Source organism: Bacillus sp. FSL L8-0099 (genome assembly GCF_038006385.1).
Lineage (GTDB): Bacteria > Bacillota > Bacilli > Bacillales > Bacillaceae_G > Bacillus_A > Bacillus_A toyonensis.
This window is the reverse complement of sequence record NZ_JBBOVC010000001.1, coordinates 2,179,900-2,641,272: the sequence shown is the minus strand read 5'-3', so window position 1 is coordinate 2,641,272 and position 461,373 is coordinate 2,179,900. Positions and strand designations below refer to the sequence as shown.

387 protein-coding genes, 24 pseudogenes, 3 riboswitches and 3 other annotated features (2 of these 417 cut by a window edge) are annotated in these 461,373 nt (G+C 33.3%); of the genes and pseudogenes, 99 read left to right on the top strand and 312 right to left on the bottom strand.

Annotated features, from left to right (window positions below; genetic code table 11):
• The 16 genes from MHH42_RS13285 to MHH42_RS13210 all read right to left on the bottom strand — a co-directional run.
• Window positions 1-174: the beginning of an MFS transporter gene (locus MHH42_RS13285; RefSeq protein ID WP_000533145.1), read on the bottom strand. It extends 1,122 nt beyond the left edge of the window; only the first 174 of its 1,296 coding nucleotides appear in the window; it begins with the start codon at window positions 172-174; the stop codon falls past the left edge of the window.
• Window positions 175-287: 113 nt separating this feature from the next.
• A complete protein-coding gene (locus MHH42_RS13280; protein ID WP_016108530.1) occupies window positions 288-1,511 on the bottom strand; it encodes a MerR family transcriptional regulator in 1,224 nt (407 codons plus the stop codon).
• Window positions 1,512-1,941: 430 nt separating this feature from the next.
• Window positions 1,942-2,367, bottom strand: a complete 426-nt coding sequence (locus tag MHH42_RS13275) for a DUF4879 domain-containing protein (RefSeq protein WP_016108529.1) — start codon at window positions 2,365-2,367, stop codon at window positions 1,942-1,944.
• A gap of 651 nt (window positions 2,368-3,018) precedes the next feature.
• A complete protein-coding gene (locus tag MHH42_RS13270) occupies window positions 3,019-3,444 on the bottom strand; it encodes an ester cyclase (protein WP_000801762.1) in 426 nt (141 codons plus the stop codon).
• Between the two features lie 567 nt (window positions 3,445-4,011).
• A complete protein-coding gene (locus MHH42_RS13265; RefSeq protein WP_000584988.1) occupies window positions 4,012-4,392 on the bottom strand; it encodes a hypothetical protein in 381 nt (126 codons plus the stop codon).
• A 38-nt stretch (window positions 4,393-4,430) separates the two neighbouring features.
• Window positions 4,431-4,904 carry a helix-turn-helix transcriptional regulator gene (locus MHH42_RS13260; protein WP_001030625.1) on the bottom strand — a complete coding sequence of 158 codons (474 nt, stop codon included), beginning with the start codon at window positions 4,902-4,904 and terminating at the stop codon, window positions 4,431-4,433.
• 242 nt (window positions 4,905-5,146) lie between these two features.
• On the bottom strand, window positions 5,147-5,953 hold the full coding sequence (locus MHH42_RS13255; RefSeq protein WP_016108528.1) for a DegV family protein: 807 nt from the start codon (window positions 5,951-5,953) through the stop codon (window positions 5,147-5,149).
• Window positions 5,954-6,152: 199 nt separating this feature from the next.
• Window positions 6,153-6,659, bottom strand: coding sequence for a DUF3189 family protein (locus MHH42_RS13250; protein WP_016108527.1), 507 nt, complete (start codon window positions 6,657-6,659; stop codon window positions 6,153-6,155).
• 79 nt (window positions 6,660-6,738) lie between these two features.
• Complete coding sequence (locus tag MHH42_RS13245; protein ID WP_016108526.1) at window positions 6,739-7,194, bottom strand: DUF1453 family protein; 456 nt, start codon at window positions 7,192-7,194, stop codon at window positions 6,739-6,741.
• A gap of 207 nt (window positions 7,195-7,401) precedes the next feature.
• Complete coding sequence (locus MHH42_RS13240; RefSeq protein WP_070173238.1) at window positions 7,402-8,022, bottom strand: VanZ family protein; 621 nt, start codon at window positions 8,020-8,022, stop codon at window positions 7,402-7,404.
• A 151-nt stretch (window positions 8,023-8,173) separates the two neighbouring features.
• A complete protein-coding gene (locus MHH42_RS13235; RefSeq protein WP_070173237.1) occupies window positions 8,174-9,199 on the bottom strand; it encodes a serine hydrolase domain-containing protein in 1,026 nt (341 codons plus the stop codon).
• Window positions 9,200-9,310: 111 nt separating this feature from the next.
• Window positions 9,311-10,549 (bottom strand): MFS transporter, encoded by a 1,239-nt coding sequence (locus tag MHH42_RS13230; RefSeq protein ID WP_000722090.1) that lies wholly within the window; start codon window positions 10,547-10,549, stop codon window positions 9,311-9,313.
• Window positions 10,550-10,613: 64 nt separating this feature from the next.
• Window positions 10,614-10,871, bottom strand: a binding site (T-box leader).
• A gap of 176 nt (window positions 10,872-11,047) precedes the next feature.
• Complete coding sequence (locus MHH42_RS13225; protein ID WP_070173235.1) at window positions 11,048-13,186, bottom strand: penicillin-binding protein; 2,139 nt, start codon at window positions 13,184-13,186, stop codon at window positions 11,048-11,050.
• A gap of 736 nt (window positions 13,187-13,922) precedes the next feature.
• Window positions 13,923-14,522, bottom strand: coding sequence for an undecaprenyl-diphosphatase (locus tag MHH42_RS13220; RefSeq protein WP_001110145.1), 600 nt, complete (start codon window positions 14,520-14,522; stop codon window positions 13,923-13,925).
• 263 nt (window positions 14,523-14,785) lie between these two features.
• Window positions 14,786-15,775: a zinc-binding dehydrogenase gene (locus MHH42_RS13215; protein ID WP_016108523.1), complete on the bottom strand. Its 990-nt coding sequence runs from the start codon at window positions 15,773-15,775 to the stop codon at window positions 14,786-14,788.
• 189 nt (window positions 15,776-15,964) lie between these two features.
• Window positions 15,965-16,471 (bottom strand): GrpB family protein, encoded by a 507-nt coding sequence (locus MHH42_RS13210; RefSeq protein WP_340893453.1) that lies wholly within the window; start codon window positions 16,469-16,471, stop codon window positions 15,965-15,967.
• 127 nt (window positions 16,472-16,598) lie between these two features.
• Here MHH42_RS13210 and MHH42_RS13205 point away from each other — a divergent pair, with 127 nt between their 5' ends.
• Entirely contained in the window at window positions 16,599-17,480 is an 882-nt protein-coding gene (locus MHH42_RS13205; protein ID WP_016108522.1) for a protein kinase domain-containing protein, read from the top strand.
• Window positions 17,481-17,521: 41 nt separating this feature from the next.
• Entirely contained in the window at window positions 17,522-18,823 is a 1,302-nt protein-coding gene (locus MHH42_RS13200; RefSeq protein ID WP_016108521.1) for a sensor histidine kinase, read from the top strand.
• Between the two features lie 99 nt (window positions 18,824-18,922).
• On the opposite strand, the gene MHH42_RS13195 is transcribed toward MHH42_RS13200, so the two are convergent.
• From MHH42_RS13195 to MHH42_RS13180, 4 genes are all read right to left on the bottom strand, one after another.
• A complete protein-coding gene (locus MHH42_RS13195; RefSeq protein WP_000120182.1) occupies window positions 18,923-19,030 on the bottom strand; it encodes a YjcZ family sporulation protein in 108 nt (35 codons plus the stop codon).
• 135 nt (window positions 19,031-19,165) lie between these two features.
• On the bottom strand, window positions 19,166-19,966 hold the full coding sequence (locus MHH42_RS13190; protein ID WP_000552028.1) for an energy-coupling factor transporter transmembrane component T family protein: 801 nt from the start codon (window positions 19,964-19,966) through the stop codon (window positions 19,166-19,168).
• The gene (locus MHH42_RS13185; protein ID WP_016108520.1) at window positions 19,959-21,659 is read right to left on the bottom strand and encodes an ABC transporter ATP-binding protein; all 1,701 of its coding nucleotides are present in this window, start codon (window positions 21,657-21,659) and stop codon (window positions 19,959-19,961) included. Before MHH42_RS13185 ends, MHH42_RS13190 begins: the two co-directional genes overlap by 8 nt.
• A gap of 10 nt (window positions 21,660-21,669) precedes the next feature.
• Window positions 21,670-22,218 (bottom strand): ECF-type riboflavin transporter substrate-binding protein, encoded by a 549-nt coding sequence (locus MHH42_RS13180; protein ID WP_016108519.1) that lies wholly within the window; start codon window positions 22,216-22,218, stop codon window positions 21,670-21,672.
• A gap of 139 nt (window positions 22,219-22,357) precedes the next feature.
• A riboswitch (SAM riboswitch) is annotated at window positions 22,358-22,473 on the bottom strand.
• A 151-nt stretch (window positions 22,474-22,624) separates the two neighbouring features.
• Between MHH42_RS13180 and MHH42_RS13175 the strand changes: the two genes are divergently transcribed.
• Window positions 22,625-23,308: an aspartate/glutamate racemase family protein gene (locus tag MHH42_RS13175; RefSeq protein WP_000978599.1), complete on the top strand. Its 684-nt coding sequence runs from the start codon at window positions 22,625-22,627 to the stop codon at window positions 23,306-23,308.
• A gap of 49 nt (window positions 23,309-23,357) precedes the next feature.
• Here MHH42_RS13175 and MHH42_RS13170 read toward each other — a convergent pair whose 3' ends face one another.
• The 8 genes and pseudogenes from MHH42_RS13170 to MHH42_RS13135 all read right to left on the bottom strand — a co-directional run bounded on the left by MHH42_RS13170 (window position 23,358) and on the right by MHH42_RS13135 (window position 34,513).
• Window positions 23,358-24,536, bottom strand: coding sequence for a macrolide family glycosyltransferase (locus MHH42_RS13170; protein WP_000932110.1), 1,179 nt, complete (start codon window positions 24,534-24,536; stop codon window positions 23,358-23,360).
• 253 nt (window positions 24,537-24,789) lie between these two features.
• Entirely contained in the window at window positions 24,790-25,320 is a 531-nt protein-coding gene (gene lepB, locus MHH42_RS13165; RefSeq protein ID WP_000811461.1) for a signal peptidase I, read from the bottom strand.
• A 76-nt stretch (window positions 25,321-25,396) separates the two neighbouring features.
• Window positions 25,397-27,523 (bottom strand): peptidoglycan D,D-transpeptidase FtsI family protein, encoded by a 2,127-nt coding sequence (locus tag MHH42_RS13160; RefSeq protein WP_340893448.1) that lies wholly within the window; start codon window positions 27,521-27,523, stop codon window positions 25,397-25,399.
• A 219-nt stretch (window positions 27,524-27,742) separates the two neighbouring features.
• Window positions 27,743-29,530: an ATP-binding protein gene (locus tag MHH42_RS13155; RefSeq protein ID WP_000994068.1), complete on the bottom strand. Its 1,788-nt coding sequence runs from the start codon at window positions 29,528-29,530 to the stop codon at window positions 27,743-27,745.
• A gap of 455 nt (window positions 29,531-29,985) precedes the next feature.
• On the bottom strand, window positions 29,986-30,837 hold the full coding sequence (locus tag MHH42_RS13150) for a Cof-type HAD-IIB family hydrolase (RefSeq protein ID WP_000766360.1): 852 nt from the start codon (window positions 30,835-30,837) through the stop codon (window positions 29,986-29,988).
• Window positions 30,838-31,014: 177 nt separating this feature from the next.
• Window positions 31,015-31,593: a cysteine dioxygenase family protein gene (locus MHH42_RS13145; RefSeq protein ID WP_000954448.1), complete on the bottom strand. Its 579-nt coding sequence runs from the start codon at window positions 31,591-31,593 to the stop codon at window positions 31,015-31,017.
• Window positions 31,594-31,793: 200 nt separating this feature from the next.
• Window positions 31,794-33,163: pseudogene (locus MHH42_RS13140) on the bottom strand (IS1182 family transposase); the annotation flags it as partial.
• 135 nt (window positions 33,164-33,298) lie between these two features.
• On the bottom strand, window positions 33,299-34,513 hold the full coding sequence (locus MHH42_RS13135; protein ID WP_016108517.1) for a cytochrome P450: 1,215 nt from the start codon (window positions 34,511-34,513) through the stop codon (window positions 33,299-33,301).
• Between the two features lie 141 nt (window positions 34,514-34,654).
• Here MHH42_RS13135 and MHH42_RS13130 point away from each other — a divergent pair, with 141 nt between their 5' ends.
• Complete coding sequence (locus MHH42_RS13130; RefSeq protein ID WP_000289115.1) at window positions 34,655-35,152, top strand: PadR family transcriptional regulator; 498 nt, start codon at window positions 34,655-34,657, stop codon at window positions 35,150-35,152.
• 102 nt (window positions 35,153-35,254) lie between these two features.
• On the opposite strand, the gene MHH42_RS13125 is transcribed toward MHH42_RS13130, so the two are convergent.
• The 6 genes from MHH42_RS13125 to MHH42_RS13100 all read right to left on the bottom strand — a co-directional run bounded on the left by MHH42_RS13125 (window position 35,255) and on the right by MHH42_RS13100 (window position 40,601).
• On the bottom strand, window positions 35,255-35,410 hold the full coding sequence (locus MHH42_RS13125; protein WP_000046090.1) for a DUF1540 domain-containing protein: 156 nt from the start codon (window positions 35,408-35,410) through the stop codon (window positions 35,255-35,257).
• A gap of 73 nt (window positions 35,411-35,483) precedes the next feature.
• On the bottom strand, window positions 35,484-36,113 hold the full coding sequence (locus tag MHH42_RS13120; RefSeq protein ID WP_001069238.1) for a Vat family streptogramin A O-acetyltransferase: 630 nt from the start codon (window positions 36,111-36,113) through the stop codon (window positions 35,484-35,486).
• On the bottom strand, window positions 36,103-37,386 hold the full coding sequence (locus tag MHH42_RS13115) for an MFS transporter (RefSeq protein ID WP_000108180.1): 1,284 nt from the start codon (window positions 37,384-37,386) through the stop codon (window positions 36,103-36,105). The genes MHH42_RS13120 and MHH42_RS13115 overlap by 11 nt, the downstream gene beginning before the upstream one ends.
• 268 nt (window positions 37,387-37,654) lie before the next feature.
• Complete coding sequence (locus tag MHH42_RS13110) at window positions 37,655-38,890, bottom strand: cytochrome P450 family protein (RefSeq protein ID WP_000062110.1); 1,236 nt, start codon at window positions 38,888-38,890, stop codon at window positions 37,655-37,657.
• 159 nt (window positions 38,891-39,049) lie between these two features.
• A complete protein-coding gene (locus tag MHH42_RS13105) occupies window positions 39,050-39,454 on the bottom strand; it encodes a hypothetical protein (protein WP_000282699.1) in 405 nt (134 codons plus the stop codon).
• Between the two features lie 142 nt (window positions 39,455-39,596).
• Entirely contained in the window at window positions 39,597-40,601 is a 1,005-nt protein-coding gene (locus tag MHH42_RS13100; RefSeq protein ID WP_070173231.1) for a DUF1835 domain-containing protein, read from the bottom strand.
• A gap of 298 nt (window positions 40,602-40,899) precedes the next feature.
• Here MHH42_RS13100 and MHH42_RS13095 point away from each other — a divergent pair, with 298 nt between their 5' ends.
• On the top strand, window positions 40,900-41,112 hold the full coding sequence (locus MHH42_RS13095; RefSeq protein WP_000416829.1) for a hypothetical protein: 213 nt from the start codon (window positions 40,900-40,902) through the stop codon (window positions 41,110-41,112).
• A gap of 368 nt (window positions 41,113-41,480) precedes the next feature.
• Here MHH42_RS13095 and MHH42_RS13090 read toward each other — a convergent pair whose 3' ends face one another.
• Window positions 41,481-41,684: a hypothetical protein gene (locus MHH42_RS13090; protein ID WP_000878378.1), complete on the bottom strand. Its 204-nt coding sequence runs from the start codon at window positions 41,682-41,684 to the stop codon at window positions 41,481-41,483.
• 614 nt (window positions 41,685-42,298) lie between these two features.
• Between MHH42_RS13090 and MHH42_RS13085 the strand changes: the two genes are divergently transcribed.
• Window positions 42,299-42,490 carry a hypothetical protein gene (locus MHH42_RS13085; protein WP_000371056.1) on the top strand — a complete coding sequence of 64 codons (192 nt, stop codon included), beginning with the start codon at window positions 42,299-42,301 and terminating at the stop codon, window positions 42,488-42,490.
• A gap of 191 nt (window positions 42,491-42,681) precedes the next feature.
• On the opposite strand, the gene MHH42_RS13080 is transcribed toward MHH42_RS13085, so the two are convergent.
• The 6 genes and pseudogenes from MHH42_RS13080 to MHH42_RS13055 all read right to left on the bottom strand — a co-directional run bounded on the left by MHH42_RS13080 (window position 42,682) and on the right by MHH42_RS13055 (window position 47,561).
• Window positions 42,682-43,098: a DUF3995 domain-containing protein gene (locus MHH42_RS13080; RefSeq protein WP_016108514.1), complete on the bottom strand. Its 417-nt coding sequence runs from the start codon at window positions 43,096-43,098 to the stop codon at window positions 42,682-42,684.
• Window positions 43,099-43,241: 143 nt separating this feature from the next.
• A complete protein-coding gene (locus MHH42_RS13075) occupies window positions 43,242-44,015 on the bottom strand; it encodes a DUF3959 family protein (RefSeq protein WP_000732194.1) in 774 nt (257 codons plus the stop codon).
• Between the two features lie 207 nt (window positions 44,016-44,222).
• Window positions 44,223-46,613 (bottom strand): RNaseH domain-containing protein, encoded by a 2,391-nt coding sequence (locus tag MHH42_RS13070; RefSeq protein ID WP_016108513.1) that lies wholly within the window; start codon window positions 46,611-46,613, stop codon window positions 44,223-44,225.
• 348 nt (window positions 46,614-46,961) lie between these two features.
• Window positions 46,962-47,081 (bottom strand): annotated as a pseudogene (locus tag MHH42_RS13065) (HNH endonuclease); the annotation flags it as partial.
• 13 nt (window positions 47,082-47,094) lie between these two features.
• Window positions 47,095-47,331: a hypothetical protein gene (locus MHH42_RS13060; protein WP_000368156.1), complete on the bottom strand. Its 237-nt coding sequence runs from the start codon at window positions 47,329-47,331 to the stop codon at window positions 47,095-47,097.
• A gap of 62 nt (window positions 47,332-47,393) precedes the next feature.
• Window positions 47,394-47,561, bottom strand: a complete 168-nt coding sequence (locus tag MHH42_RS13055; RefSeq protein ID WP_001293571.1) for a hypothetical protein — start codon at window positions 47,559-47,561, stop codon at window positions 47,394-47,396.
• Between the two features lie 642 nt (window positions 47,562-48,203).
• On the opposite strand from MHH42_RS13055, the gene MHH42_RS13050 reads away from it, so the two are divergent.
• The gene (locus tag MHH42_RS13050) at window positions 48,204-48,509 is read left to right on the top strand and encodes a WGxxGxxG family protein (protein ID WP_016108512.1); all 306 of its coding nucleotides are present in this window, start codon (window positions 48,204-48,206) and stop codon (window positions 48,507-48,509) included.
• 315 nt (window positions 48,510-48,824) lie between these two features.
• Here the strand turns inward: MHH42_RS13050 and MHH42_RS13045 are convergent, their stop codons facing one another.
• Window positions 48,825-49,205, bottom strand: coding sequence for a hypothetical protein (locus tag MHH42_RS13045; RefSeq protein ID WP_016108511.1), 381 nt, complete (start codon window positions 49,203-49,205; stop codon window positions 48,825-48,827).
• Between the two features lie 205 nt (window positions 49,206-49,410).
• Between MHH42_RS13045 and MHH42_RS13040 the strand changes: the two genes are divergently transcribed.
• Window positions 49,411-50,550 carry an Ig-like domain-containing protein gene (locus tag MHH42_RS13040; RefSeq protein WP_016108510.1) on the top strand — a complete coding sequence of 380 codons (1,140 nt, stop codon included), beginning with the start codon at window positions 49,411-49,413 and terminating at the stop codon, window positions 50,548-50,550.
• Window positions 50,551-51,161: 611 nt separating this feature from the next.
• On the opposite strand, the gene MHH42_RS13035 is transcribed toward MHH42_RS13040, so the two are convergent.
• The 7 genes from MHH42_RS13035 to MHH42_RS13005 form a co-directional block, all read right to left on the bottom strand.
• Entirely contained in the window at window positions 51,162-51,494 is a 333-nt protein-coding gene (locus MHH42_RS13035) for a DUF898 family protein (protein WP_016108509.1), read from the bottom strand.
• 801 nt (window positions 51,495-52,295) lie between these two features.
• The gene (locus tag MHH42_RS13030; RefSeq protein ID WP_016108508.1) at window positions 52,296-52,619 is read right to left on the bottom strand and encodes a heterocycloanthracin/sonorensin family bacteriocin; all 324 of its coding nucleotides are present in this window, start codon (window positions 52,617-52,619) and stop codon (window positions 52,296-52,298) included.
• 651 nt (window positions 52,620-53,270) lie between these two features.
• Window positions 53,271-53,960, bottom strand: coding sequence for a thiaminase II (gene tenA / locus MHH42_RS13025; protein WP_000144532.1), 690 nt, complete (start codon window positions 53,958-53,960; stop codon window positions 53,271-53,273).
• 127 nt (window positions 53,961-54,087) lie between these two features.
• A riboswitch (TPP riboswitch) is annotated at window positions 54,088-54,193 on the bottom strand.
• A gap of 73 nt (window positions 54,194-54,266) precedes the next feature.
• A complete protein-coding gene (gene ddlB, locus MHH42_RS13020) occupies window positions 54,267-55,181 on the bottom strand; it encodes a D-alanine--D-alanine ligase (protein WP_002038752.1) in 915 nt (304 codons plus the stop codon).
• A 4-nt stretch (window positions 55,182-55,185) separates the two neighbouring features.
• The gene (gene pdxR, locus MHH42_RS13015; RefSeq protein WP_016108507.1) at window positions 55,186-56,634 is read right to left on the bottom strand and encodes a MocR-like pyridoxine biosynthesis transcription factor PdxR; all 1,449 of its coding nucleotides are present in this window, start codon (window positions 56,632-56,634) and stop codon (window positions 55,186-55,188) included.
• A gap of 227 nt (window positions 56,635-56,861) precedes the next feature.
• Entirely contained in the window at window positions 56,862-57,887 is a 1,026-nt protein-coding gene (locus MHH42_RS13010; protein ID WP_070173229.1) for a homoserine dehydrogenase, read from the bottom strand.
• An 87-nt stretch (window positions 57,888-57,974) separates the two neighbouring features.
• The gene (locus MHH42_RS13005; protein ID WP_000517088.1) at window positions 57,975-59,216 is read right to left on the bottom strand and encodes an esterase/lipase family protein; all 1,242 of its coding nucleotides are present in this window, start codon (window positions 59,214-59,216) and stop codon (window positions 57,975-57,977) included.
• Between the two features lie 215 nt (window positions 59,217-59,431).
• Here MHH42_RS13005 and MHH42_RS13000 point away from each other — a divergent pair.
• Window positions 59,432-59,704, top strand: a pseudogene (locus tag MHH42_RS13000) (DUF3914 domain-containing protein); the annotation flags it as partial.
• 67 nt (window positions 59,705-59,771) lie between these two features.
• Here MHH42_RS13000 and MHH42_RS12995 read toward each other — a convergent pair.
• The 5 genes from MHH42_RS12995 to abc-f form a co-directional block, all read right to left on the bottom strand.
• Entirely contained in the window at window positions 59,772-60,440 is a 669-nt protein-coding gene (locus tag MHH42_RS12995; RefSeq protein ID WP_070173241.1) for a lipoprotein BA_5634 family protein, read from the bottom strand.
• Window positions 60,441-60,660: 220 nt separating this feature from the next.
• Window positions 60,661-62,592: an ABC transporter permease gene (locus tag MHH42_RS12990; protein ID WP_070173227.1), complete on the bottom strand. Its 1,932-nt coding sequence runs from the start codon at window positions 62,590-62,592 to the stop codon at window positions 60,661-60,663.
• Window positions 62,567-63,337: an ABC transporter ATP-binding protein gene (locus MHH42_RS12985; protein ID WP_000404264.1), complete on the bottom strand. Its 771-nt coding sequence runs from the start codon at window positions 63,335-63,337 to the stop codon at window positions 62,567-62,569. Before MHH42_RS12985 ends, MHH42_RS12990 begins: the two co-directional genes overlap by 26 nt.
• 370 nt (window positions 63,338-63,707) lie before the next feature.
• Window positions 63,708-64,301, bottom strand: coding sequence for a GNAT family N-acetyltransferase (locus MHH42_RS12980; protein WP_070173226.1), 594 nt, complete (start codon window positions 64,299-64,301; stop codon window positions 63,708-63,710).
• Window positions 64,302-64,319: 18 nt separating this feature from the next.
• On the bottom strand, window positions 64,320-65,948 hold the full coding sequence (gene abc-f, locus MHH42_RS12975; protein ID WP_070173240.1) for a ribosomal protection-like ABC-F family protein: 1,629 nt from the start codon (window positions 65,946-65,948) through the stop codon (window positions 64,320-64,322).
• A gap of 518 nt (window positions 65,949-66,466) precedes the next feature.
• Between abc-f and MHH42_RS12970 the strand changes: the two are divergent.
• Window positions 66,467-67,456: pseudogene (locus MHH42_RS12970) on the top strand (aldo/keto reductase family protein).
• A gap of 74 nt (window positions 67,457-67,530) precedes the next feature.
• Here MHH42_RS12970 and MHH42_RS12965 read toward each other — a convergent pair.
• A pseudogene (locus MHH42_RS12965) lies at window positions 67,531-68,431 on the bottom strand (LysR substrate-binding domain-containing protein).
• A 422-nt stretch (window positions 68,432-68,853) separates the two neighbouring features.
• On the opposite strand from MHH42_RS12965, the gene MHH42_RS12960 reads away from it, so the two are divergent.
• Complete coding sequence (locus MHH42_RS12960; protein WP_000416088.1) at window positions 68,854-69,480, top strand: DUF6518 family protein; 627 nt, start codon at window positions 68,854-68,856, stop codon at window positions 69,478-69,480.
• 182 nt (window positions 69,481-69,662) lie between these two features.
• Here the strand turns inward: MHH42_RS12960 and MHH42_RS12955 are convergent, their stop codons facing one another.
• The 3 genes from MHH42_RS12955 to MHH42_RS12945 form a co-directional block, all read right to left on the bottom strand.
• Window positions 69,663-70,646 carry a sensor histidine kinase gene (locus tag MHH42_RS12955; protein WP_070173224.1) on the bottom strand — a complete coding sequence of 328 codons (984 nt, stop codon included), beginning with the start codon at window positions 70,644-70,646 and terminating at the stop codon, window positions 69,663-69,665.
• A complete protein-coding gene (locus MHH42_RS12950; RefSeq protein ID WP_000239006.1) occupies window positions 70,643-71,350 on the bottom strand; it encodes a response regulator transcription factor in 708 nt (235 codons plus the stop codon). The genes MHH42_RS12955 and MHH42_RS12950 overlap by 4 nt, the downstream gene beginning before the upstream one ends.
• A gap of 124 nt (window positions 71,351-71,474) precedes the next feature.
• Window positions 71,475-72,389, bottom strand: a complete 915-nt coding sequence (locus tag MHH42_RS12945) for an acetamidase/formamidase family protein (RefSeq protein ID WP_000285647.1) — start codon at window positions 72,387-72,389, stop codon at window positions 71,475-71,477.
• 150 nt (window positions 72,390-72,539) lie between these two features.
• Between MHH42_RS12945 and MHH42_RS12940 the strand changes: the two genes are divergently transcribed.
• Window positions 72,540-72,968, top strand: coding sequence for a cell wall hydrolase (locus MHH42_RS12940; protein ID WP_001128414.1), 429 nt, complete (start codon window positions 72,540-72,542; stop codon window positions 72,966-72,968).
• A 59-nt stretch (window positions 72,969-73,027) separates the two neighbouring features.
• Here the strand turns inward: MHH42_RS12940 and lysS are convergent, their stop codons facing one another.
• Together lysS and MHH42_RS12930 are read right to left on the bottom strand one after the other, a co-directional pair.
• On the bottom strand, window positions 73,028-74,581 hold the full coding sequence (lysS, locus tag MHH42_RS12935) for a lysine--tRNA ligase (protein WP_097837763.1): 1,554 nt from the start codon (window positions 74,579-74,581) through the stop codon (window positions 73,028-73,030).
• Window positions 74,582-74,663: 82 nt separating this feature from the next.
• Window positions 74,664-74,920, bottom strand: a binding site (T-box leader).
• A 78-nt stretch (window positions 74,921-74,998) separates the two neighbouring features.
• Window positions 74,999-75,169, bottom strand: coding sequence for a DUF2197 domain-containing protein (locus MHH42_RS12930; protein WP_044810524.1), 171 nt, complete (start codon window positions 75,167-75,169; stop codon window positions 74,999-75,001).
• Between the two features lie 139 nt (window positions 75,170-75,308).
• Between MHH42_RS12930 and MHH42_RS12925 the strand changes: the two genes are divergently transcribed.
• Window positions 75,309-76,211 carry an SMP-30/gluconolactonase/LRE family protein gene (locus MHH42_RS12925; RefSeq protein ID WP_000492438.1) on the top strand — a complete coding sequence of 301 codons (903 nt, stop codon included), beginning with the start codon at window positions 75,309-75,311 and terminating at the stop codon, window positions 76,209-76,211.
• Window positions 76,208-76,909 carry a class I SAM-dependent methyltransferase gene (locus tag MHH42_RS12920; protein ID WP_016108493.1) on the top strand — a complete coding sequence of 234 codons (702 nt, stop codon included), beginning with the start codon at window positions 76,208-76,210 and terminating at the stop codon, window positions 76,907-76,909. The genes MHH42_RS12925 and MHH42_RS12920 overlap by 4 nt, the downstream gene beginning before the upstream one ends.
• Window positions 76,910-77,048: 139 nt before the next feature.
• On the opposite strand, the gene MHH42_RS12915 is transcribed toward MHH42_RS12920, so the two are convergent.
• The 4 genes from MHH42_RS12915 to MHH42_RS12900 form a co-directional block, all read right to left on the bottom strand.
• Entirely contained in the window at window positions 77,049-77,681 is a 633-nt protein-coding gene (locus MHH42_RS12915; protein ID WP_070173220.1) for a type 1 glutamine amidotransferase family protein, read from the bottom strand.
• Between the two features lie 299 nt (window positions 77,682-77,980).
• The gene (locus tag MHH42_RS12910) at window positions 77,981-78,610 is read right to left on the bottom strand and encodes a class I SAM-dependent methyltransferase (RefSeq protein WP_000397623.1); all 630 of its coding nucleotides are present in this window, start codon (window positions 78,608-78,610) and stop codon (window positions 77,981-77,983) included.
• 263 nt (window positions 78,611-78,873) lie between these two features.
• On the bottom strand, window positions 78,874-79,371 hold the full coding sequence (locus MHH42_RS12905) for a DUF421 domain-containing protein (RefSeq protein WP_001021705.1): 498 nt from the start codon (window positions 79,369-79,371) through the stop codon (window positions 78,874-78,876).
• Between the two features lie 55 nt (window positions 79,372-79,426).
• A complete protein-coding gene (locus MHH42_RS12900) occupies window positions 79,427-80,284 on the bottom strand; it encodes an NAD-dependent epimerase/dehydratase family protein (protein WP_000689425.1) in 858 nt (285 codons plus the stop codon).
• Window positions 80,285-80,511: 227 nt separating this feature from the next.
• Between MHH42_RS12900 and MHH42_RS12895 the strand changes: the two genes are divergently transcribed.
• Window positions 80,512-80,754 carry a hypothetical protein gene (locus MHH42_RS12895; protein ID WP_000582705.1) on the top strand — a complete coding sequence of 81 codons (243 nt, stop codon included), beginning with the start codon at window positions 80,512-80,514 and terminating at the stop codon, window positions 80,752-80,754.
• A 27-nt stretch (window positions 80,755-80,781) separates the two neighbouring features.
• On the opposite strand, the gene MHH42_RS12890 is transcribed toward MHH42_RS12895, so the two are convergent.
• From MHH42_RS12890 to MHH42_RS12880, 3 genes are all read right to left on the bottom strand, one after another.
• Entirely contained in the window at window positions 80,782-80,985 is a 204-nt protein-coding gene (locus tag MHH42_RS12890; RefSeq protein WP_000290882.1) for a hypothetical protein, read from the bottom strand.
• Between the two features lie 182 nt (window positions 80,986-81,167).
• The gene (locus tag MHH42_RS12885) at window positions 81,168-81,515 is read right to left on the bottom strand and encodes a hypothetical protein (RefSeq protein ID WP_001214245.1); all 348 of its coding nucleotides are present in this window, start codon (window positions 81,513-81,515) and stop codon (window positions 81,168-81,170) included.
• A gap of 20 nt (window positions 81,516-81,535) precedes the next feature.
• Window positions 81,536-82,906 carry an aminotransferase-like domain-containing protein gene (locus MHH42_RS12880; protein WP_070189627.1) on the bottom strand — a complete coding sequence of 457 codons (1,371 nt, stop codon included), beginning with the start codon at window positions 82,904-82,906 and terminating at the stop codon, window positions 81,536-81,538.
• Window positions 82,907-83,033: 127 nt separating this feature from the next.
• Between MHH42_RS12880 and MHH42_RS12875 the strand changes: the two genes are divergently transcribed.
• Both MHH42_RS12875 and MHH42_RS12870 read left to right on the top strand, forming a co-directional pair.
• Window positions 83,034-83,972 (top strand): DMT family transporter, encoded by a 939-nt coding sequence (locus MHH42_RS12875; RefSeq protein ID WP_097837761.1) that lies wholly within the window; start codon window positions 83,034-83,036, stop codon window positions 83,970-83,972.
• Window positions 83,973-83,989: 17 nt separating this feature from the next.
• Complete coding sequence (locus MHH42_RS12870) at window positions 83,990-85,681, top strand: M3 family oligoendopeptidase (RefSeq protein ID WP_070173217.1); 1,692 nt, start codon at window positions 83,990-83,992, stop codon at window positions 85,679-85,681.
• A 14-nt stretch (window positions 85,682-85,695) separates the two neighbouring features.
• On the opposite strand, the gene MHH42_RS12865 is transcribed toward MHH42_RS12870, so the two are convergent.
• Window positions 85,696-86,790 (bottom strand): helix-turn-helix domain-containing protein, encoded by a 1,095-nt coding sequence (locus tag MHH42_RS12865; RefSeq protein ID WP_070173216.1) that lies wholly within the window; start codon window positions 86,788-86,790, stop codon window positions 85,696-85,698.
• A 323-nt stretch (window positions 86,791-87,113) separates the two neighbouring features.
• On the opposite strand from MHH42_RS12865, the gene MHH42_RS12860 reads away from it, so the two are divergent.
• Window positions 87,114-88,061, top strand: coding sequence for a phosphotransferase enzyme family protein (locus MHH42_RS12860; RefSeq protein ID WP_070173215.1), 948 nt, complete (start codon window positions 87,114-87,116; stop codon window positions 88,059-88,061).
• A gap of 80 nt (window positions 88,062-88,141) precedes the next feature.
• On the opposite strand, the gene MHH42_RS12855 is transcribed toward MHH42_RS12860, so the two are convergent.
• The gene (locus MHH42_RS12855; protein ID WP_016108483.1) at window positions 88,142-88,891 is read right to left on the bottom strand and encodes an aminoglycoside phosphotransferase family protein; all 750 of its coding nucleotides are present in this window, start codon (window positions 88,889-88,891) and stop codon (window positions 88,142-88,144) included.
• Between the two features lie 167 nt (window positions 88,892-89,058).
• The gene (locus MHH42_RS12850) at window positions 89,059-89,928 is read right to left on the bottom strand and encodes a LysR family transcriptional regulator (protein WP_000403088.1); all 870 of its coding nucleotides are present in this window, start codon (window positions 89,926-89,928) and stop codon (window positions 89,059-89,061) included.
• Window positions 89,929-90,038: 110 nt separating this feature from the next.
• Here MHH42_RS12850 and MHH42_RS12845 point away from each other — a divergent pair, with 110 nt between their 5' ends.
• Entirely contained in the window at window positions 90,039-90,446 is a 408-nt protein-coding gene (locus tag MHH42_RS12845) for a tautomerase family protein (RefSeq protein ID WP_001117403.1), read from the top strand.
• 44 nt (window positions 90,447-90,490) lie between these two features.
• Here MHH42_RS12845 and MHH42_RS12840 read toward each other — a convergent pair whose 3' ends face one another.
• On the bottom strand, window positions 90,491-91,285 hold the full coding sequence (locus MHH42_RS12840) for a VOC family protein (protein ID WP_070173213.1): 795 nt from the start codon (window positions 91,283-91,285) through the stop codon (window positions 90,491-90,493).
• A 245-nt stretch (window positions 91,286-91,530) separates the two neighbouring features.
• Here MHH42_RS12840 and MHH42_RS12835 point away from each other — a divergent pair, with 245 nt between their 5' ends.
• The gene (locus MHH42_RS12835; protein WP_000194102.1) at window positions 91,531-91,974 is read left to right on the top strand and encodes a carboxymuconolactone decarboxylase family protein; all 444 of its coding nucleotides are present in this window, start codon (window positions 91,531-91,533) and stop codon (window positions 91,972-91,974) included.
• 103 nt (window positions 91,975-92,077) lie between these two features.
• Here MHH42_RS12835 and MHH42_RS12830 read toward each other — a convergent pair whose 3' ends face one another.
• From MHH42_RS12830 to MHH42_RS12820, 3 genes are all read right to left on the bottom strand, one after another.
• Window positions 92,078-92,908 (bottom strand): alpha/beta fold hydrolase, encoded by an 831-nt coding sequence (locus MHH42_RS12830; RefSeq protein ID WP_000833435.1) that lies wholly within the window; start codon window positions 92,906-92,908, stop codon window positions 92,078-92,080.
• Window positions 92,909-93,046: 138 nt separating this feature from the next.
• Window positions 93,047-93,796 (bottom strand): class I SAM-dependent methyltransferase, encoded by a 750-nt coding sequence (locus tag MHH42_RS12825; protein WP_001003864.1) that lies wholly within the window; start codon window positions 93,794-93,796, stop codon window positions 93,047-93,049.
• 273 nt (window positions 93,797-94,069) lie between these two features.
• Window positions 94,070-94,408 carry a winged helix-turn-helix transcriptional regulator gene (locus MHH42_RS12820; protein WP_000365532.1) on the bottom strand — a complete coding sequence of 113 codons (339 nt, stop codon included), beginning with the start codon at window positions 94,406-94,408 and terminating at the stop codon, window positions 94,070-94,072.
• Between the two features lie 195 nt (window positions 94,409-94,603).
• Between MHH42_RS12820 and MHH42_RS12815 the strand changes: the two genes are divergently transcribed.
• On the top strand, window positions 94,604-95,320 hold the full coding sequence (locus MHH42_RS12815; protein ID WP_070173212.1) for an SDR family oxidoreductase: 717 nt from the start codon (window positions 94,604-94,606) through the stop codon (window positions 95,318-95,320).
• Window positions 95,321-95,516: 196 nt separating this feature from the next.
• Here MHH42_RS12815 and MHH42_RS12810 read toward each other — a convergent pair whose 3' ends face one another.
• The 7 genes from MHH42_RS12810 to MHH42_RS12780 form a co-directional block, all read right to left on the bottom strand.
• Window positions 95,517-96,329: a MerR family transcriptional regulator gene (locus MHH42_RS12810; protein ID WP_070173211.1), complete on the bottom strand. Its 813-nt coding sequence runs from the start codon at window positions 96,327-96,329 to the stop codon at window positions 95,517-95,519.
• Window positions 96,330-96,435: 106 nt separating this feature from the next.
• Window positions 96,436-97,893 (bottom strand): serine hydrolase domain-containing protein, encoded by a 1,458-nt coding sequence (locus MHH42_RS12805; RefSeq protein WP_070173210.1) that lies wholly within the window; start codon window positions 97,891-97,893, stop codon window positions 96,436-96,438.
• Entirely contained in the window at window positions 97,893-98,405 is a 513-nt protein-coding gene (locus tag MHH42_RS12800) for a hypothetical protein (RefSeq protein WP_001243388.1), read from the bottom strand. Before MHH42_RS12800 ends, MHH42_RS12805 begins: the two co-directional genes overlap by 1 nt.
• The gene (locus MHH42_RS12795) at window positions 98,402-98,743 is read right to left on the bottom strand and encodes a PadR family transcriptional regulator (protein ID WP_000376293.1); all 342 of its coding nucleotides are present in this window, start codon (window positions 98,741-98,743) and stop codon (window positions 98,402-98,404) included. Before MHH42_RS12795 ends, MHH42_RS12800 begins: the two co-directional genes overlap by 4 nt.
• A gap of 409 nt (window positions 98,744-99,152) precedes the next feature.
• Window positions 99,153-102,323, bottom strand: a complete 3,171-nt coding sequence (locus MHH42_RS12790) for an ATP-binding cassette domain-containing protein (protein ID WP_340893444.1) — start codon at window positions 102,321-102,323, stop codon at window positions 99,153-99,155.
• A gap of 79 nt (window positions 102,324-102,402) precedes the next feature.
• Entirely contained in the window at window positions 102,403-102,882 is a 480-nt protein-coding gene (locus MHH42_RS12785; protein ID WP_000879008.1) for an SRPBCC family protein, read from the bottom strand.
• Window positions 102,883-103,067: 185 nt separating this feature from the next.
• On the bottom strand, window positions 103,068-103,631 hold the full coding sequence (locus MHH42_RS12780; protein ID WP_098643492.1) for a class I SAM-dependent methyltransferase: 564 nt from the start codon (window positions 103,629-103,631) through the stop codon (window positions 103,068-103,070).
• A 252-nt stretch (window positions 103,632-103,883) separates the two neighbouring features.
• On the opposite strand from MHH42_RS12780, the pseudogene MHH42_RS32435 reads away from it, so the two are divergent.
• A pseudogene (locus MHH42_RS32435) lies at window positions 103,884-103,967 on the top strand (IS3 family transposase); the annotation flags it as partial.
• A gap of 59 nt (window positions 103,968-104,026) precedes the next feature.
• Here the strand turns inward: MHH42_RS32435 and MHH42_RS12775 are convergent.
• The 3 genes from MHH42_RS12775 to MHH42_RS12765 all read right to left on the bottom strand — a co-directional run bounded on the left by MHH42_RS12775 (window position 104,027) and on the right by MHH42_RS12765 (window position 108,975).
• A complete protein-coding gene (locus MHH42_RS12775; protein WP_340893443.1) occupies window positions 104,027-106,261 on the bottom strand; it encodes a SpaA isopeptide-forming pilin-related protein in 2,235 nt (744 codons plus the stop codon).
• A gap of 147 nt (window positions 106,262-106,408) precedes the next feature.
• Complete coding sequence (locus MHH42_RS12770) at window positions 106,409-107,221, bottom strand: class C sortase (protein ID WP_081339568.1); 813 nt, start codon at window positions 107,219-107,221, stop codon at window positions 106,409-106,411.
• A gap of 92 nt (window positions 107,222-107,313) precedes the next feature.
• Entirely contained in the window at window positions 107,314-108,975 is a 1,662-nt protein-coding gene (locus tag MHH42_RS12765) for a SpaA isopeptide-forming pilin-related protein (protein ID WP_070173206.1), read from the bottom strand.
• 581 nt (window positions 108,976-109,556) lie between these two features.
• On the opposite strand from MHH42_RS12765, the gene MHH42_RS12760 reads away from it, so the two are divergent.
• The gene (locus tag MHH42_RS12760; RefSeq protein WP_070173205.1) at window positions 109,557-110,783 is read left to right on the top strand and encodes an AraC family transcriptional regulator; all 1,227 of its coding nucleotides are present in this window, start codon (window positions 109,557-109,559) and stop codon (window positions 110,781-110,783) included.
• Window positions 110,784-111,215: 432 nt separating this feature from the next.
• Here the strand turns inward: MHH42_RS12760 and MHH42_RS12755 are convergent, their stop codons facing one another.
• Together MHH42_RS12755 and MHH42_RS12750 are read right to left on the bottom strand one after the other, a co-directional pair.
• Window positions 111,216-113,870, bottom strand: a complete 2,655-nt coding sequence (locus MHH42_RS12755) for a M4 family metallopeptidase (protein ID WP_000791131.1) — start codon at window positions 113,868-113,870, stop codon at window positions 111,216-111,218.
• A gap of 510 nt (window positions 113,871-114,380) precedes the next feature.
• Window positions 114,381-114,755: a hypothetical protein gene (locus MHH42_RS12750; protein ID WP_001106151.1), complete on the bottom strand. Its 375-nt coding sequence runs from the start codon at window positions 114,753-114,755 to the stop codon at window positions 114,381-114,383.
• A gap of 194 nt (window positions 114,756-114,949) precedes the next feature.
• Between MHH42_RS12750 and MHH42_RS12745 the strand changes: the two genes are divergently transcribed.
• A complete protein-coding gene (locus tag MHH42_RS12745) occupies window positions 114,950-115,114 on the top strand; it encodes a hypothetical protein (RefSeq protein WP_001115306.1) in 165 nt (54 codons plus the stop codon).
• Between the two features lie 551 nt (window positions 115,115-115,665).
• On the opposite strand, the gene MHH42_RS12740 is transcribed toward MHH42_RS12745, so the two are convergent.
• The 4 genes and pseudogenes from MHH42_RS12740 to yqeK all read right to left on the bottom strand — a co-directional run bounded on the left by MHH42_RS12740 (window position 115,666) and on the right by yqeK (window position 118,626).
• The gene (locus MHH42_RS12740; RefSeq protein ID WP_000617087.1) at window positions 115,666-116,514 is read right to left on the bottom strand and encodes a GNAT family N-acetyltransferase; all 849 of its coding nucleotides are present in this window, start codon (window positions 116,512-116,514) and stop codon (window positions 115,666-115,668) included.
• Between the two features lie 81 nt (window positions 116,515-116,595).
• Entirely contained in the window at window positions 116,596-117,333 is a 738-nt protein-coding gene (gene mtnN, locus MHH42_RS12735; protein ID WP_000215738.1) for a 5'-methylthioadenosine/S-adenosylhomocysteine nucleosidase, read from the bottom strand.
• A complete protein-coding gene (locus MHH42_RS12730) occupies window positions 117,330-118,004 on the bottom strand; it encodes a DUF3885 domain-containing protein (RefSeq protein ID WP_043321894.1) in 675 nt (224 codons plus the stop codon). Before MHH42_RS12730 ends, mtnN begins: the two co-directional genes overlap by 4 nt.
• A gap of 13 nt (window positions 118,005-118,017) precedes the next feature.
• Window positions 118,018-118,626, bottom strand: a pseudogene (gene yqeK, locus MHH42_RS12725) (bis(5'-nucleosyl)-tetraphosphatase (symmetrical) YqeK).
• Window positions 118,627-118,824: 198 nt separating this feature from the next.
• On the opposite strand from yqeK, the gene MHH42_RS12720 reads away from it, so the two are divergent.
• The 3 genes from MHH42_RS12720 (at window position 118,825) to MHH42_RS12710 (ending at window position 121,865) form a co-directional block, all read left to right on the top strand.
• Window positions 118,825-119,520: a response regulator transcription factor gene (locus MHH42_RS12720; RefSeq protein WP_001043192.1), complete on the top strand. Its 696-nt coding sequence runs from the start codon at window positions 118,825-118,827 to the stop codon at window positions 119,518-119,520.
• Window positions 119,510-120,667 carry a sensor histidine kinase gene (locus tag MHH42_RS12715; protein WP_001243279.1) on the top strand — a complete coding sequence of 386 codons (1,158 nt, stop codon included), beginning with the start codon at window positions 119,510-119,512 and terminating at the stop codon, window positions 120,665-120,667. The genes MHH42_RS12720 and MHH42_RS12715 overlap by 11 nt, the downstream gene beginning before the upstream one ends.
• Window positions 120,668-120,848: 181 nt before the next feature.
• The gene (locus MHH42_RS12710) at window positions 120,849-121,865 is read left to right on the top strand and encodes a D-alanyl-D-alanine carboxypeptidase family protein (RefSeq protein WP_001160070.1); all 1,017 of its coding nucleotides are present in this window, start codon (window positions 120,849-120,851) and stop codon (window positions 121,863-121,865) included.
• 58 nt (window positions 121,866-121,923) lie between these two features.
• On the opposite strand, the pseudogene MHH42_RS12705 reads toward MHH42_RS12710, so the two are convergent.
• The 5 genes and pseudogenes from MHH42_RS12705 to MHH42_RS12685 all read right to left on the bottom strand — a co-directional run bounded on the left by MHH42_RS12705 (window position 121,924) and on the right by MHH42_RS12685 (window position 124,730).
• Window positions 121,924-122,382: pseudogene (locus tag MHH42_RS12705) on the bottom strand (DinB family protein).
• A gap of 2 nt (window positions 122,383-122,384) precedes the next feature.
• Window positions 122,385-123,127: pseudogene (locus MHH42_RS12700) on the bottom strand (alpha/beta fold hydrolase).
• Window positions 123,120-123,680 (bottom strand): hypothetical protein, encoded by a 561-nt coding sequence (locus MHH42_RS12695; protein ID WP_001080626.1) that lies wholly within the window; start codon window positions 123,678-123,680, stop codon window positions 123,120-123,122. Before MHH42_RS12695 ends, MHH42_RS12700 begins: the two are co-directional and overlap by 8 nt.
• Window positions 123,681-123,730: 50 nt before the next feature.
• The gene (locus MHH42_RS12690; RefSeq protein WP_139138329.1) at window positions 123,731-124,270 is read right to left on the bottom strand and encodes a GNAT family N-acetyltransferase; all 540 of its coding nucleotides are present in this window, start codon (window positions 124,268-124,270) and stop codon (window positions 123,731-123,733) included.
• Between the two features lie 103 nt (window positions 124,271-124,373).
• A complete protein-coding gene (locus MHH42_RS12685; protein ID WP_000535571.1) occupies window positions 124,374-124,730 on the bottom strand; it encodes a hypothetical protein in 357 nt (118 codons plus the stop codon).
• A gap of 595 nt (window positions 124,731-125,325) precedes the next feature.
• Here MHH42_RS12685 and MHH42_RS12680 point away from each other — a divergent pair.
• Window positions 125,326-125,565 carry a hypothetical protein gene (locus MHH42_RS12680; protein WP_073990633.1) on the top strand — a complete coding sequence of 80 codons (240 nt, stop codon included), beginning with the start codon at window positions 125,326-125,328 and terminating at the stop codon, window positions 125,563-125,565.
• A 567-nt stretch (window positions 125,566-126,132) separates the two neighbouring features.
• On the opposite strand, the gene MHH42_RS12675 is transcribed toward MHH42_RS12680, so the two are convergent.
• The 3 genes from MHH42_RS12675 to MHH42_RS12665 all read right to left on the bottom strand — a co-directional run bounded on the left by MHH42_RS12675 (window position 126,133) and on the right by MHH42_RS12665 (window position 128,825).
• Window positions 126,133-127,502 (bottom strand): IS3-like element ISBth167 family transposase gene (locus MHH42_RS12675; protein WP_087949097.1). Its coding sequence is split into 2 segments (ribosomal slippage): window positions 126,133-127,037 and window positions 127,037-127,502, totalling 1,371 coding nucleotides; the frame shifts between segments, so codons are not numbered across the junction.
• Window positions 127,503-127,591: 89 nt separating this feature from the next.
• On the bottom strand, window positions 127,592-128,053 hold the full coding sequence (locus MHH42_RS12670) for a hypothetical protein (protein WP_000569861.1): 462 nt from the start codon (window positions 128,051-128,053) through the stop codon (window positions 127,592-127,594).
• A gap of 391 nt (window positions 128,054-128,444) precedes the next feature.
• The gene (locus tag MHH42_RS12665; protein WP_000450239.1) at window positions 128,445-128,825 is read right to left on the bottom strand and encodes a hypothetical protein; all 381 of its coding nucleotides are present in this window, start codon (window positions 128,823-128,825) and stop codon (window positions 128,445-128,447) included.
• A gap of 635 nt (window positions 128,826-129,460) precedes the next feature.
• Here MHH42_RS12665 and MHH42_RS12660 point away from each other — a divergent pair.
• A complete protein-coding gene (locus MHH42_RS12660) occupies window positions 129,461-129,829 on the top strand; it encodes an FtsB family cell division protein (RefSeq protein WP_000526889.1) in 369 nt (122 codons plus the stop codon).
• Between the two features lie 197 nt (window positions 129,830-130,026).
• Window positions 130,027-130,083, top strand: a pseudogene (locus MHH42_RS12655) (exosporium leader peptide-containing protein); the annotation flags it as partial.
• 17 nt (window positions 130,084-130,100) lie between these two features.
• Here MHH42_RS12655 and MHH42_RS12650 read toward each other — a convergent pair.
• Together MHH42_RS12650 and MHH42_RS12645 are read right to left on the bottom strand one after the other, a co-directional pair.
• A complete protein-coding gene (locus MHH42_RS12650) occupies window positions 130,101-130,313 on the bottom strand; it encodes a hypothetical protein (protein ID WP_255253930.1) in 213 nt (70 codons plus the stop codon).
• A 15-nt stretch (window positions 130,314-130,328) separates the two neighbouring features.
• On the bottom strand, window positions 130,329-130,574 hold the full coding sequence (locus MHH42_RS12645; protein ID WP_000237381.1) for a hypothetical protein: 246 nt from the start codon (window positions 130,572-130,574) through the stop codon (window positions 130,329-130,331).
• 317 nt (window positions 130,575-130,891) lie between these two features.
• On the opposite strand from MHH42_RS12645, the gene MHH42_RS12640 reads away from it, so the two are divergent.
• Window positions 130,892-131,059, top strand: coding sequence for a hypothetical protein (locus MHH42_RS12640; RefSeq protein ID WP_000358199.1), 168 nt, complete (start codon window positions 130,892-130,894; stop codon window positions 131,057-131,059).
• Window positions 131,060-131,524: 465 nt separating this feature from the next.
• Here the strand turns inward: MHH42_RS12640 and MHH42_RS12635 are convergent, their stop codons facing one another.
• The 13 genes from MHH42_RS12635 to MHH42_RS12575 form a co-directional block, all read right to left on the bottom strand.
• Window positions 131,525-133,465 carry an AMP-binding protein gene (locus MHH42_RS12635; RefSeq protein WP_070173199.1) on the bottom strand — a complete coding sequence of 647 codons (1,941 nt, stop codon included), beginning with the start codon at window positions 133,463-133,465 and terminating at the stop codon, window positions 131,525-131,527.
• 49 nt (window positions 133,466-133,514) lie between these two features.
• Window positions 133,515-135,056: an acyl-CoA carboxylase subunit beta gene (locus tag MHH42_RS12630; RefSeq protein WP_000893092.1), complete on the bottom strand. Its 1,542-nt coding sequence runs from the start codon at window positions 135,054-135,056 to the stop codon at window positions 133,515-133,517.
• Window positions 135,057-135,058: 2 nt separating this feature from the next.
• The gene (locus MHH42_RS12625) at window positions 135,059-135,847 is read right to left on the bottom strand and encodes an enoyl-CoA hydratase (RefSeq protein WP_000939825.1); all 789 of its coding nucleotides are present in this window, start codon (window positions 135,845-135,847) and stop codon (window positions 135,059-135,061) included.
• A 4-nt stretch (window positions 135,848-135,851) separates the two neighbouring features.
• A complete protein-coding gene (mvaB, locus tag MHH42_RS12620; RefSeq protein ID WP_000775420.1) occupies window positions 135,852-136,763 on the bottom strand; it encodes a hydroxymethylglutaryl-CoA lyase in 912 nt (303 codons plus the stop codon).
• A gap of 21 nt (window positions 136,764-136,784) precedes the next feature.
• The gene (locus tag MHH42_RS12615) at window positions 136,785-137,000 is read right to left on the bottom strand and encodes an acetyl-CoA carboxylase biotin carboxyl carrier protein subunit (protein ID WP_001987345.1); all 216 of its coding nucleotides are present in this window, start codon (window positions 136,998-137,000) and stop codon (window positions 136,785-136,787) included.
• 25 nt (window positions 137,001-137,025) lie between these two features.
• On the bottom strand, window positions 137,026-138,363 hold the full coding sequence (locus MHH42_RS12610; RefSeq protein ID WP_097838232.1) for an acetyl-CoA carboxylase biotin carboxylase subunit: 1,338 nt from the start codon (window positions 138,361-138,363) through the stop codon (window positions 137,026-137,028).
• Window positions 138,364-138,378: 15 nt separating this feature from the next.
• Window positions 138,379-139,524 carry an acyl-CoA dehydrogenase gene (locus tag MHH42_RS12605; RefSeq protein ID WP_000397277.1) on the bottom strand — a complete coding sequence of 382 codons (1,146 nt, stop codon included), beginning with the start codon at window positions 139,522-139,524 and terminating at the stop codon, window positions 138,379-138,381.
• A gap of 216 nt (window positions 139,525-139,740) precedes the next feature.
• Window positions 139,741-140,709, bottom strand: a complete 969-nt coding sequence (locus tag MHH42_RS12600) for a YbgA family protein (protein WP_070173198.1) — start codon at window positions 140,707-140,709, stop codon at window positions 139,741-139,743.
• Between the two features lie 4 nt (window positions 140,710-140,713).
• Window positions 140,714-141,367: a TetR/AcrR family transcriptional regulator gene (locus tag MHH42_RS12595; protein WP_000711180.1), complete on the bottom strand. Its 654-nt coding sequence runs from the start codon at window positions 141,365-141,367 to the stop codon at window positions 140,714-140,716.
• A gap of 24 nt (window positions 141,368-141,391) precedes the next feature.
• Window positions 141,392-142,411 carry an ABC transporter permease gene (locus tag MHH42_RS12590; RefSeq protein ID WP_016108449.1) on the bottom strand — a complete coding sequence of 340 codons (1,020 nt, stop codon included), beginning with the start codon at window positions 142,409-142,411 and terminating at the stop codon, window positions 141,392-141,394.
• Complete coding sequence (locus tag MHH42_RS12585; RefSeq protein ID WP_001171599.1) at window positions 142,408-143,133, bottom strand: ABC transporter ATP-binding protein; 726 nt, start codon at window positions 143,131-143,133, stop codon at window positions 142,408-142,410. The genes MHH42_RS12590 and MHH42_RS12585 overlap by 4 nt, the downstream gene beginning before the upstream one ends.
• A 186-nt stretch (window positions 143,134-143,319) precedes the next feature.
• On the bottom strand, window positions 143,320-143,571 hold the full coding sequence (locus MHH42_RS12580; RefSeq protein WP_000548627.1) for a hypothetical protein: 252 nt from the start codon (window positions 143,569-143,571) through the stop codon (window positions 143,320-143,322).
• A 215-nt stretch (window positions 143,572-143,786) separates the two neighbouring features.
• The gene (locus tag MHH42_RS12575) at window positions 143,787-144,629 is read right to left on the bottom strand and encodes a metallophosphoesterase (protein WP_001036669.1); all 843 of its coding nucleotides are present in this window, start codon (window positions 144,627-144,629) and stop codon (window positions 143,787-143,789) included.
• A 658-nt stretch (window positions 144,630-145,287) separates the two neighbouring features.
• On the opposite strand from MHH42_RS12575, the gene MHH42_RS12570 reads away from it, so the two are divergent.
• Complete coding sequence (locus MHH42_RS12570; protein ID WP_016108442.1) at window positions 145,288-145,857, top strand: hypothetical protein; 570 nt, start codon at window positions 145,288-145,290, stop codon at window positions 145,855-145,857.
• 412 nt (window positions 145,858-146,269) lie between these two features.
• On the top strand, window positions 146,270-147,685 hold the full coding sequence (locus MHH42_RS12565; protein WP_070173196.1) for a phosphatidylinositol-specific phospholipase C: 1,416 nt from the start codon (window positions 146,270-146,272) through the stop codon (window positions 147,683-147,685).
• A gap of 189 nt (window positions 147,686-147,874) precedes the next feature.
• On the opposite strand, the gene MHH42_RS12560 is transcribed toward MHH42_RS12565, so the two are convergent.
• On the bottom strand, window positions 147,875-149,251 hold the full coding sequence (locus MHH42_RS12560; RefSeq protein ID WP_340893441.1) for a lytic polysaccharide monooxygenase: 1,377 nt from the start codon (window positions 149,249-149,251) through the stop codon (window positions 147,875-147,877).
• A 1,296-nt stretch (window positions 149,252-150,547) separates the two neighbouring features.
• Between MHH42_RS12560 and MHH42_RS12555 the strand changes: the two genes are divergently transcribed.
• The 4 genes from MHH42_RS12555 to MHH42_RS12540 all read left to right on the top strand — a co-directional run bounded on the left by MHH42_RS12555 (window position 150,548) and on the right by MHH42_RS12540 (window position 156,160).
• Window positions 150,548-151,591, top strand: coding sequence for a Fic family protein (locus MHH42_RS12555; RefSeq protein WP_001204202.1), 1,044 nt, complete (start codon window positions 150,548-150,550; stop codon window positions 151,589-151,591).
• Between the two features lie 846 nt (window positions 151,592-152,437).
• Window positions 152,438-153,946 (top strand): spore germination protein, encoded by a 1,509-nt coding sequence (locus MHH42_RS12550; RefSeq protein WP_000055710.1) that lies wholly within the window; start codon window positions 152,438-152,440, stop codon window positions 153,944-153,946.
• Window positions 153,933-155,036, top strand: coding sequence for a GerAB/ArcD/ProY family transporter (locus tag MHH42_RS12545; RefSeq protein WP_000527375.1), 1,104 nt, complete (start codon window positions 153,933-153,935; stop codon window positions 155,034-155,036). Before MHH42_RS12550 ends, MHH42_RS12545 begins: the two co-directional genes overlap by 14 nt.
• The gene (locus tag MHH42_RS12540; protein WP_000619989.1) at window positions 155,033-156,160 is read left to right on the top strand and encodes a Ger(x)C family spore germination protein; all 1,128 of its coding nucleotides are present in this window, start codon (window positions 155,033-155,035) and stop codon (window positions 156,158-156,160) included. Before MHH42_RS12545 ends, MHH42_RS12540 begins: the two co-directional genes overlap by 4 nt.
• Before the next feature lie 537 nt (window positions 156,161-156,697).
• On the opposite strand, the pseudogene MHH42_RS12535 reads toward MHH42_RS12540, so the two are convergent.
• The 5 genes and pseudogenes from MHH42_RS12535 to hblC (MHH42_RS12515) form a co-directional block, all read right to left on the bottom strand.
• Window positions 156,698-156,799: pseudogene (locus MHH42_RS12535) on the bottom strand (DUF2179 domain-containing protein); the annotation flags it as partial.
• 392 nt (window positions 156,800-157,191) lie between these two features.
• On the bottom strand, window positions 157,192-159,801 hold the full coding sequence (locus MHH42_RS12530; RefSeq protein WP_070173194.1) for a putative mucin/carbohydrate-binding domain-containing protein: 2,610 nt from the start codon (window positions 159,799-159,801) through the stop codon (window positions 157,192-157,194).
• A gap of 556 nt (window positions 159,802-160,357) precedes the next feature.
• Window positions 160,358-161,491 (bottom strand): hemolysin BL binding component B, encoded by a 1,134-nt coding sequence (hblA, locus tag MHH42_RS12525; RefSeq protein WP_001063465.1) that lies wholly within the window; start codon window positions 161,489-161,491, stop codon window positions 160,358-160,360.
• Between the two features lie 27 nt (window positions 161,492-161,518).
• Window positions 161,519-162,748: a hemolysin BL lytic component L1 gene (gene hblD / locus MHH42_RS12520; RefSeq protein ID WP_080119703.1), complete on the bottom strand. Its 1,230-nt coding sequence runs from the start codon at window positions 162,746-162,748 to the stop codon at window positions 161,519-161,521.
• A 61-nt stretch (window positions 162,749-162,809) separates the two neighbouring features.
• The gene (gene hblC / locus MHH42_RS12515) at window positions 162,810-164,129 is read right to left on the bottom strand and encodes a hemolysin BL lytic component L2 (protein ID WP_000791006.1); all 1,320 of its coding nucleotides are present in this window, start codon (window positions 164,127-164,129) and stop codon (window positions 162,810-162,812) included.
• A 605-nt stretch (window positions 164,130-164,734) separates the two neighbouring features.
• On the opposite strand from hblC (MHH42_RS12515), the pseudogene MHH42_RS12510 reads away from it, so the two are divergent.
• Window positions 164,735-164,824 (top strand): annotated as a pseudogene (locus MHH42_RS12510) (undecaprenyl-diphosphatase); the annotation flags it as partial.
• Window positions 164,825-164,831: 7 nt separating this feature from the next.
• Here MHH42_RS12510 and bla read toward each other — a convergent pair.
• Complete coding sequence (gene bla, locus MHH42_RS12505; RefSeq protein ID WP_142307347.1) at window positions 164,832-165,758, bottom strand: class A beta-lactamase Bla1; 927 nt, start codon at window positions 165,756-165,758, stop codon at window positions 164,832-164,834.
• Window positions 165,759-165,978: 220 nt separating this feature from the next.
• Window positions 165,979-168,114 (bottom strand): peptidoglycan D,D-transpeptidase FtsI family protein, encoded by a 2,136-nt coding sequence (locus MHH42_RS12500; RefSeq protein WP_070173193.1) that lies wholly within the window; start codon window positions 168,112-168,114, stop codon window positions 165,979-165,981.
• Window positions 168,115-168,505: 391 nt separating this feature from the next.
• Between MHH42_RS12500 and MHH42_RS12495 the strand changes: the two genes are divergently transcribed.
• Window positions 168,506-170,266: a peptidoglycan D,D-transpeptidase FtsI family protein gene (locus tag MHH42_RS12495; protein ID WP_340893440.1), complete on the top strand. Its 1,761-nt coding sequence runs from the start codon at window positions 168,506-168,508 to the stop codon at window positions 170,264-170,266.
• 11 nt (window positions 170,267-170,277) lie between these two features.
• Here the strand turns inward: MHH42_RS12495 and MHH42_RS12490 are convergent, their stop codons facing one another.
• From MHH42_RS12490 to ansA, 6 genes and pseudogenes are all read right to left on the bottom strand, one after another.
• On the bottom strand, window positions 170,278-171,105 hold the full coding sequence (locus MHH42_RS12490) for an SH3 domain-containing protein (RefSeq protein WP_070173191.1): 828 nt from the start codon (window positions 171,103-171,105) through the stop codon (window positions 170,278-170,280).
• Window positions 171,095-171,628 carry an RNA polymerase sigma factor gene (locus MHH42_RS12485; protein ID WP_070173190.1) on the bottom strand — a complete coding sequence of 178 codons (534 nt, stop codon included), beginning with the start codon at window positions 171,626-171,628 and terminating at the stop codon, window positions 171,095-171,097. The genes MHH42_RS12490 and MHH42_RS12485 overlap by 11 nt, the downstream gene beginning before the upstream one ends.
• Before the next feature lie 442 nt (window positions 171,629-172,070).
• Complete coding sequence (locus tag MHH42_RS12480) at window positions 172,071-174,038, bottom strand: penicillin-binding transpeptidase domain-containing protein (protein WP_016108431.1); 1,968 nt, start codon at window positions 174,036-174,038, stop codon at window positions 172,071-172,073.
• 200 nt (window positions 174,039-174,238) lie between these two features.
• A pseudogene (locus tag MHH42_RS12475) lies at window positions 174,239-174,781 on the bottom strand (ATP-binding protein); the annotation flags it as partial.
• Between the two features lie 15 nt (window positions 174,782-174,796).
• Window positions 174,797-176,227, bottom strand: coding sequence for an aspartate ammonia-lyase (gene aspA / locus MHH42_RS12470; RefSeq protein WP_016108429.1), 1,431 nt, complete (start codon window positions 176,225-176,227; stop codon window positions 174,797-174,799).
• A gap of 53 nt (window positions 176,228-176,280) precedes the next feature.
• Window positions 176,281-177,285, bottom strand: coding sequence for an asparaginase (gene ansA / locus MHH42_RS12465; RefSeq protein ID WP_016108428.1), 1,005 nt, complete (start codon window positions 177,283-177,285; stop codon window positions 176,281-176,283).
• A gap of 184 nt (window positions 177,286-177,469) precedes the next feature.
• Here ansA and ansR point away from each other — a divergent pair, with 184 nt between their 5' ends.
• From ansR to MHH42_RS32430, 4 genes and pseudogenes are all read left to right on the top strand, one after another.
• Window positions 177,470-177,847 carry an HTH-type transcriptional regulator AnsR gene (gene ansR / locus MHH42_RS12460; RefSeq protein ID WP_000893561.1) on the top strand — a complete coding sequence of 126 codons (378 nt, stop codon included), beginning with the start codon at window positions 177,470-177,472 and terminating at the stop codon, window positions 177,845-177,847.
• Between the two features lie 187 nt (window positions 177,848-178,034).
• A pseudogene (locus tag MHH42_RS12455) lies at window positions 178,035-178,283 on the top strand (nitroreductase family protein); the annotation flags it as partial.
• Window positions 178,284-178,322: 39 nt separating this feature from the next.
• Window positions 178,323-178,694: a DUF1304 domain-containing protein gene (locus MHH42_RS12450; protein WP_000402496.1), complete on the top strand. Its 372-nt coding sequence runs from the start codon at window positions 178,323-178,325 to the stop codon at window positions 178,692-178,694.
• Between the two features lie 103 nt (window positions 178,695-178,797).
• Window positions 178,798-178,911 (top strand): annotated as a pseudogene (locus tag MHH42_RS32430) (IS3 family transposase); the annotation flags it as partial.
• A 98-nt stretch (window positions 178,912-179,009) separates the two neighbouring features.
• Here the strand turns inward: MHH42_RS32430 and MHH42_RS12445 are convergent.
• From MHH42_RS12445 to MHH42_RS12400, 10 genes and pseudogenes are all read right to left on the bottom strand, one after another.
• Window positions 179,010-179,651 carry an excinuclease ABC subunit C gene (locus tag MHH42_RS12445; RefSeq protein WP_097838202.1) on the bottom strand — a complete coding sequence of 214 codons (642 nt, stop codon included), beginning with the start codon at window positions 179,649-179,651 and terminating at the stop codon, window positions 179,010-179,012.
• A gap of 167 nt (window positions 179,652-179,818) precedes the next feature.
• The gene (locus tag MHH42_RS12440; RefSeq protein ID WP_097838201.1) at window positions 179,819-181,234 is read right to left on the bottom strand and encodes an amino acid permease; all 1,416 of its coding nucleotides are present in this window, start codon (window positions 181,232-181,234) and stop codon (window positions 179,819-179,821) included.
• Window positions 181,235-181,367: 133 nt separating this feature from the next.
• Complete coding sequence (proC, locus tag MHH42_RS12435; protein WP_070173187.1) at window positions 181,368-182,186, bottom strand: pyrroline-5-carboxylate reductase; 819 nt, start codon at window positions 182,184-182,186, stop codon at window positions 181,368-181,370.
• A 324-nt stretch (window positions 182,187-182,510) separates the two neighbouring features.
• Window positions 182,511-183,704: a Ger(x)C family spore germination protein gene (locus MHH42_RS12430; RefSeq protein WP_016108425.1), complete on the bottom strand. Its 1,194-nt coding sequence runs from the start codon at window positions 183,702-183,704 to the stop codon at window positions 182,511-182,513.
• Entirely contained in the window at window positions 183,701-184,792 is a 1,092-nt protein-coding gene (locus MHH42_RS12425; RefSeq protein ID WP_000628607.1) for a spore germination protein, read from the bottom strand. Before MHH42_RS12425 ends, MHH42_RS12430 begins: the two co-directional genes overlap by 4 nt.
• A gap of 26 nt (window positions 184,793-184,818) precedes the next feature.
• Window positions 184,819-186,392, bottom strand: a pseudogene (locus tag MHH42_RS12420) (spore germination protein).
• A gap of 686 nt (window positions 186,393-187,078) precedes the next feature.
• A complete protein-coding gene (locus MHH42_RS12415) occupies window positions 187,079-188,023 on the bottom strand; it encodes a response regulator (RefSeq protein ID WP_016108423.1) in 945 nt (314 codons plus the stop codon).
• A 4-nt stretch (window positions 188,024-188,027) separates the two neighbouring features.
• On the bottom strand, window positions 188,028-189,344 hold the full coding sequence (locus tag MHH42_RS12410; protein ID WP_016108422.1) for a sensor histidine kinase: 1,317 nt from the start codon (window positions 189,342-189,344) through the stop codon (window positions 188,028-188,030).
• 233 nt (window positions 189,345-189,577) lie between these two features.
• Entirely contained in the window at window positions 189,578-190,558 is a 981-nt protein-coding gene (gene glsA, locus MHH42_RS12405) for a glutaminase GlsA (protein ID WP_097838203.1), read from the bottom strand.
• 124 nt (window positions 190,559-190,682) lie between these two features.
• Window positions 190,683-192,107 (bottom strand): alanine/glycine:cation symporter family protein, encoded by a 1,425-nt coding sequence (locus MHH42_RS12400; protein WP_000439283.1) that lies wholly within the window; start codon window positions 192,105-192,107, stop codon window positions 190,683-190,685.
• Between the two features lie 942 nt (window positions 192,108-193,049).
• Here MHH42_RS12400 and MHH42_RS12395 point away from each other — a divergent pair.
• Window positions 193,050-194,192, top strand: coding sequence for an anion transporter (locus MHH42_RS12395; RefSeq protein ID WP_016108420.1), 1,143 nt, complete (start codon window positions 193,050-193,052; stop codon window positions 194,190-194,192).
• A gap of 177 nt (window positions 194,193-194,369) precedes the next feature.
• Here the strand turns inward: MHH42_RS12395 and MHH42_RS12385 are convergent, their stop codons facing one another.
• From MHH42_RS12385 to MHH42_RS12350, 8 genes are all read right to left on the bottom strand, one after another.
• Complete coding sequence (locus tag MHH42_RS12385; protein ID WP_340893432.1) at window positions 194,370-195,092, bottom strand: thioesterase II family protein; 723 nt, start codon at window positions 195,090-195,092, stop codon at window positions 194,370-194,372.
• On the bottom strand, window positions 195,079-195,783 hold the full coding sequence (locus MHH42_RS12380; protein WP_033668511.1) for a 4'-phosphopantetheinyl transferase family protein: 705 nt from the start codon (window positions 195,781-195,783) through the stop codon (window positions 195,079-195,081). Before MHH42_RS12380 ends, MHH42_RS12385 begins: the two co-directional genes overlap by 14 nt.
• A gap of 363 nt (window positions 195,784-196,146) precedes the next feature.
• Entirely contained in the window at window positions 196,147-211,029 is a 14,883-nt protein-coding gene (locus tag MHH42_RS12375; RefSeq protein WP_340893431.1) for a non-ribosomal peptide synthetase, read from the bottom strand.
• On the bottom strand, window positions 211,026-217,496 hold the full coding sequence (locus MHH42_RS12370) for a non-ribosomal peptide synthetase (protein ID WP_097838198.1): 6,471 nt from the start codon (window positions 217,494-217,496) through the stop codon (window positions 211,026-211,028). Before MHH42_RS12370 ends, MHH42_RS12375 begins: the two co-directional genes overlap by 4 nt.
• A gap of 2 nt (window positions 217,497-217,498) precedes the next feature.
• On the bottom strand, window positions 217,499-222,055 hold the full coding sequence (locus tag MHH42_RS12365; RefSeq protein WP_097838197.1) for a non-ribosomal peptide synthetase: 4,557 nt from the start codon (window positions 222,053-222,055) through the stop codon (window positions 217,499-217,501).
• 14 nt (window positions 222,056-222,069) lie between these two features.
• Window positions 222,070-223,323 carry an MFS transporter gene (locus tag MHH42_RS12360; RefSeq protein WP_000858625.1) on the bottom strand — a complete coding sequence of 418 codons (1,254 nt, stop codon included), beginning with the start codon at window positions 223,321-223,323 and terminating at the stop codon, window positions 222,070-222,072.
• 1,067 nt (window positions 223,324-224,390) lie between these two features.
• Window positions 224,391-225,008, bottom strand: coding sequence for an SGNH/GDSL hydrolase family protein (locus MHH42_RS12355; RefSeq protein ID WP_131202475.1), 618 nt, complete (start codon window positions 225,006-225,008; stop codon window positions 224,391-224,393).
• 181 nt (window positions 225,009-225,189) lie between these two features.
• Window positions 225,190-226,299, bottom strand: a complete 1,110-nt coding sequence (locus MHH42_RS12350) for an acyltransferase family protein (protein WP_016108412.1) — start codon at window positions 226,297-226,299, stop codon at window positions 225,190-225,192.
• Between the two features lie 449 nt (window positions 226,300-226,748).
• On the opposite strand from MHH42_RS12350, the gene MHH42_RS12345 reads away from it, so the two are divergent.
• Window positions 226,749-227,911, top strand: a protein-coding gene (locus MHH42_RS12345; RefSeq protein WP_098637997.1) for an IS3 family transposase whose coding sequence is annotated in 2 segments (ribosomal slippage) — window positions 226,749-227,016 and window positions 227,016-227,911 — 1,164 coding nt in all. Because the reading frame shifts where the segments join, the coding sequence is not laid out codon by codon here.
• A 235-nt stretch (window positions 227,912-228,146) separates the two neighbouring features.
• Here the strand turns inward: MHH42_RS12345 and MHH42_RS12340 are convergent.
• From MHH42_RS12340 to MHH42_RS12315, 6 genes are all read right to left on the bottom strand, one after another.
• Window positions 228,147-229,460 (bottom strand): D-alanyl-D-alanine carboxypeptidase family protein, encoded by a 1,314-nt coding sequence (locus tag MHH42_RS12340; protein ID WP_033658416.1) that lies wholly within the window; start codon window positions 229,458-229,460, stop codon window positions 228,147-228,149.
• Between the two features lie 479 nt (window positions 229,461-229,939).
• Complete coding sequence (locus MHH42_RS12335) at window positions 229,940-230,599, bottom strand: CatB-related O-acetyltransferase (protein ID WP_016108408.1); 660 nt, start codon at window positions 230,597-230,599, stop codon at window positions 229,940-229,942.
• Window positions 230,600-230,851: 252 nt separating this feature from the next.
• Complete coding sequence (locus MHH42_RS12330) at window positions 230,852-231,610, bottom strand: TSUP family transporter (RefSeq protein WP_000347979.1); 759 nt, start codon at window positions 231,608-231,610, stop codon at window positions 230,852-230,854.
• A gap of 67 nt (window positions 231,611-231,677) precedes the next feature.
• Complete coding sequence (locus MHH42_RS12325) at window positions 231,678-232,928, bottom strand: hypothetical protein (RefSeq protein WP_001032371.1); 1,251 nt, start codon at window positions 232,926-232,928, stop codon at window positions 231,678-231,680.
• Window positions 232,929-233,406: 478 nt separating this feature from the next.
• Window positions 233,407-233,685 carry an AbrB/MazE/SpoVT family DNA-binding domain-containing protein gene (locus MHH42_RS12320; protein ID WP_000842219.1) on the bottom strand — a complete coding sequence of 93 codons (279 nt, stop codon included), beginning with the start codon at window positions 233,683-233,685 and terminating at the stop codon, window positions 233,407-233,409.
• 140 nt (window positions 233,686-233,825) lie between these two features.
• Window positions 233,826-234,704 carry a helix-turn-helix domain-containing protein gene (locus MHH42_RS12315; protein ID WP_000397971.1) on the bottom strand — a complete coding sequence of 293 codons (879 nt, stop codon included), beginning with the start codon at window positions 234,702-234,704 and terminating at the stop codon, window positions 233,826-233,828.
• A 247-nt stretch (window positions 234,705-234,951) separates the two neighbouring features.
• Here MHH42_RS12315 and MHH42_RS12310 point away from each other — a divergent pair, with 247 nt between their 5' ends.
• A complete protein-coding gene (locus tag MHH42_RS12310; RefSeq protein WP_000827556.1) occupies window positions 234,952-235,203 on the top strand; it encodes a response regulator transcription factor in 252 nt (83 codons plus the stop codon).
• A gap of 425 nt (window positions 235,204-235,628) precedes the next feature.
• Here MHH42_RS12310 and MHH42_RS12305 read toward each other — a convergent pair.
• The 4 genes and pseudogenes from MHH42_RS12305 to pepD all read right to left on the bottom strand — a co-directional run bounded on the left by MHH42_RS12305 (window position 235,629) and on the right by pepD (window position 240,545).
• Window positions 235,629-236,810 (bottom strand): annotated as a pseudogene (locus MHH42_RS12305) (agmatine deiminase family protein).
• 515 nt (window positions 236,811-237,325) lie between these two features.
• Entirely contained in the window at window positions 237,326-237,928 is a 603-nt protein-coding gene (locus MHH42_RS12300; protein ID WP_000517300.1) for a hypothetical protein, read from the bottom strand.
• A gap of 27 nt (window positions 237,929-237,955) precedes the next feature.
• On the bottom strand, window positions 237,956-238,765 hold the full coding sequence (locus MHH42_RS12295) for a papain-like cysteine protease family protein (RefSeq protein ID WP_097838101.1): 810 nt from the start codon (window positions 238,763-238,765) through the stop codon (window positions 237,956-237,958).
• A gap of 310 nt (window positions 238,766-239,075) precedes the next feature.
• Window positions 239,076-240,545, bottom strand: coding sequence for a beta-Ala-His dipeptidase (gene pepD, locus MHH42_RS12290; protein WP_000287565.1), 1,470 nt, complete (start codon window positions 240,543-240,545; stop codon window positions 239,076-239,078).
• A gap of 243 nt (window positions 240,546-240,788) precedes the next feature.
• Between pepD and MHH42_RS12285 the strand changes: the two are divergent.
• Window positions 240,789-241,177 (top strand): annotated as a pseudogene (locus MHH42_RS12285) (YxeA family protein).
• 48 nt (window positions 241,178-241,225) lie between these two features.
• Here MHH42_RS12285 and spoIISB read toward each other — a convergent pair.
• The 5 genes from spoIISB to MHH42_RS12260 form a co-directional block, all read right to left on the bottom strand.
• Window positions 241,226-241,402 (bottom strand): stage II sporulation protein SB, encoded by a 177-nt coding sequence (spoIISB, locus tag MHH42_RS12280; protein ID WP_000808012.1) that lies wholly within the window; start codon window positions 241,400-241,402, stop codon window positions 241,226-241,228.
• Between the two features lie 75 nt (window positions 241,403-241,477).
• Window positions 241,478-241,603, bottom strand: coding sequence for a hypothetical protein (locus tag MHH42_RS12275; protein WP_000588713.1), 126 nt, complete (start codon window positions 241,601-241,603; stop codon window positions 241,478-241,480).
• A gap of 112 nt (window positions 241,604-241,715) precedes the next feature.
• Window positions 241,716-242,456, bottom strand: coding sequence for a type II toxin-antitoxin system SpoIISA family toxin (locus MHH42_RS12270; RefSeq protein WP_000155917.1), 741 nt, complete (start codon window positions 242,454-242,456; stop codon window positions 241,716-241,718).
• A gap of 186 nt (window positions 242,457-242,642) precedes the next feature.
• Complete coding sequence (gene gpmA, locus MHH42_RS12265) at window positions 242,643-243,380, bottom strand: 2,3-diphosphoglycerate-dependent phosphoglycerate mutase (protein ID WP_000594132.1); 738 nt, start codon at window positions 243,378-243,380, stop codon at window positions 242,643-242,645.
• Window positions 243,381-243,547: 167 nt separating this feature from the next.
• Window positions 243,548-244,030, bottom strand: coding sequence for a MarR family winged helix-turn-helix transcriptional regulator (locus MHH42_RS12260; RefSeq protein ID WP_000191892.1), 483 nt, complete (start codon window positions 244,028-244,030; stop codon window positions 243,548-243,550).
• A 126-nt stretch (window positions 244,031-244,156) separates the two neighbouring features.
• Here MHH42_RS12260 and MHH42_RS12255 point away from each other — a divergent pair, with 126 nt between their 5' ends.
• Window positions 244,157-245,833, top strand: a complete 1,677-nt coding sequence (locus MHH42_RS12255) for an alpha-keto acid decarboxylase family protein (protein WP_340893425.1) — start codon at window positions 244,157-244,159, stop codon at window positions 245,831-245,833.
• Between the two features lie 178 nt (window positions 245,834-246,011).
• Here the strand turns inward: MHH42_RS12255 and MHH42_RS12250 are convergent, their stop codons facing one another.
• The 5 genes from MHH42_RS12250 to MHH42_RS12230 all read right to left on the bottom strand — a co-directional run bounded on the left by MHH42_RS12250 (window position 246,012) and on the right by MHH42_RS12230 (window position 250,370).
• A complete protein-coding gene (locus MHH42_RS12250) occupies window positions 246,012-246,794 on the bottom strand; it encodes a class I SAM-dependent methyltransferase (protein WP_000381789.1) in 783 nt (260 codons plus the stop codon).
• Between the two features lie 341 nt (window positions 246,795-247,135).
• The gene (locus tag MHH42_RS12245) at window positions 247,136-247,543 is read right to left on the bottom strand and encodes a VOC family protein (RefSeq protein ID WP_340893424.1); all 408 of its coding nucleotides are present in this window, start codon (window positions 247,541-247,543) and stop codon (window positions 247,136-247,138) included.
• 118 nt (window positions 247,544-247,661) lie between these two features.
• Window positions 247,662-248,372, bottom strand: a complete 711-nt coding sequence (locus tag MHH42_RS12240) for a class I SAM-dependent methyltransferase (protein WP_000787488.1) — start codon at window positions 248,370-248,372, stop codon at window positions 247,662-247,664.
• Between the two features lie 302 nt (window positions 248,373-248,674).
• Complete coding sequence (locus MHH42_RS12235; RefSeq protein ID WP_002038674.1) at window positions 248,675-250,027, bottom strand: DEAD/DEAH box helicase; 1,353 nt, start codon at window positions 250,025-250,027, stop codon at window positions 248,675-248,677.
• Between the two features lie 73 nt (window positions 250,028-250,100).
• The gene (locus MHH42_RS12230; RefSeq protein ID WP_016108402.1) at window positions 250,101-250,370 is read right to left on the bottom strand and encodes a hypothetical protein; all 270 of its coding nucleotides are present in this window, start codon (window positions 250,368-250,370) and stop codon (window positions 250,101-250,103) included.
• Between the two features lie 29 nt (window positions 250,371-250,399).
• On the opposite strand from MHH42_RS12230, the gene MHH42_RS12225 reads away from it, so the two are divergent.
• Window positions 250,400-251,191, top strand: a complete 792-nt coding sequence (locus MHH42_RS12225; RefSeq protein ID WP_080119699.1) for a hypothetical protein — start codon at window positions 250,400-250,402, stop codon at window positions 251,189-251,191.
• 46 nt (window positions 251,192-251,237) lie between these two features.
• On the opposite strand, the gene MHH42_RS12220 is transcribed toward MHH42_RS12225, so the two are convergent.
• Window positions 251,238-251,924, bottom strand: coding sequence for an MBL fold metallo-hydrolase (locus MHH42_RS12220; protein ID WP_000691128.1), 687 nt, complete (start codon window positions 251,922-251,924; stop codon window positions 251,238-251,240).
• A gap of 126 nt (window positions 251,925-252,050) precedes the next feature.
• Window positions 252,051-252,312 (bottom strand): annotated as a pseudogene (locus MHH42_RS12215) (hypothetical protein); the annotation flags it as partial.
• Between the two features lie 204 nt (window positions 252,313-252,516).
• On the opposite strand from MHH42_RS12215, the gene MHH42_RS12210 reads away from it, so the two are divergent.
• On the top strand, window positions 252,517-252,846 hold the full coding sequence (locus MHH42_RS12210) for a YkvA family protein (protein WP_000415068.1): 330 nt from the start codon (window positions 252,517-252,519) through the stop codon (window positions 252,844-252,846).
• Between the two features lie 248 nt (window positions 252,847-253,094).
• Here MHH42_RS12210 and MHH42_RS12205 read toward each other — a convergent pair whose 3' ends face one another.
• Window positions 253,095-253,307 carry a hypothetical protein gene (locus MHH42_RS12205; RefSeq protein WP_000416118.1) on the bottom strand — a complete coding sequence of 71 codons (213 nt, stop codon included), beginning with the start codon at window positions 253,305-253,307 and terminating at the stop codon, window positions 253,095-253,097.
• Between the two features lie 334 nt (window positions 253,308-253,641).
• Between MHH42_RS12205 and MHH42_RS12200 the strand changes: the two genes are divergently transcribed.
• Window positions 253,642-253,779: a DUF3956 domain-containing protein gene (locus tag MHH42_RS12200; RefSeq protein ID WP_000443202.1), complete on the top strand. Its 138-nt coding sequence runs from the start codon at window positions 253,642-253,644 to the stop codon at window positions 253,777-253,779.
• A gap of 104 nt (window positions 253,780-253,883) precedes the next feature.
• On the opposite strand, the gene MHH42_RS12195 is transcribed toward MHH42_RS12200, so the two are convergent.
• From MHH42_RS12195 to MHH42_RS12165, 7 genes are all read right to left on the bottom strand, one after another.
• Window positions 253,884-255,479: an aminotransferase class V-fold PLP-dependent enzyme gene (locus tag MHH42_RS12195; protein ID WP_070173182.1), complete on the bottom strand. Its 1,596-nt coding sequence runs from the start codon at window positions 255,477-255,479 to the stop codon at window positions 253,884-253,886.
• Window positions 255,480-255,724: 245 nt separating this feature from the next.
• The gene (gene plsY, locus MHH42_RS12190) at window positions 255,725-256,273 is read right to left on the bottom strand and encodes a glycerol-3-phosphate 1-O-acyltransferase PlsY (RefSeq protein WP_000610843.1); all 549 of its coding nucleotides are present in this window, start codon (window positions 256,271-256,273) and stop codon (window positions 255,725-255,727) included.
• Between the two features lie 138 nt (window positions 256,274-256,411).
• Complete coding sequence (locus MHH42_RS12185) at window positions 256,412-257,311, bottom strand: BadF/BadG/BcrA/BcrD ATPase family protein (protein WP_016108399.1); 900 nt, start codon at window positions 257,309-257,311, stop codon at window positions 256,412-256,414.
• A gap of 15 nt (window positions 257,312-257,326) precedes the next feature.
• Window positions 257,327-258,481 (bottom strand): anhydro-N-acetylmuramic acid kinase AnmK, encoded by a 1,155-nt coding sequence (anmK, locus tag MHH42_RS12180; RefSeq protein WP_016108398.1) that lies wholly within the window; start codon window positions 258,479-258,481, stop codon window positions 257,327-257,329.
• Between the two features lie 21 nt (window positions 258,482-258,502).
• Window positions 258,503-258,769 (bottom strand): hypothetical protein, encoded by a 267-nt coding sequence (locus MHH42_RS12175; protein ID WP_001021950.1) that lies wholly within the window; start codon window positions 258,767-258,769, stop codon window positions 258,503-258,505.
• Between the two features lie 78 nt (window positions 258,770-258,847).
• Window positions 258,848-260,131 (bottom strand): PTS sugar transporter subunit IIC, encoded by a 1,284-nt coding sequence (locus tag MHH42_RS12170; RefSeq protein WP_016108397.1) that lies wholly within the window; start codon window positions 260,129-260,131, stop codon window positions 258,848-258,850.
• Window positions 260,132-260,142: 11 nt separating this feature from the next.
• Window positions 260,143-260,448, bottom strand: a complete 306-nt coding sequence (locus MHH42_RS12165; protein ID WP_000865901.1) for a PTS sugar transporter subunit IIB — start codon at window positions 260,446-260,448, stop codon at window positions 260,143-260,145.
• 226 nt (window positions 260,449-260,674) lie between these two features.
• Here MHH42_RS12165 and MHH42_RS12160 point away from each other — a divergent pair, with 226 nt between their 5' ends.
• Window positions 260,675-262,234 (top strand): glycoside hydrolase family 10 protein, encoded by a 1,560-nt coding sequence (locus MHH42_RS12160; RefSeq protein ID WP_000605563.1) that lies wholly within the window; start codon window positions 260,675-260,677, stop codon window positions 262,232-262,234.
• A 55-nt stretch (window positions 262,235-262,289) separates the two neighbouring features.
• Here the strand turns inward: MHH42_RS12160 and MHH42_RS12155 are convergent, their stop codons facing one another.
• The 3 genes from MHH42_RS12155 to MHH42_RS12145 form a co-directional block, all read right to left on the bottom strand.
• Window positions 262,290-263,123: a DUF3974 domain-containing protein gene (locus MHH42_RS12155; RefSeq protein ID WP_000008388.1), complete on the bottom strand. Its 834-nt coding sequence runs from the start codon at window positions 263,121-263,123 to the stop codon at window positions 262,290-262,292.
• Between the two features lie 24 nt (window positions 263,124-263,147).
• Window positions 263,148-264,260 (bottom strand): toxic anion resistance protein, encoded by a 1,113-nt coding sequence (locus MHH42_RS12150; protein WP_000137414.1) that lies wholly within the window; start codon window positions 264,258-264,260, stop codon window positions 263,148-263,150.
• 314 nt (window positions 264,261-264,574) lie between these two features.
• Window positions 264,575-265,168, bottom strand: coding sequence for an O-methyltransferase (locus tag MHH42_RS12145; RefSeq protein WP_002093755.1), 594 nt, complete (start codon window positions 265,166-265,168; stop codon window positions 264,575-264,577).
• Between the two features lie 304 nt (window positions 265,169-265,472).
• On the opposite strand from MHH42_RS12145, the gene MHH42_RS12140 reads away from it, so the two are divergent.
• Window positions 265,473-265,631: a hypothetical protein gene (locus MHH42_RS12140; protein ID WP_001100984.1), complete on the top strand. Its 159-nt coding sequence runs from the start codon at window positions 265,473-265,475 to the stop codon at window positions 265,629-265,631.
• 32 nt (window positions 265,632-265,663) lie between these two features.
• Here the strand turns inward: MHH42_RS12140 and MHH42_RS12135 are convergent, their stop codons facing one another.
• The 3 genes from MHH42_RS12135 to MHH42_RS12125 form a co-directional block, all read right to left on the bottom strand.
• Window positions 265,664-266,533, bottom strand: coding sequence for a sigma-70 family RNA polymerase sigma factor (locus MHH42_RS12135; RefSeq protein WP_000447155.1), 870 nt, complete (start codon window positions 266,531-266,533; stop codon window positions 265,664-265,666).
• Window positions 266,511-267,821: a phytoene desaturase family protein gene (locus MHH42_RS12130; RefSeq protein ID WP_340893421.1), complete on the bottom strand. Its 1,311-nt coding sequence runs from the start codon at window positions 267,819-267,821 to the stop codon at window positions 266,511-266,513. Before MHH42_RS12130 ends, MHH42_RS12135 begins: the two co-directional genes overlap by 23 nt.
• Before the next feature lie 93 nt (window positions 267,822-267,914).
• Window positions 267,915-268,220, bottom strand: a complete 306-nt coding sequence (locus MHH42_RS12125; protein ID WP_000010317.1) for a luciferase domain-containing protein — start codon at window positions 268,218-268,220, stop codon at window positions 267,915-267,917.
• A gap of 155 nt (window positions 268,221-268,375) precedes the next feature.
• Between MHH42_RS12125 and MHH42_RS12120 the strand changes: the two are divergent.
• From MHH42_RS12120 to MHH42_RS12110, 3 genes and pseudogenes are all read left to right on the top strand, one after another.
• A pseudogene (locus MHH42_RS12120) lies at window positions 268,376-268,912 on the top strand (HD domain-containing protein); the annotation flags it as partial.
• 294 nt (window positions 268,913-269,206) lie between these two features.
• Window positions 269,207-269,839 carry a cupin domain-containing protein gene (locus tag MHH42_RS12115; RefSeq protein WP_016108394.1) on the top strand — a complete coding sequence of 211 codons (633 nt, stop codon included), beginning with the start codon at window positions 269,207-269,209 and terminating at the stop codon, window positions 269,837-269,839.
• Between the two features lie 121 nt (window positions 269,840-269,960).
• The gene (locus tag MHH42_RS12110; protein ID WP_002096615.1) at window positions 269,961-270,128 is read left to right on the top strand and encodes a hypothetical protein; all 168 of its coding nucleotides are present in this window, start codon (window positions 269,961-269,963) and stop codon (window positions 270,126-270,128) included.
• Between the two features lie 81 nt (window positions 270,129-270,209).
• Here the strand turns inward: MHH42_RS12110 and MHH42_RS12105 are convergent, their stop codons facing one another.
• Window positions 270,210-271,445 carry an exosporium glycoprotein BclB-related protein gene (locus tag MHH42_RS12105; protein WP_340893419.1) on the bottom strand — a complete coding sequence of 412 codons (1,236 nt, stop codon included), beginning with the start codon at window positions 271,443-271,445 and terminating at the stop codon, window positions 270,210-270,212.
• Window positions 271,446-271,924: 479 nt separating this feature from the next.
• On the opposite strand from MHH42_RS12105, the gene MHH42_RS12100 reads away from it, so the two are divergent.
• The gene (locus MHH42_RS12100; protein WP_001121652.1) at window positions 271,925-272,215 is read left to right on the top strand and encodes a DUF4183 domain-containing protein; all 291 of its coding nucleotides are present in this window, start codon (window positions 271,925-271,927) and stop codon (window positions 272,213-272,215) included.
• 63 nt (window positions 272,216-272,278) lie between these two features.
• Here MHH42_RS12100 and MHH42_RS12095 read toward each other — a convergent pair whose 3' ends face one another.
• Window positions 272,279-273,226: a DUF4183 domain-containing protein gene (locus MHH42_RS12095; protein ID WP_340893418.1), complete on the bottom strand. Its 948-nt coding sequence runs from the start codon at window positions 273,224-273,226 to the stop codon at window positions 272,279-272,281.
• Window positions 273,227-273,438: 212 nt separating this feature from the next.
• On the opposite strand from MHH42_RS12095, the gene MHH42_RS12090 reads away from it, so the two are divergent.
• Window positions 273,439-273,972 carry a BclA C-terminal domain-containing protein gene (locus MHH42_RS12090; protein ID WP_016108390.1) on the top strand — a complete coding sequence of 178 codons (534 nt, stop codon included), beginning with the start codon at window positions 273,439-273,441 and terminating at the stop codon, window positions 273,970-273,972.
• A gap of 380 nt (window positions 273,973-274,352) precedes the next feature.
• Here MHH42_RS12090 and MHH42_RS12085 read toward each other — a convergent pair whose 3' ends face one another.
• Entirely contained in the window at window positions 274,353-274,910 is a 558-nt protein-coding gene (locus MHH42_RS12085) for a helix-turn-helix domain-containing protein (RefSeq protein WP_016108389.1), read from the bottom strand.
• 117 nt (window positions 274,911-275,027) lie between these two features.
• On the opposite strand from MHH42_RS12085, the gene MHH42_RS12080 reads away from it, so the two are divergent.
• Together MHH42_RS12080 and MHH42_RS12075 are read left to right on the top strand one after the other, a co-directional pair.
• Window positions 275,028-275,612, top strand: coding sequence for a LysE family translocator (locus tag MHH42_RS12080; protein WP_001121301.1), 585 nt, complete (start codon window positions 275,028-275,030; stop codon window positions 275,610-275,612).
• Between the two features lie 459 nt (window positions 275,613-276,071).
• Window positions 276,072-276,332, top strand: a complete 261-nt coding sequence (locus MHH42_RS12075; RefSeq protein ID WP_340893417.1) for a hypothetical protein — start codon at window positions 276,072-276,074, stop codon at window positions 276,330-276,332.
• Window positions 276,333-276,579: 247 nt separating this feature from the next.
• Here the strand turns inward: MHH42_RS12075 and MHH42_RS12070 are convergent, their stop codons facing one another.
• From MHH42_RS12070 to gabT, 6 genes are all read right to left on the bottom strand, one after another.
• Window positions 276,580-278,376, bottom strand: a complete 1,797-nt coding sequence (locus MHH42_RS12070; RefSeq protein WP_016108388.1) for an ABC transporter ATP-binding protein — start codon at window positions 278,374-278,376, stop codon at window positions 276,580-276,582.
• Window positions 278,369-280,123 (bottom strand): ABC transporter ATP-binding protein, encoded by a 1,755-nt coding sequence (locus MHH42_RS12065; RefSeq protein WP_016108387.1) that lies wholly within the window; start codon window positions 280,121-280,123, stop codon window positions 278,369-278,371. The genes MHH42_RS12070 and MHH42_RS12065 overlap by 8 nt, the downstream gene beginning before the upstream one ends.
• A 222-nt stretch (window positions 280,124-280,345) precedes the next feature.
• Window positions 280,346-280,942 carry a DUF1349 domain-containing protein gene (locus MHH42_RS12060; RefSeq protein WP_016108386.1) on the bottom strand — a complete coding sequence of 199 codons (597 nt, stop codon included), beginning with the start codon at window positions 280,940-280,942 and terminating at the stop codon, window positions 280,346-280,348.
• A 33-nt stretch (window positions 280,943-280,975) separates the two neighbouring features.
• Window positions 280,976-281,860, bottom strand: a complete 885-nt coding sequence (locus MHH42_RS12055) for a GNAT family N-acetyltransferase (protein WP_000528657.1) — start codon at window positions 281,858-281,860, stop codon at window positions 280,976-280,978.
• A gap of 257 nt (window positions 281,861-282,117) precedes the next feature.
• On the bottom strand, window positions 282,118-282,810 hold the full coding sequence (locus tag MHH42_RS12050) for an MOSC domain-containing protein (protein ID WP_002038647.1): 693 nt from the start codon (window positions 282,808-282,810) through the stop codon (window positions 282,118-282,120).
• Between the two features lie 11 nt (window positions 282,811-282,821).
• Window positions 282,822-284,147 (bottom strand): 4-aminobutyrate--2-oxoglutarate transaminase, encoded by a 1,326-nt coding sequence (gene gabT, locus MHH42_RS12045; RefSeq protein WP_070173177.1) that lies wholly within the window; start codon window positions 284,145-284,147, stop codon window positions 282,822-282,824.
• Between the two features lie 130 nt (window positions 284,148-284,277).
• On the opposite strand from gabT, the gene MHH42_RS12040 reads away from it, so the two are divergent.
• Window positions 284,278-285,180, top strand: coding sequence for a LysR family transcriptional regulator (locus MHH42_RS12040; RefSeq protein ID WP_340894733.1), 903 nt, complete (start codon window positions 284,278-284,280; stop codon window positions 285,178-285,180).
• 109 nt (window positions 285,181-285,289) lie between these two features.
• On the opposite strand, the gene MHH42_RS12035 is transcribed toward MHH42_RS12040, so the two are convergent.
• Window positions 285,290-286,333: an aspartate-semialdehyde dehydrogenase gene (locus tag MHH42_RS12035; RefSeq protein WP_340893415.1), complete on the bottom strand. Its 1,044-nt coding sequence runs from the start codon at window positions 286,331-286,333 to the stop codon at window positions 285,290-285,292.
• Window positions 286,334-286,438: 105 nt separating this feature from the next.
• On the opposite strand from MHH42_RS12035, the gene MHH42_RS12030 reads away from it, so the two are divergent.
• Together MHH42_RS12030 and MHH42_RS12025 are read left to right on the top strand one after the other, a co-directional pair.
• On the top strand, window positions 286,439-287,329 hold the full coding sequence (locus tag MHH42_RS12030; protein ID WP_176519293.1) for a LysR family transcriptional regulator: 891 nt from the start codon (window positions 286,439-286,441) through the stop codon (window positions 287,327-287,329).
• Between the two features lie 89 nt (window positions 287,330-287,418).
• Window positions 287,419-288,773, top strand: a protein-coding gene (locus MHH42_RS12025; RefSeq protein WP_098827295.1) for an IS3 family transposase whose coding sequence is annotated in 2 segments (ribosomal slippage) — window positions 287,419-287,872 and window positions 287,872-288,773 — 1,356 coding nt in all. Because the reading frame shifts where the segments join, the coding sequence is not laid out codon by codon here.
• Between the two features lie 76 nt (window positions 288,774-288,849).
• Here MHH42_RS12025 and MHH42_RS12020 read toward each other — a convergent pair.
• The 3 genes and pseudogenes from MHH42_RS12020 to MHH42_RS12010 all read right to left on the bottom strand — a co-directional run bounded on the left by MHH42_RS12020 (window position 288,850) and on the right by MHH42_RS12010 (window position 291,266).
• Window positions 288,850-289,455 carry a PRK06770 family protein gene (locus tag MHH42_RS12020; RefSeq protein WP_000853589.1) on the bottom strand — a complete coding sequence of 202 codons (606 nt, stop codon included), beginning with the start codon at window positions 289,453-289,455 and terminating at the stop codon, window positions 288,850-288,852.
• Between the two features lie 255 nt (window positions 289,456-289,710).
• Window positions 289,711-290,352, bottom strand: a pseudogene (locus MHH42_RS12015) (chloramphenicol acetyltransferase).
• A gap of 17 nt (window positions 290,353-290,369) precedes the next feature.
• On the bottom strand, window positions 290,370-291,266 hold the full coding sequence (locus tag MHH42_RS12010; RefSeq protein ID WP_001180195.1) for a CPBP family intramembrane glutamic endopeptidase: 897 nt from the start codon (window positions 291,264-291,266) through the stop codon (window positions 290,370-290,372).
• A 381-nt stretch (window positions 291,267-291,647) separates the two neighbouring features.
• Between MHH42_RS12010 and cspD the strand changes: the two genes are divergently transcribed.
• Both cspD and MHH42_RS12000 read left to right on the top strand, forming a co-directional pair.
• On the top strand, window positions 291,648-291,851 hold the full coding sequence (gene cspD, locus MHH42_RS12005; protein ID WP_000176365.1) for a cold-shock protein CspD: 204 nt from the start codon (window positions 291,648-291,650) through the stop codon (window positions 291,849-291,851).
• Window positions 291,852-291,937: 86 nt separating this feature from the next.
• Window positions 291,938-292,123, top strand: a complete 186-nt coding sequence (locus tag MHH42_RS12000; protein WP_000286203.1) for a cold-shock protein — start codon at window positions 291,938-291,940, stop codon at window positions 292,121-292,123.
• Between the two features lie 38 nt (window positions 292,124-292,161).
• Here MHH42_RS12000 and MHH42_RS11995 read toward each other — a convergent pair whose 3' ends face one another.
• Complete coding sequence (locus MHH42_RS11995; RefSeq protein ID WP_000231763.1) at window positions 292,162-292,713, bottom strand: GNAT family N-acetyltransferase; 552 nt, start codon at window positions 292,711-292,713, stop codon at window positions 292,162-292,164.
• A gap of 338 nt (window positions 292,714-293,051) precedes the next feature.
• Between MHH42_RS11995 and MHH42_RS11990 the strand changes: the two genes are divergently transcribed.
• Entirely contained in the window at window positions 293,052-293,600 is a 549-nt protein-coding gene (locus MHH42_RS11990) for a hypothetical protein (protein WP_000275259.1), read from the top strand.
• A 60-nt stretch (window positions 293,601-293,660) separates the two neighbouring features.
• On the opposite strand, the gene MHH42_RS11985 is transcribed toward MHH42_RS11990, so the two are convergent.
• The 4 genes from MHH42_RS11985 to MHH42_RS11970 form a co-directional block, all read right to left on the bottom strand.
• On the bottom strand, window positions 293,661-295,061 hold the full coding sequence (locus tag MHH42_RS11985; protein WP_016108379.1) for a protoporphyrinogen oxidase: 1,401 nt from the start codon (window positions 295,059-295,061) through the stop codon (window positions 293,661-293,663).
• Between the two features lie 209 nt (window positions 295,062-295,270).
• Window positions 295,271-295,420 (bottom strand): aspartyl-phosphate phosphatase Spo0E family protein, encoded by a 150-nt coding sequence (locus MHH42_RS11980; RefSeq protein WP_000424361.1) that lies wholly within the window; start codon window positions 295,418-295,420, stop codon window positions 295,271-295,273.
• A gap of 169 nt (window positions 295,421-295,589) precedes the next feature.
• Complete coding sequence (locus MHH42_RS11975; protein ID WP_016108378.1) at window positions 295,590-296,537, bottom strand: hypothetical protein; 948 nt, start codon at window positions 296,535-296,537, stop codon at window positions 295,590-295,592.
• A gap of 33 nt (window positions 296,538-296,570) precedes the next feature.
• Window positions 296,571-297,131 (bottom strand): helix-turn-helix domain-containing protein, encoded by a 561-nt coding sequence (locus MHH42_RS11970; protein ID WP_000582249.1) that lies wholly within the window; start codon window positions 297,129-297,131, stop codon window positions 296,571-296,573.
• A gap of 171 nt (window positions 297,132-297,302) precedes the next feature.
• Between MHH42_RS11970 and MHH42_RS11965 the strand changes: the two genes are divergently transcribed.
• Window positions 297,303-298,190, top strand: coding sequence for a DMT family transporter (locus MHH42_RS11965; protein ID WP_016108377.1), 888 nt, complete (start codon window positions 297,303-297,305; stop codon window positions 298,188-298,190).
• Window positions 298,191-298,232: 42 nt separating this feature from the next.
• Here MHH42_RS11965 and MHH42_RS11960 read toward each other — a convergent pair whose 3' ends face one another.
• From MHH42_RS11960 to catA, 3 genes are all read right to left on the bottom strand, one after another.
• A complete protein-coding gene (locus MHH42_RS11960; protein ID WP_016108376.1) occupies window positions 298,233-298,742 on the bottom strand; it encodes a GNAT family N-acetyltransferase in 510 nt (169 codons plus the stop codon).
• Between the two features lie 151 nt (window positions 298,743-298,893).
• The gene (locus tag MHH42_RS11955; RefSeq protein WP_139138322.1) at window positions 298,894-299,838 is read right to left on the bottom strand and encodes a GNAT family N-acetyltransferase; all 945 of its coding nucleotides are present in this window, start codon (window positions 299,836-299,838) and stop codon (window positions 298,894-298,896) included.
• A gap of 221 nt (window positions 299,839-300,059) precedes the next feature.
• Window positions 300,060-300,707, bottom strand: a complete 648-nt coding sequence (gene catA / locus MHH42_RS11950) for a type A chloramphenicol O-acetyltransferase (RefSeq protein WP_000668560.1) — start codon at window positions 300,705-300,707, stop codon at window positions 300,060-300,062.
• Window positions 300,708-301,010: 303 nt separating this feature from the next.
• Between catA and MHH42_RS11945 the strand changes: the two genes are divergently transcribed.
• On the top strand, window positions 301,011-301,193 hold the full coding sequence (locus MHH42_RS11945) for a DUF4021 domain-containing protein (protein ID WP_016108374.1): 183 nt from the start codon (window positions 301,011-301,013) through the stop codon (window positions 301,191-301,193).
• Window positions 301,194-301,240: 47 nt separating this feature from the next.
• On the opposite strand, the gene MHH42_RS11940 is transcribed toward MHH42_RS11945, so the two are convergent.
• Entirely contained in the window at window positions 301,241-303,472 is a 2,232-nt protein-coding gene (locus tag MHH42_RS11940) for an MMPL family transporter (protein WP_070173173.1), read from the bottom strand.
• Window positions 303,473-303,593: 121 nt separating this feature from the next.
• Between MHH42_RS11940 and MHH42_RS11935 the strand changes: the two genes are divergently transcribed.
• Window positions 303,594-304,217: a TetR/AcrR family transcriptional regulator gene (locus MHH42_RS11935; RefSeq protein ID WP_000436003.1), complete on the top strand. Its 624-nt coding sequence runs from the start codon at window positions 303,594-303,596 to the stop codon at window positions 304,215-304,217.
• A gap of 123 nt (window positions 304,218-304,340) precedes the next feature.
• Here MHH42_RS11935 and MHH42_RS11930 read toward each other — a convergent pair whose 3' ends face one another.
• Entirely contained in the window at window positions 304,341-304,994 is a 654-nt protein-coding gene (locus tag MHH42_RS11930; RefSeq protein WP_016108372.1) for an MBL fold metallo-hydrolase, read from the bottom strand.
• Between the two features lie 66 nt (window positions 304,995-305,060).
• Window positions 305,061-305,468: a GNAT family N-acetyltransferase gene (locus MHH42_RS11925; RefSeq protein ID WP_001065229.1), complete on the bottom strand. Its 408-nt coding sequence runs from the start codon at window positions 305,466-305,468 to the stop codon at window positions 305,061-305,063.
• Window positions 305,469-306,002: 534 nt separating this feature from the next.
• On the opposite strand from MHH42_RS11925, the gene MHH42_RS11920 reads away from it, so the two are divergent.
• Window positions 306,003-306,443 carry a MarR family winged helix-turn-helix transcriptional regulator gene (locus tag MHH42_RS11920; RefSeq protein ID WP_016108371.1) on the top strand — a complete coding sequence of 147 codons (441 nt, stop codon included), beginning with the start codon at window positions 306,003-306,005 and terminating at the stop codon, window positions 306,441-306,443.
• A 33-nt stretch (window positions 306,444-306,476) separates the two neighbouring features.
• On the top strand, window positions 306,477-307,298 hold the full coding sequence (locus tag MHH42_RS11915) for a class I SAM-dependent methyltransferase (protein ID WP_016108370.1): 822 nt from the start codon (window positions 306,477-306,479) through the stop codon (window positions 307,296-307,298).
• 429 nt (window positions 307,299-307,727) lie between these two features.
• On the opposite strand, the gene MHH42_RS11910 is transcribed toward MHH42_RS11915, so the two are convergent.
• The 16 genes and pseudogenes from MHH42_RS11910 to MHH42_RS11835 form a co-directional block, all read right to left on the bottom strand.
• A complete protein-coding gene (locus MHH42_RS11910) occupies window positions 307,728-308,225 on the bottom strand; it encodes a DM13 domain-containing protein (RefSeq protein ID WP_000824733.1) in 498 nt (165 codons plus the stop codon).
• A gap of 98 nt (window positions 308,226-308,323) precedes the next feature.
• Complete coding sequence (locus tag MHH42_RS11905; protein ID WP_016108369.1) at window positions 308,324-309,382, bottom strand: sensor histidine kinase; 1,059 nt, start codon at window positions 309,380-309,382, stop codon at window positions 308,324-308,326.
• A complete protein-coding gene (locus tag MHH42_RS11900; RefSeq protein WP_000746049.1) occupies window positions 309,379-310,092 on the bottom strand; it encodes a response regulator transcription factor in 714 nt (237 codons plus the stop codon). Before MHH42_RS11900 ends, MHH42_RS11905 begins: the two co-directional genes overlap by 4 nt.
• Before the next feature lie 292 nt (window positions 310,093-310,384).
• Window positions 310,385-312,600: pseudogene (locus tag MHH42_RS11895) on the bottom strand (binary toxin-like calcium binding domain-containing protein).
• Between the two features lie 266 nt (window positions 312,601-312,866).
• On the bottom strand, window positions 312,867-315,272 hold the full coding sequence (locus MHH42_RS11890; protein WP_340893412.1) for a PAS domain S-box protein: 2,406 nt from the start codon (window positions 315,270-315,272) through the stop codon (window positions 312,867-312,869).
• A gap of 269 nt (window positions 315,273-315,541) precedes the next feature.
• The gene (locus MHH42_RS11885; protein WP_016108365.1) at window positions 315,542-315,949 is read right to left on the bottom strand and encodes a hypothetical protein; all 408 of its coding nucleotides are present in this window, start codon (window positions 315,947-315,949) and stop codon (window positions 315,542-315,544) included.
• A 477-nt stretch (window positions 315,950-316,426) separates the two neighbouring features.
• Window positions 316,427-318,241: an acyltransferase family protein gene (locus MHH42_RS11880; RefSeq protein ID WP_016108364.1), complete on the bottom strand. Its 1,815-nt coding sequence runs from the start codon at window positions 318,239-318,241 to the stop codon at window positions 316,427-316,429.
• Window positions 318,242-319,072: 831 nt separating this feature from the next.
• Window positions 319,073-320,470, bottom strand: coding sequence for a hemolysin BL regulatory component HblB (hblB, locus tag MHH42_RS11875; RefSeq protein WP_016108363.1), 1,398 nt, complete (start codon window positions 320,468-320,470; stop codon window positions 319,073-319,075).
• 325 nt (window positions 320,471-320,795) lie between these two features.
• Complete coding sequence (hblA, locus tag MHH42_RS11870) at window positions 320,796-321,923, bottom strand: hemolysin BL binding component B (protein WP_016108362.1); 1,128 nt, start codon at window positions 321,921-321,923, stop codon at window positions 320,796-320,798.
• Between the two features lie 36 nt (window positions 321,924-321,959).
• The gene (hblD, locus tag MHH42_RS11865; RefSeq protein ID WP_000714431.1) at window positions 321,960-323,180 is read right to left on the bottom strand and encodes a hemolytic enterotoxin HBL lytic component L1; all 1,221 of its coding nucleotides are present in this window, start codon (window positions 323,178-323,180) and stop codon (window positions 321,960-321,962) included.
• A gap of 61 nt (window positions 323,181-323,241) precedes the next feature.
• Window positions 323,242-324,561 carry a hemolytic enterotoxin HBL lytic component L2 gene (gene hblC, locus MHH42_RS11860; RefSeq protein WP_016108361.1) on the bottom strand — a complete coding sequence of 440 codons (1,320 nt, stop codon included), beginning with the start codon at window positions 324,559-324,561 and terminating at the stop codon, window positions 323,242-323,244.
• Between the two features lie 1,508 nt (window positions 324,562-326,069).
• The gene (locus tag MHH42_RS11855; protein WP_001097922.1) at window positions 326,070-327,299 is read right to left on the bottom strand and encodes a helix-turn-helix domain-containing protein; all 1,230 of its coding nucleotides are present in this window, start codon (window positions 327,297-327,299) and stop codon (window positions 326,070-326,072) included.
• A 1,294-nt stretch (window positions 327,300-328,593) separates the two neighbouring features.
• The gene (locus MHH42_RS11850) at window positions 328,594-329,064 is read right to left on the bottom strand and encodes a DMT family transporter (RefSeq protein ID WP_087950329.1); all 471 of its coding nucleotides are present in this window, start codon (window positions 329,062-329,064) and stop codon (window positions 328,594-328,596) included.
• A gap of 16 nt (window positions 329,065-329,080) precedes the next feature.
• Entirely contained in the window at window positions 329,081-329,776 is a 696-nt protein-coding gene (locus MHH42_RS11845; RefSeq protein WP_340893411.1) for a Crp/Fnr family transcriptional regulator, read from the bottom strand.
• Window positions 329,777-329,795: 19 nt separating this feature from the next.
• Window positions 329,796-330,221, bottom strand: a complete 426-nt coding sequence (locus MHH42_RS11840; RefSeq protein WP_000676419.1) for a DMT family transporter — start codon at window positions 330,219-330,221, stop codon at window positions 329,796-329,798.
• Between the two features lie 175 nt (window positions 330,222-330,396).
• Complete coding sequence (locus MHH42_RS11835; RefSeq protein WP_001143433.1) at window positions 330,397-330,879, bottom strand: hypothetical protein; 483 nt, start codon at window positions 330,877-330,879, stop codon at window positions 330,397-330,399.
• Window positions 330,880-331,102: 223 nt separating this feature from the next.
• Between MHH42_RS11835 and MHH42_RS11830 the strand changes: the two genes are divergently transcribed.
• Both MHH42_RS11830 and MHH42_RS11825 read left to right on the top strand, forming a co-directional pair.
• Window positions 331,103-331,705, top strand: coding sequence for a DUF2441 domain-containing protein (locus MHH42_RS11830; RefSeq protein ID WP_016108357.1), 603 nt, complete (start codon window positions 331,103-331,105; stop codon window positions 331,703-331,705).
• Window positions 331,706-331,738: 33 nt separating this feature from the next.
• Window positions 331,739-332,680: a nucleoside hydrolase gene (locus tag MHH42_RS11825; protein ID WP_033660544.1), complete on the top strand. Its 942-nt coding sequence runs from the start codon at window positions 331,739-331,741 to the stop codon at window positions 332,678-332,680.
• Between the two features lie 166 nt (window positions 332,681-332,846).
• Here the strand turns inward: MHH42_RS11825 and MHH42_RS11820 are convergent, their stop codons facing one another.
• The gene (locus tag MHH42_RS11820; RefSeq protein ID WP_340893409.1) at window positions 332,847-333,713 is read right to left on the bottom strand and encodes an MBL fold metallo-hydrolase; all 867 of its coding nucleotides are present in this window, start codon (window positions 333,711-333,713) and stop codon (window positions 332,847-332,849) included.
• Between the two features lie 155 nt (window positions 333,714-333,868).
• On the opposite strand from MHH42_RS11820, the gene MHH42_RS11815 reads away from it, so the two are divergent.
• Both MHH42_RS11815 and MHH42_RS11810 read left to right on the top strand, forming a co-directional pair.
• Window positions 333,869-334,606 carry a ZIP family metal transporter gene (locus MHH42_RS11815; RefSeq protein WP_340893407.1) on the top strand — a complete coding sequence of 246 codons (738 nt, stop codon included), beginning with the start codon at window positions 333,869-333,871 and terminating at the stop codon, window positions 334,604-334,606.
• Between the two features lie 81 nt (window positions 334,607-334,687).
• Entirely contained in the window at window positions 334,688-336,388 is a 1,701-nt protein-coding gene (locus MHH42_RS11810) for a pyruvate oxidase (RefSeq protein WP_016108353.1), read from the top strand.
• 45 nt (window positions 336,389-336,433) lie between these two features.
• On the opposite strand, the gene MHH42_RS11805 is transcribed toward MHH42_RS11810, so the two are convergent.
• The 8 genes and pseudogenes from MHH42_RS11805 to MHH42_RS11770 form a co-directional block, all read right to left on the bottom strand.
• Window positions 336,434-337,435: an ABC transporter permease gene (locus MHH42_RS11805; RefSeq protein ID WP_000267901.1), complete on the bottom strand. Its 1,002-nt coding sequence runs from the start codon at window positions 337,433-337,435 to the stop codon at window positions 336,434-336,436.
• A gap of 1 nt (window position 337,436) precedes the next feature.
• On the bottom strand, window positions 337,437-338,303 hold the full coding sequence (locus MHH42_RS11800; RefSeq protein WP_000495108.1) for an ABC transporter permease subunit: 867 nt from the start codon (window positions 338,301-338,303) through the stop codon (window positions 337,437-337,439).
• 221 nt (window positions 338,304-338,524) lie between these two features.
• Window positions 338,525-340,408: an FtsX-like permease family protein gene (locus MHH42_RS11795; protein WP_016108351.1), complete on the bottom strand. Its 1,884-nt coding sequence runs from the start codon at window positions 340,406-340,408 to the stop codon at window positions 338,525-338,527.
• 11 nt (window positions 340,409-340,419) lie between these two features.
• Complete coding sequence (locus MHH42_RS11790) at window positions 340,420-341,187, bottom strand: ABC transporter ATP-binding protein (protein WP_000106414.1); 768 nt, start codon at window positions 341,185-341,187, stop codon at window positions 340,420-340,422.
• 249 nt (window positions 341,188-341,436) lie between these two features.
• On the bottom strand, window positions 341,437-343,359 hold the full coding sequence (gene thrS / locus MHH42_RS11785) for a threonine--tRNA ligase (RefSeq protein ID WP_000663078.1): 1,923 nt from the start codon (window positions 343,357-343,359) through the stop codon (window positions 341,437-341,439).
• Between the two features lie 44 nt (window positions 343,360-343,403).
• Window positions 343,404-343,626: a binding site (T-box leader), on the bottom strand.
• Window positions 343,627-343,747: 121 nt separating this feature from the next.
• Window positions 343,748-344,455: a 23S rRNA pseudouridine(2604) synthase RluF gene (gene rluF, locus MHH42_RS11780; protein WP_001222161.1), complete on the bottom strand. Its 708-nt coding sequence runs from the start codon at window positions 344,453-344,455 to the stop codon at window positions 343,748-343,750.
• Window positions 344,456-344,640: 185 nt separating this feature from the next.
• A complete protein-coding gene (locus MHH42_RS11775) occupies window positions 344,641-345,261 on the bottom strand; it encodes a DUF4937 domain-containing protein (protein ID WP_000925134.1) in 621 nt (206 codons plus the stop codon).
• A 212-nt stretch (window positions 345,262-345,473) separates the two neighbouring features.
• Window positions 345,474-345,694 (bottom strand): annotated as a pseudogene (locus MHH42_RS11770) (hypothetical protein).
• A 342-nt stretch (window positions 345,695-346,036) separates the two neighbouring features.
• Between MHH42_RS11770 and MHH42_RS11765 the strand changes: the two are divergent.
• The 5 genes from MHH42_RS11765 to MHH42_RS11745 all read left to right on the top strand — a co-directional run bounded on the left by MHH42_RS11765 (window position 346,037) and on the right by MHH42_RS11745 (window position 352,283).
• Window positions 346,037-346,618 (top strand): hypothetical protein, encoded by a 582-nt coding sequence (locus MHH42_RS11765; RefSeq protein WP_000721819.1) that lies wholly within the window; start codon window positions 346,037-346,039, stop codon window positions 346,616-346,618.
• A 209-nt stretch (window positions 346,619-346,827) separates the two neighbouring features.
• A riboswitch (glycine riboswitch) is annotated at window positions 346,828-346,948 on the top strand.
• Between the two features lie 107 nt (window positions 346,949-347,055).
• A complete protein-coding gene (locus MHH42_RS11760) occupies window positions 347,056-348,423 on the top strand; it encodes an alanine/glycine:cation symporter family protein (RefSeq protein WP_016108350.1) in 1,368 nt (455 codons plus the stop codon).
• 526 nt (window positions 348,424-348,949) lie between these two features.
• On the top strand, window positions 348,950-349,603 hold the full coding sequence (locus MHH42_RS11755) for a DUF7018 domain-containing (lipo)protein (protein WP_033668504.1): 654 nt from the start codon (window positions 348,950-348,952) through the stop codon (window positions 349,601-349,603).
• Window positions 349,604-349,665: 62 nt separating this feature from the next.
• A complete protein-coding gene (locus MHH42_RS11750; RefSeq protein WP_340893402.1) occupies window positions 349,666-350,748 on the top strand; it encodes a DUF3994 domain-containing protein in 1,083 nt (360 codons plus the stop codon).
• Window positions 350,749-351,089: 341 nt separating this feature from the next.
• Window positions 351,090-352,283: a S8 family peptidase gene (locus tag MHH42_RS11745; protein WP_000790784.1), complete on the top strand. Its 1,194-nt coding sequence runs from the start codon at window positions 351,090-351,092 to the stop codon at window positions 352,281-352,283.
• Window positions 352,284-352,432: 149 nt separating this feature from the next.
• Here MHH42_RS11745 and MHH42_RS11740 read toward each other — a convergent pair whose 3' ends face one another.
• Together MHH42_RS11740 and MHH42_RS11735 are read right to left on the bottom strand one after the other, a co-directional pair.
• The gene (locus MHH42_RS11740) at window positions 352,433-352,957 is read right to left on the bottom strand and encodes a DinB family protein (protein WP_070173164.1); all 525 of its coding nucleotides are present in this window, start codon (window positions 352,955-352,957) and stop codon (window positions 352,433-352,435) included.
• 14 nt (window positions 352,958-352,971) lie between these two features.
• Window positions 352,972-353,739 carry a DUF3891 family protein gene (locus MHH42_RS11735; RefSeq protein ID WP_000577310.1) on the bottom strand — a complete coding sequence of 256 codons (768 nt, stop codon included), beginning with the start codon at window positions 353,737-353,739 and terminating at the stop codon, window positions 352,972-352,974.
• A gap of 204 nt (window positions 353,740-353,943) precedes the next feature.
• Here MHH42_RS11735 and MHH42_RS11730 point away from each other — a divergent pair, with 204 nt between their 5' ends.
• Window positions 353,944-354,216 (top strand): HU family DNA-binding protein, encoded by a 273-nt coding sequence (locus MHH42_RS11730; RefSeq protein WP_001043908.1) that lies wholly within the window; start codon window positions 353,944-353,946, stop codon window positions 354,214-354,216.
• Between the two features lie 43 nt (window positions 354,217-354,259).
• Here the strand turns inward: MHH42_RS11730 and MHH42_RS11725 are convergent, their stop codons facing one another.
• From MHH42_RS11725 to MHH42_RS11675, 11 genes are all read right to left on the bottom strand, one after another.
• Window positions 354,260-354,802, bottom strand: coding sequence for a hypothetical protein (locus MHH42_RS11725; protein WP_000959149.1), 543 nt, complete (start codon window positions 354,800-354,802; stop codon window positions 354,260-354,262).
• A 35-nt stretch (window positions 354,803-354,837) separates the two neighbouring features.
• A complete protein-coding gene (gene sfp, locus MHH42_RS11720; RefSeq protein ID WP_000573008.1) occupies window positions 354,838-355,587 on the bottom strand; it encodes a 4'-phosphopantetheinyl transferase Sfp in 750 nt (249 codons plus the stop codon).
• A gap of 58 nt (window positions 355,588-355,645) precedes the next feature.
• Window positions 355,646-357,076, bottom strand: coding sequence for an MDR family MFS transporter (locus tag MHH42_RS11715; protein ID WP_340893400.1), 1,431 nt, complete (start codon window positions 357,074-357,076; stop codon window positions 355,646-355,648).
• On the bottom strand, window positions 357,076-357,300 hold the full coding sequence (locus MHH42_RS11710; protein WP_000184075.1) for an MbtH family protein: 225 nt from the start codon (window positions 357,298-357,300) through the stop codon (window positions 357,076-357,078). The genes MHH42_RS11715 and MHH42_RS11710 overlap by 1 nt, the downstream gene beginning before the upstream one ends.
• Window positions 357,297-364,454: an amino acid adenylation domain-containing protein gene (locus MHH42_RS11705; RefSeq protein ID WP_070173163.1), complete on the bottom strand. Its 7,158-nt coding sequence runs from the start codon at window positions 364,452-364,454 to the stop codon at window positions 357,297-357,299. Before MHH42_RS11705 ends, MHH42_RS11710 begins: the two co-directional genes overlap by 4 nt.
• 33 nt (window positions 364,455-364,487) lie before the next feature.
• On the bottom strand, window positions 364,488-365,381 hold the full coding sequence (locus tag MHH42_RS11700) for an isochorismatase family protein (protein ID WP_016108344.1): 894 nt from the start codon (window positions 365,379-365,381) through the stop codon (window positions 364,488-364,490).
• A gap of 24 nt (window positions 365,382-365,405) precedes the next feature.
• Complete coding sequence (locus MHH42_RS11695; RefSeq protein ID WP_000955332.1) at window positions 365,406-367,022, bottom strand: (2,3-dihydroxybenzoyl)adenylate synthase; 1,617 nt, start codon at window positions 367,020-367,022, stop codon at window positions 365,406-365,408.
• A gap of 12 nt (window positions 367,023-367,034) precedes the next feature.
• The gene (gene dhbC, locus MHH42_RS11690) at window positions 367,035-368,234 is read right to left on the bottom strand and encodes an isochorismate synthase DhbC (RefSeq protein WP_070173162.1); all 1,200 of its coding nucleotides are present in this window, start codon (window positions 368,232-368,234) and stop codon (window positions 367,035-367,037) included.
• A 26-nt stretch (window positions 368,235-368,260) separates the two neighbouring features.
• Window positions 368,261-369,046 (bottom strand): 2,3-dihydro-2,3-dihydroxybenzoate dehydrogenase, encoded by a 786-nt coding sequence (dhbA, locus tag MHH42_RS11685; protein WP_000991102.1) that lies wholly within the window; start codon window positions 369,044-369,046, stop codon window positions 368,261-368,263.
• A gap of 716 nt (window positions 369,047-369,762) precedes the next feature.
• Window positions 369,763-370,965, bottom strand: a complete 1,203-nt coding sequence (locus MHH42_RS11680; RefSeq protein ID WP_000750116.1) for an L-lactate MFS transporter — start codon at window positions 370,963-370,965, stop codon at window positions 369,763-369,765.
• Window positions 370,966-371,761: 796 nt separating this feature from the next.
• On the bottom strand, window positions 371,762-372,079 hold the full coding sequence (locus tag MHH42_RS11675) for a hypothetical protein (RefSeq protein WP_000627296.1): 318 nt from the start codon (window positions 372,077-372,079) through the stop codon (window positions 371,762-371,764).
• Window positions 372,080-372,728: 649 nt separating this feature from the next.
• On the opposite strand from MHH42_RS11675, the gene MHH42_RS11670 reads away from it, so the two are divergent.
• Entirely contained in the window at window positions 372,729-372,914 is a 186-nt protein-coding gene (locus tag MHH42_RS11670) for a YkvS family protein (protein WP_000646787.1), read from the top strand.
• A gap of 179 nt (window positions 372,915-373,093) precedes the next feature.
• On the opposite strand, the gene MHH42_RS11665 is transcribed toward MHH42_RS11670, so the two are convergent.
• Entirely contained in the window at window positions 373,094-373,393 is a 300-nt protein-coding gene (locus tag MHH42_RS11665; protein WP_000214792.1) for an ArsR/SmtB family transcription factor, read from the bottom strand.
• Window positions 373,394-373,764: 371 nt separating this feature from the next.
• On the opposite strand from MHH42_RS11665, the gene MHH42_RS11660 reads away from it, so the two are divergent.
• The gene (locus tag MHH42_RS11660; protein ID WP_001142745.1) at window positions 373,765-373,938 is read left to right on the top strand and encodes a hypothetical protein; all 174 of its coding nucleotides are present in this window, start codon (window positions 373,765-373,767) and stop codon (window positions 373,936-373,938) included.
• Window positions 373,939-374,174: 236 nt separating this feature from the next.
• On the opposite strand, the gene MHH42_RS11655 is transcribed toward MHH42_RS11660, so the two are convergent.
• The 4 genes from MHH42_RS11655 to MHH42_RS11640 form a co-directional block, all read right to left on the bottom strand.
• Window positions 374,175-377,264, bottom strand: a complete 3,090-nt coding sequence (locus tag MHH42_RS11655; RefSeq protein WP_340893399.1) for an SMC family ATPase — start codon at window positions 377,262-377,264, stop codon at window positions 374,175-374,177.
• Entirely contained in the window at window positions 377,261-378,418 is a 1,158-nt protein-coding gene (locus MHH42_RS11650) for an exonuclease SbcCD subunit D (RefSeq protein ID WP_070173161.1), read from the bottom strand. The genes MHH42_RS11655 and MHH42_RS11650 overlap by 4 nt, the downstream gene beginning before the upstream one ends.
• Before the next feature lie 15 nt (window positions 378,419-378,433).
• Entirely contained in the window at window positions 378,434-378,673 is a 240-nt protein-coding gene (locus MHH42_RS11645) for a DUF2584 domain-containing protein (RefSeq protein WP_000667358.1), read from the bottom strand.
• Window positions 378,674-378,855: 182 nt separating this feature from the next.
• Window positions 378,856-379,113, bottom strand: a complete 258-nt coding sequence (locus MHH42_RS11640; RefSeq protein WP_002093761.1) for a hypothetical protein — start codon at window positions 379,111-379,113, stop codon at window positions 378,856-378,858.
• A gap of 460 nt (window positions 379,114-379,573) precedes the next feature.
• Between MHH42_RS11640 and MHH42_RS11635 the strand changes: the two genes are divergently transcribed.
• Both MHH42_RS11635 and MHH42_RS11630 read left to right on the top strand, forming a co-directional pair.
• Window positions 379,574-380,626 carry an enoyl-CoA hydratase/isomerase family protein gene (locus MHH42_RS11635; RefSeq protein ID WP_016108341.1) on the top strand — a complete coding sequence of 351 codons (1,053 nt, stop codon included), beginning with the start codon at window positions 379,574-379,576 and terminating at the stop codon, window positions 380,624-380,626.
• A gap of 149 nt (window positions 380,627-380,775) precedes the next feature.
• Complete coding sequence (locus MHH42_RS11630) at window positions 380,776-381,408, top strand: LysE family translocator (protein WP_000572351.1); 633 nt, start codon at window positions 380,776-380,778, stop codon at window positions 381,406-381,408.
• Between the two features lie 225 nt (window positions 381,409-381,633).
• Here MHH42_RS11630 and MHH42_RS11625 read toward each other — a convergent pair whose 3' ends face one another.
• From MHH42_RS11625 to MHH42_RS11590, 8 genes are all read right to left on the bottom strand, one after another.
• Entirely contained in the window at window positions 381,634-383,094 is a 1,461-nt protein-coding gene (locus tag MHH42_RS11625) for a CoA-acylating methylmalonate-semialdehyde dehydrogenase (RefSeq protein ID WP_016108339.1), read from the bottom strand.
• 22 nt (window positions 383,095-383,116) lie between these two features.
• Entirely contained in the window at window positions 383,117-384,007 is an 891-nt protein-coding gene (locus tag MHH42_RS11620) for an NAD(P)-dependent oxidoreductase (protein WP_340893398.1), read from the bottom strand.
• A 16-nt stretch (window positions 384,008-384,023) separates the two neighbouring features.
• Entirely contained in the window at window positions 384,024-385,733 is a 1,710-nt protein-coding gene (locus MHH42_RS11615) for an acyl-CoA dehydrogenase family protein (protein ID WP_070189612.1), read from the bottom strand.
• Window positions 385,734-385,888: 155 nt separating this feature from the next.
• Window positions 385,889-386,797, bottom strand: coding sequence for a methylisocitrate lyase (prpB, locus tag MHH42_RS11610; protein ID WP_000312644.1), 909 nt, complete (start codon window positions 386,795-386,797; stop codon window positions 385,889-385,891).
• An 18-nt stretch (window positions 386,798-386,815) separates the two neighbouring features.
• Window positions 386,816-388,252 carry a 2-methylcitrate dehydratase gene (gene prpD / locus MHH42_RS11605; protein ID WP_000598146.1) on the bottom strand — a complete coding sequence of 479 codons (1,437 nt, stop codon included), beginning with the start codon at window positions 388,250-388,252 and terminating at the stop codon, window positions 386,816-386,818.
• 98 nt (window positions 388,253-388,350) lie between these two features.
• Window positions 388,351-389,469 carry a citrate synthase gene (gene mmgD, locus MHH42_RS11600; RefSeq protein ID WP_000642649.1) on the bottom strand — a complete coding sequence of 373 codons (1,119 nt, stop codon included), beginning with the start codon at window positions 389,467-389,469 and terminating at the stop codon, window positions 388,351-388,353.
• Window positions 389,470-389,859: 390 nt separating this feature from the next.
• Window positions 389,860-390,150 carry a HesB/YadR/YfhF family protein gene (locus tag MHH42_RS11595; protein ID WP_016108336.1) on the bottom strand — a complete coding sequence of 97 codons (291 nt, stop codon included), beginning with the start codon at window positions 390,148-390,150 and terminating at the stop codon, window positions 389,860-389,862.
• Window positions 390,151-390,167: 17 nt separating this feature from the next.
• Window positions 390,168-391,307, bottom strand: a complete 1,140-nt coding sequence (locus tag MHH42_RS11590; RefSeq protein WP_016108335.1) for an MFS transporter — start codon at window positions 391,305-391,307, stop codon at window positions 390,168-390,170.
• 238 nt (window positions 391,308-391,545) lie between these two features.
• Between MHH42_RS11590 and MHH42_RS11585 the strand changes: the two genes are divergently transcribed.
• Window positions 391,546-391,827 carry a hypothetical protein gene (locus MHH42_RS11585; RefSeq protein ID WP_000270098.1) on the top strand — a complete coding sequence of 94 codons (282 nt, stop codon included), beginning with the start codon at window positions 391,546-391,548 and terminating at the stop codon, window positions 391,825-391,827.
• 112 nt (window positions 391,828-391,939) lie between these two features.
• Here the strand turns inward: MHH42_RS11585 and MHH42_RS11580 are convergent, their stop codons facing one another.
• Window positions 391,940-394,423 carry a transglycosylase domain-containing protein gene (locus MHH42_RS11580; protein ID WP_016108334.1) on the bottom strand — a complete coding sequence of 828 codons (2,484 nt, stop codon included), beginning with the start codon at window positions 394,421-394,423 and terminating at the stop codon, window positions 391,940-391,942.
• A gap of 467 nt (window positions 394,424-394,890) precedes the next feature.
• On the opposite strand from MHH42_RS11580, the gene MHH42_RS11575 reads away from it, so the two are divergent.
• The gene (locus MHH42_RS11575) at window positions 394,891-395,097 is read left to right on the top strand and encodes a KTSC domain-containing protein (RefSeq protein ID WP_000777817.1); all 207 of its coding nucleotides are present in this window, start codon (window positions 394,891-394,893) and stop codon (window positions 395,095-395,097) included.
• A gap of 68 nt (window positions 395,098-395,165) precedes the next feature.
• Here the strand turns inward: MHH42_RS11575 and MHH42_RS11570 are convergent, their stop codons facing one another.
• From MHH42_RS11570 to MHH42_RS11550, 4 genes are all read right to left on the bottom strand, one after another.
• Window positions 395,166-395,378 carry a YqaE/Pmp3 family membrane protein gene (locus MHH42_RS11570; RefSeq protein ID WP_000990220.1) on the bottom strand — a complete coding sequence of 71 codons (213 nt, stop codon included), beginning with the start codon at window positions 395,376-395,378 and terminating at the stop codon, window positions 395,166-395,168.
• A gap of 172 nt (window positions 395,379-395,550) precedes the next feature.
• Window positions 395,551-396,261 (bottom strand): DUF6944 family repetitive protein, encoded by a 711-nt coding sequence (locus MHH42_RS11565; protein ID WP_016108332.1) that lies wholly within the window; start codon window positions 396,259-396,261, stop codon window positions 395,551-395,553.
• A gap of 191 nt (window positions 396,262-396,452) precedes the next feature.
• Window positions 396,453-397,181 carry an SDR family oxidoreductase gene (locus MHH42_RS11560; RefSeq protein ID WP_016108331.1) on the bottom strand — a complete coding sequence of 243 codons (729 nt, stop codon included), beginning with the start codon at window positions 397,179-397,181 and terminating at the stop codon, window positions 396,453-396,455.
• A gap of 361 nt (window positions 397,182-397,542) precedes the next feature.
• Complete coding sequence (locus tag MHH42_RS11550; protein WP_001066863.1) at window positions 397,543-397,878, bottom strand: hypothetical protein; 336 nt, start codon at window positions 397,876-397,878, stop codon at window positions 397,543-397,545.
• A gap of 204 nt (window positions 397,879-398,082) precedes the next feature.
• On the opposite strand from MHH42_RS11550, the gene gerPF reads away from it, so the two are divergent.
• Window positions 398,083-398,298, top strand: a complete 216-nt coding sequence (gene gerPF / locus MHH42_RS11545; protein WP_001141565.1) for a spore germination protein GerPF — start codon at window positions 398,083-398,085, stop codon at window positions 398,296-398,298.
• Between the two features lie 191 nt (window positions 398,299-398,489).
• Here gerPF and MHH42_RS11540 read toward each other — a convergent pair whose 3' ends face one another.
• The 5 genes from MHH42_RS11540 to MHH42_RS11520 all read right to left on the bottom strand — a co-directional run bounded on the left by MHH42_RS11540 (window position 398,490) and on the right by MHH42_RS11520 (window position 403,316).
• Window positions 398,490-398,837, bottom strand: coding sequence for a YolD-like family protein (locus MHH42_RS11540; RefSeq protein WP_033661286.1), 348 nt, complete (start codon window positions 398,835-398,837; stop codon window positions 398,490-398,492).
• Between the two features lie 523 nt (window positions 398,838-399,360).
• On the bottom strand, window positions 399,361-399,579 hold the full coding sequence (locus MHH42_RS11535) for a hypothetical protein (protein ID WP_000864289.1): 219 nt from the start codon (window positions 399,577-399,579) through the stop codon (window positions 399,361-399,363).
• Window positions 399,580-400,177: 598 nt separating this feature from the next.
• Window positions 400,178-401,029 carry a peptidylprolyl isomerase PrsA gene (locus MHH42_RS11530; RefSeq protein WP_016108330.1) on the bottom strand — a complete coding sequence of 284 codons (852 nt, stop codon included), beginning with the start codon at window positions 401,027-401,029 and terminating at the stop codon, window positions 400,178-400,180.
• A gap of 198 nt (window positions 401,030-401,227) precedes the next feature.
• A complete protein-coding gene (locus MHH42_RS11525; RefSeq protein WP_016108329.1) occupies window positions 401,228-402,226 on the bottom strand; it encodes a glycoside hydrolase family 25 protein in 999 nt (332 codons plus the stop codon).
• Between the two features lie 493 nt (window positions 402,227-402,719).
• On the bottom strand, window positions 402,720-403,316 hold the full coding sequence (locus MHH42_RS11520; RefSeq protein ID WP_016108328.1) for a hypothetical protein: 597 nt from the start codon (window positions 403,314-403,316) through the stop codon (window positions 402,720-402,722).
• A 272-nt stretch (window positions 403,317-403,588) separates the two neighbouring features.
• Here MHH42_RS11520 and MHH42_RS11515 point away from each other — a divergent pair, with 272 nt between their 5' ends.
• Window positions 403,589-403,783: a hypothetical protein gene (locus MHH42_RS11515; RefSeq protein WP_000729005.1), complete on the top strand. Its 195-nt coding sequence runs from the start codon at window positions 403,589-403,591 to the stop codon at window positions 403,781-403,783.
• Window positions 403,784-404,222: 439 nt separating this feature from the next.
• Here the strand turns inward: MHH42_RS11515 and MHH42_RS11510 are convergent, their stop codons facing one another.
• From MHH42_RS11510 to MHH42_RS11490, 5 genes are all read right to left on the bottom strand, one after another.
• Complete coding sequence (locus MHH42_RS11510; protein ID WP_080119695.1) at window positions 404,223-404,834, bottom strand: hypothetical protein; 612 nt, start codon at window positions 404,832-404,834, stop codon at window positions 404,223-404,225.
• Between the two features lie 117 nt (window positions 404,835-404,951).
• Window positions 404,952-405,488, bottom strand: a complete 537-nt coding sequence (locus tag MHH42_RS11505; protein WP_016108327.1) for a C1q-like domain-containing protein — start codon at window positions 405,486-405,488, stop codon at window positions 404,952-404,954.
• 131 nt (window positions 405,489-405,619) lie between these two features.
• On the bottom strand, window positions 405,620-405,868 hold the full coding sequence (locus tag MHH42_RS11500) for a DUF3947 family protein (protein ID WP_000500114.1): 249 nt from the start codon (window positions 405,866-405,868) through the stop codon (window positions 405,620-405,622).
• 414 nt (window positions 405,869-406,282) lie between these two features.
• Window positions 406,283-406,561 carry a hypothetical protein gene (locus MHH42_RS11495; RefSeq protein ID WP_002093762.1) on the bottom strand — a complete coding sequence of 93 codons (279 nt, stop codon included), beginning with the start codon at window positions 406,559-406,561 and terminating at the stop codon, window positions 406,283-406,285.
• A 200-nt stretch (window positions 406,562-406,761) separates the two neighbouring features.
• The gene (locus tag MHH42_RS11490) at window positions 406,762-407,502 is read right to left on the bottom strand and encodes an N-acetylmuramoyl-L-alanine amidase (RefSeq protein WP_000135303.1); all 741 of its coding nucleotides are present in this window, start codon (window positions 407,500-407,502) and stop codon (window positions 406,762-406,764) included.
• Window positions 407,503-408,138: 636 nt separating this feature from the next.
• Between MHH42_RS11490 and MHH42_RS11480 the strand changes: the two genes are divergently transcribed.
• Entirely contained in the window at window positions 408,139-408,453 is a 315-nt protein-coding gene (locus MHH42_RS11480) for a thioredoxin family protein (protein ID WP_001206937.1), read from the top strand.
• Between the two features lie 629 nt (window positions 408,454-409,082).
• Window positions 409,083-409,964, top strand: coding sequence for a cation diffusion facilitator family transporter (locus MHH42_RS11475; protein WP_016108325.1), 882 nt, complete (start codon window positions 409,083-409,085; stop codon window positions 409,962-409,964).
• Here MHH42_RS11475 and MHH42_RS11470 read toward each other — a convergent pair.
• The 5 genes from MHH42_RS11470 to MHH42_RS11450 form a co-directional block, all read right to left on the bottom strand.
• Window positions 409,954-410,589, bottom strand: coding sequence for a phosphatase PAP2 family protein (locus MHH42_RS11470; RefSeq protein WP_002093763.1), 636 nt, complete (start codon window positions 410,587-410,589; stop codon window positions 409,954-409,956). The genes MHH42_RS11475 and MHH42_RS11470 overlap by 11 nt on opposite strands.
• 77 nt (window positions 410,590-410,666) lie before the next feature.
• Window positions 410,667-411,422, bottom strand: a complete 756-nt coding sequence (locus tag MHH42_RS11465; RefSeq protein ID WP_016108324.1) for a sporulation protein — start codon at window positions 411,420-411,422, stop codon at window positions 410,667-410,669.
• Entirely contained in the window at window positions 411,404-412,225 is an 822-nt protein-coding gene (locus MHH42_RS11460; protein WP_016108323.1) for a serine/threonine protein kinase, read from the bottom strand. Before MHH42_RS11460 ends, MHH42_RS11465 begins: the two co-directional genes overlap by 19 nt.
• Window positions 412,225-412,407, bottom strand: a complete 183-nt coding sequence (locus MHH42_RS11455) for a hypothetical protein (protein WP_000473369.1) — start codon at window positions 412,405-412,407, stop codon at window positions 412,225-412,227. Before MHH42_RS11455 ends, MHH42_RS11460 begins: the two co-directional genes overlap by 1 nt.
• Window positions 412,408-412,517: 110 nt before the next feature.
• The gene (locus MHH42_RS11450) at window positions 412,518-412,697 is read right to left on the bottom strand and encodes a YozD family protein (protein WP_000658452.1); all 180 of its coding nucleotides are present in this window, start codon (window positions 412,695-412,697) and stop codon (window positions 412,518-412,520) included.
• A gap of 150 nt (window positions 412,698-412,847) precedes the next feature.
• Here MHH42_RS11450 and MHH42_RS11445 point away from each other — a divergent pair, with 150 nt between their 5' ends.
• A complete protein-coding gene (locus MHH42_RS11445) occupies window positions 412,848-413,003 on the top strand; it encodes a DUF3930 family protein (protein ID WP_000456536.1) in 156 nt (51 codons plus the stop codon).
• Window positions 413,004-413,007: 4 nt separating this feature from the next.
• Here MHH42_RS11445 and MHH42_RS11440 read toward each other — a convergent pair whose 3' ends face one another.
• The 10 genes from MHH42_RS11440 to MHH42_RS11395 all read right to left on the bottom strand — a co-directional run bounded on the left by MHH42_RS11440 (window position 413,008) and on the right by MHH42_RS11395 (window position 422,491).
• Complete coding sequence (locus MHH42_RS11440) at window positions 413,008-413,670, bottom strand: hypothetical protein (RefSeq protein ID WP_000101503.1); 663 nt, start codon at window positions 413,668-413,670, stop codon at window positions 413,008-413,010.
• Between the two features lie 247 nt (window positions 413,671-413,917).
• On the bottom strand, window positions 413,918-414,133 hold the full coding sequence (locus MHH42_RS11435) for a YozE family protein (RefSeq protein ID WP_000750718.1): 216 nt from the start codon (window positions 414,131-414,133) through the stop codon (window positions 413,918-413,920).
• A gap of 72 nt (window positions 414,134-414,205) precedes the next feature.
• Window positions 414,206-414,478 carry a YokU family protein gene (locus tag MHH42_RS11430; RefSeq protein WP_000995765.1) on the bottom strand — a complete coding sequence of 91 codons (273 nt, stop codon included), beginning with the start codon at window positions 414,476-414,478 and terminating at the stop codon, window positions 414,206-414,208.
• Window positions 414,475-415,896 carry a lysine 2,3-aminomutase gene (gene ablA, locus MHH42_RS11425; protein ID WP_000902144.1) on the bottom strand — a complete coding sequence of 474 codons (1,422 nt, stop codon included), beginning with the start codon at window positions 415,894-415,896 and terminating at the stop codon, window positions 414,475-414,477. The genes MHH42_RS11430 and ablA overlap by 4 nt, the downstream gene beginning before the upstream one ends.
• Window positions 415,897-416,106: 210 nt before the next feature.
• Window positions 416,107-417,492, bottom strand: coding sequence for an arginine utilization transcriptional regulator RocR (gene rocR, locus MHH42_RS11420; RefSeq protein WP_002038616.1), 1,386 nt, complete (start codon window positions 417,490-417,492; stop codon window positions 416,107-416,109).
• A 208-nt stretch (window positions 417,493-417,700) separates the two neighbouring features.
• The gene (ablB, locus tag MHH42_RS11415; protein ID WP_000878583.1) at window positions 417,701-418,558 is read right to left on the bottom strand and encodes a putative beta-lysine N-acetyltransferase; all 858 of its coding nucleotides are present in this window, start codon (window positions 418,556-418,558) and stop codon (window positions 417,701-417,703) included.
• Window positions 418,555-419,823 carry a peptidase gene (locus tag MHH42_RS11410; protein WP_000811521.1) on the bottom strand — a complete coding sequence of 423 codons (1,269 nt, stop codon included), beginning with the start codon at window positions 419,821-419,823 and terminating at the stop codon, window positions 418,555-418,557. The genes ablB and MHH42_RS11410 overlap by 4 nt, the downstream gene beginning before the upstream one ends.
• Window positions 419,824-419,838: 15 nt before the next feature.
• Window positions 419,839-420,501, bottom strand: coding sequence for a CoA transferase subunit B (locus tag MHH42_RS11405; RefSeq protein ID WP_000525263.1), 663 nt, complete (start codon window positions 420,499-420,501; stop codon window positions 419,839-419,841).
• Window positions 420,486-421,184: an acetate CoA-transferase subunit alpha gene (gene atoD, locus MHH42_RS11400; protein WP_000208114.1), complete on the bottom strand. Its 699-nt coding sequence runs from the start codon at window positions 421,182-421,184 to the stop codon at window positions 420,486-420,488. The genes MHH42_RS11405 and atoD overlap by 16 nt, the downstream gene beginning before the upstream one ends.
• A complete protein-coding gene (locus tag MHH42_RS11395) occupies window positions 421,181-422,491 on the bottom strand; it encodes an aspartate aminotransferase family protein (RefSeq protein WP_001205888.1) in 1,311 nt (436 codons plus the stop codon). The genes atoD and MHH42_RS11395 overlap by 4 nt, the downstream gene beginning before the upstream one ends.
• 1,003 nt (window positions 422,492-423,494) lie before the next feature.
• On the opposite strand from MHH42_RS11395, the gene MHH42_RS11390 reads away from it, so the two are divergent.
• The gene (locus MHH42_RS11390; protein WP_000083271.1) at window positions 423,495-424,244 is read left to right on the top strand and encodes a DUF4397 domain-containing protein; all 750 of its coding nucleotides are present in this window, start codon (window positions 423,495-423,497) and stop codon (window positions 424,242-424,244) included.
• A gap of 33 nt (window positions 424,245-424,277) precedes the next feature.
• Here the strand turns inward: MHH42_RS11390 and MHH42_RS11385 are convergent, their stop codons facing one another.
• Window positions 424,278-425,396, bottom strand: a complete 1,119-nt coding sequence (locus MHH42_RS11385) for a BA2291 family sporulation histidine kinase (protein WP_000451750.1) — start codon at window positions 425,394-425,396, stop codon at window positions 424,278-424,280.
• A gap of 253 nt (window positions 425,397-425,649) precedes the next feature.
• On the opposite strand from MHH42_RS11385, the gene MHH42_RS11380 reads away from it, so the two are divergent.
• A complete protein-coding gene (locus tag MHH42_RS11380; RefSeq protein WP_000247575.1) occupies window positions 425,650-426,042 on the top strand; it encodes a YueI family protein in 393 nt (130 codons plus the stop codon).
• A gap of 40 nt (window positions 426,043-426,082) precedes the next feature.
• Here MHH42_RS11380 and MHH42_RS11375 read toward each other — a convergent pair whose 3' ends face one another.
• Complete coding sequence (locus MHH42_RS11375) at window positions 426,083-427,507, bottom strand: aldehyde dehydrogenase family protein (protein ID WP_000716471.1); 1,425 nt, start codon at window positions 427,505-427,507, stop codon at window positions 426,083-426,085.
• A gap of 132 nt (window positions 427,508-427,639) precedes the next feature.
• Window positions 427,640-428,995 (bottom strand): hemolysin family protein, encoded by a 1,356-nt coding sequence (locus MHH42_RS11370; RefSeq protein ID WP_000356239.1) that lies wholly within the window; start codon window positions 428,993-428,995, stop codon window positions 427,640-427,642.
• 359 nt (window positions 428,996-429,354) lie between these two features.
• Here MHH42_RS11370 and racA point away from each other — a divergent pair, with 359 nt between their 5' ends.
• Window positions 429,355-429,897 (top strand): chromosome-anchoring protein RacA, encoded by a 543-nt coding sequence (racA, locus tag MHH42_RS11365; protein WP_016108320.1) that lies wholly within the window; start codon window positions 429,355-429,357, stop codon window positions 429,895-429,897.
• A gap of 97 nt (window positions 429,898-429,994) precedes the next feature.
• On the opposite strand, the gene MHH42_RS11360 is transcribed toward racA, so the two are convergent.
• The 12 genes from MHH42_RS11360 to MHH42_RS11305 form a co-directional block, all read right to left on the bottom strand.
• Entirely contained in the window at window positions 429,995-430,591 is a 597-nt protein-coding gene (locus MHH42_RS11360) for a hypothetical protein (RefSeq protein ID WP_340893394.1), read from the bottom strand.
• A 270-nt stretch (window positions 430,592-430,861) separates the two neighbouring features.
• Entirely contained in the window at window positions 430,862-432,712 is a 1,851-nt protein-coding gene (locus MHH42_RS11355) for a hypothetical protein (protein ID WP_340893393.1), read from the bottom strand.
• A complete protein-coding gene (locus MHH42_RS11350; RefSeq protein ID WP_016108319.1) occupies window positions 432,702-434,519 on the bottom strand; it encodes an AAA family ATPase in 1,818 nt (605 codons plus the stop codon). Before MHH42_RS11350 ends, MHH42_RS11355 begins: the two co-directional genes overlap by 11 nt.
• Window positions 434,520-434,624: 105 nt before the next feature.
• Complete coding sequence (locus MHH42_RS11345) at window positions 434,625-434,885, bottom strand: hypothetical protein (RefSeq protein WP_000391448.1); 261 nt, start codon at window positions 434,883-434,885, stop codon at window positions 434,625-434,627.
• 76 nt (window positions 434,886-434,961) lie between these two features.
• Window positions 434,962-436,389, bottom strand: a complete 1,428-nt coding sequence (locus tag MHH42_RS11340; RefSeq protein WP_000129458.1) for a basic amino acid/polyamine antiporter — start codon at window positions 436,387-436,389, stop codon at window positions 434,962-434,964.
• 213 nt (window positions 436,390-436,602) lie between these two features.
• On the bottom strand, window positions 436,603-438,114 hold the full coding sequence (locus MHH42_RS11335) for an ABC transporter permease/substrate-binding protein (RefSeq protein ID WP_000129124.1): 1,512 nt from the start codon (window positions 438,112-438,114) through the stop codon (window positions 436,603-436,605).
• Window positions 438,115-438,117: 3 nt separating this feature from the next.
• Window positions 438,118-439,065: an ABC transporter ATP-binding protein gene (locus MHH42_RS11330; protein WP_000614062.1), complete on the bottom strand. Its 948-nt coding sequence runs from the start codon at window positions 439,063-439,065 to the stop codon at window positions 438,118-438,120.
• Window positions 439,066-439,169: 104 nt separating this feature from the next.
• Entirely contained in the window at window positions 439,170-439,727 is a 558-nt protein-coding gene (locus MHH42_RS11325) for a YdcF family protein (protein WP_001045712.1), read from the bottom strand.
• Between the two features lie 64 nt (window positions 439,728-439,791).
• The gene (locus MHH42_RS11320; protein WP_070173157.1) at window positions 439,792-441,021 is read right to left on the bottom strand and encodes an MFS transporter; all 1,230 of its coding nucleotides are present in this window, start codon (window positions 441,019-441,021) and stop codon (window positions 439,792-439,794) included.
• Window position 441,022: 1 nt separating this feature from the next.
• Entirely contained in the window at window positions 441,023-441,559 is a 537-nt protein-coding gene (locus MHH42_RS11315) for an NADPH-dependent FMN reductase (protein WP_000780368.1), read from the bottom strand.
• Between the two features lie 145 nt (window positions 441,560-441,704).
• Window positions 441,705-442,859 carry a hypothetical protein gene (locus MHH42_RS11310; protein ID WP_016108316.1) on the bottom strand — a complete coding sequence of 385 codons (1,155 nt, stop codon included), beginning with the start codon at window positions 442,857-442,859 and terminating at the stop codon, window positions 441,705-441,707.
• Window positions 442,860-442,893: 34 nt separating this feature from the next.
• On the bottom strand, window positions 442,894-444,114 hold the full coding sequence (locus MHH42_RS11305; protein WP_016108315.1) for a glycosyltransferase: 1,221 nt from the start codon (window positions 444,112-444,114) through the stop codon (window positions 442,894-442,896).
• A gap of 139 nt (window positions 444,115-444,253) precedes the next feature.
• Here MHH42_RS11305 and MHH42_RS11300 point away from each other — a divergent pair, with 139 nt between their 5' ends.
• On the top strand, window positions 444,254-445,018 hold the full coding sequence (locus tag MHH42_RS11300) for a DUF2711 domain-containing protein (protein WP_016108314.1): 765 nt from the start codon (window positions 444,254-444,256) through the stop codon (window positions 445,016-445,018).
• A gap of 68 nt (window positions 445,019-445,086) precedes the next feature.
• On the opposite strand, the gene gnd is transcribed toward MHH42_RS11300, so the two are convergent.
• The 5 genes and pseudogenes from gnd to MHH42_RS11275 all read right to left on the bottom strand — a co-directional run bounded on the left by gnd (window position 445,087) and on the right by MHH42_RS11275 (window position 452,144).
• On the bottom strand, window positions 445,087-445,983 hold the full coding sequence (gnd, locus tag MHH42_RS11295; protein ID WP_000765981.1) for a phosphogluconate dehydrogenase (NAD(+)-dependent, decarboxylating): 897 nt from the start codon (window positions 445,981-445,983) through the stop codon (window positions 445,087-445,089).
• Between the two features lie 18 nt (window positions 445,984-446,001).
• Window positions 446,002-447,343: pseudogene (locus tag MHH42_RS11290) on the bottom strand (GntP family permease).
• Window positions 447,344-447,357: 14 nt separating this feature from the next.
• Complete coding sequence (gntK, locus tag MHH42_RS11285; protein ID WP_070173156.1) at window positions 447,358-448,896, bottom strand: gluconokinase; 1,539 nt, start codon at window positions 448,894-448,896, stop codon at window positions 447,358-447,360.
• A 606-nt stretch (window positions 448,897-449,502) separates the two neighbouring features.
• Window positions 449,503-450,834, bottom strand: a complete 1,332-nt coding sequence (locus tag MHH42_RS11280) for an erythromycin esterase family protein (RefSeq protein WP_000728396.1) — start codon at window positions 450,832-450,834, stop codon at window positions 449,503-449,505.
• A 152-nt stretch (window positions 450,835-450,986) separates the two neighbouring features.
• Complete coding sequence (locus MHH42_RS11275) at window positions 450,987-452,144, bottom strand: serine hydrolase domain-containing protein (RefSeq protein WP_070173155.1); 1,158 nt, start codon at window positions 452,142-452,144, stop codon at window positions 450,987-450,989.
• 653 nt (window positions 452,145-452,797) lie between these two features.
• Between MHH42_RS11275 and MHH42_RS11270 the strand changes: the two genes are divergently transcribed.
• Both MHH42_RS11270 and MHH42_RS11265 read left to right on the top strand, forming a co-directional pair.
• Complete coding sequence (locus tag MHH42_RS11270) at window positions 452,798-453,700, top strand: ABC transporter permease subunit (protein ID WP_000903311.1); 903 nt, start codon at window positions 452,798-452,800, stop codon at window positions 453,698-453,700.
• Entirely contained in the window at window positions 453,697-454,716 is a 1,020-nt protein-coding gene (locus tag MHH42_RS11265) for an ABC transporter permease (protein WP_000836570.1), read from the top strand. The genes MHH42_RS11270 and MHH42_RS11265 overlap by 4 nt, the downstream gene beginning before the upstream one ends.
• A 151-nt stretch (window positions 454,717-454,867) precedes the next feature.
• Here the strand turns inward: MHH42_RS11265 and adhP are convergent, their stop codons facing one another.
• The 5 genes from adhP to MHH42_RS11240 form a co-directional block, all read right to left on the bottom strand.
• Window positions 454,868-455,905, bottom strand: a complete 1,038-nt coding sequence (adhP, locus tag MHH42_RS11260; RefSeq protein WP_000649126.1) for an alcohol dehydrogenase AdhP — start codon at window positions 455,903-455,905, stop codon at window positions 454,868-454,870.
• 325 nt (window positions 455,906-456,230) lie between these two features.
• Window positions 456,231-457,085, bottom strand: a complete 855-nt coding sequence (locus MHH42_RS11255) for a MurR/RpiR family transcriptional regulator (protein WP_001119637.1) — start codon at window positions 457,083-457,085, stop codon at window positions 456,231-456,233.
• Window positions 457,086-457,214: 129 nt separating this feature from the next.
• Window positions 457,215-457,850, bottom strand: coding sequence for a two-component system response regulator CasR (gene casR / locus MHH42_RS11250; protein ID WP_000694625.1), 636 nt, complete (start codon window positions 457,848-457,850; stop codon window positions 457,215-457,217).
• 14 nt (window positions 457,851-457,864) lie between these two features.
• Window positions 457,865-458,962, bottom strand: coding sequence for a GAF domain-containing sensor histidine kinase (casK, locus tag MHH42_RS11245; RefSeq protein WP_220388544.1), 1,098 nt, complete (start codon window positions 458,960-458,962; stop codon window positions 457,865-457,867).
• Between the two features lie 246 nt (window positions 458,963-459,208).
• On the bottom strand, window positions 459,209-460,102 hold the full coding sequence (locus MHH42_RS11240; protein ID WP_000025244.1) for a mechanosensitive ion channel family protein: 894 nt from the start codon (window positions 460,100-460,102) through the stop codon (window positions 459,209-459,211).
• Between the two features lie 349 nt (window positions 460,103-460,451).
• Here MHH42_RS11240 and MHH42_RS11235 point away from each other — a divergent pair, with 349 nt between their 5' ends.
• A complete protein-coding gene (locus tag MHH42_RS11235; RefSeq protein ID WP_000540499.1) occupies window positions 460,452-460,901 on the top strand; it encodes an NUDIX hydrolase in 450 nt (149 codons plus the stop codon).
• Between the two features lie 33 nt (window positions 460,902-460,934).
• On the opposite strand, the gene MHH42_RS11230 is transcribed toward MHH42_RS11235, so the two are convergent.
• Window positions 460,935-461,373: the 3' portion of a cysteine hydrolase family protein gene (locus tag MHH42_RS11230; protein ID WP_000816780.1), read on the bottom strand. Its footprint extends 110 nt past the window's final position; only the last 439 of its 549 coding nucleotides appear in the window; its start codon lies off the right edge, out of view — the gene reads right to left on this strand; its stop codon occupies window positions 460,935-460,937.

The window sequence follows — 461,373 nt, the reverse complement described above, 5'->3', positions numbered from 1 at the left end:
CGTAATTGCGAAATTCCATGCTGATCCGGTTATTTGTAACACATACAATCCTAATGCGAAACTATAAATAGAGCTACCAAATATTGATACTGTTTTCCCAAATGAATAGAGATAAATATTTCTTAGTTCTTGAGTACTTTGCTCATTTTGTGAATGTATTCGTAAACGTCCCATAACTCTTTCCTCCCGTTTAACTTTGTATTACATACAGTGTAAGTTCTCGGGTCAACCCAATATCAATATGCTATTATTAAAAAGTTTTAAAAGAAAAATAAAAGAAGATGGGGTTAACCCCATCTTCTTCCGAAAAATGAATATGTATAAATTTCTTCTCCTTGAACGAAGAAATTTTCGTATTTCCCGCCTCTTTCCAAATAATTAGAAGTTCTTTCATCAATGGTTTGAAACTGTAGTTTTTGAATTTCTCCCTTAACTTTTGAAGAGGTAAAATTCTCTCGTAATCTAATTGATATATGACTATGTATGCTGAAATTTTTAAATAAAATATATGAGCTTAGCATATAACACTCTGGCTTAAAAAGTGGATTTAATTCATGCAACAAAAAGTTTTTATGCTCAAAACTATAATTACTTGTACCAGACTGATCAATGACAATATCAGCAGAATAATTCTGAATAGGTATGTTTAAAAAGTCGGCACAGATAAATAGAATGTTTCTTTTCGGGTTTCTTCTTTCAATTACATCTTTTAAAAATAAAAGTTTATTCAAATCTCGATCAACAGCAATATATAGGCAATTTCCTGGTAGTTCCTCATAAATATTTCGTAAAAAGAACCCAATACCAGATCCTAAATCAAGTAGTATTTTTTCATTTAAATCTAGTTGCATTAGTTTCTTTTTCGCCCATTCTCCTCCTCTTTGAACATTTTCCAAAAAAGCAGTATCAGTTTCATGGATATAATCCGAAATAGAATCTTCAAGTGATGTCTTTTCATATGCTTTATATGAGTTTCCAGCTGTTAAAACCCCTGAAATAATCGCGTATTCTTCACCACAATTACAAATTAACTTTCCCTCAACAATTTGATTCTTATTGATAATGCCATCTTCAAGAATCAAATTTCCGTTACACTTAAAACACTTAAATACATTAAGTACGTTTAAATCTATCCCTAAAATTGAATTCGAAATTTTAGTTTTTATAGATAAATTATTTAACGCTTCCTTTAATTTATCTTTTTGTTCCTCTAAATTTTTTATTTCCTGTTCAATCTTTTCATATTTCAATTTAAATAAAGATTGATAAAAAGTATTTTTTTCGTAATCTATAGATTTCCCTAAATTTTTATAAAGAAAAAGATCTTTAATTTCATTTAAGCTAAATCCTAGCCTTTTGTACTCTAAAATAAGTTCCATATCTTTTTGACAATACTCATCAAAAAAATAGTGCCCACCTTTCTTTTCAGGAATAATGAGACCGAGGTCTATATAATGTCTAATCGTATCTACACTTACAGTATTTACTTCTGCAAACTTACTGATTTTCATACTATCACTACCATTTATATATTTGTTTATACATACTTCTTTATTATTTTAAAAAATCCTTTCATCTCCCTATACAAAATTATTTATGGTATGAAAAAGATGTAATTCATTTTAGGGTTCCGTCACATACTCATCCAGCTAAGCTTATATAAGTTTAGCTATTCTTTTTTAATCTTGAATTTTGGCGTAAGTAATACAGTCTTTTTCTGTTTTCATTGAATTGGAATATGTAAGGTTACGTACTTTAACCATAGAGGACTTGTACTACCCGTTCCTATCAATTTCATAGACGTGTAGGATGTTATTTTATGGGAAGTGTTCTTGCTGTGGGATCGGTATTGTAAATATAGATGAACGTGGTTCAAGTCAAAAAAGGTACTCCTAGGAGTACCTTTTTTGACTATTCTGTATGTGCGAACGTTTTCAAAAATTATTGGATATAAATTGACGTACGCATTGTATTAAATGGCGCGTTTATAGATGTTTTTTGGTATTCAAATGTTCCTTGTTGATGTCCAGAAGCATCCCATTTGTAATACCAGCCAACGATTGGTTTTCCGCCGATTATTGTGGATCCAATACTTTTTACATTAGAACCATTTATTTTAGTAAATGGATTTTGACCGTATCCCATCTCTTTCGTTGTAATATATAAGTATTTTCCCCCGTGGTTACGTGATGTGCTAAAGCTGTTTGAGTTAATTGTTTCTACTCCGCCCAGCTCAGACTCTACTTGTACGACGTTTAGTGAAGTAAGTGGTGCTGCAGGTCCAGCTGAAGCTTCTGTTGCCATTCCTAAACCGACGAACGCTGTGATTGCTAACGATGAAATCCCTAGTGCTGCTTTTTTAAACATAAAAAACATCCCCTTCCATCTATTGTTTTCTCTTTCATTGCCAATATAATCTTAATAATCTTATATGTAAATAGATTGTAACTATATAAATATTAGTGCGAATATTCTATTATATGTTTCTACAATTCTATTACTTAATATGAATGACTTACAGTGTAAAACGAAATACACATTACAACTTGATTCTATTATTTTCATTGTTAGCTAGTGTATCCCGAATTTAAACCGCATGAACAATTATTGCTATTTTTTGGGTTCATAAACAGGTGTCTATGTTTGTTGTTACCATATAATAAAGTTACACTAAGCTGATGTCAGTACACGTAGAAACAATAAAAAAGAGCATATTTTAAAAGATTTATCCCGCATTAACGGGCAGTAAGACCCCAACCTCAAAATTCAGTGGAAGCAAAGAAGTTAGGTGGGGGATCAACTGCCTGTAAAAGCCCGATTGGTTCAACTAATAATCAGTGGGGGATGAACAAAACCCCCACTGATTAAAGTTTCACTTTATTAAAACATGCTCTTTTTTTATTAATTTGAATGAATCTTTCAGTAAAAAAGTGCATTGATTTGTATCCTTTATGTAATAGAAATACTCGTTTTAAAAATCTTGTTTTTGTGCTTTTTACTATTATTCTTAAAGATAATTTATTGAATGTTCTTATTGTACTCTAATTGATTTTGAATTCCTGATCTATCAATTTGAATCCAATACTCTGAAATTTTCCCATTTTCAATTCTATATACCGCACTTGCTATTTGAGTTATAGGGAGGCCTGTAGGTTCGTATCCATCTATTTCTCCTATGTGTGTACCTACTTGCTTCCAGCGTACATATACTTTACTATCTTGTACTAATAATTCTTGAATTTCTAAAGAAAAATTTCCATATACTTCTATCATCTCTCTTACATGCTCAGCATAATCTTTTGGCGATCTGTATACTGTTTGTTCCTCTTCAGATATAACTTGATGTGCCAATACTTTATCTGCCATATATCGATTTGAAAAGTCTGGATTATTCCCTGAACGCACTTCTTTGAAGAAATTTCTAACAATTAGTTCTGGTTTCATTAAACATCCCCCTTAAAAATAAATCCAATACTAATATCACCTGAATGTATTAGATAAGTGTTATATTACTCATTCTCACTCTTTCTCAATAAGCATGTCAAGTTTGTAGTGTTGGCATGAAAATTGTAAACTCGCTTATGCTTTGTATTCTTCCGTTCATTCTTGAAAATTTCTAACAACTCGTATTTACCATATTTTATATCCCATATTCCTAAGCTTCTTTATTCTAGAATGTTTTTACTACACTATTTATTTTTTCTTTTTCCCTTGCAGGAACAACTGTGATAACATTACCTTTATCATTTAAAGTCAGAGGGTGTAGAAATTACAGATAGCTATCGATATGCTACCTACTACGTACTGGATGAAATCAAACGTTTATGTGCAATCCAGCTAATAGGGAAATGATTCATGTGAAAAAGGAGATGCTATAGGTACTATAGCATCTCCTTTTTATGTACTGATTCATAAAGAAAGACAGCGATTCTTCCTCTACCTTTATTGTGCTATCTTTTTTGGATTAAGTCACCATGTAGTAGTAAATAAAAATGAGCTAAGTTTAAAAAACTAGTTGATATACATGGAATCAGGTACAGACATTAAAACATAAAAAAGGTCTCCTACTATTCCACTAGTAAAAATAATAAATCCCATATTACGTATTCCTTTAATTTTTGACCGTAATCCAATGATTCCAGCTAATAGCCCAGTTAAAGAAAATAGAATCCAGTATAATTCTGTAGGAATATCAAGAAGTTTATTCTCAGAAATCCCCATTCCCCAAAAAATAAAAGGCAGTACGACAAAGGAAAGGCTAAGTAATCCTAGTATACTTACGAGTAAGTTACGATGTTTAATCCCATTAATAATTAAATACAATCCACCAAAAAATCCGCATAACACAAGATAAGGCATATAGTAGATCCAAAGTAAACTCAAAATGATCATATGTAATTCCCTCCAATTTTTCTGCATTCTCTATAATTTTAAGGGGTTATTTGACTGTCTGAATCCGTTGCTAATTGATTCATTTGATTTAGCGCTTCTTCTAAATCAAATGAATTAAACCAACGGTAATCCTGCTTGTCTAAAATACGATAATGCTGACTAATCAGATTTTGTTGTAAACGAAAGTTCCCTTTTTCTTGAATCTGTTTCCACCAGACTTTTCCTCCCAATGTTTTTTCTTTGAAATTGCTAGTGCTACTGTGGGCCATTGTTTCGATTACTACTAATGGATCATCCCCAAGAGCATTCTGTAAAACTTCACTATCTCTAAACAATGCACAAATAGCAATGGTGTTGGTCCAGCCTGCATTCGTTCTCCCTTTCTCAATTTGAACAAGCGTTTTTTTGGATATCCCGAGAATTTCAGCCATTTTATCTTGCGTATATCTTTTTTCAGTACGTATTAACTTTATTTTCGTTGAAATGAGTTCAATTGTATGATCTTTATTCACTTTCTCTCCTCCAAAAGTAACTAATGTTTTATTTAGTGTAATTTTACACTAAAATAATCCCATTTTCAACTCGATCCTCCCTAAATCTTGTAAGAAATAATCGGATAAGCCATAAAAGAGCATTCCACAGTTTTCTATGAGGTATTGAGGAATTATCGATTTCTAAGCTCGATGGAGATTTGGCAGGGGTCCATTTCATTTTAATTAAATAAAAAACCCGTGAATCATTCACGGGTTTTACTTTAATAACTAATTGCTATTGTTCCCTCACCTGCATGAACAGCAAATGAAATCGGTAATGGATATAGTTTGAAGTCCATTTCAGGGAATGCTTGTCTTATATCTGAAATCCATTCTTCAGCTCCATCTTTGTCATTAGCATGGAACATATGAAGTACTTTAGGCAATTCTTTTTCAAGCTCATTTTTAATATATTCTCGACATTTTTGGATTTTACGAACTTTCTTTTCAAGTAAAAGTTCGCCGCCTTTTACTTCTAATATTAAGTTGACACTTAATAAACTTCCAAGTAAAAATTGAACTCCCTTTACACGTCCACTTGCATACAAACCTTTTAAGCTCTTTGGAAATACATGAAAAGGTCTTCTTTTTTCATCTACTAATGTTTTGTGTATATCTTGTAAAGTCATACCATCATTGTATAACGATTTCGCTTTTCTAATTAGTTCATCCATTGGATAACTTGTCGTTTCACTGTCTAATACCGTTAATGGGAACCCTGCCATTTCTGCAGCTAATTTCATGTTTTGATAAGTTCCACTTACTTTTCCGCTAATAGCAACTGCAAATCCTTCTTCATATTCTTCTTTGCATTTCGTAAATAACTCTACCATTTCCCCAATGTTAGGTTGTGATGTAGTGACTGTCTTACCTTCGTTTAACGCATTATAAACACGTTCACGTACACCTTCTTCACAATCTTTGTACGACACACCATCAATAATAACTTCGATTGGGATAACAAAGTTATCTCCTTCTGTTTTAAAACTCGCAGTTGTACTATCAGTAATCCAAGCAACACGCTTCATGTTGTTCCTCCCTTAATTCAATTCCTCTTTTCTAATTTTTCTATATATTTATGTTATGAAAAGAGAATATCCCTGTAATAGTAACAGGACTTTATTGTTTTGGCTATAGTAGATAGATGATAAATGTGAATATTTCTTGTCTTTTTCACAAATTAAAAAGAAAATCAAGAAATTTGCTCGATTTTCTTTTTCTCATACATTATTTAAAAGTTTCGTTATCTAAAATCACAACATAATCATTCGTCAATCGCCCAGCTTCTTTCGTATAACTGACAAGCCTTTGTATGTTATCACAACAAATTTTTGCTCCCCATACGAGTAAGGGTACGCCGATAAAATCGATATGAAACCTCCTAGAAAACAGACCACCAAAAGTCATTGGTAAAGGCACTGTTGGTGATGTATTAGAAAAAATAATCTTTTCATGGCTTTCATAATGTTTTTGTAGAATCTCTCCTAAATGCTTCATCGCAGGTACAACGACTTTTGATGCGCCGCATCCAATCGTATATACAGGATTGCCATTTTCGTCTATTCCATGAAAAATAATTTTCCCCATATCTTCTGTTTTTAATTTATTGAAGTACTCTACATTTAATATTTCTTCTTTCGTTAACTTCCGATCAGTTGGTAATTTATTTAAATGATACGCTGCAGCTAGTGAAGTTGTATGTGTACCACCGAAGTCTGTGTAAATGAATATCATATTATCATCCCTTGTTGTAAATGTTCAATGTTATTTAGTATTACCGTTCATAGCATTGTTAAACAAGGGAAGAATGAAATTACGCTTTTTGTGTTAAATCATTATATTTTTTCCAAATATAATATCTTCTACTGATTACAGTACCTAATGTGATACATAAAAAGGCATTCGTTACAATCGTTAATGTTTGATGCGTACTGCCAGAAAACATACTCTGCTTAATCACAACTTTTGCACCTAAAATAACAAGTAGAATAATTGTACTTAACCAATTTCCCTTTCGTAATACATGACCTGTTTCACTATCTAATCGAAATGTTAATGCTTTTCCCCTAATAACCCCAAGACCCAATCCAATACCGAGCATTGCAACAAATAGTAGTACTTGTAATATATTTAATTGTCCCATATGAATAATGGACTGGATTGTTACGAAGCACAGCAAAGCCGGAATGATCCAAATACGATTAATATTCACTTTATATTCCTTACCTTGCATTAATATAATTATAAGAATAACAAGTAGAATATCCATTAAGAGTCCTCCTATATACTTGTTTGCCTTTGAAAATTATATTCGCCTCTTTTCATCCCATACTTGAAATACGATAGCTACTTTAAAGTGTATAATGTGGAATGTAATTTCCCATCAATCTTACTCATTAGTTATAAAAATAAAAAGACATACTTATTACTCGTACGTCTTTATTATTACATTCATAAACTCGTTTAACCTTTATCATTACTTAACATCTTTAGAACTAGTTTTATCTACTACTTGCATGTTAAATGTAGCAGCTAGCTTTAAAGTGATTTTATAAATAAAATAACCAACAATAGAACCTAGAACGTTACAGATCACATCATCAATATCAGTAATACGTGCCCATCCACTAAATAAAGACTCAATTAGTTGTAATAATTCAATACTAACTGATATGGTAAATCCTAATAAAATAGTATTTTTAATCTTTTTATATGTATCCCATATAATTGGTGCTAAAAAACCTAAAGGTATTAATAATAAAACGTTCCCACCAACATTTCTTACGATTAGACCGATCATAAATAGGACATCACCATCATAAGCACTTCCTATTTGACCAATATCCTTAAAAATTGATGCAAAGGGAATAATATTAACTGAACGACTAAGATTTTCAGCACTAGAAGGAAAACCAATTGGTAAAGGAAATAAAGTTACGGCAACAACCATACAAATGTATACTACGAATAGAAAACGAATTAATTCTTTCCACCAATTTACATGTTTTTTATTTTTCATCCCAATTAAAATACTTCGTACAATTAAATAGGAGATGACTCCAAAAACAATAAACACACTACCGTTTAATATATACAAATTTTCCCTACCTTTTTAATATTACATATAAATATCGATAATCATAAAACAGTGTTAATCAATTACAGAAAGTCTTCATTTAATAATTAAAATGAAGACTTATACAGAGTACATTTCAAGGCAGATGCAATTATGAACTCTTTTAACTTTTTCAAAAAGATTTTTCTAGTTCTTTCATTAATTTTTCAGGTCCTGCTCCTTTATTCGAAGGAATAACTAATGTAATTCCTAAGTCTGGATAAACGGCCGAGCGAAAACTAACACCTGGATCATAGCCCATTATATGATATTTAAAAATATCATTTTGTCTTGTTTCAATCCATATTCCATAGCCGTAAAACTGATTATTATTTACTTGAATATGAGGAGTTAAAAGTAAATTAGTATATTCTTGGCTTAATATTTCAAAGTTAAATAATGCTTCCCAGAACTTGAGCATGTCTGGTGCGGTAATATAAGCACCGCCATCAGAACCACCTTTTATCGGTATAGAATATGCATTTGTTCTCCATTTTTGGCTATTTACATCTTTTATATATCCCAAAGCAGTGTGCTTTGGTAATGTATCTAAAGAGAAATAACCGGAATCATTCATGCCAATTGGATTGAATATTTTTTGCTCTATATATTCCGCAAATTCAAGTCCTGTTTGCTCTTCTATTATTAATCCAAGTACGATAAAGCCTGCATTGTTGTAGTGAAACTTACTTCCTGGTGCAAACATCATATTATTGTTTTGAAATAATGGTAAAAAGTCTTTTAAACTTTTTAAAAGATACATAGGTGTTTGCTTCCAAAGATCCTCAAAGTTGTCCATTATACTTTCGTCAAAATAATCTGGAATACCAGAACTATGCGTTAAAAGTTGGTGTATTGTAATATCATCATTGAAGTTTGGAAATTTAATATGTAGACAATCTTTTAACTTTGTATGAAAAGTAATTACACCTTTTTCAACAAGTTGACAGATGCCGATTGCAGTGAATAATTTACATCCTGAAGCAATTCCGAATTTTGTTTGTAGTGTATTGTTTATACATTCACTTCTATTTGCGTAACCAAACGCCTCTTCATAGATTAAGTTTTTTTCTTTTTTCACTAAAACTACCCCAGAGAAATCTATATTCCGATACATCTCTTTTACAATTTTGTCTATTTCCCCTTTTGTTTTTATCACGACAACCACCCTTGTCTTTTCTTATTGTTCTTTCCCCTTATTTATTTTTCCATATAAAGGGGAAAGAACCCTTTAATTGAATACGATAAATTATTAATAAGAACACAAAATTCATTTCGAATTTATTGATTCATCGGAACCCCACTTAAATTGTGATGGTAATAAAGTAAATACACACAATACGATAGTTATAAACAGCATTCCTAATGTTCCTACAATGACTACAAGTTGTATAGAAATGAATTGCGTTGCAACAGCGGACAATATTGTAATAAAAATTGTTACTACTGCAATAAAGAGCCCATATATACTCCCAATCCGTCCCATCATATGAACAGGAACGTTATTTTGGTAAAATGTATAATACCCTGTATTTGCATATGCCATAGAGAAAGATAAAATAAGAAATCCGGTAGCAGCTATTAAAAATCCACTTGAAAAAGCGTAGATTAAATATCCGAGTGCGATGAATAATGATCCTATCCCAATTAGAAATGAAGGTGCTAATCTTTTTGATAAAATTGTATTTGTTATGGCGCCTAAAATACAGCCCGCTCCACCAATACTTACTAAAAAGCCATACTCACTATCTGTTAACAATAAAATTTCTTTCGCAAATGATAATTCAAGTGAATCAGTTGCGGTAGCTAGTACCATCATTCCTTGGAATAAGAAGTACACACATACGACATACACATGTTTTTTACTAAAATTTATAACAGTGTTCCAATCTTTTTTTAATAGTGAAATAGATATTGTATTACTAGGTGAATGAGAATCTTCTTTTTTATCAAGATTAGGTAAAAGTAGTGTAATTAATCCTGATAAGAGAAATGCTATAGTATTCATATATATAGTAAACTCTGGTGTACTCACTATTAATAAAGCTCCCGCTACCGCCGGACCAATTAAAAATGCACCAGATGATATTAAGCTACGTAGTGAATTGAAACGTTGTCTTTGCTCTACTGGAATTAATTTCGTCATATACGTCATAGTAGTCGGCTCATAAATCGCGCTGGCCATACTTATAAAGAATACGAATACATAAACAATCCAAAGTGATGGAAGTACAGGTAACATAGCAATACATATTGCACGATATATATCAAGGTGTATCATTAATTTTCGTTTATTTAAACGATCAATCATACTTCCTGACCAAGCGTTTGTAAATAAAGCGGCTAGTGGCTTAATTACATATAAAGTAGCAACAGCTAAGGCTGAGCCACCCATATTATAGACAAGTACATTCAGTGCTATTAAGTAAATCCATGCACCTAAATTCGCAATACCAACTCCGGACAGTAGTAATAAAGGATATTTCCAATCTTTAAGTATTTTTTTCACTTTAGGTCCCCGCTTTCCATATTGTTTTAAAACAATAAAAAAATCCCCCCCCAAGACTTATAGTCTTAGGGACGAGATTTATCATCGCGGTGCCACCCTAGTTTATTAATATGTCGCCATATTAAACTTATCAGGTACTGCATTGTTTTCATGCTTATACCGTAGCTCTATAACGGGAGCTCCCGTCACACCATCCTCTTATAAAAGATTCCGATGTACTGCTCAGAGGCTTGGTTCAATAAAGAATTTTTGCTCCTTTTCAGCTTTATGGAGCTCTCTGTGAAAAATTCATTTTATTTACTCTTCTCTTCACTGCATTTGATTTTTTCCATATTATCACATATATATTTAACTGTAAATAATAAATAATTACATATTTCAAGTTATGCCAATGTTAACAGTCTTATTTATTATTTTTTCTAAAAATTACGGTGCGTGAAATTACTAGAATCTCTAAAAAAAGAGCCTCTTATATATAGGCCCTTCACAATGTCCAAATTAATTCGTATTTGCCTCTACTAACGGTTGTAGCGGTGGTTCTAATTCTAGTTTTAACGTATCACCTTCTTGTAAATCTTTCCCTTTTTCAATACTTTGATTTGTTACATAACCCGTCCCTGAAGTTTTTAAATCTAATTTCAAAAGCTTAGAGAAATACATAACATCACGCATGGACCAACCTTTTATATTTGGCATTTTTGCGTTATTTCCTAATAGAAATATACGATCTCCTTCACTCATTACCTCACCAGATTGTGGGTATTGTTTTATTATTTTTCCTTCTCCTAAAATAACCGGCTGTAGCTTCTCTTTTTCTGCACTTTTTTCTACTGTCCCCATGGATTGATTCACATAACTTTGTACTTTTAATTGAGATTGCTTCGTTGCATCGACAATTTGTTTTTCTGTATATGGTTTCACCTTTAAATATTCTAAACTATTTTTTATAACTGGTTTAAATATTTCAGCAAGAGGCTGAGCTCCATACTCGTCTCCCTTTAATTTTGGCTGCTTAATAGCTAAGTATACGATTAACTCTGGGTCATCAATTGGAGCCATTCCTAAAAATGAAAAAATATAATTTTCTTTCCCTTCCATATATCGTCCATTTTCAGGGTTCGGAATTTGGGCTGTTCCTGTCTTACCCCCAATTGGATAACCATCCACTTTATACATTGTACCAGTTCCTTTTGAAGACGTAATAACGTGCTCCATTAAGCTTCTTACCTTGTCCGCTGTTTCTTTTTTTATCGGATTCCCAATTTCTTTCGGTTGATTTTCCATAATAACTTGTTTGTTTGTTGGATTTACAACTTTATCAACGATATATGGTTGCATCATTTTCCCGTCATTTGCTATTGCCGTAGCGGCTTGTATTAATTGAATAGGAGTGACAGTGGAACCTTGCCCGAAAGAAGTTGTAACTTGTTGGATTTGTGTGTTTAATAATAATGTATTTTTACTTTCTCCGGGTAAATCTATTCCTGTTTTTTGATTGAAACCAAATTTATTCATATATTGCTTAAATTTATTCGGTTTTAATAACTGATCTTCTAAAATAGAAAAAGCTACATTTGACGATCTTTCAAAGCCTTCATCAAATGTAATTGAGCCCCATCCAAATCCACCATTATGATCCTTTATATCTGTTGAACCAACCGAATATTTTCCTGATTGAAAATATTCTTTCCCGTTATATACACCTTCATTAATAGCAGCAGCTAACGTAAACACTTTCATTGTTGAACCTGGTTCATATGCGTTTGCAATTGGATCATTTAAAAAGTATTCGATATCGCCTTTATTAGGATTATAGCTAGGCTTACTAGACATCGCTAAAACCTTACCAGTTTTTGGATCTGCAATAATTCCTATTAACATAGAAGGATCATAGTGTTGTTGTGCTTTGTTCATCGCTTCTTCTAAAAAACTATTAATTTGCTTATCAAGCGTAAGATATACGTTATTTCCATGTTTAGCAGGTTCTACTTTACCTATGTCATTTGTAAGTGGGATACCTCTTCGTGTTCCTACATATTCTATATTCCCGTTCGTAGAGCGCAAATATTTATCCAAACTTTTTTCAAGTCCAAATTTCCCTTCCGTATTTCCTTTATCATCTGGTCTAGCAAAACCAAGTATATAGGATGCAAAATCTTCATTTGGATACACTCTTGCTTTTTCAGGCATAAAAGATACACCCGGTATTTTTAATTTCCTAATTTTCTCCTTCGTTTCTCTAGATAAATTCCGACCAATTTTCCCAATTTCAACTTGTGTGCGTCCTTCATGAAAATTTTTTATTACTTCCTCTTTATCAATTTCAAGTACATCAGCTAATTGTTGTGCCGTTTCATCACTATTTTTCACTTTATCTTTTCCTTTTAAATTCACAACAACTCGATACGTTGCGGAATCTTGTACTAGTACCTTTCCAGTTTGGTCATAAATTGTGCCACGGTTTGCTTCTAATACTCCATTTTTATTATGTTGTTCATTCGCGAGATCTTTTACATCCACATTATGCACGACTCCTACTGCTTGTATATAGAATATACGCAAAAGCATAGTAAGAAACAAAACAATAAAAGCAATCATCATATATCGAGCACCTTTATTCGTTTGAAGTTTATGCATACTTATCTCCTTTCATTTGTAATTGATTTCTGCGAAGATGCACTTTAAAATATGTAGTTTTTGTTTTTATTTTCGATACTATATGTTTCGAAGTTTTCTGTTTAATTCCTTTAAAACAAAACCAACTATTATTATTTTGGGTTTAATTTTATTCATTTATATTACGGTATGTGAAATTAATGAATATTCAAATAAAAATACATTTTTTAAAGTTAGCTTTCCTTTATCGTGTAAAGAGAGACTAAAAACATTTATTTGCTATATAGATAAGTAATTTCTTCAAGTGTTTAACATGAATATTCTAATTGGAAAAATAAGGTTGTCTAATGATAGTATTATTACAATAGATTTTTAAACGCGTCGGGAGGTATTGTTTTGGAGAAGGAAGTAAAGAGCGAAGTAATTAAAATTATAGCCGTGACTGTTGTAGGTGTAGTCCTTATATTATCGATACCGTAACTTTTTAACTATTTTTCGTAACCTGGCTGTTATAATATATAATGTAAAGCTCTCCTAAATAAAAAAATTTGAGATTACCGATAATAATGTTATTATTACACCCCTTACTGTACTCATATTTCCTACATTATTTACTCTAACTACTTGTTGACAATCATCAGTTCTTTCTACATTTCATTTCCAATACCATTCTTTTATTCAATAAAAAAAGTTCCCCCTATGGATACCCAAGGTGGGAACTTTTTTAAACCAAACTTATAAATAGTAGATTTTAACCCTAAGCTATATGGTTATATTTTGCTAAAAAAGGAATTCGTTTTGCTACCAACGCATACATTTTGAAAACGATTTTTGCGATTGGTTCAAATATTCGTTTATTCTGCAACAACAAGCTGCTTGTTATAATTGTTATTACAGCGGCACCAATTACATCTAACGGGAAATGAACACCTACATACAAACGTGATATGCCAACTAATACCGCCCAAATAAGCGCTATATATTTAAGTTTTTCTCCTCTAATCATAAAGACGAACGCAATCGAAAATACAAGTACAGAATGATCGCTAACGAATGATGAATTTTCTGCATGTGGTACTAATTGATGCACATCATGTGATATAAACGGACGCGGATGGTAATATACCGCATGAATGAAAACATTTACTAATAATGCAATCATTACAGAAAGTGTCGTATATAACACTGTGTATTGTTTTCTTATCGCTTTCTCTTTTTTTCCATTATGAAACCATAAGATAAACATAAATAGAATCGCCACATATGCAGCGCTATTTGTAATAACAATCATTACCTTATCTAATAGTGTAGATGTACCGGCTAAATTGTTTATCCATTGAAATACTGTGTAATTCACGTTACTCTCTCCTTAACTTTTCTCATCGTTCTTAAAATAAAGATACGAGTTTACTTGATTTACACAGTATACAACATTTAGTCACATTTGGATTTTCACTTTATTTGTTTTTACTATTTTTCATTTTACAATTATGTAACTATTTACATGCGTTAAAAATATATAATGTTAAAAAACCTTTCTAAATAACAAAATTAAAAATCTATACATACATAAAATACATACCATATTGATATAAAAATATTAGTTGTTAAATCATATTTTTATTCCATACGTAGAGCGATATTACCAAATTGTTCGCCTTGTTCCATACGATTTAATGCCTGAACTGCTTCTTCTAACGAAAAACTTTTATCCATAATTGGTTTAATTTTATGTTTTTTTATAAACTGAATCATTTCATTAAATTCCTCACGGCTTCCCATAGATGTTCCCATAATATCGATTTGATTATAAAATAATGCACGTAATGGCAATTCAATTTTATCTCCTGAGCTTGCACCAAAATTAACAATTCTTCCATTTGGTTTTAATACATCAAAATATTTTAAGAACGTCGCAGGACCAATACTATCTATAATTAAATCTACTTTTTCTCCTTGCAAGCTCTCTTCCCAATTTCCAGAACTATTAAAAGAACAGTCTGCACCATATTTTTCAGCAATCACTCTTTTGTTCTTTGACCTTGAAGTAACACTTACTTTTGCACCAATTGCTTTCGCAAATAACATGGAAAAGGTTGCCACACCACCGCTTATTCCTGGAATTAAAACATGTTCACCGCACTTCAATCTCCCCTTTGTAAAAAGTGCTCTATATGCAGTTAATGCCGATAATGATAGAACACCGGATTCTTCCCAAGTAAGATATGACGGCTTTTCCACTACATTTTCAGCTGGTACAATTACATATTCAGCAAACGTTCCATCTTTCGGTCCACCTAACACTTCAGGTAACTCTGGCACATTAGCAATACTATCCCATCCAATACTAGGATTAATAATAACCTCGGTATGTAGTGAAATATTTGAAACCCCTTCTCCGATTTCTGTAACAATGCCCGATCCATCTGATCCTATTACTAATGGTATATCCATTTCTTTTCTATTATTTATTATAAATAAGTCTCTATGATTTAACCCTGTAGCTTTTAACTTTACTTTTACTTCACCAGCATTAGGAGTTAATTCAGATAAAATTTTATATTCTAACCCCTCTAAGCCTTTTTTATATTGATGTATAATTGCTTTCATTGTTTCATTCCCCCTTAATATTTTTAATGTACTAGAAACATCGAAATAAATAAAACAATCTGTCTCCAATAAATAGAAAGAAAGTATATTTTTATGACAAAACAGAAAATCCTTCCTTTTAAAAAGCAAAAGAAGGATTTATCAGTACTATTGTCAAAACTATTTAGATAAAAAACTGTAAATTTAACTTTAATTAATTCTAGCCAATTCTATTATATTTCGAATAAATGGCGCTTTTGCATTTGTATACGACACACGATCAAAAGGATATGTAGCTGCAAGCCCCTCTTTTAGTTCTCTATATTCTTTACGTGCCCATTCATGTTTTTTTAGAAAGTCTCGAAACAAAAGATTATTTCTCCATTCCTCGCTATTATAAATATAAACATGCAAATGATGAGTACCCGCTCTCCATTTCTCCTTTCTGAAAAACCGCCAACTTGGTGTTTCTTTTGGGACATACTCATATCCAATTTCCGAAAGGATATGAGTCCACTTTTCGGTAATTTGTAAATCCGTTACGCCAATCATCATATCAATAAGAGGTTTAGCGCCTAACCCTTCTACGGCAGTGCTTCCTATATGTTCAATAGCAACGATTTCTTCCCCTAATAAAGAATTAAATTTGTATCTTTCCTTTAAGTATTCTTCATGCCAGTCTTTTTGATAGGATTTTATAATAATTTTTTGATCCATTTTATTTGCCTCCTAAAAAGCTTTTATCATTATATTTATAAAATTTCATGTTATTAATATAGGATTTTCACAAAATATGTCGAATATTAAAACATACAACTTTATTATAATAAATGCGAGGTACATTATGAAAGATATTCCAGTTGAAATTCAGTTGAATCAAGTAACATTACAATTAAAAGAACATCATAATTTTGATTGGCTTTTGAAATTAGGAACTGTATTTGCCGTTTTTGACCAACAAGATTCGGGTAATATATGTTTTGGTGTAGAAAAGGATGGTCATAAGAAATTTATTAAATATGCAGGAGCACAAACAATTGCATATAATGGAACTCCAGAGGCCGCTATTGAAACATTAATAAAATCGGTTTCCCTTTACGATGAATTAAAACATGAATCACTAATAACTTTAATTGAACACTTTCCAGTACATAATGGATATGTTTTAATATTTGATTGGTTTGATGGGGAATCGCTTCACCCACATTGGAGTTTCCCACCTCCTGAGAAATATAAAAATCCAAACTCTCCATTTTATAAATTTAGACATTTAACTGTTGTGGAACGAATTTATTCATTGAATGCGATTTTTTCTTTCCATGCTCATGTAGAACAGAAAAACTATGTAGCTATAGATTTTTATGACGGTAGTATTTTACATAATTTTAGTACAAATGAGACGAAGATTTGTGATATTGATTTATACTCTAAAAAACCATACATAAATAAAATGGGAAGACTATGGGGTTCCTCTCGTTTTATGTCTCCTGAAGAATTTGAGCTAAACGCTATAATTGATGAAAAAACAAATGTATTTAATATGGGCGCGGTAGCTTTCGCACTTTTAGGTGGTGAAAAAGATCGTTCCTTTATAAAATGGGATGCAAGTAAAGAATTATATGAGGTTGCCTCTCGTGCTGTGAATGAAAACCGTGCAGAACGGTATACATCAGTAAAAGAATTTTATGAAGCATGGTTAAAAGTATCTAGTGCTAAAATGATATAAGCTTATATTTTTAAAACAAATATAGAGTTTATACTTTTATCATGTATAATACATATGAAATGGAAATTCAGAATGACGAGGCTAATATTATGGACTTTGTTTATATTAATCAAAATGTATTAAATAATCTTCTTTACATTTTAAGTAGTATATTTATTTTTTATTTTATATATGATAACAGGCGCTATTTGAAGAAATATAAAAGACTGCTTATTATTCTTTGTACGAGTATCCCACTTATTTTATGTATGAGATACCCTATCTATATGGATGAAAGTTGTATTCATGATTTAAGACAAATCCCAGTAATAATAGGTACACTTTATGGTGGATTCCCTGTCGGCATTATATTGTTTACTATTTTATTAATTACAAGAGTTTTATTTTATGGATTTAACATGTTAACAGTTATTGTTTATGGCACAATGTTCATCATAACAGCATTCGCATCTACAAAATTTAATACATACAATAGAAAGGTTAAAGTAGCTTTTGCTATGTTTTTAACTTTTTTCCTAGCAATATTTACAACTGTGATTGTACTAACATTATCAGAATTTGAAGTAAATAATTTATATATTATTTATTTCATATTATTACCGACTACTTTAATGTTATTTATTGTTTATTTTAATGAAGTTTTAAAAGATGCAGTATTTATGCGCTCAAAATTAATTAAAATGGAAAAGATGGAGATCGTTAGTCAACTTGCTGCTAGTATATCGCACGAAGTAAGAAATCCCTTAACTGTCGTAAAGGGATTTACACAACTTTTAAAAACACCAAATTTATCTCCTGAATCAAGGGACGAATACATTGAACATATACTTGAAGAATTAAATCGTGCGCAAGAGATTATTGATGACTATTTAACGTTTGCTAAACCAGCACCAGAAAAACTAGATCATATTTCAATAGACCAAGAGTTAAATCGAGCTATTAATATGATATTGCCATTATGTAATATGAATACGATACATATTACAAAAGATTTCTCAAAGGCAACTATTGTTGGTAATAAACAGCACTTTCAACAATGTTTTTTAAACTTAATAAAAAATAGTATTGAAGCAATGCCTAATGGTGGTACCTTAAATATATCCTCCACTATAAGCAATAATAAAGTTATAATACGAATTGAAGATAGCGGAATTGGAATGTCACAAGAGCAAATTAACAGGTTTGGCGAACCTTATTTTAGTACAAAATCAAAAGGTACTGGTTTAGGTACGATGGTTGCTGTTAAAATTATTGAAACGATGCATGGTAATTTAAAAATCCAAAGTACCGTTAGTAAAGGAACGGCTTTAACGATTACATTCCCAAAAGATAAAAATATATAACAAAGAAAAAAGGAGCATAATAGCTCCTTTTTTCTTTGTCTCGATACATAAGTATCTTCTATGTTTTTTAAGTTTACATTTGTGAAGACTAATTAAAAATTAGTATCCTCCACCCCAACAGCTGCATCCTACAATTATTAATAAAATGAATAACACAACTAATAAAGCGAAACCTCCACCAAAACCACAAGAACCACCGTAACTCATATTTTTTCCTCCTTTTGGTTTGAAAACTAATAGGTAGTTGATCGTTTTAACTGGTTCGTATTATACATTATGTATATATCCCTTTTTTGAGCATGTCTACTTAAAAATAAGTAAAAGCACTCGATTACGAGTGCTTTAAAATGGATACCAAAAGTTTTGAAATACATTTAATTTTAAATATACTGCAACCATTAAAATAAAAACACCTGTAAATAAAGCAATGAAATCACCACTTTCCGCTTTACTTGTATAGAACCACGTACGTTTATCCTTCTTTCCAAACCCTCTTAAATCCATTGCATTTGAAACGGTATCGATTCTTTCTAGAGAATGAATGATTAGCGGCCAGAAAATTAAAATACGGTTTTTCATACGAATCCATAAGCTCGCTTCCCCTTTTTCAAAAGCTACTCCTCTCGCTTCTTGCGCATGTTTAATAATTTTATATTCGGACTGAATATCAGGTATATAACGTAGTGCAATATTTATTGCATATGTAATCTTATAATGAATACCAAGTTTACTTAAGCCACTTACAAATTCACTTGGATCTGTCGTGTAAATAAAGATAAGTGTAAATGGTAACAACGTAAAATATTTTAATGAAAGTGTAACTGCATAAAATAATGTTTCATATGTAATTGTTGCATAACCAATATGTAAAAACGAAGTATACGATCCAGTTAATTCAGATCCATGAGTCGGTGTAATTAATAAAATCATAACAGTGTTTAATAAACTAAATGTAAATATAACAGTAAAAATAAGTAAAATTTTACGAAGTGGAATTTTAGCAAGTAAGAGTCCGATACATCCAAACATAAATAAAATTAGTAATATGCGAAAATCAAAAAACATAAAAGTAAGCGTCATACAAAATATAAACAAAACTAATTTCACAGCCCCATCCATACGACGAAAATATGTATTATGCATTTTCCTCCCTCCTACTAACATTGCAATAAAGTTCCATAAACTTTTCTGGACATGAAATTTCACTAAATGTAACAAGCTCGAATAAAGAACTCTCTCTTAGATTGGCTCTTTGTAACGTTTCTTTATGTCCTAATACAGTAGTTGCAGTATTATCCGCAATGATTTCTCCCTCATGTAGAACTACCGCTCGGTCTGCATATTCTAATGCTAGATTCATATCGTGTGTTATAAAAATAAAGGATATTCCCTTTTTAGCCAGGTTTCTAATAAATGACATAAACTGTTTATAATGATAATAATCTTGTCCAGCCGTCGGTTCATCTAATATGATAAGTTTAGGATTTGTTGTTAATACAGATGCGATAGTTAATCTCTTTTTCTGCCCATAGCTTAATGCCTGAATTGGCCAATTACGAAATGGATATAAACCACAGATTTTTAATGATTCTTCAGCTCTATAGTTAACTTCTTCCTTAGGAAACTTTTTTAATTTTAATGTGAATGAAACCTCTTCTAAAACAGTAGGTTGTGTAATCATATGATTTGGATTTTGCATCACATAAGAGATCATCTCCCCACGCTTACGAATAGACCAAGAACTAATATTTTCTCCATCTAATAAAATCCCTGCATTACTTGTTTTATTTATACCAATAAGACTGTGAGCTAATGTTGATTTTCCAGCTCCATTGTGTCCTAAAAGAGCGATAAGTTCTCCTTTACTTATCGAAAAGTTTATATTTTCCAATACTCTTTGTCTATTAGGATAGGAAAATGATAAATTCTCTACTCTTAATAATTCTTTATTTTTAGTAGCATCTTTTAAAAAAACTTGCTTCTGCATCCATTCTTTTAAAACGCCACTAATTTTTTCCTTTTGAATTTTTTCCAGTGGATATATTACGGCATTATTACTATCAAAATGTAATCTCTTTAATGCTTCAATATAAATCGGCTCCCTTAAGCCAATACGAGGCAATATATTTGATGCTAATATTTCTTCCGGAGTCCCTACCGTAATGACTTTACCTTCATCAATTAAAATCATTTTATCTAAATCCAATTTTAATATTTCTTCTATTCGATGTTCAATAATTACAATTGTTTTATTAGTTTGTGCATGTATATCTTTCATAAGTTCTATCGTATGTATGGCGCTTAGCGGATCTAAGTTTGCTAAAGGTTCATCGAACAATAATATATCCGCATTTGTTGTTAAGAGACCTGCAAGAGAAACCGTTTGTTTTTGTCCTCCTGATAATTCATGCGGACTTTGTTTACGAAAAGTATGCATCTTTACCTTTGTTAATGAGTCTGCAACACTCTTTTTCATATCATCTTGATTTACACATTCATTTTCTAAATAAAAAGCGACATCTTCTTCTACTGTAAGGCCAATAAACTGAGCATCTTGATCTTGTAATATTGTTCCTACATGCTTACTCTGTTCAAAAATACTGCCTTTCCTCGGGTCTTTACCAGCAATTAATACGTTACCAGTACTAATCCCTTCATACGAAAATGGGATTAGCCCATTAATACAATGAGCTAATGTCGACTTCCCAGAACCGCTTCGTCCAGCAATTAGTACTTTTTCTCCAGGGTTGATATGAAATGTAATATCTTTCAAAGTAGGCTGCGCAGCATGCTTATATTGAAAGCTGAATTCTTCAAACGAAATAATTGGTTGCATGTTAACATCCCTACTTTTCAATTTTTAAATGTGTATGTTTTTTATTCGATTTTGCTAGGCCAATTGTAATCGGTAATCCAAGAACTAAGAAAACAATAACATCAGCAATGGTTGCCCCTAATACTTGTATAACAATTTTGTCAAACGGTTCTCCCATCACGATAATATCGAATACCCCAGCAAATATAATAGCAATGACAATACCTACTAAACCAGTAATTGCTAAATAAGAAATATCTCCCTTACTAAACGACCCATTTTTCACATTAAACCCACTTCTTTTTTGAATGAGCCCCATCGCAAAACCAATAATTCCTGAGCTCAGAACCCAGCCCCACCAAATCCCCCCACCAGAGATCGTATCTGTTACGGTATGACCGATAAGTCCTATTAACAGTCCTGCTACTGGACCAAATAACGCTCCAAAAATGGTTAATATAGCTAATCCAGGTTTAATAAATGTATTTGGTGCAATAGTAAATCCCCAAAGTCCTAATATCCCATATAAAGCTGCTCCGATTCCGATTGCTACTACTAACTTTGTTGATAATTTGTTCATTTCAATTCTCCTCTCAAATTAGTCAGCTTTCATTACTCTATATTTATTTTAATAATGAATTATGCATCGAAACTCCCTTTCTATACAACAAAAAATGACCTCTTACATAAGAGGTCATTTTCTTTCACGTGCAAGAATCCTCTTATCTTTCAAAAAACACATCGTGTCCTCTGCGGAATTAGCACCTTCCTATGAATGCACATAGGGGTTGCTGAGGTTTCTTAGGGCCGTTCCCTCCACCTCTCTGGATAAGTATTAATTTGTAATTCGTATTATGGCACTAAGAAAGATAAATTTCAACACTTTTCTAATTATTTTTATTTTTTATTAAATAGTGTTTTTAAATCATTGTATTCTTATCGGAATTATGAAATAATGGATTCGAAATTGTTACAAGGGGGAATGTATGATGAAAGTAATTGGTTTAATTGGTGGGTTAAGCTGGGAATCTACATCACTATACTATAAACATATTAATACGCTAACACTCTCTCAATACGATCAAAATGCGAAGCTCGTTTTATATAGTATGGATTTTGGAGAAGTAACTACTTTATTACAAAACCATCAATATGAAGAAGTAAAAAACGAATTAGTCACAGTTGCTAAAAAGGTTGAAAAGTCCGGGGCGGAATGTTTATTAATGTGTTCAAATACAGTCCATTTATTTGCTGAGGAAGTAGAACAAGCAATATCAATTCCACTTCTTCATATCGGTGATGTAAGTGCTAAAGAAATGGTAGAACAGAATATAAAACGTATCGGACTATTAGGAACGAAACAAACGATGGAACAAGATTTTTATACATCACGACTAGCAAAATATAACATTGAGACAATTATCCCAAATGACGAAGAAAGAACTTTTATCCATCACGTCATATTAAACGAATTAAGTAGAGGCATTATTTCAGAAACTTCAAGAGAGAAACTAATACAAATTACCAATTCATTAATTCAAAACGGTGCGGAAGGTATATTACTAGGCTGTACTGAAATACCATTACTTATTTCCCAAAATGACCTTACTGTTCCTGTTTTTGATACTGCTTTTTTACATGCAAATACTGCTGTACAATTTGCTGGATAATAATATACAAGCATAAAGGTAGAGCCTCTATGCTTGTATATTGTCCGAACTATTTATTTAAAAGAGCATCAATAACTGCAATGGCTCTTTTGGAACCACCACACCCTAAAAAACTTTCATTCAGTTTTCGAATGCCATGTTTGTACTTTTCATTTGAAAGAACGTCTGTTACCGCCTCTTTTAAAGTTTGCACATTAACATGCTCTTTCAATAATCTATGTGCTGCCTCAAGTTCAGTTAATCTTTGCGCTATCATTGGTTGATCTTTATCATGCGGTATTATCACAAATGGGACATTGTAATGAATTGCATCGTGTACACTATTCATTCCACCATGTGTAATAAAAACATTTGCTTCACTTAATATTTCTGATTGAGGTACGTAAGGGGATATAATAAAATTGTCTGGAGCTTGCTTAATTTTTGAAATATCATTTCTATCACCGATCGCCATTACTACAATCCCTTCGAAATTTGAAAAAGCATCAATACAAGTATTAAAGAATGGTTCGAGCCCTTCAAGAAGTGTTCCCATTGAAATATAAATAACTTTCTTTTTTGAAAGCAATTCAAGTGGAAACTTTATATTTGTTTTGCGCTTTATCATACTCGGCCCAATAAAAACATTCTTTTCTCCGAACGAATCGCTATTAGGTTGAAAATAACGACTTGTATACACGAGACTAATGTCTCCCTTATTTTGCATAAATTGAAGATGATTTTTGGGCTTTACTCCAAATTCATGTTCCATTTGATACAGTAACTTTTCAGAGAGTTCATCGGGTTGGAATTGTTTTTCTGCATTTGGATGAAAAGGCAAGGTTTCCAATACTTCTGGTGGAATTAAAAATATAGGAGAGGAAACTATGCCTGGAACTTGTAAATATTCCTTTACTAACTCTCCGGCACCAAATATATCATAAACTACGAAATCAAAATTTATGCTTTTACATAATTCTTTCGTAATTTCTAATATATATAAAGAAGTTTGAACATGTACATGAAAGAAAGTTGTTAATCCATAGGAAGTTTCATTATCAATAGAAATCTCCTTTAATAAATCCGGATGAGTATGTACAATAGCTCCCAAAACTTCAAGCCTTTCCTTAAAGTTTTCCGTTGTAATATAGTGTACCTTATCTCCTCTTTCAGTAAAAGCCTTTACTAAACTTAATGTAGGATTTACATGTCCCTCTGCAGGAAAATTAACTATTAAAATATTCAACACGTATTTCTCACTCCTTACAATTCAATGTTCTTATTAATCGTACTGTAATTATTACAAGCAATCTTCCCCTAATAGTCCCAATTTGCTTACTACTTTAGGTTGATAAATAATTATTATTCATCGGAAAAGGCATCTACATAAGTAGATGCCTAACTGTGATAAGGAGTGTTCTGTGAGGTTAGGATAAGCTTTTCTGCTTGTCCTATGCTATCAATATATGAATTATTTTATAAAACGTGAATAGTTAATAGAATTATTTTAACCATTTTATTTGATCAAATGGATAATATACCATTTTTACTTTACCTATTATATTTGACTCATCAATTAGTCCAAGCGTATTCCTACTATCTTTACTATGATTTCGATTATCACCTAACACAAATAATTTATGCGTGGGAACTTTCATTTCTCTAAAGTTTGAAAAACGATTTGATACTTGTGACATATCTAACTGTATATACAACTCATCTCGCTTTTTGCCGTTAATATATACCACATCGTTTCTTACTTGTACGTTATCCCCTGGTAATCCAATAATTCGTTTCACGTAGTATGTAGGCTCGTCTTCTTTTTTTATTATTACAACATCACCATGATGAAAAGAAGAAAAATAGATACTAGCCTTATTAACTAGTATTCGATTATTTTCATTCAAAGTAGGTTGCATTGAAATTCCTTCTACCATACAAAATAAAAATGACTTATTAATAAAAAGAATGCCTATTATAATTAAAATATAGCTGCATATTTTTCTCCAATCTTTTAGAATTAATTGCTTCATATATACCTCATTTCTAACCTATTCGTATGTAAAAACGCCTCTAGTTCATATAAATGCTAGAGACGTTTCGTATATATTAATTCTCTTTAGAATCATAAGTTTTTGGTGCTTCGCCAGTTAATCGCTTATTTTTCAAATCAAAATAAGCATCTAAAACTTCTTTCCCAATATCAGAGTTAATACCAGACTTATCATTTATAACCCATGGTACTACAACGGAAAATGCTACTTCTGGATCATCATATGGCGCATATCCTGCTAATGTTAAATTATAGCATTCTCTACGATCGCCTTTCTCATTTCTCCCAATATCACTTTCTCCACCGTATACAGTCTGTGCAGTTCCTGTTTTGCCAGCTGGTTTATACGGTGCTTTTTGGAACGCCCTTACTCCCGTTCCATCCCCTTCTTGGAATACTCTTCTAAACCCTTCTTTTACTTGATTGATATATTCTTCTTTCATATCAATTCTATTTAAAACAACAGGTTCTATTGCATGCATCACTTTACCGATTTCATCCTTTTGAGCGGTTTGTTCTCTAATCTCTTGAACAATTTGTGGTTTCATTCGATAACCGCCGTTTGCGATAGTCGAAATATACTGTACAAGCTGAAGTGGTGTATACGTATCATACTGTCCAATCGAGTAGTCTAGTAAGAAACCAGGTTGATTATCTTTTTTACCAATTTGTCCAGCTGTTTCGTTCGGTAAATCAATACCAGTTGGAACACCTAATCCAAATTGCCTGAAATAATATCTCATTTTATCAAAATATTCCTGTTTAATATTTAACGAACTATTTTTCACATAATCTACACCTGCAATTTTCAATGCTGTATTAAACATATAAACGTTTGAAGAAACTTGTAACGCCCTTAGATCATCAATATTTCCGAACTCTTTCCAAGACTTTTTTTCCTTAGTTCCTTTAAACTTCATTGGTGCATCATAAAAATATGTACCTGGTGTTATAGCTTTCGTTTCAAATCCTGTTAATACTGTTGCACCTTTAACAGTTGATCCAAGCTCATATGAACTTGTCATCGTACCTAAAGCATAATCTTCTACTTCCGTTTTTCCGTTTTTTTCTATAAGCTTTTTCCCAGCCATTGATAATACTTGGCCGTTTTTCGGATTCATCATTACAACGAAAGCACGGTCTAACATTGATTCTGAACCTTTATATGCCTTTAATATTTTTTCTATGCTCTCTTCAACTTTTTTCTGTAATTCCATATCAATTGTTAACGTTAAATTTTTCCCACTTTTCCCCTCAGAAACTGTTTCCATTCTCATTGTATTTCCTTGCTTATCAGCTACACTTCTCACTTCTTTTTTCGAGCCGTGAAGCACATCCTCGTATTGCTGCTCAATGTAACTTTTCCCTATCCTGTCATTTCGGCTATAATCACGCACTAAATAATAATCTAATCGTTCACGTGGCAATCCTTCATCAGCATTCGAAACGTTTCCAAGGACTGAACGAAATAAGCCATCATTTACATAGTGTCTCTCCCAATCAACCGATGCGTCTACCCCTGAAAGATTTCCTAAATTTTCACTAACTTTTGCATATTCCTTTTCACTCACATCTTTTTTAATAATTTGAGGAGCCATTTGGTAACCTGCAGTCATTTTACTTTTAATAGCTAACACTTTTATATCTTGAGCTGTTAACTCTTGAAGATTTTTATCTGTGACACGCTTTCTTCTTAAATTTTCTATTTTCTTATCTAGGTCTTTACCCGTAATATCTTTTTCCCTAAACTTGTCTATTTCTTTTTTTGATATTAAATTTTGTGCGAGTTTTGGATTTAATTGCATCCAAAAATCTTTCTTATCCGTCTCAGTTAACTTGTCTATATCTTCTTGCGGCATTTCAATTATTTCCTCAAGTTGTCTTGCAGTTTTTAGTATATCTTCTGATTTTACACCTTTCACCTTTGTATACGTAATCGTGCGTAAAGACTTATTATCAATAACTGGATTCCCTTCTCGATCAAATATTTTCCCACGCGGGACGGAAAGACTTACAGTTGCATTTTCTCTCTTCTCTACTTCATTTTTATATGTCTCTCCATCGACAATTTGTACTTTACCTAACTGTATAATCATGGCAGAAAATAATAAAAATACACAAAAGAATAAAATATTTAAGCGCATCGGTATTGCTCTACCACTCTTTTTCTCTTTCTTTTTCACCTCGTCATAATCTCCTCCTTACAACATTTTTAATACTTTTACGCTTTCTATATTAAAAGTAATGTACAATTTCCACACATTACTTTGTACGCATATAAATATAACGTTCAAAACTTAATAGAAATTAAAACAAACATAAAGAAAAGGTAAAGTTTACTAAATTAAATATAAAAATACCCAATAACAAAAGCTTAGCTTTGTTATTGGGTATTAAGTATTTTAAGATTTAATATTAGAACGTATTGAAATACATCTATCATCACAATTTGATAGAGATTGTTTACTCTGCATTTTTGGCAAGTAAATCGTTACAGTTGTCCCGACACCAACCTCACTCATTATACTTATTGTTCCTTGATGACTTTCAATAATTTTATAACTTAACATCAATCCAATACCGGTACCTTTTTCTTTCGTACTATAAAAAGGTTCACCTAATCTTTTAATTCTTTCTTCAGGTATTCCTATTCCTTCATCTATTACATTAATAATGACACCATTTTTATGTATTTCTTTTATATGAATTGAAATTTTTCCACCATTTAGCATTGCTTCAATTGAATTTTGCAAAATATTAATAAAAACTTGTTTCAATTGATTTTCTGAGCATTCAATGATTATCTCTTCGGAATCTGTAAATAGTTCAACTTGAATATTTGTCATGATTGCTTTTGTATTAATTAGTGATACGACATTTTTAAAAATTTGATAAATATTTTTCTTTTCTGTATTTATTTCATCAGTTTTAGCAATCGACAAAAACTCTTGGAGAATTGCTTCTATTCTTTCTATTTCGGAAAGCATAAGGTCAAAATATTTCTCTTGATCCTCTTTATTAATTTGGAATAACTGTATAAATCCTTTAATTACAGTTAATGGGTTTCTCACTTCATGAGCTACACCGGCTGCTAATTGACCAATTGCCGCAAGTGTATCTGATTTATTTAGCAATTCTTCTGCCTTTTTCCGCTCTGTAATATCGCGGACAATGATCATAATTTTATCTTGTAATAATGGTAAACATCTAGCTTCAAAGAAATCAATACTTCCATTAATTGTTAGAGGATATTCTACAATTACATTCTTTCCTTCATCTTTCAATTGGCGAATTGCTTCTTGAAATTGCTGTGCTACTGGAGACGGTAATATTTCGTAAAACTTTTTTCCCATAAAAGCTTCTGCGGGCACGTAAAATTTTGTAGGGGATCCTGCTTTATAATCTATAATTGTCCCATCATCTTTTGTTAAAAAACATAAATCTGGTAAAGCTTTGAAAATTAATTCTAATTCAGAGGTTTGTTGTTTTAATTGCTCTTCTATTGCTTTTAAATGTGTAATATCTACCCCAACAGCCCAGTAACTAAATCCTGTTACAGGAAATTGCTCTGATATATTGGACCACATTATCGTTTTAATTTCTCCATTTTTACATGTTAAACTCATTTCCCAATCTCTAAAATTTTTTCCACGAGTCAAAAATTTATTTTGTATTTGATGGCGATAATTATGGTCAGGATACAGTAATTGAAGAGCGTTTGGATTCCCAATTATTTCTTCAGCAGTATAACCTGTTACAATCTCGCATTCTCGATTCCACAAAACAAAATCTCCATTATAGTCAAGCGCATCAACCATAACAGGCATGTTTTGTAAGATCGTATGTAGTTCTTCCTCTTTTCGAGAAAGTAACGATATATTTTTACTTTGAACTTCTTTTTTCACCCCAGTTATAATAAGGTTAGAAAGCATTTCAAAATATTTTTGGCAATTGAAAATTTCGCTTCGTTTGGACCATACAACAAAAGATCCTAAATATTGATTGTATAAGAAAAGGGGGATTTCAATTTTTGGAAGTTTACATACTTTCATTTCATTAATTCCAAATGAAAATATACATTCGTTTTCAGCATCAAGAAGTTGATGTGATATGTTGGTTAATTTATAAAATTGTTCTGCCATGGTTTCTATTGTACTCACATCAATAAGTTCCATTAGCCGCGCATTCATTCCTTTTTCACCTCAATATGTAAAATTTATACAAATTCAAAATTCATACTTCTTCATTATACGAAGAAAGTGCTCCTAGGTATATAGCTGTAGAATAATTATTCAAACAAATTCTATTTTTCAATTAAAAACAGAAAATAATATGGGAATGTTATGCGCTGCTAGTAGAAGTATAAAGTGAAACTTTAATCAGTGGGGGTTTTGTTCATCCCCCACCTAACTTCTTTGCTTCCGCTGAATTTTGAGGTGAGGGGTCTTACTGCCCGTTAATGCGGGATAAAAATATAATAATCATAAAATTCACAAAAAATTCACAACTTTCATGAAAAATATAAACATTTATTCCAATATATTCTATATAATGAGGTGTAATAAGGCTTCTATGAATCTCATAGAATACCTTACCCCTAATAAAAAGAAAAAAAGAATCTTTTTGGATTCTTTTTTTCTTTTTATTACATTACATATTTATATAAAGCATGTGCGACACCATGTTCTTCATTTGTTAACGTTTCGTATTTACACATCGCTTTTATTTCTTCAACTGCATTTCCCATTGCAATTGATATATTTGCTTTCTCCATCATAGAAACATCGTTTAAGCCATCGCCTATTGCTACAGTGTTTTCAACTGGAATATTAAGATGTTCTGCTAAAGTATATAATCCATTTCCTTTTTGAGCATCTCGATGATTAATCTCTAAATTATGCCAATAGGAAGATGTAATAGCTAAATCCGTATTATGCAGAAACGTTTCTTTTAATTTTTTTAATTTCTCTATGTCATAAGAAAACGGTAAAAGTTTATGCACATGTATATCCATTTCTACAATTGGTTTACAACTTTCTGTGCTATGAAATGCTGTATGCTCAAGGTATAATGCAGCAATCGTTTCTAACTCTTTCAAATCGAAATTTCCTTTTGCATTCTTCACATACTCGATTTCATTACGTACACTCTCTACTCCATAATCGGGTACATACACACCTTTATTAGTATAGAGCTGATAATACAAGCCATTCTCTTCAAGATATTCTACAATCTCAAGTGCCTGCATATTTTGAATTGGATATCTCTTCATCATTTTTTTATCTTTATATATAAGCGCACCATTTTCTGCGATAATCGGACACTCCAAACCAACTTCTAACAATAGTCGTTCAATATCCACAATAGAACGTCCTGTACAAATTGCTACAACATGGCCAGCTTCTTGACATTTTCGAATTGCTTCTGCATTCTCTTTACTAATCATTTTATTCCCTGAAAGAAGAGTTCCATCTAGATCAATTGCGATTAATTTCATTATTTCTTCACCACTTTCTATAAATACACGAGTTTTTATTAAATAAAAGGTATCGTTTTCATACGAATCTCGTGAAGTACTCCTTATTTATAATTTATGAAAAGCGTTTCAGGTCAAGAAATAATTAAAAATAAAATCCAAAGCTGTTCTTTTTATAGAAAAGCTTTGGATTTTATGCTATGAATTATAACTAATATATTTTGTCTCACACATATATACATTTTTTTCTTCTGTTGGGATATATACTTTAAACTTTTCTAAACGCTTTCCGTATATATGAATAGTGATTACGCTTTCATTTTCGGATATTTCTAGAATATGACAATCAGCTGGTGGAATTACTTTATCTGTTTCGCCTTCTCCCAAATAAAGATTTCCTGTATGTGTTAAATAAGAAAGTGAATTTCCAAGCTGCTTCGTTTGAACAAAGTTCTGCACCATTATCCTTCCTGAAAAAACGCCTTCTACTCCCCATGTACCATCATGATCATGTAATGGTGTAGATTGTCCATCTTTCCATACGAGAGCTAATACTTCAAAACGTTTTAATGGATCTTCATACAGTAAGTGTCGTGCATATTGAGCCGAATTTGACTTCTGTTTATCTAACGGAAGCCATGTTTTCTTTTCTAAAAGTTCTTCTAGTAATGTTTCAATTTTACACACGATTTCTTCTTCTAATAAATCACCATTTATTAAATCAGTTACAGCTTTAATAAATGTTTGAAACGTTTTACTCCCATTGCACGTTAACATAAGCATCCTCCTCTACGCTTTTTTCACACACCTCCATACTATAAAACACACCAAAATTTTACAATTGAGAAATAAAAAAACAAGGTACAATACAATGTACCTTGTTGACAGAGTGTTGGGAAACCCTTTAGGGTTCCCAACATTCTGCAATCCTTTTTAATTTTAGTAAATGAAAACAATATAAAATAATAAATTTTAGAAAAACAACCCTCCACCAGACCCTTTTTGGTTAGGTGAAGGGCTATTTTTTTCATGTTTTGACAAGCTGCGGTGAGGTAAGCTTGCATTTGGACAGACTTCAGCCCTCGAAACCGAGCATATCGATAGCCATGTAGTTCTTTGGCATCCGCAAAGCTTCGCTCTATAGTTGAACAGCGTACTTTATACAGTCTTTTCCCTGTAGCTGTTAGTTTGTTTTTTCTAGCGATATCTTTATATTTTTCCCATATATGATGAGTGATAACTTTTTGTTTTTGTTTTTTTGAAAAGCATACCTCACGTAGCGGACAAACAGCGCAGTCTTCTGGATTTGATTTATATTGACGATATCCTTCGCGATCCGTTGTCGTATATTCTAAAATACATCCCATCGGACAAGCAAATACATTCATTTCTTTTACATATTTAAATTGGCTTTTCGGAACGTCTTTATTTCGCTTTCCAAATCGGCGATACCCCATCACCATAAATATATTCTGTTCTGATAGTTTCTTACAGATATAACCTGTAAAATAGCCTGCATCAAGAGCTACAGCTTCAACTTTGAATCCGAATTTATTAGTTTGAGCTTGTAGACGTGCTAAATACGGCTCGGAATCCGCCATATTTCCAGCCGTTATATAGGTATCTGTAATAATATTATATTTCGCATCAGTCGTACGATGATCTAAGAAATGAAAACCGTTCGGTTTTCCATCCCTCATTAAAAATCCACTATCTGGATCCGTTGTACTGATACGAGTTTTTTTAGTGGGGGTATCACTTTCCTTTCTAGGTCTTAATTCTTTTTTCCATGTACCTCACGATCTTCGATTACCGCAGCTTCTAGTTCATCTATATAGAACTTTGCCTTTTCTTTTTTATATTTATGTACAAATTTATTTTTATTGGCATTCGCCTTAATGTGTGTAGAATCTGTCATCAACGCACGTCCTCCCACCATACGGTGCTCGGTCGCTTGACTCACAATCTCATCAAAAATTTCTTCGAAAATATTTGTATGAATGAAACGAGTACGGCGATTCCAACTGATTGTAGAATGATCTGGAATTGTATCTGATAGAGAAAAACCTAGAAACCAACGGTAGGCAATATTCGTTTTGATCTCCTTTTCCAATTGTCGCTCTGAACGAATACCATAAAAATATCCGATAAACATCATCTTAAATAAAACGATAGGGTGAATTGACGGACGACCATTGTTTTCACAGTAATAAGGGCGTAACTTTTCCTCAATAAAATCAAAACTGATTGTCGCTTCAATCGCACGAAGGAAATGGTCTTGCGGAACTAATTCTTCTACAGAAACGGATACACGCTCATCACGATGATTTTTTAAAGCACCCATCATAAAAAATCTCTCCTTTACCTCTTTTTTATCAGTGTTGACACATAAAAAGAGGTTCAGACACATAAACAGGCTGTGGAGAAGACTTTCTCCACAGCCTGAAAACAAGGTACAATACAATGTACCTTGTTGAACGTTTTATTGAGTTTTTAAGCGAATAGGTAAATATTTTAAAGTTTGCTCATTTTTCAATATACATCTTTCTAAATTAAAAGATGGAGATATCTCTATTTTTTCGAAAGCATTTATAAAGGTACTTAATGCAATCTCCGCTTCTAAACGTGCAAGCGGTGCCCCTAAGCAAAAGTGCGGACCTTTACCAAAGGTTAAATGTTTTTCATTTCCTATGCGGTGTAAATTATACTTAGAAGCATGTGAGAATTTGTTCTCATCTAAATTTGCTGCACTAACCCATGCAACAATCATTTGATCCTTTTTCATTAAAGGACCAAATATGTTTGTATCCTCTGTAATCCTCCGAGCTAATGTAACAGGAAAGCGATAGCGTAATACTTCCTCAATCGCTTTTGCAACTAATTTAGGTTCTTCTCTTAATTCTTGATAAATTCCAGGTGAATCCACTAAAAAGCAATAAAAACTATTAATAATTAAATTTGTAGTCGTTTCATTACCAGCTGCTAATAAACCTAATGAAAAAGTTACAATTTCTTCATCGGTTAATCTTTCACCTTCATATTCAGCTCGTATTAAATCTGAAATAATATCATCGGTTAAATGATATCTTTTTTCTTGAACGATCGGTAAAAGATATGCTTTAAATTCATTTAATGCGATCCCTTTCTCGGCATCCAGATCATTAAACTTTTCTTTACTATACGGCATAAATAAAATATCAGACCATTCTTTAATTTGTTTACGATCTGTAGTAGGTACTCCCAATAGGTCTGATATAACGGTAACAGGTAAAGGTGCAGCAAATTGATTAACAATATTAACTTCATCATACTTTTTTATATTTTTTACAAGTTCGTCTGCAATAGCTTGTATACGAGGTTTCCACTGTTCTAAACTTCTTGGAGTAAATGCTTTAGAAACAATTGAACGTACGTTACGGTGTTCTGGCGGATCTGTAGAGTTTATATTTATTCTAGTTTCTAAAGGAGGGATTGCGAATTGTCTCCGCTCCCTTCTACTTGAAAATAAGCGATAGTCTGATAAAACACGATTCACGTCCTCATATAAAAAAACATTCCAAACATCTTGCTCTTCATCATAATGTACTTGGTGATTATCCCTCATAAATTGATACCATCCATACGGGTTCCACAGCTCTTCTTTTGTTTTTAGCTTTGAAATTTCATGAACTAAAATAACATTTTCAGGTGAATCCATAGTTCTTTCCTCCCTTTTCTTTTACAATAAAAGTGATAGGTAGGTAATTCAAAGTTGTATAAACTAACATATGTTATTTTAACATATACATAGCAAAACTTTTCAAATGAAAACTTGAGAAATATATGAGGAGGCTTTTTTATGTATGTTGATATTTTATTACTTGCAGAATTAACAACAGGGCCAAAACATGGCTATGAAATAAAGAAAAATATTCAAAATCGGTTAGGCAATAATTTTGAATTAAATCATAACATGCTTTACCCTACTCTTCGGCGTTTTGAAAACATGGGAGCCATAATGAAAAATGTACAGAAACAAGTCGGAAAACCAAACCGAAATATGTACAATATAACAGAAACAGGAGAAGAAATTTTTTATGAAATGTTAAGAGAATTCCCCGAAAAGATTGCGACAAACAACACTGAGGTCCTTGTACGTATCGCGCTTTTCGACAAACTTGATTACGAGGCTAGAATAGAAATTTTAACTACGCGCCAAAACGTTCTTCAAAAACAACTTACAGCCATCCAATCCCTTGACGTTGTCTCACCTTTTATTACAGAAGTTGTTGAATTTACTAAATCACGTATTGAGCATGAACTACGTTGGATTACATCACTTATGAAGAAAATATAAAAAAATAACAGAAAAAGTTAAAAATAATGAATGAAAATGAGATTTATTATCAATACTAGTATTAATAAAAGGGCAACCACGATTTGGCTACCCTTCAAAAATTTACAATTCTGGATCGAAAGTTTTGCAATCTGTTTCTTCCGTTGTAGATGCTTGTTTCCCTTTATGACTAACTACATAAATTGCATCTGCACTACATTTATTACCGTTAGCCCAAAATTTACAATTGTTTACTTCACATAAAACGTCTTGTGCCATAGTATCACACCTCCTTGTTCTATTATCATTAACAAAATTCGGAGGTATGATACTCTTTGTCATCTATTTTTTATTACCTTTTTAGCTTTCTTAATGTTTCTATATGCCCTCGTACAATAGCATCGATATTTTCAGTTATCTTTTCAATGTCAAAATGCCACCATTGAATTTGCAATAATTCTTCTATTATTTCATTTGAAAATCTCTCTTTTATTTTATTTGCAGGGTTTCCACCAACAATTGTATATGGTGCGACATCTTTAGTCACAACAGATTTCGCTGCAATGATTGCACCATCTCCTATTTTAATTCCGGGCATAATCGTTGTATCCATACCAATCCAAACGTCATTTCCTATAACTGTATCTCCTTTATACGGTAAATCAGACAAATCTGGTGTAAACTTCTCCCATCCATTCCCAAAAATATTAAACGGATAAGCTGAAAATCCATCCATTCGATGATTCGCTCCGTTCATAATAAAGGTAACTCCAGATGCAATACAGCAAAACTTGCCAATGAAGAGACGATCTCCGATAAATTCATAATGATATAATACTCGATCTTCTAATGTTTCCCCATGTTTCGCATCATAATAAGAATAGTCACCAACAAGTATATTAGATTTCGTTATTGTATTTTTTATAAAATGAACGTTTTGATTTCCTTCAATTGGGTATTTAACGTTTGGATTAGGATTCATGTTGCACAGCACTTCCTTTACCATTCATTTCACTTTCTACTGCTATTACTGGCTTTAAATTGTATATAGGTAAAATAAACAATAATCCAATAACAAATAGTAGAGCCGTCCCCTCGTACATCATACTTAACGAAAACATCTCCTTTAATGAACCAGCAATACTCATCGTTACTACCATTGAACCGGTGAACAGTGGACTTAAAATGCCATTTACTCTACCAATAAAATCCGTATCGCTATTTTGTATAATAAGTGTATTAATACCTATTTGAATACATGGTAGAGCTAACCCACTAAAAAGTTGTGCCGTAAGTGTCACCCATAAATTTGTGGAGTAACCAATTATACCAATTCCAATAGCCTGACCAAGCATACCTACGATTAACATTTTTTGCGGCGCAACGTTTTTCGCGAATACCATCGCTAAAGCTCCGCCAACAATCATCCCTGCGCCATTTACTGTTAGTAACCATTGTAAACTCTCTTTTGATAACCCTAACTGCTCAGTTACAATAAATATGCCTAGTGGCTGAATTAAGCCTATTCCTAGTCCTGCTGCCATAAAACATAATCCAAGTAAAGTTAATGCTTTTTTCTTTTTGACGTATTTAATACCATCCTTCATTTCCTGCAACAGCGTGATGTCTTTCTTTTCTGCTTCGTTTTCAAGATCTTTCGGAAGAAATAACAATACACCTGCAGCAAGTAAAAACGCGATACCTGTTATAATGATTGAAATATAAATTCCAAAACTATGAAAAATAAATGTTCCGAGAATTGGTCCTAACACCATAAATATCGCAAAAATCGTTTGATATATCGACATTGCTAATTGAATTTGTTCCGTCGATAAGTGTTGTTTAAACAACTTCATTCCAGATGGTTGAGAAAACTGCGAAAGGATTGCAGAGATTAGCGTCACAAAAAACACAATTTTCCACGTTCCAAACATAAGTGTAATTAATACAGCGAATACTGAAATAGAACTTAACGTTTCACACCATATCATTGTCCTCTTCGGCTTCCACCTATCAGCAAAAGTTCCACCAATGAATGAGAATATAAAAATCGGGGCGAATTCAGCAACTGAAATCATTGATATAGCGAAAGCATCACCTTTCGTCATTTCCATAACATACAATAATACCGCAAAGTTTCGAACCCATATTCCTATTTGTAAAAATAATGCTGATGCAAGAATTCCCTGTACAAATCGATTTTTCAATACTTGTGATACCCCATGATTTTGTTTCGGTTCTATAGTCGTCGACATAAAAAAGCCTCCTATTTCATGTTCTGAACAGGAGGCAGCACAAATCATATGAAAAGACTATATTTTTCGCAGTGCGAAACACATCCCTTTTCTATATATGTACATACTAATCCTATTCAGAAGAATATTTCGTTTTTTAACGAAGATCTCTTAAAAATAGAATTAGTTGATCATTGGGATAGTTTCACCCTTCCGTTTCGAATTTAAATTACACATACATACTCTATGTAAAACATTTTCAATGTATGCATGTCTCATTTTAACTATTCTAGAAAGTCAAAGGCAATTCCTCTAAAGAACGCATTAAATAATTTCCTTGCCATTTAATATCTTCACGATCGCCCTTTATTTGTAGTTCAGGCATTCTTTTAAACAGAGTAGTAATAGCAATCTTTGCTTCTAACCTAGCAAGTGGAGCTCCTAAACAGAAATGACTACCATGTCCGAAAGCAATGTGACGGTTATTCTCACGCATAATATCAAATACTTCTGGGTTTTCAAATACTGTTTCATCACGGTTTGCGGAAGCTAATGCGATAATAACCATATCTCCTTTTTGGATTGTTTGGTCATGAATTTGAAACGGCTCAGCCGCCCATCTTGCAGTTGTCACCTCAACTGGAGAATAATAACGCAATCCTTCCTCAATAGCTGAATCAATTAATTTCGGATTATCTTTTAATAACTGTAATTGCTTCGGATTTTCAAGAAGTGCTAATACCGTATTTGTTATTAAATTCACTGTTGTCTCGTGTCCGGCTACAATTAATAACATGATCATTGAATATAGCTCTCGAGCACTAAGTTTCTGCCCTTCATTTTCTGCAAGTATTAACGCACTAACCAAATCTTCTTTTGGATTTTTTCGTTTTACATCAACTATATATTGAAGATATGTAATAAACTCAGATAGTTGTTTTTCGGTTTCTTTTATTTCTTCAGGTGTTTCTGGCGATGCAATGACAGCATGAGACCAAATTCTAAATTTCGCTTGATCCTCTTTTGGAATTCCAAGCATCTCACTTATTACAATAATCGGTAATGGGAATGAATAATCATCCACAAGATTTAATGTACCTTTTCGCTCTATTTCACTTATTAAATCATCCGCTATTCTCTGAATTCTTCCGTCTAACTGTGAAATCATCTTCGGTGTAAAAGCTTTTTGAACTAAAGATCGTAAACGACTATGGTTAGGTGGGTCCGAATTTAACATGTGCGTTGTTAAATGATCACTATTGTCAACGGAAAGATACATGTTCTTTGTATCTTGAGGAAACACATTTGCCTGATCTTTTTTTAAGCGATTATCTTTTAAAAGCGGCAAAGCATCTTCATATCTTGTAATGAGCCATTCTTTACCGATTTCAATTTGATTTACAAATAATATAGGCTGCACTTTTCTCGATTCTTTATAAATTTCATACGCATCTTCTTTAAACTGAGCTGAAGCTAAATTAATGCCATCCTCTATTCTTAGGCCCACTTTGTTTTTCATTGACATTGCATTCCCTCACTCTCACTTGTTTTTGAAAATCAACCAACATATGCATTATACTCTAATAAAAACGTGAAAATTGTAAATTTTTAATTAAAATCTTACTTCGTATATTGAAAAATAAAAAAGTGAACGAGTAAAAGTATTCTACTCGCTCACTTTTCTTTATGCGAAGCACATAAAGTTACTAATTTGTTGATATCGGTAACTTACTTTACGACGGCGACCACCTTGCCAAGTATAACCTGAAACCCCGTTTCTTCTTACCTCAGTTGGAAAGAACCATAAATCTCTTCCGAAAGGCCCAGATCGATGTAAACGTAAATAGCCCCATCTTCCTAGACAGTTACACATCCATGATTTCATATTACCTGCTTGTGCAGGAGAAGCAAATGTGGACGGTAACGACGGAGCTTGTGACGGTGGTGGTGACGTTGGAGCATCTTCCGCATCATCTGGTCTGTAATCTTCTTGTTCAATATCTCTCACTTCATTTGTAGATTCATAACCGTAGTTTTGTGGATTATAATACATCCCTTGATCATATGGATAGTTTTGTTGATTATACATATTAACAAATCACCTTCTTTTCATTTCCTTTAACATTCATATGTAATTCGTTAACTATAGGAAGCTTATGTATAGCCTAAATTCAATTGAAAAAAGTTCGCATTTTAAAAATACGAACTTTTTCATACACTGGATATATTTATTATTTTTTTAACTTCACACTATAAAAACGCATTTGATCTAATGAACCTTCATATTCAAATACTTCTTGCTTAATTAATTCTTTCAAGCGATATTCCAAAAACGTATCCCCAACCAATTGATCTGCAAGACCAAGTGCTTCACCTATTACTCTCGGAGCTTTATAAAATTCTTTATCTGCTCCCACATTTTTCGCACACTCAATAATGAATTGATCAAAGTAACCTTCTTGTACAGAATGCACTTCATCGTCTTTCCAAACTCTTAAAAACTCCATGCTTTGCGATAATCTATCCCACTCATGTGCAAACTTCATTCGCTTCTCTTCAGTTAAATACGGAAATTCCACAAAACGTTTTAGAAAAAGAGCTAAACTTTCAGGAGATAATTCTCCAGTTCCACGAATATCATAATCTTGTTTTAATATTTCTCTACTCGCTTCAGAAGTATTTATAACACGAATATTTTTCTTATCTTTTAATTGCGCAGTTGCAAAACAAAGCCCTACATGCTCATGGGCATTATCCGCCTTCCAAATGGTAATCGGTGTTTCATTCGGAATTGAATGTAGCTCTTCTAAAGTCTCCTTAAATCTTGGTAAATACTCTTCTTCAAAATAACAATCATAAGAAGTTAAGTTATTTAATAACCACTGTGATCTTGCTAATTGACCTTCATTCATATGTAATTGATGTATGGGACCAATAGAAAAGAATTCAGAGTATGAAACAACATTCTCCTCGTGTAACCCTTCTTGTTTCAACATATATTTTAAACATCCGGCTGTTGAATCATCAAAGGCAATATGAATGTGTGTACTTTCTTCTAAATTCTTTTCCTGAGTTGTATGACTCGTCAATTGCTTAGGGATACTCGTTAAATTTTTTAGCATATCTTCGCTATAATTCCCGTCTAATACATCTAACTGTATGAGAATACTTTGAAGTAAATGTTTTGCTTCATCTTCATACATATCCTCAACAACATTTTTAATTTTATCTATCATATAAATCCCTCTATTCATTTCTAAAATAACGTAGATTATAGTGTATCATTTTAGTCTAGATGTTTAAAAGCCTTTTTAAAATCAAATCGTTTATTACACAGATTGCTGCTACCATCTAAGTTTTTAACAAAAGCTTTCTCTATATTTCTCTCAATCTATAAATCTATAATATTTTTTGCTTCCTCCTTATCTATCTCCCAAAATTACATTAGTTGCTAAATATTTTTTAAACACTTTGTAAATCTTTTTATTTAAATGTATAATTATATAGAAAATAAAAAATATAGGAGCAATATGAATGGAGAAAGTACTTACTAATTATAAACATTATTTAAAAAATTGGAGATTTATATTTATTTGTATATTACCTGCTATCGCTTTATTGTATACATTCGATGTCATCTTTGAACTACTGATTCACCAAAATTTCTATTTGTCTAATTTAATTATTGCTATTATATTAACCATAATATTTATTAACGTTAAAGATAAGTTTAAAATCAAAGGTTAATGAAAACTATAATTGAAACGAAACCTTTATGAAGCTACATTTTTCATAAAAAATAAGAGCAACCTGCTATTGGATGCTCTAATGTGATTAGAGGTTTTTTCTGAGTATTTAGTAGGACACGAAGACCTTGTCCTATTACATACTATATGCTTGTACTTATTACATTGTGCATGAAAAAGCACAATGTCTAGATGCCAAATAGATACATACACATTGGAGTAACTAACACGTTAGAAAAGACCTTCCTATATCCATTCATTCTTAATAGCCTACATGATTACTAATAAAATCTGCTCATACTTTCATTGTACAATTGCTTTATTTATAAACAAAAAACATCCCCATGGATGTTTTTTATCTAATTCCCTTTAAACTTCCATAAATTTAGCAGGTACACCAATTTTTTCTACCACAGAAGATATATTAGTAGGGTTAATCATTACATTTTCGATATAAACTAATTTATTTTCTAATAATCCATTCTCTGTAGTAATAAGCTCTTCAAATCGTTCTAAAGTCATTGAGAATTTGTGCTCACTTCCACCATTCATACTGACTTTTACATACTTCATAGTGTCACCGCCTCTCTTAATTATCTATAATTCGCTAAGAATACGCTTACATCCTTTTATTTAAACGTGGATTTATCACTTTCCACTACACGTTTGAAATAATTTGCAGAAAAACAGATAATATACACCGTTTATTCTATTTATTAAAATTATAATAAAACGTTTCTAGAATTCTATATCTTTGGAAAAGATTATATAATAGTATTGATTAAATAATAGGAGTGTTATGAATGGTTGATATAATCCGACTCTTAATCATCATACTGATTGCAATTTTTTTATTTTCATCAATTATTATGGAGTTTAAAAAACCTCAAAAAAGTATGTTTTGGTTCTCAATTGAAGTCTTGTTTCTGCTAGGAATCGTACTTTTAATGAAAGAATTTTTCTTCAAACTTTCCGCATAACCTCTTAAGTAAAACATAATATTCCATCAATAACGCAGGATAAATTATGATTTTTATTTTTTCACTAAATTTAAGAATGTAACTTCCAATAGTTATCCTTTTTTTATAACTACTTTATATGCTTCTGCTAATTACTCTTTTTGTATATTATCATGAAGACTAGAACAAGCATGCCTTGTCATATATTAGATAAGGGATGTGATAACATTGGATAACTATAACAATCAATTTGTTTTTCATGTAGTCAAAAGTTCGGCAATTAAAAGATTTATAATTATCGATATAATCGCTGGAACAGGAATTTATTGGACTGTAAACTTTATTTCTTCAAATGCATTACTCGCAATTATTAGTTGTATTTTAGGGACAAAAAAAATGAAGAAAATGTATCATTCATAGAAGCAATAACTAAATCTCAATTCATTTCTTTCAAATATAAACATTCTATTATCTTAATTAAATAAATAAGCTCCCAAATAACCGATGTTTACAATCACACAAAATAAGAGGTTTCTGATTGCACAGAAACCTCTTATTTAATATCCGTATCTTTATATACTAAATACATTACATGATTATCTTTTCTATGTTCACTTTATAATTGTTAATAAAAAGGATAATGATAGAAATGCACAAAGTGGTATATATAAAACAGTATCCATTCTAGCAAACTGCGTACCTATTTTTCGTTTAAAGATACCAAAATAATGAAATTCACCAATTACTCTTATGAAAAAAACAACCATACAAACCCAGGATCCCATTTGAACAAAAATATTTGGAACTGCGAAATGAACAATATTTGCTTGTTGTAATAAAATCATTGCTGCCATACTTAATAATAACGCAATGCACAATGTCATTCCTGTACCTGGTGTAAACGCCTTTTCTCCAGCTTTAGTTGGAATGACACTATTTGTCGCCCACTTACCCCCGAAAGCCCAATAAATATGTAAAAAACTAACTAAAAATAATATACAGACAGAAATATATGTAATAATAAGCATTTTGTCCTCCCATTATTTTATTTAAGTCCTCAGCTTTAGAATATGCTATGAATTTCTCATTGGCAATCTATATTTAATTACATAAAAAACCTTTAATAATTTATCAATTTAACGATAAATCATTAAAGGTTTACTGAAATTTATTATGCATTATACCTATTTCTACGACGTTCCATCCTCGTTTGTCCTTGAACAGTCTCTTCTTTATATTGATCTATTTGCTCCGACATTTCATATGTTGCAGCTGGAGCTGATTCTTCGTAATTATGCTTACGTATTTTTTCTGGCGTTTTACGTTTAGAACCTTTTCCACCAAACTTAAATAATTTCATCTTAAATTTCGGTAATCTTGGAAGTGGCATCTTAAATGATAGTTTTTTGCGTTTCTTTTTTTGGTGAAATAGATTTATATTTTCTTTATTATTATCCTTCTCTTTACGGTGTATTAACGTCGCAAGTAATCCACCTAATATAAGTCCTCCAGCTAAGAGTAGAAGATATACGTAATTGCTTGTCATTAAACTCGTCATACGCTCAAGTATGACTAACGACTGTACTTCCTTTATATCCCATAATAAAGCGGCCCATAATGAGAATAAACCTAAAGTAAGCCCGTATGTACGAAAGCGAAATATACAAGGTATTAAAGCGATACAGGCGGCAATTTTGGCATTTGCTATTATAGCACTTGTTGAAATATCCTGATTCCAAATAACTAACAGTAGTGTTATAAATGGTGCATATGCTATCCAGCTACATATACGTGAATATATCTTTTTTGCAAAGTAACTACCGAAACTAGTAAAAAATAAAAGTCCTCCAATATATAAAGATTGTTCAAGAGGGATTTGCTTTAACATTCCTGCAATTGGAAAGAGGCCGCTCAGTAGCATTAATAATACATCTAATTTCTTCACAATTCCCCATTCCTTTCAAATTTCTATTAAGTTTTAAAATTAATTTTCCATGTGATTCAGTTTTTGTATTTCTAAAAAACATCTTAATCCTGAATGTTTATAAAGTAAATACAAAATAGAAAAGATACATGACAAAGGATAGCTATATTTACATGAACAAATGACAAATCCTGATCGGTATAATGAACAGGATTTGTTTACTATTATTTAAATTAGCACTATTGAATCTTTCTTTTCTCTCTTTATTACATCAACATCTAATTCATCATCGAATTCTTTAAACTCTCTTGCATCTATATCAGTGGCATAACTCTTTATTACTTTAGCCATATGCATAGAATATGGCATATGCACATTTTTTTCCGGAAGTATACTTGAATTACAACACATGAAATGTATCATTTTAGCGATATATTCCCTTTCTACATGTTTTACACCTAATGGTAGAATTTCAAGTATATATTGTTGAATTGTGTCACTACAATTTAATCGATATTCACCAGTGCTATAATACATCCCTGTTTGATCCGCATATAATCCAGTTCTATCCATATCATTTTCACGATCTATTACAACAAAGCTTGGTACATCAAAAGCAGTATTTATTCTTATAACGTTTAAATTCGGAACCTTTAATATATCTGGAATAATCTCAGGTGCAATATCTATATTAATTTTTTCATTTTGCAACTCTTTAATCCAATATTTTCTCAAATTCGCATCTACAATGAAATAAACTTGTTCATTTTCCTTTTGCGCATGTTGTAACATTCCCATTAATGTTTCAGATACAAATTCCTTAAAACGGGCACCCACATCATTTCTTTTTGATGGTTGTGGTAAAAATACATTATGTTTATTTATTTGTAATAACATATAGTCGATCGGTTGCCACTCCGACTCCGTATCCCCATATAATTTATATGATATTTCTTTACCTTTTATTTTTGAAATAATAGGTAAGAAATCAAACTTCGAGATTCGTTCAACTGATAAATTGACATATGTACAAGGTAAATTCCTCTTATTCCAATTGCCTTTCAAAAATCCTTTTTGTTCTAATAAATTAAAAATACTAGTTACAATTGTTTCACGAGATACACTTTGACCTATAAATAAATTAATAAATGTTGAAATACGTTTTGTTCGTGCAAACCCTTCACGAATAATTTGTTTCGGATCAATCTTCTCTCTTCCATCACACTTCTTCATTGCAATTAATGCTAACGTCGTATCACTTCGCTTACCTGCCGTAGCATGAACTGCTTTTACAACATCATCTACAAGATTTGTTTTATATTTTTGGCAATACTGCATTTTATATGGATTTTGTAACACTTTTTCCATATTAAATCTTACAATCTTTAATAATACTGGTGAATCTGCATTTACTACATAAGATGTTTCTCCTATTTTAGCTAAAACTATTTCACTATCAAATAATGCTTGTTCTATTTCCAATACTATATTTTCGGACCAAATTTCTAATGTTATGGTCTCTAATCCTTTTGGTGCAACTAAAGGAAATAATTCATTTTCATTATTTGTTGCTACCCTTTTGCATTCTGGCAGTAATGTGAAATGTGAGAATTTCCGCTGAAATTCTTTAAATAGATATCCTTTCTCCTTTACTTTTATACCTAGCTTTTTTTTAGTACCTTGCACTTTATATATTCTCTCATTATACGGAAGTAATACTCTTCTGTTTGTTCCGACAATATAATCTTTCGGATATTGGATAATATGGTCTAATTCAATTTCTCCATCTATTTGAAAATCATCTTTTAATGTTCTAAATAACTTAATCCATTTCATACCGTTTGTAGCTTGTTGTACTTTTAACTTTACAAACCGCATTTTTTTATTATCTGATGCAAATTCTGAAGTAGAAATCAATATCATGCCTCGTTTTCGTCGCAAAAGTAAAGGGATATCGGGATGGTTATATTCTTGGTAGAATCTCCGAATACCTACTGTAACCTTTAATAATGGAATATTCTCACCACCACGAGTTATACATTCAAATCGGTATACATAGGCGAAAAAGTCTTGTGTTTTTTCATCTTTAATCGGCTCTGACATTGCCTCACAAATATTTTGTGATCGAAGTGGAGAAAAATAGATTTCTTCATTTTTATTCTCAATTCGTATAGGTTGTACACAAAAAACATGTGAAATTAATGCGGGTACCCATTTAGAAAACGTTTCACTATCATGTAATACTGTTACATTCGAAATCAAATCGTCATGCCATTCATATTTTGGCGGTTCCATTAATTGATTCGGTTTCCAATCATGAATGACCTCATACCAACTTTGAAATATATAATCAAGTTGTTCTTGCCTAATTGGTTCTTTTGACACAATCCATGGCGTATTTTCATTTAATACATACGGATTATGCTGAATAAACAATATATCAGAAAACATATCATACAATCTTTCATTTAAACGCTTTAACTTACTAGTTAATAAAAATGTCTTATAATGTATCTCTACAATGTCTAGCCATTCAATAGGAAAATATATAAATGATACATGTTCCTTTAAAAGTGGCTCTACTATATTTTTAAATGTTAATAACCGTAATTTTTCCATGTATTGAGTACTTCCTCTCTTCATTTATCTTGATTATCAAAAAACGAGAAACACCAATTACTGAATCTAAACAATTTAAAATTAAAAGTCTAAAAGAAGAATTTAAAACAATTTATTACAATAATACTTTTAAAAGTTACACGTAATTATCGAATACATCACCCCTAACATCTCAAATATATTACGTACACATTATATAATATATAGTTATATAATGTATTTATGATTTACAATAATTTTACAAAAAACAAATATAAAAAAGGAAGGCTCTCCGTACTAAAGTTCCCACTTGAGCGGTTTTTTGTCCATCTAAAGGTGGTGGTTGAGATAATACCGTTGCTACTAATCGTTGCGCTTGCACTCTTGGCATGCATAGTTATCACGCTTCTTCACTTGTTCACGTGTACTTTTCTATTCACCACTGTCATAAAACTTACGCTTCTGTTGTTTGGTTTTGTATTCTTTCATTATCCTTTACCTATCAATATTGCATTAGCCTTATGAGCTTTAATAACTCTTCTATTGGAGTTCGTTCGATATATTCAATAGAATAAAGCATGTGTTCCCCACCATACAGTTTGTAATTTTTAAAACGATTAATATCTATCTTCGCTCGCTTGTATGTTTCCTCATGGGGTTTTAGATCTTTGTTATAAGCTGTTTCATCCACAGCTTGAAGACCGAGTACATCAATCTTATTTTGTAAATCGTTATCCATCTACCCTCAGCCCTTATCTTTTTACATAATAAAAAGCACCCGAATGGATGCTTAAATTAAACTTATTCATTATCAATATCTTTACTTTCATCATTAACTGATTTCGGGTCTAACATGCTTCCTATATCAGGCGGCAAAGTTAACTCTATACCAGCTACTGGTTGATTATCCTCATTAAAATAATACTTCTTTATCTTATTCAATTCTTCATTCTTCTTATTTTCACTCATATTACCCCGCCTTTTATGTGTGATATTAAACACTTTACTTAATATGTACATTAAGAAAGGTAATATACTATTTTTTCATTATGAAAGGGCAACTGTGCACCAACTTCCCTTTCATAGTAATTTGATAACTATAAATCCGGTAAATGAAGTTTTATTCTTCTTCCAACCACCTAATGTTGTTTACATTTATCTACACAAACATTATTAAGTCCCTGGAAGAAGAGCAAAAGACCTTCTCCGTTTACACAACGTGAATTGCAATTGAATGTGAAAACAAGAAACAACTGTTCATCCAATCTACACCCATCGCCACCGGTTATGACGATCCATTTTCAGTTATAAGGAATTTTGCGAGCAATGTTTTCCGTCATTTCTCACAATACAAATATATCACTTTGATTTCAAAACAACCGGCACATTTACTGCCAAAAAGCAGTCATGAATCTGCCACTTATTTTAATTCGCTAATAACCTTTATTTCCCTAGACTACTTTAATACAACAGCCATAAAGAATCGATTGAAATTTATTTAGGTATTATGCTTGATCTGATTGTAGAACATGTACATGGTTTTATATATTTTCAACCGAATATTGTCTAAAGGAACTGGAGACATTATTAAATACGAAAGGAGGGAAAATCATGAAGAAAAAACTTTCATCTATTTTAGGTGCCCTTTTACTAACTATTACGGTTTTTGGTACAAGCGTCCATGCTGAATACGATGGATATAATACGAATAGAGTTAACGATAATAATATTACAACTCGAGTTAATGACTATAACACGAATAGAGTTAATAATGATGTGAGAACTCGAAATGTAAATACGACAAATGATTTAAATGATAATCGTAATAAAAATAATAATTGGACTTGGCTTGGTTTATTGGGACTTCTAGGATTATTTGGTCTTAGAAAAAAAGACAAAGATCCAGAAACACATTAATGTGGAACATTGCATTTAATTTTAAAAAATATTTATGTATCATCAAAAGAATGCAAAATGAATAAATTATAAATCGCCTTTAGTAAGGCGATTTTTTTATTTTTTAAAATCAATAATGCTGTCACTTTACTCATAAGTTGGCCGAAAATTTTAATAAGAAGCGTTATTTTGCCAAAATTAAAAACAACCATAACCTTGCCAAAGTGTATAGTTATAGTTCAAATGACACAAAAGTTGCTTATTGCTATTCAAATCTACTTCGCCTCGCTTAAACAAACGCTGTTATTATCCGAATAAATAAGTAAAGTTGTATTTTTAAGACGAAGAGCTACCTGAACCGCCAAGAAAACCACCAAGGGACTTTATCAACTTTTTCAATACTGGTGTAATATCTTCTTCGGAAGTTATTCTAATACACGGTAATTCAACTTGGAGTTTCGTACCCAAAAGAACAACTGTAATTGGAACTGGAATTGAAACGCAAAGAGCTTCTTTCCCATCACATTGACACTTATATTGTTGTTGTGGTTGTTGCTGTTGTTGCTGTTGCTGTTGCCATTGTTGTAGTTGTTGCCATTGTTGTGGCCTTACTCCTCTACTCATATCTATATTTCTGTTGTCCATTACAAAAGGATAAGACTCGTTTGGATAATACTGATGAAAAGAATTTTTGTATTCATAATGACCATTATTCATTTTTTCATCTCCTTCCCGTTACATCGTATTAACCTAGTAGCCAATGGGTTCATTTTAATTAATATTATCATTCGCTTATTATTTTATAGTAAAAAGCTCCCTTTACTTACCCATATCTTATATTGTGTGTAACTGCCCCTTTCGCTAAATTCCTTGGTAACATATATTGATTAAATGTATGATAAAGAAAGTGAGGCTAACACAAATGAACACTTCCAATCAATTTAACCCTCCTATTCTGTTTATCCCAAAAGAGAAAGAATGTTACGAAAAAAGAATATCTGTCTTGGTTTCCATCAAGATAGATCCTAAGACTTTATCTCTTTGTTCAAGTTCAAGCCATCAGTTTACTGCGACAGGTACGTATTCTGACAAATCAACTAGGGACATTACAAAACTTGTAGAGTGGTACTCTAGCAATCTTTCAAGTGCAATAGTTTCAAATGAGGAAGAAACAAAAGGTTTGACTACAGCAATTAATACTGGGGAAGCTCAAATTTTTGCAAGATTAGACGGAATCATGAGCTCGGATAGTTGTCTCACGGTTACTGAACCAGTGGTTCAAATGACAAATTTAAAGGGATTCAATGATTATACGTTGGATATAAATAAAACAGTTTCTACGACTGAGACAACCAGTATGAATTGTCCTAGTAGAACTTTCGTTTTTGGTAAGGGCGTCTTACTGCTTGAGAATGATGTTGCTTCCTATGATTTCGCCAAACAACTTTGGTCACTCACTCAATATACTGTTGTGCAAATATCTCCATCAATTATCAAAGATCAATACACTACAGGTAAACAACTGGCAGCGGATTACTGGTGTGTTTGGATCGGAATTCAAGGGAATATTACTAATCTGGACGTCATGGAAATGATGCAACCAGGAGGAATCATTGATGAATTCGTCAAGATTGGTGGGATTTTTATTGTACACGATACAGATAATAATCCAATAATTGTAACATCTCCTGAAGGATTTGAGTTCATTGGGGGTAAATCTGAGTCACTAACACAATTTTCGAGGCTTGTACAAATACCTGTGTCCTTTGAGTATCTTCGAACATATTTATATATTAACTCTATCAAGAAAGAAGGTAACTCTATGGCTCTTGAAACTAACTGTGAGACTTGTACTCCTCCTGAAGGTTCCACATCGATTCTTACTGTAGATATACCAGGTGGTCTAGCTATTAATCTATTGGGAATTCATATCGAAGCTTGTCCAATCTGCGTTACAGTATTTACTGATGGATCCGATACACTTACATCTCAACAACAAGATATCACAAATAATCTTATCAAAATCGTTCAGAATTTAGTTCCAAATATTCCTGGTGCTTAAAGGGAAATAGCTTGTAATTTAATACAGGGCTTGACCAAAAAACGGTCGAGTCTTTTTTTTTCAAAAATGCTGGAGCTCCCCCTAATAGTGTGTGCTCCTCCTCAGTTTAATCTTGTAGGAAATTGAAAAGTATTTTCAAAGACGACATACCAGCGAGAATTTGTGTCTATTCTGTATAGATGTGAGCAAGTTCGTTTGCAAACTTATTAGCACTTTTTTTAATTTTTTCTATTAAAAAACTTCACTGTATCTCTTCTATTACACATCGCTCTCACTACCATTATGACGAAAATCATCACTTAAAGAAGTAATTAATAAATCGACGCTTCCTTAACGTATAAGAAATTATCTTTTCTTTTTTAAATTTTTCATATACTGTAAAATCCGTATATTGTTGGTACTATCCCATGCCATCAAGACAATATTTTAAAGCATCCTCAAAACGAAAAATTCATATCACTACAACAGTTATTTGTGAGAATTTAGTGTGTTTTGGGGAACAACCAATTTCTTAAGTTGATGGGCATGGGCTATTTATCTATATTTGCGTTTTTCATGCCATAAATAAAAATACCAGTCATTATAGACTGGTATTATAAAGCTAATGTTTTTTAATTGATAAATGTAGTATTTTTTACTTTCCAGTCTTCAAGTTTAATAAAAACCCAAAATGAGTAGATTCCTAGAGTGATAATTGATAAGAACAACCATTTTATCCAATTACCAAACAAGCCAACAGCAGAACCATTGAATTTCATACGGTGCCCGTTAACTACTGTATGATTTATTTTCCAACCGTAAACCATACATAAAGCCCAAGGATAACAAATTCCAAGGGTACAAACTGTAATAAGTACACCGAGAATATTCCAACCAATAAAGCTGAATAATCCACCATCGAAAAATGAGTGGCGACCATTTTTTAATTCAGAACCGATTTCCATAAAAAAACTCCTAACATATATATTCATAATGACAAAAACAAATTATATCACAATAAAATGATTTACAGTCTATAAATCGTAATATACAGTAAAATAAAAATATCTTGTAGAAACAAAAAACCTTATTCCATGTTCTCAATTTTGTATACTAGAGCAGTGCATTTTATACATACAGTTACGTAGTTTTGTTACGTTCCAAAATTAATCAATAGTAATAAAAATAGATTATTAAATTTGTTAATCCGAATAAATACATTTTAAAATTACGCTCATTTCCATCAATCATACTGACTTTCACAAAGTTCATATCAATTAAGAGGATGAGTAGAAACTCAGATATAACAGCAAAAGATCGTAAAAGATGCGGGGAGAAAAGATTATGTATTGGATTTTTTAAAATTCTTTTTGGATCAGGATGTTTACTCCAGAAACGTAAATATTTTAATTGGTTTTGTTCTTATTGGAAGTGGATTGTTAGTCTTGGTTGTAAAAGTGTATAAGGTTGTAAGAATTTATTTGTGATTAAGTTTAATTATGTAAGAAATATGAAAAGAGAAAGAAGGGCTGATAGCAGCTCTTCTTTTTGGTTCTGGTGCAATAAATCTACTTACGAAAGTCAAAGATTGCGTCAAGGGTATTGAACATAAAAAACATTCGATTTTTGATTTGAAATAAAGTCACAATGTTTATAAAAGGTTGGATAAATTATTTCTCTAAATTAAAAGATGCTACGTCTGTTTTGATTTATCTCTTTTATAAAATTGTATAACGCTTTACAAAGTAGATTCCTTTTTTCTCTTATCAATATTCATATGTTACAATAGTACCAGTAGTATCAGTGGTACCATTAAAACCATTAAAACAATTAGAACAACCACCACAACCGCCACAGCCACCACAACCAAAACAACCAAAGCAACCAATACAACGGAATCCACCACAACGGAATCCACCACCACCACAACGACCGCCACAACCGCCACAACGACCGCAACCGCCACAGCGACGAGCAGCATCTTCAAAATAGTAGTATGGATATTGGTTTTGCTGGTCCCAATACACAATATTTCCAGACTGGTAATTATTAAGGCTTAACGCTTGTAGTTCTTGTTGAAACTTATTCATTTTCATGACCTCCGTTTATAAACTTTAACCTCATCGATGCTTTCCTATATTTCTGTTCGTTAAATCTAAGTAGAAATAGCGGTATAAACTAAGTTCAATGCGTACACCTTTAAAATATGACCTATCACTAGACAATGCACCTTGTTCATATACCTATTTTTACTATGGGCTCATTTTTATAAATAGAAATTATAAAATGTGAATTCTTGCGTCATATCTTCATGCTTACTAAGTTCAATTCATTTCTCAATAACCATGATGCCGTATCCTATGTATTCCCGTATGCCGCTTAGATTTTTCTGTACTGTAAATGCCTCTCGTTATAACACTTCCATATACTTTCTGAGAGCACCTTCAGATATTCCTAACTTTTTTATATACTTCACTAGCCGAATAATCGATCTAGTCCGTCGTAGCGTCAAAACACCTACTAGTGACAGGATTCAATGACGGTTAAGAAATTCCTACAAAAAAAAGCCCTGATTAGGACTTTTCATTCTACTTTTCCAGCAAGCTCTCCATGAAATTGCTAATTGAAGAAAATTGAAAAAAAGACGCACTTAGATTGATACGTTTTTTTTGCGATACCCCTTTTTTGAAATCATATAAAGAGGTATTATCCATACATATGTATAACAATACCTCTACTCTTTATCCAATTACATCTTTTACTTCTGTATCCACTGGCCATTTTTCTAATGTATAAGCCATTTCCCAAAATGAATATTCATATTGACTACTAATAATGAAATGCTGTTTCATACGCTTCCGATCAGACTCTGTCACTTGTTCAGCGATAGTATCTAATCGTGTAATTTGCTCTTCAACTAAAGTACGGAACCAATCAGATCCATAAGCAGAAATCCACTCTTTATAAATCGGCTCTTCTGGCTGACATTCTTTTAAACGTTCACCAATTTCATAATATAGCCAGTAGCAAGGTAAAATTGCTGCGATAATATCCCCTAAATGCCCTTCATACGCCGCACGGTACATATGTGAAGTATACGCATATGCAGTTGGGGCAGGGATAAAATGACCTTTTTCTTCTTCCGTAATTCCTAATTTCTTTGCGAAATTCTCATGTAATGATAATTCTGCCTCGTATGTATTTTGAGCATGGTGTGCCATGCGAGCTGTCGTTTCTAATTCAAGAGCCTTTGCAGCTCCTAAAGTTTGTACTCTAGCAAAATGACTTAAATAATATGAATCTTGAAGTACGTAATAACGAAAACTTGCCAAATCTAACGTACCTTCACCAAGTTTTTTTACAAAAGGATGATGAAAACTTGCCTCCCAAATAGAATCTACTTCTTTACGTAATGTTTGTGAAAAAGTCATTTAAATTCCTCCAATAATGTATAAAATATATGTATTTATCCACAGTTATTAAATCTGTAAAACAAAAAAAACTTTCTTTACAGGCGTAAAGAAAGTGAAATAGACAATATTAATGTATTCTTTAAATATAATCGTCTTCCCACTTCCCTACGCTGGTATTAACCAGATCAGGTACTAAGAGTCTCAAAATTATGTTTGATCTCAGCCTACAAAAGGCCCCCCTAGTGGATAAATATTTAGTTGTCGTATTGTAATTATCATAGCATACTTCGTGGAACTATCAAAAGTTTTAATTGTATAATTATCTTAAAAACCTTCTTCTTTCCTCACTCTTAATGAAGTTTCAATTATCATATCTAATAGTTTACTATAATTAATCCCCGCGGCATCTGCACTTTTTGGCAGTAAACTTGATTGGGTCATCCCTGGTAATGTATTAACCTCCATTACATATGGAATTCCGTCCTTCACCATCATATCAACCCTTGCATAAACACTACATTTTAATGCTTTATAACAAGCCAATGACGCTTTATTTACACGTTCCTTAATTTCAGTTGGAAGTTCAATAACTTCTTCAATTGTACTAACATCATCGTATTTTGCATTGTAGTCAAAAAACTCAGCTGCATGTCGAATTGAAACGATAGGTAAATGTTTACCATCAAAAATTGAACAAGTAATCTCGTCACCTTTTATATACTTCTCAATTACTACTTCAGAATCCCATTCGAATACAGTTTCCAGCATTGAGATCAATTCATTTTTATCATTGACGATCTTTACGCCAACACTCGAGCCGCCAGAGTTTGGTTTTACCACTAACGGAAATCCTAACTTATCTAAATCATCAAGCTTTAGATCCGCCATTTTTGTAAGTTCAATCCAATCTGGTGTTTCTACTCCTTCATAACGCAAAATCTTTTTCGAAATATTTTTATCCATACATATACCGCTAGATAACATATTGCTGCCACTATATGGAATACCTAAACTCTCAAGCGTCCCTTGAACCGTACCATCTTCTCCGTATTTTCCGTGTAATGCTAGCAATGCAAAATCAATGTCTTTCGCTTTTTCAATTAAATCCATTTTTTCATTTAACGTAATTGGAACGATTTCATACTTATTTTTATCTAAATGTGCAATCATTTCATTTCCAGTCATAATTGATACTTGTTTTTCAGAGGATACTCCTCCCATAATAACGCCAATTCTCATTTTCTCAACTCCAAGTTTCATTTTTTAAAGTTTCACCAATTATTTGAATCCCACTAACTATTTCTTTCTCCTTCAAACGTGAAAAACCTAAGCGGAATGTATTCGCTCCCCCTCCATCAGAATAAAAAACATCTCCAGGAGAAAACGTTACACCTTTCTCATAACACTTTTGTAAAAGTGTGCGAGCGTGAATTTTCTCTTCCAACTCTATAAACAAATGAAGTCCGCCATCTCCAGTCATCCTTTTAAACGGAATATACTGATTGCAAGCCCCAACGGCTAACTCATATTTTTTCTTGTAAACAGATCTTGCCTTTTTTAAATATTTTTCAAAATATCCTTCATGTAAATATTGAAACAAAACAGCTTGATCTAACGTAGATGTGTGAATGGTTCTTGCTCTTTTAACACTTTCTAAATAATGAATCAGTTCTTTATCGGCAATAATCCACCCTACACGTAAACCAGGGAAAAGTACCTTCGAAAAGCTACTAATATAAATCACATTATTACCAGCCCCAGCAAAAGTTAATAGTGGCGATAAATGTGAACCTGAATAACGTAATTCTTCATTAAATCCGTCCTCTATAATAGGAACCTTATATTTCGAAAATAACCTCATCAATTCCGTTCTTTTCTCCGAACTTGTAACAATACCAGTTGGATTATGATAAGAAGGAATTAAATACGCAAAATCAAAATCCTTTTCACGTAAACTTTTTTCTACTTGAGTCGTATCAATACCATCATCATTTATATCTATCCCATGAACTTCAAGTCCATGTAAGCGAAAAAGTTTCAATGCAGCATGGTGAGTTGGATTCTCACAAATCACACGCCCTGATTTTTTTGCTAAGGAAGATAGTACAATATCTAATCCTTCTGTAAATCCATTTGTAATTAAAATATCTTTGTTCGAAATATCTACACCTTTCATTTCCATGTAATGAAGTAGATATTTCATTAACGGACGGTAACCTTTTGCATATCCGTAGTTCAATACGATATCCCCTTCAATGGACATACGAGTAAGAAAAGCTCTTTTGAAATTTTCAACATCAAATAGCTTTTCGTCCGGGGCTATACTATTAAAAACAACCATTCCTTTTTCCCAGCGAACTCCATGCTTCATTAAGTCTAATTCATCCGCTAATGTGGTAACTGTATTAAGTTTATTTTTCCAATCTATTTCAACAGACGAGGTGTTAGATATATCCACCTTCGCAACGAAATTCCCTTTTCCTTTTACTGCATAAATGAGTCCTTCTTGTTCTAAATCCGCATAAGCAGAGAGTACTGTATTTCTGCTCACTGATAATAATTCACTCAGTTCCCTTGTTGATGGGATCTTTTGATCACCGAGCAAATGCCCTTTCATAATCATCTTTTTAAAATAATCCTTTAATTGAATATAAACGGGACGATCTTTTACAACTTTAAAATCTTTAAACAATTTCTTACCCCCTGCAATTATTTTTGCATATTTATTTCATTCTCAAAAGGTCCACTACATATGTATTTTTTATTAACAGCGGTACGGTCTTATAAAGTGAAACTTTAATCCGTGGGAATTTTATTCATCCCCCACCGATTTTTAGCCCAAATCGGACATATATGGGCAAAAAGGCTCCCACCTAACTTTTTTTCTCCATCCGAATTTTGAAGGTGTGAGTTTTACTTCTATAAATCTCTACGATATAAGTTAATTACATCTTTTAAAGCAGCTGCTGCGGCTCCGCGTGGATTAGAAGCTCCACCAATTGTAGTAACTTGTCCCATTGTATCTGTAAAGAATGTTATTCCTTTTTCAGTTCCATTTACTTTTGCTAGTGGATGGTCTTTTTCTATTTCAAGCGGTTCTACATTAAGATTCACTTTACCATCCATATCCTTATATGCTGAAGCTATTAATTTAATATAATTGTTTTGTTCCTTAGCATGTCGAATTTGTTGTTTTGTAACATTTTCGATTCCTTTTATATGCATATCAGTAAGCATATTCTCAACACCCATCAAGCTGTTTGCCAAAAGTAATAATTTACACGCACTATCCGAACCACTTACATCTAATATTGGGTTCGTCTCAGCAATTCCTTTATTTTGCGCTTCTTTCAGTGCTTCTTCAAACGTAACATCTTCTTCATACATTTTTGTAAGAATATAATTAGTTGTCCCGTTTAATATTCCTTCTATTTTTTCAATATTGCATCCAGCCAAACTAAATTGTCCAATATCTAATGTCGGTAGTGCTGCAGCAGTTGCGCCACTATAGCGAATTCGTACATTCGCTTCTTTTGCTGCTGCCTTTATTTCTCTCCAGTTAGTAACGAGTGCACCTTTTGAAATTGCAACAATATCCATATGTTTCTCAATCGCTTGTTTTATATATTTTTTTCCCGGATTTCCATCTTTAAGATTTGTAACTGTTGATTCTACCAATACAGTACCACTTATCCCACTTGTTGCACGGTCTTTCGGGTGATGTTCTATATACTTTTCAATTGATGCAGTACCGCAACCATACATTAATAAATGATGAATAGACAAACCTTCCTCATTATGTATTGCAATATTTCTACCTAATACGCCACTTACAACTAAATGGATTCCATATGTTTCGTATATATATAAATATTTTTCGTTTACCAATTTTATAAACTCTCTTCCTACTGTCCCGTATCCTGATAAAACAACTTGTATTTTCATAATATCCCCCCATATTTTTCTTCCATATCCCTCTTTCAATATAATATAAAGCGCTCCCGAATTCCATCGAGAGCGCTTTATTATTAACTATTGCGGTAACCGTGATAACTTTTCTGCAACTGTTCTATAAAACTCTTGAATATTAGAAAAACCTAACGTGTCTGAAACGCTTAGTCCTACCATGTCTAAATGATCCCAATTTGCTTTCGTTTCAATATGATTCCATTTACCAACCTGTAAAAACTCATTATTATTTACAGCAATACTAGTTGAAGGCGCAATCATAGAATTTGTATTTACTACACCGTCATTTTGCCACCAAGATGTATCAATTAATGGGCGATTTTCTTCAAATCTTGCATAGGAACCTAAGAAAAATGCATTCCCCATTAACACTTTGTTCATTGTAATATGAGGTAGTTGTAAACCTGTTATAGGTGCTGCTTGTGATGCATGTCCACTATACGATAAGTAATACACATCCGATTGCGTCTTTACCCAACTATTTAACTCCCTTGCTCCATCAGTACTTAAATCCCATTGACTAATATCTTTTGTATTTTCCCAAATTGAACTATTTAAAATCCGATCAGTATATTGGAAGAAGGACTCTCCAGCATTTTTTTTCATACCCCATTGGTCCAATTTAAAATCATATAATGATAAATTATTGTTTCCTCCTAAACTCGCAGCTGTAATGAGTAAATCTTTAACGAACGGCAATAGAAGACTTCCGTCCGCGAGTGTTGTGCCATTATGAGGAGTTGCTAAAGTTGTAACACTATGAACATACGATTTACCGCCTTCAAATAGTGGTGATATCTTTGCGTTCGGATGATTTTTCACATAGTCTTTTTCTTCATAACTGCCTTCTTTTAATAACTGCACTAATGTTCTTGTCGTTTGTCCACCCATGCTATGCCCAACTAAATGAACTTTATTTGTTTCACTCCAATTTGGTGCAAATCCACTATAAGTTCTACCAAAACGATTATGTCCATGTTTCTCAGCGTGTGCCGCACCATAGTCTACAATTCCACCGTTAATTTGTGCATATAATTCACATGCACGGTCCCAGTTACTAGAAACAGGACCAACAGCAGCCGTATGTACTGTATAGCCATTTCTTTTTAAATCTTCCTGTATATCATGAACACCACCCCAATATTTTACCCCTAACATTTCTTCCCTACCCCATCCAGCAAATCCATTCACTAAAATGATAGGATAATTATTTTGTTGCCTCTCTTCAGCGTAAGTTGTTTTCGCTATGAATGAACAAACAGTCACTAATGTGAAAAAACATACTTTTAAAAATAACTTTCCCATACTTTCTCCCCCTAATTAAACGCTTTCATTTTTCCGTGAAAAATATTGACACATTCAGTTTTTAACTTACACATAATGTAAAGTATTTTATATACGTTGTATATATAGAAAACATACACAAATGTTGATAAATATTAATTCAAGTAAACATTTACTTTTTACAATACAACTTGTAAATCTGATTATTTGAATTTATAATTGAATGTAGTTTCCTCAATACTATCTCTTCTACTAAACTTGAAGGTAAGAAAGCAAATGATCCTATCAAGTTCGATATTCGTTCATCTGAAAAAGAAATGAAACAGCCTGAGCATAAATTTAACGAATTAGATTTATGGAAGATGTTAAAGGATAAAGGTGTTCCATTATGGATCATCCTTGAAATGCTACAAAAGTCTCGTAAAGAAAAAGAAGCTCAAAGTAATTCGGTTCAAAACCCAAATGTGATTGAGGAAACAAACGAGACTCGATTAAATGAAGTAATGTAATCTAAAATGGCATATAACTAAAAAGAGTTCGAGGTTGATATAGTTTCTATCAACCTCGAACTCTTTTTTAAGATTTTTCTCCAATCGTTACAAACTGAAAAGATACTTCTCCTTCCAAACCTTTAATTAGCTTTTTTACTTTGACATTTTCATTAACCATTGTATTATCTGTCGACATTTTAGGCCTTTCGTCACCTAAAGATTTCTTAAATTGAAGAAGATGCATTTTCGTTTCATTTGCTTTTATTTCCTTATATACACTATTTTTTGCTACGATTACATACGATTGCGTTGGATATTTACGGTTGTTACCTATCCAAGCGTCACTATCGTATGTAACAGGAATCTCTTTTCCTTCTATTTTAATACTTTTTATAGTCTTTTCGTCTTCACTTGTAAACAGTAGCGATCCTTCTTTTGAGAATTTCGGTAACGTATCTATAATATAATCGGAGTCATTATCTCGTTTACGAAAAACTTTTTCTTTAATCAACGCTAGTGCTGTAGATTCATTTAAAATTAAGACATGTCCATTTCCAACTTCACTTTTTTTCACAGAAAACACTTCATTTTCTTTCGTAATTTCCTGATAACGATTAATAATTGGTGAAATATTATTTTCATCTCCAATAATCAATACACCGTTTGCAGGAAATGCGTTGTCCTTTTTAGAGCATGCACTAAAGCTTATCAAAAATAGTATAGTTAACATAAAAATAGTTAAAGTTCTTTTCATCACGGTTCCTTTCATAATTCATATCATTTTTTACATGCTTTTCTGTAATTTTATTAGTTAATATCCTCTATCCCGCATTAACGGGCAGTAAGACCCCCACCTCAAAATTCAGTGAGAGCAAAGAAGTTAGATGGGGGATCAACTGCCCGTAAAAGCCCGATTGGTGAAGGCTAATAATCAGCGGGGGATGAAGAAAACCCCCACTGATTAAAGTTTCACTTTATTGCTCCATAGTCTTATAAAGCTTTTGTAGGTAACGCCAACGAGTGATAAAGAAATATAAAACTTGTATACATATAAATGAAATTAAAATAACGATCGAGCTATTTAAAATAGAAAAACTGACTAATTGTTGCAGTGCCGTATACGCAACTACAGTATGAATCACCGCAACAACAATCGGTAAGAAGAACATTAATACTAACTGTCTCGTTACAACTTTTTTTAACTCTCGTTTACTTAATCCCATTTTTGAAATCATTTTATATTGTTGTTGATCACGGTCCAAATCAGTATATAATCGAAAATAAATAAAACTAGCAGCAAATGTAAAGAAAACGATTCCGACTAAAACACTTGCCATAAGTAATAAACCATTCTTTTGCTTTGCCTCCAACAAGTTTAATGTTAAAGCTTCAAAGTAGAAATCTCTGTCCCTGAGATCTTTATCGAGTATACTCTTTAATTGATTTGAAATCTCTTTCGTTTTTATCCAATCATCTACAACAAATCCATAAGTACGATGTTGAATATTTTCATCTTGTGGATTACTCGTCAGAGGAATTTCATCATACACATGATCTTGAACAGCAATATAAATACTACTAGAATCATGTGGTAAAACTAAATCCCCAACAGTTTTTTTCACACGAAATGTCTTTGTCCAATCACCTTGAATAACTTCAATATTTTTTTTATAGTCACCATTTTTAAATTCTTGTTTTTGTGACACCCTCCCAGGAATTAGTAAAATTTCATCTTCTTTTTCAATTGTTTCTTGTTGGTACCCTAGTGCTCTCGTAAGTTCGTTATATTCACTTAATTTCAATACATTTACGTTACTTTCTGTAAATTTACTTGAAGATGAAGCCATTCGGTACGGAATATTTGCATCAGAGAGATGTTTTTTTATAATAGAGAGATGTTTATCTACTAATTTGTTGTTTTCAGAGCTTTCATACAGAAATGTATATGGGTTTGTCATCCACACTAAATTCCTATTACCAAGAGCGGCTGTTGTACCTATTGCTGTAAATGCAACTGCTGAAATAATAGATACTATAAAAAACATCGTTGCATTATCTTTCATACGGTAAATCAATTCTGAAAATGTTAATATATTTGTTCTCTTTAAAAAGAAAGATTCTCTCCTTTTAGCAAGATACAATATATACACGCTACACTGTGTATATAAAAAGTACGTTCCAATAATGACTAGAAGTACACCTATTCCGAGCGTAATAAAATTAATACTTGGGATAAAGCGAAATACTGAAATATATCCATAGCCTATACTAATTAAAGAAAGTAGCGATAATAAAATAGAAAATTTTGGTTCAGGCTTTGGCTTTTCCTCTGCTTGAATAAGTTCCACAAGTTCCGTTACTTTTATCATTTTAAAAGTAACAAGCGAAACGATTAAAAATAAGAAAAGAAATGTGATGACTGTTAATAGTACGGCCTTCACTGGTATATAAAAAGGTAAGCCATTACTAATCATTAATACACTTGCACTAATCAATAATACTAGTTTAGAAAATATGAGACCGATGAAAATCCCTATACAAATTGACCCAAGTCCAATTAACATATTTTCAATTAATAATAATTTCTTTAGCTGCCTCATTGACATACCTTGCATCATTAAAATGCCAAATTCTTTCTTACGCGTTTTTAAAAATGAACTTACTGAATATAGAATAAAGAAAAATGAAAAAACAAATATCAATCCTTGCGAAACTGTAAATCCTAATGTACCAAATGCACTTATTGTTTCACTTGTCGATTTCAACTCCCCTTGTAAATCAGGATGAAATAATAAAAGGGCATACGTAAAGAAAATCATAATAGAAAATGTACAACTTAAAAAATGAGCAGCATATGTACGCTTATTACGAAAAATATTATTAAACGCGAACTGACGAAAAGTCATGCCTTTTCCCTCCTAACAAAGAAAGGACATCCATAATCTTTTGATAAAAGGCTTGCCTGCTTTCACCACAATAAATTTCATTATATAATTGACCATCTTTAATAAATATAACTCTGCTGCAAAAGCTCGCTGCATACGGATCATGTGTAACTAACATCATCGTTGCTTTTTCTTCTTTATTAAGAGTATCTAGCATCTCCATTACATCATTTGAAGATTTAGAGTCTAAATTCCCTGTTGGTTCATCTGCAAGTAATAATTGTGGTTTATGAACGATAGCACGAGCGATTGCAGTTCTTTGAGCTTGCCCCCCTGATATTTCAAACGTTCTTTTACTCAATATATCTGCAATATTTAATTTCTCTGCAATATCTTCCACTCGTTTGTTCATTTCTTGTACAGATACACCATCTAGTGTCATCGGCAATACAATGTTTTCTTTTACTGTAAGTGTGCTAAGTAAATTAAATGATTGAAAAACAAATCCTAATTGTTTCCTACGAAATAAAGCTAAACTGTCTGATGATAACTGAAAAGGATTTGTACCATTTATTAATATTTCTCCCGATGTAGGAGAATCAATAGTAGATACCATATTTAATAATGTTGTTTTCCCGCTACCTGATGGTCCCATAATTCCTACAAATTCACCTTCTTGAATTGATAAATCAATATCTACCAATGCTTTAAAAGGTATTTTCCCTTTATATACTTTACTAATACTTTTTGCATGTAAAATTTCCATTTATATTCTCCCTTCATTTCCACTGCTCACTATAAAGTGTAAATGAATTGTCTTATAGCACATATTGATTCATCTTTCATTTATCTTACACGCTTGTAAGATTTCTAAAAAAACTGATAACAAATCTATTTCCAATATATAATCAACGTATATCTATCTTATAATATTTGTATAGTGGTATGGAATACAATGCTTCTTACTTCTATTCGCTGAAACACCTTGTATTCTTTATTAGCAACATGCAATATATTATAAAGAATAACTATACAACTTTAAAACAATGAATAACAACTTATCATATAGTACGAAAAAAAGCTCAGAGTTTTAGCTCTAAGCTTTATTACTGATTTCATATGCAATATAGCTCCCTTCAAAGAGCTATATTTTTTATCCACTCTGATTTACTCAATACATAATGATTAAATAGTCGATTTTCTATCGTCTGTTGGCTCATATAAGTAAATCCGCATTTTTCAATAACTTTATTTGATGGTACATTTTTAATTAAAGCAATTGCGTTGAGGACATTTACATTTGTTTTTTTAAACAAATAGTCAATTAAGCCTTTAGTCGCTTTTGTAGCATAGCCATTATTTTGATATTCACTTGAGATAGCATACATTATCTCTCTGTTTGGTGAAGGGAGTTCTTCTTTAATACCTGTGCAGCACCATCCAATGCATTCATTTGTAGCTTGCTTAAATATTCCTAGCTTTAACATATGATTATCTATGTTATTCGTAGTTTTCACTGCCTCAAGAAATGCTTTATTTGCTGGTATTTCATCATTGATAATCCAATTAACCCTCTGTTCTTTCGTTGATTTCCAGTCTGGCAAAAATTTTTCTATTTCCGGTTGATTCGATATTTTATAAATACTCTCAGTATCTTTCATAGTAAACTCTTGTAGATATATATCTCCACAGTCTATTCTAAATAACTTAGTTGAACTCTCTGCTCCCATGTTAATCCCCCTAAATAATTATAGCGCCTTAATCTGTTTCGTAAGTTCTATAAATCGTTCATCAAGTTCTTTATATTCTTTATCATTAGAAGTTAAAAAGCTTAATTTTCCTAATACTTCTTGTCTCTCTGTTTCTAACGTTAAACGTAACTCTTCAATTCCATCTCTTGTTTTAGGAGGTTCTTCTAGCTGTTTTTGTATCGTATGATTTGAAAACACGAGTTTTGTGTTAGTTGTTTTCCCTAGAAAATATCGATCGTGAGAAACGATAACTAGTGTTCCATTATACTCCGCTAATGTATTTTCAAGCTGTTCGCGTGAAGGCAGATCAAGGTGATTTGTCGGTTCATCTAAAATGAGTACGTCTTTTTCATCTAAAATATAAACCATTAACTTACATTTCACTCGTTCTCCCATGCTCATATGTTCAATCTGCTCTTTCCATTGAGAAGCTTGGAACCCTAAATGTTTCATTAAATTTTGGACTTTCCCTCTTTCTTCAAATGAATCTTTAAAAAATAAATCTTCTGGCGTTTTATCAAGTGGTAAATCAAATACTTCTTGTGTTAAATAACCGATGTTTGCAGATGGTGAAACCCATACTTCTCCTTCCACAGTTTCCGTTCCCATAATCATCTTTAGTAATGTTGTTTTCCCACTACCGTTTGGTCCAACAATCGCAACCTTCTCACCGTGCTGAATTGTAAAATTAACGTTTTCAAATAATATTTTTCCATGAAAGTCTTTTTTTAATTGTTTTACTTCTAAAAAGCGTTTTCCTACTTTTTTACTCGCTTGAATAGAGAACTCAACTGAGTACTCCTCTTTCACACGTTCTACTTTCGTTTTCTCTAGCTCTTTTTCGAGACGTTTTCGTTTTGACTTAACTTGCGCATCCATTCGCTTCGCTTTTACACGATAAAATTCTTTAACACCTTCTTGTTTTGTAGACTGTGCGTGTGCCTTTTGTGACCATGAACTTAATTCTTTTATATGTGTTTCTACTTGTTCAATCTTTTTTTGCTGCTTTTCATATTCACGTTGTTGCGTCTGTCTTTTTTGCTCACGTGCTTTCATATAACTCGTATAATTACCGCTATGCTCAATTAATTTTTTATCCTCAATTGACCATATTTTTGTTGCGACAACATCTAAAAAATATCGATCATGCGATACAACGATAACTGTACCTTTCATATTTTTTATTTGTTTAATGAGAAATTCCGTACTCATCTCATCTAAATGATTTGTCGGTTCGTCTAATATTAAGACATTAGGATTTTTCGCAAATCCTTTCGCTAACCGAACTTTCAGCTTTTCACCACCACTTAAAGTACGAAAATCGTTCGTTGGCACGCCCCATTTTGCAAGAAGCTCTGCTTCTTTTGCAATCACATCCTTACTAATAAAAGATTCTATTTCTTGTTCAACATATGCTGTTGTCATATTCATTTGCTGCCACTCAACAATTCCTTTTGATGGCTCAATCTTCCCATTTATTAATTGAAGTAACGTTGATTTACCAGCACCATTTTTACCAATTAATCCGATTATATCCCCTTGTTTTACTACTACATTCATTTTTTCTAACAAAGTATTTTCCTTTATTTCAACATACACATCATTTAATTTTAAAAGCTCTTTCATATTACCGATCCCTTTCATAAAGGGAGAACAAAAAAATCCTCCCAAAGTAATTTTGGCAGGATTAGTCATTACATTATTTATACCCAAATAAGCTATTACGCAAATCAAATAGCAATACCGTTGAATGGAATTGGGCAGACTAATCCTATTTTTTACAAATTGAAATTTATTTAATTTCAACATTTAAAAATAAGATTAGTTAATCATCGTCCACCCATCATTCCTTTCCGTCGTTAGTAACCATATTGTACCATAATAGTACTGTATGAGTAAATGCAATTATATGTGCTTTTAAAAAGATTGCTTTTTTTTAAGGTCTATTTATCAATTCTAAACTTCATATTGAACAAGCATAAACCACATTTGTTGTACTACTTGCTTTAGATTCCCCTAACAATAAAATTCTAAACATCTCCCTCTTATATAATTTTTATATAGATTCATCATAAATCATATATTATACATACTAAATTTCAGTTCTTATAATAAAGGTATCATTTTTAAGGGGGGATTCTACAATGGAATTTAGCAAACTCGGAAACAGTGGGTTAACAGTAAGTAAGATTGCATACGGGAACTGGATAAACCATGGCGGAAAGGTAAATGAAGATACTGCAAATGATTGTGTGAAAACCGCACTAGATGTCGGAATTACAACGTTTGATACTGCTGATGTTTATTCGGACACGATAGCCGAAGAAGTACTAGGCCGGTCTTTAAAAGGCATACGGCGAGAAAGTATAGAACTATGTACAAAAGTATGTCATCCGACCGGACCTGGAAAAAATGATCGTGGATTGTCGCGGAAACATATTATTGAAAATTGTAATGCATCATTAAAACGGTTGCAGACAGACTACATTGATGTCTATTATGCACATAGATTTGATACAACAACTCCCCTTGAAGAAACGATGTTAGCTTTTGCTGATCTTGTAAGACAAGGTAAAGTCCTTTACTTAGGCGTAAGTGAGTGGACATCAGAACAAATTACCTGTGGTGCAGCACTTGCACGAGAATTGAACATTCCACTTATCGCTAGCCAACCTCAATATTCGATGTTGTGGCGAGTTATTGAAACTGATGTAATACCAACATGTCAACGTGAGGGACTTGGTCAAGTTGTTTGGTCTCCCCTTGCACAAGGTATTCTCACAGGAAAATATCAACCTGGTAAACCATTGCCGAATCAATCACGCGCTAACTCTGATGCCGGTAAACCATTTTTCCAAAAACTCGTGCAACGCTGGATGAGCGATGATGTACTCAATGCAATTCAGAAACTTAATCCCATCGCGCAAGAAACTAATCTTACCTTACCTCAACTTGCAGTTGCTTAGGTATTACAAAATCCAGCTGTTTCCTCTGCAATTATTGGTGCATCAAATCCAGAGCAAATAAGAGAAAACGTAATTGCTTCTAGCGTTAAATTACAACCTGAAATTACGGATCAAATTGATGGTGTACTAAAAGATTTCATTGAGTATGATCCGAGCAAAACAGGTTAAAACACCTTTTTGTTCTACCTATAAAGAAGCTTTCCTTTTCAAATCTACACTGCCCATCCTATACAGATGGGTTATTATCTTTTACATTCACATTGTGAAGTTGTATAAACCTCTCTAACAACAGTTAAAAAGTTCTCTAACACAACAGACTGTTCATCTAGTCTCCATCCAGCATATAAATTTATTTTTGGGGTATTTTCTTGAATTTCTTTATATGTAACTCCCGTTTTTTTTATAACTTTCCACTGATGACGGAACGACAGAAATCCCCATTCCTGCTGCAACTAAATTCACAATCGTTTGCATTTGAATCGCTTCCTGAACAATATTTAAACTTACTCCATGTTCCCAAAAGTAACTAATAATTACATCATAAAAGTTTGTACCAAAATGACGTGGAAATAAAATAAATGGTTCATCCACTAATGATTTAATTGGAATGTTACGTAACATAACGAAAGGGTGATCTTCATGCAAAATCAATTTTAAATATTCTACAGAACAAACTTCGGAAGTTAAAATTTCATTATTCTGCTTGGAACGAATAAATCCAATATGAATTTGTTTTTCATAGAGCGCTTTGATTTGTTGATCAGTTGTCATTTCGCGTAATATGAGTTGAATTTTAGGAAACCGTTCTCGAAATTTTTTTAATACATTTATAACGGTTTCTGTAGAATCGACAAACCCAATTATTAAATGGCCTATCTTTCCTTCATCCGCAAGCTGTGTTTCTTTAATCGTTCTATCTACTTGAAGCAGCGTTTGTCGCGCATCTTCTAAAAATATTTTCCCGGCATCGGTAAGCTCAACCATTCTCTTTGTCCGGTAAAAAAGTTGAACCCCTAATTCATCTTCTAATTTACGAATCTCTTGGCTTAAAGGCGGTTGTGCCATCATAAGACGCTCTGCTGCACGACTAAAGTTTAATTCTTCTGCCACTGTTATAAAATATCTAATTTTCCGAATATCTATTGCAATCCCCCCTATTATTAACAACTAGCAAAGAAGCCTTCCTTCTAATAAATCGTAAATAAAAAACAGGAGAAAATATATCAATCCCTTTTCTTTTTTATCATAAATCATTTCATTGTAAATACGAGATGAAAATCATTAAAAATTCTAAATTACAAGTATAAGAGTGAATGTTATCCTCAAGAGCATCTTATGATAAGTTGAATTATGTGTTTTCAGCAATTTTATTACTTGCATATATTATTTCATTTACCATTTTGGTTGAGTAACTAGTTTTGATATTTTATTCACCTAATTATAAAAACAAAGGATGGTTCGTTATTCAATATTTTTTTATTGTTATTCGATAAAATTTGATTGATTATTTTTCCTTAATAAGCTATTATAAGTTTACAGAAAATATTAAAGTAAGGATTGAATTTATGGAAAAGACATTAAAAATCATAAAATCAAATATGTTTTTAAAGATTTTTCTCATCCCGATTATAGTAGGGATTATTGTTGGTATACTAACTAAATTGGGTCAAGGTATACTTCCAGGAAATTGGAATTCATTAGCTAACCTAGGAAGTGTTTGGTTAGTTCCATCCTTTTTTGTGGCTAGTCTTAGTTATTCTAAGCGTACAGCTATGCTTTCCGGTATACTTGCGCTGCTAGGTATGGTTTTAGGCTATTATGGTTATGCAATAATTATTAAAAATGTAGCTCACTCTATTTATTTTATATCTGTATGGATTGTATGTGCATGTATAGGAGGAACTATCTTCGGAATTGCAGGTTTTCTATGGAAAGATACTACAAATCCTCTTCATAAATTCGGAAGCGCACTTATAAGTGGAGTTTTTGTAACGGATGGGCTTCACATTCTTTTAAATTTTGAAGACTACAGTCACATGTTACCTGTTGGATATACCGAAGTGATAGTCGGAATTATCTTGATTCTTGTATTGGAACGCTCTAATGCTAATCGAATTTCTTCTTTTTTAGTGGTGATTCCTATCATTATTTTAGGTTTAATTGGATATAAATTATTAAGTTTGTTTGCTTAATTACAATTCATAAAGCTAGCTCTTTCAAAGGGGTAGCTTGTTTCTTACAAAAAATTATCTATCAATTAACTTATTATTAAATCCTTCTAATTTAACAGTCGTATTTATTATCGTTTCATTTACTCGCTATAAAATAAGGCTAAAAAACTTAACTCCAAAGTTCTTTAGCCTAGATCACTTTTTTACACATTAAAAAATGTTATTTGTACAATGGTACCTTTACCAACTTCTGAATGAATTTCTACACGATGCCCTAATTGTTTCGTAATTTCATATACAAGATATAACCCCATTCCAGTTGATTCTTTAAAATCTCTACCATTTTCTCCTGTAAAGAACGGTTTAAATACTCTTGGTAAATCTTGCTTCGGTATCCCGACGCCACTATCGGCTATTTCAAGTACAACAGTATTACATTCCTTACATGCTTTCACTTTAATCTTTTCTCTACTACCTGATGAGTATTTAATCGCATTCGATATAATTTGTCCTATTAAAAATTGCAACCATTTCGCATCACTTTCTACAGTAATACCTTTATCAATTTCAAGCTCTGGATATACAAAATTCCGGATAAAGAAGCGTTTATGTTCATGCACGGAATCATTTACTACTTTATGTAGTTGGACTCTTTCTACATAAAAATCTTGTGTAAATGCTTCTAAACGCGCGACATATAATGCCATCTCTAATCCCTTTTTCAAGCGATCTGTTTCCTCATTAATACTTTCAAAACGCGAATCCACTTCATCCTGTGTAATTAATTCTATTACAGATAGAGGTGTTTTCATTTGATGAATCCACTGATTCATAAAGGTTAAATGATCATTATTTTTTCTTTCTTGTAATTGCAGTTGATTTTGATAATGACGATATTGTGCATCAAGCAAATCTTGGAGAGCAGTAGATACAACTGCAAAATCAGATTTTTGAACGGATTCATCCAAAGATTGCAATGGATTTGCTAAACGCTCATAAAAAGAACGATGTGTAAAATAACGAAATATTAAGTAGCTTACCATAAAAAAAACACCTAAAAACATTGCATATAATGCTGTTGTAATATGATTATGTCCATCAAACCAATATACGAGGAATATGGCTAGTAGTTGGAGCACTGTAAAACAAATAAGTGGTATATGGTCACGTATAAACAGCCTTATCATTTTTCCACACCATTTTCCCAAGTAATATGCAACCTATATCCAACACTACGAATTGTTTCAATCGCATCCTCAATATGTAATGTTTTTAACTTTTTACGCACACGTGTTGTATTTACACTTAATGTATTATCATCAACGTAAGATTCACTATCCCATAACTTATTAAGCAACACTTCTCTACTCACAACACGCGGATAATTTTTCATTAACATTTCTAATAAAATGGCTTCGTTTCTCGTTATATCAATCTCTTGATTCCGCAACTTCAATACAAGCCTTTCGGGATATAAACTAAGTCCTTGTTGCTCAACCATTCGTTCTTCTAGTTTCGGTGCATAATCACCGTAAGCACGTCTTAAATGGCTACGAATTTTTGCCATTACAACTTCATAATGAAAAGGCTTCGGAATAAAATCATCGCCACCATTTTCTAACGCCATAACCTGATCCATCGTACCTTCACGGGCCGAGATAAATAAAATTGGACATGTGGAAACTCCGCGAATTTGACGACACCAATAGTAACCGTCAAAGCTTGGTAAATTAATATCTAATAAAACTAACTCTGGTTGTTCTTCTAAAAATATGTCTAACACATTTTGAAAATCCGATATTACAATTCCTTGGTAACCGTATTTCGCAACATAAGTTGATAATAGCTCCGCAATTTTCATATCATCTTCAACAATCATAATTTTGACCATTCTTAAACTCCTTTTAGTTCACAATCTCAAATATACTTATACAAAGTAAATACTACCTCTTTTTATTTCATCCGTAAATTAAAAAAGGATACTTTTAAAAAACAGCATCCTTCTTCTAGTATTCTTATTTAATATTAAATTTACTCCAATTAAAACCTAGCTTTTCCGCATATTCCATTCCTAGTTCCATCCGCGTCGTTTTTAGTGGATCCACAACTTGGCAAACTTTTAAATTACCCACTGCTGATAATAATAGAGTTGCATCGGCTTTAGACATTTCTAATTCCTCATGTAAAAATGTCACCATATTATGTACAGCACGATTCGCTGCATCGTCTAACAATTTCTCTGAAGCAATTGTCATTACTTTTTCTTTTTGGATAGCCATTGGTAGTGGCCATTTCTTTCCTTTTATAATCTGAACTGTTACCGTCACCTCACCAGCAACCTCTACTCCACTAACACCAATTTCACCATCACCCATCGCTGCATGTAAATCGCCTAATGCTAATAGAGCACCAGGAACATTTACAGGTAATAACAATGTTGTCCCTTCTTTTATCTCTTTACAGTCCATATTTCCACCATGGTCATGCGGTGTTCCACAGGAAATACTCTCCTCTTTCGGCGCAGTACCAATCACACCGATCATTGGATTAATCGGAATTTGCAGTTCATTTGAAAACAAAACATGTTTATTATGTATTGGGACGATTTTCACTGTATTTTCATTTAGCACTTCACCCATTACACCGAGGTTCGCACCTGTAGTTAAAACACCCTGCTCTGCAATTTTAATCTTTTCAATCGTTACGGCCAATATATCATCCGGTTCTGCACCTGTAATATATACAGGCCCAGTCGCTGGATTAATTCGGTTCCAATCTAATTCTTGGAACACAACATCTTCAGAATCAATTTGGTTTTCAAAGCAATCATATGTTTCAAATACAAGACGGCTCCCAATTTCCACTTCCATACACGGCTTATTTTCTGGTGACATTGCGTAAATAATGTCATCTTTATGAATTCGATACATAATACCTCTCCCTTTTATATTTATCTACTATTACTAATTAGCTTTTTTTATACAAGCTCCTCTTAAAATTAAATGTTATTTTTATGTAAAAAAGCACGCAGATTGTTTTATAACATACACTCTTTACTATAACAGAAAGGTGGTATCACTATGCCCCTTATTCCATATAACGAAAGCGATGTTGATTTACTAGCTCGTTTAATTCGTGCTGAAGCTGAAGGAGAAGGCCGACAAGGTGAACAGCTTGTTGGCTGCGTTGTTGTGAATCGTGTATTTTGCGATTGCTTAGATTTCAAACAACTCCGTACCGTTCGTGATGCTGTATATCAAAGCCCCGGTGGATTTGAAGCAGTACAATATGGATATTTTTATCAACGCGCTCGTGAGTCAGAAAAAGAAATTGCAAGAAAGGTTTTACAAGGTGAATGGCGCTGGCCAGCACGATGGGCTCTTTGGTATTTCCGTCCAGTTGGAGCTTGCCCACCTGAATGGTATAATCAGCCGTTTGTAGGGCAATTTAAAAGCCATTGTTTTTATGAGCCAAGTGGTGATGAATGTCCAAAACTGTATACACGGTAGTAAAATTTACAACGCAAGCACTTAGATCTTTGAGTACTTGCGTTGCTTTTAGCTATATATTAGAAATCTAATAAAGTGATGATTTTTTTGATGCCTACCACATGTATTAATAACGGTATACGTGGGCCACTTGATTGATTCATAACGAGCCTATATATAATGGTGAATAATAGCTTTTGATTTCCTTTCATTATTTTTTTATTTTCATGATGACAAATCGTATATAGTTGCTCCATTAAATTAGAATATTCTTTATTAGAACGAAGTGTTTTACAAACTTCTTCCACCCAGTTTTTCTGACTATCTTCTAATGTGTTATAAAACTCCGTATTCTTCTCTTTATTTACCGTAATCAATTTTTCAGATTGAAAATTTCTTATCCAATACTCTGCACGATTACTTATCGCAATCATTTCAGGTAATGCATAACTCCTATCTATTTTCTCTAATATATTTTGTAAAATAGAGGAATCAAAATTTAATAGTGGTAAAGTACTTGCAACTTGATTAAACTTTGGATATTCTTTAAATCGGTTATCAACTCTAGAAAGTTTAATTGCATCAAATAAATCTTCATTTTTTAGTGCTTCATTTTCATAACTATCTTTCAATCGTTCATACTCTGTATAATTTCGGATCACATCTTCATCAAGGCCAATATGAAAAGCTGCGCCTGGCCTATATTTTGCAAACATAAAAAGAATTACTTCTGGTACATACACTTTTAATAAGTCGCTAGGTGTAATGCTATTTCCTGAAGAACTAGACATTTTTTCATGATTACCTTTAAGACCAATGAAATCATAAGCAACGTAATGAGGCGCTTCACGATTGAATATTTCCCTTACAATTTCTTTTGATACATTGTAACTACCTGTTTCCGATGAATGATCTCTTCCGCCTGGTTCAAAAATAACATCTTCTATCATCCATCTCATCGGCCAATCAATTTTCCAATTCAGTTTCATTTTATTTGTATTTACTACCGATAATTCATTTTTATTTCCGCATTCACATGCATACCGTACTGTTTCTAATACTTCATCAAATTGTGTAATCGCTGTTGCATCTTTCCCGCACCTCTCGCAATATAACGTAACTGGATAAAAGTTTTCTCTATCTTCTTCAAAGTGAACTCCTGTTTTAAAACGCATTAAAATATCATATATTTCTTTTCTTTTATGCAAAGCCTCTAATATATTGCCATTATACCTTCCGCTTCTATATTCAGCATGTTGATATATGAATTCCACTTCAATCCCAAATGCTTGAAGCGATTTCTCAAACTCTTTTTCAAAATGCTCTGCATATGAGTTATGACACCCATGCGGATCAGGGATATCACAGTACGGCATACCAATGTATCTTGCAAAAGATGGATCAATATTTTTAGGAACTTTTCTAAACCTGTCATAATCATCCCATGAAAAGATAAAACGAGTCTTTTTCCCTAAATTTTGCAGAGCTCTTACAACAAAATAAGTCGTTACTATTTCACGGAAGTTTCCAATGTGAACAGAACCAGATGGACTAATTCCAGATGCACAAACAAAAGTTTCTTTATTTGGATGTTTTCTAATTAATTCATGTGCTACTTCATACGCCCAATGCATATGTCACTCACCTCAATTATTTTTTGTTTTCACATTTTCAGTTTTATACAACAAAAAAACTCCCACCCCCAAGATTATTCATCTTGAGGACGAGAGTTATTAGCTTCGCGGTACCACCTCAGTTTGTTAATACGTCACCATATTAACCTTTTCAGGTACGGCAAAATATGCTTATACCCTATCTCTATAACGGGAGAACCCGTCGCACCATCCCTAAATAAATTAGTTCCTTGCGCAGCTCCAAGTCTTTTTTCATTAAGATGTATACCGCTCTTTCTCAGCTACCAGAGCTCTCTGTACGTATTCTTTCTTAACTACTCTTCTCTTCCATGCCATTTTAAATGTTGATTTTTACATATGATAATTTATTACACGTTTATTGTCAAATTTTTCTGAACGGTAATACATTACATATAATTATCTGAAAAAATGTTTTATCGCTTCTAATTGAATCTTGTGGCTACATTCATCACAACAATATATCCCTTTCGATTTCTCTTTAAACCGCTTATATTGTTCACTACCTTCATATACTCGGAATATATTTTTACAAGAAAAGCAAACAACCTCATAAAACATCATATGCATTTTCCTCTCTGTGTTTATACACTTTTTTAATATGAAAAGGTCTGTTTTCTACATTGCAAATCTTAAGATTCTCTCGCTAAAAGGTTTACCTCTATTTTTATCGAATTATATAAATATCTTATAATGCGAGGTGAACATCTTGTTTAGTAATATAGAATTAGTTTTAGATGCTAAAGCAACTTTAGCTGAAGGACCATGTTGGAATGAAAAAAAGCAACTTTTATATTGGGTTGATATTATGGAGAAAACATTATGCATCTATAATCCCACTAACAATACAAACCGGGTAATTGCCCTTAATCAGCAAATCGGCTGTGTTGTTCCATATGTAGAGGATGTAGTACTTTTAGCAACGGAAAACGGATTTTACTCTCTTAACCTGAAAACAGAAAAACTGACACATATTTATGATCCTGAACCACATTTAGTAGAAAATCGTTTTAATGATGGGAAATGTGATCCAGCTGGTCGCTTCTGGGCGGGTACTACTGATTTAAATGGAATAAATGCTGCAGGTTCCTTATATTGTTTATATAATAATTTGAGCGTTGAGAAAAAAGTTTCATATGTAAATACATCAAATGGAATCGCTTGGTCACCTGATCATACATACCTTTATTTTATTGATACACCTACTAAAAAAGTAGTTCGTTTTCATTATGATATACGTACTGGAGAAATTAGTAATCCAACTGATGTTATCCTTTTTCCTGAAAATGATGGTTTACCTGATGGGATGACAATCGATGAAGAAGGTTGCTTATGGATTGCACATTGGGGTGGTTCGAAGATTACTAGATGGAATCCTTTGACTGGAGAACAAATATTAAGTGTTCCAATTCCTGCATTATATGTAACGTCGTGTACATTTGGAGGCCATAATTCAACTGACTTATATGTTACGACAGCCAGAACAAGAATGACGGATGAAGAATTAAAAAAGTACCCACATGCTGGTGGTATCTTTCGAATTCAAACGAATATAAAAGGCTGTCCTACCTATTCATTTTGCAGTGAACATATTGGAGCTGAAACAATATGAATCGTATCGATTACATAAGACAAGAAGAAAAGAAATATCATGACCTTTGTTATGAACAATATAAACTATTTGAGACTGGATCTTGGCTTTACAAACCAGTTAAAACAGTTATGGACATGATGGACTATTTCGAAGGACAAAACAACTTGCAAGTACTTGACCTCGGATCTGGCGTTGGAAGAAATAGTATTCCAATTGCACAAAAAATAAAAAATTGTAGCGGCACTGTTACTTGTGTTGATTTACTTCATTCTGCTTTAACAAAGTTACAAGTTTATAGCAAAGTACATGGTGTATTTGAAGTAATAAAAACGGAACAAATAGTAATTGAAAACTACTATATTCCTCCTAACACTTATGACTATATCGTTGCAGTATCAAGTTTAGAGCATGTTAAATCAGAAGAAGATTTTAAAAACGTGCTCCACTCTATGAAAAAAGGCACAAAGAATGATGGTATCAATTGTTTAATTATCAACTCGAACATACGAGAAATAGACAAGAAAACGAATCAAACATTAGATGCTTTAATTGAAATTAATCTCCCTACCGAAGAAATGATACATCTATTAAAAAGCATTTATACTGGATGGAAAGAAATAAAACTTGAAATAAAAGAATTAGCATATGATATAGTTCGAAATGAAAGAAAGATTCAATTAAAAACAAATGCTATTACTTTTGTCGTTCAGCAATAATCGTATAAAAAGAGAAGAATATTTCTCTCGAATTCATTTTTATTATACGAGATTTGCATATATGAAATAAAACAAAAAAACCATGCTTTGACGTTGTCTATCGAGAGCATGGTTCCTATTCGAGATACTATAAAACTACTCAATTATTAAGAGAATTCATTAACTGGAAGAAATAATCAGGTTCATGAGTCTTATGTAAGTTATACCATGAATGAAGTGTATCTGGCTCAAGTACATCCAATTTTTTCAGTACTTCCATTGCGAACTCCAGAGGGGCTACTCCAGATGCAGTAATAAGATTTTGGTCAGATACTACAGGTCCCATTTCATACAAATTTTCTCCTTTATAATTCGGACAAACCATTTTCATATAATCTAAACTATTACTTGTATGCTTTCTATCATCTAAGAATTCGTAATTTGCAAGCCCTACAGTTGCACCACAAATTGCAGCAACAATTACGCCCATCTTTAAAGCTTCATCAACTTTTTGCAAAATAGGTTTATGTATATTTTCACTCCAAGTATTTCCTCCAGGTAAAATTAATAGATCGTTACTCTCAAACACACATTCATCTAGGGAAATATCTGGCTTTATATTCAAGCCTCCCATTGAAATAACCGTTTCTTTATTTACTCCTACTGTAATTACTTTTAAAGGCGCTAAACCTTTTTTGAAATATCTTCCTGTATTCAGTTCGGCAATTAAATGTCCGTACTCCCAATCTGACATCGTATGAAATACATATAAATAAGCTTTTCTTGTTTGCATTCAATAACACTCCATTCAAGTACTTTATTCTCTATTACAGCACAACTATTAATTTCAACAAGTGCTACATTAAGTTTAACATTACATTCTATATTTATGGTTTAAAATTCCAAATAGAATACCCATAAAAATCTATTATCACATAAATAAAAGAGCACTCGTTTCCGCAAGTGCTCTTTTCGGGGATTTTGAGATATCCTATTAACGAAAGTTAAGAGGTGTTTATAATATATGCTCGTCCTCTTTATTGGTTCATATTCAACATATAGAGATTGTTAGTAATGCTTACAATTCTTTATTTATTGTTCTTTCTTACATTTTATCATTAAAAAATTGATTGAAGGCTTATTTTCCATGTTCTTATTTGGTTCGTCAATTTCCGAAACTTGTACTAGTCCATATTCATTAAAATCATGTTTTATAGATTCAGAATCATAGAAGAACATTTTTACACCTTCCATTATCTCAAAATAATCTTGGTCCAACTGTTTCCCTTTTCCGTACATTGGCGCTTTTTTAGAAACCGTTGTAAAAACCATATATCCGCCTGGTTTTAACTGATTATAACAATCTTTAATAAATTTCTCACGCTCATGCTTATTCAACAAATGAAGAAGTGCATGACTAAATATCCCATCATAAAGATTGTTATCAAAAGGCATATCATTTACTGAACCGTGATACATACTAATATTTTCTAGTCCGTTTTGCTTTGCTAAATCGATGGCTGTTTTTGAAATTTCAATACCTGTTACATTTATCCTATTATCAATAAAAACCTTTGCATTTCTTCCATATCCAATACCCGGAACTAATATATCCTTAACGTTCTTTTCAAGAAAAAAATCTTTCGTCATAATTGCGGATTCTGTAGGTTCAAATCCCCACATCGTTTGTTTTTCAATAAAACTTGATTCCCAAAATTCCATTATGTATCTATCTCCTTATTTTCAATCCATTTTTAGTATCAAAGTAAAGGCAAATTTTTTGTATTGTTGGTATATAGTTTTTTCTTCTATTCATACGACTTACCTTAGTCATCGTAGCCCCATTGAATATAGCATAATAATAAGCCTATATCTATTATAAAGATTGGTTAAAAATCTCCCCTATTTTATTAATCCTTACGTTTATAGAAAATAAAAAAACAGCCAATATTTTTATTGTAGTATTGGCTGTTTCTCATGAAAAATTATCTTTTTATATTGTACTGATCTAATACTTTTTCTAACATTTCTAAAGTTATTGGTTGTGCTTGTTTTATTAATTGATAGCCAATACGCCCATTCGGTTCCGCTGTAACTTGCTGTAAACGCTTTACATCATGAATCCCTTTTTCTCTTAATTGCATATAAAGTTGTTGTTCTGACATTTTTGCCCGTATCAAATTTGCTTTTACAATCTTTCCATTTTCAACAATTACAATGCTACTTCCATTTAGGAATTGCTCCACCTTCCTTGATTTCAATTCAAAGAAATGAATGATAAGTAGTATGCCCGAAAATATGATAGCGGCAAAGATAGATGGAACTACTTTCCTACTTAATACAGGTTCTACAATAATACGTCCAATTGATACAACTATAATTATTTCAGCTCTCGTCATTTGGCTAACAGATGTACTACCTGTCATTTTTAAAACAATAATTCCAGTAAGGGTTAAAATAATACTTTCCCAAATTATATTCATAATAGCCCAATCCTTTAACGGTGAATGTTATTAGCATTCCCATTAAAGGATTATTTTACATACTTATCAAATTTTTAAATCCTTCAGACCATAATGGAAATAAAGGTGTCCATCCATACTCTTTACGTGCCTTATAATTTGAGGCTCCTCTTTCCCAACTATTTTTCCCAGCTTGAGCTTTAGGAGCCGGTGCCCCAATTGCAGCTGCGTATATTGGTAACCATTCTTTACTAGTTGCTGGGGAATCATCTACAATATTTACGATTCCTGGAGGCCAATTAAGAGCTAACATAGTTGCTCTAGCGGCATCTTCGACATGTATAAAAGAGCTTATCCCATCTGTTGCAATCATTTCATTATTACGAACTTGATTTGCAATTAAGCCGTTTTCCGCATACCATGTTCCCGGTCCGTATAGTGTACCGTAACGAAGAATAATCGATTCTGGTAACTCAGAAACAGCTGATTCTAATTTTAATATGCCATTAACAGTGATTTGCCGAGGCATAGGAGCAGTAATATGTAGTGAATCTTTTTCTGTCGCAAATGTATCCCCTGCTTCATACGCCCATGAAATACTTTGAGCGATTATTTTCTTTACCCCTACATTTTTTGCGGCATCGACAAGGTTACGAGTGCCTTTTGTTCTAATTTTTGCATTATCCTCAAAATTCCATGTAGACAATGACGTTAATTGATGTATAACTACATCGGGAGTTGTTTCTTCCAATACAGAAAATACAACCTGTCGATTAAACACATCGGCTATTACTGGTATAGCACCAATTTTCTTCATTGCTTCTACTTGTAATTCATTACGAATCATTGCAAATACCGTATGCCCCTCTTTTATTAACATAGGTAATAAAGAACGTCCTATAACACCTGTTGCACCTGCTACAAATATTTTCATATATGTTCCTCCTCATTTAGTAATCATAAATGTGACGAAACAGATGTGAGGTTTGTGACAAATATTTTCTCTATTTTTTCGTTATTCATATGAAACATATACTTTTGTTTAATTACCCCTGATCTCAATTCTTCAAAACATTGTGTGAGTGAAGTATAATATATTTCATGTGGATGTTTTATCCAAATTTTAAGCTAAAACGTTGGCTAGCACCCAGCAGTGATAACATGATAATTGAATTTGATGGATATGGAATAAATGAGTATGTTATTGGCCATAACTGTTCTATTAACGAATTAATAACAATGTATTTAAATATAAAAAATGAAGAGATATCTAATGAGGACCTTCTAAGCTTATTTTGTGTACGATATCAATACGAAAAAATTCCAAAATTATTACAGGAAGACGTCATAAGCGATGTTGTCATCGATTTAGATACAGACTATATTTATACACCTAATAGATAACAGTAAGCTAGATTGAATGATTAGAATTTACGATTCTGCTAAGTGTTTAATAAAATAAGTAATTGCCCAAATTAATGTCGCAAATTGAGTGACAAAATACATTGTCCATTCGAAACAACTCAATTTTCTCTCTCGTTTAATCTTTTTTAAATATCTGTAAAATATAAATGTACTTAAAAACATAAGGAGCAAAGATAATTGCTGTAAATCATCGACTATACGTACCGCCATAGACTCCATCGCCCTCCTATTCAAAATAAAAGCTATATTTTAAGGATATCATTTATTGTTATATTTTCCCATACAATGCACTTATGTCATACACAAAAAGAGCACTTAGCTATTGAGTGCTCTAAAAAATTATCAATTTTGATTTAACATACTCACCTTGCATTGGTTTAAAATGATTCTTCTTACTTTTTATACTCCATCTTTATTACTTTTGGTATATGTTCACTATCATATTTTCTCGTATAAATTCCGCCATCTGGAGTAACCACTTGTAACGCAATTTCACCACAAACACCATGTGGTATCTCAAATTCACCTTGTGCATTTGAAATACTACGTTCCTCACTTTCAATAGAATCTTCATAAATTTTCACATTAGATATAGGTTCGTTATTTTGATCTACGATAATACCTCTTGAATATTTTGCAACTGCTATGCACTGATCATCATCTATATAATATTTAATAACTACCATTGCTCCAATACCTATAGCAATACATACAAACAAGGTTATTATTTTCCCTCTCACAATAAACCTCCTTATTCGTATTATTCTTTTTTAAATTGAAAATCTAGACGTGCCGATTGCTTTACTTCCTCGATTACTTTGCGAATTCCTTCTTCAATCTTATCTTCTTTTACATTCGATACGTTTAACTTTAACAATCTCTCTTTAGGAAAACCTTTGACGTAATTTTTATCAATAGAATCAATATTTATTTGAATGTCACTCAATTTCTCAAAAAACATTTCCGAAATACTTGTTTTATGTATTTCTAAACAAGTATGAATTCCTATCGTACTATGCTTTTTATATGTAAATAAAAGTGGGTTTTCATTTTGCACTTTTTCTAATATTTCTGCTAGTTTTTTTGATCTATCGTAATAGGAAGATTTAATTTTATTTTTATGGCGTTCGAACATGCCACTCTTTATATAAATTTCTAAAGCAGCTTGGGATATCATTGGACTATCGATATCTAAAATCTTTTTATATTTATGAAAAGCATTTGCAATAGCTGGTGGAATAACCGCCACACCGACTCGTAAACCAGGAAAAATAATCTTCGAATAACTTTTCAAATATATGACATGATTACAATTATGTAAGCTATATAAAGGATCTGCTTTTGAATCATTTTCTAAATCTGCTAAATAATCATCTTCCACTATAAATACATTATACTTCTTAGCCAATAGTACGATTTTTTCTTTCTCATCTTTAGAATAAGAAGTTCCAAGTGGAGGATGATATCTTGGTATCGTATAAAAAAATTTTATTTTTCCTGTTCGAAATATACGTTCCAACTCATTCAAGTCGATACCTTCATTCGTACGTTTAATACCTATTACAGGAATTTTATTTATTTCTAGATATTCAATATATAGATGATAGGTTGGCTGTTCAATTAATATCGTTTCATTTTCATTCGGAAATGGTATAGATGTTAATATAGCAAGCGCTTGCTGTACACCTGACGTTATAAAAATATTTTCTTCTTTTGTGAAAACTTGATAGTTTGTCAGCTGTTTTTGAATAACTGGAATTAGAGTTGGTAAACCTTTCGGCGTTCCATATATGAACAAGTCGTTTTTATATGTATCAATGGCCTTATTAATACAATGTTGAAAATCTAAATACGGAAACACATCTGGATCTGGTGCTGAGGAAGCAAAATCAATTATCTCGTTAGTTTCTATGATACTCCCGGATTTCTTAACAACGTAGTATCCACTTTGAGGGACGGAATAAATAATATGACGCTTTTCTAATTCATGAAGTGCACGTATAACTGTCGCCTTATTACATTCATATTGCGTAACTAAAGCCCGAATAGACGGTAATTTTTCCCCTTCTTTTACCTCTCCATTTTGAATCATACTTTCTAAGTCGTTTAAAACATGTAAATACTTATACATCATTACCACCTCAACCTTTAATTTGTACCGGTACAGTTTGTATTTGTTCACATTGTAGCACTAGATCAGAAAGATTACTATGTACGTATACTGGCCAGTAAGAAATCAACTACTATGAGGTGAAATTATGAAACATACAACAAAGGCATATTTATCAGCATTACTCTATTCATTTATTATTGGATTCTCCTTTATGTTTGTGAAATTAGCATTAACAGTTACGAGCCCCCTTGATACTCTTGCTCATCGTTTTACAATTGCTTTCGTAGCTGCAAGCATTCCCGTTATTTTCGGTTTTGTAAAGTTAAATATATCGTTTAAAAACATACTTGCCCTTTTACCAATTGCAATATTTTATCCAGCACTATTTTTCGCTTTCCAAGCGTTTGGCTTAGTGTATACAAGCTCATCTGAAGCTGGAATTATCCAAGCGGCAATTCCTATATTTACGATGATATTAGCTTCTTATTTTTTAAAAGAATATACGAATATATGGCAAAAAATCTCTGTTTTCATTTCTGTCATCGGTGTCATTTATATATTTATCATGAATGGTTTAGGGGCTCATGAAACTAGTCTCATCGGTGTTATTCTTATTCTGTTATCGGCATTATCATCTGCTTGCTATAATGTGTTAGCTCGAAAAATGACAAAGAATTTCAGGCTAATGGATCTAACTTACACAATGACAGCGATTGGTTTTATTAGTTTTAATGTAATTGCTATCACTAGCCATATATACAAAGGTACATTAACTATATTCTTTAAGCCATTTATGAATGGAACATTTCTTATTTCCATTTTATATTTAGGATTACTATCTTCTTTACTGACCGCATTGTTATTAAACTATTCATTATCTTATATTGAAGCAGCTAAAATAAGTGTTTTCAGCAATTTATCTACACTTATTACCATTATCGCAGGCGTTGCATTCTTACATGAACAAATCGCATACTACCATATCATCGGCACAATTCTAATCGTTCTTGGAGTAGTGGGCACAAACTTTTTAGGAAAAAAAGGGATTGCAATAAAGAAAAAGAATACTTCCATAAGTAAATAAAAAGCGAGGGATATATAATGCAGCGTGTAAATACGATCGATATTAGTAATATACTTGAATTGGAACAAGCTCTTTCGACTTTAATAAATAAAAATATTTCTTCAAAACTAGACCTTGAACACTGGTTAAAAGAACAATCTACTTTAATTTGGGAAATCGAAGAACAATTACGATTACACTATATCGCCTTTCAAAGTAATACAGATAATAAAGAAATAAAAGATACTTTTGAACATGATCAACAATTTGTAAAGCCACTTTTAAAACGTTATCAAAATTTATTTAATAATAAATACTTACAGTCACCATTTCGAATGGAATTAGATTCTAAAGTATATGGTTTATTAGATGTAAAAATAAAAAATGCTCAAACTTTATTTTGCGAGGAAAATATCGAATTAGAAATTAAAGAAGACCAATTAGTAACAGCGTACTTTGAAATTACAGGAGGACTAAGTGGAAATTGGGACGGCGAAGAAAAAACGATAACGGAATTACAATCCTATTTACAAAATCCGAATCGTGAGATCCGTAAAAAAGCAAAAATGATTATTTCTGAACAATTTTTATCTGTTGAAAAAGAACTCCAAAGCATCTTAAATACATTAATTAACATTCGCCACCAAAAGGCAAAAAACATTCAAGTCGAGAATTATCGTGATTATATGTTTAAAAAATATGAGCGTTTTGATTATACAGCAGCAGATTGCTATGAACTAGCCAAATCAATACGAGAGTATGTTGTACCACTTAAAGATAAAATATTACAAGAGAAAAAAGAGAAACTAAAAGTAGATACGCTTCGCCCATGGGATGTAACAGCTGTAGCCCCTGATCAAAAAGTGCTTAAACCAATTGCAAATGAAAAAGATTTAATTGAAAAATGCACTTACATCTTCAATCAACTAGATGTTGAATTTTCAGCGTTATTAAACCGAATGTATAATCATGATTGCTTAGATTTAGGAAGTCGTAAAGGAAAAGCAGCTGGTGGTTTTTGTGAGTACTTACCTGCTTCTCAATTATCTTTTATTTTTATGAATCTAAACTATACACAAGATGATATTATTACTTTCATACATGAAATGGGTCATAGCATTCATAACGAGTGCGTAAAACCATTAGAATTACGACAGTATATAGAAATTCCCGCTGAAACGGCTGAACTAGCTAGTATGACAATGGAAGTATTCACAATAGACTATTGGGATACTTTCTATACAGACAAAGAAGATTTAAAACAAGCAAAAATCAACTACTTTAAAGATGTTATTTCATATTTACCTGTTATGCTTATCGTAGATCAGTTCCAACACTGGCTGTATGAAAACCCTAATCATACTACTGAGGAAAGAAATGAAAAATACTTACAACTTCAAAAACATTATCAGTCTAGCGTCATACATATTGATGGTTACGAAAACTGGATAGCAACGAGTTGGTTGCCAGTACTTCATATTTTTGAAGTACCATTCTATTATATTGAATATGCAATCGCACAACTTGGTGCACTGCAAATGTATAAACAATATAAAGAAGATCCTAAACAAGCACTAAATAATTATAGAAAGGCATTATCACTAGGAAGCTCAAAATCTATAAAAGAAGTGTATGAAGCAGCTGGTATTCGTTTTGATTTCTCTGGTGAAACTATTAAAGAATTAATGACATTTGTAGAAGCAGAGTTAGATTCACTTGAACGTATATAAATAGAAAGCTGCACCTATATTTTAGGTGCAGCTTTCTTCTTTATTTTATTAATAAGTTCTATGTACTGAGAATCTCCATATCCGATTGCGTGAAAAAGATGGAACAACTTTATTAATAATTCTTGGTTTGATAATTCTTTATTTTTGTAGATGAATTTTGTTACAGCATTATCTTCTTTTAACATTTCTAAATATAACTTTATAGCCTGATACATCACTGGGAGTAAATCCACAGATGGTTTTCTATGGTTTACCAATACCTCTTTGTATACAGAACAATAGTTACCTAACTTAAGTTCAGTTTGACTGACTTTGAATTCATCTTCCCTAAAGCTATTTAAAATCACTCTCCCCTCATAGCCTGACTGCTCAAGATAAGAAAGTATTGTTACTAGGTTCATTTGGCAAAACATATCTTCACCAAACCATAGAACAATACATTCATAATTATTCTTAAAAAACTTTTCTAATGGATCTATAACCTTTTTTATATAATTCTCTACTGAACTATTATGCCCCCTTGCTCTTACTTCAATGAATTCTTCATCGAAAACTTGTGTACTAGTAGCATTTACACACATTGCTTCATTAAATGGGGCATAATCAGACTCTCCCATTAATTTTTCGTTTTTAAATTCTTCATACATAAATTGGCCATTTAATATATTTAGTACGTCTTTATCGAACAGTTCACATTTCCTATTTCGTAACTGCTCAACCTCTATTTTTCTAGAAATATTCATTTTAAACTCCTCTTCTTTATTTATATTGAGTTTAACAAATGATTGAATTGGCATCTTGCTAAGTTGGAAATTTTTTGGGGTTATACCAAAAACAGTTTTAAAAGCTCTACCATAAGCCTCTTGCGAAGAGTAATCGTAATCCATTGCAATATCTATTATCTTTCTACCGTTCGTCAATTCCTCCGTAGATAAATACAATCTTCTAAGAAGAACATAACGCCTAATGCTGACACCTGTTGCTTGATGAAATTTGAAAGAACAATAATAAGGGGAATATCCCATGTAATGCGATAATTTTTCCAATGAGAATCCCTTCCTCAAATTCTTCTCAATCCAATCAATCATTTGCTGTATATACTCATTCATTTACTTCACTCCTCACTAAAAATTATAAGAGGGATACGTTTCTTTCTTTTGATGTTTCTTGTGGTTTATAACACGAACCATTCTCTAAAATCCTTAAATACTTTGTTTTATATTTTTTCAGCTATCTTATTTTGTCATATATTCTATTCACTTTTCAATTTAACTTTAATCATTGTGGAGTGTTCCTACCCTACTAATTATTAACACGTAAATTACAGGATATATCTTTTTAAAGGATTTCATAAAATAAAACACGAATTTTGTAAATTAAGGAACTTTTAGTTTTTAGGTTGAAAAAATTTAAATATAGAGAGGAATTCAAAATGAAGGAATTAGAAAAAGAAATACTCACATTAGTAAACGAACGTTATCCATTACATTTTATTAACATTAAACCTATAACAAACGAAATGTATCAATGTAATACAGTACAAGGGAATTACTTCATTAGAATTACAAACTATAAAACATATGAAGAACAGTTAGAAGAAGTTAAATATACAAACTTTTTATATCAAACTGGATTAGGTGTTCCACCAATCATACCTTCTTTACAGGGGAATTTAGTAGAAAATTTAACATTAGACAAGGAGGTATTTGCTGTAGTTTATAAAGCTGCTCCTGGCATTCACTTACCAAGAAGTGAATGGAATCCCGATGTATTTAAACAATTGGGTCAAGAAATTGGCAAATTACATCTGATATCTCAAGACTTTGAAAGTATTGAACGAGTTAAACATATTAACGCTTGGTATGAAAATGAAGAATATAATTTCCTTAAATATATCCCTAATGAAGAGACTATTATTAGAGAAATTGCATGCGATGTTTTATCTTCCATTAAGAACCTACCAAAAACATCTACGAACTACGGCCTGATCCATGGAGATTTATGGTTAGAAAACATTTTAGTTGATAGCGATTCAAACTTATCCATGATTGATTTTCAAGACTGTGAAAAACACTTTTACATATTCGATTTAGCAGTTCCAATTTATAGTGCAATAGAATATTCATTTGCTGGAAATGGGAATATTGTTGACTATGAGAATTCTATTACAGAAGCGATACTTGACGGGTATCAAGAAGAAAGAGAACTACCTAAAGAAATGATAGACAAGCTTCCGTTGTTTATCAAATTAAAAGAGATATTTGAATATAGTTTAATGCACATGTATTGGAATAAAGAAGAATTAACTGAGAATCAAGTACGGATAATGAATCTTTATAGAATGAAACTTGAAAATAAAGATTCATTAATCAAAATGTAAAGCAAATGTGGTTTAGCTACAATAGTTAAACCACATCCTATATAAGGATAATTACTTACTGGATTTTATTTATTTTTTAATTATACATACTGATCTAACACTCCATTTAAATAAACTGCGTTATGCGGAGATATCTTCTCAGCAAATCTAGCTGTAATAATAATTGGAGCCCATTGAAAAATCTCATCTCTTGATAGGCCAGTATTTCTACAATACATATGTAAATACATTTCAGCTAATTCTACTGAGACCTGAGCGTACAATAAGTATGTACGAAATACATCTGCACGGATATCACCTGAACTTGCATCTATCCAGTCTATAATTTTTACGTTATCGTTACTCAAAATCAAATTAAACGGATGAAAATCTCCATGACATAGCCTAGAATCAAATACAATTGAATCTAATTTTTGTAAAATATTTTTCTTTTTGTTTTCATCCAATTTATGAACAGATTTAATTTGACGCTCTAACCTTTCTCTCATTGGTTCCATTTCATCTATATTCACACGTATAGCATGAATCTTTTTTTGTTCATTAACACAAATATTGATGTAATGTTTTGCCTTATTTAGATTATTAAGCAGGAGTTCGCCAATATTTTCTCCTTTTACATATTCCATAATAATTGCCTGTCTATTTTGTATCTTTGTCACTTCAAATACGTTCGGAACTGGTAGTCCGCATGAATAAGCATATTTTTGTTTTTTTGCTTCATTTGTAGACTCTGTGTTTGGAAGGTATTCCTCAAATAATTTAATAACTTTATTTTCATGAAGATATATCTTCGCTGTATTTCCTTTGGCTATCAACTCACCTAAATTCAAATCTTCTCCTCCTTAAACTATATAGTATTATTACTACACCTTTATTTTAAATTCACTGTAATGTTAGGGAATCCTTCTACTCATATAAATCCTGTCATTATAAAACCTTTGAAATAATAAATGAAAAATACGTATTAAAAATAGCCTTATAATTATTTTCTGCATAATTATAGGGCTACTTTAATGATGTTCATAATTTTTTGTTTCGTTTGACTTAAATAATTTTTATTTTTAGTAGATATTAATATACCAATCGGAATGTTAGAATTAAAACCCTTAATCTTAAAAGATAGTACTTCTTCATTCAAAATTGTACCTTTTGGTATAATTCCTATAGCATTCTCAAAGAGCATTTGTGGAATAAGGTTCAAAGCACTACAATTGTATACTCTCTTAAAAGACAAATTATTTTCCGCTAATAAAGAACTTACAGATTGATATGAAAAACAACTATTTTCACCTACAATTATGGGGTAATCTATAATATCAAATACTTCAACAAAATCTTTTTGTAGTAAAGGATGATTCGGATGGTTTACTATAAATTCAATTTGTTCATCACTTATTGGAGTGAATTTTATATTCGAACTATTATTATGTCCACACACCGCAAAATCGACCTTATTTTGTTTAATCATCTCTGCTAAAAGTGCAGTATTTCCCACTACAAAATCACAATGTATATATGGTTTTTCATCGTTTAAAAACTTTAATATTATTGGAATTAACCTTTTAGCAAAAGATTCTAATAGACCAATCCTTAAACTCCCTCTCTCTTCATTACTAATACGTTGTGCTTGAGATTTGGAATACTCCCAATGTGTTAATAAGTTTTCTACTTCCTCTGCAAAGAGTTTTCCCTCTTCTGTTAATCTCGCATCCCATCCTCTTTCAAATAATAGAAAACCTATTTCATTCTCTAGCTTTTTTATATGTGCTGTTACAGTTGATTGGGCATAGTTTAATTGTTTAGCAGCTTGTGAAAACGTTCCTTCTTCAATAATTTTTTTAAATGTAATTAATTCTTTTATTTCCATTTGACACACCATCTTTATCGATTTTATTGATAATAAGTTAATATATTTTCAATTATACAAATGAAATGATTGGAAGTAAAATGAATTCAAAAGAAAGGAAGTGCTCTAATATGCCATTTGTTACTGTTTATCATCCTGAAGAATTATCCGATAATAAGTTATTAAAAAATGTAAGTATCAAAATCCATCATTCATTAATGGAACATTTTAATATCCCCGAAAACGATTATTTCCAAATGTTTTTACCTTATGCATCCCATCAGCTGTTTTATGATTCTTCTTATCTATTAGAGGATTCAACAAAACGATCTAATAATATGATTTATGTTTCAATTACGTGTGGACCAGGAAGAACAATGAATCAAAAAAAGGATTTGTATAATGCTATAGCAACTACCACAGCTACTATATTACACATCTCTAGTGCTGATGTTTTCATTACTTTACATGAGACATCAATTGAGAACTGGTCATTTGGTCAAGGAATAGCTCAAATGTTACATCAACATAATAACTAGATTTTATATTCTTTAAAACAATATAAACTTACCGCTCTCTATAACTAAATAGAAAGTGGTAAGTTTAATTTACTAGCAATATCAGAACGGAACTCTGGTGTATACAAGACAGTAAACGTATATCCCTGCTCAATAAATAATACTTCATTATGTTTACATTCATATGGAACACTATTTTTCTTCAAATTATTTTGTATTCGTTGTAAAAATGCTTGATCTGGTGTTCCGAAAGAAACGTGTACTTTTGGTGGTAAAGCTTTCATAGCAATTGGAATCCAAGCTCGCTGCCACCAAGTTGCAACAATGTATGCAGTGCCACCTATAACAAAGTTAAAAATGTCCCCATCTTCCATCGTTTTCATATTTAGATTTGATTTCAACCACTCCGTAAATACAGGTACACTTTTAACAGGAAGACCAATTTCCCTTACGTATAAAACGTTTAACGGTGAATGTGAAACTAATACCTCTTCATTAATATAACTATGTGCGATAATTTCAAGAAGATTTCCATCACCGTCTTTAAAGTATAAATTGAATCGACCGCTCTCCTTGTCAATTGTATGACCATCTTTCCATTTCACAATGAGTAAACCAGATCCTTCAAGCCAGTTTGCTGTTTCTTGAAATTTTGAATATGGAATCTCAAAAGCGAAATGCGCAGGTGCAATTGGTTCATACACTTCCTGAAAACTAATTGTTGTGTATGGCGTTACTTCAAATTGAATAAATGATGCTGTTTCTTTTTTTATCGGAAAAGATAATATATCTCTGTATACTTGTTTTACTCCTTCTATAGAAACAGTTTGTAGTTTAATATCTGAAATGTGTGTAATCATTATAATAAACCTCCAAATTCATTATTTCTATTAGTATTGTATTTCAAAAACTAACAGGAAAAATCCATCTGGAGATTGAAACTTTAATTAACAAACTACTACTTTTGTATTAGAACTGTTGCGTTAACATTTCAGCTAATACAATCTAAGCTTTAAGCAGTTTGCGTTTTAGTACAAATAATTAGTATGAACGACCACTTCAAGATATAATGAATAATATTTTAAGCTAAAAGGAGTGTTGTGTTGTGACGCAAAGAATTTCTTACTATGATGCTGCACCTGATGCTATGAAAATTATGATGGACATGGAAAAGTACACAAAACAATCCACGATTAATCGAACGACTAGAGAACTTATTAAAATTAGAGTTTCTCAAATCAATGGCTGTGCTTACTGCATAGATTTACATACATCTGATGCACGAAAAATGGGAGAGACTGAACAAAGAATTTATTGCTTAAGTACTTGGGGTGAATGTACTTTTTATACAGCGGAGGAAAAAATCGCAATTGAATTAGCTGAGCATATTACACTTATTCCTACTAAAAGAGTTCCTGATTCCCTATACAAACGAGTATGTGAACATTATGATGAAAAACAATATATTGACCTTGTCTTGATTATTAATCAAATTAATAGTTGGAATAGAATTTCTATCGCGATGGGAAATACACCGGCAAAAAAATAACACTTTAAGCAAACAACTTGCTCAATACGTTTTATTACATCCACTTCAAAAAGGTTGATTCTAATACATTACAAGAATCAACCTTTTTAAATTATATTGGACTTTACCAATGTTTTCTTATTTCTTCTACTATAACCTCCGGATAATCCCAATGTAACAGATGGGTAGAATTCGGGATTAGTTTTACTGTCGCTTTTGTTCTCTCACTAAAAATACTCGCTGTCTTCCCTCTATACTCATCCCAAATTTCTGGTACTGTAGCACGAAGTAATATTATATTAGATGGTAACTCCTCATATATATCCATTATTTCATCCTTGTGCATACCCTTTACGATATTACCAGCTGTTGTACCCCTCGCATGCCAACATACTTTATTATCTATTTCTATACCAAGATCCTTAACTGCAAGTTCTAATAATGGAGACCATCTTGTATACACTTCTTTTTCACTTTTAAAGAAATCATCCCAACTATTAAATACATACTCTTCAAAGTCCTTTTCATAATAAGCAATTTCTTCTTCCAACGTTTCTTCTTGAAGCCTTTTCGTTTGGTACCCTCCATCAATGAGAATACTCCCTAATACCTTTTCTGGATTATGTAACAAATAAAATAGCGCTACAAAACTTCCCCACGAATGTGATAGAAAATAAAAATGTTCAATTTTCAGTTCATTTATTATTTCATTTAACCAATTTGCTAAGTTTTGCATCTCATAATCTTCTGTTCTTTCAAATGGCGGTGTTTTACCATGCCCAGGTGCATCAATGGATATAAGTCTATACTCTTCCTTTAGTTTTTCTGCGATTTCTATAAAACTTAAACTTGTACTACCTAATCCATGTAAACAAAAAATAACGGGTTTATCATTTTCTCCCCACTCAGTAATATGTACGTTTAATTTTTCATTGTTAATATAGTAACGTTTCAAAACAGTTATCCTCCATATTTTAATTTTCAAATTTACATTATGATTATTTCTACTTTTTTCAAGTTTACCCTGCTTTTTTCTATACAAAAAAGCAGATTTTCTTTAAAAGAAAATCTGCCTTTACGCTAATGTATATTATTATTTAACAGCAATAATCATAAACCTCTTTGAATTCGTACGAATCCCCTTTTCAGAACTATTCGCGTCGATGAACTTTTGTAAAATAGTAAAATCCTCTTCCTCTTCTCCAAAATTAGGAATAATAGGCGTATGTTTTAATAAAAAAATGAGATCTTCAGGTGTACTGTAATAATCGGTAACATCATATTCACGTACTTGCACGAGTTCAAATCCTGCACTAATAAGTTCACTCATATACTTTTCTTTTAAAGTGCCATCTCTTTCACCTAAGCATTGTCCTCTGCCAAATGCTTCTTTAAGGTTTAATTTATCATGTTCACAAACTTGTTGTGTTAAGAAAAAAGCACCTTTTTTCATTACTTTTGCTAACTCAGATGCTAGAAACGGTGCATGACAACTAGAAGCAATATCAAAATAAGCATGCGGAAACGTTAAAGCTTCAGAACCCATTTGGAGAAACTCAACATTTTGTACACCTACTTTTTTCAAGTTGGAATGTGCTGTTTCAATCATGCCATTAGAATTATCTATTCCAATTAACAATTTAGCTGAAGATGCTATGTTAAGTACATTCTCTCCTCCACCTGTACCTACATCAAGTAGCATGTCTGATGGTTTGCATCTTTCTTTCACTTCGCCATAAAAGTCCCAAGTGTCTCCTACCGTTTCACATTTCAGCTTACTGAAATCCCACCCATTTAATCTTCCTACTTTCTCATAAAAGTTTTTGTATTCTAATTCGTTCATTTTATTATTTCCCCTTTGTAAAATGCATGAAATGTTTAATACTGACGATCCTCGATATAGACTCATAGTTTATATTCTCGTAAAGCTTCTTTTATATCTAGTATGCATTTTTTCAGCCCCGAACAACTAGTTACTTCGAATAATATAGGATTTCATCTACCCCATCTCAATTCGAAGATTCTATGTATAATAACATGGTTTAATTATATATAATAAAATATAAATTATCAAAAAAATACCTTTCCGCAAAATCATTTAGTTTACATAATAATTTTATAGTCTATTTTTATCGATGAATTCTAAATGTCCTCTACCCCAACCACACATACTATCCAACACCGTGCTTACCGTTTTTCCATGCTCAGATAAACTATATTCTACTTTAGGTGGTATTTCTTGATACATTTCACGTTTTATTAGTTGATCTTGCTCTAATTCACGAAGCTGCTTCGCTAATGTTCCTTGAGATATATCGGGTATTAATCTCTTTAATTCACCAAACCGTTTCGTTCCATCTGTTAGCAAAATAAATAAAATCAATGGCTTCCATTTCCCACCGATTATTTGTAATGTCGCTATTACCCCTTTTAATTTAGGTTCTTGTAAATCCATCTTCTCACCTCTCCCATCCCATCATAGATTATAATAAATCATTTTTCATGTTTATTTCTCCGTTCACTACTTCATTAGTACGAAAGTTGCGACTAAGTACAAGTAAAGTGCCTACTTTTCAATAACCATTTTTTAACGAATAATAAAAGCAACACATATTTATTTTTAATTTTATATTAAGGGAGAGGCTTAATCATGTCTTTTACTACATTAAAAGATAAACAAATCGTTATTATTGGTGGAAGTTCTGGTATTGGATTAGCGACAGCAACACAAGCAGTTGAACAAGGCGCACATGTTATTATTGCCGGACGCTCGGAAGAAAAGCTAAAGGCTGCTCAAGAATTAATAAATAACAATCACCTTCAAACTTATGTATTGGATAATCAAAATAAAGAGCAATTACAAAATTTTTTCAAAGATGTCGGGAAATTTGATCATTTATTTACACCGGGGGCTTCTTACACACTTGGACCAATAACCACTACAGAGGAAATTGCTGAAAGTAGCTTTATCGGAAAGTTTTGGCCTCAATATTATGCCGTGAAATATGCCATTCCTTTTCTTTCAAAATTAGGATCTATCGTGTTAATGTCTGGTGCATTTAGCCAAAGGCCACTTAAAGGTGCTCCTGCTTATGGAGCTTGTAATGGTGCTATTGAAAGTTTAGGAAAAGCTTTAGCTGTTGAATTAGCTTCGATTAGAGTTAATGTTGTTTCTCCTGGAACGATACAAAGAGAGAATGAACAAAACGAAAAAAGACTAGCTGCTTATGAAGATTATAAGTCTCTTTCTCTTGTAAAAAGACCTGGGCATAATGATGAAATTGCACATACTGTCCTGTTTTTAATGCAAAATGAGTTTACTACGGGTAGTGTATTATTTCCTGATGGAGGATACACATATCATTAAATTAATTTTATTCACCTGTATATTATCTTAAGGGCTTTACTTAAAACACAATTTCAATTAGATGAAAAATATTTTTAAGTACCTCATTTATTCTCACATTCAAACTTATAGTGAATGAATCCAACAGACACACCATTTTTCTATACACTTTTGAGTACAATAAAATAAAAAAGGCATAAAATATGCCTTTTTTTGCTTATTTGTTGATTGGATAACAAACCTCTGTAACCCACTTATTAGGATCCGTTTCCATCGCTGGGCTCACATGATAAATATTAAACATTGGGCCTGCTAATTCGTAACCTTCCGTCTCAATCCATTTTGCGGCTGCTTCATTTACGTTTGTCATTTGTTCATAACTTCCGCTTACTGTTATAGAAGCTACTTTGATTGGCTCTATTTTTTGAAAATGAACATCTTTTGTATTTTCATGCTTTCCTAAGATATTTAGCTGTATTTCTATATCCACATCATTTTCTTTGTATTCTTGATCATGGAAGACAGCGATACTATAACTCGGGTGAGCCACACTAATATTTTTCATATGAATTTCTTGCATTAATATACTCCATAAATCGCATTCACAATTATACGATGGAATAACCTTTCTAACAGTAGCTACATTTCTTTCTGGAATTTCTTTTATTGAAACATGATAATTCATCTCAACAACATCCTCTCTCATCGTTTTCATTGAGTTTTCGAGGAGACGTAATTGTTTTTGGAGGTTATTCATGTCTTCTTTAATTTGAGTACTACGATTTAGAAATTGCTCCTTTATACTATCCATATTATCGCATTCTATTATTTCTTTAATGGTAGCGATATTAAACCCCATATCTTTAAACGTTTGAATTTGATTTACTTTCTTTAGTTGAGCCGCTGAATAATATCGATAACCACTTTGCTCATCGACTTTTACTGGCTGTAATAGCTCCACTTTATCGTAGTGTCTCAACATACGTATACTAATGGAAGATAATTTTGAAAAATCTCCAATTTTAAACATGGTTTCCTCATAAAAATTCTGTCTACTTCGAAGCTCAACTTTATTTTAAACAATGACATCGTGTGAGAGTCAACTGTTTATAACAACTTGAATTATAATTCTTTAATTAATTACCTTCTTTCTGCCTTCTTAAGGCAATTAAGATTGATATTAGTCCGTTTACAGCAAATAAGATTATTATAATTCTAGTTAGTAAGGCTACATCTGCTGAAAATACTTCAATCGTATGCCACGGTGAATTTGTGCTATAAGTAAGAAGTGGGATTAAAATAATTGATAATATTAGAAATAGACTCCCTACGAAAAACCAATTGGATTTTTTACGATTTTTCTTATGTTTATATTTTTTATTTAACATAATTGATGTAATGAAAAGTATGAGTATAACTAACGACATAACAATTTGTGTGATTGGGATATTTTTAGGAACTTCATTAGGTTCTTCACCATTCAAAATACTAATAATCCCCTTTTTCAATACCACTAGTGCCCCCTCTTCTAATACATGATTTTTATTCGTTAAGATTACACCACCCCAACCGCTATTATTTAAAATAAACATTTCAGCATGAGCATCGGGGGTAGATCCTGAATGCCAAATCATCGTTTCGTTGTCATTTAAATTCGTTGTTCTTAATCCAAACCCATAACTTTTTTCTGGATTTATTTTATAAAGTGGTGATAAATAAAGGTCAATGTTTTCTCTCTTTAAAAATTGAGTGTGCTCTTGACGATTTAAAAACATAATATATTGAATCATATCCTCCAAATTCGCGGTAATATAACCATATGGTGTCCCGGCATTATCATAGGACACTACACTTTTTCTTGGTATTCCAAACCAAGATTGATAGCCTGTTAAATATCCTTTTTCATATGCACTATCTTTATTTGCTGCTGCACCATTCATTTTTAATGGCTGAAAAACATGCTTTTCCATATATGAAGAATATGTTTCATTTGTTACTTCCTCAATAAGTGCACCTAAAACAATATAATTCGCATTACTATATTGATATATTTCCCCTGGTGGAGCCGTTAATTTTACATTTGAAAGTTTCATTACATTTTCTTTTAATGATGTAGAACTTTTTAATTGCTTATCTGATAATGCTAAACCTTCAAATGTATTTATTCCACTCGTATGAGTTAGTAGATGTTGGATTGTTATATTCGAGGTTAATTGAGTATCTTTTAGTTTAAACCAAGGGAGATGTTGTTGAACTGAATCCTCTAATTTTATTTTTTTATCTTCTATTAACTTTACTATAGCTAAAGCTGTTAAAGATTTACTTATTGAACCGATTGCAAACGGCGTTTTACTAGTTACCTTTTTTTCAGACTCTCCAGTAATTCCCCACGATTTTGCGAAGAATACATCTTTATGATGTACAATTGCAACAGAAGCTCCTGGAATGTTCTGCTCCTTTATAAATTTTTCAATGTACTTATCTAAAGTAACTTTAATATTTTGCTCAGCATAAACTTTTGGATGTACGATACATAATATTAATACATTACAAAGAATACAAATTTGAAATACTTTATAGATAATTTTCTTCATTATACTTTAGATAGCTTTCTTTTTTTATAAATTACTAGGCTAATAAATACTAATACAGAGAGCGTAAAACTAATCATTATTAATACATAGTTCCACCACTGATTCTCTGCTATACGATATAAAAGATTATAATTAAATGAATTTTTACTATGAGTTGAATGAAATGATTCAGTTAAAAATATTGAAAGTGTAGTTTGTGAGGTGAGGTAAGTAATAAATGCGATGAATATACCACTTAATAGTAATGCATTTGATTTTCCGTTTACATTTTGAAATTGTTTCATTTTTACTCGTATATCAATTTCATTTATTTCCAAAAAATCTTGAACAAATAATTGAGGAGTTCCTAGATTATTTATACTATCCTCACCATCTTCACGACATTCTTGAAAATGTTCTAATAATTGTCGTTTAATATTTTCCCTTTCTTCTATGCTTATATCGTATTGCTTTAATTCTTTAAGTACGTCAGTTAAAAATTGCTGTTCTTTACCTTTTAATTCATTCCTCATTTCAAAAGGTCTCCTTTCAAACCGCTTATTAATAATGTTTGAATATCAGATTGCAATTCTAGCCACTCATTAATTTTCTTCTCAAGTCGTATTTTCCCGCTGTCATTAATTTCATAATAAATTCTAACTTTGCCACTGGCTGTTACTTCTTGATATGTATTTACCCATTCTTGATTTTTCAACTTAGTTAAAATGGGATAAATACTTCCTACTCCTTTCAATTTTAAATTGTGTACTTCAAGCTCTTTCATAATTTCATATCCATAACTTTTCTTTCTCGATAAAATCGATAATACACACATTTCTAAATGACCTTTAATTAAACTTGTTCTGTCCATAGGATAAATTTAACAGAAATATATACTTCATTCAAGTATATATTTCTGTTAAATTTAAAAAATCAGATAATAAAACAAAAAGGTTTATAAACAACCAAAATTAGCACTCATGACCTATATTTATCTCTAATTTTCATTTTTATAATATAATTATTACATAATATATCAACCTTTTATCCCTTTTAGTTTTCATTCTCCCTTCCACTTATACTTCTTTCCATAGTGAGAAATATTGTATGTGGGACATAAAAATACTAAAAAATCCAACTTCTTAATTTTGACATTAAGAAGTTGGATCTTCTTTCGTTATTTCGTAATAATCATACTGTGCTATTACATTTACCATTAAGAATACACGCTAAATATTAATTGAGTTAGTGGTTTTAATAACACATAAACTAATAAAATTTTACTTATTAATCTCCAAACATTCATAAACAGCCATCATATCTCGTTTATCCAACTCACGAATACGATTAAAAATCGGTATTTGTGCAACGGCCTCCGTTAATAAACTTTCATCCACAACATCACTAACTGTTCCAGTTAACCATGTTTGCACATCTATGCCATCAACAATTTCTTTAAGCCCTTCATCATTAATACCACTTGCATTACAAGTGACACATGGAATTGTTAATTTAAACACGCCATCATGTAGGTTATCTTCAGTTATAACTTTCTTTCCGTTACAGAATGGACATGGGTTGCTTTTTTTAATTTTATTAATTTGTGTAACTAATTTTTTGTAACCAAATGCTTCGTAAACATATGTTAGTTTTTTATATTTTCCATTTGTGAAATACTGATCTATAATGGTTTCTCTTGTTTCATAAACATTAGAAAAATCACAAATAGTTACTTGATTATTGGCGCTAATGGATTCTATATTCCCTTTAATTTCGTCCCAGAATGGTAAAACATTTTGTAACACTATTTCATAATTTGAAAAACTTGCTTGTTCTAATTCGAACATTTTCAGTGCAACTTGCACTTTTCTTGGCAATAAAGAAACATCTTCCGTCAATCTCATATCTCCACCTATTATAGACTTCAATTTAACGAGTGCCGGTAAATTACCAACTGTGTTCAACACTTCATCCATAGGCTGATTAATTATTTCACGAATATCTGAGTTTCCAAACTTAAGCGATTTATGATGATTTAAAACCGTCCCCTCACAAATTGGACATGTCACGATTTCTTTAGATTCCTTAATTTGTTCTTTAATAGCTGCTTTAGAAATCACAATATATCCACCAATGATCGTATTAAATCCTACCCATGTTCTACGTGTCTTACCTTTCTTATCATAAAATGATTTTTCAAAATACCCGTACCAAAATGTATGTTTTTCCTCTTCTGACATATCATTATAGCTCTTTGATAAATCATGACCGAGTTCATTTTTAATTTCTTCAAATAAAAATTCTATTTTTTCATATTGATAAAATTTCAATACTTTCATGATTTCCGGATCGAATAAACCACCCCAAAATGGAACATTTTTATCTTGTATTGTAATGTCTTTATTAAAGATTTCAATCTTAAGGCGACCTGAACAAGACGGACAGTGATTATCCTGTGAATAAAAATCAAAACTTCTCGTATCTTTATTGGTTGGATGGGAAGCTATAATTTGATTAATTAATCCACCAATCTCATATAAGAAACTATATTGACTATACAAATGTCTTTCAAGATCAATAGCAATTATTGGTGCAATTGTATCAGATTCATATTCGCCATAAATTAATCGGGCCATTGATGATAAACTTTTTAAAATACCACCCTTATAAACGTTTTCAGCATTTTTAAAATAGTTATTATGATTTTCTTTTACATAGTGAATTCCTTCTTTACGCTTTAGCGTTGAAGAAATATGTATTTGCGCAGCCTTTTTCACACTACTCTTTTGACGATAATAATCATTATGACTAATAACATCAAGATGTTCTACAGATTCAAGCTGTCTTTTCCCAAAATCAACAATGTAATCCGAACTTTCTAGCATGTAACTATTATGTTCAATCATTATGATTGAGACTGATTCATCTTGTAAAATCCCTCTGACACTATCTATAAATTGATTTAAAATATTTTGTGATAAACCTTTTGAAGGCTCATCAAAAATAAATAAAGTATGTGGGTTTCTTGTGTTGGCAAATAACTCCGACACTAAATGAACACATTGAAACTCACCTGTTGATAATGTTTGTGTTTTTCTTTCTAATGTTAAATAGCCGAGTCCTAATTTGATTAGTAAACTCAAGCGCTTATATGCGATATCTTCATTTGGAAGTTCATCAATAATATCCTCAATTGAACGTTCAAAAATATCATCAATTTCTTCACTATACTTTGTCAGTTTCTTTTTAATATCAAGGAAAGTAGCAACGGTTGATCGACTTGTAATTGACTGATTGCGATCTTGTCCTACCATAACAAGTTTGTCTTTTGGATATCGCTTTTGAAAATCTTTAGCGATACATTCATTAACAAGTGTAGATTTTCCACATCCTGATTCCCCTGTAACAGTTACAAGTCTATTTTTAGGAATCTGAAACTTAGTCATTTGGATATTTCGACAATATAATTCATGGAATGTATAATATTCTGTTGGCATTTCGTTATTTCGTTCTGATAGTAATGGCTTTGGCCTTGGTGATTCTTTCACAATTTTCCCGCCATATTTTCCACTACCAGGTCCAAAGAATAATTGCTCATCAGTTGTATCCAGTACTGTATCTGAATGATCAATGAGCCAAATTTGATTTTTGCACCCTAATTTTTTGATCTCTTCTAATATTTGTAATAATGTTACGTGATCAAGCCCCACAGAAATCTCATCAATAATAATTACTGCATTTTCACTTACTGCCATGAATTCAGCTAAGTAAAGTCGTGTTAATTCTCCACCTGACAACGTACCCATAATTCGATTTAATGTTAAATAGCCAATGTTCATATTAATAATATTTTGTAAAATGTGTTGTTTTGCTTCACTAATATTTAATTCTTCTGCTAATGAAAGAATAGATTCAACACTTAAATCGTTAATATCCGAAATTGTATGTGGTGTAGCAAATAACTCAATAGTATGTTGTTCAACTTCTTCACTAAAACGTTTTCCTTTACATTTTTTACACTCAATATTTTTAGTAGTACCACGCCCTTTACAAGCAGCACACCAACCTAGCGGATTATTAAATGAAAAAACCTCAGGAGATAGATTAAATTCTTCAGCAAGTTTTTCACGAATCTCTTTAAAAACACCTGTATGAGTACCAATTGTCGAGCGCGGATTGGAAGAAATCGATGATTTCCCTAAAAAAAGGACTAAAGGCATTTCTTCCATCTTAATAGCACTAAAATTAGTCTCCATTATATTAGGAAATAAATATTGATATTCAGCCTTTGGCAATAAGGAAACTAGACGCTTCTTTGATTCTTCACCAATTGTTTGACAAAGAGTTGTTTTTCCAGATCCAGATAAACCAGCAATACCAAATGATTTATTAAACGGAATGATAGCATCTAATTTATTTATGTTATTTGCAATTAATTGATTTACTTTCATATTAACCTCTATTCTTATTTTCTTAAAAAATCATTTTCATAATATAATAATTACATAATGAATATTACCTATTATGTAATTATCCTTTCAGTTCATGAATCTTAACCTTGTATTTTTCAAACCATTGTTGCCACTCATCTTTTGGAAATTCTTTCTCTTTTCCTTCTAACACGGAAGAAAAAAGTTCTAAACAAATATGCCAACCAGCAATATCTTTCGGTGTATGATCTGTTAATTCATGAATGAATTCTTTAAGAAGTAATAGGGATCCATTTCCTGCTTTATGTATTTCAAATCGGACACGATCTTTATCCCATTTGAATTCAAGTACTGCATTTAGTTGACACTCTAAAATATCAATATTTAAAAATGAACCATCCATCATATCGAACTTTATCATTCCACCTGTTTTAAGGTTTTCAATCTGCAAATTAGACATCCATTTTTTAAGCTTACTGTTTTCAGTTAACACAGACCAAACTTCCTCTATCGTATAAGGAAATTGGCGTTGAAATTTTACAATATACCCATTAGATTGTTTCTCTATCTCAGCTAACATATTTATTCCCCTCACTCTCGCGCAGAATATATGTTCTTATTTTACACGAATTTATACATAAAAGAAATCTATATGGCAACTAAATATTAATTTAATGTGTAGATGACATTTTGAAAATTGATTTATTATAAATAAAAAAGCCGCATTTGCGACTCATGAACTAATACCTACTTTATTTGAATGACTTATCTTTTAATTGCGTCAACAATTAACGATGGAAAACCAAGTTTATCGCCTCGATTCCTAGAATCATACCTTTTCGAACGGAAAATAACCCCGTCATTCGCATCCCAGTCGTTGTAATAAAATTGACCATTTTCATCACAATACTCAAGTAGAACTACCTCAAATCCAGCCGTTTCAAACATTTTCGTTAATGTTTTGTAATTATGAACTATTTTATGACTTGCAGCAGGATGATCTTTCGGCCCAGGTCCGCCTATTTGAACTATATTTTGGTATGTTTCATCCGGAAAAAATGCATCAGGGACGCCGCATCGAATATGACCTGATGGTTTTAAAAATTCATAACAAATTTCAGCTGCTTTTACACCTTCTTCAAACGTAAGATGTTCCCATACGTGCTCAGCTAAAATAGCTGAAATGGAATTGTATTCAAATCTTTCTTCCCAAGTGGTATTGTCTAGTAAATTAAGTTCTTCTTCTTGCGTTTGAATCCAACCTGGATTATTATTAAACACTCCAGCTCCAACTACTACTTTAATTTCATCTTGTTTTATTACCATCATTTTCGCCCCGTAAACATTTTGATTTATTAATATATTCTATGTTTACTATAACCTTTCCTGCTTCAACAAATTAAGAAACATATATCCCTCCTCTAATATGAAAGAAAAGTTTAAAGTTGTTTCCGAATGAACTAAGAAGCAAATTGGATTTATTAAATAAAACCATTCAGTCGAATGTAACTTTTCTATTATTCCGTTATGTGGTACTTTAGCCAAAAAATGAATTGTTAAACGTCATAAAAATATAATGATTATTATCACAACAAACGAATTAAGGGGAAATTCAGTAGCATGAGCCCGGTACAATACCGAATTCATGCCATTAAAATTGTCTAATGCAAAATCTGTCTAATTTTATGAAAACAGTTCATTATATATACTGTTTTCATAACTATTTACACATGATTTTTCTTAGAGAAATATAACACACCAAACATTACCAAAATACCAACCACATAAAAAATTGTTGTACCGCTGCCACCAGTATTAGGAATCATCCAATTATTCTTCGCATTTTTTACTGTTATTTTTTGTGTCCTTACTGCCTCTGTAATTTCTACCTCTATTGGATCTCTAAGTAACATATATCCATTTGGTGCTTTTATTTCTTTAATCGTATATTTTCCTAGTACTAATTGCCTGGAAATGACCTTTCCTTTTTCATCTGTTGTTAATCTAGCAATTTCTTTCCCTTCTTTATTTAACACTTGAAATACAGCACCTTTTAGTTTTAAATTGATATCCTTGTCGTCAACTTTCTCAATTTCAATTTTCCCACCCGGATCTGGCAATTTCTTATTTCCTATTTTCATTTCTATTACTTTATCTTTTTCTACTTTTACAGCTACTTTATCTTTCAATAATTCATAACCTTTAGGCGCTTCTATTTCCACTAAGCTATAGTTTTCTATTGGTAAATCTTTAGATATCGCTTCTCCTTTTTCATCTGTTATTAGCTCTCCGACTATTTTTCCCTTTGAATCTTCTATATAAAACTTTGCTCCTGCTAGCTTTTTATTTTTATCATTTGTGTCTACTTTCACCAGCTTTATTTTCCCTATTGGATCTGGCAATTTTTTATTTCCTATTTTCATTTCTATTACTTTATCTTTTTCTACTTTTACAGCTACTTTATCTTTCAATAATTCATAACCTTTAGGCGCTTCTATTTCCACTAGGCTATAGTTTCCTATTGGTAAATCTTTAGATATCGTTTCTCCTTTTTCCTCTGTTATTAACTCCCCAACTACTTTTCCGTTTGAATCTTCTATATAAAACTTTGCTCCTGCTAGCTTTTTATTTTTATCATTTGTGTCTACTTTCACCAGCTTTATTTTCCCTATTGGATCTGGCAATTTTTTATTTCCTATTTTCATTTCTATTACTTTATCTTTTTCTACTTTTACAGCTACTTTATCTTTCAATAATTCATAACCTTTAGGCGCTTCTATTTCCACTAGGCTATAGTTTCCTATTGGTAAATCTTTAGATATCGTTTCTCCTTTTTCCTCTGTTATTAACTCCCCAACTACTTTTCCGTTTGAATCTTCTATATAAAACTTTGCTCCCACTAATTTTTTATCATCATTATTACTATCTACTTTTTTTATTTTTATTTTTCCTGTACTAGGCTTGTTCCAATGTTTCCAGTTAAATTTGAAATTGTGAAATTCGAATCCACCAGTTTGTTGCACTGCACCGACAAATGCTTGTCCATTAATTGAGCCGCCTTTTGTTTCTAATACAGCATTTGGAGCAAATACACTTCCAACAACACCATACCCCTCTGCTGTGATTTGTTTCGCATTAGGAAATACCCAAATCACTTTCCCATATAGCTCAGTAAACGGTGAATCTGGAGAATAGGGTTGTGATGTAGGAATTATCTCTGTAGCCCTTCCTATATTATTCGTGTCATATAGAATAGACCCATTTTTAAATGTAACCTCTCTTGCATCCGAGTACATAACAATAAAATCTTTGTCCTTAGCATTGGGTAAAAATACATCTCTTATTTCTAAATTTATTTTCCCTGTCAATTCTGATGAAACATAAATATTAGGATTGTTTATCTCTTTTCCGATGCCAAAACTCATGTTTGGAATTGGGGTATTCGTTTTATATTGACCTGCATCTTGATTGACTTGGTTCACTATGTTACGGAACTCATTAAATTTCGCATCAATTTCTTGTTTTTCTTTAAAAACAATACGATCATAAGAAGATTGTATTGTACGATCTGGATCACTCTCTTTTGTCATAACGACTATTCCGTTTTGAATGATAAAAGATTCATCTCTTGATTTTTTAAATTTTCCAGACAATAACAAGGACGGATATCCTTCATCACTCCATTTTTCGCCAACTATATTAGATGTACCTGCCGCTGCACCTACAATCGTATAACCTGATGCATCCATATCACCTTGAACTGCGATTGCACCTTCAACGTCTCCACCAACTGCTTTATGGTTACCAAAGATAACTGCATTATAACGCGATATGTCACCTAAACCTTTTAAGTCTACCGTGGATCCATAAACTTCTTTTGGTACATATATGACAAAACTTACACATATCATTAACAAAACCATTAAATGAATACTTACCAGCTTTAATCGTAGCCTCAATTTCCTTGTTCCCACCTTTACCGTATTTTTCTACTGTCAAAAAAAGTGAACATTAATCAGTGTGGATTTACTTCATCCCTTCTATACCTTCCTTACTTATCCCTAAATTAATGGATCCACTGCCCGTTATTGCGGGATACATGCAATTTATCTAGTTATTTTTTTCTTATAAATTACGACTAGAAACGCACATAACAATAGGATTGGAACTATTACAACTATTACCGTCCACTTATTAAACATAAATACCTCTGTACTTATTTCTTGTTTTTCTTTCTGGTTGAACTCTACACGCTCACCTCGAACGAGCAATCTATTTGTATTTACTCCATAAGGCGTACATGTAATTAATGTTGTATAATCTTTATTTTCCACAATTTTCAAATCGTCCGTTTCGTGTGGTAAAACTACTTTAATTTGATCTACTTTATAAGCAAGAATTATGTCTAAAGAGTGAATATAAAAAAGATCTCCTTCACTTAACTTATCTAAATCTGAAAATAACTTTGCTGATGGTAAACCACGATGTCCGGTTAAAATAGTGTGCGTATTCTCACCACCTACCGGGAGTGACGAATAATCTAAATGACCTATCCCCCGACTCAATACTTCTTCAGAGGTACCTTGATAGATTGGCAGTTTTATTTTAATTTTCGATATTTCAATATACCCCATTACATCACCTAAATTTAACGCATCGGCATACGCTTGTTGATTTCTATTTTCCTCAGCAAATGGATCTGCAAATGTTTTCGTGGAAGTTTGAACTTGTTTATTATAGTCGGCTGCTTCTTTTTCCCTACGTTCAATTTCTTTCTTTTGTAGCGCTTTAATCTTCTTATCATAAGAACTAATCTCAGAATAATGAGCACGAGTCGCCAACCAATTACTAATAGTAGGATATAAAAAAATACCTAATCCAAATAAAAAAATACCTCCTAAAAAAAGATTTCGTTTCATATTTCCACCTCTGTATATACTAAAATATCGAAAAGAGGAAAGCATTTTGCTTCTCCCCTTTTCACATCACATGGTTACATGTTCCTAAAACTTTATTTATTAGCAAATTTTTTTCTAAAGAAAACAAACGCTGCTGTAACCATTAACGTAAGGCCTAGTACAGTAAAAAGAGTCGTTCCTATACCACCGGTTACTGGAAGAATCCATCCACTTTTATTATTTTCTATCGTTAATTTAACCGTTTGATTATTTTCGCTAACCTTTACATCAATTGGGTCTTTTAATAATTGATAAGAAGCTGTTTTACCATCTTCTTTTGTATATGTTGGTGCTTTTGTTTCAAAAATTTGATAGTCTCCGTATGGAATGTTAGACCACTTAATAACACCATTTTCATCTGATACACCTATTACTTCTTTTCCTGCTACAACAACTATTTTCCCATTTTTATCTTTAAGTACAAACTCTGCACCTTTTAATTTCTTCTTATTATCACCATCAATTTTTGATAACTCAATAATTCCAGTTGTCGGAACAACAACTACTGGTTTAGATTCTTTTTCTCCAATTACATCATTTTTATTTGTAAAATCAATTTTTGCTATATTTAAAATTTCCGAACTAGATGGTACTCCTTCTTTTACTTGTGATTTAATTTGTAAATGAAATTCTTTTTTACCATCTAATTTTGTAAAATCTTTTACTGTAGCTGTTACTTTTTGACCTTCTACAGCTACATCTACAACGCTTGCATTTACTTCCGCTCTATCAATCTTCACGATTGGCTTTCCTTGCATCACTAATCGATTGTCCAAAGTATCTGTTACCACATATTTTTTGTATTCTTTAATGTCTTCTGGAATTAATGTTTTAATATCATAATTGTAATTAGTTAACGGATTTATTGGTAACGCTTCCAAATTACCATTAATCTTTTTATCAATAGTTGGTTCTTCATAGTTTTTCAATTCTACTTTAACTACTGTACCAGAAGTAATTGTTCCATCTTCATTAATTGTTCCTGAGTTCTTAATAAAAAACTCGCGTTTAGTTGGATCTATTACATAGCCTTTCGGAGCTTTTGTTTCTTGGAAATAGTATTCTCCATACTCTAATCCTTGCACACGAATATGACCATTAGCATCCGTTACTAAATCTTTTTTCACTTCTGTTCCATCTTTTTTAAATACAGAGAATGCTGCACCCGCTAATGCTTTATCGTTTGCACCAGTTTTTATTAAATCAACTGCACCGCGTTTAATCTCATTTTTTGGATACATATGAACATCATAGTTTAACACCTTACCCTCTTTATTCGTTAATGGAATATCTACTGTATACGTATTTGGATTTAGGTTAACATGTGGAGGGCCTGCCACCTCTTTCACTTCATAACGTCCTAGCGGAAGATCTTTTAATACAGCTTGTCCGTTATCATCAGTTACTACTTGAGATGGAGTTGCCCCCGTTACAGGTTTCACATCTTCTTTCACGATTTTCCCATCATTTGAAATTTTTTCAAACGATGCAACCTTTTTTACTTCAAACGTTACACCTTTTAACGGCTTCACATTTGTTGGCACCTCTTGATTTGCGGAACCATCACCTTCTACTCCTGTTGTTCCCTCTTTTTCTTGTTCGTACTTATGAATTGTTAAAGAACCTTTGGTTGGTGAAGCTGCCTTTACTAATTCATTAGACCACGCTGAAAATGTTAAGAATACAACTAGAAGCACACTTAATATTTTTTTCATTTCTCTATTATCCCCTTTACTACTTCTATCATTTTAAAAATCTATTTTTTACTATTACCATCTAAAAATAAAATTGTGTACAAAGTATTAGCCTTGAACGAATAACATAAAACATAGTTGTCCCCACACCCCATTGTTTACAATCACTTATTCACTGTTCTTATTTCTACTATTACGTCGTCTCCCCGTATGATATATGTAATTTTCTCTCCTACATTTCACTTATGTCTCTACTTCAAAAATAATTATTATTGTTACATAGTAGCTTTCATCGCTAATTTTTACTAATTACTTAGGCGCCAATTCGTTAATCTCCCCCTCTTATCTCTATTTGAATCCAATCTTAAACATTTTTTGATACATGTTAGCAGTAACTAGCAAATAAGTGTGATGATTCATATTTTATGCTACTCCCCAAAACTATTACCTGTATATTCAAATAATATGTGCTATTCATGTTAAATTATGGTATTATTCTTAGAAGTTTATAATTTTTATTGATAAAGTTTTTCCGTTTCTACTTATGAAAAAAGGAATATGTGTTTATTCAACTATCACGCACAACTGTAAGGAGGAAGAATATGACTAAAAAGCTCAGTCTAGTTGAGATAGAGTACATTTGCAATATGTTTTTCCAATCTTTTGAAGTTCCAGTTTGTTTTTTAGATTGCAACAAAAATATTCTTTTAGCTTTTACATCAAAAAATGATTCACTTTCATTGTATACATCAAAAATAGAACAGTTACATATGCTTTATCAGAGAAATGATTCATATAATTCTCCCATCTTCAGGACTCACCAACATCTAGGGCACTTCATTTTAATTCACATAAAGAGCGATTATATGGTGAACGGCACTGTTATTATTGGACCTGTAACAGATGTAAGCTTTTCTAAAAACGAAACGGATAGCAGCTTTCATTTTATGCCGAATTATAAAAAAACAAGAGACTATTACTTTTCATTGTCACTCAAAGATCAATATTTCTTTGTAAATATGGCGATTTTGTTCCATAACATTCTTTATAAAAAAATTTCAAATGTAAGTACATTTGCAAATAAAAGTGACTCATTTCATGTAAGTCATAGCAGTATCTTAAACGAAGATGTATATATTTCAATGCAAAATAACGAATCTATCTGTCATAATTTGTATTTAGAGCAACAACTACTTGGAGCTATAGAAAACGGGGATAAAGAAACAGTACTCAAATATTATTATGTATTTCAACAAGAGATTCTTTCATCCTTACCTTCATTCCATCAATTAAGAAGACATAAAAACATTTGTATTTCATCCATTACACTCGCTACTAGATATGCGATAAAAGGAGGGCTTCCATCCGGGATTGCTTACAAGATTTATGATCTACACATCCAAAGAACAGAAAATTTAAAAGACAAAGAATCTGTTTGGCATTTATTAAAAAATGTTTTCTGTACTTTTGCAGACCGTGTGAAGGCACAAAAAACACAGCAACATTCACAGACTATTGCTATTTGCAAAAACTACATTTTCAAAAATATTTACAATCCAATATCTGTTAAACAACTTGCTACATTTTCAAACGTGAATTCGGATTATTTATCTATATTATTTAAAAAAGAAGTTGGTATTTCATTAAGTGAATATATTCAGCGTGAACGAATCGAAGAAGCAAAGAAATTATTAACTTTTACAACCTATTCTTTATCTGACATCTGTGCTTCACTCAATTTTACTGATCAAAGCTACTTCACTAAAATTTTTAAAAAATTCACTAACGAAACGCCTGGTAAATACCGGAAATCTCATCTTGTCATATAGGTGAAACTTCCATTAATACAAAGTGTTTTCAGTAATTAATGAATGGCTATTTAAAACTACTCTAACATTCATGAACTTTACGATTCAGGCTATTTTTAAACAACAAAAACACGTTACTATTTTTAATGAGAATAGTAACGTGTTTTTTACGTAATATATTTCTGTAGACAGAATCACATCCAAGCGCAAAGTTTTATGGAAGCCAAATGTACCACTTAGCTACTAACATCTTAGTAAGTAAAAACTTCATCTAAAAATTATTGTGTGTAAAAAAAAGCCAAACTATTTTTCAGTTAGTGATATTCGCCCTTCGGTACCAATAATATAATTTACGCTTAAGACAAACTGCCTTTTTTGTTTTACTTATTTTTCACTTTATTTTTTCTGGATTATGAATTCTTTTCTTCAAATGAATGATGCCTATGCCTGCCATTATTTTTGTATCTTTCTACATTTACGAACCAAAGTGAGTACTGTTGCTGCAATAACCATCAACATGCCCATTATTGCACTGTTAGTTGTACTTGCACCCGTTTTTGGAAGCTCTTTATATGTATATTCTTTTTTATCATAATTACTATTACTAGCAAGACCATTAGCTTTGCTAGTGTCTTTATCTTTCACTAGTACTTTTTGTATTGCCTTTACCTCATTACCTACGGAATCTCTGACACTATATATTATTTCATAAGTATCAGCTTTAGATGTATCTACTTTACCATCAACTTTTACTTTAGAAGTAAGGTCATCATTCTTTTTATTAGTAGCTGATACTCCTACCATTGGGTCAAATTGATCATTCTCATTAATTGTAGTTGTAGCAGGTACTTTTAGTATTGGGTTGTCATTTTTAACTTCTTCTCTAACTTTAACCGTTACAGTTTGTTTTGCAGTTACTTCATGACCTTTAGAGTCTGTAACTGTGTATGTTAATACGTAAGTACCAGCTTTAGATGTATCTACTTTACCATCAACTTTTACTTTAGAAGTAAGATCGCCATCTTCTTTATCAATAGCTAATACTTCTGTCATCGGAACAAATGAATCTCCTACATTAATAGTCACTCCAATAGGCGCTGTTAATTTAGGCTCTATATCTAATATTTCTTCATTTTTCTCTACAATTACAGTCTGCGTATCCGTTGCATTCCCCCCTTGGGAATCGACAACCAAGTAGTTCACAATGTATTTACCTGGTTTAGATGTATCTACATCGCCTTTATGCTGTACTCTATTTGTTAAATCACCATCTTCTTTATCAGCAGCTGTTACATTTCTCATCGGGTCAAACGTATCACCTACACGTAGTGTAATTGTAGACGGTACAGTTAACTCTGGGACTTGGTTTTCGGCAGTTTTTTCGTTTTCTTTCACTGTTCCCTTAATTTTTGCTGCATCAAAAGCTTTTTGGACCGCTTGAACCTCAATTGAGTTCGCTCCATATTTGTTTGTTGCAACTTTAAGGCACGCTAATCTCAATTCTGAGAAATTAGAAGTCATGTTCAATTCATCAGTATTTGCATAGTAGAAAATATCAAACATTTTATCTTCACCAATACCATTTACAGTTACACCGTTATGAGTACCACCTTGAGCAATTAAATACGCAACTTTATTAATAATACTTGAGTTGAAATGAATGCCTCCATTATCCTCTCCATTTAAATCATTATATTTACTATAATCATCTGGATATGGTACTCCATTTGAATAATTGATTGAAGATGGATTTTTCATATTACGGAAAACCGATCCAGTTTGTTCTCCTGTTGTCCAGTTAAATTTTCCGTTATTTATGTATTTCTCAATAGCCGTTCCCATAATATCAGATAACGCTTCGTTAATTGCACCAGATTCTCCGAAAAATTCAAGGTTAGATTCGCTAGAGGTAACCGCATGTGTAAATTCATGGCCCACTATATCGAACGATTTCACCATGGGGTCACCATATATAAGCATACTAATATTATTAATATTAGCACTAAATGCATTCTCCCAATTTTTAGGGTTATTTGTTCCTCCAGAATCCCATGCATGTACAACTGATACTACTTTTTTTCCCTTATTATCAAAACTATTACGCTTGTATTTATCTTTATAAAAATCATATACCTTTGTTGCTAAAAAATGAGCACTTACCGCCTTTGGATCAGTAAATGTTGGTGAAGTGCTAGTTACTAATATACCAGGATAATATTTTTCTTCATTTGTAATATCTCTATAATTTACATCATATGTCTCAATTCCTTGCCCTCTTGTGTAATCAGCAAGAGCATATTTCCCATTACTTTGTTCAGAAATACCAAAAGTGCGAGTTATACCTAAATCATCTTTCCCTGTTCCAGTTAGTGATACGAAATTGTTTTTTTTACTTTCCTTTAAAGGTTCAACATGCTCTTCACTTACTTTTAAACCTGATTCTTGTACCATATTTTTCAACATTTCACCATTATCGGCATTCACTAAATAAGTTCCAGATACATAGCTTGGTGTTGCAGCAGCAAATGTAACTTGATATGCATTTGAAGCTTGTCCATTATTTTCATCCACAAAAATAACTTCCTTAACTTCTGGTTCAGAAATGAACTTGATATTGCTCCCGTACTTCGTATAAATATATTGTTTGGCTTCTTCTTTTGATAGCTTAATAGGCTTTTTCAAATCTTCTTGTTTTAAATTTTGCGCGCTATCGCCTGAAACACTTTTAATAACACCCTTATTATCTACGTGTGCAGTTAATTGATGGCCATATACTTCTTTTCCTTCGTATGTTTGCTGCATACGTACGAGTGTAGTCCCATCATACGAACCACGTTTTTGAAAGACTTTATAATCTACTCCTGTTTCTCCATTGACTTGCTTTGGAGAAAGCGCTTGTTCTGTTTTCTCCTTAAGTGCATCCTTTACTACATTTTCTGGTGTCTTTTGTGACGGTTGAGTAAGTTCACCTGAGCGGAACGATTCCTCCTGCATTTGAACTTGTAGTTGATCTGTTTCCTCTGCATGACCTATTCCGTATGGCGCTACAGCTGTTAAAGCCAATCCTGTTGTTAATGCAACTATAGCTATTTCTTTTTTATTTTTCATGATATTTACCTCTTATAATTTCCTAAAATATAAAACTGTTAAAATTATACTATTCATTCGTATCAAAAAAAGAAAATAAAAAGCATATAAAATTAAACAAAATCGCATAATTTAATGACGTTAATTCATTATTTAAATATAGTTATTCTAGAGAAAATCACTGCTTTTAATGAACTTTTTTATAGATATATATAAGGTTCGATAAATTAAATTTCACGTGTAAATTCTCTTTTTTTAAAGATCCAGTTTGAGTTTTCTAAAGTTATCATAGCAAATAAGCCTTAGTAGGTTTCTATTTTCAGATCTTTCTATTTTAATTTTCATCAATAAATGAAGTCATATAAAAGTGAATTGTGTAACACAATATATTAATTACAGATATAAAGCATATTATAAAAAGGTGACTTCTGTAATCAACAAAAGTCACCTTCTTACAATAGATTCGCAATACATATTATCCCAAAAATGTTTATAATGTATAATTTCTATGTAACAAAGAAAAATAATTTATTAACGAGCATTTTCCAAAACTTTTATTAGGTCATTTATATTTTCAATTTTCTGTTGAAACTGATCAAATTTGCTATGTAGCAATGAAGGATTTTTATCTTCTCTTGAAATAACTTGTTTTAATTCGTGTTCTAATTTATCATACGCATCAAAGAAATTATCAAATTCTACACTTACAAGCTCGTCATTTTCACGATAAAATCTTTTTGCTTCTATATAAGTCATATATGATTTATTTAAAAATCCTAATGAAATTAAATATTTAGAAGTGTTTTCTTGATAAATAGCAATATCACATGCTGTTTTAATATCAGAATAAGTCTTTTGAATAAAACATTGTAATTCAAGAATCTTAAACTTTAAACCATAATTCATTTCATTCCCTCCCATCCTATCTATTCTACATAAAATAATAATATTTTACAAAATAAAATATTATTATGAAAGTGACATTTAAAAAGATAACGAAAGAAGAAACAAATTCAAAATTTTCAATCCTTACTTTTAATCTTCAAATAATCTTTTAATTGTTATATAATAAACTAAATATATAATTAGGAGTAGATATAATGCCAGAAACATTAGAACTCATTCTTTTCATACTTATAGCAATTAGTGCTGTAGGTTATCTAATAAAAGAAATTCAAAAACCTAAGAAAAGAACGCTTGGAATTTCACTAGAATTTTTAGTTTTTTTCTGGTCAATATGGAGAATATCGACTATCATAATTTAATTTATATAATTCCTCTTCTCTCGATAAACCTTACTATTCAATCAATACTGTAAACAAACCATTGCTTAACCATATGCCTTTAATGGAGCAGATAACTTTTGCTAGCTGCTCTTTTCTTTGTAACCATTATACACAAATTTTCATATAATATAGTCATTCCTTTCTTATAAATTAAGCTCGTCACTTCGGTTATAAAAATGGGATTATATCCTATAACTTTTTTTAGAATCATCCATAATTTATTTCTGAAAAAGTGCTTTGTTTTACTGAAATGTGGTTGCGGAAACAACCGCCTTTTTATTTTCAAAAAAATCTAATTTCCAAAAAACTATCCACTGCTTTCTGGAACAGTTTTATAATTTCTAACCTGCTTCCTCGTTTCTAATTCAATATGTAATCTCTCGTTATTTTACTGTCACTTTATAAATAACCTTCTAATAAAAAGACCTCCACATATAGTATATTGGGACTTATTCACGGATTATATATGAGAAATATTTTACGCTCATAGTGCAAAAATAAAAAGCGCAAAGAATAATTCCTTCCGCTTTTTATAACAATAAATACATTTCATATTGTGCTAAAGAATTCTTTTTAAACCCAGATTTCTTTAAAAACCCTTCTAGTAAACTGTTGTTTGGAAAACCAATAGATAAACTTGATAAATTTGATTCTACTCTTGCTACTTGTAATAATTTCATCCCAATCCCAATATTTCTATAATCTTTATCTACGAAAATATAACTAATTTTACCTTGTTCATTTACACATACAGAGCCTTTTAAATCATTATCAACATATGCACCGTAATACGTATTATTTGTTTTTTCAATGTAATCAATATCATTTTGCCAATTTATATGGAAGTTAAGCCATTTCTGAATTTCAAGTTTAAATGTTTGAAATTCTAATCTTTGCACTTCAATATTTTTATTATCTTTATTTGTTAATTTAGTTACATCATTTAAATTATAATAAGAAAGATCATACACTTTTTCATAACCTAATTTGTTATAAAAATGAATCGCCCTATCATTACCTACAATAACTTCAAGAAAGAGTTGCTGGCATTCATTTTGTATCGCTTCTTCTTTATGTAGCTCAAATAACTTTTGACTTACTCCAATGCCGCGAAACTCTGGATGAACAGCTAATGTTCCACAACGCATTGTTTTTATAGTTTCATAAACCTTTATACCACCAAGTATTATGCCAACAGATTTGTCACCATCTAAAGCAAGAAAAGAGTGTTCTAGCGAGTTACCTTCTGGTCCAAAAAATCTTTGTATAAAATCTTCTTTTGAAACATCCATTTTAATAATGTAATCTGAAAATCCATCCTTAAAAGCTCCATACACTAAATCTATACTTACTTCACTACATCTTTTATATTGAATCATATAAATATAATCCTCCGCTTTGGCTTGTTATATACTACATTCAAATACATGAAATGAATTTCTTTCACCTGAATCTTTTAACTATCTATTATTTACTACAGTAATCTCATAAACACGTAAAAAAGCAATTAAATGCTCACATGCTCGTTCACATGCTAACATTTTAAAAACCTTTTGTTCTTCTTTCGTTTTATCATTCGCTTGATCTGAAGCAGCTTTTAAACATAAAAATGGTTTTTTATTTATATGACATACGTAAGCGAAAGCAGCGACTTCTTGATCCACCGCCAATGCTCCGTATACAGTATGCAGTAAATATCTCATTTCGGAACTACGAATACGCTGATCTCCAGATAAGAACGTACCGAAGTGAACTGGATCATAAGATCGTATTTTTTTTATTTTTCTTACAATTGACTTTGTTGTTTCAATAGGTGCTGTTCTACCATCATATAAATTAAAAACATCTTCCCCTGAACCAGCAGCAGTAACATCGTGTTGTATTGCATTAAGTGCTACTACAATGTGACCATTTTTCACCTTATTTGATAAACTTCCGCATATTCCTGTCATAAATAGCTCGTCCGGCTGAAATTCACTTATTAATAATTGTACACAACTAGCACAACTTACTTTGCCAACACCAGTTATTACTGAAATAATTTCCAGATCATTTATATAATGAAAATGAAATTCCCAAGCTGCTCTTTTTTCAATGCGTTCACTCGGATAATGTTGATGCAAATACGTAAGTTCTGGTTCCCATGCGGATACGATTGCGATACGTTTCATTACACACTTCACTTCCCCTACTGTCATTTAAATAAGCTATCTATACTTTCTCGTTCATAAACTGGAATCCACTCTTTGTATTTTTCATATAAGCCTCGTATTATTTCTTTATTCTTCGCAATGACTTCACATCCTCTATCATCATAAATAAACATGACAATATCTTTCGTTGCGTTAATGAGAAATACGTCAGGATAAGAAACCTCTTTTTTGCGTCCAAAACGAGGATAAAGATCTGGAAAATCCTCATGATTAACAGCTTGAATAAGTAGTTCATATTTAATATCTTCCGCAAGACATTTTAAAGAAAATTGAGATGTACAATATAAATCTGCTTCTTCATCTTCAAATAGAAAAGGTAACGTTTCTTGTCTTATACGAAACTTTAAATCTCTCTTTTTAATATATTTATTGTATATATTTATTTTCTGTGGAGTTTTTATATTTTCCTTTTTAAACCGATAAACATTTGCTACTACAAACACTACATCTTCTTTTAAAAATATATCTTCAAATAAGTATTTATTATCTGTATATAGTTGAGAGAAGTATTCCATATTTAAATCGTCGGTTCCTTCTACAATTTGATATTTATCTTTCCCAAAATCAAAATGTAGATGATTTTCCCACTGAGAGTATATGGACGGTACTAACGTAACTCCTGGGAATGTTTGATTCATATATTCTTTTAACTGCATTTTCATATCCTTTCTACTCTACAAGTTCTTTTAAATACCAATAAGCTTCTTCTAGCCACGGATGTATAACTTTCAATGTATCTTTTCTTTCCCACAAATATGAAATATATACAAAAGCAGCATGTTCTAAAGATTTTTCTCATCCATTTTTTATATCTACTAAGTATGATGGTGTCCCATTTTGATCCCATTCTATTTTATCTGCAACAAATAACACTAAATCCATCTTCGTTGCATGTTTACGCAATGTAGTATGGCAACAAATTGCACCTAAAATCTCTTCATCTTCCACTTTAAATATCTCTCTTGCGATTACTCTCGATAGTTTTTGATGAATAATCATTGGAAATTTCCGTTCTTTTTGTAATATTTCGATTCCAACTGCTTCAGCAACTTTAATCCGGTCCTCATTCGGAAAGATTGCACTTATATCATGTAAATACCCTGCAATTTCTGCTTTTTCTTCATTTTCATGAAACATTATCGCTATTTTTCGCGCTTCATTTGCCACACGAATTGAATGATGATATGTAAATTCTTTATCGTACTTTAATAGAAACTCTTTTATAGAGTGTTCTATTTTCCCAGTTGGAGTAAATGAACATATTTCATTATATAACACGTTAATCTCCTCCTTATTACGTTCCTTCAATATAATAGGAAATTCAAATAACTCTTCTATTGTTAATTCGTTATGAATGCTTTAATTCCTTTTTAATACGTTACATGAAATTTTATGTAAAATCATTGCTACAAAGTACATAAATGTTTGTTATTATAGTAGTGTTGATGATTTGTAAGGAAAGGAACTAACTATATAATGAATAAAAGCATATTAATTATTGATGATGATAAAGATATTGTAGAGTTACTCGCTGTTTATTTACGAAATGAAGGATATAACATTTTTAAAGCTTATGACGGTGATGAAGCAATACAAATGATATCTGCATATGAAGTTGACCTCATGATTTTGGACATTATGATGCCAAAGCGAAATGGATTAGAAGTTTGTCAGGAAGTGCGTGAAAATAATACTGTACCTATCCTTATGCTGAGTGCAAAGGCTGAAGACATGGACAAAATATTAGGGCTTATGACAGGTGCAGATGATTATATGATTAAACCGTTTAATCCACTAGAATTAGTCGCTAGAGTGAAAGCTTTGCTGAGAAGATCCACTTTCCAAAACGCTGCTACTCAAAAGAAAGACGATGGTATCATTCGTATTCGAACAGCTGAAATCCATAAGCATAATCATACTGTTAAAGTAAATAATGAATATATTAAACTTACATCTATTGAATTTGATATTTTATATTTACTAGCGAGCAATACAGGAAGAGTATTTAGTTCCGAAGAAATATTCGAACGTGTTTGGAATGAAGATGGTTATGGCTCAAATAAAACTGTAATGGTTCATATTAGTAATTTACGGGATAAACTTGAAACAGTAATGAATGGAGAAAAATTTATTCATACTGTTTGGGGAGTAGGCTATAAAATTGAGAAATGAAGCATTTGATATTTTAAAAGATATCCCAAAATGGAAGATAATTTTTTGGTTTTTATTAGCTATCACTCTTACACCTATTACTGAATTAATTATATATCGCCTCATTACGAGTGTAATCGAGAGTTCACTTACTCTAACCGAACTCGGTAAAGAATTCATTCGGATTTTTGGTTATGAAAAGTATAAAGGGATTAAAGAATCTTTATGGATGATGATTGTTTCTTATTTATTTTTATTTTCTATTTTTTCATCCTATCTATACATTTTTTATCGTCACGAGAGAAAGCTTTACTATGAAACTTGTATTAAAAAAATGATAGAAGAGATTCGATATATTGCAAATGGAAATTTCAATCATAAAGTTTCCATCGTAAATCATAATTATTTAGAAGAGTTAGCGACTGGGGTCAATCAAATTGTTGAACAATTAAAAGAGTCAATTGACGAAGAAAGACAGGCAGAACAAGCAAAAAGCGAACTAATTACAAATGTATCACATGATTTACGTACTCCCCTTACATCAATAGTTGGATACGTGAATTTAATCCATCATGATAATTATAGAGATGAAGTGGAATTACGTCATTACATACAAGTCATTTATGGTAAAGTAACACGTCTAAATGCATTAATGAATGACTTGTTTGAATACACCCGTGTTCAAAATAAAGAGTTAAGTTTATATTCTGCTCCCATTGATATTGTAGAGCTACTTGGACAATTAACTGTTCAATTCCGAATACAAGTGCAAGAAGCAAATATTGAATGCCGCCCTTCTTTCCCCTCTCAAAAACTCATGGTATTAGCTGATGGAGACAAATTAGTGCGTGTATTTGAAAATCTTATTATAAACGCTATCGCTTATGGAAACGAAGGTGGTTATATTGACCTTACCGCTTATGAAAGCAATAATATGATTACAATTGATATAACAAATTACGGACAACCTATTCCTAGTACAGATTTACCTCATATTTTTGAACGTTTTTATCGTGTTGAAAAATCACGTTCAACAAACACTGGTGGATCAGGACTCGGATTAGCAATTGCAAAAAGTATTGTCGAACTGCATAAAGGAACGATTGAAGTATATAGTGATGACAAGAAAACAACTTTCACTGTAAAACTACTACCATATAAAAATTAATACACCATAATTTTAGGTTCAATTTCTAATATGATAAGAAATTGAACCTTTTATTTTCCATCAATATCCAAAGTTTAATAATCTTTTATAATTCTTTAGAAATTCTTTACCTTTTCTTTCTTCCTAATTAAGCATTCCTTTTTACAATATTATTATTGATGTCATAGTAGGAGGATCGCTTATGCAATTCTTGAAAAAATTCACAATTTTATTATTATCTTTTATTATTACTGCACTTATCGTTTTATATTTTTATCTTTATGTAAATGGTCCAATTATTCAAGCTAAATCAGCTATTTTAATAGATGCTAATTCAGGTGAAGTTATTTATAAAAAAAATGAAGAAACCCCTATACAATCAGCTACTTTGTCTAAATTAATGACAGAGTATATCGTATTGGAACAACTGAATGACGGCAAAATACAGTTAGATGAATCCGTAAAAATAAGTAACGAATTATTCCAAGCGGAAACGACTCCTATGCAAGTAACAGCAAAGGATAAAACGACGGTTCGTGATTTACTTCATGCATTGCTTTTAACAGGAAATAATCGTTCTGCACTCGCACTGGCAGAACACATTGGTGGCAATGAAGATAACTTTACAACGTTAATGAATGAAAAAGCAAAACAGCTACAGTTATCACAGCCATCTCCTTTTCTAAACTCTACTGGAGCTAATCAAGATACAAATAAACAATCGAATACAACAGCGAAAGATGCAGCTAAACTAGCAACGCATTTAGTAAAAGATTTCCCTAATGTACTGAATATGACGAAACTAACCTCTTACCAATTTACCTTCAAAAATTTTCAAGTTTTCAACACAAATAAAATGATTTATTCCCTCAATGAAAACATTAAACTCCAAGGTGTTGATGGCTTGCAAACTAGTTTTTCAACTAACGGTAATAATAGTTTTGTCGGTACTGCAAAACTAGGAGATACTAGGCTTATTTCAGTAATATTAGAATCCGATGAAGAAAACACTACTTTTATTGAAACAAAAAAATTACTTCAGTACGGTTTTGAACCTTCCTCGTACTCTGCACTCCAAGCTTTTAAAGATACTCTTACATCTTGGGCAATATTGCTACAGTTTAAAAATTTAATCATACAAACGATGATGATCTTTTTCATTATTACAATTTTAATGTTTTTACATTTACGTCAAAGAAAATCCGAGGATTTCAACTAAGAAATCTTCTTACATATAAAAACCGACTTGCGTTTACAGTACAAGTCGGTTTTTACGTCTATAATCCTCTTCCAATTAAATTCGCTGAAACGGGCTGAAGATTTAACTCTCTTGCCCATATTGATAGCTGACCTATATGATGAATTTCATGTACGATAACATGTCGTAACACTTCACCATACTTGTACTCTTTATCCGTCCATGAAACTTTTAATATTTTATTCTCTAAGTCTTCTGTCCATGATTGTAAAAATCCCTCTAAATCCTTATTATACAAATGAGATAATGCTTTCACTTTTTGAATAGATTGATAATCCTTAAATTGCGGCTCATCTACTTCTTTTCCTTTCAAATCACAAATCCAGCTATACTCAACATCTACAATATGAAATAATGTTTCTAATATACTTCCAACACCACCAACACGTTTGCGAAGTAATTCTTCCACTGTAAGTTGTTCACACTACTTAAACCAATCTTCTCTTACTTGCCAGTTATATTGAAATACAGTGTACACATTTATCTCTCCCCTACCCCAAGTATCCACTTAACAGCACCTATAATATAATGTGGCTCATCCTTTTGAATATAGTGACCGCTATGTTCTGCAATTATAAATTTATTTTTACTGGATAATTGTAATAATTCTCTTTGTAATTGTAACCATTTCAGTTGTGCAGCTTGCGAATAAAAAGCTTTTTTACCAGCAGCTAGCACACGACAAGGGGAATATCGCTCATTGATTTACAATGTCTATCTGCTTCACCTAGACTTAACATAAACTCTTCATATGAACTTTCATATGCAAATTGTTTATAGTAAGCTTCTTGAAATTCTGGAGACATGATTGGCAAAAATACTTCTTTATAATTTTCTGGTGTCGAATCAACCAAAACTGTTCCCAACATATCCTCGGGATAAAAAACCGTAAATAACCGTGCATTTATACCACCAAAAGAATGCCCTACAAAAATATAAGGTGGCTTCAGTTGTAAAAGATTTAAACATGTTCTTAAATCTTTGACCATTTCAGAACTAATACGTTGCTTGGAACTCTTCCCACTTTTCCCTAATCCAGCTCGATCATATGTAAGTATCGTCCCAAATTCCGTCAGTCTTTCAGCAATATAATCCCATGCCTTTGAATAATCCCCGTAGCCTGATTCCATTATAATAACAGGCTTCCACTTCTTTCCTTGGAATACTTTCGTATACATTTTAAAATCATCAACTTGTACATATTCCTCTATACATTTAACCATCGACAATCACTTCTCTTCGGTCAAGTTCCTCAACAACATGATTAATTATTTCACTTACAGAAAAAGATCCATCCAATACGATATCTGAATTCGGTTTAACAGTATGAATTGCCTCTAAATAAGCTTTTCTCGCATGTGCCATGTAATGTTTTAAATCATTATGTATTTCACTCATAGTATCTTCTTTAAAATCTCGTAAAATTCTTCTAGCCATTGCAATATCTAAAGGTGTGTCAATAAATATAGTTACATCAATGAACTGCCCCATTTCTCTATTTAAGTATGCAAAAGGATAATCTACAATAATATAGTCTAATTTACTATCTCGTATAAGATGCTGAATATCATGAATTAATGGTGTAAGTATCCACTCGTCATAATTTGCTCCATCATCAATCCATTTACAAATATCAGCAGGACAGTTATCAAAGTTATAACTATCAAAAAATAGCGCTTTTGAATTTGTTAACTCATGAGTTAAACTTTCTGTAATAGTAGTTTTACCTCCCCCTGAAACAGCTGCAATTGTGATTACTATAGTCTTTCTATTCATAATTTCCCACCAATCCCTTTTAATTAACATAATAAAATTATAAGAAACTATTATTTTTTATTATTCCATTCATATTCTAGCATACTCATTTCCCATAAATTCCAATACGTTTCTCCTACTTTTTTTGAATCTCTTAATAAACCTTCTTTTACAAATCCTATTTTTTCATAACAAGAAATGGCCGACGTATTAAAATCATACACGCCAAGAGTTACTCTATGTAGTTTTAATTCTTCAAACGCAATATGAAGTACTGCTTTCATCATATGTTTTCCTATTGAACGCCCTCTCATTTTCGTATTACCAACTAACACTTTTCCAATTCTCGCAGACTTATTTATATCGTCTATTTGACCAAGTGAAATATGACCAAGTACTTCTTCAGTCTTTTCATCTATTACTTTGAAAGCGAGTGTATTTGCACTTTCTATATATTTCTCTAATTGCTGTTCGTTTAAAGGATATGTAAATGCATTTCCTGACCACTGTATTAAATATTGTTCGGAATGAATCCAATTTATTAATTGTTTGAAATCAGATCTTTTAAAGGGCACTAATTTAATCACTCTCATTCTCCTTTCGTACATCACTCTTTATAGCCTCAAACTTATTTCTATATAAAGAATATATTCTCCTTTTATACGAAATTAAAATAAAGCCATTCATCAGAATGGCTTTACAAACAAAGCATAATTATGCTTTATTTGCTACGTCAACACCATTAAAATCAAACTCTGCAGTAACCGTTGTAACAGGAGGGAAAATTGCTTCAATTTTGCAAATGGAGATAATTACTGCAACAGATCCAGGAATAGCTGCAAGCTTAACTACATCACAACTTACAGACGAAACAGTACCTACATAAGTACGTCCCTCTGTATTAATTTGAACTGTGCGATTAATTAATTTCTTAAGCTCATCTCTAATTCCTTGCACACAAGAATTATCACATTTCTCATGCTTTTCTTTGTTACACTCTTCGAATATCTCCCAACAATCATCCTGTTTACATGTACACTTCTTTTTACAATTATTAAATCGAGAACCCAAAACCTCACCCCCTAATCCTTTCTATTAGTAAAGTATGTCCACTAGCTTAAAAGTGTACGAGGCAAACACATAGAAAGAAAAAAACAAACAATTGTACTAAACATTTTTTTCTTTATTAATTATAAAAACAATTCTTTAACAGTTAGCGGCTTGTTTAATGAGGGGACTTGGATTTAATTCTGCTGAATTTAAAGTTTAGATAACCTCTTTATCAAATGAATCTTTTTTTCTTTTAATAAGCCAGCTCCTTTAAGAGTTAGCTGTTTTTTCTATTACTTTACATATACATAGGCTTTGTTTGCAGTAATATAATATATTTTTTCTCCGCTGTTTTGAAATATACATTCAGAAAAATGTACTCCAAAATTAGATATTATTTATAATCAGAATGTTTTCTTCAACATGTGTTTATTGATAAATGTCATAACCAGTAATTCTCTCCACTATCTCTTGGAAATTAGCATAGTTTTTATGAATTCTATATGTAGTAGAAAGCACTCTATCATATAAAGATAAAATAATAGGTTTATAAACAAGCCATTTCTTCACTAAAACATAGAATGATAGTAATCCTATTGAAGGGAGGTATAAAAAAATGTCCTGGAATAATGATTGCTGGAGTTCTAAGAAACAGCATTGTTGTGATGACTGGTGGAAGTCTAAAGAAAAGCATCATTGTGATGATGATTGGAGTTCTAAGGAAAAGCATTGTAATGATGATTGGTGGAAATCTAAAGAAAAGCATCATTGTGATGATGATTGGAGTTCTAAACGAAATAAGTGTCGTTGTAAATGTTTCTTTATTTGTTGTCATTGTAAAAGAAAACATTGGTAAGATTTTAATGTCAACTTAACGGAAAGAATATGTCTTTTGGGATCGATAAATACTAGAATATAATATACAAAAAGCTGACTGAGTATAGTCGGCTTTTTGTATATTAACACATAAAGATTTAGACTGCCATCTATAGTTACAAGTTGAGTGGAGTGTCGAAATATAAGCTGACTCTTATAAATCGACTTTGTAATTATTTCACATACACTTTATTTACAGTAGTAAGTTTTCCTTTTGCTATGGTGCATTAAGTCCTGTAACACTTAATTTTGCATCAATAACAAACCCTCAGCATACTCACTTAATCGCTGCGACAACATAGGGTTTATCATTTCACGTTTACTATGAGTTACCCATATCTTATATTTTGTGTAACTAGCCCAAACGCTAAATTCCTTGTTATTCATAGCATCATAACATTTTATCTTTCTAGTTACACAATGCATTAACAATGAGCAACTAGAAATTAGCATCCGTGTCATTCTTCCCTGTCTATCTCATGAGCTCTTCTATGTAACTAAAAAATACACCTTAAATGAACTGAACCCAAAAAATTAGACAAATATATTAAGCAGCTACTAAGGATTGAACTCTGTATTGCACAGGGGACAATCCTTTTAGTTTTGTTTTAATTCTTTTGTGATTGTAGTAATGAATATAAGTTTCTAGTTCTTGCTTAAATTGTTCCATACTTTCAAACTCTTTAAGATAAAGTAATTCAGACTTTAATAAGCCAAAGAAATTTTCCATGACTGCATTATCTAAGCAATTTCCCTTACGGGACATACTTTGGATAACGTTATGTTTTTTAAGCGACTGATGATATTGTCGCATTTGATAATGCCAACCTTGATCCGAGTGTAAAATAGGAGTTTCCTTATCATTCAAACGTTGAAACGCCTTATTCAACATTTTAGAAACAAGGGAATAGGCAGGTCTATGTTCTATATTGTAAGCTATAATTTCTCCGTTATATAAGTCTAAAATGGGTGATAGATATAGTTTTTTACCATGTAAGTGGAACTCCGTCACATCTGTTACCCATTTTTCATTTGGTTTTGATGCGTGAAAATTACGTTTTAAAATATTAGGAGCGAATTTCCCGACAGTCCCTTTATATGAACGATATTTTTTTAATCGAACAAGACATTTTAATCCCAGGATATTCATTAAACGTCGAACGGTTTTATGATTTAATGCATGGCCTCGATTACGTAATTCCAATGTAATACGACGATAACCATACCTCCCAAAATTCTCACTAAAGATCTCTTTAATTAATTCTTTAACTTTCTTATATTTATCTGGACGTTTCGCTTGTTTCATCCAGTAATAGTACGTACTACGAGCGATATTAGCGACTTTCACAAGGTCAACGACCTTGTATTTATGCCTTAATTCATAAATCAATTGCGCTTTGTCTTGGTCTGTGATGTTTTCTTCTTTTGAACTAAGGCATTCAACTTTTTTAAATAGTCATTTTCCATACGCAGACGTTCATTCTCTGCTTGTAGCGCTTCTATAGAACCTTCAAGAGATACTTCGTTTTGTTTTAAATGTTGTAGCTTAGCTTTTTCTTTGGCCATGGTTAGACGCCCCTTTTTCTTTGATTTTAGGGCATCTAATCCTTCTGTTTCATATGCTACTTTCCATTTTCGGAGTGTTTCGCAAGAAGGAATATTAAAAAAAGCAGCTGTTTCTCTCAGAGATGTCCCATTTTCATTCATATAATGAATTACATCTAGTTTATACTCGAGAGAGTAAGTTGTATAGCGTTTTTCAAACGCCTTTTCCCCTGAAAATTCAAACCGTTTAATCCATTGATAAAGTTCTCTAGGATGAACCCCTATAGAATTAGCAATGGTTTTTCCGCCTTCCGTACCTTCTAGATATCGTTTTACTGCTTGTATTTTATCTTTTGAAGAAAATTTAGCCATAAAAAATGCACCTCCAATTGTTAATTATGTGTCTAACAATTGGGGTGCACTTCAAAATGGGTGGTCTTTTATGTCAGTGAATAAAAAGATTACATTATCCCTCCAAATGTAATTGTTCCTAGTAAGCCTAATAAAACAAATCCTGTCAAACAAACAAAATCAGCAAGACAAATGGAAGACTGTGATAAAGGAACAAATGACCTACTTGTATTAGATCCATAATGTTTTATTTTCTCATAATTTATTTCTAACATTACGTGTAGACATGATACACATTCTTCAGTTGTTTGAATAGATTCATCTTCTAATCGCTCCAATAACCTACTATTAAGAGCAAACGGAAGAGAATACTGCTTGTCTAATTTCATATTTTGGTACATTAATTGTAAACGAGATAACATATTATTTTTCTTTTTGTCAGACTTCAGTTTACTTTTCATATTATTAAATTCATTTAATAACATCGTCAACTCATCTCTGCTGCCATATAAATCTTTAGCTATTCTTCTTTTTAGTTTGTACGAATAAATCATAGATTTAATCTCAATCATTGTATTACACTTCCTAATTAAATTTTATTTAACCCAATATGTTAAAAACAGTACTTTCAAATCCTATTAAAAATACACTTAAGTATCTTGATTTACTATCGATTAATATTACATTAACCTTACACAGTTGTAATAATTTCTTTAACACCCCTCCCGAACAAACATACATTTCTTTCCGGTCAGTTTTAATTCGGAAGTTAATTGCGTCATTTATAAAAATAACCCTGATCTATTTTGTTAATAAAAAATAAAAAAGTGGCCACCAAACTACAGAGTAATATAACAACTCCCTTTTTAGTTTGATGTCCACGGATTCTTCCAGTAGGACTAAATTTATAATTATTATTATAGCCTTTTCTCATATTTTAGTATATTTCTCATTAGAAAAAGATTATTTTATATAGATTACTATAAGCATCCATAAAGCCAAGGCGCCAATGATAGCGAGCGCTATACGTGTAGATAGTATCCTTAATTCAAAATCAGTTTTCTTGGAGGGTTCAGGATATGCAATTATGTAAATTCCCTTTAATAATGCAAGCCATGCAATAACCGTTAGGAACCCCTGCCAGTTGAATGCCCATACATTATGTAAGATTACAGTGCCTAGCCCTAGGAAAATCGATAAAAAACCGTACATAATACCAAACCCTCTGTCTTCAACCACTAATTTTTTCAATTCACGTAATACCGATGGGCGTACGAAAAGTATTCCCGATACGATAACCGTGATCCATCCCCAAAACAATCCTAAAAAAGTGCTAGTTTCCATTTTTAGTTCACTCCCCTCAATTATTTATATTTCAGATATTCCTACCTTTAGAACAATTTCAGCACCTATATATTGGCTATATTCTGCTCTTTATTCATACAAATATGGCATATTCAATACCTATCCTTAATCATCTCATTCTTCGTCATTATCTATCCGAATCAACCGAAGTCGCTTTATACTATTCCCGCACACTTTTTCATAACTTGGAGCTATCATGCACTGGAGCCAATATAATGATTTATTTGCCTTTTCACTAACCTCTACAATTGTCCCCTCTGTAATAAAATGATCACCTTGATACAATGTATACTCGCTTATCCCATGGAATCATCATTATTCCCTTCCCTATTAAAATAGCGTTTTTATTTCAAATGATACTCCTATTAATTTAAACGGATTTTTCAGTGTTTTTACCCAAAAATTCGTGATATCGTTAATTAGTCGAGTACTTCATTACTTGATGATTATCCTTAGGAGCCTCGCAGACAATCGGTGTTTCTTTTATGTAAATAAGGATTTTGTTTAAACTTTACGATATGCAACTATATTAAAATATCTTCTAAAATTCCCATTAAACATTTATAATACTTTTAAACGGTTTAAATTCTACAATCAGTAATGGAGGCATTTTAATGGGAAACATCCCAAAAGTATCATCACACCAATCAAGTCCTAATATACCCTCACAGCAAGTGAACCCTAATACACAACAAGGCAATAGAAAAAAAACAAGACGCCGTATTATAACTACTTTGGCTATTATGGTACCTATAATTTTTGTCCTTCAATATTCTCTGAATAACCAACAAGAAATGATTAAAGAAAAACAAATCACGCTGAATACGGAACAACAAAAATTATCTTCTGTAAAGAAGGATGGCCATTCCCTTAAGAATGATGTTAAAGCTTTAACAAGTAGTGAAGAAGAAATTTTAAAATTCGCAAGGAAATTGTATGGATTTTCTAAACCGAATGAAACTATATTTCAAATAACTGAATAAAATTACACTGCATTACCCAAAAGGCGATTTGAAGATAATCGCCTTTTTATATTTAATTTCTAAAGGAATCATACTACTCTCTCTTTCTATCAAATAACTATTTTGTTTAATTTATTAAAATACAACCGCTTGTCCATTTCAGTTTGCTCTGTCAGTACATTTACTAATAGTAATACAATTTTTAGAGGTGATAAATTATGGACGAGTTTTTATCTTTTGTTGCACATAATCCCGGTTCTATTGGACCTACACTTCCACCTGTTCAACCCTTTCAATTCCCTACTGGTCCCACAGGTTCTACAGGAGCTACTGGTTCAACTGGACCAACCGGATCAACCGGACCAACTGGACCAACTGGTTCAACTGGACCAACTGGACCAACTGGACCAACCGGACCAACCGGACCAACCGGACCAACCGGACCAACTGGATTTAATCTTCCTGCTGGACCTGCATCTATTACCTTGACTTCTAACGAAACCACAGCATGTGTATCCACTCAAGGAAATAATACTTTATTTTTTTCGGGGCAAGTATTAGTAAACGGTAGTCCTACTCCAGGGGTAGTGGTCAGTTTTTCATTTAGTAACCCTTCTCTTGCTTTCATGGTTCCTCTTGCTGTCATTACCAATGCTTCAGGTAACTTTACCGCTGTATTTCTAGCCGCTAATGGGCCTGGAACAGTAACCGTTACTGCTTCACTTCTTGATTCTCCTGGAACAATGGCTAGCGTCACTATTACCATTGTGAATTGTCCGTAATGGTTTTGTTTTTAAGGACTAAGCAGTTTCTGATAAGATGAGCACTGATTTACAGTGCTCTTTTTTATCATTGGGATGTTCTTTTTAAATGAAATTTCGTAACACCCTACTAAAATAATGCTTTTATTAATCACTAATGATCTTTATATTTCTTCAGCTTGTCATCACAGGTAATTTTTATAAGTAGTTAACTTCTCAATGTAGTTTGTGTATATAATTCCATTCAAAGATACATAATACCCACGTAACTATTTAAAAACACTTCGTTTTTATATCAAAGTTCAAAAAGGAGCTACATAACATGGATAAAAAAGATTTATTAAGTCAACAACTTGATCATGTATCATCTGATGCGCTGAATACTCCTAGTAAAGCCCAAGAGCAAATGCAAGAAACATCTCAGAAGGCACATAATTCAAACAAAAAGGGCAATACTCAATCTTTACATGTTGAAGATTTACCAAATTAAGACGTATATAGAATAACGAACAAATACTAAATTTTAAGGGGAAAAATTCTTAAGAACGAGTGAACTTAATTTTTTCCCTTTTCCTATTTACATAACACTTTAATAGGAAATACGTACACATTTTTGACACATTCCCTATCACAATCTCCTGAAAATTCGTGATAATATTAATTTGTCGAATACGCCAAATTTCGACATTGCACGACAATACTTTCTCCCTTAGTGAATCCCTGTCCCCCAGGGATTTCTCCTTTTATTCATTACTTTTCGCTTCACTAAATTTTCATCCTTAACACAATTCAATCACTCCAATGAATAGACATGCCACAATCCTATTTTGATAAAAACTATAAAACAAACATACGTCGTAATAATACAAGTAGAATTTTACTACTTCAAATTTACTTCTTCTCTTTTTATAAACATGAAAAATGAGCTCCATTTACATAGAGCTCATTCCTACATTTATAATTTACTAGACTGTAGACCCTGAATATGTGGAACTACTTCTGGATTTACAAGTGATGATAAATCTCCTAATTCTTTTCCTAAGTAAGCCGCTTTGATGACGCGTCGCATTACTTTAGAATTACGTGTTTTTGGCAAATCCTCTACAACGTGGATATCCTTTGGACATAATGCTTTTCCGATATGAGAATTTACTAAACTCATTAATTCTTTCTTTAATTCTGCTGTAAATATTACACCATCTCGTAATACTACAAAGCAATGACAAACCTCACCTTTTACATCGTCAGGTACACCAATGGAAGCTGCTTCTATTACATTAATATGTTTCACAAGAATAGACTCATATTCAGCAGGCCCAATACGTTTACCAGCAATATTTAGCGTATCATCTGAACGCCCTGTAATGATATATTGTTCACCATCATAAATAACCCAGTCACCATGAACCCATTTATTTTCAAATCGTGACCAATATGTGTTCACATAACGCTCATCGTCTTCCCAGAAACTTTTCGTCATTCCAACCCAAGGTTTCTCTAAACATAATTCTCCAACTTCATCACGGATTGGTTTACCTTGATCATCAAGTACAACCGCAGCCATACCTGGTAACGATGCGTTAAAACTAATTGGTGCGATTGGCTTAATCAGAACATTACCGAAAATCCCACCAGAAATTTCAGTTCCGCCTGAATAGTTACAGATTGGCACTTTTCCTTTTCCAACTGTTTCAAACAGCCACATCCATGGATCAGGATTCCAAGGCTCTCCTGTTGATGCGAATACTTCTAAACTCTTTAAAAAATGTTTATTCACATACTCATCACCTTTTGCCATTAATGCACGGATTAACGTTGGCGAAATACCGAGATGAGTAATTTCATATTTATCAACCGTCTCCCATAAGCGATCTGCTTCTGGAAAGTCTGGAACACCTTCGTACATAACCATCGTTGCACCATTTATGAGTGAACCGAATAATAAAAATGGCCCCATCATCCAGCCCATATCAGTTACCCATAATACACGATCACCTTGTTTAATATTCATTCCAAATCCTGCATCAAAAGCTGCTTTCAAAGGAAATCCTGCATGCGTGTGTACCGTTCCTTTCGGCTTACCAGTCGTTCCTGATGTATATATGAGCATTAAAGGATCGTCACTATGCATTTCTTCGGCATGTATGAATGGTTTTTCTTTTTCTAGCGTACTCCATGAAAAGTCATAATGATGCGGTGTAAAATCATTTCCTGCATGACGAACAATTACCACCTTTTCAACAGTCGGGCAATGTTCACAAGCTTTATCTACTTCATCCTTTAAAGAAACAATTTTCCCGCGGCGTGAAAATCCATCTGCGGTAATAATCATTTTTGAACCAGCTGCTTGTACGCGTGTCATAACTGCATCCGAAGCAAATCCCGAAAATATTGGTGAAATAATTGCTCCGATTTTCATTACAGCTAGCATCGCAACAACTGTTTCCGGAATCATCGGCATATAAATTGTTACACGATCGCCCTTCTCAATACCCGCTTGTTTCAAACCATTGGCAACACGGCTTACCCAATTGTCAAGCTCTTCATATGTAAATGATTTTGAAGTTCCATTTTCCCCTTCGTACTGAAGTGCTGGCTGTTTTCTTGTCACTTCATCCGCAATCCAGCGGGATAAAGCTGATTCTACAACGTTACATGTTCCACCATTATACCACTGTGCAAATGGCGTACCATTTTCTAAATCTAACACTTCTGTATAAGGTTTCATCCATTGATAGCCAACTGCTTTTTCTGCCTCTCCCCAAAACCAAGCTGTTTCCTCAATAGATTTATTATAAAAAGTTTCATAGTCTTCATATCCCAATGATTTCATCCAACCATATAAACGTGTTTTTTCCTTATACTCTTCTGTTGGAAACCAAACTGCTTGTTTCAATGTTTTCCCCTCCTTGACTTTTTGAGCAAGAAAGCCCTAAATAGGGCTTTTAAACTGGATATACAGGATGTTTACGATCCGTGAATACTTGATATTTACTCATATACATTTCGAAACGCCCTTTTAACTCTTCACGTAAATTGTTTGGATGAACAATACCATCAATCACCATCTCTGATGCTAAATGATAAATATCAATATCTTTCTTATACTCTTCACGTTTTTCAGCAATGAAGCTTGCACGCTCTTCTTCTGGTAAAGCCGCAATTTTATTTGCATATACAGCATTGACCGCTGCTTCTGGACCCATTACAGCAATAGAAGCTGTCGGTAATGCTAAGCAGCAATCTGGTTCAAATGCCGGACCTGCCATTGCATATAAACCAGCTCCATATGCTTTTCGAACAATGATAGAAATTTTCGGTACAGTTGCTTCACTCATTGCAGAAATCATTTTTGCACCGTGACGAATAATACCAGCGCGCTCTACTTTTGTACCAATCATAAATCCTGGTACATCTGCAAGGAATAATAATGGAATATGGTATGCATCGCATAAATTAATAAACTTCGCTGCTTTATCAGCTGAATCGTGGAATAAAACGCCACCTTTCATACGCGGCTGATTTGCAATAATACCTATTGGCTTACCATCAATGCGTGCTAAACCTGTAATGAGTTCTTGAGCAAATAATTTTTTCACTTCAAAGAATGAGCCGTCATCTATAATTCTGTTAATCAGATCTTTCATATTGAAAGGAGCATTTTGATTTTCTGGAATGATTTGTTCTAACGTTTTATCGAACTGTTTCGGTTCTTGAGGTGTCATCAATGGAGTTTTTTCTAAGTAGTTGCTTGGAAAATATGAAATGTATTGTCTAGCCTGTGTAATTGCATCTTCTTCTGTCTTACATAAAACGTCTCCGCATCCTGATACTGAGCAATGCATACGAGCCCCGCCCATTTCTTCTAAAGTTACCTTCTCACCGATAACCATTTCAGCCATACGTGGAGATCCTAAATACATAGATGCATTACCTTCCACCATCATAACAACGTCACAAAAAGCTGGAATATATGCACCACCAGCAGCAGAAGGACCAAATAATAAACAAATTTGCGGAACTTTACCTGATAATTTCACTTGGTTATAAAAGATTCTTCCCGCACCGCGGCGCCCTGGGAACATTTCTACTTGATCTGTAATACGCGCTCCAGCAGAGTCAACTAAATAAAATAATGGAACACGTAACTTTTCAGCCGTTTCTTGAATACGTAAAATCTTTTCAACTGTACGAGCTCCCCATGATCCGGCTTTCACAGTTGAATCATTTGCCATTACGCACGCAGTACGCCCATGTATTTTACCAGTTGCAGTTACAACACCATCAGCCGGTAACCCTGTTTGCTCACAATTTGCAAATAATGCATCTTCTACATATTCGCCATTATCAAATAGAAGAGCTAAACGATCTCGAACAAATAGTTTTCCTTTTGCTTTGTTTTGTTCATGATATTTCGGTGCTCCACCTTGTTTAATCGTTTCAACTCGTTCTTCAAAATTATTTGATTGTTGTTTTTGTTCTAACACATTTACTCCCCCTTATACATCGGTTTGCGTTTTTCCTTAAATGCCTGTAATCCTTCTAATCTATCTTCCGTATGGATTACACCCTCGTACGCCTGTTTTTCCATTTGTAATCCGGTATGTAAATCTACTTGAACACCATTAGAAATTGCTTCTTTTGCTAATCGAACTGCAATAGGACCATTACTAGCAATTTGATTTGCAATTTCAATCGCTTTCTCTTCTAGTAAATCAGCTGGTACGACGAATTCTACTAAACCATATTCTTTCGCTTCTTGCGCCGAAATACGTCTTCCTGTATAAATTAATTCTTTCGCTCTACCAACACCAATTAATCTCGGTAAACGCTGCGTACCACCTGCTCCAGGTATAATTGCAAGGGTAGTTTCAGTCAGACCAAGGCTTGCATTTTCAGAAGCGATTCTAAAGTCACAGGCTAAACTCAATTCCGTACCACCACCAAGAGCAATTCCATTAATAGCTGCAATAACTGGTTGTGGTAATTGTTCCACCATTTCCATAGTAGTACGAATCATACCAACCGCATGGCGAACTTGCTCTTCATTCATACCAGCTCGTTCTTTTAAATCTGCGCCAGCACAAAACGCTTTTTCACCAGCCCCTGTTAAAATAACTACACGTGTATTTGACTCTTCACTTATTTCCGTTAATATTATTTGCAATTCTTCTAATAACGCTAAAGATAAAGAATTTGCTTGTCTTTCACGATATAACGAAACCTTTACAACATGCGGTGTTACATAGTCAACTGAAATATTTTGTAATTGTAGCATCTTCTCACCTACTTATCGTTTTATGTTGAAGCGCTCTATACACATGACTCGGTAATTGGATATTTAACTTACTTTGAATAAATTGACTAGCTCTCCATAACTTTTCTTCGTCTATATTTGTTTGGACACCTAACTTATGGAGCATATGCACTAAATCATCAGTTGCAACATTTCCTGATGCTCCCGGTGCATATGGACATCCCCCGAGTCCACCACAAGAACTATCAAACGTTGTAATACCGTGTTCTAAAGACTTCACTACATTTGCAAGTGCCATCCCATACGTATTATGAAAATGCATTGCAAACTGCGAAGCATCATACTTCTTTAATAGATGTTCTAATACTTGTTCTACTTGTAATGGATTCGCTACACCAATCGTGTCACCGAGAGAAACTTCATAAATGCCGTATGAAAATAGTTGATTACATATTTCATCAACTGCTGTGGCACTTATATCTCCCTCATACGGACATCCAAATACAGTAGAAACATAACCTCTAACCTTTTTCCCTTCGAATATTGCCTGTTTTGTTATATCTTCAATAACAGTTAATGCTTCTTTAATTGATTTATTAATATTACTTTTATTATGAGATTCACTCGCTGATAAAAAAACATTCACCTCATCTACATTTTGCAAAAAAGCTCGTTCCAAACCATTTTGATTTGGAACAAGCGCAGCATATGTAACATTGGGATCCCTTTTTAGCTCAGAAAAGACATCATTTGCATCCGCTAAGGCAGGAACCCATTTTGGGTGAACGAATGAGGAAACTTCAACGTACGACAATCCGGCTTCTGTAAGTAGTTGAATCCATTTTACTTTATCTTTTGTGCCAACAATCTTTTTTTCATTCTGTAAGCCATCACGTGGCCCTACTTCTTTAATGACAGCAAAATTAGGTAGTTTCAATTCGCTTCCCCCTATATCTCCCTATTCAATTTCTAGTAATACATCTCCTTCATTTACAAAATCGCCTTCTTGCACATTAATTTTCATAACTGTGCCAGCTTCTTCTGAAATGATTGGAATTTCCATTTTCATAGATTCCAAAATGACGACATCCTGCTCTTCCTCTACTGTATCTCCTACTCCTACAACTATCTTCCAAACATTTCCTGCCATCGATGCATATACTTTCGTCATCATTTTTCCCCCTTAATATTCATAAATCTTATTTTTTAACAAGCTGTTTCGTTACGAAACCCGTTGTATAAATACCACTTTTGAACACATCGTCTCCGAGCACTTGCAGTAGCATCGGTGTATTTGTTTTAATACCTTCAATTTTTAACTCTTCTAAAGCATTTTCTAATTTTGAAATTGCCTCTTCACGAGTTTCACCATGAGCAATGACTTTCGCAATCATTGGATCATAAAACGGTGTAATTGTTACATGATTCTCTAAAAAGTGATCCATACGTATATTTGATGGTAATGTTAAATCTGTAATTTTCCCAGGTGACGGGAAGAATGTTTTCGGATCTTCTGCATAAATACGTGCTTCAATGGCATGACCACTACGTTTTACATCATCCTGAGTAAATGATAGTTTCTCTCCACTTGCGATAAGAAGTTGTTGTTCTACAAGATCTAACCTCGTAATTTCTTCTGTAACGGGATGCTCTACTTGTAATCTCGTATTCATTTCTAAGAAATAGAAATTTTTCTGATCATCTACAAGAAACTCAACTGTACCTGCATTTGTATACCCAAGAGCTTTAGCAGCTTGTACAGCCACTTCTCCCATTGCTTTTCGTGTACCTTCATCTAAAAAAGGTGAAGGTGCTTCTTCGATTACTTTTTGATTTCGGCGCTGTACAGAACATTCACGTTCCCATAAGTACACTGTGTTACCATGTGTATCTGCTAAAAGCTGAATTTCAATATGATGCGCGTCTGCAATATAACGCTCTAAATACATTTCTCCATTACCGAAGAAATTTTGTGCCCTTGTTTTGTTACTTTCAAATGCTTTGGTGAGCGTTTGCTCAGTTTCCATCAACTGCATTCCAATGCCTCCGCCGCCCGCGGATGCCTTAAGCATTAATGGATAACCAATTTGTTTTGCAATTTCAATTGCCTCTTCAGCAGTTTCAATATTTGTAGTAATACCTGGAACTACTGGTACATCTGCTGCTTGCATTGCTATACGTGACTCAATTTTACTTCCCATCTTTGTAATGATTTCTTCTGAAGGACCAATAAATACGATTCCTTCTTCTTTACAGCGAATCGGAAAAGATGGATTCTCTGATAATAATCCGTACCCCGGATGGATTGCTTCAACATTTGTCTTCTTAGCTATTTCAATAATTTTTTCAAGGTTTAAATAGCTTTCTTGAACTCGTGGACCACCTACTAGATAAGCTTCATTTGCCATTTTTACATGAAGGGCATTTTCATCAGCCTCAGAATAAATAGCGACAGTACGAATTCCAAGTTTTTGACAAGTTTTCATAATGCGAACTGCGATTTCCCCGCGATTGGCAATTAATATTTTTTGAAACATAGTGATTCCTCCTTTTTATCTACATCCTAAATGTCTAGCAATTACGAGACGTTGAATTTCAGAAGTTCCTTCACCAATTTCTAACAGTTTTGCATCACGAATATGTCTTTCAACTTCATATTCACGCATATAGCCATAACCGCCATGAATTTGTACTGCATGATTCGCAATACGACTAGCTGCTTCAGATGCAAATAGTTTTGCCATAGCCGCTTCTTTACCGAAAGGTTTATCGTTATCTTTTAACCAAGCTGCTTTATGTACTAAATTACGTGCTAACTCTACTTCAGTCGCCATATCCGCTAATTTAAATTGAATCGCTTGGAAATTAGAAATTGTTTTTCCAAATTGTTGACGTTCTTTCGCATATTGCAATGCACGTTCAAATGCAGATTGTGCAATACCTACTGCTAATGCTGCAATTGAAATACGTCCTCCATCAAGTGTATATAAGAATTGTTTAAATCCTTTATTAACATCACCAAGAATATTTTCTTTCGGTACACGCACACCATCAAGTACGATTTCACAAGTATTAGAAGCGCGAACACCCATCTTATCGTAAGGACTTGAGATCGTTAATCCTTCACTTGTAGTCGGTACGATAAATGCAGAAATACGTTTTCTACCATTCTCTTCAACACCGTTGATAGCGGTTACAATAATTGTATTTGCATACTCTGCGTTTGTAATCCAGCACTTTTCACCACTGATTACATACTCATCACCATCTAATACAGCTTTCGTTTGTGTGCCTCCTGCATCTGATCCAGCGTTTGGCTCCGTTAATCCGAAAGCGCCTAACGTTTTACCTGATGCCATTGGAACTAAATATTTTTGTTTTTGTTCTTCTGTACCGAAATAATAAATTGGAGAAGCACCTAATGAAATTGTTGCAGCGTAGCTTAATCCTGTACCACCACAAGCACGACCAATTTCTTCAACTGCTAGCGCGTACGATACTGTATCGCCACCTGAACCTCCATACTCTTCTGGGAATGGGATGCCTAATAATCCTAGTTCGCCCATTTTTTGAAATGTTTCATATGGAAACTCTGCAGTTTTGTCATAATACACAGCTTTCGGTGCGATTTCCTTTTCAGCAAAGTCACGTACCATTTCTTTAATCATTTGTTTTTCGCGAGTTAGAGTAAATTCCATTCCGCTACACACCCCTTATCGAATATTGAGTTTCGACAGCGTGCGAGTTTCTACTACAAACATTACTTCTTAAAAGACAAGAATATTAGTTAGACAATTGCTACAATTCTGTCATAACTTAATTTTAAAACAGATTCTGTACTAATGCACAAAAAAATTCCTACATTGTTCTACAATAACATAGGAAGTTTCATGTCGAATTATGTAATTTATTGTTTAATAATCTCTACCTTTTCCCGAATCAGAAATTTCTACTAACGCTTCAGGATATGGCTCAAAATATGTTTGTCCTAATAAATACTTTTCATCAAACCGAATGGCCCATGATTTTAAAATTGCAAGCAAACTACTAAGTGGTATTTTCTTTTCTGCATACTTTTGTATCAGCTCTAAAAAATAATCTTTTTCTTGTTTTTTTAATTTCGTTTTAAAATATCCGAAAATATGTTCACATACATTTACATTCGATGTATAGCGGGGCGCGCGCAAAAATAATTCATATAAAGTCTTCTCATAATTATCAAATACAATTTCAATCGTTTCATTTTTTTGATTTGCAATAATACGCCCTAATTCTTTTTGTTTTACCTGATTATATGCCATAAATAAATATTTATTGTCCGACTGAAACGATACAAGGTCTTTCATATTTTTATTATGTTTAATCATTTTGTAATATGCGATTGTAAATAACCTTGTAAAGAAATGTTCTCTAATAATAAAATTCGACAATCTACCTTCTTCTTCAATTGGAAGGTGCGAAAAATTTTTTAATACTGCTCCGCCAAATAAGCCTGGTCCCTTTCCTTTTGCTGGCGCTTTTTCAAAACCAGAATAAATTTTCACATCACGCGTACCACAACTTGGCGAGCGATTCTTTAAAATAAATCCATCCACATCGGATATCGTTTGTAAAAATCCATTTGAAAATTGCTCCATTTTTTCAGTAACGTCTTCTCTTGTCGACGGTTGCACAAGTTTATTCACACCATTTTCTTCTACGATTCGTATCGTTTCACGAGGAATTCCCAATCCAATCTCGACTTCTGGACAAACAGGTATAAATGTAACAAATGGCTGCAAATTTCGTATTGTTACATCCGGAATCATTTCTCCATTATAACGACAAGCATCAAATTCTAAACATTTACTTACGACGATTGTAGGTTTTGCAAATTGTCGCATTTCATTACCTCCGTGGCGTTAGTCCGTACAAAATAAATTGAATCGTATTTTCAATTTCCAATTCATCATCCCAATTCTCTTCAGGTAATAATAAAAACCGAGTTAATAGAAATCCTAAAACAGCTGATAATGTAAGCCGTAACACGGAAGGTGGTGGCATCTCAATAATTCCCCCTTCTTCTTGAAACTTTACAATTAACTTTTTAAAATGTGAAAGCAGTTCTGTTTCTACTAATTGTTGTATTTCACTTTTTAGCTCTGGCTGAAACGGCACTTCTTGAATTAATATTTTAATCATTGGAAAGTGCTTTTTGGCAAATTCAAATCGATTATGAATGACTACCCTTAAAAGCCCTTCATACGATTCATAATCAGTTTTAAATATCTCTTTCGCAAAAGCTTGTACGAAAAATGGTGCAGCAAACTTTGTTAAAGTTGGCATTACGACCGCTAACAATAAATCTTTTTTCGTCTTATAGTAGCGGAAAATCGTTCCTTCCGCTACACCAGCACGCTTTGCAATTTCACTTGTTGAAGTTGAAGCATATCCTTTTTCTCCAAACATATCAACAGCTGCTTCTAAAATACGCATTTGACGTTCATTTCGATTATCAGTATTAGTTGCAGCAATCAATTCCTCAAGCCAATCCTTCTTCATGTACAAAGCTCCTTTTTGTCATTATTATATTTTGCGATGTTTCTTTAAAGCAAATACATTCCCTACTGCAAATAATAGTGAAAAAAGTAGTAATACAGTAAGATCCAATGCAATTTCTGTAAATCCTTGATTTCGAATCATCACTTGCCTCATTGCATCAGCGCCGTATGTGAGTGGAAATAATTTCCCTAACATTTGTAGCCACTTATTCATAGATTCAATTGGAAACAAGCCAGAAAAGAAGATTTGTGGCACAATAACTAGCGGTATAAACTGGATCATTTGAAATTCATTATTTGCGTATGCTGATAAAAACGTCCCTAATGTTAGTGCCGTTAAAGAGAGCATACATGTAATAAGTAGCGTTAGCCATATAGAACCTGCTACATATAAATCTAAAACATAGACTGAAAAACTTACAATTATAACAGATTGTATGAATGCAAAAATTCCAAAACCAATTATATATCCAACAACTATTTCCCATCGTCTAACTGGTGTGGACAATAATCGCTCTAATGTACCACTTAAACGTTCTCTTACGAAAGAAACTCCTGACAAAATGAATACAAAGAAAAATGTAAAGAATCCAATTAACACGGGACCGAGCCCATCAAACATCGTAAAGTCTTTAGAGCCATGTAAATAATTCACTTCAGGTTTCATAATCGATACATCATTCTTCTCTGTGCTCTTTTGCAATACTTGGAGTACAGCACGGTTTTTCGACGAATCACTGCCTTCTAACAAAAGATTTATTTTTCCATTCTCTAAATGAATTACTGCATCAATCTTTTGTTTTTCCAACTCAGAAATCGCTTTCTCTTTCCTATATTCATAAATTGAGGCTTCTTGATTTTTCATCACTTTTACTATAGAAGCGGGCACATCAACTACAGCAATATGTGGTTTATAATCTTTTTGTGTAAATACTAAAGACAATAGCCAAAGTAATAACATTGGTGCCCCAAACATCATGGCTAACGAACGTTTATCTCGAAAAAATTGACGAATAATACGAATGATTACACCATTAACTCTCACGATTCAACCCCCTCTTCTAACAAAAAGACATCTTCAATTCGTCCTGATGATACACGTTTTTTCAATTCCTCTGGCGTTCCAACCGCAACTAAGTTCCCTTCTCTAATCAACCCTAGACGCTCACAAAACTCTGCTTCATCCATAATGTGCGTCGTTACAATAATAGTTGTGCCTTTCTTTTTAAGTTCATAAAATTTTCCCCAGATTGTTTTTCTAAGAAGCGGATCTATCCCCACTGTTGGCTCATCTAAAATTAATATTTCAGGTTCATGAAGAAGTGCTATTGCTAATGATAGACGCTTTTTCATCCCACCTGAAAAATGCTGTACTTGCTTTTTCATATGTTGTGATAATTGTACCAGGTCAAAAACCTCTTTGATTCTTTCCTTTTTATGCTTTCCCTTTAATCCATACATCGTTGCAATAAAATCTGCATTTTCATATGCTGATAGTTCTTCGTATAATGCATCAGCTTGAGCCATATAGCCAATTCTTTTCATCTCATTTAAATTTGGCATGTTAATGTTGTATACAAATACATCACCTTTAGATGCCTGATTAATACCTGCAATCAATTTAATAAGCGTCGTTTTCCCTGATCCTGAAGGCCCAACTAAACCAAATATCTCTGCTTTTTCAATTTGTAATGAAAGATCGTGTAAAACTTCTTTTTTTCCAAAACTTTTCGATACATTCTGTAAAACAATTGAAGGTTTTTGCATGTATTATCCCTCTTTTCTATAAAATGAGTGAGTACTCACTTTTATTTTACTCTTGCGTAATTATATGTCAAACTTCATTGATTAGTATTTATTTTCAATCAACAATATTAAACAATGAAACAGAGTCGACATTAGAATATAATTTCTTAAAGTCGACTCTGTTTCATTTAAACTATGCATTTTACTTTATGTTTCTAAATTCATATACTTCCTAATTCTAGCAAGGTCTAAAGAATATTCGATAACTAATTGCTGTAACGGTAAAATAACTGTATCGGGATATAAATGTGCATATTGTAATGTTTCTGCATATTTTTCTAATCTTTTTTCTAAATATTTTATAATTTGCTCAGGATGGCTCACTAATAAACATTGACAATAATAATGTATTTGTTCCTCAATCGCCGTATACTCTTCAATTTCATATTCTTTATGCATGTGTACACCCCTTTAAGTTTTTTACATAAATTCCTTATCACACTTTTCACTCGACTAATTTTTAAGTTTTTTGATTATTTACACTATAACAAACTCTTCAGGTCAAATTTTGTTACTTTATGTAACGTAGAAAATTTTTAACAAAATTGTAATGTTAACTCCTGCAAAATACATAAAGCCCCTTTACTCATTCTGTACATAAAAAGTCGCCCAATTTAATTTAACTGGGCGACTACAATTTCTGGCCTATTCAAAATTCTTTGCGGAATGATACTATTGCCTAATCCTCTACTAACCACCATTGATGTATTTTGTTCTTCATATAAACCTGCTGTATATTTAGGTAAAACACCTTGATTTGGAGCAACTAATCCGCTGATAAATGGTAACCTAACTTGCCCACCATGAGCATGCCCTGAGAAAACTAAATCTATTCGCTCCTCTGCATACTCCTCAATAAATTCTGGCCTATGGGATAATAATACATTATATCTATTTGGTTGCGTTTCAATTTTCGCTTTTACAATTGCATCTTTTACAATACTTCCTTCATTAATATCTCTGTTATTAAATTCCGGATCATCAATACCTAACAAGTTTATTTCTTGTCCGCCTTTTTGTATTATTACATGTTCATTTCTCAAAACAGTAACATGGTTTTTCTTTAATTCTTTTTCTAAACTGTTATATTTTCCTGACCATTTTTCATGGTTTCCTGTTACAAAATATACCGGATACTCCTTTACAAGTTCTCGTATTACTTGCATACTAATTTCTTCATCGTACGATTTACTGTCTATTAAATCACCAGTAATAGCAATAATATCTGGATTTATGCTTTTTACTTTTTGAATTAAAATGTCTTGATTATCACCAAATTTTTTATTATGTAAATCTGAAATTTGTAGAATTTTATACCCTTTAAAAGCGGAGGGAATTTTACTAGAGGTTATTTTAACCTCAGTTATACTTATTAAATTGTTCTGTAAATATAAAAAGATACAAATACCTACTATTGTACCAATAAGTAATATGATTCTTTTAGTCTTCTTGTTCATTTTTCCTCCTAAAATCTTAATCAGTACTACAATTCTAATAAACATTCCGTGCCCTTTGAATTCAAAAAACTGAAACTTTCCAATTAATTTGAAGTATTTTTCATAGTGTTATACGTCTCTAATAAACACTTACTGCTGTTTCCAATCTCATTCGTATTAACTTACTATAAAGTGGAGCTTTAATATCCTAGGCGTCCTGCATGAGTGTATGATATCATGCTCATTCTCTAGTGAATTTATAGCGAATCCCTGGAAGCTCTTCATCATATTATCATTTATCTTACTTAGTTAATAACGATATAATGATAATTCCTAAAGTTTTTTATAAAAAAATTGTGTATTTTTCTCGAAGTATATACGACATTTGCTTGCAAATATATTATTACCACTACGATTTTAACTTGTTTAAAACGTACATAGAGAGAATTAAAACACTAAATTACCTTATGAAAAGTTATTATTATGTTATTTATTAGAAAATTGAAAAAATATGTGTAGATAGATATCATTGTAAATGAATATATAATTAACTTTAATTTCCTGACATAGTTTCACATAATTCTTAAACTATTTTTTGCGTGCATTATGAAATAATATATTGCACCATGTCAGTCTTTAAAAGATTATATATCATAACTTTAAGAGAGGAAGGAAAACTATGAAAATGAAAAGAAAAATCATGATGACAACAGCACTTACAGCTACATTAGCTACAGGTGCACTACCGACTACATCGGTGTTTGCTGCTGAAAAAGAGGCTCCTATCCAACAAAAAGAGGCACAAGTGAGTATTCAACCATTTGCACAAAATAATTTGGAAACAGCCGTTAATGCTGCCTTAAATGGCCCAGAAGTCAAAAAAATAAAAGTATTTGAGCATGAATTTAACGTAAAAGAAATAGAAGTAGTAAATCTAGGTGCTGGAAAAAAATATGTTAAAGGGCAAATTTCTCATCATTTAAGTTTTCGTCCAGATGATCAATTTTATTATGAGTTTACAGTGCAAGATGGAAAGGTAATAGATAAGCCTGTATTTAATATTGATAGAGGTGGTTGGACACCATTTGCTGCTCCACTTTTATCAATTCTTGCTGCCTATAATGGGATTCCAGTTAACCCAAATGATTTAAATGCACTTGGTCAGCAGCTTGGAAAAGTTATAGATGGAAGCTGGGAACATGCAGCCCAATCTATCGCAACTGTAGTTAGTTTAAGTTTTAATGAGTAGAACTTTTTAATTTTTATTAGCCTTGCAGAAGCCCATTTTTCGTAGGTAACCTTGTTATAAGAGATTCTGAAACAGCTATAAATAGATTTTTACCACTCAGTCACATTATCTTGATTTGTTAACCACCTTATCATTCATTATATGTCACAGAATAGAAGTCTTTTTTAAGGCTTCTGTTTTGTTTGTATACAATACGATAAAAGGTTGTTTTTTCGAGTCTATACTTCGATTCTTTAAGAATCCGTTTGGTTATTAAGTACAATTCATAACAACAAATTATTAAAGTCTCAAATAAGTTACTCCCCCTATTTTTAATTATTTTCAAACACAAAATTTCATTACTTCAAAATGAAAACAATAAATATAGTACAAAATCATCTTAATCTATTGTTTAAAGGTCAGGAGAGATAAAATGAACAAAATAAAAATAATAAATTTCTTTAAAATTAGCATCCTCACATGTTTTACACTAGCAAGTTTAAGTACACCATCTCCTATTTTAGCTGATAGTCATCCAGGTTATTCCTATGAATCCAATATAGGATATCAAAATCCATCGTGGATGTCGAAAGTAGAAGATTCAACAAAACTAAGTAAAATATCTATTCCAGGGACTCACGGTACAATGGCTTTACATGGAGCAAGTTTTCTTGATGAAAATTTGACAAGAAATCAAACTATGAGTCTATCTCAACAATTAAATTCTGGAATTCGATATGTAGATATGCGTGTTAAACGTGTAAAAGATTCTTTTGCAATGTACCATGGGATTGTAAATCAAAAAGCAATGTTTGAAGATGTATTAAAAGAGGCAATTCAATTTTTAAAAGATTATCCGACAGAAACAATTTTAATGCGCTTAAAAGAAGAAACTACTCCTGAAAGTGGATCACTATCATTTGAGGAGATATTTTTAAAATATAAAAACGTTAATGCTTCATATTTTTGGGATCCTAATTCCGTACAAACTTCTGATAGAAACAACCCTACTTTAGGAGATATCCGGGGTAAAATTGTAATCTTACAAAACTTTACATCCTCTCAATTGTACGGTATTGATTACGAAAGTTTGAATATACAAGATAAATTTGAAATTGGAAGTGGTCCAGACGAAATATATGGAAAATGGAATGCGGTAAAAAGCCATCTACAAAATGCAAATACTAACTTTAATAACGGAAAAATATATCTCAACCATTTTAGTGGTACAGGTGGTGCAGCAGCATTTTTAAATAATGTATATCCTTGGTTTGTTGCAAGCGGAAAAGAGAATAGAAATACTGATAGTAGTCCTAAGTTGATTCAAACGAATTTCACTAATGAGTGGAGTGATTTCCCTCGCGATAGAAATGGGCAAGTATATTATGGTGGGATGAATACACTTGGGACCGAACTCTTGCATCAAGGTGAAATAAAACATGCTGGTATTATCGCAGCTGATTTTCCTGGACCAGGTTTAATTGATAGTATCATTAAATTAAATGGTACACATTCAAATGAAAAAGAACTATTAATTTCGCAAATTTCATCCGAACCTAGTCCTTTATCCGGACAACAAAATCGATCCAGTCAAAACTTTAAAATTGATAGTCTACCTGTAGGTACTAAGGAATTAAAATGGATTATTGAGCCTTCAGAAAAAGATCATCCTTCTACTATTTCTTTCAATGTAATGATTGATGTTTCCCTAGGTACAGATTCTACTCGTTGGAAAAATATTTCACATGGATCTAGGACCGAAGCTTACACGAATACTAAATATTATATTGCAAGTCCAATTGGTGCCACTAACAAATTTACAGTGAAAATATACGCTATTACAAATTAGAAAATAAAGAATCCCAACTGAATTCCTTTTTGATGGAATACCATTGGGATTCTTTTTTGATTTCATTTCGTAAACATTAAGTGATTAAATTTATTCACATATCATTTAAACCATTAGATAATCCATACTTAAAACGACCCTTACTTTTCAAAAAGAAGTGCAAAAATGTTAACTACCTTTTCCCGCTTATCATTTATTCATAACTGGCTTCCAAAGCGATAGGGCAAAAATCCAATTTGAGTCGCCATTTCCTTGATGATCTTGAACCGCTTCATATACTTTTCCCTCATATACTACTCTATCACCTTTAGTATATGCTTTTCTTGCATCCCATTTTTCATATGTGGAATCCTCTGACTTTGTAGTTACATTCAAAACATCACTTCTACTAGATTCATTTCCAGCTAAATCAACCGCCGTCACTACATATTTGTACGATGTATTAGCCTTCAAATTTTTATCCATAAAGGATGTATTATCCGCTGTCCCAATTTTATTCATAACCCCAGCGCTTTCTCTATATACAATATAATGGTCAACACCTACATTATCTTCAGATGGACTCCACATCAAATCAACAGTTGTCGCTGTTGTACCCATACTATGTAATCCTTTCGGTTGAGTCGGAGCCTCTATATCTGGAGTTTCATTTGTTGTCTTAACTTTTAGTTTTTCACTTTCTTTTGATATGTTTCCAGCAGTGTCTAATGCCTTTATTGTATAGGTATATTCCGTATCTGCTTTTAGTTTTTTATCAATAAAAGTTGTACCTAGTACCGTATCAATTACTTCTCCATTGCGTAACACTTGATATTCTTTTACACCTATATTATCAGTAGAGGCCTTCCATGTTATTTCAACACTATTGGCAGCAACTTTAGACGCATTTAATCCAGTTGGTTGACTTGGAGCTACTGTATCAGGAGTTTCATTATTTACTAAATTTACATCAATTACATTATAAAACGCATTTGACGTATCTGCTACATCCCATACAGCTAAAATAACATGATAACCATTACGATCAGTTGGTACATTAATTGTATGTGTTAAATTATTTGATGCGGCCGAGCCGTCATGTTTCACAGTTCCAATTGGTTCTAATTCAGCACGTGTTAATGGTTTATTAGGATCCCATCCCTTTTTTGTAATGTAATAATGCCATTTGCTTGTAGAATGTGCCGCTGTATATTTCCATGTAAATGTATTTGCTCCACCCTTAATTGTGTTTTTGAACCAGCGACTTGATGTTTGTTGGTCAAGAGTTCCTCCAAACAATCCTCCTGCCGAAGCAATTTTTCCATCAATCGGTCCACCATCTGGGAATCCTTTAGGTGCTTCTAGACTTTGAGGTTCGTACATTACATTTCCACAATTTAAGTTTAATGCCCCATAATTCTGACTACATAAAGCAGCACGACTACTTGGCTTTTCAACAAACCCATGTGCATACGCACTTTGAGGAACCATTGTAATTGCCGTCACCCCTGCAGCCAGAACAAAAGCACCAATTCCTTTTTTACTTTTTCTTAATCTTTCTAATTTAGATATTAATTTCAAATTCATTATTGTCCCCCCAATATATTGTTTATGCTAATATAATAGCAATATAGGGATAAACGAACAAATCGCTAATTAATATATTAATATCTCTCATAAATTGGTACATTTATTAATATTTTTAATCTCTTATAAAAATAAAGTAAATACAATAACTCTATTTTGTAACATTATGTATTAAAAGAAGAATAAAAACTTCGTTTAATTTCACAAAAAATTCAAATATTATTTTAGAGAATTATCTCATGTAGGAAAAATTTAACTTTTTATGTTACCAAAAAGTAAAAAAAGTCTGGAAGACACCGATTATATCAGTTTCTTCCAGACTTCACACTTCTGTTATACAACATACAAATACGACATTACCAATGTTAAGTTGACACATAGTTGCTGAACCTTAAAAAACACCATAAATAATATGGTTTGATTTATATGGTTAATGCACATAGATCGTTTAATCTTAGACATATCCCCTTACTAATTCAAACTAAACCTTAACTATCCATAAAATAACTTAAAATATTCATCTTAACATAATTTCTTGTAATACATTTATAGACATTTCCTATCAAATACCACTAATTTATTATATTATTTTTATCTAATAAGGTACAGAAACAAAGGGTAAACTTCAGTGTGCTTGAAATATAAAAAAATAAACGTTTTTAGGGTGAAACGTTTAAAGGGTACTTTAGTACTGAGTTTTTATTAAATGTTCCTGTACCTAATATTTAAATTAACGTATGTCAAAATATTTTACAATACAAGTGTTAAACGTTACATCTTTCTATATAAAATGATACATTTCATCAACACGTCTCTCCTAATCCATATGCTAAATATAGAAAATTCAGCTCGTTAGGATTTAATTTTAGAATTCTCATAATAGCAAATAATAGATCAGGCACATAATTGTCACAAATTAACAGTTTATCTACTTATTGATTACCTTTGAAAAACTTTATTACCACTTCAATCTTTACTCCTAAACTAAAGTGCATCTAAACCAACAATTACTTAAAACTCTTTTAAATAATCTTTCAAAAGAGTCGATAGTTTTATATTTTTTATTTTTTTATTGTACATTTGTACATTTGATGTTAGGATTATGCCTATTAAAATTGAATCCTAATGATTCTTCTTTATAATTTCCATATTTTAATTGTTAAATAAAATTATAGATTCTGAAATATATTCAAAATCAGAACGGAAATGTCATTATTTTATAATAATGTCGTGAAATACCTTTAGAATGGACAGATGTATGCAACAACGTGTTAAGGGGTTACAGGGGGAACAAAAATGAGAGACTTTTTTGATGATAAGTATAAGAATATTGAATTAAAAAGGAGGTTAATACATTTAATAAGTGAAATTAGCGAATTGAAAGGAAAATTAGCTGCTTATCAGGAACAAAACCCTGACATATTTAATAGTTTAGAAAAAACTATACCACTACATTACATAAAAAATTTCACTACTATTTATGAGGATATAAAAGTTCCTAATAAAAGATTAAAAGAACTTATTTTAGATGATATAGTACCTCAAAATATTTCGGAAGATGCTATTTTTTGTTATTATCAAACACTTTCTTTTGTACATAAAAATTCCTGTACTTTATTAATCAATCCAGCAACTATACAGGAATTGCATTTTCAACTTATACATTACATTACCTCGGACAGTGCCAAATGGCGTGAAAAACCTTTTATTATTCCAGGAATTCCAGAACATGGAATGCACTTGAATAGTTACCGCATTCTTCCGCATGAACTTATTCCACAGTTTATGGAGCAATTATGTGATCAATACAACTCATTAAATACTAGTAAGGGGCTCCATTCGCTTTTATTGATAGCTCGTTTTATATTAAATTTTTATTGCATAGTCCCTTTCAATCAAGGTAATGGTAGGCTGGCATTTATGTTAATGCAATTGCTGTTAATTAAGAGTGGACATACATTTGTAAAATATGTATGTTTGGATAAATATATTAAGAAAAACGAATCTGAATATTACAATTCGATTTATAAATCTTCTGTGAATTGGTATTGCGAGGAACATAATAGTAGCTTTTGGTTAAAAACGTTTTTAACTATTATTTTAGAGGCTTACAAAGATCTTCATAACACAGTTCTAGATTCTATATGTAAACATACTAAAGTTGAGAGAATTCAGGGTTATATACTTAAACAAAAACAACCCTTTACTAAGGAGAGTATTCGTAACACATATCCAGACATTGCAGAGAGTACAATCAGTAAAGCTTTAAATTCATTGCAATTATTTGGCCATATTAAGCTGGTTACAAAAGGGAGAAACGCAAAATGGATTAAAGTTTAAAACACTTGGGGTCCAAAAATAAAAATTATAACTTTATCACAGAATTTCATTTTAATTTTAGGCTATTATTACTACTTTAGTTATTTCTAATTCTAACAATACATTTTATAGGAAAAGGTACGTTTCCCTATGCCTTTTCCTATAAAAATATTATATAAGTAAAGAATAATTGTCGAAAAAAGTCGTATTTTACTATTTTTTCTTTATTTTCTGGTTGTAAACGTTTCAATTTCATGTTAACATCTTAATCAAACAATAGATGGTAATAAAAATGATAGTATTTCTTTCCCTTAGAAACATATAAACGTACGGTACTTTCAAGAAAATAAGGCCAAAGAAATATTTGATACTTACCAAAATAACCAATAAGAATTTTGTTGCGCTAATTTTTCTGATAATTAAGAAAACACATTTTGTCCCTAAACAAAATTTATTAGCACGCAAAATTCAAATACACTAGAACACCCAAATAAATGAAATGTCCTTTTTTATTGAGCATTGAGGTATGAAAAAAGAATTCTTCCTACAAAATTCAGCTGAGTAGCATAAAAACATCTAAATTACTTCCTTTAACGCCATCTATTGTTGACAATATATTTACCAACTATAAAAAAGAACCTATCGAAGGTTCTTTTTTATTATAATGATTCAAATTTCAATTCTATCTTGATACTTAGATTTCCACACAGATTACATCTACTTTTTGGCTCTCAATTATTGCATTTATAATATTGCACATCAAATTTAGTTATTCTTGTTCCCAATCAGTTTAAATTAGTGAATAAAATTCAATCATATAAAAATAATAAATACAACTAATCGTTATATATTAAAGAGGTGTCAATTTTGTCCTTAAATGAAGAGACCTTAGAAACGAAGACAGATAAAACCATTGAAAAGATCCAAACGAGTAACTTACAAAGACTTAAAGATACACTAAATAACATCTTTGATATTAGTGCAGATTTGATTGAACATCCTTTGCAATTAAAAACAAAAACGAATATTTTATTATATTATTTTGAAGGCCTTACAGATGGTGTCGCATTAAAAAGCAATGTTGTTACACCATTATTACAAGAAGTAAAGGAAGACAGTCAAATATTTAATTCTAATATTATTGCTACTCATACCAAAATAGTATATACATGGAATGAAATTAAAGAAGGATTACTTGAGGGTCAATGTGTACTGTTTATGGAGGGAGAAAAGCGGTCACTTCTAATAAATACAAAAGGCTGGGCAGAGAGATCCATTCAAGAACCGATTTCAGAAGTTACTATTAAAGGCTCACATGATGGTTTTATTGAGAATGCCACAAAAAATATAGGCCTAATTCGTCGATATATTCCTTCTACAGAGTTAAAAATCAAAAAGCTGACGATTGGAGAACGAGCCACTTCTTTAGTCTATTTAATTTACTTAGGTGATGTAGCAAGCGTAGACGTAGTCCAAGAAATAGAAACTAGAATCTGTAATATTAAAACGGATGCGGTATTGAGCATTGGAGAACTATCTAATTATACAAAAGATCAAAATTGGACTCCTTTTCCACAGGCCTATTTAAGCGAACGCCCAGACGCGATTTCAAATCATATCCTTGATGGAAAAGTAGCAGTCTTAATGGATAGATCCCCTGGTGCAATGATTGTTCCAATGAATTTAATTGCATTTTTTCAAACCCCCGATGATTATAATATTCATTGGCTCATTGCATCGTTTTTTCGTTTATTACGATTTGCTGGTTTTATTATAGCGATTTTTTTACCCGCAATTTATATTGCTATCGTCTCTTTTCACTTTGAAATCATTCCTTTAGATTTATACACTTCTATTGCAACGTCAAGAGTCAAAGTCCCTTTTTCTCCCCTGCTGGAAGCATTTATAATGGAAATTACACTTGAAATGCTACGTGAAGCTGGTATTCGCTTACCACAACCAATTGGACAAACTATTGGGATCGTTGGAGGAATTGTAATTGGGCAGGCGGCTGTTCAAGCTGGTCTTGTGAGTAACGTTATGGTTATTATCGTATCTATTACAGCCATTGCATCATTTATTGTTTCTAATTACGATTTATCAAGTTCTATACGCCTTATTCGTTTTCCAATGATGTTATTGGCATACTTTTATGGCATTGTAGGTATTGTTAGTGGATTAATGCTCTTATTTGCTCATTTTGTTTCACTAACTTCCTATGGTTCACCATACGGATTGCCAATAGCACCATTTCGTCTCCAAGAGTTAAAAGATTCCTTTGTAAGATTTCCTATTTCTATGATCACCACCCGCTCGAGTACTGGACAGCCGAAACAAAAAAAGAAAAAAGAAGGTGGTTCGCATGGGGAATCTTAAATTCCAAAACATAACTTTATTTGAATTTATTGTTTTCATTCATTCACTGCAACTAGCCTCAGGTATGTTAATTATGCCGAGCCCACTTGCTACTACCGCTGGCACAGATGGCTGGATTTCTATCATTCTGGGTTGGATAACTACTTCTATAATTGGCGTATTTATTATATTAATGTTACAAAAAAATCCTAACAAAAATTTCTCACAGATTTTAAAAACATACTTTGGTAAATGGCTAGGGACAATTTTTTTTCTTTTATATGCTTTTTATCTATTTTTTGCTGGCTTTAATACTTTATTAAAGGCAACTGATATTGTAAAAGTGTGGATATTCCCTTCCACTCCTGCTTATCAAATCACCATATTATTACTATTGCCTTTTATTATTTTAGCCCTAAGTGGGTTAAGGGCCCTTACTAGTTATTCTATGCTTGTTTTCTTCTTCACTACTTGGATGCCACTATTTCTTCTTTTTTCATTAAAGAGTATGTATGCTCCTTTACATCTACTACCTATTTTTAAAGATGGCTTATACCCTATTGTAAAGGCAACAAAAGAAACCATTACCCCTTATGCCGGCTTAGAAATTGCATATTATATATATCCGTTCTTACAAAAAAAACAACAAGCTATAAAGGGACTACTAATAGCGAATACTGGAACCATGTTTTTCTATCTCTATGTGACTATTCTTTCTTATATATACTTTAGTCCTGAGGGGATAAAAGACGTAATTTGGCCAGTATTTCATCTGTTAAAAGGAGTTCGTTTTTCTTTCATAGAACGATTAGAAATTATATATATCGCTTACTATTTAATTGTATTTTCCACTACAATATATCCATATTTATTTTTCAGTTTTGAGTCTGTGACCATTTCACTTCAAAAAAACGCTCGCAATTGGGCGTTGGTTGGTTTTATGGTATTAATAGTCGGCTTATTTATTTTTCTAAATCCAAATGTGGATCAATATTTATTTATATATTCTCTTATGGATATCTTAAATATCATTTTCTTTATTCTATTACCAATCTTATTTTTCGCTTACAGCATTCTTTTTGCTTGGGTTACTAGGAGGAAACAACTTTGATTCGAAAATGGATATGGATTGTAATTTGTTGTGTATATTTGATTGGTTGTAGTCAGAGAATTCCTCTTGAGAAGGTTTCATTAATCCTATTAATTGGCTTGGATAGAACCCCTAATGGAGACATAAAAGTTGGCACAAGCATCCCACTCTTTCATCATAAACAGCAACAAAGTACTATAGAGCATTGGACACAGGCATCCACTGTATATAATGGATTCAGTAAGATAGATACGAAGTTAACGGGCTATATGACAGCCTCAAAAGCTGAAATTATTTTAATTGGGAAAAAATTAGCACAAGAATCAAATTGGTTACAGGAACTTGATTCTTCTTACCGTGATCCTTACGCTACCATTAATGCTAAAGTAGTACTTGTAGATGGACCTACAGAAGAAATTTTTAAAGTTCATAAGCCTAGTAAACCATCACTGCCATCTTATATAAATGGTGTAATTGAATCTTCAATTCAAAATAATCAATCCGTCTCTTCTACAATTCAACAATTAATGAGAGAACGAAATGAAGAAGGAATGACACAAACTGTTCCGATTATCAAGAAAACAAAGAATGAAATCGACACAGTAGGCATTGCATTTTTAAATCGACAAGGAAAATATTTAACTCATATCCCTAAAAAAGACGTTAAATTTTTCAATCTTATAAATAAGTCGAAAAATAGCGGCCGAATGATACTACACCTTGTGCTTCCTCCTAAAAAATCCAACAAAAAACCAAACACTTCTATCTTGGTACAAAATGCGACACGGAAGGTGGATGTTAATTTTCAAAACGGAAAGTTTGTATTTAATCTCCATATAAATGCTAATGTAGCTTTAATAGAAAAAACCAATGTGAATTTAATTAAGGAGCATTATGATAATAAAAAAAATATAAATAATTTAGAAAGTGCTATTCAAAAAGAAATTAATAAGAATTTACAAAATATGTTGAATGAAATACAGCAGAATAAAATTGATCCAATCGGATTATCCCTATATGCTAGAGCTTTTCAATATAAAGAGTGGAAAAAACGAAAAGGAGATTGGTTGCAAGCGTTAGCAGAGGCTAAAATAAATGTAAAGACACACGTCAAAATAAAAGATACTGGGACCATTAGAAATTAGACTAGCCTATTCAAGTACAAGTTTCTAATTTAAGGAACTGAAGAACTTTTAACTCTAGTGCAGTATATATGCCAGATTCCATTCCAATTGTAACTCCATGACATAATATCAAAGCCGAAATTCCTAAATTAAGGAATTTCAGCTTTTCGAGTTCGTACGAACATCTTAGTTTTTGTTTTATGTACCTTGATATAATAGATACACATCAACATATTTGTGCATAATGTTTTCGTTTAATGTGGCTTTAATAAATCATTGTTAGTTTAAATATCCTATTCTGTTATCAATGAAATTTTATTACTTATCCCCTTAGATTATTTCAAATTTCTTGCTTTTCTATATCAATAACTAATTATTATCAGATATCATATCCATAAAAAGTTACAAAAAATAATAATCAATTATTAAAAAACAAAAAGTACTGCCCTTATGCCTTACTGTTGTCCCCCTTATTACGTATCAGATTTCTATCTAAATGTGGGTTTCATCTTTTTCAATAATCAACTATGTATAAAATATTTAACTTTGTTAATACCCTTAATGGATATCTTGCTTTTTAAAGTTTCCTCCTTTTACTTCCGCAACATCATATACAGTGACAAAGGCATTTTCATCAATTTCATGAATAAGTTCTTTCATTTACCTTATTATTCTGTTTCTTTTTTCTCAAATTTATAGCTCCTAGACATTGCTCTATTCTCCAACATAATTTTTAGCTATTTTTCCTCTTATAAATTCAGTTTACCCTATGTATCTATCCAAACTTAACTAGTTTTATATTTATTTAAACCAACTATCCGTTTAATTCCCTTTTCGTTTATAATAAACAGCTTCAAACTTTAGCGTTTTCTTTGTACTACTTCGTTTTTTTGGAAATAATCCTCCAATTAATAACAACATCATCCATGCCAGTATAAGCATTATATTTATTCTATTGCTTACACTTAAACTTAAAGTGCTCCAAAAGCCAAATAGCCGTTCATAATGAACGACTATTTGGCTTCTTACTAATAATTTAAATGTTCTTCATGTTAATCTATTTTGTTTAATCCCGTTGAAGTAACTTGATAGGTTCTTTTTTTGCCTATATATTCTTGTTTATTATTCTCAAGGTTAATAAGTGTAGCGCGTGTCTTTTCCTTTACTGCTTCCCCTTCTATATGGGTAAACTCAATGTAATCTCCCACTTTTACGGGCACGGTTTGGCTTTCGGCAGTTTGTTGTCTATTTCCCACTATTTCCTTATTGTACACAATACTACCGGATGAATTTTGTACTTTAATACTTGCATACGTATTATTAAAGTAAGAATGTGGTACGCCTGCTTCTAACTTCACCTGCATTTTCTCAGTTGCCCTATTATAATCTACTTTTGCGATTTCTCTATCACTATATCCTTTTAAAGACCAACCAAATTGATTTCCGTCTAAAACCGTTGTTTCTGGCATTTTTTCTACTTTCTTCATGCCTTCTTTTGTAACTTCGTACATAACTTTTTTTCCAAAGCTTTCTTGTTTACTGTTGTCTACATTTGTGAAAGTAGCTCTATGCACACCTTCTAAATGTGTTAACTCAATATAATCTCCTACTTTGACTGGAACTTTTTGCGATTCAGCATTTTGTTGTTTGTTTCCATAAATGTCTTTCTTGTATACTACTTTTCCTGTTGCATTTTGTACTTTAATACTCGCATATGTTTCATTAAAATAATGATGCGGTATGCCTGCTTTTAAGTCAACTTGCATTTCTTCTGTCGACTTATTAAAATTGATTTTAGCAAACTCCAAATCACTAATTCCTTTTAGTGACCATGCAAATTGATTTCCATCTAAAATTGTTACTTCTGGCATTTTTTCTACTTTTTTCAAGCCCTCTTTTGTAACTTCATACATTGCTTTTTTTCCAAAGCTCTCTTGTTTACTATTATCTACATTTATGAGAGTAGCTCTATGCACACCTTCTAGATGTGTTAACTCAATATAATCTCCTATTTTGACTGGGACTTTTTGCGATTCAGCACTTTGTTGTTTGTTTCCATAAATGTCTTTCTTGTATACTACTTTCCCTGATGCATTTTGTACTTTAATACTCGCATATGTTTCATTAAAATAATGATGTGGTACGCCTGTTTTTAAGTCAACTTGCATTTCTTCTGTCGACTTATTGAAATTGATTTTAGCAAACTCGAAATCACTAATTCCTTTTAGTGACCATGCAAACTGTTTTCCTTCTAAAATATTAATTCCATTAGGCATATCTGGTTTAATTGGATTAGAATCCGTACCCTTCCAAATTTCTGCTGTTAAAACTGGATATCCTAATGCAGTCACTTTTTGAATGGTATCGTTATTTGGACGTAATCCCCACTTCTCAAAGAAAGGAATCAAATTTTGTTTAGCTACTTTTGATGCTGAAATCATAAATAATTGTTTTTTAGTTTCATCAGTTTGTGGAAGTTCATTTGAAGGCATGTCTCTATACAATTGATGCAATTTAGGATAGAAATCCTCTCCATATGCTAACTGTAGTTGCCAAAGCATAACAAGCTTAACAAAAGCATCACTAATTTCATCATAATTTTTATTAGATTGTTCTAAGTATTGAAATGCCTTAGTATAAGCACCCTCTTGTTGTAATCTAAAAGGTTGATTAGATGTAAATGCTTTTTCTACAGAAAGGCTGTAAATATTATTTTGTACTTCTGTCATATTATAAAACTTCCAAGGTGATTGCTGTCTCAAATGCCCTGCCTCATGCCATGGACCCCAACCATCTTTTATAAATTTATTAATATCTAACACGTATTGGATTGCGTCTCCTACATATGCGGTTCGATAAGAAGTTGCATACATATAATAATCAGGAGAATGATTTTCTTCTACGTAATGAATATAATGTTTATCTACTTGTTCTTCAGATAATCCAGCCACTTTGTCTTGAATTCGAGTAGCTTCATCCATCTTTTTTAAGAGTTGTACAGGATCTGTATTAGAACCTAACAAATATTTCTTAACACGTGCCGGGCTGGCCGTAATTAATACACGTTCTCCTTTTAACTCCACTGCATGTGCATTTGGATATTGGTCCAGCATGTTTATTAAATCTTGTTTCGTATGCTTGCCTAGTTCAAAGAAAGGAGTAGTCGTTCCACCTGTTGTGACTGTTGTTCGAATAGTGCCACCTTGTTGTTTATTATAAAAATAAATCATCCCCCCATTTGGAGATTGGATTGTGTTTATACCAGGTTTTAATGTAAATGATTTTATTTTAGAATCTTCTCTCCAAGAAGCATCATACGAATACGTTCCAATGTATGCTTGAATATTTTGATTTCCTTCTACATTTATCGTTATTTGTTCATTTGGCTTTGCATATAAACCAGTTGGTTCATATGGGCTAAATGCCATACTTTTTCTTTCCTGTTGTTTTAGTGCCTCAACATCCCCTTTTCCTGGGACTGTATATGTTCTATTTTCTAATTTAACTGATTTTTCTTCTTGCAGTGATGTTGATATTTTTTTTTGCTGCTGCCTTTCCTCTGCAAAGACATCCGATGAAGAAATCATTCCAGTCGCAAGCATAGTTACTGTAGCAGTAGCTGCAAGTATTTTTCTAGTTTTATATTTTGAATTATTCCCCATATTATCTCCCTCATTTTTCCTTAGTGCATGTAAGGATTATTATTTTATTTATTATTTTTTTACACCAAAAATTATTTACGCTATTTATGTTGTATCTAATACTCTATTTTTTCTCATACTAATCTCCTTTTCTTTATTTCTAATTGTTTATAAATGTTATTTGATGACACATAAAATAACAACTTTGCGATAAACTCATCAATAACAACCTATTATGTTTTGATTCAGTATTGTTAACTTCCATCTAATTGTATAAAAGTATTCAATTAGTAAAATAAGAATATAAAGCTTACTAATCATAGATTATTATTTATGGAAAAATTCATAAAAATCATTTACCTTAAAAGTTTAAACTTGTATAACTACTTTTTACATATAGGATAGAGTTATACATATATTTATTTACTCTTAATGTAAGAGCCTTCACTACACTAAGAAATATTTCAATAAAAATAGAAGACAGAGGCCCAATTACACCTCTGTCTTTTCAATTTATAAAGAACAAAAAATCATTTTATGACTGTATAAATGCCATTGAAACAAAAACCGTATTCCCCTATTTTTTTGAAGAAACAGGATCCATTTTTAATGTTTTTATACCTTCTTTTAATGTAAACGCATCTGCTTTTAATGTTTTCCAACTGTCTTTCGCTGCATTCAGATTTGGTTTTAAGAATTTAAATTTATTTTGATCTGCTTTTTGGGACGCTTTGTCAATATGACTAAGCACTCCTGAATATTGAGAATCTAAATCATGCCATTGTGCAGACATATAGGTAAGAGCATTAATAGCGGATCCAATTGCATCGTGCATTTCATTAATATTATTATACGCAACACCAACTACGCGGTTTAACGTTACTTTATAGTCTATAGTCTGACGTAATTGTGCTAACAACGGCTCTAACGTACCTAAATTATCTCTTGCTACCCCTATCATAATACCGCCAGCAATCCATGTAGGGATTGAAGGAACTGATACAGTTATTATTCCATCTGATTCTACTTGTTTAAAATGTCTTACTTGCTCTAAAACATCATTTAGGCGTTTTTCATCTTCATCTATTCCAGATGCTTGGTTTTTTAAAATCGATTGCAAGATATATTTATGACCTCCAAATGCTCGAACATCTTCTCCAATACTATCTCTTAACTTAGCTAGTTCTTGTATTAAATTCTGTGTATATGCTTGATTTTGTTTAATCTCACCTTGTAAATCTGTAATGCCTTCTTTTAATGTATCTGCATCTCCTTCATTAATCGCTTCTACTAATGTATCGTAATAATTGTCGAATTTAGTATCATACTCTACAATCCCCGTCAGTGTATCTAAAAGTTGTTTTTTTATGTGTGAATCCCATTTTGAAGCATGCTCTCTAGCATTCTTTTGATCTTGTAGAATTTGTCTAGGTAGATTTGTATATCCTTTAATATCAATTCCTTCAAAGTTAACATCTGGATTATTAATTAACAAATAAGAGTAATCATTCATGGATTTTGCAAATATCCCAGCATCTTGCAAAGCCTTTTTCATCTTTTCGCTGTTTACAGAAAGAGATATATCTTCAGCACTCGTTTGTTCTATTTTACTTTCACTTGCAAAAGCTGCTACTGGAGAAACTACAGTGGTTGTTGTCAGAGTTAAAAACGTCGATACAGCAAGTAGTTTATATGGAAAATTATTATTCACTTTAATTCCTCCTATACATATATATTTTTAGTTTGTTTTTTCTTGTTTAAATGCAATGTCTTTTGAAATGAATTCTGCATCCTTATGAATATCATTCCAACTTTGTTTTGCAGCCTTTAAATCATCAGGTATTAACGAAAGTTTATGTTCTTGCATTTGATCGATATTATCATATAAATCTTTATAATTTGCTCCCATTGTATTCCATTGTTGCTGAATACTTGTTAGAGACATAATTGCTTGATCAACTGTTTGATACAAATATGTTAAAGTGTCTTTTGTATTAGTAAGTGAAATAACTGCTTGGTTAGCTAGATCCGCTTTCATACTTAATTCTCCAATTTTATTCGAAATTTCATTATAGGAGTTCATATGATTCGATGCCTCAACACCAGCTGCTGTTCCTAAACCAATACCAGCTGCCCCTAGAGCTGCTAGACCACCAACAACAGCTGGTGTCGCTGTGCCACCAGTCACAACAATTACTACCGCTCCTGCAATCGTTCCAATAACTAAAATAGCTGCTCCTAATCCACCACCAATTGACCAGGCTAATACATTATCAAAATGTGCTTTCTGCGTAGAACGTAAATTCTCAATTTCGGCCTGAAGTTGTGGGACTAACGCTTGTTTTCCCGCTAATATAGCCGTTAATCCCCCCTGTCCATCTGGACCTCCAACATTATTTTTAAAATCTACAGTATTTGTATACAACTTTGTTTTAAAAGCTTCTAACATCTTAATAACTTCCGTAACTTCATTTGAATTTGTATGAATTGTACCGATTAAATCCCCTATTCCTTCTTTGAGGCCTGCCTTATCTTTCTTTTTTACAGTATCTACTAGTGTGTCGTAATAATTTTGAAATTGTTCATCATAATTTACAATATTACGTGCTGTCTTTTGAATGTTTGGCTTCGCTGTATCTAACCAGTAATTTGCATTGATTCGTGACAGTTCCTGATTCAGGTGAATGTTTTTGATTAATTCTCCCCCTCCTGAACCTAATTCAATGTTGGATAAATTTACATTCGGTTGCTTAATCATTGTTTTTGCGTACAAATCCATTACAAGAATATGAGAGCCTGTTTCAGCCAACACTTTCTTTAACCCTTCAGGTCCTAACGCATAATTTTCTATTTTCTGTTCTTGTGCTGTCTGTTCTTGTGCAAGTGCATGAATAGTACTACCATTCGTAGCAGTTATAACCGTTGCTAACGTGGCCAAAGTTATGACCTTAAATGGAAATTTCATTATTTGATTCTCCTCCTTATTTTCAGTTGCATTATAATTTTTTATTAAATTTAATTTCTTAATATTAAAATTTATAAACTTGTTCTTCGAGTTGATTTGTTACATTTTTTAGTCGTCTTAATGTATCTTTTTGAGACTGAGTGTTATTAGTATCAACTTCAGTCGATAATTTTGTAATACTATTACTTATTAAATTCAAATCCTCTTTATAACGTTTCATTAGCTCAATTTCCCCATCTACTTGATTAGCAAATGTATGCAAATCATTTTGCATGAAAAGAATCATTGATTTTTGTAAATCTGCTACTGTTAATTTAGTTGTTAATTCATATAATTTCTGATTTTGTTTCTCTAAATCATTTAAATATGCTCTTTGCTCTGCTGTTAGTTTATTAATTTCGGCAAAGGTACTATATGTTTTTTTAATTTTTTCGGGATCAATCACTTTCATAAGATCATACTCTTTCGTTTTTGTAACTGCAGCTGCAGCAATTTCACCTTTTTTACTTTTCTCTATCGCTTCACGTGCTTCTTTTTTTGCAGCTTCAATTTCTATAGCTGATTTTCCCTTTTCTGTTGCTTCCTGCTCTGCTTTCTTCTCTGCTTCTACAATAGCATTGTTTATTTCTTTTCCTTTGTTATACGCCACTACTGCGGTTTGAGCAGCCGGTTCAATGATATCTTTTGATAGACTATAAATTTCTTGGAATACCTTTAGCCCTTGTTCATTTAAAGCTCCTGGTAATAATGCTATTTGCTGTAAATCATTTTGAATTGATTTTTTGGTATTTAGCATTTCATTTTTTAATTTGTCTATTTTTCCTGTTCCCTCTGAACTAAGTACACTTTGTGCTTTTACCACATCTGTATCAAGATTTTTCAGTTTCTTATCTACCTGTAGTTTAAGATCTGTTAACTCATTAATCTGACGTTGCACGTTTTCTTGGTTTGTTATAGTCATATCTTGAAGAACTTCCAGTCTATCTAAAAACCCTTCTTTATCTTCCTTATTATCTACAAATCCTTTTAATGTTGGATAATAGCTATTAAATTTGGTTGCAAATCCTTTACTTTTTGAATTTAGTAGAATTAATTTTGGATATAGTTCTGATGACCACTCTTTCATATCTTGTTTAATTAGAAATTGAGTTGTATTTAAAGATGGAACTTCTTCAAGTTGCACATTCGGATTTGCTAAGGCTCCATCTATAACGGTTTGTGTTAATTTGGAGTGTGCACCTATTTTTCGTAATGCTGAGGAAATATCTATATTTTCTTGTTTCGTTTCTGCCTGAACGGTTGGCGTTGCGAGAGTATTGATAGGAATAGTCGCTCCAGTAACGATTGATGTTATTAAAAATCCTGTCATAATTTTATTCTTCATTCCGTACACCTCTTCACTATTGTTTTTTACAGTTTTAATCGTAAATGTTGTACAACATAACGTTAGGATTTCTTCACACATACTTGAGGATTGAGATTTTTTCAAAAAAGTAATTACATCTCGTTTTTTATTTATTTTTGAAAGAATATAAGGACCTTACTTCCCCCTCATTTTAAACACTATGTTTTTCATAAGTAAACCAGAAAATCGCTTTTATTAAATTTGATTTTTCAGATATTTATTGTTCAAATTATAAAATATTATATTTAAAAAAGTTAAATCCAAATTTCATTTCATAAAGTGAAATAATTATACTATGATAATTAAACATAAAAATCCTTTTATTCCCTAAAACCTATATGAATCCCTCATCCGAAAATGATTTTAATATAATTTAATAGTGATTGACGCATATGTGTCTTTTAGATGGATATGTAAAATTACATATCCATCTAGGAGTAACTAGCATACATACGCCAAAAATATTATTATCGTATAAATAATATTTTTGTTACTACGAACATCACAGGAGAAAACTCCCCTCATGCACTTTAGGGGATAAATTATCCATGAAATAATAATTTTTGCTTATATACTTACTATTCATTCTAGGAATACAAAAAAGCGATTCTTTTCACATGAAAAAGAATCGCTTTCTAGGTTCATATTTTCAATTACGTTACATAAAGAATTGAGGAATTATCATTTAAGAGACTTAACTATCACTTCAGTTGCCTCTGCAATTAGTTGATTATCATAGGTAGCCTCTTTCTCATCTTTACTAGATAAAATTGCGATGATAATAGGTGCTCTATTTGGTGGCCATACGATAGCAATATCATTTCGTGTCCCGTAACTTCCAGCTCCTGATTTATCCCCAACTATCCAATCAGTTGGCATGCCTGCACGAATAAGTTTGTCTCCTGTAGCATTTCCTTTCATCCACTCTGTAAGAAGTTTACGTTTATGATCTGGAAGCGCATTTCCGACTGTAAAAGCTTTAAGATTCGTAGCAATTGCTTTCGCTGTACTAGTGTCACGAATGTCTCCTGGAATAGCTTCGTTTAATTCTGTTTCAAAGCGATCAGACATAGTAACCCGATCCCCGATCTGTCTAAGCGCTTTTTCATATCCTTTAGGTCCGCCTATTTTATTAAATAAAATGTTCCCTGCAGTATTATCACTTGAACGAACAGCAGCCTCAGCAATTTCTCCTAGTGTCATTCCAGTATCTACATGTTTCTCTGTAACAGGTGAATATTCAACTATGTCTTCTTTCGTAAATTTAATGACTTCATTTAATGTATCAATTGAGTTTTGCTGTAGTAATACTCCTGCCGCTAAAGCCTTGTAGGTTGATGCGAAGGCAAATCTTTCGTTATGTCGATAAGAGATTGTTTGATTTGTACCAGTATCAATCGCATATACACCTAATCGAGCATCAAATTTTTTCTCAAGTTGAGAGAACTCTTTATGCGTCGCCTGATTTTTATGTTTCACTTGTCCAGTCTTTTCCTTCGCTTCAACTTGCAATGCCCCTCCTGTAAAAGTTTCTAGACTTGTAACACTTAAACCTAATATACCAACGCACATTCCTATTTTTAGCATCCTCTTGTTTTTCAAAATCATCATTCCTTTCAAATTTTCAGCACCTTTTTATACGTACACATAATAGACAATCACGGAACCAAATTTGTTCCATAAACCGAAAAAAATTTATAGCTAGTATGGGAGTTATTAACAAATAAGAGATAGTAGCTATGATCGCCGCTATCTCTTATTTCACATTTCATTTTTTTACTTATAAATGGCTTTATATAAACAGGGTCTCTTCCCTGAGAAAAGTACTCTAATTTTGCTTAGAACTATCTGTATTAGTAGCTTCACCATGTATACGTTGCTTTTTTAAATCAAAGTATACATCTAAAACTTCCTTTCCAATTATAGAATTAATTCCACTTTTATCATCATGAAGCCATGGGACTACTATAGAAAATGCTACTTCTGGATTATCATATGGAGCATATCCAACTAATGTTAAATTGTAACATTCCATACGTTCTCCTTTTGCATTTCTACCAATTGGATCATCTCCTCCATATACAGTTTGAGCTGTCCCTGTCTTTCCTGCTGGTTTATATGGAGCATTTTTGAAATGTTTCACGCCAGTTCCATCACCTTCTTGGAATACCCATCTAAACCCCTCTTTTATCCGATCAATATGTTCTGTCTTCATATCAACTCGATTTAATACGACAGGCTCTATAGAGCGTATAACTTTGCCAACCTCTTCTTCTTTTATTGATTGTTCTCGTATTTCTTGTACAATTTGAGGTTGCATTCTATAACCGCCATTCGCAATCGTTGAAATATATTGTGCCAATTGCAATGGCGTATACGTATCATACTGACCGATAGAAAAATCTAGTAAAAACCCAGGTTGACTATCTACCGTTCTCGTTTGTCCGGTTATTTCATTCGGTAAATCAATACCTGTTGGGACACCTAAACCAAATTGTTTAAAATAATAGCGCATCGTATCAAATGCTTCTTGTTTAATATCCAACGTACCATTTGGTACGTAATTAACCCCTGCGATTTGTAAGGCCGTTTGGAACATGTATACATTCGAAGATACTTGTAAAGCTCTTAAATCATTAATATTACCAAATCCAGATACATTCCATGATTTCTTAGCTTGTGTACCTTTAAATTTCATAGGCGCGTCATAAAATTGATCTCCTGGATGTATTGCCCCTGTCTCATATCCAGTTAATAAAGTAGCACCTTTTACAGCTGACCCTAGCTCATACGAAGTTGTCATGTTACCTAAAGCCAAATCCTCAATCTCTATTTTCCCTTCTTTTTCTACAATCTTTTTGCCTGCCATAGATAAAATCTGTCCATTATTTGGATTCGTCATGACGACAAAAGCTCGGTCCAACAGTGGCTCTGAACTCTTAAAAGCTCTCAAGTTTTTCTCTATACTTTCTTCCACTTTTTTTTGTAATTCCATATCAATCGTCAATGTTAAACTATTACCACTTTTTCCTTTAGAGATTATTTCTGTGCTAACAATATTTCCGGATTTATCAGTTATGTTTTTCACTTCTTCTTTTGTACCGTGTAATGCATCTTCATATCGTTGTTCAATATAACTTTTTCCTACACGATCATTACGGTTATATCCACGTACCAAATAAGAATCTAAGTTTTCTTTCGGTAATCCTTCTTCACTGCTTGTAATATTACCTAACACGGAACGAAATAAATTACCATTTACATAATTACGTTCCCAATCAACCGTTGCATCTACTCCCGGAAACTCCTCAAGCTTTTCACTTATCCGCGCATACTCTTCATCTGTTACGTCTTTTTTGATAATTTGTGGTGTCAATTGATAACCTGCATTCATTTTGCTTTTAATAGCTAACACCTTTAAATCTTGTGCTGTTAATTCTGCCAATTCTACTTCTGTAACGCGACTTCGTCTTAAGTCATCAATTTTTTTATCTAACTCTTTTCCCTCTATTCCCTTTTCTTTAAACTTTTCTATATCTTTTTTAGTAACCTTTGTCTCCGCGCGTTTCTTATTCAACTGCATCCAGAAATCTTTTTTATCGATTTCGGTTAACTTATTTATATCTTGTTCGGGCATTTCAAGTACTTTCGCCAAGTCTTTTGCTGTTTTTAAAATATCTTCACTCGTAATCCCCTTCACCCTTGTATACGTAATTGTGCGAAGAGATTTATTATTAACGACTGCTTTTCCTTCTCGATCTAGGATTTGTCCACGTGGAACTGGTATACTAGTTGTTTCATTTTGACTGCTTTCCACTTGGTTCTTATAAGCCTCTCCCTCAACGATTTGTACTTTTCCTAGCTGCATAATAATAGCTGAAAACAGTAGAAATATGCAAAGGAACATTATATTTAATCGAATAGATATATATGTCTGCTGCTTCTTTTCTTTTTGTTTTTTCATAAATCCTCCATATAATTCTTCCGGAACTCCTCACTAATACTTAGTAAATAAATACGTTCCCTATATATTAGAAACCACCATTCAGTTATAAATAGTGTCTTATCTTTTTTCTACATCCTTGTAAGCGTCAATTTCTTTTCGTTTAGCCGCGTAACTGATACATCTCCTTTCCTGTCTTTCTCTCTATTTTTTATCACTTGCATTAGAAATGCTAAACTGTATAATGACTCATATTAAGCTTACACATAGACTTGCTAGTAACTTTTCATACTGGTTATTCCTTTCCTCATGCTGTAATACTTAATAGACAACCTAAGTAATAAAGTTGTTCCACATTTACAAAAAAAATAATTAACTATAAGATGAAATAGGCTACACAAGGGAGGGTTATATGTTACATATAAAAAGATGGAGATTTTTTGCGGTTCTTTCTATTGTAGGTTTGATTTTACTACTTTTAGTAAAAATCAACTTCATTTCAATTACTATCGCAACTTCTTCAGCTGAAAGAGGAAAAATTTTCGATCAAAATGGTGTAATACTAGCTACAAATAAGAAAGTTAAGTCTATATATTGCACTTCTAATGATGAAAAGCTATCGAATCAAGATACATCAAACACATTAGCTTTTTTCAATCAATTTTCAAACGAGCTTCAACATGACATTTCTGCAGAGGACATAAAATCACAATTACAACAATCTTGTAAAAAGCAGACTATGAAGGATATACCGTTATACTCTGACATAAATGAGAGTGAACTTACATTCATAAACAAGAACAAACCCAATAATGTAATAATTAAAGATGAATGGATTCGATATTATCCAAAACAAGAAATTGGTTCACAGCTAATTGGATATGTAGAAAATGAACTTAATTCTAAGTATGGACCTGTGGGAAAAAGTGGGGTTGAGCTTCAATATGAAAATGATTTAAAAGGAAAACCCGGAAAAACTCTGATTTTTAAAATGAATAATAAACAGTTCTCATGGAACATTCAAAAAGTACAAAGAGGAAAAGATGTCCGGCTAGCTTTAGACTCGAAATTGCAGCAAAAAACAGAGGAAGCATTACGATCTCAAATTAAAAAAATACATGATGCTAAAGCTGGTTATGTCGTAGTAACTGATATAAAAACTGGCGCAATTTTAACTATGGCCAACTCGGCAGTTTTTAATCCAAATACATTACATACACATGTATCATCTAAAAATGAAGACATTAAATCACTTTCGCAAAATAAAGCAATTCAAAAATTAAAGTATGGCGAATCTTATGTAAATATGGCCTCTACTATAAAGCCACTTACTATTTTAATTGGATTAAACGAAAAGCTTTTTCAACCTGAAGATACTTATTTAGATAAGGGTACTTTTCAGTATGATAATCAAAATAACATTACGAATGCACCTGGAACGCCAACAGGTGAGATTACACCGAGGCAGGCTATCATTAATTCATCTAATACATTTATGACTGCAAAAGTAGCTCTGCCCTTATTCAACAAAAATAATGGGAATATAGAAAAAGTGGCACATATATGGACAGATTATTTAATGCAATTCGGCCTACGTTCTAAAACCGGGATTGATTTACCCTTTGAAGAAGACGGACAATATGAATTCCATCCATCTAATAAGTTTGAAAATGGAATCTCCGCTTTATTAAATGCCTCTTGGGGAGGAAATGAAGTGCACACCCCTCTTCAACTCGCTCAATATGCAGCAACTTTGGCAAGTAAAGGTGATAAATATAAACCTCAAATCGTAAGTGCTATTATGAGTCCTGACGGTAAGGAAACAAAAAAGTTTAAACCAATTTTAGAAAGTTCAAATCGTTATCCTATGAAATTTTGGAGTGTCGTGCAAGGTGGAATGAGTCAAAATATAGAGGAGATTAAAAACTTGCCCTTTCATGTCGCAGGTAAAACAGGTATAACAGGCTCTCCCAACGAGCAAGAAAGAATGATAAATCATTCTCTTTTCATTGCATATGCTCCTACCGAGGATCCACAAATCGCCATTTCTGTCGTTATTCCTGGTAGTAATTCAGAAAAAAACATTGCTGCTCTCGTTACATCAGAAATTTTAGAGTCTTGGCATACACTTCAAAAAGAAAATAATAATAAAGAGGAAGGTTCATTAAAGTGAACCTTCCTCTTTTACCATATAGAATCTATATTTATTATTTTCCATTCACCATTATCATTTTTTTCGAACATGAATGAATACTTAATATCAGTTAAAACATACTCTTTTTGTACATATCCAGTGTTACCGTTAATTGTCGATATTTTTATATATCCATCATTTTGCACTTTTTCTGGAATCCAAGCTTTTACCATTTCATTAGATACTTCATATACAACCTGTGATTCTCGTTTTGGTTCAGCTAAAATTTTTGTTTTATTTCCAGTAACCGTTGCATATATAAAATGCGTTTGCTTTGGTTGGTTACTTTCTGTCAAACCACTTGGTACTTTGTATACTTTTTTTGTATCATTTGCAAATTCTCCCCCCATTGTAAGAGCGACTTGCAACTCATGAAAAATGTCTTCATCAAACTTCAATTCATCCTTCTTATAACTCTTCCCTTTAAATAGAACTTCATCATTTAATGCTCTATACAGATCATTTTCATTTTTTGAATTTGTGCTTTGATATAAATCATTCATAAATTGTTTTAATGATGGATCTTGAGCAGACTCATCTTTTGTTTTCGGCTTAATTTGAGTACTACTTTGTACCGGTGATTTATTGTCATCAAGCCAAGGTTGTTGAACAATAAAAAATAACATAGTACAAACCAAAACAACTGCAACAGACAATGCTTTTTTACGAAATGGTCTCTTATTTGTTACAGAATCTACTTCACTATTTTGATATACCGATTGCTTTATTTTATAAATAAATTCTTCTTCATCTTTCCGATGCTCCATTGGGCCTTTTTTCAATTTACTATACCAGTCAGGATTTTTTTTACTGTTCATCACTACTACCCTCCCCTATTAGTTTTGAAACTTTGCTTCTCGCTCGGCTTAATCTAGATTTGACTGTTCCAATTGATACACCTAATGTTTCAGCCATTTCTTCATAAGATAATTCATATTTCGCGTCCAGTATTAGTATTTCACGGTGTTTTTTAGGTAATTTTAATACAACATCCCACAGTTCATTTAGTTCCTCTTGCTTAAAAAACTCTTGTTCTGCCGAGGAAGACTGCTTGTCGTCACTAAAAAATCCCACTAAAGATATCCTTTTAAAATAAGAGGATTTCAAATAGTTTATCGCTGTATTTCTTGTAATTTTTAATATCCACGTTTTAATAGATGACTCCTTTCGAAACGAATGCCAATGTTTAAAAACCTTTATAAAGACATCTTGTGTGATGTCATCTGATAAGTGTGGATCTTTCGTAATAATAAATGAATAATTCCATACATCTTGCCAATAGTCTTTAATAACATAGTCAAGCTCATCATGATTACATTTTCCAATAAACTTCTGTTCCATTTCCACACCTCAAACTTATTTGAATAAACATAAAACTGCCCTCACTTTTAATATGGTTTCAATATATAGACATGATACAAGTTTCATTTGTTCCATTGTTTATCTTTTTTTGATAGAAGAATTCTCCTGAAAAATGTAAAGGTATGCAATACATTTTATTACATAATCACCTTTACATTCTCTTCGATGACAGACTCTATATTCAGCCCGTACTTGCAAATACTATTTCAAAAATCACTTTTGAAACAATAGAATTTGATTTAAATAATGAAAATGATAAGATATCAACTTTTTAGAACCACAATAACATAGAAAAAGCATTCTCAAGTAGGGAGAATGCTTTTTTTAAAACTTAATTGTTCTTTGTTTTGCCCAATTTATACTATTGAGTTAAGCATACATATAATATATATAGTAAAAGATTTCACCTTATAATCTAGTGTTATTTCTGAAAAACATGTTTTACTTTTTCGCCTGGAACATTACTGCCCCCTCTTCCTTTTACATCTTCAATCATCATGGTAACAATCATGTCTGGCGCATTTGCATCAAACGCTGCAAACCATCCAAGTTCTTTTCCGTCTGCTTCTTTCGACTCCTTCAGTTCTGCTGTACCGGTTTTACCAGCAAGAGTTACACCATCAACCTTAGCAATTCTCCCAGCGCCGTCAGGGTCATTAATAACTTTTATTAATGCACTCTTTACTATCTCTTGATTCTTTTTAGAGACCACGTTTTCTTTCCAATTCCCCGCTACTTTTGCTTCTTTTAACAGATGAGGCAACGGAATATTCCCTTCATTCACAATCGGTGCATATGTTAATGCTAAATGAAGTGGCGTCATTAATACTTGTCCTTGTCCATATCCTGTGTCTGCTAGTTGAATATCATTTTTTATCCCATCTTTTGCAATTGTTGAAATAGGAAATTCGTATTCGATTGGTAATTTTTCATGAAATCCGTACTTCTTAAATTCATTTACATACTGTTCTTTCCCCATTTTCAAAGCTTGTTGAGCAAAATAAATATTATCAGAGTACTTCATTGCCTTTTCAAAATCAATTGGACTAGCTTCCTTCACACGTGTTACATAATAATTTCCCCACGATGAATCTTTTGTCCACTTCAATCCTTGAATTTTAAATTCTTCTTTAGGATTTAATGTTTTCGTTTCCAAACCAATTGCACCTGTAATCGTTTTAAATACAGAACCTGGTACAAATGCTTTTGTGAAGCGATTCATCATTGGCAGTTTAGAGTCGTTATTCCATGCTTCTCTTTGGGCTTTTGACGCTCCTCTAACTATTATATTTGGATTATAAGCAGGGCTACTTACAAGTGCGATTGTTTCACCCGTTTTAGGATTGACCGCTGCACTAGATCCTGCTTCATTTTTCATCTCATTAAAGATTTTTTCTTGAATTGCAGCATCAATTGTTAACGTAACATTTTCCCCTTCTTTTGCTTCTTTTTTTGCTACGTTTTTAATCTCTTTCCCGTTTTCATCTTCCATAAATACGCGTCCACCCTTTTCACCACGCAATTTATTCTCTAATACTTTTTCTAAACCTGTCTTACCCACTAAATCATCTGCTTGATAACCTTTTTTTTGAAGCGATTTTAACTCCTCTGCATTCACCTTTCCTATATATCCTGTTAAGTGTGCCGCTGCTTCTCCTAATGGATACGTACGAATATTTATTGGGCGAGATGAAACTCCTTCTAATTCAATATAATCATTCTGTCTGGTTCCCTCTTTTAAAATGCCAATTGGTACAAAGGAGTCTGGTTTTATCCATTTCGCTGTGAGCTTTTGTTCAACCTCTTCTGTAGACATATCAAGTAATTGTGCTACTATTTCTTTCGTTTGCGCTGCTGTTTCACCTAGTTTCTCTGGAATAATTCCAACCTCAGACGCTTTACCGTTCGTTGCAAGCCCTTTTCCATTTCGATCGTATATTTCTCCGCGTTTTCCTTGTTCTATTTGCATACGTACTTTGTAATCTTTTTTCATACCTGGGAAAATGAAATCTGGCGTCCAATCTATTTTCCAAGATTCCTTTTCTTTCACAAGTTTTACTTCATGGATGAATGAAACTGTTCCTCCATCCGTATCCATTTTAACTTCAAAAAGAAAACGTTCTTTATCTTTCGTATTCTCTCCTTTCGTTTTAACTTTTAAATTCTTAGCTCCAATCCCCTCATAGATTTTTTGATATTTTTCTGTGAATTCTTTTTTAGAAATCGTTTTTTTGGCATGATCTGATAAATGATCATACATATTTGCAAACTTTTTATCATTCCATAAATTAACATATTCTTCAAATGCTTGTTTGGGCGATTCGTTTTTATTACACCCTACTAACATAACTGCGAAACAAATGAAAAACAGCATCCATAATTTTTTCAATTCAATCTTCTCCCTTAGTTAAAAATGATGATTCCTTTCTTAATTTATTAAATAAAAAATGTTTCAACGCTTAATAGACAGTGTAAGTAATGACATTGTTCCATATTTACAAAAAAATTAAATTACGCTTAAGTTGCATTTGAAGAGAGAAGTTTGTAAGATTCAAAAGAAAAACCGATGAAAAGTATACCTTTCATCGGTTAACGAGATGCATACGGGAATATGATTCTAACTTTTGTTCCCTTACCTACCTCAGATCCTAGCTCAATCTTATGATTTAATTTTTCACATACTTCTTTAACGAGATATAATCCCATTCCCGTAGACTCTTTAAATTTCCTACCATTTTCTCCAGTATAAAATGGATTGAAAACACATGGTAAATCAGCAGTAGGAATACCACCCCCATAATCTTTTATTTCCAAAATAATTGCTCGTCCTTTTGAACACGCCGATACTAATACTTTTTCTTTCTTACTTGATGAATATTTAATTGCATTTGACAGTACTTGATTGAGTATAAATCAAAACCATTTCTTATCTGTTTCTACAATAAGATTCGGCTCTACTTTTACCTCTGGATACACATAACTACGTATAAATAGATGTTTATTTTCATGAATAGCAGAATCAATCATTCCAAATAACTGCAATCTGTCCACATGAAAATCCTGTTCAAATGTTTCTAAACGAGCAACATATAAGACCATTTCTAATCCTTTTTTGATTTTTTTTGATTCTTTTCGTTTCTTCATTATTTATTTTTTCTTTAAAAGAGATGCTCCTGCAATCCCTGGGTGTGTCATTTCGAATGGATCTAGAATTAACTCTAAGTCTTCTTGTGACAATACACCATTTTTCACACAAAGTTCTCGAACGGATTGACCTGTTGCAATTGCTTCATTCGCAACGCGAGCTGCTGCTTCATAACCGATATGAGGATTCACGGCTGTAATAATTCCTACGCTTTTCTCAACGTACTCTTTTAAACGATCTTCATTCGCTTCAATTCCTTTTAAGCAATTATCTGTAAAGGCACGGAAACCGTTATTCATAATGCTAATAGATTGAAGTAAGTTGAAAACAAGTACTGGTTCCATAACATTTAATTCTAATTGTCCTGCTTCTGAAGCAAGGCAAATTGTATGGTCGTTACCAATTACTTGGAACGCAATTTGATTAATTACTTCTGGCATAACAGGATTTACTTTCCCTGGCATAATAGATGAACCGGGTTGACGAGCTGGTAACATAATTTCCGCTAAACCAACACGTGGACCTGATGCCATTAAGCGAAGGTCATTCGCAATTTTAGACATGTTCATCATACATACTTTAAGTGCTGCAGACACTTCTGTGTACGCATCAGTATTTTGCGTTGCGTCCACTAAATCTTCTGCACCAACAAGCGGTAATTCACTAATTGTAGCAAGATGTTTTACAACTGCTTCAATATACTCTGGATCTGCATTTAGGCCTGTACCAACTGCAGTTGCTCCCATATTTACTTCATATAAATGTTGACGTGATTGCTTAATACGTTTCATATCACGTTCTAGTACGCGAGAATACGCTTTAAACTCTTGTCCAAGACGAATTGGTACAGCATCTTGTAAATGCGTACGACCCATTTTAATAACATGGTCGAATTGTTCTGCTTTTAATTCAAATACATCATGCATATAACCCATCGTTTGTAATAAGCCTTCTAACGCATTTAATGTCGCGATATGAATCGCCGTTGGGAATGCATCGTTTGTTGATTGTGCCATATTCACATGGCTATTTGGACTAATATAATGATAGTCTCCCTTTTCCATTCCTAATAATTCAAGAGCACGATTGGCAATGACTTCATTTGCATTCATGTTCATTGAAGTACCTGCACCGCCCTGAATTGGGTCGACGATGAAATGATCGTGCCATTTTCCATCTAGAATTTCTTGAGCAGCTTCTGCGATCGCGCCGCCTTTATTCAATTCCAATCTACCTACATCTGTATTTGCAAGTGCTGCTGCTTTTTTTACAATTGCGAATGATCTAATTAAACTTTCATGAATTTTGTACCCTGTAATCGGGAAATTTTCAACAGCGCGTAAAGTTTGAATTCCGTAATATGTCTTAATGGGTAATTCCTTTGCTCCCAAAAAATCCTTCTCCACTCGCATGTTCTTGTTTGTCATTGACATTTTAATTTCTCCCCCATATTAAATGTAAAACCTAAATAAATCATATGAAGTTATTACCAATCCTTATCAGATTTTATTGTTAAATCGTAGGCTAAAGGCTCTTCAATAATTTTTTTAATCTCTTCTAATTTATTAGTTTTTCCAAGCGTCCACATCAATTTTGCTATGATGGCTTCCGTATTCATATCTCCAGATAATATTACTTGATGTTGCGCCACTTTCCGTCCTACTTCATAGAGAAGTATGTCTTCTCCTTCTTCCAGGCATTGAGTAGTAATCACTACAGCAATCTCCATTTCAGTCAACTCTTGAATTTTCGAAAGCAAGTTCCTTCCTTCAAAAGGTAATCCACCGTTACCAAAACTTTCAATAATAATCCCTTTATACAAATCTTTTAAACAATCAAATATCTCTGACTTTGTACCTGGATACAATTTCATAAGAAAAACGTCCGTACATAAATTAGTATCTATTGAAAGTTCATTATGTGAGGAAGTTGGCTTCCAATGATATTTCACTTCATCTTCATTTATCTCAGCAACATATGGATAATTCACACTTTCAAATGCATCATAACTTTTTGTTCGCATTTTTACTGCTCTCGTCCCAATAATCACCCTACTATCAAAAACAATAAACACACCGCCAACATCCTCACAGGCAAATCTAAGAGCATCAGCTACATTTTTCTTTGCATCTGTCTTTTTAAAACTAATAGGTACTTGTGAGCCTGTTAAAACAACTGGTTTTCTTAAACCTTGAAGCATATAAGATAACGCAGAAGATGTATAAGCTAACGTATCCGTTCCATGTGTAATCACAAACCCGTCATAGTCATCATAGTGATTAAAAACAGCATTAGCTATTTCTTTCCAATGCTCAGGTTGCATATTGGTACTATCAATATTCATTAAGATTTTGCAATCTATTTCTAAGTTTCGGGATGACCTCGAAAAATAATTCAATAATTCCTCAGCGGACAATCCTGGAACAAGCCCTTCATTCCCCTCCACAGATGCAATTGTCCCACCAGTTGCAAGTAATAAAATTCTCTTCATACACAACCCCTCCATAAAATAAACAACGATATATCGTTCGCGAAATGCGTACTTATACTTATCATTATATAACTTAATTTGAATTAATCAAGTTTTTGTATTCAATACGCGTACTTTTTTTCTGTTCTTGATTCTTTTTCTATGTTATAATTAATTTAATAAAATTAGATGGGGTATGAGACGAATGCTGGAACGTTTATCTGAATTAAGAAAAAATCAAAGATGGTCCTTACAAGAGACAGCAGATCGACTTGGGATTGCGAAAAGCACCTATGCTGGTTATGAAAATGGTTATAGATTACCTTCATTACAATCTTTATCTAAAATAGCAGATTTATTTGATACGTCTGTAGATTATATATTAGGTCGAATTGAACATTCACATCAAAACAAAGATGTAATTGATATTACAAGACTCCTAAACGATCCAGATTCAACACTTTTAATAGATGGAGAAGTACTTTCAACAGAAGAGATAATTGATTTTATTGCTTTTGTGAGAAGTAAACGAGAACTAAGTTCCAAGAGAATAGAAAATATTGAATCAACATTTGAAAATTGATTAACTAAAGAACGAAGACACTGCACTCTTTAAACTTAGAAATACTTAGATAATTAATTTGTAAACGGTTTATATAGGATTAGCTTGGGGAATATTATTAATCCGAATTCATTTTATCAACTTCATATTTATAAATTACATTTTGTTATTTTACATATGAAAAATATTCTTCCCCAAAAACTTCCATGCCAAGAAAAATCGCGGAACTACACTGATTGATCTAGTACTTCTCTCCATGCAGTTCATGCTGGCAGCACGTGCACATATGTATAATCCAAATCCAATCAGAGGACATGACAAGGAAAATAGCAATGCATTCTTTCGTTTGGAAAAAGAGCGCTATGCATCAGTTCTACTTCTATCTTTTGATATAGTAGCCGACGAAGGATATGCTTCATATCTTCTCCCTGTTGATAGAATTGCAAAATGGAAATAGTATAAAATTTATATTAAGGATTAAAGGAGACAGAATAGCATGGAAATAATCGCAGCTCTTTTAGTAGGAATCGTAGCATTAGAGCATTTATTTATCATGATTCTCGAAATGTTTTTTATTAATTCAAAAGTAGCACAACGCGCTTTCAAATTGCCGAAGCATTTAGAAGGAGATCGAAACGTAGCCATTATGTTTGCAAATCAAGGTTTATATAATGGGTTCTTAGCAGCTGGCCTCATTTGGGGACTTATACTTGGAAACAATCCCATTGGTTATATGATTCAATTATTTTTCATCATTTGTGTGGTGGTAGCAGCTATTTTCGGAGGTTTCACATCCAATAAATCAATTATCGTGAAACAAGGACTCCCCGCTATTTTAGCGCTGCTTGCCCTTTTATCTGTCATATAGAACTAAAGCTTTTCAATAAAGGAACTCACTTTTGAAGAATACGCCATTCTTTCTGTAGATTTATAAGAAAGAATGGCGTTTTTGTATGTCTATTTCTGTATTGAAAGAATTTGAAAGTATAACAGATTTCAAACAAGAATTAGCAAAGTATATAGAGTGCTATAAGCATGAAAGAATCAAGGGAAAATTAAAAGGTATGAACCCAGCATTGTACTAGGCTCATATCCCAGAGGCTATCTAATAAACCGACTCCTCTAACTTTCGGGGGCACAGTCTAGTTGAAGTGCTAAAAGCAACGAATTTACTATTTTAAATTTAAGTGTTTAACCTTGAAGTACTTAAATTCTTTTTTCCAGATAAAGCATACATTATATCTTGATGTTTTATTGTCCTCTTATAATTATGTGGTATCGGGAATTTATTTCGGTGTTCTTTTATTATAATTAAAGTTTGAAGTTCTATGCTCAATACTTTTGCGAGGACATGATAGTTATATCCATTGTTTAACAGAGAAATTATGTCATAAAACATAGTTTTTCCACCCACTAATTTTACTAATCTATTCTTTAACTCATCCCTTTTTTCTTTAGCTTCATCAATTTCTAACAACATAGATTTTTTATTTGTTTGCTTAATATATTGATTATATAACTCTGGGAATTCTTTTTGGACTTCTTTGTTTAATACTGGTTTATATTTAATCATATACGTAACTTGTAACAATGAGCGTTTTAACAAACTATCTTCAATGAGATACGCTACTTTATTAAATAAATGTACATATTCCTTAATATTGGAATAACTATTAAAATGAGCTAACACTCTACTTTTTATACTAAAAGCCTTGCCTACATAAATAATATTGTCATTATAATCTTTAATGAAATAAATACCACTGTCAGATTTTTCCAATTCATTATCCAGTTCTTCTAGACTCATAAAATGCAATTCACTCATACTTCTCCCTCTCCTTAGCAGTTTTAAATCGTAAAAAACAAGCAAGGTTTCTAAAAAAGTACTTAGCTGCCCTAGCATCTCTTATTTTATCTCTTGCTAAATTTCAAAAAACTGTTTCTATGTTACTCAACTATCAATATGATTATTAATAAAATTTTCGATCGTTATTATCTCGCAATTTTATCATGTAATTTCGAGATCGTTTCCTCATTTAAATTACTGTGTTTTATTGAGTAAAGGAAATATATTACTACCCCAATAGTAATCCAAATACTAAAGTACACCCATGTCCTTAACGGTAAATTTAGCATTAAAAACAAACAACATACAATTGAAACGCTTGGTAATACAGGTACAAAAGGTACCATAAATCCACGTTTTAAATTTGGGTGTGATTTACGGAGGATAATAACTGATAGACAAACTAACGCAAACGTCACCAAACTACCGATATTAACTAAATTAACTAATTCTTTCAAGTCAATAAACCCAGCTATTATAGAGCTCCCTATTCCTGCCAATCCAGTGATAAAAGTGGGTGCTCCAGTTTTCTTATTAACTTTCGCAAATGATTTCGGTAACAATCCATCACGACTCATTGCAAAGAATACTCGTGTTGCCGCATACATATTGGAAAAAATAACAGCCATAAGGCCAATTACAGCACCTGCAGCAATTGCACCAGCGACTTTTCCTTGTCCTACAACTTCCATTACATAAGCCATCGCCTCAGGAACATTTAATTCTTTATAGGAAACCATTCCTGTCATAACAAGACATACCATAACATAAATAATTGTACATATGATTAATGATGCGATAATACCGATGGGAAGATTACGTTTCGGATCTTTTACTTCTTCTGCTGAAGTTGCTAATATATCAAAACCCGTAAAAGCGAATAAAATAGCTGCTCCCCCCGTAAAAACTCCACTTAAGCCGTATGGTGCAATTGGTACCCAGTTCATTGGTTTTACATAGAATATACCAACTGTAATAAACAACAAAATCATTCCAATTTTAATCAATACCATTATATTATTGATTCGTTTACTTTCCCTCGTACCACGGGATAACATCCATGCTAATATCAATGTAATGATTACTGCTGGTAGGTTCACAATACCACCATGTGAAGGAATCGTTACTAGAGCTTTAGGTATCTCTAATCCAAATCCTTTTATTAAATTGTGGAAATAGCCTGTCCATCCAGCAGCGACAGCCGCTGTTGCCACAATATATATTAACAGTAAAGACCAACCTACTAGATGAGCAACAAACTCACCAATTGTTGCATATGAGTACGTATATACACTACCAGATGCCGGGAGCGCAGAAGAAATTTCTGCGTAACATAATGCTATAAATCCACATATAATTGCTGCAAGTACAAATGAAAAGATAACTGCTGGGCCAGCATCTCTTGCTGCTACTAATCCAGTTAACACAAGAACTCCCGTTCCAATTATCGAGCCTACCCCTAACATAATTAAATCAAATGCTCCTAATGTTTTCGTTAAGGTCTTGCTTTGATTATGCTCTAACAATTGTGTAACGGATTTCTTTTTTAGTAAATTACTCATATTTTCTGTATCCCCTTTAAAATAAGGTTTGTTCTTCTCGTTAGTGTTGTATATAAATTTACTTAGTTATTAACTAGCCTCATAATATTTCTTTTACATTAAATAGATTTGAAATATTATATAAATTCGCTTCTCACTTACTAGTTAAACTAGACATTTCCATAGATTTTTGCGTACAACGTTTCATAGCTGAAATGATAGCTGTTCTTAAACCTTTTTCTTCTAGCGTTACTACAGCTTCTATCGTCGTTCCACCTGGAGAACAAACCATATCCTTCAATTCACCTGGATGTATTCCTGTTTCCAATACCATTTTTGCAGAACCTAATACAGCCTGAGCCGCAAATTTATAAGCTTGTTTTCTCGGCATACCGCCAAGTACAGCAGCATCTGCCATGGCTTCTATAAACATATACACATATGCTGGAGAAGAACCACTAATAGATGTAACAACATCCATTAGTTTTTCATTTACGACCTCCGTCTGGCCGAAAATATTAAATATGTTCAGTACCTCTTTTATATCTTTTTCTGTAACCATTTCATTAAAACATAACGCAGACATTCCTTCTCCAACAAGTGCCGGTGTATTAGGCATTACTCTAACAACTTTTAACTTTCTACCAAATTCATTCTCAGTGCTCTTAATACTTTTTCCTGCAGCAATAGTTACAACGATTACATCATTTTTTATTTGATCTTTTATTTGGTTAATTACTGATGAGTATAAATCTGGTTTGATTGATAAAATTAAAATGTCAGCACTGTTAGCGACGTCATTATTGTTAGTAGTTATAGTTATGCCATATTCATTACTAGCATTTTTTAAATTAATGACGTTTAAATCTGAACAAATTATTTGATCTGGAGAAACTATATTTTTTTTAATCATCCCACCTATCATAGCAATACCCATGTTTCCACATCCGATGAATCCTATTTGTTTATTCATAATAATTTGCTCTTGCTCCTTCTACTCTAAGTTTTATTAATTTTGAAATTATTATTCTAAATAAGGGCTATTACAATTACTGGGTTTATCAATAGAATTTAAACATTCTCCTTCCTATATAAAGCTTACATATACCTCTAATAACTTCTTTGCTTTCGCTGAATTTTGAGGTGGGGGTTTTACTGCCCGGCAAATAGCGGGATAAAATCATTTCTTTAATCTATAATAAGAAGGACATAAAAAAACAAAAAGTTACAAAAATTTTCAAATTAAAATTTCCGTAACTTTTTGTTTTTGTGTAAATATAAGGTCAATTGAGACGTCTCACCGTTTTAAACTTGATGCTCCATAATCTTGTATAGTTACATTTATATGATATTTAATCGGTACCTTACTAAATGTTTGATCCCAATCTTTTTTGACTTTCTCCCATGTTCTCGGGTGCTTAATTCTTAATTGGTTGCCAAAACCCGCAATATCGACTTGATATTCTTTTTGTATTTTTTTTGTAACATGATGTACTAAGTGCTTTACTTCTTTTTCAATAGCTTTTTCTTCTCTTTTTAAAAATTCATTTTCAAAATCCTTTCCTGATTGCATCCAATTTTCAGACAAACGCCCTTCTGATTCAATGTTTACATCAAAGGAAATATTATTTCCTTTAACATGTGGTATGATTTTGCTTTTTATTGACTTTATTTCGTATATAATGAGTTTCTTTGATTCTTTATCAAAAGTTTTTACCACACCACCATTCCTTTTTCCGTTTATCCATACTACTCCTTCCAATTCCTGCTCATTTAAAAAGCCCATCAACTTTTTTGTTTTCCCTTTAATTACAGCAGCTCCTGCAAATTTTGTTTCCCCATTTATCGAGATTACATTTTGCAAAAGAAAACTGGAACCTGACCGCATCTTTCCTTCCAATTTAGCGAGCGATACAGGAGGTAAAATCCTTGTTGTTCTATTTCGATTATCTGCAATTCCAGACAAACGAAATGCTGGGATTTCTCCTTTTTTGTTTGATTCCAGTACCTCCTTCGCTAGACCCTTGCTAATTAAGATCATACAGCTAAGCCGAACTTCATTGTCGCGGAGATACTGTTCAAGTAATTGTTCTAAACTGTATGTACGTACAAGACTATCACTAATAACAATGTTTTTTAAATGTGGGCTGAACATTGTGCTCTCTCTTTTCAATGAAAACTCACGAACAATTTGATGAATGGAATCACCGGTCTCAGAAACATTTATATAACGTTTTTGCTGTCCGTTCCCTTTACTTTGTGCTTGCGAACTGACAATTTGATAAGTAGCTGTTATAAGATTTCTTTTAGGATAACCTCCTTCCTCATCCTCTTTCTCAATTGTTGAATCCTTCCCTTTATCTAGTGCTATACCTGCAGTTAAACTCAACTCTTCTACTTCTTTGCTGCTCCAACACCCTGTTAAAAATAGAAGCAAAAGCGTCCCTAACAAAGCCAAATAGAAGCGCATATAATTAAATTTATTTTTCACACTACTCCTCCTTTTAATCGCGTAATAATAAGAAGAAGCAGTGGCAGTAAACCAAATAAAAATAATGCAACATTACCAAGCATATCCCCCAATTTAAGCAAGTCATTTATATTTTTCGAAGTCATAGCAATGATGTAAATGATTGGAATCAAAGCAAAAATAAACGGATGAATACTCTTTTTAAAGAGTTGCGCTAATCCTAATGCAGCTGCATAGTAACTAATCGTATAGGTAGCAAATATTTGCATAATCCATATTACAAGCAGTAAAGATTCAAAACGTTCAAATATCAAACCAGAAATTTCAAAACTGCGCATAAGGTCAATTGTCGGCCATGTTCTTGTTACAACCCCATCAATTGATAATGCACCAATGACCATTACAACAGTTATTACATAAAAGATTAACGGAATAGAAATTCCAACTAAAATAGCTTTTACTGCTTTCTTTCGTTGTTCCATAAATACCAAAAGAATTAACATAATTTCAGGACCTGTATATGCGAGAGACGTTGTTTTTATCCCATCTAGCACTGGTTTAATTCCCAAACCTAATACGGGACGGAGATTATCTATCTCGAATATTCCGATACTCATAAAGGAAATGATTAAAAAAATAAAAACAGTAATAGGAAATATTATTTCAAACATCCGTGCAATTGAATTAATACCACCCATAATCAAATAGAGACCTATCCACATAAAAGGCATAACAATAGCCCATGTGGGGGTTCCTTCTAGCAAAAAAAAGCTTATTACTTCTGCCATTGAACGAATTTGAAATGCTGAAGTTGTAAGAAAATACCCTATAATAAGAAAACTAAGCAATCTGCCTATCCATTTCCCTACAATATCTTGACTGTATTGGTAAAATGTTTTTTCTGGAAACTGCTGACTTAATTTGACCATAATTACTCCTGAAACCATTGCGAGTATCCCACCTAATATCACACTTAACCATACATCTGGTGTTTTCACTTTTTCCACAGATGCTCTGGGCAAAGTGAGAATTCCTGTCCCAAGTATGTAATTTACAATAATAACAACTGCTTGTGAAGTTGTTATTCGGTCTTTAGGTATAGTAATCACTGAAGGCCACTTCCTTTCGTCATCAGCTACCTTTTGCGGATAGTTTTTTTGGTATGCATTATTTTCGGTCGACGTCTCATTATTTTTAATGGCATGCGAACCATAAAATCTTTCCAGTCACTGAATCGATATGGAACAGCAGGGCTAGTATAAGGAACGCCAAAACTTTTCAGTTTCACTAAATGACTGCAAAGTAAAAGAAAGAAGAGAATAACTCCATACAATCCAAATATCGCAGCACAAAACATAGCTACAAAACGAAGAATGCGTAACGTAATTCCCACACTATATTGCGGAATAGTAAAAGAAGAAATAGCTGTTACCGCAACAACGATAACCATTATTGGACTAACAATTCCTGCTTCTACGGCAGCCTGACCAATTATTAAACCGCCCACAATTCCCATTGCCGGTCCAATCGGTTTAGGCAGACGTAAACCTGCTTCTCGTAAAACTTCGATAGCTACTTCCATAATTAACGCTTCTATTAAAGCGGGAAAAGGAACTCCTTCTCGCGATCCGATAATAGAAATAGCGAGCTTAGTGGGAATTAATCCTGGATGAAATGAAATGAAAGAAATATACAGTGCTGGAGCAAATAATGAAACAAAAGCTGTCATGAAGCGTAATAAGCGGAGAAGTGTACCAGGAAGCCACCTTTCATAATAATCTTCTGGTGATTGCAGTAGCATACTAAATGTAACTGGAGCAATTAAAACAAATGGTGTTCCATCTAACAAAATAGCTACTCGACCTTCCATCAAAGCACTAATAACACGATCAGGTCGTTCTGTATTTTGAATCTGCGGAAAAGGACTGAGATAATTATCTTCAATAAGTTGCTCTATATAACCAGATTCGAGTACACTGTCTATGTCAATTTTCTGAATTCTATTTTTTATTTCTTCCACCAATTCTGTACTAGCAAGATCGTTAATAAATGCGACAACTAGCTCTTTCTTTGCACGTTCTCCTACTGGTAGCTTTACTAATGATAAATTATCATCTGCACAATGCCTTCGCAAAAGTGAGGTATTATCACTTAATACTTCAGTAAAACCGACCCGTGGACCTCTGACTAATGCCTCCGATACTGGTTCTTCCATGTTTCGTTTATTTGCTTTTGTTGTACCAAGAATAAACACATCTGCTAAACCATCAATTAAAAGAGCTGTTGAACCTATCAATACTTTGGGTATTAAATCTTTTATGTAATGGACTTCTGCTACTTCACTAATTGTAAGAACTTTATTATTAATATATTCTTTTGAAACAGTCCCCTCCACATAAGAAGATTCATTTTTATATTCATCAGAAAAATCATCCATTAGTAATTTCATAATATGTTTGTCAATTATCTCTTTATCTGATAGACCATCAACAAAAACGATCCCAGCCTGAATATCTGTGCGTCCAATATTAAACTTCCGAAAGCGAACATCAGAATTATGTCCGATTTGTTGCTTTATAAGTTCTAAGTTAGAGGCAAAATCATTTGTGAAATGAACGATTGTATTTTGAGAAGGTTTATATTCTTGTTTCGTTTTACTTTGAATATTATTTTTTTCACTTGTTTGTCTCTTGACTTCCACCAACTCATTCTTCCCACTCTTTCTCTGACATACGAACCCAATGAAAAAATCTTGAGATAGTATACGGAATTAAAAACAAGATAAAAGCTTGTACAAAGACTTTCCAACCTGGAAGATAAGAAGTAATTATGTTCCACATTTTTATCACCCAATTTATATACTCTGCTAGGATTGAGATTTCTAAAAAACGATATGTACTTAATAAAAAATAACGATAAGATTAAAGAGCAGAAAAGCGAGACATTATGCTTATTTAGCACCAATAACCAGTTAGTATAAAAACATTTCTGACCTAAAATACCATTTCCAATTATAATTTGTTAGATATTATCTCCTTTTCCCTTATTTATATGCCCACATTTGAATTTTAAATAATATAAGGATCGATGATATTTCCTCTTAAAGAAAAAAAGATGCTAGAAGATAGCATCTTTTTTAAATTCAACTTATTATGTATTTATATTTTATTGTGAAAATACTCGTTTTTTTTAATGAATATTAATGTTTAAAAAATAAAAAATACATATTCTTTTGTTCTAAGTTCATACACTTCTACCGAATCGATACGGAATTTTCTGACTTTAAAACCAATATGAAATAAAGGAAAGTCCTCTCTTAGAAAAACTATATAAAACAAATAACATGAAAACAATTATCAATCTATCAATTGAAAATAATAATTAGCAAAAGTTTATCATCTTAACTCCAAGTGTATTCGTTTTGCTTCAAAATAAAGAACTTGAATAAATTTTTTCGTATCAATACGAGCAGGTAATGTTGGTTCATTATTCAATTCTGTCATCTTTCTCCTTACGGTAGTAAAATCAAAAAATCTAGAAGCATAATTTTCGAACTTCGGGTTTAAAAAATCAGTAAGTCCAAGGGATGCTAAATGGTTTAATGATTGATAAATTGCTCTCCGAATCCGTTGTTTGGAAGCTTCTATGAACCTTTTTAATTCGGTATCTTCAGCTGAATCCCCAAGTTTTTTTTGAGCTAAATTCATAAAAATCTCTTTTAGTGAGGGAAAACCTTGTTCCAACGTGTTATCTTGTTCATATTTATATAAATAATCTAGCATATCCATTAAATCTTTACTTCCACTTTCACTGGCTATTCCTAATTCAGACAAAAGAAAATGAATGGAATTTTGAAAATGATTAAAAGTATTTAAATGTTTTTCATTACGGTATTTTTCTTGCACACTTGAATTACTATCCAATTTTAGTACCGTATTAAGCGATTCTTGAATGTTTTTTATCGATTTTTCCAAACGAATTCGTTCAATGACTTTCCGAACAACTGTTAATACTTCAATCCGGTTAATCGGCTTAATAATATAGTATTCAACGCCAAGCGAATAAGCATCAGCAATTAATTCTTTTGATTCTACTTGAGAGACCATGATGATTTTCCCTTTAAACGAAGGTTTTATTTGACGAATTGTTTTTATTCCATCTTGAATCGGCATTAACAAATCGATAAATAAAATGTCTATATTTTTAAGGATTAGCATTTGTTGCTCTAAAGATAAACCATCCTCAGCTTCTCCTATAACCTCCCCAAGATCTTCATCCTCGATAATTTGAGCCAACATTGAGCGAACCGCTTTTTCATCATCTACTATATAAAAATACATAGAATCACCCTTTCGAAATTATATGATCAATCCTTAATCTAATTATAAAAATTGATCCTTTTCCTTCGGTTCTGTCCTCAAGCGTAACATCACCTTCAAGTTGTTCGACCATTTCTTTAACATACGATAATCCGATACCTGTCGATGGATTGCCTAAATCATCATATTTAGAAGTAAACCCAGGCTCAAAAATTGAATCTTTATATTTTGAAGAAATACCGGGACCATTATCGCCTATTCGAAATTCAACAAAATGGTGGTCTTTATTAATGTCAATTGTGATGGTTCCCATACCTTGGATAGCTTCTACAGCGTTTGTAACGATATTATTTATAATAGATAAGATTGTGTAAATATGATAATGAGGATGCACACCATCAATTTTATACACAAATTGGATGTCTTTCTCTAGCAACCGTGCATATTTCGTATTTGCCCGTATAATGATATTTACTAGTTCATGTACAGACATATAATCTGTAAAACTTTCATCAGAAATTAGCTTTGAAAGTCCCGCAAAAATACGTTGGTTATCCTTTTTAACGTCATGGACCTCACCAGCAATTTGTAATGCCTGTTGCCTTAAATCCCCAAACTGAAAATCCATCTGTTTGTGCTCAAAAGAGTCTAAAGTTTTATATAAATCATAGGATTTTTTTGTTATATTCTCAGCATCTTGTAATGTTTTTTTTAAATGAACAGCATCTTCATATAAATTAGAGATGAGCATGAGCATGTGTTCATTTTGTTTCTTTATGTGTCTCTCCCTTGATTGCGCTTCATACAATTTCATCATATTGAAAAAGCTTAGAACTATAAAACTATGGGAACATGCGATAACAATGATCTCATTTATTGCCTCGGATGTGATCGATGTTTTTAATACGAAATATTGAATCATTAATTCCACACAGTCTGACAGTATTTCAATCATGCAACCAATAAAACCAATCATTAGTGGTTGATTATAAAAACGTTTGATTTTTGCTAAATGAAAGAGATACGAATAAGTAAAATAAAAGAAAAAACTAGGATAGTGAGTATGAAAAGCGGCTAGCCAATCCATATTTTCCTTTATAATGACATCCATTGAGATACGAAATACTACCACGACTATCGCTGTTAAAAAACCCGGTAAAAATGCTGGAACTCGTCGAAACAATAACAAAAAAAAGAAAAATGTTGGTGCACCAAAGCTCATTCTAAATGTTTCATTTAAAGGAAATGACTTTATCTCACCTACTAAGGGTACTGTAAGTATCATTAAAATGAGAATATAGATGTCTTTTTTTACTAAATTACTAAGATTCAAAATAATCACTTCTCACTTTCGCCTAACAGTCAGTATACAAACCTATTTGCATTAATACAATACTTACTCTATTTTTTTCAAAAACTGATAAATAAGATATAAACGAAAGCATTATAGATTGTGAGTATTCATTACACTCTTCTACTTTAGAAAGATACTTTATAACTTAAAAATGTTCAGACACAATATAAGGTCTGAACACTTTTGGACTCGCTCTAACACCAAAATATCTGTGCTCCTTTTTAAAATATACTTAAATCCCATTCTTTTGCAATATGTTCTAACAACATAATTCCTGGTAAACTATTCCCATACTCATCAATGGCTGGTCCGTAAATACCAATACCACATCCATCTTGGAACGATAAATCCTTCCTAGATTTTGAGGGAACAAGTGTCATAATTCCGCCGGATACCCCACTCTTAGCTGGTAATCCAATGAAAGCAGCAAATTTTCCAGAAGCATTGTACATTCCACAAGTAAGCATTAAAGCTTTTGTTAACCTAGCTACTTCTTTAGGGAGCACTTGTTCTTTGCGAATAGGATGATATCCATCATGTGCCAGTATAAGCCCTATTAAGGCAATATCTTCTGTATTTATTTCAATCGAACATTGTTTTAGGTAAACCTCTAGTGTCTCCTCCACATCTGATTCTAGAAAACCGTTCTCCTTTAAATAGTATGCTAATGCTCTATTACGATGAGCCGTTTCCCATTCTGATTGAAATACTATTTCATTAATAGTGGGACGCTTCTCTATCATTTTTTCAATTAATACGTATATAGATTCTAATTTTTCTTGCACCGATGTCCCTGGCAAAAGTGAAGCTATCGTAATCGCTCCAGCATTAATCATAGGATTAAAAGGTTTTCCTGGTTTATGTATCTCTAAACGAATAATTGAATTAAAGGCATCTCCAGTTGGCTCTACGTCAACTCGTTCTAATACATAAGAAATACCGCGACTTAAACAAGCGGCTATAAAACCGATTACTTTTGATATACTTTGTAATGTGAAAGGTATCTCCCAATCTCCTGACTTTATCATTGTTCCATCTGGCTTTACTATACAAATACCTAACTGCGATACATTTATTTCCCCCAGAGCTGGAATATAACTGGCACTTCGTCCCTTAGCTGCATACGTTCGATAATGAGCTACCCATTGATCTAAGCAAACTTTTTCTTGACCCTCAACTTGAACGCTAGAATCCTTTATCATGTAATCATATTCCCCCGTACTATTAACTTTATATAGAATGATTTTTTCTTTACTATAATCAATAATATTTGCACTAGAACCAAGAAAAATATTCAGACATATTGCAGTCTGAATATCCTTCTTATTACACACTTTTCTTTTTTGAAGTTTTCTCATAACTATCCCAACATTCAATATTTTCAAGCCCTTTAATGTTTTCTTTATAAAAAATAGGATCTTTACCAGCTTTTTTCTGGTTTATATAATCTTGTAACGCCGCAAATGCTACTTTTGAAAGTAAGGTAATAGCAATTAAATTAATAATAACCATAAAGCCCATAAATAAGTCCGCTAAATCCCATACAATTTGAATCTTTGCAACAGAACCAAATACAATCATAGCCAATACACTTATTCTGTATATCATTAACCACACTTTACTTGTATGTAAGAAGCGAATATTTGTTTCACCATAATAATAGTTGCCAATTAACGCACCAAATCCAAATAAAAAAACAAAGATAGCAAGACAACCCGATGCCCAAGGACCGATGTGTTCACTTAATGCTGCTTGTGTCAGTGCAATACCATTTAACCCCGGTTGTTTATATGCATCAGACAGCAAAATAATAAAGGCAGTGCTAGTACAAATGATTAGTGTATCCGTTAATACACCAAATGCTTGAATCAGTCCTTGTTTCACCGGATGGCTTGTTGTTGCTGTTGCGGCAACGTTTGGTGCACTTCCCATACCAGCTTCATTTGAAAATAAACCACGTTTAACTCCATTCATAAGTGCTGCACCAATTGAACCGCCTGCTATTTGTTTAAAACCAAATGCGTTTTGAACAATAAGAGAAAGCACTTCCGGCATTTTTGATATGTTGGTAACTACAACAAATAATGCAACTCCAATGTATAATACCGCTAAAAATACCACCTTGTATTCAGCCATTTTTGCAATACGTTGTACACCACCAAAGATAATTGCAGCAAAAGCAATGGCCATGATTATCCCAACTGTTAGACGATCTGTACCAAATGAGTTTTGAAAAGCGATTGTAACCGTATTGGATTGTACTGAATTGAATACAAGACCAAAAGTAATTGTGATTAAAATAGAGAATAATACTCCCATCCAACGTTTATTCAACCCTTTTTCCATATAATAGGATGGACCACCGCGGAAACCAGTTTTATCTTTTACTTTATATATTTGTGCTAATGTGCTTTCGACAAAACTGGAGGCCGAGCTAATAATAGAAATAATCCACATCCAAAATACAGCTCCAGGACCACCTAATGCAATTGCAATCGCAATTCCTGTGATATTCCCTGTTCCAACGCGAGCTGCCATACCAATACAAAACGCTTGAAAAGGAGAGATTTGATCTTTAGAACCACTTTTCCCCTCCATTAATACACGGACCATCTCTTTTAACATTCGAAACTGTACAAAATTCAATTTAAATGTAAAATAAATTCCGCAAATAACAAGCATAATAATTAACAATTTAGACCATAAAAAATCATTTGTTGATCCGACTAACTCTACAAAAAACCTTTCCATATCATCACTCCATGCCAAAATTTATCTATCATAATCTATATAAAATCACCTATATTTCCTGGTATAAATACCTCTTTCATATTCAAATACAACAAGGATAAAAATTTTCTATATGAATCGGATTGGCCTGTTTAAGCAAACATCACAACATGTAACCGTAAAACTGAAATTTTGAAGTACTTAATGCTTATACAAACGGATGCTCTACCCCTTTCTGCAAACTAATATTTTTATCCACTAACATTGTTGTACTATTATGTTTGTTTCGTTTACCGGTGATTTAAATCATAATAATCAATAGTGATTAAGTGGTTTTTTGTTAATTTTCTCAAGAACATGGAAATATCTCCTTTCTCACTACTAATCTCAAAAATAGGCTAGGTAAAAACTTCACGAAAAATCTATAAAGCGCTTTCACTCTTCAACTAAGAGAACCTTGTCTTTAATTTATAATTAAAAGTACAGAATGTTACGAAAAAGTACAGGTTTTTATAAAAACAAAAAAATATTTTAAGTTTTTTTATCTAAAAAACACTGAGATTTTGTGAATTTTATACAGTATCCAAACGTCGCAGATTCGGTTCTACCTAATCTTTGACAAGCCTCTATTTTCTTCATAAAAACATGCATACTTTTTCTCTTTTAGAACTTCATATAAAGTATTTGAAATCAAGAATCAATGAAATATTGTAAGAATATTAAAAAAATAAAACATTTAATTTATTTATGGTATCATACAAAAAACATTTGTTTTATCAATTAATCCCCCTAGTGGAATTCATCTATATTGCACATATTTACAACATTAAAGACACTAATTTTTTTGGAGGGATGAAACATTACAAAACTCTTATTTAGGACCTTATGACATCCTCTTTTCTAACAATATTGAGTTATCCCCAAAAACGTATATTTACTAACATAGACTACAGGTGGTGTATTGTGAAAGAAATTGTATTCGTTCAAAATAAAAAAAGACTCCTTATGAAATTCGAATTTTTAAAAAAGGATTTAGTACTTACCATTTCACTGATACTAGCAATTGTAAGCTGCTTAATACATTCACCAAAGATCGAATATATTAACTTTGAAGTGTTAATTAGCTTATTTAATTTAATGGTGGCCATTAAGGCCTTTGAACAGCTAAAGATATTAGATAAACTTGCCGTTGCGATTTTAAATACATGCAATAACAGCAGGTCAATATCTATTATTCTAATTTTGTTATGCTTTATTTGCTCCATGTTTGTAACAAATGATGTTGCTCTCCTCACTTTTGTACCAATAACACTTGTCATTAGTAAAAAAACACAAATGAACATGACGGATACAATCATCCTGCAGACAATTGCGGCAAACATCGGTAGTAGCTTGATGCCTATGGGAAACCCACAAAATTTATACCTATATTCTTACTATGGAATTAAGCTCATCCCATTTTTAGGTTCAATCCTGCTTTTAGCTGTACTTGGAATTAGTTTGTTATTTATATTTACTCAAAAACTTCAAAAAACAGATTTGAAAATAGAACTACCTGTTATTACCGTGAAAAATCGAAAAAAAGCTACCGTCTGGATTTTGATACTTATCACTATCATTGCATCTATTTTTGGTGTTATTAATTATTACATTGCGCTAATAGTCACATTGATGGCAGCATTTACGTTAGATAGAAACTTACTATTTAAGATCGATTACTTTCTTCTAATAACCTTTGTCTGTTTTTTTATTTTTATCGGAAACATTTCCCATTCGGATGCGCTGGAGACATTTGCTCGCGCTAATTTAAGAGGAGATACTTCAGTCTTCTTTAGTTCCATATTTTTGAGTCAATTGATTAGCAATTTTCCTACTTCAATTCTTCTATCAAACTTTACTTCTGATTGGAAAGCTTTATTACTAGGAGTAAATATTGGAGGGCTCGGAACAATTATCGCATCTTTAGCCAGTGTAATCTCCTATAAACTATTCATTCAGGCCAATGTTAAAGAGAGTAAGGCGTATTTAATTAAATTTAGCATTTACAACTTTTCATTTTTAATCATACTTACATGTATACAATACTTTATTTTTAAATTTCTATAACTTTAAAAAGTGATTACTACTAGAATAATAAAAACCAAAACTTTCTCAACATTAAATTGGGAAAGTTTTGGTTTTAAAGTACATAATACTTACAATTAGCATTATAAGCAAGATCCACAAATTGCATCAATTAACTCACCAGTTATCCAACGACTGTCTGATGATCAAAGAAAATCTCTAAAAACTAGTTGATAATCTTTTAGAATTAAACTTTCCTATAATACTCTTTGCTATTTCTTCAATATTTTCATTTAGAAAGAAATGATTACCTTCAAAAGAATGAAAAGTACACGTTTTACTTGTATATTTCTTCCATTTTATTACTTGATCATATGTAGTAAATTCATCATTTTTCCCATTAAATATAAGAAAATCAATATCACATGGTTGTATATTATTATCATGAATGTATGTCTCGACAATCTTAAAATCTGCTCTTAAAATAGGGAGAAAAATCTCCATTAATTCTTCTGATTGAAGTACCCCAGATGATGTACCTCCCATTGCAATAACTTCTCTTTTAAATTGTTCGTTAGGAAGATTATATCGGATATTTTTTATTTTACTATTTGGATGGTTTCTACCGGACAAAACAAGAAATTCAGGTAATTCGTTATTAGAATCCTGTATTTTCCTAGCTACTTCATAGGCAATCAAACTCCCCATGCTATGCCCGAATAGAATGTAGGGCGAATCATCTATCTGCATAACTATATTATTGTAGACATCATTTACGGCCTCTTCCATACTTTGGTACAAGTTTTCTTCAATTCTATATCCTCTACCAGCTAACTCTATCGGGACTACCTCAATATATGGATTAAAGTGATTTTTCCATTTTGCGTAACTAAACGCAGATCCCCCAGCATGTGGAAAGCAAAAAAGTTTAGTCTTCCGCATTGATTTTCTCCTTACTTTCAAATTTGTATATATTTTGGCAAATTGAATAAATGTCTTTAATTATTATCTCTTGCGGAAATTCATCCCTTGTTGCACAAGCAGATATCTTATAATTTGGCTCAATGTTATATTGTCTAAAGTAAAAGTTTTGAGGTATATACTTATATGAAATTAAAGTTCGTGACTCTTTTTTTATAGAGAATGAATTTAACGGGATATAAAGCCCTTTTCCAATCGTTTTTATATAACTTTCTTTTAATGTCCATAAATCATAAAAATAATTAATTTGTTCATCAGAATTCATATTAGATATATCATAAAATTCTTCCTCTGAAAAAAATTCATTTGCTAATTTAAGAGCCTCTATTTCTGAAACCTTTTCTATATCAATACCCACATTAAAATTAGCAGTAGTACAAACCACCCATTCTCCTGAATGTGACAGATTAAAATGAAAGTCAGAAAAATTTTCAAAAAAAGGTTTTCCATACTCATTATATATAAATCTAATTTCTTCATTATTAATTTTATACTTTTGGCAGATTAGAGATCGAATTAGTAAATCCCCTATCAGGGTCCTATTAATGTCGCATGAGTTTAATAAACGCTTCATTCGTTCTTTCTTCTCATTTGAAACCAAGTTACTAAGTTGCTTAAACAAATGACTTTCAATATTCTTTGGTATTTTCACAGCTTGAATATGTATGATAAATCACTTCCTTTTTTAAAGGATGGCTTCATATATGTGCGTTACATAAATTCAAATTAACTTTATTAAATTGCAAATACAATAGAAAAGGTGCATATTTACATATCAATGAAAATATACACCTTTCCTCAGTAATATCATCAAAGCATTAGCTTCTATTACAAAAAATGGAGAGCATTTACATCATTCTATGAGCAACTCGTATAGGTTTCTATGTCTCTATCAAGTAATTTTTGCATTATCCTCTTAAAAAGTAATACTCTTGATATATTCATTATTGCCTTCACTTTATTTGCAGTTATTGGGCTGCCCTTTTCGTTCATAGCGTTGCATCTTTTGCACTCTCTACTTTTCAGTTAATGAAAGGGATGTTTCTTTTATTCCTTCAAATTCATTTAATAGATACTTAGCTATCTTTTCAACTGCGGGGAAGTCTACTATTTCCTCATGTGATCCAGGGACAGAATACTTCTTTATTCTTCCTTTTAATAAAGGTCCCCAATCTGTAAACAACTCTTTTCCTTCCTCAGCACTAAAGTAGATAACTTCTCCAAAGTATGGTATCAAATCATTATCTGCCATTAAGTTCAGGCATTTCCTATGAGCATTGATAACTTGCTTCAAATTCATAAGATTTGCATCAGGCGGGAGTACTCCTTCCATAATTAATCGCTCCACAAGCATATCTTGCTTATGGACGAGGCCTTCTTCCTGCTCAATAAGATCTCTAGGAATGAAATGTTCAGATATATATGAGAGCATATCCTCCCTTGTTTTACGATCTTGCTCTGAAGGTACTTTAGTATCCATAAGTACCAACAATTCAACTTCCTCTCCTTGATTTCTTAGTACAGTTGCGATTTTATAAGCAATTGCACCGCCTAAAGACCATCCTCCAAGACGATATGGGCCTTCTGGCTGAACACTTTTTATTTCTTTAATGTAAAGTTGAATTAGTTCCGGCAAGGTCGAGTCGTCAATCTCTCTCTTTTCTATGAGAGGATTCTGTAAACCATAAAATGAACAGTGATTCTTAAGCAATCTTGCTAATTGAATGTAACAAAATACATTCCCCATAAACGGATGAACGCAGAAGAAAGGTCTTTTCTCTGATTCTTGTAGTGGTACCAGCGCTGATACAGATTTTGTCATATCATGCTTATCACGAATAAGGCATGCGATTCCTTCCAATGTTGGATTCTTAATCAATGTAGACACCTTAATCTCTTTTCCAAACTTCTCCCTAATTTTTGAAACTAATTTGATTACAAGGAGAGAGTGTCCCCCTCTATTAAAGAAATCATCATTTACATAGACATCTTCTATCTGTAACACATCCTGCCAGATTTTAACCAACTGATATTCAATTTCATCCCTTGGAATGATTGGTGTAGAGAAGTTATTTTCTCTTTGAATAGTTAAACTGTACAATGCCTTTCGATCAACTTTCCCATTCATTGTAAGAGGAATCTCGTCTACCTCAATAAAGTGTGCGGGAACCATATAATTCGGTACTTGTGTCTTGAGATATTCACGCCAGTCATGCATGCTTCCAGCTCCAACTACATAAGCAACCAATCTCTGCTCTCCTAATTTATCCTCTGTTACCAAAACTACTGCTTCTTTTACCAATGGATGACTCTCTAGATTCGCTTCGACCTCTTCAAGTTCAATACGGAAGCCCCGAATTTTCACTTGATTATCAATTCTTCTCAAGTAATCTAAATTACCATCAGGTAAATAACGAACCAAATCTCCTGTACGATATAAACACTCTTCTTCATTAAATGGATGACGAATGAATCGCTCTGCTGTTAATTCTGGACGATTCAAGTATCCTCTCGCTATACCTGCACCACCAATATATAGCTCACCTGTTACACCAACTGGAACAGGTAACAGATTTTTATCCAATACATAAGTTTGAACGTTCGGCAATGGACGTCCAATTGTAACTCGCTTACTATCTGTTTGGATATGATAACACGTTGTATCAACCGTACATTCTGTAGGACCGTATACGTTATAAAAATCAATTTTTTCAGTCTCTACTAGCTGTTCCCATAATGACGGCATAATTGCTTCACCACCGACCAATATCTTACTTGGTACATGAACATCAGCACTTGTTTCTAGCAATCCTCCATCTATAAGTAATTGAAGTAATGAAGGTGTCATATCAAACATTTCCAATTTATTCTCCCTAATATAGGAAACAAATTGTTCCGGATTAGTGCGAACTTCACCTGGGATAATATATAAACTTGAACCATGAAGCAGCATTTGTAATTGCTGAATAGATACATCAAAGGCAATTGACGCATTTAAACCGACGCGCACATTACTAGGTATCTCATGTGAGAAAATTTCTTTTTGTAAACCATATGATAGGTTTATTACAGAATGGTGCTGTACTAAAGCACCCTTTGGATTCCCTGTCGAACCGGAAGTGTAGATAACATACGCTAAGTTTTCCCCTGTTACCTCACATATCGGCGAAAGTTTGATTTCTCGAGAAATCATTGCTTGGTCCCTATCTAAGCAAACTGTCTTGATTTCTTTAGGTATCCAGCCTACTAATACCTCATTTGTAACCAATACTTGAATTCCTGTGTCTTCTAAAATATATCGCAGGCGGCTTTCCGGATTCGTTGGATCCAATGGAACATAGGCTGCTCCAGCCTTCCAAATTCCCATGAGACCAACAACCATCTCAACTGAACGCTCAAAGCAGAGGCCAACCAATGACTCTGTCCCAATTCCACATTTCTGTAGATGATGGGCCAATTGATTAGCTCTTTCATTCAGCTCTCGATATGTTAGTTGCTGTTTTTCATCTACCACTGCCACCGCGTCAGGCGTACGATTTACTTGCTCTTCGAATAGTTGATGAATCACATTCTCACGTGGATAGGATATAGCATTATCATTCCATTCTTTTAATAGTTGTCTTTGTTCAGCTTCCGTAATATATACCAGCTCTGATAGAGTTTGATCAATGTTTTTGAGCATTTGCATCAACACTTGGTGTAAATGACCCAACACTCGTTCAATAGTTATTCTATTAAACTTACTACAGTCATACATTAACTTTAACGATAACTGGGTTCCTGGAACTACAGCCAGCCCTAATGGGTAGTGGGTTTGCTCTACTCCTTCCAATTCACCAATTTCTAGATTTTCTGAAGACTCCTCTTTCACTGGATAATTTTCAAACACATATAAACTATTAAACAGCGGTGTTCCTCTAGGAACTTCACTCCATCCCTGAATTTCTGTTAAAGAAGCATACTCATATTGTCTTCTTTCTATCTCTTCCTCTTGTATCTTCTGCAACCAATCCATTACTTTTATATCATCAATCAATTGAATTCGCGTCGGTGACGTTGTAATGAAAGGACCTACGATGTTTTCAACATCAATAATCTCCGTAGAACGCCCTGAGCTTGTTACACCAAAGACAATGTCATTTTCTCCACTATACCGGCTCATGAGATATGCCCATGCACCTTGAATTACTGTACTCAAAGTAAGTTTATTGCGTTTCGCCCATCCTTGTAACGCTTGGGTCTGCTCTTCTGATAAATACATAACCTTCTCTGTGTAACCTTTTTCTCCCTCTTTACTTTCTAAGCCCAGCAAAGTTGGTGCAGTGAAACCTTTAAGCTTTTCTCTCCAGAATTGTTCCGCCTGCTCCTTATCTTGTTCTCTTAGCCATTGGATATATTTCTTATATGGTGAGGGCTTAGGTAACTTCACGGCTTCTCCATTCATTTTCTTCTGATAGACTGTAAGTAATTCATTAAAGACCAATGGTAAACTCCATCCATCCAGTAAAATATGGTGATGTGTCCAAACAATTCGATATTCTTCCTCACCTTCTTGAATGACCGTTACTCGCATCAATGGCGCTTCATCAAATTGGAAGGCTTGTTTTCGATCTAATGCCAAAAAGACTTTTCTTTTTTCCTCTATCTCTTTAGTTGTCATTGTACGCCAGTCTTCTTTGTTCACTTTAAATGGGATATTTTCATACACCACTTGTAATGGTTCTTCAATTTCGTCCCAAACAAATGCTGTACGAAAAATTTCATGCCGCTGAATTACAGATTTCCACGCCTGCTCAAAAGTAGGAATATCCATTTTCCCTTTAATCATAAAACTTAATTGCACTATATACGGTGCAACATGTTCATTCCCTTGGTCATGCAATGTGTGGAAAATCATACCTTCTTGCAAAGGTGATAGTGGATTTAAATCAGTAATCTGATTGTTCTTTCCACGATTCATTTTGTTTAGTACATTTGTCAAACCTACTTGGTTAAGATTAGCCATTGCAAAATCCGAAATGGTCAGTGCAGATTCTCTATCTGAAGGTTGAATCAATCTGCTCAGTTGATATAGCATATTCTGTGCAATATTTTGAATCGTTGATTTGGCGAATTGTCCAACATTGTATACCCAAGTGAACTGAAGTTTTCCATTCGTTACAACCCCAATTACATCAATTACATGCGATCGCTTGGAACCGGCAGCATGATCTAAACGCTTAAATTCGTTCTCCGGCATAAACATTGCATCTCTAGAAAACATTTGATCAAATTGTCCAAGATAGTTAAAACTAATAGACGGTGTATGTTGAGAGCTCAATTGCTCACACATTGTTGCGTTCATGTAACGCAACACTCCATAATCAACACCCTTATTAGGAATTTTGCGAACTTGTTCTTTAACTGCTTTTAATGCTGCAATTGGCGTATTAGCACTAGTAATATTTAAGTGAACAGGGTAAATACTTGTAAACCATCCCACGGTTCTCGATAAGTCAACATCTTCAATAATTTCTTCTCTACCATGCCCCTCTAAATCCACGCTCAATATCTTCTGCCCTGTACATGCTGCTGTAGCTTGTACCAATGCTGCTAATAATACTTCATTGATTTGGACACGGTGAGTGCTTAAAGTCTCTTGCAATAACATACGGGTCTCATTCTCATTTAACACCACAGTAATTTCCTCAGTTACTGCGCTTACTGAATTACTTATAGTACCATCTATCGGCAGTTTAACTACGTCTTGTTCAGACTGCTGCTCCCAGTAATGCAGCACTTCTTGTGATATTCCAGTTTCAGCGTAATGATGTAATTTTTCCGACCACTCTTTAAAGGATGTACTCTTCATAGGTAATTGAATTTTCTGCCCTTGAATCGCTTGATTATACGCTGTTTGCAAATCTTCCAATAAAATTCGCCAAGAAACACCATCCACGGCTAAGTGATGAATTGTCCAAAATAATCGGCCAGTCTTCTCACCTTCATCAAAATAAACCATTCTCATTAACGGACCATCATGTAAATTCAAACTTTCTTGTGCAATATTAATCTCTTTTTGAATAACTTGATGCCAATCGGCTTCCGGCACTTCGGCTAATGAAATGACAGTAAGTATCAATTGTTCTTCTATTCCTTCATTCCACTGTTTCCAAGCCCCATCAGGTAAACGTTCATATCTTAAACGCAGGGCATCATGATGAAGTAGAAGATTACGCACTGACTTCTCCAGTGATACTATATCCAGTTTCTCTTTCGTTCTAAAGAACATGGATTGATTCCAATGATGTGGGTTAGGATGATTTTGTGCAAAAAAACCTTGCTGAATAGGTGTAAGTATCGTATCTCCAGTTATAATTCCTTGTTCGGCTTGTACACCTTGTTCTTCTTTGACTACCTGCGCCAACTCAGCAATCGTTTGGTGTTCAAATATTTGTTTTGGTGTCAATTGTAAACCAGTTTGCTTCGCACGAGAGACAATCTGAATGCTAAGAATTGAATCTCCACCAATTTCAAAAAAGTTATCATAAATACCAATACGTTTTGAACCCAGCACACGTTCCCAAATGATAGAAAGCTTGTGTTCACGTTCATTTCTTGGGGCTACGTAGCCTTCTTGTGTTCCTTGATAATCTGGTATAGGCAATGATTTCCGATCAATCTTTCCATTTATGGTTAGCGGTAACTCTTCCATTTCGACAAAGTAGGAAGGTATCATATGGATTGGCAGTTTTATTTTAAGATACTCGCGCCATTCTTCTAAACTGCCTTCGCCCACTATATAAGCTACCAACCTCTTATCTCCCGACTGATTTTCCCTAACTATTACAACTGCCTCTTTTATCAAGTCATGCTCCTGTAAAGTCGACTCAATCTCCCCAAGTTCGATTCGAAATCCTCTAATCTTCACTTGATTATCAATTCTTCCTAAATAGTCTATATTACCATCAGGAAGATATCTCACGAGATCGCCTGTTCTATATAATCTCTCGCCTTCTTTGAATGGATGAGAAATAAATCGTTCGGATGTTAACTCTGGACGATTTAAGTATCCCCTCGCTAGACCCGCTCCTCCGATATAAAGTTCACCCATCACACCAACTGGAACTGGCAACCCATTTCTATCCAATACATAAGTTTGAACGTTAGGCAACGGACGCCCAATCGTTACTCTCTCACTATCTTTTTTGATATGATAGCATGTTGCATCAACCGTACATTCTGTAGGACCATATACATTATAAAACTCAATTTTATCAGTCTCTACTAGCTGTTCCCATAATGACGGCATAATCGCTTCGCCGCCAACCAATACCTTACTTGGAACATGAACGCCATCGTACGTTTCTAACAATCCGGCATCTATAAGTAATTGAAGCAATGAAGGTGTTATATCAAAGATTGCTAACTTGTTCTCCCTAATATAAGCTACAAACTGTTCCGGATCACTTCGTACTTCATTCGGAATAATATACAAACTTGAACCATACAACAGCATTTGTAATTGTTGAATAGATGCATCAAAGGCAATTGACGCATTTAAACCGACATGCATGTTAGATGGTATCTCATGTTCGAAAACCTCTTTTTGTAAACCATGCGACAAGTTTATTACAGAATGATGCTGTATCAAGACACCCTTTGGATTCCCCGTCGATCCCGAAGTATAGATAACATACGCTAGGTTTTCTCCTGTTACTTCACATTTTGGTGAAAGAATGCTTTCTTTTGAAATCATTGCTTGATCCCTATCTAGACAAACTGCCTTGACTTCTTTGGGTATCCAATCTTCTAATGACTCATTCGTAACTAATACTTGAATTCCAGTGTCCTCCAAAATATATCGTAGACGACTTTCTGGATAGGATGGATCCAATGGAACATATGCTGCTCCAGCCTTCCAGATCCCCATAATACCAACAATCATCTCAACTGAACGCTCAAAGCAAAGTCCAACTAATGATTCAGTCCCAATCCCACATTGCTGAAGATAGTGGGCCAATTGATTAGCTTTTTCATTAAGCTCTAGATATGTTAACTGCTGTTTTTCATCTACCACTGCCACCGCGTCAGGTGTATGATTTACCTGCTCTTCAAACAGCTGATGAATCGCACTTTCCCGTGGATATACTACAGCATTATTATTCCACTCTTCCAACTCTTTTTGCTGTAATCCTGATAATATAGGCAACTTAGCTAATGATTTATCAGGATTCTCCACGATTACATTCAACCAGTTTCCAAAATGTTCAGCCATGGATTCAATAGTTAAGCTGTCAAATAAATCCGTCCTATAAACAAAAGTAAGCAATAAACCCTCTTCCACTTCTGCAGCAGTTAAACTTAAATCAAACTTAGCGATTGGAGCATTACTTTCCATTACTTCTATATTTCTTCCATGTAGTTCTGGTAGCTCCTGTCCCGTATTTTGCAAAGTAAACATGGTTTGGAAAATCGGGGAATGGCTTGTATTTCGTTCAGGTTGGATAACCTCTACAATTTTCTCAAACGGAACATCTTGATACTCATACGCCTTCAATGCTTTTATCCGCACTTGAGACAACAACTCTTGAAATACCGGTGCATTACTTAAATCAGCCCGATAAACCAATGTGTTGACAAAGAAACCAATCAGCCCCTCAATTTCTCGATAATTTCGATTTGCAATTGGGCTGCCAACAATAATATCCGATTGTCCCGTATAACGGGAAAGGAAACTTTGATACGATGCCAATAAGGTCATGAAAAGCGTGGCCCCTTCTTGACGACTTAGTTCGTTTAATTTATCCAGTAATGAGCGTGACAACAGCACATTATGAGTTAATCCATGGTGGGTTTGCACTGGCGGACGCGGACGATCCATTGGCAACATTAAGACTGGTAACTCACCAGATAATTCTTCCTTCCAATATGCAAGCTGTTGATTTAGTACTTCATCTTTCAACCATCCTCTTTGCCACTGAGCAAAATCGGCATATTGAACTGGTAGTGGTTCCAGCTCTGCTTGTTTTTCACCAATCGCATTCTCATAAAATGTCATCCATTCTTGAAGCAAGATTTCCATCGACCATCCATCTGAGATAATGTGATGCATATTACACAGAAGAACCCATTCTTCTTCTGAAATTCTTATGATTTGTCCACGGAACAATGGTCCTTGTTCTAAATCAAATGGAGATTCAACTTCAGTTTGAATCCATTGCTGCAACTTTCTTTCTCTCTCCTTTAATGAAAGCTTAGTTAGGTCCATTTGCGGAAGAGGACGGAAAATATAAGGTTGAATCTGTTGCACAGGATGACCTTCCTCTTCATGAAATACCGTCCGCAAAGATTCATGACGCTCTATCAACTGATTCCATCCCAACTCCAATTCCTCAGGTAACCAATTCCCTGTAAGGCGGCATACCATTGGCATATTATAAAGTGCACTATTAGGTTCAAACTGATCAATAAACCATAAGCGCTGTTGGGCATATGACAGCGGAATATTATTTCCTCGTTCCATCGGCATCAATGGTGGAATTTCTCGTTTTTCACTCCCCTTACGCAACTGATCTATTCGTTTCGATAGTGCCTCGACCGTTGGATATTCGAACAATTCACGTACCGGTAATTTGATTTGAAAGACTTCTTGTAAGCGCGAGACCACTTGTGTAGCAAGTAGAGAGTGACCACCAAGCTCAAAGAAAGAATCCTGAACACCAATTTCTTTTATTCCTAGCACTTGACTCCACACTGAAGCGATAAGTTCTTCCAGTGGAGTTCGTGGGTATACAGTATTTTCGGCGGATTGTTCACTAAGTATAGGCAATGCCTTCAAATCAAGTTTTCCATTCGGTGTAAGTGGTAAAAATTCCATCTCAATAAAGTTTGTTGGAACCATGTAATTTGGTAAATGTGTTTGTAGATGTTCTCGCCATTCATGTACACTTCCTTCACCAACTACATAAGCTACTAATCTCTTGTCATCTTGATTATCCTCTCGTACCAATACAACTGCTTCTTTCACAGAAGAATGCGCCTGCAAAACAGCTTCTATTTCTCCCAATTCAATCCGGAAACCACGAATTTTTACTTGGTCATCTATACGACCATGGAACTGGAGATTACCATCAGAAAGATAACTTGCTTTGTCTCCTGTGTAATAGAGACGTTCTCCTGACTTGAAAGGATGTGGAATAAATTTTTCCTTTGTGAGATCCAGGCGATTAGCATATCCACGTGCAAGACTCTTCCCTCCAATATAGAGATCTCCAATTATACCAATTGGTACTAGCTGAAGATGAGAATCTAATACATAAACTTCTGTATTCGCAATCGGCCGACCAATCGATGGCGTACCGGTTGTCACTCCTACAGGCACATAACAATCTGTGGTAACAACGGTATTTTCCGATGGACCATACTGATTAATTACCGCAAAAGGAATATCTTTAGATGGATACTGCGTTAATTGATCCCCACCTGTAAGGATAAAACGAAGATCCGTTTTATCTGGCCAAGATAATTTCAAGAGTCTTTCCAGAATAGGTGTAGGTGCAAAACTAGCTGTTATTCGTGAATCAATGAGCCAGTCCCTTAGTGCTTCTGGATTAATTCTCAGTTCCTCTGTTGACAAGTAGAGTGCTGCACCAGCAGTTAGATACGGCCAAATTTCCTGGACAGCCGAATCAAAAGCAATCCCTGCAATCTGGGTCGCACGATCCTCTGCTGTAATACGATAAACTTCTTGATGCCAAGAAACCATATTCATTAATGAGCGATATTCAACCATGACACCCTTTGGCTTTCCTGTAGAACCAGAGGTATAGACAATATAAGCTAAGTTCTCTGGATTTAACTGACGTGTAGGTGCGATTACGCTTTCCACTGTTAATTCTTCTAACCTCACCGTTTCGACGTGTGCGAAATGGCCTTCTTGTCCTTCCGCCGTCACTACAAATTGAATTCCTGCATCTTCAATCATGTATTCTAACCTTGATTTTGGATACAACGGATCTAAAACAACATAAGCTCCACCAGCTTTTAAAATGCCTAGTAAACTTGCCATGAGCTCAGCTGACCTCGGAAGATAAACTCCCACCACTGATTCTGGGGCGACTCCTTTTCGCTGTAAAACATTTGCCAACTGATTTGCTTGTGCATCCAGTTCACCATAAGTCCACTTTTTTGTTTGATCAACAACGGCAATCGCATCAGGGCGCCTTGCTACATGTTCCTCAAATCTGTCACAAATAAGAGCCTGATGGGACATTTCCATTACAGTGTCATTCCATGTTTCTAATAACAAAGTACGCTCGGGTTCCGATAGCATGCTCAGGTCATGCAACGGATTTTGTGGGTGATGAGAAACTTCGTGTAGCCATTTCTCAAAGTGTCCTGCCATCCGTTCAATAGTAGATGCATTGAATAAATCCTTATTGTATTCAAAAGTAAAAAGCAATTCCTCTTCTGTCTCAGCTACCATTACACTTAAATCAAACTTTGCAATTGGACTATGGCTTTCTATCATTTCAATACTTCTACCAGATAACACCGGGAACTCTTGTTTCATATTTTGCAAGATGAACATGGTCTGGAAGATTGGCGAATGACTTGTACTCCGCTCTGGTTGCACAACTTCTACAATTTTTTCAAAAGGGATATCCTGATATTCATACGCCTTCAATGCCTTTTTACGAACCTGAGACAGAACATCTTGAAATGTCGGTCTACCACTCAGATTAGCTCGATAAACCAGCGTGTTGACGAAGAAACCAATTAGTCCTTCTATTTCTCTATAATTTCGATTCGCAATTGGACTTCCGACCAGAATATCTTCTTGTCCCGTATAACGGGATAGAAAACTTTGATATGCAGCCAACAGCGTCATGAAGAGTGTAGCCCCTTCTTTGCGACTAAGTTTGTTCAAGTTATCATGTAGCGTGCTTGGCAGAACCAGAGTGTATGTCGACCCGTGATGAGTTTGTATTGCAGGACGCGGACGATCCATAGGAAGTTGGAGTACAGGAAGCTCTCCAGACAATTCTTCCCTCCAATATTGGAGTTGTTGATCAAGCACCTCCTCCTTCAGCCAACCTTTTTGCCACTGAGCGAAGTCGGCATATTGAACCGGTAATGGTTCAAGTTCTGCTATCTTTCCATCCGTTTCTTTCTCATAGAATGCCATCCATTCTTCAAGTAGGACTCCCATCGACCATCCATCTGAAATGATATGATGTAAAGTACAAAGGAGAATCCATTCTTCCTCTCCCACTTGCAAAATACTTGTCCTGATTAGTGGGCCCTCTGCTAAATCAAATGGCACTTCTGTTTCTTGTTGAATCAAACGTTTAACTTCTTCTTCTCGGTCTTCTGGAGAAAGCATAGTTAAATCCGTTTTCGGAATTGATTGAAAAGCATACGGTTCAATTTGCTGTATGGGTTGACCGTTCACTTCATGAAAGACCGTCCGCAATGATTCATGACGTTCTATTAGTTGGTTCCATCCTGTTTCCAGTGCCTCAAGTAGCCAACTCCCTGTAAGGCGGCATACCATTGGCATATTATAAAGGGCACTATTAGGTGTAAATTGATCAATAAACCATAAGCGCTGTTGCGCATAAGATAGTGGAATAGTTTCTCCTCGTTCCATCGGCATTAGTGGCGGAATCTCTCGTTTTCTATCTCCTTTACGTAACTGATCTAATCGCTTTGCCAGTGACTCCACCGTTGCATACTCAAATAGTTCACGTACTGGTAATTCGATTTGAAAGATTTCCTGTAAACGTGACACTACTTGAGTAGCTAGTAGTGAGTGACCACCGATTTCAAAAAAGGAATCCTGAACACTAATATTTTTTACACCTAACACTTGGCTCCATACGGAAACGATGAGCTCCTCCACTGGTGTTCGTGATGAAGTAATATCTTCACTTATGAACTGTGCTTCCAATTCCAGTAAGGCTTTCCGATTCACCTTACCATTTGGAGTGAGTGGCATCCCTTCAATTTGGAAAAAGTATGCCGGAACCATATAATGTGGAAGTTGCTTCTTGAGATATTCACGCCACTCTACAGTATCCCCTTCACCCACTACATAAGCTACTAACTGCTTATCTCCTGGACGATCTTCCTTCACCAACACAACAGCCTCTTTTACAGATGAGTGATCATGTAAAGCTGCTTCAATTTCTCCCAATTCAATTCTGAATCCTCTAATTTTGACTTGGTTATCTATCCTTCCAATATATTCCAAGTTACGATTATTCATATACCTCACCAGGTCACCCGTTCGATATAATCGTTCTCCTTCCTTAAAGGGATGCGGAATAAAACGTTCAGTAGTTAAATCTGGTCGATTGAAGTAGCCACGTGCCAATCCTACTCCTCCAAGGTAAAGTTCCCCCGACACACCAATTGGGACCACCTGTTGATATTGATCTAACACATACAACTCTGTATTATCAATTGGACGACCAATTGGAATAAGCATTGATTCTTTTTCTAAATCACAATCATAATAAGTCACATCCACAGTCGCTTCAGTAGGACCATACAAATTAATTAACTGTGTTTGCTGAACATTGTAAAAGATCCACTTAAACCGGCGAACCTGCTCAGAGTTTAATGCTTCTCCACTAGTAAAAACATGAATTAAAGACGATACATCCCTTTTCGAATTATATTGTTCCATATAATCCAAGAAAGTAGATAACATCGACGGAACAAAGTGCATGGTGGTCACACGATATCGTTCAACATACTCCTCAATCACTGCAGGATCTTTCTCTCCTCCTGGTGGAAGCAAACAAACACGTGCTCCTACAAATGACCACCAAAATAATTCCCAAACGGAAACATCAAACGAAAACGGTGTCTTTTGTAGGATTGTATCTTCCTCGGACAATGGATATTTTTTCTGCATCCACTGTAGGCGGTTGATAACCGAATGATGTTCAATCATTACCCCCTTTGGATTTCCCGTTGAACCCGAAGTGTATATGATATAGGCTAAGTTATTTGCTGTTACTCCACTCACCGGAGCTAAATTACTCTCTTTAGAAATCATTACTTGATCCCTGTCTAAACAAATTGCTTGAATATCTTTAGGTAACCAGTCCTGTAGTGCCTCTTTTGTTAACAGCACTTGAATTTGTGAATTCTCTAAAATGTATCTCAGACGGTTTTCGGGATAACTTGGGTCCAGTGGGACATAAGCCCCACCTGCTTTCAAAATCCCAAAGAGACCAATAATCATATCAGGAGAACGTTCAATACATATACCAACCAATGATTCAGGTCCAATACCTCGTTTTTGTAGAAAATGTGCCAATTGATTCGATTTTTCATTGAGTTCTTGATACGTTAGCTTTCCACCCTCATAAACTACCGCCACTGCATCAGGTGTACGTGCAACTTGCTGCTCAAATAGCTCATGAATCATACAATCATGACCATAAACTACTTCTGTATCATTCCATTCTTCTAGGAGTTGTTTCTGCTCAGTGTCCGATAACATTGACAGCTTTGTATATGATTCATCTGGATGATGCGCGATTTCATTTAGCCAGTTCTCAAAATGGCCTGCCATACGTGCAATGGTACTACTATCAAATAAATCCGTGTTGTATTCAAATGAGACAAATAGACCTTCTTCCACTTCATAGGCAGTTAAGCTCAAATCAAATTTTGCAATAGACATATTACTTTCTACCATTTCAATCCTTCTACCAGGCAAATCTAGTCGTTCTTGTTTTATATTCTGTAGCGTAAACATGGTCTGAAAGATAGGAGAATGGCTCATGCTTCGTTCAGGTTGCACAGCTTCTACCACTTTTTCAAATGGTATATCTTGATATTCGTAAGCTTTTAACGCCTTTTTCTTTGTTTGGTTCAAAATCTCCCGGAAAGTAGGGGTACCACTCAAATCTGATCGGTAAACCAACGTATTAACAAAGAAACCAATTAATCCTTCTACTCCCTTATGATTCCGATTTGCAATCGGACTTCCGACTAGAATATCTTTTTGTCCTGTATAACGTGCAAGAAAGCTCTGATATGCAGCCATTAAAGTCATAAATAAGGTAGATCCTTCTTGTCGACTTAAATCTTTTAATTGACTGAGTAATCTAGAAGAAAAAATCACGTGATGCGTATCCCCAGAATAAGTTTGCGTAACCGGTCGAGGCCGGTCCACTGGCAGTTGTAATATAGGGAGCTCACCAGACAATTCTTCCTGCCAATACGTAAGCTGACGATTTAGCACATCACCTTGCAACCACTCCTTTTGCCACTTCGCAAAATCTGCATATTGAATGGATAATGAACTTAATTTAGCAGGATTTCCGCCCGTTTCCTCTTCATAGAAAGCAAGTAATTCATTCATGAATATACCAATGGACCAGGCATCAGAAACAATATGATGCATCGTACACAGTAATAACCATTCATCCTTTTCTAATTGAACAAGCTGATTACGAATTAAAGGACCATTCATTAAATCAAATGGTTTTTGCGCTTCTCTCGCAATTAAACTATCTACCTCTTTTTCTTTTACTTCTAGAGGAAGTTGAGAGTAATCTCTTACAGGTAATGCTCTAGGAAGGAATTCGACAATTTGTTGTACAGGTTGTTCTTCTACTTCTTTAAAAACAGTTCGTAATGATTCATGACGTTCAATAAGTCGATTGAATCCCTTCTCTAATGCTTCAGGTATCCAATTTCCTTTTAGATTCCATACCGTTGGAATATTATATAAAGAACTGTTTGGATTAAATCTGTCCATAAACCACAAACGTTGTTGTGCATAAGACAACGGGAGCGCTTCTTTATTCTCCTTTTTTTGCATTTGCTTCTGAAGCCAAGCTCTCTTCTCAGGAGAAAGTGAACTCAGCTTTGCAAGTAAATCACTTCTCATTTTTTTACCCCTTCCTCAACTAAATTACTCTCAAATATTCCTTGTGCTTCTTCCTCTGATAGCTCTTCTAATTGCTTAAGCAGTTCAAATAATTCTTCATCATTACCCACTTCTTCTTCTTTTTGAATATAGTCTTGAAGACTTACATTCTCCTTACTATCATTCTGCATTTCTTGATTTTTGTTATGGTGCAATTGATCTATCTGTTCTGCCAATTGCTGCACTGTATGAAACATAAATAAATCATGCAATGGTATCTCAATTCCAAAAGCCTCTTTAAGACTGGAAACAGCTTGCGTAGCAAGTAATGAGTGACCACCTATTTCAAAAAACGAATCCTGAATTCCGATGTTTTCCATACCTAAAACTTCATTCCATATTGAAACGATTGTTTTTTCCGTAGGCGTACGAGGAGCAATATAACCACTTGTTATCTCCTGTTTCTCTGGTGCTGGTAAGGCCTTCCTATCAATTTTTCCATTTGGAGTGAGTGGAAATGCATTCAATCCGACAAAATAGGCTGGAATCATATAATTTGGTAGCTGGTCCTTGAGATAATCACGCCACTTTTGAGCATCCCCATCTCCTACAACATAAGCAATCAAACGTAGATCACCAGGATAATCTTCCCTCACCGTCACAATAGCTTCGTTAACTAATGTATGCTTTTGTAATGCCGCTTCAATTTCTCCTAGTTCAATCCGGAACCCACGAATTTTTACCTGATGATCGATTCGGCCAAGATACTCCAAATTTCCATCCGGCAAATACCTTACTAGATCTCCAGTCCGGTATACTCGCTCCCCTTCTTTAAATGGATGCGGTATAAAACGATCTTCCGTTAAGTCAGGACGGTTTAAGTATCCACGTGCTAATCCCGATCCACCAATGTACAGCTCACCAACTACACCAATTGGAACCATTTTTTGTTCAATACTTAGTACATATACTTCTGTATTGAATATTGGTTTACCAATTGGTGGTACCCTATGGACGACACCCTTTTCTAATTCCATATAAGTGGAATACGTAGTATCTTCGGACGGTCCATATAGGTTGTACACCTTCTCAACCGTACTTCTCTCATATAAATCTTGAACAAGTGAATATGGCAATGGTTCTCCAGCCAAATTCACCACCTTTACCGAAGAAGGGAGTGTTTTTGCTCGAACCAGTTCCTTCGCTGCCGATGGCACAGTATTGACTAAAGTCACATCCTTGGTAGACAACTTGTCTAGATGTAGAGCATTTTCAGCGACAATCACCTTACCACCCATCGTTAGGGGAACAAACACTTCAAAAACAGATAGATCAAAGGATAGCGAAGTGGAGGCCAACACTCCCGCTAAATCCTTTCGGGAATATGTGTGATGCGCCCAACGAATCATTGTTACTGTATTCCTATGCTCAATCATTACTCCCTTTGGATTTCCAGTGGAACCTGAAGTATAGATAATATAGGCTAAGTTATCACCCGTCACTTCACTCGAACACACCGTAGTTACTTCTTGTTCTATTTCTGCTCGATCACGATCAATACAAATCACGTCAATGGATTTAGGTATAACCATTTTTTGTTGTAATTTTTCCTGTGTTACTAGTACCTTTATTTGAGCATCCGCTAAAATGTATTGCAGTCGACTTTCAGGATACGCTGGATCTATTGGGACATATGCTCCTCCTGCCTTCATAATTCCTAAGAGGCCTACAATCATCTCAGATGAACGTGTAACACAAATCCCAACCAATGATTCGCAACCTACACCATTTTTTTGTAAATAATGTGCCAGCTGATTCGAGCGTTCGTCCAACTCTCGATATGTTAGTTCTTCATCTTCGCATACTACTGCAATTGCTTCTGGTGTTTTTTCCACTTGTTCTTCAAACAATGTATGAATCGCGCATTCTTCTATATCTATAACAGCTGATTCATTCCATTCTTCTAGTAATTGCTTATATTCTACTTTGGATAACATATTCAATTCTGATAATAAACATTTTGGATGAGAGACAATTTGATTTAACCAATGCTCAAAATGACTTGCCATACGTTCAATGGTTGTATCATCAAACAAATCAGTATTGTATTCAAAGGTTAGTGATAATCCTTCTTCCGTCTCAGTAACAAATAAACTCAAATCAAATTTCGCTACAGAAGCATGGCTTTCCATGAGTTCCATTTGTCTTTCAGATAGCCGAGGAAATTCTTGCTTCGTATTCTGTAAAATAAACATGGTTTGGAATATTGGTGAATGACTTGTATTCCGTTCCGGCTTTACGGATTCTACCACTTTCTCAAATGGGATGTCCTGATACTCGTATGCTTTTAGTGCTTTTTTTCTTACCTGCGACAAAAGTTCTTGGAACGTCGGATTTTCACTGAAATCAGCTCGATAAACCAACGTATTTGCAAAGAAACCTATTAATCCCTCAATCTCTTTAACATTTCGATTAGCGATTGGGCTTCCAACCAAGATGTCATCCTGTCCTGTATAACGGGAAAGGAAGCTTTGATACGCTGCCATCAATGTCATAAATAAAGTGCATCCTTCTTGCAGACTTAAATCTTTGAGCTTTTCCTGTAGGGAATTCGCCACCATTAAGGACTGACTTGCACCACGGTGGGTTTGAACCGCAGGTCGAGGACGATCCATCGGTAATTGTAAAACCGGTAACTCCCCAGCCAATTCTTCCTTCCAATATCGAAGGTGCTGATCCAAATTCTCTTCTTTTTGCCATTCCTTCTGCCACATAACAAAGTCTGCATATTGGATAGATAACTCCTTCAATTCCGCCGGTTTTCCGCTTAGTGCTCCTTCATAAAAAGCCATCCATTCTTCAAGTAAAATCCCCATTGACCATCCATCTGAAATAATATGATGCATCGTACAAATGAGAACCCATTCTTCTCTGTCCACTTTCAATATTCGTGTTCGAATCAGAGGACCTTGTCCAAAATGAAATGGTTCCTCCGCTTCGTTTTGAATGAGCCGTTTCATTTCTCTTTCCCTATCTTCCAAAGAGAGATCTGTTAGATTCAATTGAGGGATATGTCTGAATACATGAGATTGAACCTGTTGGAAAGGTTCACCCTCTTGTTCTAGAATTATCGTCCGTAATGATTCATGACGCTCCAACAACTGATTCCATCCGACCTCCAACGCTTCAATTGACCATTTACCTGTTAAGCGACACGCTGCATGAATATTGTACATAGCACTATTTGACATTAATTGATCAATAAACCATAGACGTTTCTGCGCATAGGAAAGCGGAATAGCTTCTTCTCGTTTCATAGGTATAAGAGGGGCAGCCTCTCGTTTTTTATCTTTTTTTCGTAACTGATCTACTCGTTTCGCCAATGCCTCCACTGTATCGTGCTTGAAAAGTTCACGTAATGGGATTTTGATTTGGAACAATTCTTGTAATCGAGAAACAATTTGAGTAGCGAGTAGTGAGTGCCCACCCCGTTCAAAAAAGGAATCCTGAATACCGATATTTTCAGTTCCTAACACTTGACTCCAAACCGAGGCAATAAGCTCTTCCGATGGCGTCCGAGGTAGAACATTTAAACCTCCAATAGTTTGCTCATCAGGTGCTGGCAAGGCCTTTCGGTCAATTTTCCCATTCGGAGTAAGCGGGAAGTGTTCTAACTCTACAAGGTGCGCTGGAATCATATGATTCGGTAATTGGTTTTGTAAATACTCTCTCCACTCTTGGGTATTTCCATCGCTCATTACATATGCAACCAATCGTTGATCACCTGGACGATCTTCTCTAACTAATACGACAGCCTCTTTAATAAACGAACATTTTTCTAAAGTCGCTTCAATTTCTCCTAATTCAATCCTAAAACCACGCATTTTGACTTGATGGTCCATTCTACCTATAAATTCTAAATTTCCATCAGTTAGATATCTTACTGAATCTCCTGTTCGATATAGTCGTTCCCCGAATCGATATGGATGCGAAACGAATTTTTCAGCAGTAAGATTCGGACGATTTAAGTATCCACGTGCTAAACCAGCACCACCAATATATAACTCACCCTCAATTCCTATTGATTGCAAGCGTTGATTTTGGTCTAATACATATAATTGCGTGTTCTGTATCGGCTGCCCAATAGAAACAAATTCTTGATTTGGCTGAATATCAAATGCATTCACATAAATAGTGGCTTCAGTTGGTCCATAAAAGTTGGTTAATTTCACTTGTCCACTATGATTCCATTTCTGTTGAAATCGTCTAACCAACCCTGAACTTAGTTCTTCCCCACCAGAAAATACATGGCGTATGGACGAACAATTCATGTTCAATTCAATATGATTGAAGTGATCTAAGAAAACAGATAACATCGAAGGTACAAATTGAACTATAGTAACCTGATGTTTTTTAATCACTTCAGCTATAATAGAAGGATCTTTTTCTCCACCTGGAGGCAGGAAAGATACACTTGCACCAACGTGAATACCCCAAAACAACTCCCAAACAGAGACATCAAATGAGAATGGCGTTTTCTGCAAGACCACATCCTTTTCAGAAAGTGGATATTTATGTTGCATCCATTCTAGATAATTGATTACTGAATGATGCTCAATCATTACTCCCTTTGGATTCCCTGTAGATCCTGAAGTATACATAACATACGCTAAACTTCTTCCTGTTACACCACTTATACATGGGGTTGTTTCTTCTTTTTCAATTGCAGTATAATCTTTATTCATACAAATCGTTTCAACATTTTCAGATACAAACAAATTTTTAGAATTCTCTTCCGTCACTAGTACTTCGATTCCAGCATCCTCTAATATATATCGAAGCCGACTCTCTGGATAAGTAGGATCAAGTGGAACATACGCTGCTCCTGATTTTAGAATACCTAATAACGCTATCATCATTTGTAATGAACGTTCTATATATACCCCAACCAGAGACTCTGAGCCTACACCACGCTTTTGTAAATAATGAGCTAGCTGATTCGCACGCTCCTCCAACTCTTTATAGGTAATTTGTTCATTTTCGTAAATAGCCGCGATTGCTTCCGGCGTTTTTTTAACTTGCTCCTCAAACATCGTATGAATCATGCCTTCAGCCGAATAATTTACTTGAGTATGATTCCATTCCTCTAATAACTGTATCTGTTCTTCCGCTGTTAAATGAGTAATTTCAAAGAGTTTTGAATCTAGGCTCTTCGTCATCTGGATTAATATTTGCAATAAGTGATTCTGAATCCGATTTATTGTTTCTTCATTAAAATAGCTTCGATCATACATCAACTTTAAAGTAATTTTCTTACCAGGCATTACAATGAGTGTTAAAGGATAATTTGTTTGTTCCGCGCTTTTAACATCTAGTAATCTTAAATCACCATTTCTCTCACCTTGAATTGGATAATTTTCAAACACATACAAGGTATGAAATAAGGAGCTATTTCGCGGAACCTCACTCCACCCTTGAATATCTATCAATGAATTATACTCATATTGTCTTCGTTCCATTTCTTTCATCTGTATTTTACGAAGCCAATCTACTACAGATGTATTATCCGTTAATCGAATTCTAGTAGGTAATGTGTTAATAAATAGGCCTACCATATTCTCTGCTCCTATCAAATCAGTAGGACGTCCAGAGCTAGTTACGCCAAATACGATGTCACTTTCACCGCTATACCTACCCATCAAATAGGCCCATGCTCCTTGTACTAATGTATTCAATGTTAATCGACTATTTCGTACCCACTCTTGTAAATTCTCAGTGAGTTCCTCAGATACCTGATAAACACACTCTCCATAGCCCTTCTCCTGCCCTTGATCCTTTCTTTCCATCGCTATTGGCGTAGGTGCATAGAACCCTTTTAATTCTTCTTTCCAAAATTCCTCTGCTTGACTTTGATCTTGTTTATTTATCCACTGGATATATTTTTTATAAGGAAGAGATTTAGGAAGATTCAACAATTCTCCCTTTATCATCTTGAGATAAACTTCCATCACTTCACTAAACACCAATGAAACACTCCAACCATCTAGCAAAATATGATGATGTGTCCAAATAATTCTCGTTTCCCCTTCTGCTTCTTTAATCGCAGTGACTCTCATCAATGGTGCTTCATCCAATAAAAATCCTTTCCTACGATCTGCAGTCAAAAACTGGTGTAATTTCTTCTCCTTCTCCTCATGCGAATGGGTACTCCAATCCTCTTGATGAATAGTAAAAGGAAGACGTTCGTAAACTGCTTGTAGAGGTTTTTCTACTTCCTCCCAAACAAATACTGAGCGCAGAACCTCATGTCGTTGAATAACATATTCCCAAGCCTTTTCAAAAGTAGCAACATCCAATTGCCCCCCGAGCAAGAAACCTACTTGTACAATATAGGAAAAAGAATATTCATCATCTTGATCGTATAAAGTATGAAACAGTATTCCTTTTTGCAAAGGTGATAAACCATATATATCAATAATGTCTCCCATTTTTACACCCTCTTCTTTGTTAATTTAAGTAATACTTTGCTCAAGCTTTCTTCCGTAAGATCCTCTGCATCAGCAAAATCTGATACCGTAAAAGCTGACTCTGTTGTTGGTTTATTTATAAGTTGGCGAAGATGCCTCAACATACCATCTGCTATTACTTGAATTTTTAATTTAGAAAACTGTTCTCTACTATACATCCAAATAAAATGTAACTTTTCATCTTTCACCATTCCGATAACATCAATTAGATGAGATGTCTTGGAATCTGGAGCATGATCTAAAAATGTAAACCCTGCCTCTTGCATAAACAAAGATTCCTTTGAAAACACCTGATCAAATTGGCCCAAATAGTTAAAGCTTATTGAAGGCTTTTGCTGATAAAACGGAAGTATTTCTTTATTCAAGTAACGTAAAATACCATAGTCTACTCCGTGATTCGGAATTCGACGCAATTGTTCTTTGACAGCCTTTAAGCCTTCAATTGGTGTTTTAGTTCCTTGAAAATTTAGATGAACAGGATAAATACTCGTAAACCAGCCCACTGTCCGTGATAAATCAATACCTTCAATCATCTCTTCTCTCCCGTGTCCTTCTAGATGAATAGAAACCGTTTGCTGATTTGTACAATCGACGATAGCTTGTCCTAATGCCGCCAATAGTACCTCATTAATCCTTGTCTTATGAGTGACTGGAACTTCGTGTAACAATGCTTGTGTTTCTTCTACTCCTAAAGTCCTCGTCACTTGATCAATAGATTCTTCTGTTGTTTCTTGTATTGGATAGTCCATTGAAATTGTCATCGTTTCTTTTTCTACTTGTTCATTCCAATAAATCTGTACTTCTTTTGAAATACCCGAATCACTGTATGTCTGGAGTCGTTCAGACCATTCTTTAAAAGATGTACTTTTCGCAGGTAAGCGAATTCCTTGACCTTGTTTCATCTGGTTATATACCACCTGTAAATCTTCCAATAGAATTCTCCACGATACTCCATCTACTACTAAATGATGAATCACCCAGAATATTCGATCATTTCCAGTCAAGTTATCCTCAAAATAAACTACTCTCATTAACGGACCAGTAACTAAATTGAAACTAGCTTGATTAATGTTCATCTCTTCTTGTATTATTTTATTCCACTCTTTTTCATTAACTTTGTTCCGTTTTACAACATGGAGTACTGACAGCTCATCAGTTCCTTCATTTCTCTGCCTCCATGTTCCGTTTGGTAACTGCTCGTACCGAAAACGTAAAGCATCATGATGTTTGATTAAATTTAATATTGCTCCCTCTAGTAACTTCACATCCAATCTCTCTTTTACTCTTAAAAGCATTGATTGATTCCAATGCTCTGGATGTGGATGTTCTTGCTCGAAGAACCAGTACTGAATTGGAGTAAGAGGCACATCTCCTGTTACAATCCCCTGCTCCGCTTGTACTCCCTGCGTTTCTATAGCCAATTGTGCCAGCTCGGCAATAGTTGGGCATTCAAACATTTGCTTTGGAGTAAGTTTTAACCCTAATTGACTTGCTTGAGATATGATTTGAATACTGAGAATCGAGTCGCCACCAATTTCAAAGAAATTATCATAGATTCCCACCTTTTTAATACCTAATACTTGCTTCCAAATGGTAGCGAGTATCTGTTCATTACTATTCCGAGGGTCAATACATTCACTATTAATCTGCTTTTCCTCCCGCATAGGTAAGGACTCACGATCAACTTTGCCGTTAGCTGTAAGTGGAATGGCTTCCATCGTCACATATCCCGAAGGTACCATATAGCTCGGTAGTTTCGCTTTAAGATACTCTCTCCACGCACCTACATTTCCATCTCCTACAACATAAGCTACTAATCGTTTATCACCCGGTTGATCCTCTCTTACAATTACAACTGCCTCTTTTATAGATGCATATGCATTTAAAGTAGACTCAATCTCCCCAATCTCAATTCGGAAACCACGTATTTTAACCTGATGATCAATTCTTCCACGATAATCCAGATTCCCATCTGGCAAATACCTCGCTAAGTCTCCTGTCCGGTATAATCTTGATTTCGGATCACTACTAAATGGATGAGATATAAAGCGCTCTGCTGTTAATTCAGGTCTATTTAAATACCCACGTGCAAGCCCTGCCCCGCCAATATAAAGCTCACCATCTACACCTATAGGAACAGGTTGTTGATAAGCATCTAATATATACACTTCTAAATCTGGAATCCGTTTTCCGATATTACTTCTCGAAGCATGATGCACATCATCTAGAGTAATTGGATAATACGTAACATGAACTGTAGTTTCTGTAATTCCATACATGTTAATTAGCTGTGGTTCTTTATCCCCATATCTTTGGAACCACGGCAACAAGCTAATGGGGTCTAACGCTTCTCCGCCAAATATCACATAACGCAGCTGCAAGTTTTTATTCTTATCTTCGTGTTCACACACTCGTATTAATTGTCGAAATGCGGAAGGTGTCTGATTTAGAACTGTGACTTCTTCCTCCACCAATAATTGATAAAAATCTTTTGGCGATCGACTAATCCAGTACGGAACAACAACTAATTTTCCACCATATAATAATGCTCCCCAAATTTCCCATACTGAGAAATCAAATGCATAAGAATGAAAAAGCGTCCAAGTATCTTTTTCATTAAATTGATACCAACAATCCGTCGATTTAAATAACCGAATGACATTGTGATGATCTATCATAACGCCCTTTGGATTCCCTGTTGATCCCGAAGTATAGATTACGTAAGCTAGATTTTGGGAATTCACATTAGAAACCGGCAAGGTCTTACTTTCTTTCCCAATCTCTTCTTGATCACGATCCAGGCAAATCGATTCAACATTTTCTGGTAACCATTTCAATTCTTTTAAACTTTCTTGCGTTACGAATAACTGAATGCTTGCATCCTCTAAAATATATTGAAGTCGCTGCTCTGGATATGTTGGATCAAGTGGAACATAAGCCCCACCAGCCTTCAAAATCCCTAAAATACCTACAATCATTTCGAGAGAACGTTCAACACACAGTCCAACTAAAGTATCAGGTCCTATTCCCTTTTTCTGCAGATAATGAGCTAACTGATTTGCACGTTCATTAAGCTCCTTATAAGTAACTTTTTCTTTTTCATACGTAACTGCAATAGCGTTTGGATAAATCATTGCTTGTCGTTCGAACAATTCATGAAGAGTTTCCCGAGGCGGGAAATCCAGCTTAGGATTGTTGAACTCAACTAAACTTTTTCTTTTATCTTCATCAGAAATAATTTCGATTTCAGCTACCTTCTGCTTTGGGTTTTCAAAAGTGTTTTCCATTATCGCTAACATAACGTTAAAAAAGCGTTTTATCTCTTCCTTAGAAAATAGCTCCTCACGATAATCAATATGTACATGTAAAGAGTCTATATCAATTAGATTTTCAATATGCACTGCAAAATCTTGTACCTCTTCACGGTTTGCGATCCATAGTGAGTCACCACTTTCATCACGATCCCTATAATCGATCGTAGTTCCGAAAAGTCTCACATTGCTGTTATTCTCTTTATTAATCTGCTTTAATAATAAATCAAATGGATATTTCTGATGTCTTAATGATTTACTTTGTTTTCTGGACACCCTACCAATAAATGAAAGCACTTCTTCTTCTGGGTTAATATCCATTCTTAAAGGAACTGTACTCACCATCATTCCAATCAATTTTCGTTCCATTTTAGTCATACGGTTGCCGTAAGCCATTCCTAATGCAATATCAAGCGATGAAGTCCACCGATACATGGACAACGAGAAAGTAGCGACAAAAAGAGTATATAAACTAAATTTGTAATTTTCGGAAAACAATTCTATTTTTCTCTTCAAATGCTCCGATAATACAAACGTTTCGCGTGATGCTTTGGTACTAACTTGGTACGTATTATAGGGCTTCAATCCGGTCACAGATGGAAGTGTTTTAAATTCCTCTAACCAGAATTTTTGATCTTTTTGAAAGCGACTACTATTCAAGTATGTTTGTTCATTAGCCAGAAATTGAACATATGAATTTTTAATTTCGCCTTCCTCAGTCTCGTTATGCATATCATAATAATGTTTTGCAATCTGCTCAGTAAATATTTGAATTGATAAACCATCCATAATAATATGATGAACATTTCCAAAGACTGCACATTCATTATCGTTTAATTTTATTAAAGCGAAATAGTATAAATTCGAATTAAATAATGTAAACGTTTCTTTTGTTTTCTGCTCAATCCATTCCTCAAGCAAATCTGAATTCTCCACATTACTGAAATCGAAAAACTCAAATTCTTGTTCTTCATGTTTAATAAAATATTGTTTAGGTTCCTGATGCCCATTTTCTTTTAATCTAATGCACAGACCGTCATTTTCACTGATAACACGATTCACAACTTGGTTTAATTTTGAATAATTCATTTTTCGATGAAGTTTAAATAAAAATCTTAAATTACATATCCCTTTATCAGAATGAATAACTTCTGTATACCATATTCTTCGCTGCGGGTGACTTAATGGAAAACATTCCTCATTGGTCATAAAAAATCTTCCCTTCAAAAATTATTTGCTCTTATAGGTTCGTGTTTATGTTTAGCCCATAAATATTTCTGCAGTGAAACTCCAATTACTCCAATGACAACAAGCCCAATCCCACCATAAACATAGAGTTGAGTTACTCCAAACAAATGCACTAATGGGCCACTCATAGCAGGAGAAATAATTAGAACTGCGTTTGTTAAACTGCTTTGAATACCAAATACTCTTCCTACTTGATCTTGATCAGATTCTATTTGTAAAATGACTTGATTAGATACAAGCATCAGCCCACTTCCAATACCAGCGATAAAACTAATCAGATAGGCCAAAACGAAGACCGTACCGGGCGTTATCAAACCAATCCCCCCAAAACCAATTCCCATTAAAACCATGCCTCCACATACTACCCAACCATATTGAAATTGTTTTAATTTCTGAGTTAGTAATGCACCAAGTATTCCGCCAAGACCAATAATAGAAATGATATATCCCATTTTACTTTTATCATGTGGGAATAAGCTCTTAAATAAAGTCGGGAATTGTGAGTCTACTAATTGTAATACTGCCATGGCTATTGTAACGAAAATCATAGTTGATAATATTATCCGATTAGATAACACATAGCCCCACCCTTGTACCCAAGCGGCCCAAGTGCTTTGCTTTTGCTTTTCAACAAGTTCTTTGGATATAGTTTCTTTGAATTTTATTGTGGGTATCAGAACTAACGTAGCTAATAAACAACTTATAGCTCTTATAATGAGGCAGAACTCTGGCTGAAACCAACTCAGCAACATGCCCCCTATAAGTGGGCCTACTATCTTGGTACCCTGCTCTACTATTCCGTTGATACTTACTGCTTTAGTAAGCAAATCTGGGGATACAATCTGTCTTGTTAGTGTTTGTTGTGCAGGATAATAGAAAACAATAAAAATGGAACGAATCATTAATGCCACTAAGAGCCAGTGGATATTTTGTACAAATAAAAGAGCAATTGTTATTAAACCAACCATCAAATTACAGAACATCATAATTGGAATTTTTCTAAAACGATCTGCAATAACACCTGCCCATGAGCCAAAAATAATTCCAGGAAGTGCATATGCAACAGGGATCAATCCAATCATAGTAGGATCTACTTCCCATTCAAACCCAACTATAGTCATAATCGCTAACATATCAATAAAAACACCAAGCATAAGCAATGAATAGGCAGAGAAAACTTGTAAATAAACCCTATTTCCTAATAGGCCTTTTGAATCGGTAGTTTTCATAAAAGCAAGCTCCTTAAGTTACTAATATAAACGCTTTTGCGTATAAGGTACCCCTTTATTAAACTTAATTAATCATTATAAATATTTCAGCTAGAATTTAACTTCGTTAAAATCTAGACTAACCTCAAGGTTTTGTATTTTTAAAATAGTCAGATAAATTCGAGTTCACCTATTTCTTCATTTTTATATCAACTGTTACAAAATAGACCTTTACCTTACACTAATAACAGCTAAACGTTGCCTTAATATAACACTTTACAGTCGTTTACACATTCAATTCACATCCTTTTTAAAGTTGGCTTTTTTCTATCTCAAATACTATCACACAAATATTTCACCTACTATATTCATAAAGTTGAAATATTTGAATCAGAAAATTCGGATAAAAAACTAAATCCACAAATCATATCAAACAAGTATTTAGTTATATTGTCATTTTATAGATGGCTTTAGCCATAAGGATATCAAGAATTAAGTTTTTTAATTTTATTAACATAATAGTTTATAGAGACTATAAATCCTACTAAATAAAAAGGTACATATACATTAAAGTATATGTACCTTTCTCTATCCTACATATTTTCTATTCAAATTAATTCCAATAACTAAAGTTGATAATAAAAATATAATACTAACAATTACTAATGCACTCATAACAAGAATTGAATAATATAGCATTAATACTTCTGCACCTACTATCTATTTTATTTATTGGACATTTATAATTCAAAAAATTACACATTATTCACAATTAGGATACATACCCAAAATATGATTTGAACATGTTATTATATTTTAAGATAATATAAAATCAGTTTTTCTATAAGAGAACTTAATCTTTATGTAGTACGAAATTGTTAGTAATACAGTATATATTTTAATTTAGTTATAAAAACGTTTAAAGACCACCTATTTCGATAAGTAATCTTTCTTTGTGATTTTGCATTTGTGCACTACTGTAGAAATATATCGTAGATACGCTTTGTTTGCTAAATTTTTAGTTCTTTCCATTTACTAAAAAACATAGCTTCATACAATTAATATTATATTCGTTAAATTGCAAACTATTATTTTGTCTTCTGTACAGGCAAACTACTAAAAATCAATTCAGCAACTTTTACATATCCTTTTGAGTTTGGATGAATGAAATCCGTAGACCAAAGCGTATTGTCATTAACTAAATGATGATTCCAAAAGTCAACATGATGAAGCTTATACTCTCTACTCAGTGAAAGTATAACTTCATTTGCCTCTAATAATTGTTCTTTTACTACTTGTTTTTTTTCAGAAGGAAATGGAAGCCTAACAGTAAAATCTGGAAGGTTTGCTATCATAATATCAGCGCCTGTTTTACTTAATGTGTCTATCATAAATTCCATATCGTTCTTATATGCATCATGATTCCAACGTCCTTTTAAAACATCATTTGCACCTGCAATGAGACTAACCAAATCTGGATTAAAAGTTAATGCCTTTTCCAATTGCTGCGAGCGAATTTCTTCAGTTACTAACCCACGCTTTGCAAAATTAGCATATTCTATATCGTTTTCACACAGTTGAACAAAATGATCTACCCAGCTTTTTAATGCTATTCCCTCAACTTCATCCCCTATCCCCTCTGTAAAACTATCACCAATTGCTACAAATCGCTTCCACATATGTATTCCCCCTTTATTATTAACCATATCTATACTATACAATAGCTCACACCGTAATTGTTATTTCTAAGTGGTTTTCGTTTTCGTTTTCAATTATATTCCACTTTACTATATTTACATTTAGAATTCAAAATTGACCGATTCCTAAGTATACTTAGGAATCAGTCATATTCGTATATTTACTAAAGAAATAAAATCTCTCTAGGAATTATACTTTTTTCAAAAAATTTGTTGTTCTTTGTTTTGCCCAGTTGATACATTTCTTTTCGATTAAATGATACGAAACTATAGAAAAAAGTAGTGTCATTATAATGCACAAAGTGAGAAGGAAAAAAATAGGTATCTTTGTATACAAAAGTTTAAATAGTACCATCATGATTGGAAAATGACACAAATAGATACTGTATGAAATTTCTCCTAAATATACAAATACACTCTTATTTAAAAATGCTTTTATTTTTAGGTTACTCATAGCCATTATAATAAATATACTAACCCCCATTACGACACCCCAATCTTTGAATAAGAAAGTAGTATCATTACGGGAAAAACCATAAATTAAAATGGAATATAAATATAGAATAATCCCTAATGCAATAAGAAATCCTTTTTTATATTTTTTCATATTTTGATATAAGTAAATAAGTTTTTCCTGATACTTAAAAAGTAACATTCCAACCATAAACATAGATGTGAAATGCAGTGTATCGACATAACCATTATAAAATCCCTCTGCTTTCCCAATATGCAACATATTAAGGAAAACACTAATTAAAGAAAAGCTCAAAGCAATTAATATCGTTTTCTTCCAACTCAGTTTATAAAAAAGAAGGAATAACAAAGGAAATACAATCGATATACGCATTTCTTGAGCCAATGACCAAATAACTGGATTGTAATTTTCCGTAAAAAAGTTATTAAGAAGCACAATGTGGTTTATAATATCTATTTTTGTTATAGACCCTTGCCACCTATCATAGAACCAATCCCGTAGTCCTGCCACCTCATACGGTGAAAACAAAATAAATAACGCAAAGGTAATGATTATCCAAAAATAGTAAGGAATATAAATTCTTACAAATCGCTTAATTAAATATCCCCAATAATTTGTTTTTGAATGATAAAGTGCCATAGATAACACAAAACCACTCAGTACATAAAAAACGATTACCGCTTCTCCACCCGCCCATAAAAACCTAAGCGGGGAAAATTTAATAGAATTAGGCAACGATGGTAGCATTAAACAAAAATGTCCAAATACCACTGTAAGTGCCGCTAACCCTCGTATGGAATCTAATTCTTTTATTCTCTTACTCATAAAATATTCTCCTTGTAAATTGTAAATTTTGCTGTTAATAAAGGCCACTATACTAGTGTAGTGGGAGAATCGTACATATTCTTTCTTTAAATCTCTAATATAAGCAGTACAAACTCAATCTATGCATCTATTTTCTAGCCTCCATTTCTTTATATAATTAATTTAAAACAAAATATTTAATAGAAAGAAAAGATGTTATTAAATTTTTATAAAATTTAATAACAGAAATAAGTACCAGGTATCAATTTTTATTTTCACCTGATAGAATAATGAATGTTCTTTCATCATGTAACTTTATTAAACTAATCTTGCATCAGAACCCTTTGAATCTAAATATTCATAATAAACGCCATCCTTCCTGTATGGAGTGAACCCTGAGAATGAGACGATAAAAAACACCTCTCTAAATCGTAAGTATCAGTTATGATTTTAATGGAGGTGTTTTTCGTATGGGGAAAAAGGCGCATTATCCCGCCGAAATAAAGTGGAAAGTAGTTGAAATGAAACACCAAGGATTCAAAAATAAAGAAATTATGGATGCCTTAGGAATTAGACATGTGGCTCAAATTAAAACTTGGATGAAATGGTATCGTGAAGGCGAAACCTATCGGTTTGAACAATCTATTGGAAGACAATCTGCACATGGAAAAGGCTTAAAAAGGTTAACAGAACTTGAACAAAAAGAATTAGAAATACGTTATTTAAAGGCAAAGATTATATTGCTGGAAAAGTGCCAAGAAATCTTAAGGAGGTGGGAGGAAAAGAAGAAATAATGAAAATGATAAATGAATGGCAATCAATTTTTACAATTGCAGAACTGTGTTCCATATTTAATATTTCACGTGCTACTTATTATCGTTGGAAAAAGCAGGAGAAAACAGTAACTAATCATGAAGAAAAAACCGTAATAGAAATATGTCAACATCATAAATATCGGTACGGATATCGTCGGGTTACAGCTTGTCTACGTGATCAATTTAACATCGTAATGAATCATAAAAAAGTATTACGTATCATGAGAAAATACAACGTATTATCTCGGGTTAGAAAAAAGAAAAAGATATTTGTGCTCGGTCATGAACCAGTGGTAGCTAAAAATAGAATACAACGGAGATTTAAAGCTACCAAGCCTAATGAAAAATGGTTCACTGATATCACGTATTTGATGTTCGGCAATAAGACTCTTTATTTTTCATCTATTATAGATGGGTTTAACAATGAAATTGTAAGTTATAAAATAGCTGAGACACAGGATGTTTCTCTTGTATTAGATACTCTAAAAGAGGCTTTAAGAAAGCGAAATGTGATTGATACGATTTTACATTCGGATCAAGGAAAGGTGTATACATCAAAACAATTTCAAACATATGCCAAAGAAAAAGGCATTATCACAAGCATGTCTCGTACAGGAAACTGCCATGATAATGCTCTCATAGAATCCTTTCATTCTCATTTGAAATCCGAAGGATTCTATGCGCAAAATATAAAACAATCGAATAATGCTAGTATAATACAAACTGTGGATGAATACATCCACTACTATAATTATGAACGGATTCAGAGAAAATTAGATAATATGTCACCTATAGCTTATAGGAAACATGTTATCTAGGTGTTTTTTCTTTGTCTCACCAAATGGGGTCAGACCACTGTATATTTCTACAAAAAGAATAGCGTTTTTTGATTATATGGATACAAATTTATTTTAGCTTAATTGCAATACGAAAAGTTCCGAAGAACCAAATTTGAGAATTAATACAATCTTCCATTCCAAGCTACCCTCATAAGAATCTATAGTACTTTGAAACTTTTTGTTCCAGATTACTATTTAGTTTTATCCTATAAAGTTAGCTTTTTACTATATCAACCGCACTATCCCACATACCGCTAAAGAAAGATCCGATTTGGCGCATAAAACGTGTAAACCAATTTGCTTGTTCTACATCAGATTTTGTTACAAGGTCTATTTGTAATGATTTACCTGATAAGAACCCAGGATCTATATTATCTTTAGGCGAGATAATCATTTTACTAATTGTTACACCTTTTTTAATAGGCGCTTCTTGTTCTTTATTCGATACTTTAAATTCTTTTTTATAAACGTCATTGTTGCCCTTCGGCATTGGAAGTGCAACAGCTTGCTTCGTTTGAACTACTACATCTTTATCTTTTGCATTTGCTACTCGAACTGTTTCATGTCCTTTTACTACTGCATCTTTTCCGTAGACATTCTTCACTTCAAAATTCGCAAATCCATAATCGTATAATTTCTTTGTTTCATCAAAACGTGCCGTATGAGATTTTGCTTTTATCACTACAGAAATTAGGCGCATACCATTTCTTTCTACTGTACCAGTGAAACAATCTCCCGCTTCTGGAGTCGTTCCTGTTTTCAAACCATCTACACCTTCATATTGCTTAATTAAACCTTTTAACATCCAATTAAAGTTCGCCATATCAATTGGATATTTACCACCCTCTTGGAATGTTTTTTTAGGAATTTTTGCTGTATTTAATATTTGGGGGAAATCTTGAATAAGACGTTGTGCTAAAATTGCACAATCCCTTGCAGACATTTTATTTTTCTCGTCTAGAGTTGTCCCTTCTGGGTGATATCCTTTTAAATCTTGATTTGTTAAGCCTGTAGAGTTTACAAATTTATAATCTTTCATTCCAAACTCTTTTGACTTATCGTTCATCATTTTTACAAAATTGACTTCTTTACCAGCAATCTCTTCAACTAAAGCAATTGTTGCACCATTTGCAGAGTAAATTGCCATTGCCTCATATAACTCTTTTACCGTATAAGAGCCACCATTTTCTAATGGAACGTTTGATAATGAACGATCTTGCGAAATCTTATGTGCATATTCAGAGATTTTAACTTTTTGATCCCATTTAAGTTTTCCTTTATCTACCGCTTCATGCACTAAGTATTCGCTCATCATTTTTGTCATACTAGCAATTGCCAATGATTCATCTGCATTTTTTTGATATAAAATTTTTCCGGAATTTGCCTCTATTAAAATTGCTGATCCTGCTTCAACGTCTATAGCAGGAACTGTTTCCGCTGATGCTCTTCCAGATGTAACAACAATGCTACAAAATAGTGCAAGCACTGTTACTATTGCAATAAATCTCTTGCAAAACATACCTTTCACTTCTGTTACCTCCAATATCTTTGTACTCAAAAAACGTTCTTCTAACATAATCCTCAAAAAATAGACAGTGTTATCAAATTCTATATACATATAAGACGTTAGGATAACTTTCATATAGACCATCTCATCAAACCCTTTTAGGACAATGACACTTCGTATTCCCACACACATCCCTCTTTTTAATACCTTCGTATTTTTCAAAATGATCCGTACTTTCATATTTTTTAGGATTACACTTAATAGACAATCTAAATAATACATTTGTTCCACATTTACAAAAAATAAAACCAGTGTGTCCCGATTAAATATCGAGACACACTGGTAATCAAGCATTCGTTTATTAGCTATCAAGGATTTTAATTATTCAATTCAGCTATTTGCTAGACTTATATTAGAGATAAATTTCCTTTAGTCTAAACTATTAGTTTTTTGTAATAAAAAAACTACACCCTATACTGGATGTAGTTTTTCTAACTGATTTATTTATTTTTCACTTCATTTTTATAAAAAGCAAATAATGGTTCGATGGATGGACTAGATAAAAGAGGAATTGCCTTCTCAATCAATTCCCTATCCCAATCAAACCAACGCATTTCCATTAACATGTTTATTTCTGTATCAGTGAATCGTTTCTTTATTTCCTTAGCAGGATTTCCACCAACTATTGTATACGACGGAACATCTTTACTTACGACAGATCCTGCCGCAACAATTGCACCTTCACCGATTGTAACGCCAGGCATTATTATAGCATTCATACCAATCCAGGCATCGCTTTTAATGACTGTATCACCCTTCGGTTCATATGATTGTTCTATTTGCTCAATGAATGGATAAACTGTAATCCATTCAGGGTGATGATTATGATTCCCACCCATTAAAATGACAACTCCACTTGCAATACAAACATAATTTCCAATAATGAGTTTATCAAGTTGCCAACCCATCTGTTCAATTGGATTGAAAAGTACTCGAGACTTAGCATCGCCCCATAAATATCTAACGCAACCATCTTCAAAATTTTGATCGCCATAATATCCTGAATAATAGGAGTACTCTCCTACTTCAATAAGTGGATTTGTTACTATATCTTTTAAATACTTCGTTTCAGACCAATGATTATATAATGGATGCTTCATAATTACATTCCTCGCTTCTAAGTATGGTAGATTTAATAATTTACTTAGAAGCTTAATACGACAGCTACATTTTTAAACTTTTTCAAACGACGAATCATTATCTTCAAGCCTTTCTTTTATACTAAAAAAAGCATAACGCAATACATTACACTAGTCAAATTGTTTAATTTTGAACACATCTTAAACAGCGTAATACTGCAACAAGAACATTAAAACACTCTAACTTTGATACAAATAATATATTAATTACATTTAGTTCATATTTTGTAAAAAAATTTTAATTGCCATGACAAAGCAAACAATAACCACTATTGGTCGTATTAATGACGTCCCTTTTGTAAGCACCATCTTTGCCCCAATATATGACCCTATAATTTGACCAAGCATCATAATCAGCCCAATTGTCCAATCAATTTGGCCAAAAATAATAAAATATAACAAAGCAGCGAAATTACTAGTAAAATTCAAAATCTTAGCATTTGCAGTTGCTCTTGTAGCACTATATCCACATAAAAGAATGAACGCTAAAGCAATTAAGCTACCTGTTCCTGGGCCGAAGAAACCATCATAAAATCCAAGGAATGGAGCCACTGTTAACGCAAATAACAACATACTTATTTTTCTCGGTCGATCTTCGTTTGCTATATTTGGAGATAATAGAAAATAAAGACCAATAATAATAAGTAAGAAAGGTAATATCATGATTAGATATTCTGCTCGTATCTGTAAAATAAGCCATCCACCCAAAATAGATCCAAAAAAGGTCATTAAGATGGACAAACGCATTTCTTTGAGATTAATTTCTTTCTTCTTAATAAAAATCACAGTTGCCATGAGGGTTCCGCTACTCCCTTGTAGTTTATTAGTTGCTATCGCTACAGAAGGAGACATACCTACTAATAACATTACTGGGATAGTTATCATACCACCGCCCCCAGCAATTGTATCTATCCATCCTGCTAAAATAGCTACTAAAAATAGTAATATGAGTAATTCAATAGTAAAATCCATATAAAGGAAATGGGAAGGTTTGAGCTATTACAGCCCAAACCTTCCCATTCTCCCTCCTCTCTTTAAACTAGTTTATGATATCTGTAAAGTAACTCTCTTTCTGGTCGCGTAATCGGCTGGAAACGTATTGCCTGCAAACAATTCTACGTCCATACTTATTATCACCAATCGGAATTTTATATTCTTCCTCCGATAACCTTTCTCTACCATGGGTTACATTTGTTTGCTTACCATAGTATGAATTTGGCATAATCAATAAATCTTCAGATGTAAGCGGGACTTTATAAGTAGGCATTGTCCGTAACAGTTCCAAAAACATGTCGAATTTTAACTTTTCTTCTTCACTTCCTCCCACATAAATCAATCTATTTTCTGCTCCATTCAAACAAGTTGCAATAATATCACCATTATCATCCAAAAATATAATTTGGTTTATTTCCCCTACGAATCCCGATATTTCACCATCCGCCATTCCTGCGATATGAGCAATAGGCATTTTACTTATCGCCAATATATCATCTTTACTGAAGTGATTTTCTTCAAGATGCTTTTGAAGTAATTTTGGTGTTCCAATATGAGTATTGGTTTTTAAATTTAACACTCCTTTTAATAAAAGAGCATCAACCCTCGTAAATTTGCCGCAAGTAATTTCCGAAACTATTAGTTCGACGGATTTATTAAGTCTATTCGATACAATGTCTAAATTCGTATTGAACGATTTCAATCTTTCTTCAATATGTAATTGATCTTTCATATCTGTATACACTGTCGCATCGTTATGTTGATAAAAGTTTCCGCCACCAGTGCTTGCACCGACATTTCGCAAAACTTCATCATTGTTTAAAGGGGAAATGAGATGAAATCTATTTTTCCCTGCATGTTCGGACGGATGAATCAAAGCATCATAATTAAAAAGTGTGGCAAAAAGCCATGTGACCCATTCAGCATAAAAATATTTTTTCATTCTATCGTGTTCGTTTTCACCATAATTAAAGCCTTTGCGATTTTCTCCAGGTAATAGGGTTTCCATAGGATCACACGGAATATTTTTAATAAGGATAGGCGGTACGTTTCCACCACAATTCGCTTCTTTTATCATATGAAGTAGTTTTTTTACATCTGAATTCGGAGTTTTCTTTGAATAGTCAATCAAACAAATGAGCCACTCTTTTGAAAAGCTTGCAGCTATTTCTTGATCACAAGTATAAGGATTATGAGTTTTTAATTCATTGTCTATCAGATTCTTGATTTTATCCTTTAATACATTAGGAATAGTAATTTCTTCAATTTCCGTAATCTGCAGTATTCCTTTATTCATTATAAAACCTCCGTTATTTTATTTTTCTACACCATATCTCCTGTTAAATGAACTACCCACTTCTTTTTTGCTCCTTTGCTTTTCGTCAGAACTATTAGAACCACCAATTTACAGATACTAAACGTGAATGATACGAGATTTCCTCTTAGTTACATTTCTCCAACGAATTCCCCTTGAATTAGCATATTTAATTTGAAAATCTAATTCATTTTCTAAAACTTTCCGAAAATCGAAATCAGAATTTTCTTCATACTAACAGTAAAAATATAACACGAAACCAAAAAATGTAAATAGTTAGGATTTTTTATAAAAAATAGTCAGACTACTTTTAGGATAATTCGCATTTCATTGGACCAGCTATTCCCCTCTATTTTATTTATAACAATTAAACAACCTGTCTTTGCAATAAAAAAAGTCCCCTGAATGATAGAGGACCTTCTTTACAAGTATATTTTATTTTAAAGTTCTTACTTATCTTTTATTTTAAAAGATATTGCTGTAACTTCTTTATTAACAGTTCTGTTCCCTCTGGACTTACAATAATCTTCCCATTCGCTAACGAAATATTCTTATCTGAAATATCACCTGTAATTGCACAAGCTTGCGAAGATTGATATTTCCGCAAAATAATCTGATCATCTTCCACAAACATTTCTAGCGCATCTTTTTCTACAATTCCTAAACTCCGTCTTATTTCCATTGGAATAACAATACGCCCCATACTATCTGCTTTACGAGTACTCCCTCTTGATTTCATAAAATGTCACCCTTTATTTTTATCTACTATTACAGGACTTATTTTAGCAATAAACAGCAATAAGGAATAGTTCGTATTACAGCACTTATTTTAACAGGAAATTCCAATAAGGAATAGCTCATATTAAAGCTTTCTCATGTTTATTTCTGGTTTTTAAAATATTTATCCTTGATTATCTTAATATATTGTTTTCTTTCTGTTAGTTCAAAAATAAATAAAGCCTTATTAATATAGTTAAAACCATCTTCACTAGATTGCTGAAGTTCTAATAAATTTGAACCTTTTTCGAAATTTAGTTCCCCTAATAAGTATAAACTATTTATATTAATGGCTAATTTAATACCTATATCACTGTACTTTATTGCTTCTACATGTTCATATGTAAGATGTAAACATTTTGTTAAGTTATAAATAATTCTTAATTTAATTTCTTTATTTCTAGGAAATTCTATCTTATTAAAATTACTTAAACATTTCTTTAATATGCCTATACTTTTTTCATATTCTCCATTTTCCGCATAGATTACTGCCATTGTATGCATAATATCTATTTCTCTTTCTGATAAAAAATCAGCATTGGTTACAGTTAGTTTTAATGCATGATTTAAAAGATTTAAAGCAGTTTTTGTTGATCTGTTCACCATAAATATAGCAATTGCTTCATGCCATAGTAGAAATTGTTTATTTTCTTTTGACTCGAAATTATTTTCGTTTTTCTCTTTTTTCACTATTTCATAAAGTTCTTCATATTGTTTTTGTTTTATGCAATCTCTTATTACATATTTTACGTTTTCTACATATTTTAATTTTTTATTTTGAGTTAGCGCAAATATATAATTCGGATCAACACCAAGTCTTTCAGATAATTGATACAACAATATGCTAGATGGATAAATAATACCTTTTTCTATCTTACTAATCTGACTTTGTGAACATATTCCCCGACATAGTTCAGATTGTGATATATTTTTTTTCTTTCTAAGTTCTTTAATAATAATACCGAGATTATAGAATTCCATTTCTCCCCCTCAAATGTAACAATTTATGAGTATAAGAATATTTTCCAACTTTTAATGTGATGTAAAATTAATATAGTTACAATTACTAATTATATTGATTTATAGTTTCTTTTACAAACTTGTATTAAAATGAGAGAAATTATTACAATTAAAGGGAATAAAGAGTATTGGATATGATTTTTCAGCTTTATTTCAAATAATAGTTTCTTTTGATTTTTATATGAATAATTTCGAAGGAGCTTATTTTATGAAAAGAATGTTAACCGAAAGAGAGTTAGAAGTGGCTATTTATGTAGCAAAAGGATTAACAGATGCAGAAATTTCCAAAAAGATATATATTAGCCCTAGAAGAATTTCAACGATAATTAATCATATTAAAGAAAAATGGCGTATTCATTCTAGAGTGGAATTAGGTATTTTAGTTTATCATTTTGGGTTTATAGATGCACCCTTATTTTCAAATAAAGAAAGTCATTTATTTGAAAAGATTGCACAATAATTGTCCAAGTATAATTCGTTTAAGTTACAAATAAAAACAGAAAAACCGCTGAACTTTTATTATTTATGGTAATTCTGCATTCTGAAGTTGATGGGCATGTATGGATTGTTAAAAAAAACATATAAATCTTATTCTTATAGATATTTTAGTAAGAATGATTGTACTAGAAACTTTTAAAAGGTGAAAACATACCTTTAAACAATGTTTCTTCCGCAACAGCAAGTATAGCTTTTCATTTAAAAAACCTATCATTTTGATTAAGATTTTTTCAAAAAGGGTAGGTTTCTTCAGTTTATAGGAAAGTTATACTAAACTCATAAAAAAATACAATAAAATAGGTAAAAATGCTATCGCGTCTTTACCTATCCTATGGATAAACAGATTCTCATATGAAATAGACAACTTCCCAAAGAATTATAAATATATTATTTTAAATTAATTGGTTGTTGTTGAGTAATACAATGAATCATACCACCATTTTTATACAGCTCTCTTACATCTATCCCCAACACTTTACGATCAGGATAAAGTTTTTGAATCATCTCATTTGCTATTTTATCATTAGGATCATTATAGTTTGGAACTAAGATGACTTCATTCGCTATATAATAATTAATATAGGAACCTTTATAATCAAGCTTCTCCCCATTTTTTAATGTAACATTATTCTTACTTAGCGGTAGATATACTTACTTGTACTTATTACCTGTAGCATCTTTTGCCTGCAGCAACTTGTTAATATCTTTGCCAGACGCTCCCCATTCAGCCAAATCTTTTTCTTTTAACGTTATAATAGTAGATTTATCGTGGAATTTGGCAAATCCATCAATATGAAAATCAGTAATATCTAAGTTAGGTGCTCCATCTAACCAAATAAAATTTGTTACCCCAAGTTCACTAAAATATTTTTCAATATCCTTTTCTAACAATTTAGCGTTCCTATTTTTATTCGTCACAGCACTTCTAGTTAATAAAACAGTTCCATTACCATCCAATTCAAATGCGCCACCTTCAAGAACAAATTTATTCCAATTTATTCTTTCAATGCCTAACTGATTGCTAAGATTCTCACGAAGACGAGCATCTTTCTTATATGGCGTTTTCTTTCCCCATCCGTTAAAGCCTGGATCTAATATCTTTAAATTTTTGTCATTATCGTAAACAAAAATTGGTCCAGTATCTCTAGCCCATACATCGTCAGTAGGTGCGATAAAGAAATCAATTTTCTCCATATTTACCCCTTGATCCGTTAGAACTTCAATAATTCTTTCTTTCTCTTCTTGATCATATGCAACAATATGAACTTTTTCTCCTTTGCTTAAAGATTCTGTCATTTGAATCCAAATCGGTTCTACTTCTTGCTGATATTTTGACCCGTATGTAAGTTCATGAGGCCATTGTAGCCATGTTCCTTCATGTTTGCTTTTTTCATCTGGCATTGTATACTTTCCTACTATTTTTTGCGCCTCTACTTTCTTCCTATCTTCTCTCTGCGGTTTTTCAATTTCCTTCGCCTGAACTTTCTCAATTCCCTTAATTTGAGCATAACCACTAATAATAGATGTGGTTAGTACAGCACTCATACACAATTTCGTTATTTTTTGCATTTCTTAACCTCCTTTTCTGTTCCACTGTAAACCTTTACATAGTGTTAAGGTCAAGCTTTTTTAATTAAATTATTACGTATGAAGCACGATTTAAATCGAACAATATCTTTCTGTGCAAAATGCAAAAAATCCACTCCGGGGGTGGTATGAAATGTTAACTTGATGAGCATGTGTAACTCCACCATTTATAAAAACTTTGGAATGCATATAAAAAGGTTTGAGAATTAGCTTCTCTAACCTTTTTATATGCACTATTATGTTTATACCTCTAACATCAATCCTTTTGCCTTTTGCCTTTTGCCTGTTCCATGTTCAACCTCATATAAATAACAAATAAGAATCAACAATTCCTACTATAATCACCATTGACCCCTATAACATCTCGCGCTTTTTTTCACTTGTTATCTTTTCTGCTCCGTCTACTGTATTTTTTATGAATGTATTCATTTCTAAAACTAATACAGTACATGAAATTTCATATTACATACGTATATATTTATTCAGTTTATAATTAACTATTCAAAAGCAGTTACGATTCTCTCTTTCATTTTCTGTATTACTTCACTGCTTACTATTTTTTGACCAGCAGGAAGTTTTAATATAGCAGCAGCACCCTTACTAAGATATATTTCTTGGTCATTATTTTGATTTACTACCAATATTCCTTGCCCTTCAAATTCAAAATAACTAATATTTTTTGTTTCATTTGTATTATTTTTTATTGCTTTATATAACCCATATAAATCTTTACTTCTATTTTCTCCACCCGTTCGAATCGGTTCAGTATCATTCGCAACAATTAGTCCCTCCGGCTGCTCACCTTTCATAATAAACCACAACTTTTCATTTGTTGGTAATAGTATATGCTTAAATTCAGAGCTATTTAACATTTGCTGTGCTGGAATTGTTTCATAGATTGGTAACGAAAATGGTGAGGTTGTTATTTTTTCAAAACTTACATTTTCAGAAGAACTACTCTTACTATATTGATAATCTTTTAATGCGATCGATTGTACTGGCTCACTTTTATTTTTTGATGCATAACTAATTTTACTAGCGAAAATAATAACAGTCATTAAACAAATGCATGGTATCACAAGCCTAAGTAGTTTTCCCATTCATGAACCCCCACACTTTTAATATTATTAATTTGCACGGATATTATAAACAGTTTCATTCCACCAAAAATTATTATTGTTATGGAACGTACTGAAATTATGATTATAATGATCACCATACCAAGGGTCCATGTAAGTTATATAGTCTGTTCCATTTGTACCTTTATAGAATCCATCAAGTACTAGAAAGTGTCCGATGTTAGCTCCATTTTGCCACATAATGAGTGCAATCATCGGTTGATAACTATTAATTTGATTTTTGAACCAATCATACGATTTTGCTCCAGAACTTATAGCTGAGCTAACACCATATCCTGATAATCCATATTGTATTTCACGTGAAGTTGCAGGATTATTATATGATCCACCTTTGACATACCTAACATACTGATCTTGTGAAGGAGTTTTCCCAAAATAATTTAAAACTGAAACCGAAGTGCCCGCCCAACACCAATTTGATCTTTCTTGTAATATGTTAGGAACAGATAATTTACGATCTGTTGATGTATTTGGAGGATTCCCATTAATATAAGCTGACGTTACATATACTTTTTTCCCATCTTTAAAATAATAAAACCAACGATTATCTAAATTTCCTGTCCAGTAATCTTTAACCGCTTCACCATACTCCCATCCTTTAAAGGATACTTTTGTATTTCCGGGAATCACCTCTACAATATTTGCATTCAAGCTTTTTTCTTCTCTAACATTTACATTCAATGGAGCAGTTGTTCCTGAAAATTCAACTTCTTCTGCTATTATTTTGTGAACACCAATGAAACTAAATGTAAAGAACAATAAAAACATACAAACAATACATTGCTTTCTTCCCTTCATTTTTCCACCCCTTCATAAGTATTAAAAAACATCAACAATTCATCCTTATTAATTGTTCAAGCTTAATATTACATACTAACGAAAAATGACTTCTCATAAAGTGAAACTTTAATCAGTGGGGGTTTTATTCATCCCCCACTGATTATTAGTTAAACCAATCGGGTTTTTATGGGCAGCCCGACCCCCACCTAACTTCTTTGCCCTCGCTGAATTTTGAGGTGGGGGTCTTACTACCTGTTAATGCGGGATAAATTCCAACACAAAAAAAGAGCCTATAAATTTTTATAGGCTACTTTTCATTTTATCGTTATTATTTAGCTAATTCTTTCATTCCCTGCATTACATCAACGAAGAATCCCCAGTTGTTCACAACAGAAGAAATACTAATATGCTCATCTGGAGTGTGGACGTTGAATATATCTGGCCCGAATGAAATTGCATCTAATTCAGGCATCTTTTGAACGAATACACTGCATTCAATCCCTGCATGTACAGCGAAGATTTCAACATCTTTGTTGTATTTTTCTTGATGTACTTTTTCAAACAAATTACGAATTTGTGAGTTTGGATTGTATGGCCACTCCGGATATTCTGACTCTAATTCAAATGTTGCTCCAACTAATTCAGCAATATATTTAATTTCATCTGCAATATGTCGTTTTAAACTACTTACAGAACTTCTTACTTCGTTTCGCAATTTAATTTCATCTTGCAGCGTTTCAATAACCCCTAAATTTGTTGAACTTTCTACAAGACCTTTAATATCCATGCTCATACTTTGAATGCCATTTGGAATTAAGAATAATGATGAAATCAGCTGTTTTTGTGTTTCTTTAGCAAATACTTTTTCTACTTTCTCATCTAATTTTGTCAGTGTAACATGAACATCTGGATCAACAGCACGCATTTCTTCTTGTAATACTCGTGTCCATGATTTTAACTTTTCTTCAACTTGCTCTACATCTTCTTGACGTAATAAAATTGTAGCTACACTTTCACGTGGAATTGCATTCGTTTTTAATCCGCCGTGAGCCTCACATATATCAAATTGAATATTTATTGATAAATCACGTAAAACTCGTCCTAGTACTTTGTTCGCATTTCCGCGTTGTTTATCAATTTCCATACCAGAATGTCCGCCCTTAAGTCCACCAACATATAGACGGTATGCGTCCATATGTGCAGGTGCCTCATCCCAAATTACTGCAATTGTTTCAACTGCTTTCGCACCACCTGCGCTACTTACAAGTAATTTATGATCTTCTTCAGAATCAATATTTATAAAGATCTTTCCATCAAAGTGGTTTGCATCAACAGCAAAAGCTCCGCCCATTGTCGTTTCTTCTTCAGTAGTAATTACTACTTCAAGTGCTGGATGCGGAATATCTTTTGAATCTAATAAAGCTAATGCATATGCAACAGCAATACCGTTATCAGCACCTAAAGTTGTTTGATTCGCATATAGCATGTCTCCAATAATTCGTAACTCAATTGGATCTTTTTCAAAATCATGTACTGTTGCTTGATTTTTTTCACAAACCATATCCATGTGACCTTGAATGATAATAGCTGGTACACTCTCATAGCCAGCAGTTGCGTCTTTTTTAATAATGACATTCAATGCTTGATCTTGAATCACTTCTAAGTTACGCTCTTTTGCAAAGCGCACTAAATAATCACTAATTTCCTTTTCATTACCTGATCCTCTAGGAATCTTTGAAATTTCTGCAAAATGATAAAATACAGGGTGCTTTGTTAATTGTTCTAAAGTAGAATACATTTTTCAAGCTCCTCTCAAAATGAAAAAATAGTATGTAAGTCTTTTATCATTATACCATGATTCATTATTTTACCTTTCCTTAAACGTATTAAAAATTTGTTATGAACAGTTCAATTTAATCCTTCTGCGCTCTATACCTTATACTCTTACATCATTGTAAGAATGTTGTAATCTATATCGATTTTTCTAATTTAACAATAGTTGTATACTTTTTAAAGAAACAAATTGAAGGAGATAAATAATATGAAAAAGCTTTTTGCTGTTATGACACTATGTTTATTATTTTCAAGCATTACTATTGGATGTGAGAGAGCATCACTAAATAGAATTGGTAAGGATGTATATTACGTACAGATAAAAGGTGAAGGCGCTATTGAAAAAGTAGAAGGCAGAAGCTTACGGAACTATACGTTGCCCGCATATGATGAAGACGGAGAAAAAAACAAATTACATTTAGAAGTACAAAAAAAGAAAACGACCATAAATTAAATGATAATGCGTTTTTACGTCTTTATGTAGATCAAGATGATATAGATAAAAATGAAATATCATCTATTGAAGTGAAGTCCTATGAAGAAATTCAGAAAGTAGATTTACCCGGAAAAGTAAAAGAAAAATTAAATGTTAACTAACTTGAAACTAACCCGCAAATAACGGAATAAAAAACAAAAGAAAATGCTCTATGCATTTTCTTTTGTTTTTTGTACTCGTATATATTTTGAACTGCTATTATTCATAAGTTTTTCTAACCGATTTATATTTTCCGTTAATGCACCTTTCACTAGAGAGAAATCTGTATTTGATTCTTCTTTTTTTTCTTTAAAAAACGAAGACTTTTGTACATTTATTTCAGCCATCTCTTCTCCCCCTTTTCAAAAAGATACAACCTTCTATTTATATTATATAGCAAATAAAGACACAGTGTACACGAATCATTTTCTTTTTAATTCTTCTTCTAACTTTTCTACTTGCTGCAACGTATCTCCTTTGATTAAAGAGAAATCTGTTGTATCTTCATTTTCTTCTTTAAAAAAATCATTGTCATAATCTTTTATCACTACAATCACCTCTACCTGCTAGTGTAGGAATGATTGTCCTATTTTATTCAACTTTGTCGAATTTTGTTTTGAATTTATGTATAGAAGAAAAGGACAGAAAAACGATTCTGTCCTACTTACTAAAATAACTATGATGTATTGTTAAATTATATACATTTTCAAAATCTCGATCTTGCAGGCTATTCTTCTTCCCATCAATAACGATAAAAACATCATTCATTATTTTTGCTGGTATAATTCCCACGTTTTCTACTTGTACTGCTTTTTGTTCATTCAATTGCTCTATATGCTCTATAGGTATTGTAATACTAAATTGAGAACGAATACCACGAAAGCCCGTATTTAATTCATTCGCTGCTTCAAATACAACAATTTTCGCTCCGATTTTTTCCCCATATGAATCTAAAAATGTGTTTAAGCTTTTTGTATATTCCTCTTCCGTATGCCATTCCATCGTCCCAAATGCTGCTGGATTAATATTTTGGATAATGTTCGTATATATTTCCCCTCTTGCTTTTGAAGCGATTAATGACCGCTTTATGGATTGAACAGTTTTACCGATATCGCTAAATTTCGCTCCCCATATTTCCGAAATGTTAGGTGTTAAAATAAATGAAATATCAACGAAAATGACCATCGCAGTGAACATTAATAAATTTTTCCAGAGGGTTAAATCGATTCCTTTAATCATGAAATAAACTGTGACTGATGTTATGAATAATCCATACCAAGTTTTTCGAATTCGCTGCTTTTTCTCTTCATACAACTCTTCATTTCTCCAATAAAAGAAAACAAGAACTACAAAAACGATTGCTAAAATAAATAAGCCAATTCGAATGTTAGAGATCGTCAATTACATCACCCTCCATTCAAAAACTACTCACGATATCATTACATGCGCAAGCAGCTCTCTTTATGACAAAAGACGTGGACAAGCTTCTAAATTTAGCTACATCGCATATACATTAGAAGGAGGCCACGTCTTTTATCATGAGTCTACATTGTATATGTAGACAAGCATGCATTTCAAATTTTCATGTTAAAAAGAAATATGTTTCGGAATTTCCCCTTCAGGTACTTCTCCATCCATACTTAAATAATAATGGCGAATCGGACGTAAATTTTCGTCTAATTCATAAACGAGCGGAATGCTAGTTGGAATATTTAATGAAACCACACCATCATTTGAAAGGTTGTCTAAGTATTTCACTAGCGATCGAATTGTATTACCATGCGATGAAATAATTACTTTCTCACCACTTTTTAATGATGGTGCAATTTCTGAATGCCAATACTCCAGCACTCTCTTCTCCGTATCCTCTAAACATTCTGTCAATGGAAATTCACCTTTTTTGAGTGTTTTGTATCTCGGATCATTCGCTTCATATCTAGGATCTTCTTCAGTAATAGCCGGTGGTCTTACATTGACACTTCTTCTCCAAATATGAACTTGTTCTTCACCGTATTTTTTTGCAGTTTCTTCTTTATTCAATCCTTGTAGCGCTCCATAATGCCTTTCATTTAGTTTCCATGATTTATGTACAGGCACCCAAGTAAGATCCATTTCATGAAGAACAATCCATACAGTCCGGATTGCTCGTTTTAATACAGATGTGTAAGCAACATCGAAAGTATAACCGTTTTCCTTTAATATTGCTCCTGCTTCTCTTGCTTCACTTAATCCATTCTCTGATAGATCTACATCCGTCCATCCAGTAAAACGATTTTCAAGGTTCCATAAACTTTGTCCGTGACGAATTAGTACAAGTTTTATCATTATAATTCCCCTCTCGGAAATGTGAATTTTATTGTTCCATCGCGTACACGTATAAAGTATCTAGTAATGCACCTTTTTATCCATTCACTCTATGATTTATCCATAGTTGCCAAATGCATGGATAAAATTCTTTCTTTTTCAAACTATAAAGAAAGGCCTATTTCTCATTATTTTTGATCAACTGGAATTTCTCTTTTCGCTATCCATGCATCATGACCTGAACGGCTATTCGCCATTTCGTTCATAACTTGATGCCAATTCTCTTCACATGATTCACCAAATTTTGAAAAAATAGCACCCATTTGCTTTCTTTGAACATCACTTAGTTTTTTCTCTAAATCTGTCCCTTCTTCTGTTAAGGATAATTGTTTTACTCGACGATCATGAGTAGCTTCATTACTTTCAATTAGTCCTTTTTCCACAAGTTGACGCAGTGGTCCATGAAGAGCTTGTTTACTTATTTCTAATAGCGATAGTAACTCATTTACACTTATCCCTGGAAAACGTGCGATAAAAAATAAAATTCGGTGATGCACTCGTTGTATACCATATTCTTTTATAATTTCATCTGGCTTTTCAGTAAATGTCTTATATGCAAAATAAAATAATGCCAATGCCTCATTCATCTGTTCTTCTTTATGTTGTGTCATCTACTTTCCCCCTGTATGTAAATTATACCACAATCCAGTAATGAATATTTTAATCAACGCACTTGAACTTCTGTAGTCCATTGAAGCATTCGCTACACGAACTAAAATAATTAGGAGATGATTCTCTTGAAAACGCAATATACTGTAAGTACATATTTATTAGATCGATTATACGAATTAGGAATTGAGCATATATTTGGTGTTCCTGGTGATTATAATCTTGCCTTTTTAGATGATGTGATTGCACATAAAAATTTAGAGTGGATTGGCAACTGTAATGAATTAAATGCGGCATATGTAGCAGATGGATATGCTCGCATAAAAGGTGTTGCTGCTCTTATTACCACTTTTGGTGTGGGGGAATTGAGCGCCATAAACGGCATTGCCGGCTCATATGCCGAAAACGTACCAGTTATAAAAATTACCGGTACACCAACAACAACCGTAATAGAAAATGGAGAACTCGTTCATCATACATTAGGTGATGGAAAGTTCGATCACTTTTCCAATATGTATCGAGAAATTACGGTAGCACAAACAAATTTAATCCCTGAGCATGCCGCTGAGGAAATTGACCGTGTACTCCGTGCATGTTGGAATGAAAAACGTCCAGTTCATATTAATTTACCGATCGATGTATATAATAAACCAATTAATAAACCTACGGAACCAATCTTAAATCATCCCATAGTAAGTAATAAAGACGCATTAGATAAAATGCTTCTACATGCCACTTCCAAAATAAATAGCGCAAAAAAACCTGTTATTTTAGCTGATTTTGAAGTGGATCGATTTCATGCTCAGGAGGATTTACATCAACTCGTAGAAAAAACTGGCTTCCCTATCGCGACATTAAGTATGGGAAAAGGAATATTCCCAGAAAAACACCCTCAATTTATAGGGGTTTATACTGGCGATGTTAGTCCTCCATACTTGCGAAAAAGAGTTGATGAATCTGACTGTATCATTAGTATCGGTGTGAAATTAACTGATACTATTACCGGTGGCTTTACACAAGGTTTTACGAAAGAACAAGTTATTGAAATCCATCCCTATACTGTGAAAATTATAGATAAAAAATACGGACCGGTTGTAATGAAAGATGTACTACAACATTTAAGTGATTCGATCGAGCATCGTAATGAAGAAACACTGGAAATTAAGTCGTTTATTTCAGAATCATCATCTATTACTAAAGAGTTCAATCCAAAAGCACAAATCGTTACACAACAACGTTTTTGGCAACAATTGTACCACTTCTTACAAGAAAACGACGTCTTAATTGCAGAGCAAGGAACACCATACTTCGGTAGTGCCGCTATCCCTCTACCTAATAACGCTACATTTGTAGGACAACCGTTATGGGGATCTATCGGATATACACTTCCCGCTCTATTAGGAACACAACTCGCTAATGTAACACGGCGTAACATTTTAATTATTGTTGATGGTTCATTCCAGTTAACTGTTCAAGAATTATCCACTATGTTACGTCATAATTTAAAACCAATCATATTTTTAATTAATAACTACGGATATACTGTTGAACGCGCGATTCATGGACGAGACCAACCATATAATGACATACAAATGTGGGATTATAATAAACTACCAAATGTATTCGGATCAGAAGAAAAAAGTCTCACATTTAAAGTAGAAAATGAAATAGAGTTAGCAGAAGTCTTAAATAAAATAAGTTTTAATATGAATCGACTTATCTTTATTGAAGTTGTAATGAGTCAAGGGGATCAGCCTGAATTGTTAGCTAAACTTGGAAAAAGATTCGGCAGCCAAAATTCTTAAAAAGAAAAAGCGTCGCTATAAGTAATAACAGGTTCAGCTAAAAGTTGTAAAACTTGTTTTGCCACTCAAAATACACAAGGAAAAGGATGGTAAGTGCCATCCTTTTTGACATACATTGAACTTTTACTATTTATAAACCCCTTCTTCGATTAACACCCTGTGTAACAAGCTAAAATTCTTAATCAACCTTTAACTTTATAGCTTTTGTAGCAATAAAGGTTTTAATATGCTTATCTAATATCCTTGTTCCACCAAAATCATCCTCATAAAAACCCACTATAACAAAACCAGCTTCAATTTGACCTTGGATTTGGTTTTCTAAAGTATGTGCGTATTCTATTGTTTGATTTGAATTGATGTAATCTTGAACTTCATCCTCTGGTAAATAATCCAATGTTGATGAAGGTATTGAATGTTTAACATCAAGAATACCTTTTTGTTCTTGGTTGTCATCAAAAATCCATAGTAAAGGATTTGTAAATCCAGAAATAAGAATACCTTTATTCTTTAAAACCCTTGAAACTTCATTCCATACAAGATTAACATCTTTTACAAACAAATTAGAAACAGGATTTACGACAATATCAAAATATCCATCTTCAAAATCACTAAGGTCTGACATATCTCCTTGTACTGTTTTTAAAGTCAAACCCTCCCGTTTTGCTACCTTTTCATCTTGTGCCAATTGCTTCTTAGATATATCAGTAACTGTTACATCTGCTCCAGCAGCAGCTAGAACTGGTGCTTGTTGTCCGCCACCTGATGCTAAGCAAAGTATCTTTAATCCATCTAATGACTTTGGAAACCACTCTCTAGGAACTGATTTTTCCGTAGTTACTGTAATCTCCCATTCACCTGATTTGCTTTTCTCAATAACCTCGCTACTTACAGGCTGCGTGTATCTAGAACCTTCTTCAACCTTCTTATCCCATGCATTACTGTTTTGTTGTGTAGTATCCATTACGATTCTTCCCCCTAACTATCTAGTTGCAATTTAAGTGTAAGATTATTAACTATTTATACATTCCTTTTTCTATTAACCTACCAGATAGTAAATACTTAGTTGTATATATTTATCTTAACAGATAATCGACCGTAAATATAAAAACATTCTAAATAAACACGAAATTAGACAACTATTCAATTCATTTAAAATAAACGATATTAATTAACAATTCCCCAAAAATGATATACCAACAAAAAAGGCGTTCCAAACCTGTTGACAGTTGGAACGCTTTTAAAGTTATTTAATTTTTCAAACTCTTAACTGAACACATTATACAAATAAGTGATGCTTCTTTTTTATTCAGCAAGAGTTAACTGCCAAGATACACCATACTTATCATTTAACCAGCCAAACTTTTTACTAAACGGATAAGAACCTAAAGGCATAAGAATTGCTCCATCCTGCGCTAGTTTATGAAAGACCGTTTCAATTTCTTCTTCTGTCTCACAAGTTACATAAAGAGACATAGCTGAAGTGAATGTAAAATTATGATTTACATAACTATCAATACACATGAACTCTTGTCCGTTTAGCGTAAAAGTTGCATGAATTACAGTTCCCTCTTTACCAGGTCCATTTTCATCGTAGCGAGAGATACTTACAATTTCTGATTGATCAAATAGGGATGTGTAAAAATTCATCGCTTCTTCAGCTTTTCCTTCAAACATTAAAAATGTAGTAATTTTTTGATTTGTGTTACTCATATAGAGACAGCCCCTTGTTATGTATTTATGCAAAACATACATCGTTCAACGAAACCGAACGTACATTCTTATAAATGTATTGTCTATAAAAACGGTAAATTTGTCAATTATCTAATTTTCATTTCTTCTTAAACAATGCTGTCCAAAGAAATGATTCCCCAAACATATCATTCGGTTGTTTCATTTGTTTCATCTTCCTAATTTCAATTACTTCAAACTCTTTAAATATCTCCCTCAATTTTTCTTCAGAATATGCAAGACCACCTTGTAAACTCCAACCTCTATATACGTCCCAATCTGTTATTTCTGATCCATTTCGTTCATCCAAATCACCTGCTGCAAAACATGTTAATCCGAAATAACCACCTGATTTTAAATATCTATCAATTAACTCTATATAATTCATTCTTCTATGTGGTGGAATATGATGAAGGCAACCAGAATCATATATAAAATCAAATTCATTTTGAACCTCTAAATTGAAAATTGAATCACAAATGAAGTGAATTTGTACCCCTTTTGCCAACGCCCTCTCTTTTGCCCACTGAATGCCTTCTGCAGATAAATCCACTGCTGTAACATCAAATCCTTCATTCGCTAAATAAATGGCATTTCTACCTGGACCACATCCAAGTTCTAATACTTTCCCTTTTGAAACTCTCTCTTTTTGTATATACGAAACTAGATTCTCATCTGGAATATTTTCAAAAAACGGAACATCCTTTTCTCTATTGGCATAAAATTCATTCCAAAATGGTTCTGCAGGTCTTAATAATGAATCAAGCATTTTTAAAATGTCTTCTTGTGTGTGTAACGTTTCATTTTTCATTTGCACTCCTCCATATTTTAATAGTCAGAAAATCATTATATAACCTCCTGAACATTCAGACAAATGAAACTCCACATTTTATTCTTTCTTTATTTTTCAATTCACTTTAAATACGGTAAATGAAATTATCAACTTTACTCGCATTGAGCAAATGCATACCAACCTAATCTTAAAATACAAAAAGAGCCACAAATTTTTGTGACTCCTTCTGCATTCATAATTGTATCAGGATTTTTTTATTATATATCGATTTCTCTATTAACAAACAATATATCTCTTCATCCCAATTACCACTTCATATTTTAACGCCCACGTCTTTTCTGACCTTGATTTGTACTACTTTTCTTATTGCTTGGCTTATTAAATGATTGATTATTTTCATTTCTCGAACCATTTCTCGAATCACTTCTTGAGCTATTTCTCGAATCACGTCTTGAACCTTCACGGCTATCTCTTTGACGATTTTGACCTGATTTCTTTGGAGCCGGCTTTGGTACCGGTTTTCCATTTTCATCTACACGTTTTATCTTCGGTTGTTCGATTATTTCTCTTTGTATTGGTGCACCAAGCGTTTTTTCAATTTCTTCTAAATGTTTTTCATCTTTCGCTGCAACGAACGTAATTGCAAGACCTGATCCACCTGCACGTCCTGTTCGGCCAATGCGGTGAATATAACTTTCTACATCTTCAGGGATATCATAGTTAAATACGTGCGTTACACCATCTACATCAAGTCCACGAGCTGCTACATCCGTTGCGATTAAGTACTGAATTTTAGCTTCGCGGAAACTCTTCATAACTCTTTCACGTTTCGCTTGAGGTATATCACCATGAAGTTCAGCACAATTATAACCTAGTCCTTTTAAATTATCATACAACTTACTTGCTCTAACCTTTGTACGACAGAAAATAACTGCTAAAAATGGCTGATCACGATCCATAACAAAACGAAGTGCATCTGGCTTTGCACGATCTGTCGTCTCAATAACACGCTGTTCAATTGTATCTACCGTTACTTCTTCACTTTGTACTTGAATCATTTGCGGCTCATCCATATAACGTTTCGCCAATTTTTTAATATCTTTTGGCATCGTTGCTGAGAATAACATCGTTTGTTTGCTACCAGGTGTCTCATCTAAAATATCTTCAATATCATATAAGAAACCGAAATAAAGCATTTGATCCGCTTCATCTAGTACAATCGTTGAAAGATTACTTAGATCAATTGTTTCACGTCGTATATGATCTAATAATCGTCCTGGTGTTGCTACAACAATATGTGTATTACCTTTTAACTTTCTCAATTGTTGTGCTACATCTTGCCCGCCATAAATCGCTAGTACATTAATATCTTCTCTTTGAACAAGCATTTTTTTAATTTCAGTTGTAATTTGCAATGCTAGTTCCCTTGTTGGTGCAACAATTAAAGCCTGAACATCACTAGACTCTGGATCGATTTTTTCTAAAATCGGTAAGACAAATGCTAATGTTTTACCCGTTCCTGTTTTCGCTTGCCCAATAATATCTTTACCTGACATAATAACAGGAATTGCTTTTTCCTGAATTGGTGTTGCTTCCGTAATTCCATTTTCACGTAATGTATGATTAAAAGTTTCACTAATTCCTAATTCTAAAAAGTTTTTCAAATAGACCACTTCTTTTCCTTATTTTTCACATTAGCTTTCATTGTACCATTTGTTTCGCCAAATATGAAAAATAAAAAAATTCTTACCTTCTTTTTTTATATTCATCATGTACTAGGTGGACAAATTCTTTTTGTTTTGTCTCGGAATTTATTAATGCTTCCATGTTAGTAGTAGACAAAATGAACTTTTTAATTTTTCTATTACTCCAAATTAGTCTTGTATACTTTGTATCTTCGTCTAGCTTTCGAAACCACTCGAATTCACTTAACTTTGCAATATGATGTTTTAATTTCATATCATTTCGAGGATAAAATGTAATTATAGCCATTATTACATCAAGCAATAAACTCATCTTTTCCCCTCCTATACATATATATTTCAATGTTAAGGAAACATAGTTACAAGGTGATAAAATTGACCAATACATTCATAAAGATATTTTGTATATTGTTCTTACTATATTTTCATTCGACCTCAATTATTATGGCGAAATCTCAAACAAATGTGATAAGTGAATTTAAACAAGCTTTACTCCAAAATGATAAAAAATTAATGCGGTCATATGTAACAGAAGGGATTGAACTACCTACATTCCAAAAGGAAAAACCTATTCATGAAATTAAAATAATACCATCTCCAAAAGAGGATACTACAATTCTTATTTCCTATTTCAAAGACACTGATGATGAATTTACTATCGGTTACATTTTAGAAATAATAACAAAAAACAATAAAATATCTCAAATTAATCAAATTTATGATGGAACTAATCCTCTAATGAGAGAAGCTACTATTGTAAAAAAATATGAAATGAAGTGTAAGGAACATATACTTACTCCTACAAAATTCCCGTTCGAAATTCATGAATTTCAAGGGTACATCTATAACGATTACTTAGAACTACGATACTACAATAAAGATAGTAATGGGATTTTTAAAATCACTGTTTTACCAGTTCAACATAAATTAGATCAATATGTACATAAGGGCACTAAATTTTACATTTTAAAACATAATATAAAGGCAGTATATAATCCTCATTTTGATTTAGCATACGAACTTATCTTTCAGAAGGACGGTTTTCAATATAAAATCGCCCTTGGTAACAAACTATACATAAAAAGAAAATACAATGTTACTGATTTAATAAGAATTGCGGAATCTATGAATTAAAAAACCGATCTTTTCAATATAAGAAAGATCGGTTTTTTTATATATTTTATATAATGAGTTTTCCTCCATGATAGCAATAATAACTTGCTGCTTTAAGGTTTTTAATTCTCTTTAAAGATTCTTCCGCTTTTTCTATATCTAAGCAAAAATTTGGATTAGCTATTACTAATTCATTATTATCTTGAACGGCCGCATCCCCTGTAATTACACAGTCTAAGTCCGGAAAATATAATGAAATATGCCCCGAAGTATGTCCTGGCGTCGCTACTATTTGACATTTATCATTCAAAATCATTTGACCATCATATACTTTTTCATCGACAGAAATATGTCTTATATTTTTTAACTGTTGTATAAACCATTCACTAAATTCTTTCTCTTCAATTGGCATATGTTCTAACATTTCTTCAGCTTGAACTAGTCTCTCTGATTTTATTTCACCATTAATGTAGTTGGATTCTATTTCACTAGCAATAACATGAAGTTGAGGATATTTCACTTTGAAATCGTATAAAGACCCTATATGATCATCATCATAATGAGTAATAATTATATTTTTTAAGTTTTTCATCTCATATCCATGTTTTAAAATTTCATTTTCAATTAAAGGTAAAAAATTTTTATAACCTGTATCTACTAAAGTTAATTCATTGTTTAATACAATTAAGCTCGGATAAATCCATTGTTTTCGCCCGTTACATTCAAATTCAATTGGTAATTCTATTATCTTCATTTCCCTTCCCCCATACCGTTTATTAAATGTTTAATAATAACTGCATCATCCACATTCATTTTACTATACATATTACGAATTGAAGTATGGGCTTCTTTAGTTTCTGTACAAAATTCAAACTTGGTCTCACTTCCCATCAACAGATTTCCGACAAGCTTCTCGATTAAATCCGTCTGGGTATCTTATTGCTAATTTAGATATATTCATTTGAGCGATGTCATCTAACGTATATTCCACCTCATGAGCCGTGATAGAGATTATAGTACATAATGTCACCCAATTCTAAAGCTAACCTATAAGTATTGCCGTTCTCTTCTCATAAACAATGAACCGGATCAAATCCATGCCCATGGAAAATAGCCTTTCTTACAATATCAGCAACCTCACCATTTTTGACTACATAAATTTTATTATCCATACTATGTAATGAAACACTGTAGGTCGTTGCATCATAAACATTATATTATTTTGAACAGGTAATTTCCTATTCTTATGGAATTATAAATTAAGAAACAAAAATAAAATGGATTATTCCCTCACTTCTTTGTCCATCCTTTTAAAAAATATATGTTTTTGTAAAAGGAGTGTTTATATGGAGAAACAGACGCTTTGGAAAAAATTCAAAAAAAGCTCCGCAAACCTTGGAAAATCCAGCGTATATGAAAGTATTATTTTATTTTACACAATGAAAAAGAAAACGTTACCTACTAAAGCAAAACTCATAATATTAGCTGCTTTATCCTATTACGTATTAACAATCGATTTCATTCCAGATATAGCTGCTATTATCGGGATTGGCTTATTAGATGATGTTTTAGCAATTGCTGTAGCGCATAAATACGTTATGAGGCATGCAGACGCTGAAATTCGTGAAAAGAGTAAAATTAAAATGGAGTCCTTGTTTACTTCAGCACACATTTAACGAAGAAAGATAGGCTCTCACTTGTCTTTGTTCACTACTTATCCATCTTCTATAGCTTTTAATCCAATGATTTGAACAGTGTTAAAACAGAAAAAAGAACTAAAATAATCTTTAGTTCTTTTTTTATCAAATCAATTTATTTTTGAACAATCTTTAAAAAGAGCCTATTTTAGTGTACCAACTAATACAGGCTCTTTTCTAATTCAAATTTGCAAAATCCGCATCATTTTACGCTATACTTTGTTACTTCAACAACATTTCTCTTTCATCGCTTTCATCATAGACATAGTTGTCTTCATCATTTCATCACATTCGTTCATTTTTACCATCATTGCCTTATCCATTTCTACATCCATTTGCATCATGTTATTCATCATCATTTTCATACACTTCATTTCACACATCATTTTTTCCATAGACATCATCATGTTTGTTGTTTCTACCATCATAGTTTTTTCCATATTAACATCCCCCTAGAATTTTTATGTTACAAGTATAAAAATTCCTTTTTGTTTTTCTAAAACCTTCTTAGTTTACCTCATACAAATATTTATCAATATATTTCCCTCTCTATTGATTATTGATTCGCTTTATTTATTGTCACACTTAAAACGTACATATAATAAAAAGCATCTTATTTTAGATGCTTTTTATTATATGATTGACACTATGAGCCCATTTATTTCGTGAACATAGGTTAAATCTATTATTTTTCATAAAATTCATAAATCCGACTATAACGTATTATAGTTTTATTCATATACTGTAGTAGATTACTAGAAAGGAGGCGTATATATGGAAAGTTGTATTGTGTTCGTAAACGGCCAACCTTTTTTAGTACTCACAGTTGCTGGCATCGAAATTGCTAGATTGGAAATTACTCTTCAAGTAGCACTAGCTTTGAGAGTTCTCGGTATTCCAATCTGTGAGTAGTCCATTTAAGTAAGTTTAAAAGAGGGCTTTCGCTCTCTTTTAAACTGTTGTCAATACATGTACTTCTATTCGCTTAGCAAGTGTAAATTATAACTTTATAAAATTTATAAATAATTATTTACGCTAAAAGGACTTTCTGTAACACACACCTGCAAACAATTCAACATCCTCTTCCTATCACGTTCTTTATAATGATTTAAACATGCAATTTGGATCCAATTATTTTTTTGCAAATAAGATGACTCATAATGAACAATGTATCCTTGCAATGCTAATGCATCGCCTACTGCTTTAGAAGAATACCCTTCATTTAACTGAATGGTGAGTATAATATGCACGGTGTGCTCTTTAGGTGAAACAAGCTTTAAACCCATATTAGTAATAGCTTCTTCCATATAAGCATATGTCTCTTTTATTTTTACAAACACCGTTTCATCCTCAAATTTCTTCAATGCTTCTTGCAGTGCGTAAATTAAATTCCATGAATGTGAATATGGAATACTGTCATTCATTTCATACATACCAATGTCCATATACGCAGGTATTGCTTCGTTTTTCTCTATATTGTGATTATGAAAAACGAAAGATAATCCTGTAAATGATTTAATCGCTTTCCCGCTAACGCCACTTGCAAAATATACATCCTTCAAATCTATCGGTATTGCTCCAATTGAACTAATACAATCTACACATAGTTTCATATGATACTTTTTACAAAAGACATTTAGCTCGTCCAAATTATTTAACATTCCAGTTGATGTTTCATGATGAACAAACCAAAGCCATTCATAATTTCCACTTACAATTATTTTTTCTAATTCGATTTGTTTAAACGACTCTCCCATTTGTTTTTTATACGTATCAAAATTTAAATGTGCTCGTTTTGCCTGCTCAATTAATCTATTACCAAACTCTCCATTCGCTAAAACTAACCCTTTACCTTTTAAAGAACGTATCTGTAAAGCAATCGCATCATTCGCTAACGTCCCTGTTCCTAACATAATTTGTACATGTTTTGCTTTTGTCATTTGAAGTAATCGTTTCTTTACATTGTCCATTGTCACTTGAAATGACTTAGAACGGTGCGAAATAGGCTTAGTAGAAAACGCCTTTTGAACATTCTCTTCCATGTCTACTGGACCAGGTAAAAACGTAAATTCTTTCGTCATAATACCTCCAACACTCGATTCTTCGAACATAGTAGGTGTAACATACATTGGCTGAAAAGCTGCTTCTTCTGTTCCAACTAACGTATGGAAAGATTTGAACCCCATTTGCTCATATAAAGGCAGCTCACGTGTTGTAGCTGAAATGAGTGCCAATTCATATCCATTTAGAAGCAAATAACGATGTAAAAAGCGAATTAATCCTAACAACGCTCTACCATTTCTATATTCACGTTCTACTGAAAGCAAACGAATTTCATATACGTTTTCACCATGTTTGTTTAAATATACATCTAAATTTGAGATTTTATTATGTAATGAGAATGGGCGTTTTCCTCTTACCGCGACCATACCTACTAACTTCACACCGTCTAAACAAATTAAATATGTATTTTCTTCATGAAATCGATCTATACGAAAACGTTCCTCCGTTTCTTCATGTTGCGGAATTTCTTCTACAAATGTTTTATAGTTCAATTTATGTATACTTTCAAATTCCCAAGCTTGATCAGCAATTTTATAAATTATCCCCATGTCCTATCCCCTTTCTCTCTACTTATTGCTCGTTGTTTAATTCATAAAAATTATAAGTGGAGATACCCCCACTTATAAAGTGAAACTTTAATCAGTGGGGGTTTTTTTCATCCCCCACTGATTATTAGCCTTCACCAATCGGGCTTTTACGGGCAGCCCGACCCCCACCTAACTTCTTTGCTTCCGCTGAATTTTGAGATGGGGGTCTTACTGCCCGGCAAATAGCGCGGGATAAAAGGTCCACTTTATTCTCGATTTACATATAAAATAAGAACAATAATAAGTACACTTAATATAGTCGTACCAATAGAGTAAGAATAAAAAACCATACAAATTGGTAAACAAGCGATTGTAATTAACCCTGGCTTTGTAAATCCTTTAAATATTAAATAAAAAACAATAAAAATACCTATGAGAGTAAGCGCTATCAAATAATCAAATGCGATGAGTCCTCCGATAAATGTTGAAATGCCCTTTCCGCCCTTACCTTTAAACAACATTGGGTAAATATGTCCAATAATAACGACCAATAATGTTAACATTACGAATGTAGCATCTTCAAAAAGATATTTTGCTATACAAACTACAATTGCACCTTTAATGGCATCACCTAAAAATGTAGCGACGAAATACCATTTTCCATATACGCGCCCCATATTTCTTGCGCCAGGATTTCCGCTTCCTTCATCCCTAATATCAACATTATGTCTCAACTTTGTTACTATATAAGCGGTCAAGATGTTACCAAATAAATAAGAAGCCACCAAATACAAAAACTGCATACTATTAATCATGTAATCATTCACTTTCTACATGGGAATACATATACACTATTCAATTACTACGTATATTGTACATTTTTTAATCTACATCCCTTTGTACATTTTAACATCATATTTTTACAAATCAGACAAAAATTCTCATTTATCTATTTACACTTTAAAATATAAATCCTTCATTAAATAGTATGTTCCTTTCACTGCCATTTCTGATTGTGATAAAAATGTAAGTTCTTCAATCCTTTCCTCACAGCACTTCTTAAATACATCATATATTTCAGGAACTAAACGTAATATGCTACCACTTACTGCAATTGGAGTTGAAAACTTACATTGCATCTTATTATAAACATCTACTGTAATTCTCGCTAATTCCTTACCAGCTTGCATCATAATTTCATGTGCACCCTCATTCCCATTTCTCGCTTCCTGAATAACTAATGGTGCGATTGCTGCAACTTTATCTTTTGAAGAAGTATATACTAGGCTTTTTATATGAGACGGTGTCAAAAGTTGAAACTGCCTTTGAATATTCAAGCTTAATGGACAAAGGCTAACTCCTTGATCGAATTGTAATGCCATTTTCTTTAAAGCTTGTAATGCAATCCAATATCCGCTTCCTTCATCCCCTAAAATATGTCCCCATCCACCGCTATACTCGTATACTGTCCCTTTCTTTCCTAGGCAAATCGCACCTGTACCGCCAATTGTTAAAATTCCTTCCTTCCCTTTTAAAGCAGCTGCATGTGCAATCATTGCGTCATTAAAAACTTCAATTTGTGTTCCGTACTTCTTTTTTAGACGTATTGTTAATTCATTTGTATTTGCTCCACTTATACCTGCTAATCCTAAACAAATACAAACGCAATGCTCATTTATTAAACGTTCCCAACATTGATTAATCGCATCTATAATATGTGTGAGTGCATTCTCATAATTTATTACTATATTTCCAAATCCACTTGTACCTCTCGCAAGCTCATTTCCGTCTTGATCAAATGCAATTGCTTCTGTCTTCGTCCCCCCACCATCTACTCCAATCATATACTTCATTTACTTGCCCTACTTTCATCTTCTAGTCGTATGGAAAGTTATATTCCCTAAAACAACCGGTTCCTTAGCACCTGTAGCACTCGGCACATTACTCGGATTACGATGGTACGTTTCGTTTGCTAAAACTGCAAATGCGATTGCTTCTTTCGCCGCTGAAGAATACCCAATATCTTCTTGAATACATATTCTGCATCTTTCTTCTCTTAATTTATTCTGTATCATTTCGACAAGTGTGTCATTATAGCTTCCGCCTCCACCTAGAACTACCTCATCAATTTCATACAATGGAAAAATAAACTCCTTATAATGCTGAACAATTGAACTTGCTGTAAACATCGTGACAGTCGTCAATATACTTTCTTTACTATACTTTTCAAATCGCTTTAATAATTCACTCACAAACTCTTTTCCAAATTGTTCTCTACCTGTTGATTTTGGTGGTTTCATTTTTAAGAATGGATGGTTCATACAGTATGTTAATATTTCATCTACAACTACCCCCTGTTTTGCAATTTCACCCTTTCGATCATATGGTAAATGAAATAATCTTTGACACACTTCATCAATTACCATATTTCCTGGACCAGTATCAAAAGCAATAACACTTTTATTACTTCGTTTACTTGGTATGACTGTAACATTACCAATCCCACCAATATTTTGCAGTATCCTATTTTTAGTTTGATGCTGGTATAAAATAATCTCTGAATATGGTACAAGTGGTGCGCCTTGTCCTCCTGCTGCCATATCCATCGTTCGAAAATTAGAGATTACTGTTGTTTCCGTTTCATATGCTATAACTGCTGGTTCTCCAATTTGTAATGTCGAAGAAATAAAATTGCCTTCTTGCTTTGGCTGATGATAAATCGTTTGTCCGTGAGAACCTATTAAATCTAATCGTTCCAATGAAAAATTAGCCTTTTTACAAACTTCCTTTACAGCATTAGCAAAACATAAACCAAGCTTAAAGTTCAAACTGCATATTAATTGAACATTAGATGTATTATTTGATAAAGCCTGCTGTATCTCATTTTTTATATCCTTACAAAACGGAACAGTAGTAAAATGAATGAGTTCAACTTTAGAATCTACACCGTTTCCTTCAATATGAACGAGCGCTACATCTATTCCGTCTAACGATGTACCGGACATTATCCCTGCAATATACATACTATGCATGCCCCCTATTCACTAAAAAACAATTATGTAAGTAAACAACGTACAACCTACAGAAAACAATATAAATCTAATAAACAACTGGACTTTCGATACAAAGGTGCCATCAATGAAAGAAACAACGATCGTAAGCAAAACACTTGCCGCAATACTTGTAACGAGCCATATACTATGCATTTGTGATAGATTTAGCATTCTTAATACAGGTACTAAGAGTAAATTTGCACATATTACTCCAAACAATAATATAAATACACCTTTATAACTAAATTTTATATTCATTCCTTTACACCTTCTCTCAGTTTAATACGAAAGAAGTGATAGACAAAAAGTCTATCACTTAAAATAACCGTATAAAGCTTAAGAACTAACAGATTCCCCGTTACCATTCTTTTCAATTTCAAGCATATTTTTGTCATACATTTTAAAGAATGGTAGGTAAATAAGAAATGATATTGCTATATTTATAAAAACTAATACCACTGCGCGCCAATCCCCACCTGTGGCTAAATACGCGCCAATTGGAGCTGGTAATGTCCACGGCGGCATAATATGTGTTGGCGTTACAAATCCCATCGCAGTTGCTGAGTATGCAACAGTTGCTGTTACGAGTGGTGTAATGATAAACGGGATAATTAAAATTGGATTTAGTACAATCGGTAATCCGAAAATAACAGGTTCATTAATATTAAAAATACCAGGAACAATACAAGTTCTTGATAATGCTTTCGAATATTTTGATCGACCAAATACAATCATAACTAATACAAGCCCTAACGTCGCACCAGAACCGCCAATCCATATAAACCATTGATATAACGGCTCTGGTGATATGAATGGTAACTGATCTGCTCCACTAGCAACTGCTTCACCATTTTTCCCTAAGTAAACTTCCCATAATGGCCGAGCAACAGTTCCAACAACCGACACACCATGGATTCCGAATGACCAAAAAAATGTAATTAAAAACACTGGAATGATTACACCGAAGTAACTATCACCAGCTTTTACTAATGGTGCTGCTAATTTATCAACAACATGGTGTAAATCAATGCTAAAAACGACAGTTACTAGACTCATTATAATAATAACGAATGCAGCAGGTATAAGTGCTTCAAATGAACGTGATACAGATGGCGGTACTTGTTCTGGCATTTTAATCATTACATTTTTCGTCTTACAAAACCTTAAAATCTCTACGGATAAAATAGAAACAATCATCGTCACAAATAATCCATGACCTCCGAGATTTGTCATCGGAAGCATAAATCCTTTTTTATCAATTAATTCAGGGGTTAACGTTAATAGCAGTGAACATACCGCAAGCTGTGCTCCTGATAAAGCATCTAGCTTATAACTTTTTGCTAAATTATATCCTATTCCAAATGCTATATATAAAGACATAATAAACATCGTTAACCGATATGGTATTAATATACTTGTTTGATTTTTCAATGCCCATACTGATATGAAACTATCTTTCGGTAATGGTGGAAATGCTACTATTAAAAAGAAACTCCCTACGATAATAAATGGTAACGCCGAAATAACTCCATCACGGATTGCTTGTAAATGCCTCTGTTCAGAAAGCCTTGCCATCGGTCCAGATAAGTTTTTATCAAGAAACGTGACAAACTTATTCATAACGCTTCCCCCTAACTAATTAATTCATTTACAGTTTTCAACAAAGTCGGTCCACCAAGCGGTGTGTATGCTTGCGGTGGAATAATACCGCACGGAATGGATTCCTCTTCTGCAAATTTTTTTACAGAGTCAAATCGGTGTCTTATTTGAGGTGCAACCATTACAACATCCCAACCATTCTTTACTTCTTCCTCTACCTCATTCGTTCCAATTGCATGCACTTCCATACTCACACCTTTTTTCTCCGCTTCTTTTTTTAAAGCGTTTACAACAATTGCGCTGGACATTCCTCCAGAACAAACGAATAAAACTTTCATTATTGAAGCCTCCTATACTTATAAATTATTTCCTTCAAATGAAAGAAAGTTTCACTTTACTAACAAGCATATGAAGACATGAAACGATTTAGTTATACTGAAAGTAAATTTCACTAAAAATATTTTTCCTATTAAATTAATGTTTCAATATTTATTTTTCTCAATTGCAAGGCCAACCTCACATCATATATTATTTTAAATAATCGTATAATAGGGAGGCGTATAAATGATTATGAAACGTTTATTAATGATGTGTTGTATCATCATCTTGTTTACTCCTTTTTCTTTCATTTCCCCTCACTCTACCTATGCTGAAGTAAATACTACTTACAAAAAGCATGAATTACGCGCTGTATGGATCGCATCTGTTCTTAATATTGATTGGCCCTCAAAAACTGGCTTACCTATCGAAAAGCAGAAACAAGAATTTATAAAATTATTAGACGATGTAAAAAACACTGGTATGAACGCAGTCGTTGTACAAATAAAACCAACCGCTGATGCTTTTTATCCTTCAAATTACGGTCCTTGGTCTGAATACATTACAGGTACACAAGGAAAAGACCCTGGATACGACCCGCTCGCATTTATGATTGAAGAAGCACATAAAAGAAATATAGAATTCCACGCATGGATTAATCCATACCGAATAACGATGAATCACACTGATATAAATCGACTATCAGAAAATCACCCTGCAAGACAACATCCCGATTGGGTTGTACCTTACGGCGGGAAGCTATATTACAACCCTGGTATTCCAGAAGTGAAAAACTTTATAACAGAAGGCGCTTTAGAAATCGTAAAAAATTATGATGTTGATGCAATTCATATGGACGATTATTTTTATCCTTATAAAGTAGTTGGCGAAGAATTTCCTGATCAAAAAACATTTGAATTATATAATAACGGGAATTTTTCAACTATCGAAGATTGGCGTCGCAATAATGTAAATGAACTCGTAAAAGGTTTAAATACTGCTATAAAACAAGAAAAATCATACGTAAAGTTTGGCATTAGTCCGTTCGGCGTATGGCGAAATATAGCTGACGATCCGACTGGTTCTAACACAACTGCAGGTCAAAGAAACTACGATGATCTTTATGCTGACACACGTGAGTGGATACAAAAAGGGTACATTGATTACATTACACCGCAAATATATTGGAATATCGGTTTCACACCTGCTGCATATGACATATTAGTAGATTGGTGGGTAAAAGAAACAAATAACAAACCTATTCACCTTTACATCGGTCAAGCGGCTTATAAAATTAATAACAACTCTGTCCCTGCTTGGTCTAATCCAGAAGAATATCCGAAGCAAATCGCTTTAAACCATCAATATCCACAAATAAAAGGTAGTATGCATTTCAGTTTAAAAGATATAAATAACAATCCACTTGGAATAAAAGATAGACTCTCCAAAGACATATATATACATCCTGCATTAATCCCGCCCATGCCTTGGCTTGATCATGATCCACCAAAACAACCTACTTTAAAAGGTGCCATTCCAAGAGATGACGGTATTGCTGTAGGAATAATTGACAATAGAGATAATGACTCTGCTTATTACGCCATTTACCGTGTGAATGGAAAAAATGAAGTGGATATACACAACCCAAAACATTTACTTACCACTGTAAGAAAAACAAAACTTGGAGAAATTTACGTAGATAAAACGGCTATTTCTGGAGAAACTTATACGTATGTGGTAACTGCAGTTGATCGATTGCATAACGAAAGTGTTGCTTCTAGTTATACTACCGTTAAGGCAAAATAAAATCTCAAAAAAACGCCTTAAAGCTGAGAAACACTTAGCTTTTAAGGCGCTTTTTCTATTTATTCTTAAACTTCTCAGTCGCTGCTCTCATCTTCACATTCAAATCATGATCAATGGAGTCCCGAATATCACGCTCTACTACTTCCATTTCTTTTTTGAAATTTTGCAAGTAGACTTTTAACTCTTCTTCTTTTTCTGGTCGTTGTGACGGAGGTAATTGCACCACTAAAGATAACATCGCAGTTAAATCTTTCATTAAGAACGTTTCAAGTTTATGTTGTTGTTCAAACATACGCTGCTCTTGATAATACGGCAATGCATTTAATACTGAAATTGTAATATCATCAACTGTTCTTTGTAATGAAGGATTTATCGAGCGTTTATACGTTTGAATTGTATTCAATGCATCTGGATATCGATCATAAAAATACAATTTATAAAACGATAGGTCTGACGGTTTTACAGTTTGCTGCGTTTCTTGTCTTAAGAAATCTTTCACTTTCATCGCGGCCACATCGATATCTTCATTTGTAAGCTTTTTCGTTGTTTTTGCCATTACATGCACTTTTTTCTGTTTTTCTTTCGGTAACATTGAAAATACTTGCTCTCTCGTACGTTGACTTGATGTACAGAAAAGAGTATTCAATGTATGTTGTTCTTTCTTTCCTTCTGTACGAATCCATCGATAAAAAAGTGGATGTTGCGTAAACTCTTGTAAAAACGGTGTCGATTTATTCGATAACTTTTCTATAGAATCTTGCGCCCTCTTGTACGGTTTCGTCCATGAAAAATACAGTTTACGTCCGAAATATACTACTAAAACAACGACAGTAAATGCGATTAAAAGTAATGTACCTAATAGTACTAATACTGTTTGAATGAAACTCATTTTTTCACCTCCTCTAATAATCTGTTATTTTCTTGGACGTTGAATGAGTTTCTGCTTCATCTCATCATTAAATGTGTCTAATTCAATGACAAATTTCTTACTAGACTCAATAATACGTTCTGACGATTTCTCAGAAGCTTCAATCGCTGCGAATACATTTTGGAATGATTCACGTAATTTATCCATGCTAATAGCAGGATTTTCAAGCAACTTTGTTGTTTCTTCTGTATTTTGTTTCAATGCTTGAGAGTTACTTAATACCATTGATTCAATTGCTTCATTTGTCGCATTAACAGCATCAATTGTTTTACGTTGATTCGTTAATGCTAGCTGAATAGCAGCTGAAACTGTTACAACGTTTTGCGTCATCGTAATTGCATTACGAATTGCCTCTGTTAACTTTTCATTATTTTTCTTAATGATATCTACAGATGCAATCGATTGTAATAGTACACTTTTCGCTTGCTGCATATTACGTGTACGTACAAGTATCTTTTCTAATGCATCGTTTATTAATGGAATATCTCTTTGACGCTCTGGGTTTTGCTTCTCAGCTTCAAGCATCCCAGCAAGTTTTTTCCCTAAGTATACTTGTTTATCAAGAGCATGAATTTTATCATGCGATTGCTCTTTTAACATTTCAAGGCCAACCGTATCTTCTTGCAAATTGTCACGGCCAATTAGAAGGGATCTAATAATCTCCTCGATTTGCTTATCTATAGATTGGTATTTATGCACATATGTTTCAAGTGGATTTTTTTTGAATACTTTAAACATTATTTTCTTCATACCACTTGCTTTTAATGAATTCGGATCAAGCTCTGATACCACTTTTCGTAACTCTAACAATGTATTTGGAATTTCTTCATTTTTCCCATTCATCATCGCTGTTACAGGACGTTTTAACGCCGATAACGTTTGTCCTGCTGCTTGTTGCTCTTTATCCCCTAAATCTCCTAGCTGAGACAATACTTTTGATAAATCTGTATTTTGCTCGCTATTTAACTTTTGTACATAAAGATCAGCTTCTTTATTCAATTCATCAAGTTCTTCATCTTTTATAACTGTATCAACTACTACTCCTACATTATTATCTTTCACAATTGATACGGGTTCTTTTTTCTCGAGTTCAGTCAACAAAATCGCTCCTTTATTTATATGTGCGAATTTATATGCACTATTTTTCATTTCATTTATCGTATTTCATGTACAATCAGTCTGTTTGAAATCGATTTTTCAAGAAATATCTGCTTATGCAGTCATTCCCTGTTTCTTAGTATAAGTATACCTGTTATCCACATTATTTTCCTCAGACTTAAGACCTAGAGAAGAACATGCTGAAGGCGGATTCTTCGTATGTTATCTATATAATTTACATTCTTTCTGTCATGCTGTAGTCAATCTTTTGACATTTGCCCGCTTTCAATGTGATAATTATATTACGTTCACTTCTATTTATTCTTGCGCGCTACAAATGCCCCCTTTTGAAAAGCTAATAACACCGTTTCAAACGTATCATCTTCTTCAATCATTTTTATAAACTCACCTAATTCACTCGCATGAGAAGTTGCATTATCAACAACAAGAAAACCTTTTGGTTGTAACATACGTTTTATATGCTCAAACCACCACATGTATTGCGTACGCTCTGAATCTAGGAAAATAAAATCAAATGAATGATCTAATTGCAAATCTAAAAATGCCCCTGCTTCTTGATTATGAATATCGATTCTTTGTAACAGGTGTGCCTTTTCAAAATTGGCAAGTGCCTCTCCAACTCGTTCTGAAGAAAGCTCTACAGTTGTTACATTTCCATTTGTTTCTTCTACCGCATTCGCTAACCACAATGTAGAATAGCCATTAGAAGTTCCAATTTCTAAAATTTTTTTTGCATTACACCCTTTTACTAAAATTGATAAAAATTGCCCCATTTCACGAGAAACATTCCGTAATTTTTCTTCCCTTGTTTTTTTATTTCGATCATGCTCTTCTCCATATTGTTCAAGTTGCAATAATAATGAATCTACTGTATCCATTCTTTTCATCGCCTTTCCAAGCAATATGATGAAAAAGCTCTTGCTGCCCGTCTACTTTTTATTATATGCGAAACAAAAACCTTTTTCCTGTTATATGACAAAGATTTATAATTTTTTATAGCATATTGTTTCGTTTTTTGGTAAAGTTAATTTCTACGTGCAATTATTCCATTCATATTATTTCACATTAAAATTGCAGTTATTAAATTATATAAACCCCATTTAAATGAATCGGTATTTCAAATTCAATTAAGCGCCCTTTTCGGACGCATTTTCTTTGTTTATATATTTCCAGAAGAAAGGATGCTTACAAATGAACGTGATTAGCTTAGATGCTGCTCGAAAACGAAAGCAGCATAAAAAATTAATGATTACTATACCGATTATTACACGTATTTATGAAGAAGACGGGGAAATTAAATTTGAGGTAGCTGGCGAAAAAGATGTACCTCTTGAAATGTTAGAAAAATAATAAAAAACGCATTTCTGAAGAAATGCGCTTTTTTATATTTTTACATTTAAATGCATAAGTTTTTCAGGGTTAACCATCATATAAATATTTGAAATTTTCTCATCCTCAAATGCAAACGAAAGAACATAAGTTACTTTATTATTTATTGTAACTATAACTCCTGGTATACCATTTACCATTTTGAAATCAACAGTGTACTCTTCAGTCAATCGTTGTGCAATTCCAAAGAACAAACGTATAATTCGATCCGCAGAATAAATCGGATGGATCGCAGTCGTAACTTTACCACCACCATCAGCTTTGAGTATAGCATCTGTTTTTAATACTTCTAGCATGCCTTCCGCATCCCCACACTGTAATGATGATACAAACTTTTCAACATAAGCAGCCATTTTCTCTGTGCTTAATTTTGATTGCTTCGGTTTCTCCAAAATGCTTTTTCGTGCACGTTGAAAGATCTTCCTGCAGTTCACACTACTCTTATCAACAATTGAAGCTATTTCTTCGTATTCATAACTGAAAACCTCTCTTAATATGAAAACAATCCTTTCTACTTCAGACAGTTGTTGTAAAAGTAATAAATATGCTGTGGAAAGGGATTCTTTCATTACAAATGACTCTGATGGCTCATCACTCTCTTCTACAAGTGGCTCTGGTAACCACATCCCCACATACACGTTACGTTTATGCGCTGCCGAACGTAATTTATCAATTGAACGATTTGTTGCCATCTTACACAAATATGCTTTCATATTTTCGATAGACTGAATATTCTCTATGTTATTCAGCGAGATAAATACATCCTGAACGATATCCTCGGCATCCATAACACTCCCAAGAATTCTATATGCTAACGAAAATAATAATGGTTGATACGCTTCATATAACTGCTCCGTTTCCATGATGAACACCCTCACTTTCTAATTGCTTTAAAATGTGTAACGCTGCACGTTTTCCGCTTGCTACTGCAGCATCAGCTAATAATTCATCCTGCCCAGTCCAATCACCTGCAACGTAAACACCTGGCATTTCAGGGATATTAGGACCTGGAGTTTCAACTCGTTCAATATGAGGAAAATCATATGCTACTGTTATTTTCGGTAAATATTGCTGCGCAACAACTTCTCTTTTCCAATTTGGATGTAACAACTCCATCGCACTTTCTAACTGTTCTTTATCTTCATGAATATGATTCATCTCTAGCGCAGGATTATGGTACTTAATTAGACTCACTGCAATGGATCCATCTTCACTTAATCTAGCTGCTCTTGATTGATTTGTGAAAAATATAGGTTGATCTAACCCTAATGCAAATTGATGTGTAGGATTGGGTAATCGTCTCAAACCAATATCTAATGCAGCAACGGTAACCGGTACCGATTGTTCACTCCATCTATGCAAACTTGTTCCTTCTGTCCCTTTTATTATTTTACAAGCCTCTTTCGGTGGACTCGTCACGATGACTGTACCTACTTCAAATACATCATCGTCAAAACAATGTATTCTTTGTTTATCTTCATCATGCTCTATTTCCAAAACATGCTTTTTAGCCAAAAATTGCACCCCGACATTATTGGCTATATCTCTTAATTTTGTTATAATCGTCTCCCAACCACCATCTACATAAAGCACTCCTTCTTTTATAGAAAGCTGTATTTGCTTTAGTACAGATGATGCTAATTGTATTGTAGGAGCAAACGTATATGTTGTTGTCCGGCATAGCGCATAAAATATATTGCGAACCATTGGATCTTTTATTTCATTTTCTGCCCATGTAGTTAGACTCATTTCCGGAACTTCTCCTACATCTAAATTTCCTAAACGAATCATAAGACGTGAGAATTGTACTTTTGCAGACCACGAAAGTAGTGGTGTTGATAAAATTGAGCGAAAATCTGTTGGGATAGTGAATATATCCCCTTTCCATATTCCATGTGCTTTTGTAGATGGTATTCCACCTGGAAGATTCATACCGAGCTCATTAAAAGTTATAAACGCTGCCCCGCCTCTATATAAAGCATGTGCACCAAGATTCATGCAGATTCCATTTTTATTTATAGTCATCCCTCGGCCACCGAAGTGACTGGACTTTTCTAATACAATCACTTTCCTTCCTGCTTTCGCTAAATATATAGATGCTGTTAATCCAGCAAGCCCACCACCAACAATTGCTACATCAAATTTCTTCATAATAAAATCCCTCCTTATCGTTCTACATACAAGACGAACGATTAAGGAGGGATGTGACATAAAAATAAATTTTTATTACCCTACTTTATTTCATTACTTTTTAATTCGGTCATATTGCATACGAAATAACTCAATTGCAAATGGAATATCCTCTTCACTCTTTATATAATAACTGATCCATCCTGATTCAGGTAATACGTGATGTGGTTTTACCAATCCTTGCTTCACTAATTCATCTCGCTTTAACTTCGGAAATGGTAAATCAGCTAATTTATCACCATGAAGATGGCCAAGTTCTTTCTTACCATAATTTATTTCAATACCACCAAATCGGTGCGGTTTTTCAGAAACACCCGCCCAGCTGAGTACTTCATTTCTAATCATTTCACTAAATGACATGAACATTCACTCCTTATAAATGATTGATGTACTTTTAAATTAACATTTTCATTACTTTTTTCCATCAATCCAAAGTATGAATGGGAATACGAATATAGTTTAATCTCAACACCTTTATTTTTTACATATTTAAAACAATTTTAAAGGAGGTTTATTCTATTGAAATACGTTATGAACTCAGCCCCATTTACTCTGCCTACTCACAACTACAAGAATCTCAAAACGTATCAAGTGTTTCACGAATATGTATCACCACTACAAGTGTGTTAGATTGCTATAAAATCCTTGGAATGATTCATCAATTTTACAAACCAACTATAAACGATTTCGAAGACAATATAGCACTTGAAAATAGCCATTTTAATAACAATTTATTAACTACAGATCCAATCGCTTTCCACAATCTAGTATCGTATGAACTATTTGAAAATATCATTACGGCTTATACTTCAGATTTATAACCCATTTATTTACCAGATGGTGCTACAATTATTGATTTTACTTTCTCTGCATTTCCAAGAATTGCATATAACATGAAACAAGTAAAAGTAATTGGCATACCTGTTACACTTAAAACAACGGTATCCCATTTTGACGTCATAGAAATCCATTTTAGTTTAAAATAAAACTTGGCATTATTGTGGCTAAATTACGCCTATACCGCTAAAGCACAATTAATTATTCAGCAATAACCTATCTTAAATACAAGACCAATTCCTTTCTAAAAGGCATTGGTCTTTTCATATAACGTAACCATTAAAATATACTTTAATATTTTTACTCCTTACCTAACATCACGAATTCCGTCTTTCATTCGTTCACTCTAATTTTTATCCGTATTAACATTATGAGAAATAAGAAGTACAGGCCATATTGTTTATAAAATAAGTGAATGTATTACGATATAAACAAATGCACATAACTAACACTAGGCACATATCCTAAATTTGTACCCATACTTTCCAATAGAAAGGCAGGTAATACAATTGACTTCCAATATCGACTACACCTCTCCTTCAACCAATTTCACTCATGATGTAAGTAAAAGTAATTTTTTTAAGAAAGATGCCCAAAACTATATAAACGTACTTGGCATAAAACAATTAAATACTTTAGAAAATACTTCTTTACTAGATATTTATTTAAGTACAGGCAATGTTGTAGAACCACATATTCATCAAAATGCAGCTGAACTTGTTTACTGCATTTCAGGATCTGCTGTTGTTTCTTTACTTAATCCATTTACAAATCAAATATTAAACTTACCGATAAAACCAGGGCAAGTTGCCAACATTCCACAAGCATGGTGGCATTACGAAATCGCTTCAGCGGATAATACTCATTTATTAGCTATTTTCGATGCCCCAACCCCAGAAGTTATTTTTGGTTCTGATATTTTAAGATTAACTCCAGCCAATATGATGGCTCATACTTATTGCCTCAATGAACAACAATGGAAACAAGCGCTATCCCCCATTCAATCTACTACAGTAATTGGTCCCCCAGCAAACTGTAATCAAAACCGAGGAATGATAAATCCACCGACTCCACACCCTAATCAAAAACAAAATTTATATTACCAAGATTCATATTATTTCCCTCTTTACTGGGGATATTAATTTATACCATAAAGAAACAATCATTTATCTCCTTGGAAAATACCTAGGAGATTTTTTATCGTAACAATTAATAGAGTACATACATATAATAGTTATATATTTAATTGGAGGTGATAGTACTATGAGTAATTATAATTATCGAAAAAACTACTCTAATAATAAAAATAGTAGTTCATCAGCATCCTCTCAATCTTCCAATTCTCAGTCTTCCAATTCCCAATCACAAAGAGATTTAGCCGAGCAAGGCTATGTAAAGAAAAAAGGATGTAACTGCAATAAAAATAAATAAGATCTTTTTTAGCTATACAAAAAGGAATACTCTTAAAAAGAGTATTCCTTTTTTCAATGGTCACCATTTAAGACGCGATGCTTAGACGAATGTTATCCCTGCACTTGCGAATCCTGTAATAGCAGTAGCTATATCAAAACCTGGTGTAGTTGATGAAACAACAAGTAATATCTTATCTTGTGGAGCGACCGCAATTGCTTGTGCGCTAATACCACTCGCGGTATTACCGATAGCAATAAGACCACTAAATGCTGGTGTTAATAGTAACGGTGTACCTACTGGAGTGAAAGTATTACTTGCTGCTGGTGCGCTGTACAACTGCATTTGAATTTGTATGCTTCCTAACGCTAAAGAAACCGCTACAGTTACACTAAAGAATCCTGCTAACGAAGTAATTGTACCTGCGCGAGGAGCTACAAATGCGAAATCAAATACTGGAGGTACAGGGCCTATAGTAATCGGGCCACCAGGTGGGACAATTACAGGGAAGAATGAACTTCCAAATCCAAGAAGTGCTCCTGTGTTTGCTAATCCACCTAAAACAGTTGCTAATGCTACTGGCCCACCTGATGCATACGGAATAACTGCTCCAGCTCCCGTTGCCCCTGTTAGGCCTGTTGCTCCTGTTAGGCCTGTTAGACCTGTTAGACCTGTTGGACCTGTTGGACCTGTTGGACCTGTTGGACCTGTTACTCCTGTTAGGCCTGTTGCTCCTGTTGGACCTGTTGCTCCTGTTGGACCTGCTCCGGTTCCTGCTGGGCCTGTTGGACCTGTTGGGCCTGTTGGACCTGCTCCAGTTCCTGCTGGGCCTGTTGGACCTGTTGGACCTGTTGGACCTGTCGCCCCTGGAGTAGCATTTATTAATTGAATTAATAAATTAAAAAGAAGTTGTAAAGTTGCAGAATCAACATTTGAGTTGCAGGATATAGGGATAAGATCTAAAGCGAAGAAGAATTGTGCAAGGGCGCTATAAAATTGTTGCAATAATGTTGACAATTGTCCTAAATTAGGTGCTGGAGATTGTAATAAAACTATAATACTTTGAGTTAATTGTTTCAAAAAATTAACTTCTGGGGAAGGTAATAAGGAATTTAAGAAAATTAAAAATTGATTAAATAAATCGAGTAATACTAATCTGTTTGCATTACTTGGATTTGCAAAAAATGCTGAAATAGCTGATACTAATGAGTTTAGTAAAGTAATTAATTGACTTAATTGTACCCTAGTAATAGGGACTGACTGTGGATTTTTACAACAATCTGCTGAAAAAACAATCGGATTGCAGTTATTATGATCAAAACAATCATTATGTTTCATTTATTTCCTCCTTACTTTTCTTTTAGTTGAGTGTTTTCCTATTCTAAGTACTATAAAAGATGCGATTGAAAAAAGTAGTTAAGTTATATGTTTCTCTTAAAATAGGAAACATGAATGATAATCAAACTTGAAAACGTCATTTAATTATGTTCATGACTCACATATTAATTATATGTTTTTAATAATTGAGTGCTTAGATTAAACACCTAAACTTAAGAGTTTATTTTATTTTTCCACGTTTATCTCTTAAACCAAAGAATACATATTAATTTGAATACAAAAATTCAAATTAACCCTTAGCATATATTCCACAAATATCAACATCGCTTTTTAATTGTAGTAAAAATTATACCTTTAATAAAATTATGCCACTCTTCTAATCCTAAAGCCGTTTCTATTATAGAAAACTCTCATACAATATAGTGGACAAGTTATTCAATACTTCGTTCCAATAAAATATGAATAGGAGTGAGACTTAATTGCCTATCATTCAACCATTTATGGCATCTAGAAGATTCACATCTACACTAGGAGCCGGGACTGGCACAGGCGCAGCCTTTGCGGTTGCTGCCACAGCTTGCTTAAACGATGCGGGTACTACTGCAACTGCATTTCCGACTTTCACGTATTACAACCTATATGTAAACGGTATCCTTCAGCCAAGCGTGAACTCCAGTGTTACTACTGGCCCTACTGGCGCTATTACAATTCCTGGTGGAGATGCATTAGACGGCGGAATTCCAATCACAATCGAATTTATCGTCACTTAATTTTAACTACTTTAATGTAGAACAAAAAAGACAGATTCCTTTTCATTTAAGGATCTGTCTTTTTTAATTAATAATGATAAATTGTAAAATAATTGACGAACCTTGCGATGGTGGTTGATTATCCAATAAAGTTAGTTTACCAGTACTAACTTCATAAAATGGTTGTGGTTGCAGAATTCCATTAATAAACAAATTAATATATGAAACCTCACTAGGTGATAATATATTCGTTGTACCATATTGAGCTATGCCATCTGCATTTGTATATATAATTTTCTCTCCATCTGAAAAAGTGTAATATAACAAATTGGTTGTTGTTATGGGGCCAATCCCCCCAGTAGGACCTGTTGCTCCTGTTACTCCCGTTGACCCCGTTACTCCTGTTGACCCTGTTACTCCCGTTGGACCTGTTACTCCCGTTGGACCTGTTACTCCCGTTACTCCTGTTGACCCCGTTACTCCCGTTGACCCTGTTACTCCCGTTGGACCTGTTACTCCTGTTACTCCCGTTGGCCCCGTTACTCCCGTTAACCCTGTTACTCCGGTTGATCCCGTTGGCCCTGTTACTCCCGTTGATCCCGTTACTCCCGTTGGCCCTGTTACTCCCGTTGATCCCGTTACTCCTGTTACTCCTGTTGCTCCTGTTACTCCCGTTGGACCTGTTACTCCTGTTGATCCGGTTGCTCCTGTTACTCCTGTTACTCCTGTTGCTCCGGTTGCTCCTGTTACTCCCGTTGGACCTGTTACTCCTGTTGATCCGGTTGCTCCTGTTACTCCTGTTACTCCTGTTGCTCCGGTTGCTCCTGTTACTCCCGTTGGCCCTGTTACTCCTGTTGATCCGGTTGCTCCTGTTACTCCTGTTGCTCCGGTTGCTCCTGTTGCTCCGGTTGCTCCTGTTGGCCCTGTACTTCCAGTCGGAACATAAATTGGTGGAAGAGCTGGAAATGTAGGGCCAATATTCTCAGGTCCTATCCTACCTTTATTCATTGATAATTTATCATTCCGCTTCAATTCAAAACCTCATTCCACATATTTTTAACTAACATACATTATTATGGCTCTATTATTAAGGAATAACTACTCTTTTTCTTTCCAAATGATTCATATATTTATTAAACATTTTACCGTTACTATAAACTACTTCTATTAATAGAATAAAATGATAGTTCCATTCTAAAAATACTACACTTATTCGGTTCTAATTTAAAAATGAGGTGATTTATATGCAAGATAAAAATGAAAAAATAAAAGAAGAACTACTATCAATGGCTCTTGAAATAATTCTTCCATACAGACTTACAGGACCTACTGGGAATACTGGGCCTACCGGCAGTTCTGGGTCAATAGTTACAACAAACTCTATGTTCGCTAATAATACATTAGGTGGTCCCATCTCAGTTATATTAGGTGGAACTAATATTCCACTTTCTAATAACCAAAGCCTCAGTAATTTTACAGTTAACGCTTCAAACGATGTATTTACAATTCCTGTAACCGGAAGATATCATTTAACCTATCAAGTTAATACGACAACTTCTCTTCTTGCTGGAACAAGGTTACTATTAAACACTTCTACTCCACTTTCTGGCTCTGTTTTTTCTCCTGCTATATCAACTTCAAATTATAATAATAATTTAATTACTAATTTAATTGCTGGTAATACAATTTCACTTCAATTATTCGGTATATTATCCATTGTTAATTTAGTTGGAGGTGGTTCAACAGGTGCCTCTCTAACAATTATACGAATCGATTAAAAAATGATTCATTCTTTTTTTAATACACATTATTAAATACCAAGTCTGTCATAATAATAAGAACCACCCAATTATTTCATGGTGTTGATTACGTAACACAGAACAAATTGCACTATATTTATAATAGAAACTATCTATACTAAATTTTCCGTATATACATTATCAATTTACACTCACCCTTACCGATGTTACATTAAATAAGAAGACAGTTTCTCCTTTACGAACCATCTCTCAATACGTATTTGAGAAACATACTCCAATCCTATACGCGAGAGCAATACTATGTTGACACTCAAACGAGTGTCTTTTTTTGTAATTTAACACAAAATAAAAACCACCTTGCATAGATGGTTTTATCTTTTCTATATATAAATGCACACTTATGTAGCTGGATAATAAATTGTCATGCTTAATCGAGTCAAAGATTTTCCTAAATTATGATAAGAGTGTGATCTATCGGCCTTAAAACGAATGGAATCTCCACTATTTAATGTATACTGACAATTATTCACTTTTATTGTCAATTCTCCTTCAAATACCGTTATAAATTCTTCTGCTCCTTCTTTATGCCCTTCTGAACTTAGTTTCCCTTCCGTTTCTATTTCAACTGTATAGATTTCAAAATGTCTATCATCTTGAAAAGGAAAAGAAGGATACACTTTATATTTCCCATTATCTTCAGACAATACTTGAACATCATCCCGTAAAACCACTTTTGTATCGGGTTGTGGATTATTGATTAAAGAAGTAAAAGACACTTTCAATCCATTAGCAATTTTCCATATTGTTGTTAGTGTCGGACTTGATTCTCCTCTTTCAATTTGTCCAATCATCGTTTTACTCACTCCTGTTAATTGAGAAACCTTTTCTAAACTTAATTTTTCTTTTTCTCGTATTGTTTTTAAATTTTTCGCTAGAATAAGTTGAATTTCTTCCATAAAAAAACACCCCTACACTATATACAATATAACGACCGTTATGTATAATAAAAAGCACACGTTATATTGTTCTTTTCGGTCATTATAACATACAAAAAGTAATAAGGGGGTTTTGAAATGCCTATATTTTCTTTTTTATTATTTGTTTTTATAAGTAGTTTCACACCCGGCCCTAACAATTTTTTAGCTATGACATACGCCAATCAATACGGGTTAAAGAGGAGCATGCAATTTTGCTTTGGAGTAGCTTTCGGCTTTTTCATCCTCACTTCTTTATGTAGTTTCTTTAATGTAGTACTACTTAATATCTTACCCATAATCGAATTCCCTTTAAAAGTTTTAGGTGTAACATACATGTTATATTTAGCTTTTAAAATACTCACTAGTAAAGGCAGTACGAATCCCAGTGAAAAAGATAATAAAAACTTATTTACAGTGGGGATTTCTCTTCAATTCGTTAACCCTAAAGGGATATTATTCGGACTGACTGTAGTATCGACTTTCATACTCCCTTACTACAATTCATATTCAAGTTTTCTACTTTTTTCATTATTTCTAGGTGTAGTCGGTTTAATGAGTACATGTAGTTGGAGTTTATTTGGTTCAATATTCCAAAAATTATTAATAAAACATAACCAATTATTTAACATCATTATGGCCGTTTTATTAGTCTTCAGTGCCGTTTCAATCGTTATACACTAGTTCAATGCTCATTCTAATTTTAGATTTTTGTACTTTTTCATACCAATCTATATTTCCTAATCTTTGTCCTTAATGTCATAAATATTTAGTTTCCACACCCATCTGTTTTTTATTCACATACTGCCCTTAACTAACTACTTTTCTCTAGTAGAACTTTGATATGGGAATATTGTTGTACACAGATCCGCCCTTATTTATTCTCGTATTACCAGCCTATAACCTTTCATACCGTTTCATTGAGCACCTGATGCTGGATCGGAAATAAAGTATGGTAATCCCTTTAAAGTTTTTTCAATTCTAGATTATCTATCTTCTAAAACAAAGTACTCAAAAAAGAAAACCACAACTTAAAACATTAGTTGTGGTTTTCTTTTTTCGTAATATTCACTTTAAAATCTATTTATAATAATATTGAAAAATACGGTATAATATAAGTTACTGTTCTTTGGGAGGGTTATAATGTCTGATAAGTATAAAATTTTCATTCATATTGTTACCGCATTTTTTTCTTTCTTTTCCTTAATAAAAGATTTCCGCAACACTTCAAAAAGTTTCTTTTGGGGTAGTTTTGTAATTCTTACAAGCTTCATAATACTTTTAACACTCGCTTTAGATTTAACTCAAATACTCCTATATTCAACGCAGATAGCGCTTGAGATTATTACAATACCACGTAAACTATTTCTACCATCTGTCACTGAGGCCGCTAGTTTTTACTAACAACTCGTAATTCTACAAAAACACATAAATTACATACCTGAACAACTGTATATTCCACCCTTTTTGTAACTTAACTACGTTTAATCTGCATTTTTGCAATCTAAAACGCTATTCATATGTTTTACCAGAGATTCAAGGTGATACTGTCAAAGCATTTAATGAAAGACTATTGGGTTTAGCGATGTTTACAATCATGAAAAATGCGGTTTCTCTTTTCTAAAGAAACCACACCACATGAATATTATTATTAAATTTTAAACTGACTCGTATACAATTCAAAGTAAAACCCTCGATCCTCCATGAGAGATTCATGATTCCCTCTTTCTAAAATACTCCCATCCTTTATAACGAGGATTTGATCTGCCTTTTCAATCGTTTTGAGTCGATGAGCGATTACGAAACTCGTTCTACCTCTCATTAAATTGTTTAATCCTGCTTGAATTTGCAATTCTGTTCTCGTATCAATATTAGATGTCGCTTCATCAAGAATTAATATGTCTGCATCTGCTAAAATTGCCCTTGCAATCGCAAGAAGTTGTTTTTGTCCTTGACTTAAATTCGATCCTTCTGAAGCAATCTCTGTTTCATATTGTTTCGGTAAATGTTTAATAAAAGAATGTGCCGATGCAGCCTTTGCTGCATTGATTACTTCTTCATCACTTGCATGTAATCGTCCATAACGGATATTATCCATGATTGTCCCAGCAAATAAATACGTATCTTGTAAAACTACTCCTATTTTACTTCGTAAAGAATTGATATCATAATCTTTTATATCTTTTCCATCAATATGAATTTGCCCTTGCTGTATATCATAAAATCGAGTTAATAAGTTTATAATTGTTGTTTTTCCCGATCCCGTTGGACCAACTAAAGCAATTGTCTCTCCAGGCTGTGCCTTAAGACTTACTTCTTTTAAAATTGTTTTATTTTCCACATAACCAAACGAAACATTCTCAAGTTCAACATGCCCTTGTATATTTTGTACAATGAATGCGTCTTTTTTATTTTGAATTTCTGGTACCTCATCCATAATTTCAAAAACTCGTTCTCCCCCCGCAACTGCCGCTTGAATCGTATTCATTAACGTTGCAAATTGACTTAGTGGTCTTGAGAATTGACGAGAATAATTAATAAACGCCGCAATGACACCTACTGTTGTCATACCGTTTAATACCATAACGGATCCAGTCCCAATTACAAGCCCCATTCCTAAGTTATTAATAAAGTTCATACTCGGAAAAATAAAAGCTGAAAATGTATCAGCCTTCGTTGCTGAAATTCTTAGTTGTTCATTAATTTTATTGAAATTTTGTACGGTTTCTTTTTCTTTCCCGTATAACGTTGTAACATCCGCGCCTGTTATAGCTTCTTCAATAAAACCATTTAATTCTCCTAAATCTTTTTGACGCTTTGCAAAGTTTTTACCACTATATGCAACAAGTTTTTTTGTAACGAAAAACATAATAGGTACTGTAATTAAAGTTACAAGTGCCAAAATCCAATTTAATGAGAACATCGCAATCGTCACACCTATAAAGGTTAAAGCTGATGAAATAATCTGTACGACACTTTGCGTCAACGCTTGATTTAAATTGTCAATATCATTTGTCACACGGCTCATTAAATCACCTTGAGAACGTACATCAAAGAACCGTAAAGAAAGCGTTTGGATTTTCCCAAATATATCTTGTCGTATTTTTTGAATTGTCTTTAATGCAACATTAATCATGACATACGTTTGTAACCATGTTAAAAGCACCGTTACACCGTAAATTGCAATAAGTAACATACACATTCTTGCCGTACCGTTTAAATCTTTCGGTACAATATATTGATCTATAATTACTCCCATAAAATATGGACCTAATAACCCAAGTAATGTCGTAACAAATACTAGAAATATAACGAACATTAGAGCAGCCTTTTCATACCCCATATAGTTCCAAATCCGTTTTACAGTTCCTTTAGTATTTTTAACTTTTCCACTCTTAGGTGCGTTACGTCCACCTTTATTAGCAAATTGTCCTTGAAAATTACGCATGTTCTTTCCCACCTTCTTTATGCAAATTACCACCTTGGGAAAGATAAATTTCCTGATATACCTCACATTGTTCTAGCAGTTGTTCATGTGTACCATCACCAACTAATTCACCATTATCTAATACGAGAATTTTATCAGCATCTATTATAGATGCGATTTTAGAAGCAATTAATAATGTCGTTGTTCCTTTATATTCTGTTCTTAATGCCGATTGAATGTTCGCTTCTGATTTCGCATCAACTGCTGATGTAGAATCATCTAATATAAGAATAGATGGTTTTCTCACAAGCGCTCTTGCAATGGATACACGTTGTTTTTGTCCACCTGATAAATTCGTCGCACCTTGTGTTAAATTATAATGATACGATTCTTCCAACTTGTTAATAAACTCAGTCGCACACGCAGATGAAGCTGCTGTTTCCAATTCATCGTGTATTGCATCTTCTTTACCGTAACGTAAATTCTCTTCTATACTTCCTGAGAACAACAATGCCTTTTGAGGTACAAAACCTATCGAAGCACGTAATTTTTGTAAATCGTACCTCTTAACATTTATTCCGTCAATACAAATTTCACCTTGCTCAATATCATATAAGCGTGGTAGCAGTTTAGCTAAAGTAGACTTACCACTCCCTGTAGAACCGATAATCCCTACTTTTTCACCTTTACGTATGCTGAATGAAATATCTTTTAAAACGTATTCATTATTTTTCGTATAACTATAACTAACATCTCTAAAATCAATATTCCCTTCGATTTTCTCAGGTTCAATTGCGTTAGCTTCGTTCATAATATCAACTTCAGTATTTAAGACTTGTTGTACACGATCCGCAGATGGAAAAGCTCGAGCAATTTGAATAAATACCATACTAATAGACATAAGTGCCATTAAAATGATATTCAAATAGTTAATAAATGCTAAAATCGCACCTACTTGAAGAGTTCCATTAAATACTTTTTCTCCACCAATCCATAGTGTTGCGACAATTCCACCACTGACAACTAGCATAATAATTGGCATCATTAAGGAAATAAGCTGCACAGCTCGAATATTTATCTTCGTTAAATTTGTATTCACATTTCCAAACTGAGAAATTTCATATTTTTGTCTTACATACGCTTTTATAACACGTACACCAGATAAATTTTCTTGTAACTTTGTATTCACTTTATCTAATGCTTCTTGCACCTTTTTAAACGTTCCACTCGCTTTACTTGCAATTAAAATAATCGCCAGTAATAAAATTGGTACAACTACAAGTAATATTGGAAATAACTCTCGCGCTGTTACAAAAACAATAATTATACTTCCGATAAATAACAAAGGGCCACGAACGAGAACACGTAATGTCATCGTCATCGCCGATTGAATTGATGTAATATCATTTGTCACAATCGTTAATAATTTTCCGGTTCCAAATGCATCCCGATTTTTACTAGAAAATGTTTCTATTTTTGTAAACACATCTTTTCGTATGTCTGTAGCGAAATTTACAGCTGCTTTTGTAGAATACATCATACACCCAAGTCCTCCAACTAACCCAAGTGCCGCTGCTCCTAACATAAGAAGCCCCATTTTTATTACATAATTCAAATCCCTATTTGCAATCCCAACATCAATAATATGTTGCATAATAGTCGGTTGAATTAAGTCCATCGCAACCTCAAGTACCATAAATAGCGGTCCAATAATAGCGAAGAACATGTATGGTTTTAAATACTGTAATAGCTTGCGAAATGATTTCATACATAATCTCCTTTTTCCATGAAATTACCACTGAGTAATTCATATCCCTCCTTATTTAAACCCTATAGTTTGTAATTTCTTCTTTACTTTTATTATATTATGCAAATTAATATTTAACATTATTAAATGATAAGCATTAATGACTTTTCGGTCAATAAATGTGCTTTATAAATATACAAATACAAAAACCGCATTCTTAATGAAAAGAATGCGGTTTTTTATCTATATTTCTTCAATTGTAAAATCGAAAAACTCAGTCTCAAATCCTTTGTTTTTAGAAGGACTACACGTGTAAAAGCCTATTTTAACAGGCTCATTCCCTATATCCTCCATTAAATGAGCGATTCTTATTTGTTCCCATCGCTGACTTATTTTCACATATATTGAATAATCACCGCGTTTTCGAATAATTCGAAAACGAAGTTGTTGCTTAGCTGCTTCAGTTGGATAATCTTGCGTTGACCAGTCAGAATATCCATTATTCGTTACGACAGCACCTAAATGAGATGGCCCCTCAGGGATATATTCTAAAGAAGTTTTTAACCAACAGTTCTCCGAAATCATAACAAAAAGACCTGCTTGATCGTATGTCGCATTTGGATTCATACGTAACTGAACTTCAGCCTGAAAATCTGTCATAATCTCATTATAAAATACATGACCATTCATTATTTCAAAGCCATAATGTGTTTTCAGCCAAAAATCTGTTTCTGCCTTCGAATGGACAATGAATGTATGATTTTCTTCCAGTTTGTAATATTCAGGTACATTCATTACGGTAAGTTGCTCAATATGATTTGGTATATATGATGTTTTCATAATTCCTCCATAAAAAAGCAATTAAATTAATATTTAAAACTCGGTTAACACCGGGAATTTATAACCTTTAAAATCTAATTCCTTATTACTTCGAACCATTAAATACTTACTAGTCTGTAATTCTGTATATTGTACATCATCAATTCCTAATTGATCTGGGCAAAAATAAAATTCAATCTCCTTAAATTCCCCAGAGATTTCCTCACATAATTCATCTAAAATCGGAAGTACCGGAGCAAACACTCCATATAATTTTAGTTTTTGATTTTCTATTGTAAAAACAATCAACGTATCTAATTTCTCTGAATAATATAGGTTTTCATTCCATGTTGAATCATACATATTTAAATAAAACGACGAGCGGTAATTTAACGTTGAAAATGTATTAGAAAGCCTTTGGCCATTTTCAATCATCTCATGTATTAATTGTCTATCCTCTTCATTATAAAAATCTAACTTTTTAAGTTGAGAATCTTTATCACTCTTGTTTTCGTATGATACTTTCATCAAATATTCTTGCACAATTTGAAAACCAAATGGTTTATATAGTTCTGGATTTTCAGTAAATAAAAGCGCACACTCACATTGCTCATCAATTTCTTCTATCATCTTACTAAACAATTGTTTCATTAACCCTTGTCGACGATGATTCGGATGTGTCATTACCGATTGAATACCCACTGCATTTATTTTTTCACCATTCATTAAAAGCGGAAGTGAAAATGCAGCAACATTCGCAATCACTTTGTTATCTTGTAAAAATGATAAAGCTTTATATGTATAATCCCAATATCCTTTCTCCGTAAAATCACGTAATGTTTGACTTTCAATACCAAACACTTCTTCAAATAAAGGAAATAACTGCTCTCTTTTCGGTTCTTCTATTAGAAGATTTGCAAATTTTTCAACATTCCCCATGTTGTCCCTCCATACTTCAATTCCATAAAATTATATATGGTTATATGACCTGCCCTTAAAATAATAGGTCTTACAAATCAATATACTATCATAAAATATAAAAAAATAATCCAATTAATTTTATGTTTTCACAATTAGAAAAAAAGTCGAATAAAACAATATTAAGATTTTTGTATATTAATAAGGTTATTATATAAAAACAGTGCTTTCTAGTTAGTTTTTACTAATAGAAATGCACTATTTATAAAAATATTTTTTTATTCTTTTATTCCTTCAAGCCTCTCCTTCGTATTTATTTCTTCTCCCCTCAGTCGCTTTTCAAATGTCTTTCTCCAACTAGTAGAAAGTGCATGTACTTCTAAAATTCTCTTTATCCCTTCTATATTTTGTTTTTCCTTATGCATAATACGATTAGCAAACGCTACTGTAATACTTATTGGATCAGATTTCAGCAACTTTAACGTATCAACTGGCGATACCCACCCTTCTTTTAATACACGAAAATAAAATCCTGTATATCCTGTTTCTTGAAAATACAGTGGTAACTTTGGAATATTGTATTTCTTAGCTAACTTAAAACAAGGTTGTCTTGGTTGCGTTACTTGTACTATCGCTTCTCCGAGCTCAAACGTATCACCGATACAAACATCCTCTTCACGCATACCACTTACTGTTATATTTTCTCCGAATGCTCCATATTCAAGGTCTTGATTCAATGTTTCTTCCCAATAACTATAATGTTCACCCGAATACACACAAACCGCTTTATCCACCCCTCCATGATGAACTAAATCCGCCTGACCATCACCTTTAAATTTTAAAAATGATAAATATATAGGTTCCTTTGTTTTCGTTTTATTTATACCCGTATGAATTAATTTTCCTCCATACATAACTTCTTTTGGAAATCCTATATTTAGTGATAGTACCTCATATAGTTTATTCATCATAATTGCCTCTCTCACTTTCCGCACAATTTTTTAAAAGATTGATTTATTATTTCAAAACCTTTATCAATTTCTTCATTTGAAATAACTAGAGGCGGTAAAAAACGTAGTACATTATCAAATATCCCTGCCCCAATACTTATAAGCCCATTCTTCCAGAATTCATCAATTAATTGTACTGTTAGTTCTTTTGCTGGTTCTTTTGTTATACGATCCGTTACAAGTTCCATTGCAACCATTGCACCAATGCCACGAACGTCACCTATGACTTCGTATTTTAATTGCATTGCATGTAAATGTGACATTATTCTATTTCCAATTTGTTGAGCTCTTTCAACTAGATTTTCTTCTTCCATAATTTCAAATACAGCAAGACCGGCTGCGCATGATAACGGACTTCCTGCAAAAGTCCCACCGATTTGACCCCTTCCAGGAACATCCATAAACTCAGCGCGCCCAACAATCGCACTTAATGGTAAGCCTCCAGCTATTGATTTTGATAATGCAATAATGTCAGGTTCTATATTAAAATGTTCCGTTGCAAACCATTTTCCAGTTCTGCCAAATCCAGTTTGCACTTCATCCATGATCATTAAAATTCCATATTGATCACAAATTTCCCGGATTCGTTTTACAAATAAAATGGAAGGAACAATAAATCCCCCTTCTCCTTGTACTGGTTCCATTACGATTGCCGCTACTTTTTCAGGTGATACTTCCTCTAAAAATTTTTCAAACTGATAGATGACTTGAGAATCCACTTCTTCAGAAGAAACTCCTTCTGCAGCTCTGTAATAGTACGGATACGACAATATATGCATGTCTGAAACGAACGGGCCAAATCCTGCTTTATATGGGTTTTCTTTCGTTGATAAAGACATCGTCATTAATGTTCTCCCATGAAATCCTCGTTCAAACGAAATTACTTTACTTCTCCCTGTTACTTTACGTGCGATTTTTACAGCATTTTCAATCGCTTCCGCACCACTATTTGCAAACATCGTTTTTTTCTTACTTGTTCCTGGTATTTTTTCATTCATTTTCTCTGCTAAAGCAATATAGTTTTCATATGGAGTTACATGAAAACAAGGATGAATAAATGACTTTGCTTGTTCTTGTACCGCTCTTACAACTTTCGGATGACAATGACCAACATTTTGCATTCCAATACCACCAGCAAAATCAATAAACTGATTCCCATCTACATCTGTAATGATCGCTCCGCTAGCTTTTTTTACATATAAAGGTGTTAAATGATATATTCCTGTCGGTACAGCCTCCTCATACCTTTTTTGAAGTACTTTTGAATAACTGCCTGGTAATACGCTCGATTTCAACAATTCCTCTTCACCTCATCTAATCTTTATCATCAATCTATTTCTAATAAAGTGATTATAAATCGCACAAAACCATTGTTCAATTCAATTATTTATATAATAATGATAGGTATATCCTATGATTAAATTTGAGGTGATTCCAATCGAATTACGACAATTAGAATACTTTTTAGCTGTTTCGAAAGAATTGCATTTCACAAAGGCAGCCGAAAAATTAAACATTTCCCAACCTTCACTAAGTCAACAAATACGTGCGTTAGAACATGAAGTAGGAATGCCACTTTTCGATCGAATTGGTAAAATGATATCTTTAACTGAAGCAGGAAAGATTTTATTATCACATAGTAAAACCATTTTTCATGAAGTCGAACAAGCCCGTTCTGCTATCCAGGACTTAAATGGATTACAGTACGGATCCTTAACAATCGGTTCATTGTTAACCGTTGTAAATTATTTACTACCGCCAACCCTTTTACACTTCAATAATCTTTATCCAAACATTGAGCTTTCTGTGTTAGGACTTCGCACAGGAGAAATTCGCGAAAAATTGTTACAAAACGAATTAGATATTGGTATTACATTTCTCCCGGTACAAGATAAAGAAATTGTTTCTATCCCGCTATATAAAAGTGAACTTACATTAGTTATTCCAATCGGTCATCCTTTAAGTGAGCTTGATCACGTGTCTATTAAAGAATTACAGAACTACCCTTTAATCCTTCTACCAAAAAACTTTTATTTAACAGAACTACTTACGACCTATTGTCAAAACTTTAGCTTCAAACCAAAACCAATTTTAGAAATTAGTACGATGGAATCTTTAATTCAAATGGTTTCAAAAGGTATGGGAATTACAGTGTTACCCAAACCGTATATAGACTTTTTGCAAAACGAAAACATTCAAGCTATTAAAATAGAAGATCCTACTCCAACTATAGATATAGGACTGATTTATAGAAAAGATAAATATATGTGCGCTGCAACTCGAGAATTTATTGAACAACTAAAAATAACAGTACATTCTTTACAAAACTAATGGATATTTATAAAAACACTATAAAAACTAATTTATTTTAAATTCTCACTAAAATAAGAACTAGGATACTTTTACAATTAATAGTTTCCTAGTTCTGTGCATCTCTATACTAAATGATTCCCTTTTGCACCAACATCTCTGCGATTTGAACTGAATTCCAAGCCGCACCTTTTAACAAATTATCGGAAACGATCCAAAGATGGAATCCTTTTGGCGTATCAGGGTCTTTCCTAATTCTTCCGACAAACGTATCTATTTTCCCTTCTGCATATAATGGCATTGGATACAGCTGTTCACTAGGGTTATCTTGTAAAATAACACCTGGTGCATCGAGCAGTACTTCTTTAATTTCTGTAACAGTTGTTTCTTTTTCAAGTTCTATATAAACTGATTCTGAATGACCTGATACAACTGGAACACGTACACAAGTAGCTGCCATTTTCAGGTTTGGGTCTTCTAAAATTTTCTTCGTCTCTTGAATCATCTTTACTTCTTCAAAAGTGAAATCATTATCAGTGAATATATCTACTTGAGGCAGTACATTAAACGCAATTGGATAATGCTTTTTATCTTTTTTCACTGGTAATATAGCACTCTTCACTTCTTCACCTGTAAGCATCGACTTAGCTTGTTCTTTTAATTCATGAATCGCATGAATTCCAGAACCTGATACAGCTTGATAAGTGGAAACGATAATTCGTTCTAAACCGAATGATTTTCGGATTGGCTGAAGAGCTGTTACCATCTGTAATGCTGAACAATTCGGAACTGCAATAATACCGTTATGCTCCTTTAAAGTGTGTGAATTAACCTCTGGAACAACGAGCGGTACATCGTGCACCATTCGGTACTCACTTGTGTTATCAATTACGATTGCGCCACTAGAAACTGCGTGATTTACAAATTGTCTAGACACTTCTTCTCCAGCACTGAAAAAGGCAATATCTACACTTTCAAAACTAGTTGTTTTTGCCTCTTGTATTGTAATCTCTCGCCCTTTAAATTGTACTTTCTTACCAGCAGATCGTTTTGACGAAAGGAATGTAACTTCAGCTATATTAAACTTTGTTTCTTGTTCTAACAGTTCAATAATTTTCTGACCTACTGCACCTGTAGCTCCAACAACAGCTACATGATAGCTCTTTTTACTCATTTTTTCTCCTCCAATACTGCTTACATGAATTTCCCCACAACATAATATTAAAAGAAATTTAATCATTTGAAAAATTGAAATACATGATATAATCATTCACAAATCATGATATTAAAAGAGGGGTCACTTATGGAAATGAGACATGTTAAAACATTTTGTGCCATTGTTAAGCATGGCGGTTTTTCTAAAGCTGCTCTTGCATTAGGTTATGCGCAATCTACTGTTACAGGGCATATAAAAGCATTAGAAAACGACTTACATATCCCTCTTTTCGATCGATTAGGGAAAAAAGTACTTCTTACAAAAGCAGGTCATCAATTTCATCCTTATGCATTAGAATTACTTGCTATTTATGAAAAAGCACAAGAAATCCCTCAAAATAATGATTATTTGGAAGGGACGTTAAGTATTACATCTAACGAATCGTTAGCAGTGTACCGTTTACCACAATTATTACGTACTTACAAACAGCAAAATCCGAAAGTAAATATCGTTCTTGAGACTACTACAAATGAACATGCACTGAAAAAGCTACATGAAGGAGAAACAGATGTTATCTTCTTAATTGGTGAAAGTATAGCACATAACGATTTTATTATACGTACTTTTTGTAATGAAACATTCGGATGGATTTTACCTATTCATTCCCCCGTACAGGAAAATCCATTTCGTTTATTACAGGATACTCAGTTTATTTTTACAGAACAAAGCTGCGGTTATCGACCAATGGTCGATCGTTTTTTGCGTCAAAGCGAAAATATTCTAGAAAAAACATTTGAAACTTCTAATGTTGAAGTCATTAAACAAGCTGTTATGTGTGAGTTAGGAATTTCAATTCTTCCTTACATCGTTGTACAAGAGAATTGTCAAAAGGAACAAATACGTTTTCAACCTATCGAAACTCCAGCCGTTATTCAAAGTCATGTAATCTATCATAAATCTAGATGGATTTCCCCGGTACTACAGTCGTTTCTTTCCTTACTAGAGCGAGGCTAAATTATTAAAAATGTGCACAAAAAAAGAGTAACTGTGAACTGCACCCCAATTGTTAGACACCGTCTAACAATTGGAGGTGCAGTTTTTCTATGGTTAAATTTACAGCTGATGAAAAAATACACATCGTTCAACGTTATTTGAACGGAAATGAAAGTTACCGAGAAATTAGTAAAGCGGTTGGTATAAGAGACACCGTAATTTTGAATTGGGTAAACCAATATAAACAAAATGGTGTGGAAGCTTTTCTAAAACGGTATACAAATTACACGCAACAATTTAAACTAGACGTACTAAATTTTATGATCGAAAACGGTACGTCCTTATTTGAAACGGCAGCTATTTTTAATATTCCTGCCCCTTCAACGATTATTGTTTGGAAAAAACAATTCGAAACACAAGGAATCGCTGCCCTTCAATCAAAGAAAAAGGGGCGTCCATCCATGGAAAAAGATTCAAATAAACAATCAAAACAAACACCAGTTGAAGGTTCAGTCGAAGCACTTGAAGCACGTATTCAACAGCTTGAAATGGAAAATGAGTACTTAAAAAAGTTGAATGCCTTAGTTCAAAACAAGGAAAAATCACGAAACAGGACAAAACACAAGTAGTCTATGAATTAAGGCATAAATATTCGGTGAAAGCACTTGTAGAGCTAGCTAACATTCCACGAAGCACGTATTATGATTTAGTAAAGAAAATGAATCGTCCGGATTTAGATGCCGATTTGAAAGCTGAAATTAAAGCGATTTATGAGGAAAATGAAGGCCGTTATGGCTACCGTCGCATTCGTGATGAGTTAACGAATCGTGGTCAAAAAGTGAATCACAAGAAGGTTCAACGCATTATGAAAGAGCTTGGATTAAAGTGTGTTGTGCGTATGAAAAAATATAAGTCTTATAAGGGGAAAGTTGGTAAAACTGCACCCAATATTTTAGCGCGCAATTTTCATGCAGATGCACCGAATCAAAAATGGGTAACAGACATCACAGAGTTTAAATTGTTTGGAGAGAAACTGTATATATCACCTGTATTAGACTTGTATAATGGTGAGATTATTACCTATACAATTGGCTCTAGACCGACGTATTCACTTGTTTCAGAAATGTTAGAGACAGCATTAGAACGTTTACCGGAAAATCACCAACTATTGATGCATTCAGATCAAGGGTGGCATTATCAAATGAAACAATATGCCCGGACACTTGAATCAAGAGGTATTGTGCAGAGTATGTCTCGAAAAGGAAACTGTTATGACAACGCAGTAATGGAGAATTTCTTCGGGATCATGAAGTCGGAATTCCTCTACATAAAAGAGTTTGAAAGTGTAGATCATTTTAAAATAGAATTAGAAAAATATGTAGATTATTATAATACGAAACGGATAAAGGCAAAATTAAAAATGAGCCCGGTGCAATACCGGACTCATTTGGATCAAGCTGCCTAATGAAATAACCGTGTCTAACTTTTAGGGGTCACTTCACTGCCTAAAAAGCACTTACTCTTTTTCATTGATAAGTATATTATTTATTAGCCTGTCCCCCACCTGCAATTAATTTACTACCTGAATATGTACCTTTTTGCATAAACACTTGATTAATTAATTCTTTTTGTTCAGCTTGCGACATTATTCCTTTTCCTTCTCCTAAATTCCCACTTTGCAATTTCCAAATTTTATTATGATCCACATCAACCTTTTCATATTTCCCTTGTTTCCATCGTTCTAAAATATCCACATATGTATTTTTTTGTGCAACATCATTACTATTTATAATTTCAAGTAAACTTTCAATACGTTCTTGTGTGATAAAAATATAGCCCCATTTTTGTTCAGCTTTCGTTTTTTGGTGTGCCATTTCATGTAACGCTGTCTGTATGTTCTCATCTGTCCATTTAAAATTTTTATTAAAACCACTATTAGGTAATGAATGATTGCCATTTTCTAAAAGCTTCGCATCTTCGGCTTTTACATTACTATCAGCTAGCACTTCTACTGCCGGAGCTGCTGGCGTTGACTTTTTCGCAACTGGTTTACTATTATTCAAATAATAAAGCATACCATATGTTAAACCTACTCCGATTACTGCCATACCAGCTATAATACCGATTATTTTAAATAGTGTTTTCATCTCGCTTATTTCCTCCCAAATATCTCTGTTCTTACTACCTCATTATTTCTTATATAAAACAGTTCCTTCATTCAAAATAGTTCATCCCATCCCCTACCATATTATTTATATATATTTCCTTATATTGTATTTCTTTTTTTGTAAAATTGAAAGATTATTCCGTCAAAACCCAAAAATATTCTACAAAATTTCCCTTTATATTTATATGGAAACAAAAAACAACGAGCGCCTTCTACAACACTCGTTGTTTTTACTTTATGCACGATTTTCTTTTAACCACTCCGTAATAGCATCTAACCTCGAAACATCAAAACGTCTATCTTCACATACGTTTAAGCTGTTTAAACTTTTCACAATTTCTAATTCATTCGACTTTATACTTTTTGCTTCAATCAATTTACAGTACCCGTCTGTGACGGTATTTAAATTTTCATAATAACACTGCAACGATTTTGATATATGTAAATGTTTTTCAAAGTTTCTTCTGCTTCTCGTCTCATCAAATTCTTTTCGTTTTCTAAGTTCTTCATCATTCGTGTACAAATAAAAATATTGATCTGGAAAACCAATTTCCCTATTTATCATCTTTTCTTTATAAAAGTTTTCTATTAAAGATAAAGGCTGATTAAATATATCAAAATGAAAACACCAATTATAACTAAGTGGCTGATATATATCCCCATCAAGTATTACTAATTCATATTGCTGCGATTTTTGCACTGCCATATTCCAGCGCTCTACTTGTTTTTCAAACTACCATGTTCTATGTTCATTTTTTGGTCTTTCAAATAAAAAATTCACTTCAGGTATAATGAAGACTCCATAATTGTTTTCTAGTTCACGGCATGTTGTACTTTTCCCAACAGCACTCGCTCCCTCAAACGCTATAATCCCCATAGTTTCTCCCACTTTCATTAACTAAAATCTCGTTGTTTCGCTCTTCTCCCCCATAACTGTCTCCATAAAACAATTGAAGCGATAGAAAGCATTATTGTTGTAATAATACTACCTTCAATCCCAAATGAGCCTCCATGAAGGACTTCATTGCCATTTTTTACAGGTTTAAATAGTGGTGTTGAATATATCGTCATTCCACTAACGGCAAAGCCATAAACGTTATATTGTGCCCAATTCCAAATGGAATGCCATGCACAAATCCCCCAAAGACTACTGTCCTTTAAAACGTAAAAAGCTGCAAATACGCCAACTAATATTATATTCGATATTGAAAGAATTGTAATTCCTGGATTAAGCAAATGAAGAAAACCAAATAAAAAGGACGTCACAACAATTCCAATCCATATACGGCTTCTAACAGAAAGAACTGGGAATAACCAACCTCTTACAACAATTTCTTCAGTGGCCCCTTGTATTAAAAATGCGACTAAAGATCCTACAATACCAAATATAACTGTCATCGTAATTTCTTGCATTTGTAGTTTTACATTTCCTGTTAATATGAGTAAAATTACTGGTATCGAAATGAAAATACACCCTATTAGTGCCCCTCTCAAATACTTTCTCATCCATTGCTCATTCCAAAAACCAATAGATGAAAACGACCTTTTCTCTACAAATTTAATCCATAAAAACACAAAAAATATAGCCCCGCCAAACGTTAATATCATCTCAATATTGCTATAAATTGCCTTCATAAAAGTTGTTTCTGTTTTCGGTAAAAACAGCATAAATAACATAAACAATTCACCTAAAGTTAAAAATACAATTGCAAGTATAACAGCAAAGACAGGGTGAACTTTCCTTCTTCCTTCTTTTGCTGCTTCGATTATTTTAAATTGTTTATTTTGCAATATTCATCCTCCTAATTATTGTAATCATCTTTATTCTTAAAAAATATACCGTTTCCTTTAAACATACTTTTTTATATAAATGATTTCTGTTTGGAATACATTCAGATTAGGAATAATATATAAATAAAAGAGATGTCTTTGTGCGTTTTACCATTATCGCCCAAATTACTCACTGGTATTACCAGCACTTGCTATTTCACACCATTTGTTGTAAGATAGTAATTAAGGTCAATTTAACAATATATTTTCTTTGCATATTATCAAGTATCAATCAGGACCATTTCGTACTCCTTATGGGTTTTTGATAATATGTGAACTTTTATTTTCATTCAAATAAGGCCGATCATATTGTAATCTTTTTAAATTTTAGGAGGCATTACCATGACATTAACAGGTAAAGTAAAATGGTTTAACAGCGAAAAAGGTTTCGGTTTCATCGAAGTTGCAGACGGTAACGACGTATTCGTTCACTTCTCAGCTATCACTGGCGACGGCTTCAAGTCTCTTGACGAAGGTCAAGAAGTTAGCTTCGAAGTTGAAGACGGTAACCGTGGACCTCAAGCTAAAAACGTTGTAAAGCTATAATTCAAACAATAAAAAGGTTGTTACCAGCTCGGTTAACAACCTTTTTAATATATAACTAAAATTTTTTACATAAAAGGAGTGGTTACATGTATCGCAATCGAAAGAACGATGTAGCAGAAGTACCACCAGAACAAACACCTGTTTGGGAATGTGAATCAGAGGATTGTTTAGGATGGATGAGAAAGAACTTTTCATTTGAAGAAGAACCTAAATGCCCTTTATGTAAAAGTAGCATGAAAAGCGGAGAACGTTTATTACCTAAGTTAGGTTAATTTTACTTAACCCCTCTTTTAATAAGAGGGGTTTTTTATTAAATATTTAATTCCTCTACATCTGTTCGCACTATAGAATATAACAATGCATCGTGTTGTTTATTTCCTTGATGAATATAGCCGCGTAACAAACCTTCCTTTTGAAAACCTATTTTAGATAGCATTTTACAAGAAGTAACGTTTTCAGGATATGTAATAGCTCCAATTCTATATAAACCTAAATCTTGAAATCCATAATGAATGATTTCCCCGGCTGCTTCCGAAGCATATCCCTGCCCCCAATAACGCGGATGCAAATCATACCCTATTTCAGATCGTTTACTCCATAATTGTAAATTATTCAACCCAATTGTCCCAATTAAAGTGTTTGTTTCTTTTAACACAATCCCCCATCGTATTGCCTTTTTCTCAAAGTAATTTTTCGAAAAAGATTCAATCATACGTGAAGCTTGGCCAAATTCCGTAAAAGAATTCATACCGTAATAACATGTAACTTCATCCAATGAAAAGATTTCATATATTTTTTGACAATAAGATTGTTCTATTTCAACTAAACGCAAGCGCTCTGTTTCTAATATAGGAAATACCACAGGATCACTCCTTTCTCTCTACTAATTTATTATAGCAGAAAAAATATTCATAATTAGGCAAGTCCTCAATGTCCCACTAATCAAATATTTCTAATGACTCTTTTCCTTTTTATTCTATAACAAGTAAGAGTATACCTTCTTACTTGTTGATTACCGCCTTGGTCATATAATGTAATTTATATTTTGCTTATTTCGCTTTACATAATACCAATATCCCTCCAGATACATCCGTTCGCTCATTATAAGAATAATTTCCATTCTAAAACAACAGACTAATTCATACATTGATGTTAAAATATAGAAAATATTCCATTCTATTATGGAGGTGTAAAAATTCTATGTATATATTCATCAGCTTAGCCCTCTTACTCATTTTGCTTATTTTTTTATTCGCAAAAAAATTCACACCAAACTCATCCATGATGACTAACTTTAAAGGAAATAGCTTTAAGACATTTTCAATTGGTATATTAATCGCTGCCACACTCTCTCTTTCATATGGAATCTATCACGCAGCAACATATCAACCTAGTTATTTAGATATTAAATTACATAACCAAAACTACACCGTTTTCGGTAATGTGGGCGAGTTCGGTTATTTCTCAGCGAACTTACCGAAAAAAGATGTAGAAGTTGAACTGTATTTCGCCTCTTGGGAAACATTACAGTTTAAAAATCCAGAAATATTCATAGATTATCCTTCAGGCAAACAAGAATTTTGGAGAGCAAGTATAGTATCAATATCCACAAATAAACTAAAAGAAAAACACAACATAAAAGAAATTTATCAACTCTCACCATACTCATTTAAAGAGTCTGGAAATATTACATTAACAATAAAAGAGAATAATGGAAGAACTAAAAAAGTTTCCATTCAAGTGAAATAAATAAAAAACTGTCCCTCCAGTAGACTGAATGGACAGTTTTTACATATGTATTCTATATTATTATTTTAACTCTTCACTTAATGTAGTCATTATTTCTTTGGCCGTATTCTTCCCGTTTCCAATACATGCACCAATTCCAACACCGTAATATGAAGCGCCAGCTAAATATACATTAGGATATAGAGCAGTCAATTTTTCATTTAATGCTTGAACCGCTTGATTATGTTCTAAATGATATTTCGGCATTAAATCTTTCCAATTTGTAACTTCAACTACCTCTGGTTCACCTTTAATTCCAAGACTCTTTTCAATATCATATAAAGCGACTCGTACTAATTCTTCTTCACTATAATTTTTGATCGTTTCATATATCGGATTGGTACTCTTATAAAACATTCTTACTAAAAGCTTTTGTGTACCCGATGTATGTTTCCACTTCCGGCTTGTCCATGTACAAGCATCACAATGTAAATCACTGTTTTCTGTTACGATAAACCCTGTACCGTCCGCCGGTAGTTGTTCATCTGGAATGTCAAAACCTAAATAAATACTAATAAGTGATGAATTTTTAAATTTATTAAAATGCTCGTTTAACTCATTAGATTGTAATAAAGTTTGTGCTATATCATGCGGAGCTGCTAAAACAACATAATCAGCTTGGATTGATTCCTGATTTGCAATAGAAATCTCATATTGATCTCCTCGTTTACTTACAGCCGTCGTTACAGCACCTTTTTTTATGACAGTTTCAGTTAACTTGTCTTCTAAGCGATTAATTATCGTAGATAGTCCACCTTTAAATGATACAAACTTTTTATTTCCTGCTGATTGAAATTGCTTTTTATTCTCTTCAAATCCTTTCATAATACTTCCATATTTATTTTTATAATCAAGTAAATACGGTAATGTTGATGCCATTGTAAGCTCATTCAATTTACCAGAATACACGCCTGAAAGTACCGGCGCAATTTGTCTTTCCACTAACTCTTTTCCTAAAAAGCTTTCTAAAAATAGAGCAAGTGATGTATCTTTCGTAAACTCCTTATTTTTCGTTATAAAATCTTTTAAAGCAACAATTTTCCCTTTCGTTGAGACTAGCGTACTGCTAAACAACGACTCGACACTCATCGGAATACCAAATATACTGTCAGAAGGAATTGGGTGTAAAATATTATCAGAATATATGTATGAAATACCCGTTTCGTTATATACCATTTCTTCTTCTAAGTTTAAATCTTTTACAAGCGGCATAACATGTTCATTGCGAGCAACGATAGAATCCGCTCCTGATTCCATAATAAAATCCTGTTCTTCAACACTATGGATTTTACCACCTAAAGACTCTTCTTTCTCGACAAGGATTAAATGTAAATCGATATTATAATCCTTTTTTAATTTTTCTAAATAAAACATAGTAGAAAGTCCCGTTATACCTCCACCGATAACAACAACTGTTTTCATATGTGCTGCGCTCCTAACCGATACAATTAATCATTCTTTTATTATTATACCCAATACTCCTTACATTCGACTAGCGGCTTGCGCATTCTGTAAAAAATTTGACACTATATACGAATACATTTATATACATTTAATCCGTACATAACCATCATTGTAAATGAATATATAAAAAAGAACTATAACATTTACAAATCACGTCATAGTTCTCTCTATTTTAAAAACATAAAGTAATTGATCAGTTTGTCTATTTCTTGACTTAATGCCAGTACTTTTTCATGTTGAATTCCATAATCCGATACTAAATATAAAAGTTCTTCTTTTTTTATTTCAATTACCTTTTCCAATTTTACTAGTTCCATGTCGATTTACTTCTCTCCAAACATAAAATGTATGTTATTTAGTATAGCCTACTTACATAATTAGTAAAAGTAAAATACGTATGTAAAATCTTACATATTTGAAAAAACAATATACTACTAACAAAAAAAGAAACTTATATCCTCCCTTTTTACAGATTATTAAAATTCATTACGAATGAATAACATACCGGAATTGTTCTAAGGTTATACCTTTATATTCCGGAGCTCTCTTTATATGATCAAAATAACTATTAGAGAATTTGAAAACATGTCCAAAATCCCAATCAAATTCACTATAGTCCTTTAGCCAAAATTGATTTTCAGTTGGTAATACGTGAGCACGTTTAGATTCAATTAAAGGCAAATGATCTATAGGAGAATGTAGATTTATTTCAGTATTCAGCATAAGTTTTTTACTAGCACGCAGTACGTATACTAGTTTTAAAAGCGGACGTATCCCTCGTTGAAATACATCTTTATGTCCTAAATCATACATTATATTAATTGCGTGGGAAAAAGTAAGCATATGGCCAATTAAATCATGATGTGATTCTGCTCTATAAATAACCTTAAACTCCGATAGTTCATTTAAAATAAACTTAGATAATTGTTTTGGATTTCTTAATTCACTTTGTATCTCGTCATATATACTTAATTGTTTAACTTCTTTCGTCGTAAAACCAATCCACGATCTACCAGGAATTGTTTTTTGAAATGATAATATAAGATCAGTTATCCCTTCTATCGCTTGATTATTTCCCCATTTTTGTAGCTCTTTCATAGCTAATAAACTTAATGCCGCATAAATGACGTTATGCCCGACCCAATGAAGTTCATCAATTGTATATTCCAATGATTTTATTATCTTTTTTTCAGCACTTTGAAAATCAATTTCTTCTTTACTATCGATGATTTCATCTAAGTTTTTCTTGTTCAGCATCATTTTTGTATGAGAATGCATATTACGAGCTATCTCTTCTTCAATATTATTATCCTTCATGAAAAAATAACTAGCAATTGCAGCTGCCCCGTAATGTGCATGCCAAATATCCTTTGTTTGTTTTTTGCATTGAGAAATAATTGAAAGGCCGCCTTTTAACACACTTTTATTTTCCATTTTCTATCCCCCATAATAAAACTCACTTTATATTCATCCTAAAGATGGCGTTAATACAAATAAAATGTGATTCGATTCATCACTTTTATTCAAAAATCGATGCTTCACGTTTGGTGGGATACGTACAACATCACCTTCTTCTAAAAAATATTCTTTTCCTTCTAATTCCACATAAACTTCCCCTTTCATGACAACCGCAATCTCTTCCTTATCTTCATGTGAATAGTGACTTTCCGTTGTGTTTGCTTTTTTATTTAAATCCATCATTAACATTTCAATACGTGCTTTCATAAAATCAGGTGTTAATACATCATATACAATGTGATCATTATTTTCCCGATATACTTTTTTTCGATCTTTTTTCTTAGAAATGAGTGAGTCTGTATCAATATCATTAATAAAAAGTGTAAATAGCGGCACATTTAATGCTTTCGCAATTAATTCCAATACATTTAAAGAAGGATTAGCATGTCCTCTTTCAATTTGGCTAATCAGTGACGTGCTGATCCCTGCATACTCAGCAAACTCACGAATTGTCATATTATTTTTCTTACGATAACTTAAAACAGTTTGTCCAAGTCGATAGTGAATCAAAATAACTACTCCCTTTCGTCCATCATAATGTATGTTTCATTCCCTTTGTGCTGACTTACTAAACAAGGGCAAATAATCCTTTTCTATCGTCTCCGAGACTTATATACTTACCTTTGTGTATTATATCGCATTAAGTATATTATAATAAACATTCTATCGGAGGGACAGACTTTGAAATCATCTATTTTTTCATATTTCATCTTATTTTTCGGTGTATTCGCCTTATCAACTTCAGCAATTTTTGTGAAATTGGCAGATGCTCCTGCGGCAATTATTGCTTTTTATCGATTATTATTTGCTACAGTAATTCTGTTACCGTTATTACTATTTAATAAAAGGAATCGAAACGAACTAAAAACATTAGCAAAAAAACAATGGGGATTCGGATTTCTATCCGGGCTATTTTTAGCTGCACATTATGTACTATGGTTTGAATCCTTACAATATACTTCCGTAGCAAGTTCTACAGTTATCGTAACGTTCCAACCTTTATTTTCAATGATTGGTGGTTACTTTTTATTTAAAGAGAGATTTACGAAAGGAGCGGTTATCGGTTGCCTCATTGCCATTTCAGGAAGTATCGTCATCGGTTGGCAAGATTTCCAAATTAGTGGCGACGCTTTATACGGAGATATTTTAGCATTTATGGCGGCCGGCATTATTACAGCTTACTTTTTCATTAGTCAACACATTCGTAAAGATTTATCTCTTATACCATATTCGGTAATTAGTTATGGAAGTAGCGCATGCTTTCTCGGTATATTTGCTTATATGCAGCAACAATCTTTCATTCATTACGCTACACAAACTTGGTTGTCCTTTATTGGACTAGCTTTCATTGCAACGATTTTAGGACAAACGATATTCAATTGGTTATTAAAATGGATGAGCGCTACTGTTATTTCAATGAGTATTTTAGGTGAAACAATTGGTACTTGTGTTCTAGCATACTTTATTTTGAGTGAAACCATTACTTTACAACAAGCACTAGGAATTTCAATTATTTTCATTGGATTAACATTATTTTTATTACAACCGAAACTAGCGAATCACACATGACAATTAAAAAAGCATGACATTGATTTGTCATGCTTTTACATATTAATTATGTACAATTAAACCATCAGGTCTAAAACGACTCATCATAATTTCATTTATAAACTTTCCGTGAGCCTTTAAATTCCCTACCTTTACCCCTTCTACTACAAACCCAAATTTTTCATATAGATCTTTTGCTTTCGGATTTGTTTCTAATACACCAAGTTCTACTCTCTCTAACATTAACCAATTATCAGCTAAATCAAGCATTTTTGTAAGAAGTGCTTTGCCAATACCTTTATTATGATATTCACTGTCTACCCCAATAAATAAATCGCCTGAATGAGATCTTCGTCCTGGACTTTGTGTTAAGCCAATAAAACCTACTACTTCCCCGTCATACTCTGCAACAAATTCAAATTGATTTGGTGCTAAGTTTCGAATTCTATTTTCCATAGCGTCTACACGCATGCTAGGTAAGAAAACCATATAAGGTAAAATCTCATCCTGTATACATATACGATGAATTGCTCTAGCATCTTGTATTTCTACTGCTCGTATGTTGATTTCCATATTCCTCCCCCTCCATATAAATAACAATATATTATCATTCTAGAAACCTATATTAAATCATTCCCCACCTGTATTTCTTTATGTTATTTCTACATAATTATTTTGGTATAACACTTAGTTTCCAAACACCTTACCCTAATAACCCTATACTTTAAATTTTCACCTTATTATATAGCTCAAGCAAATTCTCTATTGGAATACCATTTATTTTCATACCAGTTACATCACAATTTACTATTTCAATATTTTTCAGGTTACTATTATGCATTGTACTACCTTCCAAATCACAGTTTTCAAATGAAAGAGGTTCCTTCTCATCTCCAAGACTTGTATTTTTGAATTGCACTCCACCTAATGTCACCAAATTAAATGTACTACTAGAAAGATTTAAATCTGCATATGAAGACCTTCTAAAGTTTATATTCCTAAACTTTGATTGACTTACATTACAATTACTCATATTCATATGCATTATATTACTACCAACAAATGCACTATTTTTTAAATTTACTTGATAATATTCTGTATGAACTAAATTACAGTTTTCGTATTGACCATTTTTCATATCTTTATTTTTAATTAGGTTCTCTTCACCTGCACCTACATTTTTTCTTTTTACATAGCAATACTCATCTTCAGATTTAAAAATGATTTCATAGCCTATTTTTTTATAAAAATGATGATTATTAACTTGTCTACTAGATGTTTCAAGATCCCAAATCCTTATGTTCGGAAATTTTTCTTCTATTAACTTAATAATCCTTGATCCAATTCCTTTTCCTTGAAGAAAAGGCTCTACAAAAATACGATCGATTCTTCCGTACGATTTACCAGAGATCGTAACTATAATTCCCCCGATTATTTTTTCATCCATTATCACTTTGTAAGAATCCAATTCTTCAATTGAATATTTCATCATTTCAACTGAAGAATATCCTGGCGGTTGAATGTTATAATCAATTACATCATCTTGGCCGCATAACCACCGCTTCGCTTCTTCGTCAAATGTTCTTTTCATTATTTCTGTTAACTTTTCAGCATCTAAAATTGTAGCTTTTTCTATAGATATTATTGTCATTTTTATGTTCCCCTTCATCGTTACAATCTCATAACTTTTGTAATCTATATAGTTATAAAATAAAGAAAATTAAAATCAATCACTCTCTCTACTATTAAACTACAAATCAACCTATATTTTCCACTGTTACTTAGTATGAATGAATAAAAGGAAGAGAACATGTAATATACACATGTTCTCTTCTTTTTATTTTACGCCTATTCATTTTCAATTTTATATAATTAAAAATTTGATATTACTTAAAGCCACTCGTTACATGTATTAACTAGTTCCTGTAAATCCTCTATAAAACGACTCGCATGATATCCATCACAAACCGCATGATGTACTTGCAATGAAAAAGGTAGCATTACCTTGCTTCCATCATTGAAATATTTTCCGCAAGTTATAATTGGTAATAGAAAATCACCATCATTATTAATATTTAAATTAAATCCTGTAAAACTAGTCCAAGGTATCCCAGAAATCGGATAAACATTTGGCGGAATATTTTCTTTCGGGAAGAGACCATGAACATTAGCAAAACATTTCATATCCTCTTCATAGTTTTTATAGAAAATGTGGAAATCACTAGAATAATCCGTCCATATACTTGAAAAAGATTTATCACCTTTATGAAAGATTGTATAACTAGGTATCATTTCCTCCCAATACCCTAAAACTCCTTCATCATTAAAACATGTCCGAAATTCTTTATGTTTATTTATCATTCTAGAAATTATATAAATAAAAGTCGGATAAAATTTTATTTCCTTTTGATGTATTTTCTCTAGCATCATCGTAATATCAACATTTGCTGTCATACTAAACGAACACTTTAATTTTAAATAATGTTCAAAATACTGCTCTCTATTCCAATTTTCTCTGTCAATTACATGAAACTTCATTTCATTAGCCTCCTAAAATTTCATTTTTATTTTAGAAGGCTAATTTCCTTGTTTTCACCACACTTGTTCACTCCTTATAGTTTACATTTATACTCACGTTTTTATTTAATTATATAACATTTACAAAAATCCATTCACATATTTCTTGCAATCCATTCACATACTATTAATAATGTGAAACTTTAATCAGTGGGGGGCAGTTGATCCCCCACCTAACCTTCTTTGTTTTTGCCGAATTTTGAGGTGGAGGTCTTACTGCCCGTTAATGCGGGATAAATTAAATGACGTTTGGAGGATTCAAACATGCATGATAAAAATGAAAATAAAAAATTAAATGTTATCGAAAACACTACATCTATTCACAATAATAATACTGCAAATCTAACTAGCGAAGAACAAGCAATGAACGGCTTATACGGAATGCCCGAAACAACAATTGAAGATGCTGATCACGCTGCAGCTGATGATTTGACTTCAAAAAATTAATGAACTACATTGAAAAAAGCCAAGGAAAATATCCTCGGCTTTTTTAACTATGCATCCACCTTTTGTATTTCTTCACTCTTTCTTGAAAGTTTACCTGGCCAAAAAGCAAATCGGCCTAACACAACTGTAATTGCCGGTACAAGTAACGGTCTTACGATAAACGTATCAAGTAAAACTCCAATTGCGGTCACAATACCAAATTGAACTAAAACTTGAATTGGTAACGTACCTAACACCGCAAAAGTTCCTGCTAAAATTAAACCTGCGGATGTAATGACACTTCCTGTTTGTATAACACCATTTTTTACTGCATCCAAGTGATTTTGAGTCTTTCTGTTCTTCCATATTTCTGAAACCATAAAGATATTATAATCTTCACCTAAAGCAACTAAAAATACGAATGCGTATAGCGGTATCGCCCCTTGTATTGCCGGCGCTCCCATACCAAAGTGAAGTAATATCCATCCTGCTCCTAATGCAGAGAAGAATGATAAAACAACTGTTACTATTAAATAAATCATCGCTACAATTGATCGTAAGTAGACAAGTAATAGTAAAGCTATAATACTAATCATTACTGGAATAATAACTGCTTCATCACGTTCCGTAATTTGTTTTGTGTCATATAGTGACGCTGTTTCTCCACCAATCCACAATTGATCTTCAACATCATTAATCCCCGCATCTTTTAATACTTTTTCTACACTATTTTTCAATTTAGGGATTTGATCTAGCGCTTCAATAGAGTACGGATTTTCCGCTAAAGAAATTTCATACATTTGTATTTGTTTATTTTCTTTTCCCTCTTTTGGCTCTTTCACTGTATTTACAAAAGAAAATTTCTCAATCTCTTGCTTAATTGGAAGCTCTTTTCCTTTCGTATTAACAACAACTTTTACTGGCGCTAGTTCCCCAGCTGAAAAATGATCACTAATTAACGTAAACCCTTCACGTGAAGGCATATCCTTCGGAAACGATTCTAAAAGGTCATATGTGTATTGAATACGTGGTACGAATGAAGCTAATCCACCTAATACAAACACAGTTAGCATAATTATTGTCCATGGTCTTCGTACTACAATATCTCCAATTTTATTACTAAAAGAGCCTTTTGATTTTTTAACTTTTATTACTTTCTGTTTCTTTCTTGCAAATTCCTCATTCATCGCAATTGTTCTTGGTATAAACGGAAAGAATGCAGCTCTGCCGAAAATTAATAAAAATGCAGGAAGAATTGTTAAAGCAGCAACCCCCATTATGAATACAGCAACACTGAATGGTACTGCAAATCGATGAAAGGCGCCGTAATGAGCAAGTAATAATGTTCCTAATCCAAGTACGACAGTTAATGCACTCATTATAATTGCCCCACCAGATGCTTTAATCGCAAGTTGCAGCGCTTTATATTTACTTTCTTCTTCTAACAAGTACTCTCTATATCTTGAAATTAAAAATAGACAATAGTCTGTACCCGCGCCAAACAATAATACGGTCATGATTGATATCGCTTGGGCATCTACTTTAATCCACCCATGATCAGCTAAAAAACCAAGTGTAGGACTAATAATACCGTATGCAAAGCCAACAACAAGTATAGGTAAAATTGCTAAAATTGGTGAACGGTAAAGTAAAATTAATAAGACCAATACTAATAGTACAGTAGCGACTAATAATTTCACATCAGCTTGACTAAATAAACTAACAGCATCTGTTTGAATACCTACAGGGCCAGATAATCGAACATGTAAACCAGAGTCCGTTATTTTTTGTTTAAATGGATCAACATCCACCTTACTATTCACTAGTATTCTTACATCTTCAAGATTTCCTTTTAATATATCCGTACCAGCTGATTTATTAAAGAATATCGGTGTGACAAATGATGTACCATCTTTTGATGCACTTTTTGATAATACTTGCTCTGGAATTGTATCAAATGGTGGTAACGTTGATTGTTCTTTTAAAGGGCTAGCTTTTAACTCTTTATAAACGTCCTGTATGAGTTTATAGTCTTTTGACTGTAATCCACCATCTCTATGCCATACTACTAACAACGGATTTCCTGCATTATTAGGAAACTCTTTTTTCATAAGTTCTTCCGCTTGCTGTGACATAGCTGTTTCAGGTAAATTTTTCGGATTTGGTTCTTTCGTACTATTTACTTGTGGCAACGTAAATGAAAGTACTAATGTAATAAGAATCCAAACTGATAAAGTTATCCATTGCGTATTCTTCCCTGCTACAATCCTCCCTAACATATGTAACGGGTGCTTTTTCATAAAAACCCACCTTCCTTTTTTCCTCCAATATTAATTATATATACTGGTCAGTTAATTAATCAAGAAAGATTAAAAATTATGTTATAATTATCTCAATAATAAATGTCAGGAGCGAATGTATTTGGAACAAAAACAACGTCCTCTCGGAAGACCTCGTCAAAATAAAAATACAAAATCTACAAAAGAAATAATTTTAGAAGTTGCAACTCGATTATTTCTTACTCAAAATTATCAAGTCGTTTCCATGGATGAGGTCGCGAAAGAATGCGGTGTTACGAAAGCAACCGTCTACTATTACTATTCTACAAAAGCTGATTTATTTACCGCTACTATGATTCAAATGATGATACGTATAAGAGAGAATATGGATCAAATACTTTCCACGAATAAAACTTTGGAAGAAAGGTTGTTAGACTTCGCTACAGTATACTTACACGCAACGATGGATATTGACATGAAGAACTTTATGAAAGATGCAAAACACTCTTTATCTGAAGAGCAGTTGAAAGAATTAAAAAATGCCGAAGATAACATGTATGAAGTGTTGGAAAAAGCACTTCATAACGCGATGCAACTTGGAGAAATAAGTAAAGGCAATCCTAAATTTGCTGCCCATGCTTTCGTATCTTTATTATCAATTGGGAATTTTAAGGATGAAAATCACAATCCTATTCTTGCAAATATAGATGAGTTAGCACAAGAAATCGTTTCTTTTTATTGGAACGGGTTAGGTCATTCGTATTAAATAAATTCCCTTTAATAAAAGGGCATATTTGAATTTTTCTCAAACATGCTCTTTTATCAATTACGTGTTTTATTTATATACTTACAATTAGATTATTCTTTAGCACAAATTCAAAATTTTTATTTACAAATTTTGAATTTGTGCATTTATATTCCCTTTACTTAATCCCCCATGGTAACAAACTACGGATTCAATATCTAGATTTAAATACTTCTTCAAAGACTGTTGTGCTTCCTGAACATCCAAAGTAGTTGGAGCATGAATTCCTCCTAACATTCCATTTACACTATACATTGAATCCCCAGCGATAAGAGTTTTACTTTGTTTCAAATATAAACTAATATGACCCGGCGTGTGTCCTGGCGTATGGAGAATTAGTATGCCACCGCAATACGGAAGTTCTTGTCCATCAATCACAGTATCACTCACTTTTCCTTTTGGTGGATTCTCCACATTTCCACCTTTCAATAAAGGTAAATCTCCTTCAATATATGGCTTATCTAGCTCGTGCGCATAAACTTTAATATTACTTCCGTAATTCTGCAACAACTTTGGAAGACTACCTATATGATCTATATCCTGATGCGTTAAAATCACGGCTTTTAATTTATCAAACGATACGCCAACTCTCTCCATCTCTACTTGTATATCTTCAATTTGTCCAGGGAAGCCAGTATCTATTAATACTGCCATTTCATCATCCCATAAAAGAATTGGGTGAATAATAAATCCTTGAAATTCAAGTTGTAACATTTCTACTCCTTTAGCAATCTCCATACAGCAATTCTCCTTTATACTGAAGTTTGAAAATATGTACGAGTAAACTGAAAATATAAAGCGCCGCTATCTTTTAAGATGTTTTGTCATCCCAACAGAGAATACCTCAAACCCTATAGATTCATAGTAAGATTGCAATTTTTCCACACACATAAGTTGGGGAATAACTTTGTTTTGTTCACAGTGCTGGATTAATCGTTCCACTATTTCTTTTCCAATGCCAATGGACTGATATTTTGGCAATACACATACACCGCAAATAACGCCTGTTATTACACCATCTGATATAATACGCCCCATCCCAACTAACTCTTTATCATCAAAAGCATAAATTACATACCAACTTTGTTTACACATTTGTTCCAATTCATTCAGCGTTAAATTAAGAGAATTCCATTCTAAAGATTCATATAAGCTTAATAATCCATTGAAATCTGTTGGGTGTTTAATTGTGTAATTTATTCTATTATTCATGTAAATACTCCTTATTCCTTCGTTTGTTTGTATTTTATAAAATTCCCCTTATTAATATGAAATTAATTTAAATAAACTTCCATAAAAATAATAAAATTCCTACTCAACATAAAATAAAAAGAAGTTAACCTCACCTCAGTTAACTTCTTTTATAAAAATCTATTATTATATTATCAACCAAAAATCATACAGCTACAGACGATAAGAACAAACAAAACTAATAAACCATTTGAGAAATAACCCATAGAATACTACCCCTTTATTTCATTATGTAAAAGATTTTATCATAAAATTATTTACAACATAATAACTGAAAAAGACATTGCATTCATTACTTACGTATATTTAGTAATATTTTAATTTTAGCCATATTCGCCTTTTCTAAAATCAATTCTCCTCCTCCTCTGCTTTAGTCCACATAATCTCAAAATAACAAATTAGTAAATGTTAATTTACTATAATAAGTTTAAACATTTGATTTATAGCTAAATTAGTAATAAAATAATGACTAAATCCAAAAAGGAAGCGAAAATAATGTCCCATAAAGAATTATTAAACGAATACATGAATTTATTATTAAATATGTCAGGTACTTTCAAATTACTATCAGAAAAATCCTCTGAATTTACACATTTAGAACAACACGTAGTGGAGTATCTCGCCCAGCAAAAAGTACCTGTAAATTCAAAGATGATTGCTAATTATTTAAACATTCCTAAGCAACAATTAAGTGTAACTGTACGTAATTTAAAACTAAACGGCTATATTGTAAAAAAACAAGATACGGTAGACAAAAGAGCTGTATTAATTTCTCTGACAGAAAAGGCTGAAAAGGTACATTATGAGAGATGGAAACAAATTTATAAAAATTTCACAGTAAACCTCGAAAAGTTATCTGAAGAAGATAGGCGGGATTTAACTTACGGACTATATAAAACAAATACAATGCTCTCAAAAATGTTACATAACGACTAAATATATTGTTTATGATTAAACGGAGGATGTTTCATGGTTAAAGAATTAGATTTACAATCCGTACAAGGTACGATGCTTATTCCCCTATGGGGAAGAGCATATGGCAGTGAGAAGAATAAGGATATTTTAGATGATACAGAGGCTATTCGAATAATTAAAGAATGCGATTTTGACTTCTCAACAATAGCAAATACATTTGGCGAATACGGATGTATCACATACATTACTCGTGCACGAAAAATTGATGATGCGATAAAACAATTTATAGCAAAACACCCGAACGCCACTATAGTAAATATCGGTTCAGGACTAGATACTACTTTTTCAAGAATTGATAACGGTACAATACATTGGTATAACCTTGATTTACCCGATGCAATCTCTTTTCGCAAGACTTTAATTGACGATACACCTAGGAATATTAGCATCACTAAATCATTTTTTGATACCTCTTGGTTTGACGATATAAGATATGATCCAAACGACGGTATTCTTTTTATATCAGCAGGTGTATTTTATTACTTTAAAGAAGAAGATTTAAAAGAGATCATAGTTGCTATGTCAAAACGTTTTCCTGGAGGAGAGCTATATTTTGATGCTGAATCAAAATTCGCACTGAACCTTTCGAATGCAACTGTAAAAAAATCTGGCAATAACGGCGCGATGATGTATTTTTATGTAAACAATCTAAAATCAATAGAAAAATGGTCTTCAAACATAAAAATATTAAGCTGCTCCCCTTTCTTTAAAGGTATACCTACAAATAAAGATTGGGATGGTAGTACACGTATTATGATGCGAATTGTAAACGCAATAAAGATGTTGAAGTTTGTTCATTTGCGGTTTAAAAAATAATAAATAAAGAAGACCTCAATACATTTATATTTAGGTTATACATGTTAAACATAAGAAAAAGGCAGGAACATATTTGATATGTTTCTGCCTTTTTCTTATGGGGTACCGATACATAGTCATCTAGCTATGAAAAGCAACTACCTCAAAATGAGAAATTTGGCATCTTAACACCCCTCAAGTGGCTTTTGTATATAATACATTTTAAATTTAATTTTTCTTGATAAATCAAAGATTTCCTGGCATACTCTTAAAATTATTTATGCACGAATAAAATCTCTTCGTAAACGTCCAATTGCACTAAAATATACAAAAATTGAGAAATATGAAAAAGACACTCTTATGAGTGCCCTTCATAGCAACTAAGTCCGCTGCAGCTTTTACCATAACCCATATGAATTTCGCCTGTAAGAGGGAATTTTAAATTCATATTTAATTATTAAAATAAACCGCACCAAAGTTTTCATTAAATCTTTTACACCAAACAGAAACCGAACCATATTCACTTACATCTATCCCTTCAGGAATTTCGTAGTTTTGGTCTCCTTTATTTCCCTTTAATTTTCCTAATTCAATATACTGATAGTTTTTTACGTCTTCATTATTTTTCAAACGATTTGTAGGAACTAATACAACTCGTACATCTGGCCCATTTGATGTTGCAAAATTAGAAAGTCGTAAAACACGTTTTCCATCCGCTAATTGGTGAATTTTTGCCGTTCCAGTTGTTTCATGGACACCGTTTTGAAACTGACCTTCCCTTATTACTCGATCACTTTGTTGCCTTACTTCAGTTGATTGTATCTCTGCTTGTGGCAATGATTCATTTACGTGCTTATCAATAAATAATTTCTCTGGTCGGAACAATGACCATAAAATCCCCAATACAATTATTAAACCACCTATAAGCCATACATATTTTCTTTTCATATAGTAAAAAACCTCCTGTAACATACTGTGTAGTAGTATGTTAACAAGAAGGTCTTTCATTTTTCTAACGTAAATGTTACAAAAGTCTTTCAGCCATCTTATTTTTTTACTGATGTGATGGGAAGAGTGAACCAAAATTCACTTCCCTGCTTACCATCTGCGCGATTCCTTACACCAATTTCCCCTTTGTGCATTTCAATTAATGATTTTGCAATAGCTAATCCAAGTCCGGAACCTCCAGATTGTGAACTTCTTGATCGATCTGTTCTAAAAAAACGTTCAAATACACGTAATTGATCATTTGGAGAAATTCCCATTCCTTCATCCCGCATAGTGAATTGGACCTGTTGAGTTGATTTATTTTCCACTACAGTCAATTCAATTGTTCCAAAGATAGGAGAATATCGAATTGCATTATGTAATAAATTACCTATGACCCTTTCAATTTTACAAGGCATAATCAAAAGTCGAGGTAATGTATCAGGGACATCCAATTGCACATGGATTTGTTTGTCTCCTAATAAGACAGAATGTGACTCTAATACATCTAATAGAACTTTATCTAAATGTGTGAAACTTGGGTGAAAATCTACTTGCTCAAACTCTAACTTTGAAAGATCAAATAAGTCGTTAATTAATCCATTTAATCTTTCTATTTCTTTTAAAACCGTTGCCAAGTATTGCTTTTTTATTTCAGGATCTTCAATCAGGTTATCTTGTAATGCTTCTATCATCATTTGCATGCTCGCCATAGGTGTTCGTAAGTCGTGTGAGATATTGGTAATTAGCTCCTTACGAGAGTTTTCCTGTTCCTCTAACTTAGTAAACCCTTCTTCTAATTTTTTTGCCATCTGTTGAAAAGCTGTTGCCAATTCTTTAAACTCACGTGGTTCTTGCCCAATTATATACATCGTTTCAAAGTGTCTATCACTAAATTGTTTCGTCAATTTTATTAAATTTTGTATAGATTTCATGATAGGACGTGTCATTAACCAATAAATAAACGTTGAAATAATGAATGCCACAAATGCAATTACTGTTAATAACCGCGTTTGTTCCGGTTCAAGTAACATTTTCGTCTCACTATACCATATAGCAATTACCATAATACTAGTACTTAATAGATTCATGAGTAACAATTGAATACGTAATCTCATGTTTCATTTCCTCCATTTGGCTCAAAGCGATATCCTATACCCCAAACCGTATGAATCCAACGATTCTTTATCGTATGCTTTTCGAGCTTTTCACGTAAACGACTCACTAACACGGTAACTGTGTTTGATGCTCCTTCATGTCCAAAATCCCAAATTAATTCAAGAAGCTGCGAGCGAGAAAATACTTGTTTTGGATGCTTTGCCATGAGATAAAGTACCTCAAACTCTTTCACCGTTAACTCCACTTCCTTATCACAAACAAGTACATATCTTGTCTTTGGATATATTTTTAAATCTGGAAACTCTATCACTTCCAATAGAGATTCTTTCGCTTGTATTGGTACATGGCTTCCTCTTCTTAGTATAATTTGAACCCTTAATACTAATTCACGAGGGGAAAATGGCTTTGTTAAATAATCATCTGCCCCCATTGTTAAGCCTAAAATTCGATCCCTTTCCTCTCCCTTAGCAGTTAACATAATAATAGGGACATTTGACTGTTGACGAATTTCCTCGCATAATTCCCATCCATCTTTTTTTGGCATCATCAAATCTAATATAATTAAATCTGGTTGATGTGTAAGAAATAAATCCCAACCTTCTTTACCATTTACAGCGGTATAAACTTCATATTCTTCTCTTTCTAAATACCGTTTGCATACTTCTCGAATATTTTCTTCATCTTCTACAATTAAAATTCTTTTCTTCATATACTATCCTCACTTCTTTTTCACCAATAACACAAAATTTATTGTTTCTATTATCCAATGAAAATTCAGAAAATAAATTTTGTAATACAGATAGTAATCTTAACATTTGATTACTTATATGACTAGATAGGTATTTAAAATAGTAGTTACTAAATTATATAAATTAAAAGGAATGAGTCCGATTCAACATCGAACTCATTCCTTATTAGTAACCTAAATTATTGTATCTAACTTTTCGGATTCAATTCATTTCTGGTTCTCTTTTCAAACTTAGCAACAGAACTGTTACCTATTACTGAACTCTTGATAGATTCCATGCTATAGTATCAGTCCCATTCTCTCCATTACCATATTTCATATAATCGATTAAATATCCTACCTTTAACTTGTTACCATTAGATAGTATGTTCCATTGCTTATGGTATCCAGTGAAATTCTTTGGATATGCATGATTAAATTTAAAAGTACTTGCATTCTGTTTTTGATCTAAATGGATATAACTATCTTGAAGTTTTAAATATGCATAATCTGAATAAATAGGATTTCGAAATTTAATTAATACCTCTTCATCCTTTTTAATTGGTTTTCCAGGTTTAGGTTGACCTACTCTTTCAATAATTACATTCACTTTTTCATCGCTAGATTTTTCAGCCCAAAGATACTCCCATTTATTCCCGGCATGATGACTTCCCCAATAAGCTGTATTTCCATATGAAGCTACGGTATAAGGAACCCCTTCTGTAACAAATTCACCTGAATTATCTACTACATAATCTTCAAATTCTTTATTAGCTTTAATTTCAGTATCAATCTTTTGTGTAGGGGTTAGATTGTGTGCGTCATTGATTTCAAATGTAACTTTTCTGTGCGCAGCAATTTCAGATTTAATAGGGTGTATATTTTCTCTAGACTCATATGTAAATCCATTCTCACGTTTAACTAGTGTTACTGTTTGTGACGGAGCATTCCATTTCTTACTATAAGTAGTAGGAATCTCTTTACTCACACCAAATAAACCAGGTAAAATTGTTGCCCTAATCTTTTGCATCACAGAATCATAACTACCTTCTACTAATGTTGGTTGCTGTAGTTTTGCAAAAGCACCATGTACAGAGTCTTTATGTAAATAACCGCGATCTCCCTGTCCAGCTTTTAAATCGTTCAATGCATCAGTTCCATTATTAGCTGAAACTACTGATACGTTATTAGTACTTTTAGCCTTGTTTACAATATGATTTACTTTTTTCTTATCTATATTTACATGTTGAAAAACTTCGTTATAGGATAAAACTGGCTTATCAGCAAGGGATTTGTCTTTAGGAGTATATACCCTAAACTTTGGTATATTTCCTATATCTGTTTCTAATTGTTCAGTAGCTGCATTTACTCTAGACTCATATCTCCCTGAATCCCCAAATGCATAATTTCTTCACCTTTTTCAATAGATAAATCCATTGTACTTGTAGGTAAAACTTCAATCGAAAGAAGTTCCCCTTGTTCAACAGCTTTCAATTCATCCAAAGATAAGACAATATTCGCATCTGCTTGTCCTTCTAAACTGTCAATTACTACTTCTGTTTTATTCCGTCCACCTTTTTCTGTACTTAAATAGTTTGCTTTATAACGATCTTGTGTTGCCTTTACAGTATTAATAATTTTGTTTCCTAAACGAATATTAAAATGAGGCGAAACATTTTCAGCGGATGCTGTTCCTACATTCTTATATTCCAAATGTACCCGTAATTTTGCTGCGTTCGCTGTATCCACAGTTGTTGCAGTAGACCAATCAAAATTATTTGTATAACTCTCCGTTTCCGTAGTTGTTTTTGAATATCCGTATCCCACATTTGCTGAAACACTTCCGGAAGGAACAGGACCGGCTGCTGAGCCTTCTACACCACCTGAACCACTTAAACCTACATTAAATGAATGTTGTGTAGATACACTTTTTTCCCATCCTCTGCTAACTGATCCGCCATTATTATCCGTAATGGTTGCAATAGGAATTACTTCAATTCGTTTGACACCAATTTGCAAATTCGGCATGTTGGCAACTATCGGATTGAAATTAGTATCAGAATCGTTGTTATAATTCTCAACCTCATACATATCAGTAAAAGGATCACCATCCGTATTTGCATTCATAGGATTCGATATAAATTTTGGTTTCCCTTTATCCTTCTCGGGATCCCATGCTTTCGCTTCATTTTTTCCAGTTTGTGAATTGAATTCAATTTTATATCCATTCATCTCTAAGTCGTTAGAAATACCATCTTTATCCCAATCGTTGTTTGCCATTTCAATGTTTTGTGTAATGAGTGAACCTATTTCCCCATCAGATCCGAGCGTGAAATTCTTATCTTCTTTTTTTACATTTGCATTCTCTTTGAATATTTCAACTGTACCTCCTGGATTCGGTTGTTTTACATCTGCAAAAGCAGGAGATGCTAAAGTCAGTGCCATCGATACACTACCTAATACACTAATTGCTGGCTTCAATTGTTTCATTGTTATTTTTCCTCCTTGGTTTCTAGGTCAATTAGAACACCTACTAGTAAGATTAATTTCATCATATATAACAAATCTTTCTTTTCTCTCTCATAACTGTTAAAAAAGTCTCTCGTAAATGTTACAAAACACTTACAAAGTTTTTAAAATCTATATATGAAACATTAAAAAGCCGTAATATGAAGAATCGATTACAATATATACAAAAAAACAGCTAGCCAAAGCTAACTGCTTACTAATTTATAAAATTTCAGTAAAAGAATGTATTAATTTTGAAGTGTGCAAATTGGAAGAGTGACTTCAACTATAGTTCCCTTATTCACTTCACTCTCAATAAATACCTTCCCCTGGTGTGTTTCAATAATTTTATAACATACCATTAATCCTAAGCCGATTCCCTCTTCCTTAATACTGTAAAAAGGTTCTCCTAAATATGGTATACGTTCTTTTGGAATCCCACATCCTTGATCGATAAAGCGAATCCTTATTTGATTATTATCAAGTTTATCAAATTGAATCAAAATTTCTCCTCCTGTTGGCATGGATTCAATTGCATTTTTTATAATATTAACAAATACTTGTTTTAATTGATTTCCTTCACATGGAATCAATGGAATACCAGGTGTAAAATCAATTCTAATTTTTATATTATTCATCATTGCTTGAGGTTGCAGTAGCATTAAAACTTGATCCATTAGCACACTAATATCATTAGGTTGTATCTTTACCACCTGTGGTTTGGCTACCGCCATAAATTCATTAGTAATACTTTCTATACGCTCAATCTCTGATGATACTATATTTATATACCCCTGATTATTCTCAGTTTCCGTTGATTTTAGTAATTGCATAAACCCTTTCATTGCGGTTAATGGATTATTAATTTCATGAGCCATTGCAGTCGCTAATTGTCCTACGACAGCAAGTTTTTCAGATTTCCGTAGTAATTCTTCTGTTTTTAGCCGTTCAGTGATATCACGAGAAATACTCAGGAAAACCTTTTTACCATTTAAGTTAAAAACACGGACACTAAACTCAGTTGTTATTATTTTTCCTGTTGGAAAAGCGTATTCATCTTGTAAAGTGAAGGAAGTTTGTCCCTCTCTAATTTTTTCTAACAACCTTACAATCATTTTAGAATCTTGTGGTACTACATTTGGAAATGGTAACGAGAGCAGCTCTTCTCTACTATATCCAAATCTTTTACAACCAACAGGGTTTACCTCAATGAATCGACTGGGAACATAATTTTCATTCAGCTCTACTACATATACTGCATCAGTTGCTTGTTCGATTAGTGCACGGTACTTCATTTCACTATCTTTTAATTGTTGATGTAATCGATGTCGCTCTCTTTCTGCTTGTTTTCTTTCAGAGATGTCTCTACATATTGCAGATAAAGCTATCACATTTCCTCTTACGTCTAATATAGGAGAAACTGTCAGACTGACATCAAGAAGACTTCCATCGTTACGTCGTCTAACAGTTTCTAATCTAGTAACTACGGATTCTCCTGTTAGAATTTTCTGAATATTTTTGAATGATTCTTCCATTAAGAAATCTGGTACACAGGGTAATCTCTTACCTATGATTTCTTCTAATGACCATCCAAATATCTTTTCATAAGCTTTATTTGCTTGTAAAATATGCCCTTCTCGATCAGAAATGGTAATAGCATCTACATTATGCTTTATAAATGATTCTAGTAATTCTTTGGTAGCTCTTAATTCTGATTCTACCTTTTTCCTTTCGGTTATATCGACTGTAGAACCAACAACTTCAATAACTTGTCCATTTCGTTTAATCGGCCTAAGTGCAATAAGAATAATGGTTTTATCATCTGGCCAGGGTAATTCGAATATAATTTCTTTCCCTTCCCATGCCTGAAGATAATACTTCATCAATTGTGAAACTAAATGTGGTGGAACAATAGAGGCATCAATAGTCCGTAAGCTTTTCCCTACCACCTGTTCAGAGTAAAATCCTTTTTGATAATAAAACTGTCCATCACATAAAGTGTGTATAAAGTGCTTACCCACTTTTTTAAATTTAAAAATCCCTCCTTGAAGCTCATGTACGGTATCTGTAAGTTCTTGCTTGGATTTTTTTAATTCTCGATTCATTTTAGATAAGTCCTGTGTTAAATAATACAATCTCTGGTAGGCTTCCATAAGAAATAGCCCAATTAAAAGTCCTAATGCTATATATAATAAGCCTCCTGTGTAAAGTAATGTAGTATTAAATAATACACCAACTAACCACTTTATTCCGACAAAAACAGAAAAATATAAAAATGCACTTTTAAACGGATGAGGGTTTTTAAAATATGTTTTAAAAGTAACAAATAGGATACCCAAACCTAAATAAGCAATCACAGGAGGTTCCCAGTAACCTCCAATATAAAAGATACGCATTATAATAATGCTAATTAACGTAATCCAACCAGCAATGCGACCAAAGTAAATAAAAGATAAAATAAGAGGAACAACTCGAAGATCGTAGGAAAATCCCATGTATGGAAAAGAAAAGAGCATCAAAGTAACTGCAATAATCCCTCCATAGAATTTTTCGAAATATCGCCTGGAATGAACCAAAAAAACTTGAATAAATATCGCTGCGCTAACTAATAAAGAAAAAATAGAAAGATTGATGAAATAGTCTTTAATAATCATGTAATGTCCCTCCTTGCATTAAAGATATATTCGACAAAAAAACAGAAAATCCTACAAATAATATACACAGTTCAGGTGCAAAAAATATAATTCCGTACATGACAATACATGTAAATAGTATCATATTGATTCAAATCGAAAATCAGGGCATCTTCCATTTGAACCTGTAAATCCCCCAAAAATAAGGTGTTTATTTAAATGTTATGTACAAAAAAACGTAGGAATATTTAATTCCTACGTTTTTTATAAATTAATCAATTCCTTCACTATTACGATTCTTCTAATTCCTCAATTTCGGCTTTTCGCTTTAAAAATATTGCAATATCTTTATTCTCCCTTTCTATTAAACCAAGAGCATGTCTATCATTTAAAGCTAATTCTTTATAACCCCATATATATTGTATCGTTGTCGCTTTACTATGTTTATGATCCGCAAAATACCATTCTAAAGGTTGTAAAGGGTTCGATACTTCAAACAATTCTGCTGGGTACCATGAAGGCAAGTTTTCATTTTCACCCAAGATTAGATAGTCTAATGCTCCATTCAATGAACTAATACCATAAACCACATATTCCTTATCGGTTTCTAAATTTATAATATAGTCTCGATTATATCCTTGATCTAATAAAACCTCTGAAAATGTATCTCCTGAATTTTTTATACACATTACCTTCACATACAAGCTCCTATCAACAAAAAATTAATTTTTAAATTTAAAATCATTAAATTCGCCTGTTCTATTATTTTTAAAATAATGAATTGCTACAAGAGTTCCATTCCTAGCCACCTTCTTTGGGTCAACAAGAATCTGTCATTGGTATTCTCGTTAGAACTATTCTTTGTGGATTTGAATTAATTTTTTTCATTGCAAGTCGTTCTTTTAATGTATTTGCAGTGCTTCTACCTGCGGAGTCTCTTCCTAATATTTCAACTTCATATTTTGTATTCTTTGTAGCCTCTTCTAGTTCCTTTTCTTTCTTTTCAGGTTTGCATATATTTCATGTCAAATTACAGAAGTGAGTCAGGCCACTCTAAATCTTAGATTAGAAGAACATGAATAATATTCTTTTTTGAATTGTAATTAAACCTCAGAGTGGCACCTCATACTCAGAACGATTTCCTTACCCAACAGAAGTTAATAAAACATATTTAATTATTGCTTCACCGCTTTGGCTACAAGTGCTGCGTATGCTTCTGCACCTACTTTGGTTAAATGCACACCGTCAGGTGCAAAGTAGTCTTTCTTTCCAGCACTTGCTGCATACCAATCAACTAGAGTTACATTCGGATATTCAGATACCGTTACTTTCAGTCTCTCATTCACGATTGATTCCCACGGACGTGGTACTCTCGTATTAATAAATATGATTTTACGTTCGTTTCCAATTACTTTTATTAATGAAACAAGTTGCTCAGTAGTAAAGGCTCCATTTGTACCTAATCCAATAATGACATAATTCCCTAAATTACCTTCATATTTTAACTGTTCAACTACCGGAATCGCTTTTGACAGCTGGCGACCAATTTGGGCATCAATCCTAATATCAGGAAAAGTATTTTTTAAATACGGAGTAATATCAATCATAACGGAATCGCCTATCGCAGTAACTGTGAGTGAATTTTTAGGTTGTGCAGAATTTACTTCTCTTGATTCCCCTTGTTTTTGAGGCGTCTCTTGATTTGGATTTTCCCAAACTGCAACTGGATGTGGCGCCAGTTGTGTTTGTGCTGCTTTCACCTTATCTTGTTGAGAGTTCTCCTTAGCCTTACTAGCTTTTGATAACCCTACGACCGCTATCGACGAAACGAATAATGTACAAATTAAAGCTAACTTAACACCTAAAGTGACATTTTGAATTCTTAAATTCTTAAACTGAATGTTCCGGAGCGCACCTTGTCGGATTGGTTTTTCAATAAACTTCCATGAAATTTGCGCAATCAATATAATCAAAAGAAATTGAAGGATTGCTCTTATTAATAAAAAATCCCCAGCATTTACCTTTGGAGTCGTCAATGTAAGAATTGGATAATGCCAGAGGTATATGCCATACGATCTTATCCCTATCCAACGTAAAGGTCTAAATCGTAAAAATTGAGCAATACGACTAGCTGGATGAGCTAGATTTGCGACTAACAATGCTGTTGCAATTGATAAGAAAACCATTCCTCCCTTGTATAGAAATGGATCATATTGATTGGTCTTCCAAAACATAACCAAAATAATAATAAGGGCAATGCCCCCCACTACATCAAGAATGAAACGCGCCTTTGGGATAATTTTATTTGCAAGCCTATTGCTTGGCCAAACTAAGGCAAGTACCGCTCCGATAAGTAAGGAAAAGGCCCTCGTATCTGTACCATAATATATTCTGCTCGGATCAGCTCCAGGTTCATACAAAATTGCCATCGCTAAAGCTGAAGCAACGGCTCCCAGACAAATTAATAAAATCATACGGGATTGTTTTTTTATGTAGTAAAGCCCTAAACTAATGATAAACGGCCAAACAACGTAGAATTGTTCCTCAACTGCTAACGACCAAAAATGATTCAATGGAGAAAGCTGGTTAAAATTATCAAAGTACGATAATTTATGATAAATATACCACCAGTTACTAACATAAAATAATGCCGCTAATGAATCTCCGCGCATTTTTTCAAGTAAAGAGCTATGAAAAACTGTAATCCATGCCAACGTTATAACAAGCATAACAAGCATTCCTGGAAGCAATCTCCTTGCCCTACTAAGCCAGAATTTTTTTAAATCAATTCTCTTATTTCTCTTCCACTCTATGGCTAGAATATCTGTAATTAAATAACCTGAAAGTACAAAAAATACAGTAACTCCTAAAAATCCTCCAGGCATCCAATTAAAATTAATATGATACAAAATAACACCTAGTATAGCTAGGCCCCTTAGACTGTCCAATCCAACCATATAACGACTATTTTTTTTAAAAGGTTTAGTCATCCTACATTCACCTCTTTTTCTTGGAAATTAGGTTAATAATAACGGCACAAAGTACTATTAATCCCCTAAAATCGTATAAGCTAAACTATTGCAAACATCTTTTTGTAAGGCTCTTTTTTTTATCTTTACATGCACAGTAATTAATACTTTAACACGTTATCTGGCTCTGTTGTGAAAATTTTTAAGCTAGATGTTCTTGTTGCTCTTCCGAAAAAGAGGAATATGATATATAACGTATATTTGAACATTTCCCTGCAAAATAACGTTATAAAGAAGGGCTACTGGTTATGAGCAGCCCCTCTTTTACCTTACTTCACATATACATATGTTTCATTTGAAATCACATTTTATGTCTTGCCCTTACTGTCGTGTATTTTATATTGCAGCGAACCTTGCATCAGAACAATATGTGTTCTGGTGCAAGGTTTTTTTAACTAGAATAAATTCTGGGAAAGCAAATAAGGAACATGATAGATGTGATATTTTAAAGAAAAATAATAGTAGCCATTTGCTACTATTATTTTTTTCTTTAAGTTATCATAATATGCCTGAAATTCTAAAGGGACGTGGTATGTCAATTCATCTAACAACCATTATGTGCTGAGTTCGTAAATGCGGAAATTTCATTCGTGATTTTTGAAAAATAAAACAAAAAAGAAAAACTATCTTTGAAAATGGATGAAACCTACATAAATGTCAACTAATCTATGTACGAATTCCTTTGCTTTAGCTAGGTGTTCTAGGAAATAAGGAGCCATATACCGGTCAATTTTTCAATTAACTTGGTGTCTAGTTTAGTGTACCATCTCCAATTAATACATTTTTTCGGGTTCAGTTCATTATATTTTCTACTTTGTCTTTATATACAACATATTCTTTTCCATCCACTACTGCTACCACCGCAAATTCATCATTTGGATTGAATGAAAGCCAGTCAGCCCACATGCTTGTATTAGCACCTCCACTCCACATATGATGAACAGTGTTTTTAGTTAAATTCATAACTTTATAAGACGCATTTGGTGCATTTGTTCCAGTCTTTATTTCAAAAGTGTATGCGTTATGGATTTTTTTATAAAAGTAAAAAACATTTGATGGACGAAGTAGATTCATAAAATCTTGTTCTTTCTTCTCTGCAATTTTTATGCCTTCTAGTAATGTGACAACATCTGCTCTTAATGTTTTCCAACTGTCTTTAGCTGAATTCAAGTTAGGCTTTAAAAATTTATATCTATTTTGATCAGCTTTTTCATCAACTTTATCAATATGCCCCATTACGCCCGAATATTGAGAGTCTAAATCATCCCATTGTGTGGACATATAAGTAAGAGCAGTAATAGCACTATCAATCGTACTATGCATATCACTAATATTATGAAAAGCAACTCCGACTACACGATTTAATGTAATTTTATAATCTACAGTTTTACGTAATTCTGCTAAAGCAGGCTCTAATCGACCTAAATTATCTCTAGCAGTACCTATCATTATGCCACCAGAAATAAGCGTGGGGATAAAAGGGACTTTCACCATTATTAACCCATCAGATTCTAATTTCTTATAATAGTTTACTTGTCCTAAAACTTCATCTAAACGCTTTTGATCAGTCTCTACATCAGCTCCTTGGTTTTTTAAAATCGATTGCAAGGTCTCTTTATGGCTTCCAAATACTCTAACATCTTCTCCAATAGCGTTTTTAAATTTAGTTAATTCTTCTATTAACGCTTTTGCGGACTTTTGGTTTCGTTGAATCCCCACCCTTAAATCTGTAATCCCCTTTTTTAAAGTATCCCCATTTCCATTATTGATCGCCTCTACTAATGTTTCATAATAATTTTCAAACTTTGTATCGTATTCAATAATGCCGGTCAATGTATCTAAAAGCTGTTTTTTTACTTTTGTATTCCATGTAACAGCATGTGCTCTTGCATTCTTTTGATCCTGTACAATTTTACTAGGTAAATCTGCATACCCATTAATAGAAATTCCTTCAAAACTCACATCCGGATTATTAATTAGTAAATAAGAATATTCATTCATAGCCTTTGCAAATAACCCAGCATCTTGTACAGTTTTTTTCATCTTTTCTTCATTTGCTGAAAGAGACCTATCTCCAGTGTTCGTTTGTTCAGTTTCAATTGCAAAGGTTGCTACTGGTGTGACTGCATAGGTAGTTGTCATAATTAAAAATGCTGATACAGCCAGTATTTTATAAGGTTTTTTTTTCATCTTTTCTTATTCCTCCTGTATAGAGTATGATTTCAAGTCCTATTCTTATTAAAAGACGCTGTTGTTGCATAGATTCGATATTATTAAGCAAATCTATATAACCTGTCTCCTATTGATCGATTCTGTTACAAATTTTTAAAAACAAGTAAACTACATGGCTATCTTTTTATTTGGATACAACTTACATATAAGTGAAAGGCGAAGTCTTTAATGAGACTCCGCCTTTTTAATATATAAGGATTTATTAATTACCGCTTTACTGTTTATCAGTGTAATCATAGACTCTCTATGTTATGGGGCACTTTGCAACAGAATAAATATTTCCCTATTTTTGTGGAGTAACTGTTTCCACTTTTAATTCCTTTATTCCTTCTTTTAATGTAACAGCATCTGTTCGTAATGTTTTCCAACTATCTTTCGCTGCATTTAAATTAGGTTTTAAGAATTTAAATTTATTTTGATCCGCTTTTTGAGCTGCATTCTCAATATGCCCTAGAACGCCCGAATATTGAGAATCTAAATCATGCCACTGCGTTGACATATAAGTAAGAGCGTTAATAGCATCATCAAGTGCCTTGTGCATTTCATTAATATTACTATAAGCAACTCCAACTACACGATTTAATGTTACTTTATAATCCACGGTCTGACGTAATTCTGCTAATAAAGGCTCTAACTTACCTAAGTTGTCTCTTGCTACTCCCACTATAATACCGCCAATTATTGGTAGACCCAAAATAGCACCCTTCATTACATTAAACCCATCAGATTCTAATTGTTTATAATAGTTTACTGATCCTAATACTTCTTCTAGACGCTTTTGATCTGCATCAACATCTGCACCTTGGTTTTTTAGAATCGACTGCAAAAGATCTTTATTGCCTCCAAATGCTCTAACATCTTGTCCAATAGAGTCTCTTAATTTAGTTAATTCTTCTATTAATTGTTGTGCGTACTTTTGGTTTTGTTGAATTTCACCTCGTAAATCTGTAATTCCTTCTTTTAAAGTTTCTCCATCCCCTGTATTAATCGCCTCAACCAATGTTTCATAATAATTGTCGAACGTTGTATCATATTCAACAATACCAGTCAATGTATCTAAAAGCTGTTTTTTTACTTTCGTGTCCCAAGTAACAGCATGTGCTCTTGCATTCTTTTGATCTTGTACGATTCTACCAGGTAAATCTACATATCCATTAATAGTAATTCCTTCAAAATTTACATCAGGATTCTTAATTAGCATATAAGAATAGGCATTCATAGATTTTGCAAATAATCCAGCCTTTTGCAAGGTCTCTTTCATTCTCGCTTCATTTGCAGAAAGAGCCGTATCTCCATTGTTCGTTTGTTCAATTTCACTTGCAAAAGTTGCTTCTGGTGAGACTACAGAAGTTGCTGTCATAGTTAAAAGAGCCGATGCGACGATTAGTTTGTACGGGATATTTTTCATCATTTTATATTCCTCCAATATAAGTTTTCATTTTCAGTTCTATTCCTGTTTAAAAGCGATGTCTTTTGAAATGAATTCTGCATCTTTATGAATATCATTCCAACTTTCTTTAGCAGCTTTTAAATCATCCGGTATTAAAGAGAATTTGTGGTCTTGCATAGAATCGATATTATCCAGTAAATCTGTATAATTTGCGCCCATTGTATTCCATTGCTTTTGAATATTTGTTAGAGACAATATCGCTTGATCTACAGTCTGGTATAGATATGCCAATGTTTCTTTCGCGTTAGTAAGCGAAAGAACTGCTTGATTAGCACGATCTGCTTTCATACTTAATTCCCCGATTTTGTTAGAAATTTCGTTATAGGAGTCCATATGCTTAGATGCCGTGACACCAGCCGCAGTTCCTAGACCGATACCAGCTGCTCCAAGAGCTGAAAGTCCACCAACAACAGCCGGTGTTGCTGTACCACCAGTTACAACAATTACAACTGCTCCTCCAATAGCTGCAATAACTAAAATAGCTGCTCCCAATCCACCACCAATTGACCATGCTAATACATCATCAAAATGTTTTTTCTGAGTAGAACGAAGTTGCTCAATTTCAGCTTGAAGTTGTGGAATCGTTGCTTGTTGACCTGCTAATATTGCAGTTAATCCACCTTTCCCATCTGGACCACCAACATTATTTTTAAAATCTGTAGAATTTTGATATAGTTTCCCTTTGAAGTCTTGTAGCATCTTAATTACATCTGTTACCTCTTTTGAATTTGTATTAATTGTTGTAATTAAATCATTTATGCCCTCTTTTAGACCTGCCTTATCTTTCTTTTGTACAGTATCTACTAATGTGTCGTAATAATTTTGAAATTGTTCATCGTAATTTACAATATTACGAGCTGTTTTTTGAATCTGTGGCTTCGCTGTATCTAACCAATAATTCGCATTTATTCGTGACAGTTCTTGATTAAGGTGAATATTTTTGAGCAACTCTCCTCCTTCTGATCCTAAATCGATATTAGATAAATTTACATTCGGTTGCTTAATCATTGTTTTTGCGTACAAATCCATTACAAGAATATGAGAACCTGTTTCAGCCAAGGCTTTCTTCAGTCCCTCAGGACCTAAAGCATAATTGCCTACTTTTTGTTCTTGAGCGGTCGTTTCTTGTGCAAATGCATGAATAGTGTTACCAGTAGTAGCAGTTATAACCGTTGCCAGAGTGGCTAAAGTTAGCACTTTGAATGGGAATTTTTTCATCACTTTTCTCCTTCTTTCGCTAGATTCTTATAATCTTTATAGTTTTTTCAAAAACGTAATATCAAAATTTGTATACCTGTTCTTCAAGGTAACTTATTACATTTTTTAATTGTCTTAATGTATCTTTTTGAGACTGCTCGTTAGTTGCATCAACATTAGTAGATAATTTTGTAATGTTATTTTTTATTAAATCTAAATCTTCTTTATAGCGCTTTAGTAGGTCAAGTTCTACTTCTACTTGATTTGCAAACGTATGCAAATCATTTTGTGAAAGAAGAAGCATTGATTTTTGTAAATCTGCTATTGATAGTTTCGTTGTTAAATCATATATTTTTTGGTTTTGTTTCTCTAAGTCATCTAAATATGCTCGCTGCTCTGCTGTTAGTTTATTTACTTCTGCGAAGACACCAAATGTTTTCTTAATTTTTTCAGTATCAATGGCTTTCATCAGGTCATATTCTTGCGTTTTTGCGGCTGCAGCTGCAGCTATTTCACCTTGTTTGCTTTTCTCAATTGCTTCACGAGCTGCTTTTTTTGCCGATTCAATTTCTAGAGCTGTTTTACCTTGCTCTGTCGCTTCTTGCGCTGCTTTTTTCTCAGCTTCTAGAATAGAGTTGTTAATTTCTTTTCCTTTGTTATACGCTGCCATCCCTGCTTGAGCAGCCGGTTCAATAATTTCTTTTGAAAGACTATAAACTTCTTTGAATATAGCAAATCCCTGCTCATTTAAAGCTCCTGGTATTAATGCAATTTGTTGTAAATCATTTTGAATTGCTTTTTTGGTATTTAATATTTCATTTTTTAACTGATCTATTTTTCCTGTTCCATCTGTACCTAATATGCCTTGCGCAGTTGCCACATTAGTATCGAAATCTTTTAATTTTTTATCAAGCTGTAATTTAAGATCAGTTAACTCATTAATTTGTCGTTGCGCATTTTCTTGATTCGTCATAGCCATTTCTTGAAGTACTTCAAGTCTATCCACAAAACCTTCTCTATCTTCTTTATTGTCTACATACGATTTTAATGTCGGATAATAGCTATTAAATTTTGTTACAAATCCTTTGCTTTTTGAATTTAATAGAATTAACTGTGGATAGAGTTCCGATGACCATTCCTTCATATCTTGTTTGATTAGGAATTGATTTGTATTTAAAGCTGGGACTTCCTCTAGCTGTACATTAGGACTCATTAAAGATTGATCAATATACGTTTGGATTAATTTAGATTGCGCACCTAATTTTCGTAATGATGAAGAAATATCCATGTTTTCCTGTTGAGTTTCTGCTTGAACGATTGGTGTTGCGAGAGTATTGATAGGAATAGTCGCTCCAGTTACAATGGATGTTATTAAAAATCCTGTCATTATTTTATTCTTCATTCCGTACACTCCTTTACCATTTTTTTCTATAAATTGATTCATATAACTTGTACGACCTAGCACTAGGCTCTCTTTTTGTACACGGATGAGGAAAGAGAAGTCTTTCAGATAGGGTGTTATCCTTATTTTTTACTTCTAATAGGATGTAAGAATTTTACTCATCTCTCATTTAGATACTCTATTTTTCAAAAATAAACAATAAAAATTCATCAGCTATATTTGAATTAGACACCCAATGGGTAGTAAAATATTAATTCTCCCATAGAGTTGCGGTTTAACTTACAGAACCGCGAGGATAGATAAACCAATGCTGACAGTTAATCCTGTTTTGACCTTGTTTAATATCAATTACATAATATGTCTCTTAGTTTTGTCAGCAAGAGCCTTACAAGACTACAAAAGATGAACTTATACTGTACATTGCTTATACTTTTATTGCGGAATAAATTCACTTTTGTTATGCAAAAACTTAGAACACTTTTATTACAAACTTGATCATTTTGAGATTCTAGGTCTCTCGTTAATTAACTGATTATTAAGAAAAATATTTTCGACATAATGTTACTTACAACTTCGCTATACTCCTATTAGCGTCATCTTCTCCTTTCTCTCTGGTCATACCAGTTATGTTGTTCATTAAAACATTAAATTTTTAATGCGTAAATAGCAAAATTTTGTCGATTGTACTCAATAATTTAACTGTTAAGTAAAAACACGAGCCAAAAACATTATACAAATATAATTAATTAAAAATTTCACCTCTGTAATTGTAATGATTACAAATTAATATATATAAGGTTACAAAATAACTATTTTAGCTTAACCAAGAAATTATATTTTAGAAAAAATACTTATAGAATAATTTAATAGGTTTTTTTATACTTTTTTACCTTTATTTAGTTATGTATAATTGCATAAAACATAGATATATCATGTGATATATGTTACATTATTAATTTTTACGAAATATACCCTAATATCAACATTAATAAATATTTAAAATGGAGATATTAATCTATAAACTTACCCATCGTTATAACCATAGATTTTAAAATATAAAATAGCTGCAAAGCTTTCTTAAAAATCCTTTGCAGCCTTCTGTTTTTTTGTTTTCTTTAGAAAAATAGTGTTTCAAGTTAACAATATGGTATAAACATTTCCATTGTGCTTTTGCTTGGATATATGTTTCATGGACTCTTCAAAAGCTATTTGTTTGAGCTGACGTCAGACTCGTTTGTCTAATTCAGAACTATACTGATAAATCCAGCGCCTAATTATTATTTAAAAAATAGATAAGCTTCGTTTCTCCATTATTTTTGCCAACTCCTGAAAATTGAAACTGTTCCGCTAACAAGATAATATCAGGTTGATCATACGTCTATTTGAATACAAGTTCCTTATCTAAACAAATCACACACTTTTTCTAGAGTAATAAGCTCAGTATTTTCAAGTTTTAGAGATTACTTACACCTATTTTTAAGTTTTTACATTGAGACCAGATAACAAGCCTATATTATTGTATATTTTTCACGGTACTGTCTAGGGGTCATGCTAGTAATTTTTTTGAAAACCCTCGTAAAATAACTTTGGTCATTAAAGTTAAGCCAAGCACAGATATCTGATAGCGAATAAGTAGTTAGAGTTAATAATTTTTTTGCTTCTTCCACTCGTTCCCTTTGAATATATTCGCTTAAAGTAATTCCCATTTCTTTTTTAAATAGTTTAGACAGATAAGTAGGGGTAATTTCCAAATGATTAGCAAGTTCATTGAGAGTTATTCCATCGTAAACATTTTTATTAATATGTTTCATACATGTAGTAACCGCGTATGAATACTTTTGTGCATTGAATTCTTTCACACGATCTGCAAAGGTACGTAAAGCGTCTCCTGACAATCGCTTTGCAGATTCTACGTTATCTAATTGTTCCAGAGTTTGTATATATAAAATACTATGAGCAAAAGCAATATCTGGTGGCAGGTTTCCTTCTATCGCATATCGAGTAGCTAAGGTAATCGCAATAATTCCAAGGTTTTTTTGGTTCCTGAGCGGATCCTCTATTAACATCAGTTCAACATCCTCTTGTGAAACTGCATACATATACTGTATTAACTTTTTTTTATTTCCTTCTTTGATAGTCAAAAAGAAATCATTTACTAATGCCATGTTGTGAGTTTTAGGTTTGTTTTGTCGGCGTTTTAAAATATATAAATCAGGTTTCACAATTTTATTAGGAACTTCCTCTAGTACTTTATTTTTTTCTAAAACAATACCCACATCTAACTTTTCATTGAAAATCATGTAATGTAATAAAATTCCCATATCAATTAATGTAGTTTTTTCAATCTCAGATAAACACTGATAATAGGCTAGTCTTTCTTGAATTTTATCATTTGATTTAAATTCTTTTTGAAGTTTTATGGTCATATCATCTGAACCTTTTGGATGTATAGTGGGACCGATAATAATAGTCCCTTTAATGTGATCATGATTTTCTATATGTATTAGAACAAAATTTTCAAGATAGCTGTTACATCTGAAAAGTGGTAAGTTAAAGGGATCGTTTTCTTGATAAATATCACTAAGATGTTCTTCTTTTGAAGAATAAAAAGGACTATAAACATCATCAGATGTAGAATGATATAAAATTTTTTTGTCTGTAGATAAAATATGTACAGGGGCATTAAATGCTTTATGTGCAAGATCACACAAGTGTTGTATATCGATAGAAGTATTCATTACATTCTCCTTTTAAGTAAATTATTTGATAAATTTCCTCATTGTTCCTTTTATAGTTTCATAATATATATTCTGCTAGGTATAATTCACGACAAATAATACTATAAAATATCAAATTAGTACAATTCACGACAAAATATTACTATATCTTTTTTATGAAAATCATATATTATTTAATTGTAATTAGCATCTAAATATCAGAGTAGATAAGAAAATGAAATGAATGAAGGTCATTTCTTAATTCTACAAGATCTAATCATTACACTTGAGAAAACAGTGAAGAACATACAAAATACAGTGGTACTCCATGCGAGGACCAAGCTGGAAAAAAGATTCAAAATACAGCGAAAGTAACAAGAGATACTGTACCACCACAAAAACCAACAATCAAAATTTCAATTCAATTACTTGTACAAATTGAATTCCAAAAATAGATAATGCTAATTTAAATGTAAAACTGAAAACCTACTGTGTTTCAAATTTTAGACAAAGATAACAAAAAGTCGGGAAATTAACAACAGAGGACAATGATAAGACTATTTATGAACCACTATGCTTCGGAAAGTACACGTTGGAAGAAATTCAAGCACCAAATAGATCTACGTTATTTAAAGATCTAATTGAGAGAAGAATCTTATCATCAGTACAAAAATAAAAAAAGAAAACATAAAAAACGAATGGAATATTTAAAATTCTGGCGATATAGGGACAACTATTTTTATCTAATCCCCACAATATTACTGGTCCCAACATTAGTTTTATTTTCCACAAATGAGGAAGAAATATATAGATTTCAAAAATACTAGGAATTGCAGGGGAGATAGAACATATGAATAAACTTTATTTATATGTTGTTCATCTTTGTATTATTAATCTTTATGCTACCTAGCTTTCATACCGCACCACATCAACATATTCTTAATTTTCCACTTTATTTTTAATTAAGAATCAAAATACCTTTAAATGAAGTTATATTATAGTTTATTAAATACTATAAATAAAAACAAAATGCTATTTAAACACCCTCTGACTACTCATATGAGGTTTTTTCTCTAATGATACCTATGGTATTAACTCTACTTTAAAGGATCATTTTAAAAGAATTTGAGAAGCCATTTTTCTAGTTCACCATCAAAAATCTTGAAATTTATGTAAAAAAGAACCCGTTTTATATATAGTTTCTTTTTTCATTTCTTTAACTTAGTCTAATCTATATTGGCCAGTTAATTGTTCCTCAGCCATTCGAGCTAAGTGTAATTATTCTAATCATTAACACCTTTTTTCTTTAAATTCTTTAGACCCTATCCTTGTTTATATGAATAGCTTTCTTATTCGAAAATAGATTTTTAAAAATTCCTACCCCTACAATTAATACACCTATTCCAACTAATTTATTTATTTGTATTGGAACGCTCTCCATTCCAAACAATCCGAATGTATCAATACATAATGCAACAACTAATTGTGTAATAAGACTAATTAACACCGTATACGCTGGACCTAAACTCTTTATTGCACCCATTATACAAATAATTAATCCAATGCCAAAAAATCCACTTATATAAAACAAATAATTTGTAGTGTAAAAATTAATGCTAATACTTTTCTCTGTTATGATATAAAATAGACCAGAACTTATGAGACCTATTCCAAGAACACATGCAGTTGTTAACCACTGTCCTACACATTCATTGACCTTTGTGTTAAAAACAGATTGTAAGCTAATTAATACTCCAGCAAATATAGCTAAACTAAATCCAATCAAAATATTCCTCTCCCTTTCATTGCTCATATATATTATCTTTAGCAACTTCCTTCATTCTAGAAAAATCTTTAATTACGATAACTCCATTTTTCTTTTCAATTAATTTTTCTTTATTTAATTTTTGTAACACCCGAATTACGTGCCTATAACTTACTCCTATAAAATCAGCAATACTTGATATGGAAGTTGCATCTAAATCCTCTTTATACATATTTCCGTTACTATCGGTTGAAATTGATAGTAAATAACTAGCTACACGCACTTCTACTGGATAAAGTAAATTTAGAGCTGTAAAACGGGTCGATATTTTTAACGTGTTCGCAATGTTTTCAAGCAAGAAGTTCATAAATATAGGATCATGTAATAACTTGTTTCTAATAACCGTATTAGAAATGGAGATAGCTACAACATCTGAACAAGCTTCAACGACATTATGAGTCTTGCTTTTTTGTATCAATTCAAGATCACCAACAACCGCCAATGGATTGATAAAGCGAAGAATTAGTTTCTTTCCTTCTGGTGTAATCGTATAAACTTTTACTTTACCTTTCACTACAAAATATAAACGATCCATTTCGTCATCTATATTGCAAATAAACTTGCCTTTTTCAAAATGATTTATTTGAAAATAAGCTGTATCTATTTCTGAAAAAATCTCAAATATTTTATTAGTTTTCGAATAATGAATAATTAAATCTGATCTATTCTCCATTCTCATTTCCTCCTTCTATTCACATATTAAATATTACAATCCCTATAATCATTACTATTGTTCCCACAATATGATATCTCTCCATCTGTATCTTTTTTATATGGAACAGTCCTTTTATTTCAATGAAAGTTGCTGTTAACAATTGAGCAACCATAAGTGTGCCAGCTGTCAATGTAACCCCCATTGAATATATCGCCATAGTTTCTGCACAAATAATGAATCCACCAAATGCACCGGCTACTAAATATGTTTTTTTCACACCCTTTAAATCCGTTACTTTCTCTTCTTTCTTTAACAAAAATATAGTTATTGCAATAAGGAACCCAATTAAATGCGTTATAATACTCGTTGACCATATGCCGATATGTGAACTAAGTTTCGCATTAAAGGTTCCTTGAAGTGTTATACATACACCAGCAAAAACAGCAAATACAATGCCTTTCAAAAAATCATCTCCTAATTTTTTATTTCTAACTTAATTAAAAGCTATGACCCTAAAAGGCAAAAGGACAAATGTCACATCACTATGAAAATAATTAGAAATGAACAAAAAACACATCTCAAAAATTTGAGATGTGTTTTTATATTTTTATTAATATATAATTTTTTACATATTATAACTACGCTACATTAACAGTCTTCTTCATAACAAACTTTGCAAATAAGAAACGCACAAGCGGCCCCATAATAATTAATTGTAATGGATAAGCCATAATGAAATTTTTAATAAAAATTGAAAAATAACTTGAAACAAATGATTCCCCTTGTAGTCCACCATGTAAATACATCATAGCCATTCCGTAAAATGACATAAAGAAAACCATTCCGATTACCATAGCTGTAGCCATCGCTACTATAATATTTATTTTCTTCGATTTATTAAACGGTATCGCGAATACAATTTTTTTCGCACAAGGTCCAACGATACATATCTCAATTAATAACGCAATCATAAATCCAATTAGTAGTTCTAATGCGATCTCCTTAATATGAATTGGCCCTCCTGCTCCGTTCAATAATAAATTGTAAAACGTCATTACGATAACCATCCCTAGGCACATCATCATACCGAATTGGAGGCTTTCCTTTCTTGTTGTTGGCAACTTTCATCATCCCTTCTCTTTGAGTCTTTGCCATTATATCGATATTGGAAACTCCTTCGTAAGTGAACATTTTGTGAACATTTCGAAAGCGGTTACGTGTATTTCTTTCACTCTTCACTCAAATCTTCCCATTCTATAACTGTATGCTTATAAAGGTTTTATATATTTCAATGTTGAATTACTAAATTTAACATTGAAATATATTACTACTAGGAGGATAACTATGAATGAAGCAGAATTTTACGCATATCACATCGTTACAAAGAAAAAAATGAATACCGGACAAATCATTCATTTTGATAAAAATCAAACTAATACTTTATATCACTTCTTTTTTGAAAGAGAACAATTAAATGCTACTGGCGAAGATTCTATTCAAATTTTAAAAAGCAATTATATAAATAACGAACTACATATAAATAATGAAAATGCTCAAGTAGTTATGAATTATACGGATCAAACAATTAGAGCTGTTAGGGAAACGATTGTCGAAATGGTTAGGCTGCAAGAATATCCTGAATACCCTTCAAGGTTGTCTTGCTTATATGCTTCTAAAAGCTATGAAGATGCTTTGAAATGGAAAGCGTTATTTGATTCTTACAACCGAGATGTTTTACAGATTGTTAAGCTACTAGTGAGTGGGAATTCTTTTGAAAGCGACGGAAATCTTTTACCAAAAGAAGATGGTATTTCTTTCTCCAGAAAAATTGAACAGGCTAGAGACTATTGGAAAGGAAATAGCAAAAGCGAATTACCTGAGCTACTGATTAATGGGAAAATTCAGGTGGTGGAAATTATCGATGATTTTTCCAAAATTAAAATTTAATTCTTGGCTAAATATTAGAGAATGGAGATTACAATGATGAAAAAGGTGTACTTCAATCATGATGGTGGTGTAGATGATCTAATTTCACTATTTTTATTACTCCAGATGGGTAATGTCGAACTTACAGGTGTTTCAGTTATCCCTGCAGATTGTTATTTAGAACCCGCAATGTCTGCAAGTCGTAAAATTATTGATCGCTTCGGCAAAGGTAATATCGAAGTAGCAGCGTCAAACTCTCGTGGAAAAAATCCATTTCCGAAAGACTGGCGAATGCATGCATTTTATGTAGATGCTTTACCCATTTTAAATGAGTATGGAAAAGTTGCAACACCTGCAGCAGCCAAACCTGCGCATCATCATTTAATAGAAACTCTTCTACAAACGGAAGGAAAAACAACTTTATTATTTACAGGGCCGCTAACTGACCTAGCCCGTGCATTATATGAGGCTCCTATAATCGAAGATAAAATTGAACGTCTCGTTTGGATGGGCGGTACATTTCGGACTGCAGGCAATGTACATGAGCCGGAACACGATGGAACGGCTGAGTGGAATTCGTTTTGGGACCCTGAAGCAGTAGATCGTGTATGGGAGGCGAAGATTGAAATCGACTTAGTAACACTAGAAAGTACAAATCAAGTTCCGTTAACAATAGACATACGTGAACAGTGGGCAAAAGAGCGTAAATATATTGGTGTTGATTTCCTTGGTCAATGCTATGCGATGGTTCCTCCTCTCGTTCACTTTTCAACGAACTCTACTTACTATTTGTGGGATGTATTAACCGCTGCGTTTGTTGGGAAAGCTGACCTTGCAAAGGTACAAACGATTAAAAGTATTGTTCATACATACGGACCTAGCCAAGGGCGTACAGTGGAAACTGATGATGGGCGACCTGTAAATGTCGTTTATAATGTAAACCACAATGGTTTTTTCAACTATATAACTGACTTAGCAAAGAAAGCTTCCACTTGAAATTCTATCTATACGAAAAATAAATAAAGTCGTATAGCTTCAGATGATGAGCCTGCAAAAAAATTCAAATTGGTTGCGGCTTAATATTTACTTATTAAAAAGAGTATTGAAGTAAACTTCAATACTCTTTTTGTACAGTTTAAGGCTATTTGATTAAAGTTGCGTTTTACAGGTTAACCATTTCATAACCATTTACAAAATACGTTATTGTTTCTAACTCATCTTCATTTAATTCTCTATCTAGCTCTTGTTTATACGCTTCCTTTATCTTCTCTTCATCGCCTTTATGAGCTTCTGTATAAGTTCCTACTGTTTTTAGCAAATGAATTTCTTGTAAAAATTCAGCCCGATCTATAGCTTCTCCATGAGAAAGAATATAAGTTTCAGCATCAAATTTCTCTAATTCTTCTATTAATGTAAACGTTCGTTTCGTCGTATAGTTCCACTTCGAAGAAAAAATATCTGCATATATACAGTCTCCTAAAAACAATATCTTCTCTTCTTTTATATACATAACAACAGAGTCATGTGAATGATCTCCGCCCACATGCTTTAGCACACATGTCACTTCACCAAGATCTATTTCAAGTTGATTCTGGAATGTTAAAGTTGGAGGAATAATTTTAATATTTCTCGCTTTTTCATTAAACTCTTTTTTGATACAATCCGCACAAAATTCAATTTCAATACCCTCTTTTACACGTGTGTCCAACGCTTCATCTGTCCATTCATAAGAAACAAGTTTACTCATCTCTTTTTTCGTTTCAGAATGTGCAATAGACAATGCCTCTTGTAGTACAGGTAATCCAAAAATATGATCCCAATGCCAATGTGTTAATGCTACGAAATCAGGACTTGATACATTCTGTTCTTTTAGCATTTCTACAAACAGGTGTGCATGTTCTTCTGAATTCCCTGCATCAATCATTAAAGTTTTTTCTTTTCCAACGACCATTCCTAATATAGGTCTATCTGTTTCAGAAACAGGTGTCATATACCAAAATGAGTTTCCTATTTTTTTAATTTGCTGCATAATCAATTCCCCTTTTCATATTCCCACTTAAATTTAATATATAAATTATAACGAATTGCTAGTTTTTTCTCTATACTCAAACACAATTACTTGGACTAATCCAACTTAACTTTTCGTAAGTTAAAAATAAGGGACTACAATCGGAGTGTGATATTATGGAGCGTTTATGGATTCCAATGATTGTAACATTTTTTTCGTTCGGTGGATTACTATTAGGAGGTGCTGTTGGAGTTGCAACACGTCAACTAATTGAAGAAAAGATGCATCGTTTATATGCATTATGTGGTGGTATTTTGCTTGGCCTTTTATCCCTTGAAATTATTCCTGAAACATTTTCAAGCTATGAAATGATTGGTCCTATACTTGGTATAGCTATCGGTATTTTAGTTATGAGCTTATTAGATAACTATTGTCACCATCCAATGATACATAAAAAAGATCAACAAGCATGGCAAACATTCCTGTTTCTCTCTTTCGCTATATTTATTCATAATATACCGAGTGGATTTGCGTTAGGCACAGCTTTTATTAATCATGCTGACTCAGCCATTCCCTTTTTAATAGCAATCGTCGTTCACCATATTCCAGAAGGATTAGCTTTAATTATCCCCTTTCTTTTTACAAAACATAAATATATTTCATTTCTATTAACAACTTTATTACTTTCTCTTATTCTCGGTACCGGTACGGTGTTTGGCATTTTAATGGAAGGAAAAGCTCTTCATTTACAAGGTCTCATTATGGGAAGCGCTATCGGTTCACTTGGTTATGTCACAATTCATGAAATGCTTTGGAAAGCTAAGAAACAGCTCTCTTTCCCTACATTTCTCATGTGGGCAACTAGTGGTTTTTTACTAATAACAGTGTTTACTTTATTCGCTGGTCATCATTAAAGCTAAAAAATTTATTATTTGTATATTTTTCCTTTTTCTCCAAAACATAATGTTATCTACCTATTATGAGGAGGAACAATTATGTTTGGGAAAACAGCTGGTGAAGCATTAGTTGATTTATTAATTGACTGGGGAGTAGAACATATATACGGTATGCCTGGAGACTCTATCAATTCTATCATTGAAGCTTTAAGAAAAAAACAAGATAAAATTAAATTCATCCAAGTTCGCCACGAAGAAGCTGGCGCATTAGCAGCGGCCGCTTATGCGAAATTAACAGGGAAACTCGGTGTTTGTATGGCAATCGCAGGACCTGGAGCTATTCATTTATTAAACGGTTTATATGATGCAAAACTCGATAAGGCTCCTGTGCTAGCAATTTCAGGACAGGTAGAAACCGATTTACTCGGAACGGATTTTTTCCAAGAAGTAAACTTAGAAAGATTGTTTGATGATGTTGCAGTTTATAACCAGCGCATTATGTCAGCGGAGCAACTACCTGCTGTAGTGAATCAAGCGATTCGTATGGCCTATACGAAAAAAGGTGTATCTGTTCTCACTATTCCGGATGACGTTCCGAAATTCGAAGTGAAAAATGGAGCTCGTGTTACAAACACTTCTTTTACATTGCCTGAACTTTTTCCGCAAAAAGAAGATTTAGATGCAGCGAAACTCGCAATAAATGAAGCGACAAAACCTGTTATTTTAGCAGGTAAAGGCGCAAAACATGCAAGAGAATCTTTACTTGCATTCGCAGAATATATCGGCGCTCCAATCGTACTTACATTGCCAGCTAAAGGAATTGTTCCTGATGAACACCCACTTTGCATCGGTGGATTAGGATTAATTGGAACGAAACCATCTTATGAAGCAATGAAACACGCGGATACTTTAATTATGGTGGGTACTTCTTATCCGTTCACTGGTTTCTTACCTGAAAAGGCAAAAACAATTCATATCGATACAGATCCTGCCCAAATCGGGAAGCGTTATGTGACAGATATCGGCTTAGCCGGTGATGCTGATAAAACATTAAAATGGTTAATTGAAAATGTAGAAAAACACGAGGACCATTCCTTCTTAGAGCATCATCAAGAAATGATGAAAAAGTGGGAAGAAAAATTACACGGTCAGGAAGAAGATTCCTCTACTCCAATTAAACCACAACGCGTTATGCATGCATTGCAGCAAGTAGCAGAAGATGACGCCATTCTTTCAGTTGATGTCGGAAATGTAACGGTCTGGACAGCAAGGCACTTCCGTATGACGAACCAGCAATTTATCATTTCAAGCTGGCTCGCAACACTTGGCTGCGGTTTACCTGGTGCACTTGCTGGAAAAATTGCGTTCCCGAATAAACAAGTATTTGCAGTTTGTGGTGACGGCGGATTTGGAATGACTATGAACGATTTTGTAACAGCTGTAAAATATAAACTACCAATCGTTGTCGTCGTATTGAACAATAATAAAATTGCCATGATTAAATTCGAACAAGAAGTTATGGGTAATATCGAATTCGGCACCGATTTAACGAATCCAGATTTCGCAAAATATGCAGAGGCGTGCGGCGGTATTGGCTACCGTATTGAGAAATTAGATGAACTACTACCTGCTTTCGAAAGTGCAGTAAAACAAAACAGGCCGTGTATTATTGATGTAGTTGTAGATGTAAACGAAGCACCAATGCCAGCAAAAATCACATTTGGTCAAGCAGCTGGTTATACGAAACATATGATAAAAGAATTATTTGAAGAAGGTAAAATTGATTTACCTCCACTTTAAACGAAAAAAGATAGCTGAAAACGATTTGTCTTCAGCTATCTTTTTTTATTTTTGTACCTCTCTATAGAATGAAAAATCATTCATAGTCGGTTGTATTTGTTTCTCTACTTTCCCTTTTTTCTTTTCCCCCTTTGGCCTTCTCACATTTCCTAATTTAATTGCATCTTGCATACTATTACTAATCAAATTTCCAGATAAGATTGTCATACTATAAAAAAGAATTGGTATGACCACGATCCAAGTATGAGTAGTTAAATGACGGAAGTTTTGACCAATTAATCCTGTCCATTCTTTTGTTACACTATCCGCCTCTATACCAAAGATTATTGTTCCGCCGAAAAACAGTTCTAACAAACCAAGATGTAAGAGAAGTAATAGGGTGCTTACAAATTGCTGGGCTACTAATAAAAGAAATGATGGTAACATATGTGGCCATACATGGCGTTTCAACCGCTGCCACTTACTCCCTCCGAGCACAGTAGCAGCCAACATAAATTCTTCATTCTTAATACGCTTTACTTCTTGCGCCGTATACAACATAACAGTTGGTACAGCAAGGCACGCAAGAACTATAATTTGAAACGTAACCCGTAAATGAAACGGAGCAGCCTCCTCTCCACTTTCAAACATTAAAACTTCATTTAACATAAAATAGGAAATCATAATCATCGGTACAATACTAAACGGATCAAAAAAAGATGAGATAACTGAAAATGAGCGTTTACTGTACATACCAAGCAATAAACCAATAGTTCCGCCAATTACTACACGTAAAATTGCGATAACGATACTAGCACCAACTGTCCATTTCGCTCCTTCTATTATTAACTGAAAAAGGTCGCGTCCTTTCTCATCGCTTCCAAACCAAAATTTACTCGATGGTGAAAACGGAGCAGCCTCTAATTCTCCTTTTTCGTTATACATCATTGTTAATTCACGAATATTTCCGTCAAAAAACACCGTATTTCCAATACTAACAATCATTAATACACTCAAAAAAGTAACACCTAGCCAAAATCTCACATCTCTTTTTACAACTTGCCACATGTTACACACGCTCCTTTATAACATTTTTTAAAAGCGTATGTAATAAACGAAATAGTATAAAAAGCGGTACGTATAATATAACTAAACTCACTGTAAATATTTCTAATTTGGAATTTTCTTTTACAAAAACAAACATGCCGTACGTATTAAATAGCCATTCAATAATATATAAATTTGATAACATAAATAAAATATTTGTTTTTGCATAATAGACTGTTGTTAACAAGACATTTCTTGAAATATGGTGCGTCAAAACATGTCTTAAACTCAGTCCTTTACTCTTTGCAAATATGCTATAATCTTTCTCTAATTCTTCTCTAAAACGTAATAATAGTAGCTTCATAAATAATAACGTTGTAGGTATAGCAAGACATATTATTGGTAACATACGAGCTCTATCCTCACCAAATCCCGCATGTTTCACTGGCATAAATCCTGTTTTTTGAAAGATAATTACTACTAGAAGTTGAGATAATAAAATTAATAAAATGTCCGGGATACTTTCAAGTGCGACGAAAACTCCATTCCATATACGTTGCTTTGATTGAGAGCGCTGCAATACCCACACAACGATAACATACGCAATGAGTAAAGAAAGTATAAATGCCGAAATAAATACAAACATTGTCTCTACATAATGAATCCATATTTGTGGAAATAACTTTCTTGAGTTCCGAAATCCATACGTAATTTCACCCGGTTTTAGTAACTTCTCCCCGAGAAACAGAACTGTGTCCCAAAAACCGATTAAATCAATTTGCAGTCCTTTAAATAAACGCGGAAGTGCCCCTAAAAAAAGGATACAAATAAGTGCCGCAAATAATTGTAAACATGTAACTCCACACCACTTACCAATTCGAGTGAACATAACTATTATCCTTTCTATTTAAATGAATATTTAGAAATAAAACCTATGTATAGTACCTATACATTTTAACAAATTAACTCCTCTTTCTAAAAAACATAGCAATCCCCGTCATTTTTTGGAAGTTTTATTATATCTTTCGACTATTATCCAACATTTCCCTTCTTGATTCATTACAAGCTCAAAAAAGCCCTTGTTTTCAAAACAAGGACTTTTTTCATAAACTATTTCGCTACCTCTTCTTTCGGCATTACCATACCTTTATACAATTGAACAGTTATCCAGTAATAGATAAAATAAATGACTAAGAATATTCCTATCGGCACCCACACTTTTACAAACGGGTCAACTAAAATAAAGCTGAATAAGTTAAGCCCTACTAAAACGTGGGAAATTCCAATGATCGCTGGGAAGATAAATAAATATGAAATTTCTTTATAAATACTTTTTGTCAGCATACTACGTCTAACGCCTATTTTTCGTAACATTTCATAACGTCGTACATCACGAGAAGCACCCGTTAATATTTTGAACATAAGGGAACTTGCCATCATTGCTAGAAAGGCAATTCCGAGGAAAAACCCCATAAACATTGTTCCACTCATGAGACTGTTCGTTAACTGATAAATTGTCATTTTCGTAAATATGTCTACTTTTGTACCTGTTGTTTTTTCAATTTGTTCTTTTTGTCTCTTGTCTATTTCGATCAATAATGGTTTATATTTTTTCATATCATCTACTTTTGCTAATGTTACAGTATGTTCTGTTCCTTGAATTCCTTTATAATGCTCTTCATCAGCAATTCTTACAGGCTTTCCGTTAAATTGATTATGTGTAATTTGTATTTCTCTTACAACCGCATCTTCCCAATCTTTTGGCATACGAGGAAGTTTATTCACTGCTTCGGGAGCTTCCAAAGCAGAATATACAGGTTCAGTTAAAGGTTCAGCCACCCGTTTACGCGCAGGCTCTTTTAAAGTTTCCATATTAAAGCGGTCGGAAATAAGTGGCGGTTTCGCAGTTAAATCGTCACGTAAGTAATACACCGCTTCTCCATCTACTTTATACTTATACTTGCTTTCTTCAACTATTTCCATTTCCTTTAATGCTGCTGTATCTTGATCATTTGGATCATGAATTACGACATCATATACACGTGAGAAATCTGTCATAATGCCTACATTTTTTTGAAATGCCATACCTGCTGTCATTGCCCCTGCACCTAATGCAATTAACATCGCTACAGTTCCTAATACTCTCGATAAACTATTTACTCGAAAGCGTAACTGTGCATATGTAAAACTATTTAAGCCCATTTCATTTCGTTTTTTATTTCCCTTAATTTTCATCACAAAAAATGGGAGCAATGAACTAAAAATAAAGTACGTTCCAAGTGTTGTAACAATCGTCGCTATTATAAAACCAAGTTCAGCATATGTTCTTATATTTACCATAAAATAATACCCTGTACTTACTAGTAATACACCCAGTACTGTCATTATAATAATGCGAGTTTTACTTTTCTTTACTTCATCTAGTGTTTCATCTTCACGAATTAACTCTAGTTCTGTTTTACGTAACAATCGAATGCTATTCATTATACCCGTAATGAAAAATAGTATTAAGAAGAAAATAGATGTAACTAAAATAGCTGGTGTGTATACAGATGCGTAACTACCTTTTGCTGAAATTTCCATGCCATTCATTAAAAAATTTCCTGCTACACTTGCAAGTAACATTCCTACTAAAATACCGATAATAATACTGACAATACCCATACCGAATGTTTCAATAAATAATAACTGTGCTACTTTTTTCTTTTTCGCTCCAAGCATCATATACATACCAAGTTCTTTTCTTCTTAATGTAAGTAAAAAAGAATTGGCATATATAATATAAAATACAGTTATGAAAGAAAGTAATATTGCACCTACCCAGAAGACGAGTCTAATACTACTAATGAGACTATTATCTTTTGTAAATTCACTGTTCATCGCCATCGTTTGGAACATATAGAAAATACTAATACTAATAACGAGACCAATCAGTAAAACCATATAATCTTTTAACATCTTTTTCATACTATGACGTGATAATTTAAATAACATTGTTTCGCCCCCTACTTAGACTCAGCAGCTGAGCCCATATGAGCGAGCACACCTAAAATGTCTTGATAGAAATTCTCTCGAGTGCCTTGACGATTTAATTCTTTATAAAGAAGACCATCTTGAATGAATAAAATACGCTCACAGTAACTTGCACTAAACGCATCATGTGTAACCATCAAAATACTTACATTGTGATTTTCATGTAAATCTTGCATTGCTTCTAATAAACTTTTTGCATTTTTACTATCAAGTGCTCCTGTTGGTTCATCTGCTAATACGATTGCCGGATTATGTACTAAAGCTCGTGCTGCCGCTGTTCTTTGTTTTTGCCCACCAGAAACAGCAGTCGGATATTTTGTTAAAATTTCAGTAATTCCTAATTTCTTCGCAACCTCATTTACTTTTCCTGTAATCTCACTTGACGGTACACCTTGCAAAGAAAGAGGCAAAGCAATATTTTCATAAATTGATAAGTTTTCTAGTAAGTTAAAATCTTGAAAAATGAATCCTAATTTTTGAGAACGAAAATCTGATAATGCATTCCCCTTCATAGAAGTAATATTTGTACCAGCTATCGTCACACTACCACCTGTCGCTTGATCCAGTGTACTAATCACATTAAGTAAAGTCGTTTTTCCAGATCCAGAAGGACCCATGATCCCGACGAATTCCCCTTCCTTAATATGTAATGATACGCCTCTTAATGCTTTTGACTGATTCTCATTTCTTTTCCCATACGTTTTTTCTACACTTTCTACAGTAACTACATTTGTTGACATTTCTTTCACTCCATCCCTTTTGTATAGTATTATTTTTTTCATATAATTCTTATTTTTCACTCATGTAAAATCTTACTATTTTTTAGCTTTTCAAACAGAAAGAGATGCACAAGTAACATGAACCTTTTTCCTCCTTCATATTCTCACTTTTCTAAAACTCGTTCATTCGATTTCTCTTACATTTACCTTACATTTTTGTAAGGTAAACAAGAAAACACACCAAATTCTAATGGTGTGTTTTCTTTTTAATCAATATTTTCTATTCTTTATTTCCTCTTCCATACTTGCCGCAAATACATCTAGCGCAACAACTTCTGACTTTTCTTCCCCATATTTACGTACATTTACAGATCCGTTTTCCATTTCCTTATCCCCAATAACAAGAACATAAGGAATTTTTTGCATTTGTGCTTCTCTTATTTTATATCCTAACTTTTCGTCTCGCACATCTCGTTCAATACGAACTCCAGCTTGTGCTAATTTATCTGCAACCTCATTTGCATATTGTACATGAACTGCATTTGAAACTGGAATTACTTTCACTTGAACTGGTGCTACCCATGCCGGGAACGCGCCTCCAAAGTGTTCAATTAATATTGCTAAAAAGCGGTCTAACGAACCTAAAACTGCTCGGTGAATAACAACTGGTCTTTTCTTTTCATTCTTCACATCTATATAATTTAAATCGAATTTCTCTGGCATTTGGAAATCAAGCTGAATTGTTCCGCACTGGTGACTTCTATTTAAGGCATCTTTAATATGGAAATCAATCTTCGGTCCATAAAATGCGCCGTCACCTTCATTTAGTCTATATTTATAATTCAATGACTGTAATACATTTTCTAATGCGGCTTCTGCTTGCTCCCACAATTTATCGTCACCCATTGAATCTTCTGGACGAGTAGACAGCTCCACTTCATATTCGAATCCAAAAGTTTTATATACGTAATCAATTTGCCCCATTACGGATTTAATTTCATCCTCAATTTGTTCTGGTGTTACAAATAAATGAGCATCATCTTGGCAGAAAGTACGTACTCTTAATAATCCGTTTAACGCTCCGCTAAATTCATGGCGATGCACTTGACCGAACTCACACATGCGAATTGGTAATTCACGATAAGAATGCAATTTATTTTTGAACATAAGCATGTGTCCTGGACAGTTCATTGGCTTTAATGCAAAACTTTTGTTGTCTACTTCTGAGAAATACATATTATCTTTATAATGGCCCCAGTGCCCTGATCTCTCCCATACTTCTTGGTTCATCATAAACGGAGTGCGTACTTCTTGATAATTGTATTCTTTTTGAATTTCTCTTAAAAATGCTTCTAATTCATTCCGAATAATTTGGCCTTTCGGTAAATAAAATGGCATTCCCGGAGCCTCTTCAGAAAACATAAATAACTCAAGTTCATTACCTAACTTACGGTGGTTTCTTTTTGCTGCTTCTTCAACAAAATGTAAATACTCTTCTAACTCTTTTTGAGAAGAGAATGCAACACCATATATACGCTGAAGCACTTGGTTATTACTATCACCTCGCCAATATGCACCGGAAACGTGAGTTAATTGAAATGCTTTCAAATAACCTGTAGATGGTACATGTGGCCCCCTACATAAATCTACAAATTCACCTTGTTTATATAGTGTTACACTTTCCCCACTAGGAATTGCTTCTAAAAGTTCTAATTTCAAGCGATCGTTCATTTCTTGAAACAGTTTTGCTGCTTCTTCTCGAGAAACCTCAACTCGTTCTATACTTATATTTTCTTTTATAATATTTCTCATTTCTTTCTCGATTTTTGGTAAATCTTCTACGTTTACACTACTTGGAAGATCCATATCATAATAAAATCCATTTTCAATAACAGGCCCTACCCCAAGATTTATATCACCATATAATCTTTTTACAGCTTGCGCTAAAATATGTGCCGCAGAGTGTCTTGCAATTTCTACTCCATCATTTGAATCTATAGTAATGATTTCTACTTCCGCATTTTCTTCAATATTTCGGCGTAAATCATATAACTGATCATTTACTTTCCCCGCGACTGCTTTCCTTTTCAAGCTACTACTAATTGATCCAGCAATTTCTTCTAAAGTAATTCCTTTTACAAATTCTTTAACACTACCATCTGGAAATTTAATTTCAATCATCTGTTCTTTCATTTTTCATCTCTCCATTTCATAATAAAAAGCACACTCATCCCTAAAATAGGGACGAGCGTGCTTTTACCCGTGGTTCCACCCAGATTCCCATTGTAAACCTACAATGGCTTCTTTTACGGTAACGTCGTTTACACGGCACTAGATACTTCATTTCCCCAGTGCAGCTCTAAGGTGGTAAGTTATTTTTCTGCGTTAGGAAGTTCTCAGCTTTCCTTCCTTCTCTGTATAACCGGGTAAAATAACTCGTGTCCTTTTCTTTGCTTTTATAAAACATCCATTTATTGTTATTTAATATATCTTATTCATTTTATTTTTGCAAGTGTTTAAAAAAATTATTTATTTAATTTAAAAAAGTGAAACCAAATTTTTTTGGTTTCACTTCACAATTTTACCAATCTTGTGGTTCGTAATTTAAATCTGAAAATAGACGTCTTTTCTCTTTCTTCGATAAATCTCTCCACTGCCCAACTGGTAAATTATTCAATTCTATATTCATAATTCTCGTACGTTTTAACGTATATACTTGATAACCTAAAGCTTCACACATACGGCGAATTTGACGATTCAGCCCTTGTGTTAAAATAATTTGGAACTCATATTTTGATAACTGTGTAACCTCACAAGGAAGTGTTTTTGTACCTAAAATTTTAACTCCCGCTGCCATTTTCTCTAAGAAATCAGGTGTAATTGGCTTATCCACTGAAACGATATATTCTTTCTCATGCTTGTTTTCAGCACGTAAAATCTCATTAACGATATCGCCATCATTCGTTAACAAAATTAAACCGTCTGAGTCTTTATCGAGACGTCCAATATGACTAATACGTAAAGGGTGATTCACTAAATCAATAATATTACCTTTTACTGCTTTTTCACTTGTACATGTAATACCTACTGGTTTATTTAAAGCGATATACACATGGTCTCGAGCAATACGAAGTTGCTCTCCATTCACTCGTACATCATCACCTGGATTTACTTGGTCACCAATTTTTGCAACCTTACCGTTAATAATTACTCTTCTCTCATTAATTAATTTATCTGCTCCGCGTCGAGACGCTTTTCCAGCTTCACTAATAAATTTATTGATACGCAAGTTAGGCACATCCTTTTCATAAAAAATTTCAAGCTCACACTGCTTCTACCGTACAATACAAAAGGGTAAGCCTCCTATTTTAACTTAAATATATTAACATGAAAGGGTATATGACGTCTTCTATTAATTTCTTGTTTACAAGAAATTATCTTTATTATACATTCATTTATACACTTTTTCTGCACTTAATATACAAGCCATTCTTCCTTACATACAGCTTGTTTACTTCTTATCTCTTCTATATCTTCATGAATGTTAGCCAGTTTATACAACATGGGAAAACCCTCTTCCACATAATATTGATGCGCCATTTCATCTTCCCAATAAGTTAATACTATGTAACGAGTTTCATTTTTTAAAGACTTCGCAACTACTCCACCTAACATCCCTTTTGCATTCTCCATTCCTTTATTCCAAATTGTTTCTTGCTTATGTAAAAAATGATTTTCTTTTTCTCCCTTTACATCACATATGGCAACTCTTACGAATGATCCTTCTGTAACAACGTTTTGCAAAGGCTTATCATTTATATCATACAACGTTTGAAATAGTTCAATTTCACATGAAAGAAACGTATCTTTTTGATTACTATTTAAATAAATTGTATCGTGAGCACCGTTCATAAATGATTGATATGCACTTCTATCTTCCCATAAAGTATATACACATGCCTCATCTTCATTCCATCCACCAAATTGCCCATGAAAACCATCTAAATGTTGTAAATCACGCCATTTTTCTTGAGCAGCCGAAAACATCTCCCTTTTCTCTTCTCCCACTTTGCAAAATATTGTTTTTAGTAACATTTCTACTTCCCCCTTATTATACAATCTCTCTCTTACAACAATAAGTTTACATAACAAAACTATGGTAACTAAAAACTTCTACTTTTGTACAAATAATCATTTTTTTGCACTATATCTATCAAACCATCTATCTGTTTTCATTTCAAATAATTCGGAATATAAAAAATGTAGCTCTATAGGAATTACATCGAAATCTTTTCTCCCTTGTATATCTATTGCTCAAATAAATAATACGTAATTTCTCTCGGATAATGTTTTACATTTACCTTTCGTTCCACTTTTTTAAAACTAACTAGGCTGGCTCCCATCCACTTGCCTTTATAATAAGCATTACACTTATATATGTATAAACCTCTTCATTATCATCATTAATATGGATTGCTGACATTGGTACTGGAAATTTTTCAATTTTAGATTCTTTGTCTACATAAATGAGTGCAAATAAAGTGAAACTTTAATCATTTTGGGATTCTTCATCCCCCACCTAACTTCTTTGCTTTCGCTGCATTTTGAAGTGGGGGTCTTACTGCCCGTTAATGCGAGATACACCAATTAATAACATAGCCGTTACAATATTTAAAACTAGTTTTCTTTTATTCACTTTCACTAAAATTCCCCTTTCTTACATATTCCTTTCATCTTTTTACTAATTTTAATTAGTTACGTATAAAAAAGATGTAATTCAAATCACTTCTAACTTTATTTTCTCTATTTAAAACAACATTATTGTTATATATTATAATTATAAGTTTTTAAATTTTGGAGGCGTTACATATTGAAGAAAATTCTTTTTACTAAATGGACAGTAGTTATTTCTATTTTCATCATTTTCGGTACGATTTTCTACGTAACTAATGGTAAAAATAAAAATGATAATGAAAAAGCAACTGTAGAAACAGTGGATACAAAAACTTTCAAAACTAAATTACAACCTAAAATTAAGGAATTGACTACTAATTATAATGACATTATCGAAAAAGATTGGTTGCCTGCCTGGGAAGAGATGAACACGAACGGAGATTCAGTGGATAGAAATAAACTATTAGCTACAATGAGTGCTGTTTCCAAACAGTATGAAACACTTATGAACGAAATAGACACGATAAAAATCGAAGAAAGCATAACGGATATACATATACAAAAACAACTAATCCAATTCACAACTCAGTTTAAATCCGCATCAAATTACATGAAAAATGCAGCAGATTTAATTATTGATAAATACAATAATTCTACTCCGGCCAATGAAATAATTGAAAATACAAAACAGGCTTTAGGGCTTGCCGATCAACATATTGTCATCGCTTTATCTACTTTAAATGAAATTAAAGATAAATTAGGAATTTCTAAAAAATAAAACTGTTTACTATTTTAAAATAAAAAAAAGATTGCAATTCACAGTTTATCTGTCTATAATATTTTTATTGATTTACATTCAATGTGTATATTAATTTTATAATTCGGATGAACCATTCAGGAGAAGGTCAATTGATCTACCGACGGGGCAAAAAGTTGTAATACCAACTTTGAAACTCTCAGGTCTTGGTTACAAGTAGAACTGCATGGGGACGAATCTCTGGAGAGACTCCCTCTCGCTTTTAATAGCGCGGAGGAAAAAGAGCGCCGAAGGAGCAAATCCGCTATTTTAGCGGATAATCTCTCAGGTAAAAAGGACAGAGACAAGCGAAGGAAAATGCCGATTTGTATCGGTTTATTTTTCTATTCCTTGTTTCTCCAGAGACCATTTCATTTACTTGAAGTGGTTTTTATTTTTTCTAAAAAAGGAGAATAAAGATGGAGACAGTAAGTAAAGTATTAGAACAAATGAATCATTACGTGTGGGGATTGCCAACTTTGTTGCTACTCGTTGGTACTGGTATCATTCTCACAGTGCGTTTGAAAGGTTTACAGTTTAGTAAACTATTATACGCTCACAAAATAGCATTTAAAAAGTCAGAAGATACGGCATCTTCTGGAGATATTAGCCACTTCCAAGCACTCATGACAGCTATGGCCGCAACGATTGGTATGGGAAATATCGCCGGTGTTGCAACAGCTGTTACAATTGGTGGTCCTGGTGCAATTTTTTGGATGTGGATTACCGCTTTATTCGGAATGGCAACAAAGTATGCCGAAGCAATTCTAGCAGTGAAATACCGTGTTAGTAATGAAAATGGTGAATATTCAGGTGGACCAATGTATTATTTAGAGCGTGGCTTAGGTAAGAAATGGCTTGCTGTTTTATTCGCTATATTCGGTACAACTGCTTCTTTCGGGATCGGTAATATGGTGCAATCTAACTCAGTTGCAGAGGCAATGCGAATTAATTTCTCTTTCCCCCCTGCTTTAACTGGTATATTAATGTCATTTTTAATCGCTATTGTTATTTTAGGCGGTGTAAAAAAAATCGGGAAAGTAACGGGATTTATCGTTCCTATTAAAGCTTTCTTTTATATAATTGCTGGTCTTATTATTATTTTCTATCACTTTGATCAAATTCCAAAAGCATTTTCACTTATTTTTTCTGGTGCATTTCAAGGTACAGCAGCCGCAGGTGGTTTTATTGGAGCAACAGTCGCATCAGCTATTCAAATCGGAATGGCGCGCGGTGTATTTGCGAACGAAGCTGGTTTAGGTAGTGCTCCTATTGCGGCCGCTGCAGCAAAAACAGATTCACCTGCAAAACAAGCTTTAGTTTCTATGACGGGTACTTTTCTTGATACATTTATCGTCTGTACAATTACAGGACTTGTATTAATTACAACTGGAGCATGGAAATCAGGTAAAACCGGTGTTGAAGCTACAACACTTGCATTCCAATCTGTATTCGGCACCGCTGGTAGTATGATCCTTGGTATTGCCATAATTTTATTCGCCTACTCTACTATTTTAGGCTGGTCATATTACGGTGAGAAATGTGTCGCTTATTTATTTGGAGAAGGTGCTGTTCGATATTATAAAGCAATCTTTATCGTGATGATTGCGATTGGTGCCAATTTAAAACTTGGTATCGTATGGACATTTGCTGATATTGCAAATGGACTTATGGCAATTCCAAACTTAATTGGCCTAATCGGATTAAGTGGTATCGTTGTCGCTGAAACGAATCGTTTTTTACAAGCAGAGAAATTGAAAGAAAACCATAAAAAACAGGCAAGTTAATCTGTGTTTAAAATAACTGTAGTTCAAATTTCACTATAAATATTAATTTTATATAGAATACAGCCCTACATTTTGAAAAAGAAATTGGTCAAAATGTAGGGCCTTTTATTTTATTTTATTAAAAAAGTTCCACTAAAGTAAATAAAAGAATATGTTTAGTACATTATATTCTATTAAGTAAACTTCATTTAAAATTATCAGTGTTGGTTACTCTAAAAATCATTAGCATCACACATAAATTATAGTGAAGTAATACTAAAATACAATGAACCTCAACATAAATATCTCGGTAAGAATCCCCTCTTTTTTTAAGCAGTATTATCAAAAAAACTTTAAAGTCCAGTTGATTATATATAAATCACAACTTAATAACCAGAAAATTATAAAAGGAAAACTCTTGAAGATTATGTAATATAAAGGTAATCTATAGATAGACGATTCTAAGATGTTATTCGGAGAAAACTTCTTAGTTAAGTATGTTAACTTGTTTGCACTAAATTTTACAAATAAAGGGGTATTAAGAATCATGAAAGCAAAGAAATTAGTAAGTTTAGCATTACCAGTTATGTTATTAAGTGGTTGTATTACAATTGAAACTGATAGTAAGAAAGCGGAACCAAAGAAAGAAGAAACGCAAAAGATGGAGAAAGAGAGTAAGTCAACCGATAGTAAAAAAGATGATAGCTTATCTGCAGCGAATGGTAAAGATGCAAACAGTAACTCATCAAGTAGTAAACCAAGTTCTTCTTCTAACAATTCAAACTCATCTACTTCCTCTAGTTCATCAACTGCAAAGTTAAGTGGTTCAGAAGTTGAGAAATACAAGTCAGAAATAGTAGAAAATGCTACTAAAGTTGATGATGTTTTGAAATTAATAGAAAAGGTAGCAAGTTCAGATGTTAAGTCATATAGTCAAAAGAAAAGTGAAGTACAATTAAGTATAGGTGGAGCAAAAGCATATGTAACAAAGTTAAGAAACCTCCAAGCACCGCCTGAGTTAAAAGTAGAACAAGAAAATATAAAACAATCAATGGAACTTTATAATGAAGCATTTGCACTGCTTTTTGATGCAATAGAAGAACAAAACGAAAGTAAGATCAATCAGTCATTAACGAAAGCTAAAGATGGTTCAAAGCTTTTTGAGGAAGCAACAGATAGTATTTCTAGAAAAACACAGTAAGGCTGAAATCAAGGTAAATAGATACGGCTAATTTATTAACTAAGGATAAGGGGCATTTAATCATGAAAGCAAAGAAACTAATAGGATTAACCATACCAGTTATGTTGTTAATGAACGGTTGCATAAAAATAGAAGAGTCTAAACCTGCTAAGACAGAAGAGTCTAAAACCGCTAAGACAGAAGAGTCTAAAACCGCTAAGACAGAAGAGTCTAAAACCGCTAAGACAGAAGAGTCTAAAACCGCTAAGACGGATTCTGAAGTTAAGACTTCTAAAGAAGCTGACTCTAGTACTTCAAAGCAGTCAACTTCTGATGTGAAGAAAGTAAGAGTATTAGCAGACGACTATCCTATGTATTTAATTGATTTAGGAAATGAGTTTGATAGACTATTCAAAGAGTACAATAATATAGTTGGGGAAGCTAGCAAAGGCAATAAGACACGAAAAGACGTATTAGTTAGTGTCGAAAACATCTTTAAAGCAATTGATAAGTTTGAAGAAATCGACCCACCGAACAAGTATATAGATGCTCAAAAGGATATTGAGAAAGCAACCGCTAAGTACAGAAAAGCCTTTGAGGGAGTAGAACGTATTTTCTCACAAAACACAGAGAAAAATACTGGTGGTAAAACTGACAAAGAAGTAATTGAAAACGCTGAAAAGTTAGTTAAAGAAGGCGACAAATACTGGATTGAAGTATATAACAACATGAAAAACGAAGTAACGAAGGCGAACGGCGGCGGAATATCTGCTAGTGAGAAAACAGGAATAGACACTAATTCAGGTGTTAACGAAGCAAACGTTAAGAGTAAAGTAACAGACGGAACTGAGTTAATTGCTGACTGGGGACTTGAAACTTCTAGTGGTTTCCTAGTAACATTTATCATAAAAGGTGGAAATACTTTTGAGTTATATACAGCAGGAACTTACCCAAACAAGGACAATATAACGGAAGGAACATGGTCTTACGATAAAAACTCTATGACTTTTGAATTACATATAACGAAGCGAATGGACAACGGTAAAGAAGTCACTGTTTCTAAGAAAGACATACCTTATATTGTACAGAATTTCGATGGTAAGACCTTACAATTATTAAATACAGAAACAAATAACACAACAAGATATGTGAAACAAAGTTTCTAATAGACAAGAAATAGAGTCACTCCCTCTTAACCACTTAGATTTCTTTTATCAAGATGGATAAAACGTAACAACTATTTATAAATGGTATAACTTCATTTGGAAATCACAATTAATCTATGAAAAAAGGAATGATTCATGCATAATGAGCATTCCTTTTTTCGTTCTCTTACTCAACCAATATCATTTAAAATAAATTTATATCAATCTTCCCCCCTTTTTATTCCAATAAAAGTTTTTCACATAAATGTCATAAATCGTATGGTCTAACTATATAGTTGAAAAGGAATGCGACATTAAAGTGTCGCTGAAAAACTCATCCAAGAAAAGGGAGGAAAAATCTTTTGAAAAACAAATTCATTGTTTTCCTATCTGTTTTGTCATTTATTATTGGTGGTTTCTTCTTTAACACGAATACTTCAAGTGCTGAAACATCATCTACTGATTACGTTCCTAACCAATTAATCGTTAAGTTCAAGCAAAATGCATCTTTAAATAATGTGCAATCTTTTCATAAATCTGTCGGAGCTAATGTCTTATCTAAAGATGATAAGTTAGGTTTTGAAGTCGTTCAATTTTCAAAAGGTACTGTAAAAGAAAAAATAAAGAGTTATAAAAATAATCCAGATGTGGAATATGCAGAGCCGAATTATTACGTTCATGCCTTTTGGAATCCAAACGATCCATATTTTAAAAATCAATATGGATTACAAAAGATCCAAGCTCCACAAGCTTGGGATAGCCAACGAAGTGATCCTGGTGTAAAAGTAGCTATCATTGATACAGGAGTTCAAGGCTCACACCCTGATTTAGCTTCTAAAGTAATTTACGGACATGATTATGTTGATAACGACAATACATCTGATGATGGTAATGGTCATGGTACACATTGCGCTGGAATTACTGGAGCACTTACGAATAATAGCGTCGGAATTGCTGGTGTTGCCCCGCAGACTTCCATTTACGCTGTTCGCGTATTAGATAATCAAGGAAGCGGGACTCTTGATGCTGTAGCGCAAGGTATTCGAGAAGCTGCTGATTCGGGTGCAAAAGTAATTAGTTTAAGTTTAGGAGCTCCAAATGGTGGTACTGCATTACAACAAGCAGTTCAATATGCATGGAATAAAGGCTCTGTTATAGTTGCAGCTGCTGGAAATGCTGGAAATACAAAAGCTAATTACCCTGCTTATTACAGCGAAGTAATTGCAGTTGCTTCTACAGATCAATCAGATAGAAAATCTTCATTTTCTACTTATGGTAGCTGGGTAGATGTTGCAGCACCAGGTTCAAATATATATTCAACATATAAAGGGAGCACGTATCAATCATTAAGTGGTACATCTATGGCAACACCTCATGTTGCAGGAGTCGCTGCTCTTTTAGCAAATCAAGGATATAGCAATACACAAATCCGCCAAATTATTGAGTCAACTTCTGATAAAATTAGTGGTACAGGTACGTACTGGAAAAACGGTAGAGTCAATGCATATAAGGCTGTACAATACGCTAAGCAATTACAAGAAAATAAAGCTTCGTAAGAAATACAGTGAAACTTTAATTATTGGAGGCTTTGTACATCCCAAATGATTATTTTCCCACACTAATCGGTACTTTATAGGCAGTTCATGCAGGATAAAATAGAAGGAGAGACTTTTACAATTAAAGTCTCTCCTTCTTACAAACTATATTACTCCCCCCTTTTCTGAATCATATGTAAATACAGTACAAAATCCATCATTGTCGATGAATGACCAAGTTGACGGATCATTGCTGTTATATTTCCTCTATGATATGTACCATGATTTACGACGTGTTGCACTAATTCTAAAATTGAAGTATGTAGTGTCCCTGCATATGGATTCTTAATAACAAATTCAGCATGTACATCTTGTTGTGTACTTAGAAATTCTTTATACTGATTAGCTATATTTAAAAACATTTCTTCTAATTCATTTAGCGATTTTGTATCGATTTGTTTTTTTAACTTTTCACGATCTTGTATTGCTTCACTCATACTTCTGCCATGTAATATGTGTAACCACACTTGATCTGTAATATAAATATGCGCAAAAGTATCCTTAATGGATGGGAATACACTCTGTATCTGCTCATTAAAAATTGTCTCATAATTTGGTAACTCTTTTAATCGATTGAATAATCTAGTATTAGCCCAAGCATGGTAATCACACTGTTTTAATATATAATCTTTCAATTTATATTACCTCCTTATTGTATAAAACGAATGTTTTGCTCCTTCATTTCCGATTCTCTATCAGCTTTTACAATCCCTTTTTCTTCAATTTCATGTTTATTTATCGTTTTATATTTTACATATGTATAAAATTCCGTTTGAAATGGAAATGGTGTAATCCGAATTGTTTCCTCGTCCACCCATTCAGCTTGAATAAGTTTCTCCTCTTTACTATTAAACATTTCTGTTCCTTCAAAACCATCTTTAAATAAATCAACTTCATCTTTCTTTTTGACACCAGGCTTATTCATACATACGTATAAAGAAAGTTCATCACAAAACTTTAATAATCTATAATGTTTATCGAACATCGCAAACTGTTCCTTTGTTAACGTTTTCAAAATTCTTTTTTGTCGTTCTAATTCATGTTTATAAAAAGAAAGCATCTCTTCATCTTCCTCATTTAATGGGAATGATAAAAAGTGTTTACTACACAGTAATGCCCCGTATGGATTAGAATCTTCAATTTCATTCAAACCAATCGTATAAAAAACAAAACGTAATGGGCTTGGACAATCCATAAATGTATACGGAATATTTTTAGCATCATTCAAAATTGGTACTTTATCAAGTTCTATCCATCCTCTATCATGTTCATATATTGCATCAATTGTCTCTTTTAAGTATGTTGTATCTTCAAAAAAACATTCTTTTATATGCCTAGCAATCTCTCCAGCCAAAAAACCATGATCATGTTGACGAATTAATATACTCTCTTTCTCACTCTTTTCACGAAAAATCATACGTATATTCCCCCTCATCCTCATACTATTGCTTTTTGTATGCATCAATTCTTAATTAATCCCCAATTATTAGCAGGGATTCAGTCTCTTGCAACGAAATTAACATAACTATATAGTATTCTTTCCAACCATAAAACTAGCTTTATCTTTACTATCCATTATACTAAAACATTCATTCTAAAAAAATTTTTATGAGGTGAAAACATGAATAAAACAGAATTAATTAAAAATGTGGCACAAACAGCTGATATTTCTCAAAAGGATGCTTCTGCAGCTGTACAATCCGTATTTGACACAATTGCTAACGCATTACAATCTGGCGATAAAGTTCAATTAATCGGTTTTGGAACGTTTGAAGTGCGTGAAAGATCTGCTCGTACAGGGCGTAACCCACAAACTGGGGAAGAAATTCAAATTGCGGCTGGTAAAGTTCCAGCATTTAAAGCAGGTAAAGAATTAAAAGAAGCTGTTAAATAAACAAGAAACCAGCCATTTTATAGGCTGGTTTCTTGTTTATTTCTTATTTAAGCAAGTCCTTTATATTTTCTGCATGATACACTTCACAAATATAAAATACACATTTGCAGTTACTTACAATTTGATATTTTCTAGTTGGATACACATTCGCCGCAACTGAACATCCATCAAACAATTCGATAATATTTCCAGATGGCTGATATCCTTCATATAATACGTTTCTTCTTACTTCCATTTTTTCTATCAGGTTTTCAACAGGAATAGTTCCACTTTCTAATTCACTTTTTATTGTATCCGGTAAAAAAGAAGTATCCGCAAAAATTAGATTTTCAGATAACACCTTACCTTTATAACTAACATTAGATACACGATAAAGAAATGTTCCGTTTTTATCAAAGAAATTTTTTGCTTCTTTCGGAATGTACTGCCTATCTATTACCTCTTGTTCTAGAACATCAAATTGAACTGTATCATTCAAAAGCTTTTCTAAAGCAAGAATAGATGATGTATCTCCAGAAAATAAAATATTTTTAATTGCTTGTACATTATAAGTGAATTCATTTGTTCTACTTTCCGCCACTAACATGTGGAACACCTCTTCTATAAAATATTTTATTAAACTTATTTATAATTTAATAGCGCTACCGCGTCTAACTGCGTAATTTCAGTTACTTCTTTACTAAATATTGCAATGGAAGCCATATAATCTAAACTAGGCCTTACATCTTCCATCCTTGTATTTTCTGCTAACTCTTGTCTATCCCTAAAAACCAACAATTTAGGAGGATCATTTGGAGCTGATACAGTAATTTCAACTGGTGGAATCAATAGTCCTTCACCTGTCGCTTTCAGCACAGCTTCTTTTCGAGTCCAATACGTTAAAAATCCTTCTAATCGCTGTTCATTAGGTAATTTCATAACTTGTGCTATTTCAATATCTGTTAATACGCCCTCTGCCATTTTCATCACATCTACATTTGGATTCATTTGTTCAACATCAACACCGACAGATGCAGATTTTGTAAATGCAACGACAACCCACTCACCCGAATGTGAAACTGATAATTGTGGCATACCTTCTGGTAATTGCGGCCTACCATGTTGTAACTTACATACTGGGCACAATCGATCAATCGGCACTTGAACTGGCGACATAGAAAGTATCTTTCCAAGAACTAACCTACTAATTACGCAACCTATTATAAAACGTGCACGATCTGCCGAATGATGATATGAATTTGCTTTCTCTTGCTCTACATCATTTAGTAAATTGTAATGCCATGATTGTAAATCTGAAATTCTTGCCCACCATATTTGACAATCATTCTCATTCAAAGTTGGTATAGAATCTACAACTTTACTTTCTATCATGTAAAATCTCCTTTTTACTACTAATATCAATTTCAATTAAAGTAGCATACATATATTGCTATTCATTGACGAGTTCTTTCTCTTTTTGTGATACGGATAACATTTTTTCTTTCTTCTTTGACATTACCTCTTTATCAGAAATACGTAAAGAAAATAGTAATGCTATAAGTAAAAATAGTGCTGATCCAATTAATGCCGCTTGATATGGTAAGAAATCTGATTGTGCGTTATTACTTCCAAAACCAGACAGTATACTAGCTAAAACAGCAACTCCTATGGCAGATCCTAATCGATTTTGCACATTGAATATAGTAGTTGCTCTACCCATAGAAGGTGGTGTGATATTGTTAAAAGCAGAAAATTGAACTGCACCGACAGACTGCCCTAAGAAAATACCTATGCCAAACAATAATGCCCGTATTTGCCATGGATTCGTATCATGATTTACAAAACTTAATAATACAAATATAACCGCGGTACTTATTAGTCCAATAGAGATTACCTTTCGAGCACCTAATTTCTTATACGTCCATGGTACAATTTGCGAAGAAATCATTAATCCAATCGCCTCTGGAAATGTCGTAAGACCTGATTCCAGCGCAGAAACTCCGATTACATTTTGATACATAAGCGGAAAAACAAATAGCATTCCAAGTAAACCAGCTGATGAAAACAAGGATATGAGACTCATTTTTCTAAAAACGGGTTCTTTTAATAAGCGTAAATCTAACATCGGTTGCTTTACTTTCAATTCTACTATTATAAACAGTGAAATGAATACAATCCCAGCTATCCCAGTACTTATTATTTCTAGAGAAATCCATCCTTTTGACGGCCCTTGACTGAGTGCATAGATGAGCATCGCAAAACCTGGTGCTGAAAGAACAAAACCGAGAGAATCAAAACGACCAGCTGATTTTTCAATATGCTCTGCTAAAAATAGAAGTCCAAATAGCAACGCAATAATACCAAACGGCAAATTAATATAAAATGCCCAGCGCCAAGACATTTGATCTACAAAGAAACCACCAATAATTGGTCCAATCGCTGGTGCAACAGCAATTGGCAGTACAATAAATCGAGAAATTTTTGGTCTTTCCTCTGGTGAAAATGTTCGGAATAACATCGCCATCCCGACCGGTGTTAAAAGTCCGCCACCTGCACCTTGAATGATACGAAAAATATTTAATGAAGTAATATCATTCGCAATTCCACATAATGCAGATGCAATTGTAAAAACGAAAAGGGCAATTAAAAATACTCTTTTCGTACCAAAACGATCGCCTAACCAACCGGAAATCGGAAGAAAAACAGCTAAGCTAACTAAATACCCAACATTTACTGTCCCCATTGCAGATGGGGGTACTTGCAGTTCTTTGCTTATCGTTTGCAATGCTACATTCACAATTGTTGCATCCATCGCAGCCATAAACATCGCTGTTATATACACGATGCTTATAACTACTTTTGGATTTATTTTTACTTTCATTATTGTTTTCCTACTAATATTTTTTCGCTAATTTGATTTTTTTTTGGCTCTAAATCATTCCAGTTTACTTCAACGTATTCTAAGCAAACTTGTCTGCTAGCTTCTTCATGTACGACATTCCATCCAATTGGTACATCGAGAAAGGCAGGCCAGAGAGAATACTGGCCCTCCTCATTCATTAATACTTTATATGTGTAATTATCATTTTCAAATGGATTCGTCATACTCTATTTACCCCTTTCTTATTCTGTAAATATTTCGCTAGTACTTGCCCAATTTCTGTAAGCGGCCCTGGCTGACATAAATCTTTATGTCTACAATCAATATCATGTTGCACGATATCTCCATCTAAATAATTTAGCCATGTATTTGGAGAAATGGGATCAAACCAGTCTGGTATAACAGTAGACCTAAAGAATAAAATATCCCCGTTATAAACTTTCGGTACGTACTTCCCTAACAACCCTACCGAATTTACATATGTTTCTTTCAAGTTTAAAATAGTCTCTTCTTCAAGACTTGCTAATGCACTTCCATCTTTGCGAAGTATTGCAATCGCACTTTCCATAGTCAGTGGTTTACCATCCATGTTGTCTGGGTCATATCCGCCTAAAGCAAGTAATGCGATTAACGCTTCCTCTTCAGTAGGCGCTTCCGTATTCGGTAAGAAGTGTCCAGGATAAGAATCAAGCATAACGAGTAATTCTACTTCTTCTCCTTCATTTTGTAGTTGCGCCGCCATTGCATGCACAACATTTCCTCCAAGCGACCAACCTAATAAACGATATGGTCCATGAGGCTGTACTTCACGAACATGTTTCAAGTAATCCGCCGCCATCTCCTCTAAACTTTTTGGAAGTTCTTCATTTTCAGCGATACCACGTGCTTGTACACCATAGATTGGATAATCTGTTCCTAAAGATTTCATAAGTCCTGCATAGCACCAACTTAATCCACCTGCTGGATGTACACAAAATAGTGGTAATTGATCCCCGCTTGCTCGTAATGGAAGCAACACATCAAGTGCACTTTGACCATTCCCAATCTCAAGCCTTTCAGCAAGCCCCGCAACAGTAGGTGCTGCAAATAAAGTTCCAATATTCAGTTCAACGCCAAGTGCCTCTTTCATACGACTCATAAGCTGCACTGCAAGAAGTGAATGACCACCAAGATCAAAGAATCCATCATCAATTCCAATTTGAGACACACTTAAAACTTCTGTAAACAAGTCACATAACATTTCTTCTTGCGGTGTTCTCGGTCCGCGGCTAGATGATGATGCAATAAACTCTGGAGCTGGCAATGCCTTTCTATCTAATTTACCGTTTGGAGTTAAAGGTAACTCATTTACTACTACAAAAGCGTATGGAACCATATAATCTGGTAAACTACCACTAGCATGCTGACGCATTTCATTCGTATCAATCGTTTCATTATTTGATGCGACGATATAAGCAACTAATCGTTTATCCCCTGGTTGATCCTCCCGGACAATAACGGCCACTTGTTCAACTTTATCGTGTTTCATTATGACCGCTTCTATTTCCCCTAATTCAATTCGGAATCCACGAATTTTAATTTGATGATCTGCACGTCCTATATAATCTAACGTCCCATCTTGACGCCAGCGCGCTAAGTCTCCTGTGCGATACATTCTTGTACCAGGTTTACCAAATAGATCTGCGATAAAACGTTCAGCCGTTAATCCTGCTCTTCCTAAATATCCACGAGCTAGTCCAGCACCTGCAACATACATTTCTCCAACTACTCCTGGTGGCACTGGTTGTAAATAGTTATCTAATACGTATACTTTAAGATCTGGTATACTGCACCCGATTAAACTATTTGCTCGTAAAGAAACGATACTCTCATCTAACTCAATATAACTAACATGTACCGTCGTCTCCGTTATACCGTACATATTAATAAGTTTCGGTGCGTTATGAGGATGACGACTATACCAATCTTCTAATCGACTTAGTTCAAGTGCTTCTCCACCAAAAACAACATATCGTAAAGATAATTTTTGACCGAGCTCTTCATTTTCACGATCTGCTTGCATCAATTGATAGAACGCTGATGGAGTTTGGTTTAAAACAGTAACTTTTTCCTTAACAAGAAGCTGTAAAAATTCTTTCGGCGAGCGACTTACAGTATGTGGTACTACAACTAAACGCCCTCCATATAATAAAGGTCCCCAAATTTCCCAAACCGAGAAATCAAAAGCGTATGAATGGAACATCGTCCACACATCGTCTGCGTCAAATTGGAACCAATGATCGGTTGCTCCTAAAAGTCTTACTACATTTTGATGAGGTATCATAACCCCTTTCGGTCTACCTGTTGAGCCTGACGTATAAATAACGTAAGCAATATGTGAAGGAGATAACGGCTTCATGCGCTCCATTTCATCAATATTGTCTTCACTATATTTTTCAATTTCTTCTATTACGTTCACATCATCAACTAAAATCTTTAGTGCCTCATCACATTCAATTTCTACACTTGAATTTGTTAACACACATGATGGTTTTGCATCGTGTAGCATAAATGAAATACGATCTGACGGATAATCCGGATCTAACGGAAGGTATCCGGCACCTGCTTTAAGAACAGCAAGTAAGCTTACAACCATATTTAAAGATCTTGGCATCGCTAAAGCAACGAGTTGATCCGGGCCGATTCCTTTTGCTATTAACGAACGAGCTATTTTATTCGCTTTTCCATTTAACTCTTCATACGTTAGCTTTTCATCTTCAAAGACGACAGCAATAGAATTTGGATTTACATGAGCCTGCTTTTCAAATAATTGTGGCAATGTCATTTCAGGCACAATTTGAAAACCACCATTCCACTTTTCTAAAACTGTATTTCGCTCTGCTAAAGTTAATATTTCTAATCTACCAATTGATTGATCCGGATGTTTGGCTGCATCATCTAATAATAGAATGAATCGTTCTATTATTTTTTGAACCGTTTCACGTTTATATAAATCGGTACTAAACTCTAACAATCCGTGTAAGCCGTTTGGAGTACCATCAACTCCATTACTCTCGCTAATTTCAAATGTTAAATCAAATTTTGCAGAACCAACACTTTGAATTTCAAGGCTCGCTTCTAAATCCGGGACATCAAACGTCGCTTCAGGCGTATTTTGGAAAGCTAACATAACTTGAAATAGCGGATGACTATTTCGGGTACGTACTGGGTTTAACACTTCAACGAGTCGTTCAAATGGAACATCTTGATTTTCATAAGCTGCCAGATTTACCTGCTTCACTCTATTTAATAATTCTTTAAAACTTGGATCTCCTGATGTATTTGTACGTAACACTAATGTATTCACAAATAAACCAACTATATTTGATAGCGCATCGTCATTTCTTCCAGCAATCGGACTTCCAATTGGTATATCAGTGCCTGCACCTAATCTTGTAAATAGTGCACTAAGCCCTGCTTGCAATACCATAAACAAACTAACCCCATTTTTACGACCAAGCTCTACTAACCTACTATGCATACCTTCATCTATATGAAAATGAATTGTTTCCCCGCGATAACTCGTTTCCACCGGACGCTGGTAATCTGTAGGCAACTCCATTTGGTCTGGTAAACCTTTAAGTTCTTCTTTCCAAAAATCTAATTGTGTTGAAATAAGACTTTCTGGTGTCGTTTCATCACCTAGCAATTGCTGTTGCCAAAGTGCATAATCTGCGTATTGAACTGGTAGTGTCTCCAGCTGAACTCTGTCACCTTGACATCGTGCTTTATACGCCGCTGTAAAATCTCTCGTTAACGGTTGTAATGACCATCCATCACCTACAATATGATGTAAAAGAATTAGTAAAACATGTTCGCTGTCACTCACTTTAAAAAGTTGTAAACGAACCGCTGGCTCAACATCAAGATTAAAGCTATGTCTTACCGCCTCTGAAAGCACACTTTCTAATTCATCTTTACATGTTTTTGTTATAATCATTTCTAGATTTAAGTCTTCCATATTTAAAATCTTCTGATAGGAACTACCTAATACGTTAGGGAAAATTGTTCTAAGTGTTTCATGTTTCTCAACTACATCATAAAAAGCACCTTGTAATGCTTGCCGATTCAATATTCCATTCATACGAATGACTAGCGGAATATTATAAGTAGGACTTGGACCTTCTAAACAATTTAAAAACCATAATCTACGCTGTGCAAATGAAAGTGGAACTTCATTTGGTCTATTTCCTTTCTTAATAGCTGGTCTTGCGCTTTTTGCACGATCCAATTGTTTCGCTAATTCAGCAACAGTTGGCGATTCAAATAGTTTTCCAATTCCTATTTCCACACTTAATGTTTCACGAATTCTTACCATTAGACGCGATGCGAGAAGTGAATGTCCACCCATTTCAAAGAAATTATCATCAATGTTAATTCGAGAAACACCAAGTACTTCTGCAAATAAATCACATAATATTTCTTCTTTCGGATTTCTAGCAACTCTCTCATTGTTCATTCCATTAAAATCAGGAGCAGGTAATTTCTTTCTATCAACCTTACCATTTGGTGTTAATGGTAATTCTTCTAGCACAACAAATGCTGATGGTACCATATAACTCGCTAAACTTTCTGAAACATAAGAGCGAATTTCTGAAAGATGAATCGTTTCCTTCTCTTCAGCAACGATATACGCAATAATCCGTTTATCATTTGGATGATCTTCTCGTACCATTACTACCGCTTGTTGAACATTTTCATGTCGTTGTAATACCGTTTCAATTTCAGCTAATTCAATTCGGAAACCACGAATTTTTATTTGATGATCTGCGCGACTCATGTACTCTAGCACACCGTCGTTACGCCATTTCACAAGATCACCTGTGCGGTACATAAGCTTCCCTGGTTCTCCATATGGATTTGCAACAAATCGTTCAGCCGTTAACGCAGGTTTTCCTAAATATCCGCTTGCGATTCCTTCTCCTGCAATATATAATTCACCGATAACTTCAGGTGGAACAGGTTGTAATCCTGCATCCAATACATACACTTCTGTATTGCAAATTGGCTTTCCAATAGGTGGTATACCCTTTTCACTTTCATCAATGTTCATGAAAGTAGACCAAATCGTCGTTTCAGTTGGTCCATATAAATTAGTTATTGAGCAACCTAATTCTTTTAATTTATTTGCTAAATACGCTGGAAGAGCTTCACCACCAACAAGCATGTTTAGCCCTTGTAGCTTCTCTGGGTAATCAGTTACTAACGCCTGCCAAAGCGTCGGTGTAGCCTGCATAACGGTCACTCTTTCTTCATGTAAAAGTGTCGTTAATGCAGAAGGCTCTTGTATGTCTTCTTTTTGCGCAATTGTTAAACTTGCACCACTAATAAGAGGTAAATAAATTTCTAGAGCAGAAATATCAAACGCAAACGTTGTAACTGCTAATAAATGATCATTTTCATTTAATGAAAACTTTTGTTGCATAGCCATTAAAAAGTTACTTAAACCTCTCATAGGAACAATTACACCTTTTGGGTTTCCTGTTGAGCCTGAAGTATATATTGTATAGGCTGGGTTTAAAAGTGATACATCATTCTTACATGCTATATTCATACGAGAATATGTATGTAACGCTATTTTCGTTTCTTCTTCATTTAATACAATTTTTTTCATATCATTTTCTATAACTAACTTAGATGAAACAGATGAATGTGTTATGATACAAACTGGTTTTGCATCATTTACTATATAATTAACTCTTTCTGCTGGGTATTCTGGATCTATTGGTAAATAAGCTGCACCAGCCTTTAGAACTGCTAGCATACTAACTACCATTTCTATTGACCTTGGAAATACTAAAGCTACAAACTGATTTGGTCGTATTCCTTCTTCTACTAAATAGTGTGCTAGTTCATTCGCTCGTTCATTTAGCTCTTTATACGTAAGTTTTATTCCGTTACAAGTAACCGCTATTTTATTCGGATTTTTTTGTACTTGTTTTTCAAATAATAAAGGTAGATTGATTAGCTCTTCAGCTTCCTGCGTTTCATTCCATTCCAATAAAACTTTATGGTTTTCTTCAGGCAGAGTAATGTTTATTTTTCCAATAGACTCGTTTTTCTCATAATTATTTATTACTAATTCAAATAGATTCATAAATCTTTCTTTATGCAATGCTAGCTCCGCGCCATTATATACTTCGGGATTCGCATCAAAATGAATCATTAACTCCTTTTGATCAAAACGTTTATATACATTTATCGATAAATCATCGACAGGTCCTGCTGATAAGTTATGCGTAATACCACGCTTCCCAGCAAAATTAAGCCCGTAATCAAATGGCATAACATTCACTAACGGTCCAAACAACCTTTGATTTTCACCTAGTAACTTTAAGTCTCTTCTTAATTCCTCATGACGGTATTTATGATGGCGACGTACATCTCGGATTTCTTTAGAAACTTGTTGCAATAATTCCGCAAGAGTTATATTTGGAGTTACTGTAATACGAAGTGGAACTAAATTCATTACCATACTAGGTGTATGAATAGATACAGAACCTAGACGTCCCATCATTGGTAAACCTAAAACAATATCATTTTCACCTGTTAATTTATGCATATAAATACTTGTTACAGCGACAATGAATTCCGGCCAACTTGTTAACGAAATATTGATTTCTTCTAGTAAAGTTTTCGTGCTAGAACTAGATAAATAAGCTGTTTCTCGTGAAAATCCATTTGATGTTCTCGGTGCTCGTTCTGCCAAACTTACAACTTCTGGTTCATCCGCAAATTTTTCTAACCAAAAAGTACGATCTTCCTGAAATTGTTTAGACTCACGATACTCAATATCTTCTTGCACAACTTTTGCAAGAGAACCAAATGGCTTTTCATTCTTGTTTGTTTCTTCTATAAGTGATGTATACTCATTCGCTACCTTTTGGCTAAGAAGTGAAAATCCATAGCCATCCATCACAATGTGATGGATGCGCTGATACCAAAAGAAACGATTATTTTCAACTTGAATAAGTGCTTCAGTAAATAAAGTATCTTTTTTCAAATCGACTGGCATAGATAAATCATTTTTCATCCATACTTTAGCAGCTTCTTCAGGATTTTCTTCTTTACGAACGTCAATAAAATGCATATGAAACTGTGATTCTTCAATAACTTGCCATGGGCCAATTTCATCCTCTTCGAAGCGAACATGAAGTGCTTCTGCTTCCATTACAACTTTACGTACAGCTAATTCAAAAATGTCTTGATGAATATTCCCGTTTATTTCTACATATTCCCCAGTATTATATATCGGATTAAGCGGATCTAATTGTTGCGCAAACCACATACCAGACTGCGCAGATGATAACGAATGACGAATCTTTTGACTGTTAGGCATTCTTTACTACCCCTTTATTATGTAGTCTATTTGTTACAGCACCTGTGCTGTTTGTGAAGATAGTAAGCTGTACCAACCTGCAACAGTTGGACGTTCTGCTAAATCTGCAAACGTGATTTCTTTCCCTTCACGACGCCACTTCTCTACTAAACTCATAATTCTGACCGAATCAAGCCCTCTATTTAATAAGTCCTCATCAATATCAATACTCTCTACTGGCTCACGAAGTAGTTGTGCAACTAGTTCATGTACTTCCTGTATAGTGATTCCTTCACTCTCATCACCTTTTACACTTTGTAAATCTTTTAACAATAGGTTTGTTGATGTCGTTACTGCGCATCTATTAGATGCATACTCCAATGCTTGTTTATGATGCTCTAGTGAAAAATCAGCAACTGCATCTGCTACAAAGAACGGCTCTATACCATCCATAAATGCTTCACAAGCTGTTAAAAGGCATCCAATATGCGCATAAATACCGCAAATAATGAGTTGATTTCTTCCTTGTTCATTTAAAATTTCTAATAGATTTGTCTTTTTAAATGCACTATATCTCCATTTTGTTAGGAATATATCATCCTCATCAGGAGTAAGTTCATCAACAATTTTCTTTTTATCTGGTCCAGCAGGAATACCGTCACCCCAAAAGTCTTGTAATAAACCTCTTTGTTCTAACGTTTGTCCACCAGGTTGCGCTGTATAAACAACTGGTATACCAAGTTGTTTACATTTTTCTCTTATCATTTTAATATTTGAAATAAGTTCTACTTTTGGTGATTCTTTATCGCTATATGCATCAAGAAAATATTTTTGCATGTCATGAATTAAAAGTACTGCACGTTTCGGGTCTGGTGTCCAATTCACTTTATTTTTTGGTAGTTCTGATTCAATTGGCATTTTATATACTGAAATAGATGGGATAGCCATCTAATCACTTCCTTCCGGTTTTTATTATTGTTTTACTGTAATAAGTTTTTCAGCAATGACTTTACGTAGTTCTTTTTTGCTGACTTTTCCGACTCCTGTTTGCGGGAATGATTCAATAAATTCAATTCGATCTGGAATTTTATAAGCCGCTATACCACGTTCTCTTAAAAACATTTTTAATTCACTTACAGTTGGAACTTGTCCGCGAGCTATAACAAAAGCACAGGTGCGTTCACCTAAATAATCGTCAGGCATAGATACAATTGCTACATCATGTACTGCATCATGTGCTAATAGATGATTTTCAACCTCTTCCGCAGCAACTTTCTCACCACCACGATTAATTTGATCTTTATCTCTTCCTTCTACAATGATGTAACCTTGTTCATTTACTTTTACAAGATCACCTGTGCGATAAAATCCATCCTTTGTAAATGATCGTGCATTATGCTCTTCCGCTTTATAATAACCACGAATTGTATATGGACCTCGTGTTAATAAACTACCTACTTCACCCGGTTTTACATCGTTATCATTTTCATCAACAACCTTTACTTCATCGGATGTAGACATCGGTCTACCTTGTGTATGAATAATGATTTCTTCCGGATCATTTAATCTTGTGTAATTTACTAGCCCTTCTGCCATACCAAACACTTGCTGTAACGTACATCCAAATGTAGGACGAATACGCTTCGCAACTTCGGCACTAAATTTCGCACCACCTACTTGAATCACTTGCAAGCTCGATAAATCGTTATTACGGGAAGATGCAGCATCAAGCCAAATCATTGCTAATGGTGGAACGAGCGCTGTAATCGTCACTTTTTCTTTTTCTATAAGAGCAAATGCCTCGTCTGGACTCCCTCCAGTTGCCAACACTACCTTTCCACCCGCATAGAAAGTTCCAAATGTTCCTGGAGAACTCATCGGGTAATTGTGTGCTACTGGAAGAACGGCCATATAGACACTTTCTGCATTTAAATTACAAATTTCAGCACTAACACGTAAACTATAAATATAGTCATCATGTGTTCTAGGAATTAATTTAGAAAGTCCTGTTGTCCCTCCTGATAATTGAAGAAACGCAACATCACTTGGCTGAACTTCTGGTAATGAGACGGGATCCATATACAGATCATTTATGTTCACAAACTCTTCTTCTTCTCCCACTACAATTACATGTTGTAAAGTTGGCACTTTCTCTTTCACTTCTCTTGCTAGTTTTCGATAATCAAAACCGAGAGCCTTATCTGAAATAACGTAAGCGCTCGCCTCGCCAAACTCACAAAAATAACTAATTTCACTGCTTCGATGTGAAGGTAGCGCAAAAACAGGAAGCGCTCCAATTCGAAATAGTGCAAAACATATTTCGAAAAACTCTATAATATTAGGTAACTGGATTACAACTCGGTCTTCTTTCTTTATTCCTACATTCAGTAAACCTGAAGCTAAGCGATCTACCTTTTTATCAAGTTCACTATACGTTATATGCTTATTACCGCTTACAACTGCAATCTGATCTCCATATTTTTCAGCACGCTCTCTTAACACTCCGCCAAATGTTTCACCAAGCCAACACCCTTCTTCTCGGTAACGATCGACGAATTCTTTTGGCCATTCCGTATAACCTGTTAACATTCTTTCTTCCCCCTATTTTTCATTCAACGAATTATCTCTTAACCCTAAAGCCTTCAGCATTGTTTGGAACTTAGCTGATGTTTCTGCTAGCTCATCTTCTGGTTTTGACTCAGCAACAACTCCAGCTCCTGCATATAAACGAAGTGTATTCTCTTGCACTTCCGCACAACGAATTGTAACAATCCATTCGCCATCTCCATTTAGATCGCTCCACCCTAACATTCCTGTAAAGAATTCACGGTCAAATGGCTCAATTTTTTGAATAGCCTCTCTTGCTGCTTCCATTGGAGTTCCGCAAACTGCTGGCGTAGGATGGAGAGCAATTGCTAATTGTAAAGAAGAAGTATTTGGATTCTTAAGTTCACCTTTCACTTCGGTAGACAAATGCCACATTGCTTCACTATGAATAACTGATGGTTTTTCTGGCACATGCAATGTATGACAATACGGACGAAGCGCAGCAGCAACCGCTTCAACTACTACCGCATGTTCATGTAAATCTTTTGGTGAAGAGAGTAATTCCTCTGCTCTTCTTTTATCTTCAGCTGGATCGTCACTTCTTGGTCTTGAACCAGCTAATGGATTAGAAACGACTTGCATACCACTACGTGAAACAAGCAATTCAGGGCTTGCTCCAATTAATGTCTTATTGTTCTCTTTTTCATCTTTCGGTAAATTCACAGCAAATGTATAACCGTGCTTATTATGCTCTGCTAATTCGCGAAGTAGTTTTTGTTTATCAATCTTCTCTGAAGATTTAACATCTAACGATCTAGATAGAACGATTTTTTTTAAATCTCCATCCTGAATTTTTTCAATCCCTTGCTTCACACCATTCATATAAGTTTCAGAAGCTGGAACCGGTGTCATTTCAAATGTCAGTTTCTCATTTGGTTTTATCTCATTTGTTGTCTCCAACTGTAAACGCTCAGTAATTCTGCAATATTCCGGTACAATAAGTTGAACTTCTTTTCTACGATCAAAAGGCAAAGCACCAACAACGATAGGATTCGGATTTCCGGATTGTTTTGCATTACTTAATACCGCTTGTACAAGTTCTGGAAAACTTTCAATTTCATGATGTTTTACTGTAGTAACCTCTCCTTCTGTCAATATCGTTCGAGTTGGTGAAGCGAAAAAGAACGAAGATTCAGTCTTATAATCTTCTAATAATTTTTCTGACAGTTCCTTTACGGCTGTAAGTTCATTCATAGTATGAAAACCTCCTGAATTTTTTATTAAACTCCTAATGTAGCTCCGCCATCGACACATAAATTGTGCATTGTAATATGACTCGCTTTATCAGAAGCTAAAAACAATACTGCTTCAGCAATTTCTGAAGGTTGTGCAATTTTTTGTAATGGTATACCGAGTCTATATGTATTTTGGGAACCAGCAATTATATTTTTAGCTCCATTCTCATCAGCCCATAGTAACCTTTGCATTTCAGTTTCAGTAGAACCAGGAGAAACTAAGTTGCAGCGAATATTGTATGATGCAAGCTCTAATCCTAAACATTTCATGAACATTGTCGTTGCAGCTTTTGATGCAGCATACGCAGCCATTTCCATTCTCGGAGTATTTGCTGCATTTGAGCCAACTGTAACAATTGCCCCTGATTTTCTTACCATCATACGTTTACTTACCGATCGAGATATATAGAAAACTCCTGTAGTATTTACAGAGAATGTTTTATGCCAATCTTCATCACTTAAAGAGTTAATCGCTCCCATTCGTAAAACTCCTGCGACATTTACTAATATATCTATAGGCGCTATGTCATTTTCAATTCGGTTTACTACCTCTTCAACAGCATTGCTATCACTCACATCTAAATGAAATGTCTTCATACGCGTTTCATATGATGCATCATGATTTAATAACACATTTAACCCTTCTTCATTTTGATCAACCGCAATAACTGTAGCCCCTCTTTCTAAAAACATTTTTGCTACAACACTACCTATACCTTGCGCTGCACCTGTTACGAAAACGGTTTTTCCATCAAATTCCCCTGCGTTCATTTCCTCTATCCTTTCATATAAAAATTAATCTAATGAAACAAATTAAATGATAACGATTTTCATTATCATTGGTAATGTAAAAAATAATACACTTACTAAACTAATTGGTCAAGTGTACTTTTCATTAAAATGCAATTAATTGATAATGTTTTTCATTTACTGCTCTTACATCGAAATGATAATGTTTCTCAATAATCTTGTCAATCTTTTTTTATTTTTCAGACAAAATATTTTTTATGTTTCTATGTAAGTCTACATCTATAAGCATTAAAAAGTACTTTAAATAAAGTGCAACTTTATTCATTGGGGGTTTTACGGGCTGTAATAAAGGATACAAAATAAATCCATAATTCCTTATCATCTTTTTGAAATTCAAAAAGATAACTTGTAGATTTCTTCGCCTACAATGCTTTACCAAAAATTCATTTTTTCTTTTCTCAACATTTTTCTGAAAATATTTTATTTTACATCTTTCATTTCTCAATAAATATTCTATGTATAATCTAAGATTTATTTAGATTTTCCTATATTATGCATCCCTTAATAAAATCCTAATATAATCCAAATTGATGTTTTACTCGCGCTTTTATTCGTATCATTACGTCGATTACAAGGACTTGGTAGGGAAAAATAATTTAAAAAAGTTCATATAGAAAAAAGCACCCTATTTCATAGAGTGCTTTTTCTTATCGTAGTGCCATAGAAGGTTTAAATCGTTACGCTACACTGCGATATTCTTCTTCTTTTTCTTTTTTCTTATTAGGTGCTTGAATTAAAATTGCGATAATAAATGACACGACACATAATACGCCGATCACCATGAAAGTTGGTTTAAATCCACCTAGAATTGCACCGATAAAGGAACCTGCAAGCGCTCCAAACCCGAATCCTTGATACACAATTCCGTAGTTTTTACTATGATTTTTCATGCCGAAGAAATCACCAACAATAGCTGGGAAAATAGTGATATTTCCGCCAAAGCAAAACGCTACACTTGCTACACAGACGAAGTAGATACCATAATTTAAATCTACGAAACTTAGGACCAAGACTGAAGTCGCCATAGCAACAAAAGTACCAGTAACGATTTTTAAACGGCCGATTTTATCTGATAACGGTCCTAGAATAATACGACCTAATGTATTGAAGATTGCAACCATAGCCACTGCATTAGCTGCTGTTGTTGCGCTAAGCCCTACAAGTTGAACACCGATGTCTTTTACCATGCCAATTAAGTATAAGCCACTCATACATGATGTAAATAACATAATAAATAATAAGTATACTTGTTTTGTACCTAGCATTTCTTTCGTTGTATATTCCTGCGTTTTTGTTTCATGAACTGCCCCTTGATCAGCAGCTTGATGGATTAAACAAGCGCCAATCACAATCATAGCTGTAACAATTAAACCCCAGTATATAAACGCTTGTGATACACCAACTGATTCAATCAACTGTGCGTTTATGTATTTAAAGATTAGGCTACCTGAACCATATGCAGAGACAGATATACCAGCAATTAAACCTTTACGCTCTGGAAACCACTTAATTAAATTCGATAGTGAAGTGATATATGCTGTACCATCTGCATACCCTACGACAACTCCTGCTAATACATAAAGCAATATTAATGAGGAAGCTTGTGAACTAAGTATTAATCCTAGTCCTAATGCTAGTCCAGCTATCATAATGAGTTTACGAAGTCCCCATTTTTCTTGCAATTTACTCGCAAACAATGTTGAAAACGCTAAAGAAAGGCTTGTAATCGAGAAAGTTATAGCAACAGCATTCAGACTCCAACCAAATTTACTAACTAAAGGCTGATTGAACAAGCTCCAAGTATATATCGTTCCAAGCCCCATTTGTACTATGACTGTACCAAGGACAACAAGCCATGGATTAACAGTTGATTTTTTCATATTATCCCGCCTCCTCCTTCTATTTCAATGCTATTCGCTACATTTGATTTTTTTATGTTCATTTTGTCCACCTCTTTGATTTGACAACTTCATTGTATAAGATGTTTCTGCTTATGTAAGCACTTACAATACAAAGCGTCAAAAATATGAAATCAGTTACAGAAAACGAAGGGTGAAATACAAAGAACTACTTATTAAATACGTAGCGGCTGTTCGTATTGTGTTATATAAGTACGGCTTACAAGTGTTTTTGAAATCTTTTTCATTTAGTGAAACTTTAATCTGTAGGATTTTATTCACCTCTCATTGATTATTAGGCCACACCAATCAGATGTTTACGGGCAGCCCGACTCCCACCTAATTTCTTTGCTCCAGTCAAATTTTGATTACCTTATGCAAACAAAAGGTTCCCTACTTAATTGGATACGAATATATATAACTTCTTTTCGAAGTTTCTGGTTGTTTGCATGAAAAAAACCATTACATTAAAAGTGTAATGGTTACAATCCTATAGTGTCCTCTTTAATCTCAGAATGACTTCTCATCTATACCTATCTTATTAAAAACTTTACTTTCAAAAATTCGGCCTATATGAATATCTGTTTGACAACCATCTTTGAATTGAACTTTAAATAGTAGAACACAAATGAAATCATTGTCAGCCTTTGTTAATACACGTACTATTTGAATTGAGTTGTTGTATTTTCGTAAATTAAACTGGGCTGTAATAAAACCTTCTCTTTACTATTTAGTAAAGAGAAGGTTTTATTAGGTCAATTCATAAGGCTGATTTTCTTTATACGTTTATAATTGTTTCTTCAAATGTAACGATTGGCTCTACAAATTCCATCATAACGAAAGCGTTTTTAATACGTCTTGTTAAAACTTCTTTTAATTCTGCACACTTTTCTTCTGTAAGTGATTTTACAAATACAAAATTGTGATAATAGACCACACTCTTCTCTTTACTTAAAGGATTTAAAAACATCCCCTCTTTTGTAACGAAAGCGTTAGAATGCCCCGATAGAGTTGAAAGAAACGTCTCTAAAATTTTTATTTCTCTATTTGAAAACTGTTCCTCACAAACTACTTTAATATTCATTTCTGTTATCATTTATATATTCCCCCAACCAATTTTTTCACAAGGGGATAACTATAATACTATTAAAATTTCACGAGACTCCCCTTGCCGTTCAAAAAATTCACCAGAAAACTAGTTTGCTTAACTTTCTTTTTCCCTTTACTCATATGAATCTCTCCTTTCATATATATTACTTCTCCATTTTTAATTGAATACCTTTTTATATTTGAGTTTTTCTATATTTTTAGTCAGATTTATACAGATCATAACTCCATTTCTTTTCATTCCTTATACTATATTCACCTGAATACTATTACTTTTGAGAAACGCTTATTTATACTTATTGAAGAAATCACTTACTGTACTCCTAAAAACAATGCTGCCTTCCCTATAAAACTTTGCTTATCTACTTTACGTTTAGAGCTACATATTATCTCTCTTTTGATTAATTTGTTTAGCTACATAATTTACATAGAAATATTGGTTCGCCAATTCTGAAAAATTTTACTTTGCATATAATAACCTTAAACAAAATATAACTTTTACCATAGGAGCACTCTATACTTTTTTATTAAATAAAAAATTTTTCATTGATAAACAAAACTAAATATTCACTAATATAACTATCCGTGGTTTAATATATGTAATAAACAAATATTTCTGTCTTTTATAAGGAGGTACTATGAAAGCAAACGTAGGGGATACTATACTTTTTCAACGAAATAATTTAAAGATTACAGGGTCTGTACTAAAACTATATACTGAATCGGTCTTAGTTGAAATTACAGATGTAAGCGGTGGTACTTTTGAATTTGATCGAACGATAGTAAATCATAAAAACTATAAAATTTTAAATGCAAATACATAAAGTAAAACTTTAATCAACCCTCACCAATCGGGCATTAACGGGCAGTTTATCTCCCATCCTAATTTCTTTGCTCAAGCTAAATTTTGAGGTGGAAGTTTCATTGCCCGTTAATGCGGGATAAAACAACACAAAATAGCCTCTGCTCACCAGCAGAGGCTATTTTATATCATAATACTTCATTAGTTTATATACCCTAAAACATTAACAATCTTACTCGCTTTTAAATTATTAATGTGATAATAAATTTCTAAACCCTTTCGCTCAGCTCGTAACACTTTACCTTTCATTTTTGATAAATGTTGCGAAACAGTCGATTGTGGAATATTCAACAATTCTGTTAATTGTGTTACATTACAAGTTTTTCTAGTACTTAATTCATTTACAATTTGTAATCGGATTGGATGCGCCATAATTTTTAAAATATCTACATCCTCTTCTGAAACTACACTTTTTTTCATTTCACTCGTATATGTTGTCATAAGACATTCCCCTTTTATATGAATTCCTTTTTATTAAGATCCATTTCTACAAAATTCAATACTCCCGCTCAAGACCTTTATATAGAAATAATAGGATCTCAAATTTTCAAAAATAGAACTTACAATTATTCACTTTTTTTATTTATTCATTTATTTATTTGGTACATATACATAATACAATGTTAATATGTGCTCTATGTGAAGTTAGCATAAATTTATGATGAAGATTTATTTAATGACTTGCATCCTACTACGTGCTGGATAGTTTTATGCATTTTGTATCTTCCGCATAAAACTATCCAGTAATCTTAACACATTTTAGGCGTTTGTATATACTATTTACAAAACAATTTGGCAAAGGAGGATTTCATATGCCTACAATGTTACAAGAAGAAATTGAAGAAGCACGTGAGACATATGTCAGTCGTATCATTTTAGTTGGTGGATCAACTCTATTTTTAGTAGGTGGTGTTATATCGGCAATCGTAGCTTTTAAAGCTTATAATCGTTTGGAAAATACACCGCCTTCTTCTGATAATTCATAGGTGAGTTATCAAATTTTGAATAACAAACATACAAAGGCCGTCTCTAAAAAAAGAGACGGCCTTTGATTTTTCATAAGTTCTACATTTAATAACGATTAGAACCAGCTTACATACTTTTATTTAAATTTAAATGTAAATAAAACATTTTAAAATATAAACTATTACTTACATAATAAATTTATGAAACAATTCGAGAAAAGCGTGATTAAATCTTTTAGCATGAACTAAAATTGAACTTACTTCACCACAAACCGAGTCTGACTACACCCATCCTTCTGCTTTGTTACTTCTAATACAGCTGGCATTGCGTTTTTCAACTCTTGAACGTGTGAAATAACACCGATAAATCGGCCTGATTTTTGTAAGTCAATTAAAGCGTCTACTGCTTTCGTTAATGATTCCTCATCTAATGAACCGAAACCTTCATCGATAAACATCGTTTCAATGGAAATACCACCTTCATACGCTTGAATGACGTCTGCCATTCCAAGCGCCAAGCAAAGCGATGCGTTAAACTTCTCACCGCCAGATAATGTTTTCACATCACGTGTTTGGCCGGTGTATGCATCGTACACATCTAAACCTAATCCACTTTGACGGTTTCTTTTTTCAACTCGCTCACTTCTTTTTAAATAAAATTGCCCATTTGATAATTTTCGTAATCGTTCGTTTGCAATTTGAACAATTTGTTCTAAATACTCAATTAAGATGTAACGCTCGAATGATATGCGACTTTCGTTATCGCCTTTCATTACTTCATATAAATCAACTAGTTCTTGGAAAGCTTTTTCTTCCTCATGAATTTGTTCATCAATACGTCTAATATTTTCATGTAAATCAGAAATATATGTTACAGCGTTTTGCGCACGTTGTCGTTTTTCTTTACTTATATCGAGATTGATTTCTAATTCTTTTATATGCTCACCTAACGATGTAATATCTATAAACTTTTTATCTTTTAATTCAGCATATAACTCTTCAATTTGTTTTGCAAGTACTTCAAGAGATGAATAGTAACTTTGAATTTCTTTTTGTAACATCTCCATCTCAGCATCATTTAACTTAGCTTCTTTATACGTTAGCTGATCTATAAATCCCCTCTGCTCTAGTTCTTTCATAAAGCGCGCGAGAGTCTCTTCTTTCTTCAATTTTGCACTTTCAAATTGATTAGATGCACCTTCATGTTCTGCTTGAATACGTATATTTTCATTTTGCCAATGTTGATATGCTTCTTGCACTTTCTTCCATTCGTCTTCCATTAACCTAAGTTGTTGCATTGCTTGGTCAAACTGTGCTTTCCAAGCTTGTACTGTTTGTAAGTTATCTGGAATATTTTGCTTATCATGTTCATATGACGTACGAAGTTGCATGCACTCCATTTCTGTACGGTGCTGCAATGTTTCTGCTTCACGCTTTTGTTTTTGAAGTTCATCTACTTTTTCTTCTACACTTTTTATATTCACAGCAATTTGCTTACGCGTTTCTTCGCTTTCTTTTAACGTATTAACTTCTGCCGCTAATTGTTTTCCTTTTTGAACGAGTGCACTGTACGTTTCAACTAATTCATCTGAGTGATACCCTCGTTTCATGACTTCTTCGATCACCTGTTCATATTGTAGTCGATAGAAATTCCATTTCTCCTCTACTTGAACATGTAATTTTTCAGCGACATTTTTCTTGTCTCTTAAATCATTTAACTCTTTTTCATCAATCGCATCACTTTGCTCTGTCGCTTTTTTCGGATGATTCGTACTACCACAAACTGGACAAGATTCACCATCATGTAAATGAAGTGCTAATATGCCTGCTTGTTCGCTTAGCCAGCGGCGTTCCATATTTTCATATGCACGAACTGCCTCTTGCATCTTAGTATATGCTGCTTCTTTTTCTTGCTCGAATTTTTGTTTCTCTTGCCAAACGTCATATGCTTGCTTTAAAACTTTTGCATCTTCTCGCATGTTCGTTAGTTCTTCTACTTTCGCTACATACTGCTCAAGTGCTTGTTCCAATTGCTGTAATTCACCAGACATTCTCTGTTTTTGATTTGTATGCTCTTCTAGTAGTTGATCGAGCTTTTGCATACTTTCTTTTAATCTTCCTAGTTGAATTTCAGCGTTTTGTAAATTCAACTTTTTTTCAGCTAATGATGCAATAATTGATTGTAATTCTTCTAATCTTTGGACAAGTTTTTTAGCATCTTCTCGTTCAAGTTCTTTATTTTTTTCTACTTCGTATTTCTGCTGTGCAAGTGTAAAACTGGTTATTATATTCTCTTTTTTTACGATAATCTGCTTTAATAAACTTTCAGCCTTCTGTTCATTTTGCATTGCTTCCTCGTGCCATTGCTCAAATGGTAATAAATGCTTTGCTTGTTCCGCACGTCTAAAAGATGTTTCTTTCCTTTCAATGACTGCACGGTTTTCTTGTAAAGTGTTGTATCTCTCATTCTTTTGTTGTAAATCTGTAAATTTCTCATTTACAGATTTTGCTGCATGAAAACGTGTTTCAGCTTCTTTTAATTGCTTTGTTCGAGCATCTTGTTCTAGTTGTAATTGCGCAACCTCTGTCTTATATGCCGTTGTTTCTTGCTCTAACGCCTCTACTACTTGATGCGTATTTACATGTTCTTGTTCCACTAATGTCTCTAATAATGCTCCATCTCGAATTGGTAGTTTAAATACATTGCGGAAATGTAACTCTCGCTCTTTTTGTTTTTCTTGCAGAACGTCTTTCCATTGTTTTCGTTTTTGATCAAGTAATTCACGCATTAATTTATAACGATCTGTTTTAAAAATACGACGTAAAATCTCTTCTTTGTTTTCTGTCTCAGATGTTAATAGTTTTCGGAATTCTCCTTGTGGTAACATAACAATTTGACTAAATTGATGTTTACTTAACCCAATTAAATCTTCCACTTTTTTGTTTACATCTGTTACATGAAAACGATCAACAGCTGGAATTTTTTCTCCATCCATAACGTCATATAATTCTACTGCATGTCCTGTAATCGTCTTATTCCCTTGTTTTTTATGGCCAAGTTGCCGTTTTATTTCATAGCGCTTCCCTTTTAACTGAAAAGTTAGTTCTACACTTGTATAAACATTATCATCAGCAAACTGACTTCGAAGCATGCTCGTATCACTACGTTCTTCCCCACTAGCTTCACCATATAATACGTAACAAATCGCATCAAAAATCGTTGTTTTTCCAGCTCCCGTATTTCCAGAAATGGCGAAGATACGATGCTCTCCAAGATCATCAAAATTGATTACTTCTGTCTGTTTATATGGCCCAAATGCTGTCATAATTAGCTGAATCGGTCTCATCCTCGTTCACCTTCCCGTTCTTGCACTGCTTGTAATACTTCTACAAATAGACGTTCTTTCTCTTCTGATAAATCTAAGCCTTTCATTTCTTTATAAAAAGCTTTTAAAAGAGATACATCATCCGTTTTATGTCTTGAAACAGTTACTTCATTTGACTCTGTGAACTCTCGCCTTTGAATAGACCTTTCAACATGCATTGCATTTGGATATACAGAGCGTATTTTTTCCATTGGCTGCAAAACAGGATTTTCATCTAATAGTTTTACAAACACGTAATCTTCACTTACCGGATGTTGTAATAATTCATCTATTTTCGCTTCTACTGTTCGCATTTTACGACGTGGTGTAAGTAATCTTTTTTCAATTGTTGTTTCACCCTTTTCGTCCAGTTCCACGATATAATATCCTTTTTTATGTTTTTCTTCAGAAATAGAATATGCAAGTGGCGAACCTGAATATCGAATTGTCTCATTACGTACGAAATGCGCTTGATGTAAATGTCCAAGCGCTGTGTAATGAAATTTATCAAAATAATGACTATTTACGTATTCAGCACCACCAATTGAAAGCGGACGTTCTGCATCACTTGTATTCTCCTCCGCTTCTCCCGCAGAAGTTACAAATGCATGACCTACAAATACATGTCTTGCTTCTTTATCCATCGTTTCAGAAAGTTCATTCATAAAAATACGCATCGCATCATCATGAGATCGGACGTCTTCGTTTTTCAATACATGTCTAACTATGCTTGGATCCGCATAGGGAACTAGATGGAAGTGAACCTCGCCATATTCATCATTTAATACAATGGGTTCATATGGAAATTGAAATTGCCCCACAATAAATAATCCTTGTTTCTTCATTAAACTACTACCGAAATGTATACGATCTGGACTATCATGGTTTCCTGCAACTGCGATAACTGGTGTTTGTAAATCAATCACTATTTTTTGTAATACATCATTTAATAAGTCTACTGCTTCCGTAGGTGGAATTGCTCGGTCATATAAGTCCCCTGCAATAATTACGGCATCTGGTTTTTCTTCTTCAATAGCTTGTACAAACTGATCTAATACAATCTTTTGATCTTCAGTCATATACACGCCATGAACAAGCTTGCCTAAATGCCAATCCGCTGTATGAAATAACTTCATAATTTCCTTCTCCTTTTAATTTACTGAGTTTAGTGATACGAGTTGATAGTTTACTGTAGTTTTTCCGTTCTCCCACTCTAACTTTTGTATAATCGCACTACCAATTCTTTCTTCATTTGATTTATATAAAGGTAATATTTCTTGAACTGCAAATAAATGATAACCATTCAAGTTTAATTGAAATATGTTTTCTTCCATATGTAATCTTACTTCTTTTTCATTTGAAACTATTTTTGTGTGCATCTCAAATTTCATAATAGATACAACCCCTTCTTATAATCTCTACATTTTAATAGTATAGTGGCTATGCAAGATTGACAAGTACATACACGGTAAAGTACACACTTTTCTGTTGCTATATGTTTTATGTTTTTATTAAAATTACGGTATGTGAAATTTAATGCTATACAAAAATAAAAATGTCTATTTAGACATTTTTATTTTTGCATATAATCTTTCATTACATAATATAAAATCGTTATTAAAACGCTCGCTACGAAAAATGAAAAAACCACCACAATATACCCATCTTTATTTAATAGAAAACATAAGGAAATAGATACGATAAAAATCGGAAATACGAGACGAACTTTATCCTTTACTTCTTCTGTCGTATCTGTATGATGAAAAAACTGAGTAATCCCTATCATTAATGATGACAAGATAATAACCGACAATAATAAAGGTCCTGGCATTCCGATTTCTCCTTTCTCTATTTCTAATTCCATGTAAACATTCTTTATCATTTAAACCATCTGTTTTCAAGAAATTTTTTACATTTTACACATTTATAATAGCGCTTTTGCCATAATAATTTCAAATAATATCACTTACATTAATAATGTATTATTCATCTTCAATATTCAAAATCCTGCAAAGATAACTCGGCAAAATATGCGTTGAATAAAGTGAAGCATGAATTAATAGGTATGAACAAAACTCCCACTGCCTATCGCTCGTACCTATCAAACTTTTAACAGCCATTCTCTTCTACCTAACTTTCTCGTATGCGTCGAATTTCAAGGTGTGGGCCTTCTTATCCACAAATAGCGGAATAAAATAACACTTACCGTCAACTTTAGACAAAATTTATACAGGACATTTCAATACGTATCAAGAATTAAGAATAAGAAGATATATAAGGGAGGATGAATCATGACTGAAAACGTTTTATTTTCTGTTAGTGAAAACGGCGTTGCATCAATTACTTTAAACCGCCCAAAAGCACTTAACTCTTTATCTTATGATATGTTACAACCAATTGGGCAAAAACTTAAAGAATGGGAGAACGATGAGCGCATTGCAATTATCGTATTAAAGGGAGCCGGAACGAAAGGTTTTTGCGCAGGCGGTGACATTAAAACTCTTTACGAAGCACGTTCAAACGAAGTTGCTTTACAGCATGCAGAACGTTTTTTTGAAGAAGAGTATGAAATTGATACATATATTTATCAATATAAAAAACCGATTATCGCTTGTTTAGATGGAATTGTAATGGGTGGTGGTGTCGGACTTACAAATGGTGCGAAGTATCGTATTGTGACGGAGCGCACAAAATGGGCGATGCCTGAGATGAACATCGGCTTCTTTCCAGACGTCGGCGCCGCATATTTCTTAAACAAAGCACCTGGATATACAGGATATTACGTTGCTTTAACAGCATCTATTTTAAAAGCTTCTGACGTATTATTTATTCATGCTGCTGATTACTTTATGACGTCTGATTCATTACCAGCTTTTCTAGCCGAACTTGACAACGTAAATTGGCATACTGAAGATGTACATACTCATTTAAAAGCAGTTCTTCAAACCTTTACATCTACTCCTGGCTTAGAAAGCAAACTTGCTGCTTCATTAGAGGAAATTAATACACACTTTGCCTTAGAAACGATTGAAGAAATTATCGACTCATTAGAAAAAGGAGATAGCGAATTCGCTTTACAAACGAAACAAATATTATTATCAAAATCTCCAATTTCATTAAAAGTAACTTTAAAACAACTATTAGATGGCAAAGGAAAATCTGTTGAAGAATGTTTCGCTACAGATCTTATACTTGCTAAAAATTTCATGAGACATGAAGATTTCTTCGAGGGCGTACGCTCCGTTGTCGTTGATAAAGACCAAAATCCGAATTATAAATATAAACAGGTAAACGATGTTTCAGAAGACGACGTAAATCGTTTCTTTAACTTACTTAATGCCTAACAGTGAGGCTATATTTGTAGTGTATTCACCACTACGAATATAGCCTCTTCTTATTTAATATTTTTTAACAAAATTTAATTTTATTAAATTAAATTTTGTGCTACACTAATTTTAATCAAATATTCTAAAAATAAAGAAGGAGGACGAATATGATAGAAAATTATCTTCTTTTCATCATTATGTCTATTTGTCTAATCATTTTACCTGGACCTGATACAGCGATGGCTACGAAGAACACATTAGTTGCTGGTAAAATGGGCGGTGTTAAAACAGTATTCGGTACATGTGTTGCACTTTTGATTCATACTTTAGCTGCTGTAATTGGTCTTTCCGCACTTATTGTAAAGTCAGCTCTTTTATTTTCTATTTTCAAATATGTTGGGGCCCTTTATTTAATCTATATTGGTATTAAAGCCCTATTAGCAGTGAAAAACAAAGAAGGTGTAAATACAAATGATGTATCTATAAATAATGATAAAGAACATACTTCTTGTTTTCGCCAAGGGTTTCTTACGAATTTATTAAACCCTAAAATTGCAGTCTTCTTTTTAACTTTTTTACCACAATTTTTAAATCCAAGTCATAATACATTTATTCAGCTTCTCGTAATGGGTCTTACTTATCTCGTTTTAACAATCATTTGGTTTGCCTTTTATATATTTTTAATTGATAAAATTAGTGCTTTTATGAAGAAACCGAAGACGCAACGTTATATTCAAGGGCTAACAGGAATCGTTTTAATTGGATTTGGTATTAAACTAGCATTAGAAAAAAATAATTAATAGAGTGAAACTTTAATCAGTGAGGGGGTTGTTCATCTCCCCCTGGTTATTAGCCTTCACCAATCGGGCGTTTACGGACAGCAGGGCTTCCACTTAACTTCTTTGCTCCAGCCAAATTTGGAGGTGGGAGTTTTACTGCTCGCAAATAGCGAGATAAAAGCGAAAAACACCACTATTAATAGTGGTGTTTTTCATTTAACAACTAATCTGGCAGTCTACTCTTTATTAAAACCAGCGCTCCGTTACAACCTTTTTACGTGTATAGAATTGAACACCATCTGTACCATTTGTACCTAAATCACCAAAGAAGGAAGCTTTATTTCCTGCAAATGCGAAGAATGCCATTGGTGCTGGAACGTTTACGTTTACACCGATCATACCAGCATCGATATTATCACGGAACGTTTGTGCATGTTTACCATTTGAAGTGTAAATAACCGCGCCATTTGCAAATTTAGATTGATTTGTTAATTTAATACCTTCTTCTAAATCTTTCACTCTCACAATACTTAATACTGGAGCGAAAATTTCATCTTGCCAAATTTTCATTTCTTGGTTTACGCCATCAAAGATTGTTGCTCCAACGAAGTAACCCTCTCCAACTTCTTCATTAATTTTACGACCATCTACTAATAAAGTTGCTCCATCTGCTACACCGCTATTAATATAGCCTAAAACACGCTCTTTATGCGATTCACGGATTAATGGTCCAACGTAATTATCTTCGTTGAAACCGTCACCTACTTTTAGTTTTTTCGTCTCTGCTACTAGTACGTCGATAAAGTCATCAGCAATTTCATCTACTACTGCTACTACTGAACATGCCATGCAGCGCTCTCCACTACTTGCAAACGCAGATCCAATTACACCTTGTACCGTTTTTTCAAGATTGCAATCTGGCATTACAATCGCATGATTTTTCGCACCTGCTAACGCTTGTACACGTTTTCCATGTTTCGTACCTGTTTCATATACGTAACGAGCTACCGGCTCAGAACCAACGAACGAAACAGCTTGAATATCTTTATTTTCTAAAATGCTATTTACAACATCTTTTCCGCCTTGTACTAAATTTAATACCCCTTTTGGAAAACCAGCTTCATAGAATAACTCTACAAGTCGCTCTGCTAAAAGTGGCGTTCTCTCAGATGTTTTTAATACGAACGTATTACCGCAAGCAATTGCAAGTGGGAACATCCATAATGGAATCATCATTGGGAAGTTAAACGGTGTAATACCCGCAACAACTCCAATTGGATAGCGCCAGATCGATCCATCAATTCCGCTTGCGATATTAGGAAGAGCTTGTCCCATCATTAAATTTGGAGCTGATGTTGCAAGTTCTACCGCTTCAATACCACGTTGTACTTCACCTGTTGCATCTGTTAGCGTTTTACCATTTTCTAGCGTAATGATTTTTGCAAGCTCATCTTTATTTTCTTGTAATAGCTGTAAATATTTATATAGATTTCTTGAACGATTCGGAACTGGTACTTTAGACCATGTTTCAAATGCCGCTTTTGCCGCTTCAACAGCCTTTTCAACGTCTTCTTTTGGAGAAAGTGGAACGTAAGCAATGATTTTTCCAGTCGCTGGATTCGGAACCGCTTCTACTTCTGTACCAGTAGATTCTACCCACTCGCCATTAATATGATTTTTTACTCGTTTAATTTCAGTTGTAATCATTGTATTCTCTCCTTTTTATGATTTATTTTTGATTAGAAATTAATTGTTCGCTAACTTTCTTATATAAAGCAGCCATATCGTTTTCACCATATCCTGCCTCACTCGCTTCTTCATATACATTTAATAACATTTCACTTACAGGTAAGTGAAGTTCACTTTCCTTAGCTAAATCAACTGCAAAGCCTAAATCTTTTTTTAATAGATTTACAGTAAATCCTGGCTCATAGTTTTCTCCTGCAATGAAACTTTTATAATTGCGCTCATAAATTCTACTTTGACCGTAACTTACATTTAAAATATTAAACATTTTATCTAAATCCATATTACTCTTTTTCGCTAATGTTAAAGCTTCACTCACACCAGCTGTATAGAAACCAATTAATAGATTGTTAATTAATTTAACAGTCGTACCACTATCAATTTGCTCGCTTACGTGGAAAATATTTGCTCCTAACACTTCCATGATAGATTCAGTTTTATCATATACGTCTTTTGATCCACCTACCATAAACGTTAATGTACGATTTTCTGCACCAATTACCCCACCGCTAACTGGTGCGGCTAAAAAGTCTACTTTCTTTTCTTTCGCCGACTCCTCTAACTGTTTGTTTAATTGTGGAGATACAGTACTTGTATCAATTAATACGACATTCGAGTGGCTATTTTCAAATAATCCTTCTTCCCCAAAATATACTGCTTCAACAGCACGAGGTGAAGGTAAACTTGTAAAAATCACATCGCATGTCTCTGCTAATTTTGAGATTGATAAGCCGATAATTCCTCCTTCTTTTTCAAAGGAAGCTTCAGCCTCTTTATTTAAGTCCACACCATATACTGTGTAACTTGATTTAACTAAATTTTTAGACATCTGAAGGCCCATGTTACCTAAACCGATAAAACCAATCTTTTTCATATCGCTTTCCTCCTATTTACACAATATATTTCCCACGATTTATAATAGCTTTCGCAATTTCTCTCTTTTTCGTAAATACGTTCGTGTATAAAGGCACTAATAATTGACGGATTTCAGCTAACATTACGTGTCTATCTTGTTCTTCTGTGACAGCCGCTGAAAGTATAGAAATCGCCGCTTCTTCTACTTTACGATAGCCTTCCTCACAAATAACATCCGTTATCATTTGTTTTGTACGCTCTTTTTCTTCACCATTTTTATTAATTGCTTTACTCGTACGTAAAAATGCTGATTCCATGACGTACACGTCCGTCAACATATTTGATAATACACGTGAATATTCTTGCTCTTGATCAATTTTTAATCCTGGAGTTTTAGAGAGCGTTTTCAAAGATTGTTTCAACAATTTTTTCGCTAATAAAATGTAACGATGGTTTCTTTCTACAGTTGCTATATCAATTTCTACTTCAGTATCTTCTATTTGTTCGATTTGCTTCATTAACATTTTAGCAACTGTTAATCTATTAATTTCATTTGTTCCTTCAAAAATACGACTAATTCTAGCATCACGATATAATCGTTCTACTTCGTATTCTTGCATATAACCGTAACCGCCATGAATTTGTACAGCTTCATCTACGATATAAGCAAGTGTTTCAGAAGCGTTCACTTTATTCAGTGCACATTCAATTGCAAATTGGGACATTTTTTTCATAAGGTCCTCATCACTCTCATGAATTGCGTCATCAATTACACCTGCTGTACGATAAGCTGCACTTTCTGCTCCATATGTTGTAATGATCATATTTGCAATTTTCTCTTGTATCATCGTAAAGTCTACTAATTCCGTTTGGAACTGTTTTCGCTCTTTTCCGTATTGAACGGACAATCCAATTGCTTGCTTTGCTGTTCCAATATTTCCAAAGGCAAGTTTTAATCTAGCAAAGTTAAGAATATTAAGAGCTACGTGATGCCCTTTCCCAACTTCCCCTAACACATTTTCAGCAGGGATAACTACATCTTCTAAAATAAGCGTCGCTGTTGAAGAACCTTTAATCCCCATTTTCTTTTCTTCTAATCCAATAGATACACCTTCACATGTTCTTTCGACAATAAACGCTGTCATTCCTTTATTTGTCTTCGCAAAAACAACGTATACATCTGCCATATGAGCATTTGTAATCCATTGCTTCTCACCATTTAACTTCCAAGCTGTTCCCTCTTCATTCAATATGGCGCTTGTTTTTGCACTTAATGCATCCGAACCAGCATTTGGCTCAGTTAAAGCATAAGCCCCAATCCATTCTCCCGATGCGATTTTCGGTAAATATTTTTCTTTCTGTTCTTTCGTTCCATAATATATGTAAGGCAATGTACCGACACCAGCGTGTATATTAAAAGAAACGCTAAACGCACCTGCGTAACCCATTTTCTCTGCTACAAGACCTGAGACAGCCTTTCCTAACTCGAACCCGCCATAATCTTCTGGTACCTCAATGCCTAATAATCCAAGTTCCCCAGCTTTCTCAAATAATTGACGAGAAACTTTATAGTTATGTTTTTCAATGTTTTCAATTTGTGGGACAATTTCCTGTTTAACGAATTGTTCTGTCGTTTTTGCGATTAAGTCTTCATCCCCTGAAAAATCTTCTGGTGTAAAAAAAGTATTGTTCACATCTTTATTGATTGAAAAAAATTCATCCCAAGGTAACTTCGTTTTCTCCATCTGAATCCCCCTATCATTTCGACCTTCATTGCTTTTTGCGTATGCTCGTCTACGATGAGTGGAATATCTTATTATTGAAAACAGAAGGCGATGAATTTTCACATCAAGCAGTTCATTTTGCCAAAGATGTATTCTCATCGCCCTAGTTGTTTTATCTATTGATCTTCTGATAATACTGTTTTTGCAATTCCAGTATCTAATTCTTCAAAGTCATGATATGAAATTGTCTCATATAGCTCGCTTCTCGTTTGCATATTTGAAAGTGCATCTTTTTGAGAACCAGTCTCTTTAATTAGCGTGAATACATTCTCATATGCTTTTGCAGCAACTCGAAGCGACGTTACTGGATAAATCACCATTTGGAAGCCCATATTCGCAAATTCCTCAGCACTATAATATGGTGTTTTCCCAAACTCAGTCATATTTGCTAGTAAAGGTGCATTCACTTTGCTAGTAAATAAACGGAATTCTTCTTCCGATTGAAGCGCTTCTGGGAAAATTGCGTCTGCACCTGCTTTAACATATGCATTCGCTCTTTCAATCGCAGCATCTAGTCCTTCTACACCGCGAGCATCTGTGCGTGCAACAATATATAAGCTTGGCGCAACTTCTTTAATCGCTTTAATTTTTTGAACTAATTCTTCTGTCGTAACAAGTTTCTTACCATTTAAATGTCCACATTTCTTTGGTAATTGTTGATCTTCAATTTGAACAGCCGCTACTTTTGCCTCTACCATTTCTACAGCTGTTCTCGCTACGTTTAGTACTCCACCAAATCCTGTATCAATATCAACAAGAACTGGTAAATCTGTAGCTCTAACTAGATCTCTTGCTCTTTCAGCTACTTCAGTAGATGTCACGATACCTAAATCTGGTAGACCTTTACTTGCAGTGTAAGCAGCTCCTGATAAATAAAGAGCTGAAAAACCTGTATTTTTTGCAACAAGAGCGGCCATTGCATCATGGGCACCTGGAATTTGCAAAATTTCATTTGCTTCTACTAAAGCTCGGAAGCCATTCGCAAGCTCTTCTTGTGTTGACTGTTTATTCACAACCCAAGCCATTCTAAATTCCCCCTATTATTAAATTAAGAATAGATCTACAAATTCGTTTACATTCATATTTTCTAGTTTTTCTTCATTTAAACAAACTTCATGAATTTGTTCTTGTTGCTTACTAGAATAATGACCTGCCATATTTGCAGTGAATTTTTGAACAACTTTTGGAATCGCTTCGTCTCTACGGAAACGGTGACCAAGTGGGTATTCACATTCCACGTTTTCTGTTACAGTACCATCTTTAAAATGAACTTGAACAGCGTTGGCGATTGAGCGCTTGTTCGGGTCAAGATAATCTAAACTGTACTGTTTGTTTTCAACAACAACCATCTTATTACGTAATTCATCTACACGTGAATCATTTGCTACTACATCCTCATAATCGTCCGCTACGATATCTCCTTTTAATAAACCAATTGCCGTAATGTATTGTAAACAATGATCACGATCAGCTGGGTTATTTAATGGACCTTCTTTATCGATAATACGAATTGCTGATTCATGAGTTGTAATTGTAATACGATCAATTTCATCTAATCTTTCTTTAATTTCCGGATGTAATTTCACTGCACATTCTGCAGCTGTTTGTGCATGGAATTCTGCTGGATATGATACTTTAAATAATACATTTTCCATTACATAAGACTCTAGTGGTCTAGCTAATTTTAATTCTTGTTTGTTAAATAATACATCTTGGAATCCCCATCCTGGCGCAGATAATGCTGTTGGATAACCCATTTCACCTTTTAGAGCAGTCATTGCAAGATGAACACCGCGACTCGTCGCATCACCTGCTGCCCATGATTTACGTGATCCAGTATTTGGAGCATGTCGATATGTACGAAGACTAGAGTTATCAATCCACGCATGTGATAATGCATTAAAGATTTCTTCACGTGTTCCACCAAGCATTTTCGCAACTACTGCAGTTGTTGCTACTTTTACATATAATACGTGGTCAAGACCAACGCGGTTTAAGCTGTTTTCTAAAGCAAGTACACCTTGAATTTCATGTGCTTTAATCATCATTTCTAGTACTTCACGTACTTTTAATGGTTCTTTTCCTTCTGAAATACGAACACGGCTAATATAATCTGCAACTGCTAAAATTCCGCCTAAGTTATCAGATGGATGTCCCCATTCTGCTGCAAGCCAAGTATCGTTATAGTCTAACCAACGGATCATACATCCAATATTGAATGCACCTTTTACTGGATCTAGTACATAAGACGTTCCTGGTACACGTGTGCCGTTTGGCACAACCGTTCCTGGTACAACTGGACCTAATAATTTCGTACACTCTGGATATTGCAGTGCTAAAATTCCGCATCCAAGTGTATCTAATAATACGTAGCGAGCAGTACTAAATGCTTCTGCACTAGTAACCTCTTTATTTAATACATAATCCGTAATTTCTTCTAATAATGCATCTTTTTGTTTAATTTCATTTGTTTTAATCATGCTATTCTTCCCTTTCTGTCGAAAATTCGTTATTATTAATGATGGGTGTCTGTCAAACACCCATCTGGCGGGCGGCGCTAACAACTCCCCAGTTGTTCTTATTTACTAAGTACATGTCGCTCGCCAACATAATTTACACGTGGACGGAACAAGCGATTATTTGCATGTTGCTCAATAACGTGCGCACATAGTCCTACTGTTCTAGAGCTAAAGAAGATTGGTGTGTACAGTTGAATTGGGATACCAAGCATCCAATATACTGGTGCTGCATAATAATCAAGATTCGGATAAATGCCTTTTTCCTTCTCCATGATTTTCTCTCCAGCTTCACACATTTCATATAGTGTATAATCGCCTTTTACATCACATAGCTGTTTTAAAGCTTCCTTCATCATAAGTGCTCTTGGATCCATTTTCTTCATATAAACACGGTGTCCAAAGCCCATAATTTTTTCTTTGTTATATAGTTTTTTCTGTAATAACTCTTCAAACTTCTCAACATTGCCAGCCTCTAAAAGCATGTACATAACAGCTTCATTCGCACCGCCGTGTAAGCTTCCCTTTAAAGATGCAACCGCACCAGTTAGAGCACCGTATAAATCTGATTGTGTTGACGCAATTACACGCGCTGTAAATGTAGAGTTTGGCATTTCATGTTCACTATATAAAACAAGGGAACGATCAAAGATCTTCTCCTCAAGTTCAGTCGGTTTCTTACCAGTTAACATATAGAAGAAATTCGCACTATATGACAATTCCTGAAGAGGCTCAATTGGCTCCTCATTATTTAAAATATGATAGCTATTTGCTACAATATTTGGTACTTTACTTAAAAGCTTATAACCTCGATCTTTGTTTACTTCTAACGAGCGATTTTCAATATCATTATCATAACCAGCTAATGCAGACACACCTGTACGCAAGCCATCCATAGGATGCGTTTCTTTAGGCAACGCCTTTAGAACGTTGAATACCCCTTCTGGCACTGCATATTCTTCTTTTAATTTCTTTTCAAGTGTTTCTTTTTCATCCTCATTCGGTAGATGTTCTTCTAATAAAAGGTGCACAATGTCTAAATACTCTTTTGTTTTTGAGAGTTCGATTAAATCATACCCTTGAATTACAATTTCACCTTTTACTGTGTCAAGAAACGAGATTTTCGTCTCCGCTGCTACTACACCATCTAATCCCGGGGAAAATTTTTCTTCAGCTTTCATTATTATTTCCTCCAATCCTAATAGATCTTCGTGCACATAACTGTAAGCCTTTACAATACTTTAGAACTACATTTCTATTTCAATGTATCAGAGTTTTTAGAAGATTTCAATTTATTTTATAATGATAAGTTTCCTATACTTTTACCGATGTAACAATACAGTTTTTTGAAAATAATTTTCATATTTTACAAAGAAAGGACAGACTTCTTTTTAAAACAAAATATAGAGATAAACCATATAGCCCCATCAAACATATCTTTTTTCCGAATTTAATTACAAAATAGAAAAAAACGAGCTGCACACATGTACAGCTCGTTTCTATATGATATTTATTTCACTATCGCCTAAATATAATTCTTATATAAAAATTATTCATTTTTAATAAAGTTATTATTTTACATAATTAAATTGAATTTCTTCTGTTTCTTTACGATAACTTACAACTAAATCATAGTTTTGAAAGTACCAAAGATCATCAAAGTCTACAAAAAATAGAATACCATCTTTCTTAACTGACACTATTTCCCCATCTGGTTTCTCAGAAACAATCCCTAAAGAATATCCGGGCTGAATTGAGCTATTTCCACCATATCTTACGACAAATCGAATACATTCATTGCGATTGATTCGTAATTCTTCTTTAAACCATTTTACAGCTTCGTTTTCAACGATAATATTCAACGTTATCCCTCTCGGCTTTATTCTTTTTCACTTAACTTTTGTCTTACAAACATACCAAAAACAAGTAAAGCTATTACAGCTGAAACAGAGCTTGCTGTAAATAAAATACGATAGCCAAACATTTGTGACACAAATCCAAGTAAAATTGCACCTAATCCGATACCTAAATCAAATGCTGTAAAAAATGAAGCGTTAGCAACTCCTCTTTTACTAGGATCAACAATTGTAAGCATCGCCGCTTGTAAAGCTGGCTGTGCTGAGCCAAATCCCATACCGTATAATGTCGCTGCAATAATGATGCCCGTCAAACCATTTGCCATCGTTAATACAACTATAGCTAAAATAGTAATACATAGTGCTGGAAGTATGATGGATACTTCTCCATATTTATCTAATAATTTACCTGAAATCGGTCTTACAATTGTTAATGCAATTGCATATACAAGAAAGAACGTCCCAGGATTCACATTAATTGAAGAAGCGAATAACGGTAAAAACGTTGTAATGCCACCGTATGCAAATGATAAAAAGAAAACAACAACCGTAATTGATAAAACGGATTTTTCAAATAGTTGAATTTTCCCTTTTTCCTTTTGTGGCGTGAATGGCATTTTCGTTATTAATGATAATATAACTGCCATGAAAGATAAAAGAGTTGCTAAAAGGAATAGACCATGAAATGAATAATATTGTACTACCCATAATCCAATCATCGGTCCGATTGCCATTGCAATTGTCATAGCCATCCCGTACCAGCCCATACCTTCTCCACGGCGTGAATCTGGAATAATATCAGTTATCGCAGTTCCAACAGCTGTTGTAGAAACGGCCCATGTCACTCCGTGAATAACGCGTAAAACTGCTAAAAGGACTATAGTCGATGCTAAATTATAGGAATACATCGTTAGCCCAAAAAGGATGAGTCCGAAAATAATAAAAGACCTTCTACCATATTGATCTAACATACCTCCAATAATCGGTCGTATTACAACAGCAGCTATTGTAAACATTCCCATCATCAATCCAACTTGTGATTCATTTCCACCAATCTCTTTAATGAATAGAGGAAGCGTTGGAACAAGTAAATAAAACCCTGTAAATAAAAATAATATCGCGAAAGACATTTGAATAAATGACTTCGTCCATAATCGTTCCATAAAAAACACCTCCATAAACACGTGAAATTTACGATTAACACCCCCATTGTACATTTTCTCTGTCTCTTTTCCCTCAGCAAAAAGACGTATCTTTTCATATTAAATAGTCCACTCTCAGCATTGATTGGTCGTACGACTTTGTACGTATGCTTTAACCGAAAGTCCTATGTATTTGTACCTTTATACGTGTTAAGAGAATATACTAATTTATTATCTCAACTTAGGAGTGATTATTTTTATGTGGGTATTATCAAGAGTAACTGCCGTGGTTCCTTCAACTCCCGGAATACATGTGCCCGCCGTCCATACAGCTAGCTCTGATGTTGGCATTGAACTTCCCGCAACTTGGCAACAATATCAAGTTCCCGGTCAAGTTACTCCCTCATTTTGGCATCACGGTACACACCCAAGTAGCACTACCTTTTATAACCCCAGTTATGTTCCATTACCCCCGACTCAAGTCTTTTATCATTTTCCATCCATTTATTTTCAAAATTTCTATGGTACGTTTAACATTTAAATAGCATCATTGCATAGCTCCTATATTTACTTCCAATCCATTTTCAACATAAAAAAGTCGAATTTCTTATGTAAGAAATTCGACTTTTTTAATTGCTTTTTATTAACTTTTCTTATTGCCCATTATTCGCAGGGACTTCCCCTGCATTTCCCCCATTATTCGGTGGAGTTGTCACTGGTGGGGTTGGATTCCCTTGCCCTCCCCCGTTACTTGGGGGCGTTGTGTTCCCGCCTTCTCCGTTATTCGGCGGCGTTGTGTTCCCGCCTCCTCCGTTATTCGGCGGCGTTGTGTTCCCGCCTTCTCCATTATTCGGAGGCGTTGTGTTTCCGCCTCCTCCGTTGTTTGGCGGCGTTGTATTTCCTTGACCATTTCCATTATTTTGTTCATTTTGTTTCTGTTCTTCTTGCTTCTTAAGGTCGTCTTGTTTCTTTTGTTCTTCTTGTTTCTTAAGATCATCTTGTTTCTTTTGTTCTTCTTGTTTCTTTAATTCTTCCTGTTTCTTAAGTTCTTCTTGTTTTTTCTCTTCTTCAGTTTTTTGTTGCTGATCTTGTTTCGGCTGTTCAGTTGTATTCGGTACGCTCGTATTTGGTGAAGAATCACGTTTCTCACCCTTTATACGTAACTCATTACCTTCTTTCACAACACTACTTGGCATCTTAAATTGTGATTTATCAGTAGCCATCTCGCTCATCATTTCTTTAAAGATCAACTGTGCAATTTTCGTATTTTTACTACTAATATAATCGTCTTTACTATCTTTCATATAACCAGTCCATACTGCCATCGTATACTGCGGTGTATATCCTGCAAACCAGCTATCACGAGTCGCACTGTCTGGTAATTTATACTGCGCGGCTTTTTCCGAAGAATAGTTCGTTGTTCCTGTTTTACCAGCTACATCTAAAGAACTTATATTAGCGGCTGTACCAGTACCAGATGTTACGACGGAACGAAGCATATCTGTAATCATATAAGCAGTATAATCTTCCATCACTCGTTTTGACTTTTGCTCAAAACTTTTCGATTTACCATCTGGATAAACCACTTTTTTAATAAAATGCGGCTTCGTATATTTACCGTCATTACCAAATGCAGCATACGCACCTGCCATTTCAGTTGGCGATACTTCATTTGTACCAATCGCTGTTGATTCTGTCGGTGATGCATTAAATGTAATACCTAACTTTTCAGAGAAAGCTTTTGATTTATTTATTCCTACTTCTTTTGCAGTTTTAATAGCTGGAACATTACGTGATAATTTTAATGCTTCACGCATTGTAATTTGTCCTAAATACCCTCTATCTGAGTTTCTGACATCTTGACCACCAGTATACTTAAATGGCGAGTCATCGACTTGATGATAAGTAGCCCATTTTAAATATTCAATTGCAGGAGCATAATCAAAGATCGGTTTCATTGTTGAACCTGCTGAGCGATCTAATTCAGTTGCCATATTATGACCTTTAAATACAGCCTTATTTTCACCACGCCCACTGCCTATAGCACGTACTTCACCTGTTTTCGTATCCATAAATGTGAAAGCCCCTTGGAATTTCTCATTTGGATAATCAATAATATTTGTACTTAAAATATTATCAGCCAATGTTTGTGCCTTTGGGTCTAATGTTGTATAAATTTCTAAACCGTCAGAACCAATATTAGCATCTGGTAATTCTTTTTCAACTTCTTTCACAACTGCATCCATAAATGCAGGGTGTGGCATCGCTTGTAATTCAGCTGCCTTTTCAACACCTTTGTCCACTGGTACTTTCGATGCTTCTTCCATTTCTGCTTTTGTAATATAACCATGTCGATTCATTAACTTTAGTACAACATTTCTTCTTTCTGTTGCCTTTTGAATATTTTGTGGTTTCGACGGGTCGTAATTATTTGGTGCTTTCGGTAAACCTGCAAGCATCGCAACTTCTGGTAATGTTAAGTCTTTTAATTCTTTTTTATAGTAGTTTTGTGCTGCTGTTGCGATTCCGTATGAGCGGTTTCCTAAATTAATTTTGTTTAAGTACATCTCTAATATTTCATGTTTTGAATACTGTTGTTCTAGCTTATAAGCTAAATACACTTCTTGCGCCTTACGCTTTGGTGTTTTATCCATTGATAAGAAGTAGTTTTTAATAACTTGCTGCGTTATTGTACTTCCGCCTTGCGAACCGTAATCTCCTTTTAAACTAACTAAAACTGCACGAGCAGTACCTTTGAAATCCACACCACTATGCTCATAAAAACGTGCATCTTCCGCAGCTAAAAAAGCATTTTCTACTAATTTAGGAATTTGATCATACGTAACGTTTGTTCGCTTTTCTTTTCCGTATTCATATACCAACTTCCCGTCTTTATCATAAATTTTTGAGGATAACGGATTAACAAGTTTTGCTTTTTCAAGTTTTGGTGCATCCTTAATCATTACAAAAAAGGTAGCAACCCCCGCCACTAAACCTACAATACCAAGTAATAAACAACTAATTAAAAACTTACGGAAAAATGATGTTTTACCCTTTGGTTTTTGTTTTTTAGAAGCTGGCTGATTTTTCTTTTTAACTTGTCGTCGCTCCTCTCGAGAACGATAATTTTCTGACATGTTACTTTCTCCTGCCTTTCAATTCTCCCGTTGATTTACTAAAAATATTGAGGTCACCTTCCCAAATATCTTTACATTTAGAAAGTGTGTTCATCGGAAGCATTCAATATTTTCCTAATTCACAGATTATAAATTTTAGATACTCTTAAACAAATTATTTTTTTACCTCTATTCCTTCAAATAAAGCTGCCCCATTACGCATAAAATGGAAGAGATAAAATTTTAATACCTCGTATAAATAATATACCTTTTTTTCAAATGGTCAATATTTTCTTATTAATTTCATCAAAGGTGAGATAAAAATAGCATATCGATATGAACTTCGTGTGAACTTCTTTATAAATAGGTATAACAAAGATTTAATATATTGACTATCCGTATTACTGCTGCTTTACATATTCATATTTCAACAACCTAATCCTCATTTCTAAAGGAATTTATAAATAAAATTAAGGAGTTGTATGCTTATGAAATTATCTCCTGTTATATCAAAAAATTTGATTGCTGTTGGTTATAATCCCTTTTCTATGATTTTACGAATCCAATTAAAAAATGGCATGTATGATTTCTTTAATGTACCTGAAAGCATTTACAATGGCTTATTAAATGCACAATCTAAAAGTTATTACCATAAAACTTACATTAAAAATTCTTTCCGCTACACTAAAATTTAAACTTAAACACCAAATAAAAAGAAAGGAGGTTAATCCCCCTTTCTTTTTATACTATTTTCACAGACGAATTATCTTCTATTCCTCTTATTAATTTCATCATATGCTTGAATTTGTTTTCTCACTCGCCGATCCGCCTTTTTATCATGTACGACTAAAATCGCGTGTATGGCGCCTGGAACCCAAAATATTAAAGTTAATATGAAATTAATTATTGCTTGAAATGGCTTTCCGCAAAATAATACAGCTACAGGTGGAAGTAGAATTGCCAATAAGTACATCATCTCTTGAAAACTCCTTATTTTGGATTTTTTATAACACTTCTTTTCATATGCAAGCACACTCTTTGATTTTGGAGTTACACAAATTTCAATTAAGCATTTATAACATTTCTTCTATAATATATATTCTATCCATATGCAAAAAAACCTACTAGACCAAACTCTTCCTACCTATTTAATTACATTTTACATCCGCTCTTTCAATGAGCATTTTAAAATCCTTATTATTTTCAAAACTTTTCTCCTTCTCTACTGCAGTTAATCCAATCGCAGAAATTACCGTTCCTATTGCCTGTATCCAAATACCAATCAGTGCTATTATCCTCTCATTCTTCTTATCAAGAATACGATCTTCGTTTTCTACTTCATCCTTCGATAAATTAATTATGCCTTGATACGCTTGTAGTCCGGCCCCTAAGCTTTGCATAGAATTGCCTAGTACAATGATTCGCTGTATTACTTTCATCTCAATCAAAGCTGCTTCTACTCCTAAAAAAGCACCAATCGATTGTAAACTGTTCCCGACAATGATAAGATAATCATTCTCTGTTAATTGTTCATTTTTATTAAAATATGTTCCTATTACATTTGATATATTCCCTAATGCCAATAACTCAATTCCCATTTTATCCAGTGTTTCACTTTCATTCTGCAAACATATATTTCGATTTTCTATTTCTTCTTCATCTTTATCTTCATCTTCGGTATAATTAGTCGCTATAATTTGTAAAATATACCCGAGGGCTTGTAATGAGCTTCCTATAATAACAAGGTCCGATTCAATTTTCTCTTCCCCAATAAATCCTCTTGTCGTTCCAATAGCAGCTGTAAGATTTCCTCCTACTTGATACCATGCTCCTGTCACTTTTAAACTGCTTGGATTCATTTTCATCACCTATTTTGATATTTTCTCGTGCTTTCGAAATAACCAAAAGTCACTCTTAATCAAATATTTTATTTTCCATATGTAATTTTGTGCATTCTATAATGTGTTACTAATACAAAAAGTACCTTAAAGGTACTTTTTTAGCCAAAACGTATATCACTGAAATTACATTGAGTAATAGATACTTATTTTTAAACACATGCTGGGCATGTCAATGAATCTCCATTTTTATCTATTGTTATATTCAATATATATCGAATCGCATTATGTGACCACATTTCAGGTGTGGGTGATTCATTAACATACTGTGGTGCACATGAATGCAGCATTGGAGTGCTAATACCACCGCCAGGATCTAAAGCAACTACAGCCACACCATCAGGCAATTCCAGTGCCATAGATTTCGTGATACCTTCAATTGCAAACTTCGAGGCACAGTATGGTGCAAGATCTGCCTCAGCTTCTCTTCCCCAACTAGAACTCATATTAATAATAATTCCTTCTTTTCTATCTACCATTGCTGGGACAAATGCTCTTATTACATTTACTACACCATTCACGTTTACATTCATTACATTTTCAAATTCCCCAGCGGTAACTTTCCAAATTGGTGCATTTTGATTCACAATTGATGCATTATTTATTAACAAGTCGGGAGCCCGATATTTAGTAAGGGTATCATTTGCCCAACTACTAACTTGCTGCGAATCTGAAACATCAATTATTTGAAAATCATGTGTATTACCGTATTGTTTTTTTAGTTCTTCAATTTTATCTTTTGAACGTCCACATCCACATATGTTCCATCCCAATTCATGAAATCGATCAACCATCGCGCGTCCTAATCCTTGCGTCACTCCTGTAATAATTACGAGTTTCCTAATGTCATTTCGCTTCAATCCCTCGCCTCCCTTTACCATATTTTACTCCTTTAACCTTCATTTATCTATTTACTAAAGTATTAAAAACACTTCATACTTTAGAAGTATTTTTAATATTGCACACATAAACAAAAGAGTAACCATAATGGTTACTCCCGTTTACATATTTAAAAATTCGTTGTTTATTTCATTATTAATTTTTAAATTGCAACTTTTCTTTCCCGCATTTTTACATTGATACATATAAACTGTACCTAATTTACCAGCTTGAAAATCCTCATTACCCTGCATTTTCATAAAACTATATTTATGTTTATAGTGCGATTCATCCAAATAATTTCCAATCCACTTTTCAACATAACACAGTCCACTTTTGTGAAAAAATCTTCAACTAGCCTGATTACATACTTTTATTTAAAAGCTCAATTTCATATTGTAATTTTTTGAATTGCTCAAAATGCATTGTTATAGATTGACTGCTACCAACTTCAGCACTTTGTTTCACCAGTAATACTCCTGTATCATGAAAAAGCGCTTCAAGTTCTTTTCTGATGGACACTTTTGCAATATGAGCTGTTTTAATTGCAGATAAAATTGCAATCTCATTAAACTTTAATTTTATTTCATTTGGACAAAATGCGTTTTCAATCAATATAACTTCATTGCTATAAATAAGCGCAACAAGATTACTTGATTTTGCATCTGATAAATCTACTTTTTTTATAACGTTATTCATAACATTTTGCCTCCTTTGTTTTCGTATATATTAATTATACAAATTATTTCTTTTTTATTATCCAACTCATATTAAGTTTAACACACTTTTATTGAAAGCCACGCTTGAAACGTTTTACTATTCCACAATTTTTGTTACATGAACCATTTGGACTTTACTCCCATATAGTAATGTTAACAATTCATTATAAAGCAGGTGAAAATTATGCCCTCAGTTGTAGGGAATTTAGTTGTACAAAATAGTAACGGATCATTTAACTTAGGTGATTTCTACAACGTTTCTCCGAAAGAAAATACGAAAGCTTACAATGGATCTGGCGCATCAAACGTTGGTTTTGTTGTTAATACTTTTAACGGTGTTAGTGCGACTAATACGTTTGATTCGGACCTTGCAGATCAAAATCAAGTGGGTACAGCCTAACCCTATTTTTCAGCTTTCTGTATAGGAATTTTAGATTTGTCTATACTATAATCAGGCTGTTTCACAGCTATTATTGAATGTTGGAGTACCCTATCTTTTTCTCCCTTTCCCTGGGGCTTAGCAGTTAGCATGAAGCTAGCTGCTATTTCGCATTATTTCTTCCATCTATCAGAAATAATAGAAGCTAGATATTAAAGTTCAGCTTCTATTATTTCAATTACATCTATAAAACTAAATACACGTGTTTTATAAAATGCGTCTGTGCACATTATAATCTGCCTTACCGGGTCTATATGAACGACTGTCATATAACTTGTAAGTATGTAGCCATCTTCAAAATATGTCACCAATATTTCTTGCTCAGACAATAATGCCGTTAGCAATTTATCAGAAATTCTTTCTTTTTCTTCATTTGTTACTATCGGCCTTTGCACTTTTAATTTCTCACCAATAACCTTTCTCATACTTAACAATTGTTCCGACATTACTGTAAATGGAACCCACTCTCTTTCTTCTTTCTGCCTCTTTACATGATTCATTTCTTTATCTCCTTGATCATTTATCCACTCTATTTCACACATACTGTTACTCCATCATTTTTAGTAATTACTAAGTTCGTATTTATTTCTAAATTGTATAATGTCTGCACCAAAAAGAACATTTGTTCTAATTATACACGAACCTACGTTCTTTTGAGAAGAGGCATATTTATATTTTTTTCCCTTAAAACAAACTTTTCACTCTCTACACATTGAAATACATTTAGCGAATAAAAAACGATTTCACATAAAGTGAAATCGTTTTTTCTAATACGTTATATTTTCAAGTTTATTTTTTTAACTTGACTAGCTTTCTTTTTTTTGCATGAACCATTCTTAAACGCAAACATACATTATAATGAAAGAATTCACAAAATTTAATAAATTTATAATGTAACTCAATTTATTCCTTATAGGTTTTCTGTGAAAAGAGGGCGATTTCCACACTCTCTTTTCGCACATATCACATTACAATATCAAATACTCCTTTGCTTTCATAATAGTTTGATATTGCTATCATTCATTACATATATTTAGGATGTATGGTTATATGTAACTCTCTCTCCGTTTCTCCTCTTTTCGGATGACGAAAATACTCTATTTCATATTTTAACACTTCATACTCAACCATCCCGATTTTAATCCCTTTCGTTTCTTTTAATATAGCTAATAAATCACTTATATTTTCATCATTCGATTCAAAAACTTTCCCTCCGTCTTCTCTTTGAAAAATCACTTTCATATATTCTCCCCCACTTTCATTTATTCATCTAGTAAATAATACATTTAGAAATATTCATAACAAAAAGAACATCCTTTTTAATAGAATGCTCAACTTTTCACTTCCTATAATATTGCAAATGTTTATTCAAAAATATTATATGTACTATTCTTTAAACTATGTTGATCCACTATAAAAATTTATATACTTAATTTATATGTAATAAAATAATCAAAACATTACTATATCAACATTTTTTAAAACGATTATTATTTCCCATTTTATTTTCCCATAATTTCCCATTGTAATTCTTAATATTTAAATGTAATATTATATTGTCTTACTATCTTTTTTATAACACACACACTAATTAGAAAAGGGAACTCTATATGAGTTCCCTTTTCTAATTAAAGTTACATAATACTTCTAGAGTTTTACCTTTAAAAATTTCATATGAAGATGCGAAATTTTATTTTATTTAGTTTTTTGTTTTTTCTTTTTTACTTATCCGAATCATTCTAGTATGATTGTGTTTACCGAAGAAGTCTGCATTCTTTTTTCAAAAAAACAAAAAACAGAAGTCTAGCAAAATGCTACATTTCTGTTTTTTCTATCCGTATTATTTCTTTTCTAGAAATTTAAATGTCTCTTTATATTCTTTATCATTCACCTTAATATCAGCATCTTTTAATAAATCATTGACTACTTGCTGTTTCCATTTACCTGTCGTATCTTGTAATCTTTGTTGTTCTAAATCTTTACGGATCTTATCCTTCACTTCTTCAAATGGTTTCAACTCTTTTTTATCGGTCACTTTAATAATATGGTAACCGTAAGATGTTTTAACTGGTTCACTTACTTGTCCTGCATTTAATTTATACGCAGCTTCCTCAAATTCTTTAACAGTTTGCCCAGGGCCAAAACCAGCTATTTCCCCGCCCTGTTCCTTTGAACCAGTATCTTCTGAGTACTGCTTCGCTAAAGCGGCAAAATCTTCACCATTATTCACTTTCTCTTTTACTTCTTTAGCGGTTTTTTCATCTTTTACTAAAATATGACTTACCTTCATTTCAGGTTTATAGTTATCTTTTACATCTTTTTCTGTGACAGTCGCTTTAATCGCTTTTTCAAATGCAATTTCTGGTTTCATTTTTTCTTTTAATTCATCTTCGTTTTTTAACCCAATTTTTTCTAAAGTCTCTTTAAAGTTGTCACCCATTTTATCTTTTGCTTCTTTTACTTGTTTTGTTGCTTCCTCATCTGAAACTTTATATTTATCTAGCAGCGCCTTACTTAATACCATTTGGTATAATGTACTTTCTCCATATTTTTGTTTTAATTCTTTACTTAACTCTTTCTCTGTAACATTTCCTACTTTTGATGTTACTACGTTGTCTGAGGAACCACATGCAGATAATGCGAGTACCACGCATGAAATAATTGTTCCCAAAAATAGCTTTTTCTTTTTCAATTCAAATACCTCACTTTTATTATTATGCAACGTAACTATACACCGCTATTGTGAAAACAGTGTGTTTTCCATATGTAATTCATTTCATTTGAATCAAATATGTATCATATTTTTTATACACAAATATGAAAAATCTTCTCACTATTTATTAATGAGAAGACTCTTTATGAATGCCTCAAAAACATTTAACGACTAAGGTTACTTAATGATTAAATGTTTTTCCGGTATCCAACTACTTTGTCCGATATCTACCGCATTTTTTACTCTTCCCCACACACGGTAAGATGTTGATCCATCTATATTTCCTTTATAATTAATACATTCAGGCTCTCCATAATAATTCACTCCGTACCCGACAGGATATTTTGAAGAAGCATAATACCATCTCACATCAAAATGTTTTAAATATACCCACTGCTTATCATTCCCTAAGCAAATCATATCTTTATCGCCGCCTCCCCAATAACTGTTTAAAATTAAATACGGGATTTTCTTAGTGATTGCACCTGTATACTGGGGGTTCACAGGATTTTCATATAAATTTATGCCGTATCCATCAGGATATTTTGAAACTGCAATACCAATACCACTTGATTGCTGCAAATCCACTACATTAGATTGATTTTCTTGATTCGAATCTATAAACCAGGAAAGTGACTTATTTCCTATTAATTGATTCAAATCACATTTCCCGATCCCAGGAACATTCCCCGAATCCGTATATTGCCAAATATCACACGGATATGCCGGCTTATTCCCTCCATAACGAGGAATCCATACAAAATCAGCATCAATATTACGCGCTCCAAACGATACATACGTGTGATGCCCAACATATAAACCTACTTTTTTCGCACCTAAACGACGTAATTCATCTATAAATACTTGTGTCCCGCCTTGCATATCTATCATCGTTTGTACTTCAACATCCGCCACCCAAAACGCAGCAGACTTATCGCCACGATTCCAAAAATCTTGTGCCTCTTTCTTTGCATCTGCAATAGAAATAAAACGACAAAATGCATAATTACCAAACGGAACACTATGCTTCTTCATTTCATTCACATAATTTTGATACATAAAATCCACCGTATTTGAACCATCTTGCACTCTAGCAATAACTAAATCTAGTTGAGGCGCTGCAATTTCCCAATTAATAGTTCCATTCCACTTTGAAATATCAACAATATAACCCATTACAATTCAACTCCTTTTTATTATCATATTCAAAGCTTGTTTTAGCGTAATCCACATGTATCTATTACTATCTATCTATAATATAAATAAGAAGAAATCTTTATTTTTTGAAATATATAATCTTTAAAACTACTTCTTTCAATCTCTCCTCTAACTCATATAAAAATTTAGGTGTGAAAATATCTATTTATTTAAAAATAATTTTTCTGGTGATAATAAAAAAATTTTCTATATGTCCTATGTTTATTTGCCTGTACGTAGAAAACCCATATATGTAAACTATCTTTTTATAATAGCCTAGTCTAACACTCATTTTTTATTTCATTACTATCTGTAATCAACAATTCCATACGCTATCCAGCCTATTTAAAATTGAGTAAAACTATAATTATTTTACATTTTACCACTGATTGCAAGCCAATAAATTTTGGTACAAAATAATATTAATACATAAAAAAGACATTTCCGATTTTTGAAAATGTCTTTTTGCATCTTAATAAAATAACTTTGGTTCTAAATCTGTATTTTGTAATTGTGGATTTTCACTGCTCATAACGCAACTTGTGGAAAATAAAATTGGGATATCACAAACATCATCCTGCATTACATCACGAAACACATTTGCAGCAACACCTGTAAACGTTTGACATAGATTTGAAATATCATCATTAAAAAATTGGATCACTTCCGCTTTAAAAACTGGAAATACAACATTCACTCCACCAGGGAACTGAGGCTGTACCACAACTTGTTCAAAATAAGGATTATTCTCTAACGCTACTTGAAATAAATGCGCAATTTCAAATGCATCTAGTGGACAAGGAAATGGATTTACAATTTCATTTTCATTATTCGTTACAATAACCGTTACACTTACATTTCCAAATTGTACAGAAGATTTTAGAAGCGTTGCTAATGCTCTCGCTTTTTCATTACTTAACGCATGCACTAAAATAATATAATTCCCGCCAACCGGAATAAGTGGCCCCACTGTAACTGTTGGATCAGCACCAATTGAATTTCTTAGTTCATTAAAATATGTGATCCACGGTGGTGAAAGCTGTGGCTGAGCTTGTACATTTTCTTCCATTCTTTTATTACCTCTTCATACTATTCTTACTACCATAATATGTATCAGGACATAAAATGCACTAGATAATTAAATCATTTTTCATATTATATTAGTTAAGCATTTCATAGAGTATTCTCCGCTTTTTCCCACATGTTTATGTACTTATACTACAATGAGGTTCTATATTATAATCAACTTAACAAAGATTTCATATTATATAAATACACCTTAATAATCATTTAAATCAAAAGGTGAAGCATATATATTGTGGAATATTAGGAGCTGATTTCATGAAAAAAAAACCTATCGTGTTCAAAGTTCCACCGAATTCAAAACTAAAAGTTACATTTTTCGGTCCTTGTAACGAAGTAATTACAAATGTTTCTATAATTAATCAACTACTCACCCCTAAATGCCAAACTATCACGCAATATCCAAACTTTAAGAAATATGTAACTGAAGTACGATCATTATCCCATTGTTAGTCCCCATCATGCACGATTTTCACAACTTTGTTACCTAGATTATTTCGAAAAAAAACAACTACATCCCTAAATTAAAATTACTCATTTCATGATATTCCATTGATAATTTATTGATTCTTTACACGTTTTCATTAAGCACGCATATATTATCGTATGGAGATTATCCACTCATAAAACCTATCTTTCTTTTGAGCATACTTTTTATGTATGCTCTTTTTTTATGTCCATCGTGTGGACTCGACAATAACCTTCTATATATTATACTCTCACTATTACCATTCATTTCTCTTCTATTAAAACATTATATTTAATTCATAAAACACTCATATAATAAACGACATTGAATCTGATTGCTTATATATTTTAGAAAAACAATAAAAAGCCCACACTATTTGTGAGGGTCTTAACAAACTTGCTATAAAACATCTACTTATCAGCTTCATTCAATTGGAGAAGGAAACCTTGCCGCTTCAAAATGAACAGTATTCAAACCGTTAACGTTTTGTACAATAACGCCATCAATACTACTCTCTGCGAAAATTTCAACTACATCCCCTGCTTCTAATTGAAGAATAGAAGTGACTGAAACATCATTATTAAAAAATACCCCTGTCCCAAAGAAATCATTATCTATAGCTATTGCTGCATTTCCATTTACACGAATTTCTACTCTAGCTCTGTAATTCACATTAAAATCATTTGGAGAAAATGTTATATTTCCTAATACACTATATACTCCTCTAGTCTTCGGCTTAAAAGTGGATGTTACTGGATTATATTCATTCGCTAAATCAAATTGTTCATTTTGAAATAACACTTTAGCAGACGTATTTGCCAGAATAGGTTGATTAACCGTATTCACAGCTCTAAATGCCGACGCTCTTACAAGCTCCTCTTTCTTATTACCACAACAATTTACTTTTACATACTTCCCATCACATTGACTACTTTCCCTATAACAATCATGACTTTTCTTTTTGTACTCTTTACAATACTTACAGTAATAATAAGACGTAGTAAGTCCCCCTTTAAATTTATTATTACATACTATGCAAAATTGATTAGAAAAGCTTGGATGAGCTGTTACTATTATTTTTTTTAAAATGAATCCCCACCTGTTTGGTGAGGATCTATTTTTAAACTTCTATTCATTTTTAAATTACCTAATTTATTTAGTAGGAGACGGAAATCTTGCCGCTTCAAAGTGCGAACCATCTTCTAAAGGGCTTAAAACACCATCTATACTACTTTGTACATAAATTTCAACTGTATCTCCTGCATTCAATTGAATGATTGTTGAAACACTTACAACATTTCCAAAACCTATTGGACCAAAAAAGTCATTATCTATAGCTATTGCTGCATTTCCATTCACACGAATTTCTACACGAGCTCTATAATTTAAATTTGTATCGTTTGGAAAGAAACCAATCGTTCCAATAATAGAATATACGCCTTTCGTCTTCGGCATAAAAATAGACGTTGCTGGATTATACTCATTTGCTAAATCAAATTGTTCATTTTGGAATAACACTTTCACAAAAGTATTAGCAGGAACATTTTGATTTACAGTATTTCTAGCTCTAAATGCTGATGCCCTAACAAGGTTATCCTTGTTGGCATGACACTTACTAGTGTTATTACGACAATCATGTTGCTTCTTTTTATAATCCTTACAATACTTACAGTAGTAATAACAAGACATACTCGTTCCCCTTTCAAGCTTATTACTACATATTATGCAAGATTGATTAGAGAGGTTTGGACTAGCTATTCTTATTTTTAAAAGGGTGCTTTTTACTTGCACCCTTTTGTATTCATTTTATTCCTCTATATTTATAAATTGAATACTGTTCCATATGGAATTGAAGTAAAAGCAATTCCATATGGTGTAAAATGTTGCGTTGGGTAAAAATACTCCATTGAGGAATAATACGGTTGTATACCTTGCTGCATTTGCATTTGTTGTTGCATTTGCAATGCTTGTTGAACAGCTTGAACTGTACTTTGTGCCCCGCTATACGTTATAGCCGTACCATACGCTGGTCGTATGCCAACTTGAGAATCCACATATGAATAAAACATTAATTTCAACTCACTTCCGAATAAGTTATTACAAAGTATGTTATGTATAATTATTTCAGTGAGTGCTAAGAGCTAGTCTACTAGCCTTTAGCACGTTTTTCATTTTAAACGTTTCTATTTCCCTCCTAATTTCCTATTTCACTTCCAAGCTTCATCTGCTAATAATACTTTAACTATTAAAGGTGATTTTATGATCCAAAAATAAATGTACCTCAAATAAAAAACTATATGTGGCTAGCTCTATCAGCCCTCCTTATATAGGTGAACTTACAACCTTTTTCATACATTCTTAATTTATTAGTATTTGTGAATGAAAAGTCACTTCATATATTTTGGAGGGACTTTTCATTCACGATTTTCCGATAATTCCTTAACAAAATAAAAAAGTAGCTTTTAGGCTACTTTAAATTGCTTTTATCCCCAAGAAAAATGATATATATATTCTCCCGTTACACTTTCATTAATCCCAGTAATCCTTACAAATCGCATTAAGTCTGCTCCTTGAAGAAAATACATCGTAAGTGTAACTGGTACCTGTGACCACATAAATTGATAAAGCTCGTTCACTCTCTGCTTTGTTGAAACAGTTACATCATATACAGGACCATTATTCCACGCAGAAGTTTGAACTGCAGTGAACGGAAGGTCTTTCCCATTAACCACTATTCTTGCCACACTTTGAGTTATGTCCACAACAATCTCCTCCGCTATTCCATAATTAGACCGGTTTCCATACTCATATTCTTATAGATATTCTTAGCTTTAATAAATGTTTGAGGAAAACCTCTATTCAAATTAATTTATTTTATAAAATAAAAAAGAGGCCTACTCATCATACGAGTAGGCCTCTTTTTTCGCTTTACATAGGCTTCATTTGCATTTACATAGTATGTTTACTTAACAGTATATGCCCAGCCTTTACGGTCAAGATAATCAGTGAATGCTTTTAATTGAGTATCGCTAGTTGGATCAGTTACAGGATAAACATAGCCATCACTTCTAAGAATTAAGTTACCTGTCATCTTAACTGAGTTTAAAGCACTTACTAATTCAGCCAAGTTTTCTTTACCTATTCCACCAACTTCGACAATATTACGTTTTTGAGGTGGTTGGCTACCTCCACCAGATTGTCCAGTTAAAGCAAAAACGATTGAATTAGCGATTTTATCAACATCCCATTTTGCCATGTCGGAATCATTATCAATGAATCCTAATTCGATAAGAATAGCTGGTGCTTTAGTCCCATTCAATACTGCTAAATCTTTACGTTGTTTCGCACCACGATCACGCCATCCAATATCTTTTGCTAGTTGAGCTGAAATTTTAGATGCTAGTTCATTCTGATCATAATACAGCACTTCAACACCCTGCCCAGTCCCATCACTTGCATTAAGGTGAAAAGCAATAGCTAAATCTACAACATGTGAATTACTATTACGAATAATATTATTTAAATTTTGAGCTTGAGTGCTTCCTACTTCGTCCGTATCATCATAGACTGTGTGTCCTAAAGCTTTTAACTTGGCCGCAACCGCATCTTTAACTTGACGATCCAAAACATGCTCTTTCCGATTTCCCCAGTTAGCCCCTTGTACAATACTATTGTGTCCTCCATGTAAACTATAACGCGCCATTACTCAACATCTCCTTTTTTATTAGTATATTCAGAGATTTCCTCATGGTCTGTCCATATACCTAAGTCCATACCAAGTGCAGACAAATAAGGCGCCAATTCATCTAAAATCTTTTCGCATACCGAATTTAATATAATAAAATTCAAGTAAAGAAAAAACCGCAACCCATTTTTTCAGTTACGGAATCTTTTTTGTATTCTCTTTTAAAAAATTCATTATGAATCACTCTCACTTTCTAATTATCTAGTCCATTTAGTTTTAATGTCACTCTATTAACGATACTTCCCCATAAATATCTAAAGAAATTTCTAATCATGCCATCCCAGCTACTTGCAAAAAATGAAGAAAAAGCTTATAAAGAAAAGTGAGGTTCCTGATATTCGGTTTCTTGATCTAAAGCAATCCCTTAACATTAATGTTGCAATAATGTATTTAACTAAAGATCGTAAGCGAATGATTAGGATATGAAAGAGTAGGCAACACATTAGACACCTACTCACAAGTTGTACCAGACCTACAAGAAAAAGCAGTCGAAGATTTTGCAAACAATCTATTTCAAAAATACTAATGTTTGCAATTACGGATTTCGCATAAAAATACTAGCTTATCCGTGTAACATTGAGAGGAGTCAAAAACATGAGAGAAATCAAGTCTGAAAAAGAATTCAAAGACATCATCGCAAGTGAGGAGCCAGTAGTTGTTAAGTTCTTTACTACATGGTGCCCAGATTGTGTACGCATGGACAACTTTATCGGAGAGGTAATGGAAGAGTTCAATAAGTTTGAATGGTATTCTATTAATAAAGATGAGTTCCCAAGTATCGCTGAAGAGTATCAAGTAATGGGTATTCCAAGTTTACTTGTATACCAAAATGGTGAGAAGCTAGGCCACTTACATAGTGCTAACGCAAAAACTGAAGAGCAAGTTACTGAGTTTTTAGAAGCATACTAAGATGAAAATCCTCTGAAAAATATTTTTCAGAGGATTCTCATCTTTTTTCACAATTATTGTCGTAGCTCTTTCTTCATGACCAATGTACATAATTACACTCCTTTCCCCCTTCATCCCCTAAGTATAGATGTATACGTTCGTATCACCACTATCATATGTAATTAATATATCGTATTGTGGTATTTCGCCACTTTCCTTTTGTTTTTTCATTTCAATCCACAAATTATGAACCCCATTGATTATTTGTTTGTTTTCTATGTTCATTACATATTTTTCATTTAATCCATCGTATCCTTTACATGTAGATATTGATCATTTAGAAATATAATACTTCTTCACAATTTCATCATTTGATGAATTACATCCAGTCATTATTAGAAAAATACATAGTAAGAAAAGTATTCGTTTCTACATCCACCTACCATCTTATCCCTTTCATTGTGAATAATTCCCAATTATATTCATACCCTCACTTTGTACTTTTCAACATATTTTTCCTTAACGAAACTTTGTTACCCCCTACTTAAAAAGCTATAAAGTGTCAACAATGTTTGTATAGACCCACACGAGTTTCATTTGATACTCTATGTATAGAAAGAAATTCCTTTAAAGAAAGGTGCGTGATTAAAATGGATACTCTTTCTCATAAAGAAGCTGATAAAGGTGCTATTGTCAGCATTATGGCCTACATAATTTTATCCTCTATGAAAATTATCATCAGTTATATTACCCTCTCTAGTGCATTACGTGCTGACGGTTTGAATAACTTAACGGATATTGGTGCCTCTTTAGCAATATTAATCGGTTTAAAAATTTCTCGTAAACCTCGAGATCCAGATCATCCATATGGGCATTCGCGTGCAGAACAAATAGCTTCGCTTGTTGCTTCTTTCATTATGGCAACGGTCGGATTAGAAGTTGTTATTAGTGCCATTCAATCATTTTTAAATCCGAAACAAGCTGCGCCCAATGTACTTGCTGCATGGGTAGCTTTATTTTCTGCTGTCGTTATGTACTGTGTATTTAGGTATACGAAAAAGATTGCAATTCGAACAAAGAGTAAATCATTAGAAGCTGCCGCGAAGGATAATTTATCAGATGCACTCGTAAGTATTGGTACAGTTGTAGGCATTGTCGGCTCACAGTTCCAAATGCCTATTTTAGATCCTATTGCCGCTTTAATTGTCGGCCTTATTATTTGTAAAACTGCATGGGAAATTTTCGTAGAAGCTTCTCATATGCTAACAGATGGCATTGATCCTGATAAAATGGAAGAATATGCTGATGCTATTGAGCATATTTCTGGTGTGGAAAACATTGTAGATATTCGAGCGCGTATGTACGGAAATCAAACGTACGTTGATATTACAATCGAGGTAGACGCTCGTATGGATGTTGGAGAAAGTCACTGTATTACTGACAACATCGAAGCCATGCTTCGAAAAAAATTCGGAATTTACCATGCCCACATTCATGTTGAACCAATGGAAAAAGAACCTATTATGACATAGGTTCTTTTTTTATAAACGCTTTATGAAATATAACACATAAAACGAGCCAGCTACCGCCAGCTGCCCATCCTGCTAATATGTCAGATGGAAAATGCACGCCAAGATATATTCGGCTAACTGAAATAGATAATACAACAAAGCTTGCTATAAGAATAATCAACAGTTTTTTATGCAATGAAATACGCTCTTCAGTAATTGTGACGTATGCAATAAATCCTAAAAAAGCAGTAGCATTCATCGTATGACCGCTCGGAAAACTATATCCAGTTGCAGTAACAAGCTGCGTTACATCAGGTCTTGCCCGTTCATACCATAGTTTAAGCATACTGTTTAAATAACGAGATCCGTAGTAATTAATTGTTAGAAGTAATGCACTAAGCAACTTTTTTCTAACGAGAAAATACATTACAAGAATAATGAGTAACGGAAAATATATTCTTTTGGAACCGATAAAGGACACCCAAGTAAAATAGGTTGTCAAATAATCGTTTCGAAAACTTTGAATAAAGTGTGCGACTATATTGTCAAATTTCTCAATACAAGCGGTATGATACGAAAGTGATAGTGCGACAAAACAAATGAGTAGAGTAAAGCTTAACAAGTATAAATGTCGATATCGTTTCACATACATAACCTCACTATGCAAAAAAATGGAGCGGTTGTTTTAGTTTTCCTCTCCATTTCTTTTTTATGCATAGTTTATTAAAAAATATAATTGTTAATTTTTTGCTGCATCGTTGGGATATCTTCATTCGTTACTATAAAGCGAATAACCTTCTCATCCAGATCAAGTGCTTCTGCAAATAAACCTGCCAATCCACGTGATTTTCTATCTACTTCCATAATGATTTCTAACCGATCGTGGGAACTTGGTAAGATTAATAATTCTAATTCATCTAATTTCCCATAATACTGTCCTGAAACAGGAATAAACTCAAACTCTTGTGCGAATGGTACTTGCTTACGTAATCGATATGGTAATTCTTCGCATTCTATATGACGCGCTTTAAAACCTAATTGATTTACACTCTCTAATACACTGTTCAATAGTGCATTTGGCAACACTTGAATGTAATCACGGTCACTTGGATCAATACTATTTTTAATATCAAGGCCTGTATGAACCCAAACCGTTTTCATTCCAAGTGTTAGTGGTGCTTCAATTGGCATCTTAAATGAAAATGGAATTTCTTTCTTTTCATTTGGCTCTACAGAAAATGGATCTGTTAAACGAACTCGCTCTAAGTCAAACGTTGCTGTTACTTTTTTATCATCCACTTCTCTTACATATGATGTAGATAACGTTAAGTAAATGCTTTCAATTTGTTGGCTAACTGATCCCCCAGTTATACGAACCTTCCCTACTATCGTTTCTCCAACTACATACTCCTCTTTTTCAAGAACAGTATCTACTTTTGCACTACCAATGCCAACACTCGCTAAAAACTTTTGAAACATGGAGTCTCCATCCTTTCTAAAGCAAAAGCTATATCTTTTTTTAAATCTTGTACATTCTCATAGTACGGTGTTTTTATTTGTAACATTCGCATCAATATTTCACGATTATCATTTTTCAAAGTTAACTCTTCATACCATGGCTTTTCATGTTTTTCAATAGATTCATATCCTGCATATAATAAAAATAACGAGAAATGGCCAAGCGCATAAAAATCGCTACGAAAGTGAACTTCTCGCATCAAAGCTTGTTCACCTTCATACGTTGTAGCTCGTTCATCACCCTCACCTTTATATTTAGCTAATCCAAAATCAATAATACTAATTTGATTTTCTTTCATTAATATGTTCGGAATACGTAAATCTCGGTGAATAATACCTTTACTATGAAAAACTGAAACAATTCCTAATATTTCATATAAAATTTCAAAAACTTCACGTTCTTTATATACACGCCCATCTGAGAAAATATAATCTTCAAAATTTTCACCAGGCATATATTCCATCACAAAAAAGCTTTTTTTCTCCCATAAGAACTGATCATAGAGACTAGGAATTGCTTGATGATTCAATGTTTGTAAAATCATTTTCTCTTGCTCAAATGATTTTCTACCAGACTCATATCTTTGTTTACTTTGTCTTAACTGTTTTAAGACTTTATATCTATTTATTTGTAAATCATTAACGACATATGTAACCCCATAACTGCCCATTCCAATTACTGATTGAATTTTATAACGTTCTGCTACAATTGTATTTTTTCGCAGTGGTCTATCAAATAAAGCTAGTACACGATGCCATTTCATCAGCTACTTGAAAAGAAGCTACGGCTTTTACGTTTTCTTTTATAATGTTGGTGTCCATAACCAGAAGAACGTCGCTTATAGTCACTACTTGAATAAGAGCGCCCTCTATGACGATAATCACTACTCGAATACGAACGATTTTTTTTCTTTCCTAATAAAGAATCAATAATTTTTTTGAACATCCCTTCACCTCTTTAGTAAAATTTTCTCTTAATTATACCAATAATTTATAAGCACATTTGTGACAAGTTTGTAAAGAGTAAAAAACGACGAGTTTAGCCCGCCGTTACTTTCAATCTTCCTCTTCATCAAAAACTTCGTCAATCATGCATTTCTCTAATAAATACTCGAATGTAATATCTGCGAGATCTTCAATTTCCTCTCGCTTTGGGACGTATCCCCTTTCAATTAGTTGCTCATAAAAAAACTCCGCAATCTCTTCCGTATCAATTACGACTTCAATTTCCTTCATGAGCATCACTCCTTTATTTCTGTTTTATGAAAAAATCTCAAAATTATGTATATGAGATTAGAAAAATAGTTTTTCTTTTTTTATAGGTCATATCATTTGGACGAAGTGCATACGATGGTAGTACAAGCTATCCAAAAGGGGGAAATAATAATGGAATACCAATACGAAGTAGAACAAACAAAAGAAGAGTTCATGCATGAAGATCAATGGGCAGACTCTCTTATTAAATGGCTTTTTATTTTTTTAATAATTGTAGGCATACCTTATACTGCATATGTTGTTGTTCAATTTATTCTCTCTGTCTAGTTAACTATTTTTTCTCTGTCAATTTAACTAAATAATTATGAACAACATCCATAACAATTTTATATTCTTCATCTTTAAATGTATCAAATAACAATTGATAATCGTTATAAATATCAAGTAACCCGTCTATGATTTCTTGACGATTTGTCTTAACACTCACTTTTTTCGAGTTGTTAATTGACTTTAATTTTCCTAAATCCAATTTATTCATGCCGGCTTTATCTTGTTTCATTTTCTTCAAAATTGCATTTGCCGTTTGAGCATTGGCAAGTAAAGTTAAATCTGATTCATCCGCTTCTAACCATTCACCATCCGTAATTCGTGATAACTCATATATCGTATCTTCCCATGCGTCATTTTTGTATCTCCATACCTCTGTACGAAAACCAACAATACGGAAAACATCTTTATCATATCCAGTCACTTGCACGAGATCACCAAAGGTGAAATTATAATTTAATTCAATCCACTCCGTATCGCCCTTTTTCATTTCTTGCTCTGTAACGTGCTGCAATGTTTGTTCTACATAAAATCCATCGTGATTATTGACTTCGTATACATAAACCCCATCTAAAACTTTCATATTTGTGATTTTACCAACGGTTCCATATAGCGTAATCACGACTATGTCCCCTACGTTGTATTTAGGTTGTTTTTTTCTTGCCATCTCTATCTCTCCTTTTTTTGACGTCGTGATTTTGATAACAGTATATGCAACCTACTTAAAAACGCTTATCACAGAAGCTTATATTCATAAATTTTTTCGATAAAAAAATATCACTACATAAAATTTATGTGAAACGCAAAAAAGCTAGTAAATAGACTAGCTTTAAATCAAGACATTTCATATAAAAAAACATACAGAATACTTCACTTTCAAAAAGTAATGTATTCTGTATGTTTTCAAATCGTTTTTATCCTTCTTGTATGTATAAATCCCACGCTTCATCAAATATAGACATACTTTCTAGCATTCCACTTAACTCTAAGTATGAACTAATTTCATCATAGTCTTCAGATTGCTTCGGAAAACTTAAATCATCATACATTGCCTCTGCTAAATCTGAAATTTCATTTCTAAATAAAGCTGCGCGATGCTTCATCATATAATGGTAAAATGTCTTTTTCAAAAATATTCCCTGCCTTTCTAACTTGGGTACATTATACAAGGCAAAAAAGAAAAAAACCAGCATAAAAGCTGGTTAAAAGTCGAAATAATTTCTTTTTAATAGTCTTGGTCTTCCCATTAACTCTTCATATGTTAGTTGTTTTGGCAAATCTTTCGTATAAATTAAAAACAACTGATCTTCAATTTCTTTTACAGTATGGTCTGCTTGATAGTCCATTCCACATGAGGAACAAGAAATACATGGTGTCTTTTGGATTTCAATGGCTTTCGTACCATCTGGTAGTTCCCAATACACAGTATTCAAGCTTTCTTTCGCTTCTGTACTGTCACACCACATACAATTCATACTGCATCACCCTCAGTTTTTTTGTCGTTTTCTTCTAATTTAGCCATTTGCGATTGATATTTTTTATCTTTTAATTGGTCTCGCTTATCACGTTTATCTTTTAAAGATGCATGCGTATCATTATCTTCATAGTCTTTACGACGGTTCATACGCTGTAAATCATCTGGAACAAGGTTAAATTTCTTATCGCTCATAAGACCTGCAATACCAACATCTGAACGTTTTTCTTCATAGTTCGGATAAATTTCTTTAAAGTAACCTTCAGCTCTTCCTGGAATGTAGCTCTCTGGTTCTGGATACGTCGTAATAACCCCTTCAAAGTTACGAAGTACAACTTTATCCGCACTTTGTGAAATTAAATAGTTTGGCTGAAGCGCAATTTTTCCGCCTCCGCCCGGTGCATCCACAACGAATGTCGGTACTGCATAGCCAGAAGTATGTCCACGTAAGCCTTCAATAATTTCAAGACCTTTAGAAACTGGTGCACGGAAATGTCCAATACCTTCAGATAAGTCACATTGGTAAATATAATATGGACGTACACGGATTTTTACTAAGTCATGCATTAGCTTTTTCATAATTGGAACGCTATCGTTAATACCTGCTAAAATTACCGCTTGGTTTCCAATTGGAACACCCGCGTTCGCTAGCATTTCACATGCTTTTTTCGATTCCTCTGTAATTTCAATAGAAGTGTTGAAATGTGTATTTAACCATACTGGATGGTACTTTTTAATAATGTTACATAAGTTTTCTGTAATACGTTGCGGGAATACTACTGGTGCTCTCGTTCCGATACGAATAATTTCAACATGCGGAATCTCTCGTAAATTTTTTAATACGTATTCTAAAATTTTATCATTAATTAGAAGACCGTCACCACCAGAGATTAAAACGTCACGTACTTGTGGTGTTTCACTAATATAAGCAATCGCATCGTCTAATTGTTTCTTCGGTACACCCATTCCAATTTGTCCACTAAAACGACGGCGTGTACAGTAACGACAATACATAGAACATTGATTCGTTACTAAGAATAATACGCGGTCAGGATAACGATGTGTTAGCCCTGGAACTGGTGAATCTTCATCTTCATGAAGTGGATCTTCTAAATCATATTTCGTTTTATATAACTCTTCCGAGATCGGTACAGATTGCATCCGAATCGGACAGCGTGGGTCATCAGGATTCATTAGCCAAGCATAATACGGTGTAATATTTAACGGGATCGTTTTCGTTGAAATTTTAACGCCCTCTTCTTCTTCAGGTGTTAAGTTAATCACTTTCCTTAAGTCATCTAACGTTTTGATCGTATTCGTTAATTGCCAAACCCAATCATTCCATTGCTCTTCAGTAACATCTTTCCATAATTCGATATCCTTCCAGTGACGATTTGGTTTGTATACATCATGTAACATTGCTATTCCCCCTTTTTATACGCTCATCCTTTATATAAGCAATTGTTATGCCAACTTCATATTCTTGATAAGTAAATGTGCGAAATACCCTATTATATAGGCGAAAAAATATTTTCAAGTGCAGTAATAACAGAATATTAACTATCATATTCATTACCTTTTATATATGTAAACGTTCTTTTATTGGTGCAAACACACAAAAACCGCCGATTATTCGGCGGTTTTGTCGTACTTACTCAGTTTATATTGAAGCGTTTGACGCGGAATACCTAACATTTTTGCTGCTTGCAAAATATTTCCTTCCGTTTCAATCAACGCTTGGTCTATTAATTCCTTTTCTGTTTGATGAAGAGCTTCCCGAAGCGGTAATATACTTTTCTTCTTTGGAAGTTTCTCTTTCTTAAATATACGAGGTAAACAATTTGCGGTTAATGCATTTCCTTCCGCAATAATGACAGCATGTTCAATTGTATGTTTTAACTCACGAACATTTCCAGGCCATTGATAAGCTTGTAGTCTTTCTTTCGCTTCCTTATCAATTTGAAGTACACCTTTTTTATAGCTTTTATTATATTCTTTCAAGAAATAAGAAGCTAATAGTAATACATCCTCAGTTCTTTCACGTAGTGGCGGGATATATAATGAAAACACATTTAATCTATAATATAAATCAGTGCGAATTTTATTTTCTCGTAAACATACTTCTGGCGGCTGATTCATCGCGGTAATCACGCGAACATCTACTTTCCTCGTCTTATTATCACCGATTCGTCTAATGACTCCATCCTCTAATACACGTAGCATTTTCGCTTGTAAATCGAGCGGCATTGAATTCAGTTCATCTAAAAATAATGTTCCTCCATCTACAAGTTCAAATAAGCCTGCCCGTTCAATCGCCCCTGTATAGCTACCTTTTGTCGTTCCAAACAGTAAGCTTTCTAATAGTGATTCTGGTAAAGCTGCACAGTTTTGTGCAATAAATGGCTTGTTTTTTCTTTTAGAAGCTTCATGAATTGCTTGCACGAACAGTTCTTTTCCTGTTCCCGTTTCACCATATATTAAAACGTTTGCATCTGTTGGCGCTACTTTTTGCGCTAACTCTTTCGTCTGTTTAAAGCGAGAATCATTTGTCACTATCGTCTCAAATGCAGCATGCTTTTTAATCACTTTTTTTCTAGACGATCGCTTTATTTTCGACTGTAAATCGACAATGGTATCAGTTAGCTTTTGAATTGTAGAGTAGTCTTTCGCAATTTCAACAGCACCAGCAATATTCCCATCTATAAAAATAGGTAACGTCGTATTTACGGTACAAACATCTTCTCCATTTAAATTTTGATAATGTTGCACTTGATGTACAATTGGTTTTTTTGTATCTAAAACTTTCATCAATGTACTCGTTTCCCTAGTTAAAGATGGGAACGCCTCTAACAAATGCTTTCCTAACACTTTTTCAATTTTGGATCCATCGTGTTTCGCAGCAACTGTATTGTAAAAAATTGTAATACCATTTTCATCTACTGCGTGTATAGCCTCATCAATACTGCCCAAAATCGCTTCAATGACTTCTTGTGTCGAAACTGCTAGCAATGTCATCCCCCCTTTTGCCGAAAATTCAGCAAATACTATGCCGAATTTCCGGCATACCTATGTGCGATTATAAGCATGACGATTCCGTTCTAATATTTTGATGAAATTTATTTTTGATTAGATAAAGTAAAACTTTAATTAGTCGGGCTTTTACGAGCAGCCAGATTCCCACCTAACTTTTTTACTTTACAGCCGAATTTTGAGGCGGGAGCCTTCATGCTTTCGAATAGCTAGATAAATCTTTTACCCATATATTCATATCTTCCAACTTATCGAAAATGTAGCAATTGTTCGCCAGTCTTCCTGTATATGTATAGCCTAACTGATGAAAGGCAGCATTCATACCGAAAGATAGCGATCGAGCAATTGTATAGGAACAGAAAATAGATTTTTCTTGAAGCTCTTCTTCTAACTTAATGAGCAAACTTTTCATAAACCCATGTTTACGATATTCAGGTAAAGTAGCACAATTCGTTAATTCTGCATTGCCTTCCTTTACGTTCATTTCTGCAGACGCTGTACTAATGATTTTCCCCTCAAATTCATATACGTAGTAAATTGTATCGTCTTCTTTCATCGTCTGTAATACATAACTCGCTTCATTTAAAGGTGTCGGATACACTTCAAATACTTTTCCAAAGACAGTTGCTAATTCTTCTGCATCTTCTTCAGTCGCTTTTCTTAACAGAAATTTCTCCGGGACTACTTTTTCTTTTACTTCTTTTGCTTTTACACCACTTAAAATAGTATCTTCCTCAGACCAATGAATACTATTTCGTCTTTCATCATTATTATATTTCACAAAGAAGTATGCATCGTGTCCTTGAAAATAATGAGGTATCGTCGCTTCCAATAAGAAACCGAAAGAGAGCCATGTTGAAACATGCTCTCCCTTTCCTTTAATAATACATTTAGTGAAAGAATGTTTCTCTGCTAGTCCGTCAATTGTCTGTATAATACTTTCAACATTTCCTGTATAGTGATCTATTCGAATACGTTTATTAAAATAATCTAAAACTCCTTCTACTGTATGGCAATTTGTCTGCTCTCTAAAAGATTCATAGTATTTCATTTTTTCACCTCACACCAATCTAGTAATGTACATGCAATAATTTTTGCGGCAGCTATCATTTTATCAATTTCTATATATTCGTTTGGATAGTGTGCTACTTTCGTCTCTCCCGGACCAAATACTATCGTTGGTACACCTGAGATTTGTGTAAATAAACCTCCATCAGTCCCCCACGGAGATGCTTCAATCATTGGTTCCTTCCCTTCAATTTCAACAAAGTTATGCTGAAGTGTTGTAATTAACTCATGGTTTTCTTCTAGTTCACCAGGAACCCATCTCGCTCCAAACCATTCTACTTCTACTGGATTTTCAACAAACCAATTGTCCACATCATGTAATTCAGCGATCCAACTCTCAAACTCTTCTTTTGCTGCCTCTATAGTCTCATTCGGCGCAATACCATATCTTCCTTCTAAAATTAACGAATCAGGAACAGAACTTGGCCAGCTACCACCTTCAATTTTCCCAATATTAATTGGAATTGGAATCGGAATTCCTTTAAATAACGGATCAGTAATTCGACCATTTCTCTTCTCTTCTAATTTTCTCAAATGATCTATAACAAACATGCTTTTTTCAATTGCACTTACTCCTTCATAACGTGTACCACCGTGTGCAGCTTTCCCTTTTACATGTAGACGGAACCACATTGACCCTTGTTGCTTCGGGAAAAACTTCATATTAGTCGGTTCTGGAATAATGACACCATCTGCCTTATATCCTCGTAATATAGTCGCTAATGTCCCTGCCCCGCCACTTTCTTCTTCTATGACACTTTGAAAATAAATATCTCCTTTTAATTCAACACCAGATTCAATAATCGCTTCCATCGCAAGCATAAGTGCGACATTGCCGCCTTTCATATCCGTCGTTCCGCGGCCATATATACGATTCCCTATTTTCTCACCACTATATGGGTGATGGTCCCATTGATTCACATCGCCTTCTGGTACTACATCAATATGCCCATTTAATATCATAGATTTTCCATCGCCGCTTCCTTTTAAAGTTGCCACAATGTTCGGGCTGTCTGAAAAACTTGTACGTGGTGATACAAAATAAGGATGATCTTTCATTTTAGAAAAAGATGGTTCCCAAATATCAAGATCTAAACCTAGCTCACGTAATTTTTCAATCACAATTGCCTGCGCACCACTTTCATCACCAGATACGCTTTTTTCTTGAATTAACCGTGTTAAAAATTTCACACTTTCCTCTTCATGACTCTCAATATAATCACAAACTTGCTTTTTTAATTGCTTCATATATTATATCTCCCCTCATTCAATAACTAGTAAGTTAGAGCCAATTTGAAACTCAGCTTCCGTATGTCGCTTTATATCTTCTACTGTATACGGGCTCATTAACTCTTGTAAAATGAGTCCACTCGAAGTCACTTCCATAACCGCCATATCTGTAATAATTAAATCTACACATTTCTTTGACGTTAATGGCAATGTACACTCTGAAACAATTTTTGCATTTCCGTATTTATCAACATGATTCATCACAACAACGACACGCTTCGCTTTTTGTGCTAAATCCATCGCTCCCCCAATACCGGGCACACGTTTCCCTGGTACAATCCAGTTTGCTAAATCTCCATTCTCACTCACTTGTAATGACCCAAGAATCGTTATATCTAGTAAACCTTTTCGAATCATCCCAAACGCAGTGCAGCTATCAAAATAACTCGCTCCTGTAATAAGAGAAGTCGGTAAACCTGCTGCATTACATAAATTCTCGTCTTCATTCCCTTTACTTGGCGTTGGCCCCATACCGACGATTCCATTTTCTGCATGAAACATTACATTTATATCGTCAGGCAAATGATTCGGTATAAGCGATGGAATGCCAATACCTAAATTTACAATCATGCCATTTTGTATTTCTTTCGCCGCACGCCTAGCAATCTTATCTCTCACTTCTACGCCCATACCCATTTCCAATTCACTCCTTCCGACGGTACGATATAATTTACGAAAACACCTGGAACGACAATTTCCTCAGGATCTAAACTTCCAAGTGGAACAATTTCTTCTGCTTCTACAATCGTTATGTCCCCAGCCATAGCAACATGAGGATTCATATTCCGCGCACTTTTGTCGAATACAAGATTACCAAACGGATCAGCTTTTTTCGCATAAACAATCGCAACTTCAGCAGTTAATGCAGTTTCAACTAAGTATGTCTTGCCATTCATTTCGACTGTTCGTTTTCCATCTTCAACAATCGTATCAACACCAACATCAACTAAAACACCACCAAGCCCTACGCCTCCAGCGCGAATACGCTCTGCTAATGTTCCTTGCGGGGAAAACTCAATTTGTAATCGTCCTTCATTTAACTGTCTTCCTGCATTTGGATTTGAACCAATATGGGAAGTAACTAAAGACTTAACCCGTTCATTTGTAACAAGACGACCGATTCCTACATCAGGAAAGCCCGTGTCATTTCCTATTAAATTTAAATTTGTAACTCCCTTTTCTAAAATAGCCTGTATTAAAGTTGGAGGGGATCCAATCCCCCCAAACCCTCCAAACATTAATGTCATATCATCATGGAACAAAGAAATTACTTCCTCTATCTCTTTTAATTTATTGAATGTATTTGTAATTGTTGTCATACGATACTATGCCCTCCTTTTTGCATCATCTCTTCTACACTTTTTGCAAAAATTGAAAGTAATTCATCTAACTCGGAATATGTAGTTGTCATCGGCGGTGCCACAAGCAGTGCGCTATCTTCTTTTCCTGCTTGCCCTGAAACAGCTTGGTATAAAAGAAGACCATTTTTAGCTGCAACCGAAATAAGCTCCGAAGCTTTTGTAAACGGTTGCAATTCTATTCCGATCAGCAACCCTTTTCCACGCACATCCGCAATAATTGTCGATTGTTGCTGAACTTTCTGTAGTCCCTTAATTAAATATTCTCCCTTTTCCGCTGTTTTTTCAGGTAGATTATGTTTCTCCATGTATTCAATAACAGCTAGAGCCGTTGCTGCAGATAATGGATTTGCACTTAGCGTATGACCACTCATAACAGAACGTGACCCACGTAAAATCGGCTCCATAACTCGGTCACTAACAATCGTCGCAGCCATTGGTGTATATCCCGCTCCTAATCCCTTACCAAGCGTCATAATATCCGGTTCTACACCCCAATGCTCCATCGCAAACCATGCACCAGTACGACCAAGCCCAGTCATTACTTCATCCGCAATGAATAAAATATCGTAATGACTACAAATATCTTTAATCACTTTATAATATTCTTTCGGCGGTACAACCGCACCGCCAGCTGCTCCGATAATCGGTTCAGCAATAAAAGCTGCAATATGCTCCGCACCAATTCTTTCAATTGATCTTTCTAGTTCAGTTGCACAAGCAAGCTGACAAGTTGGATATACCTTTTGTACAGGGCACCTGAAACAATATGGGGCTGGAATAGTTGGATAATCTTCCAAAATAGATACGAAACGTTGTCTGCGCAGCGGATGCCCAGACATTGATAAGGCTCCCATCGTAATACCGTGATAGCTCATCCAGCGTGACAAAATTTTATGTTTCCCTTGAATACCGCGCTCCTGAAAATGCTGAATTGCAATTTTCATAGCTGTTTCATTTGCTTCCGTACCACTATTTACGAAAAAGCTCCAGTTCAAATCTCCTACACTTAAATCACTTAACTTCTTCGCTAGTTTTTCAGCTGGTTCACTCGTAAACTGTGATCTATATACGAAAGCAATCTCCTCTGCTTGCTTTTTAATAACATCTGCAATCTCCTTTACGCCATGTCCAATACCTGCCGTAATTGCTCCTGACGAACCATCAAAATATTTATTTCCGTTCTGGTCATACAAATATACACCTTTTCCATGTGAAATCATTGGATACGGCTGACCAACAAGTGGTTTAATTAAGTAATCGCGCATAGCGCTCCCCCATTTCTTCAATTTGTATATGTATATGAAGAAAATTGACGTTTCTTTCATAAAAAAGAATCCTCTGCACAAGCAGTGAATTTATCAAAATACTATTATAAAATATACAAATGAGTGCTAATAAATGTTTTGAAAACAGAAAATTCAGAACTTAAAACGAAGACCAATCCTTATCTATACGCTCAAATAACCCTCCCTTACATAAAAGTAACGTATTACTAAATGTTTTCCTAACATAATGCCAGCTTCCCTCAAATGCCGACATTGTGTAAACTTCGACGGAACTCCCTTTAAACTCCTTCCTATTATCCTACTTTAAATTGCATATTTCCAAAAAAATTTCGACAATTATCTCGCCGCAATGATAACAATCTTTTTATAGAAACTAATTTTCCACATTTAATATTTTCAGTTTATACATAAAAAAAGAACCGATTAACCACATTAATCAGTTCGGCACGACGCTCTTTTATCAATATTACTGGGACTCGCTAAAATAAATCAAAAAACCATACGTTTTACGAATTCAACAGTCATATAACGATTTTTCACACAAATTCCTTCATAACTTCATTCACAATCATAATCGGGATATCCCCATCCCAAGGTGCCACTCCTTCCACCGAAGTTAAACTACCTTTCCTTTATAAATTATGTAGGACAATTATCCCTTTGTATGTGTGTTTGCCTATAAATTAAAAAATCCCTTTACTAAAAATTTTTTATACATGTATTCGATACGTTGATTGAAATGCCCTTATAATTTAGTCTTTTTATATTTTTATTACTCCTAGTAAATATAAGCTTCTATTCAACTTAACTAACTCCATATACAACTCTTTTAGCACCACTTTACTAGCCAATAATACTCAGACATACTTCTCCCAAAATATGTTTTTAATCTTTTACTTTTCCCATTTAGAAATACAAATTTTTCGCATAACCTCTTTCTCACTTCGCATATAGTTTTAATGATGACAAAGGAGGAATGTGCATGTCTCAATCTGAAATCGAAAAATATGGACAAGAAGCTGTACGTTACGATCAGCTCGCCCGTTACTATCAATATAGCAATCCCAAAAAATATGTAGAACTATATATGAAGTATTACGATGCACTTACAAAACTTGTACAGGCATATGAAAAAAGAGATTCACAAGAAGCCGCTTTACCGTCACATATAAGAATTTTTCATTCTGCTCCAAACACGCCTGCGGTTGACATTTTAGTAAATGGACAAAAGGTAATCAAAAACATTTCATTTAAGCAATTTAGCCCCTATTTATCATTAGTGCAAGGTAAATATCGCATTGATATCGTCCCTGTCGGGAACGAAACTCCAATTTTTTCAGCTTTAGTACCGATAATGGGAAATCATACGTATACACTTGCCGCAATAAATAGTGATAATCACCTACAATTACAACCTATACTTGATAATACACATATACCATCTGGGCAAGCCAAAATTCGATTTATGCATTTTTCTCCAGATACCCCTGTTGTTAACGTAGATTTAAAAGGTGGAGATCATTTATTTGAAAATGTGCTCTTTAAACAAATAACAGATTTTTTACAAGTTAGCCCTGGTACAGCAGATATTGAAGTTTCACTCGCAGATAATAAAAAAATCCTGTTAACTTTACCTAAATTCGATGTTGAACCGAATATAATTTATACCATTTCAATAGTAGGTTATTCAACTAAAGACCCTAAATTAGAAGCCGTTATACTTACAAATTAAAACAGTCTACACCATTTATTTGGTGTAGACTGTTTACTTTTGAAATGCAATTTGAAATTCTGTCCAATCGCTATCTGAACGACACATAATGGACCCGTTATGTTTTTCTACAATTTGTTTACATACAAATAACCCAATACCAGTTCCTAATTTTTTAGTAGTTACAAATGGTTCAAAAATCGTTTCTACATTTTCAGCTGGAATCATCGGTCCATTATTTTTTATCACAATTCGAATAGCTTGCTCTTCTTCAAAAACATCAATGATAATTTTCCGCTCTTCTTTCATTGCTTCCATAGCGTCAATTGAGTTCATTAAAATATTTAAAAATACTTGCCTCACTTCACTCCGATAACCAACAAGTGGTATTGGATACGGCAAATTCTTTTCAATCGAAACATTTGCATTAACCAAACTCGGATATAAGAACTGTATAATATCTTGGAACAAGTCATTAAGCCAAAAACGTTCCGATTCATTCCACATTTCTTTTTTCGAAACGAGTAAAAATTGCGAGATTCGAAAATTTAATTGATCTAATTCATGCGAAATGATATCTAAATACGATAAACTCGGATGGTCTGCCTTTAATAATTTGACAAATCCCATAATTGAAGTAAGCGGATTACGAAATTCATGTACAAAACTAGCTGACATTTGGCCTAAAATCGTCAGCCTTTCTTTATGTGTTTCATTAATATATTGCTGTTTTTCCTCTAAATTCCTCGATATAATTTCCGAGTATTTTAAAACGGTATAATAAATTAATTTGTCAAAACAAGTATGTATTTTGGCCATAATTGGTTTCAATTCACGAGCGCTAACATCTAATTCACACATCGCTTCAAAAAGTTCATTTCTTCCCACATTTGCATTATAAACAAAGTCTCCAATATTCGCATCTGCTCCTGCTCGTTCAATTGCGATTTTCTCGCATAATGGTTGAAGATAATTTATATCTTTATCTTCCATAGTAAGTTCGATTATTAACTCTAATAAATCCTCTCCATTTTGAACTACTTCTAGTTTAAATGGATCTTTTTCGGAAATTATCATTTTGTTTTTCCAGTTCTCTACGAATTGGTGCCTATTGTTTTTCAAGTGTGAACAAAATACTTCTTTAATATCCTTATCGATTGGAAAAACCTCCATTCACTCCATTTCCATACGACGAATACCCTTTATATTTTGAATATTAACACAAAAAATATGTTTCGTTAATAGATTATTGTCACATTTTGTTAATTTCTGTTGATAAAATTATTTTTTTCTTTCTTATTTAATTATTTATATTCAAATCTCTCTTTTTCCTTCTCATTTTTTTAATTATTTCCGTATTCAAAACGACTTTTTTTGCATCATTTTTAATTCTTGCGTACAATAGGAAGTGAAAGGTGTGAAAAATATGGTAAATAAAAATGTGGAAGACTATCTCCAAGAAGGCATTTATGGCCAAAAGCAAAACAAACCAGAAGAACGTAATATGTATTTAACTACATTACGTGAGCGCGTAGAAATCGCTTTAACTATCGGTCAAGTAATGCAAAGTAATGTATATACTGAAGTAGCAAGTAGCATACGCTCTTCTCAATCATTACAAATCCTCCTAAATGGTGGCATTGCTTACCCACATTTATCAAAATACATTAAATTAGCAAACGAAAAAAATATTCCTTTTACAATTGTTCAAAATAAAGATACAGCAACACCAATCGGTTTAGTATTATCTCATAGCACAGCTGTAGATAAAGAACAAATTTATGTAGAAGATGCTATTTTCAAACAAGAAATGAAGTAAAATAAAAGGTACACTTAATTAAACAAGTGTACCTTTTGCTTTATTTTTTAATACACACTAATTTCATTTCTGTCATTTCTTCAATTGCATATTTAATTCCTTCACGACCCGTGCCACTTTCTTTCACACCACCGTAAGGCATATGATCTACTCTAAACGTTGGAATATCATTAATCATAACCCCACCAACCTCTAACTCATCAATTGCACGCATCGCTTTAAATAAGTTATTTGTAAATACGCCTGCTTGTAAACCGTAACGTGAATGATTTACTTTCTCTATCGCCTCATCAAATTCTTTAAATGTATTTACTGTCATAACTGGACCAAATACTTCTTGGCACTGTACAGATACATGCTCTGGAACATTTGTTAATACAGTTGGTTCGAAAATTCTTTCATCACGCTTCTTACCACCGTATAAAACAGTTGCTCCTTCCTTAATTGCTTCTTGCACCCACATTTCAATTCGCTTTACATCTTTTTTCGAAATTAAAGCTGATACATCCGTTTCCTCATTCATTGGATCACCAACAACAACAGTTTCCATCGCTTTCTTTAGCTTCGAAAGAAATTCATCCATTCTCTTTTCGTGTACAAACACACGTTGTACCGAAATACAAACTTGTCCATTATTAACAAATGCGCCCCATTTCACGCGTTCCATTATCTCATCAGTTAACTCTACATCTTCATCAATAATAACGGCAGCATTGGATCCTAATTCCAACGTAACTCGTTTTAATCCAGCCTTTTCCTTTATTCCGATTCCGACTTTCGGACTTCCGGTAAAAGTAATGGACGCAACATCATCATTTTTAACAATTGCCTCGCCAACAGTTGCACCAGGACCAGAAATGATATTCAAAGCTCCCTTTGGCAACCCTGCTTCTTCAAATAATTCAACTAATGCGTAAGAAGATAATGGCGTTTGATCAGCTGGTTTTAACACAACTGTGTTTCCGGCAGCAATTGCAGGGCCCACTTTATGCGCTACTAAATTTAACGGAAAGTTAAATGGCGTAATAGCTCCTATAACCCCAATTGGTTTGCGAATCGTATAGGCAATCCGCCCATCTGCACCAGGTGCTGCGTCAAGTGGCAATGTTTCACCATATATACGCTTCGCTTCTTCTGCTGCAAATTTATATGTTAGAACAGTACGATCTACTTCTCCCCTTGCAGCACGTATTGGTTTTGCAGCCTCTTTTGCAATAATTTCTGCAAACTCTTCTCTTCTTTCATCCATTATTTGCGCAACCTTCTCTAAAATAGTTGCCCGATCGTATGCTGTTAATGTATTCATTTTTTTCATTGCATTTTTTGCAGAAGTAACAGCCTCTTGAACATCTTCTTCCGTTCCTTGTGCAATTTCCGCTAACGTTTCTTCAGAGTATGGTGCATATAATGGTTTATACGTGTTTACTGACTTCCAATCTCCATTTATATATAAATGCTTTTTCATCTTTCTTCCCCTTCCAAATATATGTATAAAATAATACTTCACCTAGTGAAAGGTCTGACTTATGTAATTGTATCATAGCCCGTATTCCTCCAAAACCATTATGCTCAAAAAAACTCTGCTATATAGCAGAGTTTACGAGCTAATTTGCTCTTGTAAAGAAATTTGTTTTTCATCTTCTAAAACGACAATCGATTCTACTGTTTTTGTAACTTCTAACCTTTTAATATAGCGCCCGTCTAATTCTTTCACACAAAACTTATAATTTTCAATTTCAATGGAATCCTCTTCAGCAATCTCTATATTCTTCGTTAATATCCAACCACCAATTGTATCAACACCATCATCATCAATCGCTAGACCAAATAACGTATTCACTTCACTAACGAGTACTTTTCCCTCTAGTATCGTCTTTGTTTCACTAACTTGTTGAATTTCTGGCTGTTCATCCGTATCAAACTCATCCTGAATATCTCCTACAATTTCCTCTAAAATATCTTCAACAGTAACAAGTCCAGATGTACCACCATATTCATCTATCAATATAGCAATATGTGTTCTTTCTTTTTGCATTTTTAAAAACAAATCATGAATTGGAATAGAATCAATAACTAAAATAATTGGTCTAACATATTGCTCTACTGTCTTTTTATTAACAGCTTTATGCTGTACAAACTCAGTAAAAATATCTTTAAAATTTACAAAACCTATTACGTGGTCTTTGTCGCCATCAACAACTGGATACCTTGTATATTTTTCACGAGACATTTTTTGCAAAGCTTCTTCAGCGGGCATTTCTTTACTTATAATATTCATTTCAGTTCGAGGTACCATTATTTCTTTTGCAATCCGATCATCAAATTCAAAAATTTTATTTACATATTTATATTCAGATTGATTAATTTCACCATTTTTGTAACTTTCTGAAACTAATAACCGTAATTCTTCTTCCGAATGAACCTCATCATGCCCTTTCGGCGGTTTCAGCCCTAGCAGCTTCGTAATGATTCGAGCTGAACCATTTAATAGCCAAATGAATGGGAATGCAATACGATAAAAGAAAATTAACGGCTTAGAAACAAGCAAACTCACTTGTTCAGATTTTTGAATTGCAACTGTTTTTGGGGCCAATTCCCCTATTACAACATGTAAAAAAGTAATTAACAAAAATACTAAAATTACAGCAAAAATATCTGCGAGCTGAGTAGATATGTTCCAATTTGCAAAAAGCGTGTCAAATATTTGCTTTAGCGCAGGTTTACCAAACCACCCAATTCCAAGAGCTGTAACTGTTATTCCTAACTGGCAAGCCGATAAATATTCGTCTAAGTTTGTAATGACTGTTTTGACAGAAGTTGCACGATTATTTCCCTCTGCAATTAAATTGTCAATTCGTGAACTCCTCACTTTAACAATTGCAAATTCTGCTGCAACGAAAAATGCCGTTAAGGCAATTAAAACAATCACTATACTTATACTATATATGTCCAAATACTTTTCCTTACTTACATTGTAAGCAAGGAAGCCACCTCCTACTTAATTTTATTCAAGTGAAGTAAGCATTCTAATACTCTAACAAAATTCTACATTAGCAACCACCTTTTTATATATTATATGCATACATAAAAAAGATATTTATCATTATGATAATCTAATTCATTTCCCCTCGTCAAATCAAATTATTCTAAATCTTAAGATGAATCATTTTTATATAAACGATATATTCTTCACAACTTAATTTCGTGAAAAAACACTTTCTTTGCCGATTCCACACTTCTTTTGTCATACCGGAAGGGAACTTACTTCATAGATCGAAATCATTCAACAGGATATATATAGGAGGGATTATTTTGGAATATAAAACACCATTTATTGCAAAAAAGTTAGGTGTTAGCCCCAAGGCTGTTGTCCGGATTGCACAACAATTAAATCTTACGATAGAAAAAAATAAATATGGTCACTTTATTTTCAAACAAGATGATGTAGATCAAATGTTAGAATACCATCGTTCTCAAATTGAGCATTCGCAAAACTCTCAACCTACTCAAAAAACATCATCAAATGATGTTGAAGAATTAAAAACTCAAGTAAACACAATTTTTCAAAACACATCATCAAATGACTTTGAACAATTAGCTATTCAATTACACACAATTACAAGAAGGCTAGATCGAATGGAGGAGCAAATGCAAGATAAGGCAAATGATGTCGTTACGTACCAACTTTTGCAACACCGTCGTGAAATGGAGGAAATGTTAGAACGAATCCAAAAGCTAGAAGCTTCCCTCAAAAAAGAAGAGCCCATATATATTACTCCTGATTCAAAACCAACATATGAAAGAGAAAAGAAACCGAAGCGCCGCAAAATGATTTTTAGTATATTTGGATTATGATTTTTAGACCCTTATTAAAACAATAAGGGTCATTTTTTCATGAAGGATACTGCCATATTAATATATCATTCTCTATATTATATATATTCACTTCTAATTATTTTGTTAACATAATATTCTTACTGTATTCCGCGATTAATGCCTGTGCATGAGCATTCCCTTGAATCACATCGCGAAATTCTTTTAAAGAATACAAATGCGTAACTCCTTTTCGAGCATGAATTCGCACTGGTACACCTTGTAAAGTATCATGAAACTGAAATGGATTGTCTATCGGCTCTATAGGAAAATCGAGTGTTAGTAGATACATATACATTCTTTTTGTAACTGCTGCAATATACCATTCCGCTTTCGTTTCTAACGCATGCACAAATAAAATAGCTGTTAGCCTTTTGAAATGCCCTCTCCCACGAGACGTTTTCGCAATACTTAGCTTGCCTATTTCATACACATTTTTCAAATCTTTCACTAAATCATTTTTAGAAAACGGATAGAAAAACTCAGAATTTGATTGTTCGGGTACCGTATACTTAATACACTCTACTGTACCTATATGATGCTCATCTTCTATTAATAAAAATCGTGTTGGATTTAAATTACGTTCTACGAACATTAAGTTTCTTTCTTCACAAAAATCTCCCCATAGTTGCTCGAACCAAAAATGTTCTTCCTTTGTTTGAACACGCTGGAACATATTTCCCCGCCTTTCCCATCGTCGCTCTGTTTTGATAACGCTTTCACTATCTATCATATAAGAACAAATCTTCGTATGCAACTAAAAATATTTATGACTTATTATATTCTGCAAAATGAATTAAATTCCAACTTCGTCGTCTTTTACCTCACATGTACAGTTATTCTAATAACTTATGTGTATCACTTTTCAAATTACATCCTACTTACTTCCATACAGCATATAATTCTTCTTAATCTAAAAGAAATCCTTTATGAAAAAGGATTTCTTTTACTTCTTATTATTTTTTAACCACTTCTCAAAGATTTGTACCATCCCATGTTTCCCTGCTAATTTTTCTTCTCCTTGTTTCGTCTTATATGGATATAATTGCAAAAAGACACCGCACCCAGATTCAATTTTTTTACTATGCATATGACTTCCTGGATATACACAAATAACTTCATAAATTGCCCGTCGATGAAAAACACGTTTTCCATTCTGTTCTTCTACATACTTTATAGACCAGTATTTATACATTTGCTCAGTCGCTTTCGTATTTCCAACGTGCTGAAAAATATTGTACATTGGGCTATACTTCACTTCAATAATAATAGAAGATTTATATACGTATTTCCCTTCTTCCTTTACATAACAGTCTAAGCGAATATCTGGTTTTTTTGTATCCTCGCCATTATAAAAGTTACTCCCTTTACTTAATGCAATAAGGGGGTGTGTTTCAATTAAGTCATTAAATGCAACGTGGACCTTCATATCATCTTGATGTAAAACTACTGTCGTCCCATCTTGTAACCCATCTACATAAAAATGCTCTTGTATTTGTTCACGAATGGGATTTCTAGCTTTAAAACCAATTTGCTCTAGCATGGAAATAACGATAAAAAAAGCGTAATATTCATACACTAAAAACGTTGGTTTATATACAAATAATAAAGATGGAGATTGATCTGTATATTGTGGAAGTAAGTTTAAATGCTGTAGTAATTGTTGATGTGGAATTGGTAAATCGTATGAGTTCATATTACCCGTTTCAGAAACTTCTCTCCAAAAGGGGGAATATATTAAAGTTTTAAAGTATTGTACACTTTCACGTACAATATGAGCTAATATTTTATATTCTTGTATTTTCACAGAGCTTTTACGTAAATCGGCTTCTTTTAGTAAATGTATATTTTTATATTTTTGCTTCTCTCTATCAGTCACAGATCCATTACGCTCAATTGTTTGCATAATCGTTTTTACAGCTTGAAACTCTTCTAATTTTTTCTTTTTTTCTCTTTCTAATATTTCAATTGTTTGACGTAAAAAACTTTCGGCTTCAAGTAAATAATGATAAAATTGCATCGCTTTAAATTTAAGAAATGCATTTTCCCTACTATTTTTTTGTTCAATAAACTTACGATTATAATATTTCGTATAGGACTTTCTTTCCGCCATTATTGTTCCTTTTCTCGTTGCCTTCCGTTCCTTCACTTCCCATTTATATTCATGTATAAATTTTGAACTTGATTCAATCTTTTTAAAAACTTGTTTTATCTTTTTCATTTTTTGCGGCAGCTTTCTAAGTAATACTAAATAAGAAGAATCCTCAATATCACTAAGGGCAGAGAAAGTCTTTTTATAATAACCTCTATCTAAAATCAACTCATTTAAAATTGACTTTACATAGTTTTGAATCATTTCAAATTGGTCATCAAAAAAATTTTTTGGAACGATTTGAAAAGCACCATAATACGTTGTGTCTTCTATGCGAACTTCAAAATGATATAAACCACATCGCCATGGATAAAAGAATTCCGTTTTTCCATGTTCATAAATTAGTACCTTTTGTTTTTTTTCATTTATTTCGTATTGTGACTCTTTTATATTTTTCTGGCCCTCATACACTTTATTCCATATGAAAGTAATATTCATTGGACTTTCATAATGGTAATGCAATCTTATCGGTTTTAATTCTTGTACTTTGTAAATACATTGAACTAATGCTGTAGTAGATGTGCAAAGACGATTTAATAAAATATACTCCCCTTTTCCCTCTGTTCCTATGATTAACTTTAATACAAAAGGGAGCGTTTCATTCGTATCAACGATTTCTGTTTCATACCGCTCTTCATTTCGCATATCCATACAACTCCAGTTCTCTACGTTTTTCTCTTATATATGCTAAAGAGTGTTCAAATGTAGAGACTCTGTTTGCAAGTGGCGATTGCAAAAGAGGTACTAAAGTCGCTCCCCTTTTTACTTCTTCAGAAAGTAATGACCCAACCATCATTTCAGTACCTCTTAATTTCGTCAGTACACGTTGCTTTATTTGTAAATCAAAACCTTCTTCTCTGCTAATCATATAAGAATGATTATTTTGAAACGGTATATTTTGCAAATACATAGCAATTGCATTTGCACATCGAAAAGAAATTCCCTTTGACGCATCATGTGATGACAATACAACATGCAACTTATCTAATAGCTCTAACTCTTCTTCAGAAAACACTTCAATCATAGATTTCTTTCTGATCCAATTTATCCGAAATTCTCCCGCTGTTACTTTCAGAGGTGGTTGTAATACACCTTTCTCTTGTACCATGCACATCTCACAAAACGGAATTTTTTGTAACGTAATTAAATTGGTTCGGTCTAATAATCGATCAGAGAGTTCTTTCGTTGTTTCATCAAAATTCACAGTACCTACAAAGATAATATTTTCTCCAATTTCAATTGTTGATGGAATTTGGTTTTCTAATTTCTGCGCACCCTCATACAAATTCAAAATACGATTTTCCTTTTCAAGTTGAAGAACAGATAGAAATGGAGTAAACCAATGCTCAATATGTGACATGTTCATTTCATCAAAAACGATTATATACAATTGATTTTGATTTTCTTTTGCCTTCATTAACGCTCTAACTAACTTTGTTTCACTTTCAATAAAAGTACCATTTGGGTGAAGATATCCAAGTAAATCATGTGGTTCTTGATACGATGGAGAAATCGGAATCCAAACCAATTCTTCTCCATACTGTAATCCAAGTGCCTCTGCATAAGCTTGCACAAAGCGTGATTTTCCAACTCCCGGTATACCACCAAGAATCGTTAACATATTTGTTTTTACACTTATATGAAAATTATAAATATCTGTTTCGTCCAAATACATCCCTTTATTACGCACCGTACTTTGTACATACTGTAAAAAGGATGATTCACGCTCATCCCATTCCCATACTTCCTTGTGTACTTTTATATCCTCTACTTCAACTAGCTTCCCTTCTTCCGTTATTCGTTTTTTTAATTGCTCATACACTTGATCACTTACGAAATACAATTGCTCTTCTACCGCAATTTCTACATGCTTCATCCAGTCACTTAAGTCTATATATTTACATTCTCGATTTTGTTCAAAATACGCGATTGAACTAATTGATGACTTTAACAATATATTTCCATATAACCTTCCATCATGCCACAGTAATTCAGGAGACTCAAAGTCTTTTGGATATTTCGGCATAAGAAATGATAAATAACCATTACAAAGCTTTCGTTCTAAAGACTCTCTTTTTTTATTATCTGCAACTTTAGGTGCTGGAATCATTTTATAGCCAGTTGCTATTTCTCTAGGTTCTTCTGTACATATTAACTCCACGTATACATTTCCTCTTTCATAATAAAGACGAAACATAACCAATTGCTTTTCTAATTTCTTCTTCTTTAATTCTGAAAAAATCTTTTCATTCTTTTTATTGCTACATAACCCTTCAAATATATAATGTTCATTTGTAAATTGCTCTTGTAAATTAGATGGTATTGGCGATAGACATTGTACAAAAAAATTCTCTCCATTCTTCTCTTTCTCCGCTTTTGTAAATTTCCCGATAAACCTCATATAGTACATTCGTTTTATAAAACTTGGCTGAAGAGCTTTATGTAATTTCATCTTAATCACCTTCTTTTTTCATACTATTCTTAGTGTATGAAAGAAAAAAAAAACTAGAAATAAAAAACCTGACGTTATCCGCCAGGTTCAAAATTAAAACGTATATTAATGAGATGGAAATGCTTTTTTCTCTTGTAAAATAGCATTGTGAGCAATTTTCATTTTAGCCAGTACATATCGTAATCGATCCTCAGCGTTTTCATCTTTATTTTGCTGCAACTCCGCTAAATTCTCAACAGAACTCGCTAAATTTTCAATTACTCCCCTTAGTTCAGGATGATGATTAAAAAAAGATTCTTGTACTAATACTTTCCTTAACTCACTAGCTAAATCAATTATTCTAGACAACTGTTCTTTTTCTTCCATTTTCATCCCTCCTGAATATCTTATGTATTAAATATTCTCTACACAAAGAAAAAAGCCCTTTAAATGAAAAGGACTTTTACATTTTTATCGTTCCAGTTATCAACAGATAAAGTGATGTGATAGCTGCGACAACAATTGCCCACATCACATATCTCTCTATACCTACAAAACAACGATTCCCTTTTTCTTTTCGTGCAAACATGTAAACGATAATCCCAATTCCATATACGATTGAAACGAGTAATAAATTCTTTAAACCCGCTGCATAAATAAGCCATACAGAATAAATAGAGGCAATTAAAGCTAACGAGCCATTTTTTACTTTTGCATCTTTTAGTTCATTTGTAATTACTAATTTGAATTGGTATAGCGCTGATAATAAATATGGTAATAATATTGATGTTGACGCAATAAAATACATAATTTGATATGTCGATTCTGAAAACAGAACAATTATAAATATAATTTGAGCAACGATATTTGAAATCCATAATGCCATGTGTGGCGTTTGCTTTTTATTGGTTTTCGTAAAGACCTTCGGAAACACGCCATCTTTTCCTGCTACGTGAGAAATTTCCGAAACAAGTAAAAACCAGCCAATTAATGTACCTACAAGTGACGCAACTAATCCAATATTAATTGCCATTGCACCCCATGGCCCAACAACATGTTCTAATACATGTCCCATTGAAGGAGTTTCTAAAACGGAAAGTTCTCCTCGCGTCATTGCTCCCATTGACAGAACAGAAATTAAAATATAAATAGACATAACTAAAATTAATCCAAGTACTGTCGCTTTTCCAACGTCCCTACTATTTTTTGCTCTTCCTGATAATACAACTGCTCCTTCAACCCCAATGAACACCCATAGCGTTACAAGCATTGTATTTTTCACTTGACCAAGAATAGCGGAAAGTGAGATTGTTCCTTCTCCCCAAAAATCATGTGTAAATGTATCCCAGCGAAACGCTGTTACCATTACGACAATAAATAATAAGATCGGAACTAATTTCCCTACTGTTGCAATAACATTCATAATGGAAGCTTCACGAATTCCAAATAAAATTAGAAAATGCAATGTCCATAGTAAAAGTGATGCACCTACGATTGACGCAACATTATTTCCACCTTTAAAAATTGGGAAGAAGTAACCTAATGTACTAAACAGTAGCATAATTGTTGCAACATTTCCTAAAATCCCTGCCAGCCAGTATCCCCAAGCACTGTTAAAACCAATATATTCACCGAATCCAGCTCGTGCATAACTATAAATTCCGCCCTCAAGCTCCGGTTTTTGTCTTGCTAACGTTTGATATACGAGCGCAAGTGGAATCATTCCCATTGCTGTAATACACCAACCAATTATCGTTGCACCACTATTTGCTCCTACTGCTAAATCATGCGGTAAACTAAAAACACCGCCACCAACCATCGTTCCAACTACTAATGCGATTAACGGAAAAAATCCTAACTTCTTTTCTATTTGTACCACCCCATCTGTCATTCTAGGTGTTATGTTCGTTCAACTATTAAAGTCACCTTTTTCTCTAATAGACGTTTCTCTTATATTTTTTCAGGAAAACATTACTTATTCTAAAAGAAAATGAAGAAAAATGGAATACTTTTTTGAAAAAATGTATAAGTATGCACAAAAAAACCGCTCATTTTGTAATGAGCGGTCATTTTAAACATATAAAATTGTATATTTCTTGTAAAATTAACGAAGTAAATTCTCTTTTTGTAAAAATTGTTTCGCTACTTCTTCACTACTTTTACCATTCACATTTACTTCATAATTCATTTTTCGCATTTCTTCATCTGTAATCTTTCCAGCTAATTTATTTAATACTTTTTCAAGTTCAGGATATTTTTGTAATGTCTCTTTTCTTAATAACGGCGCACCTTGATAAGGTGGGAATAATCCTTTATCATCTTTTAGCACTTTAAGTCCGTATTGCTCCAATTCACTATCCGTTGAATATGCATCGATTACGTTCACATCACCAGATTGAATTGCACTATAACGCAGTTTCGGTTCCATCGTTTTAACATTTAAAAACTTATAGTTATATAACTTTTGCATTCCTTTATAACCATCTTCACGATCTGCAAATTCTAATGTAAATCCTACTTTAGCTTCCTGTGCAATATTTCCTAAATCAGAAATTGTATTTATATTCTTTTGATCTGCTATTTTTTTCGGCATCGCTAGTGCATATGTATTGTTATACTCCATTGGATTTAACATAACCATATTATATTTTTTTTCCATTCCAACGCGAGCTTGTTCATATACTTCCTCACGATTTGTGCTTTTCGGTTCTTCTTTCACGAAAGTAGATAAGGCTGTTCCTGAAAATTCTGGGTATATATCTACTTCACCTGATTTTAACGCTTCAAATACAAATGCTGTTTTCCCAAGACCCGGCTTTAATTCTACTTGTAAATCTGTATCCTGTTCAATAAGTTGTTTGTACATTTGAATTAAAATTTCTGGCTCCGATCCAAGTTTTCCAGCAATAACTATATCTTTCTTTTGTGTATTCCATAGAAATGGAGTAGCAATCATAACTACAACTATACATATCGTCAATATAACGCGCTTAGAAGAGCGTTTGGGACTCTCAAGTATGCGAAGTACTATATCAAAGAATAAAGCGAGTAACGCAGCTGGTACGGCCCCTAAAATGATAAGCGCATGGTCATTTCGATCGATCCCGAGTAGTATGAGCTTACCGAGCCCACCAGCACCTATTAAAGCAGCTAATGTAGCCGTTCCAACAATTAATACCATCGCTGTACGAATACCAGCCATAATAATTGGCAACGCGAGCGGAAGCTCTACCTTCCATAACCTTTTCCAGCTATTCATCCCCATAGCTCTCGCCGCTTCTATAAGTGATTCATCTAATTCCCGTATTCCTGTATATGTATTTCGTAAAATAGGTAATAGTGCATACACAACTAATGCGATTATAGCTGGCAGTTTTCCAATTCCTACTAACGGAATTAATAGTCCAAGTAAAGCAAGTGAGGGCACTGTCTGCATAACAGCAGAAGTCCCTATTATAAATTCAGCCATTCGTTCTTTTCTCGTTAATATAATGCCAAGTGGCACTGCAATAATTACTGCAAAAAATAGTGAAATAAGCGATATTTGTAAATGCTCACTTAATGCACTTAGCAATTCTATTTTTCTTTCTTGGAACGTTTGAATAAAATCAGTCACTGTTTAGCCTCTCTCCTTCATTTGTTCAACAATATAATTGACAATATGACGACTTGTTAACATACCAACATATTGACCATCTTTTTCAACCGGCACTGATTCTTCAGTTTGTAAACGGACTAGTGCTTCTTGTAAAGGAGCATGTAAAGATAAAGCAGCTCCTTCTATTCGTGTATGATCGTCTAGTGGCATTACATCTTCTATAATTATTCCCTCATACCATTGTCGCCCACGATTTCCAATGAACTCCTCAACAAACTCATTTTTCGGATTATGTATAATACCTTCAGGTGTATCTAATTGAACAACTTTTCCTGCTCTCATTACACAAATGCGATCACCAAGTGATAATGCCTCTTGCATATCGTGCGTTACAAACACGATCGTTTTTTGAATCTTTTTTTGCAGTTGTACGATATCCTTCTGAAGTTGCTCCCTGCTTAACGGATCTAACGCACTAAATGGTTCGTCCATAAGAACAATTTTCGGATTAGCGGCTAATGCCCGTACGACACCGACACGTTGTTTTTGCCCTCCTGACAATTCATCAGGCATACGATCACGATATACATCTGGATCGAGCCCAACCATCTGTAGCAAGTCATCGACACGTGCTTTTATTTCTTTTTTGCTCCATTTTCTCATTTCAGGAACAACTGCAATATTTTCAGCGATTGTCATATGTGGAAATAAAGCAATTTGCTGCAACACGTATCCTATATTCCAACGTAATTCATTTATATTATATTGTTGAATATCTTTTCCATCGATTAAAATTGAACCTTCTGTCGTTTCAATCAAACGATTAATCATCTTCATTGTCGTTGTTTTCCCGCAACCACTCGGACCAATGAGAACAAAAAATTCTCCTTTTTTAATTTCTAAATGCAATGAATCCACTGCTTTTGTGCCATCTTCATACGCTTTTGACACATGATTAAATTGAATCACAAATACAACTCCTTTATTGTTGTTTCCTTTATTTTGATGGAATATGGAATTCATTTCAAATGATACGCATTATTTCTATATAAAAAAGAGCTCACATTTGAGCTCTAACGGTCGAACAATATTGTTTTCATAATAGCAGCATATTCACGCACATACATTTTTCTCTTAGAACGCATTGGCGTTTCTGCAGCTAATGCCTCCATCTTTATTCCTAAACGCCTTGCAATTATTTTTGTTCGATATAAATGATACGTATTACTGACAACTACCGCATGTTTTACATCAAATAAATCCATACTAAACTTCAAATTTTCATACGTATTTGTCGAACGGTCTTCCATTAAAATACGACTCTCATCTATACCGTGTACCATTAAATAGATTCTCATACTGTGAGCTTCCGGTATATCTTCATCTTCTCCTTGACCACCTGAAACAATTACTTTCGCTTCAGGATGGGAAAATAAATACTCCAACGCTACATCCAAACGATTTTGAAGAGATAAAGACGGTCTATCTCCAAATAACTTTGCACCCAGTATAAGAACGTACGGAGAGTGATAGCTCAACTTTTCACGAGCAACTTTGTTCATTCGAAACGTCATATAAATGATGTATAGTGGCGGTAATAATAAAATTATAAGAAAGATCCATTTGTTCATAAATAAGTATTCACTCCCTTTCTTTTTATTATATAGAAAAAGAAAGGGAGGCAGAAGTGTTTTTTCAAACGATTGATTTATTAGAAACATTCGCCGCTACTTTACGTTGTGATAGTACATAATAAATAGCGATTCCTAATGAGAAGATCAATATGCAGCTTAATACGTAAAACGGCAGCATGACTCCGGCTTTAGATACACCCGCTGTAAACAACATTAATAATACAATGCGTATTCCAGTACCAATTAGGCGAAATAAGCTGTCTACACGTCCCATTACTTCATTTGGAATTTCCTCCATCATCAATACATTTCTCGCCACTCTTGTCCCCGCATTTCCAATTGCATGAAAAATCGCTAGTCCATATAACAACATTACGGAAGGTTCAATACTCATTGCGGTAATTGAAATTACATAAATGAACATCGTCATAACGATTGAAACTTCTGTTTTGACATATTTCATTATGAGTGGAATACAGATTCCTGCAACAACCGCTCCGACACCGTACATCGTGCCCTCTATTGCGTATACAGAGGCATTGGCTTTGAGTATATCCGAAATATACACGGGTATTAAATAATTTGCCATCATGACACCTATAAACGGCATATAAGTAGCCAGTAAGAACCAAAAGAGCTTAGGACGTTTTTTCATAAAGTGAATTCCTTCAAACAATTGCTTCTTAAATGTTATTTTTCTTTTCACTTCTTTTTTCTTTACGTACGGTATACATAAGAAAAGAAAAAATGCTCCAGCAAAAGTTAACATGTCTACTAACAAAATCCACTTCAAAGATACAATTTCAATTAAGAAGCTCGCGGCCGCTCCAGAAATAACTTGTGTTAACTGTCCTTGTATTTCCATCGTTCCACTTAAACTTTTATAATGTTCCGCTTGAAATATCTCTTGGTTGAACGCAAATATTGTAGGATAAAATAATAAATAGTAGAATGATCCGGCTATATAAATAAGAATATAGTGAATAGAATGATAAGGTTGCCCCGCAAATCCCCATATAACCATTATTCCAATTACGGCAATTCCGATTCCTTCGTTACATAGCAATAAAGATTTTCTTGAAAAACGATCAATACTTTGCCCAATGAATGGTGTTAATAAAAACATAATGAGGGTTGCAATGATAGAAACATAACCAAACGTTGTCTCTCCTCCACTCTCTTTAATTAACAGCCACGGAATCGTTATCATAACAATTCCGGAACCAATAGCAGATAGACTATTGGCCCCTAGAATGTAATACAAGCGAGAATCATGATAAAGTGAGGACATATCACTCCACTCCTAGTTGCTTTTTCACCTCTTTATATACGCTCATATATGCTTTTAATTCTTTAACTACATCATGAATTAATGGTTTGGCATCTTCCCCAAGTTCACCATCTTGTACGTGAAGTCCATCAAGCACTACTTGTTTTGGGATTGCATTTGCGTAAACACCTCTAGCAACAGTTCGCATACTATTTAATGCGTTAATTCCTCCTTTACCGCCCCCCGCAACAGCTAGTAATGCGACAGGTTTATGGATAAACTCACTACTACTTAAGTAATCTAACGAGTTTTTCAGCGCTCCGCTCATCGCATTATGATATTCTGGTGTACATAGTACTACACCGTCTGCTGCTTTCACTAACGCTTTTAATTTTTTTACTGCCTCTAAATCACGTTGCGATTCTTCGCCGTTATATAAAGGCAATTCCTCTATTGCTAAATCGTATAACTCCCCTTCAAATTGATCTGCAATATATTTTGCCACAACGCGAGTTCTACCTAATTTTCTTGGTGTACCATTAATAACGACTAGTTTCATAAACAATTCTCCCCTTTGTTTTCAAATTCTACTTATATATTATCAGAAATTTCTATACAAAACACAATATAAAGAGGGAACTTCCTTAATCAAATAGTATGATACACGAAAAAAGAACTCATACTTTCGTATGAGTTTCGCGCTATTACTTTGTTTCACCATTCTGACTTATTGTACCTATGCTTTTATTTGCTTCAAAATGGTAATATGCTTTTTCCGCTAATTCTTTTCGTTCTTCTGGTAATTCTATATATTTCATTACGTTTTCAATTATTTTTTCGTACGGAGTAAATACAATTCCTGGCCACTCTATCTCGTCTTCTGGATTACTATTTTCCGAAATAATAAATTTCTTATTCGCGACCGCATAAGAAACACGTGGTGTTTCAAGAATTCCCGATAAGTAAAAGTGAATATTTAATATAATTTTAGACCTAGCAATTAACTCATTTCTAGCAATTCCCCACGCATTATTTTTAAAAACTATATTTAAATTCGGTGCAATGGCTTTTAGGTGATTAAAAATAGCTTGCCGCCTCGGATTAAGAGCACCTATAAACAAAATATCAATATCTTCAGTAATCTCACCTTCAAATATATCTTTTTTTATTTCCAAAGTTGGAGCATAGTTCATTCCTACATGTTTTATTTCTTTTCCTACCCCTTTTTGTTTTAACCATTCTATATTTTGTTTACTATAATCCCAAATCACTCTATTTTTTAATAATATTAAATAAAGCGGGTGCGCATATGGACTTCCTTCATATAGCTGTTCTAAATTATAAATAATTGCATCTTGCGGAAGGAGATTCGGGTTATAAGCGTATGTATGCGCTCCAAAAACAACTGTATTCTTTACATTTCCCAGTATTGTTTCTGATATAATTACTGTATTTCCCTCCTGCTCCAACCTCCATTTCAAAGCTCGCGCAACATCTATGAAACTACCGTACGTCTTCGGGCATATAAAAAGACAATAATCATATTCTTTATTCAAATAAACTTCCATTAATTTTAAATTATTTTTATATAAATCTACATCCGGATGTTTAAGTACCAACTCATTTGCATGTTTTCTTGCCACTTTATATAATCCAGCATAATAAGCAGCGATGCATCTTCTTAATTCGATTCTTTCCCGATCTTCATCTAATACATCCATGTTTAAAAGAAGATTTGCGATACAATACGCTTTTAAATGATCACGATCATAATAATAGTCTAGTAGTGGCATCAATTCTTCATACGTATTTCCATGCACCGATTCCCCTAGTTCAATCGCCCATCGTATTAATTCCATGATTATTCCACTACTCCTTTAACCGGAAATGTATTTAATAAAATTTCGCATTATTTTCTACCACATTTGCTATATGAAATGGAATCTCTTCTTTTATCGATTCCAAATACTTTTGCGACACCGCCCCTAAATGTTTTTTATGAGGTATATAGAAAGCACTAATAGAAATTTCATAGTCAAATAAGTAATCATACACATGATAATCCACAAATAGAAGATCATCCTTTGGAAAAGGAATTTCCTTCCCTTGCAGAGCATACATCAAAGCAATATTGTTTTGAGATCTTAATCGATACAACCTTGCAAGTTGGTATAATGGTTCAGCCCGAGTTGGTCTATATTCCCACGCTTTTTGAAAATAAAAAACAGCTAATGCTAAATATTGCTCTTCTTGCCCTTTAACATTTTCTTTTTCATCAGCATCTGTCACTTCATTTTGTTTATTTGCTGAACGATTTGCTAACTGCTCATAACAAAATCCTATTCGCAATAACGAATAGAATACCTCTTCAACCCATCCCCCTGCTTCCACTCGTTTTTTATACCATTTAATCGAATCTTCAAATTGACTTAAATGAAAATAAGTCTGAGCTAAATAAAATAAATATCTTATATGCAAATCTGGCGTTGTTTCTGGGTCGTTTATTCCTTGTAACAACAACCTCTCATCTCGTTCAAATTTATCAGCTTTACTTCCGCCATCTCCAGGATCATTCACGACAAGAGTCTCTAACCGATCTACCCTCGTATTGTAATTCGCTCCAACTTTTGAACGATCTATATCCCAATACTCATGAGTAACACCGACAGATTTCCATGGTAAAGAAGCTTTTAAAAGACGTGTAAGCCAATATTTAATATGAACATCATATTGCAGTGTAAGATAATGATCTTCCGTTAAGCTCGTTTTATCAAAATTCGGATCCACCTCTAAAATCATATCTGCATCTAATATTAATAAATAATCCGCTTCTGGATATGTTTTTTGCGCTAATGAAACAGCTAAGCTTCTGTTATAACCAAAGTTTTTAAACGGCTCATGATGAACCGTCCCAGGTATCTCATTTTCCTTACACCAATTTTCAATAATTTCAGGCGTATTATCCGTCGATCCAGTATCACAAATAGAAACATAATCTACAATTGATTTCGTTGCATTTAAACATCTTTCTATAATTCTAGACTCATTTTTGACGATCATACAAAGACATAACTTTTTTTCTTCCTTTACAGACTTCACTTGCTCATTTCCCATTTAACCACCTCATATTTTATTAACACGCTCTCCTCATATGTAACAACATTTCTTAGCTATACTGATGACATAAGCACCCTTTTATTATTTATGAAAACTTCATTTTATTTATTCTTACTTTTATGTTGGGACATATTTCATGCTTCGCTTTATATTTGATACAATCAATACAAAAAAACATAATACGGGAATCCGTACATTTCAAAGTCTAAGAGGAGGTTATATTTTGTTGGATTACATTTGGCTAGATGACAAATCACCAATTTTAGAACAACTACCAAGTAATTTTAAATCTGCAGCTATATTGCTACATCCATTTGTCCAAATGCCTTTAGGATGGGAAAAGTCTGTGAGAAAAAGACCATATGAGCACATCTATCCTAGCGCTGAAGAAATCATTCACAATGGGAAATCCGTTTCTTGGAAGGAAATGATGTCTTGTAGTGGATTACATTCATACGCAGACCTAGCAATGGCCATGTTGACTTCCATTAGTGCCTTTTCAGAAGAATATAAAAGAGAGGATTTAGCTGAAAAGCTACATTCAAACTTAAAAAAAGATCTTTATTATCCAACAGAAGATTATACGTCTATATTTTTATTACACAAATTACTTAAACTCCTCGGTTCTAAAGGTGCAAAAAATCTATATTTCTCTGAACCAATTCTTGATACAAACGGATTATTACAGGTAAATAATACTACTCCATTAGATATTTGGGACATTAGCAATAATGAGTTAATTATTACTGGAGAAGACAATGAGTATGCGTTTATGAGTATATACGATTCCTTTACAACCTTATTATTAGCTAAAGAAGAAAATATAGAATATATTGTTCAATCAATGAATGTTGAAGCTGTCATTTGTGACAAAAAAACGATGATTGATTGGTATTTTTAAATTAGTAATTTCTTAAACTATAAAAAAGAAACTTGCGCTTATGCACAAGTTTCTTTTCAAAAACATCCTTATTTTTTTACAACTTCATGTCCACCGAACTGATTACGTAGTGCTGAAACTACTTTTCCGTGGAATGTATCATCTTCCTGAGAACGATAGCGCATAAATAATGACATCGCGATTACTGGTGCCGCTGCTTGTAACTCAAGCGCAGTTTCAACAGTCCATTTCCCTTCTCCTGAAGAGTTCATTACACCTTTAATGCCATCAAGTTTAGGATCATCTGCAAATGCTTTTTCAGTTAAGTCCATTAACCAACCGCGGATTACTGATCCGTTCGCCCATACTTTTGCAACATCTTCATAATTGAAATCAAAGTCACTCTTATCTAGTACTTCAAATCCTTCAGCGATTGCTTGCATCATGCCGTACTCAATACCGTTATGAACCATTTTTAAGAAATGACCACTACCAACGCGGCCAGCATAAGAATAGCCATTTTCTACTGCTAAATCTTTAAATAAAGGTTCTAATTGGTCATAAATTTCTTTTTCTCCACCAACCATTAAACAAGCACCGTATCTAGCTCCTTCTACACCGCCAGATGTACCGATATCTACATAATGTAATCCGAAGCTTTTTGCTTCTTCAGCACGGCGTAACGTATCTTTATAGAATGAATTTCCACCTTCAATAACGATATCACCTTCATCTAATAACGGATACACATCTTTTAATACTGACTCTACAACTTCTCCTGCAGGCACCATTACCCAGATCGTACGAGGAGCTTCTAATTCAGCGATCATTTCTTTTAATGTATGACGTGCAGTAATCCCTAGTTTTCCTGCCTTTTCTACAAGCTCTTTATTTACATCGTATACAACTACTTCATGCTTGTCTTCATGTAAGTGTTCAGCTAATGGGAATCCCATTTTTCCTAATCCAATTAAACCTAGTTTCATATTAATCAATCTCCCATTCTATACAAATATATTTAATATGGAAATTAATCCAAGTGCTACAACTGATAGTATCGTCTCCATTGCGGTCCATGTTAATAATGTTTCTTTCACAGTCATTCCGAAATACTCTTTAATCATCCAAAATCCAGAATCATTCACGTGTGATAAAATTAATGACCCTGCGCCTGTTGCAAGTGCTAGTAGTTCAACATTTACCCCAGGTGTACTTGCTGCAATCGGTGCTACAATTCCAGCTGCTGTCATCATAGAAACAGTAGCTGATCCCGTTGCAACTCGGATAAGTGCTGCAATTCCCCATCCAAGTAATATTGGTGAAATATGTGATTCTTTCGCCATTTCAGCAATTGTAGTACCAATTCCAGAATCTAATAACACCTTATTAAACGCACCACCAGCACCAATTACTAACAGTATGTTTGCAATTGGCCCTAAGCAATCATTTGTAAATTGTAATACTTTATCTTTAGAAAATCCTTTTGCATAACCAAGACTAAAGAAAGAATAAATCGTTGCAATTAATAAAGCGACTATTGGATCTCCAATAAAGTGTAACACTTGTGCAAGTTGACTCGTTTTATGTAACGCTACTTCAGCAATGGATGCACCAAGCATAAGAAATACTGGCAGTAAAATAGTAAACAATGTATTTCCGAAGCTAGGAAGTTCTTTCTTCTTATCTCTTTCAATAAATTGCTCCGCTATATCTAACGGCACTTCTTTATGTATACGAGCACCGATCCATTTTCCGTAAAGCGGCCCCGAAATAATTGCAGTTGGAAGTCCGACAATTAATGCATATAAAATTGTCTTCCCTACATCTGCTTTAAAAATACCTACCGCTGCCATCGCTGCTGGATGTGGTGGAACAAGTCCATGTACAACTGAAAGACCTGCTACAAGCGGAATACCGATTGTAATAAGTGATACCCCTGTTTCTATGGCGATTGTAAATACTAATGGAATTAATAGTACCTTGGAAAAACACCGGAATCCCTACTAAAAATGCAACAAACATCATTGCCCAGTGAACACGTTTCTTCCCAAAACGATCAATTAATGTGTTAGCAATTCGTTCAGCACCGCCAGATTCGGCCATCATTTTCCCAAGCATCGTTCCTAATGCTAAAACAATTGCTAAAAACCCTAACGTACTTCCAAGACCCGATTTAATAGAATCAATAATCCCTGGATGTTGTGGTGAAGTTGCAACCAAGGGCATCCCCATTGCTAGCCCAACTCCGATTGCTGTTAAAATTAATGCGACAAATGGATGCCATTTCACTACTGTAATAAGTAGAAGTAGTATGACAACTGCCGCTAGTACAATCCCAACTACCATTTCTCCCAATCCCCCTATTGTTTACGTTGGAAAGCAGCTATACAATCAAATTCTTCTTTCAATCGATTGTAAAGTCGTTCATACATATAAAACATTTCTAAATAAATAGCCGTATTTTCTTTATTTGGTACATGGTGATGGACAATATCAATCCAATCCTTCACCTCGTCAAGAGAATCAATTTTTCCTACCGCATATAAAGCAAGTGCCGCTGCCCCAAGCGCAGATGCTTCATGACTTTCAGGAACAAGCAATTCTTTTCCCATCATATCGGAGAGCATTTGTCTCCAAAATGCAGACTTCGCAAATCCTCCTGAAACACGTATTTCAGTAAGTGGTCCTGTACAATCACGGATTGCAAGTGCAACTGAATATACACTCATACAGACACCTTCCATAACTGCTCGTATAAAATGTTCTCGTTTGTGCTGAAGGTTAATTCCAAAGAATGTACCACGCGCATTTGCATTCCAGTAAGGTGCACGTTCTCCAGAAAGAAACGGTAAAAATAGCAATCCACCTGCTCCAGCTGGTACACTTTCCGCATACTTAATTAATAAATCATAAGGATCAATCCCAAGCTTCCTCGCTACCTCTTGTTCCGGGCTACCAAATTCATCACGTAACCATCTCAGTAATATCCCACCGTTATTCGTTGGTCCGCCGATAACCCAGTGTTCGTCTGTTAATGCATAACAAAATGTTCTTCCTTTTTCATCCGTATTAACACTTGATGAAATTGTTCGAACTGCACCACTTGTTCCAATCGTAATTGCAGCTGAGCCAGGCGATATTGCACCAACGCCTACATTTGCAAGAACCCCATCACTTGCACCAATAACAACTGGAGTATCTTTACGAATCCCCATCTTTTGTGCTAATTCTGGTTTCATACCCGATAAAATATATGTAGTCGGCACAGGTGTCGATAATTGTTCTGAAGAAATATTTAATATTTCCAATACATCAACATCCCAATTTAGCTTTTCTAAATTGAAAAACCCAGTAGCAGAAGCAATGGAATAATCAACTACGTAGCGTGAAAATAATTGGTAAATCACATACTCTTTAATAGAAATAAATTTATAAGCACTTTTATATAATTCTGGTTCCTCTTCTTTCATCCATAACAACTTAGATAGTGGAGACATTGGATGAATTGGTGTACCTGTACGTTTATAAATTTCATGTCCATTCATATGTTGTAATAATTTTTCTGCTTGTTTCGTACTACGATTATCTGCCCAAATGATAGAACGCGTTAACGGCGCACCGTTTTCATCTACTGCAATTAATGCGTGCATTGCTGTACTAATACCGATTGAAGAAATATCTTCTGGTAATACATTACCCTTTTCGATGGCAACGCTTACAGTTTTATAGACAGCGGCACATATTACATCAGGATCTTGCTCAGCCCATCCGACGTTCGGTTGAATAATTGGATAATCAACTGCATGTGATGCAACGACTTTTCCTTTTTCTGTGAACACAACCGTTTTTGTACTTGTGGTACCGATATCAATCCCGATTACTCTCCCCCTTGTTTCCATGCGAATCTTCCCTTCGTTTCTAGCAAAATACGATCTAGTAAACCGTTTACATGAATTAGTATATAAAATATTTTTTCATTTATCAAGTTATAAAAAGAAAATTTTTTTCACAAAAAAAAAAAAAAAAAAAAAAAAAAAAAAAAATCCCCTCATTCCATTTCATTTACATACTATATATAGCTTTTTCGTTCGGTAAAGTTACATAATATCCGTTTCGAAACACACTCTTTTTCTAGTTTTTGAGTAACTTGTTCTTTAGCTTAATAGGTATGTGGTTTGTTGTACAAACTCAACATTTTTAGTAAGATTTCGTAAGGTGTTAGGGGACAAAAAGTTTTAAATTTCGTGAGCAAATTGTAGTAATAGATTAGATCAAAAAACGCCATCCTTTCCTATGATTCTATAGAAAGAATAGCGTATTTTTTCATTTTAGGTAGAATTTTATTTTGTTAACTTGATGATACTGTGCTTCTATCCCACATCGTCTCTAATTTAAAAACATTTATTCCATTTAATAATTCTTTAATGAAAATAACCTAACTGACATATTCAAACAACTCTATTGACACTTAACACTACACTTCATTAAGGTACATTATTCTAAATTTATTGATGTAGTTGAGATGGACTCACTTTTTGAATTTGAACAAGTATATCAAACGCTTTACCTAATGATATATCAACTGTTTTTGGTATATCAGGCCCTTCGGTAGTTACTCCAGCGAAAATTGGATGTTGTTCGTTCAACCAAGTTTTTGTCACGCCGTTTGCCTTACGTAAATCAATAAAAAATTGATCTTTTTTAACTTGTCCAAAGATGTAGTTATAACTGTTTGGATCATCCGATTTTAATATTCCATATGGGCCAAATTCACCATCGCTATTCTTGACATTGTATTGTCCTTCATAAACTGATGTTCCAATAGATACGTACCGTTTTCCATAATACTCTGCTAAATACTGCCCAGCTACTTTAGGGTATACAAAAGGAAGCATATTTGTTTTCGAAACGTGGCCATTATGCCCCCATACAATAGTTTTTCCTAAATGTTCTTCAGTCCACTTCGCATTTTCATACATTGCGATATCATGTTTCAAATATAAATCAGATGGTTTATCAGGAGGTGACGTTAACATTGTAGTAAACTGTTCAATAATACGAGCATTTTGTTTTATCCATGCGAACTCTTTAGATTTCCCATTTAAATAACTTTTATTTCCCTCTAATAAAGCACTAATTTGTTTAGCATCTGAAATATACTTTTCTTTTTCTTCTTTCGTAAGGCTTTCAAAAGTATTCATATCCTTTGTTACAGGAATAAGACCTTTTATCTTCTCTTCTATCCTCGGCACAAGTTTTGAATTGGTTCTTTTAATATATTCTATTATATTATTATAAACGTTCTCGTTTACTGATTGAATGTCCATCCCGATGATACGCACTTTAGATTTATGTTTTGGATTAGCATTATATTGCCGAATCCAATCAAGTAAATCTAACATTTCTTTCGTCTTAAATACAGGTGATAGATGTTGGCTTGGATTTCCCTCACCAGTAAGAACATATCGATCAAGTTCTAAAGCTCTGTCCCACCCCTCTTCTAAAACTAGGTTGGTAAAGCCCTTTTCAGATACTAAATAATTCACAATACGGTTTTTCATCGTAAAAACTTCATGAGCCCCATGCGTAGCTTCACCTAAACCTACAATTGAAGCTGAACCTACCATATTCTTAAGTGGTTTTAAATCATTAAAAGGTGAATTTGGATTCGTTGTTCTTAAAGGCTTCGCGTGCATTTCTAACCATTCCGCTATTTGATTTTTATTGTAGGGAGCTGTAACAGAAACTCCTGTCTTCGAGTCTGCATAAGTACTTCCTACAAAATTAGTCAGTATTATAGCAGAAACACCAAATGCAGTAATCATTTTCTTTTTCATAAAACCCTCCTGAAATATTTTCTTAAAACGATAGCGTTCTTTTATACTTAATTACGAGTATTAAATTTTTTAGAGCAAGTTGTTTTTTGCACCAAAATGATATATTTTAAACTATAAACCTATGACAAAACTTATCCATTTCGCCTTTTTGCCTACTTCCTAAATTCAGCAAGTAAAATACTTTTAAAAGGATCAGGATTACTAAAGTTAAAGCTGTTCAAATTGACGGCCAATGTATGTTTGCCTCCAAGTGTTCCACCAACAAAAGTGGAAAACCCTAGAACGCTACCTCTATGCCCCCATACCGAGACACCATTCGGAAGCTTAAATTCAACGATTCCAAGACCATATCCCGTTCCTTCTCTATCTGTAGGAACTGTAGTAAGCATTTGATTTAGCTGCTGTTCCTTCAGCAATTTACCACTGAGTAAGTATGAGAAGAATTTATTTAAATCGTCAGCAGTAGAAATCATATCCCCATCCGAGCTACCTGGGTTAATATACGTAACGTCTTTTAGCTCACTTGCTCCGTCTAGTTGGATATAGCCACGGGCATGCTTCGTGCCTGGAATTACGCTTGAATTACCAGGTAGAAATGTATTTGACAAATCAAGCGGTTCAATAATCCGATTTTCAATCTCTTCCGCATAGCTGTTGCCAGTTACTTTTTCAATAAGGATCCCCAGTAATACGTATCCTGTGTTTGAATAAGACCAACCCTTTCCTGGGGCAAATTCTGAGGGAAGTGAAATCCCCATCTTTACAAATTCTTCAGCCGTATACGATTTTTTTGTATCCATAATATCGAAGTCTTTTGAATTCATATAGTCAGCAATACCACTTGTATGATTCAATATTTGCCGGATCGTAATCTGGTTACCATCATATCCGTTTCCTTGAATGACACCAGGCAACCATTTTTCAATGGAGTCGTCTAAATTCAAACGATTCTCTCCAGATAATTGAAGTAGAACTGTTGCAATGAACGTTTTCGTCACACTGCCAATACGAAAGCGAAAATCTGCTTTCATTGGTTTCTTGGTTCTCACATCCGCTATCCCAGCGGCATAACTCCAAGTTTTACCACCCTTAGAAATGTTAGCGAGCATTCCCGGGTATCCAAGTTGTAGTGCATCCCGTATTGCGTTCTTAACGGAAGTACGATCGCTTTGAGTACTTGTTTGTAACGAACTAGATACATTTTGCGTAGATTCTGCTTTTACAATTGAGTTTGATGTTATGTATAACAGGGAACTTCCACCTATTAAAAGTGCTAGACTGGCACATGTAATTTTACTGCGTTTTTTCATAAAGCATTCCTCTCCTCTTATTTAAATTGTATTGATGGTTGATAGGTATCTCATATGCTAATCACACAGCTATCAACCCTCCCAATGATAAAAGTCAATACTGAATTTGCAATCATCTATAGACCAATTATTTCTTCAAACAACTCTCTGACCTAATAAATGATTAATCCCTCTTCTTCAGATATCTGTTAACTTCTATAATTTCTTCTTTTCTTCCATAGCGTTTTATTAATTAATTTGTTTTTATATAAATAGATAGTAACTACTCCCCCCCCCGTTCTTCTCTATATTTTGATCATACACATTGAAAATCTCTTTTTTCTTACTCCTTCCTTACAAATTCCTTACGTTCAAAATCACTTCTATATTTCGGTGGTTTTTATTTTAAGAAAACTTAGTTCTATTAACTTGATCGCAATGGAATAGCACCAAATGCCCATCAACTGAAGAAAAGTAAATGCCTCGAAAATGAAAATACTGCACATTTTGCTTGATGGACATAGGGACCGGCTCCTTAGTATAACCTTCTTACCATATAAATATATATTACGTATTATAATTATAAAACCTAAAAATTTCTTATTTTTCAGAAAAATAAAACAATAAATTAGGATTTATTGTATAATGTTGTAAAAAGATGTCGGAGGGATTTTATGTTACATACAATAACTCAATTCACAATTAAGCTTTCATCAATTCTTTTATCACTCTTACTATTATTAAATTTACCTTATTTATTTATCACTCAACAAGGATTTACCTTTCAACCAATATATTTTTTTAATCAGATCGTTACTATGTTAAAAGAGGTTTTCTCCCCTGAATCATTAGTGGTTATCGGCTCAGACCCGAAATTTGGTAGTTTCAAAAAAACACCATTATTCCCAACTGTTTTAGAACCTTACCTATATTCATTTACTGTATTATTTTTAGCCTTTTTACTTGCGCTCTTTCTGTCTTCTAGCATGGCATTTTTTTATTTTTTAGCAAAAGATTATATAAAAAAATGGATAAACCGAATTGTGTTCATATTAGAAGCTGTCCCTGATATGATGATGATGATTTGTTTGCAAATATTTTTCATATGGGTACTTCAGAAATTCGGGGAATCTCCTGTCACCATTATTTCTTTTAATGAAAATCGAGCTTATTTACTCCCTATTTTATCTTTAGCTGTCTTACCTACATTACAAATGTTTCGGATGATGGTGTTATACATAAAAGAAGAACATGGAAAACATTACGTAGAGGTTGCATATGGAAAAGGCCTTTCATCAAGTTATATACTATGCATTCATTTATTCAAAAATATATCTATCCACTTCTTCCATCATTTAAAAACGATTTTTGTTTTCTTACTGTCTAACTTATTCATTTTAGAATTTGTTTTTAATATGCAAGGTATTATTCAATTTTTATTTAATAAGGCGTTTATTTCACCACCAGCTGCATTTATCATACTTGTTATGATTATTTTACCGTTTTATGCCATTTTTCAAATAATCTCATTCATGATGAATAGATGGCAAAATCAATTGAAAGGAGCAACATTATGAAATCTATTTGGAAATCAAAACGCTTTTTAATCGGCTTTACTTATTTATTCATACTTATTTCAGCTAGTTTTATTTATAGTTGGTTCTTTAAAGATAACATCCCAAAACCTCCTCAGTTACTTTACAATGACAATAACGAATTACTTGGAAAGGCCCCCTTTCCACCATCGTTAATACCGCCTTTTGGATCTGATCGTTTTGGAGAGTCTGTTTTCTTACAAATTGTAGAAGGAGCAAAATTCACTATTTTATTAGCCGTGGCAATTAGCTTCTTTCGAATTTTATGCGGAACATGTATAGGAATCCTCTTAAGTTTATACGCTCCAAAACTCAAGAGATTTTTCCAGGCATGCTCAGAAGTTTTTTATTATATTCCAACTCTATTTATCGCATTCATACTCATCACGCCCGTTAATATTGTAATCACATCAAATGCCGATGGGTTAGATCCAAATATTTCATTTACGTTTTATCAAGTACTCGTACTTATTTTCGTCGCTCTGCCTACACTTTCTTTATATATATCCTCAGAGGTGGATGAATTTATGAAACGAGATTACATCTTAAGTTCACAATTACTGGGTGCTAGCCGTTTTCATATTATCAAAAAACACTTACGAGTCTTATTACTTGACCGCTTATTTGTGTTATTCATGGAACATATCGTCCAAACACTCATACTCGTTATCCATTTAGCGTTGCTTAACATTGTAATTGGCGGGATACAAATGCGTGAACTCTATGACGGAGTGCTCAGACCTGTTTCTATATCTAATGATTGGGCAGGCCTTATTGGATTAAATCGTAATGAAATGAATCTTTCATGGTGGATTATTTTTTATACTCTCGCTTCATTCTTTATTACGATTCTATTTATTAAGCTTATGACAATCGGGATTCAAGATGCACTGAAAGCAAGAGATTCGCAAGTTGTAGCAACTCAAAACGTTCCAGATCATAAAAAGTTTGTTAAAAATAAAGATTCTTTTTCGTTTGCAAATAAAGTGAACTTTTAATCATATCTCCTCAATCAAGTATGAATTGGCATTGATATTAGTAGAATATAAAGAAGATGATCCCTATTGAATACAGGAATCATCTTTTTTATGCCGTCTAACTTTTTTACATGACCTTTGCTAGACTCATGCTTTTTATATTTAAAATGAATTATTTACAATCACAACTATTCTGTTTAAAATCGATTACCATACGCCCTTGAATTTTACCTTGTTCCATTTCTTCGAATACATTTTGTACTTTATCTAGAGAACACGTTTGAACAACCGGTACTACTTTTCCTTCTGCACCGAACATAAATGCCTCTTCGAGATCCTTACGAGTACCTACTAGAGAGCCAACTACTTCAATTCCGTCTAGTACAAGTCGTGGAATGTTTAAATCCATAGTTTCTACTGGTAACCCTACCGCAACTACTTTACCACAGGCACGTACTGCATCAACCGCTGAGTTGAATGCTACTTTAGAAACGGCTGTTACTACAGCAGCATAAGCACCACCAAACTCATCTTGCACAATCTTATCAGCAGGACCTTGAGAAATTGGATTGATAGTCATATCAGCACCAACCTCTTTTGCTAAGGCTAATTTATCGTCATTAATATCTACTGCAATTACCTTTGCACCAAATACGTTTTTAGCATATTGGATAGCTAAGTTACCTAATCCACCACAACCATAGATGACGATAGGTTGACCAGGTTTAATATCTGATACTTTAATAGCTTTATATGTAGTTACGCCTGCACATGTAATTGATGATGCTTGAGCAGGATCTAATCCTTCTGGTACTTTCACTGCATAATCAGCTGTAACGATACATTGTTCAGCCATACCACCATCTACTGAATAACCAGCATTTTTAACTTCACGACAGAATGTCTCTCTACCAGTTACGCAATATTCACAACGTCCACAAGATTGGAACATCCATGCAATACTTACACGGTCACCAACTTTAAGTGAAGTTACATCATCAGCAAGTTTAGTAACAATACCTACACCTTCATGACCAAGGATGCGGCCATCCGTGTTACCAAAATCATGATTCGCAACGTGTAAATCAGTGTGGCAAACCCCACAATACTCTACATCTACTAACGCTTCACCTGAATGTAACGGACGTAATTCTTTTTCAATAACCTCGATGTTCGCTTTGCTGTTTTTATTAACCACTACTGCTTTCATATGTGATTTCCCCTTTAGTGTTTTAGAGTTTTAATGAGTTCATCTCACAACTACTGTCCTCACTATTTTGGCTAATTATTGCGCCAAATTTAAATGTTCAATCATCATTACACGTTCATCATAACATGACATTTCATAAGTAAATTGTGAAATTATGAACAATGTTTGAATTATTGCATAAATCGATTTCTTAACTGAATTAAAGATGAGAGTTTATGAATATAAGTAGGTCGCATTTTTCTACAGGAAAATAAATCAACTACATTTAGAGATTATATAATCAAACGATCCACCAATATAAAAAGCTCTTCATTTGAAGAGCTTTTTATATTCGCTTCATCGAAATTGTTTCACGTATACTTTGTAAATTTTGTAGTGTTTCCTCTTGTCGTTGCAACGACAATCCTACATACAAAGTATCTAATAAACTTAGCTGCGCTAAGCGTGATGAACTTGCTTCCGTACGAAATTCTGTTTCACGTGTTGAAGTATAAAGTGTTATATCAGCAAGTTGACTTAGTGCTGATTTCTGATAGCTCGTAATTGCAATAATGCAAGCTCCTCTTGCTTTTGCTACTTCTAACGCTTCCAATAATCCTTTATTACTACCAGAATGAGAAATTGCAATGACTACTGCTTCTTTTGTAAGTAAACCAGCACCCATAATTTGAAAATGAGAATCTGTATGAGCAATACAAGAAATACCCGTTCTCATAAATTTATGATATGCATCCATCGCAATAATTCCAGAGCCACCATTTCCGTAAAACTCAATTCGGTTCGCTTCTTGCAAAGCTCGTACAGCTTTCTCAAGTGCGGTGTCATTTAACAAATGTAATGTATCTTGCAGTCCTGTAATATGCGAATGAAAAACTTTTTTAGCAACTGTTACCATACTATCTTCTGCTGATACTTCTTCATGAATATTTTGCATCGGTGTATGTACAATTTCACGAGCTAATGTAATTTTCAAATCTTGAAACCCTTGCAAACCAAGGTGTTTACATAAGCGGAATATCGTAGCTTCGGAACTATTCGTAACTTCTGCTAATTCAGTAATAGATTTATGTACAACATCTTGTGGATGTTTCAAAATATGTTCGGCAATACTTCGCAATTTCGGTGACAATCCGTTTAACGAAGCCTGAATCTTTCCAATCCCACTTCTTGTTCCAGGCATAGCATATCTTCCCCTTCCATTGTAGCTATATTGTACCTAATTATTGAAAGAAGAAAAACCTTTATTCGGTATCATACTATTATTTATTTGTTCCTATAAATGTTACCTTAACATATGACACACTTATAACTAGTTTCCCCCATACTTCACCGCATATAATGCAGCTTGTGTACGATCATCTACTTCCAATTTAGCTAAAACGTTTGAAACGTGCGTTTTCACAGTTTGTTCTGTAATGTGAAGCTCTGCTGCAATTTCCTTGTTGCTTCTTCCTTTCGCAATTTCGCGAAGTACCTCTTGCTCTCTTTTCGTTAACATTGAAAAAGGATTTTCTATTTCCTTCTTTACTGCGGAACGCCCCATTAATGCAGGTGTTACTTTCGGGTGAAAATTCGCATTTCCTTGATGTACTGCAATAATAGAAGCGACAAGTTGCTCAGGTTGTACTTCTTTTAATTGATAACCATCTGCTCCAGCTTCAAGTGCTGGTATAACATAATCTTGCTCTGAAAAACTACTTAATATAAGTACCTTTATCGTCTCATCGTATTGTTTTAGACGTTTTGTTGCCTCAATTCCATCCATTTTCGGCATCGATACATCCATTAGCACGACATCCGGTTTTTCTTTTTGCACGAAATGTAATGCCTCTTCACCATTTTCCGCTTCCCCAATAATTTCAAATTCTTCTCTCGTTTTCAAAAAGAATACAAGTCCTCTTCGAACGATATGATGATCCTCAACTAGTAGCAGTTTAATCTTCAACCTTATTCTCCCCTTCAAATCGGCAATTGAATTTCTATTTTTGTACCCTTTTTTAGCTCTGTTGTAATTTGAAACGATCCCTTCATTAACTGAATACGTTCCTTCATACTTTTCAGACCAAGTGCTGATCCCCTTACTTGTTCTTGTATAAATCCTATTCCATTGTCTTCTATGTAAAAATGTAACTGGTTATTTTCTATTTTTAAAAGAACATGTACCTTTTCACACGAAGCATGCTTTTTACAATTATGTAGCGCCTCTTGGCTAATACGCCATAAAACTTCTTCTATTTCATCCCCAATTGAAACCATCCCATCAATTCGAACTTCCACTTGAACTCCTAATAACTTCCCGTAATTTTGAATTGCTTCTGCTAATCCTTTCTCTAATCCTTCAGGTCTTAATTGCCAAATTAATAGCGTCATCTCTTGTAATGCTTCTTGTGATAATTCTCCAATATAACTTAACATCTCTTGCAGACCTCTATCTTGCGTCATATTCAGAGTGCCTTTCGCTGTTAGCATAATAGAAAATAACAATTGTTTTACTGAATCATGTAAATCACGAGCCAATCGATTTCTTTCCGCTACCACTACATATTTACGTTCTTTCTCCACTAATTGAATACGTTGTATTGTCGTTCCAATTTGAAATGCAATCGCTTCTAATAACGCTAACTCTTCCTCAGAAAAATGAGTCTTATGAGGTGCAGCCACATTTAATAGACCAAATTTCTCTGATCCGGACCTAAGCGGAATTGTCGCATGATGTGTAACATCTTCTGTTTCACCCCAATTACATTCAATCGCATCTTCTATTCGCTTACATTCAATAATATTTGTCGCTTTTTCTAATCTGCCATTCACAAAACGCTCTACACACCAACAGTCTCCTTCACACATCGGCTTCTTCTCTTGCCACGTAAGAGCTGGTGGTAAGTTTTCGTCTACAAGCATACGGTGCTTTCCACTTTCATCAATAAAAAATATCCACCCTGTTTGTAAATTCATAACTTGTAACAATGTATGTAAAACTTTTTCTAACATGTCCTGTAAATTCGTTGCTTCATTTAGCAATTCCGCAATTTCTTTTAATGCTTCTAAACGATGTATCTCTTTTTCTTCAAAGTTCATTCTCATCACCAACTATCATTATAACATTAAGAAATTTCTAAATTCTACAAATAAAAAGAGCTGAATTCCTTCAGCTCTTTTTATTTATCAATCATTTTTTTATTTTCCCTTTAAATTTTGACCGCGTAATTCTTAAACTGAACAACGCCAAGTAATGAAGTTACTTTTAAACCCTCTAAGACTCATCTACATCTATAAATCAGAATTCTAAATGTAAAGCTTTATTTAATTGTCTGACAAAAATTGTTCTCCACGGATATGCTGCAAACTTTCAGTAGTAACGAACATATTCGCTGCTGGCATTTGCACTTGATGTTTATGGAACATAGCCATTAATGCAAACCTTACTTGTCTAGAAGTTTCAAAATAATCTTCTGGTTTAATTAAACCTGTAATACAAAATTCATATCCAACATATTTAAGGTTAGGATTTAAGTCTGTAACACCAACATATTTAAATGGTTCAACAGCCTCATCCTCTACTCTATACAAACTTTGTTCCAAATTTTCATTGCATATCACACATACGTCTTCTAGCAATTCCTTAACTCTTGTAGGGTCTTCCTGATAACTTACCGTGATGCGTTCAATTACTCGCATCCACCCTTTATTAAAATTTTGTATCGTTCTAATCTCTCCATGTGGTATGGTAAGTAGTTTTCCTGACCATTCACGTATTTGCATAAAACGAATACTAATTTCCTCAATAGTTCCTGAATTTGTTCCATTAAAAGTAACAAAATCGCCAACGCGAAACTCTTTGTCCGCTAATCTCGCAAAGCCTAATATGACATCTTTTAGCATCTGTTGCGCAGCAAAACCAATGACAACTCCCGCTATCCCTGCACCTGCAATGATACTTTTTATATCTACAAACTGACTAATTAAATAAATGATTAGACTGATGATAATGATATATCTAAAAATAGATCGAATGACACTTTGAATCGTCTGCTCTACCTCTTCATCAAAAAAGCTGGACTTTCTAAAAAACCAATCAATAATGCGATTAATAACAAACGAAATAATGATAAGAACTAAAGCAAATAGTAAAAACCTTAATAGTAAAAACTCCCTTACATAATTAAAAAACTCCTCCGTATACGCTAATATACTCATCTATCCACTTCCTTATTTTTTAAATTTTCATGTAGAGCTAATCTATAATAATTCCTTATTAATTATCTCAAAATTTTCTTTCGTAACTTTTCCCCTGACCTTTCATTTTACTTTCTTAACTATGTATTTGTATCCCTAGTACATCTTCAACAATATAACCCTTTCATTAATCTTTCAACTTCTGATGCCCTTTTCTATTTACTATAAATATACCCTTTTTAATAATCTAAAGGGAGATTACAATAGAAATTTTTATAAACAACTTTGTAATACTTACCTCATTTAAAGGAATACATTCACATAACACCGAATCATTCATTTGATACTTTTTTCACGGAGGTTACAATTAATGGGGTATATCGAAGAACTAAGAGAAATTGTTGGATCAAGACCACTCAATTTAGCAGGAGTTGCTGTAGCTGTTTTAAATGACCAAGGACAAATATTACTACAACAAAGACGAAATGGCATGTGGGGTGTTCCTGGAGGTTTTGTGGAACTTGGTGAATCCACAGAAGAAGCCGGAAGACGAGAAGTACTTGAAGAAACAGGTATTGAAATTGGTATACTTCAGTTAGTAAGTGTATTTTCAGGTAAAGAGTTTTTTGTGAAATTAGCGAACGGAGATGAATTTTATCCTATAACAATCGCTTACCTTTGCAAAGACATTAAAGGTGGCTTGCTAAAAGCTGACGGAGTTGAATCATTACATGTACAATTTTTTGATTTAAATGGGCTACCAGAAAACATTAGCCCTTTCATAAAAAAACTAATTGAGCAAAATGTCGTCTCAATTTAAACGTAAAAAGAGGCCTTTTCAAAGGCCTCTTTTTCACTTCACTTCTGCATGTAAACAAGATTTAAAATGTCCAAGTGCATATTCATGTCCTTGCGCATTAAAAGATGCAACTGCCTTTTCATATACAACAATTTTAAATCCTTTATTATAAGCATCTACTGCTGTATGAAGAACACAAATATCAGTGCACACCCCTACAAGATGAACTTCTTCTATTCCTCGTTCTCTCAACTTCATCTCTAGATCTGTTCCAGCAAATGCACTGTATCGCGTTTTATCCATATAATATACATTCGCATCATTTTTATATTTTTCGTATACATCTTGTAATTCACCGAATAAGTCTCTTCCATTTGTACCTGCTATATTATGAGGAGGGAACAACTTTACTTCTGGATGATATTCATCATTTTCTTCATGTTTGTCGATTGCAAACACTACATAATCTCCATTTTCAATATATTGCTTCGTT

Bases quoted from the DNA above. Each gene is read 5' to 3' on its own strand.
- MHH42_RS13280 (WP_016108530.1), bottom strand. From the start codon at position 1,511: ATGAAAATCAGTAAGTTTGCAGAAGTAAATACTGTAAGTGTAGATACG.
- MHH42_RS13275 (WP_016108529.1), bottom strand. From the start codon at position 2,367: ATGTTTAAAAAAGCAGCACTAGGGATTTCATCGTTAGCAATCACAGCG.
- MHH42_RS13270 (WP_000801762.1), bottom strand. From the start codon at position 3,444: ATGAAACCAGAACTAATTGTTAGAAATTTCTTCAAAGAAGTGCGTTCA.
- MHH42_RS13265 (WP_000584988.1), bottom strand. From the start codon at position 4,392: ATGATCATTTTGAGTTTACTTTGGATCTACTATATGCCTTATCTTGTG.
- MHH42_RS13255 (WP_016108528.1), bottom strand. From the start codon at position 5,953: ATGAAGCGTGTTGCTTGGATTACTGATAGTACAACTGCGAGTTTTAAA.
- MHH42_RS13250 (WP_016108527.1), bottom strand. From the start codon at position 6,659: ATGATATTCATTTACACAGACTTCGGTGGTACACATACAACTTCACTA.
- MHH42_RS13245 (WP_016108526.1), bottom strand. From the start codon at position 7,194: ATGGATATTCTACTTGTTATTCTTATAATTATATTAATGCAAGGTAAG.
- MHH42_RS13225 (WP_070173235.1), bottom strand. From the start codon at position 13,186: ATGCATAAACTTCAAACGAATAAAGGTGCTCGATATATGATGATTGCT.
- MHH42_RS13215 (WP_016108523.1), bottom strand. From the start codon at position 15,775: ATGAAAGCAATTATACATCAATATAAAAAAGGCTTAGAGGGGTTAGAA.
- MHH42_RS13210 (WP_340893453.1), bottom strand. From the start codon at position 16,471: ATGGATCAAAAAATTATTATAAAATCCTATCAAAAAGACTGGCATGAA.
- MHH42_RS13205 (WP_016108522.1), top strand. From the start codon at position 16,599: ATGAAAGATATTCCAGTTGAAATTCAGTTGAATCAAGTAACATTACAA.
- MHH42_RS13200 (WP_016108521.1), top strand. From the start codon at position 17,522: ATGTATAATACATATGAAATGGAAATTCAGAATGACGAGGCTAATATT.
- MHH42_RS13195 (WP_000120182.1), bottom strand. From the start codon at position 19,030: ATGAGTTACGGTGGTTCTTGTGGTTTTGGTGGAGGTTTCGCTTTATTA.
- MHH42_RS13190 (WP_000552028.1), bottom strand. From the start codon at position 19,966: ATGCATAATACATATTTTCGTCGTATGGATGGGGCTGTGAAATTAGTT.
- MHH42_RS13185 (WP_016108520.1), bottom strand. From the start codon at position 21,659: ATGCAACCAATTATTTCGTTTGAAGAATTCAGCTTTCAATATAAGCAT.
- MHH42_RS13180 (WP_016108519.1), bottom strand. From the start codon at position 22,218: ATGAACAAATTATCAACAAAGTTAGTAGTAGCAATCGGAATCGGAGCA.
- MHH42_RS13175 (WP_000978599.1), top strand. From the start codon at position 22,625: ATGATGAAAGTAATTGGTTTAATTGGTGGGTTAAGCTGGGAATCTACA.
- lepB (WP_000811461.1), bottom strand. From the start codon at position 25,320: ATGAAGCAATTAATTCTAAAAGATTGGAGAAAAATATGCAGCTATATT.
- MHH42_RS13155 (WP_000994068.1), bottom strand. From the start codon at position 29,530: ATGAATGCGCGGCTAATGGAACTTATTGATGTGAGTACAATAGAAACC.
- MHH42_RS13150 (WP_000766360.1), bottom strand. From the start codon at position 30,837: ATGAAATTAATCGCAATTGATCTAGATGGAACTCTTCTTTCAGGGAAT.
- MHH42_RS13145 (WP_000954448.1), bottom strand. From the start codon at position 31,593: ATGTTAACGTGCAATGGGAGTAAAACGTTTCAAACATTTATTAAAGCT.
- MHH42_RS13135 (WP_016108517.1), bottom strand. From the start codon at position 34,513: ATGGATTCACCTGAAAATGTTATTTTAGTTCATGAAATTTCAAAGCTA.
- MHH42_RS13130 (WP_000289115.1), top strand. From the start codon at position 34,655: ATGTATGTTGATATTTTATTACTTGCAGAATTAACAACAGGGCCAAAA.
- MHH42_RS13125 (WP_000046090.1), bottom strand. From the start codon at position 35,410: ATGGCACAAGACGTTTTATGTGAAGTAAACAATTGTAAATTTTGGGCT.
- MHH42_RS13120 (WP_001069238.1), bottom strand. From the start codon at position 36,113: ATGAATCCTAATCCAAACGTTAAATACCCAATTGAAGGAAATCAAAAC.
- MHH42_RS13115 (WP_000108180.1), bottom strand. From the start codon at position 37,386: ATGTCGACGACTATAGAACCGAAACAAAATCATGGGGTATCACAAGTA.
- MHH42_RS13110 (WP_000062110.1), bottom strand. From the start codon at position 38,890: ATGTCAATGAAAAACAAAGTGGGCCTAAGAATAGAGGATGGCATTAAT.
- MHH42_RS13105 (WP_000282699.1), bottom strand. From the start codon at position 39,454: ATGTATAATCAACAAAACTATCCATATGATCAAGGGATGTATTATAAT.
- MHH42_RS13100 (WP_070173231.1), bottom strand. From the start codon at position 40,601: ATGATAGATAAAATTAAAAATGTTGTTGAGGATATGTATGAAGATGAA.
- MHH42_RS13095 (WP_000416829.1), top strand. From the start codon at position 40,900: ATGGAGAAAGTACTTACTAATTATAAACATTATTTAAAAAATTGGAGA.
- MHH42_RS13090 (WP_000878378.1), bottom strand. From the start codon at position 41,684: ATGAAGTATGTAAAAGTCAGTATGAATGGTGGAAGTGAGCACAAATTC.
- MHH42_RS13080 (WP_016108514.1), bottom strand. From the start codon at position 43,098: ATGCTTATTATTACATATATTTCTGTCTGTATATTATTTTTAGTTAGT.
- MHH42_RS13070 (WP_016108513.1), bottom strand. From the start codon at position 46,613: ATGGAAAAATTACGGTTATTAACATTTAAAAATATAGTAGAGCCACTT.
- MHH42_RS13060 (WP_000368156.1), bottom strand. From the start codon at position 47,331: ATGGATAACGATTTACAAAATAAGATTGATGTACTCGGTCTTCAAGCT.
- MHH42_RS13055 (WP_001293571.1), bottom strand. From the start codon at position 47,561: ATGAGTGAAAATAAGAAGAATGAAGAATTGAATAAGATAAAGAAGTAT.
- MHH42_RS13050 (WP_016108512.1), top strand. From the start codon at position 48,204: ATGAAGAAAAAACTTTCATCTATTTTAGGTGCCCTTTTACTAACTATT.
- MHH42_RS13045 (WP_016108511.1), bottom strand. From the start codon at position 49,205: ATGAATAATGGTCATTATGAATACAAAAATTCTTTTCATCAGTATTAT.
- MHH42_RS13040 (WP_016108510.1), top strand. From the start codon at position 49,411: ATGAACACTTCCAATCAATTTAACCCTCCTATTCTGTTTATCCCAAAA.
- MHH42_RS13035 (WP_016108509.1), bottom strand. From the start codon at position 51,494: ATGGAAATCGGTTCTGAATTAAAAAATGGTCGCCACTCATTTTTCGAT.
- MHH42_RS13030 (WP_016108508.1), bottom strand. From the start codon at position 52,619: ATGAATAAGTTTCAACAAGAACTACAAGCGTTAAGCCTTAATAATTAC.
- tenA (WP_000144532.1), bottom strand. From the start codon at position 53,960: ATGACTTTTTCACAAACATTACGTAAAGAAGTAGATTCTATTTGGGAG.
- ddlB (WP_002038752.1), bottom strand. From the start codon at position 55,181: ATGAGAATTGGCGTTATTATGGGAGGAGTATCCTCTGAAAAACAAGTA.
- MHH42_RS13010 (WP_070173229.1), bottom strand. From the start codon at position 57,887: ATGAAAATACAAGTTGTTTTATCAGGATACGGGACAGTAGGAAGAGAG.
- MHH42_RS13005 (WP_000517088.1), bottom strand. From the start codon at position 59,216: ATGGGAAAGTTATTTTTAAAAGTATGTTTTTTCACATTAGTGACTGTT.
- MHH42_RS12995 (WP_070173241.1), bottom strand. From the start codon at position 60,440: ATGAAAAGAACTTTAACTATTTTTATGTTAACTATACTATTTTTGATA.
- MHH42_RS12990 (WP_070173227.1), bottom strand. From the start codon at position 62,592: ATGACTTTTCGTCAGTTCGCGTTTAATAATATTTTTCGTAATAAGCGT.
- MHH42_RS12985 (WP_000404264.1), bottom strand. From the start codon at position 63,337: ATGGAAATTTTACATGCAAAAAGTATTAGTAAAGTATATAAAGGGAAA.
- MHH42_RS12980 (WP_070173226.1), bottom strand. From the start codon at position 64,301: ATGGGAGCAGAGAGTTCAACTAAGTTATTTAGAATAGACTGTGGAGAT.
- abc-f (WP_070173240.1), bottom strand. From the start codon at position 65,948: ATGAAAGAGCTTTTAAAATTAAATGATGTGTATGTTGAAATAAAGGAA.
- MHH42_RS12960 (WP_000416088.1), top strand. From the start codon at position 68,854: ATGGAAAAGACATTAAAAATCATAAAATCAAATATGTTTTTAAAGATT.
- MHH42_RS12955 (WP_070173224.1), bottom strand. From the start codon at position 70,646: ATGATAAGGCTGTTTATACGTGACCATATACCACTTATTTGTTTTACA.
- MHH42_RS12950 (WP_000239006.1), bottom strand. From the start codon at position 71,350: ATGGTCAAAATTATGATTGTTGAAGATGATATGAAAATTGCGGAGCTA.
- MHH42_RS12945 (WP_000285647.1), bottom strand. From the start codon at position 72,389: ATGTATCGAATTCATAAAGATGACATTATTTACGCAATGTCACCAGAA.
- MHH42_RS12940 (WP_001128414.1), top strand. From the start codon at position 72,540: ATGCCCCTTATTCCATATAACGAAAGCGATGTTGATTTACTAGCTCGT.
- lysS (WP_097837763.1), bottom strand. From the start codon at position 74,581: ATGCATTGGGCGTATGAAGTAGCACATGAATTAATTAGAAAACATCCA.
- MHH42_RS12930 (WP_044810524.1), bottom strand. From the start codon at position 75,169: ATGCATATGATGTTTTATGAGGTTGTTTGCTTTTCTTGTAAAAATATA.
- MHH42_RS12920 (WP_016108493.1), top strand. From the start codon at position 76,208: ATGAATCGTATCGATTACATAAGACAAGAAGAAAAGAAATATCATGAC.
- MHH42_RS12915 (WP_070173220.1), bottom strand. From the start codon at position 77,681: ATGCAAACAAGAAAAGCTTATTTATATGTATTTCATACGATGTCAGAT.
- MHH42_RS12910 (WP_000397623.1), bottom strand. From the start codon at position 78,610: ATGGAATTTTGGGAATCAAGTTTTATTGAAAAACAAACGATGTGGGGA.
- MHH42_RS12905 (WP_001021705.1), bottom strand. From the start codon at position 79,371: ATGAATATAATTTGGGAAAGTATTATTTTAACCCTTACTGGAATTATT.
- MHH42_RS12900 (WP_000689425.1), bottom strand. From the start codon at position 80,284: ATGAAAATATTTGTAGCAGGTGCAACAGGTGTTATAGGACGTTCTTTA.
- MHH42_RS12895 (WP_000582705.1), top strand. From the start codon at position 80,512: ATGATAATTGAATTTGATGGATATGGAATAAATGAGTATGTTATTGGC.
- MHH42_RS12890 (WP_000290882.1), bottom strand. From the start codon at position 80,985: ATGGCGGTACGTATAGTCGATGATTTACAGCAATTATCTTTGCTCCTT.
- MHH42_RS12880 (WP_070189627.1), bottom strand. From the start codon at position 82,906: ATGTATAAGTATTTACATGTTTTAAACGACTTAGAAAGTATGATTCAA.
- MHH42_RS12875 (WP_097837761.1), top strand. From the start codon at position 83,034: ATGAAACATACAACAAAGGCATATTTATCAGCATTACTCTATTCATTT.
- MHH42_RS12870 (WP_070173217.1), top strand. From the start codon at position 83,990: ATGCAGCGTGTAAATACGATCGATATTAGTAATATACTTGAATTGGAA.
- MHH42_RS12865 (WP_070173216.1), bottom strand. From the start codon at position 86,790: ATGAATGAGTATATACAGCAAATGATTGATTGGATTGAGAAGAATTTG.
- MHH42_RS12860 (WP_070173215.1), top strand. From the start codon at position 87,114: ATGAAGGAATTAGAAAAAGAAATACTCACATTAGTAAACGAACGTTAT.
- MHH42_RS12850 (WP_000403088.1), bottom strand. From the start codon at position 89,928: ATGGAAATAAAAGAATTAATTACATTTAAAAAAATTATTGAAGAAGGA.
- MHH42_RS12845 (WP_001117403.1), top strand. From the start codon at position 90,039: ATGCCATTTGTTACTGTTTATCATCCTGAAGAATTATCCGATAATAAG.
- MHH42_RS12840 (WP_070173213.1), bottom strand. From the start codon at position 91,285: ATGATTACACACATTTCAGATATTAAACTACAAACTGTTTCTATAGAA.
- MHH42_RS12825 (WP_001003864.1), bottom strand. From the start codon at position 93,796: ATGAACGAATTAGAATACAAAAACTTTTATGAGAAAGTAGGAAGATTA.
- MHH42_RS12820 (WP_000365532.1), bottom strand. From the start codon at position 94,408: ATGGATTTACAAGAACCTAAATTAAAAGGGGTAATAGCGACATTACAA.
- MHH42_RS12815 (WP_070173212.1), top strand. From the start codon at position 94,604: ATGTCTTTTACTACATTAAAAGATAAACAAATCGTTATTATTGGTGGA.
- MHH42_RS12810 (WP_070173211.1), bottom strand. From the start codon at position 96,329: ATGTTTAAAATTGGAGATTTTTCAAAATTATCTTCCATTAGTATACGT.
- MHH42_RS12805 (WP_070173210.1), bottom strand. From the start codon at position 97,893: ATGAAGAAAATTATCTATAAAGTATTTCAAATTTGTATTCTTTGTAAT.
- MHH42_RS12800 (WP_001243388.1), bottom strand. From the start codon at position 98,405: ATGAGGAATGAATTAAAAGGTAAAGAACAGCAATTTTTAACTGACGTA.
- MHH42_RS12795 (WP_000376293.1), bottom strand. From the start codon at position 98,743: ATGGACAGAACAAGTTTAATTAAAGGTCATTTAGAAATGTGTGTATTA.
- MHH42_RS12790 (WP_340893444.1), bottom strand. From the start codon at position 102,323: ATGAAAGTAAATCAATTAATTGCAAATAACATAAATAAATTAGATGCT.
- MHH42_RS12785 (WP_000879008.1), bottom strand. From the start codon at position 102,882: ATGTTAGCTGAGATAGAGAAACAATCTAATGGGTATATTGTAAAATTT.
- MHH42_RS12780 (WP_098643492.1), bottom strand. From the start codon at position 103,631: ATGATGGTAATAAAACAAGATGAAATTAAAGTAGTAGTTGGAGCTGGA.
- MHH42_RS12770 (WP_081339568.1), bottom strand. From the start codon at position 107,221: ATGAAACGAAATCTTTTTTTAGGAGGTATTTTTTTATTTGGATTAGGT.
- MHH42_RS12765 (WP_070173206.1), bottom strand. From the start codon at position 108,975: ATGAAAAAAATATTAAGTGTGCTTCTAGTTGTATTCTTAACATTTTCA.
- MHH42_RS12760 (WP_070173205.1), top strand. From the start codon at position 109,557: ATGACTAAAAAGCTCAGTCTAGTTGAGATAGAGTACATTTGCAATATG.
- MHH42_RS12755 (WP_000791131.1), bottom strand. From the start codon at position 113,870: ATGAAAAATAAAAAAGAAATAGCTATAGTTGCATTAACAACAGGATTG.
- MHH42_RS12750 (WP_001106151.1), bottom strand. From the start codon at position 114,755: ATGAATTATGGTTTAAAGTTTAAGATTCTTGAATTACAATGTTTTATT.
- MHH42_RS12745 (WP_001115306.1), top strand. From the start codon at position 114,950: ATGCCAGAAACATTAGAACTCATTCTTTTCATACTTATAGCAATTAGT.
- MHH42_RS12740 (WP_000617087.1), bottom strand. From the start codon at position 116,514: ATGATTCAATATAAAAGATGTAGTGAAGTAAGTATAGATTTAGTGTAT.
- mtnN (WP_000215738.1), bottom strand. From the start codon at position 117,333: ATGACAGTAGGGGAAGTGAAGTGTGTAATGAAACGTATCGCAATCGTA.
- MHH42_RS12730 (WP_043321894.1), bottom strand. From the start codon at position 118,004: ATGCAGTTAAAAGAATATATGAATCAAACATTCCCAGGAGTTACGTTA.
- MHH42_RS12720 (WP_001043192.1), top strand. From the start codon at position 118,825: ATGAATAAAAGCATATTAATTATTGATGATGATAAAGATATTGTAGAG.
- MHH42_RS12710 (WP_001160070.1), top strand. From the start codon at position 120,849: ATGCAATTCTTGAAAAAATTCACAATTTTATTATTATCTTTTATTATT.
- MHH42_RS12695 (WP_001080626.1), bottom strand. From the start codon at position 123,680: ATGAATAGAAAGACTATAGTAATCACAATTGCAGCTGTTTCAGGGGGA.
- MHH42_RS12680 (WP_073990633.1), top strand. From the start codon at position 125,326: ATGTCCTGGAATAATGATTGCTGGAGTTCTAAGAAACAGCATTGTTGT.
- MHH42_RS12670 (WP_000569861.1), bottom strand. From the start codon at position 128,053: ATGATTGAGATTAAATCTATGATTTATTCGTACAAACTAAAAAGAAGA.
- MHH42_RS12665 (WP_000450239.1), bottom strand. From the start codon at position 128,825: ATGGAAACTAGCACTTTTTTAGGATTGTTTTGGGGATGGATCACGGTT.
- MHH42_RS12660 (WP_000526889.1), top strand. From the start codon at position 129,461: ATGGGAAACATCCCAAAAGTATCATCACACCAATCAAGTCCTAATATA.
- MHH42_RS12645 (WP_000237381.1), bottom strand. From the start codon at position 130,574: ATGGTAATAGTGACGCTAGCCATTGTTCCAGGAGAATCAAGAAGTGAA.
- MHH42_RS12640 (WP_000358199.1), top strand. From the start codon at position 130,892: ATGGATAAAAAAGATTTATTAAGTCAACAACTTGATCATGTATCATCT.
- MHH42_RS12625 (WP_000939825.1), bottom strand. From the start codon at position 135,847: ATGCTACAATTACAAAATATTTCAGTTGACTATGTAACACCGCATGTT.
- MHH42_RS12615 (WP_001987345.1), bottom strand. From the start codon at position 137,000: ATGATGACGAAAGTATATGCATCGATGGCAGGAAATGTTTGGAAGATA.
- MHH42_RS12610 (WP_097838232.1), bottom strand. From the start codon at position 138,363: ATGTTTCAAAAAATATTAATTGCCAATCGCGGGGAAATCGCAGTTCGC.
- MHH42_RS12605 (WP_000397277.1), bottom strand. From the start codon at position 139,524: ATGGAATTTACTCTAACTCGCGAAAAACAAATGATTAAAGAAATGGTA.
- MHH42_RS12600 (WP_070173198.1), bottom strand. From the start codon at position 140,709: ATGCGACAATTTGCAAAACCTACAATCGTCGTAAGTAAATGTTTAGAA.
- MHH42_RS12595 (WP_000711180.1), bottom strand. From the start codon at position 141,367: ATGAAGAAGGATTGGCTTGAGGAATTGATTGCTGCAACTAATACTGAT.
- MHH42_RS12585 (WP_001171599.1), bottom strand. From the start codon at position 143,133: ATGCAAAAACCTTCAATTGTTTTACAGAATGTATCGAAAAGTTTTGGA.
- MHH42_RS12580 (WP_000548627.1), bottom strand. From the start codon at position 143,571: ATGCATAAAGAATATGAAATTGAAGAGTATACGGCGATTGAGGAACAA.
- MHH42_RS12575 (WP_001036669.1), bottom strand. From the start codon at position 144,629: ATGAACAAGAAGACTAAAAGAATCATATTACTTATTGGTACAATAGTA.
- MHH42_RS12570 (WP_016108442.1), top strand. From the start codon at position 145,288: ATGAAAATGAAAAGAAAAATCATGATGACAACAGCACTTACAGCTACA.
- MHH42_RS12565 (WP_070173196.1), top strand. From the start codon at position 146,270: ATGAACAAAATAAAAATAATAAATTTCTTTAAAATTAGCATCCTCACA.
- MHH42_RS12560 (WP_340893441.1), bottom strand. From the start codon at position 149,251: ATGAATTTGAAATTAATATCTAAATTAGAAAGATTAAGAAAAAGTAAA.
- MHH42_RS12555 (WP_001204202.1), top strand. From the start codon at position 150,548: ATGAGAGACTTTTTTGATGATAAGTATAAGAATATTGAATTAAAAAGG.
- MHH42_RS12545 (WP_000527375.1), top strand. From the start codon at position 153,933: ATGGGGAATCTTAAATTCCAAAACATAACTTTATTTGAATTTATTGTT.
- MHH42_RS12530 (WP_070173194.1), bottom strand. From the start codon at position 159,801: ATGGGGAATAATTCAAAATATAAAACTAGAAAAATACTTGCAGCTACT.
- hblC (WP_000791006.1), bottom strand. From the start codon at position 164,129: ATGAAGAATAAAATTATGACAGGATTTTTAATAACATCAATCGTTACT.
- bla (WP_142307347.1), bottom strand. From the start codon at position 165,758: ATGATTTTGAAAAACAAGAGGATGCTAAAAATAGGAATGTGCGTTGGT.
- MHH42_RS12500 (WP_070173193.1), bottom strand. From the start codon at position 168,114: ATGAAAAAACAAAAAGAAAAGAAGCAGCAGACATATATATCTATTCGA.
- MHH42_RS12495 (WP_340893440.1), top strand. From the start codon at position 168,506: ATGTTACATATAAAAAGATGGAGATTTTTTGCGGTTCTTTCTATTGTA.
- MHH42_RS12490 (WP_070173191.1), bottom strand. From the start codon at position 171,105: ATGAACAGTAAAAAAAATCCTGACTGGTATAGTAAATTGAAAAAAGGC.
- MHH42_RS12485 (WP_070173190.1), bottom strand. From the start codon at position 171,628: ATGGAACAGAAGTTTATTGGAAAATGTAATCATGATGAGCTTGACTAT.
- aspA (WP_016108429.1), bottom strand. From the start codon at position 176,227: ATGTCAATGACAAACAAGAACATGCGAGTGGAGAAGGATTTTTTGGGA.
- ansA (WP_016108428.1), bottom strand. From the start codon at position 177,285: ATGAAGAGAATTTTATTACTTGCAACTGGTGGGACAATTGCATCTGTG.
- ansR (WP_000893561.1), top strand. From the start codon at position 177,470: ATGCTGGAACGTTTATCTGAATTAAGAAAAAATCAAAGATGGTCCTTA.
- MHH42_RS12450 (WP_000402496.1), top strand. From the start codon at position 178,323: ATGGAAATAATCGCAGCTCTTTTAGTAGGAATCGTAGCATTAGAGCAT.
- MHH42_RS12445 (WP_097838202.1), bottom strand. From the start codon at position 179,651: ATGAGTGAATTGCATTTTATGAGTCTAGAAGAACTGGATAATGAATTG.
- MHH42_RS12440 (WP_097838201.1), bottom strand. From the start codon at position 181,234: ATGAGTAATTTACTAAAAAAGAAATCCGTTACACAATTGTTAGAGCAT.
- proC (WP_070173187.1), bottom strand. From the start codon at position 182,186: ATGAATAAACAAATAGGATTCATCGGATGTGGAAACATGGGTATTGCT.
- MHH42_RS12415 (WP_016108423.1), bottom strand. From the start codon at position 188,023: ATGTATTTTTATATAGTAGATGATGAAAAAGCGGTTCGCTCAATGTTG.
- glsA (WP_097838203.1), bottom strand. From the start codon at position 190,558: ATGATAAAGGATTCTAGCGTTCAAGTTGAGGGTCAAGAAAAAGTTTGC.
- MHH42_RS12400 (WP_000439283.1), bottom strand. From the start codon at position 192,107: ATGGAAAGGTTTTTTGTAGAGTTAGTCGGATCAACAAATGATTTTTTA.
- MHH42_RS12385 (WP_340893432.1), bottom strand. From the start codon at position 195,092: ATGCGGAAGACTAAACTTTTTTGCTTTCCACATGCTGGGGGATCTGCG.
- MHH42_RS12375 (WP_340893431.1), bottom strand. From the start codon at position 211,029: ATGAGAAGTGATTTACTTGCAAAGCTGAGTTCACTTTCTCCTGAGAAG.
- MHH42_RS12370 (WP_097838198.1), bottom strand. From the start codon at position 217,496: ATGGGAGACATTATTGATATATATGGTTTATCACCTTTGCAAAAAGGA.
- MHH42_RS12365 (WP_097838197.1), bottom strand. From the start codon at position 222,055: ATGACCAATGAGGAATGTTTTCCATTAAGTCACCCGCAGCGAAGAATA.
- MHH42_RS12360 (WP_000858625.1), bottom strand. From the start codon at position 223,323: ATGAAAACTACCGATTCAAAAGGCCTATTAGGAAATAGGGTTTATTTA.
- MHH42_RS12355 (WP_131202475.1), bottom strand. From the start codon at position 225,008: ATGGTTAATAATAAAGGGGGAATACATATGTGGAAGCGATTTGTAGCA.
- MHH42_RS12350 (WP_016108412.1), bottom strand. From the start codon at position 226,299: ATGAGTAAGAGAATAAAAGAATTAGATTCCATACGAGGGTTAGCGGCA.
- MHH42_RS12335 (WP_016108408.1), bottom strand. From the start codon at position 230,599: ATGAAGCATCCATTATATAATCATTGGTCTGAAACGAAGTATTTAAAA.
- MHH42_RS12330 (WP_000347979.1), bottom strand. From the start codon at position 231,610: ATGGATTTTACTATTGAATTACTCATATTACTATTTTTAGTAGCTATT.
- MHH42_RS12325 (WP_001032371.1), bottom strand. From the start codon at position 232,928: ATGAATAAAGGAATACTGCAGATTACGGAAATTGAAGAAATTACTATT.
- MHH42_RS12320 (WP_000842219.1), bottom strand. From the start codon at position 233,685: ATGAAATCAAGAGGGAGTACTCGTAAAGCAGATAGTATGGGGCGTATT.
- MHH42_RS12315 (WP_000397971.1), bottom strand. From the start codon at position 234,704: ATGGAATTCTATAATCTCGGTATTATTATTAAAGAACTTAGAAAGAAA.
- MHH42_RS12310 (WP_000827556.1), top strand. From the start codon at position 234,952: ATGAAAAGAATGTTAACCGAAAGAGAGTTAGAAGTGGCTATTTATGTA.
- MHH42_RS12300 (WP_000517300.1), bottom strand. From the start codon at position 237,928: ATGGGAAAACTACTTAGGCTTGTGATACCATGCATTTGTTTAATGACT.
- MHH42_RS12295 (WP_097838101.1), bottom strand. From the start codon at position 238,765: ATGAAGGGAAGAAAGCAATGTATTGTTTGTATGTTTTTATTGTTCTTT.
- pepD (WP_000287565.1), bottom strand. From the start codon at position 240,545: ATGTATTCTACTTTAGAACAATTAACAAAGCACCCTGTATTTTATCAT.
- spoIISB (WP_000808012.1), bottom strand. From the start codon at position 241,402: ATGGCTGAAATAAATGTACAAAAGTCTTCGTTTTTTAAAGAAAAAAAA.
- gpmA (WP_000594132.1), bottom strand. From the start codon at position 243,380: ATGATAAAACTTGTACTAATTCGTCACGGACAAAGTTTATGGAACCTT.
- MHH42_RS12260 (WP_000191892.1), bottom strand. From the start codon at position 244,030: ATGACACAACATAAAGAAGAACAGATGAATGAGGCATTGGCATTATTT.
- MHH42_RS12250 (WP_000381789.1), bottom strand. From the start codon at position 246,794: ATGGATACTACACAACAAAACAGTAATGCATGGGATAAGAAGGTTGAA.
- MHH42_RS12245 (WP_340893424.1), bottom strand. From the start codon at position 247,543: ATGAGTAACACAAATCAAAAAATTACTACATTTTTAATGTTTGAAGGA.
- MHH42_RS12240 (WP_000787488.1), bottom strand. From the start codon at position 248,372: ATGAAAAATGAAACGTTACACACACAAGAAGACATTTTAAAAATGCTT.
- MHH42_RS12230 (WP_016108402.1), bottom strand. From the start codon at position 250,370: ATGAGTTTATTGCTTGATGTAATAATGGCTATAATTACATTTTATCCT.
- MHH42_RS12225 (WP_080119699.1), top strand. From the start codon at position 250,400: ATGTTAAGGAAACATAGTTACAAGGTGATAAAATTGACCAATACATTC.
- MHH42_RS12220 (WP_000691128.1), bottom strand. From the start codon at position 251,924: ATGAAGATAATAGAATTACCAATTGAATTTGAATGTAACGGGCGAAAA.
- MHH42_RS12210 (WP_000415068.1), top strand. From the start codon at position 252,517: ATGGAGAAACAGACGCTTTGGAAAAAATTCAAAAAAAGCTCCGCAAAC.
- MHH42_RS12205 (WP_000416118.1), bottom strand. From the start codon at position 253,307: ATGGAAAAAACTATGATGGTAGAAACAACAAACATGATGATGTCTATG.
- MHH42_RS12200 (WP_000443202.1), top strand. From the start codon at position 253,642: ATGGAAAGTTGTATTGTGTTCGTAAACGGCCAACCTTTTTTAGTACTC.
- MHH42_RS12195 (WP_070173182.1), bottom strand. From the start codon at position 255,479: ATGGGGATAATTTATAAAATTGCTGATCAAGCTTGGGAATTTGAAAGT.
- plsY (WP_000610843.1), bottom strand. From the start codon at position 256,273: ATGATTAATAGTATGCAGTTTTTGTATTTGGTGGCTTCTTATTTATTT.
- MHH42_RS12185 (WP_016108399.1), bottom strand. From the start codon at position 257,311: ATGAAGTATATGATTGGAGTAGATGGTGGGGGGACGAAGACAGAAGCA.
- anmK (WP_016108398.1), bottom strand. From the start codon at position 258,481: ATGTATATTGCAGGGATAATGTCCGGTACATCGTTAGACGGAATAGAT.
- MHH42_RS12175 (WP_001021950.1), bottom strand. From the start codon at position 258,769: ATGAATATAAAATTTAGTTATAAAGGTGTATTTATATTATTGTTTGGA.
- MHH42_RS12170 (WP_016108397.1), bottom strand. From the start codon at position 260,131: ATGAATAAGTTTGTCACGTTTCTTGATAAAAACTTATCTGGACCGATG.
- MHH42_RS12165 (WP_000865901.1), bottom strand. From the start codon at position 260,448: ATGAAAGTTTTATTCGTTTGTTCTGGAGGAATGTCCAGCGCAATTGTT.
- MHH42_RS12160 (WP_000605563.1), top strand. From the start codon at position 260,675: ATGATTATGAAACGTTTATTAATGATGTGTTGTATCATCATCTTGTTT.
- MHH42_RS12155 (WP_000008388.1), bottom strand. From the start codon at position 263,123: ATGAGTTTCATTCAAACAGTATTAGTACTATTAGGTACATTACTTTTA.
- MHH42_RS12145 (WP_002093755.1), bottom strand. From the start codon at position 265,168: ATGAAAAGAATGGATACAGTAGATTCATTATTATTGCAACTTGAACAA.
- MHH42_RS12140 (WP_001100984.1), top strand. From the start codon at position 265,473: ATGAACGTGATTAGCTTAGATGCTGCTCGAAAACGAAAGCAGCATAAA.
- MHH42_RS12135 (WP_000447155.1), bottom strand. From the start codon at position 266,533: ATGGAAACGGAGCAGTTATATGAAGCGTATCAACCATTATTATTTTCG.
- MHH42_RS12130 (WP_340893421.1), bottom strand. From the start codon at position 267,821: ATGAAGAAATTTGATGTAGCAATTGTTGGTGGTGGGCTTGCTGGATTA.
- MHH42_RS12125 (WP_000010317.1), bottom strand. From the start codon at position 268,220: ATGTCATTTAGTGAAATGATTAGAAATGAAGTACTCAGCTGGGCGGGT.
- MHH42_RS12110 (WP_002096615.1), top strand. From the start codon at position 269,961: ATGAGTAATTATAATTATCGAAAAAACTACTCTAATAATAAAAATAGT.
- MHH42_RS12105 (WP_340893419.1), bottom strand. From the start codon at position 271,445: ATGAAACATAATGATTGTTTTGATCATAATAACTGCAATCCGATTGTT.
- MHH42_RS12090 (WP_016108390.1), top strand. From the start codon at position 273,439: ATGCAAGATAAAAATGAAAAAATAAAAGAAGAACTACTATCAATGGCT.
- MHH42_RS12085 (WP_016108389.1), bottom strand. From the start codon at position 274,910: ATGGAAGAAATTCAACTTATTCTAGCGAAAAATTTAAAAACAATACGA.
- MHH42_RS12080 (WP_001121301.1), top strand. From the start codon at position 275,028: ATGCCTATATTTTCTTTTTTATTATTTGTTTTTATAAGTAGTTTCACA.
- MHH42_RS12075 (WP_340893417.1), top strand. From the start codon at position 276,072: ATGTCTGATAAGTATAAAATTTTCATTCATATTGTTACCGCATTTTTT.
- MHH42_RS12070 (WP_016108388.1), bottom strand. From the start codon at position 278,376: ATGCGTAATTTTCAAGGACAATTTGCTAATAAAGGTGGACGTAACGCA.
- MHH42_RS12065 (WP_016108387.1), bottom strand. From the start codon at position 280,123: ATGAAATCATTTCGCAAGCTATTACAGTATTTAAAACCATACATGTTC.
- MHH42_RS12060 (WP_016108386.1), bottom strand. From the start codon at position 280,942: ATGAAAACATCATATATACCAAATCATATTGAGCAACTTACCGTAATG.
- MHH42_RS12055 (WP_000528657.1), bottom strand. From the start codon at position 281,860: ATGGGGAATGTTGAAAAATTTGCAAATCTTCTAATAGAAGAACCGAAA.
- MHH42_RS12050 (WP_002038647.1), bottom strand. From the start codon at position 282,810: ATGATGAATAAACTATATGAGGTACTATCACTAAATATAGGATTTCCA.
- MHH42_RS12035 (WP_340893415.1), bottom strand. From the start codon at position 286,333: ATGAGTAAAAAGAGCTATCATGTAGCTGTTGTTGGAGCTACAGGTGCA.
- MHH42_RS12030 (WP_176519293.1), top strand. From the start codon at position 286,439: ATGATATTAAAAGAGGGGTCACTTATGGAAATGAGACATGTTAAAACA.
- MHH42_RS12020 (WP_000853589.1), bottom strand. From the start codon at position 289,455: ATGAAAACACTATTTAAAATAATCGGTATTATAGCTGGTATGGCAGTA.
- cspD (WP_000176365.1), top strand. From the start codon at position 291,648: ATGACATTAACAGGTAAAGTAAAATGGTTTAACAGCGAAAAAGGTTTC.
- MHH42_RS12000 (WP_000286203.1), top strand. From the start codon at position 291,938: ATGTATCGCAATCGAAAGAACGATGTAGCAGAAGTACCACCAGAACAA.
- MHH42_RS11990 (WP_000275259.1), top strand. From the start codon at position 293,052: ATGTATATATTCATCAGCTTAGCCCTCTTACTCATTTTGCTTATTTTT.
- MHH42_RS11985 (WP_016108379.1), bottom strand. From the start codon at position 295,061: ATGAAAACAGTTGTTGTTATCGGTGGAGGTATAACGGGACTTTCTACT.
- MHH42_RS11980 (WP_000424361.1), bottom strand. From the start codon at position 295,420: ATGGAACTAGTAAAATTGGAAAAGGTAATTGAAATAAAAAAAGAAGAA.
- MHH42_RS11975 (WP_016108378.1), bottom strand. From the start codon at position 296,537: ATGGAAAATAAAAGTGTGTTAAAAGGCGGCCTTTCAATTATTTCTCAA.
- MHH42_RS11960 (WP_016108376.1), bottom strand. From the start codon at position 298,742: ATGGAAATCAACATACGAGCAGTAGAAATACAAGATGCTAGAGCAATT.
- MHH42_RS11955 (WP_139138322.1), bottom strand. From the start codon at position 299,838: ATGAAGGGGAACATAAAAATGACAATAATATCTATAGAAAAAGCTACA.
- catA (WP_000668560.1), bottom strand. From the start codon at position 300,707: ATGAAGTTTCATGTAATTGACAGAGAAAATTGGAATAGAGAGCAGTAT.
- MHH42_RS11945 (WP_016108374.1), top strand. From the start codon at position 301,011: ATGCATGATAAAAATGAAAATAAAAAATTAAATGTTATCGAAAACACT.
- MHH42_RS11940 (WP_070173173.1), bottom strand. From the start codon at position 303,472: ATGAAAAAGCACCCGTTACATATGTTAGGGAGGATTGTAGCAGGGAAG.
- MHH42_RS11930 (WP_016108372.1), bottom strand. From the start codon at position 304,994: ATGGAGATTGCTAAAGGAGTAGAAATGTTACAACTTGAATTTCAAGGA.
- MHH42_RS11925 (WP_001065229.1), bottom strand. From the start codon at position 305,468: ATGAATAATAGAATAAATTACACAATTAAACACCCAACAGATTTCAAT.
- MHH42_RS11920 (WP_016108371.1), top strand. From the start codon at position 306,003: ATGTCCCATAAAGAATTATTAAACGAATACATGAATTTATTATTAAAT.
- MHH42_RS11915 (WP_016108370.1), top strand. From the start codon at position 306,477: ATGGTTAAAGAATTAGATTTACAATCCGTACAAGGTACGATGCTTATT.
- MHH42_RS11910 (WP_000824733.1), bottom strand. From the start codon at position 308,225: ATGAAAAGAAAATATGTATGGCTTATAGGTGGTTTAATAATTGTATTG.
- MHH42_RS11905 (WP_016108369.1), bottom strand. From the start codon at position 309,382: ATGAGATTACGTATTCAATTGTTACTCATGAATCTATTAAGTACTAGT.
- MHH42_RS11900 (WP_000746049.1), bottom strand. From the start codon at position 310,092: ATGAAGAAAAGAATTTTAATTGTAGAAGATGAAGAAAATATTCGAGAA.
- MHH42_RS11890 (WP_340893412.1), bottom strand. From the start codon at position 315,272: ATGATTATTAAAGACTATTTCATCAATCTTTCTATTTTTTCTTTATTA.
- MHH42_RS11880 (WP_016108364.1), bottom strand. From the start codon at position 318,241: ATGACTAAACCTTTTAAAAAAAATAGTCGTTATATGGTTGGATTGGAC.
- hblB (WP_016108363.1), bottom strand. From the start codon at position 320,470: ATGAAAAAAAAACCTTATAAAATACTGGCTGTATCAGCATTTTTAATT.
- hblA (WP_016108362.1), bottom strand. From the start codon at position 321,923: ATGATGAAAAATATCCCGTACAAACTAATCGTCGCATCGGCTCTTTTA.
- hblD (WP_000714431.1), bottom strand. From the start codon at position 323,180: ATGAAAAAATTCCCATTCAAAGTGCTAACTTTAGCCACTCTGGCAACG.
- hblC (WP_016108361.1), bottom strand. From the start codon at position 324,561: ATGAAGAATAAAATAATGACAGGATTTTTAATAACATCCATTGTAACT.
- MHH42_RS11855 (WP_001097922.1), bottom strand. From the start codon at position 327,299: ATGAATACTTCTATCGATATACAACACTTGTGTGATCTTGCACATAAA.
- MHH42_RS11845 (WP_340893411.1), bottom strand. From the start codon at position 329,776: ATGGAGAATAGATCAGATTTAATTATTCATTATTCGAAAACTAATAAA.
- MHH42_RS11830 (WP_016108357.1), top strand. From the start codon at position 331,103: ATGAATGAAGCAGAATTTTACGCATATCACATCGTTACAAAGAAAAAA.
- MHH42_RS11825 (WP_033660544.1), top strand. From the start codon at position 331,739: ATGATGAAAAAGGTGTACTTCAATCATGATGGTGGTGTAGATGATCTA.
- MHH42_RS11820 (WP_340893409.1), bottom strand. From the start codon at position 333,713: ATGCAGCAAATTAAAAAAATAGGAAACTCATTTTGGTATATGACACCT.
- MHH42_RS11815 (WP_340893407.1), top strand. From the start codon at position 333,869: ATGGAGCGTTTATGGATTCCAATGATTGTAACATTTTTTTCGTTCGGT.
- MHH42_RS11810 (WP_016108353.1), top strand. From the start codon at position 334,688: ATGTTTGGGAAAACAGCTGGTGAAGCATTAGTTGATTTATTAATTGAC.
- MHH42_RS11805 (WP_000267901.1), bottom strand. From the start codon at position 337,435: ATGTGGCAAGTTGTAAAAAGAGATGTGAGATTTTGGCTAGGTGTTACT.
- MHH42_RS11800 (WP_000495108.1), bottom strand. From the start codon at position 338,303: ATGTTCACTCGAATTGGTAAGTGGTGTGGAGTTACATGTTTACAATTA.
- MHH42_RS11795 (WP_016108351.1), bottom strand. From the start codon at position 340,408: ATGTTATTTAAATTATCACGTCATAGTATGAAAAAGATGTTAAAAGAT.
- MHH42_RS11790 (WP_000106414.1), bottom strand. From the start codon at position 341,187: ATGTCAACAAATGTAGTTACTGTAGAAAGTGTAGAAAAAACGTATGGG.
- thrS (WP_000663078.1), bottom strand. From the start codon at position 343,359: ATGAAAGAACAGATGATTGAAATTAAATTTCCAGATGGTAGTGTTAAA.
- MHH42_RS11775 (WP_000925134.1), bottom strand. From the start codon at position 345,261: ATGTTACTAAAAACAATATTTTGCAAAGTGGGAGAAGAGAAAAGGGAG.
- MHH42_RS11760 (WP_016108350.1), top strand. From the start codon at position 347,056: ATGGAGACAGTAAGTAAAGTATTAGAACAAATGAATCATTACGTGTGG.
- MHH42_RS11755 (WP_033668504.1), top strand. From the start codon at position 348,950: ATGAAAGCAAAGAAATTAGTAAGTTTAGCATTACCAGTTATGTTATTA.
- MHH42_RS11750 (WP_340893402.1), top strand. From the start codon at position 349,666: ATGAAAGCAAAGAAACTAATAGGATTAACCATACCAGTTATGTTGTTA.
- MHH42_RS11735 (WP_000577310.1), bottom strand. From the start codon at position 353,739: ATGATTTTTCGTGAAAAGAGTGAGAAAGAGAGTATATTAATTCGTCAA.
- MHH42_RS11730 (WP_001043908.1), top strand. From the start codon at position 353,944: ATGAATAAAACAGAATTAATTAAAAATGTGGCACAAACAGCTGATATT.
- MHH42_RS11725 (WP_000959149.1), bottom strand. From the start codon at position 354,802: ATGTTAGTGGCGGAAAGTAGAACAAATGAATTCACTTATAATGTACAA.
- sfp (WP_000573008.1), bottom strand. From the start codon at position 355,587: ATGATAGAAAGTAAAGTTGTAGATTCTATACCAACTTTGAATGAGAAT.
- MHH42_RS11715 (WP_340893400.1), bottom strand. From the start codon at position 357,076: ATGAAAGTAAAAATAAATCCAAAAGTAGTTATAAGCATCGTGTATATA.
- MHH42_RS11710 (WP_000184075.1), bottom strand. From the start codon at position 357,300: ATGACGAATCCATTTGAAAATGATAATTACACATATAAAGTATTAATG.
- MHH42_RS11705 (WP_070173163.1), bottom strand. From the start codon at position 364,454: ATGCCTAACAGTCAAAAGATTCGTCATTCGTTATCATCTGCGCAGTCT.
- MHH42_RS11700 (WP_016108344.1), bottom strand. From the start codon at position 365,381: ATGGCTATCCCATCTATTTCAGTATATAAAATGCCAATTGAATCAGAA.
- MHH42_RS11695 (WP_000955332.1), bottom strand. From the start codon at position 367,022: ATGTTAACAGGTTATACGGAATGGCCAAAAGAATTCGTCGATCGTTAC.
- dhbC (WP_070173162.1), bottom strand. From the start codon at position 368,234: ATGAATGAACTTACAGCCGTAAAGGAACTGTCAGAAAAATTATTAGAA.
- dhbA (WP_000991102.1), bottom strand. From the start codon at position 369,046: ATGAACGCAGGGGAATTTGATGGAAAAACCGTTTTCGTAACAGGTGCA.
- MHH42_RS11680 (WP_000750116.1), bottom strand. From the start codon at position 370,965: ATGAAAAAATCAACTGTTAATCCATGGCTTGTTGTCCTTGGTACAGTC.
- MHH42_RS11675 (WP_000627296.1), bottom strand. From the start codon at position 372,079: ATGATAACAGAAATGAATATTAAAGTAGTTTGTGAGGAACAGTTTTCA.
- MHH42_RS11670 (WP_000646787.1), top strand. From the start codon at position 372,729: ATGAAAGCAAACGTAGGGGATACTATACTTTTTCAACGAAATAATTTA.
- MHH42_RS11665 (WP_000214792.1), bottom strand. From the start codon at position 373,393: ATGACAACATATACGAGTGAAATGAAAAAAAGTGTAGTTTCAGAAGAG.
- MHH42_RS11660 (WP_001142745.1), top strand. From the start codon at position 373,765: ATGCCTACAATGTTACAAGAAGAAATTGAAGAAGCACGTGAGACATAT.
- MHH42_RS11655 (WP_340893399.1), bottom strand. From the start codon at position 377,264: ATGAGACCGATTCAGCTAATTATGACAGCATTTGGGCCATATAAACAG.
- MHH42_RS11650 (WP_070173161.1), bottom strand. From the start codon at position 378,418: ATGAAGTTATTTCATACAGCGGATTGGCATTTAGGCAAGCTTGTTCAT.
- MHH42_RS11645 (WP_000667358.1), bottom strand. From the start codon at position 378,673: ATGAAATTTGAGATGCACACAAAAATAGTTTCAAATGAAAAAGAAGTA.
- MHH42_RS11640 (WP_002093761.1), bottom strand. From the start codon at position 379,113: ATGCCAGGACCTTTATTATTGTCGGTTATTATCTTGTCATCATTAATG.
- MHH42_RS11635 (WP_016108341.1), top strand. From the start codon at position 379,574: ATGACTGAAAACGTTTTATTTTCTGTTAGTGAAAACGGCGTTGCATCA.
- MHH42_RS11630 (WP_000572351.1), top strand. From the start codon at position 380,776: ATGATAGAAAATTATCTTCTTTTCATCATTATGTCTATTTGTCTAATC.
- MHH42_RS11625 (WP_016108339.1), bottom strand. From the start codon at position 383,094: ATGATTACAACTGAAATTAAACGAGTAAAAAATCATATTAATGGCGAG.
- MHH42_RS11620 (WP_340893398.1), bottom strand. From the start codon at position 384,007: ATGAAAAAGATTGGTTTTATCGGTTTAGGTAACATGGGCCTTCAGATG.
- MHH42_RS11615 (WP_070189612.1), bottom strand. From the start codon at position 385,733: ATGGAGAAAACGAAGTTACCTTGGGATGAATTTTTTTCAATCAATAAA.
- prpB (WP_000312644.1), bottom strand. From the start codon at position 386,797: ATGGCTTGGGTTGTGAATAAACAGTCAACACAAGAAGAGCTTGCGAAT.
- prpD (WP_000598146.1), bottom strand. From the start codon at position 388,252: ATGATTAAAACAAATGAAATTAAACAAAAAGATGCATTATTAGAAGAA.
- mmgD (WP_000642649.1), bottom strand. From the start codon at position 389,469: ATGAAAGCTGAAGAAAAATTTTCCCCGGGATTAGATGGTGTAGTAGCA.
- MHH42_RS11590 (WP_016108335.1), bottom strand. From the start codon at position 391,307: ATGGAACGATTATGGACGAAGTCATTTATTCAAATGTCTTTCGCGATA.
- MHH42_RS11585 (WP_000270098.1), top strand. From the start codon at position 391,546: ATGTGGGTATTATCAAGAGTAACTGCCGTGGTTCCTTCAACTCCCGGA.
- MHH42_RS11580 (WP_016108334.1), bottom strand. From the start codon at position 394,423: ATGTCAGAAAATTATCGTTCTCGAGAGGAGCGACGACAAGTTAAAAAG.
- MHH42_RS11575 (WP_000777817.1), top strand. From the start codon at position 394,891: ATGAAATTATCTCCTGTTATATCAAAAAATTTGATTGCTGTTGGTTAT.
- MHH42_RS11570 (WP_000990220.1), bottom strand. From the start codon at position 395,378: ATGATGTACTTATTGGCAATTCTACTTCCACCTGTAGCTGTATTATTT.
- MHH42_RS11565 (WP_016108332.1), bottom strand. From the start codon at position 396,261: ATGAATCCAAGCAGTTTAAAAGTGACAGGAGCATGGTATCAAGTAGGA.
- MHH42_RS11560 (WP_016108331.1), bottom strand. From the start codon at position 397,181: ATGGTAAAGGGAGGCGAGGGATTGAAGCGAAATGACATTAGGAAACTC.
- MHH42_RS11550 (WP_001066863.1), bottom strand. From the start codon at position 397,878: ATGAATAACGTTATAAAAAAAGTAGATTTATCAGATGCAAAATCAAGT.
- gerPF (WP_001141565.1), top strand. From the start codon at position 398,083: ATGCCCTCAGTTGTAGGGAATTTAGTTGTACAAAATAGTAACGGATCA.
- MHH42_RS11540 (WP_033661286.1), bottom strand. From the start codon at position 398,837: ATGAATCATGTAAAGAGGCAGAAAGAAGAAAGAGAGTGGGTTCCATTT.
- MHH42_RS11535 (WP_000864289.1), bottom strand. From the start codon at position 399,579: ATGAAAGTGATTTTTCAAAGAGAAGACGGAGGGAAAGTTTTTGAATCG.
- MHH42_RS11525 (WP_016108329.1), bottom strand. From the start codon at position 402,226: ATGGGTTATATTGTTGATATTTCAAAGTGGAATGGAACTATTAATTGG.
- MHH42_RS11520 (WP_016108328.1), bottom strand. From the start codon at position 403,316: ATGGAAGAAAATGTACAAGCTCAGCCACAGCTTTCACCACCGTGGATC.
- MHH42_RS11515 (WP_000729005.1), top strand. From the start codon at position 403,589: ATGAAAAAAAAACCTATCGTGTTCAAAGTTCCACCGAATTCAAAACTA.
- MHH42_RS11505 (WP_016108327.1), bottom strand. From the start codon at position 405,488: ATGTCTTGTTATTACTACTGTAAGTATTGTAAGGATTATAAAAAGAAG.
- MHH42_RS11500 (WP_000500114.1), bottom strand. From the start codon at position 405,868: ATGTTTTATTCATATGTGGATTCTCAAGTTGGCATACGACCAGCGTAT.
- MHH42_RS11490 (WP_000135303.1), bottom strand. From the start codon at position 407,502: ATGGCGCGTTATAGTTTACATGGAGGACACAATAGTATTGTACAAGGG.
- MHH42_RS11480 (WP_001206937.1), top strand. From the start codon at position 408,139: ATGAGAGAAATCAAGTCTGAAAAAGAATTCAAAGACATCATCGCAAGT.
- MHH42_RS11475 (WP_016108325.1), top strand. From the start codon at position 409,083: ATGGATACTCTTTCTCATAAAGAAGCTGATAAAGGTGCTATTGTCAGC.
- MHH42_RS11465 (WP_016108324.1), bottom strand. From the start codon at position 411,422: ATGTTTCAAAAGTTTTTAGCGAGTGTTGGCATTGGTAGTGCAAAAGTA.
- MHH42_RS11460 (WP_016108323.1), bottom strand. From the start codon at position 412,225: ATGAAATGGCATCGTGTACTAGCTTTATTTGATAGACCACTGCGAAAA.
- MHH42_RS11455 (WP_000473369.1), bottom strand. From the start codon at position 412,407: ATGTTCAAAAAAATTATTGATTCTTTATTAGGAAAGAAAAAAAATCGT.
- MHH42_RS11450 (WP_000658452.1), bottom strand. From the start codon at position 412,697: ATGAAGGAAATTGAAGTCGTAATTGATACGGAAGAGATTGCGGAGTTT.
- MHH42_RS11445 (WP_000456536.1), top strand. From the start codon at position 412,848: ATGGAATACCAATACGAAGTAGAACAAACAAAAGAAGAGTTCATGCAT.
- MHH42_RS11440 (WP_000101503.1), bottom strand. From the start codon at position 413,670: ATGGCAAGAAAAAAACAACCTAAATACAACGTAGGGGACATAGTCGTG.
- MHH42_RS11430 (WP_000995765.1), bottom strand. From the start codon at position 414,478: ATGAATTGTATGTGGTGTGACAGTACAGAAGCGAAAGAAAGCTTGAAT.
- ablA (WP_000902144.1), bottom strand. From the start codon at position 415,896: ATGTTACATGATGTATACAAACCAAATCGTCACTGGAAGGATATCGAA.
- rocR (WP_002038616.1), bottom strand. From the start codon at position 417,492: ATGACATTGCTAGCAGTTTCGACACAAGAAGTCATTGAAGCGATTTTG.
- ablB (WP_000878583.1), bottom strand. From the start codon at position 418,558: ATGAAATACTATGAATCTTTTAGAGAGCAGACAAATTGCCATACAGTA.
- MHH42_RS11410 (WP_000811521.1), bottom strand. From the start codon at position 419,823: ATGAAGCAATTAAAAAAGCAAGTTTGTGATTATATTGAGAGTCATGAA.
- MHH42_RS11405 (WP_000525263.1), bottom strand. From the start codon at position 420,501: ATGGGTATGGGCGTAGAAGTGAGAGATAAGATTGCTAGGCGTGCGGCG.
- atoD (WP_000208114.1), bottom strand. From the start codon at position 421,184: ATGACAACAATTACAAATACATTCAATAAATTAAAAGAGATAGAGGAA.
- MHH42_RS11395 (WP_001205888.1), bottom strand. From the start codon at position 422,491: ATGCGCGATTACTTAATTAAACCACTTGTTGGTCAGCCGTATCCAATG.
- MHH42_RS11390 (WP_000083271.1), top strand. From the start codon at position 423,495: ATGTCTCAATCTGAAATCGAAAAATATGGACAAGAAGCTGTACGTTAC.
- MHH42_RS11385 (WP_000451750.1), bottom strand. From the start codon at position 425,396: ATGGAGGTTTTTCCAATCGATAAGGATATTAAAGAAGTATTTTGTTCA.
- MHH42_RS11380 (WP_000247575.1), top strand. From the start codon at position 425,650: ATGGTAAATAAAAATGTGGAAGACTATCTCCAAGAAGGCATTTATGGC.
- MHH42_RS11375 (WP_000716471.1), bottom strand. From the start codon at position 427,507: ATGAAAAAGCATTTATATATAAATGGAGATTGGAAGTCAGTAAACACG.
- MHH42_RS11360 (WP_340893394.1), bottom strand. From the start codon at position 430,591: ATGTTCCAGCGTGTTCAAACAAAGGAAGAACATTTTTGGTTCGAGCAA.
- MHH42_RS11355 (WP_340893393.1), bottom strand. From the start codon at position 432,712: ATGCGAAATGAAGAGCGGTATGAAACAGAAATCGTTGATACGAATGAA.
- MHH42_RS11350 (WP_016108319.1), bottom strand. From the start codon at position 434,519: ATGAAATTACATAAAGCTCTTCAGCCAAGTTTTATAAAACGAATGTAC.
- MHH42_RS11345 (WP_000391448.1), bottom strand. From the start codon at position 434,885: ATGGAAGAAAAAGAACAGTTGTCTAGAATAATTGATTTAGCTAGTGAG.
- MHH42_RS11340 (WP_000129458.1), bottom strand. From the start codon at position 436,389: ATGACAGATGGGGTGGTACAAATAGAAAAGAAGTTAGGATTTTTTCCG.
- MHH42_RS11325 (WP_001045712.1), bottom strand. From the start codon at position 439,727: ATGAACAAATGGATCTTTCTTATAATTTTATTATTACCGCCACTATAC.
- MHH42_RS11320 (WP_070173157.1), bottom strand. From the start codon at position 441,021: ATGTCCTCACTTTATCATGATTCTCGCTTGTATTACATTCTAGGGGCC.
- MHH42_RS11315 (WP_000780368.1), bottom strand. From the start codon at position 441,559: ATGAAACTAGTCGTTATTAATGGTACACCAAGAAAATTAGGTAGAACT.
- MHH42_RS11310 (WP_016108316.1), bottom strand. From the start codon at position 442,859: ATGGAATTAATACGATGGGCGATTGAACTAGGGGAATCGGTGCATGGA.
- MHH42_RS11305 (WP_016108315.1), bottom strand. From the start codon at position 444,114: ATGGGAAATGAGCAAGTGAAGTCTGTAAAGGAAGAAAAAAAGTTATGT.
- MHH42_RS11300 (WP_016108314.1), top strand. From the start codon at position 444,254: ATGCTTCGCTTTATATTTGATACAATCAATACAAAAAAACATAATACG.
- gnd (WP_000765981.1), bottom strand. From the start codon at position 445,983: ATGAAACTAGGTTTAATTGGATTAGGAAAAATGGGATTCCCATTAGCT.
- gntK (WP_070173156.1), bottom strand. From the start codon at position 448,896: ATGGAAACAAGGGGGAGAGTAATCGGGATTGATATCGGTACCACAAGT.
- MHH42_RS11280 (WP_000728396.1), bottom strand. From the start codon at position 450,834: ATGAAAAAGAAAATGATTACTGCATTTGGTGTTTCTGCTATAATACTG.
- MHH42_RS11275 (WP_070173155.1), bottom strand. From the start codon at position 452,144: ATGAAAAAACGCAGTAAAATTACATGTGCCAGTCTAGCACTTTTAATA.
- MHH42_RS11270 (WP_000903311.1), top strand. From the start codon at position 452,798: ATGTTACATACAATAACTCAATTCACAATTAAGCTTTCATCAATTCTT.
- MHH42_RS11265 (WP_000836570.1), top strand. From the start codon at position 453,697: ATGAAATCTATTTGGAAATCAAAACGCTTTTTAATCGGCTTTACTTAT.
- adhP (WP_000649126.1), bottom strand. From the start codon at position 455,905: ATGAAAGCAGTAGTGGTTAATAAAAACAGCAAAGCGAACATCGAGGTT.
- MHH42_RS11255 (WP_001119637.1), bottom strand. From the start codon at position 457,085: ATGCCTGGAACAAGAAGTGGGATTGGAAAGATTCAGGCTTCGTTAAAC.
- MHH42_RS11240 (WP_000025244.1), bottom strand. From the start codon at position 460,102: ATGAGTATATTAGCGTATACGGAGGAGTTTTTTAATTATGTAAGGGAG.
- MHH42_RS11235 (WP_000540499.1), top strand. From the start codon at position 460,452: ATGGGGTATATCGAAGAACTAAGAGAAATTGTTGGATCAAGACCACTC.